410 protein-coding genes, 18 tRNA genes, 1 other RNA gene, 6 pseudogenes and 4 riboswitches (1 of these 439 running past the window's edge) are annotated in these 453803 nt (G+C 72.2%); of the genes and pseudogenes, 217 read left to right on the forward strand and 218 right to left on the reverse strand.

Annotation, left to right across the window (positions count from 1 at the left end):
- Positions 1-328: 328 nt before the first annotated feature.
- Positions 329-895 carry a MarR family winged helix-turn-helix transcriptional regulator gene (locus ACIGXE_RS09400; protein ID WP_399745201.1) on the reverse strand — a complete coding sequence of 189 codons (567 nt, stop codon included), beginning with the start codon at positions 893-895 and terminating at the stop codon, positions 329-331.
- A gap of 142 nt (positions 896-1037) precedes the next feature.
- On the opposite strand from ACIGXE_RS09400, the gene ACIGXE_RS09405 reads away from it, so the two are divergent.
- Positions 1038-2315, forward strand: a complete 1278-nt coding sequence (locus tag ACIGXE_RS09405; RefSeq protein ID WP_399746319.1) for an MFS transporter — start codon at positions 1038-1040, stop codon at positions 2313-2315.
- A gap of 10 nt (positions 2316-2325) precedes the next feature.
- On the opposite strand, the gene ACIGXE_RS09410 is transcribed toward ACIGXE_RS09405, so the two are convergent.
- Positions 2326-3984 carry a SpoIIE family protein phosphatase gene (locus ACIGXE_RS09410; protein WP_399745203.1) on the reverse strand — a complete coding sequence of 553 codons (1659 nt, stop codon included), beginning with the start codon at positions 3982-3984 and terminating at the stop codon, positions 2326-2328.
- Between the two features lie 106 nt (positions 3985-4090).
- Positions 4091-5479: an NAD(P)/FAD-dependent oxidoreductase gene (locus ACIGXE_RS09415; protein WP_399745205.1), complete on the reverse strand. Its 1389-nt coding sequence runs from the start codon at positions 5477-5479 to the stop codon at positions 4091-4093.
- Between the two features lie 353 nt (positions 5480-5832).
- On the opposite strand from ACIGXE_RS09415, the gene ACIGXE_RS09420 reads away from it, so the two are divergent.
- Together ACIGXE_RS09420 and ACIGXE_RS09425 are read left to right on the forward strand one after the other, a co-directional pair.
- Positions 5833-6582 carry a TetR/AcrR family transcriptional regulator gene (locus ACIGXE_RS09420; protein ID WP_399745207.1) on the forward strand — a complete coding sequence of 250 codons (750 nt, stop codon included), beginning with the start codon at positions 5833-5835 and terminating at the stop codon, positions 6580-6582.
- 205 nt (positions 6583-6787) lie between these two features.
- Positions 6788-8743 carry a sigma-70 family RNA polymerase sigma factor gene (locus tag ACIGXE_RS09425; RefSeq protein WP_399745209.1) on the forward strand — a complete coding sequence of 652 codons (1956 nt, stop codon included), beginning with the start codon at positions 6788-6790 and terminating at the stop codon, positions 8741-8743.
- Between the two features lie 114 nt (positions 8744-8857).
- Here ACIGXE_RS09425 and ACIGXE_RS09430 read toward each other — a convergent pair whose 3' ends face one another.
- Together ACIGXE_RS09430 and ACIGXE_RS09435 are read right to left on the reverse strand one after the other, a co-directional pair.
- Positions 8858-12052, reverse strand: coding sequence for an ATP-binding protein (locus tag ACIGXE_RS09430; RefSeq protein WP_399745211.1), 3195 nt, complete (start codon positions 12050-12052; stop codon positions 8858-8860).
- 164 nt (positions 12053-12216) lie between these two features.
- Positions 12217-14337: an asparagine synthase-related protein gene (locus ACIGXE_RS09435; protein ID WP_399745213.1), complete on the reverse strand. Its 2121-nt coding sequence runs from the start codon at positions 14335-14337 to the stop codon at positions 12217-12219.
- Between the two features lie 553 nt (positions 14338-14890).
- Here ACIGXE_RS09435 and ACIGXE_RS09440 point away from each other — a divergent pair.
- The 4 genes from ACIGXE_RS09440 to ACIGXE_RS09455 all read left to right on the forward strand — a co-directional run bounded on the left by ACIGXE_RS09440 (position 14891) and on the right by ACIGXE_RS09455 (position 20471).
- Positions 14891-16363, forward strand: a complete 1473-nt coding sequence (locus tag ACIGXE_RS09440; RefSeq protein ID WP_399745216.1) for an MFS transporter — start codon at positions 14891-14893, stop codon at positions 16361-16363.
- Positions 16364-16440: 77 nt separating this feature from the next.
- On the forward strand, positions 16441-17634 hold the full coding sequence (gene lhgO, locus ACIGXE_RS09445; RefSeq protein ID WP_399745218.1) for an L-2-hydroxyglutarate oxidase: 1194 nt from the start codon (positions 16441-16443) through the stop codon (positions 17632-17634).
- 579 nt (positions 17635-18213) lie between these two features.
- Complete coding sequence (trmB, locus tag ACIGXE_RS09450) at positions 18214-19014, forward strand: tRNA (guanosine(46)-N7)-methyltransferase TrmB (protein WP_399745220.1); 801 nt, start codon at positions 18214-18216, stop codon at positions 19012-19014.
- 140 nt (positions 19015-19154) lie between these two features.
- Positions 19155-20471 (forward strand): PrsW family intramembrane metalloprotease, encoded by a 1317-nt coding sequence (locus ACIGXE_RS09455; protein ID WP_399746321.1) that lies wholly within the window; start codon positions 19155-19157, stop codon positions 20469-20471.
- Between the two features lie 231 nt (positions 20472-20702).
- Here ACIGXE_RS09455 and ACIGXE_RS09460 read toward each other — a convergent pair whose 3' ends face one another.
- The 9 genes from ACIGXE_RS09460 to ACIGXE_RS09500 form a co-directional block, all read right to left on the reverse strand.
- Complete coding sequence (locus ACIGXE_RS09460; RefSeq protein ID WP_399745222.1) at positions 20703-21650, reverse strand: aldo/keto reductase; 948 nt, start codon at positions 21648-21650, stop codon at positions 20703-20705.
- A gap of 230 nt (positions 21651-21880) precedes the next feature.
- Positions 21881-22951 carry a M23 family metallopeptidase gene (locus ACIGXE_RS09465; RefSeq protein ID WP_399745224.1) on the reverse strand — a complete coding sequence of 357 codons (1071 nt, stop codon included), beginning with the start codon at positions 22949-22951 and terminating at the stop codon, positions 21881-21883.
- 11 nt (positions 22952-22962) lie between these two features.
- A riboswitch (cyclic di-AMP (ydaO/yuaA leader) is annotated at positions 22963-23109 on the reverse strand.
- 212 nt (positions 23110-23321) lie between these two features.
- Positions 23322-24506, reverse strand: a complete 1185-nt coding sequence (locus ACIGXE_RS09470; RefSeq protein ID WP_399745226.1) for a PP2C family protein-serine/threonine phosphatase — start codon at positions 24504-24506, stop codon at positions 23322-23324.
- A 67-nt stretch (positions 24507-24573) separates the two neighbouring features.
- Positions 24574-25824, reverse strand: coding sequence for an MFS transporter (locus ACIGXE_RS09475; protein ID WP_399745228.1), 1251 nt, complete (start codon positions 25822-25824; stop codon positions 24574-24576).
- A complete protein-coding gene (locus ACIGXE_RS09480) occupies positions 25821-26873 on the reverse strand; it encodes a PLP-dependent cysteine synthase family protein (protein WP_399745230.1) in 1053 nt (350 codons plus the stop codon). Before ACIGXE_RS09480 ends, ACIGXE_RS09475 begins: the two co-directional genes overlap by 4 nt.
- Before the next feature lie 87 nt (positions 26874-26960).
- Positions 26961-27353 carry a hypothetical protein gene (locus ACIGXE_RS09485; RefSeq protein WP_399745232.1) on the reverse strand — a complete coding sequence of 131 codons (393 nt, stop codon included), beginning with the start codon at positions 27351-27353 and terminating at the stop codon, positions 26961-26963.
- Between the two features lie 258 nt (positions 27354-27611).
- Positions 27612-28352: a MerR family transcriptional regulator gene (locus ACIGXE_RS09490; protein ID WP_399745234.1), complete on the reverse strand. Its 741-nt coding sequence runs from the start codon at positions 28350-28352 to the stop codon at positions 27612-27614.
- Positions 28353-28467: 115 nt separating this feature from the next.
- Positions 28468-28541: transfer RNA gene (locus tag ACIGXE_RS09495), tRNA-Met, on the reverse strand.
- Positions 28542-28594: 53 nt separating this feature from the next.
- Positions 28595-29089 (reverse strand): rhodanese-like domain-containing protein, encoded by a 495-nt coding sequence (locus ACIGXE_RS09500; RefSeq protein WP_399745236.1) that lies wholly within the window; start codon positions 29087-29089, stop codon positions 28595-28597.
- Between the two features lie 187 nt (positions 29090-29276).
- Between ACIGXE_RS09500 and sigJ the strand changes: the two genes are divergently transcribed.
- Positions 29277-30164: an RNA polymerase sigma factor SigJ gene (gene sigJ / locus ACIGXE_RS09505; RefSeq protein WP_399745238.1), complete on the forward strand. Its 888-nt coding sequence runs from the start codon at positions 29277-29279 to the stop codon at positions 30162-30164.
- Between the two features lie 71 nt (positions 30165-30235).
- Here sigJ and ACIGXE_RS09510 read toward each other — a convergent pair whose 3' ends face one another.
- Both ACIGXE_RS09510 and ACIGXE_RS09515 read right to left on the reverse strand, forming a co-directional pair.
- On the reverse strand, positions 30236-30595 hold the full coding sequence (locus tag ACIGXE_RS09510) for an ArsR/SmtB family transcription factor (protein WP_399745240.1): 360 nt from the start codon (positions 30593-30595) through the stop codon (positions 30236-30238).
- 189 nt (positions 30596-30784) lie between these two features.
- A complete protein-coding gene (locus ACIGXE_RS09515; protein ID WP_399745242.1) occupies positions 30785-31159 on the reverse strand; it encodes a hypothetical protein in 375 nt (124 codons plus the stop codon).
- An 814-nt stretch (positions 31160-31973) separates the two neighbouring features.
- On the opposite strand from ACIGXE_RS09515, the gene ACIGXE_RS09520 reads away from it, so the two are divergent.
- Complete coding sequence (locus ACIGXE_RS09520) at positions 31974-32840, forward strand: hypothetical protein (RefSeq protein WP_399745244.1); 867 nt, start codon at positions 31974-31976, stop codon at positions 32838-32840.
- A 373-nt stretch (positions 32841-33213) separates the two neighbouring features.
- On the opposite strand, the gene ACIGXE_RS09525 is transcribed toward ACIGXE_RS09520, so the two are convergent.
- The 4 genes and pseudogenes from ACIGXE_RS09525 to ACIGXE_RS09540 form a co-directional block, all read right to left on the reverse strand.
- Positions 33214-33837 (reverse strand): hypothetical protein, encoded by a 624-nt coding sequence (locus tag ACIGXE_RS09525; protein ID WP_399745246.1) that lies wholly within the window; start codon positions 33835-33837, stop codon positions 33214-33216.
- 1250 nt (positions 33838-35087) lie between these two features.
- A pseudogene (locus ACIGXE_RS09530) lies at positions 35088-35675 on the reverse strand (relaxase/mobilization nuclease domain-containing protein); the annotation flags it as partial.
- On the reverse strand, positions 35676-36038 hold the full coding sequence (gene mobC / locus ACIGXE_RS09535) for a plasmid mobilization relaxosome protein MobC (RefSeq protein WP_399745248.1): 363 nt from the start codon (positions 36036-36038) through the stop codon (positions 35676-35678).
- A 355-nt stretch (positions 36039-36393) separates the two neighbouring features.
- On the reverse strand, positions 36394-36570 hold the full coding sequence (locus tag ACIGXE_RS09540) for a hypothetical protein (RefSeq protein ID WP_399745250.1): 177 nt from the start codon (positions 36568-36570) through the stop codon (positions 36394-36396).
- Between the two features lie 14 nt (positions 36571-36584).
- On the opposite strand from ACIGXE_RS09540, the pseudogene xerC reads away from it, so the two are divergent.
- Positions 36585-37391 (forward strand): annotated as a pseudogene (gene xerC / locus ACIGXE_RS09545) (tyrosine recombinase XerC); the annotation flags it as partial.
- 41 nt (positions 37392-37432) lie between these two features.
- On the forward strand, positions 37433-38641 hold the full coding sequence (locus ACIGXE_RS09550; RefSeq protein ID WP_399745252.1) for a hypothetical protein: 1209 nt from the start codon (positions 37433-37435) through the stop codon (positions 38639-38641).
- 175 nt (positions 38642-38816) lie between these two features.
- On the opposite strand, the gene ACIGXE_RS09555 is transcribed toward ACIGXE_RS09550, so the two are convergent.
- The 4 genes from ACIGXE_RS09555 to ACIGXE_RS09570 all read right to left on the reverse strand — a co-directional run bounded on the left by ACIGXE_RS09555 (position 38817) and on the right by ACIGXE_RS09570 (position 42625).
- A tRNA-Lys gene (locus tag ACIGXE_RS09555) sits at positions 38817-38889 on the reverse strand.
- Between the two features lie 135 nt (positions 38890-39024).
- Positions 39025-41277 (reverse strand): DEAD/DEAH box helicase, encoded by a 2253-nt coding sequence (locus tag ACIGXE_RS09560; RefSeq protein WP_399745254.1) that lies wholly within the window; start codon positions 41275-41277, stop codon positions 39025-39027.
- Positions 41278-41477: 200 nt separating this feature from the next.
- The gene (locus ACIGXE_RS09565; RefSeq protein ID WP_399745256.1) at positions 41478-41996 is read right to left on the reverse strand and encodes a hypothetical protein; all 519 of its coding nucleotides are present in this window, start codon (positions 41994-41996) and stop codon (positions 41478-41480) included.
- Between the two features lie 191 nt (positions 41997-42187).
- Complete coding sequence (locus ACIGXE_RS09570; protein ID WP_399745258.1) at positions 42188-42625, reverse strand: hypothetical protein; 438 nt, start codon at positions 42623-42625, stop codon at positions 42188-42190.
- A gap of 101 nt (positions 42626-42726) precedes the next feature.
- Between ACIGXE_RS09570 and ACIGXE_RS09575 the strand changes: the two genes are divergently transcribed.
- From ACIGXE_RS09575 to ACIGXE_RS09590, 4 genes are all read left to right on the forward strand, one after another.
- Complete coding sequence (locus ACIGXE_RS09575) at positions 42727-43077, forward strand: metallopeptidase family protein (protein WP_399745260.1); 351 nt, start codon at positions 42727-42729, stop codon at positions 43075-43077.
- Between the two features lie 153 nt (positions 43078-43230).
- A tRNA-Glu gene (locus tag ACIGXE_RS09580) sits at positions 43231-43303 on the forward strand.
- 39 nt (positions 43304-43342) lie between these two features.
- Positions 43343-43416, forward strand: a tRNA-Asp gene (locus ACIGXE_RS09585).
- Between the two features lie 22 nt (positions 43417-43438).
- Positions 43439-43512, forward strand: a tRNA-Phe gene (locus tag ACIGXE_RS09590).
- A gap of 50 nt (positions 43513-43562) precedes the next feature.
- Here ACIGXE_RS09590 and ACIGXE_RS09595 read toward each other — a convergent pair.
- From ACIGXE_RS09595 to ACIGXE_RS09605, 3 genes are read right to left on the reverse strand one after another with little or no spacing between them, the layout of a single operon-like run.
- A complete protein-coding gene (locus ACIGXE_RS09595) occupies positions 43563-44399 on the reverse strand; it encodes a cytochrome c biogenesis CcdA family protein (protein WP_399745262.1) in 837 nt (278 codons plus the stop codon).
- The gene (locus tag ACIGXE_RS09600) at positions 44396-45241 is read right to left on the reverse strand and encodes a DsbA family protein (protein ID WP_399745264.1); all 846 of its coding nucleotides are present in this window, start codon (positions 45239-45241) and stop codon (positions 44396-44398) included. Before ACIGXE_RS09600 ends, ACIGXE_RS09595 begins: the two co-directional genes overlap by 4 nt.
- Positions 45242-45298: 57 nt before the next feature.
- Entirely contained in the window at positions 45299-45658 is a 360-nt protein-coding gene (locus ACIGXE_RS09605; RefSeq protein ID WP_399745266.1) for a hypothetical protein, read from the reverse strand.
- A 118-nt stretch (positions 45659-45776) separates the two neighbouring features.
- Here ACIGXE_RS09605 and hrpA point away from each other — a divergent pair, with 118 nt between their 5' ends.
- Positions 45777-49748: an ATP-dependent RNA helicase HrpA gene (gene hrpA / locus ACIGXE_RS09610; RefSeq protein WP_399745267.1), complete on the forward strand. Its 3972-nt coding sequence runs from the start codon at positions 45777-45779 to the stop codon at positions 49746-49748.
- Between the two features lie 84 nt (positions 49749-49832).
- A tRNA-Asp gene (locus tag ACIGXE_RS09615) sits at positions 49833-49906 on the forward strand.
- Between the two features lie 413 nt (positions 49907-50319).
- Here ACIGXE_RS09615 and bldC read toward each other — a convergent pair.
- The gene (gene bldC, locus ACIGXE_RS09620; RefSeq protein WP_003949541.1) at positions 50320-50526 is read right to left on the reverse strand and encodes a developmental transcriptional regulator BldC; all 207 of its coding nucleotides are present in this window, start codon (positions 50524-50526) and stop codon (positions 50320-50322) included.
- A 544-nt stretch (positions 50527-51070) separates the two neighbouring features.
- Positions 51071-51922 carry a hypothetical protein gene (locus ACIGXE_RS09625; RefSeq protein ID WP_399745269.1) on the reverse strand — a complete coding sequence of 284 codons (852 nt, stop codon included), beginning with the start codon at positions 51920-51922 and terminating at the stop codon, positions 51071-51073.
- A 154-nt stretch (positions 51923-52076) separates the two neighbouring features.
- Here ACIGXE_RS09625 and ACIGXE_RS09630 point away from each other — a divergent pair, with 154 nt between their 5' ends.
- Together ACIGXE_RS09630 and ACIGXE_RS09635 are read left to right on the forward strand one after the other, a co-directional pair.
- A complete protein-coding gene (locus ACIGXE_RS09630; RefSeq protein ID WP_399745271.1) occupies positions 52077-53165 on the forward strand; it encodes a Leu/Phe/Val dehydrogenase in 1089 nt (362 codons plus the stop codon).
- A 299-nt stretch (positions 53166-53464) separates the two neighbouring features.
- Positions 53465-53719 (forward strand): DUF3073 domain-containing protein, encoded by a 255-nt coding sequence (locus tag ACIGXE_RS09635; RefSeq protein ID WP_399745273.1) that lies wholly within the window; start codon positions 53465-53467, stop codon positions 53717-53719.
- A 172-nt stretch (positions 53720-53891) separates the two neighbouring features.
- On the opposite strand, the gene purM is transcribed toward ACIGXE_RS09635, so the two are convergent.
- Positions 53892-54971, reverse strand: a complete 1080-nt coding sequence (gene purM, locus ACIGXE_RS09640) for a phosphoribosylformylglycinamidine cyclo-ligase (protein WP_399745275.1) — start codon at positions 54969-54971, stop codon at positions 53892-53894.
- A gap of 44 nt (positions 54972-55015) precedes the next feature.
- Positions 55016-56542, reverse strand: coding sequence for an amidophosphoribosyltransferase (gene purF, locus ACIGXE_RS09645; RefSeq protein WP_399745277.1), 1527 nt, complete (start codon positions 56540-56542; stop codon positions 55016-55018).
- A gap of 276 nt (positions 56543-56818) precedes the next feature.
- Here purF and ACIGXE_RS09650 point away from each other — a divergent pair, with 276 nt between their 5' ends.
- Entirely contained in the window at positions 56819-56917 is a 99-nt protein-coding gene (locus ACIGXE_RS09650) for a putative leader peptide (protein ID WP_399745279.1), read from the forward strand.
- A 99-nt stretch (positions 56918-57016) separates the two neighbouring features.
- Complete coding sequence (locus ACIGXE_RS09655; protein ID WP_399745281.1) at positions 57017-58438, forward strand: sulfatase; 1422 nt, start codon at positions 57017-57019, stop codon at positions 58436-58438.
- A gap of 105 nt (positions 58439-58543) precedes the next feature.
- On the opposite strand, the gene ACIGXE_RS09660 is transcribed toward ACIGXE_RS09655, so the two are convergent.
- On the reverse strand, positions 58544-59344 hold the full coding sequence (locus tag ACIGXE_RS09660) for an META domain-containing protein (RefSeq protein ID WP_399745283.1): 801 nt from the start codon (positions 59342-59344) through the stop codon (positions 58544-58546).
- Positions 59345-59534: 190 nt separating this feature from the next.
- Positions 59535-60323, reverse strand: coding sequence for a sterol carrier family protein (locus tag ACIGXE_RS09665; RefSeq protein WP_399745285.1), 789 nt, complete (start codon positions 60321-60323; stop codon positions 59535-59537).
- Positions 60324-60390: 67 nt separating this feature from the next.
- Between ACIGXE_RS09665 and ACIGXE_RS09670 the strand changes: the two genes are divergently transcribed.
- Positions 60391-60801, forward strand: a complete 411-nt coding sequence (locus ACIGXE_RS09670; RefSeq protein WP_399745287.1) for a nuclear transport factor 2 family protein — start codon at positions 60391-60393, stop codon at positions 60799-60801.
- Positions 60802-60878: 77 nt separating this feature from the next.
- On the opposite strand, the gene purL is transcribed toward ACIGXE_RS09670, so the two are convergent.
- The 3 genes from purL to purS are packed head-to-tail and all read right to left on the reverse strand — an operon-like array spanning position 60879 to position 64050.
- Positions 60879-63128 carry a phosphoribosylformylglycinamidine synthase subunit PurL gene (purL, locus tag ACIGXE_RS09675; RefSeq protein WP_399745289.1) on the reverse strand — a complete coding sequence of 750 codons (2250 nt, stop codon included), beginning with the start codon at positions 63126-63128 and terminating at the stop codon, positions 60879-60881.
- Positions 63128-63808, reverse strand: coding sequence for a phosphoribosylformylglycinamidine synthase subunit PurQ (gene purQ / locus ACIGXE_RS09680; RefSeq protein WP_399745291.1), 681 nt, complete (start codon positions 63806-63808; stop codon positions 63128-63130). Before purQ ends, purL begins: the two co-directional genes overlap by 1 nt.
- The gene (gene purS, locus ACIGXE_RS09685; RefSeq protein WP_078076409.1) at positions 63805-64050 is read right to left on the reverse strand and encodes a phosphoribosylformylglycinamidine synthase subunit PurS; all 246 of its coding nucleotides are present in this window, start codon (positions 64048-64050) and stop codon (positions 63805-63807) included. The genes purQ and purS overlap by 4 nt, the downstream gene beginning before the upstream one ends.
- A 327-nt stretch (positions 64051-64377) precedes the next feature.
- Here purS and ACIGXE_RS09690 point away from each other — a divergent pair, with 327 nt between their 5' ends.
- The 4 genes from ACIGXE_RS09690 (at position 64378) to ACIGXE_RS09705 (ending at position 65259) form a co-directional block, all read left to right on the forward strand.
- A complete protein-coding gene (locus ACIGXE_RS09690; protein ID WP_399745293.1) occupies positions 64378-64725 on the forward strand; it encodes an Lsr2 family protein in 348 nt (115 codons plus the stop codon).
- A gap of 87 nt (positions 64726-64812) precedes the next feature.
- Positions 64813-64884 (forward strand) — tRNA-Gly (locus ACIGXE_RS09695).
- An 80-nt stretch (positions 64885-64964) separates the two neighbouring features.
- Positions 64965-65037 (forward strand) — tRNA-Gly (locus tag ACIGXE_RS09700).
- Between the two features lie 146 nt (positions 65038-65183).
- A tRNA-Gly gene (locus ACIGXE_RS09705) sits at positions 65184-65259 on the forward strand.
- 126 nt (positions 65260-65385) lie between these two features.
- On the opposite strand, the gene ACIGXE_RS09710 is transcribed toward ACIGXE_RS09705, so the two are convergent.
- From ACIGXE_RS09710 to ffs, 6 genes are all read right to left on the reverse strand, one after another.
- Entirely contained in the window at positions 65386-66297 is a 912-nt protein-coding gene (locus ACIGXE_RS09710) for a phosphoribosylaminoimidazolesuccinocarboxamide synthase (protein WP_399745295.1), read from the reverse strand.
- Positions 66298-66384: 87 nt separating this feature from the next.
- Positions 66385-67845: a N,N-dimethylformamidase beta subunit family domain-containing protein gene (locus tag ACIGXE_RS09715; protein WP_399745297.1), complete on the reverse strand. Its 1461-nt coding sequence runs from the start codon at positions 67843-67845 to the stop codon at positions 66385-66387.
- Positions 67846-68047: 202 nt separating this feature from the next.
- On the reverse strand, positions 68048-69997 hold the full coding sequence (locus ACIGXE_RS09720) for a hypothetical protein (protein ID WP_399745299.1): 1950 nt from the start codon (positions 69995-69997) through the stop codon (positions 68048-68050).
- Between the two features lie 272 nt (positions 69998-70269).
- Positions 70270-71520, reverse strand: a complete 1251-nt coding sequence (gene purD, locus ACIGXE_RS09725) for a phosphoribosylamine--glycine ligase (protein WP_399745301.1) — start codon at positions 71518-71520, stop codon at positions 70270-70272.
- 61 nt (positions 71521-71581) lie between these two features.
- On the reverse strand, positions 71582-73759 hold the full coding sequence (locus tag ACIGXE_RS09730) for a DNA polymerase III subunit gamma and tau (RefSeq protein WP_399745303.1): 2178 nt from the start codon (positions 73757-73759) through the stop codon (positions 71582-71584).
- A gap of 36 nt (positions 73760-73795) precedes the next feature.
- An RNA gene (gene ffs / locus ACIGXE_RS09735) (signal recognition particle sRNA small type) lies at positions 73796-73894 on the reverse strand.
- Between the two features lie 118 nt (positions 73895-74012).
- Between ffs and ACIGXE_RS09740 the strand changes: the two genes are divergently transcribed.
- A tRNA-Ser gene (locus ACIGXE_RS09740) sits at positions 74013-74100 on the forward strand.
- 231 nt (positions 74101-74331) lie between these two features.
- A complete protein-coding gene (locus tag ACIGXE_RS09745) occupies positions 74332-74634 on the forward strand; it encodes a hypothetical protein (protein WP_399745305.1) in 303 nt (100 codons plus the stop codon).
- A 160-nt stretch (positions 74635-74794) separates the two neighbouring features.
- Here ACIGXE_RS09745 and ACIGXE_RS09750 read toward each other — a convergent pair.
- A pseudogene (locus ACIGXE_RS09750) lies at positions 74795-74973 on the reverse strand (phosphotyrosine protein phosphatase); the annotation flags it as partial.
- Between the two features lie 99 nt (positions 74974-75072).
- Here ACIGXE_RS09750 and ACIGXE_RS09755 point away from each other — a divergent pair.
- The gene (locus ACIGXE_RS09755) at positions 75073-76998 is read left to right on the forward strand and encodes a protein kinase (protein ID WP_399745307.1); all 1926 of its coding nucleotides are present in this window, start codon (positions 75073-75075) and stop codon (positions 76996-76998) included.
- Between the two features lie 124 nt (positions 76999-77122).
- Positions 77123-77893, forward strand: a complete 771-nt coding sequence (locus tag ACIGXE_RS09760) for a hypothetical protein (protein ID WP_399745309.1) — start codon at positions 77123-77125, stop codon at positions 77891-77893.
- Between the two features lie 70 nt (positions 77894-77963).
- Here ACIGXE_RS09760 and ACIGXE_RS09765 read toward each other — a convergent pair whose 3' ends face one another.
- Both ACIGXE_RS09765 and ACIGXE_RS09770 read right to left on the reverse strand, forming a co-directional pair.
- On the reverse strand, positions 77964-78524 hold the full coding sequence (locus ACIGXE_RS09765; RefSeq protein WP_399745311.1) for a hypothetical protein: 561 nt from the start codon (positions 78522-78524) through the stop codon (positions 77964-77966).
- A gap of 244 nt (positions 78525-78768) precedes the next feature.
- The gene (locus ACIGXE_RS09770) at positions 78769-79086 is read right to left on the reverse strand and encodes a hypothetical protein (RefSeq protein WP_399745313.1); all 318 of its coding nucleotides are present in this window, start codon (positions 79084-79086) and stop codon (positions 78769-78771) included.
- A 152-nt stretch (positions 79087-79238) separates the two neighbouring features.
- Here ACIGXE_RS09770 and ACIGXE_RS09775 point away from each other — a divergent pair, with 152 nt between their 5' ends.
- Complete coding sequence (locus ACIGXE_RS09775; protein ID WP_399745315.1) at positions 79239-79886, forward strand: GNAT family N-acetyltransferase; 648 nt, start codon at positions 79239-79241, stop codon at positions 79884-79886.
- 277 nt (positions 79887-80163) lie between these two features.
- Here ACIGXE_RS09775 and ACIGXE_RS09780 read toward each other — a convergent pair whose 3' ends face one another.
- Complete coding sequence (locus ACIGXE_RS09780) at positions 80164-81393, reverse strand: MFS transporter (RefSeq protein ID WP_399745317.1); 1230 nt, start codon at positions 81391-81393, stop codon at positions 80164-80166.
- Positions 81394-81474: 81 nt separating this feature from the next.
- On the opposite strand from ACIGXE_RS09780, the gene ACIGXE_RS09785 reads away from it, so the two are divergent.
- From ACIGXE_RS09785 to ACIGXE_RS09810, 6 genes are all read left to right on the forward strand, one after another.
- Entirely contained in the window at positions 81475-82452 is a 978-nt protein-coding gene (locus ACIGXE_RS09785; RefSeq protein ID WP_399745319.1) for a DUF5937 family protein, read from the forward strand.
- Between the two features lie 145 nt (positions 82453-82597).
- Positions 82598-83461 carry an alpha/beta fold hydrolase gene (locus ACIGXE_RS09790; protein ID WP_399745321.1) on the forward strand — a complete coding sequence of 288 codons (864 nt, stop codon included), beginning with the start codon at positions 82598-82600 and terminating at the stop codon, positions 83459-83461.
- Positions 83462-83471: 10 nt separating this feature from the next.
- Positions 83472-84533 carry an aldo/keto reductase gene (locus ACIGXE_RS09795; protein WP_399745323.1) on the forward strand — a complete coding sequence of 354 codons (1062 nt, stop codon included), beginning with the start codon at positions 83472-83474 and terminating at the stop codon, positions 84531-84533.
- 126 nt (positions 84534-84659) lie between these two features.
- Positions 84660-85856, forward strand: coding sequence for a winged helix DNA-binding domain-containing protein (locus ACIGXE_RS09800; protein ID WP_399745325.1), 1197 nt, complete (start codon positions 84660-84662; stop codon positions 85854-85856).
- 174 nt (positions 85857-86030) lie between these two features.
- On the forward strand, positions 86031-86465 hold the full coding sequence (locus ACIGXE_RS09805; RefSeq protein WP_399745327.1) for a YciI family protein: 435 nt from the start codon (positions 86031-86033) through the stop codon (positions 86463-86465).
- 83 nt (positions 86466-86548) lie between these two features.
- The gene (locus tag ACIGXE_RS09810; protein ID WP_399745329.1) at positions 86549-86836 is read left to right on the forward strand and encodes a metal-sensitive transcriptional regulator; all 288 of its coding nucleotides are present in this window, start codon (positions 86549-86551) and stop codon (positions 86834-86836) included.
- Positions 86837-87008: 172 nt separating this feature from the next.
- Here ACIGXE_RS09810 and wrbA read toward each other — a convergent pair whose 3' ends face one another.
- Positions 87009-87620 (reverse strand): NAD(P)H:quinone oxidoreductase, encoded by a 612-nt coding sequence (gene wrbA, locus ACIGXE_RS09815; RefSeq protein WP_399745331.1) that lies wholly within the window; start codon positions 87618-87620, stop codon positions 87009-87011.
- A 158-nt stretch (positions 87621-87778) separates the two neighbouring features.
- Between wrbA and ACIGXE_RS09820 the strand changes: the two genes are divergently transcribed.
- The 7 genes from ACIGXE_RS09820 (at position 87779) to ACIGXE_RS09850 (ending at position 93145) form a co-directional block, all read left to right on the forward strand.
- Positions 87779-88438: a TetR/AcrR family transcriptional regulator gene (locus ACIGXE_RS09820; protein ID WP_399745333.1), complete on the forward strand. Its 660-nt coding sequence runs from the start codon at positions 87779-87781 to the stop codon at positions 88436-88438.
- Between the two features lie 98 nt (positions 88439-88536).
- Positions 88537-88755 carry a type II toxin-antitoxin system VapB family antitoxin gene (locus tag ACIGXE_RS09825; protein WP_399745335.1) on the forward strand — a complete coding sequence of 73 codons (219 nt, stop codon included), beginning with the start codon at positions 88537-88539 and terminating at the stop codon, positions 88753-88755.
- On the forward strand, positions 88755-89192 hold the full coding sequence (locus tag ACIGXE_RS09830) for a PIN domain-containing protein (protein WP_399745337.1): 438 nt from the start codon (positions 88755-88757) through the stop codon (positions 89190-89192). Before ACIGXE_RS09825 ends, ACIGXE_RS09830 begins: the two co-directional genes overlap by 1 nt.
- 43 nt (positions 89193-89235) lie before the next feature.
- Positions 89236-89757, forward strand: a complete 522-nt coding sequence (locus tag ACIGXE_RS09835) for an RBBP9/YdeN family alpha/beta hydrolase (RefSeq protein ID WP_399745339.1) — start codon at positions 89236-89238, stop codon at positions 89755-89757.
- Between the two features lie 85 nt (positions 89758-89842).
- Complete coding sequence (pip, locus tag ACIGXE_RS09840; RefSeq protein WP_399746323.1) at positions 89843-90787, forward strand: prolyl aminopeptidase; 945 nt, start codon at positions 89843-89845, stop codon at positions 90785-90787.
- Between the two features lie 41 nt (positions 90788-90828).
- A complete protein-coding gene (locus ACIGXE_RS09845) occupies positions 90829-91425 on the forward strand; it encodes an HhH-GPD-type base excision DNA repair protein (protein ID WP_399745341.1) in 597 nt (198 codons plus the stop codon).
- Positions 91426-91591: 166 nt separating this feature from the next.
- Positions 91592-93145, forward strand: coding sequence for a M28 family metallopeptidase (locus tag ACIGXE_RS09850; protein ID WP_399745343.1), 1554 nt, complete (start codon positions 91592-91594; stop codon positions 93143-93145).
- A 20-nt stretch (positions 93146-93165) separates the two neighbouring features.
- On the opposite strand, the gene ACIGXE_RS09855 is transcribed toward ACIGXE_RS09850, so the two are convergent.
- Positions 93166-94761 carry a helicase HerA-like domain-containing protein gene (locus ACIGXE_RS09855; RefSeq protein WP_399745345.1) on the reverse strand — a complete coding sequence of 532 codons (1596 nt, stop codon included), beginning with the start codon at positions 94759-94761 and terminating at the stop codon, positions 93166-93168.
- Positions 94762-94856: 95 nt separating this feature from the next.
- Between ACIGXE_RS09855 and ACIGXE_RS09860 the strand changes: the two genes are divergently transcribed.
- Positions 94857-95153, forward strand: coding sequence for a type II toxin-antitoxin system VapB family antitoxin (locus tag ACIGXE_RS09860; RefSeq protein ID WP_351648838.1), 297 nt, complete (start codon positions 94857-94859; stop codon positions 95151-95153).
- 110 nt (positions 95154-95263) lie between these two features.
- Complete coding sequence (locus ACIGXE_RS09865) at positions 95264-95893, forward strand: LytR C-terminal domain-containing protein (RefSeq protein ID WP_399745347.1); 630 nt, start codon at positions 95264-95266, stop codon at positions 95891-95893.
- 63 nt (positions 95894-95956) lie between these two features.
- Here the strand turns inward: ACIGXE_RS09865 and upp are convergent, their stop codons facing one another.
- Positions 95957-96592 (reverse strand): uracil phosphoribosyltransferase, encoded by a 636-nt coding sequence (gene upp / locus ACIGXE_RS09870; protein WP_399745349.1) that lies wholly within the window; start codon positions 96590-96592, stop codon positions 95957-95959.
- An 88-nt stretch (positions 96593-96680) separates the two neighbouring features.
- Here upp and ACIGXE_RS09875 point away from each other — a divergent pair, with 88 nt between their 5' ends.
- The 4 genes from ACIGXE_RS09875 to ACIGXE_RS09890 all read left to right on the forward strand — a co-directional run bounded on the left by ACIGXE_RS09875 (position 96681) and on the right by ACIGXE_RS09890 (position 98256).
- Positions 96681-96881 carry a hypothetical protein gene (locus ACIGXE_RS09875; RefSeq protein WP_399745351.1) on the forward strand — a complete coding sequence of 67 codons (201 nt, stop codon included), beginning with the start codon at positions 96681-96683 and terminating at the stop codon, positions 96879-96881.
- A gap of 200 nt (positions 96882-97081) precedes the next feature.
- Entirely contained in the window at positions 97082-97618 is a 537-nt protein-coding gene (locus tag ACIGXE_RS09880; RefSeq protein WP_399745353.1) for a hypothetical protein, read from the forward strand.
- A 68-nt stretch (positions 97619-97686) separates the two neighbouring features.
- Positions 97687-98115 (forward strand): tRNA adenosine(34) deaminase TadA, encoded by a 429-nt coding sequence (gene tadA, locus ACIGXE_RS09885; protein ID WP_399746325.1) that lies wholly within the window; start codon positions 97687-97689, stop codon positions 98113-98115.
- 56 nt (positions 98116-98171) lie between these two features.
- Positions 98172-98256, forward strand: a tRNA-Ser gene (locus ACIGXE_RS09890).
- Between the two features lie 57 nt (positions 98257-98313).
- Here ACIGXE_RS09890 and ACIGXE_RS09895 read toward each other — a convergent pair.
- Positions 98314-101979: a hypothetical protein gene (locus tag ACIGXE_RS09895; protein ID WP_399745355.1), complete on the reverse strand. Its 3666-nt coding sequence runs from the start codon at positions 101977-101979 to the stop codon at positions 98314-98316.
- 408 nt (positions 101980-102387) lie between these two features.
- On the opposite strand from ACIGXE_RS09895, the gene ACIGXE_RS09900 reads away from it, so the two are divergent.
- From ACIGXE_RS09900 to ACIGXE_RS09920, 5 genes are all read left to right on the forward strand, one after another.
- Complete coding sequence (locus tag ACIGXE_RS09900; RefSeq protein ID WP_399745357.1) at positions 102388-102552, forward strand: hypothetical protein; 165 nt, start codon at positions 102388-102390, stop codon at positions 102550-102552.
- 11 nt (positions 102553-102563) lie between these two features.
- Entirely contained in the window at positions 102564-102863 is a 300-nt protein-coding gene (locus ACIGXE_RS09905; protein ID WP_399745359.1) for a Dabb family protein, read from the forward strand.
- A 187-nt stretch (positions 102864-103050) separates the two neighbouring features.
- Complete coding sequence (locus tag ACIGXE_RS09910) at positions 103051-103896, forward strand: RNA polymerase sigma factor SigF (protein ID WP_365344202.1); 846 nt, start codon at positions 103051-103053, stop codon at positions 103894-103896.
- A gap of 236 nt (positions 103897-104132) precedes the next feature.
- The gene (locus ACIGXE_RS09915; RefSeq protein WP_399745361.1) at positions 104133-105122 is read left to right on the forward strand and encodes an RNA polymerase sigma factor SigF; all 990 of its coding nucleotides are present in this window, start codon (positions 104133-104135) and stop codon (positions 105120-105122) included.
- Positions 105123-105222: 100 nt separating this feature from the next.
- Positions 105223-105978 carry a hypothetical protein gene (locus tag ACIGXE_RS09920; RefSeq protein ID WP_399745363.1) on the forward strand — a complete coding sequence of 252 codons (756 nt, stop codon included), beginning with the start codon at positions 105223-105225 and terminating at the stop codon, positions 105976-105978.
- Here ACIGXE_RS09920 and ACIGXE_RS09925 read toward each other — a convergent pair.
- The 3 genes from ACIGXE_RS09925 to ACIGXE_RS09935 form a co-directional block, all read right to left on the reverse strand.
- Positions 105959-106915 (reverse strand): alpha/beta fold hydrolase, encoded by a 957-nt coding sequence (locus ACIGXE_RS09925; protein WP_399745365.1) that lies wholly within the window; start codon positions 106913-106915, stop codon positions 105959-105961. The genes ACIGXE_RS09920 and ACIGXE_RS09925 overlap by 20 nt on opposite strands.
- Positions 106916-107494 (reverse strand): TetR/AcrR family transcriptional regulator, encoded by a 579-nt coding sequence (locus ACIGXE_RS09930; RefSeq protein ID WP_399745367.1) that lies wholly within the window; start codon positions 107492-107494, stop codon positions 106916-106918.
- Positions 107495-107563: 69 nt separating this feature from the next.
- A complete protein-coding gene (locus ACIGXE_RS09935) occupies positions 107564-107932 on the reverse strand; it encodes a hypothetical protein (protein WP_399745369.1) in 369 nt (122 codons plus the stop codon).
- 124 nt (positions 107933-108056) lie between these two features.
- Here ACIGXE_RS09935 and ACIGXE_RS09940 point away from each other — a divergent pair, with 124 nt between their 5' ends.
- Both ACIGXE_RS09940 and ACIGXE_RS09945 read left to right on the forward strand, forming a co-directional pair.
- The gene (locus ACIGXE_RS09940; protein ID WP_399745371.1) at positions 108057-109007 is read left to right on the forward strand and encodes a helix-turn-helix domain-containing protein; all 951 of its coding nucleotides are present in this window, start codon (positions 108057-108059) and stop codon (positions 109005-109007) included.
- Positions 108979-109080 (forward strand): annotated as a pseudogene (locus tag ACIGXE_RS09945) (DUF397 domain-containing protein); the annotation flags it as partial. The gene ACIGXE_RS09940 and the pseudogene ACIGXE_RS09945, both read left to right, overlap by 29 nt.
- A gap of 4 nt (positions 109081-109084) precedes the next feature.
- Here the strand turns inward: ACIGXE_RS09945 and ACIGXE_RS09950 are convergent.
- Entirely contained in the window at positions 109085-109426 is a 342-nt protein-coding gene (locus ACIGXE_RS09950; RefSeq protein ID WP_399745373.1) for a DoxX family protein, read from the reverse strand.
- Between the two features lie 201 nt (positions 109427-109627).
- Between ACIGXE_RS09950 and ACIGXE_RS09955 the strand changes: the two genes are divergently transcribed.
- Both ACIGXE_RS09955 and ACIGXE_RS09960 read left to right on the forward strand, forming a co-directional pair.
- Complete coding sequence (locus tag ACIGXE_RS09955) at positions 109628-110740, forward strand: hypothetical protein (RefSeq protein WP_399745375.1); 1113 nt, start codon at positions 109628-109630, stop codon at positions 110738-110740.
- Positions 110741-110759: 19 nt separating this feature from the next.
- Entirely contained in the window at positions 110760-111365 is a 606-nt protein-coding gene (locus ACIGXE_RS09960) for a dihydrofolate reductase family protein (RefSeq protein ID WP_399745377.1), read from the forward strand.
- Between the two features lie 149 nt (positions 111366-111514).
- Here ACIGXE_RS09960 and ACIGXE_RS09965 read toward each other — a convergent pair whose 3' ends face one another.
- Complete coding sequence (locus ACIGXE_RS09965; protein ID WP_399745379.1) at positions 111515-112756, reverse strand: glycosyltransferase; 1242 nt, start codon at positions 112754-112756, stop codon at positions 111515-111517.
- 227 nt (positions 112757-112983) lie between these two features.
- Between ACIGXE_RS09965 and ACIGXE_RS09970 the strand changes: the two genes are divergently transcribed.
- Complete coding sequence (locus ACIGXE_RS09970) at positions 112984-114033, forward strand: right-handed parallel beta-helix repeat-containing protein (RefSeq protein WP_399745381.1); 1050 nt, start codon at positions 112984-112986, stop codon at positions 114031-114033.
- A gap of 141 nt (positions 114034-114174) precedes the next feature.
- Here the strand turns inward: ACIGXE_RS09970 and ACIGXE_RS09975 are convergent, their stop codons facing one another.
- Entirely contained in the window at positions 114175-114405 is a 231-nt protein-coding gene (locus ACIGXE_RS09975) for a hypothetical protein (RefSeq protein WP_399745383.1), read from the reverse strand.
- 220 nt (positions 114406-114625) lie between these two features.
- Between ACIGXE_RS09975 and ACIGXE_RS09980 the strand changes: the two genes are divergently transcribed.
- From ACIGXE_RS09980 to ACIGXE_RS09990, 3 genes are all read left to right on the forward strand, one after another.
- Complete coding sequence (locus ACIGXE_RS09980) at positions 114626-115069, forward strand: MarR family winged helix-turn-helix transcriptional regulator (protein WP_399745385.1); 444 nt, start codon at positions 114626-114628, stop codon at positions 115067-115069.
- A 15-nt stretch (positions 115070-115084) separates the two neighbouring features.
- Complete coding sequence (locus ACIGXE_RS09985; RefSeq protein ID WP_399745387.1) at positions 115085-116716, forward strand: MDR family MFS transporter; 1632 nt, start codon at positions 115085-115087, stop codon at positions 116714-116716.
- 322 nt (positions 116717-117038) lie between these two features.
- Complete coding sequence (locus ACIGXE_RS09990) at positions 117039-118244, forward strand: MFS transporter (RefSeq protein WP_399745389.1); 1206 nt, start codon at positions 117039-117041, stop codon at positions 118242-118244.
- Here the strand turns inward: ACIGXE_RS09990 and ACIGXE_RS09995 are convergent.
- The 11 genes from ACIGXE_RS09995 to ACIGXE_RS10045 all read right to left on the reverse strand — a co-directional run bounded on the left by ACIGXE_RS09995 (position 118198) and on the right by ACIGXE_RS10045 (position 130892).
- Positions 118198-118986, reverse strand: coding sequence for a TetR/AcrR family transcriptional regulator (locus ACIGXE_RS09995; RefSeq protein ID WP_399745391.1), 789 nt, complete (start codon positions 118984-118986; stop codon positions 118198-118200). The genes ACIGXE_RS09990 and ACIGXE_RS09995 overlap by 47 nt on opposite strands.
- A 35-nt stretch (positions 118987-119021) precedes the next feature.
- Positions 119022-120545 (reverse strand): DHA2 family efflux MFS transporter permease subunit, encoded by a 1524-nt coding sequence (locus ACIGXE_RS10000; RefSeq protein ID WP_399745393.1) that lies wholly within the window; start codon positions 120543-120545, stop codon positions 119022-119024.
- 97 nt (positions 120546-120642) lie between these two features.
- Positions 120643-122898, reverse strand: a complete 2256-nt coding sequence (locus ACIGXE_RS10005) for an ArnT family glycosyltransferase (RefSeq protein WP_399745395.1) — start codon at positions 122896-122898, stop codon at positions 120643-120645.
- Positions 122895-124160, reverse strand: coding sequence for a glycosyltransferase (locus tag ACIGXE_RS10010; protein WP_399745397.1), 1266 nt, complete (start codon positions 124158-124160; stop codon positions 122895-122897). Before ACIGXE_RS10010 ends, ACIGXE_RS10005 begins: the two co-directional genes overlap by 4 nt.
- A gap of 239 nt (positions 124161-124399) precedes the next feature.
- Positions 124400-125998, reverse strand: coding sequence for a sensor histidine kinase (locus ACIGXE_RS10015; protein WP_399745399.1), 1599 nt, complete (start codon positions 125996-125998; stop codon positions 124400-124402).
- 6 nt (positions 125999-126004) lie between these two features.
- Positions 126005-126742: a response regulator transcription factor gene (locus ACIGXE_RS10020; protein ID WP_399745401.1), complete on the reverse strand. Its 738-nt coding sequence runs from the start codon at positions 126740-126742 to the stop codon at positions 126005-126007.
- Between the two features lie 233 nt (positions 126743-126975).
- Entirely contained in the window at positions 126976-127893 is a 918-nt protein-coding gene (locus tag ACIGXE_RS10025; protein ID WP_399745403.1) for an amidohydrolase family protein, read from the reverse strand.
- On the reverse strand, positions 127880-128215 hold the full coding sequence (locus ACIGXE_RS10030; RefSeq protein ID WP_399745405.1) for an antibiotic biosynthesis monooxygenase family protein: 336 nt from the start codon (positions 128213-128215) through the stop codon (positions 127880-127882). The genes ACIGXE_RS10025 and ACIGXE_RS10030 overlap by 14 nt, the downstream gene beginning before the upstream one ends.
- A 160-nt stretch (positions 128216-128375) precedes the next feature.
- Positions 128376-129314 (reverse strand): DUF2797 domain-containing protein, encoded by a 939-nt coding sequence (locus tag ACIGXE_RS10035; protein WP_399745407.1) that lies wholly within the window; start codon positions 129312-129314, stop codon positions 128376-128378.
- A gap of 38 nt (positions 129315-129352) precedes the next feature.
- Positions 129353-130231, reverse strand: coding sequence for a Bro-N domain-containing protein (locus ACIGXE_RS10040; protein WP_399745408.1), 879 nt, complete (start codon positions 130229-130231; stop codon positions 129353-129355).
- A 55-nt stretch (positions 130232-130286) separates the two neighbouring features.
- On the reverse strand, positions 130287-130892 hold the full coding sequence (locus ACIGXE_RS10045; RefSeq protein ID WP_399745410.1) for a histone deacetylase: 606 nt from the start codon (positions 130890-130892) through the stop codon (positions 130287-130289).
- Positions 130893-131495: 603 nt separating this feature from the next.
- Between ACIGXE_RS10045 and ACIGXE_RS10050 the strand changes: the two genes are divergently transcribed.
- Positions 131496-131855: a hypothetical protein gene (locus ACIGXE_RS10050; RefSeq protein WP_399745412.1), complete on the forward strand. Its 360-nt coding sequence runs from the start codon at positions 131496-131498 to the stop codon at positions 131853-131855.
- A 353-nt stretch (positions 131856-132208) separates the two neighbouring features.
- Complete coding sequence (locus tag ACIGXE_RS10055; protein ID WP_399745414.1) at positions 132209-132355, forward strand: hypothetical protein; 147 nt, start codon at positions 132209-132211, stop codon at positions 132353-132355.
- 309 nt (positions 132356-132664) lie between these two features.
- On the opposite strand, the gene ACIGXE_RS10060 is transcribed toward ACIGXE_RS10055, so the two are convergent.
- Positions 132665-132832 (reverse strand): e9imm peptide, encoded by a 168-nt coding sequence (locus ACIGXE_RS10060; RefSeq protein ID WP_399745416.1) that lies wholly within the window; start codon positions 132830-132832, stop codon positions 132665-132667.
- 120 nt (positions 132833-132952) lie between these two features.
- On the opposite strand from ACIGXE_RS10060, the pseudogene ACIGXE_RS10065 reads away from it, so the two are divergent.
- Positions 132953-133139, forward strand: a pseudogene (locus ACIGXE_RS10065) (site-specific integrase); the annotation flags it as partial.
- A gap of 88 nt (positions 133140-133227) precedes the next feature.
- On the opposite strand, the gene ACIGXE_RS10070 reads toward ACIGXE_RS10065, so the two are convergent.
- Both ACIGXE_RS10070 and ACIGXE_RS10075 read right to left on the reverse strand, forming a co-directional pair.
- Positions 133228-133300, reverse strand: a tRNA-Arg gene (locus ACIGXE_RS10070).
- 309 nt (positions 133301-133609) lie between these two features.
- Positions 133610-133703: transfer RNA gene (locus ACIGXE_RS10075), tRNA-Ser, on the reverse strand.
- A gap of 448 nt (positions 133704-134151) precedes the next feature.
- Here ACIGXE_RS10075 and ACIGXE_RS10080 point away from each other — a divergent pair.
- Together ACIGXE_RS10080 and ACIGXE_RS10085 are read left to right on the forward strand one after the other, a co-directional pair.
- Positions 134152-134595 carry an SSI family serine proteinase inhibitor gene (locus ACIGXE_RS10080; RefSeq protein WP_399745418.1) on the forward strand — a complete coding sequence of 148 codons (444 nt, stop codon included), beginning with the start codon at positions 134152-134154 and terminating at the stop codon, positions 134593-134595.
- A gap of 256 nt (positions 134596-134851) precedes the next feature.
- Positions 134852-139396, forward strand: a complete 4545-nt coding sequence (locus ACIGXE_RS10085) for a PAS domain-containing protein (RefSeq protein WP_399745420.1) — start codon at positions 134852-134854, stop codon at positions 139394-139396.
- Between the two features lie 32 nt (positions 139397-139428).
- On the opposite strand, the gene ACIGXE_RS10090 is transcribed toward ACIGXE_RS10085, so the two are convergent.
- From ACIGXE_RS10090 to ACIGXE_RS10135, 10 genes are all read right to left on the reverse strand, one after another.
- Positions 139429-141081 carry a long-chain fatty acid--CoA ligase gene (locus ACIGXE_RS10090; RefSeq protein WP_399745422.1) on the reverse strand — a complete coding sequence of 551 codons (1653 nt, stop codon included), beginning with the start codon at positions 141079-141081 and terminating at the stop codon, positions 139429-139431.
- A gap of 199 nt (positions 141082-141280) precedes the next feature.
- On the reverse strand, positions 141281-141847 hold the full coding sequence (locus tag ACIGXE_RS10095) for a SigE family RNA polymerase sigma factor (protein WP_399745424.1): 567 nt from the start codon (positions 141845-141847) through the stop codon (positions 141281-141283).
- A gap of 520 nt (positions 141848-142367) precedes the next feature.
- Positions 142368-143642, reverse strand: a complete 1275-nt coding sequence (locus ACIGXE_RS10100; RefSeq protein ID WP_399745426.1) for a DUF1906 domain-containing protein — start codon at positions 143640-143642, stop codon at positions 142368-142370.
- 52 nt (positions 143643-143694) lie between these two features.
- The gene (locus ACIGXE_RS10105; RefSeq protein ID WP_399745428.1) at positions 143695-144861 is read right to left on the reverse strand and encodes a lipid-transfer protein; all 1167 of its coding nucleotides are present in this window, start codon (positions 144859-144861) and stop codon (positions 143695-143697) included.
- On the reverse strand, positions 144858-145274 hold the full coding sequence (locus tag ACIGXE_RS10110; protein WP_399745430.1) for a MaoC family dehydratase: 417 nt from the start codon (positions 145272-145274) through the stop codon (positions 144858-144860). The genes ACIGXE_RS10105 and ACIGXE_RS10110 overlap by 4 nt, the downstream gene beginning before the upstream one ends.
- Positions 145271-146377 (reverse strand): acyl-CoA dehydrogenase family protein, encoded by a 1107-nt coding sequence (locus tag ACIGXE_RS10115; protein ID WP_399745432.1) that lies wholly within the window; start codon positions 146375-146377, stop codon positions 145271-145273. The genes ACIGXE_RS10110 and ACIGXE_RS10115 overlap by 4 nt, the downstream gene beginning before the upstream one ends.
- Position 146378: 1 nt before the next feature.
- Complete coding sequence (locus tag ACIGXE_RS10120; RefSeq protein ID WP_399745434.1) at positions 146379-147590, reverse strand: bifunctional MaoC family dehydratase N-terminal/OB-fold nucleic acid binding domain-containing protein; 1212 nt, start codon at positions 147588-147590, stop codon at positions 146379-146381.
- Entirely contained in the window at positions 147587-148801 is a 1215-nt protein-coding gene (locus ACIGXE_RS10125; RefSeq protein ID WP_399745436.1) for an acyl-CoA dehydrogenase family protein, read from the reverse strand. The genes ACIGXE_RS10120 and ACIGXE_RS10125 overlap by 4 nt, the downstream gene beginning before the upstream one ends.
- Positions 148802-149004: 203 nt before the next feature.
- Positions 149005-149310 carry a hypothetical protein gene (locus tag ACIGXE_RS10130; protein ID WP_399745438.1) on the reverse strand — a complete coding sequence of 102 codons (306 nt, stop codon included), beginning with the start codon at positions 149308-149310 and terminating at the stop codon, positions 149005-149007.
- A gap of 37 nt (positions 149311-149347) precedes the next feature.
- Positions 149348-149626: a hypothetical protein gene (locus ACIGXE_RS10135; RefSeq protein WP_399745440.1), complete on the reverse strand. Its 279-nt coding sequence runs from the start codon at positions 149624-149626 to the stop codon at positions 149348-149350.
- A 45-nt stretch (positions 149627-149671) separates the two neighbouring features.
- Between ACIGXE_RS10135 and ACIGXE_RS10140 the strand changes: the two genes are divergently transcribed.
- Positions 149672-150637 (forward strand): bifunctional DNA primase/polymerase, encoded by a 966-nt coding sequence (locus ACIGXE_RS10140; protein ID WP_399745442.1) that lies wholly within the window; start codon positions 149672-149674, stop codon positions 150635-150637.
- A 213-nt stretch (positions 150638-150850) separates the two neighbouring features.
- Here the strand turns inward: ACIGXE_RS10140 and ACIGXE_RS10145 are convergent.
- The 3 genes from ACIGXE_RS10145 to ACIGXE_RS10155 all read right to left on the reverse strand — a co-directional run bounded on the left by ACIGXE_RS10145 (position 150851) and on the right by ACIGXE_RS10155 (position 153420).
- Positions 150851-150940 (reverse strand) — tRNA-Ser (locus tag ACIGXE_RS10145).
- A gap of 70 nt (positions 150941-151010) precedes the next feature.
- A complete protein-coding gene (locus ACIGXE_RS10150; RefSeq protein WP_399745444.1) occupies positions 151011-151823 on the reverse strand; it encodes a hypothetical protein in 813 nt (270 codons plus the stop codon).
- Positions 151824-151839: 16 nt separating this feature from the next.
- Positions 151840-153420, reverse strand: coding sequence for a S1C family serine protease (locus tag ACIGXE_RS10155; protein WP_399745446.1), 1581 nt, complete (start codon positions 153418-153420; stop codon positions 151840-151842).
- A 149-nt stretch (positions 153421-153569) separates the two neighbouring features.
- Here ACIGXE_RS10155 and ACIGXE_RS10160 point away from each other — a divergent pair, with 149 nt between their 5' ends.
- The 3 genes from ACIGXE_RS10160 (at position 153570) to ACIGXE_RS10170 (ending at position 156201) form a co-directional block, all read left to right on the forward strand.
- Complete coding sequence (locus ACIGXE_RS10160) at positions 153570-154391, forward strand: glycerophosphodiester phosphodiesterase (RefSeq protein WP_399745448.1); 822 nt, start codon at positions 153570-153572, stop codon at positions 154389-154391.
- A 73-nt stretch (positions 154392-154464) separates the two neighbouring features.
- Positions 154465-155070 carry an ATP-binding protein gene (locus tag ACIGXE_RS10165; protein WP_399745450.1) on the forward strand — a complete coding sequence of 202 codons (606 nt, stop codon included), beginning with the start codon at positions 154465-154467 and terminating at the stop codon, positions 155068-155070.
- 144 nt (positions 155071-155214) lie between these two features.
- The gene (locus ACIGXE_RS10170; protein ID WP_399745452.1) at positions 155215-156201 is read left to right on the forward strand and encodes a DUF5926 family protein; all 987 of its coding nucleotides are present in this window, start codon (positions 155215-155217) and stop codon (positions 156199-156201) included.
- 207 nt (positions 156202-156408) lie between these two features.
- Here the strand turns inward: ACIGXE_RS10170 and ACIGXE_RS10175 are convergent, their stop codons facing one another.
- Both ACIGXE_RS10175 and ACIGXE_RS10180 read right to left on the reverse strand, forming a co-directional pair.
- Positions 156409-156963 (reverse strand): hypothetical protein, encoded by a 555-nt coding sequence (locus ACIGXE_RS10175; protein ID WP_399745454.1) that lies wholly within the window; start codon positions 156961-156963, stop codon positions 156409-156411.
- Positions 156964-157310: 347 nt separating this feature from the next.
- Positions 157311-158234: a bifunctional DNA primase/polymerase gene (locus ACIGXE_RS10180; protein WP_399745456.1), complete on the reverse strand. Its 924-nt coding sequence runs from the start codon at positions 158232-158234 to the stop codon at positions 157311-157313.
- Between the two features lie 372 nt (positions 158235-158606).
- Here ACIGXE_RS10180 and ACIGXE_RS10185 point away from each other — a divergent pair, with 372 nt between their 5' ends.
- Positions 158607-160121 carry a PP2C family protein-serine/threonine phosphatase gene (locus ACIGXE_RS10185; protein ID WP_399745458.1) on the forward strand — a complete coding sequence of 505 codons (1515 nt, stop codon included), beginning with the start codon at positions 158607-158609 and terminating at the stop codon, positions 160119-160121.
- 132 nt (positions 160122-160253) lie between these two features.
- Complete coding sequence (locus tag ACIGXE_RS10190) at positions 160254-161723, forward strand: aminopeptidase P family protein (RefSeq protein ID WP_399745460.1); 1470 nt, start codon at positions 160254-160256, stop codon at positions 161721-161723.
- A gap of 90 nt (positions 161724-161813) precedes the next feature.
- Here the strand turns inward: ACIGXE_RS10190 and ACIGXE_RS10195 are convergent, their stop codons facing one another.
- A complete protein-coding gene (locus ACIGXE_RS10195; RefSeq protein WP_399745462.1) occupies positions 161814-162254 on the reverse strand; it encodes an ATP-binding protein in 441 nt (146 codons plus the stop codon).
- 218 nt (positions 162255-162472) lie between these two features.
- Here ACIGXE_RS10195 and ACIGXE_RS10200 point away from each other — a divergent pair, with 218 nt between their 5' ends.
- The 9 genes from ACIGXE_RS10200 to ACIGXE_RS10240 all read left to right on the forward strand — a co-directional run bounded on the left by ACIGXE_RS10200 (position 162473) and on the right by ACIGXE_RS10240 (position 172202).
- Positions 162473-163273, forward strand: a complete 801-nt coding sequence (locus tag ACIGXE_RS10200; RefSeq protein WP_399745464.1) for a hypothetical protein — start codon at positions 162473-162475, stop codon at positions 163271-163273.
- 143 nt (positions 163274-163416) lie between these two features.
- Positions 163417-164175 carry a YcnI family protein gene (locus tag ACIGXE_RS10205; protein WP_399745466.1) on the forward strand — a complete coding sequence of 253 codons (759 nt, stop codon included), beginning with the start codon at positions 163417-163419 and terminating at the stop codon, positions 164173-164175.
- A gap of 60 nt (positions 164176-164235) precedes the next feature.
- On the forward strand, positions 164236-164949 hold the full coding sequence (locus tag ACIGXE_RS10210) for an SCO family protein (protein WP_399745468.1): 714 nt from the start codon (positions 164236-164238) through the stop codon (positions 164947-164949).
- Positions 164946-165419, forward strand: coding sequence for a copper chaperone PCu(A)C (locus ACIGXE_RS10215; protein ID WP_399745470.1), 474 nt, complete (start codon positions 164946-164948; stop codon positions 165417-165419). Before ACIGXE_RS10210 ends, ACIGXE_RS10215 begins: the two co-directional genes overlap by 4 nt.
- 24 nt (positions 165420-165443) lie before the next feature.
- A complete protein-coding gene (locus tag ACIGXE_RS10220; RefSeq protein WP_399745472.1) occupies positions 165444-167387 on the forward strand; it encodes a copper resistance CopC/CopD family protein in 1944 nt (647 codons plus the stop codon).
- A gap of 6 nt (positions 167388-167393) precedes the next feature.
- Positions 167394-168650 carry an iron uptake transporter deferrochelatase/peroxidase subunit gene (gene efeB, locus ACIGXE_RS10225; RefSeq protein ID WP_399745474.1) on the forward strand — a complete coding sequence of 419 codons (1257 nt, stop codon included), beginning with the start codon at positions 167394-167396 and terminating at the stop codon, positions 168648-168650.
- A 41-nt stretch (positions 168651-168691) separates the two neighbouring features.
- Positions 168692-169627: a prephenate dehydratase gene (gene pheA / locus ACIGXE_RS10230; RefSeq protein ID WP_399745476.1), complete on the forward strand. Its 936-nt coding sequence runs from the start codon at positions 168692-168694 to the stop codon at positions 169625-169627.
- Between the two features lie 482 nt (positions 169628-170109).
- The gene (serS, locus tag ACIGXE_RS10235) at positions 170110-171399 is read left to right on the forward strand and encodes a serine--tRNA ligase (protein WP_399745479.1); all 1290 of its coding nucleotides are present in this window, start codon (positions 170110-170112) and stop codon (positions 171397-171399) included.
- On the forward strand, positions 171396-172202 hold the full coding sequence (locus ACIGXE_RS10240; RefSeq protein ID WP_399745481.1) for an HAD family hydrolase: 807 nt from the start codon (positions 171396-171398) through the stop codon (positions 172200-172202). The genes serS and ACIGXE_RS10240 overlap by 4 nt, the downstream gene beginning before the upstream one ends.
- A gap of 77 nt (positions 172203-172279) precedes the next feature.
- Here ACIGXE_RS10240 and ACIGXE_RS10245 read toward each other — a convergent pair whose 3' ends face one another.
- Together ACIGXE_RS10245 and lpdA are read right to left on the reverse strand one after the other, a co-directional pair.
- A complete protein-coding gene (locus ACIGXE_RS10245) occupies positions 172280-172948 on the reverse strand; it encodes a rhomboid-like protein (RefSeq protein ID WP_399745483.1) in 669 nt (222 codons plus the stop codon).
- A 52-nt stretch (positions 172949-173000) separates the two neighbouring features.
- The gene (gene lpdA, locus ACIGXE_RS10250) at positions 173001-174404 is read right to left on the reverse strand and encodes a dihydrolipoyl dehydrogenase (protein ID WP_399745485.1); all 1404 of its coding nucleotides are present in this window, start codon (positions 174402-174404) and stop codon (positions 173001-173003) included.
- A 135-nt stretch (positions 174405-174539) separates the two neighbouring features.
- Between lpdA and ACIGXE_RS10255 the strand changes: the two genes are divergently transcribed.
- On the forward strand, positions 174540-175232 hold the full coding sequence (locus tag ACIGXE_RS10255) for a FadR/GntR family transcriptional regulator (RefSeq protein ID WP_399745487.1): 693 nt from the start codon (positions 174540-174542) through the stop codon (positions 175230-175232).
- A 143-nt stretch (positions 175233-175375) separates the two neighbouring features.
- Positions 175376-176656, forward strand: coding sequence for a CynX/NimT family MFS transporter (locus ACIGXE_RS10260; protein ID WP_399746326.1), 1281 nt, complete (start codon positions 175376-175378; stop codon positions 176654-176656).
- A gap of 34 nt (positions 176657-176690) precedes the next feature.
- Here ACIGXE_RS10260 and ACIGXE_RS10265 read toward each other — a convergent pair whose 3' ends face one another.
- The 4 genes from ACIGXE_RS10265 to ACIGXE_RS10280 are packed head-to-tail and all read right to left on the reverse strand — an operon-like array spanning position 176691 to position 180206.
- Positions 176691-177410: an ABC transporter permease gene (locus tag ACIGXE_RS10265; RefSeq protein WP_399745489.1), complete on the reverse strand. Its 720-nt coding sequence runs from the start codon at positions 177408-177410 to the stop codon at positions 176691-176693.
- 14 nt (positions 177411-177424) lie between these two features.
- On the reverse strand, positions 177425-178336 hold the full coding sequence (locus tag ACIGXE_RS10270; RefSeq protein ID WP_399745491.1) for an ABC transporter ATP-binding protein: 912 nt from the start codon (positions 178334-178336) through the stop codon (positions 177425-177427).
- Positions 178333-179247: an ABC transporter permease gene (locus ACIGXE_RS10275; protein ID WP_399745493.1), complete on the reverse strand. Its 915-nt coding sequence runs from the start codon at positions 179245-179247 to the stop codon at positions 178333-178335. The genes ACIGXE_RS10270 and ACIGXE_RS10275 overlap by 4 nt, the downstream gene beginning before the upstream one ends.
- Positions 179244-180206 (reverse strand): ABC transporter ATP-binding protein, encoded by a 963-nt coding sequence (locus tag ACIGXE_RS10280; protein ID WP_399746328.1) that lies wholly within the window; start codon positions 180204-180206, stop codon positions 179244-179246. Before ACIGXE_RS10280 ends, ACIGXE_RS10275 begins: the two co-directional genes overlap by 4 nt.
- Before the next feature lie 230 nt (positions 180207-180436).
- Here ACIGXE_RS10280 and ACIGXE_RS10285 point away from each other — a divergent pair, with 230 nt between their 5' ends.
- The 7 genes from ACIGXE_RS10285 to ACIGXE_RS10315 all read left to right on the forward strand — a co-directional run bounded on the left by ACIGXE_RS10285 (position 180437) and on the right by ACIGXE_RS10315 (position 187225).
- Positions 180437-181309: a M24 family metallopeptidase gene (locus ACIGXE_RS10285; protein WP_399745495.1), complete on the forward strand. Its 873-nt coding sequence runs from the start codon at positions 180437-180439 to the stop codon at positions 181307-181309.
- Positions 181309-183099, forward strand: coding sequence for an SDR family oxidoreductase (locus ACIGXE_RS10290; RefSeq protein WP_399745497.1), 1791 nt, complete (start codon positions 181309-181311; stop codon positions 183097-183099). Before ACIGXE_RS10285 ends, ACIGXE_RS10290 begins: the two co-directional genes overlap by 1 nt.
- A 116-nt stretch (positions 183100-183215) precedes the next feature.
- Positions 183216-184163: a MerR family transcriptional regulator gene (locus ACIGXE_RS10295; protein WP_399745499.1), complete on the forward strand. Its 948-nt coding sequence runs from the start codon at positions 183216-183218 to the stop codon at positions 184161-184163.
- An 89-nt stretch (positions 184164-184252) separates the two neighbouring features.
- Positions 184253-184798 (forward strand): RNA 2'-phosphotransferase, encoded by a 546-nt coding sequence (locus ACIGXE_RS10300; RefSeq protein ID WP_399745501.1) that lies wholly within the window; start codon positions 184253-184255, stop codon positions 184796-184798.
- A gap of 49 nt (positions 184799-184847) precedes the next feature.
- Complete coding sequence (locus ACIGXE_RS10305; RefSeq protein WP_399745503.1) at positions 184848-185309, forward strand: hypothetical protein; 462 nt, start codon at positions 184848-184850, stop codon at positions 185307-185309.
- A 46-nt stretch (positions 185310-185355) separates the two neighbouring features.
- On the forward strand, positions 185356-186258 hold the full coding sequence (locus tag ACIGXE_RS10310; RefSeq protein WP_399745505.1) for an LLM class flavin-dependent oxidoreductase: 903 nt from the start codon (positions 185356-185358) through the stop codon (positions 186256-186258).
- A gap of 106 nt (positions 186259-186364) precedes the next feature.
- Entirely contained in the window at positions 186365-187225 is an 861-nt protein-coding gene (locus ACIGXE_RS10315; protein ID WP_399745507.1) for a Cof-type HAD-IIB family hydrolase, read from the forward strand.
- A 156-nt stretch (positions 187226-187381) separates the two neighbouring features.
- On the opposite strand, the gene ACIGXE_RS10320 is transcribed toward ACIGXE_RS10315, so the two are convergent.
- From ACIGXE_RS10320 to ACIGXE_RS10335, 4 genes are read right to left on the reverse strand one after another with little or no spacing between them, the layout of a single operon-like run.
- Positions 187382-189094: a GAF domain-containing sensor histidine kinase gene (locus ACIGXE_RS10320; protein ID WP_399745509.1), complete on the reverse strand. Its 1713-nt coding sequence runs from the start codon at positions 189092-189094 to the stop codon at positions 187382-187384.
- 20 nt (positions 189095-189114) lie between these two features.
- A complete protein-coding gene (cydD, locus tag ACIGXE_RS10325) occupies positions 189115-193050 on the reverse strand; it encodes a thiol reductant ABC exporter subunit CydD (protein ID WP_399745511.1) in 3936 nt (1311 codons plus the stop codon).
- Positions 193051-193097: 47 nt separating this feature from the next.
- Positions 193098-194102, reverse strand: a complete 1005-nt coding sequence (gene cydB, locus ACIGXE_RS10330; RefSeq protein ID WP_399745513.1) for a cytochrome d ubiquinol oxidase subunit II — start codon at positions 194100-194102, stop codon at positions 193098-193100.
- 18 nt (positions 194103-194120) lie between these two features.
- Complete coding sequence (locus tag ACIGXE_RS10335; RefSeq protein WP_399745515.1) at positions 194121-195626, reverse strand: cytochrome ubiquinol oxidase subunit I; 1506 nt, start codon at positions 195624-195626, stop codon at positions 194121-194123.
- 204 nt (positions 195627-195830) lie between these two features.
- Here ACIGXE_RS10335 and ACIGXE_RS10340 point away from each other — a divergent pair, with 204 nt between their 5' ends.
- Positions 195831-196211 carry a cyclophilin-like fold protein gene (locus ACIGXE_RS10340; protein ID WP_399745517.1) on the forward strand — a complete coding sequence of 127 codons (381 nt, stop codon included), beginning with the start codon at positions 195831-195833 and terminating at the stop codon, positions 196209-196211.
- Between the two features lie 23 nt (positions 196212-196234).
- Here the strand turns inward: ACIGXE_RS10340 and hisC are convergent, their stop codons facing one another.
- Complete coding sequence (gene hisC / locus ACIGXE_RS10345) at positions 196235-197323, reverse strand: histidinol-phosphate transaminase (protein WP_399745520.1); 1089 nt, start codon at positions 197321-197323, stop codon at positions 196235-196237.
- A gap of 389 nt (positions 197324-197712) precedes the next feature.
- On the opposite strand from hisC, the gene ACIGXE_RS10350 reads away from it, so the two are divergent.
- From ACIGXE_RS10350 to ACIGXE_RS10360, 3 genes are all read left to right on the forward strand, one after another.
- The gene (locus ACIGXE_RS10350; protein ID WP_399745522.1) at positions 197713-198819 is read left to right on the forward strand and encodes a LacI family DNA-binding transcriptional regulator; all 1107 of its coding nucleotides are present in this window, start codon (positions 197713-197715) and stop codon (positions 198817-198819) included.
- A 337-nt stretch (positions 198820-199156) separates the two neighbouring features.
- The gene (locus tag ACIGXE_RS10355; RefSeq protein ID WP_399745524.1) at positions 199157-200308 is read left to right on the forward strand and encodes a metallophosphoesterase; all 1152 of its coding nucleotides are present in this window, start codon (positions 199157-199159) and stop codon (positions 200306-200308) included.
- A gap of 162 nt (positions 200309-200470) precedes the next feature.
- Positions 200471-201271, forward strand: coding sequence for a hypothetical protein (locus ACIGXE_RS10360; protein WP_399745526.1), 801 nt, complete (start codon positions 200471-200473; stop codon positions 201269-201271).
- A gap of 84 nt (positions 201272-201355) precedes the next feature.
- Here the strand turns inward: ACIGXE_RS10360 and thiC are convergent, their stop codons facing one another.
- Positions 201356-203152: a phosphomethylpyrimidine synthase ThiC gene (thiC, locus tag ACIGXE_RS10365; protein ID WP_399745528.1), complete on the reverse strand. Its 1797-nt coding sequence runs from the start codon at positions 203150-203152 to the stop codon at positions 201356-201358.
- Positions 203147-203293: riboswitch (TPP riboswitch) on the reverse strand. (Overlaps the previous gene by 6 nt.)
- Before the next feature lie 72 nt (positions 203294-203365).
- On the opposite strand from thiC, the gene ACIGXE_RS10370 reads away from it, so the two are divergent.
- Positions 203366-204745: a YibE/F family protein gene (locus tag ACIGXE_RS10370; RefSeq protein WP_399745530.1), complete on the forward strand. Its 1380-nt coding sequence runs from the start codon at positions 203366-203368 to the stop codon at positions 204743-204745.
- 7 nt (positions 204746-204752) lie between these two features.
- Here the strand turns inward: ACIGXE_RS10370 and ACIGXE_RS10375 are convergent, their stop codons facing one another.
- The 4 genes from ACIGXE_RS10375 to ACIGXE_RS10390 form a co-directional block, all read right to left on the reverse strand.
- Positions 204753-205187 (reverse strand): SsgA family sporulation/cell division regulator, encoded by a 435-nt coding sequence (locus tag ACIGXE_RS10375; protein WP_399746330.1) that lies wholly within the window; start codon positions 205185-205187, stop codon positions 204753-204755.
- A 139-nt stretch (positions 205188-205326) separates the two neighbouring features.
- Positions 205327-206064, reverse strand: a complete 738-nt coding sequence (locus tag ACIGXE_RS10380; RefSeq protein ID WP_399746331.1) for an IclR family transcriptional regulator — start codon at positions 206062-206064, stop codon at positions 205327-205329.
- Positions 206065-206373: 309 nt separating this feature from the next.
- Positions 206374-206586, reverse strand: coding sequence for a DUF5326 family protein (locus ACIGXE_RS10385; protein WP_393006930.1), 213 nt, complete (start codon positions 206584-206586; stop codon positions 206374-206376).
- Between the two features lie 179 nt (positions 206587-206765).
- A complete protein-coding gene (locus tag ACIGXE_RS10390) occupies positions 206766-207083 on the reverse strand; it encodes a cupin domain-containing protein (protein ID WP_365344377.1) in 318 nt (105 codons plus the stop codon).
- Positions 207084-207131: 48 nt separating this feature from the next.
- Between ACIGXE_RS10390 and ACIGXE_RS10395 the strand changes: the two genes are divergently transcribed.
- The 5 genes from ACIGXE_RS10395 to ACIGXE_RS10415 all read left to right on the forward strand — a co-directional run bounded on the left by ACIGXE_RS10395 (position 207132) and on the right by ACIGXE_RS10415 (position 210889).
- A complete protein-coding gene (locus ACIGXE_RS10395) occupies positions 207132-207509 on the forward strand; it encodes a phage holin family protein (protein ID WP_399745532.1) in 378 nt (125 codons plus the stop codon).
- A gap of 7 nt (positions 207510-207516) precedes the next feature.
- A complete protein-coding gene (locus ACIGXE_RS10400) occupies positions 207517-208020 on the forward strand; it encodes a low molecular weight protein-tyrosine-phosphatase (RefSeq protein WP_399745534.1) in 504 nt (167 codons plus the stop codon).
- Positions 208017-209222 (forward strand): cystathionine gamma-lyase, encoded by a 1206-nt coding sequence (locus ACIGXE_RS10405; protein WP_399745536.1) that lies wholly within the window; start codon positions 208017-208019, stop codon positions 209220-209222. Before ACIGXE_RS10400 ends, ACIGXE_RS10405 begins: the two co-directional genes overlap by 4 nt.
- A gap of 241 nt (positions 209223-209463) precedes the next feature.
- On the forward strand, positions 209464-210357 hold the full coding sequence (locus ACIGXE_RS10410; protein WP_399745538.1) for a LysR family transcriptional regulator: 894 nt from the start codon (positions 209464-209466) through the stop codon (positions 210355-210357).
- A 52-nt stretch (positions 210358-210409) separates the two neighbouring features.
- Positions 210410-210889: an NUDIX domain-containing protein gene (locus tag ACIGXE_RS10415; protein ID WP_399745540.1), complete on the forward strand. Its 480-nt coding sequence runs from the start codon at positions 210410-210412 to the stop codon at positions 210887-210889.
- Between the two features lie 22 nt (positions 210890-210911).
- Here ACIGXE_RS10415 and ACIGXE_RS10420 read toward each other — a convergent pair whose 3' ends face one another.
- Positions 210912-212111 carry a globin domain-containing protein gene (locus ACIGXE_RS10420; RefSeq protein ID WP_399745542.1) on the reverse strand — a complete coding sequence of 400 codons (1200 nt, stop codon included), beginning with the start codon at positions 212109-212111 and terminating at the stop codon, positions 210912-210914.
- Between the two features lie 103 nt (positions 212112-212214).
- Positions 212215-212868, reverse strand: a complete 654-nt coding sequence (locus ACIGXE_RS10425) for an HAD family hydrolase (protein ID WP_399745544.1) — start codon at positions 212866-212868, stop codon at positions 212215-212217.
- 77 nt (positions 212869-212945) lie between these two features.
- Here ACIGXE_RS10425 and ACIGXE_RS10430 point away from each other — a divergent pair, with 77 nt between their 5' ends.
- The 4 genes from ACIGXE_RS10430 (at position 212946) to ACIGXE_RS10445 (ending at position 215432) form a co-directional block, all read left to right on the forward strand.
- Positions 212946-213482 (forward strand): DUF2269 domain-containing protein, encoded by a 537-nt coding sequence (locus ACIGXE_RS10430; protein ID WP_399745546.1) that lies wholly within the window; start codon positions 212946-212948, stop codon positions 213480-213482.
- A 22-nt stretch (positions 213483-213504) separates the two neighbouring features.
- Positions 213505-214368: a GNAT family N-acetyltransferase gene (locus ACIGXE_RS10435; protein ID WP_399745548.1), complete on the forward strand. Its 864-nt coding sequence runs from the start codon at positions 213505-213507 to the stop codon at positions 214366-214368.
- Positions 214369-214490: 122 nt separating this feature from the next.
- Positions 214491-214949 carry a MarR family winged helix-turn-helix transcriptional regulator gene (locus ACIGXE_RS10440; RefSeq protein WP_399745550.1) on the forward strand — a complete coding sequence of 153 codons (459 nt, stop codon included), beginning with the start codon at positions 214491-214493 and terminating at the stop codon, positions 214947-214949.
- Between the two features lie 30 nt (positions 214950-214979).
- The gene (locus tag ACIGXE_RS10445; protein WP_399745552.1) at positions 214980-215432 is read left to right on the forward strand and encodes a GNAT family N-acetyltransferase; all 453 of its coding nucleotides are present in this window, start codon (positions 214980-214982) and stop codon (positions 215430-215432) included.
- A 27-nt stretch (positions 215433-215459) separates the two neighbouring features.
- Here the strand turns inward: ACIGXE_RS10445 and ACIGXE_RS10450 are convergent, their stop codons facing one another.
- Positions 215460-216878, reverse strand: coding sequence for a serine hydrolase domain-containing protein (locus ACIGXE_RS10450; protein WP_399745554.1), 1419 nt, complete (start codon positions 216876-216878; stop codon positions 215460-215462).
- A gap of 209 nt (positions 216879-217087) precedes the next feature.
- Here ACIGXE_RS10450 and ACIGXE_RS10455 point away from each other — a divergent pair, with 209 nt between their 5' ends.
- Positions 217088-217654, forward strand: a complete 567-nt coding sequence (locus tag ACIGXE_RS10455; protein WP_399745556.1) for a dihydrofolate reductase family protein — start codon at positions 217088-217090, stop codon at positions 217652-217654.
- Between the two features lie 89 nt (positions 217655-217743).
- Here ACIGXE_RS10455 and dnaB read toward each other — a convergent pair whose 3' ends face one another.
- Entirely contained in the window at positions 217744-219204 is a 1461-nt protein-coding gene (dnaB, locus tag ACIGXE_RS10460) for a replicative DNA helicase (RefSeq protein WP_399746333.1), read from the reverse strand.
- 443 nt (positions 219205-219647) lie between these two features.
- Between dnaB and ACIGXE_RS10465 the strand changes: the two genes are divergently transcribed.
- A complete protein-coding gene (locus tag ACIGXE_RS10465) occupies positions 219648-220985 on the forward strand; it encodes an MATE family efflux transporter (RefSeq protein ID WP_399745558.1) in 1338 nt (445 codons plus the stop codon).
- 89 nt (positions 220986-221074) lie between these two features.
- Here the strand turns inward: ACIGXE_RS10465 and rplI are convergent, their stop codons facing one another.
- From rplI to rpsF, 4 genes are all read right to left on the reverse strand, one after another.
- A complete protein-coding gene (rplI, locus tag ACIGXE_RS10470) occupies positions 221075-221521 on the reverse strand; it encodes a 50S ribosomal protein L9 (RefSeq protein ID WP_365343988.1) in 447 nt (148 codons plus the stop codon).
- Positions 221522-221539: 18 nt separating this feature from the next.
- The gene (rpsR, locus tag ACIGXE_RS10475) at positions 221540-221776 is read right to left on the reverse strand and encodes a 30S ribosomal protein S18 (protein WP_128983236.1); all 237 of its coding nucleotides are present in this window, start codon (positions 221774-221776) and stop codon (positions 221540-221542) included.
- 58 nt (positions 221777-221834) lie between these two features.
- Complete coding sequence (locus ACIGXE_RS10480) at positions 221835-222413, reverse strand: single-stranded DNA-binding protein (protein WP_365343986.1); 579 nt, start codon at positions 222411-222413, stop codon at positions 221835-221837.
- Positions 222414-222485: 72 nt separating this feature from the next.
- Positions 222486-222776 carry a 30S ribosomal protein S6 gene (gene rpsF / locus ACIGXE_RS10485; protein WP_004950685.1) on the reverse strand — a complete coding sequence of 97 codons (291 nt, stop codon included), beginning with the start codon at positions 222774-222776 and terminating at the stop codon, positions 222486-222488.
- Between the two features lie 283 nt (positions 222777-223059).
- On the opposite strand from rpsF, the gene ACIGXE_RS10490 reads away from it, so the two are divergent.
- The 3 genes from ACIGXE_RS10490 (at position 223060) to ACIGXE_RS10500 (ending at position 225732) form a co-directional block, all read left to right on the forward strand.
- The gene (locus ACIGXE_RS10490) at positions 223060-223374 is read left to right on the forward strand and encodes a hypothetical protein (RefSeq protein WP_399745561.1); all 315 of its coding nucleotides are present in this window, start codon (positions 223060-223062) and stop codon (positions 223372-223374) included.
- Positions 223375-223505: 131 nt separating this feature from the next.
- A complete protein-coding gene (locus ACIGXE_RS10495) occupies positions 223506-224624 on the forward strand; it encodes a lipid II:glycine glycyltransferase FemX (protein ID WP_399745563.1) in 1119 nt (372 codons plus the stop codon).
- A 76-nt stretch (positions 224625-224700) separates the two neighbouring features.
- Positions 224701-225732 (forward strand): alanine racemase, encoded by a 1032-nt coding sequence (locus ACIGXE_RS10500; protein ID WP_399745565.1) that lies wholly within the window; start codon positions 224701-224703, stop codon positions 225730-225732.
- A 72-nt stretch (positions 225733-225804) separates the two neighbouring features.
- On the opposite strand, the gene ACIGXE_RS10505 is transcribed toward ACIGXE_RS10500, so the two are convergent.
- Both ACIGXE_RS10505 and ACIGXE_RS10510 read right to left on the reverse strand, forming a co-directional pair.
- On the reverse strand, positions 225805-227283 hold the full coding sequence (locus tag ACIGXE_RS10505) for a glycosyltransferase family 87 protein (RefSeq protein ID WP_399745566.1): 1479 nt from the start codon (positions 227281-227283) through the stop codon (positions 225805-225807).
- 111 nt (positions 227284-227394) lie between these two features.
- Positions 227395-230127 (reverse strand): transglycosylase domain-containing protein, encoded by a 2733-nt coding sequence (locus tag ACIGXE_RS10510; RefSeq protein WP_399745568.1) that lies wholly within the window; start codon positions 230125-230127, stop codon positions 227395-227397.
- Positions 230128-230533: 406 nt separating this feature from the next.
- On the opposite strand from ACIGXE_RS10510, the gene ACIGXE_RS10515 reads away from it, so the two are divergent.
- From ACIGXE_RS10515 to ACIGXE_RS10525, 3 genes are all read left to right on the forward strand, one after another.
- Entirely contained in the window at positions 230534-231223 is a 690-nt protein-coding gene (locus ACIGXE_RS10515; RefSeq protein WP_384407660.1) for a helix-turn-helix transcriptional regulator, read from the forward strand.
- Positions 231224-231270: 47 nt separating this feature from the next.
- Positions 231271-232353, forward strand: a complete 1083-nt coding sequence (locus ACIGXE_RS10520) for an inositol-3-phosphate synthase (RefSeq protein ID WP_399745571.1) — start codon at positions 231271-231273, stop codon at positions 232351-232353.
- Between the two features lie 79 nt (positions 232354-232432).
- Positions 232433-233716: an MFS transporter gene (locus ACIGXE_RS10525; protein ID WP_399745573.1), complete on the forward strand. Its 1284-nt coding sequence runs from the start codon at positions 232433-232435 to the stop codon at positions 233714-233716.
- A gap of 101 nt (positions 233717-233817) precedes the next feature.
- Here the strand turns inward: ACIGXE_RS10525 and ACIGXE_RS10530 are convergent, their stop codons facing one another.
- Positions 233818-235287, reverse strand: coding sequence for a CCA tRNA nucleotidyltransferase (locus tag ACIGXE_RS10530; RefSeq protein ID WP_399745575.1), 1470 nt, complete (start codon positions 235285-235287; stop codon positions 233818-233820).
- A 225-nt stretch (positions 235288-235512) separates the two neighbouring features.
- Here ACIGXE_RS10530 and ACIGXE_RS10535 point away from each other — a divergent pair, with 225 nt between their 5' ends.
- The 7 genes from ACIGXE_RS10535 to trxA all read left to right on the forward strand — a co-directional run bounded on the left by ACIGXE_RS10535 (position 235513) and on the right by trxA (position 245097).
- Complete coding sequence (locus tag ACIGXE_RS10535) at positions 235513-237897, forward strand: DUF6049 family protein (RefSeq protein ID WP_399745577.1); 2385 nt, start codon at positions 235513-235515, stop codon at positions 237895-237897.
- Positions 237898-237940: 43 nt separating this feature from the next.
- Positions 237941-240148 (forward strand): murein biosynthesis integral membrane protein MurJ, encoded by a 2208-nt coding sequence (murJ, locus tag ACIGXE_RS10540; protein WP_399745579.1) that lies wholly within the window; start codon positions 237941-237943, stop codon positions 240146-240148.
- A gap of 129 nt (positions 240149-240277) precedes the next feature.
- Positions 240278-241990, forward strand: a complete 1713-nt coding sequence (locus ACIGXE_RS10545) for a serine/threonine protein kinase (RefSeq protein WP_399745581.1) — start codon at positions 240278-240280, stop codon at positions 241988-241990.
- 27 nt (positions 241991-242017) lie between these two features.
- Positions 242018-242722: an RNA polymerase sigma factor SigM gene (sigM, locus tag ACIGXE_RS10550; RefSeq protein WP_399745583.1), complete on the forward strand. Its 705-nt coding sequence runs from the start codon at positions 242018-242020 to the stop codon at positions 242720-242722.
- Positions 242719-243621 (forward strand): anti-sigma factor family protein, encoded by a 903-nt coding sequence (locus ACIGXE_RS10555; RefSeq protein ID WP_399745585.1) that lies wholly within the window; start codon positions 242719-242721, stop codon positions 243619-243621. Before sigM ends, ACIGXE_RS10555 begins: the two co-directional genes overlap by 4 nt.
- Positions 243622-243748: 127 nt before the next feature.
- Positions 243749-244714: a thioredoxin-disulfide reductase gene (gene trxB / locus ACIGXE_RS10560; RefSeq protein WP_399745587.1), complete on the forward strand. Its 966-nt coding sequence runs from the start codon at positions 243749-243751 to the stop codon at positions 244712-244714.
- Positions 244715-244761: 47 nt separating this feature from the next.
- Positions 244762-245097 carry a thioredoxin gene (trxA, locus tag ACIGXE_RS10565; protein WP_399745590.1) on the forward strand — a complete coding sequence of 112 codons (336 nt, stop codon included), beginning with the start codon at positions 244762-244764 and terminating at the stop codon, positions 245095-245097.
- An 88-nt stretch (positions 245098-245185) separates the two neighbouring features.
- Here trxA and ACIGXE_RS10570 read toward each other — a convergent pair whose 3' ends face one another.
- From ACIGXE_RS10570 to rpmH, 9 genes are all read right to left on the reverse strand, one after another.
- Positions 245186-245803, reverse strand: a complete 618-nt coding sequence (locus ACIGXE_RS10570) for a GNAT family N-acetyltransferase (RefSeq protein WP_399745592.1) — start codon at positions 245801-245803, stop codon at positions 245186-245188.
- Between the two features lie 157 nt (positions 245804-245960).
- On the reverse strand, positions 245961-247097 hold the full coding sequence (locus tag ACIGXE_RS10575; protein ID WP_399745594.1) for a ParB/RepB/Spo0J family partition protein: 1137 nt from the start codon (positions 247095-247097) through the stop codon (positions 245961-245963).
- The gene (locus tag ACIGXE_RS10580; protein WP_399746335.1) at positions 247094-248197 is read right to left on the reverse strand and encodes a ParA family protein; all 1104 of its coding nucleotides are present in this window, start codon (positions 248195-248197) and stop codon (positions 247094-247096) included. The genes ACIGXE_RS10575 and ACIGXE_RS10580 overlap by 4 nt, the downstream gene beginning before the upstream one ends.
- A gap of 283 nt (positions 248198-248480) precedes the next feature.
- Positions 248481-249197 carry a 16S rRNA (guanine(527)-N(7))-methyltransferase RsmG gene (rsmG, locus tag ACIGXE_RS10585; RefSeq protein ID WP_399745596.1) on the reverse strand — a complete coding sequence of 239 codons (717 nt, stop codon included), beginning with the start codon at positions 249195-249197 and terminating at the stop codon, positions 248481-248483.
- 117 nt (positions 249198-249314) lie between these two features.
- A complete protein-coding gene (locus tag ACIGXE_RS10590; RefSeq protein ID WP_399745598.1) occupies positions 249315-249824 on the reverse strand; it encodes a protein jag in 510 nt (169 codons plus the stop codon).
- 29 nt (positions 249825-249853) lie between these two features.
- Complete coding sequence (yidC, locus tag ACIGXE_RS10595) at positions 249854-251170, reverse strand: membrane protein insertase YidC (RefSeq protein ID WP_399745600.1); 1317 nt, start codon at positions 251168-251170, stop codon at positions 249854-249856.
- Positions 251171-251173: 3 nt separating this feature from the next.
- Positions 251174-251500 (reverse strand): membrane protein insertion efficiency factor YidD, encoded by a 327-nt coding sequence (yidD, locus tag ACIGXE_RS10600; RefSeq protein ID WP_376627304.1) that lies wholly within the window; start codon positions 251498-251500, stop codon positions 251174-251176.
- The gene (gene rnpA, locus ACIGXE_RS10605) at positions 251497-251868 is read right to left on the reverse strand and encodes a ribonuclease P protein component (protein ID WP_399745603.1); all 372 of its coding nucleotides are present in this window, start codon (positions 251866-251868) and stop codon (positions 251497-251499) included. The genes yidD and rnpA overlap by 4 nt, the downstream gene beginning before the upstream one ends.
- A 21-nt stretch (positions 251869-251889) precedes the next feature.
- Positions 251890-252027 (reverse strand): 50S ribosomal protein L34, encoded by a 138-nt coding sequence (gene rpmH / locus ACIGXE_RS10610; protein WP_015659252.1) that lies wholly within the window; start codon positions 252025-252027, stop codon positions 251890-251892.
- Between the two features lie 379 nt (positions 252028-252406).
- On the opposite strand from rpmH, the gene dnaA reads away from it, so the two are divergent.
- The 12 genes from dnaA (at position 252407) to ACIGXE_RS10670 (ending at position 266872) form a co-directional block, all read left to right on the forward strand.
- On the forward strand, positions 252407-254185 hold the full coding sequence (dnaA, locus tag ACIGXE_RS10615; RefSeq protein WP_399745605.1) for a chromosomal replication initiator protein DnaA: 1779 nt from the start codon (positions 252407-252409) through the stop codon (positions 254183-254185).
- An 829-nt stretch (positions 254186-255014) separates the two neighbouring features.
- The gene (dnaN, locus tag ACIGXE_RS10620; protein ID WP_399745607.1) at positions 255015-256145 is read left to right on the forward strand and encodes a DNA polymerase III subunit beta; all 1131 of its coding nucleotides are present in this window, start codon (positions 255015-255017) and stop codon (positions 256143-256145) included.
- A 111-nt stretch (positions 256146-256256) separates the two neighbouring features.
- Positions 256257-257135 (forward strand): phosphogluconate dehydrogenase (NAD(+)-dependent, decarboxylating), encoded by an 879-nt coding sequence (gene gnd / locus ACIGXE_RS10625; protein WP_399745609.1) that lies wholly within the window; start codon positions 256257-256259, stop codon positions 257133-257135.
- Between the two features lie 56 nt (positions 257136-257191).
- Positions 257192-258313, forward strand: a complete 1122-nt coding sequence (recF, locus tag ACIGXE_RS10630; RefSeq protein ID WP_399745611.1) for a DNA replication/repair protein RecF — start codon at positions 257192-257194, stop codon at positions 258311-258313.
- Positions 258314-258326: 13 nt separating this feature from the next.
- Entirely contained in the window at positions 258327-258887 is a 561-nt protein-coding gene (locus tag ACIGXE_RS10635; RefSeq protein WP_399745613.1) for a DUF721 domain-containing protein, read from the forward strand.
- 350 nt (positions 258888-259237) lie between these two features.
- Positions 259238-261268 carry a DNA topoisomerase (ATP-hydrolyzing) subunit B gene (gyrB, locus tag ACIGXE_RS10640; RefSeq protein WP_399745615.1) on the forward strand — a complete coding sequence of 677 codons (2031 nt, stop codon included), beginning with the start codon at positions 259238-259240 and terminating at the stop codon, positions 261266-261268.
- A gap of 41 nt (positions 261269-261309) precedes the next feature.
- Positions 261310-263907: a DNA gyrase subunit A gene (gene gyrA / locus ACIGXE_RS10645; protein ID WP_399745617.1), complete on the forward strand. Its 2598-nt coding sequence runs from the start codon at positions 261310-261312 to the stop codon at positions 263905-263907.
- A gap of 96 nt (positions 263908-264003) precedes the next feature.
- The gene (locus ACIGXE_RS10650) at positions 264004-264588 is read left to right on the forward strand and encodes a DUF3566 domain-containing protein (RefSeq protein WP_399745619.1); all 585 of its coding nucleotides are present in this window, start codon (positions 264004-264006) and stop codon (positions 264586-264588) included.
- 121 nt (positions 264589-264709) lie between these two features.
- Positions 264710-264786 (forward strand) — tRNA-Ile (locus ACIGXE_RS10655).
- 138 nt (positions 264787-264924) lie between these two features.
- A complete protein-coding gene (locus tag ACIGXE_RS10660) occupies positions 264925-265098 on the forward strand; it encodes a hypothetical protein (RefSeq protein ID WP_399745621.1) in 174 nt (57 codons plus the stop codon).
- Between the two features lie 159 nt (positions 265099-265257).
- Positions 265258-265392 carry a DLW-39 family protein gene (locus tag ACIGXE_RS10665; RefSeq protein WP_003958712.1) on the forward strand — a complete coding sequence of 45 codons (135 nt, stop codon included), beginning with the start codon at positions 265258-265260 and terminating at the stop codon, positions 265390-265392.
- Between the two features lie 169 nt (positions 265393-265561).
- Positions 265562-266872: a hypothetical protein gene (locus ACIGXE_RS10670; protein ID WP_399745623.1), complete on the forward strand. Its 1311-nt coding sequence runs from the start codon at positions 265562-265564 to the stop codon at positions 266870-266872.
- On the opposite strand, the gene ACIGXE_RS10675 is transcribed toward ACIGXE_RS10670, so the two are convergent.
- Positions 266859-268187 carry a serine/threonine-protein kinase gene (locus tag ACIGXE_RS10675; RefSeq protein WP_399745625.1) on the reverse strand — a complete coding sequence of 443 codons (1329 nt, stop codon included), beginning with the start codon at positions 268185-268187 and terminating at the stop codon, positions 266859-266861. The two genes, ACIGXE_RS10670 and ACIGXE_RS10675, sit on opposite strands and share 14 nt — an antisense overlap.
- 48 nt (positions 268188-268235) lie before the next feature.
- On the reverse strand, positions 268236-268781 hold the full coding sequence (locus ACIGXE_RS10680) for a helix-turn-helix domain-containing protein (protein ID WP_399745627.1): 546 nt from the start codon (positions 268779-268781) through the stop codon (positions 268236-268238).
- 132 nt (positions 268782-268913) lie between these two features.
- Here ACIGXE_RS10680 and ACIGXE_RS10685 point away from each other — a divergent pair.
- From ACIGXE_RS10685 to ACIGXE_RS10695, 3 genes are all read left to right on the forward strand, one after another.
- Positions 268914-268986 (forward strand) — tRNA-Ala (locus ACIGXE_RS10685).
- 131 nt (positions 268987-269117) lie between these two features.
- Complete coding sequence (locus tag ACIGXE_RS10690; protein ID WP_399745629.1) at positions 269118-270380, forward strand: MFS transporter; 1263 nt, start codon at positions 269118-269120, stop codon at positions 270378-270380.
- Between the two features lie 160 nt (positions 270381-270540).
- Positions 270541-271044, forward strand: coding sequence for a DUF6344 domain-containing protein (locus ACIGXE_RS10695; protein WP_399745631.1), 504 nt, complete (start codon positions 270541-270543; stop codon positions 271042-271044).
- A gap of 210 nt (positions 271045-271254) precedes the next feature.
- Here ACIGXE_RS10695 and ACIGXE_RS10700 read toward each other — a convergent pair whose 3' ends face one another.
- Entirely contained in the window at positions 271255-271947 is a 693-nt protein-coding gene (locus ACIGXE_RS10700; protein ID WP_399745633.1) for a DUF5324 family protein, read from the reverse strand.
- Between the two features lie 176 nt (positions 271948-272123).
- Between ACIGXE_RS10700 and ACIGXE_RS10705 the strand changes: the two genes are divergently transcribed.
- Entirely contained in the window at positions 272124-272651 is a 528-nt protein-coding gene (locus tag ACIGXE_RS10705) for a peptidylprolyl isomerase (protein WP_399745635.1), read from the forward strand.
- A 130-nt stretch (positions 272652-272781) separates the two neighbouring features.
- Positions 272782-273627, forward strand: a complete 846-nt coding sequence (locus tag ACIGXE_RS10710) for a rhomboid family intramembrane serine protease (protein WP_399745637.1) — start codon at positions 272782-272784, stop codon at positions 273625-273627.
- Positions 273628-273895: 268 nt separating this feature from the next.
- On the opposite strand, the gene crgA is transcribed toward ACIGXE_RS10710, so the two are convergent.
- On the reverse strand, positions 273896-274153 hold the full coding sequence (gene crgA / locus ACIGXE_RS10715; RefSeq protein ID WP_399745639.1) for a cell division protein CrgA: 258 nt from the start codon (positions 274151-274153) through the stop codon (positions 273896-273898).
- Positions 274154-274306: 153 nt separating this feature from the next.
- On the opposite strand from crgA, the gene ACIGXE_RS10720 reads away from it, so the two are divergent.
- The 6 genes from ACIGXE_RS10720 to ACIGXE_RS10745 all read left to right on the forward strand — a co-directional run bounded on the left by ACIGXE_RS10720 (position 274307) and on the right by ACIGXE_RS10745 (position 278632).
- On the forward strand, positions 274307-275074 hold the full coding sequence (locus tag ACIGXE_RS10720; protein WP_399745641.1) for a DUF881 domain-containing protein: 768 nt from the start codon (positions 274307-274309) through the stop codon (positions 275072-275074).
- A 31-nt stretch (positions 275075-275105) separates the two neighbouring features.
- The gene (locus ACIGXE_RS10725) at positions 275106-275789 is read left to right on the forward strand and encodes a class E sortase (RefSeq protein ID WP_399745643.1); all 684 of its coding nucleotides are present in this window, start codon (positions 275106-275108) and stop codon (positions 275787-275789) included.
- Between the two features lie 64 nt (positions 275790-275853).
- The gene (locus tag ACIGXE_RS10730; protein ID WP_399745645.1) at positions 275854-276015 is read left to right on the forward strand and encodes a hypothetical protein; all 162 of its coding nucleotides are present in this window, start codon (positions 275854-275856) and stop codon (positions 276013-276015) included.
- Entirely contained in the window at positions 276012-276650 is a 639-nt protein-coding gene (locus ACIGXE_RS10735) for an aminodeoxychorismate/anthranilate synthase component II (protein WP_399745647.1), read from the forward strand. Before ACIGXE_RS10730 ends, ACIGXE_RS10735 begins: the two co-directional genes overlap by 4 nt.
- Entirely contained in the window at positions 276647-277912 is a 1266-nt protein-coding gene (locus ACIGXE_RS10740) for a class E sortase (protein WP_399745648.1), read from the forward strand. Before ACIGXE_RS10735 ends, ACIGXE_RS10740 begins: the two co-directional genes overlap by 4 nt.
- A gap of 42 nt (positions 277913-277954) precedes the next feature.
- Positions 277955-278632: a class E sortase gene (locus ACIGXE_RS10745; RefSeq protein WP_399745650.1), complete on the forward strand. Its 678-nt coding sequence runs from the start codon at positions 277955-277957 to the stop codon at positions 278630-278632.
- A gap of 193 nt (positions 278633-278825) precedes the next feature.
- On the opposite strand, the gene pknB is transcribed toward ACIGXE_RS10745, so the two are convergent.
- From pknB to ACIGXE_RS10775, 6 genes are all read right to left on the reverse strand, one after another.
- Positions 278826-280781 (reverse strand): Stk1 family PASTA domain-containing Ser/Thr kinase, encoded by a 1956-nt coding sequence (gene pknB, locus ACIGXE_RS10750; protein ID WP_399745651.1) that lies wholly within the window; start codon positions 280779-280781, stop codon positions 278826-278828.
- A 224-nt stretch (positions 280782-281005) separates the two neighbouring features.
- A complete protein-coding gene (locus tag ACIGXE_RS10755; protein WP_399745653.1) occupies positions 281006-282472 on the reverse strand; it encodes a peptidoglycan D,D-transpeptidase FtsI family protein in 1467 nt (488 codons plus the stop codon).
- Positions 282469-283899, reverse strand: coding sequence for an FtsW/RodA/SpoVE family cell cycle protein (locus ACIGXE_RS10760; RefSeq protein WP_399745655.1), 1431 nt, complete (start codon positions 283897-283899; stop codon positions 282469-282471). The genes ACIGXE_RS10755 and ACIGXE_RS10760 overlap by 4 nt, the downstream gene beginning before the upstream one ends.
- A gap of 28 nt (positions 283900-283927) precedes the next feature.
- A complete protein-coding gene (locus tag ACIGXE_RS10765) occupies positions 283928-285412 on the reverse strand; it encodes a Stp1/IreP family PP2C-type Ser/Thr phosphatase (protein ID WP_399745657.1) in 1485 nt (494 codons plus the stop codon).
- Positions 285413-285597: 185 nt separating this feature from the next.
- Positions 285598-286128: an FHA domain-containing protein gene (locus ACIGXE_RS10770; RefSeq protein WP_399745659.1), complete on the reverse strand. Its 531-nt coding sequence runs from the start codon at positions 286126-286128 to the stop codon at positions 285598-285600.
- Between the two features lie 10 nt (positions 286129-286138).
- A complete protein-coding gene (locus tag ACIGXE_RS10775; RefSeq protein WP_399745661.1) occupies positions 286139-287002 on the reverse strand; it encodes an FhaA domain-containing protein in 864 nt (287 codons plus the stop codon).
- Positions 287003-287566: 564 nt separating this feature from the next.
- On the opposite strand from ACIGXE_RS10775, the gene ACIGXE_RS10780 reads away from it, so the two are divergent.
- The 4 genes from ACIGXE_RS10780 (at position 287567) to ACIGXE_RS10795 (ending at position 291112) form a co-directional block, all read left to right on the forward strand.
- Positions 287567-287650: transfer RNA gene (locus ACIGXE_RS10780), tRNA-Leu, on the forward strand.
- 114 nt (positions 287651-287764) lie between these two features.
- Positions 287765-288310: a GNAT family N-acetyltransferase gene (locus ACIGXE_RS10785; protein WP_399745663.1), complete on the forward strand. Its 546-nt coding sequence runs from the start codon at positions 287765-287767 to the stop codon at positions 288308-288310.
- A 117-nt stretch (positions 288311-288427) separates the two neighbouring features.
- On the forward strand, positions 288428-290344 hold the full coding sequence (locus ACIGXE_RS10790; protein WP_399745665.1) for a sensor histidine kinase: 1917 nt from the start codon (positions 288428-288430) through the stop codon (positions 290342-290344).
- Between the two features lie 132 nt (positions 290345-290476).
- Positions 290477-291112 carry a response regulator gene (locus ACIGXE_RS10795; RefSeq protein WP_399746337.1) on the forward strand — a complete coding sequence of 212 codons (636 nt, stop codon included), beginning with the start codon at positions 290477-290479 and terminating at the stop codon, positions 291110-291112.
- 3 nt (positions 291113-291115) lie between these two features.
- Here ACIGXE_RS10795 and ACIGXE_RS10800 read toward each other — a convergent pair whose 3' ends face one another.
- The gene (locus ACIGXE_RS10800) at positions 291116-291595 is read right to left on the reverse strand and encodes a MarR family winged helix-turn-helix transcriptional regulator (protein WP_399745667.1); all 480 of its coding nucleotides are present in this window, start codon (positions 291593-291595) and stop codon (positions 291116-291118) included.
- Between the two features lie 93 nt (positions 291596-291688).
- Here ACIGXE_RS10800 and ACIGXE_RS10805 point away from each other — a divergent pair, with 93 nt between their 5' ends.
- The 4 genes from ACIGXE_RS10805 to ACIGXE_RS10820 all read left to right on the forward strand — a co-directional run bounded on the left by ACIGXE_RS10805 (position 291689) and on the right by ACIGXE_RS10820 (position 295978).
- Positions 291689-292786 carry a hypothetical protein gene (locus ACIGXE_RS10805; protein WP_399745669.1) on the forward strand — a complete coding sequence of 366 codons (1098 nt, stop codon included), beginning with the start codon at positions 291689-291691 and terminating at the stop codon, positions 292784-292786.
- A 163-nt stretch (positions 292787-292949) separates the two neighbouring features.
- Positions 292950-294416 carry a DUF2252 domain-containing protein gene (locus tag ACIGXE_RS10810; protein ID WP_399745671.1) on the forward strand — a complete coding sequence of 489 codons (1467 nt, stop codon included), beginning with the start codon at positions 292950-292952 and terminating at the stop codon, positions 294414-294416.
- A 358-nt stretch (positions 294417-294774) separates the two neighbouring features.
- A complete protein-coding gene (locus tag ACIGXE_RS10815; RefSeq protein ID WP_399745673.1) occupies positions 294775-295563 on the forward strand; it encodes a J domain-containing protein in 789 nt (262 codons plus the stop codon).
- A 70-nt stretch (positions 295564-295633) separates the two neighbouring features.
- Entirely contained in the window at positions 295634-295978 is a 345-nt protein-coding gene (locus ACIGXE_RS10820) for a rhodanese-like domain-containing protein (protein WP_399745675.1), read from the forward strand.
- A gap of 94 nt (positions 295979-296072) precedes the next feature.
- On the opposite strand, the gene ACIGXE_RS10825 is transcribed toward ACIGXE_RS10820, so the two are convergent.
- The 6 genes from ACIGXE_RS10825 to paaA form a co-directional block, all read right to left on the reverse strand.
- Entirely contained in the window at positions 296073-297206 is a 1134-nt protein-coding gene (locus ACIGXE_RS10825; protein ID WP_399745677.1) for an acyl-CoA dehydrogenase family protein, read from the reverse strand.
- A 93-nt stretch (positions 297207-297299) separates the two neighbouring features.
- On the reverse strand, positions 297300-298388 hold the full coding sequence (locus ACIGXE_RS10830) for a 2Fe-2S iron-sulfur cluster-binding protein (protein WP_399745679.1): 1089 nt from the start codon (positions 298386-298388) through the stop codon (positions 297300-297302).
- Complete coding sequence (paaD, locus tag ACIGXE_RS10835) at positions 298389-298892, reverse strand: 1,2-phenylacetyl-CoA epoxidase subunit PaaD (protein ID WP_399745681.1); 504 nt, start codon at positions 298890-298892, stop codon at positions 298389-298391.
- Positions 298886-299614 carry a 1,2-phenylacetyl-CoA epoxidase subunit PaaC gene (paaC, locus tag ACIGXE_RS10840; protein WP_399745683.1) on the reverse strand — a complete coding sequence of 243 codons (729 nt, stop codon included), beginning with the start codon at positions 299612-299614 and terminating at the stop codon, positions 298886-298888. The genes paaD and paaC overlap by 7 nt, the downstream gene beginning before the upstream one ends.
- Positions 299611-299898, reverse strand: a complete 288-nt coding sequence (gene paaB, locus ACIGXE_RS10845; RefSeq protein ID WP_327375298.1) for a 1,2-phenylacetyl-CoA epoxidase subunit PaaB — start codon at positions 299896-299898, stop codon at positions 299611-299613. The genes paaC and paaB overlap by 4 nt, the downstream gene beginning before the upstream one ends.
- Positions 299895-300908, reverse strand: a complete 1014-nt coding sequence (gene paaA / locus ACIGXE_RS10850; protein ID WP_399745685.1) for a 1,2-phenylacetyl-CoA epoxidase subunit PaaA — start codon at positions 300906-300908, stop codon at positions 299895-299897. The genes paaB and paaA overlap by 4 nt, the downstream gene beginning before the upstream one ends.
- A 112-nt stretch (positions 300909-301020) precedes the next feature.
- Here paaA and ACIGXE_RS10855 point away from each other — a divergent pair, with 112 nt between their 5' ends.
- The 3 genes from ACIGXE_RS10855 to ACIGXE_RS10865 are packed head-to-tail and all read left to right on the forward strand — an operon-like array spanning position 301021 to position 303853.
- The gene (locus ACIGXE_RS10855; protein WP_399745687.1) at positions 301021-301962 is read left to right on the forward strand and encodes a DUF5819 family protein; all 942 of its coding nucleotides are present in this window, start codon (positions 301021-301023) and stop codon (positions 301960-301962) included.
- Complete coding sequence (locus ACIGXE_RS10860) at positions 301959-303176, forward strand: HTTM domain-containing protein (RefSeq protein WP_399745689.1); 1218 nt, start codon at positions 301959-301961, stop codon at positions 303174-303176. Before ACIGXE_RS10855 ends, ACIGXE_RS10860 begins: the two co-directional genes overlap by 4 nt.
- Positions 303173-303853, forward strand: coding sequence for a TrmH family RNA methyltransferase (locus ACIGXE_RS10865; RefSeq protein ID WP_399745691.1), 681 nt, complete (start codon positions 303173-303175; stop codon positions 303851-303853). The genes ACIGXE_RS10860 and ACIGXE_RS10865 overlap by 4 nt, the downstream gene beginning before the upstream one ends.
- Before the next feature lie 49 nt (positions 303854-303902).
- Here ACIGXE_RS10865 and paaN read toward each other — a convergent pair whose 3' ends face one another.
- Positions 303903-305600 (reverse strand): phenylacetic acid degradation protein PaaN, encoded by a 1698-nt coding sequence (gene paaN / locus ACIGXE_RS10870; RefSeq protein ID WP_399745693.1) that lies wholly within the window; start codon positions 305598-305600, stop codon positions 303903-303905.
- A 124-nt stretch (positions 305601-305724) separates the two neighbouring features.
- On the opposite strand from paaN, the gene ACIGXE_RS10875 reads away from it, so the two are divergent.
- Both ACIGXE_RS10875 and ACIGXE_RS10880 read left to right on the forward strand, forming a co-directional pair.
- Entirely contained in the window at positions 305725-307296 is a 1572-nt protein-coding gene (locus tag ACIGXE_RS10875; RefSeq protein ID WP_399745695.1) for a 3-hydroxyacyl-CoA dehydrogenase, read from the forward strand.
- On the forward strand, positions 307293-307886 hold the full coding sequence (locus tag ACIGXE_RS10880) for a TetR/AcrR family transcriptional regulator (RefSeq protein ID WP_399745697.1): 594 nt from the start codon (positions 307293-307295) through the stop codon (positions 307884-307886). Before ACIGXE_RS10875 ends, ACIGXE_RS10880 begins: the two co-directional genes overlap by 4 nt.
- Positions 307887-308077: 191 nt before the next feature.
- Here ACIGXE_RS10880 and ACIGXE_RS10885 read toward each other — a convergent pair whose 3' ends face one another.
- Positions 308078-308638 carry an Lrp/AsnC family transcriptional regulator gene (locus tag ACIGXE_RS10885; protein ID WP_399745699.1) on the reverse strand — a complete coding sequence of 187 codons (561 nt, stop codon included), beginning with the start codon at positions 308636-308638 and terminating at the stop codon, positions 308078-308080.
- Positions 308639-308816: 178 nt separating this feature from the next.
- Here ACIGXE_RS10885 and pdhA (ACIGXE_RS10890) point away from each other — a divergent pair, with 178 nt between their 5' ends.
- The 7 genes from pdhA (ACIGXE_RS10890) to ACIGXE_RS10920 all read left to right on the forward strand — a co-directional run bounded on the left by pdhA (ACIGXE_RS10890) (position 308817) and on the right by ACIGXE_RS10920 (position 317230).
- A complete protein-coding gene (gene pdhA, locus ACIGXE_RS10890) occupies positions 308817-309980 on the forward strand; it encodes a pyruvate dehydrogenase (acetyl-transferring) E1 component subunit alpha (protein ID WP_399745701.1) in 1164 nt (387 codons plus the stop codon).
- Entirely contained in the window at positions 309977-311008 is a 1032-nt protein-coding gene (locus tag ACIGXE_RS10895) for an alpha-ketoacid dehydrogenase subunit beta (RefSeq protein ID WP_399745703.1), read from the forward strand. Before pdhA (ACIGXE_RS10890) ends, ACIGXE_RS10895 begins: the two co-directional genes overlap by 4 nt.
- The gene (locus ACIGXE_RS10900; RefSeq protein WP_399745705.1) at positions 311008-312393 is read left to right on the forward strand and encodes a dihydrolipoamide acetyltransferase family protein; all 1386 of its coding nucleotides are present in this window, start codon (positions 311008-311010) and stop codon (positions 312391-312393) included. The genes ACIGXE_RS10895 and ACIGXE_RS10900 overlap by 1 nt, the downstream gene beginning before the upstream one ends.
- Positions 312394-312604: 211 nt before the next feature.
- Positions 312605-313741: a DUF6457 domain-containing protein gene (locus ACIGXE_RS10905; protein ID WP_399745707.1), complete on the forward strand. Its 1137-nt coding sequence runs from the start codon at positions 312605-312607 to the stop codon at positions 313739-313741.
- Positions 313742-313743: 2 nt separating this feature from the next.
- Positions 313744-315093, forward strand: coding sequence for a molybdopterin molybdotransferase MoeA (locus ACIGXE_RS10910; protein WP_399746339.1), 1350 nt, complete (start codon positions 313744-313746; stop codon positions 315091-315093).
- A 20-nt stretch (positions 315094-315113) separates the two neighbouring features.
- A complete protein-coding gene (locus tag ACIGXE_RS10915; protein WP_399746341.1) occupies positions 315114-316178 on the forward strand; it encodes a potassium channel family protein in 1065 nt (354 codons plus the stop codon).
- A 65-nt stretch (positions 316179-316243) separates the two neighbouring features.
- Complete coding sequence (locus tag ACIGXE_RS10920; RefSeq protein ID WP_399745709.1) at positions 316244-317230, forward strand: NAD(P)H-quinone oxidoreductase; 987 nt, start codon at positions 316244-316246, stop codon at positions 317228-317230.
- 75 nt (positions 317231-317305) lie between these two features.
- On the opposite strand, the gene ACIGXE_RS10925 is transcribed toward ACIGXE_RS10920, so the two are convergent.
- From ACIGXE_RS10925 to ACIGXE_RS10945, 5 genes are all read right to left on the reverse strand, one after another.
- On the reverse strand, positions 317306-317857 hold the full coding sequence (locus ACIGXE_RS10925) for a bacterial proteasome activator family protein (protein ID WP_399745711.1): 552 nt from the start codon (positions 317855-317857) through the stop codon (positions 317306-317308).
- Positions 317858-317964: 107 nt separating this feature from the next.
- Positions 317965-320832, reverse strand: a complete 2868-nt coding sequence (locus tag ACIGXE_RS10930) for an FtsX-like permease family protein (RefSeq protein ID WP_399745713.1) — start codon at positions 320830-320832, stop codon at positions 317965-317967.
- Positions 320829-321566 (reverse strand): ABC transporter ATP-binding protein, encoded by a 738-nt coding sequence (locus ACIGXE_RS10935; protein WP_399745715.1) that lies wholly within the window; start codon positions 321564-321566, stop codon positions 320829-320831. Before ACIGXE_RS10935 ends, ACIGXE_RS10930 begins: the two co-directional genes overlap by 4 nt.
- 233 nt (positions 321567-321799) lie before the next feature.
- Entirely contained in the window at positions 321800-322486 is a 687-nt protein-coding gene (locus ACIGXE_RS10940) for a PadR family transcriptional regulator (protein WP_399745717.1), read from the reverse strand.
- Between the two features lie 96 nt (positions 322487-322582).
- A complete protein-coding gene (locus tag ACIGXE_RS10945) occupies positions 322583-322774 on the reverse strand; it encodes a hypothetical protein (protein WP_399745719.1) in 192 nt (63 codons plus the stop codon).
- 160 nt (positions 322775-322934) lie between these two features.
- On the opposite strand from ACIGXE_RS10945, the gene ACIGXE_RS10950 reads away from it, so the two are divergent.
- Positions 322935-323351, forward strand: coding sequence for a hypothetical protein (locus tag ACIGXE_RS10950; RefSeq protein WP_399745721.1), 417 nt, complete (start codon positions 322935-322937; stop codon positions 323349-323351).
- A 237-nt stretch (positions 323352-323588) separates the two neighbouring features.
- Here the strand turns inward: ACIGXE_RS10950 and ACIGXE_RS10955 are convergent, their stop codons facing one another.
- Complete coding sequence (locus ACIGXE_RS10955) at positions 323589-325235, reverse strand: protein kinase (protein ID WP_399745723.1); 1647 nt, start codon at positions 325233-325235, stop codon at positions 323589-323591.
- Between the two features lie 276 nt (positions 325236-325511).
- On the opposite strand from ACIGXE_RS10955, the gene ACIGXE_RS10960 reads away from it, so the two are divergent.
- Positions 325512-327188, forward strand: coding sequence for a protein kinase (locus ACIGXE_RS10960; protein ID WP_399745725.1), 1677 nt, complete (start codon positions 325512-325514; stop codon positions 327186-327188).
- Between the two features lie 141 nt (positions 327189-327329).
- Here the strand turns inward: ACIGXE_RS10960 and ACIGXE_RS10965 are convergent, their stop codons facing one another.
- From ACIGXE_RS10965 to ACIGXE_RS10975, 3 genes are all read right to left on the reverse strand, one after another.
- Positions 327330-328358, reverse strand: coding sequence for a phosphotransferase (locus tag ACIGXE_RS10965; RefSeq protein WP_399745727.1), 1029 nt, complete (start codon positions 328356-328358; stop codon positions 327330-327332).
- 15 nt (positions 328359-328373) lie between these two features.
- On the reverse strand, positions 328374-328826 hold the full coding sequence (locus ACIGXE_RS10970; RefSeq protein WP_399745729.1) for a pyridoxamine 5'-phosphate oxidase family protein: 453 nt from the start codon (positions 328824-328826) through the stop codon (positions 328374-328376).
- Between the two features lie 132 nt (positions 328827-328958).
- Positions 328959-329618: a response regulator gene (locus ACIGXE_RS10975; protein ID WP_399745731.1), complete on the reverse strand. Its 660-nt coding sequence runs from the start codon at positions 329616-329618 to the stop codon at positions 328959-328961.
- A 342-nt stretch (positions 329619-329960) separates the two neighbouring features.
- Here ACIGXE_RS10975 and pdhA (ACIGXE_RS10980) point away from each other — a divergent pair, with 342 nt between their 5' ends.
- The 6 genes from pdhA (ACIGXE_RS10980) to ACIGXE_RS11005 all read left to right on the forward strand — a co-directional run bounded on the left by pdhA (ACIGXE_RS10980) (position 329961) and on the right by ACIGXE_RS11005 (position 337263).
- The gene (pdhA, locus tag ACIGXE_RS10980; protein ID WP_399745733.1) at positions 329961-331136 is read left to right on the forward strand and encodes a pyruvate dehydrogenase (acetyl-transferring) E1 component subunit alpha; all 1176 of its coding nucleotides are present in this window, start codon (positions 329961-329963) and stop codon (positions 331134-331136) included.
- Positions 331137-331138: 2 nt separating this feature from the next.
- Positions 331139-332119: an alpha-ketoacid dehydrogenase subunit beta gene (locus ACIGXE_RS10985; protein ID WP_399745735.1), complete on the forward strand. Its 981-nt coding sequence runs from the start codon at positions 331139-331141 to the stop codon at positions 332117-332119.
- 31 nt (positions 332120-332150) lie between these two features.
- Positions 332151-333545: a dihydrolipoamide acetyltransferase family protein gene (locus tag ACIGXE_RS10990; protein WP_399746343.1), complete on the forward strand. Its 1395-nt coding sequence runs from the start codon at positions 332151-332153 to the stop codon at positions 333543-333545.
- Positions 333546-333718: 173 nt separating this feature from the next.
- A complete protein-coding gene (locus tag ACIGXE_RS10995; RefSeq protein WP_399745736.1) occupies positions 333719-335029 on the forward strand; it encodes an acyltransferase family protein in 1311 nt (436 codons plus the stop codon).
- 240 nt (positions 335030-335269) lie between these two features.
- On the forward strand, positions 335270-335953 hold the full coding sequence (locus tag ACIGXE_RS11000) for a GntR family transcriptional regulator (RefSeq protein ID WP_399745739.1): 684 nt from the start codon (positions 335270-335272) through the stop codon (positions 335951-335953).
- Positions 335950-337263 carry a nitrate/nitrite transporter gene (locus tag ACIGXE_RS11005; RefSeq protein WP_399745741.1) on the forward strand — a complete coding sequence of 438 codons (1314 nt, stop codon included), beginning with the start codon at positions 335950-335952 and terminating at the stop codon, positions 337261-337263. The genes ACIGXE_RS11000 and ACIGXE_RS11005 overlap by 4 nt, the downstream gene beginning before the upstream one ends.
- A 4-nt stretch (positions 337264-337267) precedes the next feature.
- Here the strand turns inward: ACIGXE_RS11005 and ACIGXE_RS11010 are convergent, their stop codons facing one another.
- Positions 337268-338095 (reverse strand): maleylpyruvate isomerase family mycothiol-dependent enzyme, encoded by an 828-nt coding sequence (locus ACIGXE_RS11010; protein WP_399745743.1) that lies wholly within the window; start codon positions 338093-338095, stop codon positions 337268-337270.
- A gap of 211 nt (positions 338096-338306) precedes the next feature.
- Here ACIGXE_RS11010 and ACIGXE_RS11015 point away from each other — a divergent pair, with 211 nt between their 5' ends.
- A complete protein-coding gene (locus ACIGXE_RS11015; protein ID WP_399745745.1) occupies positions 338307-339089 on the forward strand; it encodes a carbon-nitrogen family hydrolase in 783 nt (260 codons plus the stop codon).
- Positions 339090-339192: 103 nt separating this feature from the next.
- Here ACIGXE_RS11015 and ACIGXE_RS11020 read toward each other — a convergent pair whose 3' ends face one another.
- Entirely contained in the window at positions 339193-339801 is a 609-nt protein-coding gene (locus ACIGXE_RS11020; RefSeq protein ID WP_399745747.1) for a hypothetical protein, read from the reverse strand.
- A gap of 66 nt (positions 339802-339867) precedes the next feature.
- Positions 339868-341409: a PLP-dependent aminotransferase family protein gene (locus tag ACIGXE_RS11025; RefSeq protein ID WP_399745749.1), complete on the reverse strand. Its 1542-nt coding sequence runs from the start codon at positions 341407-341409 to the stop codon at positions 339868-339870.
- Between the two features lie 73 nt (positions 341410-341482).
- Here ACIGXE_RS11025 and ACIGXE_RS11030 point away from each other — a divergent pair, with 73 nt between their 5' ends.
- On the forward strand, positions 341483-342682 hold the full coding sequence (locus ACIGXE_RS11030) for a trans-sulfuration enzyme family protein (RefSeq protein WP_399745751.1): 1200 nt from the start codon (positions 341483-341485) through the stop codon (positions 342680-342682).
- Between the two features lie 53 nt (positions 342683-342735).
- Here ACIGXE_RS11030 and ACIGXE_RS11035 read toward each other — a convergent pair whose 3' ends face one another.
- From ACIGXE_RS11035 to ACIGXE_RS11045, 3 genes are read right to left on the reverse strand one after another with little or no spacing between them, the layout of a single operon-like run.
- A complete protein-coding gene (locus tag ACIGXE_RS11035; RefSeq protein ID WP_399745753.1) occupies positions 342736-343227 on the reverse strand; it encodes an LURP-one-related/scramblase family protein in 492 nt (163 codons plus the stop codon).
- A gap of 30 nt (positions 343228-343257) precedes the next feature.
- Positions 343258-344010: a hypothetical protein gene (locus ACIGXE_RS11040; protein ID WP_399745755.1), complete on the reverse strand. Its 753-nt coding sequence runs from the start codon at positions 344008-344010 to the stop codon at positions 343258-343260.
- Positions 344011-344039: 29 nt separating this feature from the next.
- Positions 344040-345518 carry a hypothetical protein gene (locus ACIGXE_RS11045; RefSeq protein ID WP_399745757.1) on the reverse strand — a complete coding sequence of 493 codons (1479 nt, stop codon included), beginning with the start codon at positions 345516-345518 and terminating at the stop codon, positions 344040-344042.
- 147 nt (positions 345519-345665) lie between these two features.
- On the opposite strand from ACIGXE_RS11045, the gene ACIGXE_RS11050 reads away from it, so the two are divergent.
- Entirely contained in the window at positions 345666-347474 is a 1809-nt protein-coding gene (locus ACIGXE_RS11050) for an NHL domain-containing thioredoxin family protein (protein ID WP_399745759.1), read from the forward strand.
- A gap of 65 nt (positions 347475-347539) precedes the next feature.
- On the opposite strand, the gene ACIGXE_RS11055 is transcribed toward ACIGXE_RS11050, so the two are convergent.
- The 3 genes from ACIGXE_RS11055 to ACIGXE_RS11065 form a co-directional block, all read right to left on the reverse strand.
- Complete coding sequence (locus ACIGXE_RS11055; protein ID WP_399745761.1) at positions 347540-348097, reverse strand: DUF6434 domain-containing protein; 558 nt, start codon at positions 348095-348097, stop codon at positions 347540-347542.
- Positions 348098-348106: 9 nt separating this feature from the next.
- Positions 348107-349402, reverse strand: a complete 1296-nt coding sequence (locus ACIGXE_RS11060) for a M18 family aminopeptidase (protein WP_399745763.1) — start codon at positions 349400-349402, stop codon at positions 348107-348109.
- A 299-nt stretch (positions 349403-349701) separates the two neighbouring features.
- Complete coding sequence (locus ACIGXE_RS11065; protein ID WP_399745765.1) at positions 349702-351531, reverse strand: acyl-CoA dehydrogenase; 1830 nt, start codon at positions 351529-351531, stop codon at positions 349702-349704.
- A gap of 173 nt (positions 351532-351704) precedes the next feature.
- Between ACIGXE_RS11065 and ACIGXE_RS11070 the strand changes: the two genes are divergently transcribed.
- Together ACIGXE_RS11070 and ACIGXE_RS11075 are read left to right on the forward strand one after the other, a co-directional pair.
- Positions 351705-352223 (forward strand): SseB family protein, encoded by a 519-nt coding sequence (locus ACIGXE_RS11070; protein ID WP_365343789.1) that lies wholly within the window; start codon positions 351705-351707, stop codon positions 352221-352223.
- A gap of 158 nt (positions 352224-352381) precedes the next feature.
- Complete coding sequence (locus ACIGXE_RS11075; RefSeq protein ID WP_399745767.1) at positions 352382-353344, forward strand: pirin family protein; 963 nt, start codon at positions 352382-352384, stop codon at positions 353342-353344.
- A 6-nt stretch (positions 353345-353350) separates the two neighbouring features.
- Here the strand turns inward: ACIGXE_RS11075 and ACIGXE_RS11080 are convergent, their stop codons facing one another.
- Positions 353351-353779 carry a hypothetical protein gene (locus ACIGXE_RS11080; RefSeq protein WP_399745769.1) on the reverse strand — a complete coding sequence of 143 codons (429 nt, stop codon included), beginning with the start codon at positions 353777-353779 and terminating at the stop codon, positions 353351-353353.
- A 47-nt stretch (positions 353780-353826) separates the two neighbouring features.
- Positions 353827-354861 carry an RNA polymerase sigma-70 factor gene (locus ACIGXE_RS11085; protein WP_399745771.1) on the reverse strand — a complete coding sequence of 345 codons (1035 nt, stop codon included), beginning with the start codon at positions 354859-354861 and terminating at the stop codon, positions 353827-353829.
- A gap of 238 nt (positions 354862-355099) precedes the next feature.
- On the opposite strand from ACIGXE_RS11085, the gene ACIGXE_RS11090 reads away from it, so the two are divergent.
- Complete coding sequence (locus tag ACIGXE_RS11090) at positions 355100-356260, forward strand: AI-2E family transporter (RefSeq protein WP_399745773.1); 1161 nt, start codon at positions 355100-355102, stop codon at positions 356258-356260.
- Here ACIGXE_RS11090 and ACIGXE_RS11095 read toward each other — a convergent pair.
- On the reverse strand, positions 356257-357078 hold the full coding sequence (locus ACIGXE_RS11095) for an MBL fold metallo-hydrolase (protein WP_399745775.1): 822 nt from the start codon (positions 357076-357078) through the stop codon (positions 356257-356259). The genes ACIGXE_RS11090 and ACIGXE_RS11095 overlap by 4 nt on opposite strands.
- Before the next feature lie 322 nt (positions 357079-357400).
- On the reverse strand, positions 357401-359512 hold the full coding sequence (locus tag ACIGXE_RS11100; protein WP_399745777.1) for a SpoIIE family protein phosphatase: 2112 nt from the start codon (positions 359510-359512) through the stop codon (positions 357401-357403).
- Positions 359513-359652: 140 nt separating this feature from the next.
- On the opposite strand from ACIGXE_RS11100, the gene aspS reads away from it, so the two are divergent.
- Positions 359653-361473, forward strand: a complete 1821-nt coding sequence (gene aspS / locus ACIGXE_RS11105; protein WP_399745779.1) for an aspartate--tRNA ligase — start codon at positions 359653-359655, stop codon at positions 361471-361473.
- Between the two features lie 388 nt (positions 361474-361861).
- Here aspS and ACIGXE_RS11110 read toward each other — a convergent pair whose 3' ends face one another.
- From ACIGXE_RS11110 to ACIGXE_RS11125, 4 genes and pseudogenes are all read right to left on the reverse strand, one after another.
- Entirely contained in the window at positions 361862-362188 is a 327-nt protein-coding gene (locus tag ACIGXE_RS11110; RefSeq protein WP_399745781.1) for a hypothetical protein, read from the reverse strand.
- 308 nt (positions 362189-362496) lie between these two features.
- Positions 362497-363009: pseudogene (locus ACIGXE_RS11115) on the reverse strand (RHS repeat domain-containing protein); the annotation flags it as partial.
- Entirely contained in the window at positions 362966-364573 is a 1608-nt protein-coding gene (gene metG / locus ACIGXE_RS11120) for a methionine--tRNA ligase (RefSeq protein WP_399745783.1), read from the reverse strand. The gene metG and the pseudogene ACIGXE_RS11115, both read right to left, overlap by 44 nt.
- A 135-nt stretch (positions 364574-364708) precedes the next feature.
- Positions 364709-366652, reverse strand: coding sequence for a VWA domain-containing protein (locus tag ACIGXE_RS11125; protein ID WP_399745785.1), 1944 nt, complete (start codon positions 366650-366652; stop codon positions 364709-364711).
- A gap of 209 nt (positions 366653-366861) precedes the next feature.
- Between ACIGXE_RS11125 and ACIGXE_RS11130 the strand changes: the two genes are divergently transcribed.
- Complete coding sequence (locus ACIGXE_RS11130) at positions 366862-368925, forward strand: PhoX family protein (protein ID WP_399746345.1); 2064 nt, start codon at positions 366862-366864, stop codon at positions 368923-368925.
- Positions 368926-369024: 99 nt separating this feature from the next.
- On the opposite strand, the gene ACIGXE_RS11135 is transcribed toward ACIGXE_RS11130, so the two are convergent.
- The 6 genes from ACIGXE_RS11135 to ACIGXE_RS11160 form a co-directional block, all read right to left on the reverse strand.
- Entirely contained in the window at positions 369025-370047 is a 1023-nt protein-coding gene (locus tag ACIGXE_RS11135) for a hypothetical protein (RefSeq protein WP_399745787.1), read from the reverse strand.
- A gap of 293 nt (positions 370048-370340) precedes the next feature.
- Positions 370341-371840 carry an APC family permease gene (locus ACIGXE_RS11140; protein WP_399745789.1) on the reverse strand — a complete coding sequence of 500 codons (1500 nt, stop codon included), beginning with the start codon at positions 371838-371840 and terminating at the stop codon, positions 370341-370343.
- 274 nt (positions 371841-372114) lie between these two features.
- On the reverse strand, positions 372115-374061 hold the full coding sequence (locus ACIGXE_RS11145; RefSeq protein ID WP_399745791.1) for an FUSC family protein: 1947 nt from the start codon (positions 374059-374061) through the stop codon (positions 372115-372117).
- Between the two features lie 46 nt (positions 374062-374107).
- Entirely contained in the window at positions 374108-374344 is a 237-nt protein-coding gene (locus ACIGXE_RS11150) for a DUF2630 family protein (RefSeq protein WP_399745793.1), read from the reverse strand.
- Positions 374345-374411: 67 nt separating this feature from the next.
- The gene (locus ACIGXE_RS11155; protein WP_399745795.1) at positions 374412-374912 is read right to left on the reverse strand and encodes a hypothetical protein; all 501 of its coding nucleotides are present in this window, start codon (positions 374910-374912) and stop codon (positions 374412-374414) included.
- Positions 374909-375343 (reverse strand): hypothetical protein, encoded by a 435-nt coding sequence (locus ACIGXE_RS11160; protein WP_399745797.1) that lies wholly within the window; start codon positions 375341-375343, stop codon positions 374909-374911. Before ACIGXE_RS11160 ends, ACIGXE_RS11155 begins: the two co-directional genes overlap by 4 nt.
- 241 nt (positions 375344-375584) lie before the next feature.
- Between ACIGXE_RS11160 and ACIGXE_RS11165 the strand changes: the two genes are divergently transcribed.
- Positions 375585-375989, forward strand: a complete 405-nt coding sequence (locus ACIGXE_RS11165; RefSeq protein ID WP_399745799.1) for a hypothetical protein — start codon at positions 375585-375587, stop codon at positions 375987-375989.
- A 7-nt stretch (positions 375990-375996) separates the two neighbouring features.
- Here the strand turns inward: ACIGXE_RS11165 and ACIGXE_RS11170 are convergent, their stop codons facing one another.
- From ACIGXE_RS11170 to ACIGXE_RS11190, 5 genes are all read right to left on the reverse strand, one after another.
- Entirely contained in the window at positions 375997-376524 is a 528-nt protein-coding gene (locus ACIGXE_RS11170) for a hypothetical protein (protein WP_399745801.1), read from the reverse strand.
- Positions 376525-376617: 93 nt separating this feature from the next.
- On the reverse strand, positions 376618-376986 hold the full coding sequence (locus tag ACIGXE_RS11175) for a VOC family protein (protein WP_399745803.1): 369 nt from the start codon (positions 376984-376986) through the stop codon (positions 376618-376620).
- A gap of 57 nt (positions 376987-377043) precedes the next feature.
- Entirely contained in the window at positions 377044-377493 is a 450-nt protein-coding gene (locus ACIGXE_RS11180) for a universal stress protein (protein WP_399745805.1), read from the reverse strand.
- Positions 377494-377573: 80 nt separating this feature from the next.
- Positions 377574-378203, reverse strand: a complete 630-nt coding sequence (locus ACIGXE_RS11185) for an FMN reductase (RefSeq protein WP_399745807.1) — start codon at positions 378201-378203, stop codon at positions 377574-377576.
- Positions 378204-378207: 4 nt separating this feature from the next.
- On the reverse strand, positions 378208-379287 hold the full coding sequence (locus tag ACIGXE_RS11190) for an LLM class flavin-dependent oxidoreductase (RefSeq protein ID WP_399746347.1): 1080 nt from the start codon (positions 379285-379287) through the stop codon (positions 378208-378210).
- Between the two features lie 182 nt (positions 379288-379469).
- Here ACIGXE_RS11190 and cbiE point away from each other — a divergent pair, with 182 nt between their 5' ends.
- Both cbiE and cobM read left to right on the forward strand, forming a co-directional pair.
- The gene (gene cbiE / locus ACIGXE_RS11195; protein ID WP_399745809.1) at positions 379470-380684 is read left to right on the forward strand and encodes a precorrin-6y C5,15-methyltransferase (decarboxylating) subunit CbiE; all 1215 of its coding nucleotides are present in this window, start codon (positions 379470-379472) and stop codon (positions 380682-380684) included.
- A gap of 8 nt (positions 380685-380692) precedes the next feature.
- A complete protein-coding gene (gene cobM, locus ACIGXE_RS11200) occupies positions 380693-381442 on the forward strand; it encodes a precorrin-4 C(11)-methyltransferase (RefSeq protein ID WP_399745811.1) in 750 nt (249 codons plus the stop codon).
- Between the two features lie 21 nt (positions 381443-381463).
- Here cobM and ACIGXE_RS11205 read toward each other — a convergent pair whose 3' ends face one another.
- The 3 genes from ACIGXE_RS11205 to ACIGXE_RS11215 form a co-directional block, all read right to left on the reverse strand.
- The gene (locus tag ACIGXE_RS11205; RefSeq protein WP_099895366.1) at positions 381464-381538 is read right to left on the reverse strand and encodes a 50S ribosomal protein bL37; all 75 of its coding nucleotides are present in this window, start codon (positions 381536-381538) and stop codon (positions 381464-381466) included.
- Positions 381539-381641: 103 nt separating this feature from the next.
- Positions 381642-382193 carry a GNAT family N-acetyltransferase gene (locus tag ACIGXE_RS11210; RefSeq protein WP_399745813.1) on the reverse strand — a complete coding sequence of 184 codons (552 nt, stop codon included), beginning with the start codon at positions 382191-382193 and terminating at the stop codon, positions 381642-381644.
- Between the two features lie 89 nt (positions 382194-382282).
- On the reverse strand, positions 382283-383404 hold the full coding sequence (locus ACIGXE_RS11215) for a cobalt-precorrin-5B (C(1))-methyltransferase (RefSeq protein ID WP_399745816.1): 1122 nt from the start codon (positions 383402-383404) through the stop codon (positions 382283-382285).
- 21 nt (positions 383405-383425) lie between these two features.
- Between ACIGXE_RS11215 and ACIGXE_RS11220 the strand changes: the two genes are divergently transcribed.
- Both ACIGXE_RS11220 and ACIGXE_RS11225 read left to right on the forward strand, forming a co-directional pair.
- Positions 383426-384166, forward strand: coding sequence for a cobalt-precorrin-6A reductase (locus ACIGXE_RS11220; RefSeq protein WP_399745818.1), 741 nt, complete (start codon positions 383426-383428; stop codon positions 384164-384166).
- A 37-nt stretch (positions 384167-384203) separates the two neighbouring features.
- Complete coding sequence (locus ACIGXE_RS11225) at positions 384204-385787, forward strand: serine hydrolase (RefSeq protein ID WP_399745820.1); 1584 nt, start codon at positions 384204-384206, stop codon at positions 385785-385787.
- 40 nt (positions 385788-385827) lie between these two features.
- Here ACIGXE_RS11225 and cobJ read toward each other — a convergent pair whose 3' ends face one another.
- The 3 genes from cobJ to ACIGXE_RS11240 are packed head-to-tail and all read right to left on the reverse strand — an operon-like array spanning position 385828 to position 389194.
- Positions 385828-387267, reverse strand: a complete 1440-nt coding sequence (gene cobJ, locus ACIGXE_RS11230) for a precorrin-3B C(17)-methyltransferase (RefSeq protein WP_399746349.1) — start codon at positions 387265-387267, stop codon at positions 385828-385830.
- Positions 387268-387314: 47 nt separating this feature from the next.
- The gene (locus ACIGXE_RS11235; RefSeq protein ID WP_399745822.1) at positions 387315-387968 is read right to left on the reverse strand and encodes a precorrin-8X methylmutase; all 654 of its coding nucleotides are present in this window, start codon (positions 387966-387968) and stop codon (positions 387315-387317) included.
- Positions 387965-389194, reverse strand: a complete 1230-nt coding sequence (locus tag ACIGXE_RS11240) for a cobalamin biosynthesis protein CobG (protein ID WP_399746351.1) — start codon at positions 389192-389194, stop codon at positions 387965-387967. The genes ACIGXE_RS11235 and ACIGXE_RS11240 overlap by 4 nt, the downstream gene beginning before the upstream one ends.
- A 127-nt stretch (positions 389195-389321) precedes the next feature.
- Positions 389322-389404: riboswitch (cobalamin riboswitch) on the forward strand.
- 59 nt (positions 389405-389463) lie between these two features.
- On the opposite strand from ACIGXE_RS11240, the gene cobN reads away from it, so the two are divergent.
- Positions 389464-393093, forward strand: coding sequence for a cobaltochelatase subunit CobN (gene cobN, locus ACIGXE_RS11245; protein ID WP_399745824.1), 3630 nt, complete (start codon positions 389464-389466; stop codon positions 393091-393093).
- 79 nt (positions 393094-393172) lie between these two features.
- On the forward strand, positions 393173-393604 hold the full coding sequence (locus tag ACIGXE_RS11250) for a hypothetical protein (protein WP_399745826.1): 432 nt from the start codon (positions 393173-393175) through the stop codon (positions 393602-393604).
- Here the strand turns inward: ACIGXE_RS11250 and abc-f are convergent.
- Together abc-f and ACIGXE_RS11260 are read right to left on the reverse strand one after the other, a co-directional pair.
- Positions 393582-395183 (reverse strand): ribosomal protection-like ABC-F family protein, encoded by a 1602-nt coding sequence (abc-f, locus tag ACIGXE_RS11255; RefSeq protein WP_399745828.1) that lies wholly within the window; start codon positions 395181-395183, stop codon positions 393582-393584. The genes ACIGXE_RS11250 and abc-f overlap by 23 nt on opposite strands.
- A 223-nt stretch (positions 395184-395406) precedes the next feature.
- The gene (locus tag ACIGXE_RS11260; RefSeq protein WP_399745830.1) at positions 395407-395964 is read right to left on the reverse strand and encodes a histidine phosphatase family protein; all 558 of its coding nucleotides are present in this window, start codon (positions 395962-395964) and stop codon (positions 395407-395409) included.
- A gap of 51 nt (positions 395965-396015) precedes the next feature.
- Positions 396016-396156, forward strand: a riboswitch (cobalamin riboswitch).
- A gap of 35 nt (positions 396157-396191) precedes the next feature.
- Between ACIGXE_RS11260 and ACIGXE_RS11265 the strand changes: the two genes are divergently transcribed.
- Together ACIGXE_RS11265 and ACIGXE_RS11270 are read left to right on the forward strand one after the other, a co-directional pair.
- Complete coding sequence (locus ACIGXE_RS11265; RefSeq protein WP_399745832.1) at positions 396192-396422, forward strand: CbtB-domain containing protein; 231 nt, start codon at positions 396192-396194, stop codon at positions 396420-396422.
- 15 nt (positions 396423-396437) lie between these two features.
- Positions 396438-397286, forward strand: a complete 849-nt coding sequence (locus ACIGXE_RS11270) for a CbtA family protein (protein WP_399745834.1) — start codon at positions 396438-396440, stop codon at positions 397284-397286.
- 180 nt (positions 397287-397466) lie between these two features.
- Here the strand turns inward: ACIGXE_RS11270 and ACIGXE_RS11275 are convergent, their stop codons facing one another.
- From ACIGXE_RS11275 to ACIGXE_RS11315, 9 genes are all read right to left on the reverse strand, one after another.
- The gene (locus ACIGXE_RS11275; protein WP_399745836.1) at positions 397467-398426 is read right to left on the reverse strand and encodes a D-2-hydroxyacid dehydrogenase family protein; all 960 of its coding nucleotides are present in this window, start codon (positions 398424-398426) and stop codon (positions 397467-397469) included.
- 47 nt (positions 398427-398473) lie between these two features.
- Positions 398474-400129, reverse strand: a complete 1656-nt coding sequence (locus ACIGXE_RS11280; RefSeq protein ID WP_399745838.1) for a glycosyltransferase family 2 protein — start codon at positions 400127-400129, stop codon at positions 398474-398476.
- A 77-nt stretch (positions 400130-400206) separates the two neighbouring features.
- Positions 400207-400863, reverse strand: a complete 657-nt coding sequence (locus tag ACIGXE_RS11285; RefSeq protein ID WP_399745840.1) for a contact-dependent growth inhibition system immunity protein — start codon at positions 400861-400863, stop codon at positions 400207-400209.
- Positions 400864-400876: 13 nt separating this feature from the next.
- A complete protein-coding gene (locus ACIGXE_RS11290) occupies positions 400877-401176 on the reverse strand; it encodes an RNase A-like domain-containing protein (protein WP_399745842.1) in 300 nt (99 codons plus the stop codon).
- A gap of 41 nt (positions 401177-401217) precedes the next feature.
- On the reverse strand, positions 401218-401778 hold the full coding sequence (locus ACIGXE_RS11295) for a hypothetical protein (protein ID WP_399745845.1): 561 nt from the start codon (positions 401776-401778) through the stop codon (positions 401218-401220).
- A gap of 28 nt (positions 401779-401806) precedes the next feature.
- Positions 401807-403573, reverse strand: coding sequence for an RNase A-like domain-containing protein (locus ACIGXE_RS11300; RefSeq protein ID WP_399745847.1), 1767 nt, complete (start codon positions 403571-403573; stop codon positions 401807-401809).
- The gene (locus tag ACIGXE_RS11305) at positions 403573-403878 is read right to left on the reverse strand and encodes a WXG100 family type VII secretion target (RefSeq protein WP_399745849.1); all 306 of its coding nucleotides are present in this window, start codon (positions 403876-403878) and stop codon (positions 403573-403575) included. The genes ACIGXE_RS11300 and ACIGXE_RS11305 overlap by 1 nt, the downstream gene beginning before the upstream one ends.
- Before the next feature lie 52 nt (positions 403879-403930).
- The gene (locus tag ACIGXE_RS11310; protein WP_399745851.1) at positions 403931-404389 is read right to left on the reverse strand and encodes a WXG100 family type VII secretion target; all 459 of its coding nucleotides are present in this window, start codon (positions 404387-404389) and stop codon (positions 403931-403933) included.
- 224 nt (positions 404390-404613) lie between these two features.
- Positions 404614-405105, reverse strand: coding sequence for a hypothetical protein (locus ACIGXE_RS11315; protein WP_399745853.1), 492 nt, complete (start codon positions 405103-405105; stop codon positions 404614-404616).
- A 264-nt stretch (positions 405106-405369) separates the two neighbouring features.
- Here ACIGXE_RS11315 and ACIGXE_RS11320 point away from each other — a divergent pair, with 264 nt between their 5' ends.
- Positions 405370-406026, forward strand: a complete 657-nt coding sequence (locus ACIGXE_RS11320) for a class I SAM-dependent methyltransferase (RefSeq protein WP_399745855.1) — start codon at positions 405370-405372, stop codon at positions 406024-406026.
- Between the two features lie 302 nt (positions 406027-406328).
- Here ACIGXE_RS11320 and ACIGXE_RS11325 read toward each other — a convergent pair whose 3' ends face one another.
- From ACIGXE_RS11325 to ACIGXE_RS11335, 3 genes are all read right to left on the reverse strand, one after another.
- Positions 406329-407528, reverse strand: a complete 1200-nt coding sequence (locus ACIGXE_RS11325) for an NAD(P)/FAD-dependent oxidoreductase (protein ID WP_399745857.1) — start codon at positions 407526-407528, stop codon at positions 406329-406331.
- A gap of 114 nt (positions 407529-407642) precedes the next feature.
- Positions 407643-408587, reverse strand: coding sequence for an RNA polymerase sigma-70 factor (locus tag ACIGXE_RS11330; protein WP_399745859.1), 945 nt, complete (start codon positions 408585-408587; stop codon positions 407643-407645).
- Between the two features lie 10 nt (positions 408588-408597).
- Entirely contained in the window at positions 408598-408735 is a 138-nt protein-coding gene (locus ACIGXE_RS11335; protein ID WP_399745860.1) for a hypothetical protein, read from the reverse strand.
- Positions 408736-409090: 355 nt separating this feature from the next.
- Between ACIGXE_RS11335 and ACIGXE_RS11340 the strand changes: the two genes are divergently transcribed.
- The 9 genes from ACIGXE_RS11340 to ACIGXE_RS11380 all read left to right on the forward strand — a co-directional run bounded on the left by ACIGXE_RS11340 (position 409091) and on the right by ACIGXE_RS11380 (position 420186).
- Positions 409091-410038 carry a hypothetical protein gene (locus ACIGXE_RS11340; protein WP_399745861.1) on the forward strand — a complete coding sequence of 316 codons (948 nt, stop codon included), beginning with the start codon at positions 409091-409093 and terminating at the stop codon, positions 410036-410038.
- Between the two features lie 100 nt (positions 410039-410138).
- Positions 410139-411182: an NAD(P)/FAD-dependent oxidoreductase gene (locus tag ACIGXE_RS11345; protein ID WP_399745863.1), complete on the forward strand. Its 1044-nt coding sequence runs from the start codon at positions 410139-410141 to the stop codon at positions 411180-411182.
- A 22-nt stretch (positions 411183-411204) separates the two neighbouring features.
- Positions 411205-413007: a carbamoyltransferase gene (locus ACIGXE_RS11350; RefSeq protein WP_399745864.1), complete on the forward strand. Its 1803-nt coding sequence runs from the start codon at positions 411205-411207 to the stop codon at positions 413005-413007.
- A gap of 14 nt (positions 413008-413021) precedes the next feature.
- Entirely contained in the window at positions 413022-413507 is a 486-nt protein-coding gene (locus ACIGXE_RS11355; protein ID WP_399745866.1) for an SRPBCC family protein, read from the forward strand.
- A gap of 5 nt (positions 413508-413512) precedes the next feature.
- Entirely contained in the window at positions 413513-414130 is a 618-nt protein-coding gene (locus tag ACIGXE_RS11360; RefSeq protein ID WP_399745868.1) for a histidine phosphatase family protein, read from the forward strand.
- Positions 414131-414358: 228 nt separating this feature from the next.
- Entirely contained in the window at positions 414359-414691 is a 333-nt protein-coding gene (locus tag ACIGXE_RS11365; RefSeq protein WP_399745870.1) for an SseB family protein, read from the forward strand.
- The gene (locus ACIGXE_RS11370; RefSeq protein ID WP_399745872.1) at positions 414678-415226 is read left to right on the forward strand and encodes a hypothetical protein; all 549 of its coding nucleotides are present in this window, start codon (positions 414678-414680) and stop codon (positions 415224-415226) included. Before ACIGXE_RS11365 ends, ACIGXE_RS11370 begins: the two co-directional genes overlap by 14 nt.
- A complete protein-coding gene (locus tag ACIGXE_RS11375) occupies positions 415223-419755 on the forward strand; it encodes an RHS repeat-associated core domain-containing protein (RefSeq protein ID WP_399745873.1) in 4533 nt (1510 codons plus the stop codon). The genes ACIGXE_RS11370 and ACIGXE_RS11375 overlap by 4 nt, the downstream gene beginning before the upstream one ends.
- Positions 419752-420186: a hypothetical protein gene (locus ACIGXE_RS11380; protein WP_399745875.1), complete on the forward strand. Its 435-nt coding sequence runs from the start codon at positions 419752-419754 to the stop codon at positions 420184-420186. The genes ACIGXE_RS11375 and ACIGXE_RS11380 overlap by 4 nt, the downstream gene beginning before the upstream one ends.
- A gap of 109 nt (positions 420187-420295) precedes the next feature.
- Here ACIGXE_RS11380 and ACIGXE_RS11385 read toward each other — a convergent pair whose 3' ends face one another.
- Positions 420296-420958, reverse strand: a complete 663-nt coding sequence (locus ACIGXE_RS11385) for a response regulator (protein ID WP_399745877.1) — start codon at positions 420956-420958, stop codon at positions 420296-420298.
- Positions 420955-422082 carry a sensor histidine kinase gene (locus ACIGXE_RS11390; RefSeq protein ID WP_399745878.1) on the reverse strand — a complete coding sequence of 376 codons (1128 nt, stop codon included), beginning with the start codon at positions 422080-422082 and terminating at the stop codon, positions 420955-420957. Before ACIGXE_RS11390 ends, ACIGXE_RS11385 begins: the two co-directional genes overlap by 4 nt.
- A 367-nt stretch (positions 422083-422449) precedes the next feature.
- Between ACIGXE_RS11390 and ACIGXE_RS11395 the strand changes: the two genes are divergently transcribed.
- On the forward strand, positions 422450-424630 hold the full coding sequence (locus ACIGXE_RS11395) for an MMPL family transporter (RefSeq protein ID WP_399745880.1): 2181 nt from the start codon (positions 422450-422452) through the stop codon (positions 424628-424630).
- Between the two features lie 14 nt (positions 424631-424644).
- Here the strand turns inward: ACIGXE_RS11395 and ACIGXE_RS11400 are convergent, their stop codons facing one another.
- From ACIGXE_RS11400 to ACIGXE_RS11425, 6 genes are all read right to left on the reverse strand, one after another.
- A complete protein-coding gene (locus ACIGXE_RS11400) occupies positions 424645-424983 on the reverse strand; it encodes a MerR family transcriptional regulator (protein WP_399745882.1) in 339 nt (112 codons plus the stop codon).
- A gap of 415 nt (positions 424984-425398) precedes the next feature.
- Positions 425399-425695 (reverse strand): SCO5918 family protein, encoded by a 297-nt coding sequence (locus ACIGXE_RS11405; RefSeq protein ID WP_399745883.1) that lies wholly within the window; start codon positions 425693-425695, stop codon positions 425399-425401.
- Between the two features lie 80 nt (positions 425696-425775).
- On the reverse strand, positions 425776-426063 hold the full coding sequence (locus ACIGXE_RS11410) for a CBS domain-containing protein (RefSeq protein WP_399745885.1): 288 nt from the start codon (positions 426061-426063) through the stop codon (positions 425776-425778).
- 294 nt (positions 426064-426357) lie between these two features.
- On the reverse strand, positions 426358-426561 hold the full coding sequence (locus ACIGXE_RS11415) for a cold-shock protein (protein ID WP_399745887.1): 204 nt from the start codon (positions 426559-426561) through the stop codon (positions 426358-426360).
- Between the two features lie 680 nt (positions 426562-427241).
- The gene (locus ACIGXE_RS11420; protein WP_399745889.1) at positions 427242-427463 is read right to left on the reverse strand and encodes a hypothetical protein; all 222 of its coding nucleotides are present in this window, start codon (positions 427461-427463) and stop codon (positions 427242-427244) included.
- 238 nt (positions 427464-427701) lie between these two features.
- Complete coding sequence (locus ACIGXE_RS11425; RefSeq protein WP_399745891.1) at positions 427702-429111, reverse strand: PLP-dependent aminotransferase family protein; 1410 nt, start codon at positions 429109-429111, stop codon at positions 427702-427704.
- A gap of 55 nt (positions 429112-429166) precedes the next feature.
- On the opposite strand from ACIGXE_RS11425, the gene ACIGXE_RS11430 reads away from it, so the two are divergent.
- Positions 429167-430342 (forward strand): MFS transporter, encoded by a 1176-nt coding sequence (locus ACIGXE_RS11430; protein ID WP_399746353.1) that lies wholly within the window; start codon positions 429167-429169, stop codon positions 430340-430342.
- Positions 430343-430472: 130 nt separating this feature from the next.
- Positions 430473-431363: a ketopantoate reductase family protein gene (locus ACIGXE_RS11435; protein WP_399745892.1), complete on the forward strand. Its 891-nt coding sequence runs from the start codon at positions 430473-430475 to the stop codon at positions 431361-431363.
- Between the two features lie 70 nt (positions 431364-431433).
- Here the strand turns inward: ACIGXE_RS11435 and ACIGXE_RS11440 are convergent, their stop codons facing one another.
- Complete coding sequence (locus ACIGXE_RS11440; RefSeq protein ID WP_399745894.1) at positions 431434-431856, reverse strand: arsenate reductase ArsC; 423 nt, start codon at positions 431854-431856, stop codon at positions 431434-431436.
- 63 nt (positions 431857-431919) lie between these two features.
- Between ACIGXE_RS11440 and ACIGXE_RS11445 the strand changes: the two genes are divergently transcribed.
- From ACIGXE_RS11445 to ACIGXE_RS11460, 4 genes are all read left to right on the forward strand, one after another.
- Positions 431920-432234 carry an ArsR/SmtB family transcription factor gene (locus ACIGXE_RS11445; protein ID WP_399745896.1) on the forward strand — a complete coding sequence of 105 codons (315 nt, stop codon included), beginning with the start codon at positions 431920-431922 and terminating at the stop codon, positions 432232-432234.
- Between the two features lie 38 nt (positions 432235-432272).
- Positions 432273-433043 carry an aquaporin gene (locus ACIGXE_RS11450; protein WP_399745898.1) on the forward strand — a complete coding sequence of 257 codons (771 nt, stop codon included), beginning with the start codon at positions 432273-432275 and terminating at the stop codon, positions 433041-433043.
- Positions 433040-434101 (forward strand): ArsO family NAD(P)H-dependent flavin-containing monooxygenase, encoded by a 1062-nt coding sequence (locus ACIGXE_RS11455; RefSeq protein ID WP_399745900.1) that lies wholly within the window; start codon positions 433040-433042, stop codon positions 434099-434101. The genes ACIGXE_RS11450 and ACIGXE_RS11455 overlap by 4 nt, the downstream gene beginning before the upstream one ends.
- A 95-nt stretch (positions 434102-434196) precedes the next feature.
- On the forward strand, positions 434197-434757 hold the full coding sequence (locus tag ACIGXE_RS11460; protein ID WP_399745902.1) for a DinB family protein: 561 nt from the start codon (positions 434197-434199) through the stop codon (positions 434755-434757).
- Here the strand turns inward: ACIGXE_RS11460 and ACIGXE_RS11465 are convergent.
- Positions 434745-435245 (reverse strand): GNAT family N-acetyltransferase, encoded by a 501-nt coding sequence (locus ACIGXE_RS11465; RefSeq protein ID WP_399745904.1) that lies wholly within the window; start codon positions 435243-435245, stop codon positions 434745-434747. The genes ACIGXE_RS11460 and ACIGXE_RS11465 overlap by 13 nt on opposite strands.
- Positions 435242-435604 carry an ArsR/SmtB family transcription factor gene (locus ACIGXE_RS11470; RefSeq protein WP_399745906.1) on the reverse strand — a complete coding sequence of 121 codons (363 nt, stop codon included), beginning with the start codon at positions 435602-435604 and terminating at the stop codon, positions 435242-435244. The genes ACIGXE_RS11465 and ACIGXE_RS11470 overlap by 4 nt, the downstream gene beginning before the upstream one ends.
- 169 nt (positions 435605-435773) lie before the next feature.
- Here ACIGXE_RS11470 and ACIGXE_RS11475 point away from each other — a divergent pair, with 169 nt between their 5' ends.
- Positions 435774-437147: an FAD-dependent oxidoreductase gene (locus ACIGXE_RS11475; protein ID WP_399745908.1), complete on the forward strand. Its 1374-nt coding sequence runs from the start codon at positions 435774-435776 to the stop codon at positions 437145-437147.
- Between the two features lie 493 nt (positions 437148-437640).
- Here ACIGXE_RS11475 and ACIGXE_RS11480 read toward each other — a convergent pair whose 3' ends face one another.
- The 4 genes from ACIGXE_RS11480 to ACIGXE_RS11495 all read right to left on the reverse strand — a co-directional run bounded on the left by ACIGXE_RS11480 (position 437641) and on the right by ACIGXE_RS11495 (position 439823).
- A complete protein-coding gene (locus ACIGXE_RS11480) occupies positions 437641-438297 on the reverse strand; it encodes an excalibur calcium-binding domain-containing protein (RefSeq protein WP_399745910.1) in 657 nt (218 codons plus the stop codon).
- Positions 438298-438486: 189 nt separating this feature from the next.
- Positions 438487-439158, reverse strand: coding sequence for a nucleotidyl transferase AbiEii/AbiGii toxin family protein (locus tag ACIGXE_RS11485; protein ID WP_399745912.1), 672 nt, complete (start codon positions 439156-439158; stop codon positions 438487-438489).
- Positions 439155-439502 (reverse strand): transcriptional regulator, encoded by a 348-nt coding sequence (locus ACIGXE_RS11490; RefSeq protein ID WP_399745913.1) that lies wholly within the window; start codon positions 439500-439502, stop codon positions 439155-439157. The genes ACIGXE_RS11485 and ACIGXE_RS11490 overlap by 4 nt, the downstream gene beginning before the upstream one ends.
- Positions 439503-439749: 247 nt before the next feature.
- Positions 439750-439823 (reverse strand) — tRNA-Gly (locus tag ACIGXE_RS11495).
- A 406-nt stretch (positions 439824-440229) separates the two neighbouring features.
- On the opposite strand from ACIGXE_RS11495, the gene dcd reads away from it, so the two are divergent.
- Positions 440230-440805, forward strand: a complete 576-nt coding sequence (dcd, locus tag ACIGXE_RS11500) for a dCTP deaminase (RefSeq protein WP_030690788.1) — start codon at positions 440230-440232, stop codon at positions 440803-440805.
- 13 nt (positions 440806-440818) lie between these two features.
- On the forward strand, positions 440819-441316 hold the full coding sequence (locus ACIGXE_RS11505) for a phosphoribosyltransferase (protein WP_365343651.1): 498 nt from the start codon (positions 440819-440821) through the stop codon (positions 441314-441316).
- A 114-nt stretch (positions 441317-441430) separates the two neighbouring features.
- Here the strand turns inward: ACIGXE_RS11505 and ACIGXE_RS11510 are convergent, their stop codons facing one another.
- Positions 441431-442363 carry a Yip1 family protein gene (locus ACIGXE_RS11510; protein ID WP_399745915.1) on the reverse strand — a complete coding sequence of 311 codons (933 nt, stop codon included), beginning with the start codon at positions 442361-442363 and terminating at the stop codon, positions 441431-441433.
- Between the two features lie 126 nt (positions 442364-442489).
- Between ACIGXE_RS11510 and ACIGXE_RS11515 the strand changes: the two genes are divergently transcribed.
- Complete coding sequence (locus ACIGXE_RS11515; RefSeq protein WP_399745917.1) at positions 442490-443527, forward strand: hypothetical protein; 1038 nt, start codon at positions 442490-442492, stop codon at positions 443525-443527.
- Between the two features lie 80 nt (positions 443528-443607).
- Here the strand turns inward: ACIGXE_RS11515 and ACIGXE_RS11520 are convergent, their stop codons facing one another.
- Both ACIGXE_RS11520 and ACIGXE_RS11525 read right to left on the reverse strand, forming a co-directional pair.
- Entirely contained in the window at positions 443608-445872 is a 2265-nt protein-coding gene (locus ACIGXE_RS11520) for a (Fe-S)-binding protein (RefSeq protein WP_399745919.1), read from the reverse strand.
- A 166-nt stretch (positions 445873-446038) separates the two neighbouring features.
- Positions 446039-446560 carry a sugar transferase gene (locus tag ACIGXE_RS11525; RefSeq protein WP_399745921.1) on the reverse strand — a complete coding sequence of 174 codons (522 nt, stop codon included), beginning with the start codon at positions 446558-446560 and terminating at the stop codon, positions 446039-446041.
- A gap of 215 nt (positions 446561-446775) precedes the next feature.
- Here ACIGXE_RS11525 and dnaK point away from each other — a divergent pair, with 215 nt between their 5' ends.
- Genes dnaK through ACIGXE_RS11545 form a run of 4 tightly spaced genes read left to right on the forward strand, consistent with a single transcriptional unit; the run spans position 446776 to position 450927 of the window.
- A complete protein-coding gene (gene dnaK / locus ACIGXE_RS11530; protein WP_399745923.1) occupies positions 446776-448620 on the forward strand; it encodes a molecular chaperone DnaK in 1845 nt (614 codons plus the stop codon).
- Entirely contained in the window at positions 448620-449261 is a 642-nt protein-coding gene (gene grpE / locus ACIGXE_RS11535; RefSeq protein WP_399745925.1) for a nucleotide exchange factor GrpE, read from the forward strand. Before dnaK ends, grpE begins: the two co-directional genes overlap by 1 nt.
- Positions 449262-449291: 30 nt before the next feature.
- Positions 449292-450473: a molecular chaperone DnaJ gene (gene dnaJ, locus ACIGXE_RS11540; RefSeq protein ID WP_399745927.1), complete on the forward strand. Its 1182-nt coding sequence runs from the start codon at positions 449292-449294 to the stop codon at positions 450471-450473.
- 4 nt (positions 450474-450477) lie between these two features.
- Positions 450478-450927, forward strand: coding sequence for a heat shock protein transcriptional repressor HspR (locus tag ACIGXE_RS11545; RefSeq protein WP_399745929.1), 450 nt, complete (start codon positions 450478-450480; stop codon positions 450925-450927).
- A gap of 91 nt (positions 450928-451018) precedes the next feature.
- Here the strand turns inward: ACIGXE_RS11545 and ACIGXE_RS11550 are convergent, their stop codons facing one another.
- Positions 451019-452002 (reverse strand): helix-turn-helix transcriptional regulator, encoded by a 984-nt coding sequence (locus tag ACIGXE_RS11550; RefSeq protein WP_399745931.1) that lies wholly within the window; start codon positions 452000-452002, stop codon positions 451019-451021.
- A gap of 133 nt (positions 452003-452135) precedes the next feature.
- On the opposite strand from ACIGXE_RS11550, the gene ACIGXE_RS11555 reads away from it, so the two are divergent.
- On the forward strand, positions 452136-452381 hold the full coding sequence (locus ACIGXE_RS11555; RefSeq protein ID WP_399745933.1) for a hypothetical protein: 246 nt from the start codon (positions 452136-452138) through the stop codon (positions 452379-452381).
- Positions 452378-452710, forward strand: coding sequence for a (2Fe-2S)-binding protein (locus ACIGXE_RS11560; protein ID WP_399745934.1), 333 nt, complete (start codon positions 452378-452380; stop codon positions 452708-452710). Before ACIGXE_RS11555 ends, ACIGXE_RS11560 begins: the two co-directional genes overlap by 4 nt.
- A gap of 227 nt (positions 452711-452937) precedes the next feature.
- On the opposite strand, the gene ACIGXE_RS11565 is transcribed toward ACIGXE_RS11560, so the two are convergent.
- Positions 452938-453351: a pyridoxamine 5'-phosphate oxidase family protein gene (locus ACIGXE_RS11565; protein ID WP_399745936.1), complete on the reverse strand. Its 414-nt coding sequence runs from the start codon at positions 453349-453351 to the stop codon at positions 452938-452940.
- 136 nt (positions 453352-453487) lie between these two features.
- On the opposite strand from ACIGXE_RS11565, the gene clpB reads away from it, so the two are divergent.
- Positions 453488-453803, forward strand: the 5' portion of a protein-coding gene (gene clpB / locus ACIGXE_RS11570) for an ATP-dependent chaperone ClpB (protein WP_399745938.1). 2291 nt of this gene lie beyond the right edge of the window; only the first 316 of its 2607 coding nucleotides appear in the window; it begins with the start codon at positions 453488-453490; its stop codon lies off the right edge, out of view.

Below are 453803 nucleotides of genomic sequence, written 5' to 3' on the forward strand. Positions count from 1 at the left end.
GGGCCCTTCCGGCGGTTCCGACTCTATCAGATCCTTTCGGCGTCTGATTCCCAGTCAGCGGGAGTTGTCTTCCCGGCTGTTGGGCCGTTCCGACGTCCTGAACTCTAGCGGATTTCCCCGGCGGCTCATAATCGAGCCTTTCGAAATGAATTTCGGCATGCCGAAATTCGTCCCGGTAGGGAGATCGTGCGGAGTTGAGGTGCCGCTACTGCGGCGGGAGTGGCTGTCGAAGAACCGTTCCGGCTCCGTGACAACTCGGAGAACACTACGCGTCCCCCAGGGGCGTGTCAAACCTCGACCTGGGGCGCGGGCCGGCCGCTCGGAGGCCTCAGTCGAGGTCCGTCAGCCGGCCGCCCGCGTCCGGCTGGGTCAGCTCCACACGGCGCAGCAGGCGGATCAGCATCTCGCCCAGGGAACCGCGCTCGTCGGGGGACAGGTCCTGGAGGAGCTTCTCCTCGAAGTCCGTCGCCATTCGCATGGCCTCCAGCCACTTCTGGCGGCCTTCGTCCGTCAGCTCGACGATCACGCGCACGCGGTTGTTCTCGTCGCGGTCCCGGGTGACCAGGCCTTCGCCCGCCATGCGGTCGATGCGGTGGGTCATGGCGGCCGGGGTGAGGCCGAGGCGCTTGGCGAGCTCGCCGGGGCCGAGGCGGTACGGGGCGCCGGCGAGGACGAGGGTCTTGAGGACCTCCCACTCGGCGTTGCTGATGCCGAGGTCGGCGACCTGGCGGCCGTACGCCACGTTCATCCGGCGGTTCAGCCGGCCCAGGGCGGAGACCACCTTCTCGACCTGGGGGTCGAGGTCGCGGTACTCGCGCTGATAGGCGGCGATCTGCTCGTCGAGGCTCGGCTCCTGGAGGGCCGGCGAGCCGGACGGCTCTGGGGTGTCGGACATGCGGCGAGTATCCCACGCTGCTCGTTGGCGTTGAAGTCCTTCCATGTGTATCTTTAAGCATCGAACTTTAGGATTGAAGTCTTCAGGGTTCAGGGCTACAGCACTGAACCCGCGACCGAAGTGGGTGAGTGTGACCAAGGTGATGGGCGCGGCGATGCGCCGGATTCAGGCAGGCAGCGCGCTGAGCGCGTTCGGACTCGGCTTCACCGTGCCGTACCTCTATGTGTACGTCGCGCAGGTGCGGGATCTGGGCGCGAGTACCGCGGGTGTCGTGCTGGCCGTCTTCGCCATGGCCGCACTCGTGGTCCTCCCCTTCAGCGGACGGGCCATCGACCGGCGCGGGCCGGTGCCCGTGCTGCTCGTGGCCTCGCTGCTCGCCGCGCTCGGCGCGCTCGGGATGGGCCTCGCTTCCTCCGTGCCCGCGGCCGTGGGGGCCGCGGCCCTGCTCGGTGCCGGTACGGCGGTGATGCAGCCGGCCCTCGCCACGATGATCGTGTGGTGCTCGACGCCGACCACCCGCACCCGCTCGTTCGCCATGCAGTTCTTCCTGCAGAACCTCGGTCTGGGCATCGGCGGTCTGATCGGCGGGCAGCTGGTCGACGAGAGCCGGCCCGGCTCCTTCCTCCTGTTGTTCTCGATCGAGTCGGCGATGTTCCTGGTCCTCGCGGCGATCGTGCTGACCGTGCGGACGCCTCAGGCGCCGGGCCTCCAGGGCGCGCGGCCGGCCGCCGAGAAGAACGGCGGGGTCCGGGCGCTGCTCGGGCACAAGGCCATGGTGCAGCTGTGCGTCCTCGGCTTCGTCCTGTTCTTCGCCTGCTACGGGCAGTTCGAGTCGGGCCTCGCCGCGTACGGCACGGAGGCCGCCGGGATCGCGCCGTCGACGCTCGGCATCGCGCTCGCCGCCAACACGGCGGTGATCGTCGCGGCCCAGTTCCTGGTGCTGAAGTTCGTCGAGCGCCGCAGGCGGACCCGGGTCATCGCCGCGGTCGGTCTGATCTGGACCGTGGCGTGGCTGTTCGCCGGGTACGCGGGCCTCGGCCACGGCAGCCAGGCGATGGCGACGGCGGCGTTCGTCTCCACGTACGCCCTGTTCGGGCTTGGTGAGGCGATGCTGTCGCCGACGGTCGCCCCGCTGGTGGCCGACCTGGCGCCGGAGTCGATGGTCGGCACGTACAACTCGGCCTTCGCCCTGGTGAAGCAGCTCGCGCTGGCGGTGGGCCCCGCGGTGGGCGGCCCCATGGGGGCCTCGCTGCACGGGCCGTACATCCTGACCTTCGTGCTCTTCTCGCTCGGGATCACCTTCCTGGCGGTCCGGCTCGGCAAGCGGCTCACGCCGGTGCAGAACCAGCCGTCGCTCGCCGCCCGGCCGTCGAAGATCGTCGCCCGGCACGAGCCGGAGCGGGAGACCGCGGCCGCCTGATCCCGTACCGCTAGGGCGTGTCCGGCAGGGCGAACTCGCACCACACCGCCTTGCCGCCGCCCGGGGTGCGGCGGCTCCCCCAGGACGAGGCGATCGTCGCGATGATCGAGATTCCGCGACCCGCCTCGTCCTCCGTTTCCGCCCTGCGGCGGCGCGGCAGATGGTCGTCGCCGTCCGTGACCTCGATGATCAGGCGCCGGTCGGTGCGGCGGAGCCGCAGGCGCATGGGCGGGGTGCCGTGCTGGAGCGAGTTCGCGACCAGCTCGCTGGTGGCCAGGACGCCCAGGTCGCGCAGCTCGACCGGGAAGCGCCAGCTGGCGAGGACCCCGGAGGCGAAGGCACGCGCGCGTGGCGCGGCCTCGACGCCGCCGAGCAGCTCCAGCGCCGCGTTGTGGAACAGCTCGGCGTCGGGTCCCTTGCGGGCCGGGTGCTGGAGGACGAGGACGGCCACGTCGTCGTCGTGCTCGGCGGTGACCCCCAGGGAGCGCAGCAGACGGTCGCAGACCACCTGCGGGCTGCCGGTGGCGCCGGACAGGGCGCGCTCCAGGGCGGCGACGCCCTCGTCGATGTCCTCGCGGCGGCGCTCGACGAGGCCGTCGGTGTAGAGGACGGCGGTGGAGCCGGGCGGCAGGGCGATGGTGCCGGAGGTGTGCAGCCAGCCGCCGGTGCCGAGCGGGGGCCCGGTGGGGTCCTCGGCGCGGCGGACGGTGCCGTCCTCGTCGCGGACCAGGATCGGCAGGTGGCCGGCGGAGGCGTAGACGAGCTTGCCCTCGTTGGGGTCGTGGACCGCGTAGACGCAGGTGGCGATCTGGCTGGCGTCGATCTCGGCGGCGAGGCCGTCGAGGAGCTGGAGCACCTCGTGCGGGGGCAGGTCGAGCCGGGCGTAGGCGCGGACGGCGGTGCGGAGCTGGCCCATGACGGCGGCCGCGCGGACGCCGCGGCCCATGACGTCGCCGATGACGAGGGCGGTGCGGCCGGCGCCGAGGGTGATGACGTCGTACCAGTCGCCTCCGACGGCGGCGTCGGTGCCGCCGGGCTGGTAGGTGGCGGCGATCCGCAGGTCGTCGGGCTGCTCCAGCTCCTGCGGGAGCAGGGAGCGCTGGAGGGTGACGGCGGTCTCGCGGTGGCGCCGTTCGCTGGCGCGCAGCCGTTCGGCGGCCTCGGCGTGGTCGGTGACGTCGGCGGCATGGACGAGGACGCCGCCGTCGGCGAGTCGCGGGCTCTCCACGGGCAGGCAGGTGACGGTGTAGGAGCCGCCGTCCTGGGTGCGGCGGGACTTCACGGTGCGTGGCTTGCCGCTGCGCAGTACCTGGTCGAGGAGGGGCAGCAGGCCGAGCTCCTCCGCCTCGGGGCAGGTGTCGGCCACGGTGGCCCCGGCGGGGCGGGGGCCGAAGGCGGCGACGTACGCCTCGTTGACGTAGGCGATGCGGTGCTCCGGGCCGTACACGAGGGCGACCAGGCCGGGGAGGCGGCCGACGATCTCCCGCACGGTGAAGTCCTCCAGGGCGGGGACGCCGGCGGTGTCCACGGCGCCGTCGGTCTCTCCGGCGAGGTGTTCCGACCGGGGCCCGTACTCACCGCGGGCCGCGGGCACGGAGCCTTCGGTCCCGCGGGACGCCGCGCGGCGCTGCGTACCGGGGAGCCGGGCGCTCCAACGGGTGAAGTTCACGGATCTGTATGCCTCGTGGTGTCGTTGCCGTGCAGAGTCACTCTGTGCAGGTGTGAGCCCACCTATGGTCACACGTCCAGTGTGGACGAGTGCACTGACAGTGATGTCAGGCCGAAGACTCGCCCGGGGTGTTGCCCGGCGGCTTGTCCTTGGGCGCGGGTGGGGGTGTGGCGGCGAGTTCGAATTCGGCGCGCGGGTGCTCCAGGGAGCCGAGGGAGACGATCTCGCGTTTGAACAGGCCGGACAGGGTCCATTCGGCCAGGACGCGGGCCTTGCGGTTGAACGTGGGGACCCGGCTGAGGTGGTAGGCGCGGTGCATGAACCAGGCCGGATAGCCCTTGAGTTTGCGGCCGTAGACGTGGGCGACTCCCTTGTGGAGGCCGAGGGACGCGACGGAGCCGGCGTACTGGTGTGCGTAGTCCTTGAGCGGCTGCCCCCGCAGGGAGGCGGCGATGTTCTCGGCGAGCACCTTGGTCTGGCGGACGGCGTGCTGGGCGTTGGGGGCGCATTCCCTGCCCGGTTCGTCGGCGGTGATGTCGGGGACGGCGGCCGCGTCCCCGGCGGCCCAGGCGTGGGCGACGCCGTCGACGGCGAGCTGCGCGGTGCAGACGAGCCGGCCGCGTTCGTTGCGGGGCAGGTCGGTGGCGGCGACCAGGGGCGCGGGTTTGACGCCGGCGGTCCACACCACGGTACGGGTGGGGAGCCGGGTGCCGTCGCTGAGGACGGCGACGCGGTTCTCGCAGGAGTCGAGGCGGGTACCGAGGCGGACGTCGATGTTCCGGTTGCGCAGCTCGCGGATGGCGTAGCGGCCCATCTCCTCGCCGACCTCGGGCAGGATCCGGTCGGAGGCCTCGACGAGGACCCAGCGCAGGTCCTCGGGCTTGATGTTGTGGTAGTACCGCGCGGTGTAGCGGGCCATGTCCTCGAGCTCGGCGAGGGCCTCCACGCCCGCGTAGCCGCCGCCGACGAAGACGAAGGTGAGGGCGGCGTCGCGGATGGCGGGGTCGCGGGTGGAGCTGGCGATGTCCATCTGTTCGATGACGTGGTTGCGCAGCCCGATGGCCTCCTCGACGGTCTTGAAGCCGATGCCGTGGTCGGCGAGGCCGGGGACCGGAAGGGTGCGGGAGACCGAGCCGGGGGCGATGACCAGCTCGTCGTAGGTGAGCTGGACGCTCCCGGTGCCCTCCTCCTCGGTGGCGAGGGTGGAGAGGGTCGCGGTCCGCTTGGCGTGGTCGATCACGTGGACCTCGCCGATGACGATCTTGCAGCGGTCGAGGACGCGGCGGAGCGGGACGACGACGTGGCGCGGGGAGATGGAGCCGGCGGCGGCCTCGGGCAGGAACGGCTGATACGTCATGTACGGCTCGGGGGTGACCACCGTGATCTCGGCCGCGTGGCTTCTCAGCTCCGCCTTGAGCTGCCGCTGCAGGCGCAGCGCGGTGTACATCCCGACGTAGCCGCCGCCGACAACGAGAATGCGCACAGGTTCGGTCACTGTCCCATGACGCAACGCCGTCCGGGGTTTGTCCACAGGCCCGGCAAATTGTGTGACCGGAGGGATACGGAGGCGTGGGGTGGCGAACGGGCCCGCTGGGTGGGGAAGTGCGCAGGTCAGGGTGGGCGTGGCCGGTGCGAGACGGGGTCGGAATCGGGAGGGTCCGGGTCCTTGCTCCGATCGGGGGGCGCACCGTACGGAACTGCCCCTTCTGAATTGACCTCGACTCAACTATGTTCGTACTTCGTCGGGGTGTCGGATCGCCGCGCGTGGACCAGGAGCGCGGCCCGGTCGGACCCCCGTGTCAGGGCGGGGAGTCTCCGGGGGGAGACATCATGAGCGGGGGAACGCTTATGCAGATTCAGGATTCGTACGGGCAGGTCCGTACGGCACAGCCGGCGCCGAACGGGCGGTCCGCGCCGCTGCGGGTGGACGCGCAGCGGAATCTGGAGCACGTGCTGCGCGCCGCGCGCGAGGTGTTCGGCGAGCTCGGCTACGGCGCTCCGATGGAGGACGTGGCGCGCCGCGCCCGGGTCGGCGTCGGCACCGTGTACCGCCGCTTCCCCAGCAAGGACGTGCTGGTCCGGCGGATAGCCGAGGAGGAGACCGCGCGGCTCACGGAGCAGGCGCGGACCGCGCTCGGCCAGGAGGACGAGCCGTGGTCGGCGCTGTCCCGCTTCCTGCGCACCTCGGTTGCCTCGGGCGCCGGTCGGCTGCTGCCGCCGCAGGTGCTGCGGGTGGGTGTCGACGACGTGCTGCTGCCGGCCGGTGCGCCGGACGCCGAGGCGCGGGTGCCGCACCAGCGCGCGTCCGTGCCGGCGGGCTCCGGCGGGTACGGGGAGCAGCTCGAGCAGCGGGTGGTCGCGCCGCGCGCGGTGCCGGCCGTCGAGCAGGAGGACGCGGGGGCCGCGGAGCTCCTGGAGGTCGTGGGCCGGCTCGTGGAGCGGGCCCGTGAGGCCGGCGAGCTGCGGACGGACGTGACGGTGTCGGACGTCCTGCTCGTCATCGCCACCGCGGCGCCGGCGCTTCCGGACGCGGCCCAGCAGGCGGCGGCGTCGGCCCGGCTCCTCGACATCCTTCTGGAAGGGCTGCGTTCGCGGTAGCGGGCGGCCCCTGAGGGAGCGCGGTTCCCGGTTCTCGACGGTCCGTGCGGACCGTCGAGCATGACACGAACGGATGAGCGGTTACGCCCGGAGACGGGAAGTCGCCCCGGACGAGTGGTAAGTGGACGCTGTGGTTCGGCGTGCTCGGCCGCTGTGGCAGGCTGGGCCGTGTTCGAGTCCGAGCGTGCATACGGGGGCTTCCGCGATGAGCGGTGACAGTCGGGACGAGACGCTGGGCGCCACCGCCGGAACCACGGAGGGCGGGAGCTCGCCCGCCCCGCACCTGCCGAGCCGGGGCGGTTCGGGCGGCGCCCCCGGCACGGCCGCCGGAGTCGCCGCCGAGCCGAGTGTGCCGCAGCAGCGCGAGGGCGGTTCGGCGGCGCAGCCCGCCGCCGAGGACGCCGGCCTGGCCTCCGTACTGCCGCCGCCGCTCGACCTGCCGCCGTCCGACGCCGAGCTCGTGCGGCGGATGCGGGAGGGCGACGACAGCGCGTACGAGGAGCTGTTCCGCCGGCACTCGGCGGCCGTCCGCCGCTATGCCCGCACCTGCTGCCGGGACGCGGACACCGCCGACGACCTGGCGGCCGAGGTCTTCGCCCGCACCCTCCAGGCGGTACGGGGCGGGGCGGGCCCGGAACAGGCCGTGCGCGCCTACCTGCTGACCGGCGTCCGGCGGGTCGCCGCGCACTGGACCAGGACGCAGAAGCGGGAGCATCTCGTCGAGGACTTCGCGGTGTTCGCCGAGGACGCCGCCCGCGCCGCCGAGGTCTCCGACCAGGCGCCGACCTTCGGGGCGGGTCTGGACCTGGGCGCGGACGTTCTCGCCATGCACGAGGCCGAACAGTCGCTCGCCATGCAGGCGTTCCGTTCGCTGCCCGAGCGCTGGCAGGCCGTGCTGTGGCACACCACGGTCGAGGAGGAGTCGCCGAGCGAGGTCGCCCCGCTCTTCGGCCTGACCGCCAACGCCACCGCCGTGCTCGCCAGCCGGGCCCGCGAGGGTCTCAAGCAGGCCTATCTCCAGGCCCATGTCAGCCAGTCGCTCACCGCGGGCGGCGACTGCGCCCGGTATGCCGACCGGCTGGGCGCGTTCGCGCGCGGCGGGCTGCGGATGCGGGCCGAGCGCGGGCTGCGCAAGCACCTCGACGAGTGCGCCAAGTGCCGGCTGGCCGCCGGTGAGCTGGCGCACGTGAACGCCGGCATCCCCGCGCTGCTGCCGGTCGCCGTCATCGGCTGGTTCGCCGCCGGCTACTCGCTCAAGGCGGCCGGTGCGGTCGCCGGCGGGGTCGCCGGGGCGGGCGCGGCCGGCGCCGCGGCCGCCGCCACGGGCACGAGCACCGCCGGCGGCACGGCCGGGGCGTCCTCCGCCGCCGTGGCCGAGGGGCTGGGCATCCCCGCGAAGGCGGGCATCGCGGCCGTCGCCGCCGTCGCCGCCACCGCCGGTCTGGTCTGGGCGCTCAGCGGCCCCGAGCCGGAACCGGTCGCCCGGCCCACGGCCGCACCCACCGTCGTCGCGCCCGTCGAACCGGCGCCGGCGCCGAAGCCGGCGCCCAGACCCACCCCGAAGCCGACGCCGCCGCCCGTGCCGCCGCCGCCCCCCAGCCCGGCACCGACACCCCCGCCGAGCGCGAAGCCGAGCCCCAAGGCGACCCCGTCGCCCAAGCCGAAGCCCAAGCCGTCACCCAGCCCCTCGCGGACCGCGCCGGCCCCGCCGCCCGCACCGCCGACCGTCTACCAGGTCGACCAGCTCGAGTTCGACGTCTTCGGCGACGGCACCAAGCCCGAGGTGGACCTCGCGCGGTCCAGCTGGATGTGGCAGCGCTCGGGCCTCACGATCGACGGCACCCGCTACGCCCACGGGGTGAGCGTGCACGCCCCGTCCTCCCTGCTCATCGACCTCAACCGGCAGTGCACCGGCTACGACGCGGTCGTGGGCATCGACGACGTCACCGCCCCGATCGGGCCGGGCGGCGTCCGCTTCGCCGTGTACGGCGACGGCGAGCGCCTGTGGCGCTCCCCCGTGCTCCGCCGCGGCGACGCGCCGGTCCCCGTCCACGTCTCCCTCTCCGGCCGCCGCACCCTGCGGCTCGAGGTCGAGGAGCACACGCCGTTCGGCCGGGCGGCGGTCGCGGACTGGGCGGAGTCGCGGATCAGCTGCGGCTGACCGGATCGGGCGGTGCACGGCGGGCCCTGATCGGCTGCGGCTGACCGGACCGGGCGGTGTACGGCGCGCGGGCCGGCCGTTGCGTGACGCGCGGTCGGGTACGGCGCCGGCCTGTCAGCCGGCGTGTGATGCCGCGCGGATGAGTACGTCCTCCGCGGTGAGCGTGCGGCCGGTCTCGTGCGCGGTCGCGTAGGCCTCGGCGTCGAGTGCCTCGCGCGCCCGGGCCGTGACGAACTCGGCCTCGTGTCGCTCCGGCGCGTCACGGGGCACCTCGCCGCGCCAGGTGCCGGCGGCGGCCAGGGTGCTCACCGCGAGGGCGGGGGCGCCGGCCAGCACCAGGGCGCTGGCCAGGCCCTCGGCGAGACCGGCCACGAAGACCTCGGCGCACTGGGCGTCCAGTGCCGTGCGCAACGCGTCGACGGCGTGCGCGACCGCCGTCGGTCCCGCGCCCTCGTGGGCCTCGACCCGGGCGGCGAGACCCGTCACGAGGGCCTGGAAGTGCGGCGGCGGAGTGCTTTCGGCGATCGCCGCGCCGGCCTCCTCCATGTGCGCGCGAGCGGCGGCGACGTCCCCCTCGTACAGCGCGAGCCCGGCCTTCAGGAAGCAGACGTACGTCGCGGTGTCGCGGACGTGGTAGCGCTCGGCCACCGTCGTCGCCTCGTCGAGGCCCTTGGCGGCGGCGGCCACGTCACCGAGGCGGAAGTCGAGTTCGGCGAGCCGGGCGATGAGGAACGGCGCCTCGGCGTGCGCGCCGACCTCGCGGGCGAGCCCCAGCGCCTCCTCGTACGCCCCGCGGGCCTCCGCGTGCCGGCCGCGCAGCATGTTGGCCTCGCCGGCGGCGCTGGCGACCTGGGCGCGCATCCAGCGGTCGCCGACCCGCCGGGACAGCGCCTGCAGCTCGGCGAGGTCGTCGTCGACGCCGGGCATGCCGCCGGGCATGTCGATGACCATGTGGGTGCGGAACATGAGGGTGACGCCGATCTCCCACTCGCCGCCCTGACGGCGGGCGTTGGCGACGGCGGTGTCGAGGAGCGTGCGCACGTCGCGGGGCTCGTCGGTGAGGTAGGCGGTGAAGGGCCACAGCAGGCCGGGGAAGCGGGCGGACTCGGGGCCGGAGGTGGTCGAGAACGCGGTGCGCATCCGGGTGACGAGGGCGACGGTCTCCGGGTCCTCCCGGAGCGCGGGCAGGGTCTGGCTCTCCACGGCGAGGAAGAAGTGCAGCATCCGCAGCCGCATCCGGGGCCAGTAGCGGGGGTCGGCGGGGTCTTCGGGGTCGTCACCGAGCCGGATGACGCGCTCCACCCAGGAGAGGCCCTCGGGGCGGTAGTTGCGCAGCCACCAGAACCAGCCCATGGCGAAGACGAGCCGGAGGGCGGCCGTCTCGTCGGGGGCGGTGACGACGGTGCGGTGGAGGGCGGCGCGGATGTTGTCGAGGTCGCGCTCGACGCGGGCGATCCAGGGCAGCTGTTCCCCGGAGCGCAGCAGCGGCTCGGCGCGTTCGGTGAGGGCGGTGAAGTGGGCGGTGTGGGCGGCCTCGGCGGCGGTGAGCAGCTCGGGGGTCTCGGCGGCACGCTCGGCCGCGTACTCGTGGATGGTCTCCAGGAGGCGGTAGCGCATCTCGCCGTCGTCGGTGGGGGTGGCGACCACCAGGGACTTCTCGACGAGGCCGCCGAGGACGCCGAGGGTGTCGGCGGTGCCGGGGCCGGCGGGGGCCAGTGCCTCGGCGGCGGCGAGGTCCCAGCCGCCGGCGAACACGGAGGCCTGGCGGAGCAGGTCGCGTTCCTCGGCGTCGAGCAGCTCCCAGGACCAGTCGACGACGGCCCGCAGGGTCTGCTGGCGGGGCAGGACGGTGCGGGAGCCGGAGGTGAGGAGGAGGAAGCGGTCGTCGAGGCGGTCGGCGATCTGGCGGGGCGTGAGCAGCCGCAGCCGGGCGGCGGCGAGTTCGATGGCGAGGGGAAGGCCGTCGAGGCGGCGGCAGATCTCGTCGACGGCCGGGAGGTCGTCCTCGGGGCGGAAGGCGGGGCGGACGGCACGGGCACGCTCGGCGAAGAGCTGGTGGGCCGGCGTCGGGGGGAGGGGCCCGACGGGTCGGACGGCCTCGCCGGGGACCCCGAGGGGCTCGCGGCTGGTGGCGAGGATCCGCAGGTCGGGGCAGTGGGTGAGGAGGGTCTCGGCGAGGGCGGCGGCCGCGCCGATGACGTGCTCGCAGTTGTCGAGGACGAGGAGGAGCCGGCGGCGCGACAGATGCTCGACGAGGTGGGCGGTGGGGTCGTCCTGGAGCGGCAGCCCGTCGCGGGTGATCAGGTTGATCTCGCGCAGACGAAGGGCGGAGAGGACGGCGCCCGGTACGGCCTCGCCGGCGTCGAGCGGGGCGAGTTCGGCGATCCAGGCGGCCGGGCCGACGGCCTGGAGGGCGGCCTGCTCGGCGAGGCGGGTCTTTCCGGAGCCGCCGGGACCGGTCAGGGTGACGAGCCGGGACCGCTCCAGGTCGGCGCCGAGCGCGGCGAGTTCGGGCTCGCGGCCGACGAACGAGGTGAGCCGGGGGCGGATGTTGCCGGGCTCGGCGGGGGGCGCCTCTCTGCGGGGCGTGGGCTGCTCGCCGGCGAGCAGCTCGGCGTGCAGCGCGGTGAGCTCGGGGCCGGGGTCGGCGCCGAGCCCGTCGGCGAGGGTGCGGCGGGCGTCCTCGTACGCGGCGAGGGCGTCGGCCGGGCGGCCCTCGGCGCGCAGGGCGCGGATCAGCTGGGCGTGGAAGGTCTCGTCGTACGGATGCGCGCCGGTCAGCTCGGTGAGTTCGGGCACGAGCCCGGCGGTGGCGCCGCGCCGCAGGTCGGCCTCGACCCGCTGCCGCAGCGCGGCGAGCCGCTGCGCCTCGGGGCGCACGCCCGCGGGGTCGGGGAGATCGGCGAGGGCGGGGCCGCGGAAGAGGCCGAGCGCGGTGCGCAGCAGCCGGGCCGCCGCTTCGGGGTCGCCGGCGTCGAGCCGGGCGCCGGCGTCGCGGACGTGCTGCTCGAAGACGTACAGGTCGATGTCGTCGGGGGCGGCGACCAGCCGGTACCCCCCGGGTCCGGACGCGACGGCGTCCTTTCCGAGCACCCGCCGCAGCCGCCCGACGAGCGCCTGCAGCGCGGCCGGGGCGTCGGCCGGCGGCTCGTCCCCGTACACGTCGTCGACGAGCTCCCCGACGGACACCGCCCGGCCCCCGCGCAGCGCGAGCGCGGCGAGCAGCGCCCGCAGCCGGGCCCCGCCGAGAGGCAGGGACGCGCCGTGGACGTCGAGGGCGTCGGTGGTGCCGAGGATGAGATACCGCACCGGCCCATTGTCGCGGGCGGGGGTGGCGGGCGCCTCGGGGTTTACCCGGAGAGGGGCGCCCGGGGGGCGCGAGATCCGGCGGGGCCCGGCCGCTCGGACCGCCCGCCGGCCCTTACCCCCGCCGGCCCTTACCGCCCGCCGACCGGACCGCCCGTCCCGTCACGTCACGCCGGCAGCGACCGCGCCGAAGGGATCAGCGGCCCCGGCACCGCCCGGTGCCTGGGTGCCGCCGTGCCGGTCCAGCAGGAGCCGCGGCGGGCGAGGAGGCGGTGGAGCCAGAGTTCGGTGGAGATCAGGTCGGCGAGGCCGTCGAGGGGGATCTGTTCGCCGTCGGCGGCGGCGCGGAGGGCGCGGCGGACCACCCGGGCCTCGATCAGGCCCGCGTCGGCGAGGAGCGGGGCGTCGAAGAGGGCCAGGAGCTGCGGAAGGGCGGCCCGCAGGCCGGCGCGGGTGGCCGTGGCGGGGACCGCCGGGTGCGGGGCGCCCCAGCCGGGCGGCAGGTCGTGGATGCCGGCGCCCGCGAGGACGGTGCGCAGAACGGTGGCGCGGGCGTCCGGCTGGACGCGCAGCGACTCGGGCAGGTCCCGGCAGGCCCGTACGACCTGGTTGTCCAGGAAGGGGGCGTGCAGGCGCTGGCTGCGGATCTCGGCGGCCTGCTCCAGGACCCGGAGGTCGGCGGCGGCGCGGGCGAGGGCGGCACGCGCGCGTGCCTCGCCGGGGCGCTGGACGGCGGCCGGCAGGGTCGCCGCCCGGTTGAGGCGAACCGATACTTCCGCGAGCGCCTCCCCCGTCAGCCAGCGCGCCGCGGGCCCCGGCCGGGACCAGGCGAGGGCGGACAGCGAGGCCTCCAGGGGGCCGTAGGAGCCGGCGGGCGCGCGGTTGGCCTCCAGCACGCGCGTGGCGGCGGCCTCCAGGCCGGTCCGGTACGGCGTACGGGCGAGCCGCCGCGCCGCCCGGTAGACCTGCAGGGGGACGAGGAGCGCCCCCGCCGAGGGGCCGGACGCCTTGGCGAGGGCCGTCACCGGGCGGACCAGGGAGCGGCGCCGGCGGTCCATCAGCAGGTCGGCGAGGCGCGCCGGGTGGGCGTCCAGGACCTGGCGGGCGCCGAAGCCGGTGAGGTGGTCGGCGCTGCCGCCGCCGAGGCGCCTGCGGTGGCGTTCGGCCGACACCAAGGAGGGGCCCGGTTCGTCCGTGAGCGGCCCGTCGAGGTCCGCGTACGGCAGCGCCTCCTCGCCGGCCGCGACCACCACGTGGTGCAGCCGCGGGTTGGCGGCGATCTCGCGGGCCCGGGCCAGTTCGTCCTGACCGCCGGGGCCGGTCAGGTCGTTGAAGGTGACGGCCAGGAGCCGTTCCCCCGCGCCCGTGCCGTGGCCGAGGATCGTGCCCGGGACACCCGGCAGCCCGGCCGCCAGCAGGGCGAGGGTGCCGGACGCGCTGCCGCCGGACAGGTCGGCGCCGATCCCGGGCGCGGGCGTGGCGCCGCGGGCCGCGCGCCGGTCGGCCGGCCCCATGCCGGGCACCGGCCCCGGGTCGGGCAGCGGCGCCTCGGGAGCGTGCCGGGGCGCGGTGAGCCGGGCCCGTACGGCCTCGACCAGGGCGTTCCGCACCCCTTCCACGGCCTGCCGCGGATCGGCCTCGGGCGCGGCGACGGCGAGCGAGGCGACCGGCTCGTAGCCGGTGATCTCGCGCGAGCCCTCGCGCAGGATCAGCGCGTGCCCGGGCGGCACCCGGCGCACCCCCTCGTACGGGGTGGAGTCGCGCAGCGCCTCGGGGGTCTCGGGGCAGGCGAGCAGCGCCGCGAGGTGCCCGATGTCGAGCTGGGCCTCGGTGAGGTCGGCGAGCGGCAGGGCGGCGGTCGCGTAGGCCGTGCCGCCCGCCCACGGGGTGTGGAACACCGGCCGGGCGCCCGCGAGATCACCGGTGACGGTGATGCGGCGGCCGATCCGGACGACGGCGGTGTAGCTGCCCGGCCACGCGGTCATATGCCGCAGTGCGCCCCCGCGCGCGGTCAGCAGTCCGCGCCGCAGTTCCTCGTCGCTCGCGGCGCAGCAGCCGAGCACGGCGAGCCTGGTCCGCTCGTCCAGGGAGACCAGGCGCACCTCGTCGGGACGCCAGTCGCCGACCGCCCACAGCGGATCGGGGTCGCCCCACAGGAGTTGCGCGCCCACCGGGTGCACCGTGCGCCCCTCGGCGGGGTCGCCGACGGCGCCGGCCGAACCGGGCGGGGCCGTGAGCGGTGCCCCGAAGCGCGCGGCGACACTGCTCCAGCCCACCAGCCACCGCATCGCCGCCTCCACAAAGGTCGAGTGGAGGACATGCTGCCATGCCGAGGGCGCACAGGAGGTATCACGGGAGGCATCGCCGGAACGCGAATGCGCCCCTGGCATGGGCCAGTTGGACAAGGCGCACGCACCGGCGCCTTTCGGCCATTCTCACCCCCGCGTCAGGCCGGAGGTCTTCCCGGGGGTTTCTCCGGCAGTCCGGGAGGCGGTCGCCTCCCGGAGCCGCCCGCCGCCCGCGGGGAATGGGGCGACGGTGTCCCCCAGCCCACCGGACCGGGACATCGGTCCTCGGCCAAGTGGGCCGACCCACGCAGCACTCATGGAAGCGCTCCCCCCGGCACCCGACGAGAGCGCACGGGCGGGCGCACGGCCACACGGCGGGAGCACGGCGGACGGCGCCGGACCCGCCACTCATTCCATCCCACAACAATCTCGCCATACGGAACACCGCCCCTTAACGGTCGGGATCCGGCGAACTACGCTGTGCTTACGAATGCCGCACGCCTATGCCCGGCGTCGTGGCGGCCGTCTGGGTGTCGTGTCGAGGGGTGGCGTCATGTCCAGGGAGCAACGCGGGCCGAACGAAAAGCTCGGCACGGTTCTCGCCCTCGCGGGAATCAGCAATGCCGGGCTCGCCCGGCGCGTCAACGACCTCGGCGCACAGCGGGGTCTGACGCTTCGTTACGACAAGACGTCGGTGGCCCGGTGGGTGTCGAAGGGCATGGTGCCGCAGGGCGCCGCCCCGCACCTGATCGCCGCCGCCATCGGCCAGAAGCTCGGCCGGCCCGTGCCACTGCACGAGATCGGGCTCGCCGACGCCGACCCCGCGCCCGAGGTGGGGCTCGCCTTCCCGCGCGACGTCGGCGAGGCGGTCCGCACGGCCACCGAGCTGTACCGGCTGGATCTCGCCGGTCGCCGGGGCGGCGGCGGGATCTGGCAGTCGCTCGCCGGCTCCTTCTCCGTGAGCGCCTACGCGACGCCCGCCTCCCGCTGGCTGATCACCCCCGCCGACCCGTCGGTGGAGCGCCCGGCCCCGCGCCTCGCGCCGGCCGTGGGCCCGGGCACGGTCGCCGTGGGCGGCGCGGCCGGCGGGGGCGAGAACGCGGAGCACGCGCGCGTGGGGCACAGCGACGTCGCCAAGCTGCGCGAGGCCGCCGAGGACGCGCGCCGCTGGGACTCCAAGTACGGCGGCGGCGACTGGCGCTCCTCCATGGTCCCGGAGTGCTTACGTGTGGATGCCGCGCCGCTGCTGCTCGGCTCGTACTCGGACGAGGTCGGGCGCGCGCTGTTCGGCGCGACCGCCGAGCTGACCCGGCTGGCCGGCTGGATGGCCTTCGACACCGGCCAGCAGGAGGCCGCCCAGCGCTACTACATCCAGGCGCTGCGGCTCGCCCGCGCCGCCGCCGACGTGCCGCTCGGCGGCTACGTCCTGGCGTCGATGTCGCTCCAGGCGACCTACCGGGGCTTCGCGGACGAGGGCGTCGACCTGGCCCAGGCCGCTCTCGAACGCAACCGGGGGCTGGCCACCGCCCGCACCATGTCCTTCTTCCGGCTCGTCGAGGCCCGGGCGCACGCCAAGGCCGGCGACGGGACGGCGGCCGCCGCCGCGCTGAAGGCCGCCGAGGGATGGCTGGAGCGCTCCCGCGAGGGCGACCCGGACCCGACCTGGCTCGGCTTCTACTCGTACGACCGGTTCTGCGCCGACGCCGCCGAGTGCTACCGCGACCTGAAGCTGCCCCGGCAGGTGCGCCGCTTCACCGAGCAGGCGCTGTCCCGGCCCACCGAGGAGTACGTCCGCTCGCACGGACTGCGGCTCGTGGTGTCGGCGGTCGCCGAGCTGGAGTCGGGGAACCTGGACGCGGCCTGCGCCGCCGGCACGCGCGCGGTGGAGGTGGCCGGGCGGATCTCCTCGGCGCGCACCACCGAGTACGTACGGGACCTGCTGCACCGGCTCGAACCGTACGGGGACGAGCCGCGGGTCATGGAACTGCGGGAGCGGGCCCGCCCGCTGCTCGTGACTCCGGCGTGACGCGCGTCCCAGTACGCGGGCGGTTTAGCGGCATTGTCAGTGGGCCAGTGCACTATCAGGGGTGGGAGGTGGCGCAGGTGTCTGTCCGGTATGACTGTGACGTGCTCGTGATCGGCGGCGGAATCGTCGGTCTGTCGACGGCGTACGCGATCACGCGCGCCGCGCCGGGCACCCGGGTCACGGTCCTGGAGAAGGAGCACGCCCCGGCCCGCCACCAGACCGGGCGGAACAGCGGCGTGATCCACAGCGGGATCTACTACCGCCCCGGCTCCCTCAAGGCGCGCTTCGCGGTCGAGGGCGCGGCGGAGATGGTCAAGTTCTGCGCCGAGTACGGCATCCCGCACGAGGTGACGGGCAAGCTGATCGTCGCCACCGGGCGGGAGGAGCTGCCCCGGCTGCACGCGCTCGTGCAGCGCGGCCGGGAGAACGGGATCCCGGTGCGCGAGCTGGGCCCGGCGCAGATCAGCGAGTACGAGCCGCGGGTGCGCGGCCTGGCCGCGATCCACGTGGGCACGACGGGCATCGTCGACTACGGCGCGGTGGCGGCCAAGCTGGCCGAGGCATCCGGGGCGCGGATCCTCTACGGCTCGGCGGTCACCGCCGTCGACCGGCGCCCGTGGGGCGTGGCCGTGCGCACGGCCGCCGGGCGCGTCGTGCGCGGGCGGGTCCTGGTGAACTGCGCGGGGCTGTACTGCGACCGGGTGGCGCGGCTCGCGGGCGACGACCCGGAGATGCGGATCGTCCCCTTCCGGGGGGAGTACTACGAGCTGGCCGACCCGTCGCTGGTGCGCGGCCTGGTCTATCCGGTCCCGGACCCGGCCTTCCCCTTCCTCGGCGTCCACCTCACCCGCGGCATGGACGGCGGCGTCCACGTCGGCCCGAACGCGGTGCCGGCCCTGGCCCGGGAAGGGTACGGGTGGACGGTCGTCCGGCCCCGCGAACTCGCGGGCACCCTCGCGTGGCCGGGCAGCTGGGCGATCGCGCGGGCCCACTGGCGTTACGGGGCGGGCGAGCTGCACCGCTCCCTCTCCAAGCGTGCCTTCACCGAGGCGGTGCGGCGGATGCTGCCGATCGTCGAGGAGCGCGATCTGCGGCGGGCGGCGCCGGGGGTGCGGGCGCAGGCGGTGCTGAAGGACGGCACGCTGGTGGACGACTTCCTGATCCGCGAGTCGGTCCGGACGGTGCACGTCCTCAACGCGCCGTCCCCTGCGGCGACGGCCTCCCTCCCCATCGGCCGCGAGGTCGCCCGCCGAGCTCTGGCGTTGCTGTAACCCCGGCCCCTCCGCACGGGGCACCCAGGACGCCACCTTCCGGCCACCCCCGCCACGTGCGGGGCACCCGCCCCACCACACGCTGCCCACTCCCGTGCGGGGGTCCCGCCCACCTCCGTGTGGGCAATCGTCCCGCTGGGGCGGGACGGGTGGGCACACGGGACCGCGCTTGGCGGCGCGTCCCGCTCCTTGTACCTACGCCCGCCCCTACGGCGCCGCGCTCTCGTGGCCGGCGTCAAAGCGGTAGAGGCCTGGGCGCGGCAAGGCGCTGCGTTCCGTTGTGCCCACCCGTTCCGCCCCAGCGGAACGACTGCCCACAACAAGGACGGCCGGGCGCAGCCCACGGCGGCGGGCGCAAGCCCGCAGCGGGCACCGCACCGTGCTGCGCGGGGCGCGGGGCGCGGGGGCGTTGGCCGCGGCGCGGGGCCGCGGGGCCGCGCGGCGCGGGGCGCGCGGCCCGGAAGGGTGCGGGGGGCTCGGAAGGGTGCGGCGGGTGCGGGGCCCGGAAGGGTGCGGTGGGCGGAGGGCCCGGAAGGGTGCGGTGGGCGGGGGTGGGGGCGCCGTAGGATTGGGGGCATTGTGTCTGAGCAGCCTGAGAACACCCCGCACACCACCCCCGTCGAGCAGCCCGTCGCACGACGAGGCAGCCGGATGTTCGCGCCGGGCGAGGGCCCCTCGCCCGACCCCGCCGGGGCGCACTTCGAGCGGCGGATCCGCAGCTTCCAGCCGCGCCGCAGCCGGGTGACCGCGGGCCAGGCCGAGGCCATGCTGAAGCGCTGGCCCGACTGGGGCCTCGACATCGACGGCAAGCAGGTGCTCGACCTCGACGAGATGTTCGGCGGGCTGCCGGTCGTCCTGGAGATCGGCTTCGGCATGGGCGAGGCCACCGCGCAGATGGCCGCCGCCGACCCCGGCACCGGCATCCTCGCCGTGGACGTCCACACCCCCGGCCAGGGCAACCTGCTCGGGCTCGCCGACCGCAACGGACTCACCAACGTCCGGGTCGCCAACGGCGACGCCATCATCCTGCTGCGCGAGATGCTCCGGCCGGAGTCCCTCGCCGGCTGCCGGGTCTACTTCCCGGACCCCTGGCCCAAGAAGCGCCACCACAAGCGCCGGCTCATCCAGCCCGAGTTCCTCAGCCTGCTCGCCCCGCGCCTCGTGCCCGGCGGTCTGCTGCACTGCGCCACCGACTGGGAGCCGTACGCGGAGCAGATGCTCGAAGTGCTGAGCGCGCACCCCGACTTCGAGAACACCCAGGCCGACGGCGGTTACGCGCCCCGGCCCGGATACCGGCCCCTCACCCGCTTCGAGGGCCAGGGCCTGGACAAGGGGCACGTCGTCCACGACCTGCTGTTCACCCGGCGCGCCACGCTCTGACGGGTTTCTCGCCCAGGGGTTTTCCACAGGCTGCGGGGAACTCCCTCGCCGCTGTCGGTGACGCTCGTTAGGGTCGTTCCGTGTCGTCGAACCCCATCGCCGGGCCCGCTGTCGAGCCCGGCACCGCCCCTGCCCACGCGTTGATCCCCGCGCCCGCTCCCGTGCCCGCCCTCGAGAGCGACCAGCCGGACTTCGCCGCCGTCCCGGAGCGGGCCAAGTGGCGCTACAAGCCGCGCAAGGCCTTCTGGCGCAGCCGGCTGCTCCGGGCCGTCGTGCTGATCACCGCGCTCGCGATCTGCGCGCTGGCGATCCTCGCGCTGGTGCGGGAGGAGACCGGCACCGAGGGCTTCCTGGTGGGCCTCGGTCTGGCCGTGCTGCCGGTGCCGCTGCTCATGGCCGCGTTCCGCTGGCTCGACCGGGTCGAGCCGGCCCCGTGGAAGAACCTGCTGTTCGCGCTCGCCTGGGGAGCGTTCGCCTCCACCCTGGTCGCGATCCTCGCCAACTCCTTCGCCGTGGAGTGGATCAGCAGCGCCACCGCCGATCCCGGCTCCGCCGACACCCTCGGCGCCACGGCCGTCGCCCCGGTCGTCGAGGAGACCGCCAAGGGAGCGGCCGTGCTGCTCCTGTTCCTCTTCCGGCGCAGGGACTTCACGGGCCCGGTCGACGGCCTCGTCTACGCGGGGTTCACCGCCACCGGCTTCGCCTTCACCGAGAACATCCTCTATCTGGGCAACGCCTTCGGCGAGGACCAGGAGTTCGGCTCCGCCGGCCTCGGCTCGGTGACGGTGGGCACGTTCTTCGTCCGGGTCATCATGTCCCCGTTCGCGCACCCCCTGTTCACGTCGATGACCGGCCTCGGCTTCGGCTTCGCCGCCCTGCTGCCGGCCGCCGCCCGGCTCCGCCGGACCCGCCTGGTGCTGCTGCCGCTCGGCGGGCTGCTGCTCGCCATGGGGATGCACGCGTTGTGGAACGGCTCGGCGACCTTCCACCCGCTGGCGTTCATCGTCGTCTACGGCGTGATCATGGTGCCCGTCTTCGCCCTGCTCACCTGGCTGGCGATATGGAGCCGCCAGAAGGAGCTGCGCACGATATCCGGCGAGCTCCCGGCCTACGCGACGGCCGGCTGGCTCGCCCATGACGAACCGCTCGCGCTCTCCTCGATGCGGGCCCGCGCACTGGCCCGCGGTTACGCCGCGCGCAGCTTCGGCAAGCCGGCCGCGCAGGCCGTCGGCGAGTACGAGGCGTTCGCGACGACCCTGGCGTTCCTGCGCCACCGCGCCCGGCGAGGCCAGGCGGCACCGGACTTCACGGCCCGCGAGCAGGAGCTGCTGCACCACCTGTGGCAGCGCCGGCAGATAGCCTCCCCGGCGCTGACCTACGCGGCCCGGGCGACCGGCCGCGTCTGGTCGCCGCCGCAGTACCTGGACTACGGCGGCTACAACCCGTACCGCAGCTGAGGGCCCGGTCCCGTCAGACCGGTCAGACCGGTCAGACCGGCCGGCCCGGACGCACCCGACTCAGGCCTTCGACGGCCTCGACGTCATCGACGCCTCCGAAGCCTCCGACACCTCCGACGCCTCCGATGCCTCGGAAACCTCCGACGCCTCCGACGTCTCCGAAGCCTCCTACGCCTCGGACACCTCCTACGCCTCCGACGCCTCCGAAGCCTCCTACGCCTCGGACACCTCCTACGCCTCCGACGCCTCCGTCAGCGCCGCCAGCTCCGTGTCCGTCAGCTTCAGCTCCGTGGCAGCGATCAGCGCCGGGAGCTGCTCGACCGTGCGGGCCGAGGCGATCGGGGCGACGACGGTCGGGCGGGAGGCCAGCCAGGCCAGGGCGACGGACGCGAGCTCGGCGTCGTGCGCCTCGGCGACCGCGTCGAGTGCGGCGAGCACCTTCCGTCCGCGCTCGGTCTCCAGGTGCCTGCCCGCACCCTGGGCACGGACGCTGGTGACGGCGGCGCCCGGACGGTACTTGCCGGTGAGGAAGCCGGACGCGAGCCCGTAGTACGGCACGGCCGCCAGTCCGCCCTGCTCGGCGGTGGCCAGCAGCGCGCCCTCGTACGTGTGGCGGGAGACCAGGTTGTAGTGCGGCTGGAGGGCGACGTAGCGGGTCAGGCCCTCCTCCTCGGCGAAGTCGAGCGAGGCGCGCAGCCGCTCCGGCGAGATGTTGGAGGCGGCGACGGCCCGCACCTTGCCGTCCTTCACCAGCTGGTCGAGGGCGGTGACGATCTCCTCGACCGGCACGGACTCGTCGTCGAAGTGCGTGTAGTAGAGGTCGATGTAGTCAGTACCCAGGCGGCGCAGCGACTCCTCGGCGGCGGCCTTGATGTTCGTGGCACCCAGGCCCTTGTAGCGGGAGTGGGCGCCGACCTTGGTGGCGACGAGGATGTCGGAGCGGTTGCCACGGGCGGCGAGCCAGCGGCCGATGACGGTCTCGGACTCGCCGCCCTCGTTGCCCTCGGCCCACTCCGAGTAGACGTCGGCGGTGTCGACGAAGTTGCCGCCCGCGGCGGCGTAGGCGTCGAGCACGGCGAAGGACTGCGCCTCGTCGGCGCTCCAGCCGAAGACGTTGCCGCCGAGGGCGAGCGGGAAGACGTGCAGGTCGGAGGCGCCCAGTCGGCGAAGAGAAGTCATGGGGTGGTCAACCCTCCGCACCGCCGGTCCTATTCCGAACGAGCGGATCCCACCGGCTCCGTACCCGACCAGCAGATCCCGCGAGACCGAACCGAACGGCAAGGCCCACGCGCCCGGCCCCGGACAGCAGATACCGCGAGACCCGAATCGAACGGCAAAGCCGACGCGCCCGGCCCGGACAGCAGATCCCGCCGGCCCGTGTCGGACCGGCGGGATCTGTGGGACGGACGTCAGATGCTCAGGCCCTTGGAGCGGAGCCAGGCTGCCGGGTCGATGCCGTCGCCGGACGGGGTGTGGACCTCCAGGTGGAGGTGCGGGCCGGTGACGTTGCCGGTGGCGCCGACACGGCCGATGGTCTCGCCGGTGCCGACGGACTGTCCGGCGCCGACCGTCATGGAGGAGAGGTGGCAGTACCAGATCTCGGTGCCGTCCTCGAGCTCCAGGACGATCCGGTAGCCGTACGCGCCGGACCAGCCGGCCGACTTCACGGTGCCGCCGTGGACGGCCTTGACCGGGGTGCCGGTGGGGGCGGCGAAGTCCAGGCCGGTGTGGTAGCCGGAGGACCACATCGAGCCGGCCTCGCCGTAGGTCGAGGTGATCGTGTACGAGGACGTCGGCAGGGAGTAACTGGCGGCGAGCTTGGCCAGGCGCTCCGCCTCGGCCTTCGCCGCGGCCTCCTCCTCGGCCTTCTTCTGCGCCTCGGCCGCCGCCTTCTCCGCCGCGTCGGCCTTGGCCGCGGCCTCCGCCGCCGCCTTCTCGGCGGCCGCCTTCTCCGCCGCCGCCTTCTCCGCGGCGTCCGCGGCGGCCTGCTGCTGCTCGGCCTGCTGGAGGATGCGGGCGCGCAGCGCCTCGCCGGCGTCGGCCTGCGTCTCGGTCCGGGTCTCCGCACCGTTGCCGGAGCCCGTGCCGTCGTCGGTGGTGTAGGTGAGCGCGGTGAGCGGCTGGGCGCTGATGCCGCCCGCGGCCTCGACGTTCTTGTGGTCGTCGCCGAGCAGTGCGCCGACGCCGGGCAGTTCGGAGGCGTCGGGCAGGTCGACGTCCGGCAGGGCTATGGAGACCGGGGGCTTCTGCTGGGCGGTGGCCAGGCCGCCGGCGCCGACGGCGGCGATCACGCCGACACCGAGGACGGTGGAGGAGCGCGCGAAGTTGGAGCGCTGCTTGACGACGCGGTGGCGTCCGCCGGAGCGGCCGCGGTCCCGCAGGGAGTCCTCGGTGGGGTTCCACTCCTCGCCCGCGCCCGCCGCACCGGCGGCGTCGAAGTAGTCGAAGGGGGCTTGAGGGGCAGGGGTGTCGGACGCCACGAAGGCGCTCTCCTTTCCTTCCTTCTCGCCTACCGGGTTAGCTGACGGGTTCGGAGCAGGAAGGTCTCCTACGGGCGTGCCGCACGGGTGCGGTGGGGCCCGATTCACCCCAAGTGGTGGTTCCCCGGTTCCCTTGCGGGATTCGGCGCGCGCGCACGGTGCCGCCTCTTGCGACGGCTGTGACGACCGCGCTGCGTTATCGAACGTTAATAGACTCGGCCACTCGTTTCCAAGCCGTCCCCCTTGATCATTCGCTGAATTAGGAGGGAATCGCCTGACTTGAGCACCACTCAGAAACACGTCAGCAGCAAACCCGGAATCTGACGTTACGTCAATTGTTATCAGAGGGACACCCTCCGACTACGACCGGTCACCGCCCCGGGACAGGACCCGGCGGCACCACCGGCATCGTCAGCCGCCGCTCCGGCTGACCCACCGCCGGCCGGCTCACCGCGAGCAGCGCCATGTCGTCCGTCGCGCCCCCGGCCGTGTGCCGGCGCACGTCCGCCACCAGCGCGTCGAGCAGCTCCTCAGGACCCGGGAAGAGGCGCCCCGCGAGCCGCTCCCGCGGGTCGTAGAAGGTGCCCTCCGCGTCCCGCGCCTCCGAGAGCCCGTCCGTGTAGAACAGCAGCGTCGCGCCCGGCGGATACGGCGTCTCGTCGGCCCGGTCCGGCCACACCGCGAGGTCCCCCATCCCCAGCGGCAGTGCGGCCTCGCTCGGCCGCAGCAGCTCGACCCCGCCGTCCGCGCGCAGCAGCAGCGGCTCGGGGTGGCCGCGGTTGACCACCCGGACGACCCGGTCGCCGCCCGGGATCTCGGCGAGCACCGCCGTCGTGAAACCCTCGAAGGCGTCCAGCCCGTCCCGCCGGGTGCCCTCCCGGGCCAGCGCCCGCTCCAGGCGGGCGGCCACGCCCTCCAGCGTCGCCTCCTGCTCGGCCGCCTCCCGGAAGGCGCCGATCACCACGGCCACCGCCTCCACCGCGTTCAGCCCCTTGCCCCGGACGTCCCCGACCACGAGCCGCACCCCGTACGGGGTCTCCTGTACCGCGAACAGGTCGCCGCCGATGAACGCGTCCGCCTGCGCCGCCTCGTAACGCGCCGCGATCTGCAGCCCGCCGATCCGGCCCGCGGGCGCCGGGAGCACCGCCTTCTGCGCCGTCTCCGCGATCACCCGCGCCGAGGCGAGGCGTTCGCCGCTCCGGCGCACCACCCGGTTGATCAGCAGAGCGAGCGCCGAGACCGTGACCACGGTCAGCGTCTCGGTGAGCGCCGGGATCTGGTCGACCGTGCCGTTGTAGACGTGCAGACCGATGCTGGCGACGACGGCGGCGATGCCCGTGAGCAGCGTGATCAGGGTGGAGAAGAAGGGGGCGGCGATCAGCGGCGCCGCCGAGAACAGCGGCGAGGCCGTGTACTCCGGCGGGGTGGACAGGTCGAAGACGATGCCGCCCACGATGATCAGCGGGGGCAGCGCGCGCAGGAAACGCCGGGCGCCGCGGTAGGGGCGGCTCGCGCCCTCACCACCCGCCCGGCCGTCCGCCGCTGCTCGCCGCACCTGTGCTCTCCTGCCCGGTCGGTCCGTCCACGGCGGCGGACCGTACCGCGCCCACCTCAGGGTGCCGTCAGGCCGAGCGGCTCGGCGACTCCTCCTCGGCCGGTTGGCGTACGGCGAGCCGCCCGCCCCGCGCCAGCGCCGCCACGGCCGCCGCGCACCCGAGCCCGACCGCGCACAGCACCAGCCAGGGCGCCGCCGACCAGCCGGTCACGTCGAGCAGGGCGCCCGTCCCCAGGTTCCCGAGCGTGATGCCGATTCCGCAGACCGTGTTGTAGAGCCCGTAGTGGGTGGCGACCCAGCGGCCCCCGGACAGGGCGACCACCGTGTCCATCTCGTACGGGTAGAGCACCGCGTTCGCGACCGCCAGGACCGCCGCGCACAGCAGCAGCCCCACCAGGGAGCGCCCGAGCGCGGCCGGCACCAGGAACGCCGCCCCCATCAGGGCGAGCCCGAGCACCAGACACCGCTCCCGGGAGAGCCGCGCCTTGCACCAGGCGGTGATCCGCAGCTGCCCGGCGAGCGCCACCAGCGCCGAGACCACGAACAGGGCGGTGGTCGCCGCCGTGCCGTCCGCGGCGAGCGGCAGCGCCAGATAGACCTGGAAGGACAGCACGTACGAGCCCGTCATGGCGAGGGAGAACAGCCAGAAGAGCCGGTTGGCGAGCACCGTACGGAACTGCCGCCCGGTCCGCCCGCCGTCCCCGGCCGCCGCCTCCGCGGACCGCCGTACGGGCAGATGCCGCAGCTGTACGACGGTGAGGCCGGCGAACAGCACCGCCGCCACCACGCACGTCAGCCGGAACGACACCCCGGTCAGCGCCACCCCGACCAGCGGCCCGAGCAGGATGCCGCCCTGGTAGTACGCGTTGAACAGGGCGAACGCCTCCACGCGCCGCTCCCCCGCCTCGGCCGCCAGACAGGCCCGCACCGCCGGGTTGAACAGCGCCCCCGCGAGGCCCGTGGCGAGCGAGGCCGCGATCAGCATGGGCAGCGACTGCGCGAAGGCCAGCGCCCCGAAGCCGACCGTCCGCAGCGCGCACCCGGCGACGATCAGCGGCTTGAAGCCGAGCCGGTCGGCGAGCGCTCCGCCGACCAGGAACATGCCCTGCTGGGACAGGTTCCGCGCGCCGAGCACCAGACCCACCGCCCAGGCCGCCATGCCGAGCCCGTCGGCCAGATGGGCGGCCAGGTACGGCATCAGCATGTAGAAGCCGAGGTTGATGGTGAGCTGGTTGAGGAAGAGCAGCCGCACCGCCGGCTCGAAGGTGCGCGTCTGCTTCCAGATCCCGCCCTTGGCGGGGGCCGTCGCCGTCGTCACCGGGCACGCTCCATGCGGTCCGCGCCGTTCCTGCGGTCCAGGGCCCGCCGGGTCCAGCCGCTGACCGGCACGCCGTCCGCCCAGGCGGCGGGCTCGGTCCGCACCGGCCCGTCGAGCAGCCCGTGCGCGGCGCAGAACGCGTCGTTGAAGACGGTGTCGAAGTAGCGGTGCGGGCCGTCGGGGAAGACGGCCGCGATCCGGGTGCCGCGCGGCCGGGTGCGGGCCAGCCAGCCGGCGACCAGCGCGACCGCGCCGACGCTCCAGCCGCCCGTCGCGAACTGACGGGCGGCCAGCCGGCGGGCCGCCCGTACCGCTTCCGCGGGCCCCACCCAGTGGACCTCGTCGAAGGCGGCGTGGTCGACGTTGCCGGGGTGGATGGACGAGCCGAGGCCGCGCATCAGGCGCTCGCCGGCCGGCAGCCCGAAGACGGTGGAGTTGATGGAGTCGACGCCCACGAGTTCGAGCGCCGGGCTGGAGCCGGCCCGCAGCGCCCGGGAGATGCCGGCCGAGTGGCCGCCGGTGCCGACCGCGCAGACGAGCACGTCGATCCGGTCGAGCTGCTCGGAGAGCTCGGCGGCGAGTCCCGTGTAGGCCTGCGGGTTGTCGGGGTTCCCGTACTGGTTCGGCCACCAGGCGTCGTCCAGGGCGATCAGCAGCTCGGCGACCTTGTCCATCCGGGCCTGCTGCCAGCCGCCGGACGGGCTGGGCTCCGGCACGACGTGCACCTGGGCGCCGTGGGCGACGAGCAGCCGCTCCACGATCGGTTCGAGCCCGGGGTCGGTCACGACGTGGACGGGGTGACCGTGCAGGACGCCGGCGAGCGCGAGCCCGAGGCCGAGGGTCCCGGAGGTCGACTCGACGATCGGGGCGCCCGGCCGCAGTTCGCCGCGCCGGCGGGCCTGTTCGACCATGTGGAGCGCGGCGCGGTCCTTGATGCCGCCGAAGTTGAAGCCTTCCAGCTTGGCCCAGTAGCCGTCGTCCATCCACAGCACGGGGGTGTTGCCGACGGTCTGACCGACGACGGAGAGAAGGTGGGCGGGATGTGTCATGGGGGTACGTCCCTTGGAGTGGGGCGGCCGCGCGGACAGTCGCGCGGACACGCGGAAGGAGCCGGGGTCGTGGGTGCGCGACCCGGCTCAGTTCCGGTCCACTCCTAGGACGATCAGCAGTCGGCCCGGCTCGGGGCCGGGTCCCGCCCTGCCCCGGACGCAGCGCGTGTGCGGGGCCTCGGGGAACACCTCGTCGTACGCGAGGAGGACGGCGCTCCCGGCGTCCGGCGCCGAGAGCTGGCTGCCCGTGGACTGCGCGGGCAGATGCGCGTCGAAGGACCAGCCCTCCCCGGGCCGCTCGCAGCCGTGCGGCAGGGCGGGGGCCGAGACGGTGGTCCCGGTGGGACCGGCGGCGAGCGGCAGGGAGTGCCCGTGGGCGCCGTGGCAGACGCCCGCGATCAGCGCGACGAGCGCGCACAGCAGCAGGACGGCGGGCGCCCGCCGTCCCGCACCACGCACGGCCACACGTCGATCACTCATGGTGCGCGCGAGGTTACGGGGCGCAAGGGGGTCACGCAAAAGGACGTGCCTTCTTTTGGCCAGCGTTTACTTGCGGGCGTACCACCCCCGGAGCGGACGGCGTGCCCCACGGACCGGCACCCCACGGACTGGCGCCCTAGCGGCCCGCCGCCCCGCCGGACCGGCACCCACCGGACGGGCACCCACGGGGCCCGCCGCCCCACCGGGCCCGCCGCCCCACCGGACCGGCACCCACCGGCCCGCCGCCCCGCCGGGCGGCTACAGGTTCCGCTCGGCCCAGATCCGCATCGCGTCCCGGACGAGCAGCGCGGTGCCCTCCCCGTACCGGTCGTAGTTCTTCGTGAAGCGCGGGTCGTCCACGTACATCTGCCCGAGCCCGACGAAGTACTCCTTGGTCGGCGTCGTCGTGATGGACAGCCAGGCGTGGTGCCGCCGGGTGATCGCCTGCACCTCGTCGCTGCCGGGCGCGAGGCCCCGTGCGGCGGCCGCGGCGAAGTCACGGGCGATGCCGGTCTGCTCGTCCTGGAACGCCTGCTTCTCGGCCTCGCTCAGCGAGCGCCACCAGCGGTCGCCCTTCTCGTAGGCCTCACGCCCCCAGCGCTCGGTCACCTCGGCCTCGTACCGGGTGTGGTCGAAGCCGTCGAAGACTTCCTCGGCCATCAGCTGTTCTCCTCTCTCGGTCTTGTGGAGAGTGGTCCGTACGGCCTCGATCTGCCGCCCGACGCGCTCGCGCTCCTGCTCCAGGAGGGCCAGATGCGTGCGCAGGGCGGCCGAGGTGTCCCGCTGGCCTTCGAGGACCTCGGCGATGGCGGGCAGGGACAGCCCGAGCTCGCGCAGCAGCAGGATCCGCTGCAGCCGCACGAGTGCCGCCTGGTCGTAGTACCGGTAACCGTTCGCGCCGATCCGGCTCGGCTCCAGCAGCCCCAGCTCGCCGTAGTGGCGCAGGGTGCGGCTGGTGGTGCCGGCCTTCCTGGCGATCTCCTGGATCGACCACTCCATGAGGAAGACGCTAGAACTTGACGTTACGTAAAGGTCAAGCCGGACATCGGGGGCGCGGGCCGGAAACGACGAAGGCCCGGATCCGTCTCCGGATCCGGGCCTTCGTGCTACTGAGTAGCGGGGACAGGATTTGAACCTGCGACCTCTGGGTTATGAGCCCAGCGAGCTACCGAGCTGCTCCACCCCGCGTCGGTGAACACCACCTTACGGCATGGATGCCCATGCTCGGAAATCCATTTCCGTCAGCAGCCGCAGTCCTCGGCGTCGACCGGCGCCGTCAGCGGGTCCGCCTCCTTCTGCGCGGGCCCCTCCCAGGTCTCGTACGGGAAGCCCTCGCGCGCCCAGTACTCGAAGCCGCCCAGCATCTCCTTCACCTGGAAGCCCAGCTCGGCGAGGGCCAGCGCGGCCCGCGTCGCGCCGTTGCAGCCGGGGCCCCAGCAGTACGTGACGACCGGGACGTTCTTGTCGAGCAGCTGCTCGGCCTGCTCGGGGATGAGCGCGGTCGGCAGGTGCACGGCGCCCGGCACGTGGCCCTGGTCCCAGGAGGCCGTCGAACGGGAGTCGAGCACGACGAAGCCGGGGTCGCCGCCGGTGGCACGGGCGTCGGCGAGCGCGGAGGCCACGTCGGACACGTCGGCGTGGAAGGCGAGGCTCGCGGAGAAGTAGGCCGCGGCGGCCGCCGGCGAGGCCGGGGGCGTACGGAGAACGGAGTTGACCTGGTTCGCTGTCGTCGTCATGGTGATCAATCTAGGGATGGTGATCATCGCGTTGAAGTGGTGATCCACGGCGGTCGGGGGGTTCGGCCGGGGATTCCCGCGCGTTGCCCCGCGGGGGCCGGTGATCTCACGTACCGGAACGCCGTCACATTCAGGAGCCCCCGTACGTCATCACGATGTGACCGGACGCGAAGGGGAACGACGACCCATGGACATGGACCGCGCCGCCCAGGATCTCCTGGCCGCACGCTTCGAGGCCGACCGCGGGCATCTGCGGGCGGTCGCCTACCGGATGCTGGGCTCGCTCAGCGAGGCGGAGGACGCCGTCCAGGAGGCCTGGATCAAGCTGAACCGCTCCGACGTCAGCGACGTGCGGAACCTCAGCGGCTGGCTGACCACCGTCGTGGGCCGGGTCTGCCTCGACATGCTGCGCTCCCGCGCCTCCCGTCGCGAGGACCCGCTCGAGTACTACGTCCCCGACCCGGTCGTCCGGGAGGAGGGCGGCGCCGATCCCGAGAAGGAGGCGCTGCTCGCGGACTCGGTCGGCCTCGCGCTCCTCGTCGTCCTGGAGACCCTGGCCCCGGCCGAGCGGCTCGCCTTCGTGCTGCACGACATGTTCGCGGTCTCCTTCGACGAGATCGCCCCCGTCGTCGACCGCACCCCGGCCGCCACCCGGCAGCTCGCCAGCCGCGCCCGCCGCCGCGTCCAGGGCGCCGCCCCGGCCCCGGCGCCCGACGCGGCCCGCCAGCGCGAGGTGGTCGACGCCTTCCTCGCCGCGTCCCAGGGCGGCGACTTCGAGGGCCTGCTCACCGTCCTCGACCCGGACGTCGTCCTCCGCGTCGACGGCGGGGCGCTCAGCGCGGCCGCCTCCAAGCTGGTCCGCGGCGCCGAGGCGGTCACCGCGCAGGCCCTCACCTTCGCCAAGTTCCGCCACGAGGCCCGTCGCGTCACCGTCAACGGCGCGGCCGGCCTGGTCTCCCTCGTGAACGGGGCCCCGGTCGGTCTGATGGCCTTCACGATCGCCGGCGACCGCATCGTCGAGATCGACATCGTCGCGGACCCGCGGCGCCTGGCGGCGCTGGGCGTCGCCGGCTGACATCGCCGAAGCGCCCCGCCCGGGAGGGGCGGGGCGCTTCGTTCGTGCTCACCGATGACGTGCCTGGTCCGTCATCCCGCGGGCGGATGGATGTCCGCCGGGGTGTCGGTGTGCCGGAGTTCGGCGAGCAGCTCGGTCTGTCCGGCCAGGAGTTCGGTGAGGATGCGGCGGGCGGCGCGCAGGAGTTCCGCGACGTCGCCGCCGGCGAGGGCGTAGCTGACGGTGGAGCCGTCACGGATCGAGACGACGATGCCGGATCGGCGCAGTACCGCCAGCTGCTGGGAGAGGTTGGACGGTTCGATCTGGATCTCGTTCAGGAGTTCGCGTACCGGGACCGGGCCGTTCTGCAGCAGTTCCAGTACGCGGATCCGGACCGGATGTCCCAGCATGCGGAAGAACTCGGCCTTCGCCTGGTACAGCGGCACCTGCATGCGACAACACTCCCACCCGGTTCGACCGTCCCCAGAGCCGGCAACGAGAACTGCCGGTCCTCCGATGTCCCGCTCCCATCATCCTCCCGCCTCCGACTCCGGCCTGCCTTTGCCTGATCACATTCAGATGTGCTGAGTTGAAGACTCTTTCAACTCTTGGGCATGCGGGAGCCGGCGGGAGAAGGACGTCTACAGCTCCAGTGACGCCTCGATGCTCCTGAGTTGGTGCCTGGCCATGGCCAGGTTCGCCCGGTCCTTGTCCAGGACGAGGTACAGGAACAGGCCGTTGCCCCCGCGGCCCCTGAGGAGCCGGATGAGGTGGTACTGGCTCCCGAGCGTGATCAGCACGTCCTCGATGTTGTCCTGGAGGTCCAGCATCTCCATGGTCCGGACCTTCGCCCGGATCACATCGGTGTTCCCCGCCGCGGCCACCGCCAGATCGAGGTCCTTGCCCCCGCCCAGGGTTCCGAGCGCCATCCCGCTCGTGTAGTCGACCAGAGCGACCCCAAGGCTCCCCTCGATCGATGTCATTGCCTCTTTGAGAGATGTCTCAACAGACAGCATCCGTGCTCGCTTCCTCTGCTCTCGAAGACCCCGGCCGATCACCCACCCCGGCCAGGCGATGACCGCAGACGCTACCCATCGGCTTCCGGAACCGCAGGAAACATCGGGAATCCGGCAGGAATCGATCGCCGTGCCCTAGCATTCGCCCTTCGCCTCGACGATCAAGGCGCGCGGCGGTCGGTGGTGGCCTCGGGCCGGCTGGGGCCGCCGAGAGGTCGGCGGAGCGGTCGGCAGAGGGGCCGGCGGGGAGGCCGGCGGAGAGGTCGGCAGAAGGGCCAACGGGGAGGCCGGCAGGCGGTCCGAAAGGCTCCGGAAATGACACCGGCCCCAGGCCAGAGAGTCTCTGACCTGGGGCCGATCGGTAGGCCGTGTGGGACTCGAACCCACAACCAATGGATTAAAAGTCCTGGCTGGGGCCGGGTGGGTGATGCCGGGCGGTGTTGGTCCGTCCGAGGATGCCTGGTCGGACAGGGCGAACGGTGCCGCGCGATCCGGCCGGAACCGGGCCGTGCCGGACCGTCCGCTCACGCATCGCTCACGCACAAGGGGTGCCGCGGCCCAAGGTCAAAACAGCTCCAGACCAACACCCCATCGGATGAATTCAGCATGTGGAGCCCACATCTTCCACCGATCTCACCGGTACCGTCGGCTGCACCCGGTCTGCGGAGGCCCGGGGGGACGTAGCGGGGCACCCGGGTTTCCTGACTCGTCCAGGGTGCGGCGTGCCCACTCTGCGAGTCCCCTCACGTGTCTCCCGATGTGCGAACACGGACGCGACCCTCGCTGACCCGGCAGCGACGAAGGACATCGCGCCATGCCACACACCACGGCCAAGGCTGCCGCACGTATCCGCGCCGGCTTCACGGGAGAGGTTCCCGTCACCGCCCTCCCGGGAATCGCTCGATCCGGCGGATTGGGGCTGGATCACTGCACCCCGGAGCAGACCGAACTGCGCGCTCTGCTGGCCCTCGCCTGTTTCAACCACGGAGAGCTGGCCGCGCCTCGACTGCGCTGGCGGGTGGGGCAGATCAGCGCGTACGACCCAGTCATCTCTCCGCGATTCGATCACCTCGTGCTGATCGTCAACGCCTGCGACAACGTCGCCCTCCGCCTCGTCGGCAGCCAGACCGACCCCCACATCCCAGGAATGCGGGTTGAGGAGCGCTTGGGCTACCACGTGTGGCGCCTACGGCACCTGCCCAGCGGTGCTCAGATGTACGTCTCCGAGCGAGGCACCCTCACGGCCGGTCGGGGCCGCGCGCGGCGCCTACCGAATCTGCGCCGCCGTCTTGACCTGAAGGAGCCCCTCACTGCCGACGAGTACGACAAGCTCGCCGCCATCCCCGAGATCAGCCCTTCCATGAAGCGACTCCTGGCCGGCATCTGGGTGCGCATGTCACTGCGAGATCCAGATCGTTCCTTCCACCTGGGGGGCGGGGTCATCGATCCGCTCGACCGCAGCACCGAGCGAGCCCGCTGGGCGCCTGCGAGCCGACTGTGGGGGCACCAGGAGCGATGGGACCTCGAATGGCGGGGCTACCCCTTCCCTGCCGACCTCACCGCGGCTCTCACCCACCCCACAGTCGGCATCGAAGGAGTCACGGTGGACCGCACGTCTACGCACAGTTGGGTTATCCGACTCAACCATGCTGAGCTGTATCTGCACGACGAAGAGCTATGAACTTGGGAATCAACCGGCACTTGGCTCTTTATGCGGCCTCTGACCTGGGGGACACCCGATCAGGGAATGCTTTCCGGGAGCCGCGTCAGCCCCTTGTTGTCCGCTGTTTACCGCCCCTACTGGCACGTTATGGCACGCGCCTCGTGAAAAGTCAGGGGTGGTGGACCTTCCTCCCCGACCGCGCATGGTCGGGGCGCTCCCTGTGTGGTTGTTTCGGAAAAGGCGAGAGCCGTCCTGTGTCCACCCTCTAGCGTCTTGCCGGCAAGACGCTGATATCTGGGTTCTCCCGCAAGCAACTGTCTAGTGGATGGAGTAGAAGAGCGTCTCCCTGCTCGCCCTGTAGGGACCCAAGGACCGACGTCGGGTGGGGCTTCTACCGGAAGACGGCCAAGGTCTGGGGGTAGTCATAACTCTCCTCGTATGCGATGACATATCCCGGCTTGGCAGTGATCTGCCATCCCTGAAGAGGGCCTTCGGAGAGAGCGGCGAAAGCCTCCCTGACAGGCGTCTGGCTGGCGATGCGCAAATTTTTCACCGACCGGTCAGGGTAATTCTTCCCGTATCGGAACATGTACGGCAATGAATAGCGAATCGATTGCAGGAGCTGCGGAAGGGACTCCTCTATGATTTCCTGCGGGATGATCCAGTCAAGGTCGATTGGGTACTGAAGGTCGAAGTGGTTTGAGGTCAGCGCGACCCTATCCCTTTGGCGTCCAGGATCCTTACCTCCGAAGCCGTTTTGGTTCCAAGGGTGATCGGCGTATTGGGTGATCAGTCGCTCAGGGGCTATATCGACCAGCGGGGCATCCATAGGAACGAACCGAAACGCCATCTCTTGGATGGATATACGCTGTCGACCAATCAGTTTCCTTTGGGCCTGAAGGATCCGGCTACGCAGACTACGTTCTGCCCGGCCTGCGAACACGGCCTTGTCATTGTGAAACAGTTGGTAGATACCCGCAGAGTCAGGGACTTCTGCCACATTGGCCGTCTCCATGGGAATGGTATCCATTCGGACGAGAGTTTCGCTCAACTGCTCCCTGATGGCCCGTATGACATCGACGCCGAAGGCGGGTACTTCGGGAAGCGAGCGCGGCAGAGGCGTGAGCCGTGGAGTTGCGGGCTCGGAAGCGGAAACCGCTGGTCTGGGGCGTGCTTGGGCAGGGCGGCGAGAGTCTCGCCAAAGGCTGCGGACTAGGTCCAGTTCCCTGGTAGGGGTGCTGCCCGCCAGCGGCGCTAGCACTTGGCAGAGAGCTTCCACCAGTGGCCAGGCAGGGAGTTGTGGCGCCGAGAACGCCATGCGTACCCGCTCATGGCTGGCGGTGATGGGAAAGTCGCCAGCGCTGATCGATTTTGCGATGTCTCGGCTGCTGGGGCACCCGGCTCGGAGATGCAGGTCGTGCAGAGCCTCGTTCAGATCTCGATGAGGGCCTGGCCGAAGCTGAGGCTGATGGAAGACACCCATCGTCAGATCATGTCAAGGACTGTCAAAAATCGTCCAGTCATCTGGGCTGTAGCTTCCATCCCGGATCGTGTCAAAGCTCGTCAGGCTCTGGCAAGACGTGCCTTCCTGACAGCGTGACTGCGAAGACTGGATTAGGAGGCGCAACAACGCGCTGATGCAACTGAGGAGGAGCCATGGCATCGCCCAACGAGGTGCCAACCGCACCACAACGCAGTACGTCGGAAAAACCTACCCGCAGATTCGCGCTTGCGGCGGTTGGCGGTGCATGCTCCGGGGCGACTCGCGCGATCGTAGCCTGGCTCCTCTCCCAGCTTTCCTACCGAGAATGACCGGTGTGAGTGTGAGTGACGCTCTGGGAGTCAGGTAACGAACCGGGCTCCCCGCTCCCGTAGCTCCTGGGCCTCCGGGACTCCGCTGTACCGCCGAAGACGGACGCGCATGTCCTGGAGTGCTGCCTGGACCTTTACTGAGCGGATGCCGTCGGCGCAGTCGAGGAAGTCGTGCCAAGTGGCCATAGCTCCGTCGACGTCGCCTTGGCGGAGGCGAACGCCGCCGAGGTCGGCCAGGACGATGGCGCGGGTGCGGCGGCGGTCGAGGCCGTGGATGTCGAGGGCTAGGTGGAGGTGTTCCTCGGCGGCATCGAGGTCGCCGAGGCGGGCGAGGATCATGCCGGATTCGTGGGCCCAGCGGCCGGGAGAGTAGTGGGCGGCCCAGGAGTCGCCGACTACGGCGGCCAGCTTGCCGATGGCGGTCTCGGACATGGCGAGGTGCTTGGTGGCCATGCGGCGGTCGTCGTCCTGGGCTGCGGCGTTCGCGAGGGTGGCCTCGGCGCGGGTGGGGCGCTTGGCGGCGGTGCGGTCGCCGCGCGGGACCTGGCGGAGCCCGTACTCCTTCTCGATGGCGATGAGTTCCTTGTCGGCGCGTAGGAAGTCGTTCCAGTTGCGGGGTGGGCGGAGGTCGCCTCGGACCTTGGTTGCGACGATGTGGATGTGGTCGTCGGCGTGGCGGACGGCGACCCAGCGGCAGGCGTCGGGGTCGCCGTCCGGGGCGATGCCGGTGTCGTTCAGGACGCGGCGGGCGATGGTGGCCCACTCAACGTCGGCCAGGTGGCGGTCCTCGGGGGCGGCGCGGATCGAGCAGTGCCAGACGTGGCTCCTTGGAGCCTTGTGGCCAGCCTGCTTGACCCGCAGGTCGAGGGCGGTGGCGAGCTGGGCGAGCGTGGCGTCGGGGTCGCGGCCGGGGTCGGGGGCGAAGCCGTCCCAGGAGGCGACGAGGTGGGGGTCGGTGTGCTCGTTTGCCCGGCCGGGCCCGAACAGGTAGTTCAGGACGCCCCGTGTCTTGTGGCCGGGCTTGCCGATCTTCGCGATCATTCAGGCCGCCCAACGGGTTGTGGCGGCCACGTTCGCTGCGGCGTCGACGGCCTTGACCGTGTCCTGGACCAGGGCCACGAGCCTCCTGGCCTCGGCAAGGACGGCGGCGTCCACAGGGTGTGCGTCGCCGCCGGAGTTGAGGCGGTGGGCGATCTGGTTCGCGTTGGTGCCGATCCGGGCGACCTGCTCGCGCAGGGCCGTGTACTCGTCGATCAGGTCGTCGACGGCGGTCCGCTCGGCGGGCAGGGCGAGGTCGCCGTTGAGGTGCGCCATGACGACGGCGCCGACGAAGTGCGCGCCGGCCAGGCCGAGGCGACGGGCCTCGGCGCGGATCGCCTGCTTCTCGGCCGTGCTGTAGCGCACGTCGACACGCTCTTTGCGCTGCACGTCCTGGCGGGCGCGACGGCGGGCGACACGGTGCAGAGCGGCCTCGTCCGCCGCGCGCACACCCCCTGCCCCCGGTGCGCCCTCGCGCCGGGGCTCCGCCGCCTCCGCCACCCCTGGGGCGGAGGCGTCCGCGTTGGACCGACCCCTGGACGGTCCAACGCCATACCTTGCTCCGCCCGGGGCTGGGTGGTTCGCCGACTGTTGGGTGGTGTGCGGGGAGTCGGGGGTGGGCTGTGCGTGCATGGGCGGGCTCTCTGATCCGGCGGGGAGGGTGGGAGTGGCACTCGCCCCGGAGGGTTCCGAGGCGAGTGGCCTGTGGTCGGAGTCGCGGCTACGCGGCGGTCTTGGTGAGCTGCTGGTCGAGCTCGGCCTGGAGCTCGCCCTTGGCCTTCTCGAGGCGTTCGCGTCGGCCGGGCCTGAGGCCCTCGGCGCGGATGGCCTTCTCCATGTGGCGGCGGGAGACGCGGCCGTCGCGTCCCAGGGGAGCGGTGCGTCCGATGGCGATCACCTGTTCGTAGGTGGCGAGCGGGCGCTGGCCGCACTCTCCGTGCGGCCCTGAACTCCGCCATCGCCCAGCAGCTCATCACCTTCAATCCGGCCGCCCACGTCGAGCTGGAGTCCGGCAAGCGCCCCAAGCCGCTGCTGTGGACCGACGAGCGGGTCCGTCGCTGGCGGGAGACGGGCGAGGTCCCCGGCCCGGTCATGGTGTGGACCCCGCAGCAGTTCGGCGCCTTCCTCGACGCCGCCGAAGAGGACCGGCTCTACGCCGTCTTCCACCTCATGGGCACCCGCGGCCTCCGGCGCGGCGAGGCGGTCGGCCAGGACTGGCACGAGACCGACCTCGACGCCGGCCTCATCACCCCGGCCAAGGAGATCGTCGTCGACGGCTGGGACCCGTACGAGTCCGAACCGAAGACCGATGGCAGCGCGGGCACGATCGCGCTCGACAGCGTGAACATCCAGGTCCTACGCGCTCAGAAGGCCCGTCAGGCGAAGGAGCGGAGGAAGGCCGGCGCCGCCTGGCAGGACACGGGCAAGGTCTTCACCAAGGAGGACGGCTCCTGGCTCCACCCGGAGACCGTCTCGGAGACCTTCCGCCGCATCCTCGCCACCACCGACCTCCCGCCCATCACCCTGCGGGACCTCCGCCACGTCTCTGCCACACTCACCCACGGCGCCGGCGGCGACATCCACACGCTCAAGGAGACCCTCCGCCACTCCACGATCACCCTGACCTCCGACACGTACACGAGCCTTCTCCCGGAGGTCGACCGCGCGGTGGCCGAGGCGGCAGCGGCACTGGTTCCTCGCAGCCGTCGCCCTCGCTAAAAGTCAGAACATCTGTCAGTGGTCTGCCGCAGGATGTGTCCATGCACGCTCAGGGGACAGAACGGATCACTCTGCTCACGATGGACCGAGAAACTGGGTCCATCGTTCTGACACGTTCCGATGGCAAGGAAGCACGGTTCCCTCTCCAGCGGTCCCCTTTTGAGGACAGCAGCGCTCTGACGAGGCTGCATGTCTCGGGGTCGTTCGACGCGGTGCTAGCGGTGACGATCCACGGCGACTCGGTCGCTTTTGAGCTACCGACAGCAAACTCGACCGATCCGCTTGGCGGCCGGCTCGTCGTGTACTTGGACCAGAACAAGTGGAGCGAGGTCAGCAATTCGCTGCACGCCCCGGAAAAAGTGAGTCCGGAGAACCGCAGAGCAGCTGCACGGCTGATCCAGCTGGTAAGCGACAGGCACATCGTCCTACCGGCATCAGCCGGTCACTACTCCGAGACTGGGAAGCGGTTCAGCACCGAGAAGCGCTACAAGCTCGCCCTAACTATCCTCCAGCAGAGTCGCGGGTGGCAGATGCATGACCCGCTGGAGGTCAGGCAGCAGGAGATCCGGCACGCGCTGCTCCGACACGTCGGCACCATAGAGACGCCGCAGCCCCCTGCCGTCTTCACCCTCCAGCCCGAGTCCCTGTACTCCGCAACGCGCGGGTACCAGGGCTACAAGGCTCCTGCTGGGCTACCGCCCGAGCACACCCTGGCACTGGAGGCAGTCATCAGTGCCATGGCCTCCATCGACTCAATGCTCGACACAGAGCGGGTGGAACCTGGGCCATCAGTCGGCTGGGCTGCTCAGAACCAGCGATTCAGCGATTGGCTGGATGGGGAAAAGCACCGCGACGGGCAGCAGAAACGGAAGGCGATCGATGCCTTCTTCCTTGCTGATGTACGTGGAGAGCTCGCTGAGGTAGCCCATGCCCTGCAAGTACCGGTCGATCAGTTCGGAACCTGGTTGGAAAGGAAGGCCATGGATGACCTCAGCAGCGCTCCCTCGCTGGGTCTCTTCCGCCAGATGTTCCACACCCGGCACCTCAATGAGAAGACTAAGTGGCGAGCGAACGACTGCACCGACATGGTGTACCTGGGATGCGCAGCAGGATACGCCGACTTCGTCGTATGCGAACGCCACATGCGCGAGCATCTGTCGCACGGCCTGCGTCGTATGAAGATCGGGACTCAGGTCTTCCGTCACCTACATGAAGCGGTCGATGCGATCGAAGATCGCTTGGCTCAGTAGCGATCCTGTCCACTCAGTTGGCCTCCCACCCCGCCTGTGGCCACGTGCACGGGACTCTGCCCTCGCTCACGCACCGCTCACGCAAGCACCCCCGAACGCCGAAGCGCCCCGACCAGCCAAAGCCGGTCGGGGCGCTCCGTAGCAGGTCAGAGGGTCTCCCCTCGCCCGCCGTGCGTAGGCCGTGTGGGACTCGAACCCACAACCAATGGATTAAAAGTCCACTGCTCTGCCAATTGAGCTAACGGCCCGTGGACAAGCACACCCGAGCAGCATAGCCCGACAGCTCCGCCAAACCGATCGGGTATTGGCTCCGGCGCTTCGCGTGGTGCAACGGGCAGGGCCCCCGCCCGCACAGGAGTGCGGACGGGGGCCCTGTCGGTGTGTCAGCCGTTGCGCTTCCAGCGCGGCTTGTCGTCGCGGCGGAAGCCGCCGCCGGACGGGCGGTGGTCGTCACGGCGGAAGCCGCCGCCCGAGGGGCGGTGGTCGTCGCGGCGGAAACCGCTCGACGGGCGGTCGTCGCGGCGGTCGCGGTTGAACGGACGGTCGCTGCCACGGTGGCCGCCGGCGGGGCGGTCGTCGCGACGGAAGCCGCCACGGTCGTTGTCACGGCGCTCGTTGTCGCGGCGGAAGCCGCCCGACGGACGGTCGTTGTCCCGGCGGAAGCCGCCGCGGTCGTTGTCACGGTCGCGGTTGAACGACGGACGGTCGTTGTCCCGGCGGAAACCGCCCGACGGACGGTCGTTGTCGCGGCGGAAACCGCCACGGTCGCCACCGCGGTCGTTGTCCCGACGGAAACCACCACGGTCGTTGTCACGGTCGCGGTTGAACGACGGACGGTCGTTGTCCCGGCGGAAACCGCCCGACGGACGGTCGTTGTCCCGACGGAAACCGCCACGGTCGCCACCGCGGTCGTTGTCCCGACGGAAACCACCACGGTCGTTGTCACGGTCGCGGTTGAACGACGGACGGTCGTTGTCCCGGCGGAAACCGCCCGACGGACGGTCGTTGTCCCGACGGAAACCGCCACGGTCGCCACCGCGGTCGTTGTCGCGGCGCTCGAAGCCACCACGGTCGTCACGGCGGTCGAAGTCGCGGCGCTCCTCGCGGACCGGCTCCGCGGCAGCGGCGGCGACCTCGGCCACGGCGGCCTCGGTCACCTCGGCCACGGCGGCCTCCGGGTCCTCGCCGCGCTCGCGGGCGGCGCGGGCCACCAGGCGGTCGGCCTCGTCGCGGAGCTCGACGGCGCGGCGCTGCAGGCGCTCCAGCTGCTTGGTCAGGTCGGCGACCTCGCGCTCGGCCTGCTTGGCGGCGTTGTTCGCGGAATCGGCCTGGACCTCGGTCAGCGACCGCGCGCCGGTGATCTCGGCCACCTCGGGGTCGAACGCGCCCGCACCGCCGACGATGTGGCGCGAGGCGTCCACGCCCGCGTCCTCCATCAGGCGGAAGATCTGGCGGCGCTGGTGCGGCAGGGCCAGGGAGACCACGACACCGGAGCGGCCGGCGCGGGCGGTGCGGCCCGAGCGGTGCAGGTAGTCCTTGTGGTCGCCGGCCGGGTCCACGTTGAGGACCAGGTCGATGCCGTCGACGTGGATACCGCGGGCGGCGACGTCGGTGGCGACGAGGACGTTGACGTAACCGTCCTTGAAGTCGGCCAGCGTGCGGGTACGCGCGCCCTGGGTCATGCCGCCGTGCAGCGCGTCGGCCTTCACGCCCGACTCGCGCAGCTGCTCGGCGACGCGGTCGGCGCCCAGCTGGGTGCGGACGAAGATGATGGTGCGGCCCTTGCGGGCGGCGATCGCGGCGGTGACCGGGGCCTTGTCCTTCGGCTTCACGACCAGGACGTGGTGGGTCATGGTGGTGACGGCGCCGGCGGACGGGTCGACCTCGTGGGTGATCGGGTTCACCAGGTAGCGCTTGACCAGGCTGTCGATCTCGTTCTCCAGCGTGGCGGAGAAGAGCAGACGCTGGCCGCCGACCGGGACCTGGTCGAGCAGCTCGGTGACCTCGGGCAGGAAGCCCAGGTCGGCCATCTGGTCGGCCTCGTCGAGGACGGCGACCTGGACCTGCTCCAGGGAGCAGGCGCCGCGGTTGATGATGTCGCGCAGACGGCCCGGGGTGGCGACGAGGATGTCGACGCCGCGCTCCAGGGCGTAGATCTGGTTGCCCATGGACGTACCGCCGCACACGACCTTCATGCGGAGGCCGAGCACGTCGCCGTACGGCTGGAGGGCGTCCGCGACCTGCATCGCGAGCTCACGGGTCGGGGTGAGGATGACGCCGCGGGGCTTCTTCTTCTCGGTCTCGCCGCCGGCCAGGGTGGCGAGCAGCGGGAGGCCGAAGGAGAGGGTCTTGCCGGAGCCGGTGCGGCCACGGCCGAGGATGTCCTTGCCGGCCAGGGCGTCCGGGATGGTCGCGGCCTGGATCGGGAAGGGGGTGGTCACGCCATTCTGGGCGAGCTTGCGCACGACGCCCTCGGGGAGACCCAGGTCACCGAAGGTGATCGAGGGGGTCTCGTCGGCAGAGGTCTCGTCGGCCTCGACGGACGTCGTCACGACATCGGCCTCGACGACCTCGACGACGTCGACGATCTCGTCGTTCTCGGGCAGGACAGCGTGATCAGAACTGAAAATGGACATGCGAAATGCGAAACCTTCCGGAGTCTCGGCACGCGCCCGTCAACTCCGTGTTTCGCACTACGACCGCCTCAATGCGGTCAGCCACGGCAAGGGAGAGTACGCGCCAGTCACGGCGCTCTTCGGTCGTGGCGCCGGGCAAATGGGATCAAACGATCTACCACCATACGCACTCTCCCCCACCCAAGGCAAACCGAGCTGCGTCACACCGGCCCGGCCTGCGGCGATGCCTCCGGCTCGGTCGCCCCGCCGGGCCGCTCGGCGGCCCGCATGGCACCCATGTGGGTGTCCGCGCCGGGCGTCGTCGTGGGCGACTCGGTCACCGTCGGTTCGGGCGTCGGCTCCTGCGTGGGGCTCGGCTCCGGCGTCGGCGTCGGCTGCGGCGGATCCACCGGAGGGGTGGTGGCTCCGCCGGGCGTCCCGGGGTCGCCGCCCGCCCCGCCGTCCGCGCCGTCCGGCGGCTGCTGCGGTTTCGGCACCCCGTCGGGACCGGCCGGGCCCACCCCGTCGGAGGGCTGCGCCGTGACGGACGCCGAGCCGCTCGGCACCGGCGTCTCCTTGCCCGCCCCGTCCGGGTCCGGCCCGCTCTGCCCCGTACGGTCGAAGCCGCCCCCGCCGTGCGAACCGGAGAGCCCGCCGTCCTCCCCGGAGCCGCCCGCCGCGCCGCGCTTGCCGGCGGAGCTGCTCGGCGCCGGCTTCGCGCCGTCGTCGCCGACACTCATACAGCCGCTCAGGCCCGCGCAGGCGGCGACCGCCAACGCGGTGGCGGCCCATCTCACAGGGGTGGGCAAAGGGCGCACGGAGGGCACCTCCAGAACACGACAGGCAGGAACGGGACGCGGTTCGAACGCGTTGCCCTCTCCAACTCCCTTGGTGCCATTGGGGACACGCCCTCCGCGCGCCTGTGAGGGACTCAGCCGCCGAGGCCGAGGAGGCCGCCCAGGACGCCCAGCGGCGCGACGGCCCGGCCGAGGGCACCGGCGGTGCCGGACGCCTTGGCCGGCTGCTTGGCCGCGGTGGTGGCCGTGTCCTTGGCCAGGGCGTCGTTGGAGGCGACGGTGGTGGTGGAGGTCTCCTTGGCCGCGGTGGTGGCCGTCGCCGCGGTCGCGGTGGTGTCCGCCTGCTTGGCCGCTTCGGTGGTGGCGGCGGCGCCGCCCGTGGAGGAGGTGCCGTCGCCGAGCAGGCCGACGCCGTTCAGCACGTCCTCCAGGTCCAGGACGTCGTCGACGTCGACCAGGTTGGCCACGCCGTGGACGTCGCCGGTGTCGGCGTGGGCGGCGCCCGCCGTACCGAGAAGGGCCAGGGCCGTGACAGCGGCGCCCGCGAGGGAGCGCTTGAGGGTGTTGTTCATGCCCGGGAGAACCGGCGGACCCTTCCCAGGGTCACCGCTCTCACGCGATCGCCACTCCAATGCCGCTGCGGTTCACCGTCCCGGCACCGGACAATGGCGTTGTGCTGGAGATGACGCGCGACACGTTCGAAGAACTGGTGTCCCAGGCCCTGGACACGATCCCGCCGGAACTCACCCGGGTGATGGACAACGTGGCCGTGTTCGTCGAGGACGAACCGGACCCCTCGGACCCGGAACTCCTCGGCCTGTACGAGGGAACGCCGCTCACCGAGCGCGGGGAGTGGTACGCCGGCGTGCTCCCGGACCGCATCTCCATCTACATGGGCCCGACCCTCCGCTACTGCGAGACGGCACAGGACGTGGTCCACGAGGTGGCCGTGACCGTGGTCCACGAGATCGCCCACCACTTCGGCATCGACGACGAACGCCTCCACGAACTGGGCTGGGGCTGACCCGCCCCCCTCGGGACGCCCGCGGCGGGCCGGCCACGGGGCCGCGACGCGCCCGCCACGACCCCGCCTCGAAACCGTTTTGGCGATACCGCCTGCCATCCCATATGCTTCTCACGTCCCCGACGCGCTGAGAAGCGCCCAGGTGGGCCCTTAGCCCTCATCGTCTAGTGGCCCAGGACGCCGCCCTTTCAAGGCGGTAGCACGGGTTCGAATCCCGTTGGGGGCACGCACAACCCTGTGCGAGACTTGTTCTCGCACACCATATGGTCCTGTGGAGCAGTTGGTTAGCTCGCCACCCTGTCAAGGTGGAGGTCGCGGGTTCAAGTCCCGTCAGGATCGCCGAGATCGGAAACGATCTCTTGGCTGGGTAGCTCAGTTGGTACGAGCGATCGCCTGAAAAGCGATAGGTCGCCGGTTCGACCCCGGCCCCAGCCACAGGAGAAGGCCCCGTTCGCGAGAACGGGGCCTTCCGTGTTTCCCGCCCCCTACTCCTCCTCCCCGGCGCGCCGGGCGCGGCGGCCGCGCCACGCGAGCGCCGCCGCCACCACCGCGACCACGGCCACGAGCAGCGCCCAGTCCGGGACCGCCCGGCCCAGGGCGCCCACGCGCTCCTCCACGGCGAAGGAGTCGTCGACCGAGAGCAGCCCGGGCAGGGCCGTGGTGCCGTCGAAGACCAGGAACAGCGTGCCGAGGGCGATGAAGAACAGGCCCGAGAGCAGCGAGGTCGAGTGCGCCGTGAAACGGCCCAGGCGGATCGGCCGGCCGCGCAGCCAGCGGCGCCGGCCCAGGTCGTACCGCTCCCAGAGCAGCGCGAGCGCGAACAGCGGGACGGCCATGCCGAGCGCGTACACCGCGAGGAGCAGCCCGCCGTAGGCCGGGCTGCCGCTGAGCGCCGCCACGGTCAGGACGCTGCCCAGGATGGGGCCCGCGCAGAATCCCGCGAGGCCGTAGACCAGGCCCAGGGCGTAGACGGAGAACGCGGTCGTGGGGCGGATCCGGCCGCTCGCCTCGGCGAGCCGGCGGGACGCGAAGCCCAGGCCGAGGATCTGCAGCACGCCGAGGGCCACGATCAGCCAGCCGCCGACGGCCACCAGGATGTCCCGGTGGCCGTAGAAGAGGCGGCCGGCGAAGGAGCCGGCCGCGCCCAGCGGGACGAGGGTGGTGGCCAGACCGGCGTAGAAGATCCCGGTGCGGGCCACCAGCCGGGCCCGGGTGTCGACGGAGTACGCGAAGAAGGCCGGGAGCAGCAGGGCGCTGCACGGGCTGAACAGGGCGAGCAGGCCGCCGAGGAAGGCGGCGAAGTAGCCGATCCCGGAGGTCATCGCGGGTCCCGCGCGGACCCGGCCGACTCCCCGCCCCGGCCGGCGCCCGGCGCCTGCGCCGGGTCCTGGCCGTCGGCGCCCGGCGCCCGCGCCGCGTCCGGGCCGCCCGCGCCGGGTCCCGCGGCCTTGGACCCGGCGGCCTTCGCCGCCCGGGCCGCCGCCTCGACGGCCTCCGTGAAGGTGGCCGTCGGCTGGGCGCCGGCGATCGGGCGTCCGTTGACCAGGAAGGACGGGGTGGAGGTGGCGCCGAGCGCGTAGCCCTGCTCCTGGTCCCTGCTCACCGCCTCCCGGGCCGCCGCGCTGCCCGCGTCCCGGCGGAACCGGGCGAGGTCGGCGACGCCCGCCTCCCGCGCGAGGGCGGCCAGCCGCTCCTCGCCGAAGCCCTTCTCCTTGGCACCCGGCGCGTACGCGGCCCGGTGGAACTGCCAGAAGCGGCCCTGCTGCCCGGCCGCCCAGGAGGCGCGGGCCGCCGCCTCGGAGTCCTCGCCGAAGATCGGGAAGTTGCGCCACTCGATGCGCAGGGTGCCGGTGTCCACGTACTTCCTCACCAGCTCGGGCTCGGTGTCCCGGGCGAACTTGCCGCAGTAGCCGCACTGGAAGTCGGCGTACTCGATCAGCACCACGGGCGCGTCGACGCGGCCGAGGGCCAGCTTGTCGTTCGGGTCGCGGCGGGCGTAGGCCTCCAGCTCCGGATAGACGCCGGCGGACGGGTCGGCGGAGACCTCGGCGACGGAGGACCCGGAAGGGGAGGACGGCTTGGTGGTCGCGTACGAGACGACGCCGAGCAGCGTGGCCGCGAGGGCCACCCCCGCGACGATCATGACGGGCTTGGACCTGGACATGCGAAAGCGCTCCTGAGGACGGAGGAGAAAGGACGGACGGCGAGGAGAGGCCCCCGTCTAGACCCTCAGGATCGACAGCTCCACCGGCGAGGGCGGGGCGAGCGCCGGCGGCTCGGGCCCCGGCGGCGCCTCCGCCGCGTCCTGCTCCGCGCCCCAGCCGCCGCACGGGGTCCGCGCCCCCGCCGGCGCCGGGAGCAGGTCGCCGAAGCCGTGCGGGCGGGGCGGTACGGCGGGGGCCGCGGCCCCCTCGGCGCCGCCGTGGCCCCGGTCGCAGCCCGGGCCGTCGGCCGGCGCGCCGGCCACCGTGACCGCGCTCCTGTCCTGGGCGCCCGCCGTCACCGTCCCGCAGACCAGCAGCCCCAGCACGAGCCCCGCGAGCGCGGCGAACGCCGCCGTCACGCGGTGGGTGCGGGACATGCCGAAACCTTTCGGGAGGGTGCTGACCGGTGTGCCCGAAATACTACGCATGGGCGCCGCACCGCCCTCGTAAATCGGTTCGCCGGTTCTCGGCCGCAGGTGCGATCCTGGATTCCGTATGTCTACTTCCTTCGCCGCCCTCCAGTCCGTCCTGGCCGAGGTCTCGCTGCGGGACTCCCACCGGCTCGGCCGCCGTCTCGAAGGCGCCCGCCGCATCCGCAAGCCCGAGGCCCGCGAGGCCGTCCTGGACGAGATCGCCGCCGAGGCCGGCAAGGCCAAGGAGCGCGTCGAGGCGCGCGCGGCCCTCGTGCCGCCCGTCACCTATCCCGAGCAGCTGCCCGTCTCGCAGAAGAAGGACGAGATCGCCGAGGCGATACGCGACCATCAGGTCGTGATCGTCGCCGGTGAGACCGGCTCCGGCAAGACGACGCAGATCCCGAAGATCTGTCTGGAGCTGGGCCGCGGCGTCCGCGGCATGATCGGGCACACCCAGCCCCGCCGGATCGCCGCCCGCACGGTCGCGGAGCGCGTGGCGGAGGAGCTCAGGACCCCGCTCGGCGAGGCGGTCGGCTGGAAGGTCCGGTTCACGGACCAGGTGAACCCCGACGAGACCTTCGTCAAGCTGATGACGGACGGCATCCTGCTCGCCGAGATCCAGACGGACCGCGAGCTCCGCGCCTACGACACGATCATCATCGACGAGGCCCACGAGCGGTCCCTCAACATCGACTTCCTGCTCGGCTATCTGGCCCAGCTGCTCCCGAAGCGCCCCGATCTGAAGGTCGTGATCACCTCCGCGACCATCGACCCGGAGCGCTTCTCGCGTCATTTCGGCGACGCCCCGATCGTCGAGGTCTCCGGCCGCACCTACCCGGTCGAGGTGCGCTACCGGCCGCTCCTGGAAGAGGACTCCGAGGAGGCCGACCGCGACCAGATCACCGCGATCTGCGACGCCGTGGACGAGCTCCAGAAGGAGGGGCCGGGCGACATCCTGGTCTTCCTCTCCGGCGAGCGCGAGATCCGCGACACGGCGGACGCCCTGATCAAGAAGAGGCTCTTCAACACGGAGATCCTGCCGCTGTACGCCCGGCTGTCGCACGCCGAGCAGCACCGGGTCTTCCAGGCCCACTCCGGCCGCCGGATCGTGCTCGCCACGAACGTCGCCGAGACCTCGCTGACCGTCCCCGGCATCAAGTACGTGATCGACCCGGGCACCGCCCGCATCTCGCGCTACTCGCACCGCACCAAGGTGCAGCGCCTCCCGATCGAGCCGATCAGCCAGGCCAGCGCCAACCAGCGCAAGGGCCGCTGCGGCCGTACGTCGGACGGCATCTGCATCCGGCTCTACTCCGAGGACGACTTCCTCACCCGGCCCGAGTTCACGGACGCCGAGATCCTCCGTACGAACCTGGCCTCCGTCATCCTCCAGATGACCGCGGCCGGCCTCGGCGACATCGAGAAGTTCCCCTTCATCGACCCGCCGGACCACCGCAACATCCGGGACGGCGTCCAGCTCCTCCAGGAGCTCGGCGCCCTCGACCCGACGCAGAAGGACCCGAAGAAGAGGCTCACGCCGCAGGGCCGCAAGCTGTCCCAGCTCCCGGTCGACCCCCGGCTCGCCCGCATGGTCCTGGAGGCCGACCGGAACGGCTGCGTCCGCGAGGTCATGGTGATCGCGGCGGCGCTGTCCATCCAGGACCCGCGCGAGCGGCCGGCCGACAAGCAGGCGCAGGCCGACCAGCAGCACGCCCGCTTCAAGGACGAGACGAGCGACTTCCTCGCCTTCCTCAACCTGTGGCGCTACGTGCGCGAGCAGCAGAAGGAGCGCGGCTCCAGCTCCTTCCGCCGGATGTGCAAGCAGGAGTACCTGAACTTCCTGCGCATCCGCGAGTGGCAGGACATCTACAGCCAGCTGCGCACGGTCGCCAAGCAGATGGGCATCCACCTCAACGAGGAGGACGCCCCCGAGCAGTCCGTCCACGTGTCCCTGCTCTCCGGCCTCCTCAGCCACATCGGCCTGAAGGACGTGAAGGAGTCCAAGGACGGCGGCAAGGACGGCAAGCGGGAGGGCACCCGGAACGAGTACCTCGGTGCCCGCAGCGCGAAGTTCGCGATCTTCCCCGGCTCCGCCCTCTTCAAGAAGCCGCCGCGGATGGTCATGTCCGCCGAGCTGGTGGAGACCTCGCGGCTGTGGGCCCGGGTGAACGCCCGGATCGAGCCCGAGTGGGTCGAGCCGCTGGCCCAGCACCTGGTGAAGAAGACGTACAGCGAGCCGCACTGGGAGAAGGACCAGGCGGCGGTCGTGGCGTACGAGAAGGTGACGCTGTACGGCGTGCCGATCGTCGCCGACCGCAAGGTGAACTACGGCCGGATCGACCCCGAGGTCTCCCGCGAGCTCTTCATCCGCAACGCGCTCGTCGAGGGCGACTGGCGCACCCACCACAAGTTCTTCGCCGACAACCGCAAGCTCCTCACCGAGGTCGAGGAGCTGGAGCACCGCGCCCGGCGCCGGGACATCCTGGTCGACGACGAGACGCTCTTCGACTTCTACGACAAGCGGGTGCCCGAACACGTCGTGTCCGGCGCGCACTTCGACTCGTGGTGGAAGCACAAGCGTCACGAGGAGCCGGAGTTCCTGGACTTCGAGCGCGAGATGCTCATCAACGAGAAGGCGGGGGCGGTCACCAAGGCCGACTACCCGGACTCGTGGCGGCAGGGCGCGCTGAAGTTCCGCGTGACGTACCAGTTCGAGCCGGGCGCGGACGCGGACGGCGTGACCGTGCACATCCCGCTCCAGGTGCTGAACCAGGTCACCGACGAGGGCTTCGACTGGCAGATCCCGGGTCTGCGCGAGGAGGTCGTCACCGAGCTCATCCGGTCGCTGCCCAAGCCGATCCGGCGCCACTACGTGCCCGCACCGAACTTCGCGGGCCGCTTCCTCGACTCGGTCGTCCCGGTGCAGGAGCCGCTGACGGCGGCGCTCGCCCGCGAGCTGCACCGGATGGTCGGGGTCCCGGTCACGGCGGACGACTTCGACTGGGCGAAGGTGCCCGAGCACCTCAAGATCACCTTCCGGATCGTGGACGAGCGGCGCCGCAAGCTGGCCGAGGACAAGGACCTGGAGGCGCTGCGCCTCCAGCTGCGCCCCAAGGCCCGTCAGGCGCTCTCCAAGGCCGCCAAGGCGGCCACGGCGGGCCCGGACGGCTCCGGGCCGTCCCTGGAGCGCACGGGGCTCAAGGACTGGACGATCGGGACGCTCACGAAGGTCTTCGAGACCCGCCGGGCCGGCCAGCCGGTCAAGGCGTACCCGGCGCTGGTGGACGAGGGCGACACCGTGGCCGTCCGGCTCTTCGACTCGGAGGCCGAGCAAGCGCAGGCGATGTGGCGGGGCACCCGGAAGCTGATCATGCTGAACATCCCGGTGAACCCGGCGAAGTTCGCCTCGGACAAGCTCACCAACCAGCAGAAGCTGGCCCTGTCCGCGAACCCGCACGGCTCGATCCAGGCGCTGTTCGACGACTGCGCGACCGCCGCCGCCGACAAGCTGATCGCGGACCACGGCGGGCCGGTGTGGGACGAGGAGTCCTTCCGGAAGCTGTTCGACAAGGTCCGTGCCGACCTCGTCGAGCTGACGATCCGCACGGTGGGTCAGGTCCAGCAGGTCCTGGCGGCCTGGCAGGCCTGCGAGCGGCGCCTGAAGGGCACCAACAGCCCGGCCCTGCTGCCGAACCTGTCGGACGTGCGGGAGCAGCTGTCCTGGCTGATGCCGGCCGGCTTCGTCACGCGTACCGGCCTGAAGCGGCTGCCGGACCTGATGCGCTACCTGGTGGCGGTGGACCGGCGGCTGCAGCAGATGCCGACGGGCGTGCAGCGGGACACCACCCGGATGGAGAAGGTGCACGAGATGCTGGACGAGTACGCCTGGCTGCTCGAGCAGCTCCCGAAGGGGCGCCCGGTGCCGTCCGCGGTCACGGACATCCGCTGGATGATCGAGGAGCTGCGGGTGAGCTACTTCGCGCACGCGCTGGGGACGGCGTACCCGGTGTCGGACAAGCGGATCGTGAAGGCGATCGACGCGGCGGCGCCGTAGCGGGGCCCTCGCCGTCGGTGAGTTCGACCAGACCGCTGACCTGCTGTACAGTTTTCCTCGCAGCCGCGCATCAGAGGCTGCGAAGGTCCTGTGGAGCAGTTGGTTAGCTCGCCACCCTGTCAAGGTGGAGGTCGCGGGTTCAAGTCCCGTCAGGATCGCAAGTGGAAGGCCCGCACCGTTCGGTGCGGGCCTTCTTGCGTTGTCGGCGCCGGAGGACCAAGGTCCCCCCAAGGGGTGACCAACGGCGGGGCGGTGGTGGTCCCGGAGGTGGAAGGCTGTGGAGGGGCAAGGTTTTGACAGTGTGACGGGAGTCACTGAATCCGTTTCAGAAGGTGGCTCACTTACACCCTCCCTACATCACCCCAATTTAATATGTGCAATTGCACGGCCTGGGAGCGGGCCCACGGGGGCACAAAAAAGATCGCGCTGGACCCGGCGGAGTCCAGCGCGATCGATGACAGAGAGCCTGTTGGGGCAGGCACTTGCCGGCAGAGCTTGGGGTGGGCGAACCGGGTTGGGGGACCCGGGATGTGCCCGGTGAAGCGGGGTGTTACGGGGTGTCGCGGGCGCCTCAGGCCTCGCTGCGCTGCTGCGGGATGCCCGCCAGCAGGGCGCGGACCTCGGCCTCGCGGTACCGGCGATGTCCACCCAGGGTGCGGATGGACGTGAGCTTGCCGGCCTTCGCCCAACGGGTCACCGTCTTCGGGTCCACGCGGAACATCGTGGCAACCTCGGCAGGGGTCAGCAGCGGCTCGGCATCAGGGGTGCGAGCGGTCATGAGCGGCCTCCTCGGGAGAACCGAACCTTCTCGGTTCTTTCCTCTAAATTCTGCACCTTGACCCGCCTTGCCCGAAATGGCAGAAGCGGGCCGAGTCGGTTATAGGACGAACGGCTTGTCCTCGGCACTACAACTACACCATCCGTCCAGCCACGTCGGCCAAACCGATGGAATTGCCCTCGCAGGTGTTCATCAGCGGCGGAAGTCGATGGACCATGCCATAACGGACAGTCACGCCACTGTGACGATCAGTCACAGAGCGATCAGGAGTCCTCAGACCCCCCATAGAGTGCAATGCTGAGCGTTCCGCCCTTACTTGGACGGAAGGAACCCTCCCCGGACTCCTTGTCCTATTTTGGCACGAGGGTGGGCGATAGGCGCAAGGGTGTGTTAAGTGCTGTCCGTCACGCTTGAGCCAAAGGCCCGGATCGGGACCTACGTCCCGACCCACCCGCACCTTCGGCCCCACAGAGCACACCAAAGACCCGAACTGGTGTCCAGCGATGAAGATCATTTACATCAGATGGACATGTCCTGTCGATGGTCAGTTGGCGAACTGCAGGTTGCGGATCGCCCGCCACCGCTCCGCGAGCCGGCCGTACGCCTCCTCCGCGCCCTCGCCGTCGCCGTCCCGCAGCGCGGCGATGCCCTCCGCCACGTCCGCCGCCGACCGGTCCGCCGCCAGCGTCTCCGCGCCGACCGCGTGCACCAGTCCGCCGTAGTCCAGCTCCACCAGCGCCCGCGGATGGAACTCCTCCAGCCAGCGGCCCACGCCCACCAGGCTCTCGGTCATCGGCCCCTCCGCAATCGCCTCCCGCAGCGCCTTCAGGGCCCGCGCGAGCCGCCGCCGCGCCTGCGCCATCGGCGTCCGGTAGCGCAGCACCGGCGGCTCCCCCGCCGCCCGGTCCCCGGGCGCGTACTCCCGCTCCTCGTCCGAGAACACCGCGAACCAGCTCAACGGCACCCGCCACACCGCGCTGCGGATCCACGGCCGCGCGTCCGGGTTCCGCTCCAGCCACCGCTCGTGGTCCGCCGCCACCTGCTCCCGCACCACCGGCGGCAGCATCGCGTCCAGGACCGGCGCCGGCAGCGTCCCGCCCACCAGCTCCTGCAGGGCCAGCCAGCCGCGCAGCCGGGTGCGCCAGGGACAGACCAGGACCACCCCGTCCACCGTCGCCACGAACGCGTCCCCGCTCTCGTGCACCGGCACCGGGACCGGCGGCACGGGCACCAAGTCGGCCAGCGAACGCCTCAGTTCCTCCTGCGCGCCCGGGGTGTCCGTACGGCGCGCGTAGCGGGTCCAGTGCCCCCGCTCCGGCTCGGGGAACGCGGCCAGCGGCTCGTACACCCGCAGATACGAGGCATAGGGGACGAGCACCGACGAGGGGACCGACATGTCGTAAATCCTTCCACGCGGGTCATCCCGAAGGGGGTGATCCTCAGCACTGCGTCCCTGCTACGGCCAGGTAGGACTTACCCTTCTGCCGACCTGGTCCCACCCCCACCCGCAGGGGGGACCTTCCGCCGCTTCGTACTTGGGAGTCACCACCGTGACCGATGTGACCGGCGTTCCTGACGTACTGCACACCCTGTTCCACTCGGAGCAGGGGGGCCACGAGCAAGTCGTGCTGTGCCAGGACCGCGCCACCGGCCTCAAGGCCGTCATCGCCCTCCACAACACCGCCCTGGGCCCCGCCCTCGGCGGTACCCGCTTCTACCCGTACGCCACCGAGGCCGAGGCCATCGCCGACGCGCTGAACCTCTCCCGCGGCATGTCGTACAAGAACGCCATGGCCGGTCTGGACCACGGCGGCGGCAAGGCCGTCATCATCGGCGACCCGGAGCAGATCAAGAGCGAGGAGCTCCTCCTCGCGTACGGGCGCTTCGTCGCCTCCCTCGGCGGCCGCTACGTCACCGCCTGCGACGTCGGCACCTACGTCGCCGACATGGACGTCGTGGCCCGCACCAACCGGTGGACCACCGGCCGTTCCCCCGAGAACGGCGGCGCCGGCGACTCCTCCGTCCTCACCGCCTTCGGCGTCTTCCAGGGCATGCGCGCCTCCGCGCAGGTCCTGTGGGGCGACCCCACGCTGCGCGGCCGCAAGGTCGGCGTCGCCGGCGTCGGCAAGGTCGGGCACTACCTGGTCGAGCACCTGCTCTCGGACGGGGCCGAGGTCGTCGTCACGGACGTCCGCGAGGAGTCGGTGCGCCGGATCACCGACCGGTTCCCGCAGGTCACCGTCGTCGCCGACACGGACGCCCTGATCCGCACCGAGGGCCTGGACATCTACGCCCCGTGCGCCCTGGGCGGCGCGCTGAACGACGACACCGTCCCGGTGCTCACCGCGAAGATCGTCTGCGGTGCGGCCAACAACCAGCTCGCGCACCCCGGTGTCGAGAAGGACCTCGCGGACCGCGGCATCCTCTACGCGCCCGACTACGTGGTGAACGCCGGTGGTGTGATCCAGGTCGCCGACGAGCTGCACGGCTTCGACTTCGACCGCTGCAAGGCGAAGGCCACGAAGATCTTCGACACCACCCTGGAGATCTTCGCACGTGCGAAGTCCGACGGCATTCCGCCGGCCGCCGCGGCCGACCGGATCGCCGAGCAGCGCATGGCCGAGGCGCGCCGGGCCTGAACTTGACAGGGGCGGCCCGCCCTCGGAGCGCCCTGCGCGAGCGATTCGCGAGACTTCGCTCACGCCGATCGGCGGGTCGCCCCTCAAGATGGGGTTAAAATCGCGATTGACCAGCAAGGACAGGGCACCTCGACGGTTCTGTACCGGGGTATGTGATGCGCGCGGCGTACCGTAGACCCGAGGAAACAGGTACCGTTGAAGCCCTACGGACCGGTCTCTCATTCGAGAGTCCGTTCCGGATCATGAACGCGTGTCAAGACTCTGGGGCCGTCGAGCCCCGTCACCGAGGGGGTCGAGCCATGGGGCGCGGCCGGGCAAAGGCCAAGCAGACGAAGGTCGCCCGCCAGCTGAAGTACAGCAGCGGCGGGACTGACCTGGCGCGTCTGGCCAATGAGCTGGGCGCTTCGACTTCGAGCCAGCCGCCGAATGGCGAGCCGTTCGAGGACGACGACGAGGAAGACGACCCGTACGCACAGTACGCGGATCTGTACAACACGGACGACGAGGACGAGGACGAAGAGTCCGGTCCGGCGTCCACTCAGCGTCGCGCTTGACCTTCTGAACATCGAAACCCGGTCCGGGGTACCCGGACCGGGTTTCTGCGCTGTCCGGGACCGCTGAGGGCCGTACGGCGGCTTCCCGGGGCAGCCCAGGCCTGCGGCTTCGGCGGATGTGACGAAGGAGCACCCCGAACCGGAATGCTCCTTCGTAGCTTCCTCCGATGTACTACTTCGCGTAGTCCCCGATCAGCTCCGCACCGGTCGTGCGGTCGCCGCGCTCGGTGATCTCACCGGCGACCCAGGACTCGACGCCCCGGTCGGCCAGCGTGGCCAGGGCCGCGTCCACGGAGTCGGCAGGGACGACGGCCATCATGCCGACACCCATGTTCAGGGTCTTCTCCAGCTCCAGGCGCTCGACCTGCCCGGCCTTGCCGACCAGGTCGAAGACGGCGCCCGGGGTCCAGGTCGACCGGTCGACCACGGCGTGCAGACCGTCCGGGATCACCCGCGCCAGGTTGGCGGCGAGGCCACCGCCGGTGATGTGGCTGAAGGCGTGCACGTCGGTGGTCCGGGTGAGCGCCAGGCAGTCCAGCGAGTAGATCTTGGTCGGCTCCAGGAGCTCCTCGCCCAGGGTCCGGCCGAACTCCTCGACCTGCTGGTCGAGGGTCATGCCGGCCCGGTCGAACACCACGTGGCGGACGAGCGAGTACCCGTTGGAGTGAAGACCGGAGGACGCCATGGCGATGACCGCGTCACCCGTACGGATGCGATCCGCGCCCAGCAGCCGGTCGTACTCCACGACACCCGTGCCGGCGCCGGCGACGTCGAAGTCGTCCGGGCCCAGCAGGCCCGGGTGCTCGGCCGTCTCGCCGCCGACCAGGGCGCAGCCCGCCAGGACACAGCCCTCGGCGATGCCCTTCACGATGGCGGCGACCCGCTCGGGGTGGACCTTGCCGACACAGATGTAGTCGGTCATGAAGAGCGGCTCGGCACCGCAGACGACGATGTCGTCCATGACCATGGCGACCAGGTCGTGGCCGATGGTGTCGTACACACCCATCTGGCGGGCGATGTCGACCTTCGTGCCGACGCCGTCGGTGGCCGAGGCGAGCAGCGGACGCTCGTAGCGCTTGAGCGCGGAGGCGTCGAAGAGGCCGGCGAAACCGCCGAGGCCGCCGAGGACCTCGGGGCGCTGCGTCTTCTTCACCCACTCCTTCATGAGCTCGACGGCGCGGTCGCCCGCCTCGATGTCGACGCCCGCGGACGCGTAGCTGGCGCCGCCTACGGCACTGGGGGACTCAGGCATGGCTGGGAACTTTCGTGTCGTCGTACTGCGGTTGCAGCGGGGTCTTACGGGCGGCGCAGCGCGTCGGCGGCAGCGGTGGCTGCCGGGCCGGCGGCCAGCTCGGTCTCCAGGAGCTGCTTGCCCAGCAGCTCGGGGTCCGGAAGCTCCATCGGGTACTCGCCGTCGAAGCAGGCGCGGCACAGGTTGGGCTTCTGGATGGTGGTCGCCTCGATCATCCCGTCGAGGGAGATGTACGAGAGCGAGTCCGCGCCGAGCGACCTGCCGATCTCCTCGACCGACATGCCGTTGGCGATCAGCTCCGCGCGGGTGGCGAAGTCGATGCCGAAGAAGCAGGGCCACTTCACCGGCGGGGAGGAGATCCGGATGTGGACCTCGGCGGCGCCGGCCTCGCGGAGCATCCGGACCAGCGCGCGCTGGGTGTTGCCGCGGACGATCGAGTCGTCGACGACCACCAGGCGCTTGCCCTTGATGACTTCCTTGAGCGGGTTCAGCTTCAGCCGGATGCCCAGCTGGCGGATGGTCTGCGAGGGCTGGATGAAGGTCCGGCCGACGTACGCGTTCTTCACCAGGCCGGCGCCGAACGGGATGCCGGAGGCCTCCGCGTAGCCGATGGCGGCGGGGGTGCCGGACTCCGGCGTCGCTATCACCAGGTCGGCCTCGACAGGGGCCTCCTTAGCGAGCCGGCGGCCCATCTCCACGCGGGAGAGGTACACGTTCCGGCCGGCGATGTCGGTGTCGGGGCGGGCCAGGTACACGTACTCGAAGACACAGCCCTTGGGCTTCGCTTCTGCGAATCGCGAGGTGCGGATGCCGTTCTCGTCGATGGCGACCAGCTCGCCCGGCTCGACCTCGCGGACGAAGGTCGCACCGCAGATGTCGAGGGCGGCGGACTCGGAGGCGACCACCCAGCCGCGCTCCAGGCGTCCGAGCACCAGCGGGCGGATGCCCTGCGGGTCACGGGCGGCGTAGAGCGTGTGCTCGTTCATGAAGACGAGGGAGAAGGCGCCCCGGACGTCGGGGAGGACCTTCGCGGCCGCCTGCTCGATGGTGAGCGGCGTGCCGTCCTCGGCCACCTGGCCCGCGAGCAACGCGGTCACCAGGTCGGTGTCGTTGGTGGCGGCGACCTGAGTGGCGCGCCCCTCCTTCTTGGGGAGGTCGGCGACCATCTCGGCCAGCTGGGCCGTGTTCACCAGGTTTCCGTTGTGGCCGAGCGCGATCGAGCCGTGGGCGGTCGCCCGGAAGGTCGGCTGCGCGTTCTCCCACACGGAGGCCCCGGTGGTCGAGTAGCGGGCGTGACCGACCGCGATATGACCCTGGAGGGAACCGAGAGAGGTCTCGTCGAAGACCTGGGACACAAGTCCCATGTCCTTGAAGACGAGGATCTGGGAGCCGTTGCTGACCGCGATTCCCGCGGATTCCTGACCCCGATGCTGGAGGGCGTAGAGCCCGAAGTACGTGAGCTTTGCGACCTCTTCGCCGGGAGCCCAGACTCCGAAAACGCCGCAGGCGTCCTGGGGGCCCTTCTCACCGGGGAGCAGGTCGTGGTTGAGTCGTCCGTCACCACGTGGCACGCCACCGAGTGTAGGCGAGATCGACCATCGGTCCGAATTCGCGAACGGGGCGTGATAGGCCCGGCGACCTGCTCGTAGGATCCCACGAACTGATCCTTCGATCCTTGGCAGAGCCCACAAAGCAAGGCCCGCAAGGGTTACCCGTCGGTAGCCGAGGTCGTCCGCTCCCCGAGCGGACGCTCGTACGGTACGGGGCGAACGGTCGGGATGTGACGGAGTCCACGGTCCGGGACGGTCGTTGACACCACCCACGGGCCTCCGCCAGGCTTCCTGATCATGCAGCCCGTCAGCGACCTCGACCCCTCGGTCACCCTTGTGGCGCGCCGGCACGTGGACCTGGCCCGTGTCGCGAGCGCGATCTGTCGCCGCGCCTGAACCCGCCCTCCCGCTTCAGGCCTGACCCCTGCCCTCGCGCAGGCATCGCACGCCGGCGTCCCCCGGCGTGCCCCGCTGCGTTCCCACCAGGAGACCCGTATGTCCACGCCCCTGTCCCGGCGTGCCCTCGGCGGCGCCGCCGCCGGCACCGCTGCCGGCATCGCCCTCGGCACCTCGGCCCCCGCCGCCTCGGCCGCGCCGGCCGCACCCGCGGCTTCCGCCTCCTTCGAGGAGCGGCCCTTCCGGGCCGCCACCGGGCGCCACGCGCCCCGGCCCAACATCCTCTTCATCCTCGGTGACGACCTCGGCTGGGCCGACCTCTCCTCCTACGGCTCCCCGCACATCCGCACCCCGCACCTGGACCGGCTCGCCCGCCAGGGCGTCCGCTTCACCGACGCCTACTCCGGCTCCGCGACCTGCTCCCCCACCCGCTTCAGCCTCTACACCGGTCGCTACCCGGGGCGCACCAAGGGCGGGCTCGCCGAGCCCATCGCCGACAAGTCGGTCGGCCTGGAGCCCACCCACCCCACGCTCGCCTCACTGCTCCGCGACGCCGGGTACGCGACGGCGCTCATCGGCAAGTGGCACTGCGGCTACCTCCCCGACTACTCCCCCACCCGATCCGGCTGGGACGAGTTCTTCGGCAACTTCGGCGGGGCCCTGGAGTACTACTCCAAGCTCGGCCTCGGCGGCGAGTACGACCTCTACGAGGGCGACGCCACGTACAAGGACCTGCGCTACTACACCCGCATCCTCACCGAGCGGGCGAGCGAGTACGTGAGCCGCGACCACGACCGCCCGTTCCTGCTCAACCTGAACTTCACCACCCCCCACTGGCCCTGGATCGCCGACGGCGACGAGGAGACCAGCGCCGAGATCGTCCGGCGGATCAAGGCCGGCGACCGCTCCGCCCTGTGGCACCAGGACGGCGGCTCCGTCGAGAAGTACAAGGAGATGGTCGAGGACCTCGACCGCTCCGTCGGCACCGTGCTCGCCGCCCTCAAGCGGGCCGGCCGGGAGCGCGACACCCTCGTCTTCTTCGGCAGCGACAACGGCGGCGAGCGCTTCTCCTACAACTGGCCGCTCGCCGGCAACAAGGGCTCCCTCCAGGAGGGCGGCATCCGCGTTCCCTCCATCCTGCGCTGGCCCGCCCGGATCGACGGCGGTCAGGCCAGCGACCTGCCCGTGTACTCGCCCGACTGGACCGCCACCCTCCTCGACATCGGCGGCGCCCGCCCCCACCCCGCGTACCCCCTCGACGGCACCAGCCTCGCCGGACACCTGCTGCGCGGCGAGGAGGTCCCCGAGCGCGACCTGTTCTGGCGGGTGCGCGGCGAGCGGGCGCTGCGCCGCGGCGACTGGAAGTACTACCGGGGCAAGAGCGGGCGCGACCAGCTCTTCCGCCTCACCGAGGACGCCCGCGAACAGGCCGACCGGGCCCCGTACGAGAAGGAGCGCCTGGCCGAGCTGAGGGCCGCCTGGGAGCGGACGGACGCCGGGCTCCTCCCCTACGGGAACTGACGGCCCGGGCCCCGGGAGCCTGTCCGGCCGTGATCCGCCGGGCCGGCCCCCGGGAGCCTGTCCGGACCTGCTCCGCCGGACCGGCCCCCGGGTGTCCCGCCGCCCTCAGCCCGCCTTAGCCGTGAAGCCCTGGCCGTCCGCGTCCGTGACGGTCAGGGTGCGGTGGTCGAGCCGGTAGGCGAGGGGGCCGTCGAGGGCGTCGTACAGCTTGGTCTCCAGCTCCATCTGCGGGCCCGTGCACATCATCCGGGTCGTGGCGATCGCGCCCAGGGTGATCGTCCGGTCGGTGACCTTCGCGGGAGCCGTGACCCGGTTGCAGCCGAGGCTGCCGGTGAGCCGGCCGTCCTTGCCGAAGGTCAGCTTCGCCTTGCCCTCGGAGCCGGCCGGCAGCGCGGCCGCGGTCTCACCGTCGAGCAGCGCGTCCACCGTCCACGTCGTGCCGACGAGCGGGACGCCGGTCTCGGCGGTCAGCTCCACGCCGTTACGGCCGTCGGCCGAGGTGAGGGTGAGCGTCTTCTGCTTCAGCTTCCCCTTGAGCTCGCCGCTGAAGGCCTTGAGCAGCGCCCGCTCGAACCGCTCCCGGTCGGCGGGGCAGCCGATCTCGGTGACCTCCTGCGAGGAGACGGTCAGCGTGTCACCGTGGACGGCGACGGCGGCGCCGAAGTGGTTGCAGCCGGTGTCGCCCTGGGCGCGTCCGTTCTCGGCGATCTCCAGGCGCGCTCCGGTGGGGGCCACCGACCGGGCGCCGTCGAGCGTGACCGCGGCGATCGTCCAGTGGCTGCCGGCGACGGGCAGGTCGGGGGCGCCCGCGTCGGCGGCTCCGGAGCCCGCGCCCGTACCGCAGGCGGACAGCAGGGCCAGCCCGGAGGCGGCGAGGGCGGCGGCGAGTGTGCGCTGCTTCTGCATGGGGGTGGGACGGACGCCGGCGCCGTACGGTTCCGGTGCACGGTGGGTTCCGGTGCCGGTGGGTTCCGGTGCCGGTGGCCGGTGGGTTCCGGTGCCGGTGGCCGGTGGGTTCCGGTGCCGGTGGCCGGTGGGTTCCGGTGCCGCCGCCGTACGGTTCCGATGCCGCTGCCCTACGGTCGCCGGTGGCCCGTCAGGCCATCAGCGGCAGCAGGGCCGCCAGATCCGCTCGTTCCCCGCTCGCGCTCACCCGGGCCGCGTCCAGCTCCGCGGCCCAGTCGGCGCGGCCGGTCGCGAGCCGGATCCAGGTCAGCGGGTCCGTCTCGACCACGTTGGGCGGGGTGCCGCGGGTGTGCCGGGGCCCCTCGACGCACTGCACCACCGCGTACGGCGGGACCCGCACCTCCACCGCGCCGCCGGGGGCCTTCGCCGCGAGGGCGTCGGCGAGCAGCCGGGTGCAGGCGGCCAGCGCCTGCCGGTCGTAGGGGATGTCGAGACCGGTCGCCGCGTTCAGGTCGTCGGTGTGGACGACGAGTTCGACGGTCCGCGTGACGAGGAAGTCGGCCAGGGTCATCGCGCCGAGGCTCACCGGCAGCAGCCGGGTGTCGGCGGCGGTCGCCAGCGCGGCCCCGTACGCCTCCCCGGTCCGCCCGTACAGCTCCGCGAGATCGGCGGAGTCGAGCCGCCGGGTGTGCTCGTCGATCCGCCCGGCCGCCGAGGCAGTCGCGAACGGCCAGTCCAGCAGCGGCAGTTCCTGCTTCGCGGGCTCGGGCTCGGCCAGCAGCAGCGGCACGCTGTCGACCATCCACGCGAGGTGCGCCGCCAGGTCCCGCACCGTCCACGCGCCCAGCCGCGTCGGTCCGTCGAGGACCTCCGGCGGCAGCGCGAGCACCGCGTCCCGTACGTGCCCGAACTGGACGAGCACGGCGGCGCGGATCTTGGCGGAGTCGTAGCTGCGGGTGCGCTTCTTGGCGGGTGGCATGGGCAGAGGCTAGCCCCGAGACTTGAGGAAGGGGGGACATCCCCTCACGAAAGGCAGTGGCGGGGCCATGACCCATCACGAGCACCCCGACGCGGCTCTGGTCCGCCGGGGCTACGAAGCGTTCAGCACCGGCGACATGGAGACGCTCGCCTCCCTCCTGACCGGCGACTGCACCCACCACTCGCCCGGCGAGAGCCAGATGTCCGGGCACTTCAAGGGCCGGGACAACGTCCTCGGCCACTACGCGAAGCTCATGGAGCTGAGCGAAGGCACCTTCCGCGTGGAGCTCAAGGGCGTCTACCCGGACGGCAGGGGCCACGCCATGTCCGTCCACAAGTGGCATGCCGACCGGGGCGACCGGGGCATCGAGATGGAGGGCGGTCTCTTCTTCACGATCATCGGCGGCAAGGTCTCCGACATCGACGAATGCGTGGCGGACATCGTCGAGTCGGACACCTTCTGGGGCCCGGGCGACTGACCTCGCACACGACGGAGCCCCCGCCCGGGAAGGGCGAGGGCTCCGTGAGCACCCGGCAGGCGGGACCGATCAGGCCATCAGGCCAGCAGGCCCGGGATCGTCGCCTCGTGCACGGTGCGCAGCTCCTCCAGGGAGGCGCTGAACTCGCCCTGCACCTCGACCGCGTCGCCGTCGACCACACCGATCCGGGTGGCCGGCAGGCCCCGCGCACCGCACATGTCGGTGAAGCGGAGCTCCTCGCTGCGCGGGACGGACACGACCGCGCGGCCGGCCGACTCGCTGAAGAGGAAGGTGAAGGCGTCGAGGCCCTCGGGCACGACCAGGCGCGCGCCGTTGCCGCCGCGCAGGCAGGACTCGACGACCGCCTGGACCAGACCGCCGTCGGACAGGTCGTGGGCCGCGTCGATCATGCCGTCGCGGGAGGCCGAGATCAGGATCTCGCCCAGCAGCTTCTCCCGGTCGAGGTCCACGGCCGGCGGCATGCCGCCGAGGTGCTGGTGGATCACCTCGGACCAGGCCGAACCGCCGAACTCCTCCTTGGTGTCGCCGAGCAGGTAGAGGAGCTGGCCCTCTTCCGCGAAGGCGATCGGGGTGCGGCGGTTGACGTCGTCGATCACACCGAGGACGGCCACGACGGGCGTCGGGTGGATGGCCACGTCACCGGTCTGGTTGTACAGCGACACGTTGCCGCCGGTGACCGGGGTGCCGAGCGCGAGACAGCCGTCCGCGAGACCACGGGTGGCCTCGGCGAACTGCCACATCACGGCCGGGTCCTCGGGCGAACCGAAGTTCAGGCAGTCCGAGATGGCGAGCGGCTTGGCGCCGGAGGCGGCGACGTTGCGGTACGCCTCCGCCAGGGCGAGCTGCGCACCGGTGTACGGGTCGAGCTTGGCGTACCGGCCGTTGCCGTCGGTCGCCATGGCCACGCCCAGGTTCGACTCCTCGTCGATCCGGACCATGCCGGCGTCCTCGGGCTGGGCGAGCACGGTGTTGCCCTGCACGAAGCGGTCGTACTGGTCGGTGATCCACGCCTTGGAGGCCTGGTTCGGGGAGCCGACCAGCTTCAGGACCTGGTCCTTCAGCTCGGCGCCGCTCTGCGGGCGGGCCAGCTTGCCGGCGTCGTCGGCCTGGAGGGCGTCCTGCCACTCCGGGCGCTCGAACGGCCGGTGGTAGGTCGGGCCCTCGTGGGCGACGGTGCCCGGGGGCACGTCCACGATGAGCTCGCCGTGCCAGAAGATCTCCAGGTGGTCGCCGTCCGTGACCTCACCGATGACGGTGGCGGTGACGTCCCACTTCTCGCAGATCTCCATGAAGCGGTCGACGTGCTGCGGCTCCACGATCGCGCACATGCGCTCCTGCGACTCGCTCATGAGGATCTCCTCCGGCGAGAGCGTCGCGTCGCGCAGCGGCACGGTGTCCAGCTCGACCCGCATGCCGCCGGAGCCGGCGGAGGCCAGCTCGGAGGTGGCGCAGGACAGGCCGGCGCCGCCGAGGTCCTGGATGCCCGCGACCAGCTTCTCCTTGAAGATCTCCAGGGTGCACTCGATGAGGAGCTTCTCCTGGAACGGGTCGCCGACCTGGACGGCGGGGCGCTTGGTGGGCTTGGTGTCGTCGAAGGTCTCGGACGCGAGGACCGAGACGCCGCCGATGCCGTCGCCACCGGTGCGGGCGCCGTAGAGGATCACCTTGTTGCCGGGGCCGGAGGCCTTGGCGAGGTGGATGTCCTCGTGCTTCATGACGCCGATGCAGCCGGCGTTGACCAGCGGGTTGCCCTGGTAGCAGGAGTCGAAGACGACCTCGCCGCCGATGTTGGGCAGGCCCAGGCAGTTGCCGTAGCCGCCGATGCCGGCGACGACGCCGGGCAGCACGCGCTTGGTGTCGGGGTGGTCGGCGGCACCGAAGCGCAGCGGGTCGACCACGGCGACCGGGCGGGCACCCATGGCGAGGATGTCGCGGACGATGCCGCCGACGCCGGTGGCCGCGCCCTGGTAGGGCTCGATGTAGCTGGGGTGGTTGTGCGACTCGACCTTGAAGGTGACCGCGTAGCCCTGGCCGACGTCGACGACGCCCGCGTTCTCGCCGATGCCGACGAGCATGGCGTCGTTCTTCGGGGCCTTCTCGCCGAACTGCTTCAGGTGGACCTTGCTGCTCTTGTAGGAGCAGTGCTCGGACCACATGACGGAGTACATGGCGAGCTCGGCGCCGGTGGGGCGGCGGCCGAGGATCTCGCGGATGCGCTCGTACTCGTCCTGCTTGAGGCCGAGGTCCTTCCAGGGCTGCTCGACGTCGGGCGTCTCGGTCGCGTGCTTGACCGTGTCCAGAGTCATCAGGCGTTGACCAGCTTCTTGAGGATCGAGGTGAAGAAACCGAGGCCGTCGGTCTTGCCCGTGCCGACCAGCGGCTCGACGGCGTGCTCGGGGTGCGGCATGAGACCGACCACGTTGCCCGCGGCGTTGGTGATGCCCGCGATGTCTCGCAGCGAGCCGTTGGGGTTCATGTCCAGGTAGCGGAAGGCCACCCGCCCCTCGGCCTCCAGCTCGTCGAGCGTGCGCTCGTCGGCGACGTACCGGCCGTCCATGTTCTTGAGCGGGACCTCGATCTCCTGGCCCCGGGTGTAGTCCGAGGTCCAGGCGGTCTCCGCGTTCTCCACCCGCAGCTTCTGGTCGCGGCAGATGAAGTGGAGGTGGTTGTTGCGCAGCATGGCGCCGGGCAGCAGGTGGGCTTCGGTGAGGATCTGGAAGCCGTTGCAGATGCCGAGGACGGGCATGCCCGCCTTCGCCTGCTCGATGATCGTCTCCATCACCGGCGAGAAGCGGGAGATGGCTCCGGCCCGCAGATAGTCGCCGTAGGAGAAGCCGCCCGCGAGGACCACCGCGTCGACCTGCTTGAGGTCCTTGTCGCGGTGCCACAGCGAGACGGGCTCGGCGCCCGCGAGGCGGGCGGCGCGCAGCGCGTCCTGGTCGTCGAGCGTTCCGGGGAACGTGACGACGCCGATGCGTGCGGTCACGACTCCACCTTCACGACGAAGTCTTCGATCACGGTGTTGGCAAGGAAGGTTTCGGCCATCTCATGGATGCGGGCGAGGGCGGCCTCGTCGACCGGTCCCTCCACCTCGAGCTCGAAGCGCTTCCCCTGGCGGACGTCGGCGATGCCATCGAATCCGAGGCGGGGCAGTGCACGCTGCACCGCCTGTCCCTGCGGGTCGAGGATCTCCGGCTTGAGCATGACGTCGACTACGACGCGTGCCACTGGCACTCCCGGTGGTGTGTTGCGTGGGCGGTTCCTTCAGCGTACCTGCCTCCAAATTCTACGCGAGTAGAAGTCTGAAGGATCCTACAAAGCACCCCTCGACACCGGGCCGGTGAATTCAAGTGGAATATCACGCGCCGACCGAGACACGCGGAAACAATTGAGTGGGCTTCACAATGCGACACCGGTCGCTGTACAAAGGGAATGCAGAGAAACTTCAACGAGCACAGCGTTGCCCCCGGAGCGCCGCCATCTCGGCATCACCGCACGTCAGAGCGGTGTCCACGCCGAAGCGACCCGGCCCTCCGCAGGAAAGGACCGATATCCGTGGCACAGCGTGTAGTGGTCACTCTCTTCGACGACATCGACGGCGGAGAGGCGGCGGAAACGGTCGCGTTCGGCCTGGACGGGAAGATGTACGAGATCGACCTGAATCCCGCCAATGCAAAGAAACTGCGCAAGGCCCTCGCCCCCTACCTGGCCGCCGGCCGGAAGCTGAGCGCCAAGCAGGGCACCGGATCCGGCCCGAAGAGCGCCCCCGGAGCGCAGAAGCACACGGTGCTCGCCCCCGACCCCGCCGCGGTCCGCGCCTGGGCCCAGTCCAACAAGATGGAGGTGCCCACCCGGGGCCGGATCCCGAAGCGGGTCTACGAGGCCTTCCTCGCCGCGAGCTGACGCGGATTTGCGCTGCACCCCCCATGATCCGCTAAAGTCTGGATCACGCCGAGGGGCGAGGCCGCAGGGCCGGACCTCACGCAGCGTGCGGGTGTAGTTCAGTAGCAGAACAGCCCCCTTCCAGGGGGAAGGCGCAGTGTGCGATCCCTGTCACCCGCTCTGCATCACGGTTACCAGGCACTCCGGTGCATCAGGTAGAGTGGTGCTCGCACCGCCCGGTGAAAGCCGGTCGGAGGCATGCGGACGTGGCTCAGTTGGTAGAGCATCACCTTGCCAAGGTGAGGGTCGCGAGTTCGAATCTCGTCGTCCGCTCAGGGAGCGAAGGCCCCGGTTCTCGGAACCGGGGCCTTCGTCGTATGTCCTCACGGGGTGTGATGACGGCCACGGGTCGCGGACCGGAAAACCGGGTCCGGGGCACCCGCGAACCTGTGTATAGTTAGCAGCGCGCTAAGGCGCATGCGGACGTGGCTCAGTTGGTAGAGCATCACCTTGCCAAGGTGAGGGTCGCGAGTTCGAATCTCGTCGTCCGCTCCATGAAGAAGCCCCCGGTCGAATCGACCGGGGGCTTTCTCGTTCCCAAGGCCCGGTCGTTCCCCAAGGTCCGGTCGTCCCGCTCCCGTCGTCGCCGCGGGGCGGACGGGAGCGGGACGACGACGGGGGCTAGGACCAGGTCTTCCCGGTCAGCAGCTCGTACGCCTCCACGTACTTGGCACGGGTCTTCTCCACGACCTCGGCCGGCAGCGACGGCGGCGGCTGCTCGCTCGTGCGGTCCCAGCCGGAGGCCGGCGAGGTCAGCCAGTTCCGCACGATCTGCTTGTCGTACGAGGGCTGGGCGCGGCCCGGCTGCCACTCGGCGGCCGGCCAGAAGCGGGAGGAGTCCGGGGTGAGGACCTCGTCGGCGATGACCAGGTGCTCGCCCTCCGGGGTGCTCTCGAAGCCGAACTCGAACTTGGTGTCCGCCAGGATGATCCCGCGCTCGCGCGCGATGTCCCGGGCGCGGGAGTAGACGGCGAGGGTCGTCTGGCGCAGCCTGGCGGCGGTCTCCGCGCCGACCTGCCGGGCGACCTCCTCGTACGCGACGTTCTCGTCGTGGTCGCCGACGGCGGCCTTCGTCGCCGGGGTGAAGATCGGGGCGGGCAGCTCCGAGCCGTCGGTCAGGCCCTCGGGCAGGGCGAGGCCGCAGACCGTGCGGGACTCGTTGTACTCCACGAGACCGGAGCCGGTGAGGTAGCCGCGGGCCACGCACTCGACCGGGACCATGTTCAGGGACTTGCAGACGAGGGTGCGGCCCGCCCAGTCGGCGGGGGCGCCGGCCGGCAGCTCGGTCGACAGGACGTGGTGGGGGACCAGGTCGGAGAGCCGGTCGAACCACCACAGCGACAGCTGGGTCAGCACCCGGCCCTTGTCGGGGATCTCGGTCGGCAGCACCCAGTCGTACGCGGACAGGCGGTCGCTCGCCACCATGACGAGATCGCCCGCCTCGTTGCGGTACAGGTCGCGAACCTTGCCCGTGTGGAGATGGGTCAGGCCCGGGACCTGGACAGGTTCGGGCTTTTCTACGAATCCGGACACGGTTCCTCCGCGTAGGTTGATCCAGGAGCGTCTCCGATTCTCTCGCACATCAGGGCGGAGCCCCTCCCGGGGGCCCGTGACCCCCGCTCAGTCCCTCTTGCAGATGCGGTCGAGCAGGTTCGCGGTCGCGCGCTGGACCCGGGTGTCCACATGGCCCGGCCGGTCGAGCGCCGGTGACCAGGCGAAGGTGCCCGAGGCGAAGACCCAGGCGCCGGACGGGGCCCGGTAGAGACTCGTCTCCTGGTGGCGCAGGGCCCCTTCGCCGTCCCGGTACGGCGAGTGGGCGAGCAGGATGCGGCCCTGGTGCTCGGGGAGCGCGGTGCGCGGGAAGTAGCGGTCGGCCTCGCCCGCGACCAGGCCCGGGATCTCGTCGCCCTCGCCGGCGCCGGTCGCCTCCCAGAGCCAGTGGTCCGCGTTCCGTACGACCAGCGGGTGCGGTTCGGGCACCCGGCCCGCGTACTGGATGCCGAGCAGCTGCTGCTCCGGCCGGTCGACCTCCCGCCAGAGCGCGGGGCGGCCCGGGCCGCGGCGCTTGCGGCAGGTGAGGAGCCGGTCCGGGGCGCCGGACGGGGAGGGGGCGAGCTCCACCTGCCAGTACATGGTGTTGGCGGAGAGGAAGACCAGCGAGGTGCCCTGGTCGCGGGCGAGCTCGACCGTACGGCGCATGGGCACCGACCAGTACTCGTCGTGGCCCGGGAAGACCAGGCCCCGGTAGCGGCTCGGGTCGACCCGGCCCGCGTGCAGGTCGCGGGTCTCCGCGTACGCCAGGTCGTAGCCGTAGCGCTCGGCCCAGCGGATGAAGTCGTAGGCGTGGCCCACGTGCAGCGGCAGGCCCGCCCCCGCGTACGGGCGGTCGAAGGAGACGGTCACCGCCGCCTCCTCCTCGCCGAGCAGCCGGCCCTCCTCGTCCCACGCGTGGTAGAGGCTGGCGCCGGTGTGGCCGTCCTCCGGGTAGAGGTTGTAGGCCTGCCAGGTCACGTCAGGCAGCACCAGCAGCAGGTCCGCCGGGTGGCTGTCGCGAACCGTGAACGGGATGTGGGAGCGGTAGCCGTCGGCGGTGGTGAGCACGGCGACGTACGCGCCGATCGACCAGTACGACGGGATCTGCAGCCGCCAGGACTGCCACCAGTGGTGGCAGGACACCGTACGGTCGGCGGTCAGCGGGGCCGGCTGGACGATCCCGGAGAGCCGGGGGCTCGTGGTGATCTTGGCGGCGCCGTCGCCGCCGTAGTGCCCGATGCGGTAGATGTCGACCGAGAACTGCTGCGGCGGGTCCACGGTGATGTGGAAGTCGATCGCCTCGCCGGGCGCGACGGCGCCGTTCGACGCGAAGCCCTTGATCTGGCCGTGCACGTCGTCGGCGGTGCGGGGGCCGCCGGTGCCGCCGCGGGCCAGGGTCTCGTCCGCGTACCAGGGGACCATCTGGCCGGTGTCGTCGAAGTAGTTCTCCGAGCCGCGCAGCCAGGGCAACGGGCCCTGGCCGAAGGGATCCGAGACCGCATGGGCCAGCGCGCCCGATTCCCACCGCCTGATCTGCTCCGCCCCCATGCCGCGCCCTCCCTCGACTCCCCCGGTCGGCTGGTCAGTGCCTCTGGATACTGCCTCTGTCAGTGCCGGTCTCCAGCACATCACATAACGCACGCACTCCGTCACCCTTCGTCGCGAATTGGCGAGAGTGGAAGAGGGCCCTCCGCGTTTGCGGCGGTTCGGAGCCGGTTCCGGGGCGGTCCCGGGCCGGTTCCGAGCCGGCTCAGAGCAGCCGTACGGGCTTCTCCGGGCGCACCCCGGTCCTGGCGAGCCAGGCCCGCAGCGGCGCCGGGTCCCCCTCCTCGACGAGCGCGAGGACGGCGGCGGTCAGATCCGTGCTCCGCTCGCCGCGGACGAACAGCGCGGGCCCGTCCAGCCAGTCGAGCCCCGGGGCCGCCTCGGCCGTGTCGACGGCGGCGCAGCACACCATCGCCGTCACGTGGTCCGCGAGCAGGTCCCGGCCGCTCCGCGGCGGCTGCAGCGGGAACAGCGGCAGCGGCCCGTCCGGCCCCTCGGCCGCGGGCGCCACGGGCCGCATCCCCTCTTCACGCGCCGTCTGCGCGGTGAGCGCGGCGGCGAGCGAGTCGGCGGCCCCGCCGTCACCGGCCTGAGGAGCGGCGAGATGGGCCATGACCCGGGAGAGCGTGGGAGCGTCGCTCCCGTCCACGCCGACGACCTCCCCGACGCGGGCGGGCGCGGGCGGGACAGGGGTGGTCGGGCGGGTCGGGCCCGCGGGGGCGGGGTCGGATTCGGGGGCGCCGTCGGCGGCGGGGACGCTCGGGGCGTCGGCGTCGGCGGGGGCGTCGGCGGGGGCCGGGCGCAGGGCGCCGTCGATCGGAGTCGGGAGGGTGCCGTCGATCGGGGTCGGGAGGGGGGCGCCGTCGGCCGTGGGTGGGCTCGGGGGGTCGGCGGTGGGGAGGGGGTCGGGGGACCCGTCGGGCCGCGCGTGCTCCTGGGCCGGGGCGGACGGGGTCCGGGTGGGGGTCGGGCCGAGGCGTTCGAGGACCTGGTGGAGGCGGGACGCGTCCGCGCGCCATTTGCGGTCGACGACCTCCTCCGCGTACTCGCTCCACTCCACCGGGGCCCAGCCCGGTCCCGGCTCGGCCGGGACGCCGTGGAAGAGGCGGGCGGCCAGGAGGGAGGTGGCCTCGTCGACCGCGCCCGGCTCCTCCAGGAGGTCGCACGCGGGGCGCTCGCCCAGACGGGAGGTGAAGCCCTCGGCGAGGCGGTCGCGGCGGGACAGCTCGGTGAGCGCGGAGACCACGCCCGCGTCCAGACGTGCGGGCCAGCGGCCCATCCGCCACGCGGGCAGCGCGACCCGGGTGAGCAGCCGGTCCCAGCCCGCGTAGGCGAGGCCGACCTGCTCCTGGGCGACGATCCGTACGCCGTAGTCGACGGCCTGGGCCCGCTCCGAGCCGGCCGCGGCGACACCCCGCTCCATCTCGGCGGCGTGACCGCGGCAGCCCTTCAGGAGGATCCCGGCCAGTCGGCCCACGCCCACCGCGCCGAGCCTGCGGACCGGGTCGAGACCGGGCCGCCGGGGCACCGCCACCGCCGCGTCGAGGCCGCGCAGGAAGCGCCGGGCCGCGGCTATGTCCGGGTGGGCGGCCGGTCCCGTACCGGCGACGACGGGCGCGAGGACCGCGCGCAGCTCGCCCACGCGCATCCACCACAGGAAGGGGGAGCCGATGACCAGGACGGGTGCCTCCCCGGCCTGGTGACGCCCGGGGCCCCGGCCGTGCGCTGGGTGGGAACGGTCCTCCAGCCAGCTGTCGCAGTCCGGCGTGAGGGCTATCGCGGAGGGCGCGGGGACGCCGAGCCGGTCGGCGAGGTCGCGCACCAGCCGGTAGAGGTCGGGGGCCGAGCTCTCGGCCAGCTCCACCGTCGGGGTCATGGCCGGCCGGGACCGCGCCACGACCAGGGCGACGGCCGCCGCCACGAGCAGGACGACCACGGCGAGGACGGTCACCACCCAGCGGGCGGTGTCCCAGCCCGAGCCGGTGAAGTGGCCGGTGACGCCGCCCGCGTAGAGGACGACGGCGACCGCGGCGGGGAGGATCGCGAGGCCGAGGGCCCTGCCGCGCACGCGGAGTACGGCGAGGGCCCGGGCACGCGCGGCGCGCGCGCCGAGCTCGTCGCCGAGCGAGGAACCGGTGCCGGTCACGCCGTACATCACCCCCTCCTGCCCTGTCCGGGACTGCCCGTGGCGGTGTTGCTCACTCCCCCACTGTGGCACCCGTCACCGACATCGCAATGTCGGTGGGCCAAGTGCCGGAGCACACCCGGAAGGTCACCGGGAACGCCTTCGCCGACCCTAGTTGGGGCGTCGGCGGGCGTCATCCAGATGGCCGAGCCGTCACTCGATGGAATGGCTTTGGGTAAAGGTGATGACGGTGGCGCGGCCGTGCGGTTCACTGCACGACCGCGCCCCGAAGGCGCCGGGCGTCAGCCCCGGGCGGCCTTCTCGGCGATGTCCGTACGGTGCTGCGAACCGTCAAGGCGGATACGGCCGACCGCCGCGTAGGCACGCTCGCGGGCCTCGGTGAGGTCCGAACCGGTGGCGGTCACCGACAGGACCCGGCCGCCCGCGCTCAGGACGGCGTCGCCGTCCCGCTTCGTACCGGCGTGGAGGACGTACGCGTGCGGGGCGTCCTTCTCCGCGACCTCGGCCAGACCCTCGATCGGGTCGCCGGTGCGCGGGGTGTCCGGGTAGTTGTGCGAGGCGACGACCACGGTGACGGCCGCCTCGTCGCGCCAGACGAGCGGGGCCTGGTCGGCGAGGGTGCCGTTGGCCGAGTTCAGCAGGAGGCCGGCCAGCGGGGTCCGCAGCCGGGCGAGCACCACCTGGGTCTCGGGGTCGCCGAAGCGGGCGTTGAACTCGATGACCCGGATGCCGCGGCTGGTGATGGCCAGACCCGCGTACAGCAGACCGGAGAACGGGGTGCCGCGGCGGCGCAGCTCGTCGACGGTGGGCTGGAGGACGGTCGCCAGGACCTCCTCCACCAGGTTCGGGGCGGCCCACGGCAGCGGCGAGTAGGCGCCCATGCCGCCGGTGTTCGGGCCCTCGTCCCCGTCGAGCGCGCGCTTGAAGTCCTGCGCGGGCTGCAGCGGGAGGACGGTGGTGCCGTCGGTGATCGCGAAGAGGGAGACCTCGGGGCCGTCCAGGAACTCCTCGATGACCACCCGGTCGCAGGCGAGGGCGTGCGCCCGGGCCTGCTCGACGTCCTCCGTCACCACCACGCCCTTGCCGGCGGCGAGGCCGTCGTCCTTGACGACGTACGGAGCGCCGAAGGCGTCCAGCGCCTCGTCGATCTCCTCCGGGGTGGTGCAGACGTAGCTGCGCGCGGTGGGCACACCGGCGCCGGCCATCACGTCCTTGGCGAAGGCCTTGGAGCCCTCCAGCTGGGCCGCCTCCTGGGAGGGGCCGAAGACCGGGATGCCGGCGGCGCGGACGGCGTCGGCGACACCGGCGACGAGCGGCGCCTCCGGGCCGACGACGACCAGGTCGGCGCCGAGCTCTTCGGCGAGCGCGGCGACGGCGGCGCCGTCGAGCTGGTCGACGGGGTGGAGCTCGGCGACCTCGGCGATTCCGGCGTTGCCGGGCGCGCAGTGCAGAGCGGTGACGTCGGGATCGAGGGAGAGGGAGCGGCACAGGGCGTGTTCGCGGGCGCCGCCGCCGATGACGAGGACCTTCACGCCAGCCAGGGTAGCCCGCGGGGCGGGATGCCCCTTGTGCGGGCCACCGAGCGAGACGGCCCTACTCGTTGGTGTATTCCTCCAGGACCGTGGCGCCGAGCTCGCGCACGATGAGCTCGTGCCCGGAGAGCGCGGAGTCCACGAGGTCCGGATCGTCCTCCTCCGGCACGTCGTCCTCGGGCGCGACCGGCGGCGGCGCCTGGGGCGTGGGCGCGGGGGCCGGGGTCCGTACGGGAGCGGGGGCCGGCGACGCCGACGGGGCCGCGGCGGCCTGCGGGGCGGGCTGGGACGGCGCGGGGGCGGGCGTGTACGCGGGAGCCGGAGCGGGCGCCGGCGGACGGCCGCCGGCGAAGCCGCCACCACCGCTGCCGCCGCCGAAGCCGCCGCCACCGCCGAAGCCGCCACCGCCGCCGCCACCGCCGGAGAAGCCGCCCGCGGCGGAGGGCGGGTTGGCGCCGCCCGAGGGGTCGATGATCGCCTCGATCCGCCAGTGCACGTTGAACTGCTCGGCGAGGGCCGCCTTCAGCACGTCCTCGCTGCCGCTGCTCGCGAAGTTGTCGCGGGCGCCCGCGTTGAGGAAGCCGAGCTGGAGGGTGGTGCCGTCGAAGCCCGCGACCTGCGCGTTCTGCGAGAGCAGGATCCAGGTGAACCGGCGGCGGTTCTTGACCGCCTCCAGGATCTGCGGCCACATGTTCCGCACCTGCGCGGCGCCCGCGGCCATGGTGCCGGCGCCGCCGGCCGCCGGGGCCGGGGCGGCCTGCGGCGCGGACGCCTGCGGGGCCGGGGCCGGGGCCGGGGGCTGCGGGGCGGCCGCCGGAGCCGATGCCCCGGGCCACGCGCCGGGCGCGCCGCCACCAGGCCGGGCGGCGCCGGGCCAGGCGCCGGGCTGCGGCTGGGCGGCGGAAGCGGGTGCGGCAGCGGGCGGCGCGGCGGCCTGCTGGGGCGCGGGAGCCGGAGCCTGCGGAGCGGGCACGGGCGTCGGCGCGGGGGCCGGCGGCGGCACGTGCGCCTCGGCCGTCGGCACGTACCCCATCTGCGGCGCGGGAGAGGTCGTGGTGAAGACGGCCGGGGGCGCGGCGGCGGCGCCGCGCTCGAGCCGGTCCAGGCGGGCCTGCAGCGAGCGCTCGTCGTCGAAGGCGGCGGGCAGCAGCACGCGCGCGCAGATCAGCTCCAGCTGGAGCCGGGGCGAGGTGGCACCGCGCATCTCCGTGAGACCGGTGTTGACGAGGTCGGCCGCCCGGCTGAGCTCGGCCGCGCCGAAGACGGACGCCTGCGCCTGCATGCGCTCGATGACGTCGGCGGGGGCGTCGACGAGCCCCTTCTCGGCGGCGTCGGGCACGGCCGCGAGGATCACCAGGTCGCGCAGCCGCTCCAGGAGGTCGGCGACGAAGCGCCGGGGGTCGTTACCGCCCTCGATCACCCGGTCGACGACCTCGAAGGCGGCGGCGCCGTCTCCGGCGGCGAAGGCGTCCACCACGGAGTCGAGCAGGGACCCGTCCGTGTAGCCGAGGAGCGACGTGGCCATGGCATAGGTCACACCGGCGTCGGCGGCGCCGGCGAGCAGCTGGTCCATCACCGACATCGAGTCACGCACGGACCCGGCACCGGCCCGCACGACGAGCGGCAGCACCCCGTCCTCGACGGGGATCCCCTCGCGCCCGCACACCTCGCCCAGGTACTCGCGCAGGGTCCCGGGCGGCACGAGCCGGAAGGGGTAGTGGTGCGTACGCGACCGGATGGTGCCGATGACCTTCTCGGGCTCGGTCGTCGCGAAGATGAACTTGAGGTGCTCCGGGGGCTCCTCGACCACCTTCAGCAGGGCGTTGAAGCCCGCCGAGGTGACCATGTGGGCCTCGTCGATGATGTAGATCTTGTAGCGGCTGGAGGCGGGCCCGAAGAAGGCCTTCTCGCGCAGGTCACGGGCGTCGTCCACACCACCGTGCGAGGCGGCGTCGATCTCGATGACGTCGATCGACCCCGGGCCGTTGCGCGCGAGGTCGCGGCAGGACTGGCACTCGCCGCAGGGCGTCGGGGTGGGACCCTTCTCACAGTTCAGACACCGCGCGAGGATCCGCGCGCTGGTCGTCTTGCCGCAGCCGCGGGGCCCGCTGAACAGGTACGCGTGGTTGACCCGGTTGTTCCGCAGCGCCTGCTGCAGCGGGTCGGTGACATGCTCCTGCCCGATGACCTCGGCGAAGGACTCGGGGCGGTAGCGGCGGTACAGCGCGAGAGACGACACGTATACGAGGTTATAGGCGCCCACTGACAACCCGGGAACGCAAGCGCCCCCCACGCACCCGCCAGAGCCGACCTACCCTTGCTGCCTTCCGGCCCTGGGGGAGTTCAGTCAGATAGCGCCACGTGAGGGGCTCCGCCCAGAGTACCCGATCCGAGCCCCGTCCCGTCCCCCCTCCCCGACCTGCGTCCTTCGCGGACCCCCCGCCCGGAATCGTGTGCGCGAGCACCCTCCCCGGTCATGTAATGTTCTCCACGGAGGATTCGCCTAGAGGCCTAGGGCGCACGCTTGGAAAGCGTGTTGGGGGCAACCCCTCACGAGTTCGAATCTCGTATCCTCCGCCAGCTCGAAGGGCCGGTCCGCGAAAGCGGACCGGCCCTTCGGCGTTCCGCCGTCTCCGTTCCCGTCTCAGCAGTTCTCGTCTCAGCAGTTCTCGTCAAGGCACCTGGCCGCGCACGCAGCCGGGCCGGACCATCCGGCCCACAATGGAAGTGGTGACTACGTGCGACGCGGCGCCGCCTCCGGACGCTTGCGTCGATTCCTCGAACGACACGGCACCGAACGAGGAGGACCCCATGTACGTCGTGGTCCAGCACAAGATCTTGAACCCGGAGACGGCGTTTCCCCGTGGCCAGGCCCTGATCGACGGCACCGGAGCGCCGGACGGCACCCGGGTGCTGCAGTTCTACCCGCACGTCGACGGCTCCATGGTGACCTGCCTCTGGGAGACGAAGTCCGTGGCCGACGTCCAGGGCTTCGCCGATACGACTCTCGGTGACGCAAGCGTCAACCTGTGCTACGAGGTCGACGTGGAGAAGGCCTTCGCCGACCCCCCGGCCGGCCTCAGGCAGAAGTCCGCTCCGGTCAGCCAGTCCTGAGAGTCCCCGTCTCTCGCTCATGTCCTCCGCCGGCCCGAAGGGCCGGTCCGCGGAAGTGGACCGGCCCTTCGGCGTTTTCCGCGTGCTCAAGGCGGCCAGGCAGCCAGAGCGCCAGGCAGCACGCCGGCGAGGCCGTGCTCACGCGCGCTAACACGATGCCGAGTTCGGTCAGCAGGTCGCGGACGCGTCGCTCGATGGCGTCGCGGATCGGGCGGACGGCGTCCACGCCCGGCCGGCGGGGTCGTCCAGCTTCCAGTCGAGGTAGCGCTTGCCGGGGAAGTACGGGCACGCGTCGCCGCAGCCCATGGTGACGACCACGTCGGAGGCCCGCACCGCTTGAAGATCGCGACCCCCTCCCGCGGGTGGTCCCGGGCGGGTAGCGTCTGCTGCGGACGCGTGAGGCGGTACGGGGCGCCGAGCGCGAGGGGGAGCGTGGGCATGCAGCCGCTGGCAGCGGACGATCCGCGGCAGGTGGGCGAGTACCGGTTGCTGCGGCAACTGGGAGCGGGCGGGATGGGCCGGGTCTACCTCGGCCGGACCGCGGGCGGTCGGACCGTCGCCGTCAAGGTGGTCCGTCGCGAGCTGGCCGAGGACTCCGAGTTCCGGGCCCGGTTCCGTCAGGAGGTCGCGGCCGCCCGGCGGGTCGGCGGCGCCTGGACGGCACCGGTCCTGGACGCGGACACCGAGGGCGGGCACCCGTGGGTGGCCACCGGCTACGTCGCCGGGCCCGCGCTGACCGCCGCCGTACGGGACTTCGGGCCGTTGCCCGAGACGGCCGTCCGCACCCTGGGCGTCGGCCTCGCCGAGGCCCTCGCCCATGTGCACGGCCTCGGGCTGGTGCACCGGGACGTCAAGCCGTCGAACGTGCTGCTGACCCTGGACGGGCCCCGCCTGATCGACTTCGGCATCGCCCGCGCACTGGACGCCACCACCGTGCTCACGCAGTCCGGCCAGGTGTTCGGCTCACCGGGCTTCATGTCGCCGGAGCAGGCCGACGGGCAGCCCGCCGGGCCCGAGAGCGACGTCTTCTCGCTCGGCGCGGTGCTCGCGTACGCGGCGACGGGGACCATGCCGTTCGGCTCCGGGGTGAGCGCGCCCGTCCTGCTCTACCGGGTGCTGTACGAGGAGCCCGACCTCTCCGGGCTGGCCGGCCCGCTGCACTCCCTCGTCCGTGACTGCCTGGCCAAGGACCCGTCCGCCCGCCCCTCGCCCGGACTGGTACGGAAACGACTGGACGGCGACGGCGCGTCCGCCGCCCGGCTCGGGCACGGGGACTGGCTGCCGGCGGCGCTGGCGGCGGCGGTCGGACGCAGCGCCGTACAGCTGCTGGACCTGGAGGGGGAACGGGAGGCCGGGGAGGAAACGGCGGCTGGGACCCCGGTGTCCACCGGGGGCGGGGCGGCCGCCGAGGCGGCGCAGGCGACACCGGGGGCCGAGGCCGCGCCGGCGACACCGGTGGCCGAGGCCGCGCCGGCGACACCGGGGGCCGAGGCGGCGCCGGCCGCCGGACCCGGCGGCGGTGCGTCCGGCGTTCCCGGCACGCCCGTGGCTCCAGGGGCTCCAGGGGCTCCAAGGGCCGCTGGGGTTGCGGGGGTCCCCCCTGTGGGCGCCCCGGGGTTCGGGCCGCCTGCTCCGGCCGGTTTCGGGCCGACCGCCGGCGGGGTCGGCGGGCCCGCCGGGTCGTACGGGCCGGGCCCCGTACCGCCGCCGTCGGCACCGCCCGTGGTGCCGGACCGCGGGCCGCGGCGGCCGCGTGGCCCGCGGAGGTACGGCGTGCCGGTGGCCGTACTGGTGGGGCTGCTGGTGCTGGGCGGCGGATACCTGCTGGTCGAGCAGCTGCGGGAGAACGACCGGCAGGCCGACGGATCGCACCCCCGCCAGACCGCCCCGGCCGGGGGCGGCACGGCGTCGGCCGGTCCGGCGTCGAAGACCCCCGGGGCGACGGACGACGGTTCCGGTCCGGCCGACGAGAGCCCCACACCCGGCACGACCTCCGGGAACCCGGGGCGCGGCGCCGTCCCGGCGAAGTACCTCGGGACATGGGTCGGCGAGCGCCAGACCGCCGACGGGGGCTTCGTCACCGTCACCCTCACCGTCGTCCAGTCGGCGCCGAGCGAGGAGAAGAGCAAGGTCCGCCTCGAGACGTCGAAGTCCGGCGCCTGGTGCGAAGCCGCCTGGACGCTCACCGACGCCGACGAGAGCCAGGCCACCTACGCGTCCCGGGTGACCGGCTCCTCGCCCGGCGCGTGCACCGTCGACGAGGTGGACTACCCCAAGATCAGGACGCTGTCGGACGACACCCTCCACTACACCCTGAGCCTGGCCGATCCGACCCGGTTCATGGTGCTGCGGAAGAAGCGCTGAGGCGGGCGCGGGCGGCTCCTCCAGGATCCGCCCGCCCCGCCCGCCCGTCGTCCCACGGACTCGTCACCCCGCTCAACCGCCCCTTCGTTCTTCCGTTCTTCACCGTCGAGGTCCGAGGAGATCCATGGTCGACACCGTCAACTCACTGGCCGCCCGCGTTCACGAACTGCTGGTGGCGGTCCTGACCGAGGGCCCCGCCGCCGTGGGCACCGCGGGCTTCCACGACGTCGTGGCGCGCGCCACGGCGCTCGGCCCCGAGGCGAGGTGGCTCGTCGCCGCCGGCCAGGCGAGCCTCGGCGAAATGGCCCTCGCGCGCGGGCAGTCGGAGGAGGTGATCCTCCACCTCGACGCCGCGGTGACGGCCGGCTACAACGACTGCGTGGCGCTCCACGCGGGCCCCCTGCGCCCGCTGCACCACGATCCCCGCTTCCGCGCCCTGTACCAGCGCATGCGCGTCACCCAGGGGGACCTCGACGAGTTCTTCTGGCTGCACCAGGAGATGCAGACCGCGGTGAGGGAGGCCCAGGACGCGACCGTCGACAACCTCGGCCGCCTCGACACCGGGGTGTCCTCGCTCCCGCAGGCCCCCCTGCCCACCCGCGCACCGCACACCCACGGCGTCCTGATCACCCGCATCGATCTCGCCGCGGTCCAGAGCGCGCTCCAACAGGCTGCCCTGAAGGCGGAGTTCCAGCGCAGCTCCGGCAACACCAGCCTCGGTCTCATCGACGACACATGGGACCACGAGCGCGCCAGGCGCGACGCCTGGTACGCCGACGACCTGGAGGACCGGCGCCGGCAGGCCGCCGAGGCCCGGGCCTTCGTGGAACGCCCCGGCGTCGGGACCACGCTCGTCCCCTGCCCGCCGCTGGGCTCGATCACGTACCCGGTCTGAGGACGCGCGGACGAGAGGGCCGGACCCCGTGTCGGCGGTCCGGCCCTCTCCGTGTCCCTGGACGTCCCCGTCAGACCGGGCAGGGGCGGTACTCCAGGCTCAGTTCGCGGTCGACCGCGTAGCTCGTGCGCATCGCCGCGTCCGCGACCTTCTCCCACGAGCCGTACTTCGCGTACAGCTGGTCGGCCGTCGGGCCGAGGGGGTTGCCGTACTTCGCCTGGTTGCGCTCCTCCAGGATCCGGACCTCCTCGGGGCTCATCCCGGCCCGGGTAATCTCCTTGGCCTGGTTGCGCATGTCGACGAGTTCCCGGGCGATCTCCTCCTCGGTGGCGCCCGCCGCCCGCATGTCCGCCTCCGTGCGGTGCATGTCCTCCAGGAGGTCGTGGTAGCGGATGCGGGTCCGCTGGGCCTCGACCTTCTCGTCCATCGGCATCACGCGGATCCGGCACACGACCGGGTCCGTGCTGGGACAGGGCTCGTCGGCGGGGGCCGGCGGGGCGAGCGGGGCGGTGATGATCGAACCGCAGGCCTCGGCCGCGGTGGCCACGGACGAGCCTCCGGTGGCCAGCAGGGCCACGACGGCCACGAACGGAACCAGAGCACGGCGCCGCAGGGAAGAGGAAAGACGCATGGGCGCATCCTCGGCAGCCGCGCCGTGCCCGTTCACGCAGGCGCACCAGCCGACCGGAGTGGATCACTCAGGCGGCGGGCGCGCACGGAGAGCGTGACCGGGCCGTCAGCCCACCACGCGGGCGCTCCCGGCGGGGGCGCGTCCCGGCGGGGGCGTGTCAGCGACACCGCGCCTTCACCCGATCAGTGCGCGTGCCGGGCCGGGGGGTGGAGTGCGCGGCCCGCGGTCTCCTCGCGGCGGCGGATCAGCCGAAGTTGTCGCTGGCCAGCCGCAGGGCCAGCTCCTGGAGGATCGACTCGGTGTCCGGCTGCGCGCCGGCGGCGTCGTGGGCGTCGGCCACGGCGTCGAAGGCCAGGATGAAGCCGTTGACCAGGGCGCTCAGCGGATCGGAGAGCTGCGCGAGCACGGACAGGCCCGCCTCCTCCGCGCTCGCCCCGGCCGGCACGGCGAACTGCCCCGGGATCACCTCGCCCAGAAGGTCCGAGACGAGACTCTCCTCGACTCCCCCGCGCAGCGCCGTGAGAGCGGCGATGGCCTTGAGCTTGATCTCGTTCTCGGTCACGCACCGAGCCTAGGAGCAGGCGCGAGCCGGGGGGCGGAAATCGCGCGACACGCGGGAGGCGATCTGGGAGGCTGCGGGCGATCACGCGGCCGGTACGGGGGCCATGGCACGGGCCGTGGCGCGCGGGCACGCGACGGGGAGGTACGCACGCGATGACGTTCGCGCTCGAGGGGCCGGTCCTGGACGGCGACCTGGTACGCCTGGAACCGCTCGACCACCGCCACGCGGCGGACCTCGCGGTCGCGGTGACGGAGGACCGCGGCAGCTACGCGTACACGTGGGTGCCGACCGCCGACGAGGTCGGCGCGTACATCGACACCCAGCACGGCCGCGCCGCGGCCGGCACGGTCGCGCCGTACGCCCAGATCCGGAAGTCCACCGGCCGTGCCGTCGGCGTCACCGCCTTCCTGGACCCGCGCACCCGGCCCGACGGCGACGCCCTCCAGGCGGTCGAGGTCGGCTTCACCTGGCTCGCCGCCTCGGCGCAGGGCACGGGAGTGAACACCGAGGCCAAGTACCTGCTGTTCCGGCACGCCTTCGAGGTGTGGGCCGTCTCCCGCCTCGACCTCAAGACGGACGCCCGCAACGCGCGCTCCCGCGCCGCGATCGGGAGGACCGGCGCCCGCTTCGAGGGCGTCCTGCGCAACTGGGGCCCCTCCTGGGCCCCGGGCGAGGCGGGCCGCCTCCGCGACTCCGCGATCTTCTCGGTGACGGACACGGAGTGGCCGGAGTGCCGGGCGGGGATGCTGCGGCGGCTGGAACGGTACGCGGTGCGGGGCCGGGCCCTCTCCGCTCAGTAGCCGTGTCGCAGTAACGGCGTCGCAGTATCGGCAGCCCCCTCAGTCGCCACCGCTCGGCCGCCGCCGCTCCGTCGCCACCTCTCCGTCGCCACCTCTCCGTCGCCACCGCTCGGCCGCCGCCGCTCGGCCGCCGCCGCTCCGTCGCCACCTCTCAGCCGACACCTCTCCGTCGCCCCCTCCGCCGGCGCGTACAAAAACCGCGCCCCACCGGAGAGTTCCCGGTGGGGCGCGGTCTGCCCTCGTCCACGGTGAGCGTGAGCTCCGACGGGCGCCCGCCCTAGGAAGACACCCCCGACCGGCTCACGCGCTCCTCGGCCGGGGCCGTGTCCACCGCCGCCGCGGCGGTGCGGGCGGTCACGCGGCGGGAGAGGGTGAGGGAGACGAAGGCGGTGGTCAGGCCGGCCACCAGGGCGGTCCACCAGAGGGTGGCGGGGCCGACTCCGGTGTAGACGGTGACGCCCAGCGTGAGGGCGGCGAAGCGGGCGACGCCCCAGGTCCAGCTGTAGGCGCCCTGGTAGCGGCCGCGGGCGTGGGCCGGGGCCAGGTTGGCGAAGACGGTGGCCGAGATGCCCGCGACGACCACCTCGCCCAGGGACCAGATCACGACCGAGAGCGTGAAGCTGAGAATGCCGTCCGCCACGCCCGTCAGGGCGACGCCGACCGCGATCAGGGCGCTGCCCGCGGCCTGGACGGGAAGCTGGGGCAGGCGGGCCAGGCGGGCGGTCGTGAAGGGCTGGACGGCCACCACCAGGACCGCGTTGACGGCCGCCATCGCGCCGTACACGGCGGGCGAGAGACCGCTGTCGTGGATCGCGAGCGGCAGGGCGACCTCGGTGAGGGAGTAGACGAAGAGCTGCACGCCGTAGAGGGGCAGCAGGAGCATTGCCAGGCGATCGCGGAGGACGACGCCGTAGCCGATGCCGTCACCGGCCCGGCGCGGCCCGCGGGCGGGCTCGCTCAGACGGATCACGACGACGACCGCGTAGACCAGCATCGTGCCGGCGTCGACCGCGAAGAGCAGCCAGTAGCCGTGGGCGGCGAGCAGGCCGCCGAGGACGCCGGAGACGGCGGTGCCGATGTTGACGCCCCAGCCGAAGAGCGCGTACGCCCGCTGCCGGCGGGCGGCGTCGACGGCGTCGGCCATCAGCGCGTAGGCGGCCGGCGGGACGACCGTGGCGGCGGCGCTGATCAGCAGCGCGGCCGCCGCCATCGTCCACACCCCGGGCGCCACGAAGAGCGCGCCCTGCGCCGCCGCGGCCCCGATCAGGCCGATGAGCATCGTGGGGCGGCGGCCGAGGCGGTCGGCGAGGACGCCGCCGACGGCCGGGCCGAGGAGGTTGCCGGCGCCGAGCGCGCCGAGCACGTACGAGGTGTCGGTGCCGGTGACGCCGCGCGAGGCGAGGAAGAACACCAGGAACGGGGTGACCATGTGGCCGAGGCGGTTGACGACGGTGCCGCCGAAGACGGTCCAGACGGTGGCCGGAAGACCGGAGAAGGAAGAGGGCATGTGCCGAGACTGCGCCCCTGTCCCGACCGCCCTCCAATGATTAAGCTCAGGCCGAATCCGGACGCCGACCAGGGGGGACGCATGGAGTCCGAACTCATCTTCTCCGCCGCGGATCTCGCCCAGACCCGCTTCGCCGTCTCCCCCATGTGGGAGGTCGTCACCAGCTTCCGGCTGCTCCGGGACACCGTGGACCCGCCGCTGCACCGGCGTTGGGCCGCGCAGGTGCGCCCCAGGGTCGCCCGCGCCGGGCTCGATCGCGGGCTGCTCGCGAAGCTGGTCCCGGGCGGCGTCTTCCTGGCCGACTTCCTCACCCCGACGCCCACCGGGCCCTTCCCCACCCTCGCCGGGGAGCTCGACGCCATCCGCGCGGCCTCCCCCGAGCTGATCCGCCGCGACGCCGGCAAACTCCCCGTCGAGGAGGGGGAGATCGACCTCGGCCTGCTGTGCGCCGAGATCGAGACGTACTGGGAGCTGGCCCTCGCCCCCTACTGGGCCCGCATCCGCAGCCTCCTGGAGGCCGACGTCTTCCACCGGGCACGACAGGTCGCCGAGCACGGTTCCGCCCGCGTCCTGGGCGAACTCCACGAGACCGTACGGTGGGACGACGGGACGCTCAGGATGGTTCGGCGCTCCTGCGGGCTCACCCGCGACAAGGCCGGATCCGGGCTGCTGCTCATCCCCTCCGCCTTCGCCTGGCCGAAGGTCCTGACCCGTTCCGTCGCCCCGGACCCGCCCCAACTTGCCTATCCCGCACGGGGGATCGGCAATCTGTGGGAGCCGCGGACGACCGGCACCGCGACCGAGGCCGTCGCCGCCGTCCTCGGGCGTTCGCGCGCGCTGCTCCTCGCCGAGCTCGACACGCCCGCGTCGACCACCCAACTCGCCGCCACGGCCGGCCTGTCGGCGGCGGCCGTCTCGCAGCACCTCATCGCCCTCAAGCACGCGGGACTGGTCAGCGCCCACCGCAGCGGCCGGTCGGTGCTCTACGCCCGGACGGCCGTCGCCGACGCGCTGCTCTGCCCCGACAGCCACGCGCACCGCCGGCTGGAGACCCTGTGACCGCCGGCCCTTCGGTTGAAGACCCTCTGACCGGCACCCCTCCGGCCGGAGACCCGGTGACCGCCGGCCCTTCGGCCGGGGACCTTGTGACCGCCACCCGCCATTGGGAGACCCTGTGACCGCCGCCCCGTCGGCCGGAGACCCTGTGACCGCCACCCCTCCGGCCGGGGACCCGGCCGCGGCCCCCTGGACCGAGCGCGTCCTCGTGCGCGACGGAGTGCGCCTCTCGCTGCGTGACTGGGGCGGTGACGGGCGGGCGCTGCTCCTCCTGCACGGGCTCGCCGGGCACGTCGGCGAGTGGGACGGCCTCGCGCGCCGGCTTCGCGCCGACGGGCACCGGGTCGTCGCCCTCGACCAGCGCGGGCACGGAGCCAGTGAACGGCACCCGGCCGACGTCTCACGGGCCGCGTACGTGGCCGACGTCCGCGCCGTGCTCGACGAGCTGGACCTCACGCACACGCTCCTCGTCGGGCAGTCGTACGGCGGGCACGCCGCGCTCCTGACCGCCGCGCGTCACCCGTCCCGCCTCGCCGGCGCCGTCCTCGTCGAGGCCGGGCCCGGCGGGACCGGCCCGCAGGCCGTGGCGGAGGTCGGGGACTGGCTGCGGGCCTGGCCGGTGCCGTTCCCCACCCGGGCGGCGGCCGTCGCCCACCTCGGCGGCGGGCCCGTCGGCGAGGGCTGGGCGGACGGCCTGGAGGAGCGGGACGGCGGGCTGTGGCCGCGGTTCGACCCCGAGGTGATGGCCGCCTCGCTCGCCGAGAACGCCGGCCGGGACCGGTGGGAGGAGTGGGCGGCGATCGGCGTGCCCGTCCTCGCGGTGCTGGGGCAGCACGGCTTCGTCGCCGACGAGGAGTACGCGGAGATGGCACGGCAGCTGCCGGGACTGCGCGGCGTCTGCCTGCCCGGCACCGGGCACGACCTGCATCTGGAGCGGCCCGAGGTCCTCCACCGCCTGGTGACGGAGTTCCTCGCCGAAACCCCTTGCCCTGGAGGGGACTCCAAGACCTAGGGTGCGGCGCATGCGCTATCGGGTACTCGGCGGGACCGGGATCGAAGTCAGTACGTACTGCCTCGGCACGATGATGTTCGGGGCGGTCGGCAACCCCGATCACCAGGACTCCGTACGGATCATCCATGCCGCCCTCGACCGGGGCGTCAACTTCGTCGACACCGCCGACATGTACTCGGCGGGCGAGTCCGAGGAGATCGTCGGCAAGGCGCTGCGCGACCCGCGCCGCCGCGAGGAGACCGTCCTCGCCACGAAGGTGTACTTCCCGGTCGGCGGCGAGGGCCCCAACCGGGGCGGCTCGTCCCGGCGTTGGATCACCCGGGCGGTCGAGAACAGCCTCAAGCGGCTGGGCACGGACTGGATCGACCTCTACCAGGTGCACCGGCCCGACCACCGCACCGACATCGAGGAGACCCTCGACGTCCTCGGCGACCTCGTGTCCCAGGGCAAGATCCGGGCCTTCGGCTGCTCCACCTTCCCCGCCGAGCGGATCGTCGAGGCGCACGCCGCCGCCGAGCGGCGCGGGCTGCGCCGCTTCCGCAGCGAGCAGCCCCCGTACTCGCTGCTCGCGCGCGGGGTCGAGACCTCGGTCCTGCCGGTCGCGCAGCGGTACGGGATGGGCGTGCTGACGTGGGCGCCGCTGGCCTCCGGCTTCCTGACCGGCAAGTACCGCAAGGGCCGGCCCGTCGACCTCACCAGCGGGCGGGCCGCGCTCACGCCGCACCGCTTCGACCCCGAGCTGCCCGACACCGCCGCCAAGCTCGACGCCGTGGAGCAGTTCGTCACGCTCGCCGACGAGATCGGCTGCACGCTGCCCGAGCTGGCGATCGCGTTCGTCACCACGCACCCGGCGGTGACGTCCGTGATCCTCGGGCCGCGCACGATGGAGCAGCTGGAGGGGCTCCTGAAGGGCGCCTCGGTGGTCCTGACCGACGAGGTCCTGGACCGCATCGACGCGATCGTGCCGCCCGGCACCGACCTCTACCGCGCGGACGGCGTCTGGCAGCCGGCCGCCCTGACCGATCCGGCCCTGCGGCGCCGGCCGCTGGGGGAGCGGGCGGCGGCGGACTGAGCCCCGCCGCAGCGCGTACGCCGAGACCGGCAGGCGTCAGTGAAGCGGGCGGCGGACTTCCTGACAGGGCGCCGCACTTCCTGTCGTTCTGCGGTCATCCTGGCGATCTGAGGTCATCCTGGCCCCATGAGCGAGAAGAGCACGGGTACGACGAGGACGATCGGCGCGGAGGAGCGCCGGGCCAGGCTCGCGCTGCGGCACCGGCTGGCCGGGGACGCCCGGGCGGCGACGGCGGAGGAGGTCGCCGGTTCGCTGGTGGCGCTGCACGCGACGGACGCGGCGACGGTGTTCCTGGCGGCCGGGGCGCGGCTCGCCGCGGACCGGGACCCGGTGGCGGAGGTCGAGCGGGCCGTGTACGAGGACCGGACGCTGACCCGGATGCACGGGATGCGGCACACGGTCTTCGTCGTGCCGACCACCCTCGCCGCCGCCGTCCACTCCTCGTCCTCGGAGGCGGCCGCTGTGCGCGAACGCGCTGTACTGGTCCGGCAGTTGGCGGCGGGCAGCGACTTCGACGAGGAGTGGCTGGCCGAGACCGAGCGGCAGGTGCTCGCCGAGCTGGCGGCCCGGGGCGAGGCGACGGGGACGGAACTGGGCGCCGCGGTACCTCGGTTGCGGGCGACGTACGTGTACGGGCTCGGCACCAACCAGGAGGGCCCGCAGCCGGTGTCCAGCCGGATCCTGCGGCTCCTCGGCATGGAGGGCCGGATCGCCCGCGGCCGCCCGCAGGGCGGCTGGACGTCCAGCCGCTTCCGCTGGGCGCTGATGCCGCCGCACGCCGAGCTCCCGGCCGCCGAGGCGCAGGCGGAGCTCGTACGGCACTGGCTGGCCGCGTACGGGCCGGCGACGGAGGCCGATCTGAAGTGGTGGACGGGCTGGAAGGTCACGGACGTGCGCCGCGCCCTGGCGGCCCTCGACGCGCGGCGGGTCGCCCTCGACGAGGGCGTCGGGCACGTCCTGCCGGACGACCTCGATCCCGTACCGGCCCCGGCCGAACCCTGGGCGGCGCTGCTGCCCGCCCTGGACCCGACCCCGATGGGCTGGCAGGCCCGCGACTGGTACCTGGACCCGGATCACCGAGCGGCCCTGTTCGACCGCAGCGGCAACATCGGCCCGACGGTCTGGTGGAACGGCCGCGTCGTCGGCGGCTGGGCCCAGCGCCCGGACGGCGAGGTGTCGTGGCGCCTCCTGACGGACGTGGGCGGGGAGGCGCGGGAGGCGGTCCGCGCTGCGGCCGAGCGGCTGGCCGCCTGGGTCGGCGACGTCCGCGTCACCCCCCGCTTCCGTACGCCCCTGGAGCGGGAACTGGCCGCGGGGGCGTGACCGCCGGCGTCCGCCTCGGCGCCGCCTGCGCGGACCGGCCGGAACGGCACCGTTCGTACCCCTGGACGCGCCCGAAGAGGTGACCTCCGGCGAGGTGTCGGGAAACGCGCACCGGCTCCGACGTCTCCTGTGGAAGAACCACCGCACAGCGTGAGGGTCCCGAAGGAGGACGTCATGAAGTACCTGGTGATGGTGCAGGGCGCGCAGGCCGACTACAACGCCATGAACGGCAAGGCCTCGGACCACAGCCCGGCCTGGAGCGAGCAGGACCTCAGGGCGATGTTCGCCTACATGAACGCGATCAACGACGACCTGTCCGAGACCGGGGAGTTCGTCGACGGCCAGGGCCTCGTCGAGCCCGCCAGGACCCGGTTCGTGACCGCCGACAGCGAGGGCCGCCCGGTCGTCACGGACGGCCCGTACGGGGAGACGAAGGAGGTCCTCGCCGGCTACTGGGTCCTCGACTGCGCGAGCCTGGAGCGCGTGACCGAGATCGCCGCCCGCGTCGCCCAGTGCCCGGCCCCGCCCGGATCCCCCGTCTATCCCGTGGTGATCCGCCCGATCGACGAGGCCGGCGGCAGCGACCTGGGCAGCGGCGCGAACGCCTGAACGCCGGCCTGATGTCATCCTTGGTCGTCGAGGGTCCCCGTGACTGTCACCGTCACGGGGAAGCGGATGTTCGAGGAGTGGTCGTGGAACTGGAGCTCGCCGGCGCGGAGCTGAAGGCGGTACTGAACCGGCTGCGCCGGGCGCAGGGACAGATATCCGGGGTCATCCGCATGATCGAGGAGGGCCGCGACTGCGAGGAGGTCGTCACCCAGCTGGCCGCCGCCTCCCGCGCGCTCGACCGGGCCGGGTTCGCGATCATCGCGACCGGGCTGCAGCAGTGTCTCGTCGACATGGAGAACGGGCGCAGGACGGGCGAGGACCCGGAGAAGATGCGGGCCCGCCTGGAGAAGCTCTTCCTGTCGCTGGCGTAAGCCGCGCGAGGCACGGACCCCGCGCCCGGCGGCCCGCGCGCGACGGGCCCGCGTGACGCCCGCCCTCTCGCGGGGCGCCCCGCCCGGTCCCGTGCGCACGCACGCACGAAAAGGCCCCTGAGGACGTATCCCCAGGGGCCTGTCCCCTGTCGTCTTCCGACGCGTTCGCGGGTCAGGCGTCCGCGAGGCCCTTCAGGCGCTTCGCGATCTTCGTCAGGCGCTGGCCCTGGTAGCGGGCCGCGGCGAGGACCTTCTCGTCCGGGGCGCCGTTGGCGCCCGGGTGGGCCGTGCCGTAGGGGTTGCCGCCGGCCGCGTAGACGGACTGGTCCGTGTAGCCGGGGGAGACGATGACCGAGCCCCAGTGGTGGAAGGTGTTGTAGAGGGCGAGCAGCGTGGACTCGTTGCCGCCGTGCACGTTGTACGCGCTGGTGAAGGCGGTGGCCGGCTTGTCGGCCATGACGCCCTGGTTCCACAGGCCGCCGGAGGTGTCGACGAACTGCTTCAGCTGGGCGGCGATGTTGCCGAAGCGGGTCGGCGAGCCGAGCGCGTACGCGTCGGCCCACTCCAGGTCGTCGAGGGCGGCGATCTCGACGTCACCCGCGGTGGTGTCGACGTGGGCGCGCCAGGCCGGGTTGGCGTCGATGGCGGTGTCGGGGGCGAGCTCGGCCACCCGGCGCAGCCGGACCTCGGCGCCGGCCTTCTCGGCGCCCTCGGCGACGGCCTGGGCGAGCTGGTGGACGTTACCCGTGGCCGAGTAGTAGATGACGGCGACCTTGACGGACATGGCGTGCCCTCCTGAAAACCGGATTACTTTCCGCTTCAACATGGAAAGGGTAAGCGGACAGCTATCCGGTTCGCAAGGGGGGCAGGTATGCTCGGGTCAGAGACGGACCGACCAGACGGACCGCGAGGGGGAAGCGAGCGAAAGGCAGGCGGCAGGAGATGAGCACGAGGAAGCCGGGCACCGGCGCCGGACCCGCGGACGCGCCCGCGCCGAAGCCCCTGCTCAGCCTGCTCCCGACGGTCGGCGGCCCCGCCCCCGAGCGCGCCGACGCGGCCCGCAACCGGCGCAAGATCCTCGACGCCGCCGCCCGGATCGTCGCCGAGCAGGGCCCCGAGTGCGTCACCATGAACCAGGTCGCGCACGCGAGCGGCATCGGCGTGGGCACGGTCTACCGCCGCTTCGGCGACGTCTCCCAGCTGCTGTGGGCGCTGCTCGACGACCGCGAGCGCCAGTTCCAGGAGGCGTACATGAGCGGCCCGCCGCCGCTCGGCCCCGGCGCGCCCGCCGCGCAGCGGCTCGACGCCTTCCTCGACGCGCTCGTCGACCGCGTGGTCGAGCAGCGCGAGATCCTGCTCGCGGCCCAGACCGCCGCCCCCACCGCGCGCTACACCAGCGGCGCCTACCTCGCGATGCACGCCCACCTGACGCTCCTGGTCACCCAGGCCCGCCCGGGCGCCAACGCACCCCTCCTCGCCCACCTCCTCCTCGCCCCGTTCTCCCCGAGCCTGATGCACCACCTGTCCCAGGAACAGCACCTCTCGGCCGACGAACTGAAGGCGGGCATACGACAGCTGCTGAGCCTCCAGCAGCCGTCCTAGGGCCCGAGGCGGCTCCCCGCTCGCGCCGGTTACTCTGTGTTGCGCATACATGACATGGGTCACGCTTGTATGGAGCCCATCAGCTGGAGGAGGCCGCGATGACCGCCACGCAGATCGACATAGACGACGAGGCCCTCGCCGAGGCGATGCGACTCTCCGGGGCGCGCACCAAGAAGGAAATGGTGAACCTCGCGCTGCGCGAGTACACCGAGCGGCACCGGCGCACGGAGGCTCGGCTTCGCTACCTCGAACTGGCCAAGGGCTGGGACGACACGGGCTTCTGGCGGGAGCATGCCGCCGAAAAGGGCGAAGGGTGATGTTGCGCTACCTGGTGGACTCCACCGCCGTGTGGCGACTCCAGCGCGACCCCGCCTTGAGCGCGGCCAGGGCGGCCGAGGTCCACGCGGGCACGATCGGCTCCTGCCACCCCCAACGAACCGAGTTCCGCAGGTCCGCGCGAAATCTCGACGAGTACGACCAGATGACCGACATGTTCGGGGACCTCTATCCCGACGCCCCCGTGCCGAAGAACGCCTGGCGGTGGATCGAGACCGCGCAGTACCGCCTCGCCCGGCGCGGCCGGCACCAGAGCCTCTCCGTCGCCGACTGGCTCATCTGCGCGACCGCGGTCCACCACGGCCTGATCGTCCTGCACGACGACAAGGACTTCGCCGCGGCCGCCGACGTGCTGCCGGATCTTTCGGAGCACCACGTTCACCACGTGCCCAAGTCCCCACCCTCGTCCACCCCCTGAAACACCCTGGACCCCCCGCCCTTCCGGTCCCACGATCAGTGCCATGACCACCTACCTGATCCTCCACGGCTTCCAGAACCACCGTCCCGTCGGCCACTGGCAGCACTGGCTCGCCGGTGAGCTGCGCGGGCGGGGGCACGACGTGCGGTATCCGCAGTTGCCGGAGCCGGACGCCCCCGTGCTCGGGGACTGGCTGGACGCGCTGGAGAAGCACGGCGAGCGGCCCGGGGACGGTGCCGAGTTCGTCGTACTCGCGCACAGTCTCGGCGTGCTGCTGTGGCTGCGGGCGGCGGCCGCCGGCCGGGAGCCCGTGGCGGACCGGGTGCTGCTCGTCGCACCGCCGTCGCCGCCGGTGACCGCGTCGATCCCGGAGATCGCGGGGTTCGCGGACGGGCTCGACCTCGCCGCCGTACGGCTCCAGGCGCCCGCGCGGCTCGTCCACGGGGACGGCGACCCGTACTGCCCCGAGGGCGCCGACGTGCACTACGGCCTTCCGCTCGGCCTCGACACGGACCGGGTCCCGGGCGGCGGGCACCTGAATCCCGACCACGGGTACGGGGCCTGACCCTCGGTCCTGGAGTGGTGCGAAAACCCCGCGACACGCCTGCGCGGCCGCGGGTAGCGTCGGGCGGATGCCGATCGACGCGTCCATGCCGCAGCTCTTTCCCGACCTCGCCCCCTACGACGAGGGGTTGCTCGACGTCGGCGACGGAAACCAGGTGTACTGGTCCGTCGCCGGCAACCCCGAAGGGAAGCCCGCGCTCGTCGTGCACGGCGGGCCGGGGTCCGGATCCTCCCCCGGGGCGAGGCGGCTCTTCGACCCGGCGCGCTATCTGATCGTCCAGTTCGACCAGCGCGGCTGCGGGCGTTCCACCCCGCACGCGAGCGACCCGGCCGCCGATCTGTCCGTCAACACCACCGCCCACCTCGTCGCCGACATGGAGCGGCTGCGCGGGCACCTCGGGATCGACCACTGGCTCCTGTACGGCGGGTCCTGGGGCTCCACGCTGATCCTGGCCTACGCCGAGGCGCACCCCGAGCGGGTGACCGAGATCGTGATCCCCGCCGTGACGACCACCCGCCGCTCCGAGACGGCCTGGCTGTACGAGGGCGTCGGCCGCTTCTTCCCCGAGGCCCACGAGCGCTTCCGGGCGGGGGTCGACGACGCCGAGGACCTGCTCGGCGCCTACGCCGCCCGCATGAACCACCCCGACCCCGCCGTACGGCACAAGGCCGCCGCCGACTGGTGCGCCTGGGAGGACGCCGTCCTGTCCGGAGAGGGCCAGGGCACCCCGTACAGCGACCGGGTCGACACCGCCCGGCTCGCCACCGTACGGATCTGCTCGCACTACTTCTCGCAGGGGGCCTTCCTGGAGGAGGGCGCCCTGATCAGGGACGCGCACCGGCTCGCCGGCATCCCCGGCGTCCTGGTCCACGGCAGGTTCGACATGGGCGGGCCCCTCACCACCGCCTGGGAGCTCACCCGCGCCTGGCCGGACGCCGAGTTGCACGTGGTGGAGGACGCCGGGCATCTGGGCGGCGACGAGACCCGCCGTCTCGTCCTGGAGGCTCTCGAACGCTTCGCGAAAGGGTGAGCCGCCGGGCGTGAGCGTGCGCCCGGCGGGATGATCGAGACATGAGCCCCGCGATCCACCTCGCCCAGCAGCCGGAGGCCGACGAGCTCCTCGGCCGTTCCCCGCTCGCCGCCCTGGTCGGCATGCTGCTCGACCAGCAGGTGCCGATGGAGTGGGCGTTCTCCGGCCCCTACACCATCGCGACCCGCATGGGCCGCGACGACCTCGACGCCGCCGAGATCGCCGCCCAGGACCCGGAGGCGTTCGCCGCCCTGCTCTCCGAGAAGCCGGCCGTGCACCGCTATCCGGGCTCCATGGCCAAGCGCGTCCAGCAGCTGTGCCGCTTCCTCGTCGACGAGTACGGGGGCGACGCCGAGGCCGTCTGGCGGGACGCGGCCACCGGCAAGGAGCTCCGCGACCGCCTGGAGGCACTGCCGGGTTTCGGCAAGCAGAAGGCGCAGATCTTCCTCGCCCTGCTCGGCAAGCAGTACGGCGTACGGCCCAAGGGCTGGGAGGAGGCGGCCGGCGCGTACGGCGAGAAGAACTGCTACCGCTCGGCCGCCGACATCACCGGGCCCGAGTCCCTGGCGAAGGTGCGCGCGCACAAGCAGGAGATGAAGGCGGCAGCAAAGGCCGGCAAGGCCGGCAAGGACGTCTAGGGCCTGCAGGCCGCATCGGGGGCCAAAACGGCTCGCACCGAGGGGAATTGCTAATTCCTTTTGTCAATCCTGTTCGACCTGACAGGAATTGTGGGAGATGTGTTCACAGAATCCCCTGACGATCGCTAACTTCCCCTCAACCACGTACGAACCGGGAAGGACTTCTGTGAACGCATCGCAGCGCAGAGCCGCCGCCGTTCTGGCCGCCGCAGCACTCGCCACCCCGCTGGTGCTCGCCGCGCCCGCCACCGCCACCCCCGACCCCGGGGCGGCGCCGGCCCGCGACGCCGCCAGGCTGTCCAGGAAGCTGGTCCGCGAGACGACCGCGCAGGACGCCTTCAAGCACCTGCAGAAGCTCCAGGCGATAGCCGACTCGGCCGGCGGCAACCGCGCCGCCGGCACCCTCGGCCACGACGCCTCGGCCGCGTACGTGTACACGCAGCTGAAGAAGGCCGGCTACGCGGTCACGTACCAGAAGTTCGACTTCATGTACACGGAGACGCTCGCCGAGAAGGCCTCCGTCCTCTCGCCCACCGCGCGCGACCTGGTGATCAAGGCGATGACGTACACCAAGTCGACCCCGGTCGGCGGCATCAAGGCCGGCCTGGCCGCCGCCCCGGTCGACGCCGACGGCAGCAACGGCTGCGAGCCGGGCGACTTCGCCGCCGGCGCCTTCACCGGGAAGATCGCCCTGATCAAGCGGGGTGGCTGCACCTTCGCCGCCAAGCAGGAGAACGCCGCCGCGGCCGGCGCCGTCGGCGCGATCATCTACAACAACACCGAGGGCGCCCTCTCCGGCACCCTCGGCGACGTGGCCGCCGCGAAGATCCCGACCGGTGGCGTCACCAAGGCGGAGGGCGAGAAGCTCGCCGCCGAGCTCGCCGCCGGCCCGGTGAACCTCTCCTTCGAGATCCGGCAGCTCCAGGAGAAGCGGTCCACCAACAACGTCATCGCGGAGACCAAGGGCGGCAACGCCGCCAACACCGTGATGCTCGGCTCCCACCTCGACTCCGTCACCGCCGGCCCCGGCATCAACGACAACGGCTCCGGCTCCGCCGGTCTCCTCCAGACCGCCCTGGAGCTCGCCCGGTCGAAGGACAAGGTCCGCAACAAGATCCGCTTCGCCTGGTGGTCCGCCGAGGAGAACGGCCTGCTCGGCTCCGAGCACTACGTGGCCAACATGAGCTCCCTCGACAAGAAGGAGATCAAGCTCTACCTGAACTTCGACATGATCGCCTCGCCGAACTACGGACTCTTCGTCTACGACGGCGACAACTCCGACGGCGTCGGCGCGGGCGCCGGCCCCGAGGGCTCCGCCCAGCTGGAGCGCGACATCACCGACTTCATGGACAGGAGCGGAGCCCCGCACGAGGGCACCGACTTCACCGGCCGCTCCGACTACGGCCCGTTCATCGAGGTCGGCATCCCCTCCGGCGGCACCTTCACCGGCGCCGAGGGCATCAAGACCGAAGGCCAGGCGAAGAAGTTCGGCGGCCAGGCGGGCGTCGCGTACGACGTGAACTACCACGCCAAGGGCGACGACATCACCAACATCGACATGGCGGCCTTCGACGTCAACATCGACGTCATCGCCAACGCCGTGGGCACCTACGCCCACGACATCAGCTCGCTCAAGCGGCCGGTCCCCTTCGTCCCGACCACCGGTGACGCGGGCAGCGGCGGCGGTCTGCACGCCGACCACGACGAGGTCACCCAGTAGTCGACGGGGTCACCCACCCGTCACCGTCTCCGGCGCGCGGTCCCGAAGACCGACCGGCTGATCTCCCGGCCCAGCTGGGTGCCGATCGACCGCGCGAGGGACTTGAACAGGCCGCTCCCGACGACCTGTTCGGCGAGCGAGGGCTCCTCCTCCGGCTGCCGCCGAGGAGCCCTCGCCGCCTCCTTGTCCGCCTTCGCCGCCGCCTTCTCCGCCGCGGCCTCCTCGGCCGCGCGCAGCGCCTCCGCCTCCGCCGCCCGCTGCTCGGCCGTCAGCTTCTCGTAGGCCGACTCCCGGTCCACCGCCTCCGCGTACCGCCCGTACAGCGGCGAGCCCTGCACCGCCGCCGCCAGGTCCGGCTCCGGCAGCGGGCCCATCAGCGACGCCGGCGCCCGCAGCCGGGTCGCCGCCACCGGGGTCGGCGCGCCCCTCTCGCTCAGTACGGTGACGACCGCCTCGCCCGTGCCGAGGCCGGTCAGCACCTCCTCCAGGTCGTACGCCGAGTTCGGGAAGGTCCGCACGGTCGCCTTCAGCGCCTTCGCGTCGTCCGGCGTGAAGGCGCGCAGCGCGTGCTGGACCCGGTTGCCGAGCTGGGCGAGCACGTCCCCGGGCACGTCCTTCGGAGTCTGCGTCACGAAGAACACCCCGACGCCCTTGGAGCGGATCAGCCGCACCGTCTGCGTGATCGACTCCAGGAACGCCTTCGACGCCCCGTTGAAGAGCAGGTGCGCCTCGTCGAAGAAGAAGACCAGCTTCGGCTTGTCGAGGTCGCCGACCTCGGGCAGGTCCCCGTACAGGTCCGCGAGCAGCCACATCAGGAAGGTCGAGAACAGCTGCGGCTTGTCCTGCACGGCCGGCAGCTCCAGTACGGAGACCAGGCCGCGCCCGTCGGGCGCCGTGCGCAGGAACGCGCCCGTGTCGAACTCGGGCTCCCCGAAGAAGCCGCCCGCGCCCTCCTGCTCGAAGGCCGTGATGGCCCGCAGGATCACCCCCGCCGTCACCGTCGACAGCCCGCCGATCCCCTTCAGCTCGGCCTTGCCCGGCTCCGAGACGAGGAACGCGACCACCGCCCGCAGGTCCTTCAGGTCGACCAGCTCCAGGCCCTTGCTGTCGGCGTAGTGGAAGATCAGGCCGAGCGACTGCTCCTGGGTCCGGTTGAGCTGGAGCACCTTCGACAGGAGCACCGGCCCGAAGCTGGTCACCGTGGCCCGTACCGGGATGCCGGGGCCGGTGCCGCCGAGCCCGTAGAACTCGCAGGGGAAGCCCGTCGCCGTCCACTCCTGGCCGACCTGCGCGGCCCGCTCCCGCACCTTCTCGCCGTCCTGGCCGGGCGCCGAGATGCCGGAGACGTCGCCCTTGATGTCGGCGAGGAAGACGGGCACCCCGTGGGCGGAGAGCTGCTCGGCGATCAGCTGGAGGGTCTTGGTCTTGCCGGTGCCGGTCGCCCCGGCGACCAGTCCGTGCCTGTTGAGCATGGGCAGCGGGATGCGGATCCGCGCGTCCGGGTGACACTCGCCGTCCCAGAGCAGGGCCCCCAGATCGAGTGCCGCTCCGTCGAAGGCGTACCCGGCGGCGATCGGCGCCCACGGTTCGGAGGACGGCTGCTCGCTCCCGCTCATGACGGACTCCTGTCCAGGTTGCGCATGATTTTTCCCAGCTTCGCACCGGGTCCGCCTGGCTGCGCCGGGCACCGCTCGCCCGGTAGGCTTTCCGTGTGATCTTCAAGCGCATCGGAAACGGCCGGCCGTATCCCGACCACGGCCGGGAAAGCACCCGGCAGTGGGCGGACGTGGCACCGCGCCCGGTCCGCCTCGATCAGCTGGTGACCACCAAGGGCCAGCTGGACCTGGAGACGCTGCTCGCCGAGGACTCGACGTTCTACGGCGACCTCTTCGCGCACGTCGTGAAGTGGCACGGCGATCTCTATCTGGAGGACGGGCTGCACCGCGCGGTCCGCGCCGCGCTCCAGCAGCGCCAAGTGCTGCACGCGCGCGTCCTCGAACTGGACTGACCCGCCGGAGCCTCCCCGACTGATCCTTTCGGGGCCACTTCGCGCCCATCCGGACGCGATCACATGATCATCCAGTAGGCATCCCCGGCGGGCCGCATTACGCTGCGTTCATGAGCATGCTCACTCCCCCCGGAATGGGCGGAAAGTACCGCATCACGGGGGATGTCTACCCGCGCATGCGCCGCCCCCAGCGCCGGCGCAGGATCGTCCTCGGGGCCGCGGCCGCCGTGCTCGTGCTCGGCGCGGCCGGCTGGGGGACGCTGCAGCTCGTCGACGTCTTCTCCGGCGACGGAAAGACGAAGACGACCGCCGGCAAACAGGCCGACTGCAAGCCGGCCCCCAAGCCGAGCGCGCTGCCCGCGGCCGCGGCGCTTCCCAAGCCCGCCCAGATCACGGTCAACGTCTACAACGCGACCCCGCGCAGCGGTCTCGCGAAGACGACCGCGGACGAGCTGAAGAAGCGCGGCTTCCTCATCGGCAAGGTCGGCAACGCGCCCGCCGCGTACGACAAGAAGGTCACCGGCACCGGACTGCTGCTCGGCGCCCCCGGGGCCACCAAGGGCATGTTCTCCGTCGTCGGCACCCAGCTGAAGGGCGCGACGACGAAGGTCGACGCCCGCACCACGGCGGACATCGACCTGATCATCGGTACGGCCTTCAAGACGCTCGACCCGAAGGCCGCGGCGGACGCGGCGCTGGTCGCGCTCAACAAGCCGAAGCCGGTACCGGCCCGCTGCTGAGGGCTCGATACCGGCTTCGGTGGAAGTGCTGAGGGCTTGAGGGCCGGAGGGCCTGCGGGCCTGCTACTCGGCGGCGCCGTACATGCGGTCGCCCGCGTCGCCGAGGCCCGGCACGATGTAGCCGCTCTCGTTGAGACGCTCGTCGACCGAGGCCGTCACGACCGTCACGGGCGTGCCCGCCAGCTCGCGCTCCATGATCTCGACGCCCTCCGGGGCGGCGAGCAGCACGACCGCGGTCACGTCGTCCGCGCCGCGCTTGATCAGCTCCTGGATCGCCGCCACGAGCGTGCCGCCGGTCGCGAGCATCGGGTCCAGGACGTACACCTGGCGCCCGGACAGGTCCTCCGGCATCCGCGTGGCGTAGGTGGACGCCTCCAGCGTCTCCTCGTTGCGGATCATGCCGAGGAAGCCGACCTCGGCCGTCGGCAGCAGCCGCACCATGCCGTCCAACATGCCGAGACCGGCGCGCAGGATCGGCACCACCAGCGGACGCGGGTGCGACAGCTTCACGCCGGTCGTCGGCGTCACCGGGGTCTCGATGTCGACCTGCTCGGTCCGCACGTCCCTGGTCGCCTCGTAGGCGAGCAGGGTGACCAGCTCGTCGGCCAGCCGGCGGAAGGTCGGGGAGTCCGTGCGCTTGTCGCGCAGCGTGGTGAGCTTGTGGGCGACCAGCGGGTGATCGACGACGTGGAGACGCATGCCCCAACAGTAGCCGGGACTGGCGTCAACCCACGCCAGCGAGGGAAGGTGGGGGCACAGGGAACCCAGTCGTGGGGTGGTGTGGCCTATGCCCGACCTGTCGAACAAGCACGGCGGTGAGGCTCCGGAGGAGCCCCGCCCGGAGACCGACGCCGAGCGCCGCAGGCGCCGCGCCCAGTTCCTCCGCGAACTGAACGAGGCCAAGGCGTTGCGTGACCGCGTCCAGCCCCGGCGCGCCCGGGCCGCCCGGATGCGGCAGGCGATGCGCATGCGGACCTTCCGGTGGTGACCGCCGCGGCGGCGGGGCCGTGCGCCCCCTCTGTGCGCCGGGGTCGCACGCCCGCCCGATCGCGGTGTCGTTCAGACTGATGCACGACGCAAGAGCCGAAGACCTCTCCTGAGGGCGAGGTTTCTGTCACGATGCCGATTGGGCGGGGCATCAGGAGCGCGCCGCCGGATCATCACACCTCTGATCAGTGGGAGAGTCAGGTGTACTTCGCCGCACTGCTCGCGCGCACCGAAGACGGGTGGGAAGCGAGCGATACAGAGCTCGACAACGTGGAGACGCTGGCGGACCTGGCCGATCTGGCCCGCGAGTCCGCAGCCGACGACGGAGAAACGGTGATCGTCTTCATCGAGCAGGAGGACGCGTGGTTCGGCATCGTCCGCGTCGACGGCGAGGACGACCCCCGGGTCTTCGTCTCGAACGCGACGGCGGCGGCCCGTTCCTCGTACGGGGAGATCCTCACCTCGGAGATCCTCGGCGACGACGACGACATGGACAGCGCGCTCGACGAACTGGTGGACCTGGACGGCACCGAGGACGGTGAGCCGGAGGCGGACGCCGACGTCGACGTGGCGGACTCGGACGGCAAGGTCCTCCCGGCGGGACCGCTCGGCGACGGGCGGATCCTGGCGGACCTGGGGGTGAGCGAGCGGGAACTGCTCGCCCTCGAGTCCGGCGACGCCCTCGGGGAGATCGCGGAGGCGATCGGCGCGGGAGAGATCCTGGAGGCCGTGCGCTAGTGCCGCCGCTCGCCACACCCGGCCCGGTCGCGGGCGCCGATCCCGTACGGGACCCCTGGCGGGAACCGATGCGGCGCGCCCTCGCCGAGGCCGACCTGGCCGCGCTGGCCGGTGACGTACCGGTCGGCGCGGTCGTGCTCTCGCCCGAGGGCGCGGTCCTCGCCACCGGACACAACGAACGCGAGGCCGTCGGCGACCCGACCGCCCACGCCGAGATCCTGGCCCTGCGCCGGGCCGCGGCGGCCACCGGCGAATGGCGGCTCACCGGGTGCACGCTCGTCGTGACCCTGGAGCCGTGCGTGATGTGCGCGGGGGCGCTCGTCCAGGCGCGGGTCGAACGGGTGGTGTTCGGCGCGTGGGACGAGAAGGCGGGCGCGACGGGCTCCCTCTGGGACCTGGTCCGCGACCGCCGCCTCAACCACCGCCCCGAGGTGATCCAGGGCGTCCTGGAGCCGGCGTGCTCCGCCCAGCTGACCAGCTTCTTCCGGGACCGCTGACCTGCGACGCGATACGGATTTCAGTCCACGGGCACCTTTGGGCTAAGCTCTCTCTCGGTAGCGTGTCCGAGCGGCCGAAGGAGCTCGCCTCGAAAGCGAGTGTGGCGCAAGTCACCGAGGGTTCAAATCCCTCCGCTACCGCTGGAGAACCTCCCCGATCCGTGGAAACGCGGGCCGGGGAGGTTTTTTCATGCCCCCTCAGCCCTGGTCCCCGCAGGGCGGGTCGTAGGGCAACCCCGGGACGTACTGGGCCCATTGGGCAGGCGTGAGGACGTTGCCGGTGGCCCGGCAGATCCAACGGGCGACGGAGTCGGGGTCGGTGGACCAGAGGCGGACGGGCTGGGCTTCGGCTGCGGCGGCGAGGGTGCGGCCGTCGGGGGCGAAGGCGAGGGCGGTGATCCGGCCCGTGCCGGCCGAGAGCGGCCGGCTGAGGGCGTTGGCGCTCGTGGGGTCGGTGAAGCGGACGGTGCCGTCCGCGTCCCCCACGGCCAGCACATCGCCGCGCGGGCCGAACGCCAGGGACTCCACGTCGCTGCCCCCGGTCACCGCGCCCCGGGCGGCCGGGCGAGCCGGGTCGGCGAGATCCCACGTGGTGAGCCTGGCACGATCCGCCTTGGCGAGCGAGCGCCCGTCCGGGGCGAGCGCCAGGACCTGCGGGGCCAGCATGTCCGGGATCGTCCCGGTCACCCGCGTCACCGGCGACGGCCCCTGGCCCACCCACAGCGAGAAGTCCCCGTTGCCATGGCCGACGACGACGCGCCCCTCGGAGCTGACGGCCAGTGAGCCGACCCCGTCGTCCGGCGTGTTCAGGGCCCGGTCGGCCGCCGCGGCCCCTTCCGGACCGGCCAGGCCCCACACCTCCACCCCGTGCGGTCGCTCCACGACGGCGGTGCGCCCGTCCGGGCTGAGTGCCGCCGGCTCCCCCACCGGGTCCAGTGCGCGTCCGTCGAGCCGCCGGGGGCGGGCCGGGTCGCCGATGTCCCAGCGGCCGACCCGGAGCCGGGCATCCCGCGAGGCCACGGTCAGCGTGCGCCCGTCCGGCCCGAAGGCCAGGCCGGTCACTTCCTCCGTACCGGCGGACAGGGTCCCGACGACCCGCGGGCGGGCCGGGTCGACGAGGCTCCACAGCCGGACCGTGCCGTCCCGCCCGCCGGCGGCGAGTCGCCTCCCGTCCGGGGCGAAGGCGAGCGCACGGGTGTCGTCCGCGGCGGCGGGAAGGGCGACGTCCGGCAGGTGCCACACCATGACCGGGCCGGTTCCGGTGCCACCGGCCAGGGTGCGCCCGTCCGGGGCGAAGGCCAGCCCCCGGACCTCGGCCTGGGGCGTGGGGAGAGCCGGCCGCGCCTTGGGTGCGGCCGGGTCGGTGACGTTCCACAGGCGTACGGTCCTGGCGCTGTCGGCGACGGCGAGGGTGCGCCCGTCCGGGCTGAAGGCCAGGGAGGTGGTACCGGAGCCACTCGTCGGCAGGTAGTAGGGCAGACGCTTGGGGCGGGCCGGGTCGGCCAGGTCCCAGAGCCACACGCGCGTGTCGTTGGACAGGGCGAGGAACCGCCCGTCCGGGCGGTACGCCACGCGGTAGTTCTGGTCGCGCGGGTCCGGCGGTTCGAGCTTCGCCGGCGAGCGGTCCGGGTGCGCGAGGTCCCAGATCCGCACGGTGTGGTCGCCGCTCGAGCCCGCGAGGGTGCGGCCGTCCGGACCGAAGGCGTACGGAGCGCCGTTCGAGCCCGTGGGCGCCTCGGGCAGCAGCTCGGGGCGGTTGGGGTCGGCCAGGCTCCATGCCGCCATCCGGCCCCCGGCGCCGCTGCCGACGAGGGTGCGCCCGTCCGGGGCGAAGGCGACCAGGTTGCCCCCGCGGCCCGCGGCGCCGAGGGGCAGGTCGACGGGGACGGGGCGGGCGGGGCGGGTCACGTTCCACAGCGCGGCCGTCGTGCCGTACCGGCTGGCGGCCAGGGTGCGGCCGTCCGGGCTGAAGTCGATCCCGAGTACCACCCCCGAGATCTCGACCGGCTTTCCGAGCTCCTTCGGCCGGGCCGGGTCGCCGACGTCCCACAGCCGGAGCACCCCGCCGGTGTCCACGGCCGCGAGCACGCGGCCGTCCGGGCGGTACGCCGTGTCGGTCACCAGGCGCCGGAAGTCGCCGAGCCGCTGGGGCAGGACCGTGTTGCCGTCCACGAACAGGTTCAGCATCGTGGCCGGCCGTGGCGCGAGCCGGTGCGCCACCAGGTCGAGTCGGGCCGCGAGCGACGGGTCCGCGGCGCGCAGGCCGTCGGCCTGGGCGGTGATCCGGGCTGCGAGGGCCGCGCGCTGTTCCACCGCGGCCGTGTCGCGCTGCCGCAGCGCGAGCACGGCGGTCGTGGCGGCCACGAGCACGAGGGCGACCACGACGGCGACCACCCGGCGCCTGACCCGCACGGAACGTTTCCGCAGGCGTACCGACGCGTCGAGGAAGGCGCGCCGGAGCGGGTCCTCCTCGGTCGGGTCCTCGGCCTCGAGGGCGCGGGCCAGCAGCTTGCCGCGGTAGAGCGCGTCCGGCTCGCGGCCCGTGCCGTGCCAGGCGCGGGCCGCGGTGTCCAGGTCCTGGAGGACGAGGTTGCGGGGGCGGTCGTCGTTGATCCAGTCGTGCAGTCGCGGCCAGGCGCTCAGCAGGGCCTCGTGGGTGAGGGAGACGGTCTCCCGTTCCTGGACGAGGAGGCGCCGCGCGGTGAAGGCGGCGAGGACGCCCTCCGCGGCCGCCCGGTCCGAGGCCCCCGCCAGGAGGTGGTCGCGGCGGACCCGGCGGCGGCTGTCCGCCGTGTCCTCGCCGATCGTGACCATGCCGAGGAAGAGGCGGCGGGCGGTGCGCCGGCCGGCCGGGTCGAGGCGTTCGTAGACCCGCTCCGCGCTGTTGCCGAGGGCGTGCGCGACGCCGCCGGTGCCGGTGTAGCCGGCGACGGTGAGCAGCCGGCCCTGCCGGTTCTGCCAGGTGGCGCGCAGGGCGTGGGCGAGCAGCGGCAGCGCGCCGGGCTCGGCGAAGCCGCGGGTGGCGCCGAAGTCGTGGACCAGGACCTCGACGAGGCCCGGTTCGAGCCGTAACCCGGCCGCGCGGGCCGGGAGGCGGATCGCGTCGAGGAGTTCGTCCCGGGTCATGGGGGGCAGCAAGAGCTGGTTGTTCTGTACGGCGCTCCGCAGCCAGGGCAGTTCCGCGCAGCGGGCGTAGAAGTCGGCGCGCAGCGCGAGGACGACGAGGGCGAGGGGGCCGTCCTGGGCCTCGGGGTCCGCCAGGCGGGCGAGGAGCTCGACGAAGGCCTGGCGTTCGGCGGGGTCGGCGCAGAGGGTGAAGAGCTCCTCGGCCTGGTCGATCACCACGAGGATCCGCTCGCCCGGGCCCGGCGCGAGTTCCGCGAGGCGGCCGGTGAGCTCGCGTACGGGGTGGGCGGTGGGGGTGAGCAGGAGCCTGGGCCAGTGGCGCGAGCCCGGCACGGGGACCCTGCCGCGATCGAGGTCCTGCCAGAGGCCCGCCTGGAGCAGGGAGGTCTTGCCCGCGCCGGAGGGGGCGACGACGACCAGCGGCTTTCGGGCGGTGTGGCATTCGGCGAGCCGTTCGCCCAGTTCGGTGAGGAGCCGGCGCCGGCCGTGGAAGCGCTCGGCCTGGCCGGCGGTGAAGGGGGCGAGGCCGGGGTACGGGCAGTCGTCGGTGACCGGGCCGCCGCTCACGGTGTGGTGGTCGCGGTCGCCGTCGGGGGTCTCGACGTAGAGGTGGAGGTCGCCCTGCTCGGCGACGTACATGTCCCGCCCGGAGGCGTAGGAGCGCGCGGACGGCTCCCCGGCCTCCGCCTCGGATCCGCCGGGCCGGCCGTCGCCGTCGTCGTCCTCCGCCGTGCTCACCACTCGGACCCCCTCCGGGAACGTCCTCCACGTGCGTCACACCCGCGAAGCGTAGCCATGCGCATGCCATGCATGAAGGGGCCGGGGAGAGGGCCTGGACGGGGGGAGCGGCATCGGGGGGACAAGCCGCTCCCCCCGATGAGAACCGGTCCCGCAAGTCCGACGCCGCCGTTCAGGGGGGAAGCCGGCGGCGTGGACCCCGCAGTGAGGGCCGGTTCCACGGGCCCCGCGGATTCCTGCCAGATCCGCCGGGCTCGACATCCATCCTGCTCCTCCGTCACTCTTCCGGGGGGCGGCGAAAGACCCCGATCGCCGGGCCCTTGGTCCATAAGCCCGGGGTGAGGGCGAGGGGCCTCGGCTAGACTCACGCGGCCCAGGGAGGGCACGCGGCCAGGGGAGGGCAGACGAATGGCGCAGGCGAAGAAGGTCGCGCTCTATGCGGTGGTGGTCTTTGTTCTGTACACGATCATCACGTCCCCGGCCCGGGCGGCGGACCTCGTCCAGGTAGGGTTCGAGGGCATATCGAGCGCCGCTCAAGGCGTCGGCCAGTTCATGACCGAGCTCGTCAACTAGGAGTCCCCGCCGTGATCCGCCATCTGGTGCTCTTCAAGCTCAACGACGGCGTGCAGCGCGACGAGCCGCGCGTGGTGGCGGGCGTCGAGGCCTTCCGCGCCCTCGGTTCGCAGATCCCGGAGCTGAAGTACTGGGAGTGCGACTGGAACATCACCGACCGCCCGATCGCCTACGACTTCGCGATCAACTCGGCCGTCGAGGACACCGCCGCCCTCCAGCGCTACCTGGACCACCCGGCGCACCAGGCGGGCGTCGCCCAGTGGCGCGAGTTCGCGACCTGGGTGATCGCCGACTACGAGTTCGAGGGCTGAGCCCCTCTCCCCCTTCTCCCCCCGGGCCCCTCGCCGTCCATCGGCGAGGGGCCCGGATTTTTACCCGCCCAACTTGCCCTCAACACGTGCTTATACGGTGCTTGCACACAGTGGACATGTCTTGTGATGCTATGACCGCTTTTGACGGATGAGTCGACCGAAGTTGACATGAAGGGGTGGCGTGAACGTGCCGGCCAGTGCAGCGCCCCAAGTCCCGCCCCAGAACGAGGCCGGGGCCCCGGACACCCCGCGCCCCCGACCCCAGAGCACCCGCGGCGCCGACACCCGCGCCCTCACCCAGGTGCTCTTCGGGCAGCTCAAGAACCTGGAGCCGGGCAGCCCCGAGCACCACCGCGTGCGCGGGGCCCTGATCGAGGCCAACCTGCCGCTCGTGCGGTACGCCGCCGCCCGCTTCCGCAGCCGCAACGAGCCGATGGAGGACGTCGTCCAGGTCGGCACGATCGGCCTGATCAACGCCATCGACCGCTTCGACCCCGACCGCGGCGTCCAGTTCCCCACCTTCGCCATGCCGACCGTCGTCGGCGAGATCAAGCGCTACTTCCGCGACAACGTCCGCACCGTGCACGTCCCCCGCCGCCTCCACGAGCTGTGGGTGCAGGTCAACGGCGCCACCGAGGACCTGACCACCGCACACGGCCGCTCCCCCACCACCGCCGAGATCGCCGAACGCCTCAAGATCGGCGAGGACGAGGTGCTCGCCTGCATCGAGGCCGGCCGCTCCTACCACGCCACCTCCCTGGAGGCGGCCCAGGAGGGCGACGGACTGCCCGGCCTGCTCGACCGGCTCGGCTACGAGGACCCCGCGCTCGCCGGGGTCGAGCACCGCGATCTCGTCCGCCACCTACTCGTCCAGCTCCCCGAGCGCGAGCAGCGGATCCTGATGCTCCGCTACTACAGCAACTTGACGCAATCTCAGATCAGTCAGGAACTCGGCGTCTCCCAGATGCATGTGTCAAGGCTCCTCGCCCGGAGCTTCGCCCGGTTGAGATCCGCAAATCGGATCGAGGCGTAACCAGAACGGGTAGACCGTTTCAGAGCAGTTTTTCGGCATGCCAAATGCCGCACACCCCTTGTTTCCTGCGGATATTCACCCTCGCCATGTCGACAAGTCACTACAGCGTGTTGCCGACATGTGACATTCTGCAGGAACCGCGTTTGCCGCAGCCCCGCCTCCGGTATTCAGGTGGAGGCTGCGTTCCTCAGATGGTCGTGGCCATCACGACCGTCCGCGACCTCAAAGGGGGTGGCATGTCCGCAGAACAGGGCAGCTCGAAGGTGCTCACGCTCACGCCCATGCCCGCGTCCATGCAGACGCCCGTTCCCGCGCAGACGCCCGTGCCCACGCAGACGACGGCACCGACGGCCGCCGAGGCCACGGCGACGACGACGCTCACCGCCACCGGCGCCACGGCCACCGAGCCCGAGGAGGCGCTCGTCGCCCCGCCGGCCGTCACGTCGGAGGCCCTCGACACCCGCACCCTCTCCCGCTCCCTGTTCCTGCGCCTGCGCGCCCTCGACGAGGAGGGCGCCGCCGCGGACAGCCCGGAGCGGACCTACGTCCGCGACACCCTCATCGAGCTCAACCTCCCCCTCGTGCGCTACGCGGCGGCCCGCTTCCGCTCCCGCAACGAGCCGATGGAGGACATCGTCCAGGTCGGCACGATCGGCCTGATCAAGGCGATCGACCGCTTCGACTGCGAACGGGGCGTGGAGTTCCCGACGTTCGCGATGCCGACCGTCGTCGGTGAGATCAAGCGCTTCTTCCGCGACACCTCGTGGTCGGTGCGCGTGCCGCGCCGCCTCCAGGAGCTCCGCCTCGCCCTCACCAAGGCCAGCGACGAGCTCGCCCAGAAGCTCGACCGCTCGCCGACCGTGCCCGAACTCGCCGCGGTGCTCGGGGTGTCGGAGGAGGACGTGGTCGACGGCCTGGCCGTCGGCAACGCGTACACCGCCTCCTCGCTCGACTCCCCCTCCCCGGAGGACGACGGCGGCGAGGGCTCGCTCGCCGACCGCCTCGGCTACGAGGACGCGGCCCTGGAAGGCGTCGAGTACCGCGAGTCGCTCAAGCCGCTGCTCGCCAAACTCCCGCCCCGCGAGCGGCAGATCATCATGCTCCGCTTCTTCGCGAACATGACCCAGTCGCAGATCGGCGAGGAGGTCGGCATCTCCCAGATGCACGTCTCCCGGCTCCTGACCCGGACGCTGGCGCAGCTGCGCGAGGGCCTGATCGCCGACTGACCCACGGCCCCGGCGGCCGGACCGATCCCCGGCCGCCGCGCGTGGACCGAATTCCCCCGTTTCACTTCCGTGCTGACGGAGCGTCAGTCACACTGCCGCCATGGCGGTCATACGGCGAAGGAAGCGACCCGGACTCGTGGTGGTCGCGCTCTGCCTCGGCGGAGCGCTGACCGCCTGCGGCACGGGCGGCGACGGCGAGGGCTACGCGGCGGTCGGCACCGGCTCCTCGCCGAAGGGCCCGGTCCCGCCGTCCGGAACGGTCACCCTGGTCCCCCTGGACCCGGCCCCCACGACGGACCCGGGCCTCACCTCCAGCACGTCGTCCCCGTCACCGGGACCGTCAGGCGGCACCGGTACGGATACGGGCTCCGGTACGCGGACGGGCACAGCGCCCGGCGGCACGGCCACCGCACCCCCTCCCGTACCCGGCGGCCCCCCGCCCCGTACCCCGGGAAAGCCCACCGCCCCGGGCACGACGCCGGCGAAGCCACCGGCCCCGGCCCCGACGACGGCGCAGCCCGCCCCCGCGCCCTCCACCGCGCCCCCGGCACCCGCCGCGCTCACGCTCTCCGCTCCGGTGCTCACCGACGCCGACCAGCGCTGGTGCGAGAACGTCACCGTGACCTTCCGCAACACCGGTGGCACGGCGGTCCGTTCGGGCACCGTGAGCTTCGCGACCCACGTCATCGGCGCCCTGGGCGTCGACTGGGCGACCGTGCGGTCGAGTCAGCCGCTGCCCGCGCCGATCGCGGCGGGGGCGACCCGGAGCAGCACGTACCGGGTCTGCGTGGACTCCTGGCGGGTGCCGCTCGGGATGCACGTGGACACCCGCGAGGTCACCGCCGCATGGCAGTGAGCAGCAGCTCCGCGAACGCCTCGGGCTGCTCGACACAGCCCAGGTGACCGCCGGGGAACTCGACGATCCCCGCCCCGGTCAGCTCCGCGATCCGCCGGGCCGGCCCGGCCAGGGCCTCCTGCCCGGCCGACTCCCGGCCGATGCCGAGGAGCAGCTTCCCGGCGGCGGCGCGCAGCCCGTCGAGATCGGGCGCGGAGGAGGAGAAGGGGCACAGGACGTGCTCCAGGAAGACGGGCATGTTGGCCGCCATGCGGGAGGCCATGGGCCGGACGGAGGGCGGCAGCTCGCCGTGCCCCCGCTCCGGCTTCCGGCCGTCCGGCGTCTCGGCGAGCCGGGCCGTCGCGGGCCCGAGCCCCCGGGTCCGGTGCAGCTCGCGCACCTCGGCGAAGTGCTCCCGGTACGGGGCGGGGTCGGCGAGCAGCTCCACCAGGGGCGGCTCGTGCGCGACGAGACGCCGCACCCGGTCGGGGCGCGCGGCGAGCAGCGCGAGGGCCACGATGCCGCCGGAGCTGCAGCCGAAGACGTCCGCGGGCTCGTCCGGTGAGACCGCGTCCAGCACGGCGAGGGCGTCCGCGCCCCACTCGGCCACCCGCTGGTCGCCGAGCGGGCCGTCGAGCCGGCTGCGCGAGAGCCCGCGCTGGTCGTACGAGACCACGGTGCGCCCGGCGTCCGCGAGCAGGTCCGCCATCCCCTCGAACAGACCGGCGTCCCCCGCGCCGCCCGGCACGAGCAGCAGGACGGGCCCACTGCCGCGCACCTCGTGGTGGAGGACCGCCCCGGGAACCTTCAGCGTGCCGACGCGGACGGGCGGGCGGCCGGTGGTTGCGGTGGTGCCGGTGGTGCCAGTGGTGGTGCTGGTGGTGGTGCTGGTGGTGCTTCCCGTGGCGTCGGCGGTGCCTGTGGCGTCGGTGGTGTCCGTGGTGCCGGTGACGTCCATCTACTCGTTCCCCCGGTTCGTCCAGTTCGTCAGGGTGTGGTGCAGGGCGTCGAGCGAGCGCGCCCAGGACGCGGCGACGGGCCGCGTGTGGGCGAAGCCGCCGCTCAGCTCGATGTGGATGTAGCCGTGGAAGGTGCTGCGGAGCAGGCGCCCGGCGTCGGTGAGGTCCGGTTCGACCAGGCCGTATCCGCGGAGCATCCCGTAGGTGAGCTCGACGCTCCGCCGGAAGGCGGCGGTGTCGGCGACCTCGTCGAGCTCGATCCGCTGCTGGGTGGCCGCGTAGCGGCCGGGGTGGGCCAGCGCGTAGTCGCGGTAGGCGTCCGCGAAGGCGACGAGCGCGTCCCTGCCGGACCGGCCGGCCACGGCGGCGCCGATGGCCTCGTTCATCTCGCCGGAGGCGAGCAGGGCGAGCCGGACCCGCAGGTCGCGCAGGTTCTTGATGTGCGAGTAGAGACTCGCGTCCTTCACCCCGAAGCGGCGGGCGAGCGCCGACACGGTGACCTTGTCGAGCCCGGCCTCGTCGGCCAGCTCGGCGGCGGCCTGGACGAGACGGTCGACGGTGATACCGGCACGGACCATGCCGGACTCCCTTCCTAGAAGCTCTAGGAAACAAGCTAGCACCCCTAGGAAGCGGGGGGCGCGCCCTTTTCACGGGTGGCTCTCGCCTTGGTGCCTGCGCAGCAGGACGTTCGCGTCGGTCTCCGCGCTCCAGTCGAACCGCGCCCGGGCCGCGGCACGGGCGGCGGCCAGTTCGCCGCACTCCACGCAGTGCGGCACCGGCACGGGCGGCCGGCTCAGCTCGTACGTCACGCTCGCCTGCTCGTTCGCCGCCCTGACCCCGGCGCTCAGCCGCTCGGCCGGCGTCGCGGGACGCACCCGCTCCGGATCCGCCTGCCACTCCCGCCCGCCACCGAGCGGCCGCAGCATCGCGTAGGGCCCGGCCTGCCCCCGGTACTCGCCCACCTTCCGCGCCACCGGGTCGTACAGGTAGGCCCCGCACTCCGTGTGCCCTGCCATTCCTCGTTCCTTCCACGCTCACCCGATCGGGCGATTACTCTCTGTGGTCCCAGCGTTGCTCAATGGGGGAGGCGGCCACAACGCTCACCGCGTGCCAAGGCCCACTGTCACGAGGGGGGTTGGAGTGACCCAGCGGAACGCGAGAGCGGCGGGCACGGAGGCCGCGACGACGTCGGAGGTCTTCGGCGAACTCCTCCGCCACTACCGCGAGTCGGCGGGCGTGACCCAGGAGGCGCTGGCCCGCCTCGTCCCCTGCGACCGCTCGATGGTGGCGCGGGTGGAGGCGGCGAAGCGGGTCCCGCAGGAGGCGTTCGCGAGGGCGTGCGACGAAGTCCTGGGGACGGGCGGGGTGTTAGTGCGGCTGTGGGCCAAGATCGACTGGTATCCGCAGGTGGAACATCCGGACTGGTTCGAGCGTCGGGCGAAGATGGACGCGGAAGCGGTGGCACTGCGGGAATACCAGGTGCAGGTGGTGCCGGGCCTGCTCCAGGCACCGGACTATGCGTATGCCCTGCTCTCGCAGATCGCCCCACCGGACGAGGCGGAGAAGAGGGTCAGGGCCCGCCTGAGCCGCCAGCAGCGCTTCCTGACCGAGGACGGCCCTCTGTACATGGCCGTGCTCGACGAGAGTTGCCTCCGGAACGAGGTAGGCGACGCCGCAGTGATGCGCGATCAGTGCGCGCACCTGCTGGAGGTGGGCCGAAGGTCGAATTTCGTCCTTCAGATAGCTCCGGCCGGCCGCGCCGAACTCGTCCGCCCCAGCACCTCGATGTCGCTGATCCGGCTGCCGGGAGGCAAGGAATGGGTCTACTCCGAATCGCTGGGGCAAGGCCATTTCATCGGTGATCCAACCGTCTTCGCTCGCCATAGCCAGACCTATGATGTGCTCCGAGCGGACGCTCTGTCAGTGACCGAATCCGCCGCTCTGATCAGCGAGACGATGAAGGGGTACGAGCAGCATGCAGAGGCACGAACTCGACGCGTCGACCTGGATCAAGAGCAGCTACAGCGGGAACGACGGCGGAAACTGCCTCGAAGTCGCCCCCGGATTCCCCGGCCTCGTCCCCGTACGTGACAGCAAGGCCCCGGAGGGCCCTGCTGTCGTCTTCGGCCGTTCTGCCTGGGACGCATTCGTCCACAGCCTGTGAATCGTCACGCCGCCAGGACCAGGACGGCGACCGCCGGGGCCATGTAGATCAGCGGGAACGGGGCGTGCGCGTAGGCGCGGGCGCGGATCACGGTGATGACGGCGCCGGTGAAGTAGAGGACCAGCCCGATCGCGGCGGCGATGCCGATCGCCGGGACGGCGTAGCCGACCAGGAGGCCGATCGCGCCGGCCAGCTTGGCGGCGCCGAGCAGGTTCCAGATGCGGCGCGGGACGCCGTACTCGGCGAGCGGCTCGACGACGAACTTGGCGCGGGCGAAGACCGACACCCCGGAGAAGCCGGCCATGAAGGCGGCGACGGCGGTGACGACGATGGCGGTGGTGGACATCTCGGGCTCCTCTGCGGGCGGTTGCCGTCGCGGTGACGGTTTCACTGCACTGACACCGCCCGTCGGGAACGTGTGACACCGCCGCCGAAATTTTCTTCCGAGGTCTGAGACCCGGGTCGTATTCGCGCTCGCCCCGGCGGCGGAGGCGGATGGGACGCGAGGTCGACGACCCGCCCCCGCGGTCGGGGCGAGGGTCATGGCATGAACGATGACGGACGGAAGAAGCCGAGGGGCCGGAGGGCCCCGTGGGTGTCGGCGCTGTGGGGCCTGGCCTATGCCGCGTTCGGGCTGGTGGGGGTGGTGAGCGGGACACCGCTGTTCGGGGGCGGCGGCGCCGCGCTCGACTGGGCGGTCGTGGCCGTGGGTGCGTGGGCGGCGGTGGCCGGTTGGGCGGTGGTGCGGTACGGGCCGCGGCCCGGGCTGCGGGCGCTGCTCTGGGTGGCCTGCGGACTGGCCGGCCTCGCCGCGTTCGGTCTGCTGATGGACGTGATCACACAGGTCTTCGCGCAGGAGGTGGACAGTTGGGCGGCGGCAGCGAACCGGCTGCTCGCGGCCGTCGGGGCGGTGGCTCTCACGGCGACCGCCCGCTCCCTCGGTCCGCCGTCGCCCCGGGGGACCGTCCCGGCGGCGCCGTCCGCGGCCCCCGCCCGGGTCCAGCTGGTCGCCTGGGCGGGGACGGCGGCCTTCCTCCCGTACGCGGCGATGAAGCAGGTGTGGGCGTGGGGCGGCAGCTACGCCGGGGTGGACAAGGAGCGGATGCTCGCGGTCTCCGAGCGCAACGGGGCCTCGGGGACCTGGCTCACGCTGGAGTCCTGGGGCCTGGACCCCACCGTGCTGCTGGCCGCGCTCGGCGTCTTCCTGCTCTGGGGGCTGCTCCGCCCGTGGGGCCAGGTCTTCCCGCGCCCGGTGCCGTTCCTGCGCGGCCGTCGGGTGCCGCGCTGGCTCCCGTTGACCCCGGCGCTGCTCGGCGCCGCCACCCTCGCGCCGTACGGGGTGGTCGGGATCGGGTACTGCGCCCTGGCCACGGCCGGGGTGGTGACCATGCGGCAGGGCGACTTCGCGAGCTCCGGGGACATGCTGCTCGCCGCCTGGCCCGGCATGATCGCGTTCGGCGGGTACGGGGTCGCCCTCGCCGTCGCGGCCCGCTCGTACTGGGTGCGGACCCGCCGCCTGCCGGCCCGCCCTCAGGGCCCGCCGCCGGGCCGCTCTCCGGTCGGGCCTTTCGTCGGAACGCCGTCCGCGTCCACGACGGGCTGTCATGATCATCAAGCGGCCTCGCCGTCCCCGCCGGGGAGCCGCGCCGCGACAGCGTGACCTACGGAAGGAACCCGGCATGCGCAAACTCGTCCATTACGTCGCCACCACTCTCGACGGCTTCATCGCGGGGCCGGAGGGCGACGACCCCACCGGCCCCAACGGCTTCTGGCCCATCACGGAGGACTACATACAGCACCTCGTGGCCGAGTACCCGGAGACGCTGCCCGTCCAGGCCCGGCAGGCGCTGTCCGTCACCGCGGAGGGCACGCACTTCGACACGGTGCTGGAGGGGCGGCGCAGCTACGAGATCGGTCTCGCGGCCGGCGTCACCGACGCCTACCCGCACCTGCGGCACCTGGTGTTCTCCCGGACGCTGACCGAGAGCCCGGACCCGGCCGTCGAGCTGGTCGCCGAGGACCCGGTGGCGGTCGTGCGCGAGCTCAAGCAGCAGGAGGGGAAGGACATCTGGCTGCTCGGCGGCGCCGAGCTCGCCGGCTCGCTCTACGCCGAGATCGACACGCTGATCCTCAAGGTCGGCCCGCTGACCATCGGCGACGGGATCCCGCTGTTCTCCCGCAAGGCCGCCTTCGACCCGCGCACGTGGACGCTCGCGGACCACACGGTCCTCAAGAGCGGCGCGGTGTTCCTCACCTACACGCGCGCGGCGCAGCCCCAGGCCTGATCGTCGGGGCGGTGGCACCGCCCGGCGAAGGGCGGCGCCCCCTCGGGAGGGGGCACCGCCCTTCGCCGGCGTCCGGGCGCCTGCCGGCGAGGCTGACCCGGCTCGGCCCGCCGGCCGGGGTCTGACCCGGCTCAGCCGGCCGCGCCGGGTCAGGCCCGGCCCGCCGGGTCGATCGCCGCGCCCAGCAGCTCCGCCGCCACCGTCGTCCCGTCGGTGCGGATCGCGTCGGCCACGGCCTTCGCGCGGGCGCCGGTCTCGGGGGTCAGGGCCGTCCCGAGCGCGGCCGACAGGGACGCGGCGGTCAGGGCCGAGCCCTCGTGGGCCGCGCCGATGCCCAGCTCGGCCACCCGGGCCGCCCAGTAGGGCTGGTCCGCCATCTGCGGCACGACGACCTGCGGGGCGCCCACGCGGGCGGCCGTGGTGGTCGTGCCCGCGCCGCCGTGGTGGACGACGGCGGCCACGCGCCCGAACAGCGCCTGCTGGTTGACCTCGCCGACCACGAAGCAGTCGTCGCCCTCGTCGGTCGGTGCCAGGCCGGCCCAGCCGCGGGAGAGGAGGACGCGCCGGCCCTGCGCGCGGACCGCCTCGACCGCCGCGCGGGCGACGTCCTCCGCGTCGCGTACGGGCATGCTGCCGAAGCCCACGAACACCGGCGGGGTGCCGGCCTCCAGGAACGCCTCCAGATCGGCCGGGAGCGGGCGCTCGTCCGGACGGATCCACACGCCCGTCTGCACGACGTCCAGGTCGGCCGGCAGGCGCCAGGGGGCGAGGGTCGCGTCCGCCGCCAGCCAGGGGCGGTCGGTGAAGACGTGGGCGCGCACGTCGCCGGCCGGCGGCAGGCCGACCGAGGCCCGGTGGGCGTCGACCGCCTCCCCGAACAGCTCGTTCAGGGTCTCGGCGTTCAGGTCCCACAGCACCCGGTTGTCGGTGACGTCCGCCGGGAGCGGGCGGCCCGGCCAGGCGAGCGGCGGGTGGTGCGGCGACGGCAGGTAGTTCGGGAAGTAGGAGACGAAGAAGTAAGGGATGCCGAGCTTGTCGGCCACCGCCCGCGCGGCGGCCGCGGCCGGGACCAGGCCGGTCGCCACGATCGCGTCGCACCCCTCGGCCACCGGGGCGACCGCCGCGTATGTCGTCGCGATCAGCCGGGCGGCGCGCTCGGACATGCTCAGCGGCTTCTGCGACGTCGCCGCGCCGGTCACGGCCTCGGTCGCCATCTCCTTCAGCGACCGCCCGAGCGGCACCAGCGGCAGGCCGGCGCCTTCGAGGAGCTCCGCGAAGTCCGGGGGCGCGCACACCCGCGCCTCCACGCCCAGCTCCCGCAGCCGCACCGCGAGCCCGACCATCGGCTCGACGTCCCCGCGCGACCCGTACGACAGCAGCAGCACACGCATCTCAAGACCCCCATGACTCGGCGTTCCGGCTCGGTGCCAAGTCGATCATGAAGAGGGGTGGGGCCGCCTCGCGTACGCGGAAATGCCGCCGGAAAGCCCAAGATCGAAATGCGTTCACTTTATGTCGCTCATAGGTTGCGTTCCGTAGTCACCTCGAGCGGATAGGGACGGATGTGTTCAGACGTACAAGACGTGCCACTGCCTTCGCGGGAGCGACCGCGGCGACCGTGACGGCCACGGCGGTCGCCGCGGTCGCGGCGGTCGTGGGCGTACCGACGGGGGCCGCCGCCCAGGAGTTCGTGCCGTGCGGGCAGGCGGCGCTGAAGAGTGCCATCGCCCAGGCGAACGCGGCCCCGGGCCCCAGCCTGCTCATCCTCTCGCCCGGCTGCCTCTACACCGTGACGACGCCGCACAACGCCTCCAACGGCCTGCCGGTGATCACCAGCCAGATCACCCTCGTCGGCAACGGCAGCACGATCAGGCGGAGCACTCAGACGGGTACGCCGGACTTCCGCCTCTTCGAGGTCAGCGGACCGAACGGCGACCTGCGGCTCGGCGGCCTGACCGTGCGGAACGGGCGCCTCTCCACGGGCTACGGGGGCGGCGTCTGGGTGCACGACGGCGGCAGGCTCTCGGTGGACCGGAGCAAGGTCGTCCACAACTACGCGCACGACGGCGGAGGCGGCATCGCGTCCGCGAGCAGCACGGTCAGCTTCTCGAACAGCGACCTCATGTACAACGTCAGCACCGGCGACGGCGCCGGATACCTCGACTACCCCCAGAGCGTCACGACCTTCCGGAACAGCACGGTCGGCGGCAACACCGCCCTCAGCGGCCAGGGCGGGGGGATCGAGGTGGACGGGAGGCTGACCGTGAGCGACAGCCGGGTCGTCGAGAACGCGGCCGGGGCCGACGGCGGCGGCATCATGATCGCCCCGGACGCGAACGTGACGCTGACCAACACGGTCGTCCGCAGCAACTCGTCGGCGGCCATCGGCGGTGGGATCAACACCTACGGCACGCTGCAGATGACCGGGGGCGAGGTCTTCGCCAACCGGGTCACCGAAGGGGCCATCGACAGCAGACAGGGCGGCGGCATCGCGAACCGGGGCGGGTCGGTCACGCTCAACAGCACGCGGGTGACGAACAACGCCGCCCTCAACGCGCCGGGCGGCATCCTCAACTCCGGAGGTCAGGTGGTGCTGAACTCGACCATCGTCGCGGAGAACCTGCCCACCAACTGCGACCCCGGCACCGTGCCCGGCTGCACGGGCTGACCGGCTGACCGGGCTGACCGGCTGCAGCGGCTGACCGGCTGACCGGCACCGGCGCCGACGCGCCAAGAGGGCGGTCGCGTCAGGAGCCCACCACAGCTCCTGGCCCGGCCGCCCTCTTCGGGGCCCGTCGGCTGACGCCGCTCAGCCCAGCGCCAGCCAGGCCACGCCCGCCAGGACGGCGATCGCGACGATCACGCCGACGATCAGGCCGACACGGGGGCCGGAGGACGGTGCGGCGACCTGGTGCTGCTGTCGCTGCGGGGTGCCCTCGTCGACGAAGGCGCGGAACATCTGGGTGCTGCCGGCGGGGTCGTAGGAGCCCTCGGGGCCCTGAGCGCCCTGGCCGTACGGTGCTTGGGGGTTGTGTGCCATGGCCCGGACCCTAGCGAAGTCGACCTCGCCGCCCCAAGCCCTGGTCATGTCCCCTTCCCGGGACCTGCACCTTCCCTCCCCGCGCGGACCGCCGTCGGGCCCCTCTCCGCCTCCCTCCGGCCGCTTTGCCGATTCTTTAGCGCGCTTTGACCGATTTAGTTTGCCTGAAGCAACCATCCATCTCTATGGTTGCTCTAAGCAACAAGATGTAGGGGTCACGGTGGAGAAGCCGAACCGGTACGAGAACCTCGCCCGCCAGGTGAGCGCCATCGGCGCGGTCAAGCGGGGCATGGCACGTTCCCTGCCCGCGGACTGCCCGGGGGGCTCGGCCATCGTGCTCGCCCTGCTCAAGCACCACGGGGACATGCGGATGGGCCGCGTCTCCGAGCTCATGGGGGTCGACACGTCGGTCAGCAGTCGGCATGTGGCCCACACCGCGGACCGCGGCTGGGTCGAACGACTGCCCGACCCCGTCGACAAGCGCTCCCGCATCCTGCGCCTCACCCCCGCGGGCGAGGACAAGTTGGCCGAACTCGACCGTCGGCTGACCGTCACGCTCGCCCGCCACCTCGAGGAGTGGTCCGACGACGACGTCGAACTGCTCACCACCCTGCTCGCCCGCCTCCGCGATTCCTTCGGGGACTGCCGGGCGCACCACGTCTGAGAACGAAGGAAGTTCATGGCTACGACCTCGCCCGACGCCGGTGTGCGGGACGGCCTCACCAGTCAGGGGGGCGCCGCTCCCATGACGCACCGGCAGATCATGGAGGCGCTGTCCGGGCTCCTGCTCGGCATGTTCGTCGCCATCCTGTCCTCGACGATCGTCTCCAACGCCCTCCCCCAGATCATCACCGACCTCGGCGGCGGCCAGTCCGCGTACACCTGGGTCGTCACCGCCGCCCTCCTGTCGATGACGGCGACCACCCCGCTCTGGGGCAAGCTCGCGGACCTCTTCTCCAAGAAGCTGCTGGTCCAGATAGCCCTGGTCATCTACGTCGCGGGGTCGGTCGTCGCCGGACTGTCCCAGAACACCGGCATGCTCATCGCCTGCCGCGTGGTCCAGGGCATCGGCGTCGGCGGTCTGACCGCCCTCTCCCAGATCATCCTGGCCGCCATGATCGCCCCGCGCGAGCGCGGCCGGTACAGCGGCTACCTCGGCGCCACCTTCGCCGTCGCCACCGTCGGCGGCCCGCTGCTCGGCGGCGTCATCACCGACACCGACTGGCTCGGCTGGCGCTGGTGCTTCTACGTCGGCGTGCCCTTCGCGATCATCGCGCTGCTGGTCCTGCAGAAGACCCTCAAGCTCCCCGTCGTGAAGCGCGAGGTCAAGGTCGACTGGGCCGGTGCCTTCTTCATCAGCGCCGCCGTCTCCCTGCTCCTCATCTGGGTCACCTTCGCCGGCGACAAGTACGACTGGATGTCCTGGCAGACCGCCGTCATGGTGGGCGGCTCCGTCCTGCTCGGCGCGGTCTTCGTCCTCGTCGAGTCCAAGGCCTCCGAGCCGATCATCCCGCTGCGGCTCTTCCGCAACCGCACGATCGCGCTCGCCTCGACGGCCTCGCTCTTCGTCGGTGTCGCGATGTTCGCCGGCACGGTCTTCTTCAGCCAGTACTTCCAGCTGGCCCGCAACGAGTCGCCGACGATGTCCGGCGTCCTCACCATCCCGATGATCGGCGGCCTGTTCGTCTCCTCGACGGTCTCCGGCATGATCATCACCAAGACCGGCCGCTGGAAGGCCTGGCTGGTCAGCGGCGGCGCCCTCGCCGCCGGCGGCCTCGGCCTGCTCGGCACCATCCGTTACGACACGGAGTACTGGCACATCGCGATCTTCATGGCGGTCCTCGGCCTCGGCCTCGGCATGATGATGCAGAACCTGGTCCTGTGCACCCAGAACCAGGTCGCCCCCTCCGACCTCGGCGCCGCCTCCTCCGTCGTCACCTTCTTCCGCTCCCTGGGCGGTGCGATCGGTGTCTCGGCGCTCGGCGCGGTCATGGCCCACCGGGTCACCGACTACGTCAAGGACGGCCTGACCGAGCTCGGCCCGAAGGCCGCGGCGGCCCTGGGCCAGGGCGGCGGCGGTGGCGGCATCCCCGACATGGACAAGCTGCCCGCCCCGATCCGCACGGTCATGGAGAGCGCGTACGGCCACGGCGTCGGTGACGTCTTCCTCTACTCGGCGCCCTTCGCGCTGCTCGCCTTCCTGGTGACGCTGTTCATCAAGGAGGTCGCGCTGAAGAGCAACTCCGTGAAGGCGGACGAGAAGACGGACGTGAACGCGGACGTCAAGGCGGACGTGAAGGCGGCCGAGTAGGGCGGCAGGAAAGGACTCCCGGCCGCGCTTCGAGCGGAGGCGCGGCCGGGTGGAATACGGAGCGGCGGGCAGGGGACGGCCCGCCGCTCCGTCATGTCCGCCCGCGGACGGGCCCGGGGCCCGTCCGGGAGTCCTGTGCGGGAGTCCTGTGCGGGAGTCCTGTGCGGGAGTCCTGTGCGGGAGTCCTGTGCGGGAGTCCTGTCCGGAGTCTTGTACCCGGGGTCGGCCTCAACTAGCCTGCGTCGCCAGACCGCTGCTCGTCCGTCCGGGATAACCGAAGGCCCTTCGCCCCGAAACCCCTCACCGGGAATCGGAGCCCGCCATGGACCTTCGCCTGCTGTCGCTCTCCTTCTGCGCGTCCGCCGCCGGCCTGGCCGAGGCGATCCTCACCGGCATCCTGCCGTCCGTCGCCTCCGACCTCGACGTCTCGCTCAGCCTCGCCGGCCAGCTCACCAGCATCTTCTCCCTGAGCTTCGCCGTCGCCGCGCCGTTACTCGGCCGGCTGACCTGCGGGGCGGACAGCCGCCGGCTGCTCGTGATCACGCTGCTGGTGTTCGCCGCCTTCAACGCCGGTGCCGCGCTGAGCCCCGGCTTCGTCACGCTCCTGCTGATGCGCGTCGGCATGGCCACCTGCTGCGGTCTCCTGGTCACACAGGCCGGCCTGCTGGCGGTGGATCTGGCGTCGGCGGCGCGGCGCGGGCGCGCCATCGGCCTGATCTTCACGGGCATCAGCGGAGCGCTGGTGCTCGGCGTTCCGGCCGGTGTACTGGTCGACGCATGGTTCGGCTGGCGCTGGGTCTTCGCCGGTATCGCCCTCTACGCGCTTCCCCTGGCCGCCCTGCTGCGCGTCGCGCTGCCGCCCCGCGTCCTGGACGGCCGCGCCGACGGCGCGGCGTACCTGCGCCACCTGCGCGACCCCGCGCTCAACCTGGCGCAGCTGGTGTCGATCCTGCTGCTCGGCGGGCACTTCACCCTGTTCGCCTACCTCACGCCCTGGTTCCGGCAGGCGGCGGGGATCACCGACAGCCGGCGCATCGCCCTGACCCTGCTGCTGATCGGCCTGGCGGCCGTCGGCGGCGGCTACCTCGGCGGCCGGCTGAGCGATCGCCTCGGCCCGCGCCGGGCGCTGGTGATCGTGCCGCTGCTGTTCGCCGCGTCGATGCTCGCGATTCCCCTGAGCCTCGGACATCCCTGGCTGCTGCTCGCCGCGTTGATGATCTGGTCCACCATCAGCTGGATGATCTCGCCGACGGTGCAGAGCTACCTTCTCGCCGGTGATCCGGCCGACGGCGGCGTCGGCGTGGCGCTGAACACCTCGGCGATGCATCTGGGCGTGGTCCTCGGCGCCGCGACGGGCGGCGCGGTGATCAGCCTGGTCGGCATCGCCCGGGCGCCCTGGGCCGGCCTCGCGCTGGTGGCGCTCTCGGTGGTCAGCGCCGCACTCTCCTGCCGGCTGCGGCGGAAGCGCGACGGCGCCCCGCTCACCCGTCCTGGGTCCCCCGCTCCCCGGCGCGCCGGTCGACCATGACCTCGATACCGGCGACCAGGACGTCCAGGGCGTAGTCGAAGTCGCGGTCCCAGATCTCGGTGACGCTGCCGTGCGAGGCCCGCTCGTCGAGGATGTCCGTCATGGGCGCGAGGGCCTCCGCGAACGACGGTTCGTCGCGGAAGGCCTTCATCGACTCCCCGTAGAAGTCGTCCTGCGACATCCCGGCCTCCGCCGCACGGCGCTGGAACTGGGCCTCGATCGTCCCGTAGCCGTACACGAACTGGAAGACCGCCGACATCGCGCTGGGCTGCCGGTCGAGCGGCAGCCCGGTGCCGCGGATCGCGTCCTGGATCTTGACGCCGACGGCGAGCGCGTTCGGGCCGATGTTCAGGTACTGCCCGGCACTGGCCGACATCCACGGGTGGCGGACCAGCATCCGGCGGTAGTCCAGGGCGATCACCCGGATCCGGTCCCGCCAGTCGCCGGCGGCGTCGACGGCGGCCAGGTCCACCTCCCCGTAGCAGGTGTCGACCGCGTACTCGATGATGTCGTCCTTGGTGTCCACGTACCAGTACAGGGACATCGCGGTCACGTTCAGCTCGGTCGCGAGCTTGCGCATCGACAGCTTGGCCAGGCCCTCCTCGTCGAGCATCCGGATCGCCGCGGCGACGATCCGCTCCCGGTCGAGCCCGGCCGGGCCGCCCCCGCTGCGGGCGGCCCGGTTCTCCAGCCAGACGCTGGAACGCGCCGGGTTCTTGGCCCTGTCGGCTGCCTTGACCATCGCGTCCCTCCGCATGTCAGTGATCCGGGACCATGCTAGGCAGCCATCTCGTGCCGCTTCGCCCGCTCCTCCGTGCGCTCGGCCCGCTTCAGCAGGAAGGCCGCCAGGAGACCACCGGCGAAGACGGCCACCGCGCCGACCAGCTGACTGGTCTGGAGGCCCGAGGCGAAGGCGTCGGAGATCTGCTGCCGCTCGGCGTCGCTGCCCGCCGCGGCCAGGGCGGCCGGGAGGGAGGTTGCGGTGACGGTGACGAGGGCGGCGAAGCGGGCGTTGAGGACGGCGCCGAGGATCGCGACGCCGAGGCCGTTGCCGAACTCGGCGAGGGTGCCGTTGACGCCGGCGCCGACACCGGCCTTCTCCGGCGGGATCGCGCTCATGATCGCGTTGGCCATGGCCGGGTTGGAGAGCGCGATGCCCGCGCCCATCAGGACCAGGCCGAGCAGCATGCCGCCGTACGTGCCGTCGGTGCCGCCGCCGAGCAGGGCGATCGAGGTGAGGCCGCCGGCGACCAGGCTGAGGCCGAGCGCGACGGACGGGGCCGTACCGATCTTCATGACGAGCTTCGGGCCGATGCCGGAGAGGTTGAGGACGACGATCGTCAGCGCGAGCGGCGCCATCCGCAGACCCGCCTCCAGGGGCTCGTAGCCGAGGACGAACTGCAGGTGCTGGGTGAGCAGGAAGAGCGAGCCGCCCATGCCGAGCATCACCAGGATCGCGCCGGCGACGGCGCCAACGAACTTCTGGTTGCGGAAGAAGTGCATGTCGAGCATCGGGTACGGGATGCGCAGCTCCCACGTCACGAAGCCGGCGAGGACGGCCAGGCCGATGACGGCCGGGACCAGGACCTGGGCCGAGGTCCAGCCGTGCTCCGGGCCGGTGATGATCGCGTAGACGACCGAGGACATGCCGATCGTGGAGAGCAGCGCGCCGAGCAGGTCGGGGCGCTCACCCTGCGGGTTCTTCGACTCGGGGACCAGCTTGAGGACGGCGACCAGGCCGACGGCGGCGACCGGGATGTTGATCAGGAAGATCATTCCCCACCAGAAGTGGTCGAGGATCGCGCCGCCGATCAGCGGGCCCGCGGCGAAGCCGAGGGAGCCGATGGTGGCCCAGATGGCGATGGCCTTGACCCGCTGGGAGTCGTCGAAGATCTGCATGACGACGGCGAGGGTCGTGGTCATCAGGAGCGCCCCGCCGACGCCCATGCCCGCGCGGGCGGCGATCAGCTGCCCGGTCGAGTCGGCGAGTCCGGCGGTGAGCGAGCCGAGACCGAAGAGCGCGAGGCCGAGGGCGAGCAACTTCTTGCGGCCGTAGCGGTCGGCGGCGTTGCCCGCGGTGAGCAGCAGGCCGGACTGGACGAGCGAGTAGGCGTTGATCATCCACTGGATGTCGCTGGTGGACGCGTGGAGCTCGGTGGTCAGCGAGGGGATGGCGACGCTGAGCACGGTGTTGTCGAGCAGCACGGTGAGCTGGGCGAGGCAGATGACGCCGAGGATCAGCCAGCGCTGCGGGTGGCCGCCGGTCGCGGCCCGTTCGTTCGCGGCGGTCGTCGCCGTCATGGGAACTCCTTATACGGTGTACGAGGCAGGTTCTCGTACACCGTACAGGAGTCCTCGTACGCCGTATAGGAGATTTTCCGGTCGGCCCTCCCGGGGGCTACTTCCTGCTGGTCAGGTCGTAGAAGGTGGCGCTGCCGACGGTGACCTTCTCGAAGGTGGCCTCGACCCACGAGCTGATCTGCGAGCCGTTGCCGCCGGCTCCGAAGCCGCCGCCGGAGGCGATGAAGTAGTGGATCCTCCCCTCGGCCACGTACTGCTTGAACCGCGTGAGGGTCGGCGACGGGTCACTGCCGTTGAAGCCGCCGATCGCCATCACGGGCTTCTCGGTGGCGAGCTGGTAGCTGGCCGCGTTCTGGGCGCCGATGGCGGCGGCGACCCAGGTGTAGGAGTCGGCGTCGGCCAGGAGCTTCCGCTCCGCCTCGGTGCCGACGCCGGCCCCGTTGAGGAGGCCGCCCATGCCGCCCGGACCGCCGACCTGGTTCTCACCGGTCGCGCCGGGGGCCTGGCCGCCGCCCGGGAACCGGCCCGCGCCCTGCCCGCCGGCGCCGGGCAGCTGCCCCTGGCCCTGACCCTGACCCTGACCCTGGCCCGCACCGGGACCGCCGCCCGGGAACTGGCCCTGGCCCTGGCCCGCACCGGGACCACCGCCCGGGAACTGGCCCTGACCGCCCGGGATCTGCCCCTGGCCGCCCGGGGGCTGTCCCTGCCCGCCCTGCCCGCCCTGCCCGCCCTGGCCGCCCGGGCCGCCCGGGCCGCCCACGAAGAACATCCGGCCGTTGCCCGGCCCACCGCGCATGCCGCCCGGGCCCGCCATGCCCGCCGGGCCCGCCGTCACGATCGAGCCCTGGTGGCCGTCGGCCACCGTCGCCAGGGTGTACGCGAACGGGCCCGCGAGGCCCGCCGCGAGGCCGAGACCCGCCGCCGCGAAACCGAGGCGGCGGTCCACCCGGCCCGCGAGCAGCAGGCCGAGCGCCGCCGCGCAGCCGGCCACGAGCACCGTCCAGCGCAGCCACGGCAGCCAGTCCGCCGTGCGGCCGAGCAGCACCCAGCCCCACACCGCCGTCAGCGCGACCGAGGCGGCGAGCGCCGCCGCGGCCGGGAACCGGGTCCGCTCCTCCCACAGCACCGCCGCGCCCATGCCGACCAGGGCGGCCACGTACGGGGCCATGGCCACCGTGTAGTACTCGTGGAAGATGCCGGCCATGAAGCTGAAGACGCCCGTCGTCAGCAGCAGCGAGCCGCCCCACACCAGGAACGCCGCGCGCGCCGTGTCCGTACGCGAGGCCCGCCAGGTCACCACGAGACCGGCGACGAGCAGCAGCAGCGCGGCCGGCAGCAGCCAGGAGATCTGGCCGCCGATCTGGTCGCCGAACATGCGGCCGATGCCGGTCTCGCCCCAGCCACCGCCACCACCGCCGGGCCGGGTCGGCGGCTCCATGCCCGCCGGCAGGTCCAGGCCCGCCGGCAGGTCCCCGGTCACCCGGGCCGCGCCGCGGCCGCCGCCCCCGACGCTGCCGACCTCGTCGCCGTTGAGCCGGCCGAGTCCGTTGTAGCCGAAGGTCAGCTCCAGGAAGCTGTTGTTCTGCGAGCCGCCGACGTACGGACGGGAGGACGCCGGCCACAGCTCGACCAGCGCCACCCACCAGCCCGCCGAGACGACGAGCGCGAGCCCGCCCAGGCCCAGCCGGCCGAAGCGCCGCGCCGGACCGCCCGGCGCGCACACCAGGTACACGAGCGCCAGCACCGGCAGGATCAGGAAGGCCTGCAGGGTCTTGGCGAGGAACGCGAAGCCGAGCGCGATCCCGGCCCACACCAGCCACCGCGCCGCGCCCCTGTCCAGCTCCAGGGCGCGCAGCACGCAGTAGACCGCGACCGTCATGAGCAGGGCGAGCAGCGCGTCCGGGTTGTTGAAGCGGAACATCAGCGCGGCCACCGGGGTGAGCGCGAGGACCGCGCCCGCGATCAGCCCCGCCCCCGCGCCGAAGCGGCGCCGGACCGCCGCGTACAGGACGGCGACCGTACCGACGCCCATCAGCACCTCGGGGACCAGGATCTGCCAGGAGCCGAGTCCGAAGAGGCGCACGGACAGCGCCATCGGCCACAGGGCGGCCGGCGGCTTGTCGACGGTGATGGCGTTCGCCGCGTCGAGCGAGCCGAAGAAGAAGGCCTTCCAGCTCTGGCTGCCGGCCTGGACGGCGGCGGAGTAGAAGGAGTTGGCGTAGCCGCTCGCGCTCAGGTTCCAGAGGTAGAGGGCGGCGGTCGCGAGGAGCAGGCCGTAGAAGGCGGGCCGCACCCAGGGCGCGTCCTCGGGCCGCCCGCGCCACAGGCGCTGCGGTCGGGTCAGGGAGTTCATCGAGAGGTCCTTTTGCCGGTGGCGCGCTCCGGGAAGACCCAGAGCCGGAAGAGGAGGAAACGCACGACGGTCGCGGCGAGGTTGGCGACGATCAGCACGGCGAGCTCGGTCGAGTGCGCCGGATCGCCGGTCGCGGCGCCGAGCGCGGCGAGGGAGCCGCTGGTCAGGGCGAGCCCGATGCCGAAGACGACGAGGCCCTGCGCCTGGTGGCGGGCGGCCCGGTCCCGGCCCCGCACGCCGAAGGTGAGCCGGCGGTTGGCCGCCGTGTTGGCGACGGCGGACACCAGCAGGGCGCCGGCGTTGGCGACTTGGGGCCCGACGCCGAGCCGGAAGAGGGAGTAGAGGGCCAGGTAGAAGAGCGTCGACAGGGCGCCGACCACGCAGAAGCCGACCAGCTGGCGGGCCAGCCCGCCGGGCACACCGCTGAGTTCGCGGTCGCGCGGGTCGTCACCGAAGGGCCGGGCGAGGCGGTCGAGCGGCAGCGAACCGGTCGCCAGGGCCCGCCCCACCCGCCAGACGCCCTTCAGGTCGTCGGTGGCGGTCCGCACGATGTGCACGGTCGAGTCGGGGTCGTCGACCCAGTCGACCGGCACCTCGTGGATGCGCAGCCCGGCCCGCTCGGCGAGCACCAGCATCTCGGTGTCGAAGAACCAGCCGGTGTCCTCGACCATCGGCAGCAGCCGCTCGGCGACCTCCCGCCGGATCGCCTTGAAGCCGCACTGGGCGTCCGAGAAGCGGGCGGCGAGCGAGCCGCGCAGGATCAGGTTGTACGCCCGCGAGACGAACTCCCGCTTCGGCCCGCGCACCACGCGCGAGGAGCGGGCCAGCCGCGAGCCGATCGCCAGGTCGGAGTGGCCGGAGATCAGCGGGGCGACCAGCGGGAGCAGCGCGTTGAGGTCGGTGGACAGATCCACGTCCATGTAGGCGAGGACGGGCGCGTCCGAGGCCGACCACACCGTCCGCAGCGCCCGGCCGCGGCCCTTCTCCTCCAGCCGTACGCAGCGCACGGCGTCGGGCAGCCGGGCGGCGAGCGCACGGGCCACGTCCGGGGTGCTGTCGGTGGAGGCGTTGTCGGCGACGGTGATGCGGAAGTCGTACGGGAAGGTGCGGTGGAGGTGCTCGTGGAGCCGCAGCACGCACGGCTCCAGGTCCTTCTCCTCGTTGTAGACGGGGATCACCACGTCGAGGACGGGCCGGCCGGCCGCGCCCACGGGGAGGTGCTCCCGGGCGGGAAGGGTTTCGGCGGACACTGTCGTTTGCATGTCCCCGACCCTTCCGAGGCCCGCTGTCACGGCCGTGTGGCGAGGCTGTGGTCCGCCTGTGAGTGGGCGGCGGGTGGGTGGGCCGGCCGCCTGGCAGGGGCGTCAGCGCCGGTGCGGTGCCGGCCTGATGGTGACCGCTGTCGGTGCGCCGACGTGCCGAGGCCGCCGTGCCGGCAGCGCCGTGCCGGTACCGGCCTACCGGTACCGGTAGGCCGGCGCGTCGGGGCGCTCCCCGGTGGTCACCGACGACGGGGCAGGCGTACGGCGAAGAGGGTGCGGCCGGGCCGGCTGTCGACGCTCACCTCGCCGCCGTGGGCGAGCGTGACGGCCCGGACGATGGCGAGCCCGAGCCCGGTGCTGCCGGCGTGCCCATGGCCGGGGTCGCCGGCGGGCCCGGAACCGTTGCCGCCGAAGTGCCCGGCCCCCGCGCCGCCTGCGTGCCCGGCCCCCGTGCCGGCGGTGTGCCGGGACCGCGAGGCGTCCCCGCGGGCGAAGCGCTCGAAGACGGACGGCAGCAGCCCGGCCGGGATACCGGGCCCGTCGTCCTCGACCTCGACGACGGCGTGGCCGGGCTCCGTCCGGACGCGGGCGGTGACGGTCGTGCCGGGCGGCGTGTGCGTGCGGGCGTTGGCCAGCAGATTGACGAGCACCTGATGCAGCCGCGCTCCGTCCGCGGGCACCTTCACCGCGGCCCCGCCGTCGGGGAGTTCGAGCCGCCAGCGATGCCCGGGCCCGGCAGCGCGGGCGTCCGAGACGGCGTCCACCACGAGCAGGCAGAGATCGGTGCTCTCGTACGAGAGCGGCCGTCCGGCGTCGAGCCGCGCGAGCAGCAACAGGTCCTCCACCAGCCCCGTCATCCGGGTCGCCTCGGACTCGATGCGCCCGAGCGCGTGCCGGGTGTCGGGCCCGCACTCCTCGCGGCCGCGCCGGGTCAGCTCCGCGTACCCCCGGATCGACGCCAGCGGCGTGCGCAGCTCATGGCTGGCGTCCGCGACGAACTGCCGCACCCGCGTCTCGCTCTGCTGGCGCGCGTCGAGCGCCGAGTGCACATGGTCCAGCATGCGGTTGATGGCCGCGCCGACCTGCCCGACCTCCGTCCGCGGATCGACCTGCGCCTCCGGCACCCGGTGGTCGAGCGCCACCTCGCCGCTGTGCAGCGGCAGCCGGGACACCTGGGCGGCCGTCGTGGCGACCCGGCGCAGCGGCCGCAGGGCGACCCCCACGAGCACGGTCCCGGCGAGCGCGGAGGCGACGAGCCCGGCGCCGGTGACGCTCAACTCGACGACGACCAGGGTGGACAGGGCGTCCTGGACCTCGGTCAGCGGGAGGCCGATGAGATAGTCGCCGTTCCGGCCGGTCGCGTACTGCACCCGGTAGTCGCCCAGGCCGCCCGGCAGCGACACCGTGTGCGGATCGCCGTCGCGCGGGACGCCGGCGAGGGCCGCGCTCTGGGCGGCGTCGAGCATCTTCGTCCGGTACCTGGGCCCGTACACCCCGTCCTCGGGCGGCACGGACACGTCGGCCTGCGTCACCACCCCCTCGACCACCCGCGCGCCGACCGTCCCGAGCCGCGCGCCCGGCCCGATGACGAAAGCCAGGGACGTGTCGAGGCCGCCGGGCGAGGGTGACGGCACGGACGCCCCGGGCGGCGGGCCGGCGGCCCGGTTGGCGACCTCGCGCAGGCGCGTGTCGGCCTGGTCGTACAGATAGGACCGGAAGGCGATCGTCGTCACCGTGCCGATGACCGCGCAGACGACGGCGATCAGCGCGACGGCGGAGACGACCAGCCGGGTCCGCAGCGACCAGGGCCGCCCGCCCGGGCGCACGGGGAACCGCACGGCCGACTACTCCCCCGGCTTGATCAGATAGCCGGCCCCGCGCCGGGTGTGGATCATCGGGCTGCGTCCGGCGTCGATCTTCCGCCGCAGGTACGAGATGTAGAGCTCGACGACATTGGCCTGGCCGCCGAAGTCGTACGACCAGACCCGGTCGAGGATCTGCGCCTTGCTGAGCACCCGGCGCGGGTTGCGCATGAGGAAGCGCAGCAGCTCGAACTCGGTGGCGGTCAGGTGGATGGAGTCGCCGCCCCGCGTCACCTCGTGGCTGTCCTCGTCGAGGGTGAGGTCCCCGACCGTGAGCAGCGACTCGGCGCGCGCCTGCGCGGCGCCGGACCGGCGGATCAGACCGCGCAGCCGGGCCACCACCTCCTCCAGGCTGAACGGCTTGGTGACGTAGTCGTCGCCGCCCGCCGTGAGCCCCGCGATCCGGTCCTCGACGGCGTCCTTCGCCGTCAGGAACAGCACCGGGACGTCCGGCAGCTCGCGCCGCAACCGTCCCAGGACGGAGAGCCCGTCCATGTCGGGCAGCATCATGTCGAGCACGACGGCGTCGGGACGGAAGTCGCGCGCGGTCCGCAGCGCCCCGGCCCCGTCGCCCGCGCTGTGCACCTGCCAGCCCTCGTAGCGCAGGGCCATCGAGAGCAGCTCGGCGAGCGAGGCCTCGTCGTCGACGACGAGCACGCGGACGGCGGAGCCGTCGGCCCGGAGCAGATCGGTACGCGAGCGGGGAGTGGTCGCAGTCATACGCGTCACGGTCCCGGGGGCGCCTGAGACGTGTCTTTCGCTTGGCTGTGAATTCCCTGAGAACTTCCCGCCGGAGACCCGACGGAGACCCGAGGGTCTCGGCGAGGTCCCGCCGGACTCCCGACGCACTGCCGCCCGACTCCCCTCCCGCCGGACTCCCGACGCACTGGCGCCCGACTCCCCTGCCACCGAACTGCCGACGCACTGCCGCCGGCTCCCGACGGCCCGCGCGCCTACCGAGGGAGCCCGAAGAGCCGGGCCCCGTTGTCGTGGCAGACGGCCCGCAGCCAGTCGTCGCCGAGCCCGAGCCGTTCGAGGGCGTCGAGCTGGTGGACGTACGGATAGGGGATGTTGGGGAAGTCGGAGCCGAGCAGGATCCGGTCGCCGAGCCCCTCGAGCCGCTTGAGCTCCTCGGCCGGGAAGGGCGCGAGGCGCTCGCTGAAGTCGGTGAACGCCATGGTGGTGTCGAGGTGGACGCCCTCGTACCGCTCCGCGAGGCCGAGGAAGTCCCCGTACTCGGGCATGCCCATGTGCGCGACGATCAGCCGCAGTCGTGGCCGGCGGGCGAGCAGCCGCCCGACCGGCCCGGGCCCGGTGAACGCGCCGGGCGCGGGCCCGGACCCGCAATGCACGACGACGGGCGTGCCGGCCTCCTCCAGGAGCCCCCACACGTCGTCGAGCAGCGGATCGTTCGGGTCGAAGCCGCCGACCTGGAGGTGCACCTTGAAGACCCGGGCCCCTCGTTCGAGGGCCCGGCGGACGTAGGAGGGGGCGTCCGGCTCGGGGAAGAAGGTGGCGGTGTGGAGGCAGTCGGGGGTGCGGGCGGCGAAGTCGGCGGCCCAGTCGTCCAGCCACTCCGCCATGCCCGCCTTGTGCGGATAGAGCATCGAGGTGAACGCGCGCACCCCGAAGTCCCGGAGCAGCGTGACCCGGCGGTCCTCCTCCTCGCGGTAGGTGATGGGCCACGGGACGCCCGTGAGGGGGCCGGCGGAGTCGAAGTAGGCCCACACCTTGTCGAGGACGTTGCGGGGCATGAAGTGGGTGTGGACGTCGACGAGGCCGGGGAGACGGAGGCGCCGGGCGAAACGACGGATGGCCAGGGCCTCGGCTTCGGCGGGGGCCTGGCCGACGGGGTGCTCAGTGCCGGTCATGGCCATAGGTCCGCTCGACCTTGCCGATGTGCACGCGGTAGCTGTCGTACCAGTGCTCGCGCCCGTACTCCTTGGCGGCCAGGTGCTCGGGATGACTCCGCCAGGCGGCGATCCCCTCCAGGTCGCGGAAGTAGGCGACGGTGATGCCGATGCCGCCGGGGGTGCGGGCGGACTCGTAGCCGAGGAAGCCGGGGATGTCCCGGACGAGCTCGTTCATACGAGCGCTGGTCTCGGCGTACCCCTCGGGGTCGTCGGGCCGGATCGAGGTGAAGACAGCGGTGTAGTAGGGCGGTTCGAGGCCGCCCACGAGGCTCGGGGTCATGTGATCACCCTGCGGGGGCGGTGGTTGTGGTGTCCATGGACGGCCCGGGAAGGGATCCAAGACTTTACGGTTCAGCGCTTCAGGCCTTCAGCCACTCGGGCCTCCAGGCACTGGGCACTCAGGCACTCGGGCCCCCAGGCACTCGGCCACCCTCGGGCATTCAGAACAGCGATTCCTGCCCGTCCGCGCGGCCGGAGGACGGGTCGGCGGTCGCGGGGGCGGCGACGCCGGAGGCGAGGGGAACGGTGACCGCGTGACCGGCCGGCGCGGCGACCAGCTCCCACCCCGTGAGCAGCCGGGTGTCGAGGACGAGGGGCCGCCCGTCGGGGCCCAGGAGGTGCAGGTCGGGCCCGGCAGCGGCGACCAGCCGCCCGGCGAGGACCCCGCCGTCGACGCACTCGGTGACAACGAGCTCGGTGGCGACCAGCTCGGAGGAGGAGCGGGCGGAGGGCGTGAGCCCGGGCTGGGCGAGCGCCTCCAGCCGGAAGACCTCCACGTGATCACGAACCTGGCAGGGCAGCGCGTGGAGGGTCTCGGCCCAGGCGGGAACGCCGACGGCCCGCTCGTACAACTCGGCGACCTCGGCGGCTCGTTCGGCGGCGGGCGGCAGGGCGTGCCGTACGGCCCGCTTGCGGGCGTACGGGATGCGGTCGGGCACGGCGAGCGCGTGCCGGAGCACCTCCTCGGTGCGCCGCGCGGCCATGAGCGGCCCGCGCCCGAGCCAGCTGAAGGCGACGGCGCCCTGTTCGAGGAGACGGGCGTCGCCGCGCTCCTCGGCGGTGATCCCGACCTTGACCATGCCGGGCCCGAACCAGGCGAGGTACACCCGGTACGTGCGGGGGTCGTCGGCCACGGTGTCGGCGGCGACGGAGTGGGCCCGGTCGAGCCGCGCGCACTCGGGGCACCGCCCACCGGTGCTGCGGCCCGGCAGGACGGCGGTCAGGGGGCAGGCGTTGCCGCGCGCGCCGGGACAGCGCCGCTCGCCGACCGCCCGGAAGGCCATGTCCCGCCCGTACGCGAGCGCGCTGACCCGACCGCCCTCCCAACGGAGCGCGGGCACGCCGCCCCGCCACGAGATCCCGGCACTCCGCCACACCATGCGTCCAGTGTCGTACGGGCCACTGACATCGACCGGGGTCAGGGCAGCACGTACAGCAGCCCCCCGTCGGCACCGTCCGCACCGTCCGCGCCGTCCGCGCCGTCCGCCCCGGCGGCACCCTCGGCTCCGGCCGCCCCGCCCGCGTGCCGTATGCAGCCGCGCTCGACGAGCACACGGACGCAGTCGCGGACGCGTTCGGCGGTGAGGCCGGTGCGGCGGGCGACGTCCTCCAGGCGGTAGCGGACGCCGCCCCGGACGAGGGCGGGAGCGAGGTAGGCGGCGACGGCGTGGACGTCGGCGCTCTCGACGACGTTCCGCTCGCACCAGGAGTCGAGGAGCTGCTGCGGGGTGAGCGTCGCGGACCCGGAGCGCTGGGTGGGGAGCGCGAGCCGCTCCAGTGAGGCGGCGATCCGGTGCAGGTCGCGCCCGGCCTCGCGCAGCAGCTCACAGCCCTCTTCGTCGAGCCGGAGACTGCTCTCCTCCAGGCGGACGAGCACGTCGAGGAGCTGCTGCGGAAGGAGGAAACCGGTGGGGCGGACGGGGGAGGGATCGAGCCGGTGCGCCCCGTCGCGCTGCACGTCGGCGACGACCTGGGCGACCCACTCCTTGAACGGCGCGGCCTCGGCCCGGGAGGACGCGTTGACGAGCTGCACGACCCCTTCCAGACAGACCATCCGCGTCGACTTCGTGAGCCTCTTGGCCCCGGTCGCCGGGGCGATGTCGACCGGAAGCTCCCCGAGGGTCGTGTGCAGCGCGGGCCCGACGTACGCCCGGAGGGCCTGCCGGGCACTGGCGTAGCCGAGCTGACGGGCCACGTCGACGGCGGGGAACCAGTGCGTCCCGTCCGGCAGGGTCAACCTCCGCAGCCGCGCTCCCGTGGCGGCGTACACGAAGTCGTCGATGTCGATGGCGTTCATCGGCATCACCTCCACCTGCACGCTAGGCCGAGGGCATATTCAACTGACATGGAAATCAGTCCGGTTCACCCGAAGGTGTGGAGCTGGGGTCTCCGATGAGGGCGAGCACGTCGGCGGCGCTCCAGTGGCCGACGACTCCGGGACACCGGGCGAGATAGCCGGCGATCTCCTCGGCGTCCCAGGCTCCGGAAGCCCGTAGCCCGACGGCGATGTGCCGCACGTAGGACTCGGCCGGCACCCGCGGCTCCACCTCGCCCATCGCCCAGGGCGCGGTGATGGCGAGCAGCGGCACGCCGTCGAGGTCCCCGGCGCAGACCACCGTCTCGTACCGCCCCGGCCCGAACGCGAACCGCCCGCGGGCCACCGCCCAGGACAGATCGAGGTCGGCGTCGGGCTCCCGGTACATCTCCTGGGCGGCGATGTCGGAGAACTGCCCGACGGTGATCAGATGCGCCCGCGCGAACACGCTGCCGGGCGCGTCGGGATCATAGAACCCGCGCCCGCCGCCCCACACGGGCGACTCGGTCGCGAAGTACAGGGCCCCGTCGAGGACGACGCTCCGGGACGCGACGGGCGCGGCCCGGTCCCGGCACCGCAGCAGATACCGCCCGAGGCGGGCGCCGTCCGTATTGGACCCGTACGCGGCATACCAGACATGCATGGCGCCGGACCCTACCGGCCACCACACCTCCCGCCGCCGACGTCACGAAGGGGAGGGGACCCCGGTCCCCCTCCAACTCCGCCTCAGGCACGTCAACCTGAGGCCCGCGCCCCCACCTGGAAGCAGCACGCCCCCACGCCGCGCCCAGCTCCTGGAAACGCCCCCGCTCCCGCAAACGCAAGAGGCCCGGACTCTCGTCCGGGCCTCTTGTCACTGTGCACTCGGCAGGATTCGAACCTGCAACCTTCTCTACCGCCAGCACTGACGGCTTCTGACCAGCAAACACCGGCCCGGAGCATCAGACGGCACGGGTAGGCGAGCACTCGGCCCGGGTGCCTGACGCGGGCGCCACGCATCCATGACGCTTCATGCAAACGGACGCCAAGACCCGGATGCGGAGTCGCGCTCCTGAGGGTGTCGTCGGACCCTGAGGAGATGAGCGAACCCCCATCCTGGCAGGAGCCCCGTCCAGATCCGTCTGAGCAGCCACGGGGGCAGGGTGCACAGCAGCCTCAACCCGGCGCAGGCTGGCAGTCGCCACCGGGGGGTAGAGCGCCTTATGGAGCGGCAGCACCACGAAGGAAGCGGCGGAAGTGGCCGTGGGTGCTTCTCCTTCTGGTCCTGCTGGTGGCAGGAGGGTGCGCAGCCATCGTCGCCGGCATCTCCAACGAGGTGTCGAAGGAAGTCACCGTGGAGTACGCAGTCACGGGCGACGCCCGAGACGTAACCATCGCCTACTCCGTCTGGAACAACGACGGCATCTCCTCAAGATCCGAAACCGTCAAGAAGCTGCCCTGGCGGAAGACCCTGACGACGAAGGGCTTCATGAAGGGCGGATCGCTGCTCATCAGCCTGAGCGGATCAGGAGGCACCGCCACATGCTCGGTGTCCGTGGACAACGACTCGCCGAAGACGGCCACGGCCTCGGGGCCGTCAGCAGCAGCTACTTGCAGCGGCTTCTGAGCTAGCCAAAACGCAGCCGGCTCGCCTTACCGCGCTTCTTCTTGCCTTGCCTGCACAGGAGTTGACTGGTTCTGCTAACGTGGAACCACCAGATGTCCCAACGACGCAAACGGGACGCTGTGCCGTGTAGGAGATGCGAGGCCTATCAGGCCAACGCCCCTCCAGCCGCTTACTTTAGCTTCGAGAACTGAGCGTCGGCAGATCTCAGCCTGAAAACACCCGTTGGGTGGTTGGGCTGAGGTCTGTTCTTTTTTTGCCCAAGCACCCTCCAATCCGGAGGGACCGAATTGGTTACGCAGCCCGCACAGCGTCCGCAGAGCACGAAGATCCTCTGCGTCCTGCTGGCAGGATCCTTGGCCGTCATCGTCTCGCTGATCGCCGGCATCCTCGTGAGCACGACCGGGGCGACGCTCGCCGAGGCCTTCCTGTATGGAGGCAGCGCGTTCGCGGTGAGCATGACGCTCTTCCTGGCCGTTCTTTCAGCCATTGGGCTCGTGTGACCGCAGCCACGGGCCCGCTGCCACCACCACAAGCAGCGGGGCAGGCTTCTGGGCCCCAGGTGGAGCGCCCTGCTCGACGAACGACCTGAGCCCCAGAAGCCCGGCCTGCCATGGCTTGCCTGGGTCGACAGCAGGCGGGATGACAGCCCCCACCCCAACCACGAACCGGCCGGCAGAAGCACGACGGGCCCCGTCAGCTGGAGCGGGGCGGAGACAGGAGCCCAGGGCCGGGGCGACGGGCCCGCGACGCCGCGCCGTGCGCGGCGGAAGCGCCCTTGATGAAGCAGAGAGAGTCTTACCGCACTGCCCTCAGAGGGCGATCGGCTTGTAGGCCGGTGCCCTGTCGACGATCTTCTCGGCCGTCAGCTCCGGATCGAAGTCCCAGAAGATGTAGTTGCTGATGTGAGGACAGACCAAGCCTCGTTCGAGGTCGGCCAGGATGTCGCCCACCTCGTCCTCGGAAGCCTCCGCGTTCATGAGGCGCTGCACGCCTCCCTCGGGAAGGTCCCAAGCCGCGCCGGCGCCGCATCAAGCCGTGGTCCGGCGCCGAGGCAGATCAGGTCCTCGCGGACGCCGCCGACCGCGACGATCACCTGAACACCCGGCACGTGCAGCTCACTCCTGGTCGCCCTCGAGGTCCACCCGAAGGTGGCGCAGGGAATCCTGCGGCACTCGCAGATCGCCGTGACGATGGAGGTCTACCCGAGGCGAGGAGGAGGAGGAGGAGGTGCGGGCCGCGATCGGCAAGCTGTCCGACGTGATGGGCGGGGCCACCACCGGTTGATCGCGATCGGCACGGTTGCTGTACTTCGCTGCCGTACAAACCCGATAACGCAAGAGGCCCGGACTCTCGTCCGGGCCTCTTGTCACTGTGCACTCGGCAGGATTCGAACCTGCAACCTTCTGATCCGTAGTCAGATGCTCTATCCGTTAAGCTACGAGTGCTTGTTTTGTTTTCCGCCTCCGCTCCCCGGCCTTTCGGCCCGCTCGCGGCGACAGGAAGAACATTACATGACTGCCGCCGTCATGTGAAATCCATTGACCCCACCCCTTGTGACCTGCGAAAACGCCGCATGGGTGGCCGATGGGAGCGGGGCGGGAGGGGGTGCGGGGGCGGGCGTTCCGCGGGCGGAATCGAGGAAAAGAGACCGGGGTCACACCGGATGGGGCTCAGGTGGTGGTCGCGGGTCGCGGGCGGGTCACGCGGTCCCGGAAACGACCGAAGCCCCGGTCGGGACGACCGGGGCTTCGGGCTGGCGGAGGCGGAGGGATTTGAACCCTCGATGGGCTTTAAGACCCAAACCGCATTAGCAGTGCGGCGCCATAGACCGGACTAGGCGACGCCTCCTTCGCACCGCGCGCGTACGCGAGTGGTGCGTGCAGATGATGACACAGACGAGCGCCGCGCCACCAATCGCTTATCACCGTACTAGGACCCCGGGGCCCAGGGCAAAGGCCCCGCCCTGCCCGCGCGCCCCGCCACCGGCCCCGGCCCCCCGGCCCACCCCGGGCCTTCGGCCCCGGCCCCGGCCCCGGCCCCGGCCACCAAGCCCAGGCCCCCAGCCCAGCTTCGGTCGCCCCCGGGCCGGCCCGGCCTCCGCCGACCCAGCGCCGGTCGGCTCCGGCCATCCCCGGTCGCCCGCCGCCCGGCCCGCGCCCCCTCCACCCGGCGCATCCCACATTGCGCAACGGAGCGGAGTCCGGAGCGTTAGTGAAGGGGGAACGGTCTGCCGTCCCTCAGCGCCCCGCCACCACCCGCGCGCGCCTCACGCGCCGCACCACAACGGGAGTACGTCATGCTGCGCCCCCTTCTTCTCGCGAGCCTCACCGCGGCCGCCACGGCGGTCACCGCCACCACCACCGCCTTCGGGCTCGGGACGCTTCCCCCGCTGCCGCTGCTCTCCACCCCCGACTCCCTCACCGTCAGCATCGAGCGGAGCGGGCACGCCGAGGCCGACGGGACCTTCGAGCTGAGGTGCGGCGGCACCCCCGGCGGCACCCACCCCGCCGCCGAGAACGCCTGCAAGCGGCTCGCGCAGTTCGCCCAGGACGGCGCCGACCCCTTCGCGCCCGTGCCCGCCGACCAGATGTGCACGGAGCAGTACGGCGGTCCGGCCACCGCCCACATCACCGGCCACTGGAAGGGACGCGGCGTCGACGCCCGCTTCTCCCGTGCCAACGGCTGCGAGATCGGCCGCTGGGAGAACCTGCGCCCCGTGCTCCCCCGCGTCACGGGCTGAGCACCCGGCCGGGCGAGGAACCGAGGGACCCCGCGCCCTCTGACGAGGGACGCGGCGGGCAGCCGGCCGGGGCGGCGGAGCCGGGCACCGTGCCGGGCACGGAACCTCCACCCCGTGTCCCTAGGCGGAGCCTCTCCCTCCCTTAGACTCCCTCCGTGACAGGCCGCGACCCGAGGGGCAAGATGGGGCCCGCCGGCCACTAGGCACCAGGCAAGGGCTGCAGGCAAGTGCAGTGGGTTCAGGGAGGAAGCGTCTCGTGAGCAGCAGGCCATCCCGAGGCGCTGCTCGCCTCGCAGCCATACTCGACGCGCTCCCCGACGGCCTCGTGCTCGTGAACTGCAACGGCACGGTCGTCAACGCCAACACCATCGCCCTCGGCATGTTCGAGACCCCCGGCACCGCGCTCGTCGGACGCGGGCTGCTCGACCTCCTGCCGGACTTCGACTCGCGCCTCATCCCCGGTTCGATGCGCCGCCCCGAGGGCACCGACGACCGGGGCCGCACCCGGCCCACCCGGATGATGGCCCGCCGCACCGACGGCAGCGAGTTCCCGGTCGAGGTCACCAGCGCCAGCCTGGAGGACGGGCGCGAGGCCTACGACTCGTACAGCGGCTACACCGGCGACGAGCTCCTCATGCTCGTCGTCCGGGACCTCACCGGCACCCTCGACACCGAGGCCGAACTCGCCCGCTCCCAGCGGCAGACCGAGATGATCCTGCGCGCCGCCTCCGAGGGCGTCGTCGGCACGGACACCGACGGCCGCGTCGTCCTCGTGAACCCCGCCTTCGCGCAGATCCTCGGCTACCGCGCCGGCGAACTCGGCGGCGCCGAGCTGCACCAGCTGATCCTCCCCAAGCGCCCCGACGGCGAGCCCTTCCCGTACGAGGAGTCGCCGCTCGCCGACACCCTCCGGTCCGGCCGCAAGCACCGGGTCCGGGGACAGGTGCTCTGGGCGAAGAACGGCGACCGCGTCCCGGTCGACCTCACCACCGCGCCGGTACGGGACGGGGACCAGCTCGTCGGCGCCGTCATGACCTTCACCGACCGCCGGCCGTACGAGCAGCAGGCCGAGGCCCACGCCACCGAGCTCGCCGAACTCACCGACCGGCACACCGCCGAGCTCGCCGAGCTCTCGGAACGGCACGCCGCCGAGCTCGCCGACCGCACGGAGAAGCTCACCGCCGAGCTGGAGCGGCAGAAGGAGCGGTACGAGACCGAGCTCGCCGAGCGGAAGCAGCGGCTCGCCGCCCTCACCGCCCGGCACGAGCAGCTGACCGCCGTGCTCGACGAGTCGCTCCGCGGGCCCCTCGACGAACTGCGCGCCGAACTGAGCACGCTGGCCGCCGACGACGCCGGGCAGCTGTGGCCCGAGGCCAACCAGGTCCTGCACCACCTCGCCGCCGGCTACGCCCGGATGACCACCCTCGTCGACAACGTCCTCGGCTACCAGCGGCTCGACGCCGGCGCGGAGGAACTCGACAAGCACGTCGTCCTGCTCGACGCCGTCGTCACCGCCGGCATCGACGGGTCCGTCGAACTGATCGGCCCGGGACGGGCCCAGTTCGCCGTCCACGCGCCGCCGATCGAGGCCGAGGTCGACCCCGCGCGGCTCACCACCGCGCTCTCGCACCTCGTCGCGGACGTCGCCGGCGTCGACGCGACCGGCAAGAGCAAGGCCGCCCAGTCCGGCGGCTACACCGACTCCACGATCGTCGTCGCGGCCGCCCAGCGCGGTGACGTCGTACGGATCGAGGTCCGCGGCCCGTACGCGGGCGGCGACCCCGTCCACCAGCCGGTCGTCCGCGGAATCGTCGCCGCCCACGGCGGCGTGGTGCAGACGCACGAGGTGCCGGGCACGACCGGCGGCGCGTATGTGGTCGAGGTCCCGCTCGGCGCCGGGCGGGGGACGGTCACCCCGCCCCCGGCACCGGCCCCCGCGACATCCGGGCCGGAGGCCGGCGCCCAGTTCGCCCTCGAGCCCGCGGGGGCGGGGCGCGCACTGCCGGCGCCGGGGCCGGACGCCCTCGACCACCACACCCAGGGCGGACACCCTCAGGACGTGACCGCCGAGACCGGCCACACCCAGGGCAGCCTCGCCCTGCCCGCGCACGCCCAGGGCGGGCACAGCGTCGGCGGGAACCCCCAGGTCGGGCACGGCCAGGACGGGCACGCGCTGCCCGGGCAGGGCCAGGTCGGCCACAGCCTCGGCGGGCACGCGCTGCCCGCGCACGCCCCGGACGGGCACAGCCTCGGGGGGAGCGCCCAGGTCGGGCACGGCCAGGAGGGGCACAGCCTCGGGGGGAACGCCCACGTCGGGCACGGCCAGGAGGGGCACAGCCAGGTCGGGCACGGCCAAGACGGGCACAGCCTTGGTGGGCACGGCCTCGGTGGGCACGGCCTCGGTGGGCACGCGCCGGCCGGGTCGGGTGCGCAGGTCGACCCGGCACAGGCCGACGCATCGCAGGTGGACCCGGCGCAGGTCGCCGGATCCGCCATCCCGTCAGCGCCCGTCGGGCCGTCGGCGGTCGACCCGGCGGCGGGCCTCTCGCTGCCGGCCGACGCCGCTGCGGCCGCGCAGGCGCGGCCCGCGCCCGGTCGGCCCGTACCTCCGCAGTCCGCTGTCCCGCAGCCCGTATCCCCGCAGTCCGTATCCCCCCAGCCCGCTGTCCAGCAGCCCGTCGTCCCGCAGCCCGTCGTCCCGCAGCCCGCGTCCGGCGCCGGCGACGGGCCCGCTCTTCCCGCGCAGGCCTCGCACGCCGACGCGAGCTTCGGCGGCGTCGCCCTCGGCGGTGCCAACGGCACCCACGGCGGCGGTCGGCGGCGGGCCCGGCGGGCGGCGTCCACGGACGCGTTCCTGGCGAGCCCGCTGGCGCCCGAGGGCGGCCCGGTGCCCGAGCCGACCGGCCGACGCCGTGGCCGTACGGACGCCACGCCGTCCACCGGTGCGCCGGGAGCCCCGGCCGAGCTGATTCCCGCCCAGAGCGCGGGGGCCGGCGCCCCCACCGGCACCGGCCGGCGCCGTGGCCGGCCCGCCGAGGGCTCCGTCGTGACCGCCGCCGAAAGCGCGCAGGGGCGCCCCGCGCTCGGCCTCGGCGACACCGTGCCGCCGCAGGGCGTCCCGGTCGAGGCCGCCGGCCCGGCGCTCGCGCCCGCGTCCGCGCCCGCGCTGCCCGCCGTCGCGTCGGAGGAGGCGCCCGCGTCGCAGCCCACCGGGCGCCGGCGGCGTGCGCTGGCCGCCGCGCAGGAACGGGCCGCCGCGGCGGAGGCGGGACCGCGTACGCCGTTCGCGCTGCCGCCCGCCGACGCCGACCGCGACCACGAGGAGCGGCACGAGGCCGTACGGGCGCTGCCGGAGGACGAGCACACGCCGCCGCAGCCGCGCCCGCTGCCCACGCCGCCCGTCGCCCCGGCCCCCGCGCCCACCACCAGTGGGACCGGCACCGGGTCCGTGCCCCTTCCGCCCGAGGTTCCGATCGGCCGGGGTCCTGCCCCGGCCCCGGCGGCGGTCGCCTCCGCCACCGCTCCTGCTCCTGCTCCTGCTCCTGCTCCAGCTGCGGCTCCGGCTCCGGCTCCCAAGGAGGGCGCTCAGGGGCGTGCCTTCAGCGTGCGGACGCTCGGTCAGGGCGTGCCCTTCGTCCAGCCCCCGGCCGCGGCGACCCCGCCCGGCGGGACCGCCGTCGCTCCGTCCGGGCGCCGGCGCAAGCTCGGCAACCCCGCGGAGGAGGGCCGGCCCGCGCTGCCGGAGACCGTGGGCAAGGCTCATCCGCAGCAGGAGGCGCGGCCTCAGGCCCCCACCGCGGCCCCGACCGCGGCCCCCGTCTCGTCCCCGTCGCCGACCGTGTCGCCGGCCCCGTCGCCGTCCCCGGCCCTGTCGCACCCCCTTCCCGGGCCGACGCAGGTTCCGGCCGCGCCCAAGCTCGGGCCGACGCTCGCGCCGACGCCCGCGCCCGAGGGGCGTGCCTACGCCATAGGGGCGCCCGCCGAGGGATCGGCGGAGGGGCCGGAGCCGCTGGACGGTCCGGGCGGTGCTGTGGAGGTGTCGAACCAGCCGCTGCCGCAGCCCGTCGACGACGAACTCCCCCCGGAGCCGCTGGACAACCCGCGTCGGCTGCTCGTCTGGCCCGCGCCGGACGTGGCCACGCAGCAGGCGCTGAGCGACCGGGGCTACCGGCCGGTGATCGTGCACTCCCGCGAGGAGGTCGACGCGCAGATCGCCGCCTTCCCGGCCGCGCTCTTCGTCGACCCGCTGACCGGGCCCATCACCCGTACCGCGCTGCAGTCCCTGCGGCAGGCGGCCGTCGCAGCCGAGGTGCCGGTGCTGCTCGCGGCGGGGCTCGGGCAGGCGACCCGGGAGGCGGCGTACGGCGCCGACCCGGCCGTCCTGCTCAAGGCGCTCGCACCGCGCGACAGCGAGCAGCATCCCTCCCGGGTGCTGCTCATCGAGGAGCACGACGACATCGCGCGGGCGCTCGCGGCGACCCTGGAACGGCGCGGGATGGTGGTGGCCCGGGCGGCGACCGACACGGAGGCCGTCACCCTGGCCCAGCAGATCCGCCCGAACCTGGTGGTGATGGACCTGATGCAGGTGCGCCGCCGCCGGGCCGGGATCATCGACTGGCTGCGCGCGAACGGGCAGTTGAACCGCACGCCGCTGGTCGTCTACACCTCGGCCGACCTCGACGAGGCCGAGCTGCCCACGCTGGCCTCGGGCGAGACCGTGCTCTTCCTGGCCGAGCGGTCCACCAGCACCGAGGTGCAGGCCCGGATCGTCGACCTGCTCGCGAAGATCGGCACCAACTAGCCGGGTGGGGCCGGTCGGTGCCGTTCCGGCGGTCAGAGCTGGGTGACGTCCAGCTCGCCCTCCGCGTACTGCTTGCGGATCACCTTCTTGTCGAACTTCCCGACGCTCGTCTTGGGGACCGACGGCACGATCGCCCAGCGCTCCGGGAGCTGCCAGCGGGCGATGCCGCCCTCCGCGGCGAGGAACGCGCGGAGCTCCTCGTAGTCCGCCGTCGCCCCCTCCTTGAGGACGACGGTCGCCAGCGGGCGCTCGCCCCACTTCTCGTCGGGGACGGCGACGACGGCGGCCTCGGCGACGGCCGGGTGGCCCATGAGCGCGTTCTCCAGCTCGACCGACGAGATCCACTCGCCGCCGGACTTGATGACGTCCTTGGCGCGGTCGGTGAGGGTGAGGAAGCCGTCGGCGCTGATGACGCCGACGTCGCCGGTCTTGAGCCAGCCGTCCGCGCTGAACTTGTCCTCGGGGCGGAAGGCCTCGCCCCCGGCGCCGCCGTAGTACGCGCCGGCGATCCAGTTGCCGCGGACCTCCAGCTCGCCGGCCGACTCGCCGTCCCAGGGCAGGATCTCGCCGGCGGGGCCGACCAGGCGCGCCTCGACGCCGGTCGGGAAGCGGCCCTGGGTGACGCGGTAGGGCCACTCCTCCTCGGGGGTCAGACCGGCCGGCGGGTGGGCCATGGTGCCGAGCGGGGAGGTCTCCGTCATGCCCCAGGCGTGGCAGAGACGCACGCCGAGCTTGTCGTACGCCTCCATGAGGGAGGGCGGACAGGCCGCGCCGCCGATGGTGACCTGGGCCATGGAGGTGAGGTCGCGCGGGCGCGCGAGGACCTCGGCGAGCAGGCCCTGCCAGATGGTGGGGACGGCGGCGGCGTGGGTCGGCTTCTCGCGCTCGATCATCTCGGCGAGCGGGGCAGGCTGGAGGAAACGATCCGGCATCAGCATGCTGACGCCGGTCATGAAGGTGGCGTGCGGCAGGCCCCAGGCGAGCACGTGGAACTGCGGCACGACGACGAGGGTCTTGTCCTTGTCGGTCAGCCCCATCGACTCGGCCATGTTGACCTGCATGCTGTGCAGGTAGATGGAGCGGTGGGAGTAGACGACGCCCTTGGGGTCGCCGGTGGTGCCGGAGGTGTAGCACATGGCCGCGGCGGTGCGCTCGTCCAGCTCGGGCCAGTCGTACGTGGTGGGCCGGCCGGCGATGAGCTCCTCGTAGTCGTGCACGCGCGGCGCCACGCCGTCCAGGACGGAGCGGTCGCCGGGGCCGGTGACGACGATGTGCTCGACGGTCGGCAGGTGCGGCAGCAGCGGGGCGAGCAGGGGGAGCAGTGAACCGTTGACGATGACCACCCGGTCGGCGGCGTGGTTCACGATCCAGGCCAGCTGCTCGGCGGGCAGCCGGAGGTTCAGGGTGTGGACGACCGCGCCCATGGCGGGGATCGCGAAGTACGCCTCGACGTGCTCGGCGTTGTTCCACATGAGGGTGGCCACCCGCTCGTCGGCGGTGACCCCGAGTTCGTCGCGCAGGGCGTGGGCCAGCTGTCCGGCGCGGGCACCCGCCTCCGCGAAGGTGCGGCGCTGCGGCTCGGCCTCTCCCGTCCAGGTGGTGATGGTCGACTTCCCGTGGATCGTCATCCCGTGCTCGAGGATGCGGGTCACGGTCAGCGGTACGTCCTGCATGGTGCTCAGCACGGCGTCCTCCCGGGGGCGCTACGCGGCAGTAGGTGATGTGGGGGTGTGGAGATTCTGCGCGCGTACCAGGCGGTATGTCACTACCCGAGAGTATTTAATTGCCAGTGATTACTGGCGTAACTGAGGGTAACCCGCGCCGTGCCGGGCCAGGAGGGCTGATCCACCGTCATACGGACGCCCGCACCGACCTCCGTACGGGTCACCGCACCGGGGAGAGCTCGGGGTCCTCGCGGAGCTTGCCCAGGGCCCGGGAGACGGCACTCTTCACCGTCCCGACGGAGACGCCGAGCACCTCGGCGGTCTGCGCCTCGCTGAGATCCTCGTAATACCTGAGGACGACCATCGCCCGCTGGCGGTCCGGGAGCTTCATCACCGCACGCCACATCGCGTCGTGCAGCACCTGCCGCTCCGCCGGGTCCGACTCCGGAAGCCCGACCGGCTCCGGCAGCTCCTCGCAGGCGAACTCGTCGACCTTGCGCTTGCGCCACTGCGACGTACGGGTGTTCAGCAGCGCACGCCGGACGTAACCGTCCAGAGCGCGGTGGTCCTCGATGCGCTCCCAGGCCATGAAGGTCTTGGTGAGCGCGGTCTGGAGCAGGTCCTCGGCGTCCGACGGGTTCGCGGTCAGCGAGCGCGCGGTGCGCAGGAGGACGGGGCCGCGGGCCCGTACGTACGAGGTGAACGACGGGTACGAGGCGAACGCCGCCCGGCCGTTGGCGGCCTTGGAGGCGCCGGCGCAGACGGGGCCAGAGGGTGCCGGAGTCATGGCTCCACGCTATGAGCGGCCGACCGTCCCGGGGATCGGCCCCAGGTCCCGAACCGCGATCCCCCTCAGGTTGTAGGGGTGGGGATGTCTGCACCTCCTGAAGGTGGAGGGGCGGTGTGCCTCTCGTCAGGGTCGAGGAGGAGGAAGGGCCGGGCGCGGGCGCCATCTCGCGGCGCGGCGCGGGCGCGGAAGGGCGGGCGGGCGGGGTGGCGCGGGGGCGGGCGGGGCGGGGTGGCAGCGGCAGCCGGGGGGTGGCAGAGGCGGGCGGGCCGCGGGCTACGCGACCCCCGGGCGCGGGGGCGGGCGGCGCAGGGCGGGCGGGCGCGGGCTATGCGCCTCGGGGCGGGGTGGCGCGGGGCGGGCGAGCGCGGGCTATGCGCCCCGGGGCGGGGTGGCGCAGGGCGGGGTGGCGCAGGGCGGGCGGGCGCGGGATGGCAGGGGCGGCCGGGCGGGGTGGCGCGGGGCGGGCGGGGCGTGGGCTGCACACCCCCGGGCCCGGGCGAGGCGGGCGGGGCGCGGGCTACGCACCGCCGATCCGGGCGACGGGGGCGTCCACGACGCTGCGGTCGATCACCATCCGCCGGCCTCCGTGGGTCTCGGTGACATCGCCCGCGTACTGGTGGATGCGGGCGTGCGGCCGCCAGGCCGAGGACGCGAGCACGCTCTCCGTGTCGAGCGCGGGCACACCCCGCCAGCGCGCGAACCACACCACCGACGGCAGATCCTTCGTGCCCGCCCGCCGCTCCCGCTCCAGCTGCCGGATCCCGGTCTCCGCACTGCTGTAGAAGCCGGGTACGTAGCCGAGGCGGCGGACCTCCCGGCTCCACGCCCGGACGAAGCGGACGGTGGTCGCGGTGCAGCCGGAGTCGCCGGACCGGTACGCCTCGATGTCCAGGTAGAGCGGACTGGCCACGGCGAAGCCGAGGGCCCGCGCCGCCCGCACCGCCTCCCCGGCCTCCTGGGTGCCCTGGAGCCAGGGCGTACGGCCGATCGCGTACCGCCGCTTCGCCTCCGAGTTCACGCACGGCGCCTGCGACCCCACGAACAACGGCAGCACCCGCCAGCCCAGCGCGTTGACCGAGGCCACCCACCCGGGCGTCAGCTCCCGCTGCACCGGGCACCCCCGGCCACGGCCCCCGAAGTACACCCCGACGGCCCGGTACGGCGACGCCTGCCAGGCCCGCATCACCGCCAGCGAGGGCGCCTGGCAGGTGTCGAACGCCCGCCCGGCGAAGTACCGGGGCACGGGCGCCCCGCGAACCGGGGCGGGCGCCGCCGCGGCCGGGTGCCGGTGGGCCGCCGCGGGCGGGTGCCGGTGGGCCGCGGGCGCCGCCGCCGGGTTCCCGTAGGCCGGGGCGGGCGCCCCCGGGTTTCCGTGGGCCGGGACCGGCGCCGCGGCCGGGTTGCCGTGGGCCAGGACCGGCGCCGCGGCTCGGTTGCCGTAGGCCGGGACCGGCGCCGCCGGGGCCGGGTTGGCGCGAGCCGCCTCGGGCACCGCCGCAGCCCGGTTTCCGTGGGCCGGGGCCGGCGCCGCCGGGGCGGGGTTGCCGTGGGCAGGCGCCGCCCCCGGGTTGCCCTGGGCCGGGGCCGGCGCCGTCCCCGGGTTGCCGTGGGGCGGGGCGATCAGGAGCGCTGCGGTCGCGGTCACCAGGGCGCCGGCCGCCGCCAGGAGCGCGCGGGCGCGGGGCCGGCGGTCCGGGCGGTCGGGCGCGGGCGGCCGGCCGGCCGTCCGGGGGCCGTCCGTACCGCCCGGGTGTCCGGTCGCGCGAGGGTGGTGCGGTGGGGTGTGCCTCATGGCGTGAGTGAAGAGCGCCCCGCCCCGCGCGGCCACCGCTGGGGCCGTCCCGTCAGCCGTCCGTGCCCAGGATCAACCCGGACGTGGGAACCCCGGTGCCCGCCGTGACCAGTGTCCTGGCCGCCCCGGGTATCTGGTTCACGGACGTGCCGCGCAGTTGCCGGACGGCCTCCGCGATCCCGTTCATGCCGTGCAGATACGCCTCGCCCAACTGGCCCCCGTGGGTGTTCAGCGGCAGCGCGTCCGCCGCCACGAAGTCGGCCGCCTCGCCCTTCCCGCAGAAACCGAACTCCTCCAGCTGCATCAGCACGAACGGGGTGAAGTGGTCGTAGAGGATGCCCACGTCGATGTCGCCGGGCGCGAGCCCCGAGGTGCGCCAGAGCTGGCGCGCCACCACGCCCATCTCCGGCAGCCCGGTCAGCCCGTCCCGGTAGAAGCTGGTCATCGCCTCCTGGTTGCGCCCCGCACCCTGGGCGGCGGCCACGACCACCGCGGGCGGCCGGCGCAGGTCGCGGGCGCGCTCGGTGGAGGTGACGACGATCGCCTGGCCGCCATCGGTCTCCTGACAGCAGTCGAGCAGCCGCAGCGGCTCGGCGATCCAGCGGGAGGCGGCGTGGTCGGCGAGGGTGATCGGCTTGCCGTAGAAGTACGCGGCCGGGTTGGTGGCCGCGTACCGGCGGTCGGTGACGGCGACATGCCCGAAGGCGTCCGGCGTCAGCCCGTACGTGTGCAGATAACGCTGGGCGATCATGGCGACCCACGAGGCCGGCGTGAGCAGCCCGAACGGCAGCTGCCAGCCGAGCGCCGCGCCCTCCGCGGACGGCTCCCGCTGCTGCACCCCCGATCCGAAGCGGCGCCCCGAGCGCTCGTTGAACGCCCGGTAGCAGACGACGACTTCGGCGATCCCCGTGGCGACGGCGAGGGCGGCCTGCTGGACGGTGGCGCAGGCGGCACCACCGCCGTAGTGGACGCGGGAGAAGAAGGACAGCTCGCCCATGCCGGCCGCCTGGGCGACGGTGATCTCCGGGTTGGTGTCCATCGTGAACGTGACCAGGCCGTCGACGTCGGCGGGGACGAGCCCGGCGTCCTCGAGCGCCGCGTGCACGGCCTCCACGGCGAGGGTGAGCTCGCTGCGCCCCGAGTCCTTGGAGAACTCGGTGGCGCCGATCCCGGCGATGGCGGCCCGGCCGCCGAGCGAGTCCCGGGTGCGGACGCTCATCGCTCCTCCTCCCCCGGCAGCGCGACGGTGACCGTGCCGGTCACGTGGTGCCCCAGGCCGTTGGCCCCGACCACCCGCACCTGGACCCTGTCGCCGTCCACCGCCGTGACCGTGCCGGTCAACGTCATCGTGTCCCCGGGATAGTTGGGGGCGCCCAGCCGGATGGCGACCTTGCGGAGCTCGGCCCGGGGGCCGAAGTGGTCGGTGATGTAGCGCCCGACCAGGCCGTTGGTGGTGAGGATGTTCATGAAGATGTCCGGGGAGCCCTTCTCCCGGGCCAGCTCGGCGTCGTGGTGCACGTCCTGGTAGTCCCGCGAGGCGACGGCCCCGGCGACGATCAGGGTGCGGGTGATCGGCAGGACGAGCGGTGCCAGCTCGTCCCCGGTCCGCGGGGGCCGTCCGGTCGCGGTCATGCCGCCGCTCCTTTCGCGAGCAGCTCGCCCAGTTCGGCGAGGAGTTCGGTGCCGCAGCCCAGATAGGCGTCGAGCTGGCGTCCCCAGAGGAAGTGCCGGTGGACGGGGTGGTCGAGGTCCGCGCCCATGCCGCCGTGCAGGTGCTGGCCGGCGTGGACGACCCGCTTCCCCGCCTCGGAGGCCCACCAGGCGGCCGTCAGGGCGTGCTCGGCCGCCGGCAGCGCCTGGTCGTGACGCCAGGCCGCCTCGTACGCCGTGACCCGGATGGACTCCGTGTCCATGTGCGCGTCCGCGGCTCTCAGCTGCACCGCCTGGTGGGAGGACAACGGACGGCCGAACTGCTCCCGCACGGAGGTGTACGCGACCGCGCGCGCCAGCGAGCCGGCGCAGACCCCCGCCTGGAGGCCGGCGAAGGCGATCCGGGCGGCGGCGAGCACGTCCGCGTACACGCCATGGGGGTCCTCCGCCCGACCGAGGCGCTCGCCCGGGGTCCCGTCGAGGACCAGGCGTCCGGCGGACCACGGGGCCGTGAGCTCGACCGGGTCGGCCGGGCCGGCGTCCGCCGTGCGCACCAGCCACAGGGTCCGCCCCGCGTCCGGCACGAGGACGTGGGTGGCGTCCCTCAGCCAGGGCACCCACGGGACGGTGCCGGTGAGCCGGCCGCGGTCCTCCGCGCCCTCCGAGTCCTCCGCGCCCTCCGAGTCCTCCGCGTCCTCCGCGCCCTCCGCCTGTACCGATCCCCGGCCCTCGGCAGCCGGGAAGGCGCCGGTGACCACCGTCGTGCCGTCCCGGAGCCCGGGCAGCAGCCGGGCGCGCTGCTCCTCCGTACCGTGGCGGGCGACGGCGAGCAGCCCGTACGCACAGCTCGCCGTGAAGGGGACCTGCGCCGTCGTGCGCCCCTGCTCCTCGGCGAGCAGGACGAGTCCGAGCAGTCCGGTCTCCTCGACGGCCTCGGGCAGGCCCGCGGCGCACAGCGCCTTCCACAGCTCGGCGTCGCTGCCGGTGCCGGCGGCGGCGAGCCGCTCGTGGGTGGAGAGGTCGCCGAAGATCCGCGCGGCCAGTTCCCGGGCGGCCTGCTGCTCCTCGGTGGGGGTGAAGTCCATGTCAGCCCTCCCCTCCGGTGCCCGGCTCCGCGCGGAACACGGGCAGTTCGAGCTCGTCGTCCACCCGGAGGAACTCCAGCCTGACCGGCATCCCGATCCGCACCTTGTCGTACGGCACCCCGACGACGTTGCTGATCATCCGCACACCTTCGGCCAGTTCGACGAGTCCGACGGCGTAGGGGCCCGCCGCGCCGGGGCCCGCCGCGCCGCCGGCGTGGTCGGGCTGGGTGAAGGCGGGGAACGGCGGGTGGTGCATCACCACGTAGGAGTAGACCGTCCCCTCGCCGCTCGCCTCGACGGTGTCCCACTCGCGCGAGCCGCAGGCGTTGCACCCCGGCAGCCAGGGAAAGCGCAGGGTCGCGCAGCCGCCGCAGCGCTGGATCAGCAGCCGGTGCCCGGCCACGCCCTCCCAGAACCCGGCGTTGTCACGGTTGACCACGGGCCGGGGCCGCCGCGGCGCGGCGGTCTGCTGGGGCTTCTGCGTAGATTCCTTCCTGGACTCCTGCTTCGGCTCCTGCTTCGGCTCCTGCTTCGACTTCGGCCTCGGCTCCGGCTTCGGAGGTCTGGTCGCGGGGGCGTACTTCAGGACGCGGAAGCGGTGGGTGCCGGCGAGCTCCCCGGCCGCCCGGACGTCCATGCGGGTGGTGATGAAGTGGCCGGTGCCGAGCTTGGTGGTCTTGCGCGGCGAGACGGCCTCGATGACGTTGCTGAACGTGATCTCGTCCCCGGGGCGCAGGGGCCGCAGATACTCCTGCTCGCAGTCGGTGGCGACGATCGAGGTGAAACCGGCCTCGTCGAGCAGCGTGGACAGCTCCTCGTACGCCCCGGAACGGTCCGGGTGGCCGGACAGGCCGCCCATCGTCCATGCCTGGAGCATGGTCGGTGGCGCGACGGCATCCGGCCCTCGGTAGGCCGGGTGGCGGTCGCCCATCGCCTCGCACCAGTGCCGGATCATCGGCTCGTTGACCGGGTCCTTGCCGACGGCGGCGTTGGACGCGGACCTGCCCTCGTACGTCTTCAGCCGCTCGTACAGCGGGTCACTCAGCGGGTCAGTCGGCGGGTCGCCGACAGGACCGCTGTCCGGGGCGCCCACCGGACCGCTGACCGGGGCACCCACCGCGTCGCCCACCCGACCGCCGACCGGGTCGCTCGCCTGATCGTCCGCCCGACGGCGCGCCTGGTGGTTCCTTTGCTCGATCCGCTCGGGGCTCATCGACGCCCCCTCCCCTTCATGCCGAGCCGCATCATCGCGACGATCTCGCGCTGCACCTCGCTCACCCCTCCCCCGAAGGTGTTGATCTGGGCGGCCCGGTTCATCCGCTCGAGCTCGCCGCCGTCGAACGCTCCCGGCGACCCCGCTCGGACCAGTCCGGCCCCGCCCGCGATCTCCTGACACATTCGGTACACCTCGACCGCCGATTCGGTTCCCGCGAACTTCACTCCGCTCGCGTCACCGGGGCCCAGCCGACCGGCCCCCACGTCCCCCACCAAACGCCAGTTGAGCAGGCGCGTTGCCGCCAGCCGGGCATGTGCTTCGGCGGCTCGGATCCGGATCCACGGCTCGTCAATCCGCCGCTTCCCTGTCACCGGATCGGGCGTACGGGCATGCCGAAGCGCCGACGCGTAGAAGTCCTCGGCCTGCATCCCGATCGCGGCGAGCGCGACCCGCTCGTGGTTGAGCTGGTTGGTGATCAGGCCCCAGCCCCCGTTCTCCGGCCCGACGAGGTTGCCGGCGGGCACGCGGACGGAGTCGTAGTAGGTGGCCGTGGTCATGAGGCCGCCGACGGTCTCGATGGGCGTCCAGGAGAAGCCGGGCGCGTCGGTGGGGACGAGGATGATCGAGATGCCGCGGTGGCGGGGCGTCCCGGGATCCGGGTCGGTGCGGCAGGCGAGCCAGATCCAGTCGGCGTTGTGGGCGTTGGAGGTGAAGATCTTCTGGCCGTCGACGAGCCAGTCGGCGCCGTCGCCGGTCCCGGCCGCCGGGGCGCCGGCTCCCCGCTCCCCGTCCCGTACGGCCCTCGTGCGGAGGGAGGCGAGGTCGGTGCCCGCCTCGGGCTCGCTGTAGCCGATCGCGAAGACGGTCTCGCCGCGGAGGATGCGGGGCAGGAAGTAGGCCTTCTGCTCGTCGGTGCCGTACTTCATCAGGGTCGGGCCGACGGTGTTGAGGGTGACCATCGAGACGGGGGCGCCGGCGCGACAGGCCTCGTCGAAGAAGACGAACTGCTCGTCGGGGCCGCGGCCCTGCCCGCCGTACTCCTCGGGCCAGCCCAGCCCCAGCATGCCGTCGCCGCCGATCCGCCGCAGCAGGGCGCGCTGGCCGGCGGTGTCGGCGGGGGGCGGGGGCCCTTCGGGCATCAGGTCGCGGAAGTACGCGCGGAGCTCGGCGCGCAGCCGCAGCTGCCGTTCGGTCGGGGCGAGGTGCACGGCGACGCCTCTCGTCGATACAGGACTGCCAGGACTGCCATGTAAGGTTTCTGACTGTCCGTCAGATCGGCGTGGGCTGTCAAGGTCACGGAGCGAGCGGGTGCGCACCGGGGACAGAACGACGGGACGGCCCGTGCGCCGGTACCGAAGTACCGCCGCACGGGCCGTCGTTCACCCCGAGATCTCTCCCCCCGTCGGGCCGGTCACCACCACGGATAGAAGTTGACCACCGCGTTGTCCTGGTCGATGTGCGTGAAGGCGGAGCCGTTCACGCTCGCGGTGTTGTTCTGGTTGGAGGCGCCGGAACCGGTCGCCACCTGCTGCGTGGTGGTCGCGTTGCCGTGGTTGTTGCCGCCGACACCGCTGCCGATGATCGTGGCGACGCTCGCATTCGATCCGTCGTTCGCGAACCCACCGTTGTCGGCCTGGGCCACTCCCGCGAAGAGCGCGGCGGCGAGCGGGAGGGCGGCGGCTGCGGCGAGAACGCGGGCGGTACGGATGCTTGCCATGTGTGTTCCTCCGGGAACTGAAGCATGAAGCTCTGAACTACTCGATGCACCAAGGCAGTTGGCCGGCCGCCTCGGTCGTTGTGCTCGACGTCGCGAGTCCAGAGTTGCCCACCGAATCCCCGGCGAACCACCTCGGAGCGGATGATTCCCCCTCAAGCGTGAGGACAAGTCGATAAACCACCTCGACCTCGACGAAGCCGCAGCTCAGGCGTGTCGCGGCCGCCTGTACGGCATCGGGCCGGACGGTGTGGGAGGGGAAGCGTTTCGGCAGTTTTTCGGCCAATCCGCCCCTCCGCTTTTCCTCTTCCAAGTCCACGGCCGCCCCCTTCCCAAGCTCGAACTTGTGTACGAAAATAAACGCATGGCCGCTTCTGCCCGGCAGACCGCCGCCCTCGCCCTGGCGCACGCCCTGACCGCAGCGGAGCGCGGGCTTCCCGTCATCCCGCTGTCCCGCACCAAGCTCCCCGCCCTCCGCTCACCCCACCGGGGCGAGCACCGGCCGGTGCCGTGCCGCGGCGAGTGCGGCCGGCCCGGTCACGGCGTCTACGACGCCACCACGGACCCGACCGCCGTACGGGCCCTCTTCGCGGCGGCGCCGTGGGCCACGGGGTACGGGATCGCGTGCGGACGCCCGCCGCACCGCCTGATCGGCGTGGACCTGGACGTGCGGGAGGGCGACGGGGAGCAGGCCGGGACGGACGGGGTGGCCGCGCTGGCGGCGCTCGCCCGCGGCCACGGCTTCACGGTCCCGCCGACGGTCACGGTGCTCACGCCGGGCGGCGGCCGGCACCTGTGGCTGACCGGCCCGCCCGACACCGTGATCCCCAACTCGGCGAGCCGGCTGGCCCCCGGCGTCGACATCCGGGGCGCGGGCGGCTACCTGGTCGGCCCCGGCTCGGTCACGCCGCGCGGCACGTACCGCCTGGCACCGGACACGGCCGAGCTGCCCCCGGCCCCCTGCCCGCCCGCCCTCCTGTCCCTCCTGACCCCACCGACCCCCCACGACCCGGCCAACGCCGCGGAACCGGCCAACGCAGCGGACCCGGCGCCCCCGGCACCCCTGCGGAACCACCGCCCGCCCGCCGGCGCCGCGGGCGGCGGCGGCAGCGGTCAGGGCCTGATCCGCTTCGTGGCCGCCTCCCCCCGCGGCCAGCGCAACACCCGCCTCTTCTGGGCCGCCTGCCGCGCCTACGAGAACGGCCCCGACGGCCCGCTCCTCGCGGCCCTCACCACCGCGGCCCTCGGCACGGGCCTCGAGGAGGCGGAGATCGACGCGACGCTCGCGTCGGCGGCGGCGATCACGGCACGGACGACCGCGACGAGCTGACGGAGCCGGGAGGGTCACAAGGGCCAGAGGGTCGCAAGGTCCAGAGGGTCGCAAGGTCCAGAGGGCCGAAGGGCCGACCAGACGGCCCAGGGGCCCGAAGGCTCCACGAACGGCCGGAGGCTAACAGCGACCACTGACGGCGCCACGGCGTCGAGGGGCGGCGCGATCGACGACGGCCCCCGACCGGTCATGCCGGTCGGGGGCCGTCTCGTCTGGCGGTGGGTGTGGGATTTGAACCCACGGAGACATCGCTGCCTCGACGGTTTTCAAGACCGTTCCCTTAGGCCGCTCGGGCAACCCACCCTCGCTCCGGACCGTTTGGGGATCCGAGCGGATACAGCCTACCGGTTGGGCGGTCAGCGGTGGTTCGTGATCAGGAGTGGTGCGTGCTCAGGGACGTCTCGTACGCGGCGGCCTTGTCGCCGATGGCGTTCCGGAGCGGGGAAAGCCGGTCGACGAGCTGCTGGAAGTCGGCGGTGCGGCCGTCGGACCACTGGCCCAGGCCGACGACCATCGCGCGGCCGACGCCGGAGAAGACCTGGACCATGCCGCTGGTGGGCGGGAGGGTGGCGAGGCCGGAGCCGGGCGGCGGGGCCTGGGCGGCGACCTGGTAGTCGTCGTAGGCCAAGGAGAGGGTCGTGACCAGGTGGACCGTGTCGAGGGGGTCCTTCATCGTGAAGACCGCGATGTTGTACTGGTTGTTCGCCGCGTCCTTGTAGAGCGCCACCTGCTCGCCGACGCAGCCCTTGCCCTCGTCGATGAGCGCCGCGAGGCGGGGGCCGGTGGTGTCGGGTTCCTTGCAGGAGGCGAGGACCGCCGAGCCGACCCTCGTGTACGCGCCGCCCTTGCCGTCCGGGACGCGGGCCGGGAAGACCTCGGCGAGCGGGACCATCGGGGCGGTCCCGGCCGCTGCGGCCGCCGGAGCCCGGGTCGGGGCGGGGGTCGGGGCGGACGCCCCGGCCGTGGTCGTGGGGGAGGTTGCGGGGGCCGTGGCCGTCGCCGGTCGGTCGGCCGAGGCGGACGGCATCGACTCGTCCTCCGGCATCGCGCCGGTGAACTTCAGGGCGAGGAACGTCGCGCCGGCGGCCAGCACCGCCAGCGCCGCGTTACGCGGCCAGACCCGCTTCCCTTCCGGGAGCGGGCCTGCCTCGTCGTCGTGATCAGGGGTGATGTCGTTCCTCGCCATGGCGAGGAACTCTAGGTCAGCTGTCGCCGGTGCGTGCGCCGAGGGTGACCGTCGCCGTGGCGGTCCTGCCGTCGCGCTCGTAGGTGATCTTGACCGTGTCGCCGGGCTTGTGGGTCCAGATCTCGCTGATGAGGGTCGGACCGCTGTCGATCTGCCGGTCGTCGAAGCCGGTGATCACGTCGCCGGGCTTCAGGCCGGCCTTGGCCGCGGGCCCGTTCGGGGTGACGGACGGGGTGCCGCCGGAGCCCTGCTCCGCGATGGTCGCGCCCTCGCCCTTGTCCTGCATGTTCACCGTCGCACCGATGACGGGGTAGACCGGCTTGCCCGTCTTGATCAGCTGCTCGGCGACGTTCTTCGCCTGGTTCACGGGGATGGCGAAGCCGAGGCCGATCGAGCCGGCCTGCGTCTGGCCGAAGCCGTTGCCCGTCGACTGGATCGCCGAGTTGATGCCGATCACGGCGCCGCTCGCGTCGAGCAGCGGACCGCCCGAGTTGCCCGGGTTGATCGACGCGTCCGTCTGCAGCGCGCTCATGTACGAGTTCTTGCCGCCGCCACCGTCGCCCGACGCCACCGGGCGGTTCTTGGCGCTGATGATGCCCGTCGTGACCGTGTTCGACAGGCCGAACGGCGCCCCGATGGCGATCGTCGAGTCACCCACGGCCACCTTGTTCGAGTCGCCCAGCGGCAGCGGGGCCAGGTTCGACGGGGCGTTCTTCAGCTTCAGTACGGCCACGTCGTAGCCCTCGGCACGGCCGACGACCTCCGCGTCGTACGTCTTGCCGTCGGAGAACGTCGCGGAGAGCGTGCCGCCGTCCGCGGCCGAGGCCACCACGTGGTTGTTCGTGACGATGTGGCCTTCCTTGTCGTAGACGAAGCCCGTGCCCGTACCGCCCTCGCCGTCCACACCGCCCGACTTCGCCTGGATCGTCACGACGCTCGGCAGCGCCTTCGCCGCCACCGCCGCCACCGTTCCGGGGTCGCGCTTGAACGAGGCCGGGGCGTCGCCCGAGGAGACGGTCGTCGAGCTCGTCGCGTCCTGGTCGTTCTGCGACGCGGCCCAGTAGCCGATGCCGCCACCGACCCCGCCGGCGATCAGCGCCGCGGCGAGCACCGCCGCGACCAGGCCGCCCGTGCGCCTGCGCGGGGCCTCGGGGGCCGGCGGCGCCGCCGGGGCGCCCCAGGCCGGGACGGCGGGCGGGGCGGGAGGCCAGCCGCCGGTGGAGCCGGGGGCGTGAGCGTGAGCGGCAGGGGCACCGGGGTCGTGGGCGGCGGACGCGGCGGGGCCCGGAGCGGGGGCGCCGACCGGAGCGGCGGGGGGAGCGGCCGGGGCCTGGACCGGCGGCATCGGTGCCGTCGGCGGCTCCGCCGGCCGGTCCGCCGGGTGCGGCGTCGAGACCGGCATCGGCGTCGTCTCCGCGTCCGCCGGCGCCTCCTGGGCCGCCGGCTCCGGGGTCGGCTCCGGGGTCGGCTGCTGGGCCGCCGGCGCCTGCTCGGCCTTCCGCTCGGTCGTGGCGGGCGGCGTGGGGGGAGTCGCGGGAGGGGTGGACGGGGCGCTCCGGTCCGCCGGAACCTCCGCGCCCTCGTTCTCGGTGCTCACAGCTCTCTCCTCAGTTCCCTGTCCACATGACTGCACGGTCGCTGCGCACAAGCTTTTCCCACAGTGCGTCAGGCCACTGTAAGCCGGAGCTGTGCGTCCGCACCCCATTCTTTATATAGGGGCATAACGGACACCCGTACCATGACGCGGTGACCCACGCACCGCAGCAACCGGACCCCCTCCCGATCCAGGTGGTCGCCCACCGCGGAGCCTCCGAGGACGCCCCCGAACACACCCTCGCCGCCTATGTGAAGGCCATCGAGGACGGGGCCGACGCCCTGGAGTGCGACGTCCGGCTCACCGCCGACGGCCACCTCGTCTGTGTCCACGACCGCCGCGTCAACCGGACCTCCAACGGGCGCGGCGCCGTCTCCGCCCTGGAGCTCGCCGATCTCGCCGCCCTCGACTTCGGCACCTGGAAGGGGCGCGAGGAGGCCGGCGAGGTGCCCGACTGGGGCGACCCCGGAGCCACCTCCGTCCTCACCCTGGAGCGCCTGCTGGAGCTCGTCGCCGACACCGGGCGGCGGATCGAGCTGGCCATCGAGACCAAGCACCCCACCCGCTGGGCCGGGCAGGTGGAGGAGAAGCTGCTCCAGCTCCTCGGCCGTTTCGGGCTCGCCGCGCCCGACGCGCCCGAGGACTCCCCCGTACGCGTCATGAGCTTCTCGGCCCGCTCGCTGCACCGCATCGCCGTCGCGGCGCCGACCCTGCCGACCGTCTCCCTCTCCCAGTTCGTCAGCCCCCGGCTGCGCGACGGCCGGCTCCCGGCCGGCGCGCGGATCGCGGGTCCGTCGATCCGGATCGTGCGCCACCACCCCGCCGTGATCCTTCGGCTCCAGAAGAACGGCCACAAGGTCCACGTGTGGACCGTGGACGAGGCCGAGGACGTCGAGCTGTGCGAGCGGCTCGGCGTGGACGCGATCATCACGAACCGGCCGAAGCAGGTCCTGTCCCAGTTGGGCCGCCTTTAGACCCGTCTGCCCCACCCACCCCAGGGGCGGGGGGTGTGCACCGGCGCGTTCGGGACGTACGCGATCGTCACGAGTGCGTCACCGGAGTCGTACTGGCCGGTTTCCGGTCCAGGCCATTGGGGCATTCACCTCGTGGCGTGGGGCAAAGGAGGTCTCGGGGGTGGCGTTGGTGGTGGCACAGGAGGTGCCCACGTCGTCGAGCATGGCCGTACCCCATGGCCCTGCGGGCGTGGGTGAGGCGCGACACCGGATGCGGGAGCAGCTCAGGCGCAGCGGGATGGCCGAATCGGTCGTCGACGACGCGGTGCTGATCCTCTCGGAACTGCTGAGCAACGCCTGTCGGCACGGCAGGCCGCTGGGGCGCGACATGGCGGTCGGCGACGGCGACGTACGGGCGGCCTGGAGCATCGACAAGGCCGGCGGTCTGACGGTCGAGGTGACGGACGGCGGCGGTCCGACCCGACCTGTTCCGGCCACACCGTCGGTGACCGCGCACGGCGGTCGCGGGCTGAACATCATCAGCGCGCTCGCCCAGGACTGGGGCGTACGGGACAGCGCGACGGGCGAGGTCACGGTGTGGGTGGTCGTCACCGAAGGCCATCGCCGCGAGGACTTCGCGGCACGGGTGGGCGGCGGTTCCGGCCTCGACTTCCTGGACGCGTACGACGACCTGGAGTGAGGGACCGCCCGGCCCGAAGGAACGCCTGTTCGTTCGCGGGTCCGCGGGTCCACCCCCGCGGGTCCCGCATCCCGGCACGGGGATGCGGCTACGGCTAGGCTCGCGCCCGAGACAGCACCGCCGCGATCGGGAGAAAGCCACACCATGGCCAAGAAGCGCCCCCAGACGAAGCCCGGCAAGGCCGGCAAGGCCGAGCAGGCACAGGTCACGAGCGGGGAGATCCCGGTCGTCGGTGCGCGCGAGCCGTGCCCCTGCGGTTCGGGCCGCCGTTACAAGGCGTGTCACGGACGGGCCGCCGCGCACGCCGTCACCGAGCACGTCCAGCGCCCCTTCGAGGGCCTGCCGGGCGAGTGCGACTGGGTCGCGCTGCGCGAACTCGTGCCCGCCGCGACCGTGCCGCTCACCCTCAAGGGTGGGCTGCCCGAGGGCGTGCCGTCCGTGACGCTCGCGACCGTGCTGCCGATGGCCTGGCCGGCGCTGCGCCGCGACGACGGCTCCGTCCTGCTCGCGCTGCAGAACGACTCGTCCTCCGGCGACCTGGCCCGCGACCTCGCCGACACCCTGGAGCGCGCCCTGGTGGCCGAGCCCGGCACGCCGGTCGCCCCGCGTCGCGTACCGGCGGAGGGGCCGCGACTTCAGGACCTGCTCGACGCGGACAGCGATTTCACGCCGGTCGTGCACACCGGTTTCGAATTCTGGATTCCGGAGTCCTCGGACAATTCCAACCCCGAGGTCGCCGCCTCCCTGGAGCGCGCCAACGCCGCCGCGATCCCCACCGTCAAGCTGACGAGCGTCGACTCCTCCTACTGGTGCGAGACCCCGGACAAGAACCACCTGCGCTGGGTCATGCCCCACCCGGAGGAGAAGCTGCTCGACGCGCTCGCCCGGCTGCAGGCCGCCGGCACCTCCTCGCTGGGCCCCGACACCCGCCTGGTGGGCTCGTTCCGGGCCCACGGCCTGATGGTTCCGGTGTGGGACCTGCCGACCTCGATGACGGCGGAGGACTGCGAGAAGCCGGCCGCCGAGTTCGCCGAGCGGCTCGCCGCGGCCCTCGCCGCCGACACCCCGCTCACCGTCGAGGAGCGCCGGGCGCGCGGCGGCCTCACCAACCGTCAGGTGACGCTCAGCTGATACCCCGGGCGGTATCGGTGACTGACAGACCGACCGGTCGGTGATGTCCGCCACAACCCCTCGGCCAGGGGGCGAAATCCCTGTCCGAATAACCGAGATCGAATTTGCGAACGGCAGATCTCTTGTTACCGTTCTGGAAGCCCGGTCGCTGGTGCATCCCCCGTCGCCAGCGATCGGGCGTTCTCATGCCCGGAGCCGGGAGAAGCTTCAACTACCTTCCGCCTCCGCGGTGTTGCTTCCCGAACGCAGCAGCAGCGGGGTGCTGTCACCTTCACCCGCTCCGGCGAATTCCGTGACCGCCGAATACCGCTCGGCCGCGCCCCCGCTCCGCTCCTTCGGCGTTTCGCACATCTCCGGTTCGTCCCGCGCCTCGACCGCGCACCGCACCTGCACGGTGCGCCCGGCGGGGGCCATCAGGGTGAGCACCGCGTCGAGCGCCTGCCCCGTCGCGTTGCGGTAGTACGTACGCGCCCACACGTCGGCGCCCTCGGTCACCACGCAGGTCTGCGCCTCCACGCCGTCGGGCGAGGCGAGTTCGGGGCCGCAGTGCGTGGCGGAGCCGGCGGAGGAGTCACGGGAGGCGTCCAGGCCCGGCTCGGCGAGCAGCCCGTCCGGCCTTCCCGCGGACTTCCCGTCCGGCCGTCCGTCGGACGTCCCGTCCGGCGTCCCCTCGGCCGCCCCGTCCGGCGTCCCCGCCGGCCTCCCGCCCGGTTCTCCGTCGGACGTCCCGTACGCGGCCGGTCCGGCGGCCCGCGCCTTCACCGCGCTCCCGGCACCTCCCGAGCCGGCGGCACCCCGGGATCCGCCCGATTCCCCGGATCCCCCTGAGCCGCCGCTTCCGCCGGAGCCACCAGATCCGGCCGGATTCCACGTCGGGCCCGCCGAGGCCGCGATCGGTACCAGTACGGCGATCACCACGGCGGCCCCGAGCCCCAGACCGCGGAGCTTCGCCGGACTCATGCGCCCCATACGTCGGCCCACCTGCTTCTCCGGAACGGATCCTCCGGCGAAGATATCCGCGGCCGCCGGGCTCCCGGCCGGCCGCGCGCCCGTTTCCCCTGGATGTCGGGGCGTTCCGCACCCGTTCGGGTGAGGCCGGGCGGAAGGGCTCAGTGCGCGAACCGGCTGCCGCCGCCCGGCATGCTCGTGCTCGCCTCGACCAGCGCGTCCACGACCGCCTCCACGTCCGGCAGCCACGGGCGGGCCGAACCCTCCAGCGGCGCCCGCTCCCAGCGGACCTGCCCGGCCCCCGTGGTCGAGGGCGGCAGCGGCAGATAGCCGCCCTCGCCGTGGAAGCGCAGCGACCCGGGCACGCTGTCCTTCGCGTGGAGCAGCTCGCCGAGCCGTTCGAGTCCGTACGGGGCGACGAGGATGGCCCAGCGGGTCGGCGTGGCCACCACCGGGCCCAGCCGCATTCCCTGGGCGTCGAGCGCGGCGAGCGCCCGGGCGCCGGCGAGTGCCGGAAGGCTGACCGCGCAGGGCGCGCGGCCGCCGGTGGCCAGCAGGACGGGGGCCTCGGGACGGCTGCTCCACCACCAGCGGATCATGCGGGCGTCGGTGGTGGCGGCGAGCAGGCCGGGGTCGAAGGGGTGGGCGCCGGGTACGACGCACTCGGGGTCGGGGCAGGCGCAGCTCGCACCGCCGGACGCGCGCGCCCTCTCCGTACCCGCACCTCGCGCGCCGTCCACACGTGAGCCGTCCGGGCGCGGGCCGTCCCCACGTGGGCCGTCGCCTCGTGGGCCGGCGCCGGGCACGCCGTCCGCCCACGTGCCCTCGCTCCAGAACCGCATCGCCCGTTCGCCGAGCGCCCGCCAGCCGCCCGGCGGGCCCGTCCGGCGCGTCGCGGGCGACGTCGGCGCCGCCCGCAGGCCCACGCCGGGCAGGACGGGCCAGTCCCAGGCGGTCGCGCACAGGAGTGCCGCGTCGAGCTGGTTCATGCCGGTTCGCGCGCCGGGGTCGAACCCCTCCGTGCCCGCCTCGCGCTTCCCGCGCCGGAACCGGAGCCTGCGTCGCCTTCCGAGGATCTCGCGCATGAGCGCTCGTTCCTTTCCGTTGAACGCCGAATCCACATCACACTGCGTGCAGATCTTCACTGTGCGTATCACTGTGCATCTCAGCGCGTACGAGCTGCGCGGGCGCTCCGGAAGGAGACATTTCCCCGCCACTCGGGGTAAGGGTGCGTCCTGCGGCGATGCGGACGCCCGGGTTCCGCGTCCGTACTCAGGGGCGCGTCCAACTGCCCCTGCCCGTCACCGATTACGTACCCGTCACGCTCAAAATGACGCGCTTTCAAACGACGCCAGTCGACCGCAAATGGTGCACACCGAGGGCAATTTTCGGCCAACTTCCCCTAGGCTTCAACCCTCTCGCCGCATCTCGCGGACACCAGAAGTCCCATGGTGACAATGCTGGACATCGATCTACATGTACGTGTAGATGTGGATCGATGGATAGCGGCGCAGAATGACTTGGGGGTTTGCGATGCTATTGCAGGAAACGCGCAGGTCGGAAAGCCGAGTGCCATGACTACACCGCGCGCGCCGAAAGTGGCCGGAATCGATTCCACCGTTCCTTCTCCCCCGCACACTGCGGCACCCATCGGCGCGCCGCTCCCCTCGATGTCCTCCGCCGGCGAACACCTCCAGGACCGCCTCGCCGGCTGGGTCTCCGACCTCACCCTCCTGCACGAGCTCACCGAGTCCCTGATCAGGACCGGTTCCCTCGACGACGCGCTCCACGAGGTGCTGCGCGCCGGCGCCGCCCTCGTGGGCGCCCGGCGCGGCATGGCCGTCCTCGAACCCGCCGACGGCCTCGGCCCGACCGGCACCTTCGGTCTCGGCCTCGCCCACGCCGAGCTCGGCACCATCGAGACCGTGCCGCGCAGCGTCACCTCGTACGGGCGAATCCTCGACGGACTCGACCCGCTGCCCGAGGGCACCCTGCCCCGGCCCGTCGCCCACCCCGACCTGCGCTCCGAGGACGACCTCGACCCGCGGCACCGCGAGGTCGCCGCCCGCCTCGGCTACGCCGCCAGCTACGCCCTGCCGCTCGCCACCGAGGAGGCCGGGAAGCTCGGCGCCGTCGTGTGGCTCTACGACGAGCCCGCCGAGCCCGCCGAACGCCAGCGTCACCTCGTCGGCCTCTACGGCCGCTTCGCCACCGAGCACCTCGCCCGCCTCCTGGAGGTCGAGCGCGCCCGCCACCGGGTCGCCACCGTCGCCGAGGAACTGCTGCCCAGCCGGCTCCCGCGCGTCCCCGGCGTCCAGCTCGCCGCCCGGCACCGCACCGGCCCCCGAGGCGGCGGCGACTGGTACGACGCGCTGCCGCTGCCCGAGGGCGCCCTCGGCCTCGCCGTCGGCTCGGTCTCCGGGAGCGGGCCGAGCGCCCTGGCGGCCATGGGCCGGCTGCGCGCCTCGCTGCGCGCGTACGCCGTGATGGAGGGCGAGGACCCGGTCGCCGTCCTCTCCGACCTGGAGCTGCTGCTCCGCCTCACCGAGCCCGCGCGCTCCGCGACCGCGCTGTTCGCCTACTGCGAGCCGGCCGTCCGCCGGATCGTGCTCGCGGGCGCCGGACACACCCCGCCGCTGGTCGTCGGCGAGCACCGCACCGAGTACGTGGAGACCTCGCTCTCCGCCCCGCTCGGCATGCTGGCCTGCTGGGAGGCGCCCAGCGTCGAGCTGGCGCCCGCCCCCGGAGAAACGGTGCTGCTGTACACGGACGGGCTGCTGCGCCGCACCGGCGATCCGATGGACCGGGCCTTCGCACGGCTGCACGCCGCCGCGGCGAGCGTGCCGAAGGCCGACCGGGCCGACCCGGACGCGGTCGCCGACCACGTCCTGCGGACCGTCCTGCCCGACGGGCTCGACGACCCCGCCGCCGAGGGCGAGGACGTGGTCCTGCTGGCCGCCCGCTTCGAGTGAGCCGGGCCGCGTGAGAAGGGCCACCCTCCCACCCGGGTGACCCGGCGGTAATGGGTCTTCCGCCTCTGGGACCCTTCCGCACGACCGTACGATGGTGAAGGTTCAGTGTCGTACCCACAAGGAGGCAGGCCCGTGGCCGAGGAGCTCACCGCGGAGTACCCGGAGACCCCGGAGGAGTCCGAAGAGCAGGCGATCAAGCAGCGCAAGAACGGCCTGTACCAGGGCGTCTCCGACGAGCTCGCCGAGAACATGAAGTCCGGCTGGGCCGACACCGAGCTGCACGGCCTGGCGCCGATCGCGCAGGCCGCCCACACGGCCGCCCGCCGCGCCGCGCTGTCCGCCCGCTTCCCGGGCGAGCGCCTGGTGATCCCGGCCGGCAACCTCAAGACCCGGTCCAACGACACCGAGTACGCCTTCCGCGCCTCCACCGAGTACGCGTACCTGACCGGCGACCAGACCCACGACGGCGTGCTCGTCCTGGAGCCCGTCAAGGACGGCCACCGGGCGACGATCTACCTGCTGCCCCGCTCGAACCGCGAGAACGGCGAGTTCTGGCTGGACGGCATGGGCGAGCTGTGGGTCGGCCGCCGCCACTCCCTCGCCGAGGCGGAGCAGCTGCTCGGCATCCCGGCGAAGGACGTGCGCGAGCTGCCCGAGAAGCTGAGGGAGGCCACCGGCCCGGTCCGCGCCGTGCGCGGCCACGACGCCGGCATCGAGGCCGCCCTCACCGACAAGGTCACCGCCGAGCGCGACGAGGAGCTGCGCGTCTACCTGTCCGAGGCCCGCCTCGTGAAGGACGCGTTCGAGGTCGCCGAGCTGCAGAAGGCCTGCGACTCCACCGCCCGCGGCTTCGAGGACGTCGTCAAGGTCCTCGACAAGGCCGAGGCGACCAGCGAGCGCTACATCGAGGGCACCTTCTTCCTGCGCGCCCGCGTCGAGGGCAACGACGTCGGTTACGGCACCATCGCCGCCGCCGGCCCGCACGCCTGCACCCTGCACTGGGTCCGCAACGACGGCCCGGTCCGCTCCGGCGACCTGCTGCTGCTCGACGCCGGCGTGGAGACCACCGAGCTCTACACCGCCGACGTCACCCGCACCCTGCCGATCAACGGCCGCTTCACGGACGTCCAGCGCAAGATCTACGACGCCGTGTACGAGGCGCAGGAGGCCGGCATCGCCGCGGTGAAGCCCGGCGCCGCCTACCGCGACTTCCACGACGCCGCCCAGCGCGTGCTCGCCGAGAAGCTCGTCGAGTGGGGCCTCGTCGAGGGCCCGGTCGAGCGCGTCCTGGAGCTGGGCCTGCAGCGCCGCTGGACCCTGCACGGCACCGGCCACATGCTCGGCATGGACGTCCACGACTGCGCCGCCGCGCGCACCGAGACGTACGTGGACACCATCCTGGAGCCGGGCATGTGCCTGACCGTCGAGCCGGGTCTCTACTTCCAGGCCGACGACCTGACCGTGCCGGAGGAGTACCGGGGCATCGGCGTCCGGATCGAGGACGACATCCTCGTCACCGAGTCCGGCAACCGGAACCTGTCGGAGGCGCTGCCGCGCCGCTCCGACGAGGTCGAGGCGTGGATGGCCGGCCTGAAGGGCTGACATCCGCGTGACCGCGTGAGGAGCCCCCCGCCGACACCCCGGCGGGGGGCTTCGTCCGTCCCGGGCCCCGGCCAGGGCCGCCCCGCGCGCCTACGTCAGGGCCAGCGGCGCGTCCGCGCGCCACTTGATGATCTTGTCGAAGCTGACGAGCGCGCCGCCCCGGCCCGTCCGACCGAAGTGGACGTGGTCCGCGAGCTCCTCGATCAGCCGCAGGCCCCGGCCGCTCTCCGCGTCCGCGGCGGCGGGCCGCGGCGCGCGCCCCGAGAAGCCCGGCCCCGAGTCGGCCACTTCGATGCGACAGGTCTCGCCGTCGAGATAGGCGGTGACCCGGTACGCCTCCGAGGCCTCCCCGCGGACCGGGGAACCGCCGTGCTCGACGGCGTTCGCGCAGGCCTCCGTCAGGGCCACCGACAGCTCGTACGAGACGTCGGGATCGACCCCCGCCGTCTCCATCGTGCCGAGGAGCAGCCGCCTGGCGAGCGGCACGCTCGCGGCCTCGCGCCGCAGATGGAGGGACCACCAGATGCTCATGCTCCAGCCTCCTGGCTGCGGCTCGACATGCTGCGGCACGACATACCGATACGTATTGCCGGGCGAGGTGGTCCATAAGCCCCCGAGGGCGGCACATGCCCTCGTTCGGCGGATGCGCGGATCACGGACGCGGTGTATGTCGCCCCGAAGTCGCCCAAGGGTGACCTTCCGGACCTGCCGCATGGGAGGACGGGGCCTGGTGCGATGATGGGCCCGCCATGTCTGCCCCCGCGCTCGCGCCACGCATGCTGAGGGCCGCGGTCTTCACCGCGGTCTGTGTCGTGCTGTCCGCGCTGGGGCACGCGCTGGCCGCCTGCGAGGGCATCGCCCTGTGGTCCGCCGTCGCCGGATTCCTCGGCGTCTTCGGGATCACGGTGCTCTTCTCCGGGCGGGAGCGTTCGCTCCCCGTCATCGTCGGCGCGCTGGCGGCCGGACAGGTCGGCCTGCACGCCCTGTTCGGGCTCGGGCAGCGCCCGCCGGCCCTCGGCGCGCGGACCGACGAGACCCTGCTCCGGCTCGCCGCCAAGCTGGTCTGCGGCCGCGGCACCGCCACGATGAGCCCCGCCGACGCGGCCGGGATCATCCGCGACGCCGGGCTCGCCCCCGCGTCGACCACGGTCGGGGCGCACCACCACATGGCCGGCATGACGGACGCGGCGAACGCCACGGCCCGCAGCGCCGAACTCGTGCCCAGCCTCCCGATGCTGCTCGGCCACCTGCTGGCCGCGCTCGCCACCGGCTGGCTGCTGCGCCGCGGCGACCTCGCCCTCGGGCGGCTCGTCGCGCTGTCCGCGCAGGGCGCCGTCGAGCTCGCCGAGTGCGCGCTCGTCCGGGCGCTGCGCGCCGCCCTCTCCCTCGTACGGGCCCTGCTCGCCGGTCTGCCGGGCGCTCCGGTCACCGGGCCGCGGCCCCCTGCCCGTACGGCCTCCGACTCCTCACCGCCCCCGGCGGCCGAGGCACTTCAGCACACGGTGATCAGGCGCGGCCCGCCCGCGGCCGCCTGCGTCCTCGCAGCCTGACGCGGACCGCTCCGCACCATCCGGTGAGCGGGTCCGCGGCCTTCCCGCGCGCCCCGGATCCCTCCGGGGACCGTGCGGTCCGCGCCACACCCTGTCCTGCGGATGTCTTCCGCGCCTCGTTCTCGAGCTGGAGTGTTTCTGCCATGAGCGTTTCCCGTACGTTCCTCTCCCGCACCGCCCTCGCCGGTGCCGTCGCCGCCTCCTCCGTCCTGCTGCTGTCCGGCACCGCCTTCGCGCATGTCGGCGTGCAGCCGCAGGGCGAGGCCGCCAAGGGCGGCTACGCCACCGTCAACGTGAAGGTGCCGAACGAGCGCGACAACGCCTCCACGGTCAAGGTCGAGATCAACTTCCCGACCGACCACCCGCTGGCCTCCGTCATGCCGCAGCCGGTCCCCGGCTGGAAGGTCGAGGTCACCAAGGCGAAGCTCGCCAAGCCGCTGGAGCTGCACGGCAAGAAGATCAACGAGGCCGTCGCCAAGGTCACCTGGAGCGCGGACGGTTCGAAGATCGGACCCGGCCAGTTCCAGCAGTTCCCGCTCTCCCTCGGCCGGCTGCCCGAGGACACCGACCAGCTCGTCCTCAAGGCGATCCAGACCTACGACAACAACGAGGTCGTGCGCTGGATCGAGGAGCCCAAGGAGGGCGCCGCCGAGCCCGAGAACCCCGCGCCGGTCCTCAAGCTGTCCGCCGCCACCGGCGACCACCACGGCGGCGCGGCCGCACCCGCCGCCGACGACAAGGCCGCCGGCAAGGGCGGGCACGACGACAAGGGCGGCGAGCACGAGGAGGCCGCCGCGTCCGCCACCGACAGCGCGGCCCGGGTGCTCGGCGTCGTCGGCATCCTCGTCGGTCTCGCCGGCGTCGCCTTCGGTGTCCTCGCCGGACGCCGCCGCTCGGCCTGACGGCCCCCCCCTCGCCCTCATCGGCACGACACCCGCACCGGCAAGACCGAAAGACACACCATGTCCGACAGCACGACAGGCGGCGGCCGCCCCGGCCGCCGCGCCCCACTGATCATCGCCGCCGCGGCGATCGTCGCGGCGATCGGCATCACGGCCACCGTCGGTCTCGGCGGCGGTGACGACTCGGCGTCCGGCGGCACCAACGCCCCGGTCGCCGACTTCTCCGGCGGCACCGACAGCACCAAGGCCGGCACCGTCCTGGACCGGCCGTTCACCAAGCCCGCCCTCGTCCTCACCGACACCAAGGGCCAGAAGTACGACCTGCGCGAGAAGACCAAGGGCAAGCCGACGCTGATCTACTTCGGCTACACCCACTGCCCGGACGTCTGCCCCCTGACGATGAGCAACATCGCCATCGCGCGCAAGCAGCTCCCCAAGGCGGACCAGGACAAGCTCCAGGTCGTCTTCGTCACCACCGACCCCGAGCGCGACACGGCCGCCGAGCTCGGCAAGTGGCTGCCGGCCGCCGGCGACCCCTCGTTCGTCGGTCTCACCGGCGACTTCTCGGCGATCCAGGCCGGTGCCCGGTCGATCGGCATCGGCATCGACCCGCCGAAGAAGGAGAAGGACGGCACCGTCGTGTCCATGCACGGCGCCCAGGTGATCGCCTTCTCGCCGACGACCGACCAGGGCTACGTCCTCTACGGCGAGGACACCACGTCCGACGCCTACGCCAAGGACCTGCCCAAGCTCATCAAGGGGGAGAACCCGTGACCCGCCGCACCACCGCCCTGTCCGCCACCGTGGCGCTCGCCGCCGCCCTCGCGCTGACGGGGTGTTCGTCCGACGGCTCGTCCGACTCCGCGAAGTCGGGCAAGCCCGAACTCACGGTGAGCGGCGCCTTCATGCCGCAGCCCGTGATGGACATGGCCGGCGGCTTCCTCACCATCACCAACAGCGGTGACACCGCCGACAGGCTCACCTCCGTCACCAGCGGCATCTCCGACGACGTCACGATGCACGAGACGAAGAACCAGAAGATGCAGCAGGTGACGTCCTTCGACATCCCGGCGAACGGCGACCTCAAGCTCGAACGCGGTGGCAAGCACCTCATGTTCATGGAGCTGAAGAGCACGCCGAAGCAGGGCGAGAAGGTCGCCATCGAGCTGCACTTCGAGAAGTCCGGCCCCCTCAAGGTCGACCTTCCCGTCGAGGCGCCCAACCACAACCCCAAGCAGCACTGAGCTCTTTGAGGGAGTGACACACCCATGACGTCCACCGCCCCGCGCCTCGGGCCGGCCCTCACCCGGCTGCTGCTCGTCGTCGCCGCGCTCCTCGGCACGCTGCTCGCCACCGCGGGCCCCGCGTCCGCGCACGCGGCGCTGACCGGCAGCGACCCGCAGGACGGGGCGGTGGTCGCCACCGCCCCCAAGCAGGTCAACCTCACCTTCTCCGAGCAGGTCGCCATGAGCGGCGACTCCATCCGGGTCCTCGACCCGTCGGGGAAGCGGGTCGACACCGGGGAGATCCGCGACCTGTGCAGCGGCTCCGTCGTCCGCTACGGGGTCGCGCTGCTGCCCGGACTGCCCGACGGCACCTACACGGTGGCCTGGCAGACCGTCTCCGCCGACAGCCACCCGGTCTCCGGAGCCTTCACCTTCTCCGTCGGCGCGCCCTCCACGACCTCCGTCGCCCTGCCCGACACGGCGGTCGGCGGCGGGCTCGTCGGCGCGCTGTACGGGATCGCGCGCTACCTCTCGTACGCGGGTTTCGTCGTCCTCGTCGGCGGCGGCGCCTTCGTCCTGGTCTGCTGGCCGCGCGGGGCGGCCGTGCGCCCGGTGCAGCGGCTCGTGGTCCAGGGCTGGCTGACGCTGACCGCCGCCACCCTGGCGCTGCTGCTGCTCCGCCACGCGTACACGCGGACCGGGAAGCTCGCCGACGTCCTCGACCTGGGCGGGCTCCAGGCCGTGCTGCAGACGAAGACCGGGGCCGCGCTCTCCTCCCGGCTGCTGCTGCTCGGTGCGGCGGCGCTCTTCGTGGCCGTCCTCTTCGGCGCGTACGCCCGGCGGACGGACGAGAAGGAGCACAAGGACCTGACCTTCGGGCTCGCCCTCGGCGGCACCGTCGTCGCCGCCGGCATCGCCGGCACCTGGGCGCTCGCCGAACACGCCTCGACCGGGCTCCAGCCGGGCGTGGCCATGCCGGTCGACATCCTGCACCTGCTGGCCGTGGCCGTATGGCTCGGCGGGCTCACGGCCCTGCTCGTCGCGCTCCACCGGGCCCCGTCGGTCGAGCGGGCGGCGGTCGACCGCTACTCGACGGTGGCCTTCGGCTCGGTCGTCGTCCTGGCGGCCACCGGCCTCTACCAGTCCTGGCGCCAGGTCGGCACCTGGTCGGCCCTCACCGACACCCGGTACGGGCAGCTGCTGCTCGTCAAGATCGGCCTGGTCGCCGTGCTGGTCGGGATCGGCTGGGTGTCGCGACGCTGGGTACGGCGGCTGGCGGAGCCGGCGGGGGTGGGGACGACGTCCGGGGAAGAGGCATCGCCCGGGGATGAGACGACGTCCGAGGAAGAGACGACCTTCGAGGAAGAGCCGACCTCCGCGGTGTCGGAGGCCTCTGACCAGGTCGACGCCGGGCGGGCCGAGCAGCTCGCACGGCAGCGGGCCGCCGTCGCCACCGCGCTGCGGAAGAAGGAGCGGGACGCCGACCCCGAGCGGGCCGGGCTGCGCCGTTCGGTGCTGACCGAGGCCGCCGTCGCGGTCGTACTGCTCGCCGTGACGACCGTCCTGACCTCCACCGAGCCCGCCCGCACGGAGGAGGAGGCCGGCAAGGGCCGCACCGCCGCCGGCGCGGCCGCCGTCCCCGACCGTCCGATCGACGTCCGCATCCCCTTCGACACGGGCGGCGTGGACGGCAAGGGCACCGTGCAGCTCACCCTCGACCCCGGCCGCACCGGCGCCAACGCGCTGCACCTCTATGTGCTGCGGCCCAACGGGCGCCCGCTGGACGTCCCGGAGGTGAAGGTCGCCTTCACGCTCAAGGAGAAGGAGATCGGCCCGCTGCCCGTGCTGCCCGACCGCATCCAGACCGGACACTGGAGCGCGACCGGCGTCCAGCTGCCGATGCCGGGCGAATGGCTGATGCAGGTGACGGTCCGCACCTCCGACATCGACCAGACCACCATCGAGAAGAACGTGAAGATCGGCTGAGACCCCGTGAGCAACGACAACCTTGACATCTCCCGGCGGCGGCTCCTCGGCACCGTCGGGGCGGCGGGCGCGACCGGTCTCGTGATCGGCGCGGCCGGCGGCGTGGGGATCTCGGCCGCCGGGGACACCTCCGGCTCGGACTCGGGCGGCTCCCCGGCCCTCACGACGGTCGGTTCGACCGAGGTGATGTTTCACGGGAAACATCAAGCGGGGATCACCACTCCGCTTCAGTCCCGGGGGCACCTGGTCGCCTTCGACCTCGTCCCCGGGGCCGGCCGCAAGGAGGCCGCCGCACTGCTGCGCCGCTGGTCGGCCACGGCGAAGGAGCTGATGGCGGGCCGTCCCACGACCGCCGACACGGGGATCGCGCTCGACGCCGGGCCCTCGTCCCTGACCGTGACCTTCGGCTTCGGCCGTACCTTCTTCGACCGCACCGGGCTCGCCGCCCGCCGCCCCACCCAGCTGGACCCGCTGCCCGCCTTCTCCTCCGACGTCCTCGACCCCAAGCGCTCGGAGGGCGACCTGTGGGTGCAGATCGGCGCGGACGACGCGCTCGTCGCCTTCCACGCGCTGCGCGCGCTCCAGAAGGACGCGGGCGACGCGGCCCGGGTGCGCTGGCAGATGAACGGCTTCAACCGGTCCGCCGGGGCCACCGCCCGTCCGATGACGGCCCGGAACCTCATGGGCCAGGTCGACGGCACCGGGAACCCGAAGCCGACGGAACCCGACTTCGACCGGCGGATCTTCGTCCCGCAGGGCGCGTCCGGCGCCCAGGACTGGATGGCGGGCGGCTCGTACGCGGTCGTCCGCCGGATCCGGATGCTGCTCGACGACTGGGAGAAGCTCTCCCTGGACAAGCAGGAGAAGGTGATCGGGCGGCGGAAGGCGGACGGCGCACCGCTGACCGGCGGGACCGAGACCACCGAGCTGGACCTGAACAAGATCGGCCCGGACGGCAAGGCCGTCATCCCCGACAACGCCCATTCCCGGATCTCCGCCCCCGAACAGAACGGCGGAGCGGCCATGCTGCGCCGGCCGTTCTCCTTCCACGACGGGATCGCGAGCGACGGGACCCCGGACGCGGGACTGCTCTTCGTCTGCTGGCAGGCGGATCCGCTGCGCGGCTTCGTCCCGGTGCAGCGCAAGCTCGACCGGGGCGACGCGCTGTCCCCGTTCATCCGGCACGAGGCGAGCGGTCTGTTCGCGGTGCCCGGCGGCGCGGCGGAGGGCGAGTACGTGGGACAGCGCCTGCTGGAGTCCTGAACGAGGGGCGTCCTGGGGCGCGAGGCCGTTAGGGTGACCGTATGTCCGCCACCCGTTATACGTATCTCGGTCCCGAAGGCACCTTCACGGAGGCCGCGCTGCGTACGCTGCCCGAGGCCGCGACACGGGAGCTCGTGCCGATGGTCTCGGTCCCGGCGGCGCTCGACGCCGTACGGAACGGCGAGGCGGCGGCGGCGCTCGTGCCGATCGAGAACTCGGTCGAGGGCGGGGTGACCGCGACCCTCGACGAGCTGGCCTCGGGCGAGCCGCTGATGATCTACCGCGAGGTGCTGCTGCCGATCGCCTTCGCGCTGCTCGTACGGCCCGGGACCAAGCTGTCGGAGATCAAGACGGTCACCGGCCATCCGGTCGCCCAGCCGCAGGTCCGGAACTGGATGCGGGCCCACCTGCCCGAGGCGGTGTGGGAGTCGGCCGCGTCCAACGCGGACGGCGCGCGGCTGGTCCAGGAGGGCCGGTTCGACGCGGCCTTCGCGGGTGAGTTCGCGGCGGCGACGTACGGTCTCGAGGCCCTGGTCACGGAGATCCACGACGCCGAGAACGCGGAGACGCGTTTCGTGCTCGTGGGCCGGCCGGCCCGCCCGGCGGCGCCGACGGGCGCGGACAAGACCTCGGTCGTGCTGTGGCTGGGCGACGACCACCCGGGCGCGCTGCTGGAACTTCTCCAGGAATTCGCCGTGCGCGGTGTGAACCTGATGCTGATCCAGTCGCGGCCCACGGGCGCGGGCATCGGCAATTACTGCTTCGCCGTCGACGCGGAGGGGCACATCGCGGACCGGCGGGTCGGCGAGGCGCTGATGGGCCTGAAGCGGATCTGCCCGAACGTGCGCTTCCTCGGCTCGTACCCGAGGGCGGGCGCCTCGCGCGAGGACGTACGGCCGCTGCGCCGCGGAACCTCGGACGCGGAGTTCACCGAGGCCTCCGACTGGCTGGCGCGGGTTCAGGACGGCCGGGCCTGACCCGAGGGCCCCGTTCTCCGGCCTGACCCGAGGGCCCGTCTCCGGGCCTGACCAAGTGCCCCGTCTGCGGGGGTGCCTCACCTCTGGGTGCGGTGGTTCGTCCACAGGTCCGAACCACCGGTCCTACCTGCATACTTTTCGGTTACCCACAGAAGTTATCCACAGGCGCGCTTCTCGACCTGGGGACAAGTCGACAAGGCCGTCGGAAGCGGTCGACAAATCCTCGTCACCCCCATTCCGACGTGCCACTCTTTGGAGCGAGCAATTCCCACCCGAAGGAGTGGGAAAATGGCGACGAAGATCGCCGATCTTCACCATCCACAGATCTTTCGCACAGCCTGTGGATAACTCACCCTCGCTGTGTATTGCTGTGGAGAATCCCGGGACCGGGAAATCACGGGAAAATAAAGCAATTCGGGCAAAGCGACACGCATTGCCATATCGAGTAGGGCCGCTCGCAGTGGCACCGGTAGCCTGGTGGGGTGATTGACCTTCGCCTGCTCCGTGAGGACCCCGACCGTGTTCGCGCCTCCCAGCGCGCCCGTGGAGAGGACGTCGCCCTCGTCGACGCCCTGCTCTCCGCCGATGAGCGGCGCAGGTCGTCCGGCGTCCGCTTCGACGAACTCCGCTCCGAGCAGAAGGCGCTCGGCAAGCTGATCCCCAAGGCCTCCCCCGAGGAGCGCGCCACGCTCCTCCAGAAGGCCGAACAGCTCAAGACCGACGTCAAGGCCGCCGAGGCCGAGCAGAACGAGGCCGACGAGACGGCCCGCGCGCTGCTGCTCCAGCTCGGCAACCTCGTCCACCCGGACGTGCCGGTCGGCGGCGAGGAGGACTTCGTCGTCCTCGAGACGCACGGCACCATCCGCGACTTCGCCGCCGAGGGCTTCGAGCCCAAGGACCACCTGGAGCTCGGCGAGGCGCTGGGCGCCATCGACGTCGAGCGCGGCGCCAAGGTCTCCGGCTCGCGCTTCTACTACCTGACCGGCGTCGGCGCGCTCCTGGAGCTCGCCCTGGTCAACGCGGCGATCGCGCAGGCCACCGAGGCCGGCTTCATCCCGATGCTCACCCCCGCGCTGGTCCGCCCGCGCGCCATGGAGGGCACCGGCTTCCTCGGCCAGGCCGCCGAGAACGTGTACCACCTGGAGAAGGACGACTACTACCTGGTCGGCACCTCCGAGGTTCCGCTCGCCGCGTACCACATGGACGAGATCATCGAGGCCGACAAGCTGCCGCTGCGCTACGCCGGTTTCTCGCCGTGCTTCCGCCGCGAGGCCGGCACGTACGGCAAGGACACCCGCGGCATCTTCCGCGTCCACCAGTTCGACAAGGTCGAGATGTTCTCGTACGTCGCTCCGGAGGACGCCGAGGCCGAGCACAAGCGCCTCCTGGAATGGGAGAAGCAGTGGCTCACCTCCCTGGAGCTGCCGTTCCAGGTGATCGACGTCGCCACCGGCGACCTGGGCGCCTCCGCCTCGCGCAAGTTCGACTGCGAGGCCTGGATCCCGACCCAGGGCAAGTACCGCGAGCTGACCTCCGCCTCCAACTGCGACGGCTTCCAGGCCCGCCGCCTCTCCGTGCGCATGCGCGACGAGAAGGAGGGCAAGAAGACCGTCCAGCCGCTGGCCACCCTGAACGGCACGCTGTGCGCCGTCCCGCGCACCATCGTGGCGATCCTGGAGAACCACCAGCTGGCCGACGGCTCGGTGCGGGTGCCCGAGGTGCTGCGCCCCTACCTCGGCGGTCGTGAGGTCCTGGAGCCGATCTCCAAGTGAGCCCGTTCCCCTACCGCCTGGTCGCGACGGACCTCGACGGCACGCTGCTGCGCGCCGACGAGTCCGTCTCCACCCGCACGCGGGACGCCCTCGCCGCCGCAACGGCGGCGGGGGCCGCGCACATCGTCGTGACCGGGCGGGCGGTGCCGTGGACCCGGCACATCCTCGACGACCTCGGCTACGAGGGGCTGGCCGTCTGCGGCCAGGGCGCGCAGGTCTACCACGCCGGCGAGCACCGGCTGCTGACCTCCCTGACCCTCGACCGGCAGCTCGCCGGGCTCGCCCTCTCCAAGATCGAGGCGGAGGTCGGGCCGCTCGCCGTGGCCGCCAGCCGCGACGGCCTGGAGGGCGAGGTCCTGGTCGGCCCCGGCTACCGGACCCAGGAGGGGCCGCTGCCGTACGTGCCGTTCGAGGACCCGGCGGAGGTGTGGTCGGCGCCGCTGACGAAGCTCTACATCCAGCACCCGACGCTGTCCGACGACGAGCTCACCCGCGTCTCGCGCGAGACGGTCGGCGGGCTCGTGGACGTCGTCATGGCCGGCCCCGGGATCGTCGAGGTCCTGCCGCTGGGCCTCAGCAAGGCGACCGGCCTCTCGCTGGCCGCCCGCCGGCTCGGCGTGAAGGCCGCGGAGACGATCGCCTTCGGCGACATGCCCAACGACATCCCGATGTTCGGCTGGGCGGCCCACGGCGTGGCCATGGCCAACGCCCACGGGGAGCTGAAGGCGGTGGCCGACGAGGTCACCGCGTCGAACGAGGAGGACGGCATCGCCGTCGTCCTGGAGCGCCTGCTCCAGGCCTGACCTCTGCTCCGAGGAAGCGGGGCGGCCCGCGCGGTTCGCCTCCGCGCGCTCGAAGCGGCCGCCCCGCTCTCGTACCCCTAGTGTGCTCCGGGCCTCCCGGGCCCCACCAGCGGTTTTCTCCGGGTGAGCGGCCAGAACGCCAGCCCGATCAGCAGCGAGACCGCATGGCCCAGGTCCGTGTACGTGTGACTGGTGACCAGCGGTACGGCGAAGAAGGCCACCGCCCCCGCGAGGTAGGGCCAGCGCCAGGGCCGCGGGAGCCGGTAGGTCAGGATGCCGATCGAGGCCGCGAGGCCGTAGCTCACCCCGATGTCGACGACGTGCGCCATGCTGCGCGGCACGTCGTGGTCCTTGATCGCCGCCAGGACCACGTTCTGGCTGATGAGCGTGGCCGCGACATGCGCCGTCGTGACGACGGCCAGCCACTTCACCGTGCCGAGCCAGCGCTCCACCGGCGCGTGGAACACCTCGAAGAGCACGGCGTAGAAAGGCAGGCTCGCCGGATTCTCGATCCAGAAGGCGCTGCCGAGCAGCGCCCGCATCGGATGACGCGAGAGCTCGTAGAGATTGCTGCTGCTGCGGTGCAGCAGATAGTGCTCGAGACCCTCCGAGGAGAGCGCGATCACCAGGCTGGTGACCGTGATGATCGCCAGCCAGACATGCGTACCGGGTGACGAACGCACCCACGACCTGATCGGTCGGGACGGTTCGCCACCCGGCGCATGAGAAGGGGAGTCACTCGGCACATCTCTGTGCCTATCACCCCTTTGTGGGTGATACCTGAGAGAAACCCGCGACTCAGAAGTTGATCATGTGTCCGGCGATGCCGTGGATGGCTTCCTTGACGGCTTCGCCAAGGGTGGGGTGGGCGTGCACGTTGCGGGCGACCTCGTGGACGGTGAGGTCCCACTGCTGGGCCAGGGTGAGCTCGGGGAGGAGCTCGGTGACGTCGGGGCCGATGAGGTGAGCGCCGATGATCTCGCCGTACTCGGCGTCGGCGACGATCTTCACGAAGCCGGTCGAGTCGCCCAGGCCATGGGCCTTGCCGTTGGCCATGAAGGGGAACTTGGCGACCTTGACGTCGTAGCCCTTCTCGCGGGCCTGCGCCTCGGTGTAGCCGAAGCTGGCGATCTGCGGCTGGCAGTAGGTCGCGCGCGGGATCATCGGGTAGTCGAGTTCCATCGTCTCGGCGTCCGCGATGGTCTCGGCGGCGATGACACCCATGGCCTCGGCGGTGTGCGCGAGCATCAGCTTGGCGGTGACGTCGCCGATGGCGTAGATGTGCGGCACGGAGGTGCGGCAGCGGCCGTCGACGTCGATGGCGCCGCGGTCGGTCAGGGCGACACCGGTGTTCTCCAGGCCATAGCCGGACACGTTCGGGGCGAAGCCGATGGCCTGCAGGACCTTGTCGGCCTCCAGGACCTTGGTCGCGCCGTCCTTGCCGGTGACGGTGACGCGGACCTGCGGGCCGGACTCGTCGATGGCCTCGACGCGGGTGGAGGTGAGGACGTCGATGCCGAGCTTGCGGTACTGCTTGGCGAGCTCCTTGGACACCTCCTCGTCCTCCAGGGGGGCCATGCGGTCGAGGAACTCGACGATGGTGACCTTGGTCCCGTAGTTGTTCAGCACGTAGGCGAACTCGATGCCGATCGCGCCGGCGCCGGCGATGATGATCGACTGCGGGGCGTCCTCGGCGAGGATCTGCTCCTCGTACGACACGACGCGGTCGCTGAGGGCCGTGCCGGGCAGCAGGCGCGCGGTGGCGCCGGTGGCGATGATGCAGTTGTCGAACGTGATGGTCTGCGTGGTGCCGTCGGACTTCGCCACCTGGAGGGTGTTCGCGTCGAGGAAGGTGCCCCGGCCGTCGAACTCGGTGATCCCGTTCTTCTTCATCAGGAAGTGGACGCCCTTGACGCGGCCGTCCGCGACCGTGCGGCTGCGGCGGAACGCCTCGCCGTAGTCGAAGGACACGGTGCCGTCGACCTTGATGCCGAAGGTCTTGGCCTCGTGGTTGAAGATGTGGGCGAGCTCGGCGTTGCGCAGCAGCGCCTTGGTGGGGATGCAGCCGACGTTCAGGCAGACACCGCCCCAGTACTTCTCCTCGACGACCGCGACCCGCTTGCCCAGCTGGGCGGCGCGGATGGCGGCGACGTAGCCGCCGGGGCCAGCTCCGAGTACGACGACGTCGAAGCGGTCTGACATGACTGACTCCCGAAGGTGGTGAGGGTGTTCGGCACACGTACGAGCCCACAGTAGTCCGGTCCCTGCGGCCCGGCCGGGGAGGCGAGGGAGGTCACTTGTAGGATGACTGGGCAACCGGGCGAATAGGGGTAGGCGATGGCACTGAAGACCGCGGGACGGACGTCGCTGGTGGACTCCGTGGTGGAGCAGCTGCGGTCCCAACTCGCCGACGGCGAGTGGGCGGTCGGCGACCGCATCCCCACCGAGCACGAGCTCGCCCAGCAGCTCGGCGTCGGCCGCAACACCGTCCGTGAGGCCGTCCGGGTCCTGGTGCACTCCGGGCTCCTGGAGTCCCGTCAGGGCAACGGCACCTTCGTGCGCTCCACCGCCGACCCGGCGGCCGTCCTCCAGGGCGTGCGGCACGCGGGCGCCCGGGACGTCCTGGAGCTGCGCGCCGCGCTGGAGGCCGAGGCGGCCCGGCTCGCCGCGGTACGGCGGGACACCCACGACCTGCTGCGGCTGCGGGCGGCGCTCGCCACCCTGCGCGAGGAGGGCGACCGCGACGCGGACGCCGACCTGGCCTTCCACCTCGCGGTCGTCGAGGCCACCCACAACGCGGCCTTCCGCGAGGTGTACCGCTTCTTCTCCACGCAGGTGCACGAGGTCCTGGTGGACGCGCTCGGCGACCGGGAGATGCCGCCGGTCGACATCGACCTGCACGAGGCCGTCGTCGTGGCCGTCGAGCAGGGCGACGCCGAGGCGGCGGAAGCGGGGGCCCGGGAGCTGCTGCGGGTGCCGATGGAGACGCTCGCGGCGCTCGCGGAGGAGCGGAAGGGTGAGGCGCGGTGACGCGGGAGGCGAAGGTGACGGACGCGGGGGTGACCGACGCGGGGGTGACCGACGCGGGAGCGACCGACGCGGGAGCGACCGACGCGGGAGCGACCGGACTGGGTGGCTCCGGACTGTCCGGAGGCCGGCTGACCGGAGGCCGGCTGCCCGGAGCGCATCGGCCGGAACGGAGGCGGCCGGAAGGGAGGCTTCCGGTCGACTCGGAGGCCGGTGGCCGCGCGACCGTCGCGGGCGGGGCCGCACGGCGGGCGCTGCTCGCGCACCCGGTGCTGCTCCTGGTCGGCATCGTGCTCGCCTCGCTCAACATGCGCGCCGCCCTCGCGAGCGTGGCGCCGCTGGTGGGCGAGCTGGCGGAGACGTACGGACTGTCCTCGGCGGCGAGCTCCCTCGTGACCTCGGTGCCGGTGCTCTTCCTGGGGCTCGGCGCGCTCGTGGCGCCCTGGCTCGGCCGGCGCCTCGGGGCGGAGCGGGTGCTGTTCGGGGCGCTGCTGCTGCTCGGTGCGGGCATCCTGGTGCGGGTGCTGCCGTCGGCGGCCGCCCTCTACTGCGGCGGGGTGCTGGTCGGCACGGCGATCGCGCTCCTGAACGTGCTGATGCCGGGTCTGATCAAGCGGGACTTCCCGGACCGGGCCGCGTCCATGACCTCCGTCTACACCGGCGCCATGATCGCGGGCGCCACGCTCGTCGCCGCCTCCTCGGTGCCGCTCGAACGGGCGCTGGGCGGCTGGCAGGCCTCGCTCGGCTTCTGGTCGCTGCTCGCGGTGGTGGCGGCCCTCGCCTGGCTGCCGCAGGTGCTGATCGCCGGGGGCCGCACCGGGCACCAGGTGCGGGCCGCGGATCCCGGGAGGCCCGCCCGGTCGGTGTGGCGGTCGCCGCTCGCCTGGCAGGTGACGCTGTTCATGGGGCTGCAGTCGCTGTGGACGTACGTCCTGATCGCCTGGATGCCGACGATCTTCACGGACCACGGGATGAGCCGTTCGACGGCCGGTGTGGTCTTCGCCTTCAACAACCTGCTGCAGGTGGTGGGCGCCTTCGCCGTGCCGCTGCTGGCGGGCCGGATGCGGAGCCAGCGGCCGCTGATCGTCCTGGTGACGACGCTGGTGGCGGCGGGCTACACGGGCCTGATGGGCGCTCCGGTGCAGGGCGCGTGGCTGTGGTCGGCGCTGCTCGGCGTCGGTCAGGGCGGGGCGGTGGGCCTGGCGCTCACCCTGATCGTGCTGCGCTCGGGCGACGCGGGGACCGCGGCCCGGCTCTCGGGCATGGCCCAGACCGTGGGCTATCTGATGGCCGCCGTGGGCCCGCTGGCCGCCGGCGCCCTGCACCAGGCGACGGGCTCCTGGACCGCGCCGATCCTCGCCGTGCTCGGCGTGTGCGCGGCCGCGCTCGCCGTGGGTCTGCTCGCGGCCCGGAGCCGTACGGTCTGAGTCCCGTACGGCTCCGGTGCCGGCGGCCGCCCGGCTACTCCTCGCCCGCCAGGGTCATGCCGCGTAGCTTGCGGCCCGCGAACCAGGTCGCCCCGACGGTCACCGCGACCAGCAGCACCACGGCCGTCGGCAGGGCCACCTCGGAACTGATGAGGCTGTCGCCGGTGACCTTCTCGGCGAGGGCGAGCGCCCACTGCTGGACGCTGAGGGTGCGGGCGCCCGCGATCAAAGAGCCGAACAGGGACTCCCACACCAGGGCGTAGACCAGGCCGATCACGACGGCGTGCCGGCTGACCGTGCCGAGGAGCAGGAACAGCGCGCTGTACGCGATGGAGGCCACCAGGGCCGCCACGGTGTAGGCGACGGCGACCTGCTGCCCGTTGCCGTTGAGGATGAAGCCGGCGATCAGCGTGGGCACGGCCGAGAAGACCATGGTCACGGCGACGGCGACGAACAGTTTGGTGACGATGATCGTCGTGCGCTTCACCGGCTTGGCCAGGAGGTAGACGATCGAGCCGTCGTCGATCTCCGGGCCGATCGCGCCGGTGCCGGCGATCACGCCGATCAGTGGCACCATCGTGGCCAGCGCGAAGCCGCCGAGGACGGTGGCGGCGGCCTGGTCGTCGGCACCCCTGAACATGCGCACGGCGGCGGCGATCAGGATCAGCATCGCGGGCAGCGCGAAGAGGATCAGGGCCCGCTTGCGGCCGAGGAGGGCCCGGTAGGTGAGCCGGGCGACGGTGGGGTTGTACATCGGTCGGGCTCCTTTCAGGCCGCTACGAGATACGAGAAGACGGATTCGAGGGACTCGTCGGAGGGCGAGACCGTCAGGAGCCGGATGCCGCGCTCCCTGGCCACCTTGGGCAGCAGTTCGGTGAACCGGCCGAAGTCCACGGCCTGGATGCGCAGGGCGCCTTCCGTGTGGTCGACCTCGATGCCGGCCGTGGACGGATCCGCGATCAGCGCGGCCGCGAGGGCCCGGTCGTCGCTGGACCGGACGAGATAGCGGTGGGGGCGGTCGGTCATCAGCCGGCGGATGCGGCGGAAGTCTCCGGAGGCGGCGTGCCGTCCGGCCACGATCACCTCGATGTGCGAGGCGAGCTGCTCGACCTCCTCCAGGATGTGCGAGGAGAACAGGACCGTGCGCCCCTCGGCGCCCATCCGGCGCAGCAGGTCCATCAACTGCATGCGCTGGCGCGGGTCCATGCCGTTGAACGGCTCGTCGAGCAGCAGCACCGACGGCTCGTGGACGAGGGCCGAGGCCATCTTCACGCGCTGCCGCATGCCCTTGCTGTACGTGGCGATCTTGCGGTCCTGGGCGTACTCCATCTCGACCGTGGCGAGGGCCCGTTGCGCCTCCTTGTCGCCGAGGCCCTGCAACTCCGCGTTGGCGACGACGAATTCGCGGCCGGTGAGGAAGTCGTACATCGCCTCCCGCTCGGGGACGATGCCGATCTGCCGGTAGACGGACTCGTTGCGCCAGATCGTCTCGCCGTCGAGGGTGACGGTGCCGGTGGAGGGGTCGAGGAAGCCGCCCATCATGTTGATGAGGGTGGACTTCCCGGCTCCGTTGGGACCGAGCAGGCCGGTGACGCCGGGGCCGATGGTCATGGTGACGTCGTTGACGGCCACCACGTTGCCGAACCAGCGCGAGGCGTGGTCGATGTGGATCGAGGTCACAGCCCGACCTTTCGGTAGCGGCGCATCAGCACGCCGTACGAACCGGCGATGAGCGCGAGGACGACCAGCAGATAGACCACGCCGACCCCGGCGCCGGGCGCCGCGGCCTCCCCGCCGGGGGCGGCGGTGGGCGCGCCGAGGAAGGCGTCCTGCACTCCGCCGATGAGGGTGATCGGCGAGAACAGGCCGATCCACTTGACCGCGCCGACGTTGTCGGTGCCGTAGGCGATGCCCTGGAGGGTGGAGACCGCTCCGTAGGAGATCACCAGGGTGGCGATGACGGCGGCGACGCCGAAGCCGCGGCGCGGGGTGAGGGCCGCCATGACGAGTCCGATGCCGCCGAAGAGCAGCGAGAGCAGCGTCACGGAGGCGAGACCCTGGCCGAGCATCTCCGCCTGCTCGGCGAAGTCCATCTTGGCGAGCAGCGAACCGATGAAGAGGATCAGCAGCGGGGACGCGGTGAGGATGAACATCGCGGAGGCCATCGCCCCGAACTTGGCGAGCACGTAGTCCACGCGCTCGATCGGGCGGGCGAAGTAGAGGGGCACGGTGCGGAACCTGAGGTCGCGGGAGACCGACTGCGGGGCCTGCGCGGCCACGAAGATGGCGATCACCATCTGAAGGAAGATCGCGTACTGGGTGTACTCGATCGCCAGCTTCGACGACTTGGTGACGACCGCGACCGCGACGATGATCAGCGCGGGCACGCACATCACCGCGAAGAGCAGCATCGGCAGCACCTTCGACCTGGCGCTGCGGCCGAGACCGTACGCGCCGCGCAGCGACTGCGAGAACAGCGCCCGGCGGGCCGCGGCGCGGCCGAGGCGCGGGCCGTCGTAGCCGCGGTAGCCGATGTTGTGGATCTGCGTGGTCTCGGGGGTCCGCGCGGTGTCGGGGGCCTGGGAGCTCATCGCACCGGCACCTCCTCCTGCTGCTCGGCCTGCGGCGTGAACACCTCGGCGATGTGGTGGCGGCGCTGCTCCATGCGGACGAGGCCGAGGCCGAGGCCGGCGACGGTGTCCCGGACGAGGTCGTAGGTGTCCTCGCCGGTGGCCTCCAGGAGCAGGATGTGACCGGCGCCCGGCAGCCCCTCCTCCACGCCCGCGTGGAGGGTGACTCCCGCGGCGGTGAGGGCGGCGCGCAGCGTCTCCGTGCCGTCGGGGTGGGCGTCGGAGTCCGTGACCTCGACCGCGAGGGTCGTGGTGCTGCGCGTGAAGTCGCTGGTGGAGCTGGAGCGGAGCAGCCTGCCGCCGTCGATGACGACGACGTGGTCGCAGGTGCGCTCCAGCTCGCCGAGCAGGTGCGAGGTGACGAGGACCGAGATGCCGAAGTCCGTCCACACCCGCCGGATCAGGCCGAGCATGTCGTCGCGGCCGACCGGGTCGAGGCCGTTGGTCGGCTCGTCGAGCAGCACCAGCTGCGGGTCGTGGACGAGGGCCTGGGCCAGCTTCACGCGCTGCTTCATGCCGGTCGAGTAGCCGCCCATGGGGCGGTAGCGCTCCTCGTACAGGCCGACGTGGCGCAGGGTGTCGGCGGTCCGCTCGCGGGCGGCGGTCGCGGGCAGCCCGGACATGCGCGCCATGTGCACGACGAACTCCGTCGCCGACACGTCGGGCGGCAGGCAGTCGTGCTCCGGCATGTAGCCGACGCGCTCGCGGATCTGGGCGCCGGAGGTGGCGACGTCGAGTCCGAGGACCTCGGCGCGGCCCTCCGTGGCCGGGGACAGACCGAGCAGGATCTTGATCATCGTGGACTTGCCGGCTCCGTTGGCACCCACCAGTCCGGTCACACCGGGCCCGATGTCCAGGGAGAGCCGGTCGAGAGCGGTCACCCGGGGGAACCGCTTGCTGAGGCTTTCGGTGGCGATCACAGTCACGTCTTCGACAGTAGTGGCGTGCGTCACGGCGGGCGTCAGTCCAACGGCTCGGACCGTGTCCGACTCCAGGCGTACACGCCCGTAGGGGAGCCGCGACCAAGGTCTCGTTTTCCACAGGCCTGTGCACACCCCTTGACGCAGCCGCCGGGCATTGTCACATTCATCGATGTCAAGTTACGGACGCGTAGCGCATCCGGACGCTCACACAGGACGGGCGGGGTGGCATGGCATCGGCAGGTACGGCCGCGGACGCGGCGGTGACGCGCGAACTCACCGCTGAGCTGCGCGGGTTCAGGGAGGTGCAGCGGCTCGCGTACGCCTGCGCGGAGGCGGTCGCGGCGCAGCTCAAGCCGGGCGTGACCGAGCGCGAGGCGGCCCGGATGCAGCGGGAGTGGCTGTACGAGCGCGGGGTGAGGGACTGGTTCCACCGGCCCTTCGCCTGGTTCGGGGACCGCACGGCCTTCGTCGACTTCAGGATCCCGCTCCAGTTCTTCCCGACGAACCGGCGGCTCGAGCCCGGGATGCCCTTCATCCTGGACATGGCCCCGGTCCACCGGGGCTACACGGCGGACATCGGCTACTCGGGCTGCCTGGGCCTCGACCCCGTCCACGACAAGCTGCTCGCCGACCTCCGGGAGCACCGCGAGCTGATCCTGCGCGAGGTGCGCGAGCGCCGCACGCTGCGGGAGATCTACGAGGACGTGGACCGGCTCATGGTCCGCCAGGGCTACGCGAACCGGCACCGGGCCTATCCGTTCGGCGTCATCGCCCACAAGATCGACCGGGTGAAGGAGCGCCGCTGGGCGCCCACGCTGTTCGGCTTCGGCACCCAGTCCCTCAAGGGCCTGGCGAGCGACGCCCTGCACGGCCACCGGGACGGCTGGTCGCCGCTGTGGTCGCCGTACCGGTTCTCCGACCACCCGCCCAGGCCCGGCCTGTGGGCGGTCGAGCCGCACCTCGGATTCCGGGGCACCGGCGCGAAGTTCGAGGAGATCCTGGTCGTCACCGACTCCAGGGACCCCGAGCAGAGCGCGTTCTGGCTGGACGACGACCTGCCGCACGTGCGGCGCTGGAACGAGGAAGGGACGGCGGCCTGATGGCGGGGAAGACGGGACTCGACGGGGCGCGGGAGCGCTGGGTCCGTACCGGCGGCATAGAGCTGTGCGTGGCCGAACTGGGCGACGAGAGCCGGCCGACGGTGCTGCTCGTGCACGGCTATCCGGACTCCAAGGAGGTCTGGTCGGAGGTCGCGCCGCGGCTCGCCGAGCGGTTCCACGTGGTGCTGTACGACGTCCGGGGGCACGGCCGGTCGACGGCACCGACCCCGCTGCGCGGCGGCTTCACCCTGGAGAAGCTGACCGACGACTTCCTGGCGGTCGCGGACGCGGTCAGCCCGGACCGGCCGGTGCACCTGGTCGGCCACGACTGGGGATCGGTGCAGTCCTGGGAGTTCGTCACGGTCCCCCGCACCGAGGGCCGGATCGCCTCCTTCACCTCGATGTCCGGACCGTCCCTCGACCACTTCGGGCACTGGATCAAGAGCCGGATGGCCCGGCCCACCCCGCGCAGGATCGGCCAGCTCCTCGGCCAGGGCGCCAAGTCCTGGTACGTGTACATGCTGCACGCCCCGGTGCTGCCGGAGCTCGCCTGGCGCGGGCCGCTCGGCAAGCGCTGGCCGAAGATCCTGGAGCGGGTCGAGCGGGTCCCCTCCGGCGACTACCCCACGGCCTCCCTGCCCGGCGACGCCGCGCACGGAGCGTGGCTCTACCGGGACAACGTGCGGGCCCGGCTCTCCCGGCCGCGGGCCGACGCCTTCGCGCACGCGCCCGTGCAGCTGATCACGCCGACCGGCGACGCCTTCCTCTCCGAGCGGCTCTACGACGACCTGGCCGACTGGGTGCCGGACCTCACCCGCCGGACGCTGCCGGCCAAGCACTGGGTGCCGCGCACCCGGCCCGACCAACTGACCTCCTGGATCACCGCGTTCGTCGAGACGCACGAGGACCCGGCGACCAGGGCGCCGAGGACGGCGGCGCGGAGCGGGGTGCGCCCGGAGTACGCGGAGCGCTTCGGCGGCCAGCTCGTCCTGGTGACCGGCGCGGCCAGCGGCATCGGCCGGGCGACCGCCTTCGCGTTCGCGGAGGCCGGCGCCCGGGTGATCGCGGTCGACCGGGACGCCGAGGGCGCGGCCCGTACGGCCGAGATGTCCCGGCTCATCGGGGCGCCGGAGGCCTGGGGCGAGACCGTCGACGTCTCCGACGAGCAGGCCATGGAGAAGCTGGCCGCGAGGGTGGCGGGCGAGTACGGCGTGGTCGACGTGCTGGTCAACAACGCGGGGATCGGCCTGACCGGCTCCTTCTTCGAGACCACGAGCGAGGAGTGGCAGCGGGTCCTCGACGTCAATCTGTGGGGCGTGATCCACGGCTGCCGGGTCTTCGGCGCGCAGATGGCCGAGCGCGGCCAGGGCGGCCACATCGTCAACACGGCGTCCGCGGCGGCCTTCCAGCCCTCGCGCGCCCTGCCGGCCTACAGCACGTCCAAGGCGGCGGTGCTGATGCTGAGCGAGTGCCTGCGGGCCGAGCTCGCGGACCGGGGGATCGGCGTCTCGGCGATCTGTCCGGGCATCGTGAACACCAACATCACGGCGACCGCGCGGTTCGCCGGCGTCACGGACGAGGCCGAGGAGAAGCGGCGCCAGAAGAAGGCCTCGCGGCTCTACGGGCTGCGCAACTACCCGCCGGAGAAGGTCGCGGACGCGATCCTGCGGGCGGTGCTGCGCGACCAGGCCGTCGTCCCGGTGACCCCGGAGGCCCGCGGCGCCCATCTGATGGCGCGGCTGGCCCCGGGCGTGCTGCGGGCACTGGCCCGCTGGCAGCCGCCGGCGTAGGGGAATCCGCGCGGGGGCCCCGGAGCGGGGCGGCCGTACGATCCCTCGGTCGTACGATCCCTCGCAGGAGGGGCCCTGGGTCGTCGGGGTGGAGGGAGCGGTCGGTGGGAGCGGGTTTGTCCGAGCAGTCAGCACAGCCGGAGTACCGGATCGAGGATCTGGCCCATCACAGCGGGGCCACGGTCCGGACCATCCGCGCCTACCAGGACCGAGGCCTGCTGCCCCGACCGGAGCGGCGCGGCCGGTCGAACGTGTACGGGGACACGCATCTCGCCCGGCTGCGCCAGATCGCCGACCTGCTGGACCGCGGCTACACCCTGGCGTCCATCAAGGAGCTCCTGGAGGCGTGGGACGCCGGGCGGGGGCTCGGCGGGGTGCTGGGTCTGGTCGCCGAGGTCGACGGCCCCTGGACGGACGAGGAGGCCGACCGGATCTCACGGGCCGAGCTGGACGCGCGCTTCGGCGGCGAGCCCGACGAGGCGGCGGTGCGGGAGGCGATCGAGCTCGGCGTCCTGGAACGCATCCCGGACCGGGAGACGGAGGAGTACCTCGTACCGAGCCCGCAAGAGCTGGCCGTGGCCGCCGAGTTGTACGGGGCGGGCGTTCCGCTCGCCGCTATCACCGGCCATCTGAGGGAACTTCGCGGCCAGGTCGAGCACATCGCCTCCCGTTTCCTGGAGTTCACCACCGAGCACGTCTTCGCCCGCTATCTGGAGCACCGGCCGCCGACGGACGCCGACGCGACCGAGGCGGCCACCATGGTGCGCCGGCTCCGGCCGCTCGCCCAGCAGACGGTGGACGCCGAACTCGCCCGGGCGATGCGCCTGTTCGCCACCCGCCATCTGCAGTTCCACCTGTCGCCCGACGCCCCTCCGCCGTCGGAACGGGAGCCGCGTTCGGTGGCGCTTCCGCCGGAGACGATCCAGGCCGTGGAGCGGCTCGTTGGGCCGGAGAACGTGGCGGCGTTCGTCGCCGCGGCGGCCGAACGAGAGGTGCAGACGAGGACATTGGATGCACTTGCCTCAAATGGCGCGCATATCAATCAAGTCGGTCAAGTCACCTGACGAGAAGGGCTCGTTGTCCACAGAGTCGCCAAGTAGCCTGTGGATAAACTTACTTGGCTGTGGATCAAACCTGGGGCTTCAATGAATTCATGAATGACGAGAAACGCACCGTGAAGGTGTCGAAGTACCTCTCGAAGCACCTGCGCCACCAGCCCGAACGCATCGGGCTCGTGCTCGACGCGCACGGCTGGACCGAGATCGACGCGCTCCTCGCGGCCGCCGCCGCCCACGGCTTCCCGATCACCCGCGCCGAGCTCGACCACGTGGTCGCCGCCAACGACAAGCAGCGCTTCGCGATCGAGGGCACCCGTATCCGGGCCAGCCAGGGCCACACGGTCCCGGTGGACCTCGACCTGCCGGCCGTCGAACCGCCCGCGTACCTCTACCACGGTACGGTCGCGGCCGGCCTTCCCGCCATCCGCGCCGAGGGGCTGCGCCCCATGGCCCGCCACCACGTGCACCTGTCGCCCGACCGCGAGACCGCCACCCGGGTCGGGGCCCGCCGCGGCCGCCCCGTCGTGCTGAGCGTGGACGCCGGCGCCATGCACCGCGCCGGCCACGTCTTCCACGTCAGCGCCAACGGCGTCTGGCTCACCGACGCCGTACCGCCGGAGTTCATCCGCTTCCCCGGCTGACCGCCTGCCCGCTTCCGGGCAGAATCCCGGCTGAGGCATGATCGTCCCCATGGGACGACACCAGCACCCGCACCTGCCCACGACCGAAGCGGCCGTCAGGGCGATCCGCGCGGTCGCCCAGGAGTTCAACCTGGAGATGACGGTCACCGACGACATCGGCGCGGACCGGACCTCCCGCCGCACCTCCGCCGGCGCCTTCGCCGTCCTCGACCCCGACGGCTCCCTCCCCCACGAGGCCTATGTCGAACTCGGCGGCACCCCGTCCGTGAGCGTCCAGCTCTTCCCCGAGGACGACGCGAAGATCACCGTCGACGGCGTCGTCTTCGAGGACGTGCCCCGCGACGCCGCCCCCGCCTTCGTCCGCTCCGTCCACGGCGGCCTCGCCCACGTGAAGGGCCGCTTCTTCCCGCCCGGCTGGTGGCTGATCGTCCCCCTCCCCGGCGACGAGACGTACAAGGAACTCGTCCTCCGCGGCACCCTCACCCCCTGGCTCTCGCGCCAGGTGCGGTGACCCGCGGGGCCACGGCACCCCCCACGCCCCACGTACGCTCGTCGGTATGACCTTGCGCCTCAGCACCGTGATCCTTCCCGTCGACCGCTGGCACGAGGGCGGGCGTGCCGCGTGGCAGCGGGCCGAGCAGCTGGGCTTCCACGCCGGCTACACCTACGACCACCTGTCCTGGCGCTCCTTCCGCGACCGCACCTGGTTCGGCGCCCTGCCCACGCTCACCGCCGCCGCCACCGCGACCGAGCGGCTGCGCCTCGGCACCCTCGTCACCTCGCCGAACTTCCGGCACCCGGCGACCCTCGCCAAGGAGCTCATGTCGCTGGACGACATCTCCGGCGGCCGGGTCACCCTCGGCATCGGCGCGGGCGGCAACGGCTTCGACGCCACCGTCCTCGGCCAGGAGGCCTGGACCCCCCGCGAGCGCGCCGACCGGTTCGCCGAGTTCGTGCCGCTGCTCGACCGGCTGCTCACCGAGGACACCGTGACCCAGCGGGGCACCTTCTACTCCGCGGACGAGTACCGCAACGTCCCGGGCTGCGTGCAGCGCCCCCGGCTGCCGTTCGCGGTCGCCGCGACCGGCCCGCGCGGCCTCAAGCTGGCCGCGCGCCACGGCCAGGCCTGGGTGACGACCGGCGACCCGAAGCTCTACGAGGACGGGACCCCGGAGCAGTCGGTGGCGGCCCTCGCCGGCCAGATCGAGAAGCTCGACAAGGCCTGCGCGGAGATCGGCCGGGACATGGCCGAGCTGGACAAGATCCTGCTCACCGGCTTCACCCCGGAGCAGAACACGATCCTCGGCTCCGTGGACGGCTTCGTCGACTTCGCCGGCCGCCACCAGGAGCTGGGCTTCACCGAGATCGTGATCCACTCGCCGATCCCCGACTCCGTCTTCGCCACCGACGAGGCCGTCTTCGAGAAGATCGCCACGGAGGCGCTCGCCCAGCTGGGCTGACACCGGCTCGACCCGTCGGGCGGAAGCCTCGCCAGGGGGCCACATCGGGCTACTCAGATGTGCGCCCCCTCGCACGCCCGTGCAGATTGTGCGGAAGAATGGTGCGGTGACCTCACCCCACACCGCGCGCCCCGAAGCCCCGGCCATCCGGCTGATCGCCACCGACCTCGACGGCACCCTGCTGCGGGACGACAAGTCCGTCTCCGAGCGGACGGTCGCGGCCCTCGCCGCCGCGGAGCGGGCCGGCATCGAGGTCTTCTTCGTCACCGGCCGCCCGGCCCGCTGGATGGACGTCGTCAGCGCCCACGTCCACGGCCACGGTCTCGCGATCTGCGCCAACGGCGCCGCCGTCGTCGACCTGCACGCGGGCGGAACGTTCCTGGAGGTCCGCCCGCTGGAGCGGCCCGTCGCCCTGGAGGTCGTCCGGGCGCTGCGCGCCGCCGCCCCCGGCACCAGCTTCGCCGTCGAGCTCACCACCGGCATCCACTACGAGCCGGAGTACCCGCCCTTCTTCCTGGACCCGGGCGCCACCGTGGCCACCGCCGAGAAGCTGCTCTTCGAGGAGACCCCCGGCGCCGCGGCCCCCGTGCTCAAGCTGCTCGCCCAGCACCCCGAGCTCGACCCGGACCTCTTCCTCGCCACCGCCCGCGCGGCCGCCGGCGACCTGGCCTCCTTCACCCGCTCCAGCCCCACCGCCCTCATCGAGATCAGCGGCCTCGGCGTCTCGAAGGCCTCCACCCTGGCCCACTGCTGCGCGGAGCGCGGCATCGCGCCCGAAGAGGTCGCGGCCTTCGGCGACATGCCCAACGACATCGAGATGCTCAGCTGGGCCGGCCGCTCCTACGCGATGGGCAACGCCCACGCCGACGTGATCGCCGCCGCCTCCGGCCGCACCGTCGGCAACAACGACGACGGTGTGGCCGTGGTGATCGAGCAGCTGATCGCCGAGGCCGTACGCAGCGGCTGAGCCGGCCGCGGCCGTAGGGGCCTCCGGCCCGATCCACCCGACGGGGCAGAGCACCACGGGCCGACGGGCAGAACCTCACGGGCCGACGGGCCGGGCCCAGGGGGCGTCGGGCCGGACCGGGGGCGGCGCGAACCCGGCAAGCTCGGCGGGCCACCCCTAGAGCGGGGCCTCCCAGACCACCGTCGTACCGCCGCCGTCCTCACCGATCCCGGGGCCGCACCAGCTGGCACCGCCGAGCGACTCGGCGCGGCGGGCGAGGTTGCGCAGGCCGCTGCGCCGGCCGCCCTCGGGAAGCCCGATGCCGTCGTCCGCCACCGAGAGCCGCACGGCCTGGCGGCCGTCCGGCAGGGCGACGGTGGCGTCCACGACCACCTCGATGCGGGTCGCCTCGGCGTGCCGGAAGGCGTTCGAGAGCGCCTCCCTGAGGGCGGCGATCAGGTTCTTGCCGGTGAGGTCGCCGACCGTCGCGTCGATCGCCCCCACGAACCGGTGCGCGGGCTTGAAGCCCAGCGGCACCGCCGCCATGTTGATCTCCCGCAGCACGCGGGTGCGCAGCCCGGAAGGGGCCTCGGCGGGGCCCTGCTGGAGCGCGAAGATCGCGGTACGGATCTCCTGGATGGTCACGTCCAGCTCGTCCACGGCCTTGCCGACGCCCTGCTGCACGGCCGGCACCACCGACTTCCGCTGCGCGCTCTCCAGCATCATCCCGGTGGCGAAGAGCCGCTGGATGACCAGGTCGTGCAGGTCACGGGCGATCCGGTCGCGGTCCTCGAAGACCGCGAGCCGCTCCCGGTCCCTCTGCGCCTCGGCCATGATCAGGGCCAGTGCCGCCTGCGAGGCGAACTGGGTGCCCAGCGTCCGCTCGGCCTCCGTGAACTGCCGCGCCCCGCGCGCCCGCGGGGTGGCCAGCGCACCGAGCACCCGCCCGCCGCTCTGCAGCGGCAGCAGCATCGCGGGGCCGTACTGGGCGGAGAGCCGGTTCAGCATCCGCGGGTCGGACGAGGCGTCCGCGAGGAACACCGCCTCGCCGTCCATCAGCTGCTCCACCACGGCGCTCTCCGGCCCGATCACCACCCCGAGCCACTTGGTGGGGCCGGACGAGGAGACGGCGACGATCTCCAGACCGCCCTCCTCGGCCGGCAGCAGCACGATGCCCGCGGCGGCGTCGGCGAGCCGGCGGGCCTGCTCGGCGACGACCGTGAGCGCGTCGTCGGCGTCGCCGCCGGAGAGCAGCGCGGTGGTGACGGCGACGGACCCGTCGATCCACCGCTCGCGCTGCCGGGCGGCCTCGTACAGCCGGGCGTTGCCGATGGCGATCCCGGCCTCGGTGGCGAGCACCCGGACCATGTGGACGTCGTAGTCGTTGAACTCGCCGCCGCCGTGCTTCTCGGCGAGGTAGAGATTGCCGAAGATCTCGCCCTGGACCCGGATCGGCACACCGAGGAAGGTGCGCATCGGGGGGTGGCCGGGCGGGAAGCCCGCCGAACGCGGATCCGTCGCCAGATCCGCGAGCCGGATGGTCTGCGGCTCGCGGATGAGGGCGCCGAGCAGCCCCGCGTGCCCGTCGGGCCGGCGCCCGATGCGGCGGGCGATGTCGTCGCCGACGCCGAAGGTGACGAAGTCGGAGAGACCTTCGCCCTCGTCGTCCACGACGCCGATCGTGGCGTAGCGGGCGTCGGCGAGCTCGGCCGCCGTCTCGCAGATCCGGTCGAGCGTCGAGTGCAGTTCGAGGCCGGTGCCGACCGAGCGCATCGCCTCCAGGAGCTGCGGGACGCGGGCGGTCAGCTCGGTGGACAGGCCGTGCAGGCTGCGCGTGGCCTGGGTCGCGGCTTCGAGCGGGTCCGGGGCGTCGGGCACGGCGGCGGTCATGGGGATGAGACTAGTAAGTCCTATTTGGCGAGAAAAGTCGGCTGGACGCCCGGTGCGCCGCTACCCGTGTCCTCGCCCGGGCCCGTGTCCTCGCCCGGGCCCGTGTCCTCGCCCGGGCCCGTGTCCTCGCGCGTACCCGTGACCGCCTCTGTGCTCGCGGCCGTGCTCGTCCCTTCGCTCGTGAGCAGCAGATCGGTCGCCCGCTCCTGCTCCAGCATCCGCCGCAGCGGCCCCTCGGCGGCGGCGAGTTCCGCGTACGGGCCGCGCTGCACGGTCCGGCCCCGGTCCAGTACCACGACCTCGTCGACGGCGTCGAGGCCGTGCAGCCGGTGGGTGATGAGGACGGTCGTCCGGCCCTCGGTGGCCCGCAGCAGGTCGTCGGTGAGCGCGTCCGCGGTGGCCAGGTCCAGGTGCTCGGCCGGTTCGTCGAGGACCAGGACGGGGAAGTCGGCGAGGAACGCCCGGGCGAGCGCCAGGCGCTGGCGCTGGCCTCCCGAGAGCCGCGAGCCGTGCTCCCCCACGAGCGTGTCGAGGCCGTCGGGGAGCCCGTCCACCCAGTCCAGGAGCCGGGCGCGGCGCAGCGCCTCGCGCAGCTCGTCGTCGCCCGCGCCGGTCCGGGCGAGGCGGAGGTTCTCGCGGAGGGTGCTGTCGAAGAGGTGGGCGTCCTGCGCGCAGAGGCCGACGAAGCGGCGTACGGCGTCCCCGTCGAGCTCTCCGGCCGGCACCTCGCCGAGCCGGTACGTGCCGGACTCGGCGTCCAGGAAGCGGAGCAGCACCTGTGCGAGGGTCGTCTTGCCGGAGCCGGACGCGCCGACCACGGCGACCCGGCGCCCGGCCTCGAGGGTGAGCCCGAAGTCCGTGAGGGCGGGCCGCTCCTGACCCGCGTACCGCGCCGAGAGCCCGGCGAGCTCCAGCGGGAACGGGCTCGCCGGGGGAGTGCCGGGCGTGGCCGGCTCGTGCACGGGGACGGGCGCGTCGAGCACGTCGAGGACCCGCTCGGCGCTGCGCCGGACGCGCTGGCGGTACTGGACGGCGAGCGGCAGCCCGGTGACGGCCTCGAAGGCGGCGAGCGGGGTCAGCACGACGACGGCGAGCGCGACACCGTCCAGGCGCCCGTCCTGTACGCCCTGCACACCCACGACGGCGGCGGCGACGACCGTGAGACCGCAGACGAGCGCCGAGAGCCCGGCGCCGAGCGCGGCCGCGGCGGACTGCCGGGAGGCGATGCCCGTGAGCGTACGGTCGGCCGCCGCGGCCCGCTCGAGGCGGCCCCTCAGCGCGCCGGCCACGGTGAGTTCGGCACAGCCGCGCAGCAGGTCGAGGACGGTGGTGGTGAGCGTGCCGCGCGCCGGGGCGAGTTGCCGCTCGGCCCGCCGGGCGAGCGCGCCGCCGACCGCCGGAACGACGACCCCCGCGAGCAGCAGCCCCACGGCGAGTACGGCACCGGCCTCGGGCAGCAGCCAGGCGGTGAACCCCACGGCCCCCGCGCCCACGACGACCGCGGCCCCGGCCGGCAACAGCCAGCGCAGCCAGTAGTCCTGAAGCGCGTCGACGTCCTGGACGAGCCGCGCGAGCAGGTCGCCGCGCCGCGTCCGGCGCAGTCCGGCCGGCGCGATCCGCTCCAGACGCCGGTAGACGGCGACCCGCAGATCGGCGAGCATCCGCAGCACGGCGTCGTGCGAGACGAGCCGCTCGGCGTACCGGAACACGGCCCGGCCGATACCGAAGGCGCGGGTGGCCGTGACGGCGACCATCAGATGGAGCACGGGCGGCTGTTCGGACGCCCGCGAGATCAGCCACCCGGACACGGCCATGAGCCCCACGGCCGACCCCGACGCCAGGCTCCCGAGCAGCAGGGCGAGACCCATCCGCGCCTTGAGCGCCCCGGCCATGCCGCGCACGCGGCGGAACACGGCCCGCGACGAGGACCCGCCGGAACCGGAGCCGTGCGCGAGTTCCCGGGCATGCGTTCCCGAACCGCCCGAACCGCCCGATCCGCCCGCACGGCCTGTGGCGCCTGTGCCGCCCGCGCCGCCCATGCCGTCCAGACGGCCCGCACCGTCTGCGCCCGCCGCCCCGCTGCCGCCCGTCGACGGCGCTGCAGCCCCGCCGGACGCGAAACCCGTGCCGCCGTGCTCCACGACGGCCGTGTCCCGGCGCCCCGCGACCGCCTCGGCAGCCGACCCGGCGGGCCCGGTGGCCTCGGGGGACGCCGCCGGCAGGGGTGTCCCGTCGGGCAGCAACCCGGCCACGTGCGGACCGCCCAGGGCGTCCGCCCGCGCGCCGGCGCCGGCGGTCCCGTCCACGCTCCCGGCCGGCGCCAGCCGTACCACCCGGTCCGCGACCGCCAGCAGCGCCGGGCGGTGGACCACCAGCAGGACCGTACGGCCGGCGGCGAGACGCCGGACGGCGGCGACGACCGCAGCCTCGGTCTCGCCGTCGAGTGCGGCGGTCGGCTCGTCCAGGAGGAGCAGCGGGCGGTCGGCCAGGAAGGCACGGGCCAGGGCGAGCCGCTGGCGCTGGCCGGCGGAGAGACCGGCGCCGTCCTCACCGAGGAGGGTGGCGGCGCCGTGGGGGAGTTCGGAGACGAAGTCGTCCGCGCCGGCGTCCCGGAGGGCCTGCCGCACCGCCTCGTCGGAGGCGTCGGGCCGGGCCAGGCGGACGTTCTCGGCGATCGTGCCGGCGAAGAGGTAGGGGCGCTGCGGCACCCAGGCGATCCGCGAGTGCCACTGCTCCAGGTCGAGCGAGGCGAGGTCCACCCCTCCGACGCGGACCGAGCCGCCCTCCTCCGGCCGCACGAAGCCGAGCACCACGTCGAGCAGGGTCGACTTGCCGACGCCGCTCGGCCCGACGAGGGCCACCGTCTCACCGGGCTCCACGGTGAGCGTGGCGGCGTCCAGCGCGGGTTCGGCGCGGCCGGGATGCCGTACCGTCACACGGTCGAGGTCGAGGCGGAGCGACGCGGGCACCGGTCCCGTACCGTCGCCGGGCAGCGGTGTCTCCAGGACCTCGAAGATCTCCTCGGCTGCGGCGAGCCCCTCCGCCGCCGCGTGGTACTGCGTGCCGACCTGCCGCAGCGGCAGATACGCCTCGGGCGCCAGGATCAGGATGACGAGCCCCGTGTAGAGATCGAGGCTGCCGTGGACGAGCCGCATCCCGATGCCGACCGCGACCAGCGCGACCGAGAGGGTCGAGAGCAGCTCCAGGGCGAAGGAGGAGAGGAAGGCGATCCGCAGCGTCCGCATGGTCGCCCGCCGGTACTCGGCGGTGATCGACCGGATGTTCTCGGCCTGGGCCTTGGCCCGGCTGAAGACCTTGAGGGTGGGAAGCCCGGCGACGACGTCGAGGAAGTGGCCCGACAGCCGGGACAGCAGCTTCCACTGACGGTCCATCCGGGCCTGGGTGTACCAGCCGATCAGGATCATGAAGACCGGGATGAGCGGCAGCGTCAGCACGATGACCGCGGCCGAGATCCAGTCCTCGGTGACGATCCGGGCGAGCACCGCCACCGGCACCACGACCGCGAGCCCCAGCTGGGGCAGATAGCGGGCGAAGTAGTCGTCCAGGGCGTCCACGCCCCGGGTCGCGAGCGCGGCCAGGGAGCCGGCCTTCTGCCCGCCGAGCCACCCCGGCCCCAGCCGCGCGGCCCGCTCGAGGAGCCGGCCCCGCAGTTCGGACTTGACCGCCGCGCTCGCCCGGTGGGCGGCGAGCTCGGTGAGCCAGGAGACCAGCCCACGCCCCGCCGCCACTCCGGCGAGCAGCAGCAAGGGCGTGACCAGCCCGGAAACCGACCGGCCCTCCTGGAAGGCCCCCACCACGACCTCGGCGATCAGCATGGCCTGGGCGACGATCAGCGCCGCCCCGACCAGGCCGAGGACGACCACCGCCATGAGGAAGAAGCGGGTGGCCTGGGCGTACCGCATGAGCCGCGGATCGATCGGTTTCACGTGAAACATGCTCCCCTGGCAGAGGGCCGGCTGGTGAGCCCGGCGACGAGCTGCGACTAGTGAGCCGGGTCGGCGATGTGCTGCGTGCCGATCCGCTTACGGAACACCCAGTAGGTCCAGCTCTGGTAGAGCAGCACCAGCGGGGTCGCGATCGCCGCGCACCACGTCATGATCTTGAGCGTGTACGGGCTCGACGACGCGTTGGTGACCGTCAGGCTCCACGCGGGGTCGAGCGAAGACGGCATGACGTTCGGGAAGAGCGTCAGGAACAGCATCGCCACCGCGGCGGCGATGGTGAGGCCCGACAGCGCGAACGACCAGCCCTCGCGTCCGATCCGGATCGCTCCGATCGCCCCGACCAGGGAGACGGCCGCGACGAGCATCGCGGCCAGGCTCCAGCTGTCGCCCTTGTCCGCCTGGGTCCAGACGAGGAAGGCGAGGGCGAGTACCGCCGTGACGAGACCGAGCTTGACCGCGAGCGCGCGGGCCCGCTCACGGATGTCCCCGACCGTCTTGAGCGCCGCGAACACGGTGCCGTGGAAGGTGAAGAGGGTGAGCGTGACCAGTCCGCCGAGCAGGGCGTACGGGTTGAGCAGGTCCCCCACGGTGCCGACGTACTCCATGTCCGCGTCGATCTTCACGCCGTGGACGATGTTGCCGAAGGCCACGCCCCACAGGAACGCGGGGAGGAGGGAGGTCCAGAAGATGGCCTGCTCCCAGTTGCGCTGCCAGTTCTCCTCGGGCCGCTTCGCCCGGTACTCGAAGGCGACACCGCGGATGATCAGACAGATCAGGATGATCAGCAGCGGCAGGTAGAAGCCGGAGAAGAGCGTCGCGTACCACTCGGGGAAGGCGGCGAAGGTCGCACCGCCCGCCGTGAGCAACCACACCTCGTTGCCGTCCCAGACGGGTCCGATGGTGTTGATGAGCACGCGCTTCTCTGGCCGGTCACGGGCGAGCAGCTTGGTGAGGACGCCGACCCCGAAGTCGAATCCCTCCAGGAAGAAGTAGCCGATCCACAGGACGGCGATGAGTACGAACCAGACGTCGTGGAGTTCCATGCCTCGATCTCCTCAGCCTCAGTACGAGAAGGCCATGGGCCGGTCGGCGTCGCGGTCTCCGCCGATCTTGGTGGGCGGATTGAGGTCGTCCTCGGTGAGCTCGGGCGGGCCGGCCTTCACGTACTTCACGAGCAGCTTCACCTCGACCACGGCGAGGACGGCGTAGAGAAGGGTGAAGGCGATCATCGAGGTGAGCACCTCGCCCTGGGAGACCCCGGGGGAGACGGCGTCGCGGGTGCGCAGCACGCCGTACACGACCCACGGCTGGCGGCCCATCTCGGTGAAGATCCAGCCCCAGGAGTTGGCGATCAGCGGGAAGGCCATCGTCCACAGGGCGACGATCCAGTACCACTTGCCCAGGCGAGGGCTGAGCGCCTTCTTCCGGAAGAGGACCAGATGCGGCACCTCGTCGTCACCGGTCCGCAGCCCCGGGGCCAGCATGAACTTCTTGCGCGTCAGCCACAGACCCAGGACTCCGATGCCCAGCGAGGCCATGCCGAAGCCGATCATCCAGCGGAAGCCCCAGTAGGCGACGGGGATGTTCGGCCGGTAGTCACCGGGGCCGTACTTCTCCTGCTCCGCCTTGTTGACGTCGTTGATGCCCGGCACGTACGAGTCGAAGTCGTCGTTCGCGAGGAAGGACAGCAGGCCGGGGATCTCTATGGCCACGGTGTTGTGGCCCTTCTCGACGTCGCCGTAGGCGAAGACGGAGAAGGGGGCGGGCGCTTCGCCGTCCCAGAGCGCCTCCGCCGCGGCCATCTTCATGGGCTGCTGCTTGAACATGACCTTGCCGAGCAGGTCGCCGCTGACGGCGGTGCCGAGGCCCGCGATGATCAGGGTGATCAGGCCGAGCCGCAGCGAGGTCCGCATCACGGCGACGTGCCGCTTGCGGGCCAGGTGGAAAGCCGAGATGCCGACCATGAAGGCGCCGCCGACCAGGAAGGCCGCGGTCATGGTGTGGAAGAACTGGGTGAGCGCGGTGTTCTGGGTGAGCACCTGCCAGAAGTCCGTGAGCTCGGCCCGTCCCCGCTGGGCGTTGTACCTGTAGCCGACCGGGTGCTGCATCCAGGAGTTGGCCGCGAGGATGAAGTACGCGGACAGGATGGTGCCGAGCGACACCATCCACATGCAGGCGAGGTGGATCCGCTTCGGCAGCTTGTCCCAGCCGAAGATCCACAGTCCGATGAAGGTGGACTCGAAGAAGAACGCGATCAGCGCCTCGAAGGCGAGGGGCGCGCCGAAGATGTCGCCGACGAAGCGGGAGTAGTCGGACCAGTTCATGCCGAACTGGAACTCCTGCACGATGCCGGTGACGACACCCATCGCGATGTTGATCAGGAAGAGCTTGCCCCAGAACTTCGTCGCCCTGAGGTACTTCTCCTTCTCCGTGCGCACCCAGGCCGTCTGGAGACCGGCGGTGAGGGCCGCGAGGGAGATCGTCAGCGGGACGAAGAGGAAGTGGTAGACGGTGGTGATGCCGAACTGCCAGCGCGCCAGCGTCTCTGGCGCAAGAGCTAGGTCCACGGCGTCTTCTCCTTACATCGCGTGGTCACGTCCGCAGTTTGCCCCTTTGGTCCCACCCATAAGGGAAGTATAGGACACGCTTGTGAACGCGTTCACATTCACAAGCATTATGGCTCATACGAAATCCGTACCTGCAGCCGGGGGGGTCCCCCTACCGAAGGCCACCCCTTCCCCAGACCTTCAACATATTGTTGAATCGGGCCCATGACCCTTCGGATACGCATCTCATGGCCCGCCGGCCACACCACGGCCACCATCGACGAAACCCCCACGAGCAAGGCGCTCGCGGGGGCTCTTCCGATCGCCTCCACCGCCCGGACCTGGGGCGAGGAGGTCTACTTCGACACTCCGGTCTCCGTGCCGCTCGAAGCCGACGCCCGTCAGGTCGTCGCGCCGGGCACGGTGGCCTTCTGGACGGAGGGCGACGCGCTCGCCCTCCCTTACGGCCCCACCCCGATCTCGCGCGGCGACGAGCCGCGGCTCGCGAGCCCCTGCAACATCCTGGGGACCCTGGACGGGGACCCCCGGATCCTGGCCACCGTCAGGGACGGCGACCCGATCCGCGTGGAACTCGTCACCGACTAGGGGGGAGAACCCTCCAGGGCTGATCAGCCCTCCTTGCGGAAGCCCTCCGCCGCCTTCAGGAACAGGTCGTTCGCCTCGCACTCACCGATCGTGACGCGCACGCCCTCACCCGCGAACGGCCGCACCACGACGCCGTGCCGCTCGCACTCCGCCGCGAAGTCCATGGTCCGCTCGCCGAGCCGCAGCCAGACGAAGTTCGCCTGGGTGTCCGGCACGGTCCAGCCCTGGGCCACGAGCCCCGCATGGACCCGCTCGCGCTCCGCCACCAGCGAGCCGACCCGCCCGAGCAGCTCGTCCTCCGCCCGCAGCGAGGCCACCGCCGCGTCCTGCGCGAGCTGGCTCACCCCGAACGGCACCGCCGTCTTGCGCAGCGCCGCCGCCACCGGCTCGTGGGCGACCGCGAAGCCCACCCGCAGGCCGGCCAGCCCGTACGCCTTCGAGAAGGTCCGCAGCACCGCCACGTTCGGCCGGTCGCGGTAGAGCTCGATGCCGTCCGGGATGTCGGTGTCGCGCACGAACTCGCGGTACGCCTCGTCGATCACCACCAGGATGTCGGAGGGCACCCGGTCCAGGAAGCGCTCCAGCTCCGCACGGCGCACTGCGGTGCCCGTGGGGTTGTTGGGGTTGCAGACGAAGATCAGCCGGGTCCGGTCGGTGATCGCCGCGGCCATCGCGTCGAGGTCGTGCACATCGCCCTCGGTCAGCGGCACCTGCACCGCGGTCGCCCCGCTGATCTGCGTGATGATCGGGTACGCCTCGAAGGAGCGCCAGGCGAACATCACCTCGTCGCCGGGGCCCGCGGTCGACTGCACCAGGGACTGCGCCACGCCGACCGAGCCGGTGCCGGTCGCCAGGTGCGTCACCGGCACGCCGAAGCGGTCGGCCAGCTCCTCCATCAGACCCGTGCAGGCCATGTCCGGGTAACGGTTGAAGTTCGCGGCGGCGGCCAGCGCGCTCTCCATCACGCCCGGCAGCGGCGGATACGGGTTCTCGTTGGAGGACAGCTTGAAGGCGACCGGACCACCCGCGGCGGCCGGCTTGCCCGGCTTGTAGGTGGGGATGCCGTCCAGCTCGGCGCGCAGCTTCGGGCTCGTCCCGCTGGTCTCGCTCACAGTGTGTCCTCCTCGACGATCCGTACCACCAATACTCCTCACCTTATGAGGATTCGCCTCCCCTGCGAATGGCCTGTGGACAACAGAGCGGCAACGGCGGGAGCGCGGCGGCTCCCGGGCCGCAGCCCGGGGAGCGCGCACAGGGGTGGCGTGCGCCGGTGGCGAACGCCGTGGCGCGCATCGCCCGTAGAGGTGAGTTGAGACCTCTTCGAGACCTCGCCCTCTTGCCAGGTGCATGGGCACCTGGGACTCCTGGTCCCATGCCTCTGACCTGAAGTTCCGTGATTTCCAAGGCGGTTGGCTGTCGATGATCATGCAGAAACGTGCCTGTCAATGCCTGCATATGCGACCGGCTCGACCCACCTCCCTCGCCCTACTATCGGCTCGCCATGACAGCAGCAGGGAAGCACCAGGTGAGCCGGGCACAGACCCGGGGAAGCCGGCAGGGCCGGGCGGGCATCCGGGACGTGGCCGCCGCCGCCGGGGTCTCCATCACGACTGTCTCCGACGCGCTCAACGGCAAGGGCCGGCTCCCGGACGCCACCCGCCGTCACGTCCGCGAGGTCGCAGACCGGCTGGGCTACCGCCCGTCCGCCGCGGCCCGCACGCTCCGTACGGGCAAGTCGGGACTCATCGGCCTGACCGTGACGACGTACGGGGATGAACCTTTCACCTTCACCGAATTCGCCTACTTCGCGGAGATGGCCAGAGCCGCCACCTCGGCCGCGCTCGCCCGCGGCTACGCCCTCGTCATCCTCCCCGCCACCTCCCGTCACGACGTCTGGTCGAACGTCGCCCTGGACGGCACCGTCGTCATCGACCCCTCCGACCACGACCCCGTCGTCACCGAACTCGTCCGCCAAGGGCTGCCCGTCGTCTCCGACGGACGCCCGGCCGGCACCCTGCCGGTCACCGCCTGGGTCGACAACGACCACGAGGCGGCCGTCCTCGACCTGCTCGACCACCTCGCCGCCGCCGGCGCCCGCAGGATCGGCCTGCTCACCGGCACCACCACCGACACGTACACCCGGCTCTCCACCACCGCGTACCTCAACTGGTGCGAGCGGGTGGGCCAGGACCCCGTCTACGAGGCCTATCCGGCGCACGACCCGTGCGCGGGCGCCGTCGCGGCCGACCGGCTGCTCGCCCGCCCGGACCGCCCCGACGCCGTGTACGGACTCTTCGACCCCAACGGCACCGACCTGCTCGCGGCGGCCCGCCGCTACGGACTGCGCGTGCCGGACGACCTGCTGCTGGTGTGCTGCAGCGAGTCGACCGTCTACGCCAACACGGAGCCGCCGATCACGACGCTCTCGCTCAAGCCGCGCCGGATCGGCACCGCCGTCGTCCAGCTCCTCATCGACGCCATCGAGGGGATCGAGACGGACGGCCCGGTGGAGCAGGTGATACCGACGGAGCTGATCGTCCGCACCTCCTCGCAGCGCCGGTCGCCGCGGACGACGGTGAGCCCGCCGAGGACTCCCTCGAAGGACTGATCCGGAGCGGCGGAGGGGAGACGCGCGCCGGGATCGGGGCGGGGAGGCCCCGGGAGACGCCCGAAGAGGCCCGAGGGGGACGGAGAGGGGCGGCGCCGGGGCCGCGCTCGGGGAACGGGTCGGGCGCAAACCTGCGGGCGGCCCGGTCCCTTCCCTGGCCTGGACCTTCCCAATTCGGGCGAAACAACCGATGAACCCGGAGTGGACCCGGATTCACCACCCCTGGTGCGTCACACAGGAGGACCCTCATTCCTATGATGGGCGGACGACACCGCGGACCACCCCGACCAGGACGGTCCGCGATGTGCAGGGCATCGCGACGGTGGTGGAGGGGTCGATGACACAGGGGGCCGGACAGGAACCCGTGGTGCGCACGGCGACGTTGCGTGACTTCCGTGTACCTCCGTACGCCCGGGTGCCCGTCCAGGGCCACTCGGTCGACCCGTTCCCCAGCGCCGCCCCGGCCTCCCCGGCCGCCTCGCCGGCCCCGGCCGACGCCACGCTCCACCTCAGCTCCGTCGGGCACCCCGGCAACGCGTACCCCGACGACGAGCCGCCCGAGGGCTACACCCCGACCGAGCGCGACCTGCCGGTCATCAACCGGGGCGACACGGTGCAGGTCCAGGTGACCCCCGCGCCGCAGCCGGTCCCCGCCAACCCGGACGGCCCCGGCCCGCTCTTCGTCGTCGGCGACGTCCACGGCTACCTGGACGAGCTGCTCGCGGCCCTCCACGCCCAGGGCCTCATCGACGAGAACGGCAACTGGTCCGCCGGCAACGCGCGCCTGTGGTTCCTCGGCGACTTCACGGACCGCGGTCCCGACGGCATCGGCGTGATCGACCTGGTCATGCGCCTGTCCGCCGAGGCCGCCGCCGCCGGCGGCTACTGCAAGGCCCTGATGGGCAACCACGAGCTGCTGCTCATCGGCGCCAAGCGGTTCGGCGACACGCCGGTCAGCTCCGGCGCCGGCACCGCCACCTTCCAGGCCGCCTGGCTGCTCAACGGCGGCCAGAAGCACGACATGGACCGCCTCCAGGACGTGCACCTCCAGTGGATGTCCCGGCTCGACGCCGTGGTGGAGGAGGACGGGCACCTGCTGCTGCACTCCGACACCACCGCGTACCTGGAGTACGGCCAGACCATCGAGGACGTCAACGACAAGGTCCACGAGATCCTCACCCGGAACGACGCGGACGAGGTCTGGGACCTCTTCCGGAAGTTCACCAAGCGCTTCGCCTTCCGCGACGAGGCCGCGGGTCCGCAGGCGGTGCAGGAGCTGCTCGGCACGTACGGCGGCCGCCGGATCGTGCACGGGCACAGCCCCATTCCGTACCTTCTCGGCCAGGTCGGCACCGAGGACGGCGACGAGGGCGAGCGTCCGGTCGTGGACGGCCCGCACGTCTACGCCGACGGGCTCGCCATCGCGATGGACGGCGGAGTGACCATGGCCGGAAAGCTGCTGGTCGTCCAACTCCCCCTCCCGACCTGACGCATTAACCGTACGCATCCGGGGAAGGCGATTTCCCGAAACACCCTGTCACCGCGTGCCGTTACCGCAATACCATCGGCTCATCCGTAGCAGGCTCTCCTCCGTTTCCGCCCGACCTGCCGTTCCCCGCGGCCGGTTCCGGCCCTTACGGAGCATCGGGGGATGCACATGAACGTGGCTCCGCACCTGCTGACCGAGGACCGCGCCGAGTTCGAGCGGGTCCTCGACGACGCACTGCGCACCGCACACGACCGCCCGGATCTCGCCGAGGTCGGAACCAGGCTCACCACCACCCAGCTGCGCGCGATGGCGCTGAACGCGACAGCCCTGATCACGACCGCCGCCGCGGTCGAGTACGACCACTTCGTGAAGGTCCGTGAGCAGGTCCGCTCGGCGGGCAGCGCCATGGCGAGCGGTGCGACCGAGGTGCCGGTCGAGGCCGGCGCCGTGGCCGGCGCGGGCGCCGTCGCGGTCGTCACCGTCCTCGCCCCGATCCTCGCGGGCACGGCGGCGGTGATCTTCCTGCTGGTCGGCGCGGTCCTGAAGATGCTGGACCCGGCACCCGCCTTCGCCGACACCCTGCTCACCGCGGGCCTCTTCTTCGGCGCCGTCGGCGCGGCCGGTCTGCTCTGCGCGGCGGCCGGACTGCTGGTCACCGCCCTGCGCAACAGCGCGACGGAGGTCCATGCCCCGGGCCCCGACGACGAGTTGGCGCGCGCCAGGGCGGCCTGGTGCCAGGCGCTCCTGGAGCGCGGGATCCTGCCCTTTCTCCGCGACGCCCTCGCCGTACCGCCGCAGAGGGAGCGGTCGACGCCGCCCCCGGCCGGCCGCATACCGAAGGTCGGGTACAGCGGCCCGGACTTCACCAGCCCCAACGCGGGCGATCCGGCACCCCGCCCGACGTACATGAGCCCCGACTTCACGAGCCCGGACTTCGGCCCGCCGGAGCGACGGTCCGAGTGACCCTCAGGGGGCGCTCGGGTACCGGAGGCGACGGCCCGCGACTCCCCCGAGGGTCGCGGGCCGCCACCGGTCGGCGGGACGGGCTCAGTCCGCCATCGGGAGGTAGACCCGGTTGCCGGACGCCGCGAACTCGGCCGACTTCGCGGCCATGCCCGCCTCGATCTCGTCCGCCTTCAGGTCGCCGCCGTGCTCACGGCGGATGTCCTGCGAGATCTTCATCGAGCAGAACTTCGGGCCGCACATCGAGCAGAAGTGCGCCGTCTTCGCGGGCTCGGCCGGCAGCGTCTCGTCGTGGAACTCACGCGCCGTGTCCGGGTCCATCGCCAGGTTGAACTGGTCCTCCCAGCGGAACTCGAACCGCGCGTCGGACAGGGCGTCGTCCCACTCCTGCGCGCCCGGGTGGCCCTTGGCCAGGTCCGCCGCGTGCGCCGCGATCTTGTACGTGATGACGCCGGTCTTCACGTCGTCCTTGTTCGGCAGGCCCAGGTGCTCCTTGGGCGTGACGTAGCAGAGCATCGCCGTGCCCCACCAGGCGATCATCGCCGCGCCGATGCCCGAGGTGATGTGGTCGTACGCCGGGGCGACGTCCGTGGTCAGCGGGCCGAGCGTGTAGAACGGCGCCTCCTCGCAGATCTCCTGCTGGAGGTCGATGTTCTCCTTGATCTTGTGCATCGGGACGTGACCCGGGCCCTCGATCATCGTCTGCACGTTGTGGCGCTTGGCGATGGTGTTGAGCTCGCCCAGGGTCTTCAGCTCGGCGAACTGCGCCGCGTCGTTGGCGTCCGCGATCGAGCCGGGCCGCAGGCCGTCGCCGAGCGAGTACGTGACGTCGTACGCCGCGAGGATCTCGCAGAGCTCCTCGAAGTTCGTGTAGAGGAAGTTCTCCTTGTGGTGCGCGAGACACCAGGCTGCCATGATCGAGCCGCCGCGGGAGACGATGCCGGTCTTGCGGCGGGCGGTGAGCGGCACGTACGGCAGCAGCACGCCGGCGTGCACGGTCATGTAGTCGACGCCCTGCTCGGCCTGCTCGATGACCGTGTCCTTGTAGATCTCCCAGGTCAGCTCCTCGGCCTTGCCGTCGACCTTCTCCAGGGCCTGGTAGAGCGGCACGGTGCCGATCGGCACGGGGGAGTTGCGCAGCACCCACTCGCGGGTGGTGTGGATGTTGCGGCCGGTGGACAGGTCCATGACCGTGTCGGCGCCCCACTTGGTCGCCCAGGTCATCTTCTCCACCTCCTCCTCGATGGAGGAGGTCACCGCGGAGTTGCCGATGTTGGCGTTGACCTTCACCAGGAACCGCTTGCCGATGATCATCGGCTCGATCTCCGGGTGGTTCACGTTGGCCGGAAGCACGGCGCGGCCGGCCGCGATCTCCTCCCGTACCACCTCGGGGGAGACGTTCTCGCGGATCGCGACGTACTCCATCTCCGGCGTGATCTCGCCACGGCGGGCGTACGCGAGCTGCGTGACGGCCGCGCCGTCCCGGCCCCGGCGGGGCAGCCGCGGACGGCCCGGGAAGACCGCGTCGAGGTTCTTCAGCCCGCCGCCGCGGGGCGAGGTGTGCTTGATGCCGTCGTCCTCGGGGCGGACGGGACGGCCCGGGTACTCCTCGGTGTCGCCGCGCGCGATGATCCAGTTCTCGCGCAGGGGCGGCAGGCCGCGCCGGACGTCGGTGTCGATGGTCGGGTCGGTGTACGGACCGGACGTGTCGTACAGCGTCACGTCCTTGCCGTTGGTGAGGTGCACCTGGCGGACGGGCACCCGGATGTCGGGGCGGGAGCCCTCGACGTATCCCTTGTGCCAACCCGGCGTGCGCTCGCCCTGGCCGTTCTGGCCGTCCGCCCGGTCGGAGGCAGGCGTGCGTGCATCCTGAATGGTCATGAGACCGAATCTCCCTACGCCGGCATTACCCGGTAACAGGTTCGGCGGTCGGCGCAGCCTCCTCCCGTACGTACATCGGTACGCGCGTACGGTGATCAGCGCCCTCTCAGCCCGGTGCTCCGAGCTCCCGCGTGTGCAAAGGTGCCACCACGCTAGCGTCATGTCGGCCGTGCTGAACAGTGGGGCCCCGAGTGTTCTTGCGATGATCGGTCGGTGACTTCGACGCATCAGCCCCACGATCCCCACGACCACGGGCCCGGCAACGGGCACGACCACGGGCCTGGGCAGGGCCGCGGGGGCGGGACCGACGGTCACGGGCACAGTCATGCGCACAGCCACGGGCCCGCCGCACCGGTCTCCCGGCATCTGCGGAAGGTCATCGCGGCGATCCTCATCCCGTTCGCGACCGCCGTGGTCGTCGGGCTCCTGGTGCTGTGGCCGGGCAGCACCCCCACGCACCAGCGCACGGGCGTCGGTTTCGACCGGCAGACCGAGCAGGGCCGGGTCACCCGCGTCCTGCACGTCGACTGCAAGGACGTGAACGTCGCCCAGGTCCCGCCGACCGGCGACACCTCCACCCCGGAGGGGCGGGAGGCGGTCAACGGGCAGCAGGGGCAGTGCGAGAAGGCGACCGTCATGGTCACCACCGGCCCGGAGAAGGGCCGTACCTTCACCGAGATCGTGCAGCCGGACGCGCCCCGTCAACTCCACGAAGGACAGGGCGTGGTGGTGGCGTACGCCCCCGACGCCCCGCACGACCTGCAGTACTCGGTCACCGACGTGAACCGGAAGCTGCCGCTCTACGTGCTGGCGGGCATCTTCGCGCTCGCGGTGGTGATCGTCGGCCGGATGCGCGGCGTGATGGCGCTGATCGCCCTCGCCGTGAGCTTCCTGGTGCTGTCCTTCTTCATCCTGCCGGCGATCATCCAGGGGTCGAATCCGCTGCTGGTCGCCATCGTCGGCGCGAGCGCGATCATGCTGATCGCGCTCTACATGTGCCACGGCCTGTCGGCCCGTACCTCGGTGGCGGTACTGGGCACGCTGGTGTCGCTGCTGCTGATCGGGCTGCTCGGCTCGTTCTTCATCGGCTGGGCCTCGCTCACCGGCAACACCGACGACAACACCGGTCTCATCCACGGGCTCTACCCGGAGATCGACATGTCCGGTCTGCTGCTCGCCGGGGTCATCATCGGTTCGCTGGGCGTGCTCGACGACGTGACCGTCACCCAGACCTCGGCGGTGTGGGAGCTGCACCAGGCGGATCCCCGCATGGGGCCGCGGGCGCTCTACCGGGCCGGCATCCGGATCGGCCGCGACCACATCGCCTCGGTGGTGAACACCCTGGTCCTCGCCTACGCCGGCGCGGCGCTGCCGCTGATGCTGCTCTTCTCGATCGCGCAGAGCAGCGTGGGGACGGTGGCCAACAGCGAGCTGGTCGCGGAGGAGATCGTCCGCACGCTGATCGGATCGATCGGTCTGGTCGCCTCGGTGCCGGTCACCACCGGCCTCGCGGCGCTGGTGGTGTCGGCCGACCGTCCGGAGGCCGGACAGCAGCGCCCGGGCCGGGGCGGACGCCGCCGCCGCGCGAAGTGACGCGGGCTCAGCCGGCGTTCTCCTCGGCCAGGATGCGCCCGAGCGCCGCCTCCAGGCTGTCCTCGAAGTCACCCAGGGTCTGTTCCTGACCGAGCGGCACGAGCTTGTCCGTACGGTCGAGGAAGGCGACCAGCGGCGGCGCGCTCGCCCGGAACAGCGCGCGGTCGGCGCCGACCTGAAGCCGGATGATCACGTCGGACAGCGCTTCGGGATCGGTCGGGGCGATGTGGACGTCACCGTCGCCGCTGGGGCGGGCGATCCCGTCGAGCAACAGCTCCCGGCCGAACGCCCAGGTCACCGGGGCGTCTCCGGGAAGGTGGAAGGTCATCCGCACCGCATAGGGATCGCGGGTCTCGTATCGCAGCTCCACTGGGATCCGGAAGGAGAGCTCCTCGGAGACGAGGAAGCTCATCAGGACCTCGGCCTGAACCGTCTCGCGCATCATGTACCCCGCAGTAGATGGAGCCGTTGTGTGAACACGCTGCTGAAAAAGCTGTGGTCGAAACGGCCAGGAATGATCCCCCATGGCCCTCTTGACGCAATCGTGCTGTACGCCTTAGCGGATCACAAGGAGTGATTTTTCAGATACTGATAGAGAAAGCGAGCGAGCTGAACAGTTTCCCGATCTCGCTCTGTAGTCGATCGATCGCGGGCAGCAACCGTTCTTCCTGGTGAAGGGGCAGGGAAATCGCCATGGCGGCCGCCGTGGACCCCGCCGTGATGGGAATCGCGGCACAGACCGTGCCCAGCGCATATTCCTGACGCTCCACCAGGGGCTCCATTCGCCCCATACCGCTCAAACGGTCCAAAAGGGAACGGCGATTACGCACGGTAAACGGCGTGATGGCTTCCACCGGATGTCGGTCGAGGTGGTCTTGACGACTCTTCAGATCCAGTTGACTCAGCAGACACTGCCCGATGGCGTGTGCGTGGCCGGTCTCCCGGAAGTCGGCCCACTCCTCGACGGCCGGAGCTGACGGGGTGTCGGCGACGGAGACGAGCTCGATCTCACCCTCGCGGTAGATCGCGAAATAGACGGGCACTCCGATGGAGTCCCGCCAGTGGGCGAGAGAGTCTTCGATGGTGGTGCGACGATTCTGCAGAACTCCGCCGCCGACCAGGCGGCCGGCGGCGTCGCCGAAGACGAACACACCCTTCTCCCGGCGCAGATAGCCCTCGTGCGTCAGGGTGCGGAGCAGGTGGTACGCGGTGGGAAGCGGCAGTCCCGCCTCACGCGCGAGCTGCTTGGCGGGGGCCCCGTCCTCGTGGGAACCCACGGCCTCCAGCAGTCTCAGCGCCCTTTGCACCGAACCGATCAGGGTGGGAGCAGCGGACTGCGAAACAGTGGCCAAAGGTCACCCCCAGGCGAGTCGACGAGTGCGTCGCACCCGCCCGCGGGGGCCGCCCCCGCGCGCCCGCCGCGGCCTGGGACCGATGGAAAGGGTCTACCCCTGAGGCTCCCGGGGCGGCAGAGATTTCCACTCTAATGGCAGCCTTCGCAGGCCCACGGGGTTTCTACCTGCACGTTCCCTCGGCCGGGCTAATCCCCGGCAGCCGTTCCATACCGGTCGGTAACTTGTGCTACTCGGCCGTGCCGCCGGGGTCCCGGAGCCTTCGGCCGCGCCGCCCTACCAGTCCTCGCGGGAGGACGACGAGGACGTGAACTTGCGGACCACGTAGATCAGGCCTCCGACCAGGGCCACGAACACCAGCAGCTTGAACAGCAGACCGACCACGAAGGTCAGGACGCTGGTGATCAGACCGCCGAAGACGACCAGAGCGATGACGGGTATGGCGATCCACTTCACCCACCACGGCATCCCCGCGAGAATCTCCTTCACCGCCATTGCGCTTACCTCATCTCCGAAGACCGAGCCCGAAGGTCCGTCGGCGCTCCCTGCGCCGGACACCTTCGATGCTAGGGGCGGACACCGAGCGAACGGGGCGCTCACGGCCCTCCCTCTTCCCTGATCCGACCCCTAAGGGACCCCGGCACCCCGTCCCCGAGACAGCGCGCCCGTCAGCCCTCCGGCGGCGAGAAGACCACCATCACCCGCAGGTCCTCGGTGATGTGGTGGAACCTGTGCGGCACGCCCGCCGGCACGTACACCACGCTGCCCCGCGCCACCTGGGTCGTCTCGTCCCCCACGGTGATCGAGGCCCGGCCGCTCACCACGAAGTACACCTCGTCCTGACCGTGCGGCCGCTGCGGGTCGAGCTGCCCCGCGTCGAGTGCGTACAGGCCCACCGACATGTTCCGCTCACGCAGGAACTGCAGGTAGGCGCCGTCGTTGGCCGCCCGCTCCGCCTCCAGCTCGTCCAGTCGGAATGCCTTCATCTTGTACGCCCCTGCCCTGGCCGGATCATGTCTGCCACGATCTGACACATGAAGAATTTCGTCGTCAAGACGCTCGCGAACGCGGGCGCTCTGGGAGTGGCCATCTGGCTGCTGCAGGACATCACTCTGACCGGGGACAGCACCGCCAAGAAGGCCTGGACCCTCATCCTGGTCGCTCTGGTCTTCGGCCTGGTGAACTTCCTGGTGAAGCCGATCGTGAAGCTGCTCACGTTCCCCCTCTTCCTCCTCACGCTCGGGCTGATCACCCTGGTCGTCAACGCGCTCATGCTGCTCCTGACGTCCTGGCTGGCCGAGCAGCTCGACCTCAGCTTCCACGTGGAGGGCTTCTGGACCGCCGTGCTCGGCGGCCTGATCATCTCCGTCGTCTCCTGGGCGCTGAACGTCGTCCTGCCCGACAACGACTGAGGCCGCCATGAGCTACCGCGTCTGTTTCGTCTGCACGGGCAACATCTGCCGCTCGCCGATGGCCGAGCACGTCTTCCGTGCCCGCGTGGCCGAGGCCGGCCTGGCCGGCGCGGTGGAGGTGGACAGCGCCGGCACCGGAGGCTGGTACGAGGGGGACGGCGCCGACCCGCGCACCGTCGCCGTGCTCGACGCCCATGGATACGGGTCCGAGCACACCGCCCGGCAGTTCCGCGCCTCCTGGTTCCCCGCGCTCGACCTGGTGATAGCCCTCGACGAGGGCCATGCGCGGGAGTTGCGGCGGCTCGCCCCCACCCCGGAGGACGCCGCGAAGATACGCCTGCTGCGCTCCTACGACACCGGGGCGGGCGCCGACCTCGACGTGCCCGACCCCTATTACGGTGATCACGAGGGCTTCGAGGAATGCCTGGAGATGCTGGAGGCGGCGAGCGAGGGACTGCTCGCCGCGGTGCGCACCGCGGTGGGCGACGAGATCGGAGAGCCGACGACATGAGCGGGACCGACGGACCCGGAACCGGAACCGGAGGAAACGGGGCGGAGGGGCTCGGCGCGGACCGGCCCGGGCGCCTCGGTGAGGGCACGAGGGCGGTGCGGGCCGGCCTCCCCGCGCCCGTGAAGTACGAGCCCACCCTGCCCGGGCCGGTCTTCGCGGCCCACTTCCACCTGCCCGGCGACCCGACCGGGCCGTACACCTACGGCCGCGACGAGAACCCGACGTGGACCCATCTGGAACGCGCCATCGGCGAGTTGGAGGCACCGGGGGAGAGCGGCGTCGAGACGCTGGTCTTCGCCTCCGGCATGGCCGCCGTCTCCGCCGTCCTGCTCTCCCAGCTCAGGTCCGGCGACGCCGTCGTCCTCCCCGACGACGGCTACCAGGCACTGCCCCTGCTGCACGAGCAGATGCGCGCGTACGGCATCGAGGTGCGCACCGCCCCGACCGGCGGGGACGCCCAGCTGTCCGTGCTCGCCGGGGCGAAGCTGCTGTGGCTGGAGACCCCGTCCAACCCTGGACTCGACGTGTGCGACGTGCGCCGCATGGTCGCCGCCGCCCACGAGGCCGGGGCACTCGTCGCTGTGGACAACACCCTGGCCACCCCGCTCGGCCAGCGGCCGCTCCAGCTGGGCGCCGACTTCTCCGTCGCCAGTGACACCAAGGGCCTGACCGGGCACGGCGACATCCTGCTCGGGCACGTCAGCTGCCGCGATCCGGAGCGGGCCGCCGAGGTACGGCGCTGGCGCAAGATCGTCGGCGCGATCCCAGGGCCGATGGAGGCCTGGCTCGCCCACCGTTCCCTGGCCACCCTCCCGTTGCGGATCGACCGGCAGTGCGCCACCGCCCTCGCCCTCGCCGAGGCGCTGGCCGCCCACGGGGACGTGACCGGGCTGCGCCACCCGGGGCTCCCCGGCGACCCCTCGCACGAGGTGGCCGCCCGTCAGATGCGGCGCTTCGGCTCGGTCGTCTCCTTCGTCCTGCCCGACCGGGAGTGGGCCGACCGCTTCCTCGACGCGCTCCGCCTGGTCGACGACGCGACCAGCTTCGGCGGTGTGCGGTCCACGGCCGAGCGGCGCGGACGCTGGGGCGGGGACGCCGTGCCCGAGGGCTTCGTGCGCTTCTCGGTGGGCGCGGAGGATCCCGAGGACCTGATCGCCGACGTGCTGCGGGCCCTCGACGAGGCGGCCAAGGGCGCCGGATAGGCGGCGCGCACGCGGACAGGGGCGCTCCGAGCCTCCCCCCTCGTGGCTCGGAACGCCCCTGTCCCCCAGCGGATTCCTCGGCGGACAACCGCCCGAACAAGGCTAGTTGACTCTGCGTCAGTGTCCAATCACGGTAGCGACAGCGACCTATCGACTTATTTATAGTTGGACGGTCCTGAGGCGCCGTCCACGGACCCGCCTGAGTCGAACGGCCCGCCCGACGGGTCGGGAGGGGGCGGGCATGGATCTGACGCTGCTGCGCACCTTCGTCACGGTGCACCGGGCCGGCTCCTTCACCCGCGCCGCCGCGCTCCTCGGCCTCTCCCAGCCGGCCGTCACCAGCCAGATCCGCACCCTGGAACGCCAGCTGGGCCGGCCCCTCTTCCTCCGGCGGGCCCGTGGCGTCACGCCCACCACCGTCGGCGACGAGCTCGCCCACCGCGCCGCACCGCATCTGGACGCGCTCGTCGAGATCGCCGGCAGCGGCCCGGAGGAGCAGGGCAGGGTACGCACCCTCCATGTCGCCGGGCCGCCCGAGTTCACCTCCACGCGGGTGCTGCCCGCCCTGACCCCGCTGGTCGCCCAGGGCCTCGCCGTCCGGGCCTCGCTCCTCGGCGACGCGCAGGAGACCCTCGACGGGCTGGCCGCCGGCCACCACGACCTGGCCGTCGCCACCGCCCGGCCCCGCGGCGGCCTGTTCGCGGCGACCCCGCTCTGCGACGAGGAGCACGTCCTCGTCGCCGCCCCGCGCTGGGCCGCCCGGCTCTCCCCCGAGGTGCTGCGCGAGGGCGCGGTCGTCCTGGAGCAGCTGCCGGTGGTCGAGGTGCACGAGTCGCTGCCCTTCGTCTCCCGCTACTGGACCGCCGTCTTCGAGTCCAAGCCGGCCGCCGCCGCGACCGTGATCGCCCCTGATCTGCGGGCCGTCCGGGACTCCGCGGCCTCCGGAGCGGGGCTCGCCGTCCTGCCGCGCTATCTGTGCGAGGAGGACCTGGAGCGGGGGCGGCTCGTGGCGCTGCTCGACCCCCCGGTGCCGCCGCTGCGCACCTACTTCCTGGTGGTCCGCACCGGCACGCTCGCGCTGCCGCACCTCGCGCGGGCCCACGAGTGGCTCCTGCGGGCCTCGGGGGACTGGTGAGTTTCAGGACAGCGGGCGTTTCAGGACAGCGAGGGCGGGCCATTTTCTTCCCATGACCGAACGACCTGTGGTCAAGCGCACCGCACGCGCCATCCTGCTCGACGGGGACGACCTGATCCTCATCAAGCGCACCAAGCCCGGAGTGGATCCCTACTGGGTGACCCCCGGTGGCGGAGTCGAGGCCACCGACTCGACCGTCGTCGAGGCCCTGCACCGTGAGGTCGACGAGGAACTGGGCGCCAAGATCACCGATGTCGTCCCCTGCTTCGTCGACACCGTCGAGCACATCGTCGACGGCGGGGTATCCGGGGTGAAGGTGCAGCACTTCTTCGTCTGCCGCCTGGAATCGATGGACACCTCACGACGGCACGGCCCCGAGATCGAGGAGCCGCTCGGCGAGTACGAGATCGTGCGCGTGCCGTTCAGCCGCGTCGGGATCGCCGCCGTCCACCTGGTCCCGCTCTCGCTGCGCCACTACCTCGACGGCAACATCGAGGGCGTCCGCGCGATGCACGCCCCAGACCTGGGCTGACGCCCGACCCTCGGTAGCGCCCCTAGGAGGCCTGGGAGACGAGTTCCCCGAGATAGTCGTGGCGGATCCGGTCGGTGGGGATGCCGGCGCCCTTCAGCGCGTCGACCCCGCTGCGGATCATGCCGAGCGGACCCGACAGATAGGCGTCGTACTCGACCCAGGGCCCGTACCGGCGCACGGCGTCCGGGAGCCGGCCCTCGTCCTCGGTGACCGGGCGGACGGCGAGCCAGGGGAAGGTCTGCTGGAGCCGCATCATCGTGTCGATGTCGTAGAGGTCGTGGCCGCTGCGGGCGCCGTAGAACACCTCCACCGGCCGCCGGTCGCCGTGCTCCGCGACGTCCTCGACCAGCGCCTTGATCGGCGCGATGCCGGTCCCCCCGCCGAGGCAGAGCAGCCCGTTGTCGGTGGAGTGGTCGACGGTCATCGAGCCCGCGGGCGGCCCGAGGCGCAGGACGTCCCCGGGGCGGGCGCGGTGGACCAGCGCGTTGGACACCCAGCCCGCCGGCACCGCCTTGACGTGCAGGCTGAGCAGCCCGTCCGGCCGGGGGGCCGAGGCGAAGGAGTAGTGACGCCATATCCGCGGCCACCACGGCGTTTCGAGCGTCGTGTACTGCCCGGCGAGGAAGGGGTACGGCTGGTCGGGCCGGAGCGTGATGACGGCGACGTCGGGGGTCCGCAGGTCGTGGCTGACCACCTCCGCCTGCCACCAGGCGGGCGCGTGCTGCTCGTTCTCGGCGGCGGCGTCGATCATGATCTGCGAGATCGTCGTATACGTACGGACCCAGGCCGCCTCCGTCTCCGCGTCCCAGACCGCCTCGGCGTACCGGACGAGCGCCCCGATGAGCGCCTCGCCCACGGCCGGGTAGTGCTCGGAGCGCGTGCCGTACTTGCGGTGCCCACGCCCCAGGTTCTGGAGGTACTCGGTGAGCACGCGCGTGTTGTCCAGGTGCTCGGCGGCCGTCAGCAGCGCCTTGAGCAGCCGGTCCCGCTGGGTGTCCATGGCGGCCGGGAACATCGCGCGCAGCTCGGGATGGTGGGTGAAGAGCAGGGCGTAGAAGTACGAGGTGACCCGTTCGGCGACGGGGGCGATCTCCACCAGGGTGCGGCGGATCAGGACCGCGTCCGGCGAGGGCGGGCTCGTCGCGGCCGCCGGCTCGGGCGTGGGTTCGTCCACCGGTATCAGGGGCGGCGCATCCGTGGCCGCAGCTGGAGCATCAGTCATGTCCTTGCCTCCCTGCAGTCGGCCTCCGTGTTCGCAGGATGACAGTCCGTGGGGGGTCCTGGACAGAAAGTGGGATTCCCGGTGATTCGCCCCGCCCGGAGGACTAGGCTGCGCTCTTTCGGACCAGTTCGTACGCCTCGCGCAGATCGCCGCCCGTGTAGCTGTGTCGGGCCAGGTCCGTGAGGTGATGGTCCGCGTTCACGGCCACCGTCTCGGGGACGATCGCGAAGAGCTCGGCGTCGGACATCGAGTCGCCGTACGCCACGCAGTCGGCCGCCTCCACGCCGAATCGCGCGCAGAGTTCACCCGCGATCCGCACCTTCGCCGAGGCGTTGAGGATGCCGGGCCGGTCGATCGGCGCGGTGAACGGCACGGCGGGCCAGCGGGAGCCGTGGGCGGCGTCCAGCCCCCAGTCCAGGAGCCGTTCGACGAAGAAGTCAGGCGAGAGGGAGATGACCGCGCAGTGGCTGCCCTCGGCCCGGATCTCCGCCCACACCTCCCGGATACCCGCCAGCCAGGGCGCCCCGTCGAAGGCGGCGGCCACCTGCTCCACGGTGAGCTCGGACCAGAGCGCATGGGCCCGCACGGCGAACTCGTCGGGGCTCAGGCCCCGCAGCAGGAACTCCTGCTCCAGCTCGGCGATCTCCTTGCTCACCCCGAGCTGCCGGGAGATCTCCACCGCGGCGGCCGAGCCACGGATCAGCGTGCCATCGAGATCGAACAGGTGAAGTCGGCGCCGGCCGTTCAGAGTCGTCATGTACGCCGAGGCTAGTACGCGCGTTTACTCCTCCGGGCAGACGCGGGCCACTGCGGACCTTCGGCACCGTGTTTCACGTGAAACATCTCCGGCGGCCCGTACGGCGGGCACTTCTCGTCGTCCATGTGGCGGTCTCCGTCGCCTGGCTCGGTCTCAGCCTCGGACTGCTGACTCTCGGCATCACCGCCTACACGACCCAGGAGGTCTCCCTCACCCAGGCGGCCTACCGGGCCATGCAGGTGTTCGCCGACCGGCTGCTGGCCCCGGTCGCCCTGGTGACCTTCGGCAGCGGCCTGGTGCTCTCCCTGGGGACGCCCTGGGGGCTCGCTCGGCACCGCTGGGTCTGGATCAAGTTCTGGATCACCCTGGTCACCGCCATCGCGACGATCTTCGCCCTCCGGCCGGAGATCACTCAGGCCGCTGCGGCCGGGGTGCCGGACAGCAGTCTGGTCGCGGCTCCCGTGGTGTCGACGACTGCTTATCTGTTCATGACGGCGATCTCCGTCCTCAAGCCCTGGGGGCTGACCAAGCGCGGCCGCCACCTGCGGGAATCGACCCGCTCACGGCGCTCAGGGGCCCGGGCGACTTCCCGTAAAACGGTGGACGCGGCCTGACGGCTTCGGACAGCCTGATGCCATGCCCCTCTCGCACCCCCCGCTCGAACACCTTCCCATCCGACGCCTCACCGCCGACGACCTCCAGGCCTGCGCCGATCTGTCCGAGAACCGGGGATGGCAACGCGAGGAACACAAGTGGGGGCTGCTGCTCACCGCGGGCGTGGGCTACGGGATCGACGACCCCTCCGGCGCGGGGCTGGTCACGGCGTGCGTGGTCATGTCCTACGGGCCCGGCCTGGGCGCGATCGGCATGGTCCTGGTCGCCGAGCGGTACGCCCGCCAGGGCGTGGGGCGCCGCCTGATGCGGTACGTCCTCGCCGAGGCCGGAAACACCCCCCTCAGCCTCTACGCCACGAGCAACGGACAACCGCTCTACGAACAGCTGGGCTTCACGGAGACCGGCCGCTCCGAGATGCTGCTTGGCCGCTTCACCCTCACCGAACCGGCGCCCGACCGCGGGGTCCGCCCCGCGACGGCAGAGGACGTCCAGCACGTACTGCGGCTGGACCGCGAGATCTTCGGGGTCGACCGCACCCACCTCATCACCCGCCTGCCGGCCTTCGCCGACCACCTGCGGGTGGCCGAGCAGGACGGCAAGATCACCGGCTTCGCCGCGCTCTGGCCCAACATGGACACCCATGTCATCGGCCCACTGATCGCCCACGACCCGGCCACGGCGCAGGCGCTCGTCGCCTCGCTCGCCGAAGCGAGCGACCGCCCGCTGCGCACCGACGTGGACACCCGCCACACCCCGCTGCTGACCTGGCTGAAGGCGAACGGCCTGGAGCAGATCGCGACCACAAGCATCATGATCCGCTCCCTGCCGGACCTGCCGGGGGACTGGACCCGTCGCTTCGCACCGCTGACCGTGGCGGCCGGATAGGCGCCCGGACCGCCGGTCCGGTCCCCCGTGCAGTTATTTGCACACGCGGACTTTTGCGCTTCATCCTCTACCCTGGGCAGGGACCGCTCCGACCGAGGAGACCGAGGAAGCGAGGAGAGACCATGTCCGCGACGGACCCCGCCCTGACGGCCCTCTCCCAGGGCTGGTGCGCCCTCTCCCTGCTGCACGGCAGGATCGAGTCGCACATCGAGCGCGCCCTGGAGTCCCAGCACGGTCTGAGCGTCCGCGAGTACTCCCTCCTCGACGTCCTCAGCCGCCAGCACGACGGCCCCGGGGGACACCTCCAGATGAAGCAGGTCGCCGACGCCGTGGTGCTCAGCCAGAGCGCGACCACCCGGCTGGTGACCCGGCTTGAGGACCGTGGTCTGCTCACCCGGTACCTCTGTGCCACCGACCGGCGCGGCATCTACACCGATGTCACCGAGGCCGGCCAGAAGCTGCTCGACGAGGCCCGCCCCACCAACGACCGAGCCCTGCGCGAGGCCCTGGACGAGGCCGCCACGAACCCGGAGTTGGCCTCGCTGGTGCGGGTCGTCGAGGGCCTCGGCGTCCCTGTCTGAGCTGCCGGTCCAGGGCGTAGCCTGCCCCTCATGAGCGATCTTGAGATCAGGCCCGCCGAGCAGGACGACCTGCCCGCCATCGTGGCGATGCTCGCCGACGACCCCCTGGGCGCCCAGCGCGAATCGCCGGACGACCTCAGCCCGTATCTCGCCGCCTTCGAACGGCTCGCCGGGGATCCGCACCAGCACGTGGTCGTCGCCGTGCGCGCGGGCAAGGTCGTCGGCACGCTTCAGCTCACCGTGATTCCCGGGCTCTCCCGCCGGGGCACCACTCGCTCGATCATCGAAGGCGTCCGCATCCACACGGAGGAGCGCGGCAGCGGGCTGGGCAGCCGGCTGATCGAGTGGGCCGTCGAGGAGTCCCGGGTGCAGGGCTGCCGGCTGGTGCAGCTGACCTCCGACGTCACCCGCACCGACGCTCACCGCTTCTACGAGCGGCTCGGTTTCGAGGCCTCCCATGTGGGGTTCAAGCTGAGCCTGTGACGCCGGTCGAGGGGAATACGCGCTGTTTCACGTGAAACAGCGCGCTTCACCCCGCCGGGCCTGTTGCAGACCGCGCCAGCCCGCCTCGTCCACGCCACCGGGTACGGCGTCCCCCTGCTCGTACGGTTCCCGGGTGAAGACGAACGACCCCAGGTCGAGATGGCTCACCGTGCCGTCCGGACGCCGTACCACCCGCAGCGTCTCCCCCTGGTAGTAGCCGTCGAGTCCGCTCCAGCCGCCCTCGGGCAGCGCCCGGAAGGTCGCCCGCCGCCCGGCGCCCCGCAGCGGCTCCAGAACCACGCCCCGCCCCGGGCCGACCCGCAGCCCGTACGCGTACGTCCCCCAGTACCAGGGGCCCGTGAGCGCGAGCAGTTCCTCGTCGACCTCGGCCTCCGGAAGCGGCCTCCAGGGCTCCGGAATGCGCGGCTCGGCCTCCGCCACGATCCGGACGAGATCGACGGCCACGGCGGACGGCAGAGGGCCCGAGGTGGCGTTCGCGAGGGCCACGGCGGCCAGGCCGTCCTCGACACTCACCCAGAGGCCGGCGACGAAGCCCGGCAGCGAGCCCGTATGACCGACGAGCGTCCGGCCGCCCTGACGCAGCAGCTGGAGCCCGAGGCCGTATCCCCACTCGGCGTCGCCGGGCGCCGGCGGCACCGCGGGCACCCGCATCTCCTCGACGGTCGCCCGGCGCAGGACCCGGTCGTCGCCCTCGGCCAGGAAGGCGGCGAAGCGGCAGAGGTCACCGACGGTCGACCAGAGCACCCCGGCCGGCGCCATGAGCCCCAGGTCCTCCAGCGGCTCGGGCAGCATCACATCGGCCCAGGGGTGCACCGCCCAGCCGCCCGCGTGCGGGGCGACCGGCCGCACCGACGTACGGTCGAGCCCGAGCGGCTCCAGGATCTCGGTGCGCAGCGCCTCCTCCCAGGACACCCCGCGGACCGCCTCGACGAGCGAACCCAACAGCGTGTAGCCCGGGTTGGAGTAGTGGAAGAGGCGCCCGGCCGGATGCACCCGGGGCCGCTCCCCCAGCACGTCGGCCAGCTCCGGCCGCGTGGTCCCCGGCGTCCGTTCCCACCACGGCGCCGGGCTCTCCGCGGCCAGTCCGGCACTGTGCCCCAGGAGTTGAGCGATCGTCACCTCACCCACTCCGGTGCCCTTCAGATGCTTCTCCAGCGGATCGTCGAGCCCGATGAGCCCCTCGTCCCGCAGCCGCATCACCAGAACGGCCGTGAACACCTTGGTGATCGAGCCGATCCGGAACTGCGTCTCGGCGTCCGGGGCGTGCCCGTCGACGCAGGAACGCGAGCCGAACCAGACCGTCCGCCCCTCCCGCACCACGCCAGCGACGAAGGACGGCGCGCGTCCCTCGGTCTGGGCGACGGCGATCCGGTGCAGCAGGGCGCGCTCGGTGCTGGGCAACAGGTCTTCGAAGGATGAGGTCATGCGGTCATCTTCGCCCCGCACGACCTCGACCGCGCTGTCCTTTTCCTCGCGAGGGCGAGGTCGTGACCAGGCGGCTTGCCCGTGCTCGCCGCGTACACCACGCTGAGCCCCAAGGACGAGGACTACCCGGCGAGCCCGGACCGCGCACCGATGCGTTTCCGCGCCGCGCTGGTCGATACGCCGGACACCCACGGACGGAAGGCTGGGCCATGCGGAAACTGATCTACGGCATGAACCTGACCCTGGACGGCTACATCGCCGCGGCCGGCGACGACATCGACTGGAGCGGACCGCCGAGCGACGAGCTGTTCCAGTGGTGGCTCGACCTCGAGCGGGCGAGTGGCCTGACGCTGTACGGGCGCAAGCTGTGGGAGACGATGAGCTCCTACTGGCCGACCGGCGACCAGCAGCCCGATGCCTCCCCGGCGGAGATCGAGTTCGCGCGGAACTGGCGGGACACTCCGAAGGTGGTGTTCTCCTCGACGCTCGAGAAGGTCGACTGGAACGCCCGCCTGGTGGCCGGCGACGCGATCGCCGAGATCACCCGGCTCAAGGCCGAGGAGGGCGGCCCCATGACCATCGGCGGCGCCACGCTCGCCGGGGCGGCCATGCGCGCCGGGCTGATCGACGAGTACGTGATCGTCACCCATCCGGTCCTGGTGGGCGGCGGCACGCCGTTCTTTCCCGCGCTGGACAGCTGGGTGAACCTGAACCTGGTGGAGACGCGGACGTTTCCCGGCGGCGTGGCCCTGACCAGGTACGAGACGAGGCGCTGAGCAGCCTCCCGCGGTCCCGCGGGGCCCTCACCCGTACGGGGCCGACTCGACCTGCCGTCTCGGATTCATGTCGTACGCGCTCGGCCGGATCAGGTCTGTGCCATGTCCACGAAGCGCGAGTAGTGGCCCTGGAAGGCCACCGTGATGGTCGCGGTCGGACCGTTACGGTGCTTGCCCACGATGATGTCGGCCTCACCGGCGCGCGGGGACTCCTTCTCGTAGGCGTCCTCGCGGTGCAGCAGGATCACCATGTCCGCGTCCTGCTCGATCGAGCCGGACTCACGGAGGTCGGAGACCATCGGCTTCTTGTCCGTGCGCTGCTCCGGACCACGGTTCAGCTGCGAGAGCGCGATGACCGGAAGCTCCAGCTCCTTGGCGAGGAGCTTCAGGTTTCGCGACATGTCGGAAACCTCCTGCTGGCGGCTCTCGGAACGCTTGGAGCCGCCGGACTGCATCAGCTGGAGGTAGTCGATGACGACGAGCTTGAGGCCGTTGCGCTGCTTGAGGCGGCGGCACTTGGCGCGGATCTCCATCATCGACAGGTTCGGCGAGTCGTCGATGTAGAGCGGGGCCTGCGAGACGTCCGGCATCCGGCGGGCGAGCCGGGTCCAGTCCTCGTCGGTCATGGTGCCGGAACGCATGTGGTGCAGCGCCACCCGGGCCTCCGCCGAGAGCAGACGCATCGCGATCTCGTTGCGGCCCATTTCGAGGGAGAAAATGACGCTGGGCAGGTTGTTCTTGATGGACGCGGCCCGGGCGAAGTCCAGCGCGAGCGTGGACTTACCCATGGCGGGACGCGCCGCGATGATGATCATCTGGCCGGGGTGCAGACCGTTGGTGAGCGCGTCGAGGTCGGTGAAGCCGGTGGGCACACCGGTCATCTCGCCGCTGCGGGAGCCGATCGCCTCGATCTCGTCGAGCGCGCCCTCCATGATGTCGCCGAGCGGCAGGTAGTCCTCGGTGGTGCGCTGCTCGGTGACCTGGTAGATCTCGGCCTGAGCCCGGTTGACGATCTCGTCGACGTCACCGTCGGCCGCGTATCCCATCTGTGTGATCTTGGTGCCGGCCTCCACGAGGCGGCGCAGCACGGCACGCTCGTGGACGATCTCCGCGTAGTACGAGGCGTTGGCAGCGGTCGGCACCGACTGGACGAGCGTGTGCAGGTACGAGGCGCCGCCGACGCGGGTGATCTCCCCGCGCTTGGTGAGCTCGGCGCCGACCGTGATGGGGTCGGCGGGCTCGCCCTTCGCGTACAGGTCGAGGACGGCCGCGTAGATCGTCTCGTGGGCCGGCTTGTAGAAGTCGTGGCCCTTGATGATCTCGACGACGTCGGCGATGGCGTCCTTGGAGAGCAGCATGCCGCCGAGCACGGACTGCTCGGCGTCCAGGTCCTGCGGGGGAACGCGCTCGAAGCCGGACAGCCCGGAGTCCCAGCCGCCCTCGCTGCCGCGCTCGTGCTGGTCCTCCCGCCCACGTCCGCGGCCCCGGGGCTCGCGGGTACGGGTGGGCAGCCGGTCGCTGGGTCCGCTGTCGGCCCAGGGATCGTCCATGGGCTCGGGAATGCTCACCAAGCCACCTCCTCCCGTCCGCTCCGCGGACCTCACCGTGCCACTCTTTCTTACGCCACGGCTCGGACAAACAAGAGGCTTTGACTCCGCTTCTGGCGCGTCGGGCGCCGGACCACGGTAGGCCCGCGGGCACCGTCAGCCAATCTGGTTATCCACAGGGCCTGTGGGTGAAGGCCCAGATGCTGTGGAGAAGTCCCCGGAACCTGTGCACGGACCGGGGGACAGCCATGTGGACAAACTCATAACTCCCTGCGCGGAACCCTGCTGACCTGCGGCTTTTCCATCCACTGGCTGTGGGGGAGAAAAACTTTGCCGCCGGAGCCAAGATCAGAACAAACGGCGCACAGCCGAAGGCTCTTCCCCGTCGAAAGTAAGGATCACAACGCCATTGCATCTCTTACCTGTGGAAGATTAGATTGGAGCCCATGCATCAGGCTCCCGCGACCCCCAAGGCCGTTCGACGGCAACACGACCGCGAGATCGTCTCGCTCGCCGTCCCGGCCTTCGGCGCGCTCGTCGCCGAGCCCCTCTTCCTCATGGTCGACAGCGCCATTGTCGGCCACCTCGGCACCCCCCAGCTCGCCGGACTCGCCATCGCCTCGGCGCTCCTGTCCACAGCGGTGAGTGTCTTTGTCTTCCTCGCCTATGCGACCACCGCCGCCGTCGCGCGACGCGTCGGCGCCGGCGACCTCCCGGCGGCCATCCGCCAGGGCATCGACGGCATCTGGCTCGCCCTCCTCCTCGGCGCCGCCGTGGTCGCTCTCATGCTGCCCACCGCGCCCTGGCTCGTGGACCTCTTCGGCGCCTCCGGCACGGCCGCTCCCTACGCCGTCACCTATCTGCGCATCTCCATCCTCGGCATCCCCGCCATGCTGGTGGTGCTCGCCGCCACCGGCGTCCTGCGCGGCCTCCAGGACACCCGCACCCCGCTCTACGTCGCCATCGCCGGTTTCACCGCCAACGCCGCCCTCAACCTCGGTCTGGTCTACGGCGCCGGGCTCGGCATCGCGGGCTCCGCCTGGGGCACGGTCATCGCCCAGCTCGGCATGGCCGGCACCTATCTCTGCGTGGTCGTCCGCGGCGCCCGGCGGCACGGCGCCTCTCTCCGCCCCGACGCCGCCGGCATCCGGGCCTGCGCCCAGGCCGGTGCCCCGCTCCTGGTCCGTACGCTCTCCCTGCGGGCCATTCTGATGATCGCCACCGCCGTGGCCGCCCGCCTCGGCGACGCCGACGTCGCCGCGCACCAGATCATCCTGTCCCTGTGGAGCCTGATGGCCTTCGCACTCGACGCGATCGCCATCGCCGGGCAAGCCATCATCGGGCGCTATCTCGGGGCCGAGGACGCGGCCGGCGCCCGCCAGGTCTGCCGTCGCATGATCCAGTGGGGCGTGGTCTCCGGAGTCGCTCTCGGAGCGCTGCTGGTCCTCACGCGGCCGCTCTTCGTCCCGCTCTTCACCGACGACCCCGCGGTGCAGGACGCGCTGCTCCCCGCCCTCCTCGTCGTGGCGCTCTCGCAGCCCATCTCCGGGGTGGTCTTCGTCCTCGACGGAGTGCTCATGGGCGCGGGGGACGGCCCCTACCTCGCCTGGGCCATGCTGCTGACCCTGGCCGTCTTCGCACCGGTCGCCCTGCTGGTTCCGACGCTGGGCGGCGGCCTCACCGCGCTCTGGGGTGCGATGACGCTGATGATGACGGTGCGCATGGCGACGCTCTGGTTCCGTGAGCGCTCGGGCCGCTGGCTCGTCACGGGTGCCACCCGCTGAGCGGTGTTTCACGTGAAACGGCGGAAGGGCCGCACCCCTGGGGGTGCGGCCCTTCTGTACTGCTGAGCGCAGACTGCCCGATGGCAGCGTTACGCGGCGACGACCTCGACGCCGAGCTTCGCGGCAACCTCGGGGTGCAGACGCACGGACACCTGGTGCGAGCCCAGGGTCTTGATCGGCGAACCGAGCTCGACGCGACGCTTGTCGACGTCCGGGCCACCCGCGGTCTTGATCGCGGCAGCGATGTCGGCCGGGGTCACGGAGCCGAAGAGACGGCCGGCGTCGCCGGAGCGAACGGCCAGGCGCACCTTCGTGCCCTCGAGCTGAGCCTTGATCTCGTTGGCCTGCTCGATGGTCGCGATCTCGTGGATCTTGCGGGCGCGGCGGATCTGCGCCACGTCCTTCTCGCCACCCTTGGTCCAGCGGATCGCGAAACCGCGCGGGACCAGGTAGTTGCGAGCGTAGCCGTCCTTGACGTCGACGACGTCGCCAGCGGCACCGAGGCCGGAGACCTCGTGGGTGAGGATGATCTTCATTTTTCGGTCACCCTTCCCTTATCGCGCGGTGGACGTGTAGGGCAGCAGCGCCATCTCACGGCTGTTCTTGACGGCCGTGGCGACGTCACGCTGGTGCTGCGTGCAGTTGCCGGTCACGCGACGGGCACGGATCTTGCCGCGGTCGGAAATGAACTTCCGCAGCATGTTCGTGTCCTTGTAGTCGACGTACGCGACCTTGTCCTTGCAGAACGCGCAGACCTTCTTCTTAGGCTTGCGCACAGGCGGCTTCGCCATGGTGTTTCTCCTGTGTGATCAAGAAGTTTGGGTACGAGCTGCTTCCGGGGCGTGCGCCCTAGAAGGGAGGCTCGTCCGAGTAGCCGCCGCCGGAGTTGCCACCCCAGCCGCCACCGCCGCCACCCTGCTGACCGCCGGACGGGGCGCTGGAGGCCCACGGGTCGTCGGAGGGAGCTCCGCCGCCCTGCTGGCCGCCGCCGGAGTTGCCACCCCAGCCGCCACCGCCGCCACCCTGCTGGCCACCGCCGCCGTAGCCGCCCTGGCCACCGCGACCGGTGGTGCGGGTGACCTTGGCCGTGGCGTTGCGCAGGCTGGGGCCGACTTCCTCGACATCCAGCTCGTAGACCGTGCGCTTGACGCCCTCGCGGTCCTCGTAGGACCGCTGCTTCAGCCGGCCCTGCACGACGACGCGCATGCCCTTCTGAAGCGACTCGGCGACGTTCTCCGCCGCCTGACGCCAGACCGAGCAGGTCAGGAACAGGCTCTCGCCGTCCTTCCACTCGTTGGTCTGACGGTCGAAGGTGCGGGGAGTGGACGCGATGCGGAACTTCGCGACCGCCGCACCGGACGGGGTGAAGCGCAGCTCGGGGTCTTCGACAAGATTGCCGACGACCGTGATGACGGTCTCGCCTGCCATGGGTGAACCTCTCGGCGGGATTGCTTCTGGCTGCTAACTGCTACTCGGACCCGAGTCCCTGCGAGCGAAAGCTCAGTGGGTCTCGGGGCGGAGGACCTTGGTCCGGAGGACCGACTCGTTCAGGTTCATCTGGCGGTCGAGCTCCTTGACGACCGCAGGCTCGGCCTGCAGGTCGATGACCGAGTAGATGCCCTCGGGCTTCTTCTTGATCTCGTAGGCGAGACGACGACGGCCCCAGGTGTCGACCTTCTCGACCTTTCCGTTGCCCTCACGGACGACGGAGAGGAAGTTCTCGATCAGCGGGGAGACAGCGCGCTCCTCGAGATCGGGGTCGAGGATGACCATCACCTCGTAGTGACGCATGTGGAACCCACCTCCTTTGGACTCAGCGGCCACGGTCGTTCCGTGGCAGGAGGGTCGTGATGCGTGAGCAACGGTATCCGCCGCCACTGACAGTCCCCCTCGACGAGCGAGGAGGTGCCGTCGAGGTCCTCGGACGGACCAGGGCAGACACCGGTGCAGACCGTACAGAGTACCCGCACGACGCCCTGCGGTTGAAATCCGGCGGTGAGGGGACGCAATCTGTACACAACGGATGTCGGCGGCGTCACACTGCGCCGCCTTCCGGACGTCACGGAGGTGCCCCATGGCACAGGCAATGCGACCCGACCCCGGACACTCCCTCTTCGCCACCGACGGCAAGCCCCATCCACTCCAGGACACCCTGGTCGCCGTCACCCTGGTGCTCGGGGTCCTCTCGTTTGTCACGGGCTTCTTCGACAACCTGCACCTGCTGAGCTCCTGGTCCGGACTGCTCGGCATCCTCACCGGCGCCTACGGTCAGTTCATCTCCGTCACGACCCGCGAACGCTTCGCACTGGTCGTCGGGATGGGCGCCGCCGGGGTGGGCTTCTACCTCGGCATGGCCCACGGCGGCCTCTTCGGCGGAGTGATCAGCTAGCCCCACCCCCTGCCACAAGGGCCGGAAGGGCCCACACGCCCATTCGGGGCGCTCCTCGATCGCAGTAGGCTTCGGCGCGAGAGCCGGAGCCCCTGAACCGATGGGGACACACCTGCCGAGGAGCGCCCCGCATGAGCCTGACCCTGAGGACCATCAGCCGAGAGCAGCATCTGGCATTCATCCAGAGCCAGCCCGCGGCGAGCCACTGCCAGGTCCCGGCGTGGGCTGACGTGAAGACCGAGTGGCGCTCGGAGAACCTCGGCTGGTTCGACAAGTCCGGCGAACTCGTCGGCGTCGGCCTGGTGCTCTACCGCCAGCTCCCGAAGATCAAGCGCTACCTGGCCTATCTGCCCGAGGGCCCGGTCATCAACTGGTACGCCCCGAACCTCGACGACTGGCTGCAGCCGATGCTCGCGCACCTCAAGCAGCAGGGCGCCTTCTCCGTGAAGATGGGCCCGCCGGTCGTCATCCGCCGCTGGGACTCCGCCGCCATCAAGTCCGGCATCCAGGACCCGGACGTCAAGCGCCTGAAGGACGTCGAGGCCACCCACATCGAGCCGCGCGCCTTCGAAGTGGCCGACCGGCTGCGGAAGATGGGCTGGCAGCAGGGCGAGGACGGCGGCGCCGGCTTCGGCGACGTCCAGCCCCGCTACGTCTTCCAGGTCCCGCTGGCGAACCGCTCGCTCGACGACGTCCTCAAGGGCTTCAACCAGCTGTGGCGCCGCAACATCAAGAAGGCCGAGAAGGCCGGCGTCGAGGTCGTCCAGGGCGGCTACGAGGACCTGGCCGAGTGGCAGCGGCTCTACGAGATCACGGCCGTCCGTGACCACTTCCGGCCGCGCCCGCTGTCGTACTTCCAGCGCATGTGGACCGTCCTCAACAACGAGGACCCCAACCGCATGCGGCTGTACTTCGCCCGTCACAACGGCGTGAACCTCTCCGCCGCCACCATGCTCGTCGTCGGCGGCCACGTCTGGTACTCCTACGGCGCCTCCGACAACATCGGCCGCGAGGTCCGGCCCTCGAACGCGATGCAGTGGCGGATGCTGCGCGACGCGTACGCGATGGGCGCGACGGTCTACGACCTGCGGGGCATCTCGGACTCGCTGGACGAGACCGACCACCTCTTCGGTCTGATCCAGTTCAAGGTCGGCACGGGCGGCGAGGCCGTGGAGTACGTCGGCGAGTGGGACTTCCCGCTCAACAAGCTCCTGCACAAGGCCCTGGACATCTACATGTCGCGTCGCTGACGACACGACCGAGGCTTGCGTAGTCTCGTACACACCTTTGATACACCGTAGCCACCAGAAAGGTTCCGGGCCGGCCATGGCGCTCTCCCTCTACGTCGACACCGCTCGCTGGCGGGCGCACCAGAAGACCGTGATCGACCAGTTCCCCGGTCTGATCCCGGTCTGCAAGGGCAACGGCTACGGCTTCGGCCACGAGCGCCTGGCGGAAGAGGCCGCCCGGTTCGGCGCCGACATGCTCGCGGTGGGCACCACGTACGAAGCCGCCCGCATCAAGGACTGGTTCAGCGGCGACCTGCTGGTCCTCACCCCGTTCCGGCGGGGCGAGGAGCCGGTGCCGCTGCCCGACCGGGTGATCCGCTCGGTGTCCTCCGTGGACGGCGTGCACGCCCTGGTGGGCGCCCGTGTCGTCATCGAGTGCATGAGCTCGATGAAGCGCCACGGCGTGCACGAGGAGGACCTCGGCCGGCTGCACGCCGCCATCGAGGACGTGCGCCTGGAGGGCTTCGCCCTGCACCTGCCGCTCGACCGCACCGACGGCACCGACGCCGTCGAGGAGGTCATCACCTGGATGGACCGGCTGCGGGCCGCCCGGCTGCCCCTGCACACCATGTTCGTCAGCCACCTGCGCGCCGACGAGCAGGCCCGGCTGCAGCAGCAGTTCCCGCAGACCCGGTTCCGCGCCCGGATCGGCACCCGGCTGTGGCTGGGCGACCACGAGGCGACCGAGTACCGCGGCGCGGTCCTCGACGTCACCCGGGTCGCCAAGGGGGACCGGTTCGGCTACCGCCAGCAGAAGGCCGCCTCCGACGGCTGGCTCGTGGTGGTCGCCGGCGGCACCTCGCACGGCGTCGGGCTCGAGGCTCCCAAGGCGATGCACGGGGTGATGCCGCGGGCCAAGGGCGTCGCGCGGGCCGGCCTCGCGACGGTCAACCGGAACCTCTCCCCGTTCGTCTGGGCCGGCAAGCAGCGCTGGTTCGCCGAGCCGCCGCACATGCAGGTGTCGATCCTGTTCGTGCCGGCCGACGCCCAGGAGCCGCAGGTCGGCGACGAGCTGGTGGCCCACCTGCGCCACACCACGACCCAGTACGACCGGGTCGTCGAGCGCTGAGCCATGGACACGAAGCGGCCCCCGGGGGACTCCCCGGGGGCCGCTTCGCGTTCCGGCCGTGCGATCGGCGGCTCATTCCCGCGGTACGCCCCAGTCCACCCGCGGCCCCTCCACGGCCGGCGCCGCGTGCCGCGCCGGGTGCGCCGCCCTGCCCAGGACGAAGACGTCCTCGGCGCCGTCCAGGACGCCTCCCGAGGGGTCGTCCGAGCCGTCCCGCCGCACCCCGTCCCGGTCGGGCGCCAGGATGTCGCGCACGACGAGAGCGCACAGGTAGAGCGTGCCGAGCAGGTGCAGGACGATCACGAACTGGTAGCCGTCGGTCGGCAGGCCCTGCTTGTTGCCGCTGGTGGTGAAGGCGAGGTACAGCCAGATGCCGAAGAAGTACATGACCTCGCAGGCCTGCCAGACCAGGAAGTCCCGCCAGCGCGGCCGGGCGAGGGCGGCGAGCGGGATGAGCCACAGCACGTACTGCGGCGAGTAGACCTTGTTGGTGAGCACGAACGCGGCCACGATCAGGAAGGCCAGCTGCGCGAGACGCGGCCTGCGGGGCGCGTTGAACGCCAGGTAGGCGAGTCCCGCGACCGCCAGCATCATCAGGAACAGCGCGTAGTAGTTGGCCGTCGCCGGGCGGATCTGCTCGCCCGTGACCTGGCTGATGAGCAGCCAGAACGAACCGAAGTCGACGTTGCGCTCCGTGCTGAACCGATAGAACTGCTTCCAGCCCTCGGGCGCCAGGAGCATGACCGGCAGGTTCACCACCAGCCACGCGCCGGTCGCGCCCAGCACCGCCGCACCCGACGCCCGCCACTTCCCGGCCCGCCAGCACAGCAGGACGACGGGGACGAGCAGCAGTATCGGGTAGAACTTGGCGGCCGTCGCGAGCCCCAGCAGCACACCGAAGGCCAGCGGCCGGCTCCGCGACCACATCAGCAGCGCGGCGGCCGTCAGGGCGACCGCCAGCAGATCCCAGTTGATGGTCGCCGTGAGCGCGAACGCGGGCGCCAGGGCCACCAGCAGGCCGTCCCAGGGGCGCCTGCGGTGCGTCCTCGCCACACACACGGCCAGCACGGCCGTGCACACCAGGAGCAGGCCCGCATTGGCCAGCCAGTACGCCTGCTCGCGCTCCGTCAGATCGCTGCCGCCGGGCGTCAGCCAGGCCGCGACCTGCATGAACAGACCCGTCAGGACCGGGTACTCCAGGAACGGTATGTCGCCGCCGATCCGGTCGAAGTACGGGACCAGACCCTCCGCGAAGCCACGCCCGGAGAACAGGTGCGGGATGTCGGAGTAGCAGGCGTGGGTGTACTGCGAGGTGGAGCCGCGGAACCAGGCCCAGTTGTAGCAGGGCAGCTTCTGCACCATGCCGAGCGCGAACATCCCGATGGCCACCAGCGCGATCACCCGCACCGGGGTGAGCTGCCCGGCGCCGAGCAGCGCCCGCCGCCCGATCGGCCCGCCGATCAGCTCGCTGCCGGCGGCCGCCACCTCGTCGGTACGGGTGGGGCTGACGACCGGGTCCCGGGGAGGGCTCGTCTTCTGGAGGCTCGGCATGGGGGACATCCTGCCGTACGCCTCCGGGAAAAGGTGAGGGCCGCCGCGCCGGGGCCGTACACGAGGTACGGACCGGGCGCGGCGGCCCTCGGAGGGTGCCGGAGCGGCGGTTCAGCCGCCCAGGGCTCCCCAGGTGCCGCCGTTCGGCTTTCCGCCGCCGCCGACCGTGGTGCCTGTGGGGGAGTCCGTGGGGGCCGGTGGAGCCGTCGTGGTCGGGCCGCCGTTGGATCCGCCGCTGTCCTGACCCTTGGTGCTGCCGGTCGGGTCGCACGGCCAGTCCCAGACGCTGCAGGTCTTGCCCGGGTCCGGCGACTTGCTCGGCTTACCCGTGGGCGCCTCCGTCGACGGGGTCGAGGACGGCGTCGAGGACGGGGTGTCCGTCGGCGTCGGGGTCGGGCTGACCATGCCGCCGCCGTAGACGCCCTCGGCGTCGTCCAGGGGCTCGGGCGCCGGGAAGCTCTTCGCCTCGGTGCCCTTGAGCGCCTCGGTCATGTAGTCGTGCCAGATCCGCGAGGGGAACGAATTACCGTGGATCTTCGGCTGGTCGCCGGTGCCGTACATGGACTCGAACTTGCGGTCCTTGAGCGTCTCGTCGTCCGCGAAGCGGTACATGTCGATCGCGGTCGACAGCTGCGGGGTGTACCCCACGAACCAGGCCGAGTTGTTGCCGTCGGTGGTACCCGTCTTGCCGGCCGCCTCGCGGTCGTCGAGCGCGGCCTTACGGCCGGTGCCGCCCTTGACCACGCTCTTGAGGACGTCGGTCACGTTGCTCGCGACGGCCGTGGAGAACACCCGCTTGGGCTTGGCCTCGTGCTTGTACTTGACCTGGCCCTGCTTGAGGACCTTCTCCACCGAGTAGACGTCGTTGCGCTCGCCGTTGTTGCCGAAGGTGGCGTAGGCGCCCGCCATGCGGATCGCACTGGGGTTGGAGATACCCAGGGAGAACGACGGCACGTTGGCCTTGACCAGCGAGCCCTCACGCAGGCCGGCGTCGATGGCGGCCTGGCGGACCCTGTCGATGCCGACGTCCATGCCGAGCTGCACGTACGGCGAGTTCGCCGACTTCATCATGGCCGTGCGGAGGTTGATGTTCTTGTAGCTCGCGCCGTCGTCGTTGACCTGGAGCCACTCCTTGCCGTTCTCGTTGTGCCAGATCGAGCCGTCGTAGTTCCTGATCTTCAGCTCGTTCTGGCCGTTGTAGTAGCTCTTGTCGGGGTCGACGAGCGTGCGGGTGGAGGCGTCCTGCTCGGGACCCAGCTTCGGGTTGCGGACACCGTCGCGCATCGCCGCCGCCAGCACGAAGGGCTTGAACGTCGAGCCGACCTGGGCACCGGTCTCGTCGGCGTTGTTGGTGAAGTGCGTGGTGGCGTTGGCGCCGCCGTAGATCGCCACGATCGCGCCGGTCTCGGTGTTCACCGAGGCGCCGCCGAACTGGACGTGGGTGTCGGTCTTGGGGCGCTTCTTCGGGTCGATGTACTCGTCGTAGACCGACTTGACGGCCTTCTCGAGCGCGTTGACCTTCTTCTTGTCGAAGGTCGTGTAGATCTCGTAGCCGCCGCGGGCCAGGTCCTGCTCGCTGATGCCCAGCTCGCTGTTGTTGATGACGCTCTTCTGCGCCGTCCGCACCAGGTAGCCGATCTGACCGCCCAGCTGAGCGCCCTGGGTACGCAGCTTCACCTTGGGGAACTCCGGGTACTTCGCGCGCTCGGCGGTCGTCAGGCTGCCGTCCTTGACCATCTCGTCGAGGATCCACGTCCAGCGCTTCTGGGCGCGCTCGGCGTTCGCCTCCGGGGTGGCCGCCGGGTCGATGTCGACGCTGCCGGCCGGGTCGTAGTAGGTCGCGCCCTTGAGCAGCGAGGCCAGGAAGGCGCACTCGCTGACGTTGAGGTCCCTGGCGTTCTTGCCGAAGTACGTGCGGGCCGCGGCCTGGATGCCGTAGGCGCCCCGGCCGTAGTACGAGGTGTTGAGGTAGCCCGCCATGATCTCGGGCTTGCCCTTCTCGTTGCCGACGCGCATCGAGATGAAGAGTTCCTTCACCTTGCGGGTCAGCGTCTGCGACTGGTCGTCGAGACGGTTGTTCTTCACGTACTGCTGGGTGATGGTCGAGCCACCCTGGGTCTCGCCGCCCTTGGCCATGTTCCACACGGCGCGGCCGATGCCCATGGGGTCGATGCCGGAGTCCGTCCAGAAGGTCTTGTTCTCGGCCGAGACCACGGCGTTCTGCATGGCCCGCGGGATCTGGTCGTACGAGACGATCTGGCGGTTGACCTCGCCACCGGTCGCGGCCATCTGCGTGCCGTCGGCCCAGTAGAAGACGTTGTTCTGCTGCTTGGCGCTGATGGCCTCGTCGGGGATGCCCACCATGGCGTACGCGATCGTCGCCGCGCCCATGAGGCCGCCGAAGAACGTCAGGAAGAGGCCCGTCGTGAGCTTCCACGAGGGCACCCAGCGACGCCAGCCGTACTTTCCGTACCGCGGGTAGTCGATGATCCGCTTCTTGCCGGGCGGGCGCCCGCCGTCGTTACGGCCACGTCCGGGGCCACCACCACGGCCTCCGCCCCCTCCGCGCCGGCCACCGGGGCCGCCAGGGCCCCCGCCGCCCTCGGGGGCACGCCTGCGCCCCCCGCGCTGGGCCGCGCGCCGTGCCTCGGCCCGCCCGCCGTACGGGCGCTGCTCCTCCCCATAAGAGGAAGGCGGTCCGTACGAGGCCGAAGGAGACCCCGTACTGACGTCACGGCCCTGGACCGGCCTGCGGCCCATCGGCTGCTGGGCGGCGCGCCGGGCCGCAGCACGGCCGCCGCTCGGCGGCTGCTGCTGCGGCATTTTGCGACGATGCTCGCTCATCGAACGACTACTCCTCGGGCAGGCCCACAGGCCTGGAAGCGGCAGTTGAGTTCCGGTCCCCCCGAAATGCACACGGCCGGACCTCGGACAAGACCCCACCGTGCCGCAGCCGGTCACCCGCTTCACTGACGCCCTGCGGCATCGCTCGGTTCCCGGTGGTCTGCATGCCGCACAGACTACGCACGGTCAAAACCTGCCTAGGGCCGAAGTTCACCCCAAATCCGGCAAGTCGACTGCTGTGAATTGACGATGTGACGCCGGTCACTCGAGTCCCACTTGTCGCATCACTGGGGCCGTTCTATCGTCGGGATGTATCGAGTCGATACATCAGTGCGGCACATCGACTCGACATACCGGTTTTCCACACTGGCCGAGAGGCGAGTCCCGAGAGCGGAGGAGGCGACACATGAGCAGGCGCTCAGGAATTCTCGAGTTCGCCGTTCTCGGTCTGCTCCGCGAGGCCCCCATGCACGGGTACGAGCTGCGCAAGCGGCTCAACACCTCCCTGGGGATCTTCCGCGCCTTCAGCTACGGGACGCTCTACCCGTGCCTCAAGACGCTGGTCGCCAACGGCTGGTTGATCGAGGAGCCGGGCAGCGCCCCCGAGGAGGCCGTGGCGGCTTCACTCGCAGGACGCCGCGCCAAGATCGTCTACCGGTTGACGGCCGAAGGTAAGGAGCACTTCGAGGAGCTCCTCTCCCACACCGGCCCCGACGCCTGGGAGGACGAGCACTTCGCCGCCCGCTTCGCGTTCTTCGGCCAGACCGAGCGCGAGGTGCGGATGCGGGTGCTCGAGGGCCGCCGCAGTCGGCTGGAGGAGCGCCTGGAGAAGATGCGCGCCTCTCTGGCCCGTACGCGCGAGCGCCTCGACGACTACACGCTTGAGCTGCAGCGCCACGGAATGGAGTCCGTGGAGCGCGAAGTGCGCTGGCTGAACGAGCTCATCGAGAGCGAGCGGGCGGGGCGGGATCAGCGATCCGGCCCCGACGCCCCCGAGGGCGCCGCTCAGCAGAACAGAGAATCTGGAGAAACGGGCGGCCTGCCCCGGCACGGGGGCAGTACCCGGCCGGATCCGTCCGACGACACCGCCAAGTGAAACCCTGCCTCGCAGGGCTTCCACGATCACACAGGGAGCAACCGGAAATGGGTTCGGTTCGCGTAGCCATCGTCGGCGTGGGCAACTGCGCCGCCTCGCTGGTGCAGGGCGTCGAGTACTACAAGGACGCCGACCCGGCGTCCAAGGTGCCCGGCCTGATGCACGTCCAGTTCGGCGACTACCACGTCCGTGACGTGGAGTTCGTGGCCGCGTTCGACGTGGACGCGAAGAAGGTCGGCCTCGACCTCGCGGACGCCATCGGCGCGAGCGAGAACAACACCATCAAGATCTGCGACGTCCCGGCCAGCGGCGTCACGGTCCAGCGCGGCCACACCCTCGACGGTCTCGGTAAGTACTACCGCCAGACCATCGAGGAGTCCGCCGACGCCCCCGTCGACGTCGTCCAGGTCCTCAAGGACAAGCAGGTCGACGTTCTGGTCTGCTACCTGCCCGTGGGCTCCGAGGACGCGGCCAAGTTCTACGCGCAGTGCGCCATCGACGCCAAGGTCGCCTTCGTCAACGCCCTCCCGGTCTTCATCGCCGGCACCAAGGAGTGGGCGGACAAGTTCACCGAGGCCGGTGTCCCGATCGTCGGTGACGACATCAAGTCGCAGGTCGGCGCCACCATCACGCACCGCGTCATGGCGAAGCTCTTCGAGGACCGCGGTGTCGTCCTCGAGCGCACGATGCAGCTGAACGTCGGCGGCAACATGGACTTCAAGAACATGCTCGAGCGCGAGCGCCTGGAGTCCAAGAAGATCTCCAAGACGCAGGCCGTCACCTCCCAGATCCCCGACCGGGACCTCGGCGAGAAGAACGTCCACATCGGCCCCTCGGACTACGTGGCCTGGCTGGACGACCGCAAGTGGGCGTACGTCCGCCTCGAGGGCCGCGCCTTCGGTGACGTTCCGCTGAACCTGGAGTACAAGCTCGAGGTCTGGGACTCCCCGAACTCCGCCGGCGTCATCATCGACGCCCTGCGCGCCGCGAAGATCGCCAAGGACCGCGGCATCGGCGGCCCGATCCTCTCCGCCTCCTCGTACTTCATGAAGTCCCCGCCGGTCCAGTACTTCGACGACGAGGCCCGCGAGAACGTCGAGAAGTTCATCAAGGGCGAGGTCGAGCGCTGACCTGACGGTCCAGCGGCTCGATGACGAGGGTCCCCGTGGCACTGCCCGGGGACCCTTCTCGTATGTGAGTCTTGCTGCCATGTCCGTCGTGCGTGATCTGCGCATCCTCCTGCGTCTGCGCAACTTCCGCCGCCTGCTCGCCGTCCGGCTGCTCTCCCAGTGCGCCGACGGGGTCTACCAGGTGGCCCTGGCCACGTACGTCGTCTTCTCCCCCGAGAAGGAGACCAGCCCCGCCGCCATCGCCTCCGCCATGGCGGTCCTGCTGCTCCCCTACTCCCTCGTCGGACCTTTCGCCGGTGTTCTCCTCGACCGCTGGCGCCGCCGCCAGGTCTTCCTCTACGGAAACCTGCTGCGCGCCCTCCTCGCCGCCGGGACCGCGATCCTCATGCTGGCCTCGGCACCCGACTGGCTCTTCTACGCCTCCGCCCTCTCCGTCACGGCCGTCAACCGCTTCGTGCTGGCCGGCCTCTCGGCAGCACTCCCGCGCGTGGTCGACGACGAACGGCTGGTCATCGCCAACTCGCTCTCCCCGACCGCCGGCACCCTCGCGGCGACCCTCGGCGGCGGGCTGGCCTTCGGGGTGCGCCTCATCGCCGACGACTCCGACGCCGCCGTCGTCCTGCTGGGCGCCGTCCTCTACCTCTGCTCCGCGCTTGCCTCGCTCCGGATGTCCCGGGAGCTCCTCGGCCCGGACCCCGAGCAGGTACAACCCCGGCTCGCCGCCGCGCTCGCCTCCACCGCCCGGGGGCTGGTGGACGGCCTGCGTCATCTCTCCCGGCACCGGCCGGCCGCCCGGGCGCTGGCCGCGGTGACGGGAATGCGTTTCTGCTACGGCGCCCTCTTCGTGACGCTGCTGATGCTCTCGCGCTACGCCTGGGGCACCACGCAGTCGGATGGTCTCGCTGTGCTCGGGCTCGCGGTCGCCGCTTCCGGTGCCGGATTCTTCGCCGCGGCGGTGCTCTCCCCGTGGGCGGTCGGGAGGCTCGGGCCGTTCGGCTGGATGACCCTCTGCACGGGGTCCGCCGCCGTCCTCGCCCCCGCCCTGGGCCTCACCTTCGCGCGGACACCCTTCCTCGTGGCCGCCTTCGTCCTCGGCCTGGTCACCCAGGGAGCGAAGATCGCGACGGACACCGTCGTCCAGACCTCGGTGGACGACGCCTACCGCGGGCGGGTCTTCTCCCTCTACGACGTGCTCTTCAACGTCGCTTTTGTGGGGGCGGCCGGGGTCGCGGCCCTGATGCTGCCGCCGGACGGACGCTCCCCCGCCCTCGTGCTGCTGGTGACCGCGCTCTACGCCGCCCTCGCGCTCTTCCTGCTCCGCAGCGTGCGCACCGACCAGGTCCGGGTGAACGGAAAGGGGTGATGTTTCACGTGAAACATCACCCCGGCCCCTCGGGCACCGCGTCGGCGGTTCGCGCGCGGTGTTTCACGTGAAACATCGACCGTGAAACACCGGCGACGGCATCAGTCGCTCTGATTCGCCCACCACTCCTTGAGCGCGGCGACGGCGGCGTCATGCCCCATCGGGCCGTTCTCCAGCCGGAGCTCCAGCAGGAACTTGTATGCGCGGCCGACGGCCGGCCCCGGACGGATTCCCAGGATCTCCTGGATCTGGTTGCCGTCGAGGTCGGGACGGATCGAGTCCAGCTCCTCCTGCTCCTGCAGCTGCGCGATGCGCTCCTCCAGGCCGTCGTAGGCGCGGGAGAGCGCGGCGGCCTTGCGCTTGTTGCGCGTGGTGCAGTCGGAGCGGGTCAGCTTGTGGAGCCGGCTGAGCAGCGGTCCCGCGTCCCGTACGTAGCGACGGACAGCTGAGTCGGTCCACTCGCCCGTGCCGTAACCGTGGAAGCGGAGGTGCAGCTCCACCAGACGCGAGACGTCCTTGATCATCTCGTTCGAGTACTTGAGCGCCGTCATGCGCTTCTTCGTCATCTTCGCGCCGACCACCTCGTGGTGGTGGAAGGAGACCCGGCCGTCCTTCTCGAAGCGACGGGTGCGCGGCTTGCCGATGTCGTGGAGCAGGGCGGCCAGGCGCAGCACCAGGTCCGGCCCGTCCTCCTCCAGATCGATGGCCTGGTCGAGGACGGTCAGCGAGTGCTCGTAGACGTCCTTGTGCCGGTGGTGCTCGTCGCTCTCCAGACGCAGCCCCGGCAGCTCGGGCAGCACATAGGCGGCGAGACCCGTGTCGACGAGCAGCCCGAGACCCTTGCGGGGGTGCGCGGAGAGCAGGAGCTTGTTGAACTCCTCGCGGATGCGCTCGACGGAGACGATCTCCAGCCGGTCGCACATCTCCTTCATCGCGGCGACGACCTCGGGGGCCACCTCGAAGTCGAGCTGAGCGGCGAAGCGCGCGGCACGCATCATGCGCAGCGGGTCGTCGGAGAAGGACTCCTCCGGAGTGCCCGGCGTACGGAGCACGCGCTCGGCCAGGTCCTCGAGACCGCCGTGCGGGTCGATGAACTCCTTCTCCGGGAGCGCCACGGCCATGGCGTTGACGGTGAAGTCGCGCCGGACCAGGTCCTCCTCGATGGAGTCGCCGTAGGAGACCTCGGGCTTGCGCGAGGTACGGTCGTACGCCTCCGAGCGGTAGGTGGTGATCTCCACCTGGAAGCGCTGAACAGCGTCTCCGACGCGGGCGTCCTTCTGGCAGCCGACGGTGCCGAAGGCGATCCCGACCTCCCACACGGACTCGGCCCAGGGGCGGACGATCTTCAGCACGTCCTCGGGGCGGGCGTCGGTTGTGAAGTCGAGGTCGTTGCCGAGACGGCCGAGGAGGGCGTCGCGTACCGAGCCGCCGACCAGCGCGAGGCTGAACCCGGCCTCCTTGAAGCGGCGGGCAAGGTCGTCGGCGACAGGGGACACACGCAGCAGTTCACTGACCGCGCGGCGTTGCACCTGGCTCAGTGCAGTCGGGGTGTCTTCGTTGGCGTTCGGCACAACAGAAAAGGGTACGTGCCCCGGCTCGCCGCGACGTCCCCGTTTTCCCCCGGCCCGAGCGTGCGGCACCGGCCCGTTTCCGCCCTGCCCGGCGTCCCCGGCCGCCATCAGCTGGAGCAGTCCCCGGCACTTGGCCGCCGCGTGCCTCGTTACCATGCCTGGACACAGCAACCGGGAACCACCGACACCACTGACACCACAGACAACGACGAGGACGGGCGACGCGTGGCCGAGGCGGCAGCTATCCAGGGGACCGTTCCCTCACCTGCCCGCCGCTGGCTGCGGCGCGCAGCCTCCTTCGCCGTCGCGGTCCCGCTGCTGACCGGGCTCCTCCAGGGTGTGAGCGCCCCCACTGCCGAGGCGGCCGAGAAGGCGAGCGGACCCGGGTCCGTGGAGGTGTCTCTCGACACACTGACGCCGAGCGCGCCGGTCGAGAGCGACACCCTCACCATCACGGGAACGGTCACCAACGAGGGCAAGCAGGCGGTGACCAACGCCACGGTCGACCTCCGGGTCGGCCCCCGGATGACCAGCCGCAGTGAGATCGAGGACGTCGCCGCCCGCGGCGCCTACCGCGAGGGCCGCGACCCGGCGCCGCTGGGCAAGCCCTACAGCGTCGCCATCCCCAGGCTGGGGGCCGGGCTGAGCAAGGACTTCACGCTCACCGTGCCCGTCGCCAAGCTGGGCCTGGACGACGCCGGGGTCTATCAGCTCGGGATCTCCCTCACGGGCCAGTCCGCGAGCCAGTCCTACGACCGGGTGCTCGGCATCGAGCGGACCTTCCTGCCGTACGAGCCCGAGGACGCCGAGAAGAAGACCCAGCTCTCCTACCTCTGGCCGCTGATCTCCACGGCTCATGTCTCTGCCGAGACGGGCGCGAACCTGCAGCAGACGCCGGTCTTCGAGAACGACGACCTGGCCGCCGAGCTGGCCCCGGGCGGCCGGCTCCACGAGATGGTCGCGCTCGGCAAGGACCTCCCCGTCACCTGGGTGATCGACCCGGACCTGCTGGCGAGCGTCGACGCCATGACCGGGCCGTACGTGGTCAAGAACGGGACGACGGAGGTCCCGGGCCGGAACCAGGCCGTCGCCGAGCGGTGGCTGGACGCCCTGGAGAAGGCCGTGCAGGGCCGCAAGGTGGTCGCCCTGCCCTTCGCCGACCCCGACCTGGCCTCCCTCGCCCACCACGGCAAGGAGGTCCCCGGCTCCCTCAGCCACCTCCAGCAGGCGACCGCGCTGGCCGGATCCACCGTCGAGACCGTGCTCCACGTGAAGCCGTCCACCGACTTCTCCTGGCCCGTCGACGGCGCCGTCGACCCGTCCGTCATGGCCGTCGCCACGTCGGCCGGCGCGCGCAACGTGATCGCCCGCAGCGACAGCTTCCGCGACGACCTCTCGTACACGCCGACCTCGGCCCGCCCCATCGCCGGCGGCACGACCGCGATCGTCAGCGACGCCCTCCTCTCCACGGCCTTCCAGGGCGATCTGATCCGGGCCGAGAACTCCACCCTGGCCGTCCAGGCCTTCCTCGCCCAGTCGCTCGCGACCACCCTGGAGATGCCGGAGAAGCAGCGCAGCATCGTGGTCGCGCCGCAGCGCATGCCCACCTCGGCGCAGGCGCACAGCATGGCCGCGGGTCTGAAGGGCCTGTCGGCGGGCCGCTGGACGCAGCCGCAGGACCTGCAGGCCGCGGCCGTGGCCCAGCCGGATCCGGACGCCTCGCAGCGGGTGCCGAACAACCGGGCGTACCCGCGGAAGCTGCGCGCCCAGGAGCTGTCGACCGCGGCCTTCCAGGCGATGAAGGAGACCAGCGACGAGCTGGACGACTTCAAGGTGATCCTGACCGCGCCGGACCGCGTGGTGCCGCCCTTCACCAACGCCATCAGCCGCGAGATGTCGACCTCGTGGCGGGGCGAGGCCCCCTCGGCCGCGCTGTACCGCAACGAGGTCCTGGTCTACCTGCGCAGCCTCACGCAGGAGGTACAGCTGATCGAGAAGTCGGACCTCACGCTGTCCGGCCGCAGCGCCACCATCCCCGTGACCGTCCAGAACAAGCTGCTCCAGGGCGTGGACCACCTGGTGCTGCGGCTGTCCTCGGCCAACAAGACCCGTCTGCAGCTCGACGGCGAAGCCTTCGCCGAGCTGCCGGTGAAGATCAACGGCGGCCACAGCCAGTCGGTGAAGTTCCCCGCCTCGGCCAACGCCAACGGACCGGTCACGATGACCGCCCAGCTCTACACCGAGGACGGCACGCCCTACGGCGCTCCGATGCGGTTCACCGTGAAGGTCTCGGAGATCACCCCCACGGTGATGCTCGTGATCGCCGGCGGTGTGCTGCTGCTCGTCCTGGCCGGCATCCGGATGTACAGCCAGCGCAAGCGCGCGGCCGCCCGGAACGCCGAGTCGGAGGCCGAGGCCGAGGCCGCGGACGAGGCGGCGGAAGCCGAGCCCGACACCGGTGCCGGGAACACCCCCGAGGCCGGGGGCGACCCGGGGACCACGGCCGGGAACGGGCCCCGGACGGAATCCGAGCAGCCGAGTGACCCGACGCCGGACACCGGGTCCGAAAGCGGCGACCCGTCCGGCCCGGGTGAGAAAGTGGACCGTTGAGCGATGTCGTGGCCGGTCGGCCGGACGATGAGGTGGGGTAACCATGAACGCGCCGTACGACGGTGACCGCGGCCAGGGCGCGGGCGGCACCGCGCCGTCCGGTGGCACGCCCGCGGCCCCGGCACCCGGCTCCGCGCCGGTGCCGCCGCATCAGCAGGCCGCCCCTGACGCACCGGATCAGCAGAACCCGTACGCCCAGGACCCCTACGTCCAGGACGCCTACGCCCACGACCCCTACCAGGCGCGGGACCTGTCCGCCCAGGACCCGGTGACCGAGGCGCTCTACGACCGGGCCGCCCACCCGCCGCCCCCGCCCGGCACCTACGCGGAGCCGCAGCCGCTCTACCAGCAGCCGTCCGTGCCCCCGCACGCCCCGGACCCCCGTGTCTGGGCCCAGACCCCCGCTCCCGAGCCCGACGGTCCCTCCCGCCATCTGCCGTACGGCGACGACGCCCGTACGGTCCAGTTCACCGGGGTCGACGACCTGGTCACCCGCGCGGGGGAGGAGGAGCCGGAGCCCGACGCCTTCGCCCACCTCTACCGGGACCAGCAGGAATCCGGACCGGTGCCCGCACCGTCCCCGGAGCCGAACCCCATGCCCGCGCCCGCCCCGAAGAAGTCCGGCCGCGCCTCCGGGCTGCTCAAGTCGAGCGCCGTCATGGCGGCCGGCACGCTCGTCTCCCGCCTCACCGGCTTCGTCCGCAGCCTGGTGATCACCGGCGCCCTCGGCGCCGCGCTGCTCGGTGACACCTTCACCGTCGCCTACACCCTGCCGACGATGATCTACATCCTCACCGTCGGCGGCGGTCTCAACTCGGTTTTCGTGCCGCAGCTGGTCCGCTCGATGAAGAACGACGAGGACGGCGGCGAGGCCTACGCCAACCGGCTGCTGACCCTCGTCATGGTCGCGCTCGGCGCGATCGTCGCCATCGCCGTGTTCGCTGCCCCGCTGCTGATCCGGCTGATGTCGAACACCATCGCGGACGACGCGGCCGCCAACGGCGTCGCGGTCACCTTCGCCCGCTACTGCCTGCCCACCATCTTCTTCATGGGCGTGCATGTGGTGATGGGTCAGATCCTGAACGCCCGCGGCAAGTTCGGCGCGATGATGTGGACCCCGGTCCTCAACAACATCGTCATGATCGCCACGTTCGGCCTGTTCATCTGGGTCTACGGCACCTCCGCCGAGTCCCACATGGGCGTCACGACCATCCCCGACGAGGGCGTCCGGCTGCTCGGCATCGGTACCCTGCTCGGCCTGGCCGTCCAGGCCCTGGCGATGATCCCCTACCTGCGCGAGACGGGCTTCCGCTTCCGGCCCCGCTTCGACTGGAAGGGCCACGGCCTCGGCAAGACGGTCAAGCTGGCCAAGTGGACCGTGCTGTTCGTGCTCGCCAACCAGGCCGGTGTCCTGGTCGTCACCCAGCTCGCCACCGCGGCCGGTGAGGAGTCCGGCAAGGACGGCGCCGGCTTCCTCGCCTACTCCAACGCGCAGTTGATCTGGGGCATGCCGCAGGCCATCATCACCGTCTCCGTCATGGCCGCCCTGCTGCCGCGTATCTCCCGCGCCGCCTCCGACGACGACCCGGGCGCCGTCCGCGACGACATCTCCCAGGGCCTGCGCAACTCGGCCGTGGCGATCGTCCCGGTCGCCTTCACCTTCCTGGCGCTCGGCGTCCCGATGTGCACCCTGCTCTACGCCTCCAGCGGCGTCGAGGCCGCCCGGGGCATGGGCTTCATCCTGATGGCCTTCGGCATCGGTCTGATCCCCTACTCCGTGCAGTACGTCGTGCTCCGTGGCTTCTACGCCTACGAGGACACCCGGACGCCCTTCTACAACACGGTGATCGTCGCCGCGGTCAACGCGGCCGCCTCCGCGGTCTGTTACGTGGTGCTGCCGGCCCAGTGGGCCGTCGTCGGCATGGCCGCCTCCTACGGCCTGGCCTATGCGGTCGGCGTCGGCGTCGCCTGGCGCCGGCTGCGCAACCGCCTCGGCGGCGACCTCGACGGGGCCCATGTGTTGCGCACCTACGCCCGCTTGTGCCTGGCCTCGCTGCCGGCCGCGGTGGTCGCCGGAGCGGTCGGTTTCGCGCTGCTGAAGGTGCTCGGCGAGGGGGCCCTGGGCTCGCTCGTGGCCCTGGTCGTCGGCGGCGCGGTGCTGCTCGGAGTCTTCTTCGTGGCCGCCAAGCGCATGCGGATCGCGGAGCTCAACTCCATGGTCGGCATGGTCCGCGGCCGTCTGGGACGCTAGCCGGAACCCCGGCGAGCGGGGTTCGCACAACCATCGCCTGCCGACGCGTGTCGTGCATAGCGCCGGACTGTGGGCACAATTGGCTTGGCTGTTGGATGTGGCGCAACGGATGGGGAGGCAGGAACGACGGTGGCGGAACGTAGCACGGCTGCCGTCGACGTGGCCGACAACAGCGGTGACGACCCGCTGACCGCCAAGGCGGACAAGGCCGCGACCGACGGGGTGGCGGAAGCGCAGAAGAAGGCGGCATCGTCCGCCGAGGCCACGGAGAACAAGGCGGTCGAACGACAGAACGGCGAACAACCCTCCATCGCGGCACCGGAGCTGCACAGCGGCCACAAGCTGGCCAGACGGTACCGGCTGGAGGAGTGCGTCACCCGTCTGGACGGATTCAGCAGCTGGCGTGCCGTGGACGAGAAACTGCGCCGGGCCGTCGGGGTGCACATCCTGCCCGCCGACCACACGCGCGCCCGCTCCGTGCTCGCCGCCGCCCGCTCCGCGGCGCTGCTCGGTGACCCACGGTTCGTGCAGGTCCTCGACGCCGTCGAGGAGAACGACCTCGTCTACGTCGTGCACGAGTGGCTGCCCGACTCCACGGAGCTGACCGCACTGCTCGCGGCCGGCCCCATGGAGCCGCACGACGCCTACCAGCTCGTCAGCCAGGTCTCCCAGGCCATGGCCGCCGCCCACCGGGAAGGGCTCTCCCACCTGCGGCTCACCCCGAGCGCGGTGCTGCGCAGCTCCACCGGTCAGTACCGCATCCGCGGGCTCGCCGTGAACGCCGCCCTGCGCGGCATCAGCGCCGAGCGTCCGCAGCGCACGGACACCGAGGCGATCGGTGCCCTGCTCTACGCCGCCCTCACCCAGCGCTGGCCGTACGAGAACGACGCGTACGGCCTCTCCGGCCTTCCCAAGGGCGTGGGGCTGCTCGCCCCCGACCAGGTGCGCGCGGGCGTCCACCGCGGCCTCTCGGAGATCGCCATGCGGGCCCTGGCGAACGACGGGGCCACCGCCTCGCGCCAGGAACCGCCCTGCACCACCCCGGACGAGCTGGCGAGGGCCGTCGCGGCGATGCCGCGCATCCGCCCTCCGGAGCCGGAGTTCCCGCTCCCGGCCCCGCCCGAGTACCAGCGCACCACGTACCAGCAGGGCACCTACGGGCGTCCCCAGCCGCACCCGCCGCTGACCCAGCAGATCGTGACCCCGCCGCCGCCGCTGCAGAGCCGTACGGGCAAGGCGCTGAAGTGGGCCGTCTCGGCCCTGCTCATCGCCGCCCTGGGCCTCGGCAGCTGGCAGATCGCGGACCGGCTCCTGGACCGGAACAAGGCGAACGAGACCCCGCCGACCCAGCAACTGCCGCCGGACGAGAACAACAAGGAACCGGAGGCGAACGGGAAGCCGGTCGCGATCGAGAACGCCCGCGACTTCGACCCGCAGGGCACCGACGGCGACGAGAACCCCCAGGACATAAAGAACGCCTACGACGGTGACCCGAGCACCTCGTGGACGACCAGCAGCTACAAGGGGTACTCGAAGTTCGGCAACCTGAAGGACGGTGTGGGCATCATCCTCGACCTCGGCAAGGTCCAGCAGGTCGCCAAGGTCGAGGTCACGTTCCACGGCGCCACGTCGGTCGAGCTGCGGGCCACCCCCGAGAGCTTCTCCTCGGAGCCGAGCGAACTGAGCGACTTCAGCAAGCAGACCGCGGGTAACGGCAGCCAGGTGGCTCTCGTCCCCGGCAAGCCGCTGAAGACGCGCTATCTCCTCGTCTGGCTGACGGACCTGCCGGCAGGCGGAGACGGCTACCGGGGCGAGGTCTCGGACATCAAGATCACCAGTTGACGCCACACCGGGGGGAGGGGCTCACCGTTGGACGACGCCACACACGACAAGCGCAGCGACCAGGAACTGCTGGCCTGCCACGTGGCCGGCGACCCGGACGCCTTCGGTGAGCTCGTACGGCGCCACCGGGACCGGCTGTGGGCGGTGGCCCTGCGGACGCTGGGAGACCGCGAGGAGGCCGCTGACGCGGTCCAGGACGCCCTCGTGTCGGCGTTCCGGGCCGCCCACACCTTCCGGGGCCAGTCGGCCGTCACGACCTGGCTGCATCGCATCACGGTGAACGCCTGCCTCGACCGCGCCCGCAAGGCCGCGTCGCGCAGGACCTCGCCGGTGGACGACACCGCCCGGTTCGAGCAACTCCTGGAGCCGCACGAATCGGCCGAGGCGCCCGCAGAGCGCCAGGACCTCCACCGTCAGCTCCTGGCCGCTCTCGCCACGCTCCCGGCGGAGCAGCGCGCTGCGCTCGTCCTCGTCGACATGCAGGCATACCCGGTCGCCGAGGCAGCTCGTATCCTCGATGTCCCCACCGGAACCGTGAAGAGCCGGTGTGCGCGTGGGCGCGCCAGACTGCTCCCGATGCTCACTCATCTGCGCGGTGACACGGTGGGTAACGAAGGCCTCGACCGGGGAAGGAACCGGACGCCGGGGGCATCCGTCCCACCGGTGCCGGGACCGACGGATACCGGACCGAGCAATCCAGCTGCTGTGAAGGGCGGAGGTGGGCGCGCGTGACTTCCACGGCCGACACGACTCAGCACCCGGACGTCTCGGAGATCTCCGACCTCACCGAAGGCCTGCTCTCGCCGACCCGCAGCGCGGCCGTCCGCCGGCACCTCGACGCCTGTCCCCTCTGCGCGGATGTCCGCACCTCACTGGAGGAGATTCGCGGTCTGCTGGGCACCCTTCCCGGGCCGCCCCGGATGCCCGCCGAGATCGCCGGCCGGATCGACGCCGCCCTCGCCGCCGAAGCTCTGCTGAGCGCCACCGCACCGGACGCCGACGCGCATGTTTCACGTGAAACATCGCCCGGTCGCCCCGCGCCGTCCGCCGCGCCCGCTGCCGATCGGCCCGCCGGGCGCCCGGCCGGCGCCACCGGCCCGGGACGCCCCCGCCGATCCCGCCGCCGCGTCGCGGCCCTCGGCGCCGCCTTCGGTGCCGCGGCCCTGGGGCTCGGTCTGTTCCTCGTCCAGTCGGGTGGCGTGAACCTCGGTGGCGGCGAAGGTGCCGACACGAAGTCCGACGTCATCGCCGCCAAGGCAGGCGCCCAGTTCGACGGTCGCCCGGTCGACTCCCTCGTGCAGGGACTCCTGAGCCGGAACAACACCTTCTCAGCGCCTCAGGACCGGAACAGCTCGCCCGCGCCCCTCACCGCCGAGAGCGGAGGAGACGGGCAGGAGCGGGGCGTGGGCGCTGTCGTGCCGTCATGCGTCAAGGCCGGCACCGGGCGCACCGACTCCGTGCTCGTCTCACAGCAGGGCGACTACGAAGGAACGCCCGCCTATCTCCTTGTCCTCCCGGACACGACGGACACGGCCCGGGTGCAGGTCTATGTGCTCGACGCCTCCTGTTCTTCCGGCGGAGGAAACGGGAAGGCCGAGGTCCTGCTCCAGGAGTCCGTCCCGCGCTCCTGACTCGCCACGCGGACGGCGGCGGTCTCGGGAATGCTTGCCCCGTAGGATCGGTTGGGTGGGGTGAGAGTGACCGACCCGATCGCCCCCCGTAGGCAGTAGGCAGTCTGCAGAGACGAGGAAGAAACCCGTGAGCGACGTCCGTAACGTGATCATCATCGGCTCCGGGCCCGCGGGTTACACCGCGGCGCTCTACACGGCCCGCGCGTCGCTGAAGCCGCTCGTTTTCGAGGGTGCCGTCACCGCCGGTGGCGCCCTGATGAACACGACCGAGGTGGAGAACTTCCCCGGCTTCCGTGACGGCATCATGGGCCCGGACCTCATGGACAACATGCGGGCCCAGGCCGAGCGCTTCGGTGCCGAGCTTGTGCCGGACGACATCGTCTCCGTGGACCTCACGGGTGAGATCAAGACCGTCACGGACACCGCCGGCAACGTGTACCGCGCCAAGGCCGTCATCGTCACGACCGGCTCCCAGCACCGCAAGCTCGGCCTGCCGAACGAGGACACCCTCTCGGGCCGCGGTGTCTCCTGGTGCGCCACCTGCGACGGCTTCTTCTTCCGCGACCAGGACATCGCCGTGGTCGGCGGCGGCGACACCGCGATGGAGGAGGCCACCTTCCTCTCGCGCTTCGCCAAGTCGGTCACCATCGTCCACCGCCGTGACTCCCTGCGTGCCTCCAAGGCCATGCAGGAGCGCGCCTTCGCCGACCCGAAGATCAAGTTCGCCTGGGACAGCGAGGTCGCCGAGATCCACGGCGACCAGAAGCTCACCGGTCTGACCCTGCGCAACACAAAGACCGGCGAGACCAGCGAGCTCCCGGTGACCGGTCTCTTCATCGCCGTGGGCCACGACCCGCGCACCGAGCTCTTCAAGGGCCAGCTGGAGCTGGACGCGGAGGGCTACCTGAAGGTCGACGCCCCGTCCACGCGCACCAACCTCCCGGGTGTCTTCGGCGCCGGCGACGTCGTCGACCACACCTACCGCCAGGCGATCACCGCCGCCGGCACCGGCTGCTCCGCCGCGCTCGACGCCGAGCGCTTCCTGGCCGCCCTCGCCGACGCCGAGAAGCTCGCCGAGACCCCCGCGGTCTGACCCCTACGCATCCCCCACCCCACACCCCGCGAATCAAGGAGGCCGCCGTGGCCGGCGCCACTGTTACCGCTACTGACGCTGACTTCGAGGAGAAGGTCCTCAAGAGCGAGAAGCCCGTTCTCGTGGACTTCTGGGCCGAGTGGTGCGGCCCGTGCCGCCAGATCGCCCCGTCGCTCGAGGCCATCGCCGCCGAGCACCCCGAGATCACCATCGTGAAGCTCAACATCGACGAGAACCCGGGCACGGCCGCCAAGTACGGCGTCATGTCCATCCCGACCCTGAACGTCTACCAGGACGGCGAGGTCGTGAAGACGATCGTGGGTGCCAAGCCGAAGGCCGCGCTCCTGCGTGACCTCGAGGGCTTCGTCGAGGCCAAGGCCTGACGCTCCCGCTGTTTCACGTGAAACAGCAGCGGCCCGCCCCCGTGAGGGGGCGGGCCGCTGTCGTCTGTCGGAAGGCGACCGGAAGCCGTCAGAGAGGCCGCAGCACCGGCTCTTTCTGCACGGCGCCCAGGAGCCGGTCGAGAGCCATCTCGACGTCCTCCTTCCACGACAGAGTCGTCCTCAGCTCCAGCCGCAGCCGCGGGTAGGTGGGATGGGGCCGTACGGTCTTGAAGCCCACCGCGAGCAGATGATCGGCGGGCAACACACAGGCCGGCTCCTTCCAGCGGGCGTCCCCGAAGGCCTCGATCGCCTTGAATCCGCGCCGCAGGAGATCCTTCGCCACCGTCTGCACCATGACCCGGCCCAAGCCCTGGCCCTGGTACCCCGGCATGATCCAGGCCGTCATCAGCTGCACGGCATCCGCGGCGACGGGGCTCGTCGGGAAGGCGGTGGAGCGGGGCACATAGGCCGGAGGCGCGTACAGAACGAACCCGACCGGCACGTCGTCGACGTAGACCACCCGGCCGCAGGACCCCCATTCGAGGAGCACGGCGGAGATCCAGGCCTCCTTCTCCAGCTCCGGGCGGCCGGCCTTCACGGCGGCCTCGCCACTGACCGGATCAAGCTCCCAGAACACACAGGAGCGACACCGCTTGGGGATATCCGGAAGGTTGTCCAGCGTGAGCGGTACGAGCCGACGCCCCACGGCTGCTCCTCGCTTCCCTCGGCCATTTCTGTACGAATTCGCCTCTCCGAATCGTAACGAGGGGTCGATGAGGGCGATACCGCGGACAGGCAAAGGGCGGAGCGCGTTCCGGTGAATGCCGGAACCCGCCCCGCCCTGGGGATGCGCAGAGAGGGATCTAGCCCTCGGAGCCCGGCCCGTCCTCGCCGGCGGCGGGGTCCTGGCCACCCTGCTCCGCGTTCCCGTGGTCCATCACGCGGCCCTCACCCGGAGCCAGGGTCGAGAGGATCCGGTCGAGATCCTCCATCGAGGCGAACTCGACGGTGATCTTGCCCTTCTTCTGACCGAGGTCGACCTTCACCCGCGTCTCGAAGCGATCGGAGAGCCGGGTCGCGAGCTCCCGCAGGGCCGGGGAGACCCGGGTACCCGCGCGCGGGCCCTTGGGCTTGACCGGAGACGAGGGCTCCGAGCCCATGAGGGTGACGATCTCTTCCACGGCGCGCACCGAGAGGCCCTCGGCGACGATCCGGTACGCGAGCTTGTCCTGCGTCTCCGGGTCGTCAACGGACAGCAGCGCACGGGCGTGGCCCGCCGAGAGGACACCCGCGGCGACGCGACGCTGCACGGGCGGCGAGAGACGCAGCAGACGCAGCGTGTTGGAGACCTGCGGCCGCGAGCGTCCGATGCGGTCGGCCAGCTGGTCGTGGGTGCAGTTGAAGTCCTTGAGGAGCTGGTCGTAGGCCGCGGCCTCTTCCAGCGGGTTCAGCTGGGCCCGGTGCAGGTTCTCCAGGAGGGCGTCGAGCAGCAGCTTCTCGTCCTCGGTGGCCCGCACGATCGCCGGGATCCGCTCCAGGCCGGCCTCACGGCAGGCCCGCCAGCGGCGCTCGCCCATGATGAGCTCGTAGCGCTCGGGAGCCAACTGGCGCACGACGACCGGCTGGAGCAGACCGACCTCCTTGATGGAGGTGATCAGCTCGGCCAGGGCGTCCTCGTCGAACACCTCACGCGGCTGGCGCGGGTTCGGGGTGATGGAGTCCAGCGGCAGCTCGGCGAAGTGCGCCCCGGCGGGGGACTCCGGTAGCGGCTCGGGCTCGGCGACCGGCACCACGGAGTCCGGGGACTGCGGGCTCGACGGCAGAGTCGCCAGCTTCGCCGCAGCCACCCCCCGGTCCGAGCCGAGCGCCTGAACGGCTCCGGAAGCGGTCGTGGCAGAGGCAGCAGCCCCCACCCCGGCAGCCGGCACCTGTCGCTCCTGGGGAGCAGCGGGGATCAGCGCACCGAGCCCGCGCCCCAGCCCCCTACGTCGCTCGCTCACTGCATCCCCTCCGACATTCGCTGGCTGTTCTGGTGACCCATGGTCGGGTGACCCGTCTGCGGGTGCACCCCATGGGCCTGAGTGGCGTCATAGCTGAGATCGACCCCGCGCAGGGCGATCTCGCGTGCCGCTTCGAGATACGACAGGGCACCGCTGGAACCCGGATCGTAGGTGAGCACGGTCTGCCCGTAGCTCGGCGCCTCCGAGATCCGCACGGAGCGCGGAATGCTGGTCCTCAGGACCTCCTCGCCGAAGTGGCTGCGCACCTCGTCGGCGACCTGCGAGGCGAGCCTCGTGCGGCCGTCGTACATGGTGAGGAGGATCGTCGAGACGTGCAGCGTGGGGTTGAGGTGTCCACGCACCAGGTCGACGTTCCGCAGGAGCTGGCCCAGGCCCTCCAGTGCGTAGTACTCGCACTGGATGGGGATCAGCACCTCGGCCCCCGCCACGAGGGCGTTGACCGTCAGCAGACCCAGCGAGGGCGGGCAGTCGATCAGGATGTAGTCGAGCGGCTGCTCATAGGCCTGGATCGCTCGCTGCAGCCGGCTCTCGCGCGCCACCAGCGACACCAGCTCGATCTCCGCACCGGCGAGATCGATCGTGGCCGGGGCGCAGAAGAGGCCCTCGACGTCCCGGACGGGCTGGACGACCTCGGCGAGCGGCTTGCTCTCGACGAGGACGTCATAGATCGAGGGGACCTCGGCATGATGGTCGATGCCCAGCGCTGTGGAGGCGTTGCCCTGCGGATCCAGGTCGATGACCAGGACGCGGGCACCGTGCAGCGCCAGGGAGGCAGCCAGATTGACCGTCGTGGTCGTCTTGCCCACGCCGCCCTTCTGGTTGGCGACGACCATCACACGGGTCTGGGCAGGCCGGGGAAGTCCCTCACCGGCACGGCCCAGGGCCTCTACGGCCAGCTGGGCGGCACGGCCGATGGGGGTGTCGTCCATCGGAGGCGGTGTTTCACGTGAAACATCCGCCCCTACCGATTCGGTTCGGGGACCGGGGACCGGATCGGTCATCGGTCCCGCGATGTTGGCGTCGGACCGCAAGGATTCACTCTCCTCGGCTTCAGGCTCGCGATGGATAGAGCCTGCCATGCCTTCGGGGTCGTGAACCAGCGAGGCCCGTGGTTCTGTGGACGAATCCACCTCTGTGGACAACCCTTTAACCCTCACGGGGGGTTTCGTCGGGGTCTTGCGGTCCCAGGGCGTGGCAGCCGCGCGGCCGCGGCTGATGATCCCCTGCAGCAGTGAGCGACGTTTCACGTGAAACACGATGCACGCGCCGCAGGGCCGCGGCTGCTCGACACTCCGAAATCTGTACGTATCGCAGCTTGTACGGATCAGCGGGCACGAATCGGCGGGTAAGGATCGGCCAGGATCAGCGGCGGCGACGGGGCCGAGCGGACCGGGCCGCCTTGGCGCGCTTGGCGGCGAACCTCACACCACCGGGGCTCTCCCCGCACTCGACCCGGACCACCGTGGTCATCGGGTCGACGACCCCCTCGCCCACATGCAGCACGGAGGCCTCCACCACGCCGAGCTTGGAGAGCGCGGCGCGAGCACCGTCGATCTCCTCCTCCGCGGTGTCGCCCTTCAGCGCGAGCATCTCTCCGTAGGGACGGAGCAGCGGCACGCCCCAGCCGGCCAGCCGGTCCAGCGGCGCCACGGCCCGCGCAGTCACGACATGCACGGGCGGAAGCTTGCCCAGCATCTCCTCCGCCCGGCCGCGGACCACGGTCACATGGTCGAGACCGAGCAGCTCCACGGCCTCCTGGAGGAAGTTCGTCCGGCGGAGCAGCGGCTCCAGCAGCGTGATCTTCAGATCCCGGCGGACCAGGGCCAGCGGGATACCGGGCAGGCCGGCACCGGAGCCGACGTCGCAGACCGTGACGCCCTCGGGAACGACCTCGGAGAGGACGGCACAGTTCAGAAGGTGCCGCTCCCACAGCCGGGGAACCTCACGCGGGCCGATGAGACCTCGCTTCACCCCGGCGTCCGCCAGGAGCTCCGCGTACCGGACCGCCTCCGGGAAGTACTCGCCGAAGACTGTCCGCGCCTGCTCCGGCGCCTGGGGAAGCTCCGCTGCCTCCGTCACGGGGAACCGTCCTTCCGTACCGTACGCGTACCGTGCGAGCGCACGGGGTGGCTGACTATCAGGCTGACAAAGTTCGGCCCCGCCTGCGAACAGACGGGGCCGACCTCACGAGAGGGTTCAGGCAGGGAGCACGACGACGAAGCGCTGCGGCTCCTCGCCCTCGGACTCGCTGCGCAGACCGGCCGCGGCGACCGCGTCGTGCACGACCTTGCGCTCGAACGGCGTCATCGGGTCCAGCTTGACCGGCTGGCCGGAGGCCTTGACCTCGTCCGCGGCCTTGGCGCCCAGCTGGGCGAGCTCGGCCCGCTTCTTGGCGCGGAAGCCCGCGATGTCGAGCATCAGACGGCTGCGGTCGCCGGTCTCCCGGTGCACGGCGAGCCGCGTCAGCTCCTGAAGGGCCTCCAGCACCTCTCCGTCACGGCCGACGAGCTTCTGCAGGTCACGGCTGCCGGCGTCGCTGATGATCGAGACCGAGGCCCGGTCCGCCTCGACGTCCATGTCGATGTCACCGTCGAGGTCAGCGATGTCGAGCAGGCCCTCGAGGTAGTCGGCCGCGATCTCACCCTCCTGCTCCAGGCGGGTCAGGGTGTCGCCACCCTCGGCGGCGGAGGTGGTGCCTTCCGTCACGGATGGACTCCTTCTTGCTTCGTGGAGGCTTACTTCTTGGAGGAGGGGTGCTTGGGCCGCTGCTGGCCCTTGCGCTGGCCGGACTTGGCCTGGCGGGAGCCGCCGGAGTTGGCCCGGCTCGGCCGGGCCGGCTGCTCTTCCGTGCCCTGGGCACCGGCCTTGGCGCCCTTGGCCTGCGACTGCGGCTTCTTCTCCAGCGAGGGAGCCGTCGTCTCCTGGACCTCGTCGGTCTTCTCGTCCGAGGGCTTGGCGTCCGAGGGCTGCTGGCCGGCCGCCGCCTGGCGCTGGGCCTTGGTCTGGCGCTTGGGCTGCTGGCGACGGGTGGTGACACCGCCCTCCGCCTCGGCGGTCACGGTGGCGCCCTTGATCACGGTGCCGTCGGCCTGGGCGGTGAAGCCGGCCTTCGACAGACCCACGAAGAAGCGGCGCTCGTTCTCGTTGCGATCGGCGCCCTTGGCGACGATGGCCTTGACGATGTTCTTCCGGCGGCGACCGCGAACCTCACCGTGGTGGCTGACGTTCTTGAGCAGGCGCTGCAGGTAAGCGTCCTGGGCCTTGCTGCCCGGCGTCGGGTTCTGGTTGATCACGTACATCTGCTGGCCCATGGTCCACACGTTGGTGGTCAGCCAGTAGACGAGGACACCGACGGGGAAGTTGATGCCCATGCCGGCGAAGATCAGCGGGAAGATGTACATCAGCATCTTCTGCTGCTGCATGTACGGGGTCTTCACCGTGAGGTCGACGTTCTTCATCATCAGCTGGCGCTGGGTGAAGAACTGCGAGGCCGACATCATGATGATCATGATCGCGGTGACAATGCGCACATCGGTGATCGAGGCGCCGAGGGCCTCGACCTTCTCGGCGCTGTCCGTGAACTTCGCGGCCAGGGGGGCGCCGAAGATGTGTGCCTGACGGGCGCTGTCGAGCAGCGACTGGTTGATGACGCCGATCGTCTTGCCCTCGGCGATGTGGGAGAGCACCGAGTACAGAGCGAAGAAGAACGGCGACTGCGCCAGGATGGGAAGGCACGAGGAGAGCGGGTTGGTGCCCGTCTCCTTGTACAGCTTCATCATCTCTTCGGACTGACGCTGCTTGTCGCTCTTGTAGCGCTCCTGGATCGCCTTCATCTTCGGCTGGAGCGCCTGCATGTTCCGCGTCGACTTGATCTGCTTCACGAAGAGCGGGATCAGACAGATGCGGATCAGCACCACGAGGGAAACGATCGACAGGCCCCAGGCCCAGCCCGTGTCAGGGCCGAAGATCGCCCCGTACAGCTTGTGGAACTGGACGATCACCCATGAGACAGGTGTGGTGATGAAGCTGAAAAAATTGGCAATCGTGTCCACTAATCAGGCTCCTTGAGCATTGGGCGAGGTCTCTGCGGCCGGGCTCGTCTCGGCGGAGAACCCGCCCTTGTCTCCGCGCAGGGCGTTGCGCAGCATCTCGTGCCAGCGCGGCCGCTTACGCGGGGGAACATGGTCCACGCCGCCGGGCGACCACGGATTACACCGCAGGATGCGCCAGGCGGTCAGGGCAGTGCCCTTGATCGCGCCATGCCGGTCAATGGCCGTGAATCCGTAGTGGGAACACGACGGGTAATACCGGCAGACGGGGCCCAGGAGCGGGCTGATCGTCCACTGGTACAGCTTGATGAGAGCCAGCAGCGGGTACTTCATCGCGCGCCCCCTCCCAGCAACCGCTGGAGAGCGGCATCCAGGTCTCGGGCCAGCTGTGCGTGGTCGGCGTCACCGGCTCCGGGCAACGCCCGTACGACCACCAGGCTACCGGGGGGCAGCTCGGTGAGCCGCTCACGCACGAGATGGCGCAGGCGACGCTTCACCTGGTTGCGGACGACCGCGCCGCCTACGGCCTTGCTCACGACGAAACCCGCACGCGTCGGGGGAGCGCTCTCCCCAGGCGCGTGCGGGTCCGTTGCACCGCTGCGTAGATGGACGACGAGGAGCGGGCGTCCGGCCCGGCGTCCTCTGCGTACCGCGGTCGCGAAGTCCTCGCGCCGCCTCAGCCGATTCTCGGTAGGCAGCACGTCATGACCTGTTTAGACAGATCAGGCGGACAGGCTCGCGCGACCCTTGGCACGGCGGTTCGCCAGGATGGCACGGCCGGCACGGGTACGCATGCGCAGGCGGAAGCCGTGGGTCTTCGCGCGACGACGGTTGTTCGGCTGGAAGGTGCGCTTGCTCACTCGGGGGCTCCAGTAATGATTCGTTGGTGGCGGGACATCGCCTGGCTGTCACCGTGCGCCCACGAGTAGCTCGCATACGCCCGAGTGCACCGCTTCGCGATCACATATGGTGATCTTCGCCCATCGGAGGCAGGCGGCAGCAGCCATCGACAACTCGACCTGGTTACGGTACGCGCGGCTACGCCATCCGGTCAAACCGACCGGTCACCGGGGTCCTCTGTGCACAGGCTGTGGACAACAACTTGAACCACGTCAGCCGCCGCGACTACCGTGGCTGGACTCCGCAATCTTTTCCGTTCTGTCCTTACCTGTCCTTACGGACTTCGACCCACCGTCCCGAGAACCACACATTCGTGGGACCTGCGAGGAAGCGTGCCCCGTGGCTGACGTACCTGCCGATCTTGCCGCAGTGTGGCCGCGCGTGCTGGAACAGCTCCTCGGCGAAGGCCAGGGCATCGAGCCCAAGGACAAGCAGTGGATCGAGCGCTGCCAGCCGCTCGCACTGGTGGCCGACACCGCGCTGCTCGCCGTTCCCAACGAGTACGGCAAGCAGGTGCTCGAAGGCCGCCTCGCCCCGCTGATCAGCGAGGCGCTGAGCCGCGCCTGCGGCCGGCCGATCCGGATCGCGATCACCGTCGACGACTCCGCCGGCGAGCCCGCCCCGCCGACCCGGCAGCAGCACCAGCAGCAGCCGCGCTACGACGAGCGCCCGCCCGCGGAACCCTACGGCTCCTACGACCAGTACGAGAAGTACGACGACTACGGGCGGCCGATGCCGGACGACGGCCTGCCGACCGCCCGCCCCGCCTACCCCGGCGAGTACCAGCAGCGCCCCGAGCCGGGCTCCTGGCCGCGCGCCCAGGAGGACCTCTCCTGGCAGCAGCAGCGGCTCGGCGGCTTCCAGGAGCGCGACCCCTACGCGACCGCCCGGCCGCAGTCCCCGCAGCCGCGCTACGACGAGCGCCCCGCGTACGAGCAGCCGCAGCGCCCCGAGCGCGCGGAGCTGCCCGAACCCCAGGGTCCCCGGCCCGGCGGGCCGGGCCCCGGCGGAATGGGCGCGGGCGGCCCGGGCATGGGCGGCTCCTCGACCGGTCAGGGCACCGGAGCCGGCGCGCCCGGCGAGCAGCACGCGCGCCTGAACCCCAAGTACCTCTTCGACACCTTCGTCATCGGTTCCTCGAACCGCTTCGCGCACGCGGCGGCGGTCGCCGTGGCCGAGGCTCCGGCGAAGGCGTACAACCCCCTCTTCATCTACGGGGAGTCGGGGCTCGGCAAGACCCACCTGCTCCACGCGATCGGGCACTACGCGCGCAGCCTCTACCCGGGCACCCGGGTGCGGTACGTGAGCTCGGAGGAGTTCACGAACGAGTTCATCAACTCGATCCGCGACGGCAAGGGCGACGCGTTCCGCAAGCGCTACCGGGATGTGGACATCCTGCTGGTCGACGACATCCAGTTCCTCGCGAGCAAGGAGTCGACGCAGGAGGAGTTCTTCCACACCTTCAACACGCTGCACAACGCGAACAAGCAGATCGTGCTCTCCTCGGACCGGCCGCCGAAGCAGCTGATGACCCTGGAGGACCGGCTGCGCAACCGCTTCGAGTGGGGTCTCACCACCGACGTGCAGCCGCCGGAGCTGGAGACGCGCATCGCGATCCTGCGCAAGAAGGCCGTGCAGGAGCAGCTGAACGCCCCGCCGGAGGTGCTGGAGTTCATCGCCTCCCGGATCTCGCGGAACATCCGCGAGCTGGAGGGCGCGCTGATCCGCGTGACCGCGTTCGCGAGCCTCAACCGGCAGCCGGTGGACCTCGGACTCACCGAGATCGTGCTCAAGGACCTGATCCCGGGCGGCGAGGACTCGGCGCCGGAGATCACGGCCGGCGCCATCATGGCGGCGACGGCCGACTACTTCGGTCTGACGGTGGAGGACCTGTGCGGCTCCTCCCGCAGCCGCGTGCTGGTCACCGCCCGGCAGATCGCCATGTACCTGTGCCGTGAGCTCACGGACCTGTCGCTGCCGAAGATCGGCGCGCAGTTCGGCGGGCGCGACCACACCACGGTCATGCACGCGGACCGCAAGATCCGCGCGCTGATGGCCGAGCGGCGCTCCATCTACAACCAGGTCACCGAGCTGACCAACCGCATCAAGAACGGCTGACGCACGCTCTCAGCGGCCTGTGAAGGGCGCTCCGGGACACCTCCCGGGGCGCCCTTCGGCGTTCCCGGGCGGGCGCTCGGCCCTGGGGCGGCCTGGGGGGCGGCCCGCCGGTGTTCGATTAGGCCGTTCCGGTGGCGGGTTCTCCACAGATTGGGGGATGATCTCCCGTCCACAGGGTGGGGACTGCCGAGTTATCCGGATTGCTTCCACAGGCGACCCTGGTGACAACCCATCACACCAGCTCAGAGGGGTGTGGAATTGTTGGCAAACGATCTCCACAGGCTGTGGATGAAAGATCCGTCCACAGGGGCCCCGCGAGGTTGTCCACCGCCCGCCCACAGGGAGCAGGCGGTTGCCCACAGCTTCTCCACACCGCTGTCCACTGTTCGGCAACGAAACACGGGTCCTCACCGAGGCGAGTGAAAGCGGTCACACCAAGGGAGACGTTTGGGCTGTGGGGAACCTGGGGAAAGCTGGGGACAGCACTGGGGAGAACTCCCCCTGCCCTGTGAATCGGGTGTGCAGAACTTTCGCGTGTCCACAGAACACCCCGGTTGTCCACCGGTGCCACCCACAGGGGCAGTGGACAAAAAACGGGCGCTGACCTGCGAAAACGGCGTTATCCACGGTTTCCACAGGCCCTACTACTACTCCCACTCATAGTTAGCTCGGAATCCGCTTTGAAGCGGGGGCTGTGCACAACTCGAGCCCGGAGCCTCGGCGACCTCTTGTCGCGACTTGACCCCGAGCCGCACCGAGTGTCGGTGGCGTACGTCAGACTGGATCCCGCAGTCGACGAAGAGCCAGCAACAAGCAGGAGGCGGTTCCGGTGAAGATCCGGGTGGAGCGCGATGTACTCGCGGAGGCGGTGGCGTGGGTGGCCCGCAGCCTTCCGGCCCGTCCGCCGGCGCCCGTGCTCGCGGGCCTTCTGCTGAAGGCCGAGGACGGCGCGCTGAGCTTCTCCAGCTTCGACTACGAGGTCTCGGCCCGGGTCTCCGTCGAGGCGGAGGTCGAGGAGGACGGCACCGTCCTCGTCTCCGGCCGCCTGCTCGCCGACATCTGCCGCGCCCTCCCCAACCGTCCGGTGGAGATCTCCACAGACGGTGTACGGGCGACCGTGGTCTGCGGCTCCTCCCGCTTCACCCTCCACACCCTGCCTGTGGAGGAGTACCCGGCGCTGCCGGAGATGCCCACCGCGACCGGCACCGTCCCCGGCGAGGTCTTCGCGGCCGCCGCCGCCCAGGTGGCCATCGCCGCCGGCCGTGACGACACGCTGCCCGTCCTCACCGGTGTGCGCATCGAGATCGAGGGCGACACGGTCACCCTGGCCTCCACCGACCGCTACCGCTTCGCCGTGCGCGAGTTCCTGTGGAAGCCGGAGTCCCCGGACGCCTCCGCCGTCGCCCTGGTGCCGGCGAAGACCCTTCTGGACACCGCCAAGTCGCTGACCAGCGGTGACACGGTCACCCTGGCGCTCTCCGGCTCCGGCAAGGGCGAGGGCCTGATCGGTTTCGAGGGCGCGGGCCGCCGCACCACCACCCGTCTGCTCGAAGGCGACCTGCCGAAGTACCGGACGCTCTTCCCCACCGAGTTCAACTCGGTCGCGGTGATCGAGACCGCCCCCTTCGTCGAGGCCGTCAAGCGCGTGGCCCTGGTGGCCGAGCGCAACACGCCCGTCCGGCTCAGCTTCGAGCAGGGCGTGCTCATCCTGGAGGCCGGCTCCAGCGACGACGCACAGGCTGTGGAGCGGGTGGACGCGCAGCTGGACGGCGACGACATCTCGATCGCCTTCAACCCGACGTTCCTGCTGGACGGCCTGAGCGCGATCGACTCCCCGGTCGCCCAGCTCTCCTTCACGACCTCGACGAAGCCCGCGCTCCTGAGCGGCAGGCCGGCGGTCGACGCGGAGGCGGACGAGGCCTACAAGTACCTGATCATGCCGGTCCGCCTGAGCGGCTGACGCCGGGACACGAGCCGTCGACTGAGCGGCTGACCCCACAGGTGTGCACGGGGGTCCGGGCGTAGGCTCGGACCCGGGTACGAACCGCACACGACGCTTAAGGAATCTCTGATGGAGCTCGGTCTCGTCGGTCTCGGCAAGATGGGCGGCAACATGCGCGAGCGCATTCGCCGCGCCGGCCACACCGTCATCGGATACGACCGCAACCCGGACCTCGCCGATGTCCACAGCCTCGAAGAGCTTGTGGGCAAGCTCAAGGGTCCGCGCGTCGTGTGGGTCATGGTCCCCGCGGGTGCGGCGACCCAGTCGACCATCGACGAGCTGGCCGACCTGCTCTCCCCCGGCGACATCGTCGTGGACGGCGGAAACTCCCGCTGGACCGACGACGAGAAGCACGCCGAGGAGCTCGCCGCCAAGGGCATCGGGTTCGTCGACTGCGGCGTCTCCGGCGGCGTCTGGGGCCTGGAGAACGGCTACGCGCTGATGTACGGCGGCGACGCCGAGCACGTGGCGCGCGTCCAGCCGATCTTCGACGCGCTGAAGCCCGAGGGCGAGTTCGGCTCGGTCCACGCGGGCAAGGTCGGCGCCGGCCACTTCGCGAAGATGGTCCACAACGGCATCGAGTACGCGATGATGCAGGCCTACGCCGAGGGCTGGGAGCTCCTGGAGAAGGTCGACTCCGTCACCGACGTGCGCGAGGTCTTCCGCTCCTGGCAGGAAGGCACCGTCATCCGCTCGTGGCTGCTCGACCTCGCGGTCAACGCCCTCGACGAGGACGAGCACCTGGACCAGCTGCGCGGCTACGCGTCGGACTCCGGCGAGGGCCGGTGGACCGTCGAGGCCGCCATCGACAACGCCGTACCGCTGCCGGCGATCACCGCGTCGCTGTTCGCGCGGTTCGCGTCGCGTCAGGACGACTCGCCGCAGATGAAGATGATCGCCGCGCTGCGCAACCAGTTCGGCGGCCACGCGGTCGAGACGAAGAAGTAATCCACAGGCTGTGCACCCCGCGGTGCACAGCAGCCGGGGGAAGGTCGGCGCCCACCATGCATGTCACGCATCTGTCGCTGGCCGACTTCCGCTCGTACGCCCGGGTCGAGGTCCCGCTCGATCCGGGCGTCACCGCGTTCGTGGGGGCGAACGGTCAGGGCAAGACCAACCTCGTCGAGGCGGTCGGCTATCTCGCCACCCTCGGCAGCCATCGCGTCGCCTCCGACGCCCCGCTCGTGCGCATGGGCGCGGAGCGGGCGATCATCCGGGCCGCCGTCACCCAGGGCGAGCGCTCCCAGCTGGTCGAGCTCGAACTCAACCCGGGACGTGCCAACCGCGCCCGTATCAACAGGTCTTCGCAGGTCAGGCCCCGTGACGTGCTGGGGATCATCCGCACGGTGCTGTTCGCGCCGGAGGACCTGGCGCTGATCAAGGGCGACCCCGGCGAGCGCCGGCGCTTCCTCGACGAGCTGATCACGGCGCGTGCGCCGCGCATGGCGGGCGTGCGCTCCGACTACGAGCGGGTGCTCAAGCAGCGCAACACGCTCCTGAAGTCCGCCGCGATGGCCCGGCGGCACGGCGGCCGCTCCATGGACATGTCCACCCTGGACGTCTGGGACCAGCACCTGGCCCGGGCCGGCGCCGAGCTGCTCGCCCAGCGGCTCGACCTCATCGGCATGCTCCGCCCGCTCGCCGACAAGGCGTACGAGCAGCTGGCTCCGGGCGGCGGGCCCGTTCAGCTGGAGTACAAGCCGTCCGCGCCCGGCTCCGGGCACACCCGCGAGGAGCTGTACGGACAGCTGATCGCCGCGCTCGCCGACGTGCGCAAGCAGGAGATCGAGCGGGGCGTCACGCTGGTCGGACCGCACCGCGACGACCTGCTGCTCAAGCTCGGCGACCTGCCGGCCAAGGGGTACGCGAGCCACGGCGAGTCCTGGTCGTACGCGCTGGCGCTCCGCCTGGCCTCGTACGACCTGCTGCGTGCCGAGGGCAACGAGCCGGTGCTCGTCCTCGACGATGTCTTCGCCGAGCTCGACGCGCGCCGGCGCGAGCGGCTCGCGGAGCTCGTCGCGCCCGGCGAGCAGGTGCTGGTCACGGCCGCGGTCGACGACGACGTGCCGGGCGTGCTCGCGGGCGCCCGGTACGCGGTGTCCGGCGGTGCGGTGGAACGGGTCTGAGAGTAGGACGGCGATGAACGGCGAAACTTCCCCACAGCCTGTGGACAAGTCGGCGGCCGCGACCCCGGAGCCCTCGGGGGTGGATCTCGCCCGGGTCGCGCTGCGCGCCGCCAAGGAGCAGGCGCGGGCGCGGGGCGCGGCCGCGGCGCAGAAGAAGCAGGCCCGGCGCGGTGGCGGTCTGCGCTCCGGCGCGCGGGCCGACGGGCGCGACCCGTTGGCGCTCGGCGCCGCGATCAACCGCCTCATCACCGAGCGGGGCTGGGAGACGCCGGCGGCGGTCGGCGGGGTCATGGGGCGCTGGCCGCAGATCGTCGGCGAGGACCTGGCGAAGCACTGCGTGCCGCTGAAGTACGACGAGGACCCGGAGGAGCGGGTGCTGACCGTGCAGTGCGACTCCACGGCCTGGGCGACGCAGCTGCGGTTGCTGGCGCCGCGGCTGGTCGCGCGACTCAACGAGGACCTGGGGCACGGGACGGTACGGATGATCAAGGTGCTCGGACCCGGCGGTCCCCGCCGTGGTTACGGGCCGCTCCGGGCGCCCGGGTCCACGGGGCCCGGGGACACGTACGGCTGAGCCGAGCCCGGGCACCGTCGTGGTGCCCACCCGGGAGAGACGTTTCCGCCGCGGGTGGTTTGTGCCCACCCGTCCCGCTCCGGCGGGACGAATCCCCCCGAACCGCGGTGCCGCCTTCCGGTCGACACTGCGCGCTACGACCCGAAGCGCTAGGTGGCCGTCAGGGGCGTCTGGAGCCCCTTCCCGGATATGGGGAGTCGTCTCGCCGTCGTTGAGGGCGGCACATGAGCATTCAGGTACCGGCAAACCCCCATGAGTGTCAGTGGTACCGGTAGACTGGAAGACAATCCCGCCACCCTGCGGAACAAGTCGAACGACGCAGCCGCTCCCGTATGCCCGGAGAACGGCCTGTGCTGTGCCAGAAAGGGCGCTTCGTGGCCGATTCCGGCAACCCCAACGAGAACAACCAGTACACCGCCAGCAACATCCAGGTCCTCGAGGGCCTGGATGCGGTGCGCAAGCGCCCCGGCATGTACATCGGCTCGACCGGTGAGCGCGGTCTGCACCACATGGTGCAGGAGGTCGTCGACAACTCGGTCGACGAAGCCCTGGCCGGGCACGCCGACACCATCGACGTGACGATCCTCGCCGACGGCGGCGTGCGCGTCGTCGACAACGGCCGTGGCATCCCGGTCGGCATCGTCCCGTCCGAGGGCAAGCCGGCCGTCGAGGTCGTCCTGACCGTGCTGCACGCGGGCGGCAAGTTCGGCGGCGGCGGCTACGCGGTCTCCGGTGGTCTGCACGGCGTCGGCGTCTCCGTCGTGAACGCCCTGTCCACGAAGGTCGCCGTCGAGGTGAAGACCGACGGCCACCGCTGGACGCAGGACTACAAGATGGGCGTCCCGACCGCCCCGCTCGCGAAGCACGAGGAGACCGACGAGACCGGCACCTCGGTCACCTTCTGGTCCGACCCGGACATCTTCGAGACGACCGAGTACTCCTTCGAGACGCTCTCGCGCCGTTTCCAGGAGATGGCCTTCCTCAACAAGGGCCTGACGATCGCGCTCACCGACGAGCGCGAGTCCGCGAAGGCCACGGTCGGCGCCGACGACCCGGACGCGGAGGCGGCCGCCGAGCCCGCCGCCCGCACGGTGAAGTACCACTACGAGGGCGGCATCGTCGACTTCGTGAAGTACCTCAACTCGCGCAAGGGCGACCTGATCCACCCCACCGTCATCGACGTCGAGGCCGAGGACAAGGAGCGGATGCTCTCGGTCGAGATCGCGATGCAGTGGAACTCCTCGTACAGCGAGGGCGTGTACTCCTTCGCGAACACGATCCACACCCACGAGGGCGGTACGCACGAGGAGGGCTTCCGCGCCGCGCTGACGACGCTCGTCAACAAGTACGCGCGCGACAAGAAGCTGCTCCGTGAGAAGGACGACAACCTCACGGGCGACGACATCCGCGAGGGTCTGACCGCGATCATCTCGGTCAAGCTGGGCGAACCGCAGTTCGAGGGCCAGACGAAGACCAAGCTGGGCAACACCGAGGCGAAGACCTTCGTCCAGAAGGTCGTCTTCGAGCACCTGACGGACTGGTTCGACCGCAACCCCAACGAGGCCGCGGACATCATCCGCAAGGGCATCACCGCCGCCACCGCGCGCGTGGCCGCCCGCAAGGCCCGCGACCTGACCCGCCGCAAGGGTCTCCTGGAGTCGGCGTCCCTGCCGGGCAAGCTCTCCGACTGCCAGTCGAACGACCCCACCAAGTGCGAGATCTTCATCGTCGAGGGTGACTCCGCCGGCGGCTCGGCGAAGTCCGGCCGCAACCCGATGTACCAGGCCATCCTGCCGATCCGCGGCAAGATCCTGAACGTCGAGAAGGCGCGGATCGACAAGATCCTGCAGAACACCGAGGTCCAGGCGCTGATCTCCGCCTTCGGCACCGGTGTCCACGAGGACTTCGACATCGAGAAGCTCCGCTATCACAAGATCATCCTGATGGCGGACGCCGACGTCGACGGCCAGCACATCAACACCCTGCTGCTGACCTTCCTCTTCCGCTTCATGCGTCCGCTGGTCGAGGCCGGTCACGTCTACCTGTCCCGCCCGCCGCTCTACAAGATCAAGTGGGGCCGGGACGACTTCGAGTACGCGTACTCGGACCGCGAGCGCGACGCGCTCGTCGAGCTGGGCAAGCAGAACGGCAAGCGGATCAAGGAAGACTCGATCCAGCGCTTCAAGGGTCTCGGCGAGATGAACGCCGAGGAGCTGCGCGTCACCACCATGGACGTCGAGCACCGCGTGCTCGGTCAGGTCACCCTGGACGACGCCGCCCAGGCCGACGACCTCTTCTCGGTGCTGATGGGCGAGGACGTCGAGGCGCGGCGCTCGTTCATCCAGCGCAACGCCAAGGACGTTCGCTTCCTCGACATCTGAGTCGGTCTCAGCTGACCGTACGAAAGGACTGACGACCAGCAATGGCCGACGAAAACACTCCTGTGACCACCGACGAAGAAGAGGGCCCGCAGCTGCGGATCGAGCCCGTCGGGCTCGAGACCGAGATGCAGCGCTCGTACCTCGACTACGCGATGTCCGTCATCGTGTCCCGCGCGCTGCCCGACGTACGCGACGGCCTCAAGCCGGTGCACCGCCGTGTCCTGTACGCGATGTACGACGGCGGCTACCGGCCCGAGAAGGGCTTCTACAAGTGCGCCCGCGTCGTCGGCGACGTCATGGGCAACTACCACCCGCACGGCGACTCGTCGATCTACGACGCCCTGGTCCGCCTCGCCCAGCCCTGGGCCATGCGGATGCCGCTCGTCGACTCCAACGGCAACTTCGGCTCCCCGGGCAACGACCCGGCCGCCGCCATGCGCTACACCGAGTGCAAGCTGGCGCCGCTGTCGATGGAGATGGTCCGCGACATCGACGAGGAGACCGTCGACTTCACGGACAACTACGACGGCCGCTCCCAGGAGCCGACCGTCCTGCCCTCCCGCTTCCCCAACCTGCTGATCAACGGCTCCGCCGGCATCGCGGTCGGCATGGCGACCAACATCCCGCCGCACAACCTGCGCGAGGTCGCCGCCGGTGCCCAGTGGTACCTGGAGAACCCCGAGGCCAGCCACGAGGAGCTGCTCGACGCGCTCATCGAGCGCATCAAGGGCCCCGACTTCCCGACGGGCGCGCTCGTCGTCGGCCGCAAGGGCATCGAGGAGGCGTACCGCACCGGTCGCGGCTCCATCACGATGCGCGCGGTCGTCGAGGTCGAGGAGATCCAGAACCGCCAGTGCCTGGTGGTCACCGAGCTGCCCTACCAGGTCAACCCGGACAACCTCGCGCAGAAGATCGCCGACCTGGTGAAGGACGGCAAGATCGGCGGCATCGCCGACGTCCGCGACGAGACCTCCTCGCGCACCGGCCAGCGCCTGGTCATCGTGCTCAAGCGGGACGCCGTCGCCAAGGTCGTCCTCAACAACCTCTACAAGCACACCGACCTGCAGACGAACTTCGGCGCCAACATGCTGGCGCTCGTCGACGGCGTGCCGCGCACCCTCTCCCTCGACGCGTTCATCCGCCACTGGGTGACGCACCAGATCGAGGTCATCGTGCGCCGGACGAAGTTCCGGCTGCGCAAGGCCGAGGAGCGCGCCCACATCCTGCGCGGTCTGCTCAAGGCGCTCGACGCGATCGACGAGGTCATCGCCCTCATCCGGCGCAGCGACACGGTCGAGGTCGCCCGCGAGGGCCTGATGGGCCTGCTGCAGATCGACGAGATCCAGGCCAACGCCATCCTCGAGATGCAGCTGCGCCGGCTCGCCGCCCTGGAGCGCCAGAAGATCGTCGCCGAGCACGACGAGCTGCAGGCGAAGATCAACGAGTACAACGCCATCCTGGCCTCGCCCGAGAAGCAGCGGGCGATCGTCAGCGAGGAGCTCGCGGCCCTCGTCGACAGGTTCGGCGACGACCGCCGCAGCCAGCTGGTGCCCTTCGACGGCGACATGTCCATCGAGGACCTGATCGCCGAGGAGGACATCGTCGTCACCATCACGCGTGGCGGCTACGTGAAGCGGACGAAGACCGAGGACTACCGCTCGCAGAAGCGCGGCGGCAAGGGCGTGCGCGGCACGAAGCTGAAGCAGGACGACATCGTCGACCACTTCTTCGTCACCACCACCCACAACTGGCTGCTGTTCTTCACCAACAAGGGCCGGGTCTACCGGGCCAAGGCGTACGAGCTGCCGGACGCCGGCCGGGACGCCCGTGGCCAGCACGTGGCCAACCTGCTGGCCTTCCAGCCGGACGAGCAGATCGCCGAGATCCTGGCGATCCGCGACTACGAGGCCGCGCCGTACCTGGTGCTCGCCACCAAGGCCGGCCTGGTGAAGAAGACCGCCCTGAAGGACTACGACTCCCCGCGTTCGGGCGGCGTCATCGCGATCAACCTGCGCGAGCGGGAGGACGGCAGCGACGACGAGCTGATCGGCGCCGAGCTGGTGTCCGCCGAGGACGATCTGCTGCTCATCTCCAAGAAGGCGCAGTCGATCCGCTTCACCGCCACGGACGAGGCGCTGCGCCCGATGGGCCGCGCCACCTCCGGCGTCAAGGGCATGAGTTTCCGCGAGGACGACGAGCTGCTCTCGATGAATGTCGTCCGGCCGGGTACGTTCGTCTTCACCGCGACCGACGGTGGCTACGCCAAGCGCACCGCGGTCGACGAGTACCGCGTCCAGGGTCGCGGCGGCCTCGGCATCAAGGCCGCCAAGATCGTGGAGGACCGCGGTTCGCTCGTGGGCGCGCTGGTGGTCGAGGAGACCGACGAGATCCTCGCCATCACGCTGTCCGGTGGTGTGATTCGTACGCGAGTCAACGAAGTCAGGGAGACCGGCCGTGACACCATGGGCGTCCAGCTGATCAACCTGGGCAAGCGTGACGCCGTCGTCGGCATCGCCCGCAACGCCGAGGCCGGCGGCGAGGACGAAGACGGTGACGAAGCAGCGGAAGCTGTCGAGGGTGTGGAGACGGCCGAGGCGGTCGAGGGCACGGAGCCCGCGACCGGGGAGCACGAGGAGTAGAGCGTGAGTGGAGCCACGGGCGCCGGTTCGGCCGACGGCCGGTCCGAAGGATCGAGCGGTGCCCGTGGCTCCGCCACGGACTCCCAGGGGGTTACGGTGACGGACACTCGGGGGCAGAGACCCTCGTACGACACGTACAACGGGCCGCTGCCCGGCGAGCGCGGGGGGACGCAGCCGCAGGGCCCGTACCATCCGCCGCAGGCCTACGGCACGCCTGCTCAGGGCGTGCCGGCGGGCGGCGGCGCCACGTCCGGCGGCCAGGGCGCCGCCGCGACGCGCAAGCCCCGTACAGGGGCGCGGACGACCCCGCGGACGCGCAAGGCGCGGCTGCGGGTCGCCAAGGCCGATCCGTGGTCGGTGATGAAGGTGAGCTTCCTGCTCTCCATCGCGCTCGGCATCTGCACGGTCGTGGCCGCGGCGGTGCTGTGGATGGTCATGGACGCCATGGGCGTCTTCTCGACCGTGGGCGGCACGATCAGCGAGGCGACCGGCTCCAACGAGTCGAACGGCTTCGACCTGCAGTCCTTCCTGTCGCTGCCGCGCGTGCTGATGTTCACCTCGGTGATCGCGGTGATCGACGTCGTCCTGATGACCGCCCTGGCGACGCTGGGCGCGTTCATCTACAACCTGTCCGCCGGTTTCGTGGGCGGTGTCGAGCTCACGCTCGCCGAGGACGAGTGACCCGCGGATGACCTGCGGATGACCCGCGCGGGGCCGGTCCCGGGATCGGATTTTGGGACTGGCCCCCACGTGCGCTAATCTTCAGGAGTCAGCGCGCGGGACACACACCGCAAAGCGCGGCGGGGCTATAGCTCAGTTGGTTAGAGCGCATCCCTGATAAGGATGAGGCCACAGGTTCAAATCCTGTTAGCCCCACCAGCACGAAGACCCCCAGTCGATCGCGACTGGGGGTCTTCGGCATTCACGGGGGACATCTTGACCCCCGGCTTGCCCCCGGTCCCTGACGGTAGGTTGACGTGAGTTGATCAACGCGTCGAGGCCAGGGGGACGGTTCGCGTGAACGAGGACGAGATCAGGCGTGCGGTGGCCCGGGGGATCAGGGACCACCAGAGGTCGCAGCCGAAGCCCAAGGGCATCATCGAGGAAGCGTCCGGGGCCGCGTGCGGCTGCATCATGATGTTCGTGGTGGCCCTGGTCGTCATGGGGATGGTTGTGGCGTACAACAGCTAGCCCTGCCCCGGGGCGGGTCAAGGCGGGCCCGGACGGTTCACCCGTCCGGGCCGATTGCATGGGCGGACGTGTTGGCGGCCTAGGTCACCGATCGGTATCGGCCGGTGTGTAGAGTGGGCGTCAGAAGTCTCCTACGTCAACGAAAGACGAGGTCGCGCGGTGAAGAAGCTTCTCCTGGTCGCACTGGCCGCCATCGGCGGGCTCCTCGTGTACCGCCAGATCCAGGCGGATCGCGCCGAGCAGGATCTGTGGACGGAGGCGACCGACTCCGTGCCCGCAGGTTCGGGTGTGTGAGACGAAGAACCGTCTGGGCGAGGCCCCGGCCGCTGCGAGCGGCCGGGGCCTCGCTCTGTCTCCGCGCCCCTGATGTTCACGCTCGCGAACAGATGGCTTGCTGTTGCAAATTTGTAGGGTCTCGGCGGGACGGGCGGGCAGGATGGGCCGGCACGGACTCGACGAGGGGATGAGCGTGAAGAGGCAACGGGCTGCCGGGCGTACGGCGGGAGGGCGTACGGCGGGTGTGCTGGCCGCGGCGGTGTGCGCGGCGGCTTTGCTGCCGGGCGCGGCGTGGGCGGACGGCGACTCCGGGTACGCCTTCGACGAGGGCGCCCAGCAGGTGAAAGGCGCCGTGTCCAACCTGGACGCCGAGCGGCTGAAGCCCCGGCAGACCTATCGGGACACGATCAAGAAGGACGGCAAGCTCTACTACCGTGTCGACCTCGACGCGAAGCAGAACGCCTACGTCTCGGTCGTCGCCGTCCCCAAGCCGGGCGGGAAGGCCGCGTACGGCGACGGCATCAAGGTGAGCCTGGAGGACGGCTCCAGCACGCAGTGCGGCTACCAGGACACCGACTTCGGCTCCTCCGAGTTCCCCCGGCCGATCACCGCGTACGCCCACCGCACCATCAACCCGGAGTCGACGTCCTGCCAGCAGGCCGGGGCGTACTACGTGCTCGTCGAGCGGAACTCGAAGCCGGAGTCCGACCCCGCGGACTGGCAGCTGGAGATCCGCTTCCTGACCGAGCCGGGCCTGAAGAAGACCGGCCCGACGGCGCTGCCGGAGAACTGGGCCTCGGGCACGCCCCAGCCGCCCTCGGGAGGCCCGCAGCGGCGCGACGGCGGCGCCGGGCTCCACGACGCGACCTCGCTCCGGCAGGGCGAGTGGCGGACCGACATCAGGCCCGGCCAGACGCTCTTCTACCGGGTGCCGGTCGACTGGGGCCAGCAGCTCTTCGCCACCGCCGAGCTGGGCAGCAGCCCGGCCGCCGACACCTACGTCTCCCAGGCGCTCGTGCTCTCCCTGACGAACCCGGCGGGCGGCCACGTCGCCCGCGAGTCGCTCACGTACGACGGCGACCAGGTGACCATGGCGCTGGAGCCGCAGCGGCCGGTCGCCTACGAGAACCGCTTCTCGTCGGACGAGGCCACCAGCGGACTGCGGTTCGCCGGCTGGTACTACCTGTCGGCCACGCTCAGCCCCGAGATCGCCAAGACGTACGGGGACAAGCCGCTGCCGCTGAACCTGCGGGTGAACCTCACCGGACAGCCCAAGGCCGGCCCGGGGTACGACGGCGCGGCGGGGCCGTTCGCGGTGACCGACGAGGACCGGGACGCCGCCGCCAGCGGCCAGAGCGGCCCGCAGGCGGCCGAGAGCGGCACCCTGAGGGTCGTCGGCATGGCCGGCATCGGCGCCGGGACCGTGCTCGTCCTCGGCCTGGGCGCCTGGTGGCTGCTCGCCCGGCGCGGGGCGGGCGCCGGACCTATGCCTGGATGAGCGCCCAGATCCCCACGGCGAAGCACACGACCGCGGCGACGAGCACCGGGATCGCCACCTTCGCGGGTGGTCCCGGGCGGCGCGCGGGAACCTGAACCGGCTGAGCGGTGTAAGGAGTAGGGGCGACCTGCTCGTGCGGCACCGCGGCCGTGGGCGCCTGGGCGAAGGAGGCCGGGGAAGGGGCCGGAGCCGGCACGGGGGCCGGCGCCGGGGCGTACGCCGGGGACGGCGGGACGCCCGCCGGCCGGGTGGGCGTCCGCACGGCCGCCTGCGGCGGGGGCGGCAGATGGAAGCTGCCCGTCTCGGACGGGCTCGGCACGTGCTGCGCGGGCGCCGGCGGCTGCGGGGCGGGCCGGTCCGGCCGACCCTGCCCCGGCACGGGTACGGGCGCGGGGGCCGGGGCGGCGGGCGCGTCCGCGGGGCCGGCGGCCGGTCGCTCGGGGCCGTCCGGGCCGAAGCCGGCCGGCAGCGGGCCGATCTGGTCGAAGATCTCGACCGGCTCGTCGCCGGGCCCGGCCTCCGGCAGCAGCTCGGCCGCCGCGTTCAGCGCCTTCCGGGCTCCCGTCGCGGTCTTGAACCGGGCCTGCGGGTCCGGCTGCAGCAGGCCCGCCAGGACCTGCCACAGCGGTTCCGCGATGCCCTGCGGGGCGCCCGGGGTGCCGTGCGTCCGGAAGTACTCCACCAGGGCCTGGGAGTCCGGCCTGCGGCCCTGGAGCAGATAGAGCGCGACCAGACCGACCGCGAACAGGTCGGCGGTGAAGTCCGGCTCGGCGCCCATCAGTTGCTCGGGCGCGAAATAACCGGGCGTGCCCACCACGTAGTTGGTCTCGGTGAGCCGGGGCTCGCCCTTGCGCATCGAGATGCCGAAGTCGGACAGCCGCAGGTGCGGCCGTCCGGTGCCGGTGACCTCCATCAGGATGTTCGCCGGCTTGATGTCGCGGTGCACGACCCCCTCCGCGTGCACCGCGGCGAGACCGGACAGCAGCTGGTCGAGCAGGGTGCACACGAAGCGGGGCGGCAGCGCGCCGTAGTCCCCTATGACGTGGGCCAGGGAACCACCCGCCACGAGGTCCATCGTGAAGAGGACCTTGTCGTCGTCCGCGGCCCAGCTGGCCGGGGCGAGGACGTGCGGGTGGTCGATCCTGAGCGCCTGCTCGCGGACGAAGCGCAGCAGGGTGTGGGCGTCGCTCTGCTGGAGCACCTTGGCCGCCACGTAGCGGCGGCGCCGCTGGTCCCAGGCGCGCCAGACCGCGCCGACCCCACCACGGCCGATCGGATCGATCAGCTCGTACCGACCAGCGAAGACCTCACCCATCGCGCTGCGTCCGCTCCCCGTACCGTCTCGGATGCCGCCGTGCCGGCGTCAGTTCTGGTGCGCCTCGTAGTGGGCGACGGCGTCGGCGGTGCGCCCCGCGCCGTACACCCGGAGGAACTCTGCCAGTTCGGGGTGGGCGGGCGCGAGGGAGTCCGCCGCGTCGATGATGTCGCCGGCCGCGGCCACGGAGCGCAGCAGGGACTGGATCTCGCGGACCACCCGGCGCACGGTGGGCGCGCCGCTGGTGGTGGTCTGGCTGCTCGCGGTCAGGACGGAGCCGCCCTGGGACTTCTTGATCTCGTCCATCCGGTCGGTGGCCTCGGCGGCGCTCACGCTGCCGTCGGCGACCTGGCCGGCGAGCTCCTGCAGGGCCTGGACACGCTGGACGACGGCGGGATTGCCGATCTTGGCCCGCTGGCCGCTCATCAGCTGGGAGAGCATGGGTGCCGAGAGGCCGAGGACGGCCGCCAGCCTGGCCTGGTTCAGCCCGAGATCGTCGATCAGCCGACGGAAGAGCGCCCCCAACGGCTCTCCGTACCAACTGCGCTGAAGCTCCCGGGCTCTGGCCGTGGCTTCCTGCTGCGCTGTATCCATTACTACTTCTCCCCATCCCTTGGGTTCGCCACTGCGAACCCCGATCAGCATCTTACGGAGCGTGGTCGCCCACGGGGAGTCCCAATCCTTTTGCGGAATACGGGGGGTGACCCGGTACTCTGTTGTCGTTCCGGGGCCTTAGCTCAGTTGGTAGAGCGCTGTCTTTGCATGGCAGATGTCAGGGGTTCGACTCCCCTAGGCTCCACTCCGGAAGAAAAGCTCCCTGACCTGCGGAAACGCGGGCAGGGAGCTTTTTCGTGCCCCTTGAAGTGGCCCAGTGGAACGACCCCGGAATGGACCGGGTGTGGTGGGCCAAAGCTTCGTACGGTCGTGTCCATGACGATCACGAAGCGGGCGACGGGGACGACGCACACACGGACGAGGACTCACCGGGCGCTGCTCGCGGCACAGCTCAGCAACTCCGTCGGCGACGGCGCCTTCTACGTGACCTCGGCGCTCTACTTCTCCCGGATCGTCGGCCTCTCCGCCCCGCAGATCGGCGCCGGGCTCGCCGTCGCCTGGGGAATCGGCTCGCTCGCCGGGGTGCCGCTCGGGCACCTCGCCGACCGGCGCGGGCCGCGCGGGATCGCCGTCCTGCTCGCCCTGACGACCTCCGCGGCCGTCGCCTCCTTCCTCCTCATCCGCTCCTTCGTCCCGTTCCTGCTCGCCGCCGCCGTGTACGCCACCGCCCAGAGCGGCCTGGCCGCGGCCCGCCAGGCGCTCCTCGCCGGCCTCGTCGAACCCAGCGCTCGGGTGGGGGTGCTGGCCCGGCTCCAGGCCACCCTGAACGCGGGCCTCGCCGTCGGCGCCGCGCTCGGCGGCCTCGCGCTGAGCTCCGGCACCCGCGGCGGCTACCTGGCCGTGTTCGCCCTCGACGCCGCGGGCTTCCTCGTCTGCGCCCTGTTGCTGCGCGGCCTGCCGCCGCTGCCCGGCACCCCGGCCGCGCCCGGCGGCGAGCCGCGGCTCGTGGTGCTGCGCGACCGCCCGTACGCCGTGCTCACGCTCCTCAACGCGCTGCTGCTGCTCCGGCTGCCGCTGCTCAGCCTGGCCCTGCCACTGTGGATCACGGGGCGCACCTCGGCGCCCGGCTGGACGGTCTCCGCGCTGTTCGTCCTCAACACGGGTGCGGTGATGCTCTTTCAGGTGCGGGCGGCGCGCTCGGTGACCGGGCTGCCCGAGGCCACCCGGGCGGTGGGCCGCTCCGGCCTGGTCATGCTCGCCTCGTGCGCCGTCTTCGCGCTGACGGCCGCCGGCCTGGGTACCTGGCCGACGGTCGCGGTGCTCGTCCTGGGCGCGGTCCTCCAGGTGGTCGCCGAGATGCGGCACTCCGCGGGCTCGTGGCAGATCGGCCTCGCGCTCGCCCCGGCCGACCGGGTCGGCCAGTACCAGGGCTTCTACGGCACGGGCGTGCCGGTCGCCAGGACGCTCGGGCCGCTGCTCGTCACCACGCTGCTGATCGGCTGGGGCGTCGCGGGCTGGCTCGTCCTGGGCGCGATCTTCCTGGTCACGGGGCTGGCGACAGGGCCGGCGGTGCGCTGGGCGGAGCGCGCCCGCGGGCGGGCGGCGGCCGCGGTGGTGGGGGAGCCCGTCAAGGCGTAGTGGGCCGGACGGGTGGTGTTCATCGGAAGAACTGCACGGCGACGGCGTCGCTCCGTGGATTCGGCGTGCGCTTCCTCATCATGAGCAATGTACGAAAAGCGCGCAATCCGAAATGAACCATCCGAGAACGCCCATCTTGCCACCACGAAAGTGAGGGGTCATGGCCACCGCCAAGGTCAAGCAGTTCTGGACCGCCTTCGTCTCCGTCCTCTTCGCCCTGCTCGCCTCGCTCGGCCTGGCGAGCCCCGCCACCGCCGCCCAGCAGCCCGCCCTCCAGCAGGGTGAGGAGCCGGCCCTCGCCGGTGGCGCCGCGCCCGCCGCCCGCCCCGCCGTCCCCGTACCCGCCCAGCGGACAGCCCGGGACTGGCACACCGCGCAGGGCCGCGCCCTGCCGCCCACCATCAAGCAGCGGATCCGCGCCGAGGCGCACGGTTCGTCCCCCTCGGTCCGGCACCTGCGTGCGGACGCGGGCGAGCCGGACCTCTTCGGCTGGGCGGGCCTGGCCGGTCCGACGGGTCTGACCGGCACCACGACGGCCACGAGGACCGCCGCGCCGGCGGGGCGGACCACGCAGGACGAGCAGACCGTGCGGGACGAGCAGGCCGCTCGGACCGCCGAGGCCGCCGAGGCCGCTCAGACTGCTCAGGCCGCGCACGCGGCGTAGGGCGCGGCGGGAGTTCCGCCGCGCCCCTCACCCGTTCCTCCGGCCGTATCCGTACAGCCAGCCGTATCCGTACAACCGGCCGTATCCCTACAGCCGTAGCCACAAGCCGTACGCGTACAAGCCATAGCCCCAAGCCGTACCCGTACAAGCCGTAGCCGTATCCGAGCAGCCGTCACCGTGCTCTCACGGCGACGACCGACCGGCCGATGATCAGCGGCGTTCCTCGCCGCGGTCCGAAGCCTCCGTCTCGGTCTCCTTGGCCGCCACCTCGGGATCGAGGGACGAACCGCCGTCGTCGACGGACGACAGCCGGGTCTCCTCGTCCACCTCGGTGGGAGCGGGCGGCTCGACCAGCCAGTCGGGGTTGGCCTGCTTGTCCCACCACTTCCAGGCGGCGAAGGCGCCGCCCATCACGACGCCGAGGATCACGACGACCTTGGCGACGCGCCCGGCCCGATGCCGGCGCTCATGCTTCTTCACGATCTTCCGGATGTCCTTCGGCGTGACCTGACCGCGCAGCGCGGCCCAGGCTGCCGTGGAACGCGACCCGGCCTCCTCCAGGACGGGACCGGTCGCGGCGACCGCGTACTCGACACGCGGAACGGTGTAGTCGCTCGCCTGACGGGCGGCCTTGCGGGTCACGGCCGCAGCGCGTTGCGCGGCCTCGTCGACCCGCGGCGGCACGTGCGGCGCGACGCGACTGTCGTACTGATGACGCGCCTGTGTGCGACACGCGTACGCGGCCTTCGAAATCTTCGGGGCCATCCTGACGCGCGCCTCGTGCGCGTAGTGAACGGCCTGGTCCCTGGCCGTCTCGGCGTACGGCGCCACCACTTCCGCGGCGTGCAGGACGCTCTCCTTCGCCGAATCTGTCGCGGCGCGCACGCTGTCCATGCGGGTCACGGGATCCTCCTCATCGGTGGCGGTGTCGGTTTTTCACCTTTCCATCCTTTTCGGAATCATGCCTGCCGGACCGCGCTCCGGCATGCGGGGCGGGCATCCGGGGCATGCGAGGATGCGGGCGTGGAGCACGCGCGGGCACGGACGCCCCCGTGCGGAGGTGCGGAGGAAGGCGAATCGTGGCCGAGCAGTTGTACGCGACTCTGAAGACCGGTCAGGGTGACATCGAGATTCGGCTGCTGCCGTTCCACGCGCCCAAGACGGTCCGGAACTTCGTCGAACTCGCCCGCGGCGAGCGCGAGTGGACCCACCCGGAGACCGGCGCGGTCTCCACCGCCCCGCTCTACGACGGCACGGTCTTCCACCGGGTGATCGAGGGCTTCATGATCCAGGGCGGCGACCCGCTGGGGAACGGCACGGGCGGCCCGGGCTACGAGTTCGCCGACGAGTTCCACCCCGAGCTCTTCTTCGACAAGCCGTACCTGCTCGCGATGGCCAACGCCGGCCCGGGCACCAACGGCTCGCAGTTCTTCATCACGGTCGGCCCGGCGACCTGGCTCAACCGCAAGCACACGATCTTCGGCGAGGTCGTCGGCGAGGCGAGCCGGAAGGTCGTGGACGCCATCGCCGCCACCCCGACCAACCCGCGCACCGAGCGCCCGGTCGAGGACGTCGTCCTCGAGACCGTCGTGATCGAGAGCCGCTGACCGCGGACGGCCCGTCCGCCCCTCGGGTGCCGTCGCGCCCCTCGGGAACCTTCCCGCCCCGCCCGTCCGTCAGGAGGGCGGGGCGATGTGCTGACCGCGCCTGCCGACCCGTCCGCCCTCGGAGGACCTCATGCACTGCTACCGCCATCCGGACGTCGAGACCGGCATCCGCTGCACCCGCTGCGAGAAGCCGATCTGTCCGGAGTGCATGGTCCCCGCGTCCGTCGGCTTCCAGTGCCCCGACTGCGTCCGGAACGGCTCCGGCACCGGACACGCCCCCGACGCCAACCAGCCGCGGACCCTCGCGGGGGGACGCGTGACGACGGACGGGCGCTTCATCACCAAGATCATCATCGCGGTCAACCTGGCGCTGTTCATCGCGGCCCAGGTGGCCGGCGACCGGTTCGTGGACGAGCTGGTCATGATCGGCTACGCGTACAACCCGGTGCTCGGCGAGGTCGTCGGCGTCGCGGACGGCGAGTGGTACCGGCTGCTCACCTCGGCCTTCCTCCATCAGGAGGCCCCGCACTTCGTCTTCAACATGCTCGGGCTGTGGGTGATCGGCGGGATCGTCGAGCCGGAACTGGGCCGGATCCGCTACGCCGTGCTGTGTCTGCTGTCGGGGCTCTCCGGCTCCGCCCTCGTCTATCTCCTCGACGCCCCGAACCAGGCCTCGCTCGGCGCCTCGGGCATCGTCTACGGCCTGATCGGCTCGTGGGTGGTGCTGGCCCGGCGCCGGCGCTACGACATGCGGCCGGTGCTGCTCTTCGTGGCGATCTCGCTGGTCTTCACGTTCGCCCGGCCGGGTGTCTCCTGGGAGGCGCACATCGGCGGTCTGGTCGCGGGCGCGCTGGTGACGTACGGGCTCGTGCACGCGCCGCGGGCGCGCCGGGAGCTGGTGCAGTACGCGGCCTGCGGCCTGGTGCTGCTGCTCGACCTGGGGATCGTGCTCGGCCGCACCGTCGCGCTCACCTGAGCGGGGAGGGCTGTGGACGAGCTCCCCGGGCAAGCTTTCCCCAGAGTTATCCACAGTGTGTGGCGAGAGGGGTGCGAGGCTCGGCCGATGACTGCGCCCCTCGCCTCTGAGCTGGGGTTATCCGTCAGAGATGAGGGGCGAAGCGTTCCGGCAGAGGAGTTCTCGCGGTCGTACCGGCGTCAACACCGTGGGAGTTATCCACAGATCGTCGTAAGTTATCCAGTGCTGTGCACAACGCTGTGGATAACTCAGGGCAGAGCTTGACGCGTCACTTCCACTGCGTGGAGACGCCGAAGCCGGCGGCGATGAAGCCGAAGCCGACCACGATGTTCCAGTTGGCGATGGACTTGAGCGGCAGCGTGCCGTCGGTGACGTAGAAGACCACGATCCACACCAGCCCGATGGCGAACATCGCCAGCATCACCGGCGCCACCCAGCTGCGGTTCGTCAGCTTGATGGACGCGGCCTGCTTCGTGGCGGGCGGCGGCGTGTAGTCGGCCTTCTTGCGGATCCGTGACTTCGGCACGAGGGACTCTCCTGTCGATGCGCTGCGTGACCGCGCAGGGAACTGTGGCTGGCGCCGGGACGGGACGGAACGGAAGCTGCGGAGCGGACCGCTGCGTCCTCCGGGCGTCCGTTAGCGTAGTGGTTCCGCGGCACCGAAGGGGATCAGGGTACGTTGAGCAATTCCGCCGACACTCCCGCAGGGCCGGGCCGAAGCACCAGATGGCGCCCGGTCCGGGTGCTCACCGCTGCCGTCTTCGCCCTCGCCGGACTGATCTTCGTCACCAGCTTCAACACCGCCAAGGGCACCAATCTCCGCACCGACGCCTCCCTCCTCAGGCTGTCCGACCTGATCGAGGAACGCAGTCACAAGAACGCCGGCCTCGACGAGTCCGCCGCCGCCCTGCGCCGCCAGGTCGACGCCCTCGCCGCCCGCGACGACGGCTCCACCCAGGCCCAGGACGCGCGCCTGCGCGCCCTGGAGGCCGCCGCCGGCACCACTGAGACCTCGGGCCCCGGCCTCACCGTCACCCTCAACGACGCCCCGCCGAACGCCCAGGCCGCCCCCGGCTACCCCGAACCGCAGGCCAACGACCTGGTCATCCACCAGCAGGACCTCCAGGCCGTCGTCAACGCCCTGTGGAAGGGCGGCGCCAAGGGCATCAAGGTCATGGACCAGCGGCTCATCTCCACCAGCGCCGTGCGCTGCGTCGGCAACACCCTGATCCTCCAGGGCCGCGTCTACTCGCCGCCCTACAAGATCACCGCTGTCGGTGACCGCGACCGGTTGAACAAGGCGCTCGCCGACTCCCCCGCGCTCCAGAACTACCAGCTGTACGTGAAGGCCTACGGCCTGGGCTGGAAAGTCGACGAGCACAGGGCGGTGACTCTGCCCGGCTACTCGGGCACAGTGGACCTCCACTACGCGAAGCCTGTGAGCTGACGCATGCGCTGACCGGGGGGAGCCGGGTGCGGTGACGGTGCGACTGGTCGTACGGACCCTCAGCGAGCTGTGCGTCACCGTCGGCGCCCTGATCGTCCTCTTCGTCGCCTACCTGCTGTACTGGACCGGCGTCCAGGCGGACAGTGCCACCGCCGGCCAGCTCGACACCCTCCAGCAGGAGTGGGTGGAGCGCCCGGTCGCACCGGCCGGAGCGCCCCGCGCGACGCCCGCCCCCGCCCCGTACGCCGCCGGCAAGGGCTTCGCCGTCATGTACGTCCCCCGCCTCGGCCGGGACTGGGAATGGCCCGTCCTGGAGGGCACCGGCGTCCGCACCCTCAAGAAGGGCCTCGGCCACTACGCCGGCACCGCGCGCCTCGGCGGGACCGGCAACTTCGCCGTCGCCGGACACCGCCGCACCTACGGCGACCCCTTCAAGGACTTCCCCCGGCTGCGCCCCGGCGACGCCGTCGTCCTCACCGACGGGACGACCTGGTTCACCTACCGCGTCGACCGCGCCCCGTACCGGACCGTGCCCACCGACACCGCCGTGATCGACCCCGTCCCCCGGAAGTCGGGATTCGACGGGCCCGGCCGCTATCTGACCCTCACCACCTGCGACCCCGAGTGGGGCAGCAGCCACCGGCTGGTCGTCTGGGCCCACCTGGACGCCACCCAGCCGGTCACGGCCGGCCGTCCACAGGCTTTGGACCGTTGACCCCCGACCGCCCCGACGCCCCGTACTCTGGTCCCCGTAACGAACGGAAGGGGTGTCGGACGTCATGTACGGATGGATCTGGCGGCATCTGCCGGGCAACGCCTGGGTGAAGGCGCTGATCTCGGCCGTGCTGGTCCTGGCGGTCGTCTACGCCCTCTTCCAGTACGTGTTCCCCTGGGCGGAGCCGCTGCTTCCGTTCAACGATGTGACGGTGGACGGCCAGTGAGCGCGCGAATTCTCGTCGTCGACAACTACGACAGCTTCGTCTTCAACCTCGTTCAGTACCTGTACCAGCTCGGCGCCGAGTGCGAAGTCCTGCGCAACGACGAGGTGGAGCTCTCCCACGCGCAGGACGGCTTCGACGGCGTCCTGCTCTCGCCCGGGCCGGGCTCGCCCGAACAGGCCGGGGTCTGCATCGACATGGTGCGGCACTGCGCCGCCACCGGGGTGCCGGTCTTCGGCGTGTGCCTCGGCATGCAGTCGATGGCCGTCGCCTACGGCGGGGTCGTCGACCGCGCGCCCGAGCTGCTGCACGGCAAGACCTCGCCCGTCACGCACGAGGGCAAGGGCGTCTTCGCCGGACTGCCCTCCCCGTTCACCGCGACCCGCTACCACTCGCTGGCCGCCGAGCCCGCCGACCTGCCGGCCGAGCTGGAGGTCACCGCGCGCACCGAGGACGGCATCATCATGGGGCTGCGGCACCGCGAACTGCCGGTCGAGGGCGTGCAGTTCCACCCCGAGTCGGTGCTGACCGAGCACGGCCACCTGATGCTCGCCAACTGGCTGGAGCAGTGCGGCGACAAGGGAGCGGTCGCGCGGTCGGCGGGACTCGCGCCGGTGGTGGGCAAGGCCGTCGCGTGACCGCCGGGTCGCCGTGGTTCCGGGCGACGAACCTCCCGGAGGAGGAGCCCGGGTCCGGTCAGTCCCGGCCGATACCGACGCCGGAACCCGTGGCGCCCCCGTACGAGGCCGAGACGGCCGTCTACGAGCCGATACCGGGCCCGGACGCGTTCCCGTCCCACCCGACGCCCGCAGTGCCCCAGACGGCCCACCAGGCCCCGTACGAGACGTACGCCACGGCGACCGAGACCTACGGCACGGAGCCGTTGCCGACGGAGACGTACGGCACGGAGTCGTACGGGACCTCCGACGGCTACGCGACCGGCGCGTACGACACCCCGGAGCAGCCCGAACCGGCGCACCGGCCCGAACCGGCGCCCCGGCCGGTGCCCGAGCCGGAGCCCGAGGCCGATGACCGGACGATGGCGCTCCGCACGGTCGAGGAGACCGGAGCCGCCACCACCGCCCCGCTGCCCGGCCCCGGCCGCGCCGAGCGCCGCCGTGCCGCCAAGCGCAAGGGGCGTGGCGCGCCCGAGCCGGCCGCCCCGGAGCAGCCCGCCGCCCCGCTCTCCCGCGTCGAGGCCCGCCGGGCCGCCCGCGCCGCGAAGGACAGCATCGGCGTCGTCCTCAGCCGCGTCGTCGGTGAACTCTTCATCAGCTTCGGCGTCGTGATGCTGCTGTTCGTCACCTACCAGCTGTGGTGGACGAACGTGCGGGCCGGCCAGGAGACCGACCAGGCCAAGAAGGAGATCGAGAACTCCTGGTCGCAGGGTCAGGACGACGCGCCGGGCGCCTTCGAGCCCGGCAAGGGCTTCGCCATCATGTACATCCCCAAGCTGGACGTCGTCGTCCCCATCGCCGAGGGCATCAGCAAGACCAAGGTCCTCGACAAGGGCATGGTCGGCCACTACGGCGAGGGCAAGCTCAAGACCGCGATGCCCGCCGACAAGCAGGGCAACTTCGCCGTCGCCGGGCACCGCAACACCCATGGCGAGCCGTTCCGTTACATCAACCGCCTGGAGCCGGGCGACCCGATCGTCGTCGAGACCCGCGACGCGTACTACACGTACGAGATGGCGAGCATCCTGCCGCAGACCTCGCCGTCGAACGTCTCGGTCATCGAGCCCGTGCCCCAGGGCTCCGGCTTCACCAAGCCGGGCCGGTACATCACGCTGACAACCTGCACGCCCGAGTTCACGAGCACGTACCGCATGATCGTGTGGGGAAAGCTGGTCGACGAACGCCCGCGCAGCAAGGGAAGGCCGGAAGCGCTCGTAGGCTGAGCCCCACTACCGAGACCAACCACACCTCGACGGGACGACCTAGTGGCACGTGCGCGCAACCGGATCGCCGGGATCATCAGCGTCTTCGGCGAACTCCTCATCACCGCGGGCCTCGTCCTCGGCCTCTTCGTCGTCTACTCCCTGTGGTGGACCAACGTCCTCGCCGACCGCGCCGCCGGCAAGGACGGCGACCAGGTCCGCGAGCACTGGGCCGACAGCGGTCCCGGCGCGCTCGACACCAAGGACGGCATCGGCTTCCTCCACGTGCCGGCGATGGGCGACGGCGAGGTGCTCGTGAAGAAGGGCACCGACACCGCGGTCCTCAACAACGGTGTCGCCGGCTTCTACACCGAGCCGCTCAAGTCCGCCCTTCCGCAGGACAAGCAGGGCAACTTCACGCTCGCCGCGCACCGCGACGGGCACGGCGCGAAGTTCCACAACATCCACAAGTTGAAGAACGGCGACCCGATCGTCTTCGAGTCCAAGGACACCTGGTACGTCTACAAGGTCTACAAGATCCTTCCGGAGACCACGAAGTACAACGTGGACGTCCTCCAGCCCGTCCCCGAGGAGTCCGGCAAGTCCAGGCCGGGCCGCTACATCACCCTGACGACCTGCACCCCGATGTACACCTCGGACTACCGCTACGTCGTGTGGGGCGAACTGGCCCGCACGGAGAAGGTCGACTCCCGGCGCACCCCGCCGGCGGAGCTGCGCTAGCGGGCGCTCCGGCCGAGCTCCGGCTCCCGGACGCGCGCTCCGGCCGAGCTCCGGCTCCCGGACGCGCGCTCCGGCCGAGCTCCGGCTCCCGGACGGGCGCTCCGGCCGACCCCCGGTTCCAGGACGCGCGTAAGCCCCGGCATCCAGGATGCCGGGGCTTACGTCACTCACGGGTGCGGGAGCCGGTCGTGGTTCAGTCGAACCAGCCGCCGCCGTTCTTCTCGGTCTTCACGTTGACCGTCTGGTTCGGCTGGCCCGGCGTGCCCGGCTGCGGGTCCTGCTCCTTGACGCGGGCGTTGCCGTCGGCCGGGCCGTCCACGTTGCCGAGCTGGTAGCCGAAGGCCGCGAGCGTCGCCCGGGCCTGGTCGAGGGTCATGCCCGTGACCGGCGGGACCGGCTGGCTCGTCTGCTGCGGGCCCTTGGAGACCTTCAGCGTGATCTGGACGTCCTTCGGCTGGTCCGAGTTGCCGTTCGGGCTCTGGCCGATGACCGTGCCGAGCGGCTGGTCGGAGTCCACGTCCTGGCGGGCGACGTTGGAGAAGCCGAGCGTCTGGAGCTGCTGCAGGGCGACGTCGTAGGTCCGGCCGGTGACGTCCGGCAGCTGCGACTTCTGCTTCTTCGCCACGGTGATCGTGACCTCGGAGTTCTTCTCCGCCTGCGAGCCGCCGTCGGGGCTCTGGCTCAGCACCCGGCCGGCCTCCTGGTCGGACTCCTCGTACTTCACGGTGACCTTGAAGCCCTTGGCGCGCAGCGTGTCCTCGGCACTCTGCTGCTGCTTCTCCGTGACGTCCGGCACCTCGACCTGAGGCGCGCCCTCGGAGACCACGACGGAGACCGTCTCGCCGACGTTCATCTTCGCCGTGCCGTCCGCCGCCGGGGTCTGGCTGCAGATCAGGCCCTTCGGCTGGTCGCAGCGCTGGGTGCCGGACTGCTGCACCTTCACCTGCGAGTTCTGCGCGAGGCCCTCGGCCTCCTTGAGCGACTTGCCGACGAACTGCGGCACCGGAACCTGGTCCGCGCCGTCCTTCGTGTCGAAGATCGAGCGGCTGATCAGGATCGCGCCGACGAGCACCAGGATGCCGGCCAGGACCAGCAGGATCGTCGAGGTGTTCGACTTCTTCTGGCGGCGGCGGTCCGGGCGGTCGTCGTAGCCGTAGCCGCCGTCGTCCGGGTTCATCGGCGGCAGCATCGCCGTCTGGGCGCCCATCGGGTCGGCCTGACGCAGCGCCGTCGTCGGCTGGTCCTCCGGCGGGTAGCCGCCGTAGCCGCCGTAGGCGACCGCGCCCATGGCGGCGGTCGCCGCGACCGGCTGGCCGTCGAGGCACGCCTCGATGTCCGCGCGCATCTCGTCGGCGGACTGGTAGCGGTAGTCGGGGTCCTTGACCAGCGCCTTCAGGACGATGGCGTCCATCTCGGGGGTGATCTCGGGGTCGAAGACGCTCGGCGGCTGCGGCTCCTCGCGCACGTGCTGGTACGCGACGGCGACCGGCGAGTCGCCGATGAACGGCGGCCGGACCGTCAGGAGCTCGTACAGCAGACAGCCGGTGGAGTACAGGTCGGAGCGGGCGTCGACCTGCTCGCCCTTGGCCTGCTCCGGGGAGAGGTACTGCGCCGTGCCGATCACCGCGGCGGTCTGCGTCATGGTCATGCCCGCGTCGCCCATGGCGCGCGCGATGCCGAAGTCCATGACCTTGACCTGGCCGGTGCGGGTCAGCATGACGTTCGCCGGCTTGATGTCACGGTGCACGATGCCGGCGCGGTGCGAGTACTCCAGCGCCTGCAGGATGCCGACGGTCATCTCCAGCGTGCGCTCGGGCAGCAGCTTGCGCCCGGAGTGCAGCAGCTCACGCAGGGTCGACCCGTCGACGTACTCCATCACGATGTACGGGATGGAGACCCCGTCGACGTAGTCCTCGCCGGTGTCGTAGACGGCGACGATCGCCGGGTGGTTCAGCGAGGCGGCGGACTGGGCCTCACGGCGGAACCGGGCCTGGAAGGACGGGTCGCGGGCGAGGTCGGCCCGCAGCGTCTTCACGGCGACGGTGCGGCCGAGCCGGGTGTCGTGGGCGAGGTACACCTCGGCCATGCCACCACGGCCGAGCACCGAGCCCAGCTCGTACCGGCCGCCGAGGCGACGCGGCTCTTCCATAGCTTCTCCAGCCCTCTCCGTCTGTCCCGACCGCACCCGTGTGTGGTCCGGCGGTGTGTGCTGTCCGCGCATACGCTACCGGCCGACGGAAGGCGCTTCGTCCGCCGACCGCCACCTGATACCCGACCGGTATCCGGCCGGGCCCCCGCCCGTGGTATCGGTCACGGCCCGGGTCGTGGCATCCGTCACGGCCCCGGTCCGGCCCGATCCCACCGGCCGGAAGATCAGCTCCTGCTCTTCAGTACCGCCTTCATCACGGCCTTCGCGATCGGGGCCGCCAGGCCGCCACCGCTGATGTCCTCGCGGTCCGTGCCCTCGGAGTCCTCGACGATCACGGCGACCGCGACCGGGGAACCCTGCGCGGTCTTCGCGTACGAGATGAACCAGGCGTACGGGCGCTTCGCGTTCCGCTCGCCGTGCTGGGCCGTACCCGTCTTGCCGCCGACCTTCACGCCGTCCATGTTCAGGTCGGCGTTGGCGCCGGTCCCGTTCTCGACGACGTTCTCCATCATTTCCTGGAGCTGCTGGGCGGTGCGCTGCGAGACCGGGCGGCTGAGCTCCTCCGGCTCGGTCTTCTTGATCAGGTCCACGTTCGGCGCGCGCAGCTCGTCGATCATGTACGGCTTCATCAGCTTGCCGTCGTTGGCGATCGCGGCCGTGACCATCGCCATCTGCAGCGGCGTGGTCGCCGTGTTGAACTGGCCGATCGACGACAGCGCGTTGCCACCGCGGTCGGCCTTCTTGTCGTAGACGGAGGCGGCGGAACGGACCGGCGTGAACTGCTCGGCGTTGAAACCGAACTTCTCCGCCATCTCCACCATCTTGTCCCGGCCGACGTCGTCACCGAGCTTGGCGAACACCGAGTTGCAGGAGATCCGCAGCGCCTCGTTCAGGCTGGCGTTGGCGCAGCCGTTGGCGTGGTTCTTCATGGGCACCCGGGAGAGCGGGATCTTCCAGCCCTCGGGGGTCTCCGTCGCCGCGTTGATGTCCGTGACCTTGCCGCTCTCCAGCGCCGCCGCGGCCGTGACGACCTTGAAGACGGAGCCGGGCGGGTAGATCTCGCGCAGGGCGCGGTTCAGCTTCGGCTTGTTCTTGTCCTTCTCCAGCGCCTGCCAGGCCTTGGCGTCCGCGTCGTGGTAGCCGGCGAAGGAACCCGGGTCGTACGACGGGGTCGAGGCGAGCGCGAGGATCTTGCCGGTCGACGGCTCGATGGCCACGACCGCGCCCGTCTTGTTGCCGAGCCCCTTGAACGCGGCCTTCTGCGCGGCCCCGCTCAGGGTGGTGACGACGTCGCCGCCCTTCTTCTGCTCGCCCGTGAACATGGCCATCGTGCGGTCGAAGAACAGCCGGTCGTCGTTGCCGGTGAGGATGCCGTCCTCGATCTTCTCGATCTGGTTGGCGTCGAAGGCCTGCGAGGCGTAACCGGTGACCGGCGCCCACATGGGGCCGTCGATGTACGTCCGCTTGTACTTGTAGAACACGTCCTTCGAGTCGACGGAGCCGGTGATCGGCTTGCCGTCGACGATGATGTTGCCGCGCTCGTGAAGGTAGCGCTCGATCGTGACGCGCTTGTTCTTCGGATGGGCGTTCAGCTCGTCGGCGCGGACGTACTGCAGCCAGTTGTCCCGCACCAGCAGGGCGAGGACGAGCAGGCCGCAGAAGATCGCGACGCGGCGCAGCGGCTTGTTCACGGACGGACCACCTGCGTCATCTCGGCGTCGGGGTTCGGGGCGGGGGAGGGCGCGGGGCGGCGCGCGGTGTCGCTGATCCGGATCAGGACGCCGATCAGCGCCCAGTTCGCGATCACGGACGAACCACCGTAGGCGAGGAACGGCATCGTCATACCGGTCAGCGGGATGAGACCCATGACACCGCCGGCGACGACGAACACCTGCAGCGCGAAGGCGCCCGACAGGCCCATCGCGAGCAGCTTGCCGAACGGGTCGCGGGCCGCGAGCGCGGTGCGCACACCGCGCTCGATGATCAGGCCGTAGAACAGCAGGAAGACCATCACACCGGTGAGGCCGAGCTCCTCGCCGACGGTGGCGAAGATGAAGTCGGAGTTGGCGGCGAAGCCCACCAGGTCGGAGTTGCCCTGGCCGAGGCCCGTGCCGAGGATGCCGCCGGAGCCGAACGACATCAGCACCTGCGTCATCTGGTCGCAGGCCATGGCCATGTTCGAGCCCTCGGGAGCGGTCTTCAGACACTCGAAGGGGTCAAGCCAGGCCGCCACACGGGACTGGACGTGGGAGGCGGTCGAACCGACGACGACCGCGCCGGCCGTGGACATCAGCAGACCCATGACGACCCAGCTGGTCCGCTCCGTCGCCACGTACAGCATGATCACGAACATGCCGAAGAACAGCAGCGAGGTGCCGAGGTCGTTCTCGAACACCAGGATGAGCAGGCTGATCGCCCAGATCGTGAGGATCGGACCCAGGTCACGGCCACGCGGCAGGTACAGGCCCATGAACCGGCGGCTGGCCAGCGCCAGCGCGTCCCTCTTCACCATCAGATAGCCGGAGAAGAACACGGCGAGGACCAGCTTGGCGAACTCACCGGGCTGGATCGAGAAACCGCCGACGTTGATCCAGATCTTGGCGCCGAAGACATCCGCGCCCAGACCCGGCACGAGCGGCAGCAGCAGCAGGACGAGGGCCGCCGCCATCGAGATGTACGTGTAGCGCTGCAGCACCCGGTGGTCCTTCAGGAGCAGCAGCACGCCCACGAACATGGCGATGCCGATCGCCGAGTACATCATCTGGTTCGGCGCGTCGGGGCTGAACGTCTTGTAGCGGGCGATGATGCGCGGCGACTGGTCGAGGCGCCAGATCAGCACCAGGCCCAGACCGTTCAGCAGGGTCGCCAGCGGCAGCAGCAGCGGATCCGCGTACGGGGCCCACTTGCGCACCACCAGGTGCGCCACGCCCGCGAGCAGCGTGAGGCCCGCCCCGTACCCGAGCATGCCCGGCGGCACCTTGCCGTCGATCGCCAGACCGACGTTGAGGTACGCGAACACCGGGATCGCGACGGCGAACGCGAGCAACGCCAGCTCGGTGTTGCGGCGGCTCGGCGCCTCGATGGCGCCGATGGTGGTCGTGTTGGTGACAACGCTCATGGTGGTGAAAGGCCCCCTACGGGTCTGCTTACTGCTTGCCGCAGTTCGAGGCCAGCTTCTGCTCCTCCGAGGACAGGGTGGGTCCAGGGGACGGCGCGGCCGTGGTGGGCTTGGGGTTCGGCGACGCGGCGCCCTCCGAAGGCGGCGGCGTGCTCGCCTTGTCGGCGGCGGCCGCGGCGGCCTTCTGACGCTGCTCGGTCTTCTTGCAGGCCGAGGCCTGCAGCGCGAGCTCGGAGATCTTCGTCTGCGCCTTGTCGAGGCTGCCGCCCGCGATCGTGTCCTCGACCTGCTTGCGCTGGTACGCCGGCAGGTACTTGAGTTCGATCTCGGGGTGGTCCTTCTCGACCTCCGAGAGCTTCACCCAGGCGAGGTCCTGGCTGATGCCCCGGTACAGCGCCACGTGCTCGTCCTTCGACCCCACGTAGTACTGCGTCTGCGTCCAGCGGTACCCGCCGTACAGGCCGCCGCCGATCACGCCGAGGGCCAGGAGCAGGAAGAAGGAGCGCTTCAGCCACTTGCGGCCGGTGCGCGGCTTCACGAAGTCGTCGTCCGCGTACGAGCCGAACGAGCCCTGCGGCGGCATCCCGCCGTAGCCGTGGTCGTCGCCGCTGCCGGGCGGGCCGAAGCCCCCCGCCGGCGGCTGCTGGTGCGGGGCCGGCCGGCCGAGACCGGAGGCGCGGCCCGCGGGCGTGTGCATCGCGCCGCCGTCGTGCGGCTGGGTCTGGTTCTCGGCGACCGCGCCCACGATGACCGGGGTGTCGCTGAGGTGCCCCGCCAGGGTGTCGCCGCCGTCGACGTCGAGGACGTCCGCGACGATCACCGTGATGTTGTCCGGGCCGCCGCCGCGCAGCGCGAGCTGGATCAGCTCCTGCACCGTCTCGTGCGGGCCCTGGTAGCTGGCGAGGGTCTCCTCCAGCGTCTGGTGCGACACGACGCCCGACAGGCCGTCGGAACAGACCAGATAGCGGTCGCCGGCCCGCACCTCGCGGATGGAGAGATCGGGCTCCACGTGGTCGCCGCTGCCGAGGGCGCGCATCAGCAGCGAGCGCTGCGGATGGGTGGTCGCCTCCTCCTCGGTGATGCGGCCCTCGTCCACCAGCCGCTGCACCCAGGTGTGGTCCTGCGTGATCTGCGTGAGCACGCCGTCCCGCAGCAGATAGGCGCGCGAGTCGCCGACGTGCACCAGGCCGAGGCGCTGGCCCGTCCACAGCAGGGCGGTGAGCGTCGTGCCCATGCCCTCCAGCTGCGGGTCCTCCTCGACCATCATCCGCAGCTGGTCGTTGGCGCGCTGCACCGCCGTACCGAGCGACGTGAGGATGTCGGAGCCGGGGACGTCGTCGTCGAGCGTCACCAGGGTCGAGATCACCTCGGACGAGGCCACCTCACCGGCGGCCTGGCCGCCCATGCCGTCGGCGATCGCGAGCAGCCGCGGACCGGCGTAGCCCGAGTCCTCGTTGCCCTCGCGGATCATGCCCTTGTGCGAGCCCGCGGCGAAACGCAGTGAAAGACTCATGCCCACCTGCCCTGTCGGCGCCGCCTCGGGGTGCCGCCGGTCTCGAGCCACACTGCCCACCCTCCGGTCGGGAGCCCGTACCCGCCCTGGCCCGCTGCCCGGGCTGCCGCGCGGTCCTCGGGGCGGCCCTTCGTGGGGGCCGTCCCGGCGCGCTCGCTCCGCTCGCGCTTACTCATGATGTAGCACTACTTCCGAAGCTCGATGACGGTCTTGCCGATGCGGATCGGCGCGCCCAGCGGAATCGGTGTGGCGGTGGTGAGGCGGGTCCGGTCGAGATACGTGCCGTTCGTGGACCCGAGGTCCTCGACGATCCACTGACCGTCCCGGTCCGGGTAGATCCTGGCATGCCGGCTGGACGCGTAGTCGTCGTCCAGCACGATCGTCGAGTCGTGCGCCCGGCCCAGCGTGATCGTCTGGCCCTGCAGGGCGACCGTCGTGCCGGTGAGGGTGCCCTCGGACACCACGAGCTTGGTCGGGGCGCCGCGGCGCTGCCGCCCGCCCCCGCTCGGCGCCTGCTGGCCGCCCCGCTGCTGCGGCGGCGCGGCGGCCTGGCGCGCGCCCTGCTGCGCGGCGCGCCCCTCCTGGCGGCGCGAACCGCGCTGGGTGACCCGCGTGCCGAACAGGTCGCTACGAATGACCTGGACGGCCACGATGACGAACAGCCACAGAACGGCCAGGAAACCCAGCCGCATGACCGTCAGGGTCAGCTCTGACATTGCCCCCGCTTCACCCTTCGGCTTGCCGGTAAACGATGGTGGTGCTGCCCACGACGATCCGCGAGCCGTCGCGGAGCGTAGCGCGGGTGGTGTGCTGCCCGTCCACCACGATGCCGTTGGTGGACCCGAGATCCGTGATCGTCGAGGGCGTTCCGGTCCGGATCTCGCAGTGCCGGCGCGAGACGCCGGGATCGTCGATCCTCACGTCCGCGTCGGTGCTGCGGCCGAGGACCAGGGTCGGGCGGGAAATCTGGTGACGGGTGCCGTTGATCTCGATCCAGCGGCGGACCTGACCGCCGCCGCCCGGCATCGGCGCGGGGCCGGGGCGTCCGGCGGCGGGCGCCGTGGGACGGTGAACCGGGGCCGCCGGAGCGCCCGGCGGCGGGGCCGCGGGCATCGGCGGGGCGCCGGCCGGCGGGTAGCCGTAGCCGCCACGGGCCTGCTGCTGGCCCTGGCCGGGGTGCTGCGGGTGGCCGGCGGGCGCCTGCGGCTGTGACGAACTCGACGCGAGCGTTCGGCTGCGCACCCGGTACAGACCGGTGTCGAGGTCGTCGGCCTTCTCCAGATGGACCTTGATCGGGCCCATGAAGGTGTACCGCTGCTGCTTGGCGTAGTCCCTGACCAGGCCGGCCAGCTCGTCGCCGAGCTGGCCCGAGTAGGGGCTGAGGCGCTCGTAGTCCGGCGCGCTCAGCTCCACGATGAAGTCGTTGGGGACGACGGTCCGCTCACGATTCCAGATCGTCGCGTTGTTGTCGCACTCGCGCTGGAGCGCGCCGGCGATCTCGACGGGCTGGACCTCGGACTTGAAGACCTTGGCGAAGGTGCCGTTGACCAGACCTTCGAGTCGCTGCTCGAACCGCTTCAGGACTCCCATGGGGCACCTCCTCCGTCGTTGTCGTCCTGGTACTGCTTACTGATCGTATCCACGCGTCGGGAAATCGGCTGGTTCCCCTTCTCTGCCCTGTGGACGAGTGTCACCTCTCACAGACCTTCCGCAGTCCCATCCGCAGTTCCGTGGCCGGGCTTCCTCCACGGATCGTAGAGGCGGCCTGCGGACAGTGTCCCGCACCCGCGAGCGGAGCAGGAGGGCCCCATGCGTCACTGCCACCCTTCGACGGTTCTTCGGCCGGGCTCGACTCGGATGCGAAGACACCCCAGCGCTGCTCCTTGCCGCGCTTCGGCCGCTCTTCCTCCGTCCCGTGCGTCCCTGCTCGCGTGCCTTCCGTATGTCCCCGCTCCCGTGCTCGCCCCGCTTCTGCCCGACCGCGTGCCCCCTCCCGCCGGCACCTCGGCCCTCTGACGCCTCGTCCCCCTCTCTCCTCGTCCGCCGAGGAGGCGTCGAAACAACGGATGTGAATCCACCGTCTGCGACGTGCTAATCTTCAGATGTCGCCAGGCGAACGAACCGAAAGGGGAGGGAGCCGGGAGACCACCCAATGCGCGGGTGGCGGAATAGGCAGACGCGCTGGATTCAGGTTCCAGTGCCCGCAAGGGCGTGGGGGTTCAACTCCCCCCTCGCGCACCGACGAAACGGTCGGCATCGTAGTCACGATGCCGACCGTTTCTCATTTCCCGCGGTCCCGTTCCCGTTCCCGTTCCCTTGTCCTCCGCCCACGGACCACCGAGGATCGGCACCATGAACAGCACCTCGTCGCCCTTCCCCGATCGGATCGAGCTCAGGGGCGAAGGCCTCGTCCTGCGCGACTGGACGGAGGCGGACCTGTCGGCGATGCCGGATCTGTTCGACGACCCCGACGTCGCCTACTGGACGCCGATCGTCTCCCCCTTCGACGAAGCGGCCGCGCGCGCACGGCTGGTTCGGGACCGGCAGCTGCGGGCGGAGGGCACGACCATCCTGCTCGCCATCACCACGGACGGCTCCGCGCCGCTCGGAGAGGTGATGCTGCGCCGCTCGCCCGAGGGCACGGAGATCGGCTACGCGGTCGGCCCGGCGCACCGCGGGCAGGGGCTGGCCGCGCGGGCGGTACGGGTGATCGCCGCCTACGCCTTCGAGGAACTGGGCGCGGACCAGGTGATCCTGGAGCTCGAGGCCGAGAACGCGGCCAGCGTCGCCGTGGCCACCAAGGCCGGATTCAGCCTGCTCGACGTCCTGCCGATCGAGGGCGAGGAGAAGGGCCGGCCCTTCGTTCTGCAGACATGGGGCCTGCGGCGGGCGTCGTGAGGCCGGCCGCAAGGCGGGTGGAAGCTTCGTAGGTCCGGCGGGCGGGCGACCTTCGTCGATGCGGTGAGAGACGAAAGAGGACGGCGGCCGGGTGGTGGCGGACCCTATCGTGCGAGCGTGGAAGCTCCTTCGAAGATCGGGACCGCCGGGACGCGGCTGGTGACGCTGCTCGGCGACGGGTGGCGCTGGTTCGCCGTGCCGGGGCAGTGGTCGCGGCGCAGGACCGCGGGCGAGCTCGTGGTCGCCGTCGTCATGGCGCTGCTCGGCGCCGGCACCCAGGACCTTCTCGGCCGTGACGGCTGGGTGCTGGCCGTGGTCGCCGTCGGCTCGGCCGTGCTGTGGCTGCTGCGGCGCCGGCTGCCCGCGACCGTGCTGGTCGTCACGTCGCTGCTGACGCCGTTCGCCCCGGGCTTCCTGGCGCTGCTGATCCTCATCGGCTGGTCGGCGGGCCGCTACATCGCGGGCGCGGGCCGCGCCCTCGCCGCGTTCACCGCCGCGTACGTGCTGAATCTGGCGGCCACCGTGGCCGAGGCGTGGGACCAGCACCGGATGCTGACGGTCGCGTTCATCTCCACCCTGTACTTCCTTGCCACGACGCTCGCGCCGGGCCTCGCCAACCGCTACTGGACCCAGCGCCGGACCCTGCTGCACGCGCTCCAGGAGCGCAACGTCCAGCTGCTGCGGGAGCGGGCGATGGTCGTGGGGCAGGCGCGGATGCGGGAGCGGCAGCGCATCGCCCAGGACATGCACGACAGCCTCGGCCACCAGCTGGCACTGATCTCCGTGCACACCGGAGCCCTCGAGGTGGACCCGCATCTGACCGACCGCCAGCGCGAGGCGGTGGCCGTGCTGCGGAACGCGTCCGTGGACGCCATGCACGAACTCCGCGAGGTCGTCGGCATCCTGCGGGACGGCGTGGCGGCCCCCGACGAGGGGCCGGGCGGCCCCGTCGCGCCGCCGGGCGACGAGACGGGGCGGGCGGCGCGGGGGACCGCCGGCATCGAGGGGCTCGTCGCCGCCGCCCGGTCCGCCGGGACCGCCATCGGGCTGACCCGGCACGGCGACGCCCGGGCGCTCGCGCCGGCCGTCGACCACGCCGCGTACCGGATCGTCCAGGAAGGCCTGACGAACGCCTACAAGCACGCACCGGGCGCCCCGATCAGCGTCGAAGTGCGTTACGAGCCGGACGCGTTCGTCGTCGAGGTCCTCAACGAGGAGACCGCCGAACGTCCGACCGGGGTCGTCAGCGGCGGGCAGGGGCTCACCGGGCTGCACGAGCGGGCCCGGCTGGTCGGCGGGATCGTCCACGCCGGCCCGGCGGACGGCGGCGGCTTCCGGGTCGCGGGCGTCCTGCCGTACGGGGCGGTGGAGGCCGTGCCGTACGTGGACCCCTTCGCCGATCCGGGCCTCGACCCGAACGACGCGGGACGGACGCACGCCTCCGGCGCCCCGTACGCCGTTCCGCACGCCGCGCCGCCCGCTGTTCCCTACCCGACGCCGTTCGCCTGGCCGTACGCCGCGCCTTTCGTCGATGCGGCCGACGACTTCCGGCAGCAGTCGAAGAGGGGTCCGCGCCGCCACCGTGGTCAGGTCGCAGCCGGACCGTCCGGCTGGACCGTGACGGAGCGGGAGTTGGCGATGGCGATGCAGGCGGGCAGGGGCAGGAGCACCGGCGGCGGGATAGCGATCGGGTGCGGGATCGCGTTCGCCGCGCTCGTGCTGCTCCTGGTGGCCGGAGGCTTCGGAGTCTTCTTCATGATGAGCTCGCTGTCGGAAGGGATGATCGACCCCGCCGAGTACGACGCCGTCAAGGTCGGGCAGAGCGAGCAGGAGGTGCGCGACCGACTTCCTTCGGGCGACACCGTCGCCACGACCGGCCTGCACGGCAAGGGACCCAAGGAGCCCGAGGGTTCCAAGTGCCTCGTCCTGATGAGCTCGGCGACGGCGGACGACCTCGATGCCGAGCCCGTTTTCCGGTTCTGCTTCAAGGACGGCAAGCTGATCGAGAAGAAGTCGTACGACGTCGTGCGCTAGCCGGCCCGTCGTACCGGGAGCCGTTGGGGAGTGGCCGTGACTGGGGCAGGAGCCGGGACCGGGACCGGGGTCGGAGCGGGGGCGCGCACCGAGACCGGGGCGGGTGCTGGGGCGGGGCAGCGGATCAAGGTGGTGATCGCCGACGACGAGCCCTTGATCAGGGCCGGGATCCGGATGATCCTCACCTCCGACCCGGAGATCGAGGTCGTCGCCGAGGCCGTGAACGGCCGCGAGGCGGTCGACCTGGCGCGCGCCCACGCCGCGGACGTGGTGCTGCTCGACATCCAGATGCCCGTGCTCGACGGGCTCTCCGCCCTCCCCGAGCTGCGCCGGGCCGCGCCGTCGACGCGGGTGATCGTGCTCACCACCTTCGGCGAGCGGGAGAACGTGCTGCGGGCGCTGGAGCACGGCGGGGCCGGGTTCCTGCTCAAGGACACGGCGCCGGCCGAGCTGATCCGGGCCGTACGGGCCGCCGCCGCGGGCGACGCCTACCTCTCCCCCGCCGCCACCCGGCACGTCGTCGAGCAGCTCGCCTCCGGGCGGGAGGCGGCGCGCGCCGAGGAGGCGCGGGCCCGGCTGACCGCGCTCAGCGAGCGCGAGCGCGAGGTGCTGGCCCTCCTCGGGGAGGGCCTGTCCAACGCGGACGCGGGCCGGCGGCTGCACATGAGCGAGGCCACCGTGAAGACGTACGTGAGCCGGATCCTCGCCAAGCTGAGCTGCGAGAACCGGGTGCAGGCGGCGCTGCTGGCGCGGGACGCGGGCCTGTAGCGGCTACCGCTCGGGCCGGGGCCAGGAATCCCCGATGGGGGCGGGGAGACCCGTGTCGCCGGCGGCGTTGTAGCGGAGCAGGTAGGTCGCGAACGCGGCCAGGTCCTCGGCCGACCAGTCCTTGAGGCGCTCCTCGTACGCGGCGAGCCGGCTGGCCTGGGTGGAGGCGAGGACCTGCGTGCCCGCCTCGGTCGGGTGCAGCACCTGGACCCGGTGGTCGTCCGGGTCGGGCCGCCGCTCGACCAGGCCGAGCTTCTCCAGTGCCGCGACCTGGCGGCTGACCGTCGACTTGTCCAGCAGGTAGTGGGCCGCGAGATCCGTGGCCCGGCAGCCCTGCTGGTCGTCGATGTGGGCGAGAAGGGTGTACGAGACCAGCGGCAGCTCCGGATGGAGCCGGGCCGCGGCCGCCCGCGCCCGGCGGGCGAAGGCCGTCAGTTCCCGCTGGATGATGTCGAGAGAGCTCTCCCGCGCGCCGCCGCTCATGGTGCGCTCCTTGCTGCCGCGGGACGGGCGCCTGTGCCGCACCCTCCCTTTCAGTTGTATAGTACAACGGTTGTTTAGTTGTAAAAGCCAACCATGGAGGTTCAGGTGTCCGCAGGACCGCACACCAAGGGAGCATTGCGCCACGTCCTCGGGCACCTGCTCACCCCGCTGCTCATGTGCCTCGGCATGGGCCTCGCCTACCTCGGCGCCTTCCACGCCCCCGAGCCGCACGACCTGCGCGTCGACATCGTCGGCTCCGGACCACGCGCCCAGATCCTCGCCCAGACCCTCCAGGACAAGGGCGCCGGCGCCCTCGACGTCCGCACCGTCCCCGACCGCGCCACCGCCACCGCCGCCCTGCGCGACCGCTCCACCTTCGGCGCCTACCTCCCCGACGGCGCCGCCCCCGAACTGCTCGTCGCCTCCGCCTCCTCCGACACCAGCGCCATGGCCGTCGAGAAGGTCTTCACCAAGGTCGCCGCCACCCAGGGCCGGCCGCTCAAGGTCACCGACGTCGCCCCGGTCTCCTCCGGCGACCCCACCGGCCAGGGCATCTTCTTCCTCCTCGTCGCCCTCAGCATCGGCTCCTACGCATCCGTCGCCGTCATCGGCGGCGCCGGCGCCGTCCTGCCCATGCGGATCCGAGCCCTGCTCGCCGCCGGCATGTCCCTCGTCGTCAGCCTCGTCGGGACCGTCTTCGCCGGACCCCTCTTCCACCTCGTCGACCACGGCCTCGGCGGCCTCTGGGCCATGTCGTGGCTCTACAGCGCCGGCATCCTGCTGATCGGCGTCGGACTCCACACCTTCCTCAAGCGCTGGACCACCCTCGGCGTCATGGTCCTGTTCGTGATGCTCAACTTCACCAGCTCCGGCGGCATCTACCGGCCCGAACTCCAGCCCGGCTTCTTCGGCTCCCTGCACGCCTTCTGGAACGGCGCCGGATACGTCGAAGGCGTCCGCGACCACGTGTACTTCGGCGGCCACGCCCTCGGCGGCAACCTCGTCGTCCTCACCCTCTGGCTCCTCGCGGGCGTCGCCCTGACCGTCACCGCCGGCCTCACCGAAGCCCGCCGCAGCACCCCGCCCACCACGGCGACCGCCCCGACCACGCCGACCCGGACGCGGGCGGAAGCGGAAGCGGAGATCGAGGAGGAGATGGAGGAGGAAATGGAGGAGGCGGTCGGCGTCTGACACCCCGAGAAGAGTTGTCCACAGGACGTTTTCCACAGGGGGAGACGGCGCGTGGCCCCGGCTGTACCGTCGTGACCCGTCGACGAAGTTGATGTTGGCGAACAGCGAACAGCGAACAGCGAACAGCGAACAGCGAACAGCGAACGGCGGGGGAGGGCGTCCCATGGACGACATCACGACAGCGGCGGTACCGGGACAGCGCGATCACACGACGGCGGACGGCGGCACGGCCCGCCTTCCGTACGTCCCCGGCTTCCTCCCCCGCGCCGCCGCAGAAGCCACCGCCGACGCCAAGCAGCGCGGCAAGCGCCTCCGGGACGACGTCCCCCGCGCCAAACAGGCCGCGCTCATCCCCCTGCCCGACCGCCCCGACGCCGCCCGTGCCGTCGAGGAGTCCAACCAGGGCCGCGTCCCCGAACTCACCCCCATCCGGGTCGGCCGCATGGCGGCCAGCCCCTTCGCGTTCCTCCGCGGCTCCGCCGGACTCATGGCCCACGACCTCGCCGGCTCCCCCGTCACCGGCATCGCCGCCCAGCTGTGCGGCGACGCGCACGCGGCCAACTTCGGCCTCTACGGCGACGCCCGCGGCCGGCTCGTCATCGACCTCAACGACTTCGACGAGACCGTCGTCGGCCCCTGGGAATGGGACCTCAAACGGCTCGCCACCTCCCTCGTCCTCGCCGGACGCGAAGCCGGCGCCGACGAGGACACCTGCCGGGCCGCCGCCTTCGACACCGTCGGCGCCTACCGGCGCACCATGCGCCTGCTCGCCCGGCTCCCCGCCCTCGACGCCTGGAACGCCATCGCCGACGAGGAACTCGTCTCCCACACCGACGCCCGCGACCTCATAGGCACCCTCGAACGCGTCTCGGCCAAGGCCCGCAACAACACCAGCGCGCGCTTCGCCGCCCGCTCTACCGAGGCCATACCCGAGACCGACGGCGGCGGACGCCGCTTCGTCGACGCACCGCCGGTACTGCGCCGCGTCCCCGACGCGGAGGCGGCGGCCGTCGCCGCCTCCCTCGGCCCCTACCTGGCCACCGTCTCCGAGGACCGTCTGCCGCTGCTCGCCCGCTACGCCGTCCACGACGTGGCCTTCCGCGTCGTCGGCACCGGCAGCGTCGGAACCCGCTCGTACGTGGTGCTGCTCCTCGACCACCGGGGCGAGCCGCTCGTCCTCCAGGTCAAGGAAGCCCGCCCCTCGGCGCTCCTGCCCTACCTCCCGGCCGCCGGCTTCACCACGCCGGCCGCCGGGCACGAAGGGCGGCGCGTGGTGCTCGGACAGAAGCGGATGCAGGTCGTCAGCGACATCCTGCTCGGCTGGACGACGGTCGAGGGCCGGCCCTTCCAGGTGCGGCAGTTCCGCAACCGCAAGGGCAGCGTCGACCCCGCCGCCCTCACCGCCGACCAGTTCGACGACTACGGCCGCATGACCGGCGCCCTGCTGGCCCGCGCCCACGCCCACAGCGCGGACCCGCGCCTGATAGCCGGCTACTGCGGCAAGAACGAGGAGCTCGACGAGGCCGTGGCGGCCTTCGCCGTCGCCTACGCCGACCGCACCACCGCAGACCACGCCGACCTCCTGTCAGCCATCCGCAGCGGGCGCATAGCGGCGGAACACGGCGTCTGACGCGGGGGCCGGCGCGGGCGTGGTGCGGTGGGACCCGCCCGGGCGTGGTGGGGTGGGGCTCTGCCCGGGCGTCGTGCCGTGGGGACCTGCACGCGTGCGGTGGGGGTCCTGGCCGGGTGCGGCGGGGACCTGTCCGGGTGAGGCGGGGTCCTGCCCGGGCACGGTGGGGACCTGCCCCGGGCGCGGCGAGGGGCAGCCTGCTCCCGCGCCTGGCGAGGCGGTTTCCGGGGGCTGAGGCCTGGCATGACGCATTTCGGCGAATGAGGGGGAGGGGTGGGGGGGGAGGGGGACCCCCCCGGACGCGTGAGCCGTAGGCTGGGTGGGGACGAGCCGGAACGAGGACGTGGACGGGCGTGACGTGAGCGTGGACCAGAGCGAGCGGCCTGAGGCGCGGCTTGATCAGGCGGTGCGGGTGGCCGAGCAGGCTCTGATCGAGTTCGAGATCGCGGTCGAGACCTTCCGGGTCGAGGTGGAGAACTTCTCCCGGCTGCATCACCAGAAGCTCGGCCCGATGTACGCGCGGCTCGACGAGCTGGACGCGCAGATCGCGGAGGCCAGGGCGGCGCGCACCGGGGATCCCGAGGATCTGCGACGGGCGCAGGAGGCGCGGGCGGCGGTCCTGCCGATGCCCGGCGTCGAGGAGCTGTTCCACGACTGGGTCGACTCCGACGGTCTGTCCCCCGAGGCCGCGGCGATGCTGACGGACCGGGCGGTGCAGCCGCCGAAGCGGGTGCGGCCGTCGGACGAGGTCCGCAAGCTGTACCGGGACCTGGCGCGCAAGGCGCACCCGGATCTGGCGCGGGACGAGGGCGAGCGTAAGCGGCGCGAGGAGTTCATCACGCGCGTGAACGCGGCCTACGCCCGTGGGGACGAGGGTCTGCTGCGGGATCTGTCCGAGGAGTGGGCGGCGGGGCCGGTGCCGGAGGTGCGGCTCAGCGAGAGCGAGGAGCTGTACGCGCGGCTCGAGTGGCTGGCGCAGCGCAAGGAGATGCTGGCGCTGGTCGCGCGGGAGCTCGAGGAGAGCGCGATCGGCGCGATGCTGCGGATGGCGCCGGACGATCCCGACCGGCTGCTGGAGGAGATCGCGGAGCAGCTGCTCGCGCAGGTCGCCGAGCGTGAGGCGGAGCTCGCCGGGCTCGTCGGGTAGGTCGTGTGCAGTAGTTTCGTGGGTGGTGCGCCCGTGAGCGGCGCGGAGTTTCAGAGAGAAGGCCAGGTCCATGAATTTCGCCCCGCTGCCGTCCGTCGACGCGGCTTCCGTGCCGGCCGATGCTCTGGTGCTGGACGTGCGTGAGGACAACGAGTGGGCGGCGGGTCATGTCGAGGGCGCGCTGCACGTTCCGATGAGTGATTTCGTGGCGCGGTTCGGTGAAGTGACCGAGGCCGTGGCGGAGGGCCGTCGGGCGTTCGTGATGTGCCGGGTGGGTGGTCGTTCGGCGCAGGTCACGCAGTACCTGGTGCAGCAGGGCATCGACGCGGTGAACGTCGACGGTGGCATGGTGGCCTGGGAGGGTGCCGGGCGTCCGATGGTGACGGACGACGGCAGCCCCGCGTTCGTGCTCTAGTTCCTGCGGCGGTCCGGGCCGGGCCGGGCTGGGCCGGGTGTGTGCCGGGCCGGGCCGGGCTGGGCCGGGTGTGTGCCGGGCCGGGCCGGGCTTGTCAGGCGAGGGGGTGGGCGGCCAGGAGGTCGCCCAGTTCTTCTTCGTGCCGGGCGGCGGGGCCGAGGGAGAGTTCCAGGTGTTTGGCCCAGGCGTGGTACCGGTGCAGGGGATAGTCGGTGTCGGCGCCGAAGCCGCCGTGGAGGTGCTGGGCGGTCTGGACGACGCGGCGTACGCCTTCCGCGGCCCAGATCTTGGCGACGGCGATGTCTCCGGCGGCCGGGAGTGCTCCGGTGGTGTCGGTGGTGATGCGCCAGGCGGCCTGCCAGAGGGTGACCTCCATGGCGCGGAGGTCGATGTAGCGGTCGGCGGCCTGGACGGCGACGGCCTGGAAGGTGGCCACGGGGTGGCCGAACTGTTCGCGTTTGCCGGTGTACTGGCTGGTCATGCCGAGGACCTGTTCGCCGAGGCCGAGGGCGAGGGCGCAGGTTCCGGTGGCGAGGAGTGCGTGGAGCCGTTCCCAGGTGCCTTCGGTGTCGATGACGTCGGCGTCGTCGAGGTGGACGTCGTCGAGGTGGAGCTCGGCGAGGAGTTCGCCGTGGGTGGCGTACTGGTCGGCCAGGGTGAGTCCGGCGTGGGCGCGGGGCAGTAGGGCGAGGACGGTGCGGCCGTCGGGGGTGTGCGCGGGGACGGCGATGCGGTCGGCCTGGTGGGCCCAGGGGACGGCGCTGGTGTGGCCGTCGAGGGTCCAGCCGGTGGTGTCGCGGCGAGCGGTGACGGCGAGGGGGGCCGGGTCGTGGCCGGTACGGCCGTGGGCGGCGGCGGTGAGGACGAGTTCGCCGCGGGTGACGCGGGGGAGCAGGGCGTCGGCGGTGGCGGCGGGGGCGTGGTGCTGGATGGTGAGGGCGACGGCGCAGGTTTCGAGGAGGGGGACGCGGGCGAGGGCTCGGGCGGATTCGCGCAGGACGAGGCAGAGCGCGATGGGGTCGAGTCCGGAGCCGCCGTGGGCGGGGTCGAGGACGAGGCCGAGCAGGTCGGTGTCGGCGAGGCGGGCCCAGAGGGCGCGGTCGAGGTCGTCGGCGACCGCGCCCGGGACGAGGGCGGGGCTGGGTACCTGGTCGGGTGCGACGCCGGCGAAGACGGCCTTGGCCGTTTCGGCGGCCGCCTGCTGCTCTTCGGTGAAGGTGAAGTCCACTGTCCTGCCCCTCCCTGCCGTGCCCGCTGCTGTCTGACGGACCGTCAAGATAGAACAGGTTCTAGCGGAAGGGAATGGGCGGGCCCGCAGCCGTCAGCGGTCGAAGTCGAGCTCGACCTCCGGTGTGGCGGGGTGGGACTGGCAGGCCAGGACGTAGCCGGCGTCGGTCTCCTCGGGCTCCAGCGCGAAGTTGCGGTCCATGCGGACCTCGCCGGAGACGAGGAAGGCGCGGCAGGTGCCGCACACGCCGCCCTTGCAGGCGTACGGGGCGTCCGCCCGGGCGCGCAGCACGGTGTCGAGGAGCGTCTCGCCGCGCTGGACGGGCCAGTTGCCGGACCGGCCGTGCAGGGTCGCGGTGAGGGTGGCCTGGGCGGGGGCGTCCGCGGCGGCGGCCGGCGCGGGGGCGGAGCCGTCGTCGACGTGGAAGATCTCCTGGTGGACGCGGGCGCGGTCGACGCCGAGTCCGCGCAGGGCCTGTTCGGCGCTCTGCACCAGGCCGAAGGGGCCGCACAGGAACCAGCCGTCGATCTCGCCGACGGGGAGGAGCGCGGGAAGCAGGCCGGTGAGCCGTTCCGCGTCGAGTCGTCCGGAGGGGAGTCCGGACTGCTGCTCCTCGCGGGAGAGGACGGTGACCAGCTGGAAGCGGTCGGGGTAGCGGTCCTTGAGGTCGGCGACCTCGTCGAGGAACATCGTGGAGGCCGCGGTGCGGTCGCTGCGGACCAGGCAGAACCGTGCCTCGGGCTCCCGGGCGAGGAGGGTGGCGGCCATCGACAGGACCGGGGTGATGCCGCTGCCGCCGACCACGGCCGCGAAGTGTCCGGGGCGCGGGTCGAGGACGAAGCGGCCCATGGGTTCCATGACCTCGACGAGGTCGCCGACGGCGAGCTCCTTGAGGGCGTAGGTGGAGAACTCCCCGCCGTCGACGTGCCGGATGCCGACGCGCAGGACCGGGGTCTCTCCTTCGGCGGCGGCCGGGGCGCAGATCGAGTACGTGCGGCGGATCTCGGTGCCGTCGGGGGCGGTGCGGCGCAGGGCGAGGTGCTGGCCGGGGGTGTGCCGGTAGCTCTCGACGAGCTCGTCCGGGACCGCGAAGGTGACGGCCACGGAGTCGTCGGTGAGCTGCTCGACCTCGCTCACGCGGAGCGGATGGAACCCGGCCCGTCCGGGGCTCTGGGACGGCATCTACAACTCCTTGAAGTGGTCGAACGGTTCGCGGCAGGACGCGCAGCGGCGCAGTGCCTTGCACGCGGTGGAGGAGAAGCGGCTGAGCAGCTCGGTGTCGGTGGAGCCGCAGTGGGGGCAGCGGATCGCCAGGGTGAGCGCGACGGGTCCGCCGGCCGGGCCCTGGGGGCGGGGCGGCGCGATGCCGAACTCGGCGAGCTTGCGGCGTCCTTCGGCGGTGATGTCGTCGGTCGACCAGGCGGGGCTGAGGACGGTGACGACGGAGACCTCGGGTATGCCGTGGTCGTGCAGGGCGCTCTCGATGTCGGAGGACATCGCCTCGATCGCCGGGCAGCCGGTGTAGGTCGGGGTGAGTTCGACCTCGACGCGGCCGGGGCCTTGGACGTGGACGCCGCGGACGACGCCGAGTTCGGCGAGGGTGAGGACGGGCAGCTCGGGGTCGGGGACGGCGCCGGCGATCCGGGCCAGCTCCTCTTCGAGGGCGGTCGGGGCGGCGGTCACCATGACGCACCCGGGTGGCTGCGGTGCAGGTGCTGCATCTCGGCGAGCATGCGGCCGAAGGACTCGGTGTGCAGTCCCTGGCGGCCGGCGCCCGCGCTCCAGGCGCCGGTGCGCGGCCCGGTGGGGACGGTGAGCGTCGCCTTGCCGAGGACGGCGGTCACGGAGTCGAGCCAGGCACGCTCCATGGTCTCGGTGTCGACGTCGAGGCCGTCGAGGGGCTGGAACAGCTCGCCGGTGTAGCGCCACAGGGCGTCGCAGGCCTGCTGCATCCGCCGGTGGCTCTCCTCGGTGCCGTCGCCAAGGCGCAGGGTCCAGTGCTCGGCGTGGTCCTGGTGGTAGGCGACTTCCTTGACGGCCTTGCCGGCGAGTCCGGCGAGCGGGCTGTCGCCGGTGGCCAGCTGCCCGTACAGGAGGTGCTGATAGGTGGAGAAGTACAGCTGCCGGGCGATGGTGTGGGCGAAGTCGCCGTTGGGCTGCTCGACGAGCTGGCAGTTGCGGAAGGCGCGTTCCTCGCGGAGGTAGGCCAGTTCGTCCTCGTCGCCGACGAGGGAGAGCAGGATGCGGGCCTGGCCGAGGAGGTCGAGCGCGATGTTGGCGAGGGCGACCTCTTCCTCGAGGACGGGGGCGCTGCCGGCCCACTCCCCGAGTCGCTGGGCGAGGACGAGGGCGTCGTCGCCGAGGGCGAGCCTCGCGGCCGGGACGGCGGTGGTGGTCGGGCCGGTCACAGGTGCTTCACCCCGTCCGGGATCTCGTAGAAGGTCGGGTGGCGGTAGGGCTTGTCCGCGGACGGCTCGAAGAAGGGGTCCTTCTCGTCGGGCGAGGAGGCGGTGATCGCGGTGGAGGGGACCACCCAGATCGACACGCCCTCGTTGCGCCGGGTGTAGAGGTCGCGGGCGTTGCGCAGGGCCATCTCGGCGTCCGGGGCGTGCAGGCTGCCGGCGTGGGTGTGGGACAGTCCGCGGCGCGAGCGCACGAACACCTCCCACAGCGGCCATCCGTCGGTGGTCATGCGCGTGCCTCCCCGTTCTTCTCGTGCTGTCCGCCGTTCTGTCCGGCGTGCTTCTCCGCGTAGGCCGCGGCGGCGTCCCTGACCCAGGCGCCGTCCTCGTGCGCCTGGCGGCGCTTGGTGAGCCGCTGCTCGTTGCAGGGGCCGTTGCCCTTGAGGACGTCCCAGAACTCGGCCCAGTCGATGGGGCCGAAGTCGTAGTGCCCGCGCTCCTCGTTCCACTTCAGGTCGGGGTCGGGGAGGGTGAGGCCGAGGGTCTCGGCCTGCGGGACGGCGATGTCGACGAAGCGCTGGCGCAGCTCGTCGTTGGAGTGGCGCTTGATCTTCCACGCCATCGCCTGGGCGGAGTGGGTCGACTCGTCGTCCGGCGGGCCGAACATCATCAGCGAGGGCCACCACCAGCGGTTCACCGCGTCCTGGGCCATCGCGTGCTGCGCCTCGGTGCCGCGGGAGAGCGCGAGCAGCGCCTCGTACCCCTGGCGCTGGTGGAACGACTCCTCCTTGCAGACCCGGACCATCGCCCGTGCGTACGGCCCGTAGGAGCAGCGGCAGAGGGGGACCTGGTTGGTGATCGCGGCGCCGTCCACGAGCCAGCCGATCGCGCCGACGTCGGCCCAGGTCAGCGTCGGGTAGTTGAAGATCGAGGAGTACTTCTGGCGGCCGGAGTGGAGCTTGTCGAGCAGCTCGTCGCGGCTGGCGCCGAGGGTCTCGGCCGCGCTGTACAGATACAGCCCGTGGCCCGCCTCGTCCTGGACCTTGGCCATGAGGATCGCCTTGCGCCGCAGGCTGGGCGCGCGGGTGATCCAGTTGGCCTCCGGCTGCATGCCGATGATCTCGGAGTGGGCGTGCTGGGCGATCTGGCGGATCAGGCCGGCCCGGTAGGGCTCGGGCATCCAGTCGCGGGGCTCGATGCGCTCGTCGGCGGCCACGGCGGCATCGAACACCGCTTCGAGGGCGGCTTGCGTCGCCGTCGAACCCGCTGTCCCTGTCGTCTCTGCCGTACCTGTGGTCATCGGACCCCCTACCGACCGATCGTTCGGTTGAATGACTTCAATGGTCGTTCGGCGGCCCGTATGGTGTCAACCTCTGTGGACAACTGCTTGGGCCGATGGGGAGCGGGGCGCGATGGACTCGTACGGCGACGGCACCGTCGGTGACGACGGACGCCTGAAGCGGCCCGAACGGGGCGAGGCGCCCGAACGCGCGGCCGATACGGCGCCGCGGACCGACGCGTCCGCCGAGACCGACGCGTCCGCCGGCGCCGAGGCAGACGACCCGCAGGCCGCAGGCGACGCCCCGCCCGTCCCCGAGCCCGGCCCCGTCGGCGAGCCCGGTCCCGTCCCCGAGCCCGGCCCCCTCCCCGCCCCCGTCCCCGGCCCGGACCCCGAGCCCGCCCCCGGGCGCCCCCGCCCCCAGACCGGGATCGCCGCGCTCTCCATGCCCTACCAGGTGGTCGCGGCCGTCGCCCTCGCTGTCGTCGGCGTCTTCGCCTGCGTCCACCTCGCGATGGTCTTCCTGCACGTCGCGCCCTCGAACACGCTGACCAAGCGGCACGGCGAGGCCGTCGACGACTGGGTCTATCCCGAGTTCGAGCAGAACTGGAAGCTGTTCGCCCCCAACCCGCTCCAGCAGAACATCTCCGTGGAGGTCCGGGCGGAGATCGCCGGAGCCGACGGCGGCCGCAGGACCACCGGCTGGATCGACCTGTCCGCCCAGGACACCGCACGCATCCGCGGCAGCCTCCTGCCCAGCCACACCGAGCAGAACGAGCTGCGCCGGGCCTGGGACTTCTACCTCAACTCGCACACCGACGACCACCGCCCCAACGGGCTGCGCGGCGAACTCTCCGAGAGGTACATGAGGCGGATCGTGATGCTGCGCCTCGACCCGGAGAAGCTCGGCGGATCCGTCGAGAAGATCCAGCTGCGCTCCGCCACCCGGGCGGTGCCGCCGCCCGCGTGGAGCACCGAGAAGGCGGACACGGAGCCGGCCTTCCGTACCTGTCCCTGGTGGCGGATCACCGCCGCCGACCGGCCCGCCGGGGCCACCGTGGAGGCGGCCCGATGAGCCACACCCCCGCCGCCGAGCGGCCCCGCGTCCCCTTCGACCGGCGGCTCGCCGCCGCCGTCCAGAAGGTCACGGCGAACGCCCTCGGCCCCCACCAGACGGCGATCGTCCGGATCGGCTTCTCGCTGACCTGGCTGCTGTTCCTGCTGCGCGAGTGGCCCCACCGACTGGAGCTGTACGGCCCCGACGGCCCCTGGTCCTGGGACATGGGCCGGCGGCTGATCGCCGACAACCGCGCCTTCAGCGTGCTGATGTGGTCCGACGGGCGGCTCTGGTTCGAGCTCGTCTACGGCCTCGCCGTGCTCTCCGCGGTGCTGCTGCTGCTCGGCTGGCACACGCGGGCCGTCTCGGTGGTCTTCATGGCCGGGGTGCTGTCGCTGCAGAATCGCTCCATCTTCATGGGCGACGGCGGCGACAACGTGGTCCATCTGATGTCGGTCTACCTCGTCCTCACCCGCTGCGGGCAGGTCTGGTCGCTCGACGCCCGGCGCGCGGCCCGCGGCCGCGGCGAGGACGGCCCCGTCGGGCCGCTGCTGTGGACGGTGCTCGGCGGCTTCCTGATGGCGGCGACCTACTTCTCCGGCAGGACCGGTGAGTGGTGGCTGCTGGTGCTGCTGTGCGTGCTGTGGCTGGGGCAGGGGCTGTGGTGGCTGGTGCGCCGCTACGCCTCCGACGAGCCGCGCGTCCTCCTCGACGTCCTCGCCAACCTCGTCCACAACGCCACCCTCGTCGTGATCATGGCCGAGGTCTGTCTGATCTACGCCACCGCAGGCTGGTACAAGATCCAGGGCTCGCGCTGGCAGGACGGCTCGGCGCTGTACTACCCGCTCAAGCTGGACTACTTCTCCCCCTGGCCGGCCCTGTCCGACCTGCTGGGGTCGAGCGGGATCATGGTGCTGCTGCTGACCTACGGCACGGTGATCGTGCAGGTCGCCTTCCCCTTCACGCTCTTCCATCGCAAGGTCAAGAACGTGCTGCTCGCGATGATGATGCTGGAGCACGCCGGCATCGCCGTGCTGCTCGGGCTGCCGTTCTTCTCCCTCGCGATGATCGCCGCCGACGCCGTCTTCCTGCCCACCGTCTTCCTGGTGTGGCTGGGCGCGCGGGTGGCCCGGGGCCGGGACCGGGTCCTCGGCCGGGACCGGGCTGCCGCGGGGGCGGCGGAGCCGGTCCGTTCGGGTGAGGAGCCGAGCCCCCGTACCCTCGTCGGGTGAGCACCACCGAAGAGAAGCCCGGATCCGTCGAGGGCGGCGAGCCGATCCAGTACGACGAGGGGTTCGGCACCGAGATCGGCGTCGGGCCGCACCCGGAGCCCTGGCCGGGGGACGAGCGCTACGACCCCGAGCTGCTGGCGGGCGGCGACCGGCGCAATGTCGTCGACCGCTACCGGTACTGGACGCGGGAGGCGATCGTCGCCGACCTGGACACCCGCCGCCACGACTTCCACGTGGCGGTGGAGAACTGGGGTCACGACTTCAACATCGGCTCGGTGGTGCGGACGGCCAACGCCTTCCTCGCGAAGGAGATCCACATCGTGGGCCGGCGGCGCTGGAACCGGCGCGGCGCCATGGTCACGGACCGCTACCAGCATGTGCGCCACCACCCGGACACGGAGGCGCTGACCGCGTGGGCGGCGGCCGAGGACCTGCCGATCATCGGGATCGACAACCTGCCGGGCGCGGTGCCGCTGGAGCGGACCGTGCTGCCGCGGCGCTGTGTGCTGCTGTTCGGGCAGGAGGGGCCGGGCCTCACCGAGGAGGCCCGGAAGCACGCGGCGATGGTCTGCTCCATCGCCCAGTTCGGCTCGACCCGGTCGATCAACGCGGGCGCCGCGGCGGCGATCGCCATGCACGCCTGGGTGCAGCGCTACGCGGAGATCACCGCGGACTGACCTCCCCGGTGCCGGGCGCGGGCCCGGCACCGGAGACGGCGGGTCCGGGTCAGGCCTGGCGGCGGACCTCCACCACCCGGAAGCGGTTGGAGACGAAGGCGCCGTCGCACAGCGCCGCGTTCGCCGCCGGGTTGCCGCCCGAGCCGTGGAAGTCGGAGAACGCGGCCGTCTGGTTCACGTAGACCCCGCCCGTCAGGTTGAGCGAGAGCTGCGCCGACTCGTCGAGGCAGACCTCCTCGACGGCCCGCTCGGTCTCGGCCGAGGTCGTGTACGCGCCGACCGTCATGGCGCCCTTCTCGCGGACGGTGCGCCGCAGCAGCTCCAGGGCGGCCTCGGTCGAGTCGACCGAGACGGCGAAGGAGACCGGGCCGAAGCACTCCGAGAAGTACGCGGCCTCCGCGTCGGGCTTGGAGCCGTCCAGCTTCACGATGACCGGGGTGCGCACGACGGCGTCCGGGAACTCGGGGTTCTCGACCTCGCGGGAGGCCAGCGCCACCTCGCCCAGGCTCGCCGCGGCCTCCAGACGCGCCTTCACGTCCGGGTTGACCAGGGCGCCGAGCAGCGCGTTCGCCCGGGCGTCGTCGCCGAGCAGGCCGCCGACCGCGGCCGCCAGGTCGGCGGTCACCTCGTCGTACGACTTGGGGCCCTGGTCGGTGGTGATGCCGTCGCGGGGGATCAGCAGGTTCTGCGGGGTGGTGCACATCTGGCCGCTGTACAGGGACAGCGAGAAGGCCAGGTTGGACAGCATGCCCTTGTAGTCGTCGGTGGAGTCGACGACCACCGTGTTGACGCCGGCCTTCTCCGTGTAGACCTGCGCCTGCCGGGCGTTGGCCTCCAGCCAGTCGCCGAAGGCGGTCGAGCCGGTGTAGTCGATGATCTTGATCTCGGGGCGGACCGCGAGGGTCTTGGCGATGCCCTCGCCCGGCCGCTCGGCGGCCAGCGCCACCAGGTTGGGGTCGAAGCCGGACTCGGCGAGCACCTCACGGGCGACCTGGACGGTCAGCGCCAGCGGGAGCACCGCGCGCGGGTGCGGCTTGACCAGGACCGGGTTGCCGGTGGCGAGGGAGGCGAACAGGCCCGGGTACCCGTTCCAGGTCGGGAAGGTGTTGCAGCCGATGACCAGGGCGACGCCGCGGCCGACCGCGGTGAACTCCTTGGTGAGCTCCAGCGGGTCGCGCTTGCCCTGGGGCTTGGACCACGCGGCGCGGCCGGCCGGCGTGCGGGTCTGCTCCTCGTACGCGTAGGCCACGGCCTCCAGGCCGCGGTCCTGGGCGTGCGGGCCGCCGGCCTGGAAGGCCATCATGAAGGCCTGGCCGCTGGTGTGCATGACGGCGTGCGCGAACTCGTGGGTGCGGGCGGAGATCCGGCCGAGGATCTCCAGGCACACCAGGGCGCGGGTCTCGGGGCCGGCCTCGCGCCAGCCCGCCATGCCGGCGCGCATCGCGGGGAGCAGGACGTCGATGTCGGCGTGCGGGTACTCGATGCCGAGCTCCGGGCCGTAGGGAGAGGTCTCGCCGGGGACCCAGCCGTCGGTGCCGGGCTGGTCGAGCTCGAAGCGGCGGCCGAGGAGCTCCTTGTAGGCGGAGAGACCGGCGGCGGCGTCCAGCGAGCCGTTCTCCCCGTAGGCCTTGGGGTGCTCCGGGTACGGCGACCAGTAGGCGCGGGTGCGGATCGTGGCGAGGGCCTGATCGAGCGTGGACCGGTGCTTCTCGGCCAGACGGTCGGTGGTCAGCTGAGCGGTGGCCATGGGTGGACCAACTCCTCGTCGAGCTGGGCAGGGAGACGCTTACGGAGTTAGAGTAACCGAACGATCGGTCGGGACAAGGGGGTCCGGCGATCCTGTGGAAAACCCATCGGGGAGGATCACTCCTATGAGCGCCAACACGACCGTCCAGGGGAGCGACGCGGTGTCGGCCGACGGGGCCGGGCCGATCGATCCGACCGGCACCGTCGCCGTCGTCGGCACGGGCACCATGGGCCAGGGCATCGCCCAGGTCGCCCTGGTCGCGGGCCATCCCGTACGCCTCTACGACAGTGCGCCCGGCCGCGCCGAGGAGGCCGTGGCCGGCGTCGCGGGCCGCCTGGACCGGCTGGTCGAGAAGGGGCGGCTCGGCAAGGAGGAGCGGGACGCGGCGGTCGCCCGGCTGCACGCGGCCGGCGAGCTCACCGAGCTGGCCGACGCGGTCCTCGTCGTCGAGGCCATCGTCGAGCTCCTTCCCGTCAAGCAGCGTCTCTTCGCCGATCTCGAGGAGATCGTGGGCGCGGACACACTGCTCGCCACCAACACCTCCTCCTTGTCGGTGACCGCCATCGCGGGAGGGCTGGAGCGGCCCGGCCGCTTCGTCGGCATGCACTTCTTCAACCCGGCGCCGCTGCTGCCGCTGGTCGAGGTCGTCAGCGGCTTCGCCACCGACCCGGCCGCCGCCACGCGCGCGTACGAGACGGCGAAGCGCTGGGGCAAGACGCCGGTGCGCTGCGCCGACACCCCCGGCTTCATCGTCAACCGGGTCGCCCGCCCGTTCTACGCGGAGGCGCTGCGCGTCTACGAGGAGGGCGGGGCCGATCCCGCCACGATCGACGCGGCCCTGCGCGAGTCCGGCGGCTTCAGGATGGGCCCGTTCGAGCTGACCGACCTCATCGGCCAGGACGTCAACGAGGCCGTGACCCGCTCGGTGTGGGAGTCCTTCTACCAGGATCCCAAGTTCACCCCCTCGCTCGCGCAGCGGCGGCTCGTCGAGTCCGGGCGGCTCGGCCGGAAGTCGGGCCACGGCTGGTTCTCGTACGCGGAGGGCGCCGAGCGTCCCGAGCCGCACACCGCGGCACCGGCCCAGGCGCCGGAGCGGATCATCGTCCGCGGCGACCTCGGGCCCGCCGAGCCGCTGGTGGAGCTCTTCGAGCAGGCGGGGATCACCGTCCGCCGCAAGAAGGGCGACGGACACATCGAGCTGCCCGCCGGGGCCAGGCTGAGCCTCGCGGACGGCGAGAGCTCCTTCGAGTACCACCAGGAGGAGATCGTCTACTTCGACCTGGCGCTCGACTACGCGACGGCGAGCAGGATCGTCCTGTCGGCGCGCACGGGCATGGCCCCCGAGGTCCTCGACGAGGCGGTGGGGCTCTTCCAGGCGCTCGGCAAGAAGGTGTCCGTGATCGGCGACGTGCCGGGCATGATCGTGGCCCGGACGGTCGCGATGCTGGCCGACGTCGCCGCGGACGCGGTCGACCGCGGGGTCGCGACCGCCGAGGACGTGGACACGGCCATGCGGCTCGGCGTGAACTACCCGGCGGGCCCCCTGGAATGGGCCGGGCGGCTGGGACACCGGGGCCTGTGCGACCTGCTCGGCAACCTGCACGACCGCTACCCGACCGGGCGCTACGCCCCCTCGCTCGCCCTGGTCCGCCGGGGATTCGACGAGGCGGCCGCCGAGGCGAAGGACAAGAGATGACCACCGCGCGACGCGACACCTACACCCCCGAGACGCTGCTCCGGGTCGCCGTCCGGGTCTTCAACGAGCGCGGTTACGACGGCACGTCCATGGAGCACCTGTCCAAGGCGGCCGGGATCTCCAAGTCGTCGATCTACCACCACGTGGCCGGCAAGGAGGAGCTGCTGCACCGGGCCGTCAGCCGGGCGCTCGACGGGCTCTTCGCGATCCTGGACGAGCCGCCGGCGGGCCGCGGCCGGGCCGTCGAGCGGGTCGAGTACGTCACCCGGCGCACCGTCGAGGTGCTGATCGAGGAGCTGCCGTACGTGACGCTGCTGCTGCGCGTACGGGGCAACACCACGACCGAGCGGTGGGCCCTGGAGCGGCGCCGCGAGTTCGACCACCGGGTCGCCGAGCTCCTGAAGGCGGCGGCGGCCGACGGGGACCTGTGCGCGGACGTGGACATCCGGCTCGCCACCCGACTGCTCTTCGGCATGATCAACTCGCTGGTCGAGTGGTACCGGCCGCAGCACGACTCGGCGGCCGAGCGCGACCAGCTCGCGGACACCGTCGTCCACCTCGCCTTCGACGGGCTGCGGACGGCCCGCTGAGCCCCCTCGGCCCCCCTCCACCGACCTGAGCCCGCCCGGGACGCTCCCGGGCGGGCTTTCGGCCGTCCGGGCCCGGATCCGCAGTCCCCGCCCGGCCTGCCGCGCCGGCGACCCGGCCTGCCGCGCCCACGTCCCGGCGGTGCGGGTGCGCCGGCCCGCCCCGGCGGTGCAGGTGCGCCCCGCCCGCGCCGTCAGTCCAGGCGGTCCGGGTACGGGTCCAGGTCCGTCTCCTCGAAGACCAGCAGGGTGCGGGTCGACAGCACCTCGGGTATGGACTGCAGGCGGGTGAGCACCAGCTCGCGCAGCGTCCGGTTGTCCGGCGTGTGCACGAGGAGCAGGACGTCGAAGTCGCCGCTGACCAGCGCGATGTGCGCGGCGCCCGGCAGTGCCTGGAGCTGTTGGCGCACCGTGCGCCAGGAATTCTGGACGATCTTGAGCGTGATGTAGGCGGAGGCGCCGTGCCCCGCCCGCTCGTGGTTGACGCGGGCCCCGAAGCCGCGGATCACCCCGTCGTCGATGAGCCGGTTGATCCGCGCGTACGCGTTGGCCCGGGACACGTGGACGCGCTCGGCGACGGAGCGGACCGAGGCGCGGCCGTCGGCCTGGAGCAGTCGCAGGATGTCCCGGTCGACCGCGTCCAGCGGGCGGGCCGGCGGCATCGGGGAGAGCATGGCAGGGGCGGCGCCGGGGGGCGCGTTCAACGACTCGCCGTGCGCCTGCTCGTCGACGTCGGCCATTTGTTCATCCGCCATGTCCCCCCGCCTCTCTTCCGTGGACGACCTGCACCCATCCCAGGCCGTGGAGAACCGTTTGTCCACAGGCTGGAGGTGCCTGTAGCCAAAATGCCTCCACGACCGAACAATCGGTAGGTGAGGCGCGCCACATTCAGCGCCACCCGCCTTCGGGTCTTATGCCCGCTCCCCTGAGGAGGTGGACTCGTTGCAACAGCGCAGTTCGACAGTCCAAGAGCCCCCCGGTGCCGCGCGCGCCTACAGGCCGACCCCGCCGCCGGCCTGGCAGCCCCGTACCGACCCGACTCCGCTGCTGCCGGACCCCGAGCCGCTGCGCGTGCTCGGCACGGACGCCGTGGCCGACGCCGACCCCGAGCTGCTCCGCCGCCTCTACCGGGAGCTCGTCCGCGGCCGTCGGTACAACGCGCAGGCGACCGCCCTCACCAAGCAGGGCCGGCTCGCCGTCTACCCCTCCACGACCGGCCAGGAGGCCAGCGAGGTCGCGGCGGCCCTGGCGCTGGAGGAGCGGGACTGGCTCTTCCCCTCGTACCGGGACACCCTGGCCGCCGTCGCCCGCGGGCTCGACCCCGTCCAGGCCCTCACCCTGCTGCGCGGCGACTGGCACACCGGCTACGACCCGTACGAGCACCGCATAGCCCCGCTGAGCACCCCGCTCGCCACCCAGCTCCCGCACGCCGTGGGTCTCGCCCACGCGGCCCGGCTCAAGGGCGACGACGTGGTCGCGCTGGCCATGGTCGGCGACGGCGGCACCAGCGAGGGCGACTTCCACGAGGCGCTGAACTTCGCCGCCGTGTGGCAGGCCCCCGTGGTCTTCCTCGTGCAGAACAACGGCTTCGCGATCTCCGTGCCGCTCGCCAAGCAGACCGCCGCCCCGTCCCTGGCCCACAAGGCGGTCGGATACGGGATGCCCGGCCGGCTCGTCGACGGCAACGACGCGGTCGCCGTCCACCAGGTCCTGACCGAGGCCGTCGCCCGCGCCCGCCGCGGCGGCGGACCCACCCTCGTCGAGGCGATCACCTACCGGATCGACGCCCACACCAACGCCGACGACGCCACCCGCTACCGCGGCGACAGCGAGGTCGAGACGTGGCGGGCGCACGACCCGATCCTGATCCTGGAGCGGGAGCTGACCGAGCGCGGACTCCTCGACGAGGACGGCCGCCGCGCGGCGGCCGAGGACGCCGAGACGATGGCTGCGCGGCTGCGCGAGCGCATGAACGCCGACCCCGTGCTCGACCCGATGGACCTGTTCGCCCACGTGTACGCCGAGAAGACCGCGCAGCTGCGCGAGCAGGCGGCGCAGCTGCGGGCGGAGCTCGACGCCGAGAGCGAGGCGGGATGACCACCCACGCGACAGCGCGGCCGGCCGCGAAGAAGGCGGCCAAGCCCGCCACCATGGCCCAGGCGCTCCAGCGGGCCATGCGGGACGCGATGGCCGAGGACCCCACCGTCCACGTGATGGGTGAGGACGTCGGCACCCTCGGCGGCGTCTTCCGCGTCACCGACGGGCTCGCGAAGGAGTTCGGCGAGGACCGCTGCACCGACACGCCGCTGGCCGAGGCGGGCATCCTCGGCACGGCCGTCGGCATGGCGATGTACGGGCTGCGGCCCGTCGTCGAGATGCAGTTCGACGCCTTCGCCTACCCGGCGTTCGAGCAGCTGATCAGCCATGTCTCCCGGATGCGCAACCGCACCCGGGGCGCGATGCCGATGCCGATCGTGGTCCGTGTGCCGTACGGCGGCGGGATCGGCGGCGTCGAGCACCACAGCGACTCCTCCGAGGCGTACTACATGGCGACGCCCGGCCTGCACGTCGTCACCCCGGCGACCGTCGAGGACGCCTACGGGCTGCTGCGGGCGGCCATCGCCTCCGACGACCCGGTCGTGTTCCTGGAGCCCAAGCGGCTCTACTGGTCGAAGGCGGACTGGTCGCCCGAGGCGCCGACGGCCGTCGAGCCGATCGGCAAGGCGGTCGTGCGCCGCCGTGGCACCAGCGCCACCCTCATCACCTACGGCCCCTCCCTGCCGGTCTGCATGGAGGCCGCCGAGGCCGCCAAGGCCGAGGGCTGGGACCTGGAGGTCGTCGACCTGCGCTCGCTCGTGCCCTTCGACGACGAGACCGTGTGCGCCTCCGTCCGGCGCACCGGACGGGCCGTCGTCGTGCACGAGTCGACCGGCTTCGGCGGACCCGGCGGGGAGATCGCCGCCCGGGTCACCGAGCGCTGCTTCCACCACCTGGAGGCGCCGGTGCTGCGGGTCGCGGGCTTCGACATCCCGTACCCGCCGCCGATGCTGGAGCGGCACCACCTGCCGGGCGTGGACCGGGTCCTCGACGCGGTCGCGCGGCTCCAGTGGGAGGCGGGCAGCTGATGGCCCAGGTGCTCGAATTCAAGCTGCCCGACCTCGGTGAGGGCCTCACCGAGGCCGAGATCGTGCGCTGGCTCGTCGATGTCGGCGACGTCGTCGCCATCGACCAGCCGGTCGTCGAGGTCGAGACGGCCAAGGCGATGGTGGAGGTGCCCTGCCCGTACGGCGGAGTCGTCACCGCCCGCTTCGGCGACGAGGGCACAGAGCTGCCGGTCGGCGCGCCGCTGCTGACCGTCGCGGTCGGCGGCGCCCCCGCCGTGGACGGCGCGGACGCCCCGTCCGTCGCCGCGCCCGCCACGTCGGGGGCGGATGCGGAGTCGGCCGAGTCCTCGGAGTACTCCGGCAACGTGCTCGTCGGCTACGGGACCGCCGGGCCCGCCGCCCGGCGCCGCCGGGTCCGGCACGAGAGCCCGGCCGCGGCCCCGGCCCCGGTGGCCGCCGCTCCCGTGGCTCCTGCGGCTCCCGTGGCGCCCGAGGCTCCCGCGGGACCCGTGCCCGTCATCTCGCCGCTGGTGCGCAAGATCGCCCGCGACAAGGGGCTCGACCTGCGGCAGGTCCGCGGCTCGGGTCCCGAGGGCCTGATCCTGCGGGCCGACGTCGAGACCGCGCTCGCCGCCCAGGAGAAGCCCACGGCCGCGTACGCCGCCGCCGCGGCGCCGGCCCCGGCCGCCGCCCCCGCTTCCACGAGTGCCGCCGCCACCGGCGAGCGCGTCCCCCTGCGCGGGGTGCGCGGTGCCGTCGCCGACAAGCTGTCGCGCAGCCGTACCGAGATCCCGGACGCCACCTGCTGGGTCGACGCCGACGCGACCGAACTCATGGCCGCGCGGGCGGCCATGAACGCGGCGGGCGGACCGAAGATCTCCGTCCTGGCGCTGCTCGCCCGCATCTGCACGCACGCCCTGGCCCGCTTCCCGGAGCTCAACGCCACGGTGGACACGGCAGCGCGGGAGATCGTCCGACTGCCCTCGGTGCACCTCGGGTTCGCCGCCCAGACCGACCGCGGTCTGGTCGTCCCCGTGGTCCGCGACGCGGGCGGCCGCACGGCCGAGTCGCTCACCGCCGAGTTCGCCCGCCTCACGGAGTCCGCCCGGCAGGGCACGCTCACCCCGGCGGACCTCACCGGCGGCACGTTCACGCTGAACAACTACGGCGTGTTCGGGGTCGACGGCTCCACGCCGATCATCAACCACCCCGAGGCGGCCATGCTCGGCGTCGGCCGGATCGTGCCCAAGCCGTGGGTGCACCGGGGTGAGCTGGCGGTGCGTCAGGTGGTGCAGCTCTCGTTCACCTTCGACCACCGGGTCTGCGACGGCGGGACGGCCGGCGGCTTCCTGCGCTACGTCGCGGACTGCGTCGAGAACCCGGCGGTGCTGCTGCGCACGCTCTGACGGGCCGACGGAACTCCGCCGGGACGGACGCCGACCGGGGCACGGGGCCCCGCCGGTTCCCGGCGGCCTTGTCCGGGACCCAACCCCACGCCGGGTCCCGGACGCGTTTCCTCGCGATGCCCCGGCCCCTTCCGGGCCGGGGCGTCTCCCTTGGTGAGACGAACGGGCGGGCACCGGGCGGCCCCCGCCCCACGCGGACCATACTGCTGGGATGACGACCGCGTACGACGCCATCGTGCTCGCCGGCGGCGCCGCCCGGCGCCTCGGCGGAGCCGACAAGCCCGGGGTACGGGTCGGTGGGCGGGCGCTCCTCGACCGGGTCCTCGCGGGCTGCCGCGACGCCGGCCGCACCGTCGTGGTCGCCGAACCCCGCGGCACCGCACGCCCCGTCGAGTGGACCCGGGAGGAGCCGCCCGGCGGCGGCCCGGTCGCCGCCCTCGCCGCGGGCCTGCGCCGCCTCGCCGAGGCGCCGGCGTCGCCCCGGCCCGCCGGTCCGGAGCCAGGCCTCGCCGACCCGTCCGACCTCGGCGAGACTTCGACGTCGTCCTGGACCGCCCGCCCCGCCCGCCCCGGCCTCGCCGACCCGTCCTACCTCGGCGAGACTTCGACGTCGTCCTGGACCGCCCGCCCCGCCCGCCCCGGCCTCGGTGGCCCGTCCGATCTCGGCGACGCTTCCGCGTCGTCGCACGCCGCGCGACCCGATACCGGTCTCGGCGGGCCGGCCGAGTCCCTCGCCGGCCCCGCTTCCCTCGTGCTCGTCCTCTCCGCCGATCTTCCGTTCTTCGATGCCGCGACCGCCCGGCGGCTCGTGGACGCCCTGGTCGCCGCGCCCGAGGCCGAGGCCGTGGTGAGTGTCGACGCCGAGGGGCGCGAGCAGCCGCTGGTCGCCGCCTATCGGGCCGGGGCGCTGCGGCGGGAGTTGGCGGGGGCGGCCGCCGAGCGGGGCGGGCTCGACGGGCTGCCGCTGCGGCGGATCACCGGGGGCCTGCGTGTCGTGCGCGTTCCCGCCGAGGCCTCGGCCTCCTTCGACTGCGACACCTGGGAGGACATTGCCGCCGCCAGGGCACGGATCAGGGAGCATGGGAACGTGCTGGATGAATGGATCACCGCAGTCAAGGACGAACTGGGCATCGACCTGGACGTCGACACCGGCCTGCTGCTCGACCTGGCCCGTGACGCCGCGCACGGGGTCGCTCGGCCCGCCGCGCCGCTGACCACCTTCCTGGTCGGCTACGCGGCGGCGCGGGCCGCCGCCGGCGAGGGCGGCCCCGAGGCCGTCAAGGAGGCCGCGCAGAAGGCCGCCGCGCTCGCCCAACGCTGGGCCGCCGAGCAGGACGAGACCGGATGACCATGAAGGAGAGCGTGCCCGACGACGGCGTGGACGACGTCCTCGCCCTCGTCGGACGCTCCCGTGCGGAGGCTCCCGGCCCGGCGACGGATTCGGGAACCGGCCCCGCCTCCCACCCCGAGCGCCATCGCGCCACCCCCTGGCCCGAGGCCCGGGCCGTCGCCGCGCGGGCCGGAGCGAAGGCGGCGGCGGGGCGGCCGCCCGTGCGGGTCCCGCTCGGGCAGGCGCTCGGCCGGGTCCTGGCCGAGCCGCTGCACGCGCTCACCGACCTGCCGTCCTTCGACACCTCCGCCATGGACGGCTGGGCCGTCGCGGGCCCCGGCCCCTGGCGGATCGACCCCGACGGCGCCGTTCTCGCCGGGCACGCCCCCGCCGGCACTCTCGACGACGGTGACGCGGTGCGGATCGCGACCGGGGCCCGGGTGCCGTCCGGGGCCACGGCCGTCGTCCGCAGCGAGCACGCCCGCGCCGACACGGCCGGGCAGCTGCACGCGCGGCACGAGGTCGTGCCCGGGCAGGACATCCGTCCGCGCGGCCAGGAGTGCCGCTCGGGCGACCGGCTGCTCCCCGCCGGAAGCACCGTGACACCCGCGTTCCTGGGCCTGGCCGCGGCGGCCGGCTACGACGAGCTGACCGTGCACCCCTGCCCCCGCGTGGAAGTCCTCGTCCTCGGCGACGAGCTGCTCACCTCCGGGCTCCCCCAGGAGGGCCTGATCCGTGACGCCCTCGGACCGATGCTCGGCCCCTGGCTGCGGGCGCTCGGCGCCGAGGTGCTCGGCACCCGCCGGGTCGGGGACGACGCCGACGCGCTGTACGCGGCGGTCACCGGCTCCGCCGCCGACGTGGTCGTCACCACCGGCGGCACGGCGGCCGGCCCGGTCGACCATGTCCATCCGGTGCTCGCCAAGGCGGGCGCGACGCTGCTCGTCGACGGGGTGAAGGTCCGTCCCGGCCATCCCATGCTCCTGGCCGAGCTCGGCCGGGGCCCCCGCCATCTCGTCGGCCTGCCCGGCAACCCGCTGGCCGCCGTGTCCGGGCTGCTGACGCTCGCCGAGCCGCTGCTGCGCACCCTCGCCGGCCGGCCGGTTCCGGAGCCGTACCGCGTCCCCGTACGCGAGGAGATCCACGGGCACCCGTACGACACCCGCCTCGTGCCCGTGCTGCTGCGCGGCGACGAGGCCGCGCCGCTGCACTACAACGGGCCCGCGATGCTCCGGGGCATCGCCGCTGCCGACGGCATGGCCGTGGTCCCGTCCGGCGGTGCGCGGCCCGGTCAGACGCTCGACGTCCTCGACCTGCCCTGGACGGCCGCCTCCGCCCAGGGGGAGGCCCAAGGAGGGTGTTTCACGTGAAACTGCCCAGCCGCGACGCGATGGCCCGCCAGGCCGACGAGAAGGCTAGCGCGCGGATCAAGCTGCCGCGCCGGGTGGTCGAGAAGCCCCTGCGTCAGGTCGCCAAGCGTCTTCTCATGGCGCTCGGCGTGCTGGTCGTGACCGTCCTCATCGTCTACGTCGACCGGAGCGGCTACCACGACAACGCCGACGAGACCGTCGACTTCCTCGACTGCGTCTACTACGCGACCGTCACCCTCTCCACCACGGGCTACGGCGACATCGTCCCCTACAGCGACTCGGCCCGGCTCGCGAACGTCCTGCTCGTCACGCCGCTGCGCGTGCTGTTCCTGATCATCCTGGTCGGCACCACTCTCGAGGTCCTCACGGAGCGGACCCGTGAGGAGTTCCGGCTGAACCGCTGGAGGTCCGCCTTGCGCGAGCACACCGTCATCGTCGGCTTCGGCACCAAGGGGCGCTCGGCGATCCAGACGTTGTGCGCGACCGGTCTGCGCAAGGACCAGATCGTCATCGTCGACCCGTCCACCAAGGTCATCGAGGCGGCCAACGCCGACGGCTTCGTCGGGGTCATCGGCGACGCCACCCGCAGTGACGTGCTGCTGCGGGCCGAAGTGCAGAAGGCACGTCAGATCGTCATCGCCACCCAGCGCGACGACACCGCCGTCCTGGTCACCCTGACGGCCCGCCAGCTCAACCGCGGTGCGAAGATCGTCGCCGCGGTCCGCGAGGAGGAGAACGCGCCGCTGCTGCGCCAGTCCGGCGCCGACGCCGTCATCACCAGCGCGAGCGCCGCCGGTCGGCTGCTCGGTCTGTCCGTGCTCAGCCCCAGCGCGGGCACGGTGATGGAGGACCTGATCCAGCAGGGATCCGGCCTCGACCTCGTCGAACGCCCGGTGACCAAGGCCGAGGCGGGCCGGAGCGTGCGGGAGACCGCGGACCTGGTGGTCAGCGTGCTGCGCGGGCACCGCCTGCTCGGATACGACGACCCCGCCGCCAGCCCGCTCCAGCTGACCGACCGGGTCATCACGATCGTCCGCGCCGCGCCCGTCACCCCCCTCACCACGCCGACCGAGGACCAGCGGTAGGGCGGGAGCACCCCGCGCCCCCGCCCTCCCCCTCCGTTCCCGGTGCGCGGAGTAGCCTCGCCGGCATGCATGCGATCACGATTCCGGAACCCGGCGGGCCCGAGGCGTTGGTCTGGGCCGAGGTGCCCGACCCCGTCCCCGCCGAGGGCGAGGTTCTCGTCGAGGTGGTGGCGAGCGCCGTCAACCGTGCCGATCTGCTCCAGCGTCAGGGCTTCTACGACCCGCCGCCGGGCAGCTCCCCGTACCCCGGTCTGGAGTGTTCGGGCCGGATCGCCGCGCTCGGCCCCGGGGTCTCGGGCTGGTCCGTCGGCGACGAGGTGTGCGCGCTGCTCGTCGGCGGCGGTTACGCGACGAAGGTCGCCGTCCCGGCGGGGCAGTTGCTGCCCCGGCCGGACGGTGTGGACCTGGTGACGGCCGCGGCGCTGCCCGAGGTGGCCTGCACCGTCTGGTCGAACATCTTCATGCTCGCGCACCTGCGGCCGGGCGAGACGCTCCTCGTGCACGGCGGGGCGAGCGGCATCGGGACCATGGCGATCCAGCTGGCCAAGGCGGTCGGCGCGCGGGTCGCGGTCACCGCGGGTGGCCCCGAGAAGCTGGCGCGCTGCGCCGAGTTGGGCGCGGACATCCTCATCGACTACCGCGAGCAGGACTTCGTCGAGGAGCTCCACAAGGCGACGGACGGGGCCGGGGCGGACGTCGTCCTCGACATCGTCGGCGCCAAGTACCTGGACCGGAACATCAAGGCCCTCGCCGTCAACGGGCGCCTCGTCGTCATCGGCCTGCAGGGCGGCGTCAAGGGCGAGTTGAACCTGTCCGCGCTGATGGCCAAGCGGGCCGCGATCCTGGCGACGACCCTGCGGTCCCGGCCGCCGGCCGAGAAGGCGGCCGTGGTCGCCGCGGTGCGCGAGCACGTGTGGCCGCTGGTCGGTGCCGGCACGGTGATGCCGGTCGTGGACCGCACCGTGGACATGACGGAGGCGGCCGAGGCCCACCGGGCCGTCGAGGCGAGCAGCCACGTCGGCAAGGTGCTGCTGGTGGCGCCGGAGAAGTAGCTCCGGACATGGGCGAGGGCCCGGACCCCACGGCGTGTGCCGTGCGGTCCGGGCCCTCGACGCGTCACCGGGGGCCTACAGATACGGCCCCGAGCCGACCGCCCGGCCCCGGCCGGGTCCGTGGTCCTCGTCGTCGTCGTGCGAGGCGCCGGGCGGCAGGGCGCGGCGCATCTGCTCCAACTGGGCGCGGGCCGCCATCTGCTGGGCGAACAGCGCGGTCTGGATTCCGTGGAAGAGGCCTTCGAGCCAGCCCACCAACTGCGCCTGGGCGATGCGCAGTTCCGCCTCGGAGGGGATGGCCTCGTCGGTGAACGGCAGGGAGAGCCGCTCCAGTTCCTCCACCAGCTCGGGGGCGAGCCCGTCCTCCAGCTCCTTCACCGAGCTGGCGTGGATCTCCTTCAGCCGTACGCGGCTCGCCTCGTCGAGAGGTGCCGCCCTGACTTCCTCCAGAAGCTGCTTGATCATGCTGCCGATCCGCATGACCTTCGCAGGCTGCTCGACCATTTCCGTCACCGGGACCTCGCGGGATTCGTCGTCACCCTGAGGGCCGCCGAGCGCCATCCCGTCCTGGCCCACGATGAGGACCTGGGGGCTCTCCTGCGACCTGTCATTCCTCGGCATCTCCATGCCGCCCATTCTCTCGCACACATGCCTCACCACACGGTGTGCCCCCGGAGGAAGGTGATCCACCCTCCTCCGGGGGCACAGCCTGGCAACGAAGCTCCCGGCGTTCCTCAGTGCGCGGCGCGGCGGGCCAGCGCCCCGCGGGAGCGGGTGACCAGGGCCGCGAGCAGGGCGGCGCCGAGGGGCACGGCCACGAGCAGCGCGGCCAGCGTCTCCCAGGGGACGACGATCGGCACGTAGGGCGGGGTGTCCGAGATGCCCCAGCCGTTGTCGAGGGCCTCCTGGTAGAAGTGCAGCTCCTGGCGTTCCTCGGTGAGCCGCAGACCCACCGCGGGCAGTACGCCGGCGGCCGAGCCGAGGATCACGCCCATCGCGGCGACCACACCGCACTGGAAGCCGCTGAGCGTACGGCGCACCCGGGGCGGGGCGCCGACCGCGGCGAGCGTCTTCAGGTCGGCCTCCGCGTCGGCCTGGGCGAGGCCGGTGGCGATGCCGGCGGCGCCGATGGTGACCAGGCCGGCGAAGACGGTCAGCGCGAGCAGCACGATGCTGTTCTTGCTGACGAAGCCCTCCTCCACGACCAGGCCGACGTCGGTGCCGATCTTGTCGATCTCGGCTTCCAGCTTCTGTCGCTGTTCGCTGTCGGGCAGGTGGTCGGTGGTGAAGAAGGCACCGAGCGGGACCGTGCTCAGACCGGCGGCCTGGGCCGCGGCGGGGCTGATCAGGCCCGCCACGCCGTAGGTGGCCGGGGAGCCGGGCACCTGGTAGGCGGGGAAGCTCCTGATCTCGCCCGGGGCCGGCTTGTTCTGCTCGGCGGCGCGGTCGGCGGCCTCGCTGTCGGTGATCAGCTTGATGCCGACCTTGCCGGTCTTGTCGACCTGGGCGCGGGAGAAGCTCACGAACCTGCCGTCAGCGAGGGCCCGGGCGGCGCCGGGGTCGTCGATCCCGAGGACCGTGAGGAGCCGGGCGTCGGCGACGAGGAGGCCGCTCTCGACGGAGATCGATCCGGCGTTGGGGTCGCTCTTGCAGCGCCAGTCCTTGGCGAGGGCACGCCGCTGCTCCTTGGTGAACTTCTCCGAGGGGTCGGTGCCGTCATGGCTGACCGCCCATAGCGGGCACTCGTTGGCGGGCGGGATGACCACCTCGAAGCGGCCGCAGCCGGGGGTGCCGCCCCAGGGCGGGCAGCCGGGCTTGCCGACGGAGATCCGGGAGACGTCGGCGCGGACGTCGACGGCCAGGGTGCGCTGCACCGCGTCCCGGGCCGCCGCGACGTCCCGGCCGCCCTCCTCGGTGACGAGTACGGAGACCGCGCCGTACGGCAGGCTCGGGTGGTATCCGGCCTGGTCCTGGGCGTCGCGGCTCGCGGCGTACGTGGAGACGGCGACGGTGCCCGCGACGGCGGCCAGGACGGCGGCGACGGCGGGAGCCGTACGCCCCCGGTTGCGGACGGCGTCGCGCAGGGCGAGGCGCGGCGAGAGCGGCAGCCAGCGGCCGGACCGGCCGAAGAGGCCGACCAGGGCGGGCGTCATGGCGACCACGCCCAGTTCGGCGATCGCGGATCCGCCCGCGACGATGAACAGCTGGTCGGTGACGACCGAGCCGTACAGGGCGATCACGCCGCCGAGCAGGACCGCGGCCAGGCCGACCAGGGGCAGCACCCGGCTGCTGCGGCGGACGCCGCGCCGGCCGGTGAGGGAGGCGAGGACGGTCTGCCGGGAGGCGGTGACGGCCGGGACGATGGCGGCGAGCAGTCCGGTGAGGACGGCGAGCCCGGCGATGGCGAGGATCTCCAGCGGTTTGACGGTGAAGCCGCCGAACCGCTGCCCCATGGCCTCCTCCAGGTAGGGCCGGAGCGCGAAGGTCAGGATCAGGGCGAGGACCGTGCCGGCCACGGCCGAGGCGACACCGATCACGAGGCCGCCGCTCAGCACGATGGCCCGGATGTGGTTGCGGGCACCGCCGTTGGCGCCGACCAGGCCGAGCTGGCGGCGGGAGCGGCGGGCGCCGACGGCGAAGGCCGGACCGGCGAGCAGGCAGATCTCCAGCATCGCCAGGCCGACGACGGTGCCGACGGCGGCGAGCGCGGCGGCGCGGGCCGCCGTGCTCTCCTGGTACATGCCCCAGCCCTCCCGCTGGAAGAGCGGCACCTCGGATTCGGCGGGCGGGTCCAGGACCACGGCGCGCGAGGTGACCAGCACGCCCTTCTTGTTGATCTCCTGGACCGTGTTCCACGTGAAACCACCGGACTTCTTCACCAGGTAGGTGGTGGAGAGGTCGGGCTTCGGGATGCCGGCCTTCTCGACGGCCTGCCCGTAGGCGGCGAGGAAGGCGCCGGGCAGGGCGTTGACCTGCTCGGTCTTGAGGTCGCTGGGCAGCTCGTAGGCGCCGGTGACGGTGTACGTGCGGTCGAAGCCGCGGGCGGTCAGGGTGGAGCCGATCGTGAGACCGCTGCTCTTCAGGAAGGCCGTGGTCGCGGCGATCTCGTCGTTCTTCTCCGGGAAGCGGCCCTCGCGGAGCCGCATGATGCCCCGGGCGACCGGGTCGGCGGCCTTCAGCTCACGGACCTCGGTGTGCAGCAGCCCGTGGGCGGTGGTCAGCTTGGCGCTGCCGGAGCTGTCGGTGAGGACGGTCGAGCCCGCCGGGATGGCCTTGGTGACGTCCGTGGAGCCGTTGGGCCAGGGCTTGTTGGCGGCGTCGTAGTCCTCGGCCGTGGTGCTCTGCTCGCCCTGGGGGTCCTGCAGGAGCGGCACCCCGGCGACGTTGCCGTCGCTGAACCGGGCGTCGGCCGCGCCTATGGAACGCTCCAGTCGCTGCGCGGGAGAGAGTTCGGAGCTGCGGATGGTCAGGTCGAAGGCGCTCACGCCGAGGATCGGCAGGGCGATCATGGCGAGGACCAGGAAGCTGCGGCCCTTGGACCGCCAGGCGTCACGGCGGGCGATGCGGACCGCGGCCCGCCAGGAGTGGAACCAGGTCGTCACTGCTGCGCCGCCCGGCCGGTCAGGAGCGAGTCGGCCTCGCTGCGTACGGTCTGGTCGACGACGGCGCCGTCCCGCAGGAAGACGACGCGGTCGGCCCAGGCGGCGAACCGCGGCTCGTGGGTGACCAGGATGCCGGCGGCACCGGCGTCGCAGCGGGAGCGCAGCAGGGCGAGGACGGACTCGCCGGTCTCGGAGTCGAGGGCGCCGGTGGGCTCGTCGGCGAGGACGAGCCGGCGATCGCCGACCAGGGCACGGGCGATGGCCACGCGCTGCTGCTGGCCGCCGGACATCTCGTCGGGGAAGCGCTCGGCGAGATGCCCGAGGTCCATCTCGGCGAGGGCGGCCAGGGCCTCGGTGCGGGCCTTACGGGCGGAGACGCCGTCCAGCTCGCGGGGCAGGGCCACGTTCTCGGCGGCGGTGAGGGCCGGGATGAGGTTGTAGTCCTGGAAGACGTAGCCGATGCTGCGGCGGCGCAGGGCGGCGAGCTGCTTGGGGCCCGCGCTGGTGATGTCGGTGTCCTCGACGATCACCCGGCCGGAGGTGGGGGTGTCGAGGCCGCCGGCGATGGTGAGCAGCGTCGACTTGCCGGAGCCGGACGGGCCCATGACGGCGACGAGTTCACCGGGGAAGACGTCGAGGTCGATGCCGCGCAGGGCATGCACCTCGGTGGCGCCCGCGCCGTGGACACGGGTCAGGTTCTGCAGGCGCAGCACGGGCTGCTGCTGTGTGGACATGAATCCCCCTCGGGGTACGCCGGCGAACGGAAGCGTGCGGAGCGGCCGTTGACGGCGCCGTGCGTACGGTCTGGGTCTGGTCGGGTGGTGGAGCGGTACGAGCGGTACGAGCAGTACGAGCAGTACGAGCGGTACGAGCGGTACGAGCGGTTGAGCGGTACGAGCGATGCGAGCGGTACGAGTGGCGTTCGGGCGCGGTGGCGCCGGGGCGCCGGAGGCCGGGGGCCGGGGCGTCAGCGCCCGCGGGCCCTCGACGCCGCCGGCGGGGGCGCCGCGGTCGACGCCGCCGGGGCGGACGGGCCGTCGAGCGGTGCCGCCGACGCCGGCGAGGACGCCGACGGGGATGCGGGGGCCTGCGGGGCCGCGGCCGCCGCGGCCGTCGAGAGGCGGATCAGGCGGGCCTCGGAGTGGTCGAGCCACCGCGCCTCCGCCTCCGTCTGGAAGATCAGCTGCTCCAGGACGAGCAGCCAGGCGACGTCGTCGCGCTCCCGGGCCCCGTTCTTCTCGACGGCGGTGATCGCCTGCGCCTTGAGCCGGGTGTAGTCCTGCATGGCCTTCACGGTGTGCCGGCGCTGGGACTGGATGACGTCGCGGATGTCGACCCCGGGCGCCCCGACCGCCATCGCCAGCTTGATGGCCAGCTCGTCACGGGCCGGGCTGGTGCGGTCCACGGGGTTCTCGAACCAGCTGCGCAGCTCGGCGCGACCGGAGTCGGTGATCGCGTAGAGCGCGTGGCCGGCCTCGTCCTCGCCGTCCTGCGCGACCATCCCGTCCCGTTCGAGCCGGCTGAGGGTCGTGTAGACCTGGCCCACGTTCAGCGGCCAGGTGGAACCGGTGCGGGACTCGAACTCGGTACGGAGCTGGGAGCCGTAGCGAGGGCCGTGTTCGAGGAGGGCGAGAAGCCCGTGGCGGATCGACATACCGAGTATGTATACCGAGTAAGTCGGCACGGACAAGCGTCCTGAGACGGACCACGGGCGTCCGTCTCAAGAAGGACCCGGGCCGCCGCGGAGCGCTCAGCGGCGCCGCATCCGGACCCCGAGGAAACCGATGCCGAGCCCCATCAGGGCCAGCCCCACGCCGAGGGTCAGCACGGGAATCCGCCGGTCGGAGAGGGTGGCCGTGGCCTCGGCGCCGATCCGCGGCGCGGCCTCCGGCGCCGCCGCGTCCGAGCTCTCCGCGGCGGGCGGCTCCGCCTCGGGTACCACTCCGGTCCCCTCGTCGGACTCCGCGGCGGGCTGCTCCTCTGTTGCAGTTTTGGTACGAGCGGGGGCGGCCGGACTCTGCGGCGCGGGGGTCGAGGGGGCGGCGGGCCGCCCGGGCCGCGCCCGGCCCTCCCCCGCCGGGCGGCCCGCGAGGGGTGCGGGCGTGCGGGGCTCGGGCGGCTCGGACGGTTCGGGCGGCTCCGGCTGCTCGGCGTCGTCCGGGGAGCCCTCGGTCGCGGCGGAGCCGCTCGGCGCCGGGGCGGGGGAGACGGTCGAGGAAGGCGATCCGGCCGTCGTCGGCGGGCGCCGGGTGGCGGTCGCGGACACCGGGAGGCGAGGAGTGGCCGACGGGGGCGGCGCCGCCCTGGGGACGATCCGCGGGCCCGGGGGCGTGCCCTCTGCCGCGTACGCGACGTACGACTCGGGCGCGACGGACGCACCAGAGGCACCCGACCCACCCGACGCGACGGACGCGACAGAGATGACGGACCCGACGGACCCGACGGACCCGGCGGATGCGCCCGACGCGACCGACACGGGCGGCGCGTCCGCGGTCACGGACGCCACGGTCGCCGCGTAAGCGACCGAACCGACCGCGCAGGTCGCGCACGTCACGAGCCAGCAGGTGAGGACGGGCGAGACCGCCCGCGCACGAGGACGTGGTCCTGGAGTCACCGGGTGACCCCCTCCCGTACCGAGCCGCCGAGTTGTTCAACTCAGCGTCACATGTCGGGACAGACGTGGCATCCCGGACAGGTCCGCCCGGGGGCGGCCCCGTCCGGGACGGCGGCGGTCACCGCCGCGGCGACGGCTGCCGCTACTGCTGCGGCGGGTTGCCGGTGGACACCTCGAGGTTGAACTCGGCGTCCTCCTTGCTGATGTCCGTGCCCTGCCGCGGGTACTGGGTGATGACCGTGCCCTGGCCGTACGTGGCCTCGTCGACCGAGGACTCGGACTTGATCTTCCAGCCGGCCGCCTGGATGCACGCCTTCACGGACTGGATGTTCTTGTACGTGAAGTCGGGGACCTCGAACTTGTTCGGGTCGCTGCTCGACTCGGTCGGCTCCAGGCACTTCTTCGTCTGGATCGTCTTCGAGTAGTCCGGGCCCTTGTGACCGGGGGCGGTGCTCGCGGTCTGGGTGGGGTTGTTCCCGCCGGCGTTGTCGTCGCCGTCCTTGTTCATGAGCGAGACGGCGACGATCACGCCGATGACGGCCACGAGACCCACCGCGGCGATGGCGATCTTGTTCGTCCGGCTCTGCCCGCCGCCGGCCGGACCGGCCGGGACGCTCTGCTGCACGGTGTAAGGCGACGCGGGGGAGGGCACGGGCGCCGGGGTCTGGTAGACGGGCGCCGGGGCCGGCGTCGGGACCTGCTGCGGGTAGCCGTACGAGGGTGCCGGGGTCGGCGGGCCGTACGGGCCGGGCTGCGCGGTCGGGTGGGGCGTCGGGTGCGGCTGGTACGGCGTCTGCATGCCGTGCGTCGCGGGCGGTGGGGTCTGGCCGACCGGCGGGAAGACCGCCGAACCGACGCCGGAACCGCTCTGGACCGGGCCGCCCGCGACGATCATCGGCGAGCCGGTCTGGCCGGCGGACAGCACCCGCAGGCACTCGTCGCGCATCGCGGCGGCGCTGGGGAAACGCTCGTTCGGGTTCTTCTTCAGGGCGCGGGCGACGAGGGCGTCCATCGCCGGGGTCACGGAGCGGTTCACCGAGGACGGCGCGACCGGCTCCTCCTGGACGTGCGCGTAGGCGATCGCGAGCGGCGAGTCCGCGTCGAAGGGCAGACGGCCCGTCAGGAGCTGGAAGAGCATGATGCCGACCGAGTACAGGTCGGCACGCGCGTCGACGGCACGGCCCAGGGCCTGCTCGGGGGACAGGTACTGCGGGGTGCCGACGACCATGCCGGTCTGCGTCATCGAGGTGACGCCGGACTGCATGGCGCGGGCGATGCCGAAGTCCATGACCTTGACCACGCCGCGCTTGGTCATCATCACGTTGCCCGGCTTGATGTCCCGGTGGACCAGGCCCATTTCGTGGCTGGTCTCCAGGGCCGCGAGCACGTCGGCGGTGACCTTCAGCGCCTTGTCGGCCGGCATCGCGCCGTACTGCTGGACGTCCGCGGCGAGCACCGAGCCGAGCGGCTGGCCCTCCACGTACTCCATGACGATGTACGGCATGACGGCGCCGTCGAGGGTGTCCTCGCCGGTGTCGAAGACCGAGACGATGTTCGTGTGCGACAACTTCGCAACAGCCTGCGCCTCACGGCGGAAGCGTTCGCGGAAGGACTGTTCGCGGCCGAGCTCGGTGTGCAGCGTCTTGATGGCGACCTGGCGGTCGAGCGCGCTGTCGTACGCCAGGTACACGGACGCCATGCCGCCCTCGCCGAGCAGGTCACGCAGCTGGTACCGGCCGCCCGCGACCGAACCGCCCGCATAGCGGCCCTGTGCGCCGTCCTGGCTCATCTCGTGCTTCCCCCTACGCGCGTGGCGGCGCTGATCCGCGAATATTCCCGGCCAAGTCTGCCCGAGGGCAGTGACACGTCAAGCTCGGCCCCGGTTCGGTGCCCGTTCCGTGACGCTCCGCACGGAAAACGTCGCGCAAGCGTGACAGGAACGGCATGGAATTTGCACAGGCGTACGCACGGCGGGTGGGATGGCCGGTCCAACGCGGACCGTGATGTCGTACGGAGCCTGTAGCGTGACGACTGGACACGGCACGAGAGACGACGGCGAGGACTGATGGCACCCGAATCCGGAGCAGGTGGCGGTGTGCCGGACCCTTCCGCCGAGTCGTGGGGCCTGGGCGGAGTCGTCGGTGACGGGCGTTACCGGCTGACCCACCGCCTCGGACGCGGCGGCATGGCCGAGGTGTTCGCCGCCGAGGACGTGCGCCTCGGACGCACCGTCGCCGTGAAGCTGCTGCGCCCCGACCTCGCCGAGGACCCGGTCTCCAAGGCCCGCTTCACGCGCGAGGCGCAGTCGGTGGCCGGCCTCAACCACCATGCGATCGTGGCCGTCTACGACTCCGGCGAGGACGTCGTCGGCAGCCAGTCCGTGCCGTACATCGTCATGGAGCTGGTCGAGGGCCGCACCATCCGTGACCTGCTGATCAGCGCCGAGGCGCCGGGGCCCGAGCAGGCCCTCATCATCGTCTCCGGCGTCCTGGAGGCGCTCGCCTACTCCCACCAGCACGGCATCGTGCACCGGGACATCAAGCCGGCGAACGTGATCATCACCAACACCGGCGCCGTCAAGGTCATGGACTTCGGCATCGCGCGCGCCCTGCACGGCGCGCAGTCGACGATGACCCAGACCGGCATGGTCATGGGCACGCCGCAGTACCTCTCCCCCGAACAGGCGCTCGGCAAGGCCGTCGACCACCGCTCCGACCTGTACGCGACGGGCTGCCTCCTGTACGAACTGCTCGCGCTGCGGCCGCCCTTCACCGGTGAGACACCGTTGTCGGTGGTCTACCAGCATGTCCAGGACGCCCCGATCCCGCCCTCCGAGGTCGCCCAGGCGGCCCCGCCGGAGCTGGACGGCCTGGTCATGCGCTCCCTGGCGAAGGACCCGGACGACCGGTTCCAGAGCGCCGAGGAGATGCGCGGCCTGATCCAGTACGGGCTGACGATGCTCCAGGAGCAGGGCGGCCACACCGGCGTGTGGAACACCGGCCCGGTCGAGATGTACGAGGGCCCGCACACCCCGGGCTCCGGGGTCGCCGCGACCGCGGTCATGGGCGGCCACCCGGGCCACGCCCCGCACCACGACACCGCGCAGCGCCCGATCCTCCCGCCGATGAACCCCGAGGACGGCGGTTACGACGGGACCCCGGGCGGCCCCGGCGGCTACGGCGCGCAGGGCGGCAAGGGCGGCAAGGGCGGACCCGGCAAGGTGCTGCTGTTCGTGGCGCTCGCGCTGGTCGCGATCGTCGCCGGGGTCGCGTACGCGCTCGACAAGGCCGGCGACAAGGGCGACGGCGGCGGTACCAAGCCGCCGGCGGTCACCAACTCGCCGTCCACGCAGGAGGAGTCGCCCACGCCGTCCGAGGAGCCGTCCGAGGAGACCGAGTCCCCCGACTCCTCCACGGGCGGCAACCAGCAGCCCTGGACGCCCACGAACCGGCCGACGCTGCGCCCGTCGACCCAGCCGACCCCCACCGACGAGCCGTCGACGGACCCGTCGGACGGCACCAGCAGCGGCAGCACGGGCACGAGCGAGGGCTCGACGGAGGGCACCACCGAGGGCACCACCGAGGGCGGCTCGACGGGCACCTCGACGGGGACGTCGACCGGCACCTCGACGGGGACGTCCACGGGCACCTCGACGGGGACGTCCACGGGCACGTCGACCGGCACCTCCGCGGGCTCCTCGTCCGGCAGCACCACGGGCACGGGCACCGGCACCACCCCCTAGGCGTACCCGGAAAGCCCCGCCGGGCTCGCGACGCCGGGCACCACCCCTGGGGCGAGCCCGCAATGCCCCGCCCGGCTCGCGACGCCCGGCACCACCCCAGGGGCCTGCCCGGAAAGCCCCGCCGGGCCGAGCCCGGCGCGGTCACTGCGTGAAAGCGTCGCGTACCGCCTCGTACTCGCGGGTCCACCACACCGCCAGGGCCGACACCGCGGGGAACTGCGGATCGGCCCTGCGGTCGTGCCGCTGGTAGCGCCAGCGCAGCGTCCAGAAGTCGTTGAGCCGCTCCCACCAGACCCGGTCCACCGCGGCCGCCAGCTCGGCGCGGTCGACGCCCGCCGCGCGCCGGTACGCCCGCGCGTACGCCCGTACCTTGTCCAGCGCCAGCTCGCCCGCCGGCCGGACGAAGAAGATCGCGGCCGCCCGGACCGCCTCCTCGGCGCGCGGGCGGACGTCCAGGCGGTCCCAGTCGACGATCGCGGCCGGTTCGGCGCCCCGGTAGAGCAGGTTGAAGGGGTGGAAGTCGCCGTGCACCCAGCCGGTCGCGGCGGCGGCCGGCGGCCGGCGGTGGGCGTGGGCGGCGAGCAGCACCCGACGTTCCCGCAGCCGGTGCTCGGCGAGCTCGTCGAAGCCGTCGCGGAGCCGGCGGGCGCGGACCAGCCGCAGCAGCTCGTCGATGAGCCGGAAGGTGTCCTCGGGGCGGGCGCTCTCGTGGCCGGAGCCCGGCGGCGGGGACTCCATCACCTGGGCCAGGCAGGTGTGCACATGTCCCAGCAGGGTGCCGAGGCGCCGCGACCCGGCGGCGGAGAGCTGGGCGCCGTCCCGGTGCCGGCCGTCGATCCAGGGGTGCAGCGCGTAGCAGTGGCCCCCGATGACGGCGACGGTGCGCCCGGCGGAGTCCGGCAGCGGCGGGGCGACGGGCACGCCGAGCGCGTGCAGACGCTGGGTGGCGCGGTGCTGACGCACGATGGTGTCCCGGTCGGCGGTGCGGGCGTCCAGGTGCTGCTTGAGGAAGTAGGAGCCGCGGGTGGTGGCGAGCCGGTAGCCGCGGTTGAGCAGCCCCTGCGCGACCGGCCGGCAGGACAGCGGCTCGCCGGCGTCCGTGTAGCGGCGCAGCAGGGCACCGACGGGTGGGGCGAGGGGGGAGAGCGGGGGTGCAGATGAGCGCGGCACTCCGCAGATGTTAGATCACGCTACGTGGTGGAGATGTCGCTCGATGGGATGAGCGGAGCGGCCGGGGGCCGGCCGCTCGGTCGCGCAGTCGAGGGTGTGCACGGTGACGAACTGCGGCTCGACGCGCATGTAGACCGGGTCGAAGGGCTCGCCGTCCACCGAGCGGGGCGCCGGCCCGAAGGCCGCGAGCTGTGCCTCCGTGGGTTCGACGATCTCCGCGGTGCCGGTGAACTGCACCGACCACAGCTGCTCGGCGCCGGAGGTGAGGTTGTCCGCGCCGTACGCGACGACGCTGCCCGCGCAGGCGCGGTGGTAGCCGAGGCCCCGGTGGAGGCGGAGCAGGACGCCGTCGTCGGTCACGATGTGGCGGGCCGGGGCGACGAACGGCATCGCCCGCATGCTCGTGGCCACGCGCCCGTACGACACGCGGTTCAGCAGCTCGATGGCGCGGATCTCCTCGGAGGGCATGGCTTCCACTCTCCGCCACCGGGCCGTGTCGGAAAAGGGGCCCCTGCCCCGGTTCACGGGGACGTAGGTCCCGAATGCGGGCCGTAGGGCCCGGCCTCACCTGTTCGGGTGAACCGCCGGGCGGGGGCGGGCTCAGTGCCGCTCGGCCTGCATTCTCGCCACGTACGCGGCGGCCTGGGAACGCCGCTCCATGCCCAGCTTCGACAGCAGGCTGGAGACGTAGTTCTTGATGGTCTTCTCCGCGAGGTGGAGGCGCTCGCCGATGGCCCGGTTGGTCAGGCCCTCGCCGATCAGATCGAGGATCCTGCGCTCCTGCTCGGTGAGATGGGCGAGGCGGTCGTCGCCCTTCGGGCTGTTGCCGTCCCGCAGCCGCTCCAGGACCCGCGCGGTCGCCACCGGGTCGAGCAGCGACCTGCCCGCGGCGACGTCCCGGACGGCGTTGAGGAGTTCGTTGCCCCGGATGGCCTTGAGGACATAGCCCGAGGCCCCGGCCATGATCGCGTCGAAGAGGGCCTCGTCGTCCGCGTACGAGGTGAGCATCAGGCACTTGATCGCATCGTCCTGCGAGCGGACCTCGCGGCAGACCTCGACGCCGCTGCCGTCCGGGAGGCGGACGTCGAGCACGGCCACGTCGGGGCGGGTCGCGGGGATCCTGACCAGGGCGTCCGCGGCGGTGCCGGCCTCGCCGACGACCTCGATGTCGTTCTCCACGGAGAGCAGCTCATGGACGCCGCGCCGTACGACTTCGTGGTCGTCCAGCAGAAATACCCGGATTTTTCCTTCTTCGCGCACGCGCTCAGTCTCACATATTGGCTCTTCCCGCGCCCGGGGTGGCCGGGATAACGTGCCGGGTGTTCCGACGACGGCGTCGGGTCCGTTGTCATCGCGCTGACCAGGGCTGAGTCCCCCCTTTCTCGATTTACTTGGAAATCCAAGCAAAATCGCAGGTCAAGTGGGGTTTCGCAGAAATGTTGCGCTGTGGGTAACGTGCCTATGACGGCGTTCGCCGGGACACCTGTCACGCCTGACCCCGGCCGCGTCGCACCCACCCCGTGCGAAGGGTACGGACAAGGCGGAGAGCCGCACTGGCCTTACCGGCGAACCCGGGGGCCGGACCGACGGAGGAGCACGCACGTGACCGTGGAGAGCACTGCCGCGCGCAAGACGACGCGACGCAGCAGCGGCACCAAGCGCACCACCAGCGCCGACGCCAAGAAGGCACCGGCCGCGCAGAGCGTCGAGCCCGAGCTCGTACAGCTGCTGACGCCCGAGGGGGAGCGCGTCCAGCACCCCGAGTACGACATCGACCTGAGCGCCGAGGAGCTGCGCGGCCTCTACCGCGACATGGTCCTCACCCGCCGCTTCGACTCCGAGGCCACCTCCCTGCAGCGCCAGGGCGAGCTGGGCCTGTGGGCCTCGCTGCTGGGCCAGGAGGCCGCTCAGATCGGCTCCGGCCGCGCGCTGCGGGACGACGACTACGTCTTCCCGACCTACCGCGAGCACGGTGTCGCCTGGTGCCGCGGGGTCGACCCCACCAACCTCCTCGGCATGTTCCGTGGTGTGAACAACGGTGGCTGGGACCCCAACACCAACAACTTCCACCTGTACACGATCGTCCTCGGCTCGCAGACCCTGCACGCCACCGGCTACGCCATGGGCATCGCCAAGGACGGCGCGGACTCCGCCGTGCTCGCGTACTTCGGTGACGGCGCCTCCAGCCAGGGCGACGTCAACGAGTCGTTCGTCTTCTCCGCGGTCTACAACGCCCCGGTCGTGTTCTTCTGCCAGAACAACCAGTGGGCCATCTCCGAGCCCATCGAGAAGCAGACCCGCGTCCCGCTCTACCAGCGTGCCCGCGGCTTCGGCTTCCCCGGTGTCCGTGTCGACGGCAACGACGTCCTCGCCTGCCTGGCCGTGACCCGCTCGGCGCTCGAGCGCGCCCGCCGTGGCGAGGGCCCGACGCTCATCGAGGCGTTCACCTACCGCATGGCCGCCCACACCACCTCCGACGACCCGACCCGCTACCGCCGTGACGCGGAGCGCGAGGCGTGGGAGGCCAAGGACCCGATCCAGCGCCTCAAGGCGTACCTGGAGCGTGAGGGCCACGCCGACGCCGCCTTCTTCGAGGAGCTGGAGGCCGAGAGCGAGGCGCTCGGCAAGCACGTCCGTGAGGTCGTCCGCGCCATGCCCGTCCCGGATCACATGGCGATGTTCGACCACACGTACGCGGACGGGCACGCGCTCGTCGACGAGGAGCGCGCGCAGTTCGCCGCGTACCAGGCGTCCTTCGAGGGCGGAGAGGGCGAGTAATCATGGCTGTTCAGAAGCTTCCCCTCGCGAAGGCGCTCAACGAGTCGCTCCGCAAGGCCCTGGAGACCGACCCCAAGGTCGTCATCATGGGCCTGGACGTCGGCAAGCTCGGCGGTGTCTTCCGGATCACCGACGGCCTGCAGAAGGACTTCGGCGAGGACCGCGTCGTCGACACCCCGCTCGCCGAGTCCGGCATCGTCGGCACCGCGATCGGCCTCGCGCTGCGCGGCTACCGGCCCGTCGTGGAGATCCAGTTCGACGGCTTCGTCTTCCCGGCGTACGACCAGATCGTCACCCAGCTGGCGAAGATGCGGGCCCGCTCGCTCGGCACCGTGAAGATGCCGGTCGTCATCCGCATCCCCTACGGCGGTGGCATCGGCGCCGTCGAGCACCACTCCGAGTCCCCCGAGTCGCTCTTCGCGCACGTCGCGGGCCTCAAGGTGGTCACCCCGGCGAACTCCTCCGACGCCTACTGGATGCTCCAGCAGGCGATCCAGAGCGACGACCCGGTGATCTTCTTCGAGCCCAAGCGCCGCTACTGGGACAAGGGCGAGGTCGACACCGAGGCCATCCCCGGCGAGCTGCACAAGGCCCGGGTCGCCCGCGAGGGCACCGACCTCACCCTCGTCGCCTACGGCCCGATGGTGAAGACCTGCCTGGAGGCGGCCGCGGCCGCCGCCGAGGAGGGCAAGTCGATCGAGGTCGTGGACCTGCGCTCGATCTCCCCGCTCGACTTCGACACCATCCAGACCTCGGTCGAGAAGACCCGCCGTCTGGTCGTGGTGCACGAGGCCCCGGTGTTCTTCGGCTCCGGCGCGGAGATCGCCGCCCGGATCACCGAGCGCTGCTTCTACCACCTGGAGGCCCCCGTCCTGCGGGTCGGCGGCTACCACGCGCCGTATCCGCCGGCGCGCCTGGAGGAGGAGTACCTGCCGGGCCTGGACCGCGTGCTCGACGCCGTCGACCGCTCGCTGGCGTTCTGAGGAGAGCACCGTGACGATCCGCGAATTCAAGATGCCCGACGTGGGCGAGGGCCTGACCGAGGCCGAGATCCTCAAGTGGTACGTCCAGCCCGGTGACACCGTCACCGACGGGCAGGTCGTGTGCGAGGTCGAGACGGCGAAGGCGGCCGTGGAGCTGCCGATCCCGTTCGACGGCACGGTCCACGAGCTGCTCTTCCCCGAGGGCACCACGGTCGACGTCGGCCAGGTCATCATCTCGGTGAACGTGGGCGGCGGCGCCGCTCCCGAGGCTCCGGCGGCCCCGGCCGCCGTCGCGACCCCGGCGCCGGCCGCCGAGCCGGCCGTCGAGGCCGAGCCGGAGGGCCGCCAGCCGGTCCTGGTCGGCTACGGCGTGTCCGCGAGCTCCACCAAGCGGCGCGCCCGCAAGGCGACGGCGGCCGCTCCGGCCGAGGCCGCCGCCCCGGCCGCGCCCGCCCCGGTGACCCCGGTGGTCCCGGAGCAGCTGAACGGCCACGGTCCCGTGACCGGCCGCCCGCTGGCCAAGCCGCCGGTGCGCAAGCTGGCCAAGGACCTCGGCGTCGACCTGGCGACGGTCACCCCGACCGGCCCGGACGGCATCATCACCCGCGAGGACGTGCACCGCGCGGCGGCCCCCGCGCCGGTGGTGGAGACCGCCCCGGTCACCGAGGCCCCGGCGCCCGTCGCGGCGGCCGTGCCGGCCCCGGCGCCCGCCGTCTCCTCGGACGCCCGCGAGACCCGTATCCCCATCAAGGGCGTACGGAAGGCCACGGCGGCGGCGATGGTCGGCTCGGCCTTCACCGCACCGCACGTCACCGAGTTCATCACCTTCGACATCACGCGCACGATGAAGCTGGTCGAGGAGCTCAAGTCCGACAAGGACATGGCGGGCCTGCGGGTGAACCCGCTGCTGCTGATCGCCAAGGCGGTCCTGGTCGCGGTCAAGCGCAACCCGGACATCAACGCCGCCTGGGACGAGGCCGCCCAGGAGATCGTGCTCAAGCACTACGTGAACCTGGGCATCGCCGCGGCCACCCCGCGCGGTCTGATCGTGCCGAACATCAAGGACGCGCACGCCCAGACCCTGCCGGAGCTGTCGCGCTCCCTGAGCGAGCTGGTCGCCACGGCCCGCGAGGGCAAGACGACCCCGGCGGCGATGCAGGGCGGCACCTTCACCATCACCAACGTCGGCGTCTTCGGCGTCGACACCGGTACGCCGATCCTCAACCCGGGCGAGTCCGCGATCCTCGCGGTCGGCGCGATCAAGCTCCAGCCCTGGGTCCACAAGGGCAAGGTGAAGCCGCGCCAGGTCACCACCCTGGCCCTCTCCTTCGACCACCGCCTGGTCGACGGCGAGCTCGGCTCCAAGTTCCTGGCCGATGTGGCCGCAATTCTGGAACAGCCGAAGCGGCTCATCACCTGGGCCTGACAGCCCGGACGCGTTGTTTCACGTGAAACGCCCGGTCGGGACGACATGTCCCGACCGGGCGTTTTTCCATGCCCGTTCTTGATTGATCACCCGGTGATGATCAATGGCGAATTGGACAGTCGTTCGCCCGCCGACTGAAGATAGGGCGCTCATCAAAAGCTAAGGAACTCCTCATGCATCGCGGTTTCGCGCTGCGATGGTCCCAGGGCACCGTCGCCGAGCTGCTCAAAGGCCGTCACAACAGTCTCGGCCTGCTGCGTCTGGCCCTGGCCTCGGCGGTGGTCGTCTCACACGCGCGCATCCTGGGCTACGGCGGCAAGGAGTACCTCCACTCCTTCAGCGGCGGCCAGACCGACCTCGGCAAGCTCTCGGTCTACGGCTTCTTCGTCCTCTCCGGGATCCTCGTCACCCGCAGCGGCATGCGGCTCTCGCTCGGCCGCTTCCTCTGGCACCGCGCGCTGCGGATCTTCCCCGGCTTCTGGGTGTGCCTGGTCGTCGCCGCGTTCGCCGTGGCACCGCTGCTCTACTGGCGCCTCCACTCCACGCTCGACGGCTTCGGCGGCCCGCACGGCCCGCTCGACTACCTCCGCGTGAACTGGGCCGTCTCCACGAACCAGTACGACATCGCCCAGGTCATGACGGACGCCCGCTCGGCCGGACTGGTCCACAACACCGCGTTCAACGGCGCGCTGTGGAGCCTGCGCTACGAGTTCCTCTGCTACCTCGCCGTGGCCACCCTCGCGGTCGTCGGGATCCTGACCCGGGCCCGCCGGGCCGTCCTCCTGCTCACCGCCGTCCTCGGCTGGCTCGTCATACGCCAGGCGAGCACGGACCCCTTCTGGGCGGGCCCGTACGACGCCCACATCCTCCCGGCCTTCCAGCTGCCGCCGTTCGGCCCGGTCAACCCCGCGTTCCTCGTCTACCTGGGCTTCGCCTTCGCCCTCGGCGCCGTCATCGAGCTCTACAAGGAGCGCGTGCCGGTCAGCGATCCGCTGGGCATCGCGGCCCTCGCCGTGCTCCTCGGCAGCCTGCACTACGGCTACCTGTTCACGGTCGGCATCCCGGCCTTCGCGTACGTCCTCGTCTGGCTCGCCATCCGGCTGCCGGCGGCCTGCCGCCGGATCGGCGCCCGCCACGACTACTCGTACGGCATCTACATCTACGGCTTCCTCGTCCAGCAGACCCTGGCCCTCATCGGCTGGACCCGCTGGGGCATGGCCGCCTACCTGGCCCTCACCTTCGCCTTCACCGTCCTCCTCGCCGTGGCCTCCTGGCACCTCGTCGAGCGCCCCATGATGAAGCTGAAAGACCTGCGCGTCGGCGGGCGCGGCCGGCGGACCGAGCGCGGTACGGGCCCGGACGGGGCCCCCGCCGCCGGGCAGGACCCGACCGCCGGCCAGGACCCCGTCACCGGGCCGGCACCGGTGAGCGGGCCGAGGTCCGCGGCCGAGGACCACGCCTACGCGGCCAGCCCCCGCGGCTGACGCACGCACAGGCGGCGAACAGTCGGCAGACCGGCGATGCACCGGCAGACCGGCGCTCCACCCAGGCGCCGGACAGGCCCTGCCGGCAGACGCAACAGACTTACGCAACAGACAGACGCAACAGACAGACGCGACAGACAGACGCGACAGACAGACGCGACAGACAGACGCGACAGACAGGCCCGTCCGCATCGCGGACGGGCCTGTCTGTTGCACCCCTGTTGTATCTAAGCTGTGTTCATGCCAGCCGCCCCAGCCCAGCAACCCGCCGTCAAGCAGCCTGCCGTCAAGCAGCCCCCCGCCGCCGACCGCGTCTACATGCACGTCAAGCAGGCCGTCCTCGACCGGCGCTACGAAGGGGGCACCCTGCTCACCGAGGGCGAGCTCGCCGAGGCCGTCGGGGTGTCGCGGACGCCCGTGCGGGAGGCGCTCCTCAAGCTGGAGATGGAGGGCCTGCTCAAGCTCTATCCCAAGAAGGGCGCCCTGGTGCTCGCCGTGTCCGCCCAGGAGATCGCGGACGTCGTCGAGACGCGGCTGCTCGTCGAGGAGTTCGCCGTGCGGCGGGCGGTGCCGGCGACGCCCGCGCTGGTCGCCCGGCTGGAGGAGCTCCTGGAGGAGCAGAAGCGGCGGGCCGAGGCCGGGGACCTGGCCGAGGTGGCCGTCACCGACCGGTGCTTTCACGCCGAGATCGTGAAGCACGCCGGGAACCAGATCCTGGCGCGGCTCTACGACCAGCTGCGGGACCGGCAGCTGCGGATGGGCGTCGCGGTCATGCAGTCGCAGCCCGACCGGATCGCCAAGAACATCGCCGAGCACGCCGAGATCCTCGACCGCATCAAGGCCGGTGACGTGGAGGGCGCCGCGCACTGCGTGCGTCAGCACCTCAGCTGGGTGAAGATCCTGGTCCGGGGTGAGGAGCGATGAGCCGGGACGGACACGGGCCGGCCGTCAGCCTGCCCGGGGACCCGCCGGGCGGCCGCCGGGCCGCGCTCGTCTGGGGCGTCGGCGTCGCCGTCTACTTCGTCGCCGTCATCTTCCGGACCTCGCTCGGCGTCGCCGGGCTCGACGCCGCCGAGCGCTTCGACGTCAACGCGTCGGCCCTGTCGACCTTCTCCATACTCCAGCTGCTCGTCTACGCGGGCATGCAGATACCCGTCGGCCTCATGGTCGACCGGCTCGGCACCAAGAAGGTGCTGACCATCGGGGTCCTTCTGTTCACGCTCGGGCAGCTGGGCTTCGCGCTCTCCCCCTCGTACGGCATGGCGCTGGCCTCCCGGGCCCTGCTCGGCTGCGGGGACGCGATGACCTTCATCAGCGTGCTGCGGCTCGGCAGCCGCTGGTTCCCGGCCCGCCGCGGGCCGCTGATCGGACAGGTCGCCGCCCTCTTCGGGATGGCCGGCAACCTCGTCTCGACGATCTTCCTCTCCCGGGCCCTGCACGAGCTGGGCTGGACCGCCACCTTCGTCGGCAGCTCGCTGGCGGGCGTCCTCGTCCTCGTCCTGCTGCTGCTCTTCCTCAAGGACCACCCCGAGGGGTTCGAGCCCGAGCCCGTCACCCACGCCGGCGCCGCCTTCGTCCGCCGGCAGATCGCCGAGGCGTGGCGGGAGCCCGGCACCCGGCTCGGCATGTGGGTGCACTTCACCACCCAGTTCCCCGCCATGGTCTTCCTGCTGCTGTGGGGACTGCCCTTCCTCGTCGAGGACCAGGGACTCGACCGCGGGACCGCCGGCGAGCTGCTCACCCTCGTCGTGCTCTCCAACATGGCCGTGGGCCTCGCGTACGGGCAGATCATCGCCCGGCACCACGCCGCCCGCGCCCCGCTCGCCCTCGGCACGGTCGCCGCCACCGCCCTGCTGTGGGGCACCACCCTCGCCTACCCGGGCGACCGGGCGCCGATGTGGCTGCTCGTCACCCTGTGCACGGTCCTCGGCGCCTGCGGGCCCGCCTCCATGATCGGCTTCGACTTCGCCCGCCCCGCCAACCCGCCCGAGCGCCAGGGCACGGCCTCGGGCATCGTCAACATGGGCGGCTTCGTCGCCTCCATGACGACGCTCTTCGCCGTGGGCGTGCTCCTCGACGCGACCGGCGACGACTACCGGATCGCGTTCTCCTCGGTCTTCGTCCTGGAGGCCCTGGGCGTCGCGCAGATCCTCCGCCTCAAGGCCCGCACCGCCCGCCGCGAACGGGAACGGCTGGTCGCCAGCCGGGTGGAGGCCGTGCACGTACCGGTCTGAGGGATCAGTTCGGCGTCACCGCGAAGTGCGCCAGGATCGCCCGCGCCAGGTCCTCGTCGCCCTCGGTCTTGATCCGGTCGGCCACGTCGGCCGGCCGGACCCGGCCGCAGGCCAGGCGGACGTACGTCTCCCAGTCCGTCGCCAGCGTCACCGCGGGCCCGAGCGAGGGGGCGCCGTCGATGGAGCCGTTGCCCTGGGCGTCCACCCGGACCGTCCGCAGGAACTCCACCGGGCCGCTGACGTCGAAGACGAACGCCGAATTCGGCGGGGCGCCCGCCTCCTTGGCCACCACGTGCGGCAGGGCCTCCAGGAGCACGTCACGGGTCACGTACGCGCCGGGGGAGTCCAGGTTGCCGGGGACGCCGAGCGTGACCCGCAGGTCCTGCTCGTGCACCCAGCAGTCGAAGGCGCGCATCCGGTAGGCCAGTTCAAGGGTCTGCTCGGCGCCGAGGGGCGCCCGGATCAGGGCGTCCGGCCGCCGGTTCTCGTTGCGCAGCTGCCGGGCCCGGCGGATCAGGACGTACTCCAGCTCCGCGGTCATCTCCGGCGCGGTGTGGTGCCGCCGCACGTCGACCTGCATCTCCATGTAGCGGGCGAAGTCCGTGCGCACGTGGTAGAGGTCGCGGGGCAGGCTGTGGATCGGGCGCGGGTCGCCGAGCATCTCGGTCTCCATGCCGATGACATGGGAGACGATGTCGCGCACCGACCAGCCCGGGCACGGCGTGGCGCGGTTCCACTCGCCCTCGACGAGCGGCTGCACCAGCTCGGCTATCGCTTCGACGGAGTGGGTCCAGGCGTCGGCGTAGTTCTGGAGGCTGGGATGGACGGTCACGGGACCCCTCGGCGGTTCTGCGGTGCGCGGGCTGGGCTGGGCGGGCTGGCGGGCGACGGTATGGAGTTCTTTACGCGGTTGTGGCGGCCGAAAACATCACTGGGTGGGAGGCTCGGTCGCTAAGTTACGCTGCCCGAAGGCACCCCGGCAGTGCTTTCGTGTGACGATCGTAGGCCGGAGTTGACGGCTCGAATGCCAGGACGGTGGTAGTGTGCGCGCCTCGCTGATCCAGATCGCGGTAGACCCGGACGAACCGGTCGAGGACCGGCGGGCCCGCGTGGCCCGGCTCGTGCGGGAGGAGCGGGGCGCCGCCGAGCTCGTGGTCCTGCCCGAACTGTGGCCGATGGGCGCCTTCGCGTACGAGGCGTTCGCCGCCGAGGCCGAGCCGCTGAAGGGCGCCACCTACCAGGCCATGTCCGCCGCCGCGCGCGACGCCGAGGTGTGGCTGCACGCGGGCTCGATCGTCGAGGCCGTCTCCGGCGCCCTCTACAACACCTCGCTGGTCTTCTCCCCCGACGGCGAACTCGCCGCCAGCTACCGCAAGATTCACCGCTTCGGCTTCGACAAGGGCGAGGCCGTCCTGATGGCGGCCGGCGAGGACCTCGTCACGGTCGACCTGCCGAAGCTCACCGTCGGCGTCGCCACCTGCTACGACCTGCGCTTCCCGGAGCTCTTCCGCGGACTCGTGGACGCCGGCGCGCAGGCCTTCGTCGTCCCGGCCGGCTGGCCCGCCCGCCGCCGCGCCCACTGGACCCTGCTCGCGCAGGCCAGGGCGGTCGAGAACCAGGCGTACGTCCTCGCCTGCGGCACCGCCGGCACCCACGCCGGTGTCGAGCAGGCCGGACACTCGATCGTCGTCGACCCCTGGGGCGAGGTCCTGGCGGAGGCCGGACCCGGCGAGGAGATCCTGCGGGTCGACCTCGACCCGGCGAAGGTCACCACCACCCGCGAGCAGTTCCCGGCACTGAAGGACCGGGTCCTGGGCCGCCCGTAGGGCACGCCGTCGGGGGCCGGGGGCCGGGGGCCGGGGGCCGGGGCACCGGGGGCCGGTGACGGCGGGCCGGTGCGGGGACCGCGGGGTCGCTGACGGCCGGGCCCTAGGAGTTCGCCTCCGCCCAGAGCTCCGCCACCCGGCGCACCCCGGACCGCACGGCCCCGACCCGGGTCAGGGCCGAGCGGTCCACGCCCGCGAAGATCAGCGCGAGCGCCAGGTCGCCGCCCTCCGCGCGCCCGCCCACCTGGACCGACAGGCGTCGGCCCGTGCCGCGCCCGGACTCGCGCACCGTGACCGCGACGCCCGGGTCCTCCGCGTCCGCGGCGCGCGTCAGCACGTAGCCCCGGGCGCCGAGGGCGGCCAGGCGGAAGTGGTCGCCCGCGATCCGCAGCAGCAGGGCACGCTGCTCCAGGGTGGCGCCCCATCTGTTCCGGGACATGGACACGAGCCGGTCGCCGACCCGCAGGGTGGCCCGGTTGAGGGTCGGCAGCCGCAGGGTGTCCGTGTGGATCCCGCGCGCCTCGAACGTGGCCGTCGGTATCAGGCCGCCGCGCGCCTCCGAGACCACCGCGTTCGGGGCCGTACGCGGCAGCGGGCAGGTGAGCGTCACCTCGCCGAACTCCGGCGAGACGCCCCGCCAGCCGGAGCGCACCCCGGGCCGCTTCCCCTCCTTCCAGGGGAGAAGGGTGAACGGCGTGACCGTGGTGTGCACGACGGCGGCTCCTTCGGTGGTTCGGGGAAGGGATCGAGGGCCAGGAGGCCAGGAGGTTCGGAGGCTTCAGACGGCGATGGCGTTCAGGGCGGCGGGAGCACCGGCGACGGTCGGAGCGGCGCCCGGATCACCGGCGGCGCCCGGAGCGCCGGCGGCGGGGACCGCCGGCCCGGCGGCCGGGTCCTCCGGCCGGCCCCCGGGCGCGTACTCCTCCCAGGCCGCCGCCAGCCTCCGTACCGCCTCCACGAGGGTGTCCGGCGCCAGCAGGAAGTGCAGTCGCAGCATCCGGGCGCTGCCGCCGAGCGCGTCCATGGTGGAGCCGGGCAGCACGGCCACCCCGTGGCGCAGCGCCAGCTGCGCGAAGGACACCCCGTCGCCATACGGCAGCCGGACCCACAACGTCTGCCCGCCCGCGGCCGGCGGGCACTCCCAGGACGGCAGCCGGCGGGCCAGCTCGGCCCGCAGCAGGTCGTGGCCGGCCCGCAGTTCCGCCAGCCTGGTCCGCAGGAGCGGGGCGAAGGAGCCGAGCAGCCGGGCCGCCACCAGCTGCGCCGGAACGTCACTCCCGAGATCGTGCAGGGCCTTCAGGCGGGCCAGTCGCGCGATCAGCGGGGCCGGGCCGCGCACCCAGCCGATCCGCAGACCGCCCCAGACCGCCTTGCTGAGCGAACCGACGCCGATGACCTCCGTACCGTACGAGGAGAGGGGCGGCGGACCGGCCTCCGCGGCGGTCCCGTCGAAGCGCAGCTCGCTCAGCACCTCGTCGTCGACGAGCGGCACTCCGTACGCCTCCGCCGCCTCGACCAGACGCCGCCCCAGCAGCGGCGGCAGGACGGTGCCGGTGGGATTGTGGAGACGCGGGATCACATAGGCCAGTGCCGGGCGGTGACGTTCCATCACCGCGATCGCGGTCGGCACGTCGAGCCCGTCCGGGCCCACCGCCACCGGATGCGGCACCGCCGCCGCCTCCCGGAACAGGTCGAGTGCCCCCGGATAGCTCGGCGCCTCCACCAGGACCCCGTCGCCGGGCGCCACCAGGAGCCGGGTGAGCAGCCCGATCCCCTGCTGGGCCCCGGTGGTGACCAGCACCTGCGCCGGATCCGTCGGGACGCCCCGCTCCGCGTACCGCCGCGCGACCGCCGCCCGCAGGGCCGGAAGCCCGGCCGGGTGGTAGCCGAGGTCGTCCGTCGGCAGGGTCAGGCCGGCGTACGCCTCGGCCAGTTCGCGCGGCGGCGCCGGCGGTGCGGCACAGCTCAACAGGATGACGCCGTCGGAGGGTTCGAGGAGGTGCAGGAACATCGGGTTGGACGTCTCCGTCACCCGCGGCCCCGGCGGGGTGAGCACGGCCGGCGCCACGCGCGTCCCGCTGCCCTGCCGGCGCACCAGGCGCCCTTCCTGCCGCAGGGTGTCGTACGCGGCCACGACCGTCGTCCGGCCGACCGAGAGCGCGGCCGCGAGCCGCCGGTCGGGCGGCAGCGGCGCGTCCGGCGGCAGCAGGCCCTCGTCGATCAACTGCCGTACGCGGGCGGCGAGCAGCAGGTACAGCGGTCCCCGCCCGGCCGACCAGCGCCCGAGCCAGGCGACCAGCTCGTCCACGGAGGGTGCCATTGGATCCATCGGCGGACCAATCTGCCGGGATTGGTCCTGTGGACGCAAGCCCGCCGTCCACAGACTGGTCGTCATGAGCGCCGACTTCCTTCCCGAAACGTCCCGCCCCGAGACCCTCGCCGTCCACTCCCCGCAGCCGGAGATCCGCGGCAGCCGGCCGCTCGGCGTGCCCCTCCACCAGGGCCACGTCTTCGCCTTCGAGAGCGCCGACGCGCTCGCCGAGGCCTTCGAGTCGCCGGACGCCTTCCTCTACAGCCGCATGGGCAACCCCACCGTGCGCGCCCTGGAGACCGCCGTCGCCCGCCTGGAGGGCGGCGCCGACGCCCTCTCGTACGCCTCCGGCATGGGCGCCATCAACAGCGTCCTGCTCGGACTGCTCTCCACCGGCGGGCACGTGGTCGCCCAGCGCTGCCTGTACGGCGGCACCTACGCCGTCCTCACCGACCTCGCCGCGCGCTGGGGCGTCGAGGTCACGTACGTCTCCGGCACCGACGCGGACGAGGTGCGCGCCGCGCTGCGCCCCGAGACCCGGCTGCTCTACCTGGAGACCATCGCCAACCCCACCACCCGCGTCTCCGACCTGCCCGCGCTGATCGCCGCCGCCCGCGAGGCCGGCGTCCCGGCGGTCGTCGACAACACCTTCGCCTCGCCGCTGCTGTGCCGGCCGATCGAGCACGGCGCCGACATCGTCGTCCACTCCGCGACCAAGTACCTCGCCGGACACGCCGACGTCCTCGGCGGCATCGCCGTCTTCCGGGACGTCGCCATGCACCGCCGGATCCGCCACCACGCCGTCGAACAGGGCGCGGTCACCGACCCCTTCGCCGCCTGGCTGACGCTGCGCGGACTGCAGACCCTGCCGCTGCGCATCGAGCGGCAGAGCGCGAGCGCCGCCGAGCTCGCGCGCCGCCTCGCCGCCCACCCGGCGGTGGCCGCCGTCCGCCATCCCGCGGTCGCGGGCCATCCGGACCACGCGCTGGCGGCCCGCCTCCTCCCGAACGGGGCCGGCGGCGTCGTCTCCCTCGACCTCGCGGGCGGCCGCGAGGCCGGCCGGGCCTTCGTCGAAGCCGTCCGGGTGGCCTCCCTCAGCGTCTCCCTCGGCGACGTGAAGACCCTGGTCATGCACCCGGCCTCGACCTCCCACCGGCAGCTCGACGAACAGGCCCTGACGGCGGCGGGCATCGCCCCCGGCACGGTCCGGCTGTCGGTCGGCATCGAGCACGTCGAGGACCTGTGGGCGGACCTGGAACAGGCCTTGGCCAAGGCGCTGTAGCCCGTACGGGGTCACCCGCACGGAGCCGGTGGGCGGCACCTCCCGGACACGCCCTAGTCCTCGCGTTCCCGCTCGGCCATCCGGATCACGCACACCGCGACCGCGATGAGCAGGGCGGCGTCGGCGTCCTCGCGGACCACGTTCACGGCGTACGTGTCGCGGACGTGGAACCACTGGCGCGAGATGTGGGCGAGGAGTTCACCGTCGTACTCGACGGTGAACTCCCGGTCCAGGATCCGGCCGCTGACGTCCAGTTCGGTGCCGTCGACCAGGGTGACCCGGAAGTGGTTGCGCAGCAGCGACAGCCGTTTGCGGCGGATCGTGGCCAGCGGCTGGTCCTCCCGCTCGATCGTCATCGCGTCCCGCAGGCTGAACATCTTCTGCCGCAGCGTCACCAGGACCCGCCCGTCGGGGTCCTTCACCTCCAGCGTGTCGCGCAGCCGCAGCGCCTTGCCGTCGACGAGGAAGGCGTGGCGGCCCCGCTCGTCCTCGATCCAGTAGTCGTCGCCGATGGCGAAGATCTTGTCCCGTACCAGGTATTTCATGGCGCAATGCCTTCCCGTCCGAGCGAGGGCTCACCCGGTGAAGTAGCGGGTGAAGGGGTCCGGTGCCACGCCGAGCGACGTGCCGAAGGGGGCGTCCAGCTGGCTGATGAGCAGGACGGTGAAGGCGATGAAGCCCGACAGGCCCATCACCAGGATCACGTGGGTGCTGCTGCGGTTGAGCCCGAACAGGAACATGAAGGCCACCGTCAGCACGCCGCCGATGACCAGACCGGCCCACAGGACCACGGAGAGACGTTCCTCCGAGGCCGCCTCCCGGCCGCGCCGGGCGTCGTCGACGTATCCGATCTGGGCCAGCACCTCCTGGGCGGCGATCTGCTGTCCCGTCGTGGCGGTGCCCTGCAGCTGTCCGGCCGCGCGCAGCCGGTCGAGCAGGTTCCAGCCCTCCGGCCCGAGCGGCTCGCGCTCGGCCATCCGGGGCCACTCGACGGTCACGACATGGGAGGCGTACGCGCGGGCCGCCTCGCGCACCGGCTGCCGCTGGACGGCCGGCAGCGCGTCGGCCAGGAGGTACGTCTGGTGCAGCGCGCTCGCCTCGGCCTGGACGCGGTCGTCGGCGGTGGCGCGGTTGTCCCACACGGAGACGAGGCACAGACCGAGCACGAGGGCGTAGAAGACCGACACCATCATCGAGATGTACTCGGCGACGTCCTCGCGCGGCTCCTCGCCCTCGCGCATCGGGAAGAGCCTGGTCTTCGCGTGGACGGCGAGCGCGGCGACCAGCGCGACGGAGAAGACGACGAGGAGCGTTTCCAGCAGTGCCATGGGGTCTCTCGGGGTCTTTCCGGAGGCGTTCAGTGATGACGTGAGCCGAGCAGCGCGGCGGCGACGGCGGCGGGGATCAGGATCAGCAGCAGCGTCAGGACGACCCCGAGGTGGGGGAGTTCGCGGGAGCGGCGGTGCAGACGCGCCAGCACCCCCTCGTCGCCCGCCACGACCGCGGGGGGCCGGGCGGCGGGCACCTCCCCGACGGCGGCCGGAGGCCGGTCACCCGGCGGCCGTGCCCCCGGCGGCCGGGCGGCGGCTCCCGGTGGCCGCGCACCTGGTGGCAGGGCAGCGGCGGCGGGTGGCGGGGCCCCCGGTGGGGCGGCACCGGGGACCTGGGCCGCGGCTCCGGGAGCCGCGGCCCCCGGAGCCGTGGCCGTACCCGCGGCGGCCGCGGCCAGGGCCGCCCCGGCCAGCTCGGCAGCCGCTTCCGCCGCCGTCACGACCGCGGCGACGTCCGGAGGTACGGCTCCGACGGCGGGCGCGAGCGCTCCGGCGGCTCCCGGCGCCCCTGGCGCGGCACCGGCGTTGCCCGGCGCGCCGGCCGCGCCCGCGACGCCCCCGGCCCCGGCCCCCGCCCCGGCCCCCGCACCGGCCCCGGTCCCCGCTCCCGCCGTGGTCCCGGGAGGCGTCCGTACCGTCGGCGCGGTGGAGGGGGCGGCGGTGTTCCGCGGCGGGGCCGCCGCCGTCGGCGGGGTCACCGCCCTCGGGGGAGCCACCGGCCCGGGCGGAGTCACCGCCCGGGGTGCCGTCAGGCGGACGGCTGCCGTGGCGCGGGCGGTGAGGAGAGGCGCGGGGAGACGTTCGCCGCGTTCCCCGAGCGTCTCGACGAGGTCGCTGCCGGTGGCGAGGCCCTCGCTGCGGTAGGCGCCCGGCCCGCGCCGTACCGTCGCGGCGCAGCCGGCGGTGAGCCCCGGGGCGAGCAGCGGCACCGTGCACACGGGGCCGCCCACCAGGGGGTCGGTGAGGCGGATCGTGTGGACGGCGCGGTCGCCGCGGTTGGTGACGGTGTAGCGCAGGGCCGCCGTGCCCGGCGGGCCGGCCTGGACCGTCTCGGTCAGGGCGAGGGCGCCGGCCACCCCCTCGTACCCGGAGCGGGCGGTCGCGGTGGGGTGCCGGCCGAGGGAGGGGATGTCGCCGGTCGCGCGCGCCGTGCCGGTGTGCCGCCCGCCCTGGGCCGGGAAGCGGGCCACGCACTCGACCGAGCGGAGCGCCAGGAGGGGGCGCGCGGGGCACCGGACCTGGCCGCCGGGCACCGCGGGGTCGCTGATGCGGAGCCGGTGGAGGTCCGCCTCGCCGTGATTGACCAGGCGGTACCGCTGGACGACGATCCCGCCGGCCCGCACGACGACACCCGCCCCCGCGGGCCTGCCGTTCACGGTGACGCTCAGGCCGAGCGCACCGTCACCGGCGCCACCGGCCCGGGCGGCCGGCGCGTACGCGGGCAGGACCGCCGGCAGCAGTAACAGCGACAGCAGCAGCCACCGCGGTGCGTACCCAGGACGCACGACACCTCCAGGCCCATAAGTCGGATGATCGTTCCGACGGTCATGCTCACCACGCCCGACGCGGCCGGCCCCGCCAAGACACGCCCCCGCCCCGCCACCCGGCCCCCTCTTTCACCCGTCCGGCGAGCCGTGCGGCACCCTTGAGCCATGAACGACGACTCCGTGCGCGCTCGCGCCCGTGTCCGCGCCCCCGAGCTCACCGGCAAGGGCGGCTGGCTCAACACCGGCGGAGACGATCTGACCCTCATGGACCTGAGGGGAAAGATCGTTCTGCTCGACTTCTGGACCTTCTGCTGCATCAACTGCCTGCACGTCCTCGACGAGCTGCGGGAGCTGGAGGAGAAGCACCGCGACACCCTGGTGATCGTCGGGGTGCACTCGCCCAAGTTCGTGCACGAGGCCGAGCACCAGGCCGTCGTCGACGCCGTCGAGCGGTACGAGGTGCATCACCCGGTGCTCGACGACCCCGAGCTCGCGACCTGGAAGCAGTACGCGGTGCGGGCGTGGCCCACGCTCGTCGTGATCGACCCCGAGGGCTACGTGGTGGCCCAGCACGCGGGTGAGGGGCACGCCAACGCGATCCGGACGCTGGTCGAGGAGCTGGAGGCCGAGCACGAGGCGAAGGGGACGCTGCGGCGCGGCGACGGGCCGTACGTGCCGCCGGAGCCGGTCGCGACCGACCTGCGGTTCCCCGGCAAGGCCGTCCTGCTGCCGTCCGGCAATCTCCTGGTCTCCGACACCACCCGGCACCAGCTCGTCGAGCTGGCCGCCGACGGCGAGACCGTCGTACGGCGGATCGGCGCCGAGGGCGAGTTCCGGGAGCCGCAGGGCCTGGCGCTGCTCCCGGACGGTTCGGTCGTCGTCGCCGACACCGTGAACCACGCCCTGAAGCGGCTCGACCCGGCCACCGGCGCCGTGGAGCGGATCGCCGGCACCGGCCGTCAGTGGTGGCAGGGCTCCCCCACCTCCGGTCCCGCCCTGGAGGTCGACCTGTCCTCGCCGTGGGACGTGGCCTGGTGGCAGGGCAAGGTGTGGGTCGCCATGGCGGGCGTCCACCAGATCTGGACGTACGACCCGGAGAGCCGGACCGTCGAGGTCGCGGCCGGCACCACCAACGAGGGTCTGGTCGACGGCCCGGCGGCCGAGGCCTGGTTCGCGCAGCCGTCCGGTCTCGCCGCCACCGCCGACCGCCTGTGGATCGCCGACTCGGAGACCAGCGCGCTGCGCTTCGTCGAGGCGGACGGTGGCGGCTACGCCGTGCGGACCGCCGTCGGCACCGGGCTCTTCGACTTCGGGCACCGCGACGGCGCGGCCGAGCAGGCCCTGTTCCAGCACCCGCTGGGCGTGACGGCGCTGCCCGACGGCTCGGTCGCCGTCTCCGACACGTACAACCACGCCCTGCGCCGCTTCGACCCGGCGAGCGGCGAGGTCACCACCCTGGCCACCGATCTGCGCGAGCCCAGCGACGCGGTCGTCGTCGGCGAGGACGTCGTGGTCGTCGAGTCGGCCCGGCACCGCCTGACCCGGCTGCGTCTTCCGGAGGAGGCCGTGCAGGTCGAGTCGGTCGCCCACCGGACGCGGCGCGAGGCCACCGAGGTGGCTCCGGGCCGGCTCCGTCTCGACGTGGTCTTCCAGGCCCCGAAGGGCCAGAAGCTGGACGAGCGCTACGGTCCCTCGACCCGGCTCCTGGTGTCCTCGACCCCGCCCGAGCTGCTGCTGGCCGGCGAGGGCAAGGGCACGGACCTCTTCCGCGACCTGGACCTCAACCCGGAGGTGACCGAGGGCGTCCTGCACGTCTCGGCGATGGCCGCCTCCTGCGACGACGACCCGGCCAACGAGTACCCGGCCTGCCACGTCCACCAGCAGGACTGGGGCGTCCCGGTCCGGGTCGGCGACGGCGGGGCGTCCCGGCTGCCGCTGATCCTCGCGGGCATGGACGACGCGGGCGAGGCCTGACCGCTCGGCCCGCCGGTGTCCGGGCGGCCTCCCGGTGGACGGGAAGCCGCCCGGGCCTCGTTTTCTCAGGCGCGGGGGCGGGAGCGGTGGTCGTGCCAGGCCGCGAGGGCCTCGGCGCGGCTGCCCGTCGGGCGGGCGGCGTGCCAGTCCCGCAGGAAGCGGTTGAGCTCGAACTGGGCGCCGATCTCCCGCGGGCGGGCCGCCTCGCCGCGGGTCTCGTGCCAGTGGCGGGCGGCGTCGGCCAGGGTGCGGCCGGCGTTCTCCGCGATGTACGCGCGCATGGTCGCGTCGAAGTGGAACGAGGGCCCCAGCTCGGACCGGAACCAGGCGCGCAGCACCTGGCTGCAGCGCTGGCCCTCGGGTATGACGGTGCTGCCGTCGACCGGCGCGGTGAGCTGCCGGGACGCCCCGGCCGTCCGCCGCCGGGCCGGGGCGGGCGGCAGCGGCAGGCCGTCGAGGGCGGCCGCGAGGCGTGCGGTGACGGCCGCCTTGCCGCCGCCGGCGGAGAGGCCCATGGTGCGGGCGAGCACGGTGAGTTCCTCGAGCGTCCAGTACCAGCGCAGGAGCTCGGCTCCCGTCAGCCGCGGGGTGAGCGCGGGCCGTTCGGCCGGGGCGGCGGGCATCGGCGGGTCCTAGCCCTCCAGGAAGGCGAGCAGCGCGTTCGCGAGGTGGTGGGGGTCGTCGGAGCCGCACAGCTCGCGGGCGCTGTGCATGGACAGGCAGGCGACGCCGATGTCGACGGTGGTGATGCCGTGCCGGGCCGCGGTGATGGGGCCGATGGTGGTGCCGCAGGGCATGTCGTTGTTGGAGACGAACGACTGCCACGGCACGCCGGCCTTCTCGCAGGCGGCGGCGAACACGGCGCGGCCGCTGCCGTCGGTGGCGTAGCGCTGGTTGACGTTGACCTTGAGGATCGGGCCGCCGTTGGGACGGGGGTGGTGCGTGGGGTCGTGGCGCTCGCTGTAGTTGGGGTGCACGGCGTGGCCGACGTCGGAGGAGAGGCAGACCGAGCCGGCGAGGGCGCGGGCCTTGTCCTCGTAGCCGCCGCCGCGTGCGTAGACCGAGCGCTCCAGGACGGTGCCGAGGAGGGGGCCCTGGGCGCCGGTGTCGGCCTCGGAGCCGTTCTCCTCGTGGTCGAAGGCGGCGAGCACCGGGACGTAGGGCAGGTCGTCGCCGTGGGCGGCCGCGGCGGCGAGGGCGGCGACGCAGGCGTGCACCGAGATCAGGTTGTCCATGCGCGGGCCCGCCAGGAGCTCGCGGTCGCGGCCGAGGTAGGCGGGGGCCTCGACGGCGTGCACCATCAGGTCCCAGCCGGCGACGTCCTCGGCGTCGAGTCCGGCCTCGGCGGCGAGGAAGGTGATCAGGTCGCCCTCGTGGACGTCGCCGAGGCCCCAGATCGGCTGCATGTGGCGCTGGCGCTCCAGCTTCATGCCCTCGTTGACCTGGCGGTCCAGGTGGATGGCGAGCTGGGGCACGCGCAGCAGCGGGCGGTCGACGTTCACCAGGTGGTGGCTGCCGTCGCGGAGGGTGAGCCGGCCGGCCAGACCGAGGTCCCGGTCCAGCCAGCTGTTGAGCAGCGGTCCGCCGTAGATCTCGACGGCGATCTGGCGCCAGCCCTCGCGGCCGAAGTCGGGCTGCGGCTTGACGCGCAGGTTCGGGGAGTCGGTGTGGGCGCCGACGATCCGGAACGGGGTGTGCGGGGTGGCGCCCTCGGGCACGTACCAGGCGATGATCGCGCCGCCGCGGATCACGTACTTGCCGCCCAGGGTGCCGTCCCAGGCGTCGGTCTCCTCGACCTTGCGGAAGCCCGCCTTCTCCAGCCGCTCGGCCGCGTTGGCCACCACGTGGTACGGCGACGGCGAGGCCGCCAGGAAGGTCATGAGGTCATCGGTGTGGCCGCGGTCGAAGCGGACTGGTGCGCTACTCATGACCTTCACCTTACGCAGATCTCGGAATACGGACGTGCGGTCGTCGAACACCTGTGGACAACCGGGGCGCAAGCCTGTGGACAACCGGCCTGAGCCGGGCGGACCAGGCCGGCACCGACACCGGGGCGAGGGCCGCAACCGACACCGGACCAGGGCCGGGCCCAAGGCCACAACCGCCACCCTGACGAAGGCCACGACCGACGCCACGACCGACGCCCGGACGAAAGCCGGAACGGCCCGCCCCCCTCCCCGGGAGCGAGCCGTTCCTGATGCGGACGAGGCGCGTACCTGTGCGGTACTTAGAACGCGGCCTCGTCCAGGTCCATCAGCGAGCCGTCCACGCCTTCGGCGAGGAGGCGCTCGGTGGAGACGCCGGGCAGGACGTTGGCGGCGAAGAACTTCGCGGCCGCGATCTTGCCCTGGTAGAAGGCGACGTCCTTGCCGGAGGCGCCGGCGGCCAGCTTCTCGGCGGCCACGGCCGCGCCCTTGAGGAGCAGGTAGCCGACGACCACGTCACCGGACGCCATGAGCAGGCGGGTGGTGTTGAGGCCGACCTTGTAGATGTTCTTGACGTCCTCGCCGGTGGCGGTGAGGTCGGTGAGCATCGCGCCGACGATGCCCTCCAGGTCGACGGCCGCCTTGGCGAGCGCGTCGCGGGCGCCGGCCAGCTCCTCGCCGCCGGTGCCGACCGCGAGGAACTTCTTGATCTCCTCGGCCAGCGCGTTCAGGGACGCGCCCTGGTCGCGGACGATCTTGCGGAAGAAGAAGTCCTGGCCCTGGATGGCCGTGGTGCCCTCGTAGAGGGTGTCGATCTTGGAGTCCCGGATGTACTGCTCGATCGGGTACTCCTGCAGGAAGCCGGAGCCGCCGAAGGTCTGCAGCGACTGGGCGAGCTGCTCGTAGCCCTTCTCGGAGCCGTAGCCCTTGACGATCGGGAGCAGCAGGTCGTTCAGGCCGTGCAGGGCCTTGGCGTCCTCGCCCGCCGCCTCCTTGAGCTGGATCGCGTCCTGGACGGAGGCCGTGTAGAGGACGAGGGAGCGCATGCCCTCGGCGTACGCCTTCTGCGTCATCAGCGAGCGGCGGACGTCCGGGTGGTGCGTGATGGTGACCTTGGGGGCGTTCTTGTCCATGAAGTTCGCCAGGTCGGTGCCCTGGACGCGCTCCTTGGCGTACTCCAGGGCGTTGAGGTAGCCCGTGGAGAGGGTGGAGATCGCCTTCGTGCCGACCATCATGCGGGCGAACTCGATGATGAGGAACATCTGGCGGATGCCGTCGTGCTTGTCGCCGATCAGCCAGCCCTTGGCGGGGTGCTTGTCGCCGAAGGTCATCTCGCACGTGTTGGAGGCCTTGAGGCCCATCTTGTGCTCGACGTTGGTGGCGTAGACGCCGTTGCGGGCGCCGAGCTCGCCGGTCTCCCAGTCGAACTCGTACTTCGGGACGAGGAAGAGGGAGAGGCCCTTGGTGCCGGGGCCGGCACCCTCGGGACGGGCGAGGACGTAGTGGAGGATGTTCTCCTCCATGTCGTGCTCACCGGAGGTGATGAAGCGCTTCACGCCCTCGATGTGCCAGGAGCCGTCCTCCTGCTGGACCGCCTTGGTGCGGCCGGCGCCGACGTCCGAGCCCGCGTCGGGCTCGGTGAGCACCATGGTGGAGCCCCAGCGCTTCTCGACGGCGATCTGCGCGACCTTCTTCTGCGCCTCGTTGCCCTCGTGGAAGAGGATGCCGGCGAACGCCGGGCCGGAGGAGTACATCCAGATGGCCGGGTTCGAGCCGAGCAGCAGCTCCGCGTAGGCCCAGATGAGCGAGCGCGGGGAGACGGTGCCGCCGATCTCCTCGGGGATGCCCAGGCGCCAGTACTCGGACTCCATGAAGGCGTTGTACGAGTTCTTGAAGGAGGCCGGGACCGGGGCGGTGTTGGTCTCCGGGTCGAAGACCGGCGGGTTGCGGTCGGCGTCGGCGAAGGACTCGGCCAGCTCGTTCTCGGCGAGGCGGCGGATCTCGTCGAGGATGCTCTTGGCGGTCTCGACGTCCATCTCCTCGAACGGACCGGTGCCGTACACCTTGTCGCGGCCGAGCACCTCGAAGAGGTTGAACTCGATGTCGCGGAGATTCGACTTGTAGTGCCCCATGGCGACGGCTCCGTAAGGATCGGGGAGGCGGATGTCCTCGTAGACGTACTACTACCCGTGAGTAGCTCACGCTCTCTACGATGATGCTACCCGCCGGTAATAAAGGCAACCCCTATCCGGACATCTGTGACGCGGGCCGCAGCCCCCGTCCGGGCCTCGATAGGCTGGGTCGCATGTACGGCTACGAGCAGAATCCGGGTGCCCAGCAGCAGTACGGCCCGCCTCCGCAGCAGGGGATGCCGGGCGGCATGCACCCCGGCATGCAGCCGGGCATGCAGGCCGGCGGGATGCAGGGCGGGTACGCCCAGCAGCCGCCGCTCTACCCGGAGCCGTCGCCGCCCTCGCTCGCCGACGCCGTGCGGGCGTTCACGACCGGCACGCTCGCCGCCGAGGACTTCCAGCAGATCTTCGCGACCTCGAAGGTCTACTGCCCGCGCGGCGACAACCCGGGCTTCCTCGCCCTGCACAACACCCAGCAGCCGGTGATCCCCATGTTCACCTCGCTCAAGGAGCTGCGGCGGTACGCGGGCAAGGAGTCCAAGTACTTCGTGATCACCGGCGCCGAGGTGATCGACCTGCTGCCGACCGGCTACGGCTTCGTCCTCGACATGGAGGGCGACCACCGGATGGTCTTCGACGCGAAGGCCGTCGAGCAGATGGTCGACTACGCGATGCGCCGGATGTACGGCTGACGCGGCCCGGAAGGGCTGGGAGAACGCCCGGAGGGGCTGGGGGAACGCCCGGAAGGTCCGGGGAGAGCGCCCGGGAGGAATTCCTTCCGGGCGTTCCGCGTTCCGGGTGGCAGGAAGTTCAGAATTCAACTAACCTGGTCGCACAAGGAGGTCCCCCGATGCCTGCTGTGACTGTCGAGAACCCGCTCACCCTGCCGCGCGTGGCCGCAAGCGCCGACGCCGTCGCCCGCCCCGTGCTCGCCGTGACCACGGCCCCCCAGGGCTTCGAGGGCGAGGGCTTCCCGGTGCGCCGGGCCTTCGCCGGCATCAACTACCAGTACCTCGACCCGTTCATCATGATGGACCAGATGGGCGAGGTGGAGTACGCCCCCGGCGAGCCCAAGGGCACGCCCTGGCACCCGCACCGCGGCTTCGAGACCGTCACGTACATCATCGACGGGATCTTCGACCACCAGGACTCCAACGGTGGTGGCGGCACCATCACCAACGGCGACACCCAGTGGATGACCGCGGGCGCCGGCCTGCTCCACATCGAGGCCCCGCCGGAGCACCTCGTCGTCAGCGGCGGCCTCTTCCACGGCCTCCAGCTGTGGGTGAACCTGCCCGCCTCCGACAAGATGATGGCCCCCCGCTACCAGGACATCCGCGGCGGCCAGGTCCAGCTGCTCACCTCCCCCGACGGCGGCGCGCTGCTCCGCGTCATCGCCGGCGAGCTCGACGGACACCAGGGCCCCGGCGTCACCCACACCCCGATCACGATGCTCCACGCCACCCTGCGTCCCGGCGCCGAGATCGAGCTGCCGTGGCGCGAGGACTTCAACGGCCTCGCCTACGTCCTGGCCGGCCGCGGCACCGTCGGCAAGGAGCGGCGGCCCGTCCACATGGGGCAGACCGCCGTCTTCGGCAAGGGCGGGTCCCTCACCGTCCGCGCCGACGAGAAGCAGGACGGGCACACCCCGGACCTGGAGGTCGTCCTCCTCGGCGGCCGGCCGATCCGCGAGCCGATGGCGCACTACGGCCCGTTCGTCATGAACACCCAGGCCGAACTCCGCCAGGCCTTCGAGGACTTCCAGGCGGGCCGCCTCGGCACCATCCCGGCCGTGCACGGGATGGGCGAGTAGCCGGCGCTACGAGCGGCTGCCGACCGCCGCCGTCCGGGCGGTCAGCAGCCGGCCCAGGTCCAGGACGCTGAGGCCGAACATCAGGACGCCGAGCGGGAGGTGCACCGACGGCACGTGCGCGATGCCCAGCACGACCTGCGCCGAGGCCAGGACCAGGAAGCCGCTCGCGTACAGGATGGGGCGCGGCGATCCGCCGCCCGGCCGCCACGCGAGGATCGCGGCCAGCACGTACAGCATCGACGCCCCATACATCACGCGGGCGCCGACGCCGTGCAGCGTCTCGCCGAGCGCGGAGGTCAGCAGCATTCCGGCGGTGGTCGCCTGGAAGAAGAGGGACAGCGTCTGCAGCGCGACCGAGATCTTCAGGAACATGACGCCGCCACTGCCGCGCCGAGCCGCCGCCGTGGGCTGTGCGGTGATCGTCTGTCCGGCCATGATGTCGACTCCTCGTATCCGGTGTTCTTTCCGGTGTTCGTGGGGGTTCAGCGCAGGGTGAGCGGGGTCTCCGACGCGACCCGCGTCAGCTTCTGCGGATTGCGGACGTAGTAGAGGCCGGTGATGCGGCCGTCCTCGACGCGGAAGGTCATGACGCCGTCCAGCTCGCCGTCCCGGTGCATGGCGAGGGCCGGCTGGCCGTTGACCACGGTGGGCTCGGACGTGACCGTGATGCCGAACGTGCCGGTGTTGCCGCCGAGGTAGAAGCGGACCAGGTTCTCGGCGCCGACGATGGGCCGCAGCGCGGCCCGTTTCACGCCGCCGCCGTCGCTCACCAGGACGACCTGCGGGGCCAGCACGTCGAGCAGCACCTGTGGGTCCCCCGTCTCCAGCGCGCGTCGGAACGAGTCCACGGCCGCCCGGGCCGCGCGCGGGGACACCGGCCCCCGGGGCCGCTCGGCCTCGACGTGCCTGCGGGCGCGGTGGGCGATCTGGTGGACGGCCGCGGGGGTCCTGTCGACGGCCGCGGCGATCTCGTCGTACCCGACGTCGAAGACCTCGCGGAGCACGAAGACGGCGCGCTCGGTCGGCGAGAGGCGTTCGAGGACGAGCATCATCGCCATCGACAGGCTGTCCGCCAGCTCGACGTCCTCGGCCACGTCCGGCGTGGTCAGCAGCGGCTCGGGCAGCCACTGCCCGACGTACGCCTCCCTGCGGCGCTGCAGGGTGCGCAGCCGGTTGAGGGCCTGCCGGGTGGTGATCCGTACCAGGTACGCGCGCCGGTCCCGCACCCCCGCCAGGTCGACCTTGACCCAGCGGAGCCAGGTCTCCTGGAGGACGTCCTCGGCATCGGCGGCCGAGCCGAGCATCTCGTAGGCGACGGTGAAGAGCAGATTGCGGTGCGCGACGAAGATCTCGGTGGCCGGGTCGGTCCGGTCCGTCGGGTCGGTCGTGTCGGTCGGGTCGGGGGCGGGGGTCCGGTCGCGTGGGTCGCCCGCGTCGGTCCGGTCCGTCGGGGCGCTTGCGTCGGTCCGGGCCGTGCGGGCCGTCCGGTCCGTCGGGTCGGGGGCTCGGCCGGTCATCTCTGGGTGCCTCTCCTTCGCGGGTGACGCCTGGTCACGCCGTCCGTACGGGGTACGGCGTCGGCCGGGCGCGGGCCCAGGCTCGGCCACAGGACACCGGGGAGAAGGCCGGTCTTACAGAATGTGACGCGGGTCACTTCAGGGGGTCCGCCCCTGCCCCTGACGTGCACTGACGAGGCGTCACCCGTACGGCGTCGAGCGCGCGACGACACGCCGGACGGCGTGGTCCGGTGGAGGCGTGCCCACCGAATCCCCCGCCGCCGAGCGCCCGCTGCTGCCCGAGGGGGCCCGCCGCACCGCCGCCTGGTGCGTCGTCGCGCTGCTGGTCGCCGGCGTCGCGGCGGTCTTCGTCTGGCTGTGCGTCGTCTTCAAGACGGCCGTCACCCCCGCCCTGCTCGCCCTCCTCGGCACCGCCCTGCTCGGCCCCCTCTACCGGCGCCTGCTCCGCATGAAGGTGCGGAAGTCGCTCGCCGCCGGGCTCACCGTCCTCGCCGTGCTCGCGGTCGTCGGCGGCGCCACGTACATCGTGGTCGCCGCGATCCTCGAGACCGGCGACCAGATCGTCGCCTCGCTGCGGCAGGCCGGCCTCGACATCGCCCGGCACTTCGGCGCGGCCGGCACCAGCCTCGACGACCTCGCCAGGAACGCCCAGAAGCTCCTGGAGAAGTTCGGCGGCACGGCCGCGTCCGGGGTGATCTCGGGGCTCAGCGTCGTCGGCCAGATGCTCGCCACCGCCGTCCTCGCCCTGCTGCTGATCTTCTTCTTCCTGCGCGACTCCGACCGCGCCGCCGAGGTGCTGCGCTCGTTCGCCCCGCGCTCCACCGGCGACACGGTGGAGGCCATGGGGCGGCGCGCCTTCGAGGCCGTCGAGGGCTTCATGCGCGGCACCACCTTCGTGGCCCTGGTCGACGCGCTCCTCATCGGGATCGGCCTGCTCGTCCTGCGGGTGCCGGGGGCGGTGGGCCTTGCCGCGCTGGTGTTCGTCACGGCCTACATCCCGTACCTCGGCGCCTTCCTCTCCGGCGCCGTCGCCGTCCTCGTCGCCCTCGCCGACCGGGGCTTCGTCATCGCCCTGTGGGTGCTCGGGGTGGTGCTCGCCGTCCAGGTCATCGAGGGCCACGTGCTCCAGCCGATGGTCCAGAGCCGGACCGTGCAGATGCACCCGGCGGCGGTCATGCTGGCGATCACCGCCGGGGCGTCCGTCGCCGGGATCCTGGGCATGCTGCTCGCCGTACCGCTGACCGCCGCCTTCTTCGGGGTCCTGGGGGAGCTGCGCGGCCGGTACGAGGCCGAGCCGGGGGTGGACGGCCCGCCCGACGGGCCGACCGGGGACGGCCCGCCCGGGCGCGGCCTACACGGGGCCGGCCCGTCCGACGGGCCGCCCCCCAGCGCCCGCTAGGTGGCCGCCGCCGGGGTGCTGCCCGGCTCGAAGGACCGCAGCATCGCCTCGAGTGCTGCCTGGTCCGGGCCCACGAAGGGGTCCGCGTCCGGCGCCATGGTGATCGTCTCGATCATGCGGGTGGTCATCCGGACGGCCGGCGGCAGGTGCGTGCACAGCACGATCTCCGGGCTCATCTCCCGCAGCGGCTCGATCGACGCCCGGTACTTCGCCTCGTCGACGATGTGCACCCACGGGCTGTCCACCGTCGCCCACAGCAGCTGCGCGGCCCGCAGCTCCTCCGGTTTCAGGTCGTTGGCGTGCCCGCTCTCGGCGAGCTCGGCGGTCGGCATGGGGCCGCCGAAGCAGTCCGAGCTGAAGCAGATGCGGGTCTTCTCGTCGTAGAAGCCGACGGTGGCCGGGTTGTCGAAGAGCGGCGGCCGGAAGGCGCGCAGAAGGCGGTCGCCGACGTCCAGGGACTGGCCCGGGTTGAGGAAGTGGACGCGGTCCATGGGCAGCGGGCGCTCGGTGCTCATGATCCCGGCGCCGAGGAACGTGGTCACGACGTGCGCCCGCGGCGCCGCCACCAGCAGGTCGAAGATTCCGCCGGTGTGGTCCCGGTCCGGGTGGGTGAGCCAGATCCAGAGGATGTCGGACGGGTCGAGCACCGAGCTGAGCGTGTCCACGAAGTCCCGGTCGGCGATCGAGAGGCCGGTGTCGACGACGACCGGTTCGCGGGCCGTGAGGACGTACGCGTTGACGGGGATGTGTCCGATGCCCGGCACTTCGATGCTGTCTGCCAGGACCGTGGTGTCGCTGCCGAGCTTGTGGGTATCCATGGCGGGCTCCGTGGTCCCCCCGGCGGCCGTACGACACCAGTCTCCGCCCCCGGACGGGGCATCGCCCGTCAGGCGCCGCCGCGCCGAGTCGCCGCTTCGGAAGCCCTGTACCTGCCCCGCCCGTCAGGCGCCGCCGCGCCGAGTCGCCGCTTCGGAAGCCCTGTACCGGCCCCGCCCGTCAGGCGCCGCCGCGTCGAGTCGCCGCTTCGGAAGCCCTGTACCGGCCCGCCCGTCAGGCGCCGCCGCGTCGAGCCGCCGGGAGCCGCCGGACCGGCCGCCGTCTCCCCTCCTCAGCACCCGACCCTCGGCGGCCCCCCACCCCTCAGCCGCGCGGCACGCACGCCTTCTCCGTGTCCTGCTCGTGCAGTTCGAACCAGATCGCCTTGCCCTCGCCCCGCGGGTCCACGCCCCACTTGTCCGCGAGCATCTCCATGAGGATCAGCCCGCGTCCGCTGGACGCCATCTCGCCCGGGTGGCGCCTGTGGGGGAGTTCGTCGCTGGCGTCGGCGACCTCGACGCGCAGTCGGCGGGCGTTCTCCAGGCAGACGACCTCGGCCACGAGCAGGGCGTCGCCGTCCGTGTGGACGAGGACGTTGGTGACCATCTCGGAGACCATCAGGACCGCCGAGTCGACCTGGTCCCCGTCCGTCCAGTCGTGCAGCAGCTGCCGCACCTGCTCGCGGGCGGTGGCGATACGTTCCGGCTCGGCCTGGGCGACGGTCATCATCGTGCGGCGCGGGGCCTCCCGTACGGCCGTGCCCTGGCGGGACAGGAGGAGGACGGCGATGTCGTCCTCGCGGCGGTCGGCGAGCGGTCCGGTGGTGTGGTGGGAGCCGGGGCCGTGGACGGCCTCCACGAGGCGGTCGGCCAGCCCCTCCAGGTCCTCGCCGTCGTCGGCCTCCAGGAGCTTCCTGACCCGCTCCCAGCCGCTGTCCAGGTCGTGGCCGCCGGTCTCCAGGAGCCCGTCGGTGCAGATCATCAGCGTCTCGCCGGGCTCCAGGGTGAGCCGGGTCGTGGGGTAGTCGGTGTCCGGGACGATGCCGAGGGGCAGGCCGCCGGCCGTCGGCCTGAGGAGAACCGTTCCGTCGGTCATCCGTACCGCCGGTTCCGGGTGCCCGGCCCGCGCGATCTCCACGACGCCGGTGTCCAGGTCGACCTCCAGGTAGAGGCAGGTCGCGAACCGCGGCCCGCCGAACTCCCCGTCGTCGCCGTCCGTGCCGTCGTTGATCCCGTACAGGAAGCGCGAGGCCCGCGAGAGCACCGCGTCCGGGCGGTGCCCCTCGGAGGCGTACGCGCGGAGCGCGATCCGCAGCTGGCCCATGAGGCCCGCGGCCCGTACGTCGTGTCCCTGCACGTCGCCGATGACCAGGGCGATCCGGCCCGGGCCGGCCCCGCCGGGCAGCCGGATCATGTCGTACCAGTCGCCGCCGACCTGGAGCCCGCCGCCCGTGGGCACGTACCGCGCGGCCACCGCGATGCCCGGGATCCCCGGTCCGAGCACCGGCATCATTGTCCGCTGCAGTCCCAGCGACAGCTCCCGCTCCGACTCGGCGACGCCGGCCCTGGCCAGCGCCTGCGCCAGCATCCGGGCGACCGTCGTCAGGACGCTGCGCTCGTCCGGCGTGAAGACCACCGGATGCTTGAACGCGGCCATCCACGCGCCCATCGTGCGCCCCGCGACGACGAGCGGGACGAAGGCCCAGGAGCGGCGGCCGAAGCGCTGGGCCAGCGGCCAGGTCATCGGGAAGCGGCGCGCGTACTCCTCCGGGGTCGGCAGATAGATCGCCCGCCCCGTCCGCACCACCTCGGCCGCCGGATAGTCGGTGTCCAGGGTCATCGAGCTGAACGGCCCCTCGTCGCCGTCGCCGTGCCCGTGGTGCCCGATGACCGTGAGCCGCTCGCCCGACATGCCGAAGACGGCGAGCCCGTCCGGCGAGAAGCCCGGCATCGACAGCGACGCCGCCACCCGCAGCACCTCGGCCGTCGACCGCGCCTCGGCGAGCGCCCGGCCGGCGTCGAGCAGGAAGGCCTCGCGGGAGCGGCGCCAGTCACCCGTGATCGGGGTCCGGGCGGCGGTGCCGGGCTGCGGCTCGGCGACCTCCTGCAGGGTGCCGACCAGCTGGTAGTCGTCCCCGTCGATCAGCGGCTTCGACCTGCTCCGTACGGTACGGATCACCCGCCCGCGCTCGTCCATGATCCGCAGCCGGGCCTCGGCGAGGGTGCCCTCGGCGACGGCGAGGGCGACGACCCCGTCGATCTCGTTCCAGTCGACCGGATGAAAGCGGGAGCGCACGGCCGCCTCGGAGAGCTGCACGGGTTCGGCGGGCAGCCCGAGCAGCCGGGCCGCCTCGGCGTCGAGGGTGACCACCCCGGAAGCGTTGTCCCAGCGCCACAGGCCCGTCGCGATCGCGGCCAGGACGTCCTCGGTGCGCATTGCCCTACTTTATGAATATCGGCCAGCAGGTCGCCACTGAGAGTATTCGAATCGCGATCTTGGGTGTCCCGGTACCCTGGGACGGCTGGACGTGTGTGTCCGGCACCCACCAAGGATCCCGAAGAACTGGATGAACGACGATGCATCGGTACAGGTCCCACACCTGCGGCGAGCTCCGCGCCTCTGACGTCGGCACCGACGTCCGGCTGAGCGGCTGGCTGCACAATCGGCGCGACCTGGGCGGCATCCTCTTCATCGATCTCCGCGACCACTACGGCATCACCCAGCTGGTCGCCCGCCCCGGTACGCCGGCGGCCGAGGTCCTCGACAAGCTGACCAAGGAGACGGTCGTCCGCGTCGACGGCAAGGTCGTCTCCCGCGGTGCCGACAACGTGAACCCCGAACTCGCCACCGGCGAGATCGAGATCGAGGCCGCCGAGGTCGAGGTGCTCGGCGCGGCCAAGCAGATCCCCTTCACCATCAACACCGACGACGGCGTCAACGAGGAGCGGCGCCTGGAGTACCGCTTCCTCGACCTGCGCCGCGAGCGCATGCACCGCAACATCATGCTGCGCTCGGCCGTCATCGCCGCCATCCGCTCCAAGATGGTGGCCCTCGGCTTCAACGAGATGGCGACCCCGATCCTCGCCGCGACCTCCCCCGAGGGCGCCCGCGACTTCGTCGTCCCGTCCCGTCTGAACCCGGGCAAGTTCTACGCGCTGCCGCAGGCGCCGCAGCAGTTCAAGCAGCTGCTGATGATCTCCGGCTTCGACCGCTACTTCCAGATCGCGCCCTGCTTCCGCGACGAGGACGCCCGCGCCGACCGCTCGCCGGGCGAGTTCTACCAGCTCGACGTCGAGATGAGCTTCGTCGAGCAGGAGGACGTCTTCCAGCCGATCGAGAAGCTGATGACCGAGCTCTTCGAGGAGTTCGGCGGCGGCCGCCACGTCACCTCGCCGTTCCCGCGGATCCCGTTCCGCGAGTCGATGCTCAAGTACGGCAACGACAAGCCGGACCTGCGCACCGCCCTGGAGCTCGTCGACGTCACGGACGTCTTCGAGGGCTCCGACTTCAAGGCCTTCGCCGGCAAGCACGTCCGGGCGCTCGCCGTCCCGGACACCGGTGACCAGCCGCGCAAGTTCTTCGACGGCCTCGGCGACTTCGCCGTCTCCCTCGGCGCGAAGGGCCTCGCCTGGGTCCGCGTCGGCGAGGAGAACGCGCTGACCGGCCCGATCGCCAAGTTCCTCACCGAGGAGAACGTCAAGGTCCTCGCCGAGCGTCTGGGCCTGAAGCCCGGCCACGCGGTGTTCTTCGGCGCCGGCGAGTTCGACGAGGTCTCCAAGATCATGGGCCCGGTCCGGGTCGAGGCCGCCAAGCGCGCGGGCCAGTTCGAGGAGAACGTCTTCCGCTTCGCGTGGATCGTCGACTTCCCGATGTACGAGAAGGACGAGGAGACCGGCAAGATCGACTTCTCGCACAACCCCTTCTCCATGCCGCAGGGCGGCCTCGAGGCCCTGGAGACCAAGGACCCGCTGGACATCCTCGGCTGGCAGTACGACATCGTCTGCAACGGCATCGAGCTCTCCTCCGGCGCCATCCGGAACCACGAGCCCGAGATCATGTTCAAGGCCTTCGAGATCGCGGGCTACTCGCGCGAGACGGTCGAGACGGAGTTCGCGGGCATGCTCCGCGCCTTCGAGTACGGCGCCCCGCCGCACGGCGGCATCGCCCCGGGCGTCGACCGCATCGTGATGCTCCTCGCCGACGAGCCGAACATCCGCGAGATCATCGCCTTCCCGCTCAACGGCAACGGCCAGGACCTCCTGATGGGCGCCCCGACGGAGCTGGACGAGTCCCGCCTGCGCGAGCTGAACATCCAGCTCCGCAAGCCGGTCGAGAAGAAGGTCACGGAGGACCGCCCGATCACGGAGTCGGTCCACCCGGACGCGGCCCGCGGCTGACGCGCTTGAGCCTCCGGCTCTGAGGGGCCCGGGACCGTCTCGCACGGTTCCGGGCCCCTTTCGCGTCCGCCGTGGCTCTACCGGCCTTCGGCGAAGATCTCCTCGGCGGAAGCGGCGGTGGCTGCGGGCCGGGTTCACTCGCGGGGGTGACCGGCTTCCGCACTGGCGCGGCAGTCTCTGTGCCGTACGGCGTCCGGGGCGACGTCCCGCTCCAGCCAGGCGGCGACGCCCGGGGCCAGGTGTTCTGTTTCGGCGGCTGTGAGCAGGAGCCGGGGAGGCGCCCTGACGGCGGACCCGGCCAGTCCGTGGCTGACGGTCCCGTGGGACCGACGGCCGCCTGGCACCCCGACCCACGCGGACCGGCCGCACCCGAGTGCAGTAGGCGGCTTCAGTCCTCAGGGGTGTCCGGCGACCGCGTCGGTTCTTCGGAAGAATGATTCGAGGCCTCTGCCAAGGAAATCAGAATGGCTTCGAGATCCGCTGCCGTGTCGGCACAGAACGCTTGGTCGTTCCTGGAGATCGAGGCAATGGCTTCGTTGAAGTCTCGTGTGCCGGGCCCTGATTCCTCGATGAGCCGAACGGGGACGATCAACCAGTTCTTCTTCCCTGGCCTGAACTCCCACGTTGTCTTCTGGGGCGCCGAACGCACCACCTCCTCGAAAACGGCCTTGAATTCTTCGCGAGGATACGCAAAGCGCCAGGCCAGGAAGGCCACTTGGAGATGCCCTTCGAGCGGATGTCGCTCCGTTGGCGACCTGAACCAAACGACCTGATCGAAGCCCTGCAATACCTGCTTGGCCCGGCTGCTTCTGCCTTGCGAGGTGGGCCCGTTCAACGCCACCCCCACGGGGACGGCATTTTGTACTCTCCGCTGATTCTCAAGATCTTCTCTCCCTCGTTGGAAAGTCGAAGTGCCCGCTCATAGTCCCCCCGAGGGATCGGCTGGTCGCTCAGCGTCGGGTCGTAGACATAGCGACCGTCCGAGTACACCTCATGGAACGTGTAGTCCTCGATCACCTTTCCGTCCCAGGTGAGGGTGAGGGCCTCGGTGGACTGCTCACAGAGCGTCGTTCCGTCCCAGGTGAAATGGACGGTCTCCGTCGGGGAGTGCTTGGCGATGCGGCGGCCGAGCGGGTCGTAGACGTACCGCCATTCCGTGCCGTCCGGGGTGACGACGGACGTCAGGCGGTCTTCGGCGTCCCATGCGTAGCGCCAGGTGTCCGGCTTCTTCGACAGGCGGGTCTTCTGGCGGAGAACGGTGCGGCCCTGGGTGTCGTGTTCGTAGCGGACCGCGCCAGCGCGGGTGATGCGGGTGCCGGCGCACGAGCGGGGGCCCGCCGCCTCCGGGGCGCCCGGCCAGGCGGCCTCCGTCTGGTTGCCGGCCTCGTCGTACGCGTACCGCTCCGTCCACCGGTCGGCCCGGACCACACGGCCGCCGTCCCGGTGGGGGACGGCGGCCGCTGGGGTGTGCTGGTGGAGGACGGAAGGAGGGTCAGTCCTTCTTCGGGTCCTCCAGGCGCGGGAAGAGGATCGCGCCCTTCGTGACCGTGGCGCCCGCCGGGAGCTTGCCCCACGTGCCGGCCTCGTGGACCGGCTGGGCGGCCAGGGCGCCCAGGGCCGGCTCCGCGCCGAGGGAGTCCCAGAGCTTCTGGGAGGTCTCCGGCATGATCGGGTTGAGCAGGACGGCGACGGCGCGGAGGGACTCCGCGGCCGTGTAGAGGATCGTGGCGAGGCGGGCGCGGCCCTGCTCGGACTCGTCCTTCGCGACCTTCCAGGGCTCCTGCTCGGTGATGTAGCCGTTGACCTGCTTCACGAAGTCGAAGATCGCCAGGATGCCGCCCTGGAAGTCCAGCTCCTCGCCGATCTTGGTGTCGGCCGTGGCCACGGCCTTCGCCAGGCCCTCGTGGACCGCCTTCTCCGCGTCGCCGTCCGCCGTCGCCGCCGGCAGCTCGCCGCCGAAGTACTTGCCGACCATCGCCGCCACCCGCGAGGCGAGGTTGCCGTAGTCGTTGGCCAGCTCGGACGTGTAGCGCGCGGTGAAGTCCTCCCACGAGAAGGAGCCGTCGCTGCCGAACGCGATCGCCCGCAGGAAGTACCAGCGGTACGCGTCCACGCCGAAGTGCGAGGTCAGGTCCTGCGGCTTGATGCCGGTCAGGTTCGACTTCGACATCTTCTCGCCGCCGACCATCAGCCAGCCGTTGGCGGCGACCCTGCCGGGCACGGGGAGACCCTGGGCCATCAGCATCGCCGGCCAGATCACCGCGTGGAAGCGCAGGATGTCCTTGCCGACCAGGTGCACGTCGGCCGGGAAGGTCTCCTCGAACTTCGCCGGGTTCTCGTTGTAGCCGACCGCCGTCGCGTAGTTCAGGAGCGCGTCGACCCACACGTAGATCACGTGCTTGTCGTCCCACGGGATCGGGATGCCCCAGTCGAAGGTCGAGCGGGAGATCGACAGGTCCTGCAGGCCCTGCTTGACGAAGTTCACGACCTCGTTACGGGCCGACTCGGGCTGGATGAAGCCCGGGTTCGCCTCGTAGAACTCGAGCAGCTTCGGACCGTACTCGCTCAGCTTGAAGAAGTAGTTCTCCTCCTTGAGGATCTCCACCGGCTTCTTGTGGATCGGGCACAGCTTCGTGCCGTCCTCCGCCTCGATGAGATCGCCCGGGAGCTTGTACTCCTCGCAGCCCACGCAGTACGGGCCCTCGTAGCCGCCCTTGTAGATCTCGCCCTTGTCGTACAGGTCCTGCACGAACTCCTGGACGCGGTCGGTGTGGCGCTTCTGCGTGGTGCGGATGAAGTCGTCGTTCGCGATGTCCAGGTGCTCCCAGAGGGGCTTCCAGGCCTCCTCGACGAGCTTGTCGCACCACTCCTGGGGCGTGACGCCGTTCGCCTCCGCGGTGCGCATGATCTTCTGACCGTGCTCGTCCGTGCCGGTGAGGTACCACACCTTCTCACCGCGCTGGCGGTGCCAGCGGGTGAGCACGTCGCCTGCGACGGTCGTGTAGGCGTGGCCCAGGTGAGGAGCGTCGTTGACGTAGTAGATGGGGGTCGAGACGTAGAACGCCTTCGTCCCCTGCTTCTCGGATCCAGTGGCCGCCATGGTGCGAATTTTAACGGCCGGGAGGTGCTGCCCTCGCCGGGGTACGCCGGAGGCCCGGCGCCCGTACGCGTGCCGCGTGCGGTGCCGGGCCTCCGGGGGCCTGCGAGGGCGGGGCCGTCCTCGCCCGCCCGGTCCCTACAGCGACCAGTCCGCGAGGAGGCCCTTGTAGAACGCGGCGTGCGGGGTCTCCACCGGGGCCGGGCCGGCGAAGTGGACGCCCGTACGGGGAGTCGCGAGCTTACGGAGGTAGTCGAAGGCCTTGTTGTCCTCCTCGCCCCACACCGTGAACCGCCAGTGCACCTGGGCCGTGCCCTCGGCCGCCTCCGTCAGCGCCTGGGTCGCCGCCGTCTTCGACTCCGGCGCGCCGTCCGTCTGGAAGACCACCAGGGCGGGCCGGCTCGGGTCCGCGCTCTTCTCGTGCAGGGCGAGGACCTCCGCGACCGCGCGGTCGTAGTTGGTCCGGCCCATCCGGCCGAGGGTCGCGTTGATCGTCTCGACGCGGTCGGGGGTGGTGTCGGCGGGGCGGAGCTCCGCGGTGCCGTCGATCTCCGTCGAGAAGAAGACCGTCGTGACCGCCGCGTCCTCGGAGAGGTGCGCCGCGAGCGCCACGGTCTGCTCGGCGAGGCGCTGCACCGAGCCGTCCTTGAAGTACGGGCGCATCGAGCCGGAGCGGTCCACCACGAGGTACACCGCCGCCCGCGCACCCGTCAGCCCCTGCTTCTTGAGCACCGCGCCGGCCGCCTTGTAGGCGTCCACGAGGTGGGGGGCGGCGGCCTTGAGACGGGGGAGGGAGAGGGCGGGGGCAGCGGCGGCCGTCTCGGGGGCGGCCGGCTCCTCGGTGGCCGGCTCCTCGGTGGCCGTTTCGGCGGTGGCCGGCTCCGTGGTGGTCGTCTCCGGGGTGGCCGGCTCTGCGGTGGCCGCTTCCGGGGCCTCCGCGCTCGCCGCCAGGGGCGCCTCGGTCGCGTCGGCCTCGGCGCCGGCGTCGTCCGTGGCCTGCGCCTCGGGCTCGTCGACCTCGGCCGCCGGGGCCGGGGCCTCGGTCGTGTCGTCGTCGGCCTGCGGGTCTGCGTCCGTGGCGGCGGGAGCCTCCTCGGCCGTGGCTGCCGGCTCGCTCTCGGTGGCGGGCTCGGTCGCGGCGGCAGGCTCGCTCTCGGTGGCGGGCTCGGTCGCGGCGGCAGGCTCGCTCTCGGTGGCGGGCTCGGTGCTCGCCGTGTCCTCCGCCGCCGGGCCCTCCGGCGCGGTGGGCGCCGGCGTCTCGGCGGGCGCCTCGGCCTCGGCAGCCTCCGTCTCGGCGGCCGTCTGCTGCGGGGCGGCGTCCTCGTCCTCGGTCTTGGCCTCGTCGGGAGCGGTGCTGTCGGCGTCCACCGCCCGGACCGGCTCCTGCGCCGCCGGCGCCTCGGCCTCCGCCTCGTCCGCGACCGGCTCGGCTTCGGCGTCCGCCGCCTCGGCCCGCGGCTGCTCCGCCGGGGCCTCGGCCTCTGCCTCGGCGTCCGCCGTGACCGTCCGGGGCTCTTCCGTCGCGTCCTCGGTCCGGGTCTCTGCCTCGGCGTCCGCCGTGACCGCCTGCGGCTCCTCGGTCGCGTCCTCGGTCGTCTCCTCGGCCTGGGCCTCGGCGTCCGCCGGCTCCGCCTCGCCCGCGCCCTGGGACTCGGCCTCAGCCGTGCCCGCCGGCTCGGCCCCAGCCGTGGCCGCCGGCTCCGCCGCGTCCGTGTCACCGGGCTCCGTCGCATCGGCGTCCGCGTCCGTACCGCCCGCCCCGGACGAAGCGCGTCGCGCCGCCGGGATCTGCGGGTTGTCGAAGCTGGCCGCCACCAGGTCCGCCGCCGCACGCGCCGCGGCCGCCTCCGCCGGAGCCGGGTCGGCCGCCGGGTCGGCCGGGGCCGGCGCGACCGCCGGAGCCGCGGCCGGCGTGGCCGCCGCCTCCGCGGTCACGGGCGTCGCGGCCGGCGCCGTGTCCGCCGTGGTCTCCGTCTCGGGTGCCGCTCCCTGGGCCGGGACGGAGGTCGCCGGGACGTCGGGTTCGGCGTCGTTCGCGCGGTCGCGGCCGAATACCTTGCGCAGCAAGCTCCGAATACCCATGGGCGAACCCCTTCGCATGAGTTGGGCGGTATGCGTCCTTCATCCCTGGCCAGGGCGGACACGTAAGGTTAGCGGCCACCTTCGCCGCGCCCTACGACCCGGGCGCCCCCGGACGCCGCGCATTCATCGCGCGTTCACTCTGTCGCCTCCGACCTGCAGACACGCGCCCATAACGTCACCGCGGACAGAGCCGAACCATGGAGGACGAAGTGCGCAAACTGCTGCCGATGCTGAGCAACCACTCGCACGGAGGCGGCCGTTCCGCCCTGACGTGCCGGTTCCGGTGCGGTGACGCCTGCTTCCAGGAGGTGCCCAACACCAGCGCCAACGAGTACGTCGGCGACGTCATAGCCGGGGCGCTGTCGCGCCGTTCCGTCATGCGGGCCGCCGCCGTCGTCACCGTCGCCTCCGCCGCCGGCGGTGCCGTCGTCCTCGGCAACGCGCCGGCCGCCGAGGCGCACGGCGGTCACGGGCCGCACGGCGGCAAGGCCGACGGGGCCCGCGGTCTCCGGTTCGAGCCGGTCGCCCCCAACACCGACGACCAGGTCACCGTCCCCGAGGGCTACGCCCAGAACGTCGTGATCCGCTGGGGCGAGCCCATCCTCCGCGGCGCGCCCGCCTTCGACCCGGAGAAGCAGACCGCCGCCGCCCAGGCCGGTCAGTTCGGCTACAACAACGACTTCCTCTCGCTCCTCCCGCTCCGCGGCGAGCCGCACCGCCAGGTGCTCGTGGCCAACCACGAGTACACCGACGAGGTCCTGATGTTCCGGGGCTACGACCCCGAGAACCCGACCCGCGAGCAGGTCGAGATCGCCTGGGCCGCGCACGGCCTCGGTGTCGTCGTGGTCCAGGAGGAGCACCGCACCGGCCGGCTGACCGCCGTCACCCGCCACCACCTCAACCGGCGTCTCACCGCCACCAGCGAGTTCGAGCTCGCCGGTCCCGCCGCGGGCGGCGACCTGGTGAAGACCTCCGCCGACCCCGAGGGCCGTACCGTCCTCGGCACGCTCAACAACTGCTCCGGCGGCACCACCCCGTGGGGCACCACCCTCCACGGCGAGGAGAACTTCAACCAGTACTTCGCCCACGGCTCCAGCGCCACCGACAAGCGCTACGGCATCGGCACCGGCGCCACCGAGCGCAAGTGGGAGCGCTTCGACAAGCGCTTCGACCTCGCGCAGGAGCCCCACGAGGCGCACCGCTTCGGCTGGGTCGTCGAGCTCGACCCGTACGACCCGGAGTCGACGCCCCGCAAGCGCACCGCGCTCGGCCGCTTCAAGCACGAGGCCGCGCAGCCCCGCCTCACCGCCGACGGCCGTCCCGTCGTCTACATGGGCGACGACGAGCGCTTCGACTACTTCTACAAGTTCGTCGGCAGCAAGCCCATGAAGAAGGGCCGCTCGCGGGCCGCGCACGCGCACAACCTCACCCTCCTCGACGAGGGCACCCTCTACGTGGCCAAGCTGACCGGCGACAGCCCCGCCGCCGAGATCGACGGCACCGGCAAGCTGCCCTCCGACGGCGAGTTCGACGGCTCCGGCGTGTGGATCCCGCTGGCCACCGCCGGTCCGGACGGCGCCGTCTCGCACGTGCCCGGCATGACCGCCGAGGAGGTGTACGTCTTCACCCGGCTCGCCGGTGACAAGGTCGGCGCCACGAAGATGGACCGCCCCGAGGACATCGAGCCCTCCCCGCGTACCGGCCGCGTCTACGTCGCGCTCACCAACAACTCCAACCGCGGCAAGGGCACCAACCCGGGCGCCGACGAGGCCAACCCCCGCAACCTCAACAAGCACGGTCAGGTCCTGGAGCTCGCCGAGCACTGGGACGACCCGGCCTCCGACGGCTTCGCCTGGCGTCTGTTCCTCGTCGCCGGCGACCCGAACGACCCGGCGACCTACTTCTCCGGCTTCCCCAAGGACAAGGTGTCCCCGATCTCCTGCCCGGACAACGTCGCCTTCGACCCGCACGGCAACCTGTGGATCTCCACGGACGGCAACCAGCTGGGCTCCCACGACGGCCTGTTCGGCGTCGCCACGCACGGCGAGCGGCGCGGTGAGCTCAAGCAGTTCCTGACCGTTCCGCGCGGTGCCGAGACCTGCGGCCCGATCGTCCAGGACCGTCGTGTCCTGGTCGCCGTCCAGCACCCGGGCGAGGTCGACGGCGCCTCCGTCGAGAAGCCGGCCTCCGTCTGGCCCGACGGACCCGGCCGGATCGTCCGCCCGGCCGTCGTCTCCGTCTGGCGTACCGACGGCCGCGACATCGGCGTCTAAGTCCGACCGGCCCCGCGCCGGGGGCGGGCGCCGGCCCGCCCCCGGCGTCCACGGGGGCGTCGGCCCGCGCCCTGTCCGAGCCCCGGGTCGGCGGCGGCGTCAGCCCGTCGCCGGTCCGGCCGCCGGGCCCACCCCCAGGCCCTCCCGGAACCTCACGAACTGCTCCTCCGGCTCCCCCGTGTACACCCACGGGACCCACGCCGCCCGTGTGCCGAGGAGCCCGAGCAGTTCCCGGGCCACCTCCACCTGGCCCGCGTAGCACGCCGCGTGCGCCAGGTAGTTGAGGTCCGCCACCTCCTCCGGCGCCACCGGGCTGCCCGGCTCCCGGCCGCCGATCCAGCGCGCGTGGGTACGGAGCAGCTCCGTCACCGCCAGCTCGTGCTTCCAGTGCTGGTCGAAGCCGCGCACCGGGCCGCGGCCCAGCGCCCCGTCCGCGATGTAGCGGTACTCCTCGACCCGCGCGATCTGCACCAGGATCGGCAGCGGCGAACCGGGCGGCGCCACACCCGCCGCGTCCCGCGCGAAGTCGTACATGGCGCCGTGCGTGCCGTGCCAGCGCGCCGACCAGTAGCGCAGCACCTGGGTGTGGCCCTCCGTGTTGTACGGGTCCCGGCGGCGCAACTCGGCGAACCAGTGGTGCAGTTGGCGGCGCGGCACCCCGCCCTCGTACAGCCGGGCGACCGACAGCAGCGAGACCCACGGCATGGGGTCGGCGGGTGCCGCTTCCGCCGCCGCGAGGCAGGCGTCCACGGACGCGTCGATCCGGCCCCGGTCGACCGCGCCGCCCCGGCCGGCCGCGATGGCGGTGTCGAAGACCCGTACCACCTCGGTCGCCGCCCGCAGCACCGCCGCGTCCGGGTTGCCGGGCTCGGCCGCCCGCCAGGCCTCGACGGTCGAGCTGCCCGCGGCGGCGTGCGAGAGGAGCCGTAGCCGGTGCGTACGGCGGGGCCAGTGCTCGCCGGTCGCCGCCAGCAGGTCCCGTACGCCCTGCCAGCGGCCGATGACCATGTCGTGGCGGGCCTCGGTGAGCGCGCGATCGCCGAAGTCCGGGTCGAAGTCCGGGGTGAAGCGCGCGACGCGCGAGGACCGGCCCGAACGCGACGGGCGGCGCAGAGCGGCCATCCGGATACCTCCCTCGTAAGCGGAACCAGCGGAACCAGCGGAGCCGGCGGTGCCAGCGGAACCAGCGGAGCTAGCGGTGCCAGCGGTGCCGGCGGTACCGGCAAAGCCAGCGGTGCCGGCGGTGCCGGCGGTACCGACAAAGCCAGCGGTGCCGGCAAAGCCGGCGGTGCCGGCGAAGTCAGTGGAGTCGGTCGAGTCGCGCCGGCCGTACCTGTCCGGCCGGCCCGCGGTACGGCGCGCGTCCGTGGCACCGCGCCCGCGGGTCGCGGAAGCCCGTCCGCGCGCCCCCGCCGTCAGAAGTCGGTGGCCAGGGACTCCTCCGCCCGCCGGGCGCGCGGTGAGTCCGGCGAGGCGTAGGGCTCGGCGGCGGCCAGGGCCCGGCCGGCGTCGAGGCGGGCCGGCCGGTAGTAGGCGCTGCCCTTCTTCCAGTAGACGAGCATCGGCACGACGCCGACGGCGAGGCCGCCCAGGCCGATGACGCGCGAGGCGGTGGACAGCTCGCCGAGCGACTCGACGAACACCCACAGCATGAACGCCGAGCCCAGCAGCGGCCACAGGCCGCCCAGGAGGAAGTCCCGTACGGAGGCGAGCAGCAGCTTCTTGTACGCGACGACCGCGGCGATGCCCGCGAGGCCGTAGTAGAACGCGATCTGCAGACCGATCGCGCTCACCGCGTCGCCGAGGACCTCGCCGACCGAGCCGGCGGCGGCCGAGGCCGCGAACATGACGAGCGCGGCGGCGCCGACCGCGAGGACGGCCACCCACGGCGTGTTCCAGCGGCGGTGGACGGTGCCGAGCGCGGCCGGGAGGGTGCGGTCGCGGCCCATGGCGAAGAGCGAGCGGGTGACCTGGATGAGGGTGGTCTCCAGGGTGGCGACGGTGGACAGGAGCACCGCGAGGATCAGCAGCTTGCCGCCCACGCCGGGCCAGATCTCCTGCCCGAGCACGGCGAGCACGTTGGCGTCGGCGTGGTCGATCTGATCGGCGGTCAGCAGGACGTTGACGGCCACGGTGAAGGCCTCGAAGAGCAGGAACACCACGCCGATGCCGACGAGGGCGGCGAGCCCGGCCGTGCGGCGGCTGTCGCGGGTCTCCTCGCTGAGGTTGCTGGTGACGTCCCAGCCCCAGTAGTAGAAGGCGGCGATCAGCGCCCCGGACGCGAAGCCGGAGGCGCCGCCGAAGTGCCCGAGGCCGAACCAGGACCAGTCGAAGGCGGTGGCGCCGCCGTGGTGGAGCAGCGCGCCCAGGACGAAGGCCACCATGACGATCAGCTCGACGCCCGACATGAGGAGTTGGGCCCGTACGGTGAGCCGCGCGCCGCCGAGGACGACGAGCAGCATCATCAGGAACCAGCCGGCGCCGACGGCGCAGGACAGCGCGGTGTCGTCGGCGTGCTCGGGGGCGAGGAGGGACAGCGTCAGGGTGCCGGCGGGGAGGGATCCGGCGACCATGAAGACGGTGGCGGAGAAGACCAGCGCCCAGCCGGAGAGGAAGCCGAGGAACGGGTGGAGGGTGCGGCCCACCCAGGAGTACCCGGCGCCCGCGTTGACGTCGATCCGGCCCAGCCGGGCGTAGGCGAGGACGATGCCGAGCATGGGTATCGCGCAGTAGAGGAGCGCGGCGGGCCCGGCGAGGCCGACCGCGCCGAAGAGCACGGCGGTGGTGGCGGCGAGGGAGTAGGCGGGCGCGCTGCCCGCCACGGCCATCACGATGGTGTCGAACGTGCCGAGGGCGTTGGGCTGGAGGCCTCTGCCGGGGGCTCTGCCGGATGCTCTGCCGGGAGTCGTGCGCATGGCGGTGTCCTCGGGGCGGTGGGGAGGGGGGAGGGGTCGAGCGGGGTGGAGCAGGCTGGGGGGAACGTGCGGAGGGGATGTGGGGGGCGGCGGGAAGTGACCGTGCCACCAGGGCGCTTGTGGCAGGGAGGGGACGCCGGTCACGGTGAATTCGTGCGCATCGTAGTCGTACCCGTGGGATCCGGTAACGGCAGTGGGAGGGTTGGGTTCCGCTACCACCGGTAAAGGCTTCCGTACGCCCCATTGGCGAGGTTTACGCGCCGGCCCGCCACGCTCACGGCGAGGCGGTCGCGCGGGCCGCGCGCACCTCCTGGCGCAGCGCGGCCAGCACGCCGTCCTCGTCGCCGCCGAGGTCCACCCGGACCTCCACGAGCACCTCGCTGGACCGCAGTCCGTCCGCCAGTTCCCGCAACTGCCGCTCCACGGCGGCGACCTCGGCCGGCTCCGGGGCCGGCGCGCCGTGGTCGACGCGGATCCGGGCGGCGGTGGTGGCGTCCACGATCCGTTCGACGGCGATGGCCAGTGGCCACCAGGCGGCGGCCAGGTCGCCCGCGGGCGGGGGCTCGGTCAGGGCGCGCTGGAACTCCGACCGTACGGCCGACATGTCCCGGTACAGCTTGCGCCGGGCCCGGTGGCGCGCGCCGGGATCCGTGTCGCCCGCGCCCGGGGCGAAGGCCAGCGCGACGTAGCCGGCGGTGTCGGCGACGGCGTCGGCGAGCCGGTCGGCGACCCGGGTGTGCCAGGACTCGGGCCAGAGCAGGTAGCCGGCGACCAGGGTGATCGCGCAGCCGATGAGCGAGTCGTAGAGGCGTGGCAGGACCAGGTGGAAGCCCTGGTGGTTGAGGACGTCGGAGAGGAGCAGGATGACCGGGGTGATGGCCGCGGTCTGGAAGGCGTACCCCTTCGCCGAGAAGGCCGGGATGAGCGCGGCGAGCACCGCGATCACCGGCACGTCCCACCAGCCGCGCGGCACGGCGGCGAGCACGGGCGCGGCGAGCAGCAGTCCGCCGGCGGTGCCGAGGGCGCGCAGCACGGCCCGGGAGAACACCGAGCCGAAGTCCGGCTTCAGGACGAAGGTGACGGTGAGCGCGACCCAGTACGAGCGGGGCACGGCGATGAGCGAGACGAGGGCCTGGGCGAGGCCGATGCAGAGCGCGAGCCGCAGGCCGTAGCGCCAGGAGGCGCCGGACAGGAGGACGCCGCGGCCGGCCCGCCACAGCCGGACCCGCAGGGCGGCCGGCCGCCCGAGCCCGTCGTCGACGTTGTACGCGCGGGGCTCGGCCCCGCGGACGACGGTGGCGGCGTAGCGCACGGCCTCGTCGACGGCCTTCTCGGACGGGCGGCGGGCCTCCGGGAGGTCCGGTTCGGGCCCGCCGGTGCGGCCCTGCTCGACGGCGTCGGCGAGCGCCCGGACGGCGGTGGGGATCTGCGGCGGTGGCGGCCGGTGGAAGCGGTGGGCCGCGAGGTGGGCGGCGGGGGCGGCCTCCAGGAGCGGGATCAGCGCGTTGAGCTGGGCCAGCAGACGCACCAGGGTGGGCGCGCGGCCGTGCTGGCGGGCGCGGCGGGCGAGGACCAGGTCGTACGACTGGTTGAGGGAGGCGGTGACGGCCTGCCGTCGCTCGTCGTACGCGTCGGTGCCGGTGGCCTCGAAGAGCTCCGCGACGGCCCGGTACGTCCCGGCGACGGCCGCCCGCTCGGGCTGCCCGCCGCGCAGGGGCCACCCGAGCAGGGTGAGCGCGAGGACGACGACCCCGCCGAGGCCGAGCAGCACCGGTGCCTTCCACCAGGGCTCGGGCATGGGCAGGCCGGCGCCGACGACGGCGTTGAGGAGCAGGACCAGTCCGGAGACGGAGGCGACGGCGCCGATCGACGAGATCATTCCCGACACGAGCGCCACGAGCGTGAGCACGACGACGGCGAGCCAGCCCTGTCCGAAGACGAGGGTGCCGAGCGTGACGCCCAGGGCGCCGAAGAGCTGCGGCACGGCGATGTTGAGCATCCGCATCCGGTAGGCGTCCGCGGTGTCGCCGATCACCCCGGACAGCGCGCCCATGGACACGAGGGCCCCGTAGGCCGGCCGGTCCGTGGCGAGCCCGACGGCGAGCGGGGCGGAGAGCGCGACCGCCGCGCGGAGCACCGCGGGCCACGGCACGGGCGTGGGCTGCGGCCGGAGCCCGGCGGTGAGCCAGGCGGGCGGGGACAGCCGTGGGGGTTTCGCCATGCGTCCAACGTAGGCGGTGGGGGGCGGGGCCCCGGCCGTCCCGGGGTCAGCTGCGGTAGTTCTCCACCTCGGCGGCGGGGCGGAGGGCCGCGGTGTCCGGATCCTCGCCGAATTCGGTCTTGGCGCGGCGCTGCCGCAGCAGGTCCCAGCACTGGTCGAGCTGCACCTCGACCTCGGCGAGGCGGGTGCGTTCCTCGTCCAGGAGGCCGCCCGTGCGCGAGCGCAGGGCGCGCTCCTCCTCGACGAGGGCGCCGATGTTCTCGAGGATCTCGTCGTTGTCCATGCCTTCCAGCGTGGCCGATCGGTGCCCGGCCCGCAGGTCGAGCGGGGGCCGGGCACCGCCGTGCCGGTCAGTGGCGCAGCGCCTGGGAGATCTGCGCCTTCGTGTCGCCGGAGAGCGAGCGGTTGCTCCGGGCCGTACCGGACTTGGACCTCCCGGGTTCGACGCCGTCGATGTTCACGACGACCGCGTCCAGGAGATTGCCGTCCGGGTCGCGGAAGTTGACCAGGATCGTGTAGTCGGCGTTCTTGTCCTCGGGGTTGGTCGCCGTGATCTCGGCGACGGTCCGGTCGCCGTCGACGGACGTCGGTCCCGCCTTGACGTCGCCGGTGGCGTTCACCCCGTCCTTGACCTGGTTCATCTTCTCCTGCGCGGCCGAGGCGACCGCCGCGGTGGCGGAGGAGGCGATGTCGCCCGCCTTTTCCTTCGCCTGGTCGCAGCCGGTGAGGGCCGGCCCGAAGGCGGCGACGGTGAGGATCACGGCGGCCACGGACGTGGCCCGACGGCCGGGGCGGCGGAGGCTGCCGCCCTGGCCGCGGAGGCGGTGGCGGTGGCTGTGGCGGCGGGTCATACGCGCTCGCGTCCGTACGAGTCGTCCGAGGCCAGCGCCCAGACGACGAAGACGGACACGGCCATCGAGAACAGCGCCCACCACGGCTGGTAGGGCAGGAACAGGAACTGGGCGAGGACGTTCAGCGAGGCGAGCGCGATGCCCGCGACCCGGCCCCACTCGGCGCCCCTGAGGATCCCGATGCCGGCGATGGCGACGACGACGCCGAGGCAGAGGTGGATCACGCCCCACGCGGTCAGGTTGAACCTGTACACGTAGTCGCCGACCCGGGCGTAGACGTTGTCCTCGGCGATGCCGGCGATGCCCTGGAAGACGTCCATGATGCCGGTGACCAGCATCAGGACACCGGCGAAGAGGGTGCCGCCGGCGGCCCAGCCGCCGCTGCTCGGCTGCTGCGGTGATGTGCGCGGGGGTGCGGTGTTCTGGCTCATGGCCTCATCGTGGGAGCGCCCGTTCGGTCCCGAACCTTCTGCTGGGCCGTACGGGTGAGAGGGCCGCGGGAGACGCTCGTGGGAGGCGCCCGTGGGAGGCGGCCGTGGGAGGCGCCCGCGCGAGACGTCCTTCGCTCCGGTCCGCGATCCGGTCCGCGCCCCGGCTGATCCACTTGCGGGCGGTGCGGCGCGGGTGTGCCCTGGAGGGTGCACCTGAAGGCGCGGGAAAGGAGCCTCCGCCATGGCCGCACACGCAGCGGTACCCGCCCGCAGGCACTTCCGCACGCACGGCTGGGGGCTGCCGGTCACCCTCGGCATCGCCTACGGCCTCTACGCCCCGACCAATGCCCGCCAGGGCGGCGCGACCAGCTGGGGCCAGTTCTGGCTCGGCGTCATCAGCGGCGTCGTCCTCGCCGTCGCCGTGTACGCGATGCGCCGTTACGGCCGGCTGCTGAGGCGCGAGCTGCGCGCGGCCGCCTGGGGCGCCCTCGCCGGCATCGCGATCGGCTTCCTCTACAGCCTCACCGGCGCGAGCATCTACTCCTCGACGCTCCTCGGCCTCATCGTCGCCGCGTGCACCGGAGCCGCCGCCTACTACCTCTTCTACACGCACGAGGACGCCGCCGGCCGCCCCGCGCCGTACTGACGGCGCGCTACCGGCCGAGCCCGTGCCGCCGGCGCCGGTGGTAGGCGACCGCCACCGCCGCCAGCAGGACGGGCCAGGCGACGAGCGGCGCGTAACAGGCGACGAGTACGGCGTCCTGGGCCGGTGAGACCGGGATCCCCGGGCCGAGCCCGGCGTGTGCCGCGTAGGCCCCCCACACCGCGAGCGCGCACAGCCCGGCCACTCCGGCGAGGGCGGCGGCGGTCGCGGCGGTGGGGTTCACCGGGCGCCCGCCGAGGAGCGGCATCCAACGCGGGAAGACCTCGCCCCAGGCGCGGACGAGCCCCAGCGTCAGGAAGGCGAGCAGCTCCGACACGAGGCTCAGGGACACCACGTACACGGACTCGCCGAGTCCGTGGACGGCGGAGCCGAATCCGGCGCCGGCGTCCTGGGTGACCGGGAGTCCGGCGACGAGCGCGAACCGCCACAGGCCCGAGGGGAGGACGACGAGAGGGACGGCGTGGGCGGCGAGCGCGGCCCAACGGGGCACGGTCGGCAGAGCGTTGATCATCGGCATGACAGCAGCCTCGCGCCGCCGGCGCCCCGCCCGCGTCGCCGCGACGGCCGAACCGCCTCCGCCGCACGGCGGAGGCGCCGTCGTCGGCCGGGATCACGGCCGGGGCGTGGTCTGCTGCACGGCCCAGCGGTTGCCGTCGGGGTCGGCGAAGTAGACGAAGGACCCCCACGGCTGGTCGTCGATCGGACTGACCTCGATGCCCCGGGCCCTGAGGTCGGCGTACGCCTCCTCGATGTCGGCGACGACCACCTGCATGTTGTCCAGGGAGCCCGGGTCCATCTCGGTGATCCCCTTCCCGAAGGCGATCGAACAGGCGGAGCCGGGCGGCGTCATCTGGACGAAGCGGATCGCCTCGCTGACGGTCACGTCGTGATCGGCGTGGAACCCGACCTGCTCGTAGAAGGCCTTGGCCCGGTCGACGTCGCTGACGGGCACCCCGATCAGTTCGAGCTTGATGTCCATGAGGGCATCTTCCGCCGCCGGGCCGCGGGCCGCATGACGAGCGCCCGGCCGACGCCGTCAGCCCTCCTCGTCCCCTCGGGCCTCTCCCCGGACGACCACCACCGGACACGGCGCGTGGTGCGTGACGTTGGAGGAGACGGAGCCCAGGACGGCCGCCTTGAAGCCGGTGTGGCCGCGGTCGCCGACCACCAGGAGGTTCGCGCCCTCGGCCTGGTCGACGAGGACCTGGGCGGGGTTGCCGCTCGCGACCGTGCGGGTGGTCGCGGCGGCGGTCTCCGGGGTGAGGGCCCTGGCCAGGGACTCGTCGAGGATCTGCCGGGCGAGCCGCTCCGCGTCGAACTCCGGCGGCACGCCCGGCATGAGCGTCGACCAGGACGCCGGGTACTCCCAGCCGATCACCGCGTGGAGGGAGTCCCCGGCGACGGTGGCCTGCCGGGCCGCCCACTTCAGCGCCTTCAGGGAGGACTCCGATCCGTCCACGCCCACCACGATCCTGCCGCCGGTCATCGCCGAACTCCGTTCGTCGTCGCTGTCGTGTGCCGCTGTTCTCGGGGGGCGCCTCGCCCGAGAACGGCGGCGTAAACGGATCAGTCCAGACGCAGGTCGGCCAACTGCCGCTCGAACGGGACGACGTCCTCGTCGGCCTCGGCCTCCTCCCGGGCCGGCCGCGCGCCGACCAGGTCCGCGAACTCGGTGCCGGCCCGGGTGATCCGGGACGGCAGGCCTTCGGTGTACTCGTCGCCGCCCGAGCCCCAGTCCTCCGAGGCCGCGTAGACGGCGGTCGGGGCGATCAGGGCCCGCAGGTAGGCGAAGAGCGGGCGGAGGGCGTGGTCGAGGACGAGGGAGTGGCGGGCGGTGCCGCCGGTCGCGCCGATGAGGACCGGGGTCCCGGTCAGCGCGGCCGGGTCGATCAGGTCGAAGAAGGACTTGAACAGGCCGCTGTACGAGGCGGTGAAGACCGGGGTCACGGCGATGACCCCGTCCGCGCCGGTGACCTTGTCGATCGTCTCCCGGAGCTTCTCCGAGGGGAAGCCGGTGACGAGGTTCTTCGCGATGTCGACGGCCAGGTCGCGCAGTTCGACGACCTCGACGTCGACCGCGTACTCCTGCTCGGCCAGCCGGTAGCGGGCGGCCTGGAGGAGGCGGTCGGCGAGCAGCCGGGTGGAGGAGGGGCTGCTGAGGCCGGCCGAGACGGCGATCAGCTTCAGGGTGCGCACGGGGTCATGCCTCCTTCTTGGCCGTGACGGCCGGGTGGAGCGGGGCGGTCGCCGGGACGTCGGCCGGGCGCAGGTTCTCGAACTCCTTGCGCAGCACCGGGACGACCTCCTCGCCGAGGAGGTCCAGCTGCTCCAGGACCGTCTTCAGCGGCAGCCCCGCGTGGTCGACCAGGAAGAGCTGGCGCTGGTAGTCGCCGACGTACTCGCGGAAGGACAGGGTGCGTTCGATGACCTCCTGCGGCGAGCCGACGGTCAGCGGGGTCTCGCGGCTGAACTCCTCCAGGGACGGACCGTGGCCGTACACGGGCGCGTTGTCGAAGTACGGGCGGAACTCCCGTACCGCGTCCTGCGAGTTCTTGCGCAGGAAGACCTGGCCGCCGAGACCGACGACGGCCTGCTCGGGGGTGCCGTGGCCGTAGTGCGCGTACCGCTGCCGGTAGAGACGGACCATCTTCTCGGTGTGCTGCTTGGGCCAGAAGATGTGGTTCGCGAAGAATCCGTCGCCGTAGTAGGCGGCCTGTTCGGCGATCTCGGGGGAGCGGATGGAGCCGTGCCAGACGAACGGCGGGACGCCGTCGAGCGGGCGCGGGGTGGACGTGAAGCCCTGGAGGGCGCTGCGGAACTTGCCCTCCCAGTCGACCACGTCCTCCCTCCACAGCCTGTGGAGGAGCGCGTAGTTCTCGATGGCGAGCGGGATGCCCTGGCGGATGTCCTGGCCGAACCACGGGTAGACCGGGCCGGTGTTGCCGCGGCCCATCATCAGGTCCACGCGGCCGTCGGCGAGGTGCTGGAGGGTGGCGTAGTCCTCGGCGATCTTCACCGGGTCGTTGGTGGTGATCAGGGTGGTGGAGGTAGACAGGATCAGGTTCTCCGTGCGGGCGGCTATGTGCCCGAGGAGGGTCGTCGGGGAGGACGGGACGAAGGGCGGGTTGTGGTGCTCGCCGGTCGCGAAGACGTCCAGGCCGACCTCCTCCGCCTTGAGCGCGATGGCGACGGTGTTCTTGATCCGCTCGTGCTCGGTGGGGGTCCGGCCGGTGGTGGGGTCGGTCGTCACGTCGCCGACGGTGAAGATCCCGAACTGCATCGTGCTCACCTCTCGCTTCCAAGTTTTGGTTGAATCTTAAACCATCACCCCTAACGGCGCCACCCCCCGACGTATTCCGGGTCCGTACGCTGGAGGGCATGACCGATCTGGAGAACGCCCAGAAGTAGCCCCCGGGCGGCCGGTTCCCGCCCCTCGGAAGGGCCTCCCGTAAAGTCCCCGACGTGAACGCTGCGATATCGGTCGTCGGAATCGGCGCGGACGGCTGGGACGGACTCCCCGAGGCCTCCCGCCGCACCCTGCGCGCCGCCGAGGTCCTGATCGGCGGCCCCCGCCAGCTCGACCTGCTGCCCGCCGCCGACTGCCCCGGCACCCGGGTCCCCTGGCCCAGCCCGCTGCGCCCCGCCGTCCCCGGCCTGCTCGCCGCCCACGAGGGGCGCCGCGTCGCCGTCCTCGCCAGCGGCGACCCCCTCTTCTACGGGATCGGCCGCACGCTCGCCGAGCTCGTCGGCCCCGAGCGCCTCGACGTCCGGCCGCACCCCTCCTCCGTCTCGTACGCCTGCGCCCGCCTCGGCTGGCCCCTGGAGGCCACCGAGACGATCTCCCTCGTCGCCCGGCCGCTCGACGCGCTCACCGCCGCCCTGCACGACGGGCGCCGGCTCCTCCTGCTCGGCGAGGGCCCCGAGAGCCCCGCGCGCGTCGCGGAGCTGCTGCGCGCCCGCGGCTGGGGCGGCACCCGGATCCGGGTCCTGGAGCAGCTCGGCGGCCCCGGCGAGCGGGTCCTCGACGGCACCGCCGCCGACTGGCCGTACGAGCGGACCGACGCCCTCCACGTCCTGGCCCTCGACTGCGTACGCGACCCGGACACGCTCCGGCTCGGCACCACGCCCGGCCTGCCCGACGAGGCGTACGAGCACGACGGGCAGCTCACCAAGCGGTACGTGCGCGCGGCCACCCTCGCCGCGCTCGCCCCCGCCCCCGGCGAACTCCTCTGGGACATCGGCGGCGGCTCCGGCTCCATCGGCATCGAATGGATGCGGGCCCACCGCGGCTGCCGGGCGATCGCGGTCGAGAAGCAGCCCGAGCGCGCGGCGCGCATCGAGCGCAACGCCGCCGCCCTCGGCGTACCGGCCCTGAGGGTCGTCACGGCCGCCGCGCCCGCCGGGCTCACCGGCCTGCCCACCCCCGACGCGATCTTCGTCGGCGGCGGCCTGACCGCGCCCGGTCTGCTCGACGCCTGCTGGGACGCGCTCCCGGCCGGCGGCCGGCTCGTCGCCAACACCGTGACCCTGGAGTCCGAGGCGCTGCTCGCCGACCGCTACCGGCGGCACGGCGGCGAGCTGGTCCGGCTCGCGGTCGCCGCCGCCGTGCCCGTGGGCGGCTTCACCGGCTGGCGCCAGGCCATGCCGGTCACCCAGTGGTCCGTAACGAAGGGTTGAACACAGAGATGACCGTCTACTTCATCGGCGCGGGCCCCGGCGCGGCCGACCTGATCACCGTGCGCGGCGCGCGGACCCTGGCGAAGTGCGGGGTCTGCCTCTACGCCGGCTCGCTCGTGCCGACCGAGCTGCTCGCCGAGTGCCCGGCGGACGCGAAGCTCGTCGACACGGCGAAGATGGACCTCGACCAGATCGTCGCCGAGATCGCCGCCGCCCACGCGGCCGGCCAGGACGTGGCCCGGCTGCACTCCGGCGACCCGTCCGTGTTCAGTGCCATGGCCGAGCAGATGCGCCGCCTGGACGCGGCCGGCATCCCGTACGAGGTCGTGCCGGGCGTCCCGGCCTTCGCGGCGGCCGCGGCGGCGCTGAAGCGGGAACTGACGGTCCCGACCGTCGGCCAGACCGTCATCCTCACCCGCATCGCCCAGCAGGCCACCCCCATGCCGGAGGGCGAGGACCTGGCGACCCTGGGCCGCAGCGGCGCGCTGCTGGTCCTCCACCTCGGCGCCCGCTACGTCGACCGGATCGTCGCCGAGCTCGTCCCGCACTACGGCGCGGACTGCCCGGCCGCCGTCGTCGCGATGGCCAGCCGTCCCGACGAGGTCGTGCTGCGCGGCACGCTGGAGGACATCGCGGACCAGGTGAGGGCCGCGGGCATCACGAAGACGGCCGTCATCGTCGTGGGCCGCACGCTGGCGGCCTCGGAGTTCCGCGACAGCCACCTCTACGACCCGGCCCGGGACCGCCACACCTGCTGACGGCCCCCGCGGCCGGACGACTCAGGCGTTCGGCCGCTTGCCGTGGTTCGCCTTCTTCTTCTTCCGGGCCCGCTTCTTGTTGCCGCGCTTGGCCATGGGACTCCCTCTCGTGTGGGAACACTGCCGGGGCCAGCCTAGGTTCGGGCCCCGCGGCCCGCACGCCGGCCGTCGGCGCGGCGCGCCGCGCCTTCCCGCCCCGTCAGCCGGCCGCCGCCCACTCCGGCGCCAGCGCCGACATCAGCGTCGCGTCCACCCGTTCGCCCTCCCACAGCAGGGCCCCGCGGAGCACGCCCTCCGCACGGAAGCCGGCCTTCTCGTAGGCGCGGCGGGCGCGCGGGTTGAAGGCGTAGACCTCCAGCCAGACGCGGTAGAGGCCCAGGCCCTCGAAGGCGTGGCCGACGATGAGGCGGGTGGCCTCGGTACCGAGGCCGCGGCCGACCCCTTCCGGGGTGAAGCAGATCCGGAAGGCGCAGCTCTCGTTGCCGGGGTCCCACTCGTTGAGGACCGCCTCGCCCACGACCCGGCCCGTCGCCCGCTCCACCACGGCCAGGTCGAGCCGGTCGTCCTGGGCACCGCGCGAGCCGTACCACTTGCGCAGCGTGGGCTCGTCGAAGCGGGTGTGGTTTCCGGTCAGCCGGTCGATCTCGGGGTCGTCGAACATCGGCAGCAGCGCGGGGACGTCGTCCTCGGTGACGGGGCGGAGGATGACGCGTTCGCCGGTGAGGGTGGGCTTGTACGAGAAGTCGGCCATCCGGGCATTCTGCGGCGCCCCGGCGGCCGCGTCGCACGAATTACATTCCTCGGCGAGCCGCGGGCTCCCGCCGCGCCGGGCCGCCTGGACTACGCGCCCGGGCCGGCCGGGGTCGACCGCCCCACCACCACGCCCGCGCGGTCGATGCAGACGACGTCCACCGCGACCGGGGCGCCGCGCAGGACGGCGAGGGCCTCGTCGCGGGCCCGGGCGGCGACGAGGTCGCCGAGCGGGACGCCGGCGGCCTCGCAGAGGCGGAGGGCGGCGAGGCCGGTGTTGGCGTCGGCGATCTCGGCGGCCAGGGCCTCGGTGGCGCCGCCCGTACGCGCCAGGTCGGCGAGGAAGCCCTTGTCGACCTGGGAGCGGGCGGAGTGCAGGTCCAGGTGGCCGGCGGCCAGCTTGGAGAGCTTCGCGAAGCCGCCGCAGAGGGTGAGCCGGTCGACCGGGTGGCGGCGGATGTACTTGAGGACGGCGCCCGCGAAGTCGCCCATGTCGAGCAGGGCGATCTCCGGCAGCTCGTAGAGGCCGGTCACGGTCTTCTCGGACGTGGAGCCCGTGCAGCCGGCGACGTGCGTGAGGCCGCCGGCCCGGGCCACGTCGACGCCGCGCCGGATGGAGTCGATCCAGGCCGAGCAGGAGTAGGGGACGACGACCCCGGTGGTGCCGAGGATGGACAGGCCGCCGAGGATGCCGATCCGCGGGTTCCAGGTGGAGCGGGCGATCTCTGCGCCGTGGTCGACGGAGAGGGTGATCTCGACGTCGCCGGTGCCGCCGTGGGCCGCCGCGACCTCGGCGACGTGGTCCCGCATCATCTGGCGGGGGACCGGGTTGATCGCCGGTTCGCCGACGTCGAGGGGCAGCCCGGGCAGGGTCACGGTGCCGACGCCCTCACCGGCCTTGAAGACGACTCCCGAGCCGGCCGGGAGCAGCCGTACCGTCGAGCGGATCAGCGCGCCGTGCGTGACGTCCGGGTCGTCCCCGGCGTCCTTCACCACGCCGGCCGTCGCGGAGTCCGGCCCCGTCGACTCCACGGCCAGCGCGAAGGACGGCGTGTGCCCCTTCGGCAGGGTGATCGTCACCGGGTCCGGGAAGTCCCCGGTGAGCAGCGCCGTGTAGGCGGCGGTCGTCGCCGCCGTCGCGCAGGCGCCGGTCGTCCAGCCGGGGCGCAGACCGGTGTGCTTGAGTTGGGCCGCACGCCCGCCGGAACTCATGAACGGACTCCCAGGATTCCCATGCACGTACTCATCCTCGGCGGGACGAGCGAGGCCCGCGCCCTGGCCGGGCTGCTCCACCCGCGGGTCCGCGTCACGAGCTCCCTCGCCGGGCGGGTCGCGGCGCCCCGGCTGCCGGCCGGGGAGGTCCGGATCGGCGGCTTCGGCGGGCCGGAGGGGCTCGCCGCCTGGCTGCGGGAGCACGCCGTGGACGCGGTCATCGACGCCACCCATCCCTTCGCCGAGCGGATCAGTTTCAACGCGGCCGCGGCGGCCGCCACCGCCCATGTTCCCCTGCTCGCCCTGCGCCGTCCCGGCTGGGTCCCGGTGGACGGCGACCGGTGGCACGACGTGGCCTCCCTGGCGGAGGCCGCGGCCGCCCTCGACGGCCTCGGCGACCGGGTCTTCCTCACCACCGGCCGCATGGGCCTCGCCACCTTCGCCGACCGCCCCGAATGGTTCCTGGTCCGCTCCGTCGACGCCCCCGAGGCCCCGATGCCGGCCCGCACCGAAGTCCTCCTGGACCGCGGCCCGTTCACCCTCGACGGCGAACGCGCCCTGCTCGCCGCCCACCGCATCGACGTCCTCGTCACCAAGGACAGCGGCGCCGCCGCGACCGCCCCCAAACTCACCGCCGCCCGCGAGGCCGGCATCCCGGTCGTCGTGGTCCGCCGCCCGCCCGTACCGACCGGCGTCCCGACGGCGACGACGGCGGAGGAGGCGGCGGCGTGGGCCGCGGCGCGGGAGCGGGACGGGCGCTGAGCGCGACAGACGCCCGTGCCCGGCCTTGAATGGAGAGATGAGTACCGTTCGACGGTTTGCCGCGGTCGGGTTGGTGGCTCTGCTCGGTGTCGGCGCGCCCCCTGTCGCCGCCGCCGCGCCCGGGCCCTCCCCCTCCCCTTCCCCGCCTCCGCCCCAGCCGCCGCCGCAGCTCGACGACGGGGACGTGAACCGGGCCGTCGCCCGGCTCGACGGGGTGGTGCGGGACGCCATGAGACGCACCGGGGCGCCGGGTGTCGCCGTCGCCGTCGTCCACAAGGGCAAGGTCGTGCACCTGAAGGGGTACGGGGTGCGGAAGGCCGGCGAGAAGGCGGCCGTGGACGTCGACACGGTCTTCCAGCTGGCCTCCGTCTCGAAGCCCATCGCCTCCACGGTCGTCTCCGGAGCCGTGGGCGTCGACGGCTGGACCGAGCCCGTCGCGCCGCACGTGCCGGGCTTCGCCCTCAAGGACCCCTGGGTCACCTCCCACGTGACGGTCGCCGACCTCTTCTCGCACCGCAGCGGCCTCCCGGACCACGCCGGCGACCTCCTGGAGGACCTCGGCTACGACCGGGCGTACATCCTGTCCCACCTGCGCCACGAGCCCCTCACGCCGTTCCGCGCGAGCTACGCCTACACCAACTTCGGCCTCACGGCGGCCGCGGAGGCCGTCGCCGACCAGAAGGGCGTGCCCTGGGAGAAGCTCGCCGAGGACGTCCTCTACAAGCCGGCCGGCATGAACTCCACCAGTTCGCGCTTCGAGGACTTCGTGAAGGCCCCCGACCGGGCCTGGGGGCACGTGAAGGTCGGCGGCGCCTGGAAGCCGGAGTTCGTACGGGACCCGGACGCGCAGTCGCCCGCCGGCGGTGTCAGTTCCACCGCCCGCGACATGGCGACCTGGCTGAAGCTGCAGCTCGCGAACGGCACGCTCGACGGCCGGCGGATCGTCGGGGCGGACGCCCTGGAGCGCACCCACTGGCCCGAGTCGGTGCTCGCCCCGCCGCCCGCGCCGGCCGGCCGCGCCGGCTTCTACGGCCTGGGCTGGAACGTGAGTTACGACGACGAGGGCCGCCTCCGGCTCTCCCACACGGGAGCGTTCGCCGAGGGCGCGCACACCAACGTCACGATGCTGCCCGGCGAGCAGCTCGGCATCGTCGTCCTCACCAACACGTCACCGGTCGGCGTCGCCGACGCCGTCGCCCTCGACTTCTTCGACATCGCCCAGACCGGCCGGATCAGCCGCGACTGGATCCCCCTCGTGGACGCCCTGTACCAGCAGGAGGCGGAGGCGGGCCGGTCGAAGACCGACTACGCGCACCCGCCGGCCGACGCCACGCCCGCGCAGGCCGCCGCCACCTACACCGGCACGTTCGAGAGCCCTTACTACGGGCGGGCGCAGGTCGTCGCCGACCGGAACGGCGCCCTGACCCTCCGTCTGGGACCAAAGCCCCAGTCGTATCCGCTCACCCACTACGACGGCGACACGTTCAGCTTCGAGACCGCCGGCGAGAACGCCGTCGGCCGCACCGGGGTCACCTTCACCCCGGACGGCAAGGCGTTCACCGTCGAGTACCTGAACACCGAGGGGCTGGGCACGTTCACCCGGAGCGGCGGGCAGTCGTGACGCCCGCCGGCCGGGTGGCGGTCGGACCGGGCAGCTCGATCTAGCCGTACCGCCGCGGCGTCCACGCGATCGTCCGGCCGTCCGCCCGCTCCGTGACCCGGGTCTGCGAGGAGCCGATCAGGAGCAGGGTGCGCATGTCGACCTCGGACGGGTCCAGGGTCTTCAGGGTCAGGACCCGGACGGACTGCTCCGGGCCGCCCACGTCGCGGGCGACGACGACGGGGGTGTCGGGGGAGCGGAGTTCGAGGAGGAGGTCGCGGGCGGCGGCCACCTGGTGGGTGCGGGACCGGGAGCCCGGGTTGTAGATGGCGAGCACCAGGTCGGCCTCCGCGGCGGCGCGGACGCGGCGGGCGATGACGTCCCAGGGCTTGAGGCGGTCCGAGAGGGAGATGGTGGCGTAGTCGTGGCCGAGCGGGGCGCCGGCCGCGGCGGCGGCCGCGTTGGCGGCGGTCACGCCCGGCAGGACCCGTACCGGGATGTCGGCGTACGCCGGTTCGGAGGCGACTTCCAGGACCGCCGTCGCCATCGCGAAGACGCCCGGGTCGCCGCCCGACACGACGGCGACGCGGCGGCCGCGGCGGGCCAGGTCGAGGGCGAACTCGGCGCGCTCCGACTCGACCTTGTTGTCCGAGCCGTGGCGGCGCTGGCTCGCCCGCAGGACCGGGACCCGGTCGAGGTAGGTGGTGTAGCCGACGAGGTCGTCGGCGTTGACGAGCGCGCCGCGGGACTCGGGGGTCAGCCAGGGGGCGCCGGCCGGACCGGTGCCGACGACCACGACCTCGCCGGCGGTCTCGCGGGACTCGGGGGCCACGGCGTCGATGCGGGAGGGGAGGACCGCCACCGAGAAGTACGGGACCGAGGAGGGGTCGACGTCGGCCAGGTCCCCCGTGCGCTCGCCCGCCATGAACGCGCGCTCCACGTACCGCGCGTCCTCCAGCCGGCCCGCCCGCTCCAGGGCCCGCCGCACGGTGGGGAAGGTGCGGCCGAGCTTCATCACGACGGCCGAGTCGGTGCCCGCGAGGCGGGCGGTCAGCTCGTCCTCCGGCAGGGTGCCGGGGATGATCGTCAGCACCTCCTCCGCCTCGCACAGCGGCTCGCCGAGGCGGGCCGCGGCGGCGCTCACGGACGTGACGCCGGGGATGACGGTGGTGTCGTAGCGGTGCGCGAGCCGCTTGTGCATGTGCTGGTAGGAGCCGTAGAAGAGCGGGTCGCCCTCGGCGAGGACGGCGACCGTGCGGCCGGCGTCGAGGTGCGCGGCGAGGCGCGCCGCGGCCTCCTCGTAGAAGTCGTCGAGCGCGCCCCGGTAGCCGCCGGGGTGGTCGGTGGTCTCCACCGTGAGCGGGTACATCAGCCGCTCCTCGATGTGGTCCGGCCGGAGGTGCTCGGCCGCGATGGAGCGCGCGATGGACCGGCCGTGCCGCGCCGAGTGGTAGGCGACGACGTCGGCCTCGGCGATGGCCTTCACCGCGGCCACGGTCATCAGGTTCGGGTCGCCGGGCCCGAGGCCCACGCCGTAGAGCTTGCCGGTCACTTCTGGATCTCCGCTTCGTGCGCGAGGGCGTTGAGGGCCGCCGCGGTCATGGCGCTGCCGCCCCGCCGGCCGCGGACGACGAGGTACTCCAGGCCGAGGGTGTTCGCGGCGAGGGCGTCCTTGGACTCGGCGGCGCCGATGAAGCCGACCGGGATGCCGAGGACGGCGGCGGGCCGGCCGGCGCCCTTCGCGATCATCTCCAGGAGGTGGAAGAGGGCGGTGGGCGCGTTGCCGATGGCGACGACGGAGCCCTCCAGACGGTCCCGCCACAGCTCCATCGCCGCGGCCGAACGCGTGGTGCCGAGCTCGGCGGCGAGCGCGGGCACGGCCGGGTCGGACAGGGTGCAGACCACGTCGTTGTCGGCGGGCAGCCGCTTGCGGGTGACTCCGCTGGCGACCATCTGCGCGTCGCACAGGATCGGCGCGCCCGCGCGGAGGGCGGCGCGGGCCGAGGCCACGACACCGGGGGAGTACGCGACGTCCTGGACGAGGTCGGTCATGCCGCAGGCGTGGATCATCCGCACCGCGACGGTGGCGACGTCGGCGGGCAGGCCCGCGAGATCCGCCTCGGCGCGGATCGTGGCAAAGGAGCGGCGGTAGATCTCCGCCCCGTCCTTCTCGTACTCGAACATCCTCTGGCTCTCGCTCATCTCGTCGTGGGCGTGGTGCGGGCCGTGGCGACCGCTTCGGGCAGGGAGGTACGGGGGGTGGGCACGCCGGCCACCAGGTAGGCGCCGTCGCCGGTGGCGAGGACGTCGACCCAGGTGCCGTGCGGGTGGCCGCAGCGGCGTTCGCAGCCGGAGAAGTGCACGGGCAGCGACCCCGCGGGCGCCCGGCGCGCGTCGGCGCGCACGTCGGCGAGGGCCTTGGCGCAGCCGGGCCGCCCGGTGCAGGCGGTGACCCCGGCGCCGGGCGCGTCGGGGCGGGTGATCAGGCCGTGCGCGGCGAGTTCCGGGAGCCGGGCGGGGGCGGTGCGGACGACCACGCCCCGCCAGGGCGTCAGCCGGATCTCGTCGGCGGGCGGCAGCGCGCGCAGCTGGGTGGCGGTCAGCCGGCCGAGGGGGGCGAGGACGTACACCGCGTCGGGTCCGAGCGGGCCCGGGGCGAGCGGCGCGCCCTGCGCCGGCGCACGCTCCGGTGCCCGCTCCGCCGGTACGCCCGCCCGGGCCAGCGCCCCGGACAGGTCCGGCGCGTGGCCGTCGGGCAGTTCCCGTACGCGCCAGGCGCCGGTCCCGGCCGCGGCGGCGGCGTCCAGGAAGGCGAGCGCGGCGGCCAGCGCGGCGCGGGGCGCGTCGGCGGCGGCGACGCGGAGGACCTGGGAGCCGACCCGGAGGTCCGCGCCCCACGGTGCTGCGATCAAGGTCACATCGCCGCCGAGGCCGGCGACGTCGCCGCGCCCGTCGTCGAGGACGAAGAGAAAACGGCCCGAAAGGGACGCGGCCCGGGGCTCCGCGCACAGCAGCGCGTCGAGTGCGCGGACCCACAACTGCACGTCGCCGTGGCCGAGTCCGTCGAGGCCGGCGGCCGGCGAGGCGACGATGTTGCGCACCCGCTCGTGGGTGGCGGAGGGCAGCAGGTCCGCGGCGCCGAGAAGGGCGGCGAGTTCGGCCCCGCAGCCGTCGCGGAGGCCGCGCAGCTCGGTGTTGCCGCGCGAGGTGACGCTGACGCCGCCGTCGCCCAGGGTCTCGGCCGCCGAGGCCAGCAGCTCGATCTGATGTGACGTCAGTCTGCCGCCGGGCAGCCGCAGTCGGGCCAGGAAGCCGTCGGCGGCGGCGTGCAGACGCAACGCCCCCGGGCATGCGTCACCACGGTCCCGTATGAGTGGTTCGCCCCGTTCGGGCGAGCTGTGAGGGGTGGGCGGCATGGCGGCGAGCATACCCACGGCCCCCCGGCCGACCGAGGGCTCCGACAGGGGTGTGATCAGGCCTACTCCGCCGCACGCCCCCACCGCCCGACCCGCACGATCTAGGATGCAGACCGGCATGGGGTCCCAGGGCCCCGGGGAGGAAGCCCGGTGAGAATCCGGCGCGGTCCCGCCACTGTGAGCCGGCCCCGGGCAACCGGGCGCCCGGTGAGTCAGGAACTCCCGCCGTCCACACGACCACCCGGGGCGCGGACAACCCCGAGGAAGGGCCTGAGCTCGCCATGCTCCTGCTGCTGTCGCACTCCGACACCGACCTGCTCAGCGCCCGCGCGGCGAACGCCGCCGACGGCCCGGTCGCCTACCGCTTCGCCAACCCGGCACGGCTGCCCCTCGCCGACCTCCCCGCGCTCCTCGACGGCGCCGAGCTCGTCGTCGTCCGCCTCCTCGGCGGCCTGCGCTCCTGGCAGGAGGGCCTCGACACGGTCCTCGCCGCCGGAAAGCCGGTGGTCGTGCTCAGTGGCGAACAGGCTCCCGACGCCCAGCTGATGGCGACCTCCACCGTCCCGGTCGGCGTCGCCACCGAGGCCCACGCCTACCTGGCGCACGGCGGCCCCGGCAACCTGGAGCAGCTGGCCCGCTTCCTGTCCGACACGGTCCTGCTCACCGGCCACGGCTTCGAGTCCCCGGCGCCCGCCCCCACCTGGGGCCCGCTGGAGCGGACCGCGAAGAACGAGACCGGCCCCACGGTCGCCGTGCTCTACTACCGCGCCCACCACATGAGCGGCAACACCGCCTTCGTCGGCGCCCTGTGCGACGCGATCGAGGCGGCCGGCGGCCGAGCGCGTGCCTTGTACGTGGCGTCCCTGCGCGCCCCGGAGGCGGAGCTCCTCGACGAGCTGCGCGGCGCCGACGCCATCGTCACCACCGTGCTCGCGGCCGGCGGCACCAAGCCCGCCGAGGCGCAGGCCGGCGGCGACGAGGAGGCCTGGGACGCGGGCGCGCTCGCCGCGCTCGACGTGCCGATCCTGCAGGCGCTGTGCCTGACCGGCTCGCGCGCCGCGTGGGAGGAGAACGACGAGGGCCTGTCGCCGCTGGACGCCGCCAGCCAGGTGGCCGTCCCCGAGTTCGACGGGCGGCTGATCACCGTCCCGTTCTCCTTCAAGGAGATCGACGAGGACGGCCTCCCGGCGTACGTCGCCGACGCCGAGCGCGCCGCCCGGGTGGCCGGCATCGCCGTCCGGCACGCCCGGCTGCGGCACATCCCGAACGCCGAGAAGAAGCTGGCGCTGGTCCTCTCCGCGTACCCGACGAAGCACTCCCGGATCGGCAACGCGGTCGGCCTCGACACCCCCGCCTCGGCCGTGGCGCTGCTGCGCAGGCTGCGCGCGGAGGGCTACGACTTCGGCCCGGTCGAGGACATCCCCGGCCTCGTCTCCGGCGACGGCGACGAGCTGATCTACGCCCTCATCGAGGCCGGCGGCCACGACCAGGACTGGCTCACCGAGGAGCAGCTGGCCCGCAACCCCGTCCGCATCCCGGCCGCCGACTACAGGCGCTGGTACGCCGAGCTGCCCGCCGAGCTGCGCGAGCAGGTGGAGGAGCACTGGGGCCCGGCGCCCGGCGAGATGTTCCTCGACCGCTCGCGGGTGGGCCAGGGCGGCGACCCGGACGGCGACATCGTGCTCGGCGCGCTGCGCCGCGGGAACCTGCTGGTCCTCATCCAGCCGCCGCGCGGCTTCGGCGAGAACCCGATCGCGATCTACCACGACCCCGACCTGCCGCCGTCGCACCACTACCTGGCGGCCTACCGCTGGATCGCCGCCCGCACCGAGGACGGCGGCTTCGGCGCGGACGCGATGGTCCACCTGGGCAAGCACGGCAACCTGGAGTGGCTGCCCGGCAAGAACGCGGGCCTGTCCGCCGCGTGCGGACCGGACGCGGCCCTCGGCGACCTCCCGCTGGTCTACCCGTTCCTGGTCAACGACCCGGGCGAGGGCACCCAGGCCAAGCGCCGCGTGCACGCGACCCTCGTCGACCACCTGGTGCCGCCGATGGCCCGCGCCGACTCGTACGGCGACATCGCCCGACTGGAGCAGCTGCTCGACGAGTACGCGCAGATCAGCAGCATGGACCCGGCGAAGCTGCCGGCGATCCGCGCCCAGATCTGGACGCTGATCCAGGCCGCGAAGCTCGACCACGACCTGGGCATGGACGACCGCCCGGACGACGACGGCTTCGACGACTTCCTGCTGCACGTCGACGGCTGGCTGTGCGAGGTCAAGGACGCCCAGATCCGCGACGGTCTGCACGTCCTCGGCGGCGCCCCGACCGGCCCCGAGCGGGTCAATTTGGTGCTGTCGATCCTGCGCGCCCGCCAGATCTGGGGCGGCACGCAGGCCCTGCCCGGCCTGCGCGAGGCCCTCGGCCTGGACGAGTCGGCCGCGACCCGCACCACCGCCGACGAGGCGGAGGCGAAGGCCCGCGAGCTGGTCGAGGGCATGGAGGCCGCCGACTGGTCCGCGGACGCGATCGCAACCGTGGCCGACGGGTACGGCGACGAGGTGCACGCCGTGCTGCGCTTCGCCTGCGAGCAGGTCGTGCCGCGGCTCGCCGCGACCACCGACGAGCTCGACCACGCCGTCCACGCGCTGAACGGCGGCTTCGTGCCGGCCGGCCCGTCCGGCTCGCCGCTGCGCGGTCTGGTCAACGTGCTGCCGACCGGCCGCAACTTCTACTCCGTCGACCCGAAGGCCGTGCCGTCCCGCCTCGCGTGGGAGACCGGCCAGGCCCTCGCCGACTCGCTGCTCACCCGCTACCGCGACGACAACGGCGAGTGGCCCACCTCGGTCGGCCTCTCCCTGTGGGGCACGAGCGCGATGCGCACCGCGGGTGACGACGTCGCCGAGGCCCTCGCGCTGCTCGGCGTCCGCCCGCTGTGGGACGACGCCTCGCGCCGCGTGAACGGCCTGGAGCCGATCCCGGTGGCCGAGCTCGGGCGCCCGCGCATCGATGTGACGCTGCGCATCTCCGGTTTCTTCCGGGACGCGTTCCCGCACGTCATCGGGCTGCTCGACGACGCCGTACGGCTGGTCGCGGGCCTGGACGAGCCGGCCGAGGACAACCACGTCCGCGCCCACGCGCAGGCCGACCTGGCCGAGCACGGCGACGAGCGCCGCGCCACCACCCGCATCTTCGGCTCCCGCCCGGGCACCTACGGCGCGGGTCTGCTGCAGCTGATCGACTCGCGCGACTGGCGCACCGACGCCGACCTGGCCGAGGTGTACACGGTGTGGGGCGGGTACGCGTACGGCCGCGGGCTCGAAGGGCGCCCGGCGCGCGCCGAGATGGAGACGGCGTACAAGCGGATCGCGGTCGCGGCGAAGAACACCGACACCCGCGAGCACGACATCGCCGACTCGGACGACTACTTCCAGTACCACGGCGGCATGGTGGCCACCGTCCGCGCGCTGCGCGGCACGGCCCCGGAGGCGTACATCGGCGACTCCACCCGCCCGGAGACCGTCCGCACCCGCACCCTCGTCGAGGAGACCTCGCGCGTCTTCCGCGCCCGCGTGGTCAACCCGCGCTGGATCGAGGCGATGCGCCGCCACGGCTACAAGGGCGCCTTCGAGCTGGCGGCGACGGTCGACTACCTCTTCGGCTACGACGCCACGACGGGTGTCGTCGCCGACTGGATGTACGACAAGCTCACCGAGGCGTACGTCCTCGACCCGGAGAACCAGGCCTTCCTGAAGCAGGCCAACCCCTGGGCCCTGCACGGCATCGCCGAGCGCCTCCTGGAGGCCGAGTCCCGCGGCATGTGGGAGAAGCCGGACCCGGAGACGCTCGCGGCGCTGCGGCAGGTCTTCCTGGAGACCGAGGGCGACCTGGAGGGCGGCGACGACGCCTGAGCTACGATCCCGGCCGCACGTCTGTGCGGATCGAGAACGTGACCAGGGCGGGGTGGTGGGCATGCGGGCCCGCGGAGCTGTGACGACGGCGGTGGCGGTGCTGGGCCTGGGCCTGGCCCTGGGGGCCTGCTCGGGCCCGGACGGCGCGGGTACGGCCCCGAAGCCCGGTGCCCGGCCGTCCTCTCCGGCCACGCCCGGCCCGGGGGCGACGCCGTCGGCCACGCCTTCCGCGGCGGCGAAGCCGACGCCGTCCCCGGCTCCCGCCACCGCGACCCCGTCACGGGGCGGCTCGCCGAAGCCGTCCCGGTCGGCGGCGGGCGCGGGGACGTGGAAGAAGAAGACGCTGGAGCCGCAGAACCCCTACGCCGGACCGAACCCGCCGCCGGCTCCGGACCGCCCCGCGCCGCCGCCGTACACGCCCCCGCCCGGGTACACGCCGGGTGACCCCGTCGTCGTCGTTCCCGTGCCCACCCTCGACGCCCCGACGTTCACGCCGGACACGGTGCGCTGACCCAGGGCCCGAGCTCCAGGCGCCGTCCGGGGAAGCCCGCCCGCAGCCGCCGGTCGTGGCTGACGACGACCAGGGTGCCCGGGTAGCCCGCCAGGGCCGCCTCCAGTTCCTCCACCAGGCCCGGGGACAGGTGGTTCGTGGGTTCGTCGAGGAGGAGCAGGTCGGCGGGCCGGGTCACCAGCCGGGCGAGCTCCAGCCTGCGGCGCTGCCCGGCCGACAGGTACCGCACCGGGACGGTCAGGTCGCGGGCGGCGAAGAGCCCGAGCGCGAGCAGCTCCTCCTCCCGGCCCGTCCCGAAGGCCTCCGCCACCGTACGGGGGTCGGTGGGCGGCGCGGTGTCCTGGCGCAGCAGCCCGACCCGGTCCGGGACCTTCACGGTGCCGGCGTCCGGGGTGATCTCGCCCGCCAGGACCCGCAACAGGGTCGTCTTGCCGGCCCCGTTCGGGCCGGTGACCAGGAGCCGTTCGCCGGGCTCCAGGCGCAGGGCGTCGAGCCGGAGCCGCCCGTCGACGCGCACGTCCGTGAGGTCGACGGGGGCCGGCTCGCCCGCTATCCGGGCGGCGAACCGCAGCGGCTCGGGCGGCCTGGGCACCGGGCGCTCGGCGAGCTCCCGGAGCCGGGTCCGGGCGGCCCGGATGCGGCTCGCCGCCCCGTGCGCCCGTGACCGGGCCCGGAAGGCGCCGGCGCCGCTGAACGCGGCAGGGGCCTTGCGCGGGATGCGGGAGAAGCGGTCGACGGTGCTGTCGGCGATGCCCGCGTACCGGCTCCGCTCGGCCTGCCACTCCTCGTACTCCCGCTCCCGGCGGGCCCGTTCGGCCGCCCGGCCGGCCAGGTAGCCGGCGTAGCCGTTGCCGTACCGCCGGACCGTCCGGGTCTCGTGGTCCACCTCCAGGACGGCGGTGGTGACCCGGTCGAGGAAGGCCCGGTCGTGGGTGACGGCGACGACCGTGCCCCGGTGGGCGCGCAGCCGCTCCTCCAGCCAGCCGACGGCCTCGTCGTCGAGGTCGTTGGTGGGCTCGTCGAGGAGCAGCAGTTCGGGGTCGGCGGCGAGGGTCGCGGCGAGCGCGAGCCGGGAACGCCGGCCGCCGGAGAGGGTGCCGAGCGGGCGGTCCCGGTCGAGCGGCGCGCGCTCGCCGAGCCGCCGGAGCACGGTCTCCACGCGCCGGTCGGCGCCCTCGCCGCCGCGGGCCTCGTAGGCGGCGAGCAGCTCGGCGTACCCGTCGAGGTCGCCGGTCGCGGCGAGCGCGGCCTCGGCCTCCCGGATGCGCCGCTCCAGTTCCCGTACGCCGGCGAGCGCCCGGTCGACCGCGTCGCCGACCGTGGCGGTGCCGGGCAGGTCCAGGGCCTGGGCGAGGTGGCCGACGCCACCGGGGGACTCGACGGTGACGGTGCCGTGGTCGGGGCGTTCGGCGCCGGCGAGGAGTCGCAGGAGCGTGGACTTCCCGGAGCCGTTGTCGCCGACGACGCCGAGGCGTTCGCCGGCCTGGACGGTGAGCGAGACCCGGTCGAGGACGAGCCGGTCGTGGACGTACCGGTCGTCGAAGCGCCGGGTGACGTCGGTGAGTCGGACATGGAACAAGGGCGACCTCCTCGGGAGCACGAGATCAGGGGGACGAGACGTCTCGTCTCGTTATGCGGCCACCGTACGCCTCCGACGGGTACCTCGCAAGACGTTTCGTCTCGCCTGGGGGCGCCCGGCGCGCCCGCGGTTCAGCTCACCGGCCCGCCCTCCGCTCAGCTCACCGGCGCGCCAGCGGTTCAGCCCACCGGCACGCCCGCCGCGCAGCTCACCGGCCCGCGGCTCAGCTCACCGGCGCGCCCAGGCGCACGTTCCAGCGCCCCGACCGGCCCGACAGCTCGACGCGCTCCAGCGGGCGCACGTCGAGGCGCCAGAAGACCGCCTCCGGCGCGCCGAGGGCGTGGGCGACGGCCGCGCGGACCACGTCCGGCTCCGTGAACGCGAGGACGGTGCCCGGCTCCAGGGCGTCCATCCAGGCGGCGACCCGGGCGCGCAGCTCGCGCAGCGACTCGCCGCCGTGCGGGGCGGCCGCGGGATCGGAGAGCCAGGCGGCCACCGACTCCGGTTCCTCGGTGGTGAGTTCGTCCAGGCCACGGCCCCGCCACCGGCCCATCGCGCAACCCGCGAGCGCCGGTTCGGCGGGCACCTCGGTGAGGCCGAGGACCCCGGCCGTCCCCTCGCACCGGGCGGACGGCGAACGGACCAGGCGCACCCGGGGCGCCGGGCACAGCGGGTCGAACCGCTTGTCGCGCAGGGGCTCCAGCGGTCCGTCGTCGTCGAACCGCGCCTCGCGCAGTGCCCTGTTCATGGCGGGCGCGATCAGGGAGAGGTGCACGGTCATGGGTGATACATCCCTCAGCGTTCCGGGCGGTCTTGGCGTGTTGTGATCGGCGCGGTACCGTCAGTCGACATTTCCATATGAACGACGACGGCGAGACGGAAGTCCGGTGAGAGTCCGGCACGGTCGCGCCACTGTGAGCCGTCCCCAGCCCGTGGACGGTGAGTCAGACCCGACGACCGTCGTCGCGCACCACCGTATGGGACGCGAGTTCCCGAGGAGGTTCCACCATGGCCGAGGCCATTGCGTCGCCCGCCGTTCCGTCCACCCCCGCCGTCACGGTCCCGGTCACGCTGCCGGTCCGTGCCGTGCTTCCCTGGGCGGCGTTCGCCGGCATCCTGATGCTCGTCGCGCTCTACTTCGTCGGCGCGGAGCAGGGTGCCCTGTCCGTGTTCGCGGGCAGCGACGTGCACGAGTGGGTGCACGACGGGCGCCACCTGCTCGGTTTCCCCTGCCACTGAGGGGTCACCGCGCACATGTCGTCCCCCGCCAACGTCCCCACCGCGCCCACGGGCACGCTCGTGGGGCGACTCCTGGTCCGCGGCCTGCTCGCGGGCCTGATCGCCGGACTGTTCGCCTTCGCCGTCGCCTACGTCGCCGGTGAGCCGTCCGTCAACGCCTCGATCGCCGTCGAGGAGGCCGCCGCCAAGGCCGAGCCGGCGGCGCACGACCACGGCCACGACCACGGCGCGAACGGAGCGGCCACCCAGGCCGATTCCGAGGAGGAGATCGTCAGCCGGGACCTGCAGTCCACCGCGGGTCTCGCCACCGGCGTACTCGTCTACGGCGTGGCCCTCGGCGGGATCGCGTCCCTGGCGTTCTGCTTCGTCCTGGGCCGGGTCGGCCGGTTCACCCCGAAGGCCACCGCGGCGCTCGTCGCGGCGGCGGCCTTCACCACGGTCTACCTGGTGCCGTTCCTGAAGTACCCGGCGACCCCTCCGGCCGTCGGCAACCCGGACACCATCGGGAAGCGCACCACGCTCTTCTTCCTGATGATCCTGCTGAGCGTGCTGCTCGGCATCGCCGCGGTCGTCGCGGGCCGCCGGCTCGCGCCGCGCCTCGGCAACTGGAACGCCACCGTCGTCGCGGGCCTCGGCTTCGTCGCCGTGGTCGGGATCGCCTGCGCGTTCCTGCCCGGCAACGAGGACGCGGTGGCCGGCACCTTCCCGGCCGCCGTGCTGTGGGAGTTCCGGCTCGCGACCCTGGGCATCCAGGCCGCCCTGTGGGTGGCCTTCGGACTCGCCTTCGGGCTGCTCGCGGAACGGCTGCTCGCACCGCCCGCCCGGGCGGCGCAGGCGGCCCAGGCGCCCGCCCCGGCCGCCTGACCCCGCGCCGTGACACGACGACCGGCCCCGTACACCGCTGAGGCGTACGGGGCCGGTCGTTTCGGTCCGGAGCAGTAGCCGGTGCAGGAGCAGGAGCGGGAGCAGGCGCCGGAGCCCGAGCCGGAGCCCCAGCCGGAGCCCGAGCCGGGTCGGAGCCGGGGCCCGAGCCGGAGCAGGCGGCTACGCGAGCTCGCGCACCGGGGCGCCGCTCAGGAAGGCCTCGATGTCCTCGACGGCCTGCCCGAAGTAGCGGGCGTAGTTGTCCTCCGTCACATACCCCAGGTGCGGCAGCGCGAGCACGTTCGGCAGGGTGCGCAGCGGGTCGTCGGCGGGCAGCGGCTCGGTCTCGTACACGTCCAGGCCCGCCCCCGCGATCCCGCCCTCGCGCAGCACCCGCACCAGCGCCGGACCGTCGACCAGACCCGCCCGCGAGGTGTTGACCAGATACGCGCCCGGGCGCATCGCCCGCAGCTCCGGCTCCCCGAGCAGGCCGCGGGTGCGGTCGGAGAGCACCAGGTGGAGGGAGACGACGTCGGCGGCGCCGAGCAGCTCGTGGAGCGAGGCCGCCCGGCGTACCCCGTGCCCGGCCGCGCGCTCGTCGGTGAGGTTCGGGCTCCAGGCGGTCACGTCCATGCCGAAGGCCTGCCCGATCCGCGCCACCCGGCCGCCGATCCTGCCGAGCCCGACGAGACCGAGGGTGCGGCCCGCCAGGTCCGTGCCGACCGTCGACTGCCACGGCCCGCCGTCCCGCATCGCCCGGCTCTCCGTGTGCACCTGCCGGGCGAGTCCCAGGATCAGGGCCCAGGTCAGCTCCGTGGGCGGTACGGAACTGCTGTCCGTGCCGCAGACGGTGACGCCCCGTGCGCGGGCCGCCGCCAGGTCGATCGAGGCGTTGCGCATCCCCGAGGTGATCAGCAGCCGCAGCCGCGGCAGCCGGGCGAGCAGCGCGGCGTCGACCGGGGTCCGCTCCCGCATGACGACGAGGATCTCGCAGTCCTCCACGGCGCCGACGAGCGCGTCGCGGTCGGTGAGGTGCTCCCGCAGGACGCGCACCTCCACCCGGCCGTCCAGCGGGCCCCAGTCGGCACGGGAGAGGGCGACGCCCTGGTAGTCGTCGAGGATCGCGCAACGCAGCTTCATGGACCGCATGATCGCCTACCCGGGCGGCCCGGGGGCCCGTCGGGGGGCTACTTCCAGTTGATCCGGGCCTTGACCGCGCGGGCCGCCTTCCAGCCGAAGCTGACGGCGTACGCGGAGACCGCCGACGGGGCCGGCTTGAGCTGGAGCACCAACTGGCCGTCGCGCGGGCCGATCCGCACGGTGTGCAGCTTCTTGCCGGCGCCGGGAAGGGAGACGGCGTGCTCGTCGGCCCGCTTGCTGACCTTGCCGCCGAGCGCGGTGCCGAGGTTGCCGCGGGCGGTCAGGCCGTGCGCGGTGCAGCGCAGCGACAGGTGCCAGTCGCCCTTGGGCAGGGCGGCGCCGGCGTCGGCGGTGGCCAGGTCGACGGAGGCGCGGAAGCAGGCCCGCCCGTAGTCGTAGGTCTCCTTGCCGCGGGTGACGGTGAGATGCGGGGAGGGGACCTGCTCGGCGGGGACGGCGATCTCGCGCCCCGTGCCGACGTGCGTGAGGACGACCTCCGTCACCAGGTCGTCGGAGTCCACCTGGTCGAGGTACGCGTAGCCGGCGAGCTCCAGGACGGTGCCGCGCCAGGCGAGCCGGTCGACCCGGCGGCGCGGGCTGACGCCGAGCGCCGCGCGGGTGATGTCGCACAGCTCCTCGTGCGCGGCCGAGCCGGCGGCCGGGAACGGCGGGGCGGCGTAGAGCCGCCCGTCGCGGACGACGGCCTTGCCGGGCTGCCCGGCGAGGTGCCACTCCACGACGGCGACGAGCTCGTCCGTCAGTCCCTCGCGCAGGCAGTGCGCGACGAGCTTCTCGTTGACGGGCATCTTCGCGAGGATCTCGGGGCTGATCCACTTCCGGGCGTACGGCCGGGCCAGCTCGACCATGCGCTTGCGCTCGTCGCCGTCGGCGTCGAGGAAGCGCCGGTCGAAGCGGCGGATCATCTCGACGTTGACGTGCCGGCCGACGAGGTGGTCGCGCAGCGGACCGGGCTCGGTGAGGCCGGTGACGAGCTCGACCATCTCGTCGGCCTGCTCCACGGCGACGGTGAAGTCGATGCCGTTCGCGGTGATGTTGCCGTCGTCGCCGCGCTTGACGACGTAGTAGCAGTCGTAGTCGCCGACGATCGAGATGACCTTGCTGTGCAGGTAGGCGCGGGCGACGAAGTGCTGGTCCTCGCTGATCCGCATGTGCTCGGGGAAGCGCAGGCCGTGCTTCTCGATGACCTCGCGCCGGAACAGCTTGAAGGGCATCAGGGTGTAGTAGACGTCGCCCTTGGACAGGTCGGCCTTGTCGACGTTCTTCGCGAAGACCTGCTTGGGCACCCGGCGCCCGACGCCGATCAGCTTGGCGAGGACGGTGTCCGAGCCGTTCTTCTCGGCCATCGCGACGAGCCGCTCCAGGGCCTCCGGCCCGAGACAGTCGTCGCCGTCGACGAAGAACACGTAGGTGCCGGTGGCGTGGTCGAGGCCCACGTTCCGCGGCCGGCTCGGCCCGCCGGACGCCTCCTGGTGGACGACCTTCATGACCCCCGGATGCCGCTCGGCCCACGCGTCGAGCAGCTCGCCGCTGCCGTCGGTGCTGCCGTCGTTGACGGCGACGACCTCGATCGCGTCCAGACCGATGGTCTGCTGCTCGATCGACTGGAGGGTGAGCTCCAGGTACGGCATCGAGTTGTAGACGGGAACGACGAGCGAGACCGTCGGCGTGCGCGGGACGTTCATCTTTCGGGATCCCCCAGTGCAGATCTTGTGAAGCTGGTCGCGATGGCGCATCGTATCGCCAGCCGGGGGAAGACGGCTCAGCCGCCCGACAGAGCGGTGGCCACCGACCGGAACCAGGCACCGTGGGAGAACGGCTCGGGCGGGTCCACCTCCATGCCGAGCTCGGCGGCCGCCAGGGCGTAGTCCCCCTCGTCCAGGGGAAGGGCGAGCAGCTCGTGAAGTTCGCCCACGAGGCGCGCGACCACCTGCGGGTGGGTGGTGGCGGCGTAGTCGGCGACGGCGGCCTCGTGGTCGTCGAACTCGTCGACGACGTCCTGCGAGAACCAGCCCCCGAGCAGCTGCCCCGTCTCCGGGAAGCGCGCGTGCCACTCCCAGTGCGTCTGCGGGGACGACGGCTCCGGGACGTCACCCTCCTCGACGCTCCGCTTCAGGTGGTCGGCGAGCAGCAGCAGCCAGTCGCCGATCGCCGACTGGGGCATTCCGGTGTCGGGGATCGCGTAGAACTCGCCGAGGGTGTGCCGGAGCCGGCCCGGAGGGTTCCGGCTGTACGCGCGCAGCTGGCGCTCCGCCTCGGCGACGGCCGAGGGGCGGGTGTGCCAGGTGTGCCGCAGGTACGCCTCCAGCGCGCGGCTGCGCCGCTCCGGGGTGTCGTCGGCGGGCTGCCCCAGGTAGGCGCGCATGACCTGGTCCAGCTCGCCGTACCGGCGGTCGTGTTCGAGGGGCTTCATGGACATGTGCGGGCGACCCCTACAGGTAGAACGGGACGGTCGTCAGGACGACGAAGCCGTGCGGGCTCGACGGCTCGCGGCGCAGCACCACGCGCGCCGCGCGGACGTCGACCGGCCCGTGCCCGGCCAGCAGGTCGGCCGCCAGCTGGACCCGGCCCACGGGCTCCTCGCGGGAGGGCCAGGCGGCCTCGACGGTGAGGCGGGCCCGGGTGCCCTGCGCGAGCCAGCGGTGGATGACCTGCTCGTTGGCGGTCACCACCTGCTGGGTGGCCCAGTGGGCGGTCTCCCGGTCGGGGTAGGAGGCGGAACGGGTGAGCACGGGGGCATCCTCTCAAATCGCCTGCTCGGAGGGCGGGCGGCTCAGTAGTCGGAGAAGTTCCAGAACATGCCGACCTCGGTGTCGGAGACGACGATCAGGCCGCAGTCCTCCGAGTAGACGCTGAGCGGGCTGTATCCCCAGTTCGAGGTCGTGAAGTCGAGCGTGCCGGGTACGACGCCCGGCCGGTCGACGTTGGTGTGGAAGGTGGCGGCGTCCCCGTACCGGTCGAGGACCGTGCGCGCCATGGCCCGCAGCTCCTCCTCGCTCTCCGTGAAGCGCCTCAGGTTGGACAGGGTGCAGCAGTCGTCCGTGAGAGCCAGGAGAAGGGTCTCCGCGCTGCTTCGGTCGATCTCGCGCAGGCGCACCCTGATGTAGTCCGGGGGGTGCGCGACGAAGGGGTAGGTGGGGGTCGCCTGGCGCTCCGGGTTCTGTGCCGCGTCGTCGAGACCGGTCCAGCCACGCGGGTCCGGGACCCGCGCCATCAGAGCGAGTACGTCGAGGACCCAGTCCTCGTGACGGCGTGGGCCCGTGGCGTCGTACGGGTACGCGTCCTCGAAGAGGTGACGTACCGCGGCTTCCCAGGACTTCTGGTCGACTGACATGGGGGTGCCGGCCTTTCTCTGTGAGCTGTCAGGACTTGGAGGGCATCGAGGTCATGACGGTGAACGGAGGGTTCCGGCTGCTGTCGTACCGGATCCGGGTGTCGATGCCGTTCACGTCGTATCCCTTGGCCTTCAGGCCACCCTCCTTGTACCCGGACAGCGGGTCGTTCGGGTCCACGGGCTGTTTGGACACGCTGCGGCCGCTGGTCTCGCCGTTCGGCGCGGTCGAATGGAAGTCTCTGACCTTGCCTTCCTCCGGCGGCGGCGGGCCCTTGATCCACGCTTCGATGGCGGCCTTGTTCTGGTTGAGGTTGTACTCGGTGAGTTCCTCGGCCCGCTGGTAGTTGGGGAAGGCGGAGGAGCTGCCGATCTTCGGCTTCCCGTACGGCCACGCCTGTGTCGGGCCGTTCGACTGCTGGTCGCGCAGCCGCTGGGCCAGCTGCTCGTCCGTCTTGCCGACGTGCTTGTCCAGGGTGTGGCCGTCCGCCATGTACTCGTTGGCGGCGAGGTTCAGGTCGTAGTTGCCGTTCGAGTCGACCTTCAGCCAGACCTTGGAGTCCTTGAACTCCTCCAGTGCCCGGGCGCCGAAGCCGTGCGCGCGGGCGACGCCCGCCTCGAACCTGGGCGCGCTCAGGTAGGCCTCGTCCAGGGGGCCCTTCAGCGCCTCCATGCGGGTGGTGAGGCCGCTCAGGATGCCGGTGTACGTGTCGACGATGCGGTTCAGCTTGGCCGTGTCGATGTTGAGCACGGTCTTGACGTCGAACGAGAGGAGCAGGCCGGCGCCCTTGCCGATGGCGGACGTGACGCTGGTGAGGATGCTCTTGGGGTCCTTGGGCTTGGCCATGTCGTCGATGATTTCCTTGGCGGCCTTCCACATGGCCCGGTGGAGCTCGTCCGAGACGTCGCGGTTCAGGTCGACGGCGGCTTCCGCGTACTCGCGGAGGATGGTGGCGATGTTGTCGGCCGTGTCCTTCAGGACCGCCAGGACGGGCTCGCTGCCCGTGGGCACCCGGGGCGTGCCGGGACCGGAGTTGGCGGTCTGCGCCCACTGGTAGCCGTGCCGCTGCTGCCCCCAGGCCGTGCCGCCCCACAGGGCGCTGCAGAAGGTCCGCATGGCGGCTTCCCAGTCGGCCTGCTGGTGGTTGGTGATGGTGCCGACGGCCTGGGTGAGCTGGTCCGCGACCGTCGTCGCCACGATGGAGACGTTCATCCAGCTGTGGCAGAGGGAGTTGAGGTAGTGCTGCTGCGGGAAGGGGTGGACGTCGGCCACCTTGCCGACCCGGAACACGTGCTTGCACAGCGGCTGGAGGACGTCCCGGACGATCTCGGGGATGCCCTCCATCAGACCGCGCAGCAGGTCGTCGCCGCCGTCGTCGTCCCCCCACTTGATGTCGGGGACGGCGTCGAACTTCGGCGTCTTGTCGACGACGGTGGGCAGCGGGCGCTGCTCGGCGGTCTTGCCCGGCTGGGGGTGGGCCGCGACGTCCGCCCTGGTGTAGGCGTTGGCGGTCTCGGTGAAGCCGACGGCGACGCCGCCGACGCTCAGCACGGAACGGCCCCAGACCTCGAGCCATCGGTCGCCGATCTTCTTGTACGCCTGGGCGAACTTCCGGGCCTCGGTGCCCGCGCCGCCGGCGTCCGGGTACTTGCCCAGCTCGTCCAGGAGCGTGCGGGCGCCGCGCATCAGGAAGTCCTGTTGCGTGGCGACCCGTCCGGACACCGTCCAGAGGTCGCTGGGCTTGACGTCGATGGTGCCGCTGCCACCGGGCGACGCGGGGGTGGAGGGACCGGCCATCAGGCGCCGCCTCCCCAGCCCTGGAGCACGGACCGGTTGGCCGCGGCGTAGTTGAGGTGCCCCTTGACGACGACCTCGTGCAGCCAGGCCTGGGCGGCCTTGAGGTCGTCGGCGGAGTGGCTCCACTTGTCGAGCTCGTCGATGAAGGCCTCGCGCGCCTCGCCGTCCCAGCTCAGGACGGCCTTCGCGGCCCGCGCGTACAGCGTGTCCAGCTTCTCGTTGAGGGCGCGGAGGATCTCCTCCAGGTCGCCCGAAAGGCGTTGCAGGGTCGCGAAGTCGACGGTGATCCGGTCGTCGTCGGGCATGGTGCTGATCCCCCGTGGTGCAGATTCCGGCCGGACGGACGGCAGAGGCCGGTCAGATGTCGGTGAGGCGGCTCTTCGGCCCGGCGGCGCCCGGCGCGGGTGCCGGATCGGGCACGGTGAGCTCGCGCGCGGCGGCGGCCACGTCCTCGCTCTCCTGCCGCTGCCTGAACTGGGCGAGGACGTCGAGCTCCTGCTCGGTGAAGCCGTCGCGCGACGCGCGCATGGCCGCTTCGAGGAGGACCATCACCTGACGGATGCGCACGGCGTCCTCGGCGGCTCCGCGGTGCAGGGAGCGGTACGCGGTGGCCGTCGGGCCCTGCCAGCCCGCGGCGATCCGGTCGACGACCGCGTCCATGCCACGGATCTGCTTCTCCAGATACCGCTGCATCTCGTCGAGGTCGTCGGCCAGTTTGGAGAGGTTGTCCTCCGAGACGGCCAGATCGGCGTCACGCATCCTGAGCCCCCGCTCGTCGCGCCGTTCGTACGCGCGTTCCTGCGTACGGTAGTTCACTGTAGCGAAGGACGATGACAACGAAGTCGTCCGGACCCCCGAGGCGTGGTGGCTCCCGAGCCGCCGGAGCCGAGGGGGGAGGGCGACGGCCCCCGCGGCTCAGGGCGCCGGTCGTGGTCAACCGCCACGGATGTCGTACGGCGCGTTCTTCGCGGCGGCGAAGGGGGCGCGCTCGTCGATGACCTCACCGGGCCGGCCGGTGAGCCCGTGGCCGGGTCGCGGGGTCAGAGCCGGAACAGCACCGGGCGCCAGGTCCACCCCGCGTCGAGGACGGTGTTCCTCAAGGGGTCCCGCATGTCGCGCGAGTCGAAGCGGAAGGTCTCGACCCAGCGGCGACGTCCGTCGGGCCCCCGCTCGTACGTCCACTGCCGGGACACGCGGGTCCCGGCCCCACGGCTGTACTGCCGGCCGGAGTCGGAGGTCGAGGCCTCCCACTGCTCGTGGAGCGTGCGCACCTCGCGGCTCCCGGGGACGAGCCGCAGCCGGGTCCTGAGCGTCAGGCGCAGCGTCGGCACCCGCCACTCCGCCACCAGGTCGGCCTTCTCGGAGGGGAGGGCGTCGCGTACGCGGAACGGCACGTCCGGCCCGTCCAGCGCGAGCAGCGCGGTGCGGAGCTCCGCCGCTGGCAGGGGCGCGACCCCGCCGTCCGGGTACGCCGTGCCGGTGAACCTGTCCCATGCGCGGCCCATCGCCCGAGCCCCCGTTCCCTGTTCCATGTGCCGACCGGCGGCGATCATACGTTCGCCGGGGCGGGCGCCGGCGCCGGTCCGGCCCTCACGCGGGCGTCGCCGTCGAGGACGTGGAGGTCCGCTGCTTCCCGCGGGACGTACGGGCGGACGCCCTGACGGTCCCCGGCCGTCCGGTCCCGCGACCGATGAGCCGCACCGCTCCCGGCCCTCCAGGTCCTGTCGTCGAACTCCCGCCTGCCCCCCGGGCAACGGGTGAACGGGAGTTCGGCGACAGGATCTAGGCTGCGCCGCATGACACCGACGACGACGGACCGGATGGCGCAGGCTTTCGACGCCCTGTCAGGGACGTACGATGACGCCCACCACGACGCCGTCGCCGCCGAACTGACCGCCTGGCTCGCGCCTTCGGCCGGCGAGGCGGTGGCCGACGCGGCCTGCGGCACCGGGGCGGTGGCCCTCGCGGTGGCCGCCCGGTGGAGGGATTCGGGCGCCACCGCGCTGCCCGTCCTCGCGGTGGACCTGTCGGCCGGGATGGTGGCGGCCGGGCGCGCCCGGGCCGAGCGGGCGGGGCGGGCCGGCGCGGTGGACTGGCGCGTCGGCCCGGCGGTGCCGCTGCCCGTGGGCGACGGCGCCCTGGACGTGGTCCTGTGCGCGTCCTCGCTGCACTTCCTCGGCAAGGCCGCTCTCGCCGACTGGCTGCGCGCGGTCCGACCGGGCGGCCGGGTCGGCTTCAGCCTGCCGGTGGCGTCGACGTTCCGGCCGCGCGGCGTCTTCGCCGCGCTGGTCGCCCCGGACCTGCCGCTGCCGGAGTCCCCCGAGGACGCGGTCCGGCTGACCGAGGCGGCGGGCTTCACGGCGCCGGCCGCCCGGGTGCTCCAGGTGGGCACCCGGACCGTCCTGCTGGTCCGGGCCGAGGTGCCGGGCGCCGGGGTCCGGCGGATCGGCTGACAGGCGGGGCGGCCCGGGTGTGGATCGGCACCGCCGGTTCGTCCGGTGGTGGCCCGCGCCGGGCTGCGACGGATCGGCTGACAGGCGGGACGGACCGTCCGAGGACCGGCATCGCCGCCGGTCCGCCCGGTGGTGGCCGGCGCCGGGCTGCGACGGACCGGCTGACATCCGGGACGGACCGTCCGCGGATCGGCACCGGCGGTCGGCCGGGACGTGGCCGGCGCCCTCGGCCGATCCCGTGCGGCGGGCGCGCCCGCCCCGATCGCCCCCGCCCCGATCGCGCCCGCCCCCATCCCGCCCGCTCAGGCCGTCGCCTCGGCCGGGGCGGCGTGGCCCTGGGGCTCCTGCCGTACGACGCGCCGGCGCCGGGACGGCATGCCCGCGGTCGGGTTGGCGACGCCCCAGGCCGCGGCCTTGCAGATCAGTTCCTTGTAGAGGGCGGCCACGCGGCCGGTCAGCGCCCTGTCGACCGCTCGGTCGTCGGCGGTGACGAACTGGATCAGGCCCTCCCTGCGGCCGAGGGACACGCACTGCTGGAAGTAGCGCAGGGAGACGCCGGGGACCTCGACGCCGGCGAGCCGGGCGGCGATGGCGTCGGCGGCCTGCCAGGCCATGGGGACGCCCGAGGCGCAGGACATGCGGAGGGGCTTGTCCTGGGGGCCCATCGCCAGCGCCGCGTCGCCCACCGCGTACACGTCGGGGTGGGAGACCGAGCGCATCGTGCCGTCGACCACGATCCGGCCGCCCTCGCCGAGCTCCAGGGTGGTGGCCCGGGCGATCGGGTGGACGGCGAAACCGGTGGTCCACACGGTGACGTCGGCGGGGATGGTCCGGCCGTCGGCGGTGGTGACGCCGTCCGCCGCCACCTCGGTGACGGCCGTGTGCTCGTGGACCTCGATGCCGAGCCGGTCCGTCACCTTCCGCAGGTGGGCGCGGCCCTTCGCGGAGAGCCAGTCGCCGAGGCCGCCGCGGGCGGCCAGGGAGACGGCGAGGTCCGGGCGGGCCTCGGCGATCTCGGTGGCGGCCTCCAGGCCGGTGAGGCCGCCGCCGACGACGACCACGGGCCGGCCGGCCCCCAGGGCGGCGAGCCGGTCGCGCAGGCGGAGGGCGCCCGGGCGGCTGGACACCTCGTCGGCGTGTTCGGCGGTGCCGGGGACGCCCCCGTCGTTCCAGCCGCTGCCGAGCGCGTAGACGAGGGTGTCGTACGCCAGCTCCGCCGGGCCGTCGGCGCCGGTCACGGAGACCGTCCTGCGGTCCACGTCCACGGCGGTGACCTTCGCGAGCCTCAGCTCCACGCCGGTGCCGGCGAACATCTCGTCGAAGGGCCGGGGCTTGAGCTCCTGGCCGGTGGCGAGCTGGTGCAGCCGGACGCGCTCGACGAAGTCGCGCTCGGGGTTGACGAGGGTGATGGTGACGTCCTCGCGGTGCAGCCGCTTGGCGAGGCGGCCGGCGGCGACGGCTCCGGTGTAGCCGGCGCCGAGGACGACGATGCGGTGCTGCATGTCCGTGCTCCTGTCTGGGCGGGTTCCGCCGTTGTCCGGCGTGGTGTCGCCCCTTGAACCGGACGGCCCGGCGATTCCTGACAGGATCAGAATGTGACCTGCATCACACCCGATTCAGAGGGTGTGGAGCGGGCCCTCCGCGTGGTCCGCGGCGGCCCACTGCTCGGTCGCGCGGACGAGCTTGTCCGGGTTGACCTGGTTGCGGACCGCCACGATGCCCTCCGGCGTGACCTCCAGGCAGGAGATGCCGACGACCCGGCCGTCCACGACCGCGACGATCGCGGGCTCGCCGTTGGCGGTCGTGGCGTAGATCTCGGCCGCCCCGCCGACGAGGGCCCGCTTGGCCGGACCGGGCTTGAACAGGCCGCGCAGGAAGGTGGCGACCGCGAGCGCGCCCTCGAACGCCTTCGCGCGGGCCGGGACCTTGCCGCCGCCGTCGCCGACCGAGACGGCGTCCTGGGTGAGCAGGCGGACGAGGGGTTCGGTGCGTCCGGTGGTCGCCGCGGCCAGGAACTCCTCGACGATCCGCCGCGCCTCGGCCTCGTCGACCTCGGTGCGCGCCTTGCCCCCGGCGACGTGCTTCTTGGCCCGGTGGTAGATCTGCTGGCCGGCCGCCTCGGTGATGTCCAGGATCTCGGCGATCTCCCGGTGCGGGTAGTCGAAGGCCTCGCGCAGCACGTACACCGCCCGCTCCTTGGGCGACAGGCGCTCGAGGAGGACGAGGACGGCGTACGACACGGACTCGCGCTGCTCGGCCGTGTCGGCCGGGCCGAGCATCGGGTCCCCGGCGAGCAGCGGCTCGGGGAGCCACTGCCCCACGTACGTCTCGCGCCGCGCGCGGGCCGAAGTGAGCTGGTTGAGGCAGTAGTTGGTGAGGACCTTCGTCAGCCAGGCCTCGGGGACCTCGATCCGCGCGACGTCGGCCGCCTGCCAGCGCAGGTACGTCTCCTGCACGGCGTCCTCCGCCTCGACCGCGGAGCCGAGCAGCCGGTAGGCGATGGCCTCCAGCCGGGGCCTGGCGGCCTCGAACCGGTCGATGTCACTCGCGATCAGGCCCATACCCGCGATCCTAGGCCCTGTCGCCGAACTCCCGCCTGCCCCGCGACGACAGGAGCCAGGCGCCCTCGCGCCGGAACGGCAGGGCGACGCCGCCGCCCTCGGCTGCGCGGACCGGCAGGGCGCCGCCGCCGCCCCGGGCTGCGCGCACCCGTTGCTCCCGCTAAGCGGAAACGCCGACGGGCGCGACGGCGGGCCGCCCCGCGAGGTGTGTACGGCGTGCCGCGGCGGCGGGGTCCGTCCCGCCGCGGACGCTCCCGCTCCCGCCGCGCGGCCCGGTGGCGTACCGGCGCGGCGACGCGTCGCGGGCGGGCCCTCCTGGCGGGCGCACGCGCTCCCGGAAGCGCCGAGCCCCCGTGCGCGGGCCCCCTGAGCTGCGGTTCCCCAGAAACGCACGAACTACGGATGCCAGGCCGATCGGAGTTTCATGGTTTCAACGCCTGACCTTCGCAAGGCAGTTGACGATGTACTCCTCGGACAAGCCGAACCAACGAACGGGGAAAGCCTTGTCCGAGAAGCTGCCTGGCCGTCAGATCGAGATCTCCTGGCCGGACCTCGGCATCACGGTCACCGCCGACCTTGACGACCGCAACCCGGCCCTCGCCGACGCGCTGTGGGAGTCCCTCCCCTACCAGAGCCTCCAGGGCCACGCCCTGATCGCGGGCGAACACCTCTACCACGTGGCGCCGATCCCGTCGCTGCTGCACACGCCCCACACGACCCGTATCCCCGACCGGCGCGAGGCCCCCGACGGCACCGTGTTCTGCTCCGGCCTGCAGCACCTGGGGATCAAGTACGGCACCCTGACCGAGCCGATGCCGGCCACCCCCGTGGGGCAGGTCCGCGAGGCGGACATGCCCGCCCTGCTGGAGGCCGGGGCCGCGATCTGGGACGCCGTCTACTCCACGAAGAAGCAGATCCTCGCCGAGGTCCGCCGCGCGGGCGAGCCGGGCGGGCACCACATCCCGACGCTCAAGGCCGCCCACGCGGACGCCGCCCGCCTGGTCGCCGACATCGCCGCCGAGACCGAGAAGATCTGGCTCACGCCCCCGGCCGAGCTGGAGGGCCTCCACCAGGGCGTCATCCCCTCCCGGGCGGGCAACTTCGGCACCGTCCTGCCCACCCTGCTGTTCGTCAACGGCGAGACCAGGCCGCTCGGTTACGCCGCCTACGGCGGACTCGTCCGCGCCGTCGTCCAGGGCATGCCCCTGGAATCCCTCGTCCACATGACCCGGCTCCTGGTCGGCGTCCCCGCCGAGTTCCTGGGCTACTGCGGTCTGGAGAAGCTGTGGGCGTTCACCCAGCGCTTCCTCGACGTCCTCGACCGCCTCGACCGTGACGACTTCTACGCCGTCACCAGCCAGATGGCGCTCTACATCAACTGCCTCGGCGGATGGAACCTGCAGCTCTACCCGTGGGAGACCGGCGACCACCTGCGCCAGCAGAACGCCTAGGACGGCGCGTGCCCCGGCCCGGAGCGCAGCCCGGCGAGGAGACGACGACACCGGTCCGCGTCCCCGCCCCCCGCACCCACACCCCAGGAGAAGGAAGACCTTGAGCGCCCTGCCTGCCCGCGCCGACGCCGTCGTCATCGGCGGGGGAGTGATCGGCACCTCCGCCGCCTACCACCTCGCCGAAGCCGGCGTGGACACCGTGCTGCTGGAACGCGGAAGCCTCGGCGGCGGGGCGTCCGCGCACACGGCGGGCATGATCCGCACGTACTTCCCGGGCAACCCCACCACCGGGCAGCTGGCCGTACGCAGCCTGAACGCGTATCACGACTTCGCCCGCCACACCGCGGCCCCGCTCGCCCTGAAGCGGCTGGGGTTCATGGTGCTGTTCACCGACGAACAGCAGATCGCCGACTTCGAGGCCGGCCATCAGGCCCAGCGGGCCGCCGGCGTCCAGGTCGACCTGATCGGCGCCCGCGAGGCGGCCGCGCTCAACCCGCTGGTCAGCGAGCGCGCGGTGCTGGCCGCCGCCTGGTCCCCCCAGGCGTACCACGTGGACGGCCTCGACATCGTCCGCGGCTACGCCGCCGCCGCCCGCAACCACGGCGCCCGGCTGTTCACCCACACCCCCGTCACCCGCATCGACGACGACAACACCGTCCACACCCCGCGGGGCAGCATCACGGCGGACAGCATCGTGTGCACGGCCGGGCCCTGGTCCGGCGAGGTGGCGGCCATGGCGTCGGTCGACCTGCCGATACGGCCGCACGCGATCGAGATGCTGTTCACCGACGTCCCGCCCGCCCCGCACCACGAGCTGCCCATGACGATGCACGCCGCGTCCGGGCTGCGGATCCGCTCGTGGAAGGACCGCATCCTGCTCGCCATGGGCATGCCCCAGGCCGGCGAGACCCGCGACGCCTGGCTCGCCCGCATCGCCGGTCACCTCGGCACCCTGTTCCCCGCCCTGGACGGCATCGGCCTGCACCGCGCGTGGAGCGGCGACTTCGACGCGAGCCCCAGCAACACCGCCTTCATCGGGGAGCACCCCGCCCCCCGCTTCCTGTACGCGGCCGGGTTCACCGGCGCCGGTCTGTGCCAGGCACCCGCGGCCGGGGAGAAGCTCCGCGACCTGCTCGTCAAGTAGCCCCAGAACAGGAAAGAATGCCGTGATCGTTCTCGGATGTAATGGTTTCAGCCGGGTGTCGGAGTTCTTCGCCGAACGCCTCGGCGCGACCGGCATCAACAAGCACTACCTCCTGGGCCACGACGCCGCCGCCGCGCTCCTGATCGACGGCCGCCTGGTCGCCGCGGTGGAGGAGGAACGCCTCAACCGGGAGAAGAAGACCACCGACTTCCCCGCGCACGCGATCGACTGGTGCCTGAAAGAGGCCGGGATCACGTTCGACGACGTCGACCTGTTCGCCTTCCCCTGGAACTGGACCCCCCAGGTGCTGGACGAGATCCTGGACGGCATCCGCGCCTCGCCGCTGGCGCGGGACGCGAAGACCCGGCTCATGGGCGACATGGCCGACCTCTTCGACCAGGTCGTCAGCCCGGAGGCGATGCTCGCGGACTTCGAGGCCCGTACCGGCCACCGCCCCGACCCGGCCAAGGTCCGCTTCGTCCCGCACCACCTGGCCCACGCCACGACCGGCTACTTCCTCGCCGGCATGAAGGACTCCGCCTTCCTCGTCAGCGACGGCCGCGCCGAACGCTTCTCGACCCTGACGGGCGAGATCCGCGACGGCAGGATCACCGTCTTCGAGGACAGCGTCATCGGCGCCCAGTACTCCATGGGCACCCTGTTCTCCTCCATCACCCGCTTCCTGGGCTTCGTCCCCAACAACGACGAGTACAAGGTGATGGGCCTGGCCGGCTACGCCGCGCCCCCGACTCCGAACCCGTTCCTCGACCACCTGCTGCGGCTGCACGACGACGGGCGCTACAGCTTCGCCATGCCGCTGCGGACGGACGACCTCCACAGTCACGACGCCCTGTTCGAGGAGTACTTCGGCCCCTTCGAGGACACCCTCGAGTACACCTCCCGCGTGGCGGCCGCCGCCCAGCAGATGCTGAACGTCGCCACCGCCCACCAGGTCCGCCACCTGGAGAAGCGGACCGATCTCGACCGCCTGCTGTTCGAGGGCGGCGTCGCCCTGAACTGCCTGAACAACACCCCGCTGTTCGAGGGCTCCCGCTTCGCGGACATGCAGGTCAGCTTCGGCGCCTCCGACACCGGCATCACCATCGGAGCCGCGGCCCGCGCCTGGCTCGACGACCCCGGCACCGACGCCGCGCGCATCCACGCCGCCGCCTCCGCGCCCGTCGGCCCCTATCTGGGCCCGTCCTACGACGACGCCGCGATCGAGGAGGCCGTCGAGGCCTTCGCCGGCCGTGTCGTGGTCTCGCGCCTGGACGACGACGAGGTCGTCGAGCACGTGGCGAGGCTGCTGACGAAGAAGGTGGTCATCGGCTGGTTCGACGGGCGCGTCGAGCACGGGCCGCGCGCGCTGGGCCACCGCAGCATCCTCGCCAACCCGGGCTTCGCCGACATCAAGGACATCATCAACACCCGGGTCAAGCACCGCGAGCCGTTCCGCCCGTTCGCCCCCCTCGTCCTCGAGGAGCGGGCGCCGGAGATCTTCGAGATGGGGCGCAAGACCAGCTCCCCGTACATGACCTTCGTCTTCCCCGTTCGCGAGGCGTACAAGGACCGCATCCCCGGCGCCGTGCACGTGGACGGCACCTCCCGGATCCAGACCCTGACGGACGAGGGCACCCCCCGGCTCACGGCGCTGCTGCGTCGGTTCACCGAACTCACCGGCACGCCGTGCCTGATCAACACCTCGTTCAACGTCGCCGGCGAACCCATCGTCTGCACGCCCACCGACGCCCTGAACTGCTTCATGGGGACCGAGATCGACTACCTGGTCCTCGGCAACCACCTCATCGCCAAGAACGAGTCCTAGAGAAAGAGCGCCCCGTGCCGATCCAGATCCAGCGCAAGCACACCATGTACCACTCCACCGTCCTCGACGCCGACCCGGACACCGTGTGGGCGACCATCCGCGACGCCATGCAGATCCTGGAGATCGTGTCCCCCGGCGACCTGGACGTCCACCGGGACGTCAGCTGGGTCGAGGGGGGCTCGGTCGAGACGGTCCCGGCCCGCTACGACTTCAAGCTCACGCTCAGCGGCAAGGTCGTCCAGCAGGAGATCGCCGCCCGCGACGAGATCAACCGGACCCAGTCCTACCGGGCCGTCGCCCCCACCAGCGGAGTCGCCAGCTACGAGGCCACCATCCGGGTGTTCCCCATCACCAACGACCCGGCCCGCAGCTTCTTCGACTGGTCGCGGATCCTGGAGATCGCCGAGGACGCCGACCTGAGCGTGGTCGAGGGCATCATCGACATCATGGAGAAGCAGACCGACTGCGTACGCGACCACTTCGCGCAGACCGCGAAGTGAGCGACGTGACGACCCTCGTGCTGCTGCGGCACGGCGAGACCCCGCTCACGCCGCACAAGCGGCTCTCCGGCAGCGGAGGGTCCGACCCGGGACTCTCCCCGGCCGGCCGCCGCCAGGCCGAGGCGGCGGCGGAGGCGCTCGCCCACCGCGGCGGCATCGAGGCCGTCGTCACCTCACCGATGCGGCGCTGCCAGGAGACGGCCCAGGCCGTGGCCAAGCGCCTCGGGCTGCACGTCCGGGTCGAACAGGACCTGCGCGAGGCGGACTTCGGGGCCTGGGAGGGCCTCACCTTCGCCGAGGTCCGCGCGCGCCACCCGGACGACCTGGACGCATGGCTCGCCTCGCCCGAGAGCCCGCCCACGGGCGCGGCCGAGACCATGCGGCAGGTCACCCACCGGGTCGCGGCCGTACGGGACGGCCTCCTGGCCCGGCACGCCGGCGCCACGGTCCTGGTCGTCTCCCACGTCGTACCGGTCAGAACCCTGCTCCGCCTCGCCCTCCAGGCGCCGCCGCACAGCCTGTTCCGCATGGACGTCGCGGCGGCCTCCCTGTCGACGGTGACGTACGACGAGAGCGGCACCGCCACGGTGCGGTCCCTCAACGACACCCACCACCTGTCCTGAACGCGCGCCCGGCGGAGCCCCTCGCGCGGGGGGCGTCCGCGCGCGCGCGTTGCGGGTGCAAGGGGCGTCGGCTCCGGACCTCGCGTATCCCCTCTCCTTGCCCCCTTCCTGCTTCGGCGTCGAGGGATGACGCGCGCGCCAAGCTCGAATAAAACCAGGGCAGATGGCACGTCTGTGCGATAGTTAACGTGAGCGAACCGAGGGGGAGACTTGTCGCTACGTGATCTGTTGCGCGACGAAATCGTCGCGTCGATGTCGCGTTCCGAACGGCTGGCGGAGATGCGCTCGGCGCGTCTGTACTTCCAGCGTCCGGAAGAGCCCGGCTTCCTGGTCAGCGAGACGGAAGAGGGCCCGGTGGTGCCGGTCTTCACCTCCTGCGAAGGGCTCGGGTTGTTCGCCGGGCCGTGCGCGTGGGCGTCCACGACCGTCGCGGACCTGGTGGAGCTCCTGCCCGAAGGCGTACGGGCGTTGGTGGATCCGCTGGGTCCGCGGGCGTTCCTGCTGGACGCGCACACACTCGAGAACACGGAAACGCGGGGGGAGCACGATGGCGGAGCCTGACGCGGGAGGCCCGGCCCCGGGCGAGGGATACAAGATCGAGATCGAGTCCGTGCGCAAGGTGCTGACGCCGCTGGAGGAGTCCGTCGAGGCGGCCCACCAGATCAAGCGCGACTGGAAGTCGCTGTCCGGACAGATCGCCCACGCGGCCGACTTCGACATCTCCTCCTCGACCGAGAAGATGCTCTCGGCGTGGGGCTTCGGCATGGGACGCGTGGCCGAACACACCGACGCGGTGGTGGGCACGCTCCGGCAGGTGCTCGCCGCCTACGTGCTGGCCGACCTGCTGCGGATCAAGGACTTCTCGCCGACCGCGGCCAACATCGCGAAGCTGCCGTTCGGCGAGCGCGGCATGAAGGCGTGGCAGGAGGGGTCCAGGCCGAAGTTCGATCCGCCGCCCAAGATCTACCAGGAGCCGTGGCTGGACCACGGTGACGACGGAAACTACCAGGACGTGCCCCGTCAGCCCCGCCTCCGCGTCGACGGCGGCGGCTGGGAGGTCGACGGCGGGACGAAGTCGAAGGGGCCGGTCATATGACGAGCCGCGATGCCATGGAGGGCGGCGGCAGGGAGCGCATACCGCCCCATGCCAAGCCCAGTGACGTCATCTACGGCGACTCGATGGTCGTCGACGAGCTGGCCCTCCAGTTCGCCGCCTACGCGGGCGCGTTCAAGGAGGGGATGGACAAGCTGGTCACCCTGTCCCTGATGGACTGGACCGGGGCCGGCGCGGAGGGCTTCAAGAGCGCCACCCAGAAGCTCCCCCAGGAACTGGAGTCCGCGCAGAAGTACTTCGAGTCCTCCGGGAAGGCCCTGGACTCCTACGCCTACAAGCTGCGCTCGGTGCACACGCGGCTCAGGCCGATCATCGACGACGCGGACGAGGCGCGCGCGACCTCCAAGAACCACTGGAAGAGCGTCACGGACTACAACGCCGCCGTGGACCGCAAGGACGACCCGCTGCCGGAGCGTCCGCCGGAGAACGATCCCGGCATCGCCGCACTGCAGGACTGCTACGCCCGCCTGGACAAGCTCGAGAGCGAGCTGAAGACCGTCATCGAGGCGGCCAAGCGGCAGCTCGACACGGCGGCGGAGAAGGCCCCCGACAAGCCGCCGCCGCCCAAGGGGTGGGACAAGTTCCAGAAGGGCCTCGGCGACTTCTTCGGCGGCGCGGGCGACACCATGCGCGGCTGGTACGACGACTTCGACGACCTCGTCCGTGACGGGCCCGACGGCGTGGGGCTGCACCTGGCGGGAGTGGTGGACGGGGCCGCGTACGCCGCCCACCATCCCCAGGAGTTCGCCAAGGCCGTCGTCAACTGGGACGAGTGGCAGCGCAACCCCGCCCGCGCGGCCGGGATGCTCACCCCGGAGCTCCTCCTCGCCCTCGCCAGCGGCGGCGTCGGTGCGACGCGGCGCGGCGCCTCCGTGGTGAAGGACGCCGCGCAGCGGCTGCGCGGCCGGGCGGAGGGCCTGCGGCGGGACGGCAGCGCGCGCACGCGGACGGACAACGACCCGGACCGGAACACCACGCCCAACGAGGAGCGTCCGGTCGACGGCGATCCCATCGACGTGGCGACCGGCGAGATGGTCATGTCCGCCGTCGACGTCACCCTCCCCGGCGCGCTGCCGGTGGTCCTGGAGCGGCACTACGTGTCCGGGCACCCGTGCGGCGGATGGTTCGGCCCCACCTGGGCGGGCACGCTGGACCAGCGTCTGGAGATCGACGACGCGGGTGTCGTCTACGTCACCGACGGCGGCATGCTGCTGACGTATCCGGTGCCGACCCCCGGCGTGGCGACCCCGCCCACCTCCGGTCCCCGCTGGCCGCTGTACTGGGACGGCAAGCCCGACGGTGCCTTCCGCATCGTCGTCCCGGAACGGAATCGCACACTCCATTTCTCTCCGCTGCCGGTGTCCGGCCGCGAGCTGGCGCTGACCGCGATCACCGACCGGACGGGCGACGGCGACCGCATCGACATCGCCTACGACGCCCAGGGCGCACCGACGGAGATCACCCACTCCGGCGGCTACCGGATCGCCGTCGACACCGACCCCCAGCTGCTGCGGATCACCGCCCTGCGGCTCCTGCACGGCGAGGAGCGCGAGCACAGCACCACCCTCATCTCCTACGCCTACGACGCCGCCGGAAACCTGGCCGAGATCCTCAACTCGAGCGGTAAGGCGCTGCGTTACCGGTACGACGCGGACCACCGGGTCACGTCGTGGACGGACCGCAACGGCGCGACGTACGGCTACGTCTACGACCACCGGGGCCGGGTCCTGCGCGGCATCGGGCCGGACGGCATCCTCTCGGGGCGGATGCACTACGACACGGCCGCCCGCACCTCCCGCTACACGGACTCGCAGGGCAACACCAGCGTCTACGTCCGCAACGAGGCGTACAAGATCGTCGCGTACACCGACCCGCTGGGGAACACCACGCGGACGGAATGGGACGAGGACAACCGGCACCCCGTCGCCGTCACCGACCCCCTGGGCCGCACCACGCGCTACCGCTACGACGACCAGGGCCGCCTGATCGCCGTCGAGCGGCCCGACGGCACCGTCTCCGCGACCGTCTACGACGAGCGCGGCCTGCCGCTGGAGACCCGCGAACCGGGCGGCGCGGTGTGGTTCCACACCTACGACGCCCGTGGGTCCCATACCTCCACCACCGACCCCGGCGGCGCCGTCACCCACTACGGCTACAACGAGGCCGGCCACCTCACCTCCGTCACGGACCCGCTGGGCCGGACCACCCGGATCACCACGGACGCCGCGGGCCTCCCGGTGGAGACGACCGACCCGCTGGGCCGCACCCTCCACATGCGCCGGGGCCCGCACGGCCAGGTCGTCGCCGTCACCGACGCCCTGGGCCGGACCACCCGGCACGGCTGGACGATCGAGGGGATGCCCGCCTGGCGCGAGGGGCCGGACGGCACCCGCGAGGTCTGGCAGTGGGACACCGAGGGCAACCTCGTCCTGCACACCGACGAGGCCGGCAACACCACGACCTACACGTACACCTACTTCGACCAGCCCGCCACGAGGACCGACCCCGACGGCGCGCACTACGTCTTCGCGTACGACACCGAGCTGCGCCTCACCGGGGTCACCAACCCCCAGGGCCGGACGTGGCGGTACACGTACGACGCGGCGGGCCGACTGGTCGCGGAGACCGACTTCAACGGCGCCACCCGCACATACGAGCGCGACCCGGCGGGCCGCCTCACGGCCCAGACGAACGCGCTCGGGCAGACGTTGCGCTTCACGCTCGACGCGCTCGGGCGCATGGTCTCCCAGCGCGACGAGACCACCGGTGACGTCACCACCTACGCGTACGACGCGAGCGGGGCCCTGCTGCGCGCGGCGAACGCGGACACGGAACTGATCCGGGAGCACGACGCGGTCGGTCGCGTGATCGCGGAGACGGTCAACGGGCGCGTCAGCGCCTACGCGTACGACGCCATGGGCCGCCGCACCCGGCGCACCACCCCCTCCGGGGCGCGCTCGGAGTGGGCCCACGACGCCGCGGGCCGGCCCACCGGGCTGACGAGCGGCGAGGGCAGCATCGCCTTCGCCTACGACGCCGCGGGCCGTGAGACCGAGCGCCGCATAGGCGACGCCACCTCGCTGGCCCAGAGCTGGGACGGGAACGACCGCCTCACCGCCCAGACCCTCACCACCCGCCACGAGACCGAGGCGGAGCGGATCCTCCAGCAGCGCACCTACGCGTACCGCCCCGACGGCTACCTCACCGAGATCCGCGAACTGACGACGGGGACGCGCCGGTTCACCCTGGACCCGATGGGCCGGGTGACCGGTGTCCGGGCGCACGGCTGGAGCGAGAAGTACGCGTACGACCGGGCGGGCAACCAGACCCACGCCGACGCACCGCACCACCCCACCACCGGCGACCGGAGCTACGAGGGCGCCGTCATCCGCCGGGCGGGCCGCACCACCTACGAACACGACGCCGCCGGCCGTCTGGTCCGCAGGACCCGCAAGCTCCTCAACGGCCAGACCCGCAGCTGGACGTACACCTGGAACGCCGAGAACCGCCTCACCGGGGCCACCACCCCGGACGGCGAGGAATGGACCTACGCCTACGATCCCCTGGGCAGGCGCGTCTCCAAGACGGGTCCGGACGGGACCGCCCTCACCTTCACCTGGGACGGCACCTGCCTGGCCGAGCAGGTCGCCGCGGACGGCACGGCGACGACCTGGGACTACGCGCCCGGCACCGACCGTCCGGTGTCCCAGTCCATCCGCCGGACGAGCGAGCTGGCACCGAAGGCCGGCGCCTCGCTGCTCGACCTCGCCGACACCACCCCGCAGTCCGCGTTCGACGCCCGCTTCCTCGCCATCGTCACGGACCTGGTCGGCACACCCGTCGAGCTGGTCACGGCCGACGGCACCCTCGCCTGGCAGTCCCGCACCACCCTCTGGGGCACCCCGTTCCCCGGCGCGGGCGACGGGGCGGACTGCCCGCTCCGCTTCCCCGGCCAGTACGCGGACGAGGAGACCGGCCTCCACTACAACTACTTCCGGCACTACGACCCCGAGACGGCCCGCTACACCACCCCGGACCCGCTCGGCCTGGTGCCGGCGCCGAACGCGGTGGCGTACGTGCGGAACCCCCACAGCTGGTCCGACCGACTGGGCCTCGCCGGGGAGCCGGAGTGGGCCAATCCCGAGGACATCAACTTCTCCCAGCGCACCGTCTCCCCGAACGACTACGTGGAGAAGATGCGCTCCGGGGAGTGGGACTGGCAACGCCCCGGCACGGCCTTGAAGGTCATGGAAGTGGACGGCCAGCTGGTCTCGTACGACAACCGAAGGCTCGACGCGGCCCGCGAGGTGGGCAGGCCGGTCATCATCGAGCGGGTCGACCCGAACGCGGTCCATCCGGACTCGACCACCGGACGGACCTGGGCGGAGCAGTTCAGAAGGCGTATGAATTCCTCGCGGAACAGAAACGAACTAGGCGAGCCGGTCCCCCCGACCGGACTCCAGGAGAGGCCCCAGCACGTGCGCAACGGGAAGTGCAAGAAGAAGAGATGACCGCGATCGAACGCCTGTGGGAGGACTACGAGCTCCCCATCAAGGACGCCCTGCACCACGCCGACGGACAGTCCTACGCCGTCGGCCTCGATCCCGCCGCTCCCGGCGGTTTCACCATCCTCGCCCCCTTCGACCTCGGCGAGCTCCTCAAGAGCGATCCGTCCTGGGTCTCCGAGGTCGACGGCCTCACCGCCGTCGACCTCGGAGAGCGGGGCCTGCTGTGGGGCGGCGAGGGCTCGTACGGGTCGGAGGGCTTCATCGCCCGCCTGACTCCCGACCGCGCCCTGGTCTGGGCGATGTTCTTCACGGAGTCCAACCCCTTCGACCGGATCCGGCTGTCCGGGAACGTCGCCACCTTCAGCTCGACCTCGGGCGTCGAGATCGCGGTCGACATCGACGACCCGCGACGACCGGCCTCCGTGAACGGCTGACGGGCCGACCCGGAAGCTCCGCCGCACGACGCCCCAGCCCCAGGTCACCGACCTGGGGCTGCGTCATGGAGCGGAGCCGGAGCCGGGCGGTGGCCGCCGCCCCGGGGGGTCAGGAGGTGCGCGGGGCGACCAGACCGGACTCGTAGGCGAGGACCACGAGCTGGGCGCGGTCGCGGGCGTGGAGTTTGGTCATCGCGCGGTTGACGTGGGTCTTCACGGTCATCGGGCTGATCACCATCCGGTCGGCGATCTCGTCGTTGGACAGGCCCCGCGCGACGAGGGCGACGGCCTCGCGTTCGCGGCCGGTCAGCACGTCGAGCGCCGCCCCGGCCCCGGTCTCGAGCGGCTGGGACACGTACCGGTCGATCAGCTTGCGGGTGATCGAGGGGGCGAGCAGGGCGTCGCCGCGCGCGGCCACGCGGACGGCGTGCAGGAAGTCGTCCGGGACGATGTCCTTGACGAGGAACCCCGCGGCGCCGGCGCGCAGCGCGTCGAAGACGTACTCGTCCAGGCCGTAGTTGGTCAGGACGACGACGCGCACCCCCGCCAGGGCGGGGTCCGCGGCGATCCGCCGGGTCGTCTCGATGCCGTCGACGACCGGCATCTGGATGTCGACGAGCGCGATGTCGGGCAGGTGTTCCCTGGCGAGCTCCAGGCCCTCCCTGCCGTCGGCGGCCTCGGCCACCACCTCGATGTCGTCCTCGAGGTCGAGGAGGGCACGGAATCCGCTGCGGATGAGCGGCTGGTCGTCGACCAGCAGGACTCGGATCACGACGTTCGCTCCAGGGGGAGTTCGGCCCGGACGGTGAAGCCGCCTTCGCCGCGCGGTTCGGCGCGCAGGAGGCCGCCGAGGGCGGTGACGCGTTCGCGCATGCCGAGCAGCCCGACGCCGGGCACGGGGGCGGTGCCCGGCCTGGCCTTGCCGTCGTCGTCGATGCGGAGCGCGAGGGCGCCCGGCCGGTAGGCGATCCGGACCGACGCCGTGGTGGCGGCGGCGTGCCGGACGACGTTGGTCAACGACTCCTGAACGATCCGGTAGGCGGTCCGGCCCACCGCGGCCGGCACGTCGTGCCGCTCCCCCTCGATCGTCAGCGTCGCCGCCAGACCGGTCCGGCCGGCCCGCTCCACCAGTTCCGGCACGTCGGCGAGCCCGCGGGGCGGGGCCGTGGCGTCGTCGCGCAGCGCCTCCAGGGTCGCGCGCAGCTCCCGGCTCGCCTCCCGGCCGGCCTCCTGGATCGCCAGCAGCGCCTCCGGCACGTCCTCGCCGCGTCTGCGGGCCACGTGGACGGCGACCTCGGACTGCACCTTGATGACGGAGATCTGGTGGGTGAGCGAGTCGTGCAGTTCCCGGGCGATGTGCAGCCGTTCCTCGTCGGCCCGGCGCCGCGCGGTCTCCTCCCGGGTGCGCTCGGCCTCCTCCGCCCGCCGCTCCGCCTGCCGCAAGGCCTCCCCCGCGGCGAAGGCGGCGATGAGCCAGGCGATCTCCAGGGTGCCGCGGGCCTGCACCGACACCTCGCCCACGGGCCCGTCGCGGAGGACCAGCGCCGTGAGCTGGAGGGCCACCAGCAGGGTCAGGGACGACGTCACCGCCACGGCACGGCACCCGGCCCGCACCGCGCCGTACACCGCGACCAGGTACGCGACGGTGAGCACGTCGAACCCGGCCGCCTGGTAGCCCACCGCGCACAGCCCGGTGACGGCCAGGACGGCGACCGGAGCCCTGCGGCGCGCGGCCAGCGCCAGGCCGCCGGCCGCCAGCAGCGCGTAGCCGAGCGGGGCGGGCGCCGGGCCGAGGTGCTCCCCGGACCACCCGTCGCCCAGCATCAGCGCCGCCACGCCCACGGCGATCACCCAGTCCCCGACACCGGCCGGTACAGCGAATCGTCGTATGCCCATGCGCGCACCCTAGCCAGATGCGGACGCGGGCGAGTCCGGCTCGTGGACGACCGACCGCCTACCGCGTCCGCGGTACCCGCGCGGCTCCTGCCGCGTCCGCGGTAGCCGGGTACGCCACCGGTGGCAGCGCGAAGTGCGTCCGTGTGCGGGACGACCGGCGGCGGGTCCGGCGGACAGGATCGGGCGGCATCCAGGAGCAGGACTCGTACGAGGAGAAGGAGCACCTCATGTCCGTCCGTCACGTGCTTGCCGTACCAGCGGCCGCGCGCGCTTCGGTCCCGCCGCTCGCCGCCGATGCCCGCGCCCTGACCCCAGGGCGGTCCGTGGGCGGCGGGGCCGCGCCGACGGCGCCGGCCGGGGTGGTCGCATGACGGCCACCGAGACCGCCCGCGCCGGGAGGGCCCTGGCGGGACTGGGCCGCTTCTGCTTCCGGCGCCGCCGCCTGGTCCTGCTGATCTGGGTCGTCGGGGTGATCGCCGTGGCGTTCGCCGGCTTCGGCTACGGCGCCGCGCCCGACAACGACTTCTCCGGCGGGGACTCGCCGTCGGCCAGGGCGCAGCAGCTGATGGAGAAGCACTTCCCCAAGGAGCAGGGGGACCGGCTGACTCTCGCGATCAAGGCGGACAAGGGGATCGACGACCCCGCCGTCCGGCGGAAGGTCGAGAAGGTCGTCGCCGATCTCGCCGCCTCACCTGTCACCGGACCGGTCGTCTCGCCGTACCAGGACAGGAGCCTGGTGACCCGGGATCGTCGCATCGCCCGCACGACCGTCCCGCTCAGCGCCAAGGAGGTGGAGAAGAGCGAGGTCAAGCCCCTGGTGGACACGGTCAAGGACGCCTCCGACGGCAGCGTCACGCTGGCGCTGGGCGGTTACATGGCGGAGAAGGCCGAGACGCCCCCGCAGGGTCCGGCCGAGAGCGTGGGCCTCCTGGCCGCGGCGGTGATCCTGTTCATCGCCTTCGGATCACTGGTCGCCATGGGCTTGCCGATCGCGACCGCGCTCCTGGCGATCGTGGGCGGTCTCGCCCTGATGAAGCTCGTGGGGCACCTGGTGCCCGCGCCGAACTTCGCGCTCACCTTCGGCGCGATGATCGGGCTCGGCGTCGGCATCGACTACGCGCTGTTCATCGTGACCCGCTACAAGGACGGCCTCGAGGAGGGCGACGACCCCGAGAGCGCCACGGTCAGGGCCATGACCACCGCGGGGCACGCGGTGCTCTTCGCCGGCACGACCGTGGTGATCGCCCTGATGGGCCTGCTCGTCATGGGGCAGCGGCTGATGACCGGGCTGGCCGTCGCCACGTCCCTCACGGTGCTGGTCACGATGATCGCCGCCCTGACGCTGCTGCCCGCGTTCCTGGGCTTCACCGGACACCGGATCAACACGCTCCGGCTGCCCCGCCGCGCGTCCCGGCGGAGCCGGTCCGCCGGTGCACCGTCCCGGGAGCGCCGGACGCCCGCCGAGCGCTGGGCCGGCGCGGTGCAGCGCAGGCCGCTGGTCGCCGCAGTCCTCGCCGGCGGGATCCTGCTGGCCATGGCCGCGCCCACGCTGTCGATGCGGCTGGGCCAGCCCGACGCCAGCGTCCAGCCCCGCGACCGCAGCAGCTACGTCTCGTACGAGATCCTCTCCGAGGGCTTCGGTCCGGGCTACGGAGCACCGCTGGTCTTCGCCTCCGAGGTGGACTCCCGGAACGCCGACCTCGGCCCCGTCGTCGAAGCGGTCGGCAGGACCGAGGGCATCGCCTATGCCACGCCGCCCCGGGTCAGCGAGGACGGGAAGGCCGTCACCTTCGTCGCCTTCCCCACGACCGGGTACCAGGACGAGGCGACCACGGACCTGGTGCACCGGCTCCGCGACGAGGTGCTGCCCCGGACCGCCGGCGGCGAACAGGTCCTCGTCGGCGGACCGAACGCCGGCACCATCGACACCGCCGAGGAGTCCGGCTCGCGCCTGCCCCTGATGATCGTGGTCGTCGTCGCGATGTCCATGGTGCTGCTGATCGCCTTGGTCCGGTCGGTCACGATCGCCCTGCAGGCCGCCGTCATGAACCTGCTGTCGATCGGCGCCGCCTACGGAGTGCTGGTGGCGGTCGTGCAGTGGGGATGGCTCGGTACGGCCCTCGGGTTCCCCGCCGCCATGCCGGTCTCGACCTGGGTCCCGATGATGATGTTCCCGGTCCTGTTCGGCCTGTCGATGGACTACCAGGTCTTCCTGATCTCGCGGGTCCGTGAGGAGTACGAGCGCACCGGAGACACCCGCGCGGCCGTCGCGACGGGGCTGGCACGGACCGCCAAGGTGATCACGGCCGCGGCCGCCGTCATGATCGCGGTCTTCACCACCTCGCTGCTCGGCCCCGACGTCGCCGTCAAGCAGGGAGGCCTGGGCATGGCCGTCGCCGTGCTCGTCGACGCCACCGTCGTCCGGATGATCTTCGTCCCCGCGGTGATGGAACTGTGCGGCAAGGCCAACTGGTGGATGCCGGGACGCCGGACGCCGAAGACGACCCCGACCGCGACGGCCGGGGCCAGGGAGGAGGCCAGGGTCTGAAGCGCCGGCGCCGCTCAGCTCTCGGCCGGAGGCTCGCCTTCGGCCGCCGCGCGACGGTATTCGGCGTTGATGCGCTGGGCTTCCTCGAGCTGGTCCTCGAGGATGATGATGCGGCAGGCGGCCTCGATCGGCGTGCCCTGGTCGACGAGTTCCCGGGCGCGCGCGGCGATGCGCAGCTGGTAGCGGGAGTAGCGCCGGTGGCCGCCGTCGGAACGCAGCGGCGTGATCAGGCGGGCTTCCCCGAGGGCGCGGAGGAACCCGGGGGTCGTGCCGATCATCTCGGCGGCCCGGCCCATGGTGTAGGCGGGGTAGTCGTCGTCGTCGAGACGGCCGAGAGCGTCGTCTGCTGTCATTCTCACCTCTCTGAGGGAGGGGCCGAGGAGACCTGTGCTCCGGTGTCCTCGGACAGCAGAGGTCCGAAGAGGCACGGTGATCCGAGGACGGTCCGCACGCGGAGCCACGCCCTGGCGCGCTCCTCGCGGCGCCGTGTCCGCTGGGGCACGGATACCCTCCGCCCAACCTTCCGGTGTGCATCGGGGCCCCGACGCCTTCACCGAGGGTAGTGCCCCCGTCCGCACCGCCGGTACCACGGGGCCGTGACCGTCATCCCGGGCGTGCCCGCATCACGGCTGACGTCCGCAGGCCCTCCGCCGCGCGACTCCGTCGGGCGGGCATCGCCTCCACGCGAGGACGTCCGGACGACAGCGGGGGCCGGCGTGAACGCGGTCGGCCCCCGCCTCTCGTGAGAGATGTGTGCCCGCCGCGGGGTCAGACCACCGTGGGCGGGCCGAACAGGGCGGACGCCTGCCGAAGCGGGCCGTCCGCGGCCGCGGGGCGGGTACGGCAGGTGAAGCCGAGCCGGGTCATGGCACGGACGACCTCGCGGGCGCTGAAGTCGCGGCGGTCCTGGCGGGTGATGACGGCGCCGACCTGCATGGCGGGGTACTCACGGCGCCCGATGACCACGGATTCGCCGTTGACGGCTTCGGGCTTGACGCCCGCCATGGTCTCCAGGACACCGCTCTTCGTGAGCTCGAACGGGAAGCGGGCGATGACACAGCGCATAGGACCTCACAGAAGACGGGGACGGGAGTGACCGGTACGGCGGTGGGGCGGGTGGGTGTGCTCGGCGTCGGCCCGCGTCGTCAGGGGCGGGACGGAGAGCTCGCGGGGCACAGGTCACGCAGCTGTACCCGGTCGGTGTAGGCGGAGGTGGCGCGGAAGCCGTTGAGCTGGGCCCGGGTGACGAGGCCGGTGGGCCGGCCGTCGTCGTCCCGGACGACGAGGCGTCCGGTGCGTGCGCCGCGCATGACCGCCAGGGCCACCTCGACGGTCATGTCGTCCCAGACATGCGGCTCTGCCTCGTCGGTCGGGTGCGCGGGCGGGCTGCCGGCGGTGTGCGCAGGGTGGAGCTGTGTCTGAGTCGACGTCACATGCGGCTCCTGGTGGGAGTGGGAGAGGAAAATGTCGGCCCCCGGGCAGGAGGGCTCTTGGCCACGGGGGCGGGGATCCGGAGTGCACGACGGGGAATCGGGGAATCCACCCGGCCCCGGTCCGCCCGCGTGCCTCGACGTGGTGCGCACCCATGAATTCTCTGGCCTTCGAATGACGAGGCGAATTTCAAGGAGGCTTCGAACGGGCAGGAAAGCCGGGTCGGCGGGGAGAAGAATGCGGCTGGGGCCCGCACCCCGAGGGATGCGGGCCCCAGCCACGTCGTGTGCGTCGCGTCAGGCGAGAACGATGTTCTCGGCCGTCGGGCCCTTCTGGCCCTGCGCGATGTCGAAGGTGACCTTCTGGCCTTCCTGCAGCTCGCGGAAGCCCTGGGCGGCGATGTTCGAGTAGTGGGCGAACACGTCGGGGCCGCCACCGTCCTGCGCGATGAAGCCGAAGCCCTTTTCCGCGTTGAACCACTTCACGGTGCCATTGCTCATGTCATATCTCTTTCTGGGGGCTCATCGGCATCCGCACTGTGCGGATGCTGTGTCGCCGCGATGATTACCCCGCCGGAGAGACCGGAGACGAAAAAGCGCTCCCAGCGGCCGGTGGGCGCACTGAGGGCACTTGAAGTTTCGGGAACCACAACTGCAACTGAAATCGAGACTAGCATGCGAACTCGTTCGTTTCCGGTTCAATGCCGCCGCTATTTCCGGCCGCCAAAAAGCCTGTCTGCGCCACCCCGCGCATTCTCATCCCGCCGGCACAGATACTCGTTCGCGGCGTGGAGAGATCCGGAGGGCGACAGAACGCCACGGGCCAAGGAGGATCGCACCCGCGCGGAGCCGGTCGGCGCACGCCGTGGACGGAGACGGAAACGGACACGCCTCGTGGCCCGATGCCGAAGCCGTCGTCACGAGGGGGAGCTAGCCTGCCGCGCGTCGGGCCGCGCTCGTGCCGGAGGCGGAGGCTTGCGCGTCCTCGTCGAGCAGGAAGGTATCGACCTCCCCGAAGTCGGGCGCCTGGAAGGGATTGGTGGTGGGAGGCGGTGATGCTGCGGCGGCGCAGGGGGGCGCCTCTACCGGAGCGGAGAACGGTGAGGTCAGGTCGATGACAGGGTCCTCTTCATTGCGGGTCCATGAACGGATCTGGTGTGCCGTGACCGGGCACGGCGGTCCTACAGCTTGCTCATCTTGGCGTACGGACTCAGGATCCGCTCCTGCGTCGAGCCGAAATCCACGAGCGTCGCTATCCCGTCCTCGATGCCGATGACCCGGCCGAGGCCGTACACGTCGTGGGTGACCTGGTCGCCTACGGCGAACTGCTGAGGAGGCCGCGTGACCGGGGCTTTGAAGGGGCTGGTGGGCAAAAAGCGCTTCGGTGCACCTGGCTTTGTCATTGCCACCAGTATGCGCCCACGCGTCTCCGCCACGGCCGTTCACGTCCGCAGCGCGCGGTAGCCGAGAAGGATCCCGGAGCGGATGACGGGGATCGAACCCGCGCCATACGCTCGGGAATCACCCGGCGCTTGACCCGTATACGTCCTCTGACCTGCGCTAACGTCGGGACCGGGCCCCGTTCTGGCTGCTCCGTCCGCCCCCTGCCGTAGACGCGCGGGAACCGACACGTGACGCGGGCTATCGGCCCCTGAGCAGGCCGCCGACCGCCGTGATGCCTGCCGTGACGGCACGTTCGCCGACGTTGCCGAACCCGAGGATCAGCTGCACCGGCTCCGTCGCGTGCGAGGAACGGCAGGGGCTCATTCCGTAGAGGCCGACGGACCGGGCGCGGGCGGCGGAGACGAGTTCCTGTTCGTCGGCCGGTCCGTCGAGGCGTGCCACCGCGTGGAAGCCCGCCGCGAGACCGGTCACCGCGACGTCAGGGGCGTGTTCGGCGAGCGCTGCCACCAGGGCGGTACGACGTGCCGCGTAGGTCGTCCGCATCCGGCGCAAGTGCCGGTCGAAGCGTCCCGACTCGATCAGTCTCGCGAGGGCGAGCTGATCGAGCGTGGGGGACCCGCGGTCGTTCAACCGCTTGTGCTCGACGATCAGCTCGGTGAGCGCGGGAGGGCAGAGCATCCACCCGATGCGCAGCCCGGGCGCGAGGGACTTGCTGACGGTGCCGATGGAGATCACGCGGTCCGCGGCGAGTCCCTGCAGCGCGCCCACCGGCTCCCGGTCGTAGCGGAATTCGGCGTCGTAGTCGTCCTCGATGACGACGGCGTCCCGCCTCCTGGCCCATTCGATCAGTGCGAGCCGCCGCTCGGGCGTCAGGGCGACGCCGGTGGGCCATTGGTGCGCGGGGGTCAGGACGACGGCGCGGGCGTCGGTCCTGGCGAGTGCCTGTACGTCGATCCCGCGCTCGTCGACCGCCACGGGGGTGGCCGACATGCCCGCCGAGGCCGCAGCGGAGGAGATCGTGGCCGGTGAGCCGGGGTCCTCGTACGCCACCGTACGGATACCCGTCCTGGCCAGGGCGGACAGGGCCAGACCGAGGCCCTGCGCGTAGCCGGAGCAGATCACGATCCGTTCCGGATCCGCCGCGGCGGCGCGCACCCGCCGCAGATATCCGGCCATGACCTCGCGCAGTGCCGCACTTCCGCGCGGGTCGCCGTAGTCGAGCGCCGCCGCCGGCATGGTGCGGGCCGCCTCGCGCGTGGCCCACAGCCAGTCGGCGAGCGGGAAGCTGCTCAGGTCGGGGACGCCGTACCGGAAGTCGGCGACCAGGGGTGACGGCGACGCCGGGGGCGGTGACGTGGGCGCCGACGGTACGCCCGCTCCGGCGGCGACCCGCGTGGCCGAGCCGACGCGTGTCACGAGGTATCCCTCGGCCTGGAGCTGCGCGTAGCACTCCTGCACGAGGCCGCGCGAAACCCCGAGCGCCCGGGCGAGTTCACGGGAGGACGGCAGCCGTTCGCCGATCTGCAGCCGCCCGGTCCGGATCGCGTCCCGCAGCCGCATTTCCAGCTGGGATCGCAGCGGCTCGCCGCTGTCCCGGTCGATGACCAGCAGCAGCTCGGGCGACAGACCGGACCACTCCAGAGGCATGGAATCGGATCTTACTGGCGGTCCGCCCGGCCCCTAGCTTCGTCGTGTGACCAGGATGATCAACTCTCAGGCCGAGGAAGCCGGTTCGCGGCCGGCGCTGGTGACACGGGCCCTGCTGCTGCGCTTCGTCTCGGTCATCGGTGCCTCGACCAGCTTCTACCTGCTGCTCTCCGTCGTTCCCCTCTACGCCGAGGCGTACGGAGGCGGTCATGCCGCGGGACTGGCCTCGGGTGCGCTGCTGCTCGCGACGGTCGGAGGCGGGCTGGCCGCTCCCCGGTTCGTAACCCGCTTCGGTTACCGCCCGCCGCTGGCGGCGGGGCTGGTCCTGCTCGGTGCGCCCGCGCTGGTGCTGACCGCGTCCGGGAGCACGGTGTGGATCACGGCGGTCTGTGCCGTGCGCGGTCTGGGCTTCGGGGTCACGGTCGTCGCGGGTGGTGCTCTGACGGCGTCGCTGATCCCGCCCGAGCGCCGTGGTGAAGGGCTGGCGCTGGTCGGCATCGTGTCCGGGGTTCCGTCGCTGGCGGCCCTGCCGCTGGGAGTGTGGTGGGCAGCGCACGTCGGGTACGGACCGGTGTGCGCCGCCGGCGCGGTGGCCGCGCTGGCCGCTGTCGTCCCGGTGCCGGGAGTGCCGGACCGAGAGCCGGCCTCGGGGCGGTCGATCGGCGTGCTGGCCGGCTTCCGGACAGCCGCGCTTCTGCGACCCGTCGTCGTCTTCTCGGCCACCGCGCTCGCTGCCGGAATCATCGTCACCTTCCTGCCCCTCGCCGTCCCGTCGGCTTCCACCGGAGCCGTCGCCGTGGCCCTGTTCGTCCAGTCCGCGGCAGCGACCGTGGCCCGCTGGGTCGCGGGCCGGCACGGCGACCGGCACGGACCGGCCTCACTCGTCGTGCCCGGCCTGGTCGTCTCGGCCGCAGGGACGCTGCTGACCGCTCTGACCCACAGCCCGGTCGCCGTCGTCATGGGCGTCGCCCTGTTCGGGGTCGGATTCGGAGCCACCCAGAACGTGACGCTGTCACTGATGTACGCGCGTGTCCCCGAGTCCGGCTACGGCACCGTCAGCGCCCTGTGGAACGTCGCCTACGACGCGGGCATGGCCGCCGGGGCCGTCGGCTTCGGCATCCTCGCCGCCCGGACCGGCTACCCCTGGGCCTTCGCCCTCACCGCCGCGCTGATGCTCACCGCCCTCGTCCCGGCCTGGCGCGACCGCCTGGCCGACGGCGCCGGCCGATGACCGGCACCACCACATGCCGCCGGGGCCAAGGCTCCGCCACCCGTACGCGTCGTCGCGTTCGTCGACGACCTGACCGCCTTCAGCGACGAGACCGCCCCATGAGCACGGTCTTCCACGAACAGGAGCTCACATGACCAGCACCACCATGAGGGTGGCCGTCCTCGGACCCGGCGGAGTCGGCGGCCTGATCGGCGGCCTGTTGGCCCGCGACGGGCACCGCGTCATCTGCCTCGCCGGAGAGGAGACCACTGCCGTGCTGCGCCGTGACGGTCTGCGCGTCCGGAGCGCGCGGTACGGCGACTTCACCACTCCGGTCGAAGCAGACACGTCGCTGCGCGAACCGGTCGACGTCACGCTCGTGACCGTCAAACAAACCACCCTGCCCGCCGCCGTCGACCGTGTTCCGCCGCAGGTTCTCGGCGACGGTGTCGTCGTACCGCTGCTCAACGGACTCGACCACGTCGCAGCGCTCCGCCGGCGATACCCGACCGGCCAGGTCGTGGCCGGAACCATCAGGGTCGAGGCCACGCGCACGGCGCCCGGACGCATCGCGCACACCAGCCCCTTCGCCGCCCTCGAACTGGCGGCTCCGCTCGTCGACCTCGCATCCCGCCTCAGGCACGCCGGCCTCGACGTGACCCTGCGCACCGACGAGAGCGCGATGCTCTGGGACAAGCTCTCCTTCCTCGCCCCGTTCGCCCTGCTGACCACGCGCCACCAGGCCGCTGTGGGCGTGATCCGCGACCAGCGGCGGTCGGAACTGCTTGCCGTCCTCGACGAGATCACCGCGGTGGCTCGGGCAGCGGGCGCACCGGTGACCGCCGAGGCCGTGCTCTCGTTCTTCGACCGGGCGCCCGAGACGATGAAGTCCTCGATGCAGCGCGACGCGGAGAACGGCCACCCGATCGAACTCGACGCCATCGGCGGGGCCGTCCTACGGGCCGCGGCCACGCACGGGATCGAGACCCCGATGACCGCACGCCTCGTCGCAGAGCTGGCCTCCACAGCGATCGACGTCTAGACAACGACGAAGGCCCAGGTCGCCGACCTGGGCCTTCGTTCAAGAGCGGACGACGGGAATCGAACCCGTGCTAAGCCTGTGCCTTCTTGGCGTCGATGTCGGCGATCAGGCCCTCGATGAGGCTCTTGATCTCGTCGCGGATGGGGCGGACGGCCTCGACGCCCTGGCCGGCGGGGTCCTCCAGCTGCCAGTCGAGGTAGGTCTTGCCGGGGAAGTACGGGCAGGCGTCGCCGCAGCCCATGGTGATGATGTAGTCGGACGCCTGGGCGGCCTCGGAAGTGAGGACCTTGGGCTGCTGGTCGGAGATGTCGATGCCGAGCTCGGCCATGGCGGCCACGGCGGCCGGGTTGACCCGGTCGCCGGGCAGGGAGCCCGCGGAGCGGACCTCGACGCGGTCTCCGGCGAGGTGGCGCAGGAATCCGGCGGCCATCTGGGAGCGGCCGGCGTTGTGCACGCAGACGAACAGCACGGAGGCGAGCGGGGTCTCGGGCATGGAAGCTTCCTCGGAATCAGCCTTGAATGATATCAGTCTAGGGTGATGTGAGAGTATCAGTGCATGATGACGTCAGTCGACACTGATCTGATCCGGGTGCTGGGTGACCCTCTGCGCCTCCAGATCGTGACCCTGCTCGCCCGCGAGACGCTGTGCACCACCCACCTCGTCGAGGAGACCGGCGCCAAGCAGACCAACCTCTCCAACCACCTGAGAGTCCTGCGCGAGGCCGGGTTCGTGGAGACGGAGCCGTGCGGCCGGTTCACCTACTACCGGCTCAAGCCGGACGTCATCGAGCAGCTCGCCGGCCAGTTCGCCGCTCTCGCGCAGACCGCCCGCCTGACCGCCGAGGCGAACTTCAAGCGTTCCTGCCCCTGATCCTGCCCTGTGCCTTACCTGCCGAGGAGCCCCAGCCCGTGACCGCCACCGAGCCCGCCGCGAGGGACGCCATGGCCGCCGAGACGTCGCCGCAGCCCGCGCCCGGCGCCACCCCGCCCCGTACCCCGCTCGCCGCCCGAGCCGCCGCCGAGCTCGTTGGCACGGCGGCCCTGGTGGCGATCGTGGTCGGCTCGGGCATCCAGGCCACGGAGCTCACTGACGACATCGCGCTGCAGCTGCTCGCCAACTCCACCGCCACGGTCTTCGGGCTCGGTGTACTGATCGCCCTGCTCGGACCGGTCTCCGGCGCGCACTTCAACCCGGCCGTCACCCTGGCCGAGTGGTGGACCGCCCGTCGCGGCGGCGCCGGCGTGAACGCCCGCGAGCTCGCCGTGTACGTCCCTGCCCAGATCATCGGTGCGATCGCGGGCGCGGTGCTCGCGGACGCCATGTTCGGCGAGCCGCTCGTGAAGTGGTCCACGCACGACCGCTCGGCCGGGAATCTCCTGCTCGGCGAGGTCGTGGCGACGGCCGGTCTGATCCTGTTGATCTTCGGCCTGGCCCGCACGGACCGTCTCCGCTTCGCGCCCGTCGCCGTGGCCTCGTACATCGGGGCGGCCTACTGGTTCACCTCGTCGACCTCGTTCGCGAACCCCGCCGTGACGATCGGGCGGGCGTTCACGGACACCTTCGCGGGCATCGCCCCCGCCTTCGTCCCGGCGTTCGTCGGGATGCAGATCATCGGAGCGGCTGTCGGCCTGGCCCTGGTCGCGGTCGTCTTCATGCGCGGCAGGGCGGACACGGAGTGACCCAGGCCGTGGACGTGGTGGTGATCGGCGGCGGCCAGTCAGGTCTCGCCGCCGGCTACCACCTGCGCCGCCTGGGCCTGGACTTCGTGATCCTCGATGCCCAGCCGGCGCCGGGCGGCGCCTGGCAGCACACCTGGGACTCCCTGCGCCTCTTCTCGCCTGCCGCGTACTCCTCCCTGCCCGGCCGCCTCATGCCCCCGCAGCCGGGCGAGACCTATCCGGACGCCGCCCACGTGGTCTCGTACCTGACCGACTACGAGCAGCGGTACGGCCTCCCGGCCCACCGCCCCGTGCGTGTGTCCGGCGTCCACCGCGACGGCGAACTCCTGCGCGTCGAGACCGACTCCGGTACGTGGCGGGCCGCGGCGGTCATCAGCGCCACCGGCACCTGGTCACGCCCCTTCGTCCCCGCGATCCCCGGTCGTACGGGGTTCCAGGGCGCCCAGCTCCACACGGTCGAGTACCGCGGACCGCGCGACTTCGCCGGGCAGCGGGTGATCGTGGTCGGCGGCGGCAACTCCGGCGCCCAGATCGCCGCCGACCTCGCGTACGGCACCATCCTGACCTGGGTCACCCTGCGCGAACCCCGCTACCTCGCCGACGACATCGACGGCCGTGCCCTCTTCGACCACGCCACCGCCCGTCGTCGCGCCCTCGACGAAGGACGCACCGACACCGGCGGCGTCGCCTCCCTCGGCGACATCGTCGCCGTCCCGCCCGTGCGCGAAGCCCGCGACGCCGGTCTGCTCAAGGCCCAGCCGATGTTCACCCGGCTCACCGCGACCGGGGTCGCCTGGGCCGACGGCATGACCGCTGGTGCCGACGCGATCATCTGGTGCACCGGCTTCCGCCCCGCCCTCTCCCACCTGGCCCCGCTCGGTCTGCGCGGTCCTCGCGGTCGCATTCCCACGGCCGGCACCCAGGCGATCGGGGAACCCCGGCTCCATCTCCTCGGCTACGGCGACTGGACCGGCCCCGCCTCCGCCACCCTCATCGGCGTCGGTCGTCCCGCTCGCGAAGCAGTTCGCACGATTGCCGAACTGCTCGGAGCCGTGTGAGCCCGCTGAGCACGTGAGGAAGCCCTGGGTTCTGCGGCGATCCCGGCGGGAATCATCCGGACCCGGGAGACCGAGGCTCCGAGGGGAGCGGTGTGATGCCAGTCGGTCGTTCGGCGCTGGACCGGCAGGCCGTTCTCGACGGCTACGCCAAGGCCCGTCGGACCTTCCACGCGCTCTTGGACGAGGCCACACCGTCCGACCTTGCCCGTCCGACCAGCGGTACTCGCTGGACCAATCAGCAGCTGCTGTGGCACATGCTCTTCGGCTACCTCGTCACGCGCGTCCTGCTGGTCCTCGTACGCGGCTTCGCACGCCTGCCCCGGAGCGCGAGCAAGGCGTTCGCCAGGGTGCTCGACGCGGGGACGCGGCCCTTCGACGTGATCAACTACCTCGGGCCGTGCGGGGCGGTGAGGGTGTTCGGGCTCCGCAGGATGGGCACGGCGTTCGACTGGATCACCGGTTCGCTGGCGGGGCGGCTCGCGAAGGAGTCCGAACGCGATCTGGCGCGAGGCATGCACTTTCCGGTGCGGTGGGACCCGTTCTTCGAGGACTTCATGACCCTTGCGGACCTCTACCGGTATCCCACTCGGCACTTCGACTTCCACCACCGCCAGCTCACCCTTGGCGGCGGGGCTGAGAGGCGTCAGTCGATGTGAGGGCTGCGGCGCTCGACCAGCACTACGTCACGCCAGACACCGTGGTGGCGGCCGATGCGCTCGCGGGTGCCGATCACCCGGAAGCCGGCTCGTTCGTGGACGGCGAGGCTGGCGGCGTTCTCGGGGAAGATGCCGGACTGGACGGTCCAGATTCCCGCCGCCTCGGTCGAGTCGACCAGCGCCTTCAGCAGCGTGGAGGCGACGCCCCGGCCGCGGGCGTCGGGGTGGACGTAGACGGAGTGCTCGACGACGCCGGCGTACGCGCACCGGTCGGAGACCCTGGTGGCGGCGACCCAGCCGAGGACTCGGCCGGTCTCGTCGACGGCGGCGAAGCGGTGCTCGGGCAGCTTCGCCGCGTCGAACTCCGCCCAGGTCGGAGCGGTGGTCTCGAAGGTGGCGTTCCCCTCGTCGATGCCAGCCTGGTAGATCGCGATCACCTCGTCGGCATGTGCCGCTGTGAGCGGCACCGCCAGGGCGGAGGTGGTCACGCGGTGGCCGCCTTGGTCAGCAGCTGCCCCATGGCGGCCAGCACGGCGGGCTCGACCCGGTAGTACACCCAGGTGCCGCGCCGCTCGGAGGACAGCAGCCCGGCCTCCTTCAGCTTCTTCAGGTGATGCGAGACGGTCGGCTGGGAGACGCCGACGTCGGAGATGTCGCACACGCATGCCTCGCCGCCCTCGTGCGAGGCGACGGACGAGAACAGGCGCAGCCGGACCGGATCACCGAGCGCCTTGAACATCCTCGCCGTTCGCTCGGCCTCCTCGGCCGTCAGTGGGCGCTCGGCCAGTGGCGGGCAGCACGGTTCGACCTCGGGCTCCAGCAGCGGCAACACGGTGGCATTCGACATGCATCTATGTTGACACACGTCGAACCAGGGCGGGAGGTCGTCGGTTCGCTCAGAGAGGGGCGCTCCTGACCATGCAGATTCGATGAATGTCTATGTTGACGTTTGTCGATGTCGAGTGCCATCCTGGGCCACGAAGAGATCGACAAGCGTCGAAGCAAGGGGAACCGTCGTGAGCGCCACCGTCACCGACCAGCTGCCCGTCCTCGTGATCGGTGCCGGGCCCGCAGGCCTGGCCGCCGCCGCCCACCTCGTCGAGCGTGGCCTCGAACCGCTCGTCCTGGAGGCGGGACCGGCCGCCGGCGCGGCGGTACGCGAGTGGGCGCACATCCGGCTGTTCTCCACCTGGGGCGAGGTCACGGACCCTGCCGCCGAGAAGCTCCTGGCCCCCACCGGCTGGGTCAAGCCCGACGCGAAGACGTATCCGACCGGCGGCGACTGGGCGGAGAAGTACCTCCAGCCGCTGGCCGACGTCCTCGGCGACAAGGTCCGCTTCGGTGCGACGGTCACCGGTGTCTCCCGCGCCGGCCGCGACCGGATCGTCGACGCCGACCGCGAGAACCAGCCCTTCGTCGTCCACGTCGCCCACGCCGACGGACGCGAGGAGCGGCTCTTCGCTCGCGCGGTGATCGACGCCTCCGGCACCTGGTCCACCCCGAGCCCGGCCGGCGCCTCCGGCCTGCCGGCCCTCGGCGAGAAGGCCGCCGCCGACCGCGTCACCTACCGCGTCCCCGATCTCAAGGGCCCGGCCGTCCGTGCCCGTTTCGCGGGCAAGCGCACCGCCGTGATCGGCTCGGGCGCCTCCGCGTTCACCGCTCTCGCGTCGCTCGCGGACCTGGCCGAGTCCGAGGGCGGCGAAGGGACGAAGGCGGTCTGGATCCTGCGCCGTGGCATCTCCGGCTCCACGTTCGGCGGCGGCACGGCCGACCAGCTCCCCGCCCGTGGCGCCCTCGGTCTCGCCGCCAAGGCCGCCGTCGACAAGGGCCACGCCGACGCCGTCACCGGCTTCCGCACGGAGGCGATCGAGCGCGACGCCGACGGCCGCCTGGTCCTCGTGGCCGAGGACGGCCGCCGTCTCGACCCGGTCGACGAGGTCGTCGTCCTCACCGGCTTCCGCCCCGACCTGTCCTTCCTGGACGAGCTCCGCCTCAACCTCGACGAGCGCCTCCAGGCCCCGGTTGGACTCGCCCCGCTGATCGACCCGAACCAGCATTCCTGCGGCACGGTCTACCCGCACGGCGTGAAGGAGCTGTCGCACCCGGAGGAGAGCGTCTATCTCGTCGGCATGAAGTCCTACGGCCGCGCCCCGACCTTCCTCGCCCTCACCGGCTACGAGCAGGTCCGCTCCGTGGTCGCCGCCATCGCCGGCGACCACGAGTCCGCCGAACGCGTCGAACTCGTCCTCCCGGAGACCGGAGTGTGCGGCGGCGCCGGCCTCTTCGACCAGCCCGACAACGACGCTCAGCCCGATGGCGGCGGCTGCTGCGCTCCGGCCCCTGCACTCATCCAGCTCGGCACGGCCGACCAGACGCCTTCCTGCGGATAGCAGCTGAGGAACGCGTAGCGGATGGACCCAGTCCGGGGCCACACCCAGGACACGATGGTGCGCGCCGGCCAGTCCTCGGAGAAGGCGGCCTTCTGGCACGGATGTGGCACGGGAGCCCTGGACCGGTCTGGACGACACAGAAGCCCCAGGTCGCTGACCTGGGGCTTTGCTCTGGAGCGGATGACGGGAATCGAACCCGCGCCATAACGCTCGCTTGGGAATCATCCGGCACTTGACCTCTATATGGCATCTGACCTGCGAAAACGTGTGGCGATGACCTCGTCCTGACTGCTTCGTCCGCCCTGTGGTGACCGCTGTTTACCGCCCCTGGTGGCACGTTGTGGCACGGTCCTCCGCAGGAGGGGAAGGCGCCGCTGCTGCTTCTGGACACCACGAGCGGCGACCTGGCGGGCAGGGTGCCGAATTCTGTCCCGCAGCCGGTACCCGTAGGCGACCAGCCGTCCGGGGGCTTGGGGCACCGAGAACGTGTGCGTCATGGTGGATACGGTTCGCAGGCCACTCCATCCCCGTCTCGGTCGAGGTGCGGAGCGTATCCGGGCTCGCCCCTATGGATAGGTGCGGCGCCTGCGGCTCGTGCCTCGTCGCAGTCCTCGTAGTAGGGGGAGGGAGGCCGCTCCGGCCTGGTCACCTCGTGTACGTCAGCGCCGACGATCGTGCCGCCGCGAACCGTGTAGGTGCCTTCGTAGATCCTCAGCGAGCCGTCGGCCTGCGCGGCCTCCAGCCTCACGGAGACGGTGTCGCCGGCTGTGCCGAGGATGTGAACCGTGTCGTGGGCGGTAGCGGCGAACCCATCGGCGAAGGCCGAGTAGGAGCCCGAGAGGTTCTTGCCCCCGAGGTCCCAGGCCCGTCGGTAGTCCTTCGCGTTGATGGCAGCGAAATACGTGCGGACGACGGCTGACGCGTCGGCGGTCGTCGGCGGATTCGTCGGCCATGGGGACACGGGCTCCGGGCTCGTCGGGGCGGGCGCCGGTGTTGTGGACGGTGGCGGTGGCGTCGCCGGTTCAGTCACGGTCTCGGTCACCGTGGTGGCGTTGCGCGCGGGCGTCGACTCGCCGCCCCCACAGCCACTCACGCCCAGTAGTGCGGTCAGCAGCAGCGAAGACGCCCCCACATGAGTGCGGCGGTTCATGGCGTCACCTCATGACACGAGGCCTCCTCCTTCAGACTGCGCTGCCCCTGTCGGGACAGCAACGCGTGGGGACACGCGTCGAGGCGAAGGAGAATCGCTCGGCGCACGCCAAGTGGCCGGCGCATCCGGCTCGGGCACGTCGGCTGCCTCGGGACGCGCCGCTTCCTCGGCGTGTTCGGTGCCAGGCGATCAGTCGTCGGGCGGGCCTTCCGCTTCCTGGAGCCTCTCGGCGATGTCATCGGCCCACTCCTGAGCCCACTGACGCAGATCGACGGTCTGCTGGTCGTCGAGTCCGTACGCGGCGAATTCGGTGTCGTCGATCCAGTCCGCCCCGGAGAGCCGGGCCTGAAGGTCGGAGAGGTCGAAGCTGTCGCGGGCGTGGCGGCGGCCGAGCTCTTCGAGCTCGACGTGACTCCAGCGGTCAGCGGCGGCCCTGACGTCGATAAGGTCTCGGGCCAGGCCGCGGTCCGCCAGCGCGCGGACCTTCGTACCGACCACGTCCTCCAGCGAGAGCACCAGGCCATGCTCGGTCTTCACCGGCGGACGCCAGAGTGCTTCCTTGAGGACGTCGACCTCGCACTCCTCGCCTGTGGCGGCGTCGGTGACGATCAGCCGCGCGGACAGCGGGTCGGTTTCCAACCCCCGCACGTGCCATCCGCGTTGTTCCAGCCCGGCGCGCACGGTGGCGGCGATCTTCTCCATCGGCTCCGGGTTCTCGGTGGCGACATCGAGGTCCTTGCTGAGCCGGTCGACCAGTCCGTGGGCCTGGACGGCGTAGCCACCCGTGAGCACGAGTGGGTAGGCGTCGCCGACGGCGAGGACATCCGCGAGGAGCCGCCGGTGCAGTTCCGTGAGATTCACGCAGCAGCCTGGGCGTCGGGCGGCAGTTCGTCGAAGGCGTTCTCCCAGACGTCACGGACGTCCCGGCTGATCAGGGTGCGCAGGACAGGCCACATGGCGACGAGCAGCTCCCGGTTCAGGTAGTGGACCAGGTCGTCGTGCTGTCCTTCGGCCAGGACGATCCGATAGCAGCTCATCCGCAATCGGGGCTGGTCGAGGTCGAAGCGGGACAGGCCGGACCAGGCAAGGTGCAGCGGAAGGTCGACCTGGCCGTGGGCGGGGCCGGCGAGCTCCGAGAGCTCGGCAGGAAGCCGCCGGGCGAATCTGGTGCGGCGGAGCTCGGGGACGCTGGGCGTGGCTGCCATGCCTTGATTATTCCGCAGGGGAGCGGGGCGGCCGGGTGATTCCGGCACAGGGAACCCCCGGCTCAGAGCTTCCACCTGGCCGCAGTGGCGGTAATCCCGCCGTAAGGGCAGGTCACTCCACCTCCGTCGAGACGACACGGGGTTCGTGCCCTCCGCGTGCCCCATCTCACGGGACTGAAGGGTGTCTGGACGGCGAGACTCGTCTGCCAACAAACAAGCCCCAGGTCGCTGACCTGGGGCTTTGCTCTGGAGCGGATGACGGGAATCGAACCCGCGCTATAAGCTTGGGAAGCTCATGTTCTACCATTAAACTACATCCGCAAACACCGCTCGATGATCGAAGCGGCATCGTTGCACACTGTACCCCATCCCGCATCCGAGGCGAAGCGCGTTCGATCGGAGTGCCCTCCACGGGGCGGTCCTCGGGATCCCCTAATGTGGCTGTCTCGTCCACCACTTGTCGGGGAAGGGACTTGATGGGTTCGATGGAGCGCACCGTCGTCCGTTGTGCCGAGGGGCACGTTTTCAGCACCGCTTCGTTCCCGTTGCAGCAACTCGGGGCAGGGCGGATCGGGCCCGGGCGGCTCGTTCGGTGTCCACGGTGCGCGCGGCTGCGTCATGCCGTGCCCGTGGAGCTCGAGCAGCGCTGATCGTCCGCCGAGGGCGGCGGAGGGGCGCGGGTTCTCCCGATTGGGGGAGCTCCGCGCCCCCTGCGTATCGTGGGAGCGTGCTTCTCTCAGACAAGGACATCCGGGCCGAGATCGACGCCGGACGGGTACGCATCGACCCGTACGACGAATCCATGGTGCAGCCCTCGAGCATCGACGTGCGGCTTGACCGCTTCTTCCGGGTGTTCGAGAACCACCGCTACCCCCACATCGACCCCGCGGTCGAGCAGCTGGACCTCACCCGTGAGGTCGAGCCGGAGGGGGACGAGGCGTTCATCCTGCACCCGGGCGAGTTCGTGCTCGCGTCGACCTACGAGGTCATCACCCTGCCGGACGACATCGCCTCCCGCCTGGAGGGGAAGAGCTCCCTCGGGCGGCTCGGGCTCGTCACCCACTCCACCGCCGGGTTCATCGACCCGGGTTTCTCCGGGCACGTGACCCTGGAGCTGTCGAACCTCGCCACCCTGCCGATCAAGCTCTGGCCGGGGATGAAGATCGGCCAGCTGTGCATGTTCCGGCTGAGCTCGCCCGCCGAGTTCCCGTACGGCAGCGAGCGGTACGGGTCGCGGTACCAGGGGCAGCGGGGGCCGACGGCCTCCCGGTCGTACATGAACTTCCATCGGACCCAGGTGTGAGGCGGTAGCCGGCATGAGTGAAGTACGCGAGAACCTGACGTACGAGGGCTTCGGGCGCGCCATCCGCGAGCTCGCCCAGACCATCGCCGACGACGGCTACGAGCCCGACATCGTGCTGTCCATCGCCCGCGGCGGCGTCTTCGTCGCCGGCGGCCTGGCGTACGCCCTGGACTGCAAGAACATCCACCTCGTGAACGTCGAGTTCTACACCGGCGTCGGCACGACGCTCGAGATGCCCGTCATGCTCGCGCCCGTCCCGAACGCGATCGACTTCTCCGACAAGAAGGTCCTGATCGCCGACGACGTCGCCGACACCGGCAAGACGCTCAAGCTGGTCCACGACTTCTGCGTCGACCACGTCGCCGAGGTCCGCTCCGCGGTCATCTACGAGAAGTCCCACTCGCTGGTGAAGTGCGAGTACGTCTGGAAGAAGACCGACGAGTGGATCAACTTCCCCTGGTCGGTCGAGCCGCCCGTCGTCCAGCGCGAGGGCCAGGTCCTCGACGCCTGACGGAGGCGGAGGCCTGACGGAGGCGGAGGCCTGACGAAGGCGGACGCCTGACACGGGCGAGCGCGAGGGCCCCCACCGCTCTGCGGTGGGGGCCCTCGCTTCCGTACGTGGTTCCTACAGCGTGCCCAGCTTGATCAGGCTCAGCAGCGCCACCAGCTGGATGGCCGACGCGCCCAGGGCCTTGGGCCACGGGAGGTCGTGGGAGCGGCTCACCATGACGGTGAAGAGCGCGCCCGCCGCCAGCCAGGTGAGCCAGCCGATGACCTGCACCAGACCGTTCTCGCCGCCCAGGAAGAGGGCGAAGAGCAGGCGCGGCGTGTCCGTGATCGACATGATCAGCATGGACAGGCCGACCGTCGGCTGCCAGGAGCCGTCGCCGCCCAGCTGGCGGGCCAGCGTGTGGGTGACCGCGCCGAGGATCAGTCCGCCGAGCACGAAGCCCACGGCCGTCATCAGGACGTACGGGATCGCCGTCGACAGGGTCGCGTTGATCGCCTCGTCGCGCGCCTGGTCGAAACCGAAGATCGCCAGGAGTCCGTAGAGGAACGTGACGATCAGCGCCGGGCCCCACACCGCGTGGTCCCGCATCCGGAGGAAGGTGTCCGCCGGGCGCAGCACGATGCCGCTCAGCAGCCCCTTCCAGGGCAGTCGCGGGCCCGTGGGGACGGGGGCGGCCCCGGCCTCGTACGGGGCGCCCTGACCGTAGGGGTCGTCGTGGACGCTGAAGACCTGGGTGTGGCCCGGGTTGTTGGCGGCGTAGTGCTGTCGCGGGTGCTGCTGCTGCGGCGCGTGCGGGTCGCCGAAGTACTCCGGCTCGCCCTCGCCGTATCCCTGCTGCTGCGCCCACTGCTGCCGAGCGTGCTGCTGGTGCTGCTGCGGGTACGGCGGCGGGGGCGCGTTGTACCCGTACGGCGCCTGCTGCGGTCGTTGTTGCGGGGGGCCGCCGGCCCGGCCGCGTCCGTTCCTGAATCCAGCCACGTCCATGAACGTACCCGCTCCCGCCGAGCGCTCGCGCCACGGCGGGAGAGTGCGGCAGAGCTGTGACATCCCCTAGGGGTTTACACGGCCGCCGCGGGGGCGTGGGACGCCTGTTACATATCCGACGGAATCCCCACACATCGGACACCTACCTTGAATGTGTCGCCGAACAAGCTACGCAAAAGGAACTTTCCCATGCGAATCGCCCGTCGGACCCTTCGTACCGCAGCCATCGCCACCGGCACCGCCGCCGCCCTCTCCCTCCCGGCCGCCGCCGCCTTCGCCGACGAGAACCCGGCGCCCAAGGAGCAGGCCCAGGAGCAGGGGCAGACCCAGGAGCAGGGGCAGACCCGGCAGCAGGGCCAGGCCCAGGAGCAGGGGCAGACCCAGGAGCAGGGGCAGACCCGGCAGCAGGAGCAGGGGGACGGTCAGGGGGAGCAGGAGAGCACCGGTCCCGTCGTGGGGCGGATCTTCGTCCAGTCGTACAAGCTCGCCGACGGCTCCGTCGCCAGGGTCTACATGACCACCCCCACCGACTACCAGGCCGAGATCTGGGCCGGCGGCACGCTGCTCGACACCCTCCGTACCTCCGGGCAGCCCGCGTACGGCCAGAACAACGGTCTGCACGTCGTCCTGCAGCCCGACGGCACCGTCTCCTCCTGGACGGACCAGGCACCGACCCCGAAGCCGGACCCCAGGCCCACCCCCGAGCCGAAGCCCAAGCCGACCCCCAAGCCGGCCCCGAAGCCGACCCCCAAGCCGGCCCCCAAGCCCAGGCCCGCCCCGCACCAGGCCGACGCGCGCGTCACGCTGCCCAATGGCGAGGTGGCCAGGCTCTACAAGAAGGGGCCGCGCGTCGAGCTCCGCTTCGGCACCCTCACGCCCGCGAAGCAGAACGTCAGCCACCAGGGCTGGACGTACAAGCTCGTCCCGCAGGGCAAGGGCGTCTACCGCCTCGTCGTCGTCGACACCCCGAAGCAGGGCGGCAACAGCTGGGTGTACGACTTCGACGGCAAGCTCGTCCGGACGTACAAGGCCCAGAAGGGCGGCACCGTCGTCGTGCCCCGCGGCACCGTCCCGAAGGGCGCCGTGAAGGCCGGGGCCGAGAACGTCGCCCCGGTGTCCGGTGACACCCACGAGGCCGCCCTCATCGGCGCGGGCGGCGGCATGGCCGCCCTCGGTGCCGCCGGGCTCGGCTTCGCCCTCTACCACCGCCGCGGGCAGCGGAACTGACCCCATGACGAAGGGTCGCCCCATGACGAAGGGCCGCCCCGCTTCACGCGGGGCGGCCCTTCGTCACGTACGGGCGGTGCTTACGCGGCCGGCTCCGGCTCCGGCTCGTCGGCCGGCTCCGGGGCCTCCGGCTCCACCGGCGTCTTCACCGAGTCGAGCAGCAGCTGTGCCACGTCGACGACCTGCAGGCTCTCCTTGGCCTTGCCGTCGTTCTTCTTGCCGTTGACGGAGTCCGTCAGCATGACGAGGCAGAACGGGCAGGCGGTGGAGACGATGTCCGGGTTGAGCGAGAGGGCCTCGTCGACGCGCTCGGTGTTGATGCGCTTGCCGATCCGCTCCTCCATCCACATCCGGGCACCACCGGCACCGCAGCAGAAGCCGCGCTCCTTGTGGCGGTGCATCTCCTGCTGGCGCAGGCCGGGGACGGCGGACATGATCTCGCGCGGCGGCGTGTAGACCTTGTTGTGGCGGCCCAGGTAGCACGGGTCGTGGTACGTGATCAGGCCGTCGACCGGGGTCACCGGGATCAGCTTGCCCTCGTCGATGAGGTGCTGGAGCAGCTGGGTGTGGTGGATGACCTCGTAGTCGCCGCCGAGCTGCGGGTACTCGTTGGCGATGGTGTTGAAGCAGTGCGGGCAGGTCGAGACGATCTTCTTCGCCGACTTCGGCTTCTTCGTCGACTCGTCCTCGTCGTCCTCGCCGAACGCCATGTTCAGCATCGCGACGTTCTCCTGGCCGAGCTGCTGGAACAGCGGCTCGTTGCCCAGGCGGCGCGGGGAGTCACCCGTGCACTTCTCCTCGCCGCCCATGATCGCGAACTTGACGCCCGCGATGTGCAGCAGCTCCGCGAAGGCCTTGGTGGTCTTCTTGGCGCGGTCCTCCAGGGCGCCGGCGCAGCCGACCCAGTAGAGGTAGTCGACCTCGGTGAGGTCCTCGACGTCCTTGCCGACGATCGGGACCTCGAAGTCGACCTCCTTGGTCCACTCGACGCGCTGCTTCTTGGCGAGACCCCAGGGGTTGCCCTTCTTCTCCAGGTTCTTCAGCATCGTGCCGGCCTCCGACGGGAAGGCGGACTCGATCATGACCTGGTAGCGGCGCATGTCGACGATGTGGTCGATGTGCTCGATGTCGACCGGGCACTGCTCGACGCAGGCGCCGCAGGTGGTGCAGGACCACAGGACGTCCGGGTCGATGACGCCGTTCTCCTCGGCGGTGCCGATCAGCGGGCGCTCGGCCTCGGCGAGAGCCGCGGCGGGGACGTCCTTGAGCTGCTCCTCGGTCGCCTTCTCCTCGCCCTCCATCGTCTTGCCGCCGCCCGCGAGCAGGTACGGCGCCTTGGCGTGCGCGTGGTCGCGCAGCGACATGATGAGGAGCTTCGGGGAGAGCGGCTTGCCCGTGTTCCAGGCGGGGCACTGCGACTGGCAGCGGCCGCACTCGGTGCAGGTGGAGAAGTCGAGGATGCCCTTCCAGGAGAACTGCTCGACCTGGGAGACGCCGTAGACGTCGTCCTCGCCCGGGTCCTCGAAGTCGATCGGCTTGCCGCCGGAGGTCATCGGCTGCAGCGGGCCGAGGGCGGTGGAGCCGTCCGCGTTGCGCTTGAACCAGATGTTGGGGAAGCCGAGGAAGCGGTGCCAGGCGACACCCATGTTGGTGTTGAGCGAGACCGTGATCATCCAGGTGAAGGACGTGACGATCTTGAGCGCCGCGAAGAAGTACGTGAGGTTCTGGATCGTGCTCAGGTCGGCGCCGTCGAGCAGCGCGATCAGCGGGTACGAGGCGAAGAAGCCCGGCTCCCAGCTCGTCACGTGGTGCTGGACGCCCTCCAGGGCGCGCAGCGTCATGATGCAGACGCCGACGATGAGGATGACGGCCTCGACGAAGTAGGCCTGGCCCGTCTTGGAGCCCGCGAAGCGGGACTTGCGGCCGGCCTGGGTCGGCTTGCTGAGCTGGCGGATCACGATGAGCGTGACGATGCCGAGGACGGTCATCAGGCCGAGGAACTCGGTGAAGATCTCGTACGGCAGCCAGTCGCCGATGATCGGGATGAGCCAGTCCGCCTGGAAGAGCTGACCGAAGGCGTTGACGATCGTGAGCAGGAGGGAGAAGAAGCCCACCGCCACGAACCAGTGCGCCACGCCGACGACACCCCAGCGGTTCATCCGGGTGTGGCCGAGGAACTCCTTGACCAGCGTGACGGTGCGCTGCTTCGGGTCGCCGGTGCGCGTACCCGCGGGCACCGGCTGACCGAGCCGCACGAAGCGGTAGATCTGCGCGGTGGCGCGGCCGAACAGCGCGACGGCTACCACCGTGATGACGATCGACACGACGATCGCGGCGAGTTGCATGAGGGGCTCCTCGGGCGGGCCTGCGAGGCGGAGCACCGGCACTCTCGAGCGCTTGCTGCGGGCACTGTCGAGTGTGGCACTACTAAGCGGTAACTTATTCAGTCCGTGCCGAGATTACCGGGTCGCGGCCGCGCACTGTAGCGGAGCTCACGGTGATCTGTGTCGCTCAGGCAACCCTTGCCGTGTGGGGCGCGTGGGCCGCGAGGCGACGTTTACGGACTGCAGGCAGCGTACGCGCCAGGATGACCAGATCCATGCCGAGCCAGTGATGGTCCACATAGTGGAGATCGAGCAGCTCACGCTCCTCCCACGGCAGCTCCGAACGTCCGCTGATCTGCCACGGACCCGTCATCCCCGGCCGCACGGACAGCCGGCGCCGTCCGTCCCCGACGCTCTCCCGGTGCCCGGGCGCCAAGGGGCACGGCCCCACGAGCGACATCTCCCCCCGTACGACATGGAGCAGCAGCGGCAGGTTCGCCCATGGGCTCTTCGTGCGGAAGGTCAGCATCGTGAAGACCCGGCCGTTCCGGCCCGCGACCGGACGGCGGCGCAGCAGCCGGTAGGCGCTCCCCGCGCGCGTGCCGCCCGTTCCGAGTGCGACGGACAGGGCGACGGCGGTGATCAGCGGGGAGAGCAGGACGAGGAGGGCGAGTCCGCCCGCGATGTCGAACGCGCGCTTCGCCGTCATGCGCGTACACCTTCCGGCGCGAATCATGGGATATGTCCGGACTCTCTCACGCGAAAGGTGCCGGATCGGGGAACGACGCGCCCCTGCGAGGCGTTGATTGAGCGCCGGGGATGGCGAAGAGTTGAGTCGGCTCCGCTCAAGTCTGTTGACTCGCACGCGGGCCTCGTGCATCCTTGAGTCAGTTCCACTCAAGTCAGTCAGCTGGAGGAATCGAAATGGCACGTGCGGTCGGCATCGACCTGGGCACCACTAACTCCGTCGTCAGCGTTCTCGAAGGCGGCGAGCCCACCGTCATCACCAACGCCGAGGGTGCCAGGACCACGCCGTCCGTCGTCGCCTTCGCGAAGAACGGCGAGGTGCTCGTCGGCGAGGTGGCCAAGCGCCAGGCGGTCACCAACGTCGACCGGACCATCCGGTCCGTGAAGCGCCACATGGGCACCGACTGGAAGATCGAGCTGGACGGGAAGACCTTCAACCCGCAGCAGATGTCCGCCTTCATCCTCCAGAAGCTGAAGCGCGACGCCGAGGCCTACCTGGGCGAGAAGGTGACCGACGCGGTCATCACCGTCCCGGCCTACTTCAACGACTCCGAGCGCCAGGCGACGAAGGAGGCCGGCGAGATCGCCGGTCTGAACGTCCTCCGCATCGTCAACGAGCCCACCGCGGCCGCGCTCGCCTACGGCCTCGACAAGGACGAGCAGATCATCCTCGTCTTCGACCTCGGTGGCGGCACCTTCGACGTGTCCCTCCTGGAGATCGGCGACGGCGTCGTCGAGGTGAAGGCCACCAACGGTGACAACCACCTCGGTGGTGACGACTGGGACCAGCGCGTCGTCGACTACCTGGTGAAGCAGTTCGCCAACGGCCACGGCGTCGACCTGTCCAAGGACAAGATGGCCCTGCAGCGTCTGCGCGAGGCCGCCGAGAAGGCCAAGATCGAGCTGTCCTCCTCCACGGAGACCACGATCAACCTGCCCTACATCACGGCTTCCGCCGAGGGCCCGCTGCACCTGGACGAGAAGCTCACCCGCGCCCAGTTCCAGCAGCTCACCGCCGACCTGCTCGAGCGCTGCAAGACCCCGTTCCACAACGTCATCAAGGACGCCGGCATCTCCCTCAGCGAGATCGACCACGTCGTCCTGGTCGGTGGCTCCACCCGTATGCCCGCCGTCGCCGAGCTCGTCAAGGAGCTGACCGGCGGCAAGGAGGCCAACAAGGGTGTGAACCCGGACGAGGTCGTCGCCATCGGCGCCACCCTCCAGGCCGGTGTCCTCAAGGGCGAGGTCAAGGACGTCCTGCTCCTCGACGTGACCCCGCTGTCCCTCGGCATCGAGACCAAGGGCGGCATCATGACCAAGCTCATCGAGCGCAACACCACGATCCCGACCAAGCGGTCCGAGATCTTCACGACGGCCGAGGACAACCAGCCGTCCGTGCAGATCCAGGTCTACCAGGGCGAGCGCGAGATCGCGGCGTACAACAAGAAGCTCGGCATGTTCGAGCTGACCGGTCTGCCGCCGGCACCGCGTGGCGTCCCGCAGATCGAGGTCTCCTTCGACATCGACGCGAACGGCATCATGCACGTGACCGCGAAGGACCTCGGCACGGGCAAGGAGCAGAAGATGACCGTCACCGGCGGCTCCTCGCTCGCCAAGGACGAGGTCGACCGGATGCGCCAGGAGGCCGAGCAGTACGCGGAGGAGGACCACCGCCGCCGCGAGGCCGCCGAGACCCGCAACCAGGGCGAGCAGCTCGTCTACCAGACGGAGAAGTTCCTCAAGGACAACGAGGACAAGGTCCCCGGTGAGGTCAAGACCGAGGTCGAGACCGCCGTCGCCGAGCTGAAGGAGAAGCTCAAGGGCGAGGACACCGCGGAGATCCGCACGGCCACCGAGAAGGTCGCGGCCGTCTCCCAGAAGCTCGGCCAGGCCATGTACGCCGACGCCCAGGCCGCCCAGGCCGCGGGTGGCGCCGACGCCGGCCAGGCCCAGGCGCAGGACGACGACGTCGTCGACGCCGAGATCGTCGACGAGGACAAGCCGAAGGGCGGCGCTGCCTGATGTCGGAGGAGACCCCGGGCTTCGAGGAGAAGCCCGACGTCCCCGCCGACGGCACGCCCGAGGAGACCGAGGCCGCCGAGTCCGCCGCCAAGGCGGAGGGCGCGGCCCCGGCCGGGGACGCTACGGACGTAGCCCTGCTGGCCCAGCTGGACCAGGCGCGCACCGCGCTCTCCGAGCGCACCGCGGACCTCCAGCGGCTGCAGGCCGAGTACCAGAACTACCGCCGCCGCGTGGAGCGGGACCGGGTCACGGTCAAGGAGATCGCCGTCGCGAGCCTCCTGACCGAGCTCCTTCCCGTGCTCGACGACATCGGCCGGGCCCGGGAGCACGGTGAACTCGTGGGCGGCTTCAAGTCGGTCGCCGAGTCGCTGGAGACCGTCGCCGCCAAGATGGGCCTGCAGCAGTTCGGCAAGGAGGGCGAGCCCTTCGACCCGACGATCCACGAGGCCCTGATGCACTCGTACGCGCCGGACGTCACCGAGACGACCTGCGTGGCGATCCTGCAGCCGGGGTACCGGATCGGCGAGCGGACCATCCGCCCCGCGCGCGTGGCCGTCGCCGAGCCCCAGCCGGGCGCGGCTCCGGCCGCCAAGGAAGAGAAGAAGGCCGACGAGGAGAGCGGTGGCCCCGACGAGGGCTAGCGCGACGATCGTCCGAGAGGAGGGACGTCGATGAGCACGAAGGACTTCGTCGAGAAGGACTACTACAAGGTTCTCGGCGTCCCCAAGGACGCCACCGACGCCGAGATCAAGAAGGCGTACCGGAAGCTCGCCCGCGAGAACCACCCGGACGCCAACAAGGGCGACACCAAGGCGGAGGAGCGCTTCAAGGAGATCTCCGAGGCCAACGACATCCTCGGCGACCCGAAGAAGCGCAAGGAGTACGACGACGCCCGCGCCCTGTTCGGCAACGGCGGCTTCCGGGCCGGCGGTCCGGGCGCCGGCGGCTCCTTCAACTTCGACCTGGGCGACCTCTTCGGCGGCGCCCAGGGCGGAGCCGGGGGTGCCGGCGGTTTCGGCGGCGGTCTCGGGGACGTCTTCGGCGGCCTGTTCAACCGGGGCGGGGGCGGCGCGGGCACCCGTACGCAGCCACGCCGCGGCCAGGACATCGAGTCCGAGGTGACGCTCAGCTTCACCGAGGCCATCGAGGGCGCCACGGTGCCCCTGCGGATGTCCAGCCAGCAGCCCTGCAAGGCCTGTTCGGGCACCGGCGACAAGAACGGCACGCCGCGGGTGTGCCCGACCTGTGTCGGCACCGGGCAGGTCTCGCGCGGCAGCGGCGGCGGCTTCTCCCTGACCGACCCCTGCGTGGACTGCAAGGGCCGCGGCCTGATCGCCGAGACCCCCTGCGAGGTCTGCAAGGGCAGCGGCCGGGCCAAGTCCTCCCGCACCATGCAGGTCCGCATCCCGGCGGGCGTCAGCGACAACCAGAAGATCCGGCTGCGCGGCAAGGGCGCCCCGGGCGAGCGCGGCGGACCGAGCGGCGACCTGTACGTCGTCGTGCACGTCGACGCCCACCCGGTGTTCGGCCGCAAGGACGACAACCTGACCGTCACGGTGCCCGTCACGTTCGACGAGGCGGCGCTCGGCGGCGAGATCAAGGTGCCGACCCTGGGCGGCCCCGCGGTGACGCTGAAGCTGCCCGCGGGCACCCCCAACGGGCGCACCATGCGCGCCCGCGGCAAGGGCGCGGTCCGCAAGGACGGCACCCGAGGCGACCTGCTGATCACGGTGGAGGTCGCGGTGCCGAAGGAGCTGGACGACAAGGCCCGTGAGGCCCTGGAGACCTACCGCGAGGCGACGACGGGCGAGGACCCCAGGGCAGAGCTGTTCCAGGCCGCGAAGGGAGCTTGAGGAGATGGAAGGCCGCCGCCGTAACCCCTACCAGCTGACCGACGAGACCCCGGTGTACGTCATCTCGGTGGCGGCCCAGCTCTCCGGTCTGCACCCGCAGACGCTGCGTCAGTACGACCGCCTCGGCCTGGTCTCTCCGGACCGCACGGCCGGACGGGGCCGCCGCTACTCGGCCCGTGACATCGAGCTGCTCCGCCAGGTGCAGCAGCTGTCGCAGGACGAGGGCATCAACCTGGCCGGCATCAAGCGCATCATCGAGCTGGAGAACCAGGTCGCGGCGCTCCAGGCGCGGGTGGCCGAGCTGTCGACGGCGGTCGAGGGAGCGGCGGCGGCGATGCGCCAGCGCGAGGCCCAGGTGCACGCGTCGTACCGGCGTGATCTGGTGCCGTACACGGACGTGCAGCAGGCGAGCGCCCTGGTGGTCTGGCGCCCCGGCCACAAGCGCGGCGACTGACTCCCCTCATCCCCGAAGCCCCCTCCCCGGAGGGGGCTTCACCCTGTCCGGGGAGAGTGACCGCCCATGACGGGTCGCGGGCGGGCAGCGGTCACTCGTCGCGTTCCAGGATGCCGGACTGGGCGATCAGATAGCCCAGTTGGGCCCGGCTGCCGCTGCCGAGGGCGGCGGCGAGCTTCGCGATGTGCGCCCGGCAGGTGCGCACGTTCATCCCGAGGCGGCGCGCGATGGCCTCGTCGACGTGCCCCTCGACGAGGAGTTTGGCGATGGAGCGCTGCACCCCGCTGATGCCGCTGAGCATCGGGTGCTCGTAGGTGACGGGGGCGTCGAGCGGCGTGGCCTGCAGCCAGAACTGGTCGAAGACGCCGCCCAGGTACTCGACGAGCCCCTGGTGGCGCAGTTCGAGCGCGATCGTGCGGTCCCGGCTGGCCGGCACGAAGGCGACCTTGCGGTCGACGATGATGAGCCGGTCGATGATCTCTTCCAGGGTGCGGACCTCGACCTCGGGCCCGATGCGCTCCAGATAGGCCAGGGTGATGGGCTGGTGGCGCGCCGTGTGCTGGTAGAGGGTGCGCATCTTGATGCCCTTGCCGAGCAACGGCCGTACACGGCGCAGCGCTTCGCCGAAGGTATGGGCGCTGCGGCCCTTCCCCGGCTGTACGGTGAGGAGTTCCGAGGTGCACTCCTCGACGGCCCGGTCCAGGCTCGCGTTGATGCGGTCGAGGCCTTCGAGGACCGTGATGGCGTGCGTCATCGACGGGTCGCGTGCGCCGAGGGCCATGAACGGCTCGAAAGCGTCGGAGAGGGTGACCGTGAGGCGTCTGCGCTCCTGGATCTCCTTCTCGATGGGAAGGAGCAGCCGGGCCAGCGCGGCCGAAGGGGCCACCGGCCGCAGCCATTCGGCGTCGTCGGGGTCGGGACGCAGCAGGTCGAGGTCCATCAGACAGGGGGCCGACCCGATGTCCGATCGGGCGATCCGGCCTGATCGAAGCGCTTCCGCATAGAGGCGTGTGCCCGCTTCGCACAGGTCTGCGTGCGTGTGAGAATGTCCCTTTTTCTCAGGTTCTATTCGCATACGTACACCCCCAGGCTTTTGCATTACAGGAACATGATGCATTGAGCGAGTGGTGGAAACGGGATGAGTGAGCCATCGTCGTGACTTGCGGGGGAGCAGGTTGTTACACACCTTCAAGTGAGGTTGCTCGGTCATGTCCAAGAAGCTCATACGCACCGTAGCCGGTGTCGCACTGATGGCTGCTGCCGCTGTGGGAGCGGTCACGGCAACCGAGGACCCGGGGTGGGGTTCGCAGACGAGGGTCGTGAACGCCGACCCGGGCTGGGGTCTCACCCCCGCTGCCGAGGCCGACCCGGGCTGGGGTCTCTCCGCCGCCGCCGCCGACCCCGGCTGGGGTGTCGCGCCGGCCGACCCTGGATGGGAGTCCGTGGGGGCATGACGGTTCCCGAAGATCCTCGTTTCCGACGTGAGATGGCGAGCGCCTACCGGTCCGGGTGGCACTTCATCGACCTCGTCACCGCGGTGCCGCGCCGTGGCGAGTCGTTGATGGTCACCCTCTTCGGTGAGCCGATCGTCGTCGTCCGCGAAGACGACGAGGACATTCGCGCCTACCGGTGTCTTCGCCGCCCGCGCGGCGCCCCGCAGCCCGTCCGCTGTGCCATCAGGTACGGCATGATCTTCGTCAATCTCGACCAGCGCGACCACCAGCTGGTCGAACCCCAGCTGGTCGACGCCGAGACCATCACCGCCACCCCCCGCAGTGCCTGAACGATTCCCCCGTCGTTGTAGATCGTTCAGGTGCTTCCCCCACACAGCGGCGCCATCGCGGACCTGAAACGCGATGGCGCCGCTGTGCATCTCCGCCCGGGCGGCCCACCGGCCGCCCCCGACGCGACCCGCGCCCGGCGCACCCGGACCACCCGCGCCCCGCGCACCCGGACCGCCCGCGCCCGGCGCACCCACGTCGCCGCCCGCGCCCCGCGCTCCCGCGCCGGCTACGCCCGGCCCATCGCCCGCGTGAGGGCGATCTCGATCACGACCCGGTCCGGGTTCGGCGTCGGCACCCGGTTGTAGCGCGCCGCGTAGCGGTCCACCGCGTCGGCGACGACCTCCGCCTCGGTGCGGATCCGCGCCACGCCCTCCAGCGTCGCCCAGCGCCCCTTGTCCACCTGGCAGACCGCGACCCTGGCGCCCTCCGGCCCCGCCGCCAGGACGTTGGCGACCTTGCGGCTGTGCTTGTTCGTGATGACCCGGGCGATGCCCTTCTCGCCGCCCTCGGGGTCGTACGTGACCCCCACCGCCACCACGTGCGGGGTGCCGTCCGGGCGAGGTGTGGTCAGGGTGCACATGTGGTACTCGCGCCAGAAGCCGAGGTACGTGTCGCTGGGCTTGCTCGGGTCGATAGCCATGCCACGGAACCTACTCCCGGACGGTGTGCGTCCGATACCTTGAGCGGAATAGACTCAACTTTGTGTACGTTGGACGGGTCATAGGAGCCGTAGCCGTCGACCGGCAGCCGAAAGAACCCAGGAGGAGACACCGCACGTGGACGCCGAACTGACCAACAGGAGCCGGGACGCGCTGAACGCGGCCGGCAGCCGCGCCGTGTCCCAGGGACATGCAGACCTGACCCCCGCGCACCTCCTGCTCGCCCTGCTCGAGGGTCAGGACAACGAGAACATCACCGACCTGCTCGCCGCCGTCGAGGCCGACCAGGCCGTCGTGCGCTCCGGCGCGGAGCGGCTGCTCGCCGCGCTGCCCAGCGTCACCGGGTCCACGGTCGCGCCCCCGCAGCCCAACCGCGAGCTCCTCGCCGTCATCGCCGACGCCGACGAGCGCGCCCGGAAGCTCGGCGACGAGT

Source organism: Streptomyces sp. NPDC053431 (genome assembly GCF_044544925.1).
GTDB lineage: Bacteria > Actinomycetota > Actinomycetes > Streptomycetales > Streptomycetaceae > Streptomyces.

Coding starts and splice junctions, on each gene's coding strand:
- ACIGXE_RS10045 (WP_399745410.1), bottom strand. CDS start 130,892: ATGCATGTCTGGTATGCCGCGTACGGGTCCAATACGGACGGCGCCCGC.
- yidD (WP_376627304.1), bottom strand. CDS start 251,500: ATGAAGTACCCGCTGCTGGCTCTCATCAAGCTGTACCAGTGGACGATC.
- ACIGXE_RS09825 (WP_399745335.1), top strand. CDS start 88,537: ATGACCGCCACGCAGATCGACATAGACGACGAGGCCCTCGCCGAGGCG.
- ACIGXE_RS09435 (WP_399745213.1), bottom strand. CDS start 14,337: ATGCGGTGGCTGGTGGGCTGGAGCAGTGTCGCCGCGCGCTTCGGGGCA.
- ACIGXE_RS10785 (WP_399745663.1), top strand. CDS start 287,765: ATGAACAGCACCTCGTCGCCCTTCCCCGATCGGATCGAGCTCAGGGGC.
- ACIGXE_RS09845 (WP_399745341.1), top strand. CDS start 90,829: ATGAGCCCCGCGATCCACCTCGCCCAGCAGCCGGAGGCCGACGAGCTC.
- ACIGXE_RS09760 (WP_399745309.1), top strand. CDS start 77,123: ATGGTCGACACCGTCAACTCACTGGCCGCCCGCGTTCACGAACTGCTG.
- ACIGXE_RS10520 (WP_399745571.1), top strand. CDS start 231,271: ATGGGTTCGGTTCGCGTAGCCATCGTCGGCGTGGGCAACTGCGCCGCC.
- ACIGXE_RS10775 (WP_399745661.1), bottom strand. CDS start 287,002: ATGGGAGTCCTGAAGCGGTTCGAGCAGCGACTCGAAGGTCTGGTCAAC.
- ACIGXE_RS10170 (WP_399745452.1), top strand. CDS start 155,215: ATGGCCAAGAAGCGCCCCCAGACGAAGCCCGGCAAGGCCGGCAAGGCC.
- ACIGXE_RS11265 (WP_399745832.1), top strand. CDS start 396,192: ATGGCCGAGGCCATTGCGTCGCCCGCCGTTCCGTCCACCCCCGCCGTC.
- ACIGXE_RS10180 (WP_399745456.1), bottom strand. CDS start 158,234: ATGCGCGAGATCCTCGGAAGGCGACGCAGGCTCCGGTTCCGGCGCGGG.
- ACIGXE_RS10020 (WP_399745401.1), bottom strand. CDS start 126,742: ATGACTGCGACCACTCCCCGCTCGCGTACCGATCTGCTCCGGGCCGAC.
- ACIGXE_RS09600 (WP_399745264.1), bottom strand. CDS start 45,241: ATGTCCAGGTCCAAGCCCGTCATGATCGTCGCGGGGGTGGCCCTCGCG.
- ACIGXE_RS10855 (WP_399745687.1), top strand. CDS start 301,021: ATGGACTCGTACGGCGACGGCACCGTCGGTGACGACGGACGCCTGAAG.
- ACIGXE_RS09775 (WP_399745315.1), top strand. CDS start 79,239: ATGACGTTCGCGCTCGAGGGGCCGGTCCTGGACGGCGACCTGGTACGC.
- tadA (WP_399746325.1), top strand. CDS start 97,687: ATGCGGCGCGCCCTCGCCGAGGCCGACCTGGCCGCGCTGGCCGGTGAC.
- ACIGXE_RS11320 (WP_399745855.1), top strand. CDS start 405,370: ATGACACCGACGACGACGGACCGGATGGCGCAGGCTTTCGACGCCCTG.
- ACIGXE_RS10770 (WP_399745659.1), bottom strand. CDS start 286,128: ATGTCAGAGCTGACCCTGACGGTCATGCGGCTGGGTTTCCTGGCCGTT.
- ACIGXE_RS10675 (WP_399745625.1), bottom strand. CDS start 268,187: ATGGGTGAGGTCTTCGCTGGTCGGTACGAGCTGATCGATCCGATCGGC.
- ACIGXE_RS11380 (WP_399745875.1), top strand. CDS start 419,752: ATGACCGCGATCGAACGCCTGTGGGAGGACTACGAGCTCCCCATCAAG.
- ACIGXE_RS09875 (WP_399745351.1), top strand. CDS start 96,681: ATGCCCGACCTGTCGAACAAGCACGGCGGTGAGGCTCCGGAGGAGCCC.
- ACIGXE_RS11260 (WP_399745830.1), bottom strand. CDS start 395,964: ATGACCGTGCACCTCTCCCTGATCGCGCCCGCCATGAACAGGGCACTG.
- ACIGXE_RS10265 (WP_399745489.1), bottom strand. CDS start 177,410: ATGTACAACCCCACCGTCGCCCGGCTCACCTACCGGGCCCTCCTCGGC.
- ACIGXE_RS09985 (WP_399745387.1), top strand. CDS start 115,085: ATGGCTACGACCTCGCCCGACGCCGGTGTGCGGGACGGCCTCACCAGT.
- ACIGXE_RS11235 (WP_399745822.1), bottom strand. CDS start 387,968: ATGAGCGAGAGCCAGAGGATGTTCGAGTACGAGAAGGACGGGGCGGAG.
- ACIGXE_RS09550 (WP_399745252.1), top strand. CDS start 37,433: ATGCACGCTCAGGGGACAGAACGGATCACTCTGCTCACGATGGACCGA.
- ACIGXE_RS10210 (WP_399745468.1), top strand. CDS start 164,236: ATGTCCGACAGCACGACAGGCGGCGGCCGCCCCGGCCGCCGCGCCCCA.
- ACIGXE_RS11000 (WP_399745739.1), top strand. CDS start 335,270: ATGCCAGCCGCCCCAGCCCAGCAACCCGCCGTCAAGCAGCCTGCCGTC.
- ACIGXE_RS11075 (WP_399745767.1), top strand. CDS start 352,382: ATGCCTGCTGTGACTGTCGAGAACCCGCTCACCCTGCCGCGCGTGGCC.
- ACIGXE_RS11525 (WP_399745921.1), bottom strand. CDS start 446,560: ATGACGGCGAAGCGCGCGTTCGACATCGCGGGCGGACTCGCCCTCCTC.
- ACIGXE_RS10120 (WP_399745434.1), bottom strand. CDS start 147,590: ATGAGCCCCGAGCGGATCGAGCAAAGGAACCACCAGGCGCGCCGTCGG.
- ACIGXE_RS09665 (WP_399745285.1), bottom strand. CDS start 60,323: ATGCCACCCGCCAAGAAGCGCACCCGCAGCTACGACTCCGCCAAGATC.
- ACIGXE_RS10875 (WP_399745695.1), top strand. CDS start 305,725: ATGAGCGCCAACACGACCGTCCAGGGGAGCGACGCGGTGTCGGCCGAC.
- ACIGXE_RS10275 (WP_399745493.1), bottom strand. CDS start 179,247: ATGAGCTCCCAGGCCCCCGACACCGCGCGGACCCCCGAGACCACGCAG.
- ACIGXE_RS10805 (WP_399745669.1), top strand. CDS start 291,689: ATGGAGGTTCAGGTGTCCGCAGGACCGCACACCAAGGGAGCATTGCGC.
- ACIGXE_RS10100 (WP_399745426.1), bottom strand. CDS start 143,642: ATGAGGCACACCCCACCGCACCACCCTCGCGCGACCGGACACCCGGGC.
- ACIGXE_RS11295 (WP_399745845.1), bottom strand. CDS start 401,778: ATGTCAGTCGACCAGAAGTCCTGGGAAGCCGCGGTACGTCACCTCTTC.
- aspS (WP_399745779.1), top strand. CDS start 359,653: ATGCATCGGTACAGGTCCCACACCTGCGGCGAGCTCCGCGCCTCTGAC.
- ACIGXE_RS10580 (WP_399746335.1), bottom strand. CDS start 248,197: ATGGCAGGCTCTATCCATCGCGAGCCTGAAGCCGAGGAGAGTGAATCC.
- ACIGXE_RS11555 (WP_399745933.1), top strand. CDS start 452,136: ATGTCCAAGAAGCTCATACGCACCGTAGCCGGTGTCGCACTGATGGCT.
- ACIGXE_RS09500 (WP_399745236.1), bottom strand. CDS start 29,089: ATGACGACGACAGCGAACCAGGTCAACTCCGTTCTCCGTACGCCCCCG.
- ACIGXE_RS10080 (WP_399745418.1), top strand. CDS start 134,152: ATGCTGCGCCCCCTTCTTCTCGCGAGCCTCACCGCGGCCGCCACGGCG.
- ACIGXE_RS09920 (WP_399745363.1), top strand. CDS start 105,223: ATGGCGGTCATACGGCGAAGGAAGCGACCCGGACTCGTGGTGGTCGCG.
- ACIGXE_RS09915 (WP_399745361.1), top strand. CDS start 104,133: ATGTCCGCAGAACAGGGCAGCTCGAAGGTGCTCACGCTCACGCCCATG.
- ACIGXE_RS09800 (WP_399745325.1), top strand. CDS start 84,660: ATGAGCGAGAAGAGCACGGGTACGACGAGGACGATCGGCGCGGAGGAG.
- ACIGXE_RS10360 (WP_399745526.1), top strand. CDS start 200,471: ATGCACATGAACGTGGCTCCGCACCTGCTGACCGAGGACCGCGCCGAG.
- ACIGXE_RS10350 (WP_399745522.1), top strand. CDS start 197,713: ATGACAGCAGCAGGGAAGCACCAGGTGAGCCGGGCACAGACCCGGGGA.
- ACIGXE_RS11375 (WP_399745873.1), top strand. CDS start 415,223: ATGACGAGCCGCGATGCCATGGAGGGCGGCGGCAGGGAGCGCATACCG.
- ACIGXE_RS09765 (WP_399745311.1), bottom strand. CDS start 78,524: ATGCGTCTTTCCTCTTCCCTGCGGCGCCGTGCTCTGGTTCCGTTCGTG.
- upp (WP_399745349.1), bottom strand. CDS start 96,592: ATGCGTCTCCACGTCGTCGATCACCCGCTGGTCGCCCACAAGCTCACC.
- ACIGXE_RS10885 (WP_399745699.1), bottom strand. CDS start 308,638: ATGGCGGATGAACAAATGGCCGACGTCGACGAGCAGGCGCACGGCGAG.
- ACIGXE_RS09670 (WP_399745287.1), top strand. CDS start 60,391: ATGACCCATCACGAGCACCCCGACGCGGCTCTGGTCCGCCGGGGCTAC.
- ACIGXE_RS10955 (WP_399745723.1), bottom strand. CDS start 325,235: ATGAGCCAGGACGGCGCACAGGGCCGCTATGCGGGCGGTTCGGTCGCG.
- ACIGXE_RS11510 (WP_399745915.1), bottom strand. CDS start 442,363: ATGTCACAGCTCTGCCGCACTCTCCCGCCGTGGCGCGAGCGCTCGGCG.
- ACIGXE_RS10025 (WP_399745403.1), bottom strand. CDS start 127,893: ATGACCGGCACTGAGCACCCCGTCGGCCAGGCCCCCGCCGAAGCCGAG.
- ACIGXE_RS09490 (WP_399745234.1), bottom strand. CDS start 28,352: ATGGAGTGGTCGATCCAGGAGATCGCCAGGAAGGCCGGCACCACCAGC.
- ACIGXE_RS09425 (WP_399745209.1), top strand. CDS start 6,788: ATGAGCGGTGACAGTCGGGACGAGACGCTGGGCGCCACCGCCGGAACC.
- ACIGXE_RS09830 (WP_399745337.1), top strand. CDS start 88,755: ATGTTGCGCTACCTGGTGGACTCCACCGCCGTGTGGCGACTCCAGCGC.
- ACIGXE_RS11280 (WP_399745838.1), bottom strand. CDS start 400,129: ATGAACGTCCCGCGCACGCCGACGGTCTCGCTCGTCGTTCCCGTCTAC.
- pheA (WP_399745476.1), top strand. CDS start 168,692: ATGTCCGCCACCCGTTATACGTATCTCGGTCCCGAAGGCACCTTCACG.
- ACIGXE_RS11005 (WP_399745741.1), top strand. CDS start 335,950: ATGAGCCGGGACGGACACGGGCCGGCCGTCAGCCTGCCCGGGGACCCG.
- dnaK (WP_399745923.1), top strand. CDS start 446,776: ATGGCACGTGCGGTCGGCATCGACCTGGGCACCACTAACTCCGTCGTC.
- ACIGXE_RS09720 (WP_399745299.1), bottom strand. CDS start 69,997: ATGTACGGCGTGACCGGCACCGGTTCCTCGCTCGGCGACGAGCTCGGC.
- ACIGXE_RS09935 (WP_399745369.1), bottom strand. CDS start 107,932: ATGGCAGGGCACACGGAGTGCGGGGCCTACCTGTACGACCCGGTGGCG.
- ACIGXE_RS09400 (WP_399745201.1), bottom strand. CDS start 895: ATGTCCGACACCCCAGAGCCGTCCGGCTCGCCGGCCCTCCAGGAGCCG.
- hrpA (WP_399745267.1), top strand. CDS start 45,777: ATGTCTACTTCCTTCGCCGCCCTCCAGTCCGTCCTGGCCGAGGTCTCG.
- ACIGXE_RS11400 (WP_399745882.1), bottom strand. CDS start 424,983: ATGACAGCAGACGACGCTCTCGGCCGTCTCGACGACGACGACTACCCC.
- ACIGXE_RS11170 (WP_399745801.1), bottom strand. CDS start 376,524: ATGCCGATGATCAACGCTCTGCCGACCGTGCCCCGTTGGGCCGCGCTC.
- ACIGXE_RS11425 (WP_399745891.1), bottom strand. CDS start 429,111: ATGCCTCTGGAGTGGTCCGGTCTGTCGCCCGAGCTGCTGCTGGTCATC.
- ACIGXE_RS10375 (WP_399746330.1), bottom strand. CDS start 205,187: ATGCGCGAGACGGTTCAGGCCGAGGTCCTGATGAGCTTCCTCGTCTCC.
- ACIGXE_RS10915 (WP_399746341.1), top strand. CDS start 315,114: ATGGCCCGCCAGGCCGACGAGAAGGCTAGCGCGCGGATCAAGCTGCCG.
- ACIGXE_RS11275 (WP_399745836.1), bottom strand. CDS start 398,426: ATGAAGCTGCGTTGCGCGATCCTCGACGACTACCAGGGCGTCGCCCTC.
- ACIGXE_RS11305 (WP_399745849.1), bottom strand. CDS start 403,878: ATGCCCGACGACGACCGGATCACCGTCGACTTCGCGACCCTGCAACGC.
- ACIGXE_RS09715 (WP_399745297.1), bottom strand. CDS start 67,845: ATGGGGGCGGAGCAGATCAGGCGGTGGGAATCGGGCGCGCTGGCCCAT.
- ACIGXE_RS10030 (WP_399745405.1), bottom strand. CDS start 128,215: ATGACCCCGAGCCTCGTGGGCGGCCTCGAACCGCCCTACTACACCGCT.
- ACIGXE_RS11035 (WP_399745753.1), bottom strand. CDS start 343,227: ATGAAATACCTGGTACGGGACAAGATCTTCGCCATCGGCGACGACTAC.
- rplI (WP_365343988.1), bottom strand. CDS start 221,521: ATGAAGATCATCCTCACCCACGAGGTCTCCGGCCTCGGTGCCGCTGGC.
- ACIGXE_RS11060 (WP_399745763.1), bottom strand. CDS start 349,402: ATGAGTAGCGCACCAGTCCGCTTCGACCGCGGCCACACCGATGACCTC.
- ACIGXE_RS09560 (WP_399745254.1), bottom strand. CDS start 41,277: ATGTCCATTTTCAGTTCTGATCACGCTGTCCTGCCCGAGAACGACGAG.
- ACIGXE_RS10880 (WP_399745697.1), top strand. CDS start 307,293: ATGACCACCGCGCGACGCGACACCTACACCCCCGAGACGCTGCTCCGG.
- ACIGXE_RS10895 (WP_399745703.1), top strand. CDS start 309,977: ATGACCACCCACGCGACAGCGCGGCCGGCCGCGAAGAAGGCGGCCAAG.
- ACIGXE_RS09900 (WP_399745357.1), top strand. CDS start 102,388: ATGGCGCAGGCGAAGAAGGTCGCGCTCTATGCGGTGGTGGTCTTTGTT.
- ACIGXE_RS11415 (WP_399745887.1), bottom strand. CDS start 426,561: ATGAGCAATGGCACCGTGAAGTGGTTCAACGCGGAAAAGGGCTTCGGC.
- ACIGXE_RS10800 (WP_399745667.1), bottom strand. CDS start 291,595: ATGAGCGGCGGCGCGCGGGAGAGCTCTCTCGACATCATCCAGCGGGAA.
- ACIGXE_RS10860 (WP_399745689.1), top strand. CDS start 301,959: ATGAGCCACACCCCCGCCGCCGAGCGGCCCCGCGTCCCCTTCGACCGG.
- ACIGXE_RS09635 (WP_399745273.1), top strand. CDS start 53,465: ATGGGGCGCGGCCGGGCAAAGGCCAAGCAGACGAAGGTCGCCCGCCAG.
- ACIGXE_RS10440 (WP_399745550.1), top strand. CDS start 214,491: ATGTCCGCGACGGACCCCGCCCTGACGGCCCTCTCCCAGGGCTGGTGC.
- ACIGXE_RS11155 (WP_399745795.1), bottom strand. CDS start 374,912: ATGACCCGCCGCCACAGCCACCGCCACCGCCTCCGCGGCCAGGGCGGC.
- ACIGXE_RS11435 (WP_399745892.1), top strand. CDS start 430,473: ATGACCAGCACCACCATGAGGGTGGCCGTCCTCGGACCCGGCGGAGTC.
- ACIGXE_RS11300 (WP_399745847.1), bottom strand. CDS start 403,573: ATGGCCGGTCCCTCCACCCCCGCGTCGCCCGGTGGCAGCGGCACCATC.
- ACIGXE_RS11140 (WP_399745789.1), bottom strand. CDS start 371,840: ATGCGCACGACTCCCGGCAGAGCATCCGGCAGAGCCCCCGGCAGAGGC.
- ACIGXE_RS10410 (WP_399745538.1), top strand. CDS start 209,464: ATGGATCTGACGCTGCTGCGCACCTTCGTCACGGTGCACCGGGCCGGC.
- ACIGXE_RS11175 (WP_399745803.1), bottom strand. CDS start 376,986: ATGGACATCAAGCTCGAACTGATCGGGGTGCCCGTCAGCGACGTCGAC.
- ACIGXE_RS11440 (WP_399745894.1), bottom strand. CDS start 431,856: ATGCCCGAGACCCCGCTCGCCTCCGTGCTGTTCGTCTGCGTGCACAAC.
- ACIGXE_RS10390 (WP_365344377.1), bottom strand. CDS start 207,083: ATGAAGGCATTCCGACTGGACGAGCTGGAGGCGGAGCGGGCGGCCAAC.
- metG (WP_399745783.1), bottom strand. CDS start 364,573: ATGGCGGCCACTGGATCCGAGAAGCAGGGGACGAAGGCGTTCTACGTC.
- ACIGXE_RS09835 (WP_399745339.1), top strand. CDS start 89,236: ATGACCACCTACCTGATCCTCCACGGCTTCCAGAACCACCGTCCCGTC.
- ACIGXE_RS09520 (WP_399745244.1), top strand. CDS start 31,974: ATGCCACACACCACGGCCAAGGCTGCCGCACGTATCCGCGCCGGCTTC.
- ACIGXE_RS10435 (WP_399745548.1), top strand. CDS start 213,505: ATGCCCCTCTCGCACCCCCCGCTCGAACACCTTCCCATCCGACGCCTC.
- ACIGXE_RS10195 (WP_399745462.1), bottom strand. CDS start 162,254: ATGAGCATCTGGTGGTCCCTCCATCTGCGGCGCGAGGCCGCGAGCGTG.
- ACIGXE_RS10905 (WP_399745707.1), top strand. CDS start 312,605: ATGACGACCGCGTACGACGCCATCGTGCTCGCCGGCGGCGCCGCCCGG.
- ACIGXE_RS10525 (WP_399745573.1), top strand. CDS start 232,433: ATGTCCGTCGTGCGTGATCTGCGCATCCTCCTGCGTCTGCGCAACTTC.
- ACIGXE_RS09525 (WP_399745246.1), bottom strand. CDS start 33,837: ATGGAGACGGCCAATGTGGCAGAAGTCCCTGACTCTGCGGGTATCTAC.
- ACIGXE_RS10450 (WP_399745554.1), bottom strand. CDS start 216,878: ATGACCTCATCCTTCGAAGACCTGTTGCCCAGCACCGAGCGCGCCCTG.
- ACIGXE_RS10185 (WP_399745458.1), top strand. CDS start 158,607: ATGCTGGACATCGATCTACATGTACGTGTAGATGTGGATCGATGGATA.
- ACIGXE_RS11225 (WP_399745820.1), top strand. CDS start 384,204: ATGAGTACCGTTCGACGGTTTGCCGCGGTCGGGTTGGTGGCTCTGCTC.
- ACIGXE_RS09965 (WP_399745379.1), bottom strand. CDS start 112,756: ATGCGTGTGCTGCTGCTGTCGTACGGGTCGCGCGGGGACGTCGAGCCG.
- ACIGXE_RS10040 (WP_399745408.1), bottom strand. CDS start 130,231: ATGAACGCCATCGACATCGACGACTTCGTGTACGCCGCCACGGGAGCG.
- ACIGXE_RS10510 (WP_399745568.1), bottom strand. CDS start 230,127: ATGAGCGAGCATCGTCGCAAAATGCCGCAGCAGCAGCCGCCGAGCGGC.
- ACIGXE_RS11160 (WP_399745797.1), bottom strand. CDS start 375,343: ATGAGCCAGAACACCGCACCCCCGCGCACATCACCGCAGCAGCCGAGC.
- ACIGXE_RS10505 (WP_399745566.1), bottom strand. CDS start 227,283: ATGCCGAGCCTCCAGAAGACGAGCCCTCCCCGGGACCCGGTCGTCAGC.
- ACIGXE_RS11215 (WP_399745816.1), bottom strand. CDS start 383,404: ATGAGTTCCGGCGGGCGTGCGGCCCAACTCAAGCACACCGGTCTGCGC.
- ACIGXE_RS10255 (WP_399745487.1), top strand. CDS start 174,540: ATGGCACTGAAGACCGCGGGACGGACGTCGCTGGTGGACTCCGTGGTG.
- ACIGXE_RS10490 (WP_399745561.1), top strand. CDS start 223,060: ATGGCACAGGCAATGCGACCCGACCCCGGACACTCCCTCTTCGCCACC.
- ACIGXE_RS11505 (WP_365343651.1), top strand. CDS start 440,819: ATGAGTGAAGTACGCGAGAACCTGACGTACGAGGGCTTCGGGCGCGCC.
- ACIGXE_RS10010 (WP_399745397.1), bottom strand. CDS start 124,160: ATGCAAACGACAGTGTCCGCCGAAACCCTTCCCGCCCGGGAGCACCTC.
- cobJ (WP_399746349.1), bottom strand. CDS start 387,267: ATGACCGTGGCCGCGGTGAAGGCCATCGCCGAGGCCGACGTCGTCGCC.
- ACIGXE_RS10810 (WP_399745671.1), top strand. CDS start 292,950: ATGGACGACATCACGACAGCGGCGGTACCGGGACAGCGCGATCACACG.
- ACIGXE_RS11065 (WP_399745765.1), bottom strand. CDS start 351,531: ATGGGGCACTACAAGTCGAATCTCCGCGACATCGAGTTCAACCTCTTC.
- ACIGXE_RS09605 (WP_399745266.1), bottom strand. CDS start 45,658: ATGTCCCGCACCCACCGCGTGACGGCGGCGTTCGCCGCGCTCGCGGGG.
- ACIGXE_RS09865 (WP_399745347.1), top strand. CDS start 95,264: ATGAGCATGCTCACTCCCCCCGGAATGGGCGGAAAGTACCGCATCACG.
- ACIGXE_RS10910 (WP_399746339.1), top strand. CDS start 313,744: ATGAAGGAGAGCGTGCCCGACGACGGCGTGGACGACGTCCTCGCCCTC.
- ACIGXE_RS10495 (WP_399745563.1), top strand. CDS start 223,506: ATGAGCCTGACCCTGAGGACCATCAGCCGAGAGCAGCATCTGGCATTC.
- ACIGXE_RS09485 (WP_399745232.1), bottom strand. CDS start 27,353: ATGAGTGATCGACGTGTGGCCGTGCGTGGTGCGGGACGGCGGGCGCCC.
- ACIGXE_RS11420 (WP_399745889.1), bottom strand. CDS start 427,463: ATGACAAAGCCAGGTGCACCGAAGCGCTTTTTGCCCACCAGCCCCTTC.
- ACIGXE_RS11030 (WP_399745751.1), top strand. CDS start 341,483: ATGAGCGCCGACTTCCTTCCCGAAACGTCCCGCCCCGAGACCCTCGCC.
- ACIGXE_RS11125 (WP_399745785.1), bottom strand. CDS start 366,652: ATGGGTATTCGGAGCTTGCTGCGCAAGGTATTCGGCCGCGACCGCGCG.
- ACIGXE_RS10415 (WP_399745540.1), top strand. CDS start 210,410: ATGACCGAACGACCTGTGGTCAAGCGCACCGCACGCGCCATCCTGCTC.
- ACIGXE_RS09570 (WP_399745258.1), bottom strand. CDS start 42,625: ATGAACAACACCCTCAAGCGCTCCCTCGCGGGCGCCGCTGTCACGGCC.
- dnaB (WP_399746333.1), bottom strand. CDS start 219,204: ATGGACGATCCCTGGGCCGACAGCGGACCCAGCGACCGGCTGCCCACC.
- ACIGXE_RS09440 (WP_399745216.1), top strand. CDS start 14,891: ATGTCCAGGGAGCAACGCGGGCCGAACGAAAAGCTCGGCACGGTTCTC.
- dnaJ (WP_399745927.1), top strand. CDS start 449,292: ATGAGCACGAAGGACTTCGTCGAGAAGGACTACTACAAGGTTCTCGGC.
- ACIGXE_RS10420 (WP_399745542.1), bottom strand. CDS start 212,111: ATGACTGATGCTCCAGCTGCGGCCACGGATGCGCCGCCCCTGATACCG.
- ACIGXE_RS10310 (WP_399745505.1), top strand. CDS start 185,356: ATGACCTTGCGCCTCAGCACCGTGATCCTTCCCGTCGACCGCTGGCAC.
- ACIGXE_RS09515 (WP_399745242.1), bottom strand. CDS start 31,159: ATGCTGTCTGTTGAGACATCTCTCAAAGAGGCAATGACATCGATCGAG.
- thiC (WP_399745528.1), bottom strand. CDS start 203,152: ATGACCATTCAGGATGCACGCACGCCTGCCTCCGACCGGGCGGACGGC.
- ACIGXE_RS09755 (WP_399745307.1), top strand. CDS start 75,073: ATGCAGCCGCTGGCAGCGGACGATCCGCGGCAGGTGGGCGAGTACCGG.
- ACIGXE_RS11135 (WP_399745787.1), bottom strand. CDS start 370,047: ATGGCCGCTCTGCGCCGCCCGTCGCGTTCGGGCCGGTCCTCGCGCGTC.
- ACIGXE_RS09795 (WP_399745323.1), top strand. CDS start 83,472: ATGCGCTATCGGGTACTCGGCGGGACCGGGATCGAAGTCAGTACGTAC.
- wrbA (WP_399745331.1), bottom strand. CDS start 87,620: ATGTCCGTCAAGGTCGCCGTCATCTACTACTCGGCCACGGGTAACGTC.
- ACIGXE_RS10500 (WP_399745565.1), top strand. CDS start 224,701: ATGGCGCTCTCCCTCTACGTCGACACCGCTCGCTGGCGGGCGCACCAG.
- ACIGXE_RS09660 (WP_399745283.1), bottom strand. CDS start 59,344: ATGCAGAAGCAGCGCACACTCGCCGCCGCCCTCGCCGCCTCCGGGCTG.
- cydD (WP_399745511.1), bottom strand. CDS start 193,050: ATGTTTCACGTGAAACCGATCGATCCGCGGCTCATGCGGTACGCCCAG.
- ACIGXE_RS10985 (WP_399745735.1), top strand. CDS start 331,139: ATGGCTGTTCAGAAGCTTCCCCTCGCGAAGGCGCTCAACGAGTCGCTC.
- ACIGXE_RS10340 (WP_399745517.1), top strand. CDS start 195,831: ATGACCCTTCGGATACGCATCTCATGGCCCGCCGGCCACACCACGGCC.
- ACIGXE_RS11270 (WP_399745834.1), top strand. CDS start 396,438: ATGTCGTCCCCCGCCAACGTCCCCACCGCGCCCACGGGCACGCTCGTG.
- ACIGXE_RS10830 (WP_399745679.1), bottom strand. CDS start 298,388: ATGCCGTCCCAGAGCCCCGGACGGGCCGGGTTCCATCCGCTCCGCGTG.
- ACIGXE_RS10820 (WP_399745675.1), top strand. CDS start 295,634: ATGAATTTCGCCCCGCTGCCGTCCGTCGACGCGGCTTCCGTGCCGGCC.
- gyrA (WP_399745617.1), top strand. CDS start 261,310: ATGGCCGACGAAAACACTCCTGTGACCACCGACGAAGAAGAGGGCCCG.
- ACIGXE_RS10920 (WP_399745709.1), top strand. CDS start 316,244: ATGCATGCGATCACGATTCCGGAACCCGGCGGGCCCGAGGCGTTGGTC.
- ACIGXE_RS11240 (WP_399746351.1), bottom strand. CDS start 389,194: ATGCTCGCCGCCATGCCGCCCACCCCTCACAGCTCGCCCGAACGGGGC.
- grpE (WP_399745925.1), top strand. CDS start 448,620: ATGTCGGAGGAGACCCCGGGCTTCGAGGAGAAGCCCGACGTCCCCGCC.
- ACIGXE_RS10935 (WP_399745715.1), bottom strand. CDS start 321,566: ATGTCCACACAGCAGCAGCCCGTGCTGCGCCTGCAGAACCTGACCCGT.
- ACIGXE_RS10110 (WP_399745430.1), bottom strand. CDS start 145,274: ATGACCGCGACCGGACGGCCCCCGCGGACCGGGGACGAGCTGGCACCG.
- ACIGXE_RS10455 (WP_399745556.1), top strand. CDS start 217,088: ATGCGGAAACTGATCTACGGCATGAACCTGACCCTGGACGGCTACATC.
- ACIGXE_RS09855 (WP_399745345.1), bottom strand. CDS start 94,761: ATGAGCGGGAGCGAGCAGCCGTCCTCCGAACCGTGGGCGCCGATCGCC.
- ACIGXE_RS09990 (WP_399745389.1), top strand. CDS start 117,039: ATGGACCTTCGCCTGCTGTCGCTCTCCTTCTGCGCGTCCGCCGCCGGC.
- ACIGXE_RS11085 (WP_399745771.1), bottom strand. CDS start 354,861: ATGACCGGCCGAGCCCCCGACCCGACGGACCGGACGGCCCGCACGGCC.
- ACIGXE_RS11470 (WP_399745906.1), bottom strand. CDS start 435,604: ATGTCGAATGCCACCGTGTTGCCGCTGCTGGAGCCCGAGGTCGAACCG.
- ACIGXE_RS11025 (WP_399745749.1), bottom strand. CDS start 341,409: ATGGCACCCTCCGTGGACGAGCTGGTCGCCTGGCTCGGGCGCTGGTCG.
- ACIGXE_RS11190 (WP_399746347.1), bottom strand. CDS start 379,287: ATGCAGTTCGGGATCTTCACCGTCGGCGACGTGACGACCGACCCCACC.
- ACIGXE_RS10710 (WP_399745637.1), top strand. CDS start 272,782: ATGCACTGCTACCGCCATCCGGACGTCGAGACCGGCATCCGCTGCACC.
- ACIGXE_RS10405 (WP_399745536.1), top strand. CDS start 208,017: ATGAGCGGGACCGACGGACCCGGAACCGGAACCGGAGGAAACGGGGCG.
- gnd (WP_399745609.1), top strand. CDS start 256,257: ATGGAGCTCGGTCTCGTCGGTCTCGGCAAGATGGGCGGCAACATGCGC.
- ACIGXE_RS11445 (WP_399745896.1), top strand. CDS start 431,920: ATGATGACGTCAGTCGACACTGATCTGATCCGGGTGCTGGGTGACCCT.
- ACIGXE_RS10150 (WP_399745444.1), bottom strand. CDS start 151,823: ATGGCGAGGAACGACATCACCCCTGATCACGACGACGAGGCAGGCCCG.
- pip (WP_399746323.1), top strand. CDS start 89,843: ATGCCGCAGCTCTTTCCCGACCTCGCCCCCTACGACGAGGGGTTGCTC.
- ACIGXE_RS11480 (WP_399745910.1), bottom strand. CDS start 438,297: ATGAACCGCCGCACTCATGTGGGGGCGTCTTCGCTGCTGCTGACCGCA.
- ACIGXE_RS10925 (WP_399745711.1), bottom strand. CDS start 317,857: ATGGAGATGCCGAGGAATGACAGGTCGCAGGAGAGCCCCCAGGTCCTC.
- ACIGXE_RS09595 (WP_399745262.1), bottom strand. CDS start 44,399: ATGACCTCCGGGATCGGCTACTTCGCCGCCTTCCTCGGCGGCCTGCTC.
- recF (WP_399745611.1), top strand. CDS start 257,192: ATGCATGTCACGCATCTGTCGCTGGCCGACTTCCGCTCGTACGCCCGG.
- ACIGXE_RS10760 (WP_399745655.1), bottom strand. CDS start 283,899: ATGAGCGTTGTCACCAACACGACCACCATCGGCGCCATCGAGGCGCCG.
- murJ (WP_399745579.1), top strand. CDS start 237,941: ATGAACGCGCCGTACGACGGTGACCGCGGCCAGGGCGCGGGCGGCACC.
- ACIGXE_RS10205 (WP_399745466.1), top strand. CDS start 163,417: ATGAGCGTTTCCCGTACGTTCCTCTCCCGCACCGCCCTCGCCGGTGCC.
- ACIGXE_RS10130 (WP_399745438.1), bottom strand. CDS start 149,310: ATGGCAAGCATCCGTACCGCCCGCGTTCTCGCCGCAGCCGCCGCCCTC.
- ACIGXE_RS11220 (WP_399745818.1), top strand. CDS start 383,426: ATGCACGTACTCATCCTCGGCGGGACGAGCGAGGCCCGCGCCCTGGCC.
- ACIGXE_RS10220 (WP_399745472.1), top strand. CDS start 165,444: ATGACGTCCACCGCCCCGCGCCTCGGGCCGGCCCTCACCCGGCTGCTG.
- ACIGXE_RS09625 (WP_399745269.1), bottom strand. CDS start 51,922: ATGTCGGTCCCCTCGTCGGTGCTCGTCCCCTATGCCTCGTATCTGCGG.
- ACIGXE_RS09510 (WP_399745240.1), bottom strand. CDS start 30,595: ATGCAGGTGCCGCTGTACCAGGCGAAGGCCGAGTTCTTCCGCATGCTG.
- ACIGXE_RS10140 (WP_399745442.1), top strand. CDS start 149,672: ATGGCCGCTTCTGCCCGGCAGACCGCCGCCCTCGCCCTGGCGCACGCC.
- paaA (WP_399745685.1), bottom strand. CDS start 300,908: ATGACCACAGGTACGGCAGAGACGACAGGGACAGCGGGTTCGACGGCG.
- ACIGXE_RS10305 (WP_399745503.1), top strand. CDS start 184,848: ATGGGACGACACCAGCACCCGCACCTGCCCACGACCGAAGCGGCCGTC.
- purL (WP_399745289.1), bottom strand. CDS start 63,128: ATGACTCTGGACACGGTCAAGCACGCGACCGAGACGCCCGACGTCGAG.
- ACIGXE_RS09930 (WP_399745367.1), bottom strand. CDS start 107,494: ATGGTCCGTGCCGGTATCACCGTCGACCGTCTCGTCCAGGCCGCCGCC.
- ACIGXE_RS10995 (WP_399745736.1), top strand. CDS start 333,719: ATGCATCGCGGTTTCGCGCTGCGATGGTCCCAGGGCACCGTCGCCGAG.
- ACIGXE_RS11330 (WP_399745859.1), bottom strand. CDS start 408,587: ATGGGCCTGATCGCGAGTGACATCGACCGGTTCGAGGCCGCCAGGCCC.
- ACIGXE_RS09925 (WP_399745365.1), bottom strand. CDS start 106,915: ATGGACGTCACCGGCACCACGGACACCACCGACGCCACAGGCACCGCC.
- ACIGXE_RS11095 (WP_399745775.1), bottom strand. CDS start 357,078: ATGGATACCCACAAGCTCGGCAGCGACACCACGGTCCTGGCAGACAGC.
- ACIGXE_RS10355 (WP_399745524.1), top strand. CDS start 199,157: ATGACACAGGGGGCCGGACAGGAACCCGTGGTGCGCACGGCGACGTTG.
- ACIGXE_RS09565 (WP_399745256.1), bottom strand. CDS start 41,996: ATGAGTGTCGGCGACGACGGCGCGAAGCCGGCGCCGAGCAGCTCCGCC.
- ACIGXE_RS10465 (WP_399745558.1), top strand. CDS start 219,648: ATGCATCAGGCTCCCGCGACCCCCAAGGCCGTTCGACGGCAACACGAC.
- ACIGXE_RS11405 (WP_399745883.1), bottom strand. CDS start 425,695: ATGCGCTGTGTCATCGCCCGCTTCCCGTTCGAGCTCACGAAGAGCGGT.
- ACIGXE_RS09420 (WP_399745207.1), top strand. CDS start 5,833: ATGCAGATTCAGGATTCGTACGGGCAGGTCCGTACGGCACAGCCGGCG.
- ACIGXE_RS10395 (WP_399745532.1), top strand. CDS start 207,132: ATGAAGAATTTCGTCGTCAAGACGCTCGCGAACGCGGGCGCTCTGGGA.
- ACIGXE_RS10425 (WP_399745544.1), bottom strand. CDS start 212,868: ATGACGACTCTGAACGGCCGGCGCCGACTTCACCTGTTCGATCTCGAT.
- ACIGXE_RS09655 (WP_399745281.1), top strand. CDS start 57,017: ATGTCCACGCCCCTGTCCCGGCGTGCCCTCGGCGGCGCCGCCGCCGGC.
- ACIGXE_RS09785 (WP_399745319.1), top strand. CDS start 81,475: ATGGAGTCCGAACTCATCTTCTCCGCCGCGGATCTCGCCCAGACCCGC.
- ACIGXE_RS10970 (WP_399745729.1), bottom strand. CDS start 328,826: ATGCCCTCCGAGGAGATCCGCGCCATCGAGCTGCTGAACCGCGTGTCG.
- ACIGXE_RS10005 (WP_399745395.1), bottom strand. CDS start 122,898: ATGAACTCCCTGACCCGACCGCAGCGCCTGTGGCGCGGGCGGCCCGAG.
- ACIGXE_RS10115 (WP_399745432.1), bottom strand. CDS start 146,377: ATGGACTTCACCCCCACCGAGGAGCAGCAGGCCGCCCGGGAACTGGCC.
- ACIGXE_RS11080 (WP_399745769.1), bottom strand. CDS start 353,779: ATGGCCGGACAGACGATCACCGCACAGCCCACGGCGGCGGCTCGGCGC.
- ACIGXE_RS11285 (WP_399745840.1), bottom strand. CDS start 400,863: ATGTCCATGAAGCCCCTCGAACACGACCGCCGGTACGGCGAGCTGGAC.
- paaB (WP_327375298.1), bottom strand. CDS start 299,898: ATGACCACCGACGGATGGCCGCTGTGGGAGGTGTTCGTGCGCTCGCGC.
- ACIGXE_RS10290 (WP_399745497.1), top strand. CDS start 181,309: ATGGCGGGGAAGACGGGACTCGACGGGGCGCGGGAGCGCTGGGTCCGT.
- ACIGXE_RS11460 (WP_399745902.1), top strand. CDS start 434,197: ATGCCAGTCGGTCGTTCGGCGCTGGACCGGCAGGCCGTTCTCGACGGC.
- ACIGXE_RS10480 (WP_365343986.1), bottom strand. CDS start 222,413: ATGGCAGGCGAGACCGTCATCACGGTCGTCGGCAATCTTGTCGAAGAC.
- ACIGXE_RS11545 (WP_399745929.1), top strand. CDS start 450,478: ATGGAAGGCCGCCGCCGTAACCCCTACCAGCTGACCGACGAGACCCCG.
- ACIGXE_RS09820 (WP_399745333.1), top strand. CDS start 87,779: ATGAGCACGAGGAAGCCGGGCACCGGCGCCGGACCCGCGGACGCGCCC.
- ACIGXE_RS09480 (WP_399745230.1), bottom strand. CDS start 26,873: ATGACACATCCCGCCCACCTTCTCTCCGTCGTCGGTCAGACCGTCGGC.
- ACIGXE_RS09955 (WP_399745375.1), top strand. CDS start 109,628: ATGAACGATGACGGACGGAAGAAGCCGAGGGGCCGGAGGGCCCCGTGG.
- ACIGXE_RS11550 (WP_399745931.1), bottom strand. CDS start 452,002: ATGCGAATAGAACCTGAGAAAAAGGGACATTCTCACACGCACGCAGAC.
- cobN (WP_399745824.1), top strand. CDS start 389,464: ATGCTCCTGCTGCTGTCGCACTCCGACACCGACCTGCTCAGCGCCCGC.
- ACIGXE_RS11325 (WP_399745857.1), bottom strand. CDS start 407,528: ATGCAGCACCGCATCGTCGTCCTCGGCGCCGGCTACACCGGAGCCGTC.
- pknB (WP_399745651.1), bottom strand. CDS start 280,781: ATGGAAGAGCCGCGTCGCCTCGGCGGCCGGTACGAGCTGGGCTCGGTG.
- cydB (WP_399745513.1), bottom strand. CDS start 194,102: ATGGAACTCCACGACGTCTGGTTCGTACTCATCGCCGTCCTGTGGATC.
- ACIGXE_RS10680 (WP_399745627.1), bottom strand. CDS start 268,781: ATGGATACAGCGCAGCAGGAAGCCACGGCCAGAGCCCGGGAGCTTCAG.
- ACIGXE_RS10635 (WP_399745613.1), top strand. CDS start 258,327: ATGAACGGCGAAACTTCCCCACAGCCTGTGGACAAGTCGGCGGCCGCG.
- ACIGXE_RS10285 (WP_399745495.1), top strand. CDS start 180,437: ATGGCATCGGCAGGTACGGCCGCGGACGCGGCGGTGACGCGCGAACTC.
- ACIGXE_RS10105 (WP_399745428.1), bottom strand. CDS start 144,861: ATGAGCGTCCGCACCCGGGACTCGCTCGGCGGCCGGGCCGCCATCGCC.
- ACIGXE_RS09995 (WP_399745391.1), bottom strand. CDS start 118,986: ATGGTCAAGGCAGCCGACAGGGCCAAGAACCCGGCGCGTTCCAGCGTC.
- ACIGXE_RS09745 (WP_399745305.1), top strand. CDS start 74,332: ATGTACGTCGTGGTCCAGCACAAGATCTTGAACCCGGAGACGGCGTTT.
- ACIGXE_RS09405 (WP_399746319.1), top strand. CDS start 1,038: ATGGGCGCGGCGATGCGCCGGATTCAGGCAGGCAGCGCGCTGAGCGCG.
- ACIGXE_RS11520 (WP_399745919.1), bottom strand. CDS start 445,872: ATGCAACTCGCCGCGATCGTCGTGTCGATCGTCATCACGGTGGTAGCC.
- ACIGXE_RS10730 (WP_399745645.1), top strand. CDS start 275,854: ATGTACGGATGGATCTGGCGGCATCTGCCGGGCAACGCCTGGGTGAAG.
- ACIGXE_RS09460 (WP_399745222.1), bottom strand. CDS start 21,650: ATGACTTCTCTTCGCCGACTGGGCGCCTCCGACCTGCACGTCTTCCCG.
- bldC (WP_003949541.1), bottom strand. CDS start 50,526: ATGACCGCTCGCACCCCTGATGCCGAGCCGCTGCTGACCCCTGCCGAG.
- ACIGXE_RS11040 (WP_399745755.1), bottom strand. CDS start 344,010: ATGGCACTGCTGGAAACGCTCCTCGTCGTCTTCTCCGTCGCGCTGGTC.
- ACIGXE_RS11070 (WP_365343789.1), top strand. CDS start 351,705: ATGTACGGCTACGAGCAGAATCCGGGTGCCCAGCAGCAGTACGGCCCG.
- ACIGXE_RS11210 (WP_399745813.1), bottom strand. CDS start 382,193: ATGGCCGACTTCTCGTACAAGCCCACCCTCACCGGCGAACGCGTCATC.
- ACIGXE_RS11395 (WP_399745880.1), top strand. CDS start 422,450: ATGACGGCCACCGAGACCGCCCGCGCCGGGAGGGCCCTGGCGGGACTG.
- ACIGXE_RS11055 (WP_399745761.1), bottom strand. CDS start 348,097: ATGCCCGCCGCCCCGGCCGAACGGCCCGCGCTCACCCCGCGGCTGACG.
- ACIGXE_RS11315 (WP_399745853.1), bottom strand. CDS start 405,105: ATGGAACAGGGAACGGGGGCTCGGGCGATGGGCCGCGCATGGGACAGG.
- ACIGXE_RS11390 (WP_399745878.1), bottom strand. CDS start 422,082: ATGGGCATACGACGATTCGCTGTACCGGCCGGTGTCGGGGACTGGGTG.
- ACIGXE_RS11180 (WP_399745805.1), bottom strand. CDS start 377,493: ATGACCGGCGGCAGGATCGTGGTGGGCGTGGACGGATCGGAGTCCTCC.
- ACIGXE_RS10200 (WP_399745464.1), top strand. CDS start 162,473: ATGTCTGCCCCCGCGCTCGCGCCACGCATGCTGAGGGCCGCGGTCTTC.
- ACIGXE_RS11565 (WP_399745936.1), bottom strand. CDS start 453,351: ATGGCTATCGACCCGAGCAAGCCCAGCGACACGTACCTCGGCTTCTGG.
- ACIGXE_RS11560 (WP_399745934.1), top strand. CDS start 452,378: ATGACGGTTCCCGAAGATCCTCGTTTCCGACGTGAGATGGCGAGCGCC.
- paaD (WP_399745681.1), bottom strand. CDS start 298,892: ATGGTGACCGCCGCCCCGACCGCCCTCGAAGAGGAGCTGGCCCGGATC.
- ACIGXE_RS10445 (WP_399745552.1), top strand. CDS start 214,980: ATGAGCGATCTTGAGATCAGGCCCGCCGAGCAGGACGACCTGCCCGCC.
- ACIGXE_RS11515 (WP_399745917.1), top strand. CDS start 442,490: ATGCGAATCGCCCGTCGGACCCTTCGTACCGCAGCCATCGCCACCGGC.
- ACIGXE_RS10940 (WP_399745717.1), bottom strand. CDS start 322,486: ATGTCGATCCGCCACGGGCTTCTCGCCCTCCTCGAACACGGCCCTCGC.
- ACIGXE_RS10695 (WP_399745631.1), top strand. CDS start 270,541: ATGGCCACCGCCAAGGTCAAGCAGTTCTGGACCGCCTTCGTCTCCGTC.
- sigJ (WP_399745238.1), top strand. CDS start 29,277: ATGGACATGGACCGCGCCGCCCAGGATCTCCTGGCCGCACGCTTCGAG.
- ACIGXE_RS09805 (WP_399745327.1), top strand. CDS start 86,031: ATGAAGTACCTGGTGATGGTGCAGGGCGCGCAGGCCGACTACAACGCC.
- ACIGXE_RS10000 (WP_399745393.1), bottom strand. CDS start 120,545: ATGACGGCGACGACCGCCGCGAACGAACGGGCCGCGACCGGCGGCCAC.
- purM (WP_399745275.1), bottom strand. CDS start 54,971: ATGCCTGAGTCCCCCAGTGCCGTAGGCGGCGCCAGCTACGCGTCCGCG.
- ACIGXE_RS10400 (WP_399745534.1), top strand. CDS start 207,517: ATGAGCTACCGCGTCTGTTTCGTCTGCACGGGCAACATCTGCCGCTCG.
- ACIGXE_RS10300 (WP_399745501.1), top strand. CDS start 184,253: ATGAATGACGAGAAACGCACCGTGAAGGTGTCGAAGTACCTCTCGAAG.
- ACIGXE_RS11165 (WP_399745799.1), top strand. CDS start 375,585: ATGGCCGCACACGCAGCGGTACCCGCCCGCAGGCACTTCCGCACGCAC.
- lpdA (WP_399745485.1), bottom strand. CDS start 174,404: ATGTCAGACCGCTTCGACGTCGTCGTACTCGGAGCTGGCCCCGGCGGC.
- ACIGXE_RS11100 (WP_399745777.1), bottom strand. CDS start 359,512: ATGCGCACCGAGGACGTCCTGGCCGCGATCGCGACGGGCCTGTGGCGC.
- ACIGXE_RS11490 (WP_399745913.1), bottom strand. CDS start 439,502: ATGGCAGCCACGCCCAGCGTCCCCGAGCTCCGCCGCACCAGATTCGCC.
- ACIGXE_RS11050 (WP_399745759.1), top strand. CDS start 345,666: ATGAACGACGACTCCGTGCGCGCTCGCGCCCGTGTCCGCGCCCCCGAG.
- ACIGXE_RS09780 (WP_399745317.1), bottom strand. CDS start 81,393: ATGCCCTCTTCCTTCTCCGGTCTTCCGGCCACCGTCTGGACCGTCTTC.
- rpsF (WP_004950685.1), bottom strand. CDS start 222,776: ATGCGTCACTACGAGGTGATGGTCATCCTCGACCCCGATCTCGAGGAG.
- ACIGXE_RS10515 (WP_384407660.1), top strand. CDS start 230,534: ATGAGCAGGCGCTCAGGAATTCTCGAGTTCGCCGTTCTCGGTCTGCTC.
- ACIGXE_RS10060 (WP_399745416.1), bottom strand. CDS start 132,832: ATGAACGCGGAGGCTTCCGAGGACGAGGTGGGCGACATCCTGGCCGAC.
- paaN (WP_399745693.1), bottom strand. CDS start 305,600: ATGGCCACCGCTCAGCTGACCACCGACCGTCTGGCCGAGAAGCACCGG.
- ACIGXE_RS10990 (WP_399746343.1), top strand. CDS start 332,151: ATGCCCGACGTGGGCGAGGGCCTGACCGAGGCCGAGATCCTCAAGTGG.
- ACIGXE_RS10035 (WP_399745407.1), bottom strand. CDS start 129,314: ATGGTGTGGCGGAGTGCCGGGATCTCGTGGCGGGGCGGCGTGCCCGCG.
- ACIGXE_RS10095 (WP_399745424.1), bottom strand. CDS start 141,847: ATGACTCCGGCACCCTCTGGCCCCGTCTGCGCCGGCGCCTCCAAGGCC.
- ACIGXE_RS11145 (WP_399745791.1), bottom strand. CDS start 374,061: ATGGCGAAACCCCCACGGCTGTCCCCGCCCGCCTGGCTCACCGCCGGG.
- ACIGXE_RS10765 (WP_399745657.1), bottom strand. CDS start 285,412: ATGAGTCTTTCACTGCGTTTCGCCGCGGGCTCGCACAAGGGCATGATC.
- rpsR (WP_128983236.1), bottom strand. CDS start 221,776: ATGGCGAAGCCGCCTGTGCGCAAGCCTAAGAAGAAGGTCTGCGCGTTC.
- ACIGXE_RS09960 (WP_399745377.1), top strand. CDS start 110,760: ATGCGCAAACTCGTCCATTACGTCGCCACCACTCTCGACGGCTTCATC.
- ACIGXE_RS10670 (WP_399745623.1), top strand. CDS start 265,562: ATGAGCGTGAAGAGGCAACGGGCTGCCGGGCGTACGGCGGGAGGGCGT.
- ACIGXE_RS11150 (WP_399745793.1), bottom strand. CDS start 374,344: ATGGACAACGACGAGATCCTCGAGAACATCGGCGCCCTCGTCGAGGAG.
- ACIGXE_RS11370 (WP_399745872.1), top strand. CDS start 414,678: ATGGCGGAGCCTGACGCGGGAGGCCCGGCCCCGGGCGAGGGATACAAG.
- cobM (WP_399745811.1), top strand. CDS start 380,693: ATGACCGTCTACTTCATCGGCGCGGGCCCCGGCGCGGCCGACCTGATC.
- ACIGXE_RS10320 (WP_399745509.1), bottom strand. CDS start 189,094: ATGACCGCCGCCGTGCCCGACGCCCCGGACCCGCTCGAAGCCGCGACC.
- ACIGXE_RS09975 (WP_399745383.1), bottom strand. CDS start 114,405: ATGGCACACAACCCCCAAGCACCGTACGGCCAGGGCGCTCAGGGCCCC.
- ACIGXE_RS10900 (WP_399745705.1), top strand. CDS start 311,008: ATGGCCCAGGTGCTCGAATTCAAGCTGCCCGACCTCGGTGAGGGCCTC.
- ACIGXE_RS10960 (WP_399745725.1), top strand. CDS start 325,512: ATGGCACCCGAATCCGGAGCAGGTGGCGGTGTGCCGGACCCTTCCGCC.
- ACIGXE_RS09650 (WP_399745279.1), top strand. CDS start 56,819: ATGCAGCCCGTCAGCGACCTCGACCCCTCGGTCACCCTTGTGGCGCGC.
- ACIGXE_RS11430 (WP_399746353.1), top strand. CDS start 429,167: ATGATCAACTCTCAGGCCGAGGAAGCCGGTTCGCGGCCGGCGCTGGTG.
- ACIGXE_RS10690 (WP_399745629.1), top strand. CDS start 269,118: ATGACGATCACGAAGCGGGCGACGGGGACGACGCACACACGGACGAGG.
- ACIGXE_RS09950 (WP_399745373.1), bottom strand. CDS start 109,426: ATGTCCACCACCGCCATCGTCGTCACCGCCGTCGCCGCCTTCATGGCC.